We start from the raw sequence: 398,615 nt of genomic DNA on the forward strand, positions 1-398,615 counted from the left end.
ACCGAGATCGTCACCATCGGGTCGGCGTCGAAATCGTTCTGGGGCGGCCTCCGGGTCGGCTGGGTGCGCGCGAGCCAGACGCTCATCACCAAACTGCTCGGCACCCGCTCCACCATGGATCTGGGCACCCCGGTCATGGATCAGCTGGCGACCGTGCACCTGCTCCAGCACGCCGAGCAGATCCTCACCGTGCGCCGGGAACAGCTCCGCTCGCGCCGCGCCGCGTTGCTCGACGCCCTCACCGAGGACCTCCCCGACTGGCGCGTCTCCCCCGGCGCGGGCGGCATGTCGCTGTGGGCCCAGCTCCCCGCCCCGGTCTCGACGGCCCTGGCCGCCACCGCCCCCAACCACGGCGTATTGCTCGCCGCCGGACCGCGTTTCGGCGTGCAGGGCGCGTTCGAGCGCTTCGTCCGCCTGCCCTTCACCCACGAGGAAGCCGACATCCGCCTGGGCGTGAAGGCCCTGGCGGCGGCCTACGCCTCGCTCACCCCGCACGCCGCCGAGCCCCTCGCCCCGCTGACCTGCTACTGATCCAGCGCAGGACGCCGCACCGAACGTCGCGCACAAGACACACCGCGAAAAGCACTCCGCCCCCGCTGCTTTCGAGCAGCGGGGGCGGGGAGTTCAGAACCGCGAACCGATTCGGATCAGCCCAGGATGTCGTGCCGCACGATGGTCTGATCGCGGCCCGGGCCGACGCCGATGCAGGACATCCGCGCGCCGGACAGCTTCTCCAGCCGCAGCACGTACTCCTGCGCGTTGACCGGTAGCTCCTCGAAGGTCCGCGCCCCGGAGATGTCCTCCGACCAGCCCGGCATCTCCTCGTAGATCGGCTTGGCGTGGTGGAAATCGGTTTGGGTGGTGGGCATTTCCTCGAAACGCTCACCGTCGATCTCGTACGCCACGCAGATCGGCACGGTCTCCAGGCTGGAGAGCACGTCCAGCTTGGTGAGGAAGTAGTCGGTGATGCCGTTGACGCGGGTGGCGTAGCGGGCGATCACGGCGTCGAACCAGCCGGTACGCCGGCCGCGGCCGGTGGTGACGCCGACCTCGCCGCCCTTGTCGGCCAGGTACTCGCCGTACTGGTCGAACAGCTCGGACGGGAAGGGACCCGAGCCCACGCGGGTGGTGTACGCCTTCAGGATGCCGAGCACGGTCCGAATCTTGTTGGGGCCCACGCCCGAACCGACCGCCGCGCCGCCCGAGGTCGGGTTGGAGGAGGTCACGTAGGGGTAGGTGCCGTGGTCGACGTCGAGCAGGGTGCCCTGCGAGCCTTCCAGCAGCACGATCTCGTCGCGCTCCAGCGCCTGGTTGAGCAGCAGGCGGGTATCGGAGATGCGGTGCTTGAAGCCCTCGGCCTGGCCGAGCACCTCCTCGACGACCTGCTGCGGGTCCAGCGCGCGCCGGTTGTAGATCTTGACCAGCACCTGGTTCTTGAATTCCAGTGCGGCCTCGACCTTCTGGGTGAGGATCTTCTCGTCCAGCACGTCGGCGACGCGGACGCCGACGCGGGCGACCTTGTCCTGGTAGCAGGGGCCGATGCCGCGACCGGTGGTGCCGATCTTCTTGTTGCCCAGGAAGCGCTCGGTGACCTTATCGATGGCCACGTGGTACGGCATGATCAGATGCGCGTCCGCCGAGAGCAGCAGGCGGGAGGTGTCCACGCCGCGCTCTTCCAGCCCCGCGAGTTCGGTGAGCAGCACGCCGGGATCGACGACCACGCCGTTGCCGATGACGTTGGTGACGCCGGGGGTGAGGATGCCGGACGGAATCAGGTGCAGCGCGAACTTGTCCCCGTTGGGGAGCACGACGGTGTGACCGGCATTGTTGCCGCCCTGGTATCGGACGACCCAATTGACCCTGTCACCGAGCAGATCGGTCGCTTTGCCCTTGCCTTCGTCGCCCCACTGGGCGCCGATCAGCACGATTGCCGGCATGAGGAGTCTCCTACGGGTTCGACGCGCAGCACCGGTGATGCTGCAGCTATCCGCCGTCAGAAGGCGGTGGCCGGAAGAACAGTCTAATAGACGACGTATTACTCGCTGCGCCCATACCCTGCGACGATCGCGCGCGCCGGGCCGCGAGCACCACGCCGAATCGGACACGCGGGGATCGGGGTGACCCTCGGCACGGTCGAGCGAGCCGCTCGGCGCGGCGCGGCGGGTGCCACCGAACAGGGCTAAGGTGACAAAGGGAGCCGGACCGGCAGGGCGTCCGCGTGAACGCAGTGAGGCGATGTGTTGGCGAGTCAGAGGCGGGTGTACGGCAGTTGAGTACCCATGTTCTCCGATGTGACGGCGCGCCGGTCCCGATCGCCCTGGCCTCGCTACCGCTCACGCAGACCTCCGCGCTCCCGGACACCTCGGTCCTGGACGAACTGCTGCCGGTCATGGCGGCGGACAGCCTGCCGCGCCTGATCGTGCTCGGCGAGGACGCCGGACTGGCCGCGGTGCTGACCCATCTCATGCGCACCGAACGGCTCGGGGTGGAAATCGGGTACGTGCCCGTGGACCGCACCTACGGCTCGCGCGCGTACGCGACCGGAACGGGTTCGGCCGCCGCCAAACTGGCGCTCGAGGGCAGGCCCACCGAAACCCCGCTGATCCGCGACGACACCGGCAAGGTGCTGATCGGCCGCGCCACCATCGTCGGCGAGGGCGGGGAGAAGCTCGAGGGCGAGGCGTACGTCGACGACACCCGGTTGTTCACCGGAAAGGTCGCGGCGCTGCACATCTCGCCGACGCTGGAGATGCCGGGCCTGCACGCGACCGTGCAGCGCGGCCTGCGCAAGAAACGCTGGGTGCAGGGACGCGCGATGCAGCTCGGCACCCGCGGCGGGGTCGTGACCCGCGACGGCATCACCACCGACAAGCCGGTGCGACGCTCCACTTTCTACCGCCATCACGAACCGTGGCTGCTGGTACGTTGACGCTCCCGGGCCAGGCAACCGGGCACTGACGAGGAGTCCGATGAACTCGCCCCGCGCGATCGGCCGTGCCACGGGCGCGGTCCGCCCCAGCCCCATCTTCCTGCTCGTGGTCGCCATCACGGTGGCGGGCGGGGTGCTGGCCTGGAATTCCGATGTGTTCTCCAGGACCGCGGAATTCGGCGTGTTCATCATGGTGATCGCCGGGTGGGTGGTCTCGCTGTGTCTGCACGAGTTCGCGCACGCCTATGTCGCCTACCGGGCCGGGGACCGCGAGGTGGAGCTGCGCGGCTACCTCACCCTGAATCCGCTCAAGTACAGCCATCCGCTGCTCTCGATCGTGCTGCCCATGCTGTTCATCGCGATCGGCGGGTTCGCGCTGCCGGGTGGTGCGGTGTACGTGCACTCGCACACCTTCAGCCCGCGCACGCAGCGGATTCTCAGTGCGGCGGGGCCGGCGGTGAACGCGGTGTGCGCGCTGGTGCTGCTGATCGTGATCCGCGTGTTCGGCAGTGAGAGTTCACATCCCGCGTTCTGGTTCGGGCTGAGCTATCTCGCGTACTTCCAGATCATGGCGACGGTGCTGAACCTGATTCCGATTCCGGGCACCGACGGCTACGGGATTCTGGAGCCGTCGCTGAGCTATCAGACGCGGCGTTCGCTCGATCAGATCAAGCCGTACGGCATGCTGCTGCTGGTCGCGCTGTTATTCGTGCCGGAATTGCGGGATCTGTTCTTCGGGGCGATCGACTCGCTGTTCGGACTGTCGGGGATTCCCCGGGACTGGATCGCCTACGGCAGTTCGCTGCTGCGCTTCTGGAACTGAGCCTTCGCGGGAGCGGGGCCGGGCCACCCCTCGCGTGCCCGGCCTTCCCCGAACGGTATCGGCGCACCGGCCGGATGACCCGAGTAGCGCACTACCCGATTCAATCGACGGGCGTCACATAGGGATTCGCGACCGTGGGCGGCAGCAGCGCGATGGCGGAGAGCCTGCTCACCCCGCACACCCGCATGAGGTCCACCACGATCGAACGGGTCTGGGCGAACACCACGTGCGCGGAGATGCCCGCGCCCTCCACCAGATCCTTGGTCGCGCCCTTGGCGACGGTGCGCAGCACGCGGGTGGCCTCGGCGGCGTCGGGTTGCTCGCCGGGATCGGCGAGGACCATGGCCCGCACCACCTCCACGGCCCTGCCCAGTTCTTCCACCTCGAGGGTGAGGCGCGGATCCAGGATCTCGTCGTCCCGGACCAGGGACAACGCGCGGCGCAACAGCACGCGGGTGTTGCGGGTGGCGTTGTCCAGCGGATCGGCGACCTCGCGCAGGCGTTCCATGCGTTTGCGCGAATTCCAGTACAGCGGTGAGATTCTGCTGATCTCGCGGCCACCATCGAGGGTGCTGCGCAGCGAATCGAGGCGGGCCTGGGTGCCGCGGGCGGCCTCCAACGCGGCCTTGATCTTGTCGGCGTCGTGCTCGAGCAGGCCGTCCGCACAGTCGGTGAGCCCGGTGCCGATGACGCCGAGGATGTCGGCCGCCTGCTGCCGGGCGCGGCGCACCGGGTGCAGCGGCAGCGCCGCCACCACCACGATGCCGACCAGGCCGCCCACCAGGGCGTCGATGATGCGCAGATTGGACGCGCCGCTCGAGGGTGGCAGCAGCGTCGCCACCAGGACCGCCGAGGACGCGGCCTGCATGGTGATGACCGGGCCGCCGTCCAGGAAGACGGCCGTGCACATGGCGGCGACGACCAGCAGCGTGATCTGCCAGACGCCGGTGCCGAAGTAGGAGACGAACAGGTCGCCGATGCCGATGCCGACCGCGACGCCGACGATCAACTCCACCGCGCGGCGCAGGCGCGCGCCGAAGGAGACGCCGATGGAGATCATGGCGGCCATCGGCGCGAAGAACGGCTGCGCGTGGCCGATGACGTTGTGGGCTATGAACCAGGCCAGACCCGCGCCGACCGCGCACTGCAGGATCGGCAGCAGCGAGGAGCGGACACGGGTGGCGGCGGTGCGCATGCGCGCCACGCCGCTGTCCTTGGCGGCGTCGAGCGTCGTGCCCAGTCCACTGCTGGTCAAGGTGTCAGTCGAGCCCGAGTTCGGCGGCGGCGCGCGGATCGCAGTCCTCGAGCAGGTCCAGGCAGCGCGCGAACTCGTCGGACTCGCCGATCGAGCGGGCGGCCTTGGCGAGCGCGCCGACCGCGCGCAGGAAGCCCTGGTTGGGTTCGTGGCTCCACGGCACCGGGCCGAAACCCTTCCAGCCGTTGCGGCGCAAGGCATCCAGGCCGCGGTGGTAGCCGGTGCGGGCGAACGCGTAGGCGGCGATGATGTCGGCGTTCACCACCGGGGTGGTGGCGGATTCGCCGCCGCGCTCGAGCGCGGCTTCGGCCAGGTGGGCCCAGGCGATGGAGGCCGTCGGATGCGCCGCCGCGACCTGCACCGGGTCTTGATGATTCAGCAGCGCTTCCTCGGCATCGGTGTTTTCCGGAAGCAGTACCGGCTGTGGTCCGAGCAGATCACCGAAGGAGGTCATGCCGATCATTCTGCACCGACTACCAAAATGCTCAGTAGGCTGACCGTCGAATGACAGTTTCCGCCGAAAATGAGGGGTAGCGCGTGTCCGACTCGAAGGACGACCAGAAGCCACACGGCCCTGCCGATCCGGCAGCTCCCGGCACGGGCGCCGAACAGGACACCGCGAAGACCGAGGTTCCGGCGACGGAACCCGCCCCCACCGCAGCCACCGAGGTGATCCGCAAGCCCGGCGAGTCCGCCGAGTCCGCGAAACCCGAACCGGCCCAGGCCAATCCCCCGGCCACCCCCGGCTTCGCCACGATCCAGTACGAGCAGGCGCCGGACGGTGCGACGACGCGCTACGCGGCCGGCGGCCGCGCACCCCAGAATTCCCCCGCCGCCCCGGGCGTGTCGCCCGGGGCGGACGCGGCGACCACGAAGTTCGACGCGGTTCCCCGCGTCGGCGCGAACCCCGCGGGAGCCGACGGCCCGACCGGCAAGATCTCGAACCCCTCGGATCAGCCGGCCGGAGCGGCAAGTCGAACTGCGGCGGAGCAGGCGGCCGGCGGCCAGAGCGGCGAACGCGGTGCGGAGGCCCCCGGCGGTCCGGCGGGTGGACCGAATGCCGCCCCCGGACAAGGTGGAGCTGTCCCGGCAGCAGGTAGCGCAGGCGCTCCCGGCGGGTCCGCGGACCAGGCCGAAGGAGACTCCGCCCCGGGCACGGACGACCGGACGGTCGCGAGCGCCGCGACCACCCCCATGCCTTCGGCCGCACCCGGTGTCCGGGCCCAGGCCCCCGGCGGATCCGGGCAGCCGGGAACCACCGCCGGGGCCGGCGCGGCCGGCCGCGAACAGCCCGGTGACGCAGGGCGATTCGGCGGCGGTGACGCGGGCCGGGGCGGACCGGTGCAGTCGGGCTCGAGCGGCGTGGCCGGCGAAGCGGGTCGCGAACAATCCAGCGGTGCAGGGCAGTTCGGTGGCGCAAACGCGGGGCGTGACGCCGCGGTAGGGCAGCCGGTTGGCGGTGGCCTGAGTGGCGAACGTGGCTCGGCGGCCCCCGGCGGTCAGGCGGGTGAAGGCCCCGACCAGGGCGGCGCAACGCCCGGTGCCGGTGCGGGTGGCGCGGCAAATGCCGCGCGGGACAGTCAGGGCGAGTTCACGCAGGGCGCGGGGGCCGATCTTCCGGACTCCGAGCAGGGCATCGCCGGTGACATCGCCGCCGCGGGCGCGCCCGTGGCGAACGAGCCCGGCGAGAAAGGTTCCGCCGCAGCAGGATCCGGTAAGGACGCCGCGGGCGACGCGCCGCACGACGGTGCGGCGGACGCCAAAACGGTTGCTATGAAGCAGGTTCCGGCCGGGACCGAGGACGCCACCACGGCGTTCCCGGTGGTTGCCGGGGAGCAGGCCACGCAGAAGATCCGCGTGAGCGGGCCGCAGGGGCGGGCGGTCAGCAAGCCGCCGAGCTCGCCGCGCGGCACCGCCGGGCCGGGCAACGCCGGGCCGCGCGGGGCCGGGCCCGACCATCCCTCGTTCCAGGACCAGTCCGTGGAGGAGACGCGGCCCGCGCCGCCGGACGCGCCGCGGCCGCCCTTCGGCCAGCCGCGCCCCGCCTCCGCCCCGTCGCCGGCCGACATGCAGCCGACCACCCCCGCCCAGCCGATCCGCGGCCCCCGCGCCATGCCGCCCGGCCCCCAGCGGGTCGGGGCGGGCGCACCGCAAGGTCCCGGCGCACCCCAGGGTCCCGGCGGGCCACAGGGTCCCGGCGGCCCGAACGCTCGCGGCCCCCAGGGACCGGGCGGACCCCATGTTCCGGGCGGCCCCCAGGGCGGACCGGCGGGACCGCAAGGGCCGCAAGGCAATCCGCAGGGACGACCGGGCCCCCAGGGTCCGGGCGGCGCGGCAGGCGGCGCTGGCGCACAGGGCCCGGGCAACCCGGGTGGACCGGGAGTCCAAGGCGGGCAACAGGGTTCGCCCGCCGCGCTCGCCGGCGCGGCGGGAGCCGGCGCGGCAGGAGCCGCTCAGCTACACAAGGGCCCGCAGGGACCCGGCAGCCAAGGCGGACCGCAGGGACCCGGCGGCGCTCAGGGCGGCCCCGGCAATCAGGGCGGGCCCCAAGCCCCCGGCAACCAGGGTGGTCCGCGCGGCCCCCTTGGCGCACAAGGCAATCCGCAGGGACGACCGGGCGGCGGGCAAGGCCCGCAGGGTCCCGGCGGCGCGCAGGCCGGCTCCGGTGGCGCCAACGTGCCGGGTGGACAGCAGGGCGCGGGCGCGCTCGCGGGCGCTGCCGGCGGCGCGCAGTTGCAGAAGGGGCCGCAGGACGGGGGCGGCCAGCCGCAGGGTCCGGGAGGCGCGCCGGGCTTCGGCGGTTCCCAGGACGCTACCCAGGTGTACAAGGTCGCGCAGGATGCCGGACGGGTCGCGCCGCCGCAACGGATCCCGGGCGGCGGCGAAGTCGCTCCGCCGCAACGGATTCCCGCCGCGAACGCGGACGGCGGCGAGGACAAGTCGGCCGACAAGGCCGGGCCGAACAAGAAGCTGCTGCTCATCGGCGCCGGCGTGATCGTGCTGGTGATCGCCGTGATCGCGGCGGTGATCGGCCTCGGCGGCGGGGGCGACGACTCGCCCGAGGGCAAGGTCAAGCAGGCCATCGGGACCTACACCGACGCGCTGTCCGACGGCGACCTCGATGCCCTGCGCGGCATCACCTGCGGCGCGCAACACGACTTCTACAAGAACATCTCGGCCGAGCAGTTCGCCGGGGTCTACCAGACCTCGAAGGAACAGAAGAGCATCCCCGTCGTCCGCAGCGTCGACGCGATCCGGATCACCGGCGACGCCGCCCTGGCCCAGGCCACGGTCTACACCGAGGCCGACCCGGGCAAACAGTCCGCCCGCACCTTCGACCTCCAGCACACCGACGACGGCTGGAAGGTCTGCGACCCGCCAACCGGCCAGCAGTAACCCGGCCACAACCCGCCGCCCGGCACCCCAGGTGCCGGGCGGCAGTCGTGCCGGGAGGTGTTGCTCGGTGACAGGCCGGGATGCGGGCGTTCGGGACGTCCACGCCGCACATCAAACCGAGAGCGCGCACAACTAAGCGGCCCACCGGCGCTGACGGTCCACGCCGCGCACAGCACGACATCAGCGGTCTCGATGAGCACTGATATCCGGCAGCATGCGGAGCGTTCGGAGCGGCCACACCGCACATCAACCACTCACACCGGCAGCAGCGGACCGACCCCGGTGGCGGGCCGGGATTCGGGCGTTCAGGACGTCCACGCCGCGCATCAACCGAGCGCGCACACCTAAGCCGCCCACCGGCACTGACGGTTCCCGCCGCGCAGCGCACGGCATCTGCAGTCTCGGCGCGCTCCGATCTCCGATACCCGAGCAGCGTGCGGGCATCCAGAGCGCCGGCCGACCCCGGCGGTTCACGCGCGGCGCAAGACACGGCATCGGCGGTGTCGGCGCGCGTCGACAACCAGGCAGCATGCGGATGTTCCGGGCGTCCACCGCACCTCAATTGAGCGCACACCAAAGCGGGCCACCGGCCCTGGTGGTTCCCCCGCCACGCACAACACGGCGGTCTCGGCGCTCACGGCACGGCATCGGCGGTATCGGCGCGCCGATACCCGGGCAACGTGGCGACCGCGTCCGGATCGCAGGAGGGCACCCGGTTGCAGAACATGACCGGGGTCGTGGCGACCGCCGTGTATCGGCCGTCGGCGCAGGGGCGTCGCGGGCCGGGTATCGGGGTTCGCGCAGTTCAGGGGGTGCGGGTTGGGGCGCGGGCCGGGGCGGCGTTACAGGGTGGGGGCTTGGGCCGATGTCTTATTCGTGGGGCGGCGGCGTATGAGCGCCGCCACCCGCGACGAACGTCACATACACCTGGTCAGTAGCCCAATAGCCCGGTAGCATCCTTCGGATTGTCTGGGCCAGCCACTACGGCTCTGTCTGCGCCATGGCGGCTCGTACAGCCGTGGTGACGTGCGTGCGCCGAAACGGCCACTGCCCATCAGGTTTCGATATTGCAGGGAGCTGAACACCATGCCGGAGACGGCCGAGGCGACTGTCGCCACCGCCACCGATCTGGTCGGACGGCACTTTCGAGTCCGTGATCACTACGACGTCGGTCGCGAGAAGATCCGCGAGTTCGCGCGTGCCGTCCGCAACGATCACCCCGCCCATCACCACGAGGAGCACGCGAACAAGCTCGGCTACGCGGGGCTGATCGCCTCCCCGACCTTCGCGTCGGTGATCGGCGCGGCCACCACCCGCAGCCTAATCGGCACGGTGCTCACCGAATACGACGTGTCGCAGATCCTGCAGACCGATCAGATCTTCGAGTACCACCGGCCCATCGTGGGCGGCGATCTGCTGTCGGTGGACGTGGCCGTGGAGAACATCCGCATCTTCGGCGACAACGACTTCATCACCATCAAGGTCACGCTGACCGACGCCGACGCCCTGCCGGTCCTGGTCGCGACCACCACGATCGTGGCCCGCCGCGGCGTCGAGATCGATCCGGCCGCCGCCGAGATGGTCTCGGGCCTGGTCATGCACGGCCACGTCACCGACTCGAACGCCGAGGGCTCCCTGGACCCGTCCGGGCTCATCCTGCTGGCCCCGGAAGAAGTCGGCGAACTGCGCACCCCCGCCGCGCCGCTGCCGGTGCACACGGTGCCCACCGCGCAAACCCTCACCGCCGGAACCGAACTGCCGGCCTCGCGCATCCCGCTCACCCGCGGCGACCTGGTCAACTACGCGGGCGTCTCCGGCGACCCGAACCCCATCCACTTCAGCGACGCCGCCGCCGAGCTGGTCGGCCTGCCGACCGTGGTCGCGCACGGCATGCTCACCATGGGCCTGACCGCGAGCTACCTGGTGGACTGGCTCGGCGACCCCGCCGCCCTGGGCAAGTTCAGCGTGCGGTTCTCCGGCTTCGTCGCCGTCCAGCCGACCGCGCCCACGTTCGTGGAGTTCACCGGCAAGGTCAAGTCGGTCGACGCCGAAAGCGGTTCGGCCACCGTCGTTCTCGGCGCCACCTCGGAGGGCAAGAAGCTCTTCGGGCGGGCCGTGGCCGAGGTTCGGCTCTCCGGCGCCAACACCGCGCGGGGCTGATCTTCGCGGAGTAGTTCCGCACCGATCCCGACTTGCGCCGGGATTCGGGCGGTCCGATCTTCCGCGACATAAAGCGCAGGGCGGAAAGCACATTCGTGCCTTCCGCCCTTTCGCGTTCCTACCGGCGGTTACTCCACCCGCACGTGCATCAGATACACGTTGTAGTCGTTCCAGGTCGACATGGTGAAGTACAGATCGTTCGCCGTCGACCAGGGATGAATGAATCCGCCGTACAGCTCCGGGAACTGCGCGGCGGTCACCGTCACCGCGCTCGGCGACCACACCCCCTGCGGCGAATCCGACTCCCGCACAACCAGAGCCGCTTTGGCGGTGTCCAGATAGCTCATCTGCCAGACCTTGCGGTCCGCGTCGTAGTTCACCGACAGCTCGGCCGCGGGGGCGTCCACGATGGTCGAGGCGGCCTGGTACCCGCCGACCGGCGTCCAGGAGCCGTCCCGCCAGTACTGGTACGCGGTCGTGTTTAGCACCTGATCCTTGGGCACCCGCGCCAGCCCCACCGCCCCGAGGCGGGTGTTGCGGGTGCCGAACATGTAGACGTAGTCGCCTTCGGGCACCATGGCGCTCACCTGGAAGTTGGAGACGCCGAAGATGTTGTCCCACTTGGCGTGCGCGTCCTTGACCCAGGTCTGCCCGTGGTCGTCGGAGTAGGCCAGCCCGCCGTAGTTGGTGAACCACGTGCCCGGGATCGAGTTCCAGGTGCGAATCGACATGTAGCTCATGTACTGCCGGTCCCCGATGGCGAAGCCGGAGGTCGGAATCGTGGTGATCTCGATGTTGTCGAGCTTCTTGCTGGTCAGCAATTCGACAGCGTGACAACGGCTGTCGGTCACGAAGCGGTCGATGGTGACCCCGTCACCGAGTTCGCGATCGGTGCTGAAGGCCAGCAGATTGCTGCGCCAGTCGTTGCCGAATCCGCCCGGCGGGTGGAAGTCGTCGCCGACCGAGTCGCCGAACGCGATGGCGACCTCGCCCGGCTTGCTCTCCCAGATGATCCCCAGATCGGTGCCCTCGACCTGCCAGCGCTTGTCGGTGCGGTTGATCGAGCTCGCCCCGGTCAGCTTGGCCACCTCGCGGACCTGCGAGACGCGCGGCACGGCGCGGGCCGGGGACTGCGGCGCGGTCTCGCTGATCGGCTGCACGGCCTCGGGCGCGGGCGGCATCGGCGCGGGATCCGGGTCGGGGAAGGCGAAGTGAAAGGGCTGCGGCTTGAGGATCAGCTGCGGTATCCCGAGCTGCTCCTGGAGACTGGGCGCGGCCGCGGGCGCGTCGGTGAGATCCGGGCAGGGGTTCTCGCACGGATCGGCGGGCAGCTCCATCGCGATCCGGGTGGTGTTCTCCTTGGGCGGCCCCGGATCGACGGTGACCACCGGATAGGCGATGGGCATCTCCATCCGGTCGGGCACGAGCGTCTCGTGCACCGGTGCGGGATCGGACTTGCACGGCCCGATACCGGGAATCCGTTTCTCCGCACCGGATTCCGCCGGATCGGCCAGGGCCTGCGGGGTGTTCGCGGACACCAGCATCCCGGCCCCGACAACCACCGCGCCCACGGCGGCCAGCATGCGCTTGGCCATGCGTCACCCTTCGATAGGACTCACCGGACACATCCGGCGACCGACCCTACCCGCCTTTTCGCGCGACGCACCCGTACTCGCCGGGGAAGATCACGTGCGAGATCGGCGCGCCGAACCACCCGGTGCGCGCGAGGATCCGGCGCGGACGCCGCTCAGCGCGCGGCGTGGAACACGAAGACCGTGGACCCGATGCGAATCGCGTCGCCGTCGGCGAGCACCACCGAGGTCTCGATGGCCGTCTCGTTGATGTAGACGCCGTTGGCCGAGCCCAGATCCTTGATGAGCAGTCCGGCCCGGCTCGGGGTGATGTGCGCGTGGTACCGGCTCGCCTTGGGGTCGTCCAGGATCAGGTCGTTGTCGACCATGCGCCCGATCTTGATGCCGCCGATGCCGATCGGAACGGCCCGCCCGTCCGCGGTCCGCAGCTGCCCCGCCCGGATCGCCCGCGGCATCTCGGTGACCGTCTCGGTCATGGCCTTGGCCTGCGCCTCGATCTCGGCGATGGCTCCGGTGTGCAGCGGCTCCTGGCGCAGCACCCGCTGTTCCAGCGCGGTGATGGCCGGACCCGGATCGATGCCGAGTTCGGCCGAGAGCACCGTGCGCACGCGCCGGCACGCCTCGAGCGCGTCGGCCTGGCGATCGGAGAGGTAGAGCGCGGTGATGAGCTGCGCCCACAGCGGTTCGCGCAGGGGATGCGCGTTGGTCATCGACACCAGCTCGCCGATCACCGAACGCGCGTTCCCGCAGGCGATCTCGGCGTCGATGCGCGCGGAGGCGACCAGCAGCCGCTCCTCGTTCATGGCGGTGGCGAAGTCCCCGGCGAAGGACAGCCCGGACAGGTCGTCCAGCGCCCGGCCGCTCCATTCCTGCAGCGCGCTCGCGTACAACCGGGCCGCGCCCGCGTGATCGCCGATCGCGGCGGCTTCCTTGCCCGCCCGGTGCATGCTCTCGAAACGACCGAGATCGCAATCCGCGTCGGGGATCTCGAGGCGATAGCCGGACGCCTCGGTCCGCAGCACGGCGACCGAGTCGACGCCGGCGTTGCGCAGCGTCTTGCGAATATTGGAGACGAACACCTGCAGGCTGGCCTGGTAGGAATCCGGCGGATCGTCGTTCCAGACGTAGTTCGCCAGCGCCTGCGACGACACCGCGCGCCGCCGGTTCACGGTCAGCGCCGCGAGCAGCGCGCGCGGCTTGGGGCCGCCGACCAGCACTGGACGGCCGCCGACCAGCACCTGCACAGGTCCGAGGACCCGCACATCGAGAGTCATTGCCCTGCACCTCGTATAACAGCGAACGGCCGCGGCAGCACTGGGCAGCCGCGGCACGCTCAGCTCACTGCGCCGGAGTTTTCTCCGGCTTCGTGGCTTACCTTACTTGGCGCTGATGGAACGGCCCGCCGACTTCAGGTCGTGGGCCGCCTCGAAGACGCGCGCGGCCATGGAGGTTTCGGCCTTCTTGAGGTAGCTGCGCGGGTCGTAGACCTTCTTGTTGCCGACCTCACCGTCGATCTTGAGGACGCCGTCGTAGTTGCCGAACATGTGGCCGGCGACCGGACGGGTGAAGGCGTACTGGGTGTCGGTGTCGACGTTCATCTTCACCACGCCGAAGCGCAGCGAATCCTCGATCTCGGACTTCAGCGAGCCCGAACCACCGTGGAACACGAAGTCGAACGGCTGCGCGTCCGCGCCCAGGCCCAGCTTGGCCGCGGCCACACGCTGGCCCTCGGCGAGCACCTCGGGCTTGAGCACGACGTTGCCCGGCTTGTACACACCGTGCACGTTGCCGAAGGTGGCGGCCAGCAGGTACTTGCCGTTCTCGCCCGCGCCCAGCGCGTCGATGGTCTTCTGGAAGTCCTCGGGCGAGGTGTAGAGCTTGTCGTTGATCTCGGCCTCGACGCCGTCCTCTTCGCCGCCGACGACGCCGATCTCGACCTCGAGGATGATGTTCGCGGCATGGCACTGCTTGAGCAGTTCCTTGGCGATCTCGAGGTTCTCGTCGATCGGGATGGCCGAGCCGTCCCACATGTGCGACTGGAACAGCGGGTTCAGGCCGGACTTGACGCGATCGGCGGAAATGGCGATCAGCGGCCGGACGAAGGTGTCCAGCTTGTCCTTCGGGCAGTGGTCGGTGTGCAGCGCGATGGTGATGTCGTACTCGGCGGCCACGACGTGCGCGAACTCCGCGAGCGCCACCGCACCGGTGACCATGCTCTTGACACCCAGACCGGAACCGAATTCGGCGCCACCGGTGGAGAACTGGATGATGCCGTCACTGCCGGCATCGGCGAAACCCTTGATCGCGGCGTTGATCGTCTCGGAAGACGTGCAGTTGATCGCGGGGAACGCGAAGGAGTTCTCCTTGGCCCGAGCAATCATCTCGGCGTAGATCTCCGGAGTCGCGATGGGCACAATGACCTCCACTGTGGTGTGCTGTGTACAACAAATTCTGTCAGGCCACACACTAAGCCAATCCGCTTTTCGCCTGGCAATTGCCTCGGAATAGGTCCCGGACACCTGACAAGTTTGTGAGGTTGCTTCGAGGTTCGGTGTGACATAGCAATCACCGGTAGGGTGGTGGCCGTGACCTTGCTGGCCGTATCCGATGCCGTGACGACCACCGTCGCGATGCCCGAGATTCTCGATCCCATGTATCTCCTCACCGAGACATGGCTGAGCAAAGTTGTGCTCGGCGCGATCCTGGCGATCGTCTTCATCGAGACCGGCCTGCTGTTCCCACTGCTCCCCGGCGACTCGCTGCTGTTCACCGGCGGCATGCTGGCCGCGCAGGATCCCGCGCCCGCCGGTCTCAACATCTGGGTGCTGGTCCCGCTGACCATCCTGGTCGCGTTCCTCGGTGACCAGTCCGGGTACTGGATCGGCCGCGGCATCGGCCCGGCGATCTTCAAGAAGGAAGACAGCCGCTTCTTCAAGAAGAAGTACGTCACCGAGACGCACGAGTTCTTCGAGAAGCACGGTCCCAAGACCATCATCCTGGCCCGCTTCGTGCCCATCGTGCGCACGTTCATGCCGGTGCTGGCCGGTGTGTCCAAGATGGACTACCGCAAGTTCGTCGCCTTCGACATCGTCGGCGCGATCCTGTGGGGCGGCGGCATCACGGTGCTGGGCTACTTCCTCGGCAACGTCGAGTTCATCCGGAAGAACATCGAGGCCATCTTCCTGCTGATCGTGTTCATCTCGATCCTGCCGGGCATCGGCGCGGTGGTCCGGAACCTGCGGAACCGCAATACGACGGACGATTCGAACGCGACCGCCGATACCGATGAGTTCGCGGTCACCATGAACAAGTCGAATCACTGAGCCAAAAGGTGTCCACCCACCCGATGAACGTCGCCATGGGCGGTTTCGGACCGCTCGAAACGGCCGGACCGGTGTTGGTCTGGACAGTCGTACTGACCTTCGTATTCCTCGAGTGCGCACTGATCATCGGGCTCTTCCTGCCCGGTGACTCCATGCTGCTGACGGCCGGCATCGTGCTGGCCGCGCACGGCACCGGCGAGGCGCACGTCTGGGCGCTCTCGGTCGGCGCGATGATCGCGGCCGTCGCGGGCAACCAGGTCGGGTACGTGATCGGGCAGAGAACCGGGGATCACCTGGTGGCTCGAAAGAACGGCAAGTACATCAACACCCGGAACCTGACCCGGGTGGCCGAACTACTGCACCGGCACGGGTTCTTGGCAGTGCTTGTCGCGCGCTGGATTCCGTGGGTGCGCACGCTGTGCCCGCTGGTCGCGGGCGCGGCCGGGATGGACCATCGCCGCTACACCGTCGCCTCGACGATCGGCGCGATCATCTGGGCCCCGGTGCTGCTGCTGGTCGGCTTCTACGCCGGCGGTTTCCTGGAGGGCATGGACTGGCTGATGCCCGCGGTGATCTGCACCCTGATCGTCGGCCTGGTGCTCGGCACCATCGTGGGCGTGCGCCAGTACCGCGTGGAGATGGCCCGTCCCGCCGAGGATTTCGACCTCGAGTGCGATACCGAGCCCATCCCCCAGGTGCACCGCCACACGGCCTGAAACGCACCGTCCGATAGCGGTCCGCACGGTGGATGACCACGACCCGCGCGAATCAGAAGCCCGCCGCGCAGACGACGTGTGCCGCTTCCATCAGTTTCCAGCCCGAAAGCTGTACGGACAGATCGCGTTCGGGGGTGCGCGAGGCCGTGATCGAGCCGCCCTCGAGCATGCCCGCACCGGAGATGCGCGGTAGTCGCGCCGGCTGCCGCCAGTCGGCTCCGAACAGCGGATTCCCGTCCACGTCGAGGCGGTTCTCCCAAGCCGCGACGGCCGAGCGGCACACGATCGCCGCCGCCCCGCGCCGCGCGTTCACCTGCGCCTGCTCCTCCCCCGGCAGCATGAGCGCCATCAGGGCCAGGTAGCGGATCAGGATCCCGTTGAACAGCCCGCCGTCCCCGCCGCCGTCGCCGGCGACCACGCCGCCCGCCACGAGATGTTCCTCGATGGCCGCGAGCAGGCGCACCGCGCGGTCCACGTGCCTGGGTTCGCCGGTGTGCACGGCCAATTCGGTTTCGAGGCCGAGCACCACGCCCTGGCAGTAGCTGTAGGTGGGCGTCTCGATCTCGCCCGAGGGGAGGTGGATCCCGTCCACGATCAGGCCGGAGTCCTTGTCCCGCAGGGTGTGATCGAGCCAGTCGGAGATCTCCTGGGCGCGGGTGTAGCGCCCGAGCCGGGCCATGGCGATGCCGACCGGTCCGTTCGCAGGGGCGTTGAAATAGTCCGACCCGCGCCGCCACGGCACCGCGCCGAACTGCGGTTCGAAGCCGGTGTACAGATCCTTCTCCAGCGCGAGCAGCCCGCCGCGCACCTCGGTGATGCCCTGGGTACGCTCGGCACGCTCGAGTGCGATGGCCAGCCACGCCATGTCGTCGTAGTAGTTGTTGGTCCACCCCGTGAGATTGCGTGTCCGCATCCCCTGCGCGATGGTCGAGATCCGCCGCCGCCGAGTCGGGGTCGGCGCGCGATTGGCCGCGTCGACCGCGCAGTCGATCAGGTGCGCCTGCCACCAGTAGTGCCAGAACATGAAGGCGCGCTCGCGCTTGGTGGCGGGCCAGCCCACCACCCCCAGCGTCGTCCCCGGAATCGCCCACAGCGGGCGCAGATGCCGCGCGACGATCGCCGACTCCGCCAGATCGGCGCGCTCGGCCCACAAAGCAGCGCTCGACTCGGTATTACGCCCGGTCCGCGAAGTCATGGACATATCGTGCCAGCCGGACAGCCCGCCATGTGGCTGATTTGTTACCACTTTCCGGCTCGCGCTCGCTGTTCGGCCGGTGGCAGCGGTCGCGCGGCGGAAAAGTCGGGCCGCGGCGCGGCCGTCGTGGGACAGGACGTGCCGACGCGTGAGCCGGCGCGGCTACCAGGCGTCGGTCAGGTCCGCGTGCTGCCGGACCCAGGCGTGCATGGCGATGCCCGCCGCGACGCCGGCGTTGATGCTGCGGGTGGACCCGAACTGGGCGATGGAGACGGTGAGCCGGGCCGCGTGTTTGGCGGCGTCGGTGACGCCGGGACCCTCCTGGCCGAACAGCAGCAGGCAGTCGCGCGGCAGCTCGGCGGTCTCCAGCGGCACCGAACCCGGGACGTTGTCCACCGCGACGACCGTAAGACCTTGGGCAGCAGCGTATTCGAGCAGCTCCGCGGTATCGGCGTGATGGTGGATGTGCTGGTAGCGGTCGGTCACCATGGCCCCGCGCCGATTCCAGCGCTTGCGGCCGACGATATGGACGGCGGCCGCGCCGAAGGCGTTGGCGGTGCGCACGACCGTGCCGATGTTGGCGTCGTGGCCGAAGTTCTCGATGGCCACGTGGAACCGATGCCGGCGCGTGTCCAGATCGGCGACGATCGCCTCGCGGGTCCAGTACCGGTAGGCGTCGACCACGTTGCGGCGGTCACCGTCGGCGAGCAGCTCGGGATCCAGGCGCGGGTCGGCCGGCGGTTCGGAGCCGAACTCCGCCCGCCAGGGCCCGACGCCGTGCGGATGCTCGCCCCATTCGGTCGGACCGGGGGCGAGTGGATCGTCGGCTGTCGGGGCGGAACTCACCCGGCCATCGTAGTGACCGCCCGGTGCGCTCCCCCGCGGGTCAGTAGGTGCCGGAGTCGGTGGACAGGACCGCGTACAGGATCACGCCACCGTAGAAGAGAATCAGCAGCCCCATGATGCAGGTGGAGATGATTCCGCAGATGTAGCCGACCTGCACGTTGCCGCGCCCGCCGAGCTGGCCGCCGGAGTAGTCGATCTCCTTGCGCGCCCGCGCGCCCATGATCCACGCGACCGGCCCCAGGAGCTGGCACAGCACCAGGCTCAGAATGCCGAGCACCATGATGGTGGTGGCCTGCGGATGGTCCGGCGGCGGACCGTAGTGCGGGTACACGGGATAGCCGTAGGGCGGGTAACTCACCGCACCATCGTATTTCGGCGGCGCGGTGAGCGCGTGCCTAGTTCGTGGTGCCGGCGAAAGCGCCGATCACGACGGCCAGCACGACCACCAGCAGACCCAGCCCGAGCAGGCAGGTGGCCACGATGCCGCAGATGTAGCCCGCGTTCACCATGCCGCGACCGCCGACGGTCCCGTGCGAGGCGTCGATCTCGTCGCGCACCCGCTTGCCCATCACCCAGGCGACCGGCCCGAGCAGCTGGCACAGCACCAGACTCAGGATGCCCAGGATCAGCACGGTGGTGGACTGCGGATGATCCGGCGGCGGGGCGCCGTAGTACCCGGGCTGCGGCGGAGGCGGGTTGCCCGGCGGCGGATACTCGTAGCTCATGGGCATGATGCTAGGTGGTGGTGCTGTCCACACCCCGCATTTACGGGTCTGCTCCATCGCCCGCACCCACCCCGCGCGACCACGATGATGTGATGAGCGAAACCGCCGCGCTGCCTACCCTGGTACTCGATATGCCCGATTCGACGAACACCCCGCCCGCCGGACCGCCGCCGGACGCCGCCGCCCCGGAACCGCTGTGGCGCACGGTGCTGCTCGCCCCGTTCCGCCTGCGGACCTGGAAGGAACTGTTCTACCTCGTCGTGGTCTTCGTCCTGGACTGCGCCGCGGCCACCTACCTGTTCTTCGGAATGGGTGGCGCGGGCTATCTCTCGATCTTCCTGGTCGGCATTCCGCTGCTGGCGGCGGTCATTCTCGGCGGCCGGATCTGGGGGCACGTCTATCGCGGATTGCATCGGGTGCTGCTGGACAACGACCTGCCCGAGCCACCGACCTTCGTGGGCCGGCCGGGCCTGCTGGGCTGGCTGCGCAGCGCGTTCACCGATCAGGTTTCCTGGCGCGCGCTGGCGTTCATGCTCGTGCAGGGCGCGCTCGGCGTGGTGGTGGGCTACCTGACGCTGGTCGTGGTGGCGATGACGGTGTTCACCGCGATCTCCCCCATCCCCTGGGCGCTGTTCCATCCGGTCAACGTGGATGCCGATGGGGTGGAACATCATTCGATCCTGCAGATCCGAGACTTCTACTTCGACACCTGGCCGCGCAATCTGGCGCTGTCCGCGGTGGGCATCGTCCTCTGCTTCGCCCTGCCCTGGCTGATTCGCCTGGTCTGCCTGCCGCACCGGCTGTTCGCGCGCTGGCTGCTCACCCCGACCGCCCGGGATCGGCGGATGGCCGAACTCCGGCAGAGCCGCCGCGCCGCCGTGGACGACGCCGCCGCCACCCTGCGCCGCCTCGAGCGCGATCTGCACGACGGCACCCAGGCGCGCCTGGTCAGCATCGCCATGATGCTCGGCCGCGCCGAGGAGCGCCTGGCCACCGGCGGCGAAGCGAGCGAACTCATCGCACAGGCCCGCGCCGGATCCAAGGAGGCGCTGACCGAACTGCGCGAGCTGGTGCGCGGAATCCACCCGCCCGCACTGGAACTCGGGCTGGAGGCGGCGCTGGAGACCCTGGCGGCACGCTCGGCCATCCCGGTGGAACTGCGGGTGCTGCTGCCGCGCCGGCCCAGCCCGGCCATCGAGTCCATCGCGTACTTCTCGGTCGCCGAACTGCTCACGAATGTCGCCAAACACGCTGGCGCGAACCGGATCTGGGTCGCGGTGCTGCCGACCGGAAACGATCGGGTCGCGGTCAGCGTCCGGGACAACGGGGGTGGCGGCGCGCTGCAACCGGTGATCAACGGCGGGGAGCGCACCGTCGGCGGCGGACTGGCCGGGCTGGCCGCGCGCGCCCTGGCGGTGGACGGCACCCTCGCCGTCGACAGTCCGATCGGCGGGCCCACCGTGGTCACCCTGGTCCTGCCGCTCGATGGGCCACAGTGACGCGACGGGCCACGGCGGCACGAGGGCGCGCGGTGATCCGCGGGACCGCACCGAGAGGAGAGAGACCGTGAGCAGCGCGAATTCCCCGGCCCCGGCCGAATTGCGGGTGGTCGTCGCCGAGGACAACGCGATCCTGCGGGACGGGCTCGTCGCCCTGCTCGCCGAGCGCGGCCACCGGGTGGTGGCCGCGGTCGGCGACGGGGCGGCGCTGCGCGCGGCCGTGATCGAGCATCGCCCGGAAGTAGCCGTGGTGGACGTGCGGATGCCGCCGACCTTCACCGACGAGGGTCTGCTCGCCGCCCTGGAGTTGCGCCGCAGCCATCCGGGCACCGGGGTACTGGTGTTCTCGCAGTGGATCGAAACCCGCTACGCCACCGAACTTCTCGCCGCGGGCGCGGGCGGGGTCGGCTACCTGCTCAAGGATCGGGTGGCCGATATCGGCGACTTCATCGACGCCCTGCAGCGGGTCGCGACCGGCGGCACCGCGCTCGATCCGGAAGTGGTGAGCCAGCTCATGGGCGCGGCACGGCAACAGGATTCACTGGCCCGGCTCACCCCGCGCGAACGCGAGGTGCTCGAACTGATGGCCCAGGGTCTGTCCAATTCCGCGCTGGCGCACGCCCTCACGGTGACCGAGCGCGCGGTGGAGAAGCACATCGGAAACATCTTCACGAAGCTGGAGCTACCGCCCTCGGATCTGCACCACCGCCGGGTGCTCGCGGTTCTGCGGTTGAAGGGGTGAAACATCGCTGTGCGGTTGCCGGGCGTGGAAGACTGGTCCCATGGTGCGCCCGACTACTACAGCAGCGCTGAAAACGGTTGCGTCCTGGCCTGATCACCTATTGACCCTCGGCGAATGGTCCGCGCTGCCCGAGCTCGAGCGCGGCCGGTGCCGCGAACTCGTGGACGGCGTGCTGGTGGTGTCACCGCAGCCCCCGCGCCACCAACTGGCCGTGTGGCGGCTGGCCGCCCAGCTGGAACCGGCGCTGCCGCGCTCGGTGGCGGCGCTGGCGCGCATCGAATTGGTGATCGACGACGGCACGCCGCCGACCGTGCGGGTGCCCGACGTGCTGGTGGTGGGCGGTCCGGCCGGGGCCGCGCACGCCGACCGGGTCGCGCCCGCGGATGTGCTGGCGGCCATCGAGATCATCTCCCCCGGCTCCCGGCGCACCGATCGGATCATGAAGATGACCGAGTACGCCGAGAGCGGCATCGCCGAGTACTGGCTGCTCGACATCGACGGCGCGGTGCGCCTGCGCACCCACCGGCTGGACGGCGGCCGATACGCACAGACCGGCGAGCACACCGGCCGGGTGACGCTCGAACTCGACGGGTTGAGCATTCCGCTGGATCTGGACGCCCTCACCGCGCTGCGCACCGCGCCGTAGGCCGTGCCGGGTCGCAGCGCCCCGATACGGCGCGACTCCCACCCGTCATTCGCGAGCCTGATTTCCGCGTGCCGCTACGAGCCGGACCCGAGCACCGAACGGCGGCCGACCCGGTACGGTCCCGAGCCGGGTCCACCGACACAGGCAGCGCCAATTCCCCTGTGGCACTACGGCACTCTGTCGTAGATAACGACCGCGCCGCACTCCGGCGCGCGGCGGCCCGATCCGGCACCGGCGGCGAACACCGGGACTATCCTGGAGTTCCAGCAGCCGTGGTGGAGGTTCCCATGGACCACGCGCGCGTCATACGCACCGTGCTCGGCGTGACCGCCCTGTACCTGATCACCCTCGCCGTCTGGCTCGCGTGGCTGCTGCCCCGCACCCCGCCCGGCACGGTGGCGTTGCAGGTCGTCGCCCTGGTCGGATTGTTCGGCTGTTTCCTCGGCGTGGCGATGTTGCTGGCGCAGCGCCCTTCTCGCGAGGATCGCAAACTGCTGCGGCACGGACTCGAAGGCTGGGCCAACATCGAGGCGGTGCATCCGCTGCGCCGCACCGACCACTGCACCGAGCTGACCCAGATCGACCTGGAGTTGGTGGTGCCGGGTTCGGAGACCTACCGGGGGCGCATCGTGTTCGACGTGGAGCCGATGGTTCGCCCGCTGATCGCGGTGGGCGGCACCCTGTCGATCCGCGTGGATCCCCGCAATCGCGACCGCATAATGCTCTGCCTCTGACGGCCGGGTATGCCGGGAGCTAGCTGACCGTTTTACCCGCAATGCCCCGTAGCATCACGACCCATGAGTACCGCTACACCGCCCGACCGCCAGGAAGCGCCGCTGCTGCTCGACACCGAGCCGCCGCGCACGCTGAGCTTCAGCGACCAGGCGGCCTTCTGGCTGAATCTCGGCGTCAGCCTGATCGGTTTCAGCGGCGCGGCCTACGTGCTGTTCCCCACCGGCCATCCGCCGTTGCCGATCGCGGGGGCTTTGCTGGCCACCCTGCTCGGCACCGTGGCCGGCATCGCCATGGTCGCCGGAACCGGCATGGTGGGCACCCGGACCGGTGCGCCGGCGATGGCGGTGCTGCGCGGACTGTTCGGGACCAGGCTGTCCTACGTGCCCACGGTGGCCAACATCGTGCAGTGCGTCGGCTGGGGCGTCTACGAACTCACCGTCATCGCGCTGGGCATCGCCGCACTCACCGACGACAAGGTGCCGCACGCCCTGGTGATCTTCGCGGCCGGTGCGCTCTCCACCGTCATGGCCATCTGGCCGCTGCGGGTGCTGCACATCCTGCGCAAGTACGTCTCGGTCGCGGTGGGCATCGCCCTGATCTACTTCACCGTTCAGCTACTGCGGCAACCGATTCCGGAGGTCACCGGATCCAGCTGGAGCGGGTTCTTCCCCGCGGTGGACACCACCCTGGCGGTCTCGGTGTCCTTCGTCCCGCTGGCCGCGGACTACACCCGGCACTCGCGCACCGCCCGCACCGCGGGCGCGGCCACCGTCATCGGCTATTCGGTGGCGCAGTTCTGGTGCTACCTGCTCGGCATTCTCGCCATCCTGCAGGCGGGCGGCGATCCGTCCAAGATCTTCGACACCCTGCTCGGGGTGGCGGCGGGCTGGGCCTTCTTCGCGGTGCTGGTGCTGCGCGAAACCGATCAGTCCTTCGCCAACGTGTACTCCACCGCCATGTCCATCCAGAACCTGCTGCCCAAGGTGGACCGCCGCGTTCTCGCCCTGGGCGTCGGCGTCCTGGTCACACTGCTGGCGCTGCCGGTGCGCGATTTCAGCGGCTACGCGAACTTCCTGTACCTGATCGGCTCGGTCTTCGTCCCGCTCAGCGCGGTGCTGATCGTCGACTACTTCTTCGGCCGCGGCCGCCACACCTGGGACCTCACCCAGCACGCGCCCGCCCGCCCGCTCATGCTGCTGCCGTGGGTGATCGGCTTCGTGGTGTACCAGCTCATCAACCCGGGTTCGATCAGCTGGTGGGTCGGCTTCTGGACCAGGGTGCAGGACGCCACCGGCATTCACGCCACGTGGTGGACCTCGGCCTCCGCGTTCGCGTTCCTGTCGGCGGCGGCGGTGACCGGAATCCTCGTGGCGCTGGAACGACGAAGGGCCTGACTCGATGACGGACGACCGCGTCTTCGGCATGGGTTCGGATCCGCTGGTCGCCCCCGACTGGCCGCCGCTGACCTCCCCCGAAGTCGCGGCGGTCCTGTCCCCCGACATCGACGTGGCGCCCGGCGCGGCGCTCGAATGGCACAGTCCCCGGCCGTTGTCCGCGACCGCTCGGGTCCGGACCGCCGACGGCCGCCCACTCATAGTCAAACGCCTGCCCCGGGCCCTGCGCGACGCGACCGCGCTCGCCGAGGAACACGGCTTCATGAACCACCTGCGCGCGCGGGGAATCCCCGTTCCGCGTATCGCGCTCACCCGCGAGCACGGTGAATTCACCTACGAGGTACAGGAACTCGGCGCCGGCGCGGACCTGTACCGCGGAACCTTCTCCTGGACCCCGTATCTCACGCTCGAACAGGCCACCGCGGCCGGTCGCGCGCTGGCCGAATTGCACCTGGCCGCACGGGGATACGACGCCCCCGCGCGACCGCCGCGCCCGCTACTGGCGAGCTTCACCATCTTCTCCGCGGCCGATCCGATGACGGCGATGGAGCGCTACGCGGCCGACCGCCCGGTCCTGGCCGATTTCCTCGCCGCCCGGGACTGGCGCGCCGATGTCGAGCGCCTGCACCTGCCCTTCCACCATCGCCTGCGCACCGTTCTCGAACATCTCTCCCCGCTGTGGACGCACAACGACTGGCACGGCACCAACCTGCTCTGGGAACACGAGAAGCCTTCCACCGTACTGGATTTCGGCCTCTGCGACCGCACGGCCGCCGTCCACGACCTGGCGGTGGCGATCGAGCGCTGCGCCGTCGACTGGATCTCCCTGCGCACGGGCGGCCCGGCCCGGCCCCGCCCCGATCAGGTGCGAGCCCTGCTCGACGGCTACACGAGCGTGCGCACCCTGACCGGCTACGAGATGTACGCCCTGCGCGACCTGGTCCCCCTGGTGCACGCCGAATACGAACTCTCCGAGATCGACTACTTCCTCGGCGTCGTCCCCGGCGGCAACCCCGAGAACGCCGAAATCGCCTACACCCACTACTTTCTCGGCCACACCGCCTGGTGGTCGGGCGACGAGGGCAGGACCCTGCTCCACCACCTGCCCTGACGCACGCTCGATATGAAGCGAAACCGATTCACAACCCCGTTGGTGAACTACAGTGTTCGCAAATCAGTCCCGTGAACGAAAGAGCGATGATGAAGACGTTGGCGAAGGCTGCCGTGGCGGCGGTGCTGGTGTCGGCCGCGATCGGATCCGCGACCGCGACCGCCGCTCCCCTCACCCTCGACCCGGCTCCCGCCACCGCGCAGGAAGTGGCCGTCACGCCGATCGCGACAACCGGTTCCGCGCTGACCGACGCCATCGTCGCCCCGGTGCTGTTCCCGCTGGCCTTCCTGGCATTCGGCCTGTGTGCCCGGGCCGCGGACCCGGCCTCCTGCCCCGCGATGCAGCTGTACAACGCCGCCGCGAGCGGGTCGGGCGTTCGAAACTAGCGCCGTGGCCGACTCGATGGACGCGACCTGCCTCGACGCCCGACGGCGTCCCCTGCCGCGGGACTGTTCGCGCCGGTCCGTCCGATCGGGCACAGGCCCTTGGACCGCGTCACCCCGCTCGGAAGCTCTTGCGGTCCGGGGGGTTTCGACTCACTACCCGCGCACGTGGGCGCGGGGGTCGGCCAGCAGATATTGCGCCGTGGCGTAGGTGCCGAGGATGACGCCCTCGGTCACCCGGCGCGAGCGCGGGGTGCGGGCGAAGATCTTGCGCAGCACGATCAGGCCGTCGGAGACGGTGAACAGCAGCGCGCCGACGCCCAGGCGGGTGCGCGGGTGCGCGCCCGGAATATTCAGGCCCGCAACATTTTTCGCGCCGGGCGCCAGATCCGGATCCGAGGCCAGGGTCGCCGCCGTTCCCAGCGTGGCACCGTAGGCGGTGAGCGGCAGCGCCACCGCGGGAGCCTTGGCCCGCATGAGCGCGGCCGCGCCGAGCCACGCGCCCAGGCGCTGCCCGGCGATGGCCGCCTTGGGCCGCGCACCGTGCCGCCACCACAGCCACGAGTACCCGCTCTGCATGACGGCGAAAGACGAAGCGCCCGCGATCAATCGGCGGTCGTCGTCGGGTTCGATGAGCAGGACGTCGCCCACGGTCGCGGCGGCCAGCGCGCCGAGCAGCACCGTGCGCTCGACGGCGGGCAGCCCGTCGTCGTTGGTCGCCACGTCCGCCGCCAGCAGTGGCATGAGCAGCGGCTTGGCGATCCACTGCAGCTTGTCCCGGCCGGTGACGGCGCCGAACACCGTCACCGCGGCAGCGCCGACGAAGGCGGCGCGGAAGGGCCTGGGCATCAGAAGGAGGGCTCGGCCGGGGCCGGGGGCAGCACCGCGACCTGGCCGGCGTAGGTCAGGCCCGCGCCGAAACCGAGCAGCAGCGCGAGCTGACCGCCCTTGGCCTTGCCGGTGACCAGCATTTCCTCGATGGCCAGCGGGATCGAGGCCGCCGAGGTGTTGCCGGTGTTCTCGATGTCGTTGGCCATGGGCAGATCGTCGGGCAGGCCGAGGTTCTTGCGCATGAGCTCGTTGATGCGGGCGTTGGCCTGGTGCGGGACGAAGACCTCGATGTCGTCCTTGGACACCCCGGCCGCCTCGACCGCGGAGGACAGCGCGCGCGGCAGCGTGACCGCGGCCCAGCGGAAGACGCGCGGGCCCTCCATGCGCAGCAGCATGCGGCCGACCGGATCGGTCGCGGGATCCTTGTGCTGGAATTCCTCTGCGCGATCCATCATTTCGAGGATGTTGTAGTTCTGGCCGATGGCCGAGGCGTTCTCGCCGTCACTGCCCCAGACCGTCGGGGAGATGCCGTTCTCCTCGCTCGGGCCCACGATGACCGCGCCCGCGCCGTCACCGAAGATGAAGGCGGTGCCGCGGTCCTCGGGGTCGAGCGAGAACGACATGGTCTCGGCACCGATGAGCAGCACGTATTCGGCGGAACCGGCGCGCACCAGATCCGAGGCGACGCCCAGGCCGTAGCCGAAACCGCCGCAGCCCGAGACCAGGTCGAAGGCCGGAATGCCGTTGATGCCCAGATCCGAGGCGACCGTCGGGCCGCCGTGCGGGGTGATCTCGGGCCAGGTCGAGGTGGCCAGGATCAGCGCGCCGATCTTGGAGCGATCGATGCCGCTGTTCTTGATCGCCCGCTCACCCGCGGCGACCGCCATCGAACGCAGCGACTCCTCGCCGCTCACCCAACGGCGATTACGGATGCCGCTGCGTTCGTAGATCCACTCGTCGGTGGAATCGAGCTTCTCGCACACTTCGTCGTTGCTGACAATGCGGGTGGGTCGATAGGCACCGATGCCGAGCATCGCAACATTCTGATTGCCCTTGTTGATTGCAATGCTCACCACTGGTGACTCACACGACCCTTCGCAACACATTGTTCGACCACGTTGTCGGACAGAAGACCAGTACCCAGGCTAACCCAGAGCACCGGTTCAGCCCAGAGCAAGATCTTGTTTACCCCAGCGCAAGGTCTTTCAGGTCCAGAATGGACCGATACTCCAGCCCCTCGGCCGCGATCACCTGGTCAGCACCGGTTTCCCGATCCACCACGGTAGCCACGCCCACCACGATCGCGCCCGCCTCGCGCAGCGCGCGCACGGCGGTGACCGGGGAGTTGCCGGTGGTCGTGGTGTCTTCCACCACAAGCACCCGCTTACCGACGACGTCCGGGCCCTCGATCTGGCGCTGCATGCCGTGCGCCTTGGCCGCCTTGCGCACCACGAACGCGTTGATGGGCCGGCCGGGCGCGTGCAGCACCGCCGCCGCCACCGGGTCCGCGCCCATGGTGAGTCCGCCGACCGATTCGAAATCCCAGTCCGCGACCAGTTCACGCAGCAGTTTGCCGATCAGCGGCGCCGCCTCGTGATGCAGTGTGGCCCGGCGCAGGTCCACGTAGTAGTCGGCTTCCTTGCCCGAGGACAGGGTGACCTTGCCGTGCACCACCGCGAGGGCGCGCACGAGTTCGGCCAGTCTGTCCCGGTCGGTCGTCGTTACCTGCATTGCTGTGTCTATGTCCTTCCGCGTGCGTTGAACAGGCCCCGATTCAGGCGGGTCACCAGGGACCTCGGGATCAGTCCGGCAACCGCAGCAATCGTTTTGTACTGCGCTCCGGGCACGCTGAGCACCCGGGCTTTCTCCAGATCACGCAACGAGCCGGCTACCACCTCGTCCACGTCGAGCCACAGTGCTCGCGGCAGCGAACGCGTCTGTAACCCGGCTCGCTCGTGGAATTCGGTGTGGACCAGACCCGGGCACAATGCCTGCACCCGGACGCCGGTCCCGGCCAGCCCGCCCGCCAGCCCTTGCGAGAAGGATACGACGTACGCCTTGGAGGCCGAGTAGGTCGAACCCCTCCCGGGTATCAGCCCGGCGATACTGGCCACATTCACCACCGTGCCGTTCGCCGCGTGCAGCATGGGCGGGACGGCCGCGCGGGTCAGCTGCACGACGGCGGTGACGTTCACATCGAGCTGGGACTGCAGGGCTTCGGGGGACAACGTCCAGAACTCCTCGGAGAACCCGAAACCCGCGTTGTTGACCAGGAATTCGACGCCTTCGGCCAGCCGCGCCGCCACCCTGTCCCGATCCTGCGCGCGGGCCAGATCGGCGGGCAGCACCTGTGCGCGGGCCCCGAAGCGCACCTCCACCTCGTGGGCCAGCGCCGCCAGCCGCTGCTCGTCCCGCGCCACCAGCACCAGGTCGTAGCCGAGCGAAGCGAGCCGGGTGGCGTACGCCTTGCCGATTCCGGAGGTCGGCCCGGTGACCAGGGCCACCGGCCGATGAGCGCCGGGCAGGCGCGAAACGGGAGAACTGTCGGTCATCGATCGCCCATCATCGGTACATCTCGGCGGACACGGTCGGCGATGACCGGTGGTGCGCCACCATTGTGGTGCCTGCCGCGCTCGGGTGCGGGCAGTACACGCGCAAATGGCCGAACCCCGATCTCCCCGGTGTGTCGCGGGCGGGGCTGGGCGCGAAAACACCGTCGTGACCGGGCGAGAACCCGGCGGCGCGCCCGGCCGCGAAAACACCGCTGCCGCCGTGACGAGTCACGACGGCAGCATCGATGCGAGCGGGATCGGTCACCGCGGCGCGGGACCCTGATACGGGCGGAAGCCCGGGTGGAAGGGACCGCCGGGCGGGGCGCTGCGGCCCTGGTCGCGGCGCCAGCCCTCCTCGGGTTCGGCCGGTTCGCGCCGGTCCGCGCCGCCCTGCCAATCGTCGTCGTCCTCGTCCGGGCGGCGGTCGTCGAACTCGTCGTCGTCGAGCCGGCCCGCGGCGGCGTCCTCGGCGGCCGGCGGCCAGTTGCGGCGCGGGCGATTGCGCGGATCCGGCACCACTTTCAGTGCGGGACGCCAGGATTCGGCTTCCTCGGCCTCGTTCTCGCCCCCGGCGATGTCGCCGACCAGCGGGCTCGCCTCGCGGGCCGGGCGGGTGCGTTCGGGCTCGTAGTCCCCGTCGGCGTCATAGCCGTCGTAGTCGTCGTCCTCGGGCAGCGGGCGCGAATTGCCGGGCTCGGGCAGTTCGTCGCGGCCGCGCTCGGAATTGATGACCGGCGGCAGCACGTGCAGCAGGCCCGAGAGCCGCAGCACCGCGTCGATGGCGGTCTCCCAATCCTTGGCGACCGACCCGACCGGCAGCATGCCCAGGGTCCAATTGCCCTCGCTCCACAGCTGTTGCACGGAGTCGGGCAGCGATTCGATGAACGCCACCATGCGCTGATCCACCGCGTGCCGGGCGATGTCGGGGTTGGTGGCGAACACCACGCGGTCCCCGATCGCGCCGAGCAGTTCGAGATCGTGATCCTTGGGCGGGGGCGCGGTCTTCACGCGCAGGTCGATATCGATGTCCGAGCCGATCTGCCGGCGCACCGCGACCAGCGTGGCGGCGTCCTCCAGATCGAAGAGCACGAACTTCTCGCCCTTGCGATTGCCGGAGACCACGTCCACCGCGGACAGGTAGCCGAGTTTGGCCAGCGCGCCGCGCCGCCAGGTGGAGGCCAGCGAGGGTTCCACCGAAACATAGGTGTACCCCTGGGTTTTCGCCCAGACCTGGCGCACGTGACCGGTCCGCTGCCGTTGCAGCCGATCGAAATAGAGCAGCACGATCGCACCCACCAGCGCGATCGCCGCCAACCCGAACCATATAGCCGTCATCGCCGCCTACCCTATCCAGCCGGGCGGGAGATTGCCCGGTACGCTCTGCCATTTTCGCCCTGCGCTGCGAGCTTCGAAAACAACCGAAATGGACCTGCTCACCGTGGCCCGCCGGGGAGGGAGGTGCTGATGATGATCGTGGCCTGGATCGAGCCGTCGGCGCCCTTGTCGCCCTGCACCATGACCATCTCACCCACCGGCAGATCCGCCACCTTCGTGCTGCCGAGCGAAATCACCTGTGTCTCTTCGTCGGTGTGCACGGTCACCGTAGTGCCGGCCAGCGTAGTCATGGTGAGGGTGGTGCCGTCATTGGCGGCGATGGTGCCCATATTCGCACCGAGCGAATCGATGTCGCCCAGGCCGGGGATCTGCGGCACGCCGCTGGGCAGCGGTTGCGAGGAGGTGTTCGGCTTGCTGGGGAAAACGAAGGTGGGGGCCGCGGTGGTTCCGGCGGCGGTGGGCGACTCGGGCGTGTTCCGGTTGGCCAGGAGCACTCCCACCGCCACGCCGATGACCGCGATGCCCGCGAGGGCGGCCAGTCCGAGCCCGATCCACAGCCCGGTTCTGCGCGGCGGCTCGGGGGCGGGCGGGCGCGGGAATCCGGCGGGCGGATAACCGCCCGGCGCGCCCGGGCCGCCCGGGTAGTTCGGCGGCGGCTGCGGGACGTAGCCGCCCGCGGTGTCGTAGGTGCTCGTCGGCACGTACCCGGCTCCGGCCTGGTAGGCGGCCGTCGGTTCGTACCCCGCACCTTGTTCGTACCCGCCCCAGCCCGCGTCGTGCGGCGGGATCACGCGGGTGGCCTCCGGACCCGGCGGCACTCCGAAATACTCGGTCGGCCCGTACGCGTCCGCGGGATCGGAAGTGTGCCCGACCTGCCCCGGGGCGGGCGCCATCTTCTCGGTCGGTCCCTCCCCCGGGCTCACGTCGGGCCGCCGCGCCCACGGATCGCTCGGATTCGTCATGACCTCCAGCCTAGGCTGCCGAGCTCTCCGCAGCCGCGAACTCGACCGAGCGGTGTGCTCTTGCACCGCCCGGCCGAGATCCGCGATTACCTGCCCACGATGAGGTGATCGCCGTCCGAACTCACGTTCACCTTGACCGTGTCACCGTCCTTGACCTCGCCGGCCAGCAGCTCCTTGGCGAGGGTGTCGCCGATGGACTGCTGGATGAGCCTGCGCAGCGGGCGCGCGCCGTAGGCCGGGTCGTAACCGCGCACGGCCAGCCAGAAACGGGCCGAATCGGACACGTCCAGGTTCAGGCGACGCTGGGCCAGCCGCTTCTGCAACTGCTCCAGCTGGATGTCGACGATGCCCTCGAGCTGTTCCTCGTCCAGCGGATGGAACATCACGACATCGTCGAGCCGGTTCAGGAATTCCGGTTTGAACGCGGCGCGAATCGCGTTCATGACCATCTCCTGCGAACCGCCCGCTCCCAGATTCGAGGTGAGAATCAGGATGGTGTTGCGGAAGTCGACCGTGCGGCCCTGACTGTCGGTGAGCCGCCCTTCGTCCAGCACCTGCAGCAGGATGTCGAACACATCGGGATGCGCCTTCTCGATCTCGTCGAAGAGCACCACGGTGTACGGCCGCCTGCGCACCGCCTCGGTCAGCTGACCGCCCTGGTCGTAGCCGACGTAGCCGGGGGGCGCGCCGACGAGCCGGGCCACCGAGTGCTTCTCGGAGTACTCGCTCATGTCGATGCGCACCATGGCGCGTTCGTCGTCGAACAGGAAGTCCGCCAAGGCTTTCGCGAGCTCGGTCTTGCCGACGCCGGTCGGGCCGACGAACAGGAACGAGCCGGTGGGCCGGTTCGGATCGGCGACCCCGGCGCGCGCCCGGCGCACCGCGTCGGACACCGCCCGCACGGGTTCGCGCTGACCGATGACGCGCCGCTCGAGCTCCTCCTCCATGCGGAGCAGCTTCTGCGTCTCGCCCTCGAGCATGCGGCCGACCGGAATGCCGGTCCACGCCGAGACCACCTCGGCGATGTCGTCCGGCCCGACCTCCTCCTTGAGCATGACCTCACCGTCGGCGGCGACACCGGCCTTGGCCTCGGCCGCGTCGAGTTCCTTCTCCAGCGCGGGAATTCGCCCGTAGCGGAGTTCGGCGGCCGTGCCCAGATCACCGTCGCGCTCGGCGCGCTCGGATTCCCCGCGCAGGGTCTCCAACTGCTCCTTGAGCACGCGCACCGAATCGATGGCCTGCTTCTCGTTCTGCCAGCGGGTCATGAGCTGGTTCAGCACCTCGCGGTCGTCGGCGAGTTCGGAACGCAGCTTCTCGAGCCGGGCCTTGGACGCCTCGTCGGTCTCCTTGGCGAGGGCGACCTCCTCGATCTCCAGCCGGCGCACCGCGCGTTCGACCTCGTCGATCTCCACCGGGCGCGAATCGATCTCCATGCGCAGCCGGGAGGCGGCCTCGTCGACCAGGTCGATGGCCTTGTCCGGCAGGAAGCGCGAGGTGATGTACCGATCCGAGAGCGTCGCGGCGGCGACCAGCGCCGAGTCGGTGATGCGCACGCCGTGGTGCACCTCGTACCGCTCGTTGAGCCCGCGCAGGATGCCGACGGTGTCGGCCACCGACGGCTCGCCGACCAGCACCTGCTGGAACCGGCGTTCGAGGGCCGGATCCTTCTCGATGTGCTGGCGGTATTCGTCGAGGGTGGTCGCGCCGACCAGGCGCAGTTCCCCGCGCGCGAGCATCGGCTTGATCATGTTGCCGGCGTCCATGGCGGATTCGCCGGTCGCGCCCGCGCCGACGATCGTGTGCAGCTCGTCGATGAACGTGATGACTTGGCCCGCACTGGATTTGATCTCCTCCAGCACCGCTTTCAACCGCTCCTCGAACTCGCCGCGGTACTTCGCGCCCGCGACCATCGCGCCCAGATCCAGCGACACCAGCTTCTTGCCGCGCAGCGATTCGGGCACGTCCCCGGCGATGATGCGCTGGGCCAGGCCCTCCACGATGGCGGTCTTGCCGACGCCGGGTTCGCCGATGAGCACCGGGTTGTTCTTGGTGCGCCGCGACAGGACCTGCACCACGCGCCGAATCTCGTTGTCGCGCCCGATGACCGGGTCGAGTTTGCCCTCGCGCGCCTGGGCGGTCAGGTCGGTGGAGTACTTCTCCAGCGCCTGGTAGCTGCCCTCGGGATCGGCGGTGGTGACGCGGGCGTTGCCGCGCACGGCGGTGAACGCCTCGCGCAGGGTGTCCGCGGTCGCGCCGTACTTCAGCAGCAGCTGCGAGACGTCCGAGTCACCGGCGGCCAGGCCGACCATGAGGTGTTCGGTGGAGACGTATTCGTCTCCCATCTCGGTGGCCAGCCGCTGGGAGGCGGTGACCGCGGCGAGCGCCTCGCGCCCCAGATTCGGGGTGGTGGTCGCGCCGGAGGCCCGGGGCAAACGGTCGACGATGTCCTGTGCCTCGCCCCGCACCGTCGCGGGGTCGACGCCCACGGCCTTGAGCAGCGGCGCGGCGATGCCATCGGTCTGATCCAGCAGCGCCACGAGCAGGTGCGCGGGCCGGATCTCCGGATTGCCGGCCGCCGAGGCCGCTCCCAGGGCGGCGGTCAGGGCCGCCTGAGTCTTGGTGGTGGGATTGAACGAGTCCACAAGTCCCCTTTCCTACTGATTGCTTTGCCGGTTTCAACGCAGTAGAAGTTGAGTCTGTTCCGCTCAAGTTCAATATTTTCAGGCCCCGCCGCACTGCCCCCTCACGCTACTCGCCGCGCGGCGGGCCGATTGGCCCGAATCACGGTGCACACGGGGCATATCGGCCTACGATGAGGCCGTTCGTCGACGCATCACCCGCTCGTCCCATGCTCGGCTCGGAATACACCCCGAACGAATGGAGCAGCAATGCGCGCGATCGTGGTTCGTGAGTTCGGCGGCAGGGCCGAGGTCACCGAGATGCCGACCCCCGAGGCCGGGCCCGGGACCCTGCAGATCCAGCTCGACGCCGCCGGGGTCAACCCGTTCGACAAGCGCCTCATCGACGGTTTCCTGGACGGCAAGCTGCCGCACGAGTTCCCGATGATCCCCGGCGTGGACGGCGCGGGGGTCATCTCCTCGGTGGGCGCGGGCATCGAGGATTTCGGCGTCGGCGACCGGGTGGTCGGCAAGTTCCTGATTCCGCCGGTGGGGCACGGGACCTTCGCCGAGTACATCGTGGTCCCGGCCGCCTCGATCATCGCCAAGGTGCCCGATTCGGTGACCTCCATCCAGGCCGCGGCCCTGCCGACCGCGGGGATCACCGCCCTGGATCTGGTGCACGCCGCGCGGCTCACCGCCGGGCAGCGGGTGCTGGTGGTCGGCGCGTCCGGCGGGGTGGGGTCCTACCTGGTGCAATTGGCCGCGCTGGCGGGCGCGCACGTCATCGCCACCGCCCGGCCCGACGACACCGATCGGATGATTCGCCTGGGCGCGGCCGAGGTGGTCGACTACGGGCGGATCCCGGTCGGCGATTCGCCCACCCGGGAGCAATCGAGCCCGCTGTCGGTCGCCGATTCCGTGCGAATGAGCACACCCGGCGGGGTCGACGTGCTCTTCGATCTGGTGAGCGATCCGGCCGGATTCGGCGCGAACGCGGAGCTGGTGCGGGACGGCGGAGCGGCCTACACCACCGCCGGGTCCGCCGGGGGCGCCGATCTGAAGGGGCGCGGCATTCGCGGCGGGGATTTCGAATCCTCCGGTGGCGCACCGGAATTGCGGGAGCTGCTGCGCGACGTGGGCAACGGCGATCTGGTGGTGCCGATCGACGCCACCCCGCCGCTGGAGGGAGCACCCGATGTTATCGGCGCCTCCGGTGCGCGTGGTAAGACGGTGCTCGTCATCTGAACCTCGGGTTACACAAATTGGCCTGCTCCGGCTATATCCGTGCGACCACCGTTTTTTCAGGGATACTTGACGCGGAGGGCGCCCTGGAACCGGGTGCGTCCGGGGTACAGCACACGAAAGGAATGTTCGACGTCGTGGATGCGCGTTCGGCAGCGCTGGTCCGCGCAAACTTCCGGACAGTCGTAGAGGCACCGCACGGGCCCGAACGGCTGATCAGCGCGTTCTACGGTCACCTCTTCGCAGAGATTCCCGGCTTGCGGGAACTCTTTCCTTCCGCCATGGACATGCAGCCCAAGCGGCTGATGACGGCCATCCAGTTCGTGCTGGACAATCTCGAGGACTGGGACCGGGCACAGCGCTTCCTGGAGCAACTCGCGCGCGACCACCGCAAGTACGGTGTGGAGGCCGCCCACTACGACATGGCGGGCCGGGCGCTGCTGGCGGCGTTCCGCAGCTACAACGGCACCGGGTATTGGAGCCGCGAGCTGGAGCAGGGGTGGCAGGACATCACCATCCTGATCTCGGCGTCCATGGCGATCGGCGCCAATTCCGATAAGTCGCAGCCCTATTGGGAGGCCACCGTGGTCGGGCACCGCCGGGTGGTGGACGACCTGGCCATCGTGCGGCTGCAGTCGGACACCCCGATCCCGTATCAGGCGGGCCAGTACGTGCCGATCGCGATTCCGCAGCGGCCCAAGATGTGGCGATACTTGTCACCGGCCATTCCGACCAACCCGTACGGGGAGATCGAGTTCCACGTGCGCAAGGTGCGCACCGGCTGGGTGAGTCCCGCCATCGTCAACGAGACCGAGGTGGGCGATCGCTGGATGATCGCGGCGCCGCTGGGCGGGCTGCACGTGGATCTGCGCAGCCGCCGCGATGTGCTGATGATCAGTTCCGGCACCGGCATCGCGCCGATCCGGGCGCAGTTGATCGAGATGGGCAGGCGCGGCATCAATCCGCGCGTGCACCTGTTCATGGGCGGGCGCTATCCCTGCGATCTCTACGATGTGGAGAACCTCTGGCAGCTCTCGCAGAGCAACCCGTGGTTGACCGTTATTCCGGTGTGCGAGAACGAAACCAACCCGTGGTGGCATCCCCACGCGCCCGCGGATCCGCCGTTCGGCATGCATCGGCGGCTGATCGGTAACCTGGGCGCGGTGGTGGCGAGTTTCGGCGCCTGGGAGGACCGGCAGATTCAGATCGCCGGGTCGGCGCGCATGATCGCCGACACCAGACGGGCGCTGATGGCGGTCGGCACGCCGGAGCGCAATATCAGCACCGATCCGGTGTAGTCCGATCACTGCGGGCGAATGCCCTTGCAGGACAGCTGTTTACCAGTTCGGTAGTGGAACGATCAGGAGTGTGCGGTGACCCTCGACCCCGACCAGACCGGTGAGATCCCCCTCGGCCCGGTGACCGAATGGACCGCCACCGTGGTCGGCGTGCACCGCCTGCGCGAGGACACGACGGTGGTCCGCCTGATCGGTGAGTTCGTGCCCTTCGCCCCCGGCCAGTCGGTGGAGGTCCGCACACCGCAGCACCCGAACATGGTGCGCCGCCTGTATTCCGCGCTCCCGCCGTCCCTGGACGGCAAGCTGGAGTTCCATGTCCGCGCGGTCCCCGGGGGCTGGTGCAGCGGTTCCCTGGTGACCGACACCCGCGCGGGCGACGAGTGGCGGATCACCGCTCCCGCCGGCTGGCTCGCGGTCCACGAGGCCGCCGCGGAACTGATCCTGGTCGCCGACGGTGTAGGCCTGGCTCCCCTGCGCGCCCTCCTCCTGGACCTGACCCGCCGCCCCCACCCGCCCCGCACCCACCTGTTCGTCGGCGCCCGCTACCCCCGCGACCTCTACGCCGCCGACATGCTGGCCCTGCTCGGCAACGAACTCCCTTGGCTGACAATAGTTCCCGTGGTCGACTCCGACAACGACCCCGCCCACCCCGACCCCTGGTACGACCAGTGCCGTGTGGACATAGGCTTCCACCCCGAGGAGCTGGTCCCCGGCCCCCTGGCCGCGGCCCTGTCCCGGTTCGCCCCCCTCGACCACCAGCAGATCCTGGTCTGCGGCGGCATGACGGCGGTGGAGACGACGGTCGACATCCTGGTCGACACCGGGACGCCCATGGAAAACATCCGCTACGAGGCCTTCTGAGGAACCGCCCGGACGCTAACCACGGATCAAACCGGTTATTCGGCGATTACCTCATCCAAGTCGGCCGCGGTAAGGACGCGACGCCCCATCTCCTGCAACCGCACCGAGCTCTGCGCCCGAATCGCACACGCGATCGAGCTCCGCCGAGGTCAGGGTTGGCAGGTCGGCGATAAATGCCGACAGCTCCTGCTGTAGGTGCCGCTCCATACTCCAAGGAGAGAATGAGGGGAGAGTTAGGTTGACTCGCAATGCCGACATCTACCGGGAGCTCCACGCTACGAGCCCGGCCGGTCTCGTCGTCTTCGCCCTCGCCTGCGCGGAGCGCGGAAGCGGGATTTTTCAGGCCCTTGCGGAACATGTTGAGGGGGAACAGCTTTCCGGCATCCTCGAACTGGCGTGGAGCGCGGCCGCCGGTGACGCCGACGACGGCGATTCGGCCGCGACCGTTGAAGAATTCGAAGAGCTGGCGGAATCTTTCGATCCGGACGAGTCAGACACGTCGTTCTTCGTCGTACAGTCCGCGCTGCTTGCCGTGAACGCGATCGCGCTTCTGTCGGATCCGCGCCCCGCGCGGGCGGAGCTGTCCGGTCAGACCCTGGAAACACTGCTCGGGGACTTCGACTTCCGGCTGAGCGGGCAGACCGCGGTCATCGTTCGTGCCGGCGAAACCCCACCGCCGCCGGGAAGGCTGCAGCGACTGGAGCAAGAGGCTCAAACCGCGACCATGCGTGCGTTGACGGCACTGCCCAACGGCGATGTTGCGTCGCGGGAGTTCCTCGACGAGATCCGGGAGTCGTGCCGGGCGGCTCGCGATGAAATCGCCTCTGCCACCGAAGCTGTGGCCGAACTCGCAGGGTGGCTGTAGCACGGGCTTCCACAGAGCAGCCGTGTCGTACGACGATCTCGACGGTGGCCGACGCGGAAGAGTTGGTGAACCCGCGCCGCTGCCAGTCGTACGGCAGCGGCGCGGGGGTTTGGGGGGACCCGCGCCCGTTAGAACAGGGGATCGTGGCGGATGTTTTTCGTCGAGATCCCGGCCGCCATCAGGCGGAACTTCGTTGTTTGGACCATCGAGGGGGCGCCTACTATTTGGACGTCGCGATCTTCCCAGGCGCCGAAACTTGCCACTATCTTTCCTATTTGGCCTACCCGGCGGGGTTCAAGGCCGGGGTACTCCTTCGGCTCCTCCGTCGAGGTGTCGAAGTGCCACCAGGGATTTTCTTCGCTTTCGGTGACGGGGTGGACCGTCAGCCATTTGTTCGCCTGGGCCAGTTGGCTCAGGACCTCGAGGTCGTAGAGGTCGCAGGGGTAGTGGCCGCCTACGAAGATGTCGACCTTCGGGTTCGAGCGGCGCTGGGTCATGGCCATCAGCTGGGCACGTAGGGGAGCTATGCCGGTGCCGCAGCCGACCATCAGCATCTTGCGGCGGGTGTTGCGGGGGACGCCGAGGCCGCCGAGGGGGGAGCCGATCAGCCAGCGTTCGCCGACCTTCGTGTGGCCGACCATCGCGGGGCTGACCCAGCCGCCGGTGACGCCGCGGATGTGGAACTCGATCTCGCCGCTGGGATTCGAGGGAATCGCGGGCGAGAGATAGCGCCACATCCGGGGGCGGGAGGGCACCTGCACGCTCATGTACTGGCCGGCCGCGTACTGCATGGGCTGGTCCAGTTGCAGGCGCACGATGGAGAGATTGCGCAGGACCTCGCGGTGCTCGATCACGGTGCCGGTCCACACCGGCGGGGTGCTCTCGGAATCGGCGGCGCCGATCATGGTGTCGGCGATGACGCCGAGCCCGGCATCCCAGGCCTGTTCGACCTCGTCGGTCCACATCTCGGTGCCCGCGTACGCCTGCATCGCGGTCTTCAGCGATTTGGCCACCGCCGCATAGTGTTCGGCGACGACACCGTACTTGCGATGGTCGCGGCCCAGTTGCGCGAGGAAGGGCAGGAGCTTGTCCGGCTCCTCCAGCCTGTCCACCACGTAGGCGATGGCCTTGACGAGGCGGTCGCGCTGGGCGTCCAGGGCCGCGGGGAAGAAGTCCCGCACCTGTGGGTAATCGGTGAAGAGGATGGCGTAGAAAGATCGAGCGAGTTTTTCGGGGCCGCCGTCCTCCGCAGCAACCGCCTTGAACGTCGTTCTTATCAATGCGACGGTCCGCGAATCCATTTGTGTCACAACCCCATTTCGCACTCGAACACAGGCGAATCCGGCGAGTGCAGTGCTGCGGGACACTCGACAGCAGCCGTTGGTGAGCAAGTGTAGGCGAGGTTTGCCAGCAACGGAACGGGACCTTTCAAACACACCCCTGCAATTCCCTGAAAACCAGGCAAAGGCGAGCAATCTCCCCAGAAAACAGACTGATCAACTAGGAAACGCCGTGCGACACGGGTTTTCACCCATCGACCATGCGTGATCCGTTTTGCAAGACTCAGAAAACGAGCGACCCCACCGCAACCCTGACGGTTCCGAAATCCCCAAGTCGCTCACGACAAATCCAGCAAAATTCACAAATTCCCAACCGACCGGTCTAAATGTATTACCCCGAAACCCCCGGCGCCACCCCGCATCCCCCGCAACACCATTGTTTGCCGCACACAACTAAATTCAGCACATTGCCTGCAACAAACCGCATCAGTGCGAACACCACCCGGCACCCCCGCCCGAAACAAAAGCAGCGCCCCGGAATCCGGGACGCTGCCTGTCGCTGCCGAACCTCCGCTACGGGAGATTCCGCCGATGGCGGGGCTGCCACACCACCAGGGCCGTACTGCGCTGCGGCGGAGTCAGGTCCGGCCGGTAGCCCGCCCGCAACCGCTCCACCTCCGCACCGAGTTCGGCGACCCGCTGCTGTAGCTCTTCCACCTGATTGGTGAGCTCGATGATCCGTTTGATGCCCGCCAGGTTGACGCCCTCGTCCTGGGACAGCCGCTGCACCTCGCGCAGCAGCTGCACATCCCGGTCCGAGTAGCGCCGGCCGCCGCCGGAAGTGCGTTGCGGCGACACCAGACCCAGGCGGTCATAGGTGCGCAGCGTCTGGGCGTGCATGCCCGCCAGCTGCGCCGCCACCGAGATCAGGAAGTACTGCGCCTCGGTGGCCTTCTTCGGATCATGACTCATTACGCACCTGCCCATCCAGCACGCGGATCGAAGCCACTGGTCTTCTCCGCCTCCGCGTAGCGCCGCAGCGCCTCGGTGGCATCATCGTCCAGCTTCTGCGGTATCGCGACCTTGACGGTGACGAGCAGATCGCCGGCGCCTCCGTCGCGCTTGGACACACCGCGCCCGCGCACGCGCAGGGTGCGGCCGTCGGCGGTGCCCGGGGGCACCTTCACGCCGACCCGGCCCTCCAGCGTCGGCACGGAAACCGTTGTCCCCAGCACCAGTTCGCTGTAGCTGACCGGCAGCACCAGGGTCAGATCGTCGCCGTTGCGGCCGAAGACCTTGTCCTGGCTGACGTGCACGGTGACGAACAGATCCCCCGGGGGCGCGCCCCGCAGACCCGCTTCACCCTGGCCCGCCAGCCGAATCCGCTGTCCGTCGCGCACACCCGGGGGGATACGCACCGTGATGGTGCGGGTCCGATTCTGGATGCCCGCGCCCCGGCAGTCGACGCACGGATCGTCGATGATCGACCCGGTGCCCCGGCAGTCGTCGCACGGTTCGCTGAACCCGAACGCGCCCTGGTTCCGGCTGACCACGCCGGTTCCGTTGCAGTGCGGGCACACTCGCGGACTGGTGCCGGGCTTGGCGCCACTGCCGTGGCAGGTGGTGCACGCGGCCGGGCTGGTCATGCGCAGCGGCACCGTCACGCCCTGGGCGGCCTCGCGGAAGCCCAGCGTCGTCTCGGTTTCCACGTCGCTGCCGCGGCGCGGCCGGGACGAGGTGCGGGTTCCGCCCCGGTTGAACAAACCACCGAGGATGTCGCCCAGTCCGCCGTCGGCGCCACCGGGCTGCGCCCCGCCGAAGATATCGCCGAGATTGAAGTCGCCGGAGAAACCGCCGCCGCCCTGGCTGTAACCACCGCCGGGCGAGAAGCCGCCGCGGCCGAAACCGCCGCTGGCGAAGAGCTTTCGCGCTTCGTCGTACTCCTTGCGCTTATCCGGATCCGACAGCACGGCGTGCGCCTCGCTGACGGTCTTGAACCGCTCCTCGGCCTTCGCGTCACCCGGGTTCTTGTCCGGGTGCAGGTCACGGGCGAGCTTGCGGTACGCCTTCTTGATCTCTTCGGGGGTCGCGCCGGAGGCGATACCCAGCTCCTTGTAGAAGTCCTTCTCGAGCCACTCCCGATTCACCGGGCATCCCCTCCTTTCGATTCGATCGACACCGGAACCGGTGTCCGGACCCCGGTCGGGGTCGCTGTCGTATTACTCGACGCCAGCGGCATCGGGACCGCCGTTCGCCGAGTCCGGCGCGGCAGCGCCGTTCAGATCCGCCACCGAGTCGGTGACACCGACCAGTGCGTGCCGCAGAACGCGATCGCCGAAGCGGTAGCCCTTGCGCATGACCATGCCGAGTACCGGGTCGTGCCCGGAACCCTCGTGCTGCACGGCCTCGTGCAGGGTCGGGTCGAAAGGCTCGCCCTCCGAACCGAAGTCCTGTAGCCCCTGCTTCTGCAGGGCGGTGACCAGCTTGTCGGCCACCGACTTGAGCGGGCCGTTCTCGAGATCGCCGTGCGCGCGCGCCCGGTCGAGATCGTCCAGCACCGGGAGCAATTCGCTCACGATGGTCGCTTTCGCGTTGTCGATGGTGGCCTGACGGTCACGCTCGACGCGGCGGCGGTAATTGGCGTATTCGGCGGTGAGCCGCTGCAGGTCCGAGGTGCGCTCGGCGAGTTCGGCGCTGATGGCGTCGGCGAGGGAGTCCTCGGCGAGCGCATCTGCGGCCGAAGCCGCGGCGAATTCCTCCGCCGCGGCCTCGCCTACCTCACCCGAGACCGTATTCGGTTCCTGCTCCGGGTTCGGATTCGTCACTTCTTCTCCGGCTCCTCGACGACCTCGGCATCGACGACGGTGTCATCGGCGTCGGGCGCGCCCTGGCCGTTGGCCGAAGCGCCCTGCTCCTGCGCCGAGGCATCGTAGATGGCCTGGCCCAGCGCCTGCGACTCGGTCGCGAGCTTCTCCACCGCGGACTTGATGACCGCGATGTCGGTGCCCTTGAGCGCCTCGTTCGCCTCGGCGATGGCCGCCTCGACCTTGGTCTTGATGTCGGCCGGGACCTTGTCCTCGTTGTCCTTGATGAACTTCTCGGTCTGGTGCACCAGCGACTCGGCCTGGTTGCGGGTCTCGGCCTCTTCGCGACGGGCCTTGTCCTCCGAGGCGTGCGCCTCGGCGTCCTTGACCATGCGATCGATCTCTTCCTTGGACAGACCGGAGCCGTCCTGGATCTTGATCGTGTTTTCCTTGTTGGTGCCCTTGTCACGCGCGGTCACGTGCACGATGCCGTTGGCGTCGATGTCGAAGATGACCTCGATCTGCGGCACGCCACGCGGGGCCGGCGGGATGCCGGTCAGCTCGAAGGAGCCGAGCAGCTTGTTGTGCGAAGCGATTTCGCGCTCACCCTGGAAGACCTGGATCTGCACGGACGGCTGATTGTCGTCGGCCGTGGTGAAGGTCTCGGACCGCTTGGTCGGGATCGTGGTGTTGCGCTCGATGAGCTTGGTCATCACGCCGCCCTTGGTCTCGATGCCCAGCGACAGCGGGGTGACATCGAGCAGCAGGACGTCCTTGACCTCGCCCTTGAGCACGCCGGCCTGCAGGGCGGCGCCGACGGCGACGACCTCGTCCGGGTTCACGCCCTTGTTGGGCTCACGGCCGCCGGTCAGTTCCTTGACCAGCTCCGACACGGCGGGCATACGGGTCGAACCACCAACGAGGACAACGTGATCGATGTCGCCGACGGCGATGCCCGCGTCCTTGATGACGGACTGGAAGGGCTTGCGGGTGCGGTCCAGCAGATCAGCGGTGATCTTCTGGAACTCGGCGCGGGTCAGCTGCTCGTCGAGGAACAGCGGGTTCTTGTCCGCGTCGACCGTGATGTAGGGCAGGTTGATCGAGGTCGACTGCGAGGACGACAGTTCGATCTTGGCCTTCTCCGCGGCCTCACGCAGGCGCTGCAGGGCCATCTTGTCCTTGGTCAGGTCGATGCCCGAGGACGCCTTGAACTTGTCGACCAGCCAGGTCACGACGCGCTCGTCCCAGTCGTCGCCACCGAGGTGGTTGTCGCCGGAGGTCGCGCGGACCTCGACGACGCCCTCGCCGATGTCGAGCAGCGAGACGTCGAAGGTGCCGCCACCGAGGTCGAAGACCAGGATGGACTGTTCCTTGTCGCCCTTGTCCAGGCCGTACGCCAGCGCCGCCGCGGTGGGCTCGTTGACGATGCGCAGGACGTTGAGGCCCGCGATCTGGCCGGCTTCCTTGGTCGCCTGGCGCTGCGCGTCCTCGAAGTAGGCGGGGACGGTGATGACCGCGTCGGTGATCTCCTCACCGAGGTACGCCTCGGCGTCGCGCTTCAGCTTCATCAGCGTGCGCGCGGAGATCTCCTGCGGGGTGTACTTCTTGCCGTCGATCTCGACGGTCCAGTCCTCGCCCATGTGGCGCTTGACCGACCGAATCGTGCGATCGACGTTGGTGACCGCCTGGTTCTTCGCGGGCTGACCCACGAGAACCTCGCCGTTCTTGGCGAAGGCGACGATCGACGGGGTGGTGCGCGAACCCTCCGAGTTGGCGACGACTACCGGCTCACCGCCTTCGAGAACGGCGATGACCGAGTTCGTGGTCCCGAGGTCGATACCGACCGCACGAGCCATGGTGTTTCCTCCTAGTTGATTACCTGCGTCCATGCCACTGGACCTCGCTCCCGCGATACGGCGGGGCATGGTCCACAGCAACACTGAGCGTGGTCAGCTCAATCCTGCATCGATTGTCTATCGGATGCAACTCTAACTTGAGTCGAACTCGCTCAACTTGTGTCTGATCTGCACCAACGAGCGGCTTCGGAGATGTATTCCCGGGCTCGAAAAAAATCCCGGGACGCCGGGCCGAGTGCCATTGTGTGCATACCGAACGGTCTCTAACCAGGGTTCGGGTCCGGATTGTGATCGAAGGACGCGCAACTTTCGACGCGCTCGGGGTGAGCACGCCCGGGTAGACCGGGGTCCGCGAGCCGGGGCGGACCACCCGGCCGGCGTCGTCGGGCTGCGCGCCCCGGGCTCACTTCCCGTCTTCGGGGAACACCTCGCGCGGTTCGCCGGAGAAGGCGATGTCCATATGCCCCTGCTGCGTGCCGTCGGTGACGTAGACGGTCACCACCGGGCTCTGATCGGTCGCGCCGGGCGAACGGTGGATGGAGACATGACTGATCGCGCCGCCGGGCACGCGCAGGGTCTGCGGCGCGCCCGCCAGGATCGCGGCGATCGCCCGCACGTCGATATCGGTGAGCTGGAACGATTCGGTGCTGCCGCTGCGCGAACTGGTCGAGGAGTTGCCGAAACGGCCGTCGCGGTAGGTCAGGTCCTCGGACCGATTGCCCTCGATCGGCCGGTCCACCCGCACGTAGTCCGGGTACAGCGTCACGTCGTCGACCGGGGAGTCCCCGTACTCGGCCCGGTAGGCGGCGAGGAAGCTGCCGAAGCCCTGACCGGTGGTGCCGTCGGTGCGCGCGGTGCGCGGCGGATCCGGTTCGCTCACCCAGCCGAAGAACGAGCCGAGCAGCGCGGCCACCGCCACCGTGCCCGCGGCCGCGATCCAGCGCCGCCGCGGCAGTCGCCGTTCGGGCCGAATCAGCGGGGCGTCCACCAGGTTTCGCGGAATCTGGAGATCGGAGATGAGCGCGTCGAGATCGCCGAAGGTGCGCGCCCGCATCGCGGCGGCGGTGCGCTGGGTATGTTCGGATTCACTCAATTCGCCTGCGGCACGGGCGGAATCGAGCAGCGAGCAGGCGTCGACCCGATCGGAGTCGCGGACCCGCAGGCCGGAATGCTGAGAAACCATCGTCGCCTCGCCTAACCCTTGAAAGGGGATGTCCGCAGGATCGCACCGGCGGGGGTGGCCGTCAGATTGCCGCGCTCCTCGAAGGAGTTGTCCACGTAGACGCTGAGCACCGGTGGGCCGCCGCGCTGCGGCTCGAACCCGATATGGGTGACCGCGCCGTTCTCGACCTTCAGCAGTGCGGGGGCCTCGGCCAGCAGCTTGTCCAGCGCCGCGGTGTCGATCTCGGCCAGATCCGCTGTCGCGGTGGTGGTTTGCCGAACCGCGGGCGCGGTGCTCAATTCGAAGCCGCTGCGATAGGTGTACTTGGCCATCCGATTCGGCTGCGGCGACTGCGTCACCGAGATGTGCGCCTCGAAGAAGGACACCTCGTCCACCAGGGTGGTGCCGAACTTGGCGCGGTAGTCGTCTCGGAACTGCGCGATGCCCGCGCCGGTCGTGAAGTTCGGGGTCCCGATGATCTTCGGCGTGATCGCGCCCAGCTCCACCGCCGGCGGCGGCGCGGGCGGGGTCTCGGGCTGATGCGCCCACACGAAGGCGCCGACCGCCGCGACGAGGCTGACCGTCACCATGGCGACCGGAAACAGGAAGCCGCGGACCGACGTCGGCGGCCGGGCATCGGCCGGTGTGCCGACCGGGCGCTGGAGGTCGTCGGTGAGGTCGGCCAGCTCACCCAGGCTCTTGGCCTCGCCGGCGAGTTCGGTGAGCGCGCGGTGATCCGCCGCGCGCAGCTGCCCGTCCGCGAGCGCGGCGTCGAGCAGCGCGCAGGCGGCGGCCCGGTCCTCGTCCCGCGCCCGGGTCCGCGGCGGATACCCGCTGCCGCGCCGGCTCGGCCGCGCGGTGGGCACCCGCGTCTGGGTCGCGCCGGGGGTGGCCTGCAGATCGGCGACGAGCCGGTCGAGTTCACCCAGTGTTTTTGCGTCCCCGGCCCGTTCGGACCGGTCGTGATACTCGGCCGCCCCGAGCTGCCCCTCCTCGTAGGCGGCGTCGAGCCGCGCCCGGACGTTCACGCGGTCCACGTCCCGCGCCCGCATGCGCCCGGCGCTGGCAGAACCCGACGTATCGGCCGATCTCGCACTCACAAGCGGATGGTAGCGGCCCGTGCCCGCCTCGGGCGCGCCGAAGCCCGGCCCGGCCCGGCGAGGCGGGAGCCGCCCCGCCGTAACACGCCCGAATGCTCGCTCACACCACGACGACGGCGATCCCGGGAAGGGCTGCGCGCGGAGTGATCGATGCCCGGCACAGCGGCGTGCATCCCGGCGACTGCGTGTCCGGGCGCGAGTGCGCGCGCCCGGCCAACCCGCTTCCGGACGCGGAACCTCCACCCGCGCACGGCAACTGCGCGGGGTGCGGCCGATCGCGGGCGGCCCGCAACGCGACTCGCCCGGGAATCAGACACGCGGAGTGTCCGAAATACCCGGCTTTCGGACGGTCTGGGAAAAGATCTAGCTCAGTTGTCAGCCCAGCTCAGGAGGCCAGATGGGAGTGCGGTTCGGCATCTCTATCCCGCCCGTGGCAACCGCGCTGGCGGATGTACTGGATATGACGAGGGCGGCCGAGGACGAGGGCCTGGATCTGGTGGGCATTCAGGATCATCCGTACGCCCCCGAGCACGGGGACGCCTTCGGGGTCCTGGGACCGGCACTGGCGGCGACCAACCGGATCACGCTGTACTCGGGAATCGCGACCATGCCGCTGCGGCGGCCGTCGATGCTCGCCGAGCAGGCGGCCACCCTCGACCTGATCAGCGGCGGGCGCTTCGAACTCGGGGTCGGGACGGGCGCTTTCGAGGAGGGCGCGCTGGCCCTGGGCGGCCCGCGATCACGCGGCGCGGCCGCGCTGAGAGCCCTGTCCGAGGGTATGGAGATCATTCGTTCCGCCTGGAGACCGGGACAGGTGGTCACCGTGCGCGGCACCGAGTACACGGTGGCCGGGCTGCCGGGCGGACCCGCGCCCGCGCACCGGATGGCGCTGTGGCTCGGCGCCATCGGCCCGCGCGCCCTCGATCTCATCGGACGTGCGGCCGACGGCTGGGTCGCGCCGCTGCCGGCCTGGCTGCCGTGGGAGCAGTGGCGCAACGCGCAGGATCGCATCGACAGCGCCGCGCTGGCGGCGGGCCGCGATCCGCGGGCCATCACCCGCATGGCCGCCCTGCCCGGCGAAATCGGCGACCGCGCCCTGCATCCGAGACCGCGCGGCGCCGATCCGATCCGGGGCTCGGCCGCGGAGTGGGCGGAGATCATCGCGGCCCTGCACCGGAACGCGCGCTTCGACACCTTCATCTTCTGGCCGCCGAGCCTCGACGTGGATCAGGTCCGGCGCTTCGCCCGCGACGTCGTGCCCGCCGTTCGCGAAAGACTCGGCGAAGTGGCCATGGCCGGATAGGGCCGCGCGATTCCGTACACGCGCCGCCGGACATCGGGCAGCTCACCCGGCGCGCGGTCCGAAACCCGCACCGCGCCCGGGGTTCCCGGTGTCCGGACCACCGCCGCGAACCGCTAGCGCAGCAGCGGGAAACCGCCGGATTCCAGGATCGCGGCGATCGCGTCGGCGCGCGCCCGTGGGGCCGCGTAGTCCGGGTGCGCGCCGAGGACAGCGGCGGCGTCGCGCAGGCGGACCATCTGCCGTTCGGCCTCGGCGACGGTGCGCCCGTCCGGGGTGATCGGGTGGGCGGCGAACACGGGCTCGCGCGGATTCACGCGTCCCAGGTGCAGCGCCCGGTCCACCCGGCGCGAACACCGGCAGGGCGCCTGGGGATTCGCGAGCCCGCAGTTCGCGGTGAGGAAGTTGCCGAGTCGTTTCTTGGCGCGCTCCAGGCGTTTTCGATAGGCGGCCGGGGTGATGTCGGCGATCCAGGCGGCCTCGGCGGAGCTCAGTTCGAATATCTCCGAGAGGACGAAGGCGATCCGCTCCTCGCGGGCCAGGCACTGCAGCATGGCCTGGGTGCAGGTGAGCCGCACCTCGTGGGTGAGCAGCACGGCCTCGGGTCCCCGGTAATCCTGTTCGGCGAGGCCGTCCCGCAGGTCGGCCCCGAATTCGTCCAGGCTGACCTGATTCGCCTCCTGCGTGGTCTTGCGCCGCAGATTCAGCAGGTAGTTGACCCCGATGCGGTACGCCCAGGTCAGCAGTTTGGCCTCGCCCCGCCACGTACCCAGGCTGCCCACCACCCGCAGCAGGATCTCCTGCCCGGCGTCCTCGGCGTCGGCCGGCCGCCACACCATGCGCAGCGCCAGCCGATAGATCGGATCCCGCAGCAGCCGAACGACGTCCGAGACCGCCGCCCGGTCCCCCGCCACGGCCCGAGCGACCAGCTCGCGCTCGGCGGCGTCCGGCCCGCGGTCGGCAGCGTCCGACCCACGCTCGGCAGAAACGCGCCACCGCTCGACGGCGAGCGACTCCCGACCGGGAGCGCCCGCGACCGCATCCCGCTCGCTCGCCCCATCGGGTGCCGAGTCGCGCGCGGGCGTGGGACCGAGCGAACGGCTCTCCAGCGCTGCGGGTTCGGGAGAGCCGGACTGAATCGACATACCGCCAGCTTGTGCACGCGGGCCTCCGCGCGCAAGGACTTTCGGCGGAGATCACCGGTCGGCAGGCGAAGCTCCGAGTCGAGTGCGGCGGGAACCGAATTCCCCCACCGCGCACATCGCCGATCCCGCGGGGATCACGGGGCGAAGGCGTGCTCCGGCCCCGTGATCGGCCCTGCCACGGCGATATCAGGCTACCGCCCGCACCGCGGTCAGGGCGTGCCGCTCGATCCACGAGGCCACGGCGGTCCCGATGGCGTCGGGCTGATCCTCCGGGCAGTGATGTCCGGCCGGGCCGATGTTCGCGGTCTCGACGGCGGCGAAAGTCCGCTCCGCCCAGGCGATGGCCTCGGCCGAACCGAGCCCGACGCCGTGTTCCACGCCCATGACGAGCTTGGGCACCTCGGGCGATTCGGCCATCCAGCGGCCGTAGTTCTCGATGATCGCGACCACGTCGGCCGGCTCGCCGTCGAGCGGGAACTCGCGGGGCCACACCAGCATCGGCTTGCGCGAGGCCGGGGTGGGGTACGGCTTGCGGTACGCCTCGAGGGCGTCGAGGGACAGGCTGCGGGTGGAGGCGGGGAGGTTGAACTCGATGAACATGTTCTTCTCCAGCACCATCTCCTCCCCTTCCGGAGAACGGAAGCGGCGGAACAGTTCCGCGCCCTGCGGCGGCATCTCCGACCAGCTCATCGGACGCAGGAAGGTCTCCACCACCGCGAGCCCGCGCACCCGCCCGGGATGGCGTGCGGCCCAGTCCATCGCGAGCGCGCCGCCCCAGTCGTGCCCGACCAGCACCACCCGGTCCAGGCCGAGCGCGTCGAACCAGGCGTCGAGGTAGCGGGCGTGGTCGGCGAAGCGGTAGTCGCTCTCGGGCTTGCCGGAGTCGCCCATGCCGATCAGATCCGGTGCCAGCGCGCGGTTTTCGCCGGTGATGTGCGGAATCACGTTGCGCCAGATGTGGGACGAGGTGGGGTTGCCGTGCAGGAACACGACCGGGATCGCACCGCTGCCGGCGTCGGTGTAGGCGAGGTAGGAGTCGAGTACGTCGACGGTTGCCATGGTGTTCGTCCTTCCGAGTGAATTGCCTTCACCCGGTTGGACACTCACCGGCGCCGCCTGTGACAGGACTCGTCAGTGACCCGTGTCACAGTTCTCGGCGGCCGGGCGATCGACCGTCAATCCGGGATGGATGCCGGGGGTCAGCCCGTTGCCGACCGCCGCCCGCTGCAGCAGCGCGACGAGCACCGCCCGATCGGACTCCGCCAGCGGCGCAAGCAGTTCGGCGTCCAGCTCGGTCGCGATCCGGGCCGATTCCACCAGCAGTTCGATACCCGCCGGCAGCAGATGCACCGCGTGCGCGCGCCGATCCGCCGGATGCCTGCGGCGCTCGACCAGGCCGCGCTTCTCGAGGTCGTCGACCAGGCCGACCATCACGTTGCGGTGGATGCCCAGCGCCTCGCAGAGCTGCTGCTGGGACTGCCCGTCGTTGGCCTGCAGGATCCGCAGCATGCCGTGGTGCTGCGGCTTGATGCCCAGCGGCGCCAGCAGTTCACCGAAACGGCTCGCGCTGTGCGAACCCAGCTGGCCCAGCAGGAACGCCGGATGCGCGGCGAGCGGCGAGAGGTCGGGAGCGGTCACCGCCCCAGCCTACAGGAAGGCACCAATATGGATTGCCCTGTTGCGTGATAATCACTTCATGTGCATAGTTTGAGGAGTCGCCAACACCCCACCGAATCGAAGTGAGCTCGCCGTGGAATCCGACACCGTTCCGACAACCCTCGATCCCCGCCGCTGGATAGCCTTCGCCGTAGTCCTGGCCGCCGGGTTCATGGATCTGCTCGACGTGACGATCGTCAACGTCGCCGTGCCGAGCATTCAGCAGGATCTGCACGCGGAATACGCGCAGATCGAATGGATCATCGCCGCCTACGTCCTGTCCTTCGCCGCCGTCCTGATCACCGGCGGCAGGCTCGGTGACATCTACGGCCGCAAGCGGCTGTTCCTGCTGGGCATGGCGGGTTTCACCCTCGCCTCCGCGGCCTGCGGGCTCAGCACCGATCCGGCCATGCTCATCGCCTCGCGCTTCGTCCAGGGCGCCATGGCCGGGCTCATGGTGCCGCAGATCCTGGCCATCATCCGGGTCACGTTCCCGAAAGCCGAGCGCACCAAGGCGATTGCCATCTACAGCGCCGTCGGCGGTTCCGCGTCCGCGGTCGGGCTGTCGCTGGGCGGGGTGCTCGTGCAGTGGGATCTGTTCGATCTCGGGTGGCGGCCGATCTTCCTGGTCAACATCCCGGTCGGCATCGCCGCGTTCGCCGCGGCGTCGATCGTCATGCGCGATTCCAAGTCCCCGATCGCGCCACGCCTGGACATTCCCGGCATGGTGCTGGCCGTCTCGGCGGTCATGCTGCTGGTCTATCCGCTCGCCGAGGGCCGCCGGCTCGAGTGGCCCGCGTGGACCTTCCTCATGATCGGCGCGGCCGCCGCGGTGTTCGCGGTGTTCATCGCCTACGAGCGGCGCAGGGCGCGCACGGTCGGCTCACCGCTGGTCGACCTCGATCTGTTCCGGTCCCGCGCCTTCACCGTCGGGCTCGGCGGCTGGCTGCTGTTCTGGATCGGATTCGGCGGTTTCTTCCTCATCTGGACGCTGTTCATGCAGGCCGGGCTGGGCTGGTCGCCCATGCGAGCGGGGCTGACCGCCATGTTCTTCGCGGTCGGCGCGGGCATCGGGGCGGGCGTCTCGGTGAGCGTGCTGGCGCCGCGCTTCGGCCGCTGGGTGCTCGTGGGCGGCGGGGTCGTCGTGGCCGCGGGCTTCGCGCTGTACGGGTGGATGGGCGTCGAATACGGTGCCGGATTCGCTTCCTGGCAAATGGTATTGCCGCTGATCGTGACCGGTATCGGCTTCGGATTCGTGGTCGCGCCGACCATCGATATGCTGCTCGGCCAGATTCCGGACCGGGAGGCGGGCGCCGCGTCCGGGCTGCTCAATACCGGTCAGCAATTGGGGCTCGCGCTGGGTGTGGCGCTGGTGGGCATCGTGTTCTTCGGACAGCTCGACAATGCCGTGGTGACGAGCCCCGAGTCCAATGCGGCCAATTTCGCGCACGCCTTCGACTACACCCTGAAATGGGGTATCGGCCTGATGGTCGCGGTGTGCCTGGGATTCTTCGCCCTGCCCCGCGACACGCGGCTGGCGCCGCAGGCCGACCAGGTGCGCGCCGAGGAGCTGACCCCGGCCTGAAAACCGCGAAACAGCCCGCGAATTCCGGCGAAATGCCGAAACCGTGGGCTGTTTTCGCATTATCGGGGCGGTGAGGGAGAACAATTCGAACTGTCCACGAACTTCGACAGGAGTCAGCTGATGCGCGCGGTGACGGTAACCAAGGGCGAGTTCCGGGTGTCGGAATTGCTAACACCCACCCCGGGAGCCGGGCAGGTGCTGGTCGATGTATTGCGCTGTGGCATCTGCGGATCCGACCTGCACGCCAGACTGCACTGTGACGAGCTGGCCGATATGGCCGTCGCCACCGGGTACGAGCATTTCATGCGCTCGGACCAGAGCGTGGTGATGGGACACGAATTCTGCGGCGAGGTGGTCGATTACGGGCCCAAGACACGCAAGCGCTGGAAGCCCGGCACCCGGGTGGTGTCGCTGCCGATCCTGCGGCACGGCGACCAGCCGCACCTGACCGGGCTCTCGGCCGCGGCGCCCGGCGGGTACGCCGAACAGGTGCTCGTGCAGGAATCGATGACGTTCCCGGTGCCCAACGGGTTGTCCGCCGAGCACGCCGCGCTGACCGAACCGATGGCGGTGGCCTGGCACGCGGTGCGGCGCAGCCGGATCGAGAAGGGGCAGACGGCCTACGTCATAGGCTGCGGGCCGATCGGGCTGGCGGTCATCTCCATGTTGAAGGCGTCCGGGGTGCGGACCGTGGTGGCCAGCGACTTCTCGCCCAGGCGGCGGGAACTGGCCGCGCGCTGCGGGGCCGACGTGGTCGTGGATCCCGGAGTGGATTCCCCGTGGACCTCCGCGCCGCGTAAATCCGGGATCAGCGGCGTGACCGACGTGCTCAACCTCGGTTTCGACGCCATGGAGAAACTGCGGCGGCTGCCGAATGTGCCCTGGTGGTACGTGTTCCGGGCCGCGCACACGTTCAACAAGGGCCCGGCCGGTCCGGTCATCTTCGAGTGCGTCGGCGTGCCGGGAATGATCGATCAGCTGTTGACCGCTGCCCCGCCGCTGTCGCGGATCATCGTGGTCGGGGTGTGCATGGAATCGGACGCGATCCATCCGGCCATGGCCATCAACAAGGAGATCGAGCTGCGCTTCGTGCTCGGCTACGACCCGGGCGAGTTCCGCGACACCCTGCACATGATCGCCGAGGGCAAGGTCGATCCCGCGCCGCTCATCACCGGAACGGTCGGGCTGGACGGGGTCGATTCGGCGTATTCGGCACTGGCGTCACCGGAGTCGCACGCGAAGATCCTGATCGATCCGCGCAGCACGGCGACCGCGCCGTGAGCCGGTGGCCCGGGCCCGCGCGCGGGCCTGGCGACCCGGGCCCCGCCACCCGGCCGCCGCCCGAGTCCGGTTGCCCGAGTATCTGACTCGCGTCGCGCGGCGGGGGCGGGCGGTGGTTTCGGGTCCGGTCCCCGGGGGCATCGCCGCGCACTCGGGGCGCGGCGCCGTCGCGCCCGGCACGAACATCCGAGTTCGGCGACTCGGGTCCGATCGGCAAGCGCCTGCCCGCGGTCGCGGGAGCGGACGGCGCGGTCCGGCACAGTCTCAGCCGTTGTGGCCCTGAATTCGGGCGAACGGTGTGGTGGGCGGCTCGTGCAGCACGTCGAGCAGGCCCTCGGCGCTGCGGACCGCGGTCAGGCAGGCGTTCGACAGGAACTGGTCGGCGAGCGGATGGCGGGCTCGCGCCCGCCATTTCTGCACCGCCGCCAGCGCCGACGCGCGCTGGGTGGGCAGGTCCGCGTGAGCGGGCAGGTCCAGGCGCAGGTGGGTGGCCACGCCCGCGCCGCCGATGAGCCGGTGCAGTTCGGTGAGATCGGCCGGGGGCAGCGGCAATTCGCCGGTGCGCAGGTGGCCGAGCAGGCGGAGTTCGGCGAATCCGTGCACATCCGCCAACAGGGTGCGCACGCGCGGCAGCAGGGCGTCGGCGGTCACGCCCGGATGCGCGGCGAGAATGCGGGCCAGGCCGGTCAGCGCCGAATGCGCCTTCAATTCCTCTGCGCGCTGGGCGAATTGCACGTCGAGCACGGTGCGCAGCTCGTCGAGTCCGCTGCGCCGGGTGAGTTCGGCGGCGAGGGCGGCGGAATCGCGCACGCCGAGCCGAATGAGGGTCACCGCCAGGCGAATGCCGAAGAGTCCGAAGCGCGCGGCGAGGTGGACGCGCAGCTCCGGGGGCACCGGGAGCGACAGGTCGGGGCGGCCGAAACGGTCGGCCGAGAGCAACGCGAGGCTCAGATCGTCCACCGGGACGGCGGCCAGCGCCTCGAACGCCGCGAATTCCCGCTGCCGCAGGGTGGCGGCGGCGAAGGCGAGCAGGCCCGCCACCGGAATCACCGACTGGCACAGGCCGGTTCGCTCCAGTTCACCCGCGAAGCGGGCGGCCACGTCCCGGGCCGAGTGCAGTGCGTCGAGGCGGCCCGCGCCGATCTCGTCGGCGCGGGACACCACGCCTATCACGCCGAGCGGTGCTGCCGAACGGGTGTTGTGCGCGGCGGGCGCGGCAGCCTGCCCGCCGTGCGCGGTGCCGCCGCCGGGCCGGGCGTGCGGCGCGAGCGCGTTCGGCGTGTGCGAGGCATGTGCGCCGGACACGGACGCCCCGTTCCGATCCGATCCCGTGTCCGATCCGATGCGTTCGAGGAAGTCGATGTCCGCGGAGTCGAGGCGGCGCAGGAGATAGATGACGGCGTCCGCGCTCGGTAGGGGCGCGCTGTCCGCGCCCGGTGTCAGCAGCCGCGAGGTGCGGGCCGACACGTCGCGCGACAGCGACGAGATGCCGGGGGTGTCCACGATCGTGGTGCGCTCGAGTTCGGCCGAGGGCCAGTGCACTTCGAGGTGATCGACCTCGCGCGCGCCCGGCGGATTCCAGCGCGGGGCGGCCAGGTCGAAGGTCAGGCCGTGCGCGCCGGCGAGTCCGTCCACGCCGCGGGAGCGGCGGACCACCACATCGGCGCGCGCGCCGTCACCGGAGTGGGCCGTGACCCTGGGTGCGACGCCGTGGCGATACCAGGTGACCAGGCGCGTGCACTCGGTCGCGTCGGTCGGCGCGATGTCCTGGCCGACCAGCGCGTTCAGCAGCGTCGACTTGCCCGCCTTCAGCTGCCCGGCCAGCGCCACCCGCAGTGGTTCGTCCATGCGCCGCGCGCACGCCTCCACCTGGGCGCGGGCGCGCTCGCCCAGACCCCGGCGCGCGGCCGCCAGCAATCCACGGGTCTCGGCCCCCAGCCCGAACCCGCCGCTCACACCGTCCACTCCGCACCTCCACGCATCGCCAACCTGTCGCCCGAACCGGCCTCCCCGTTAGCAACCCCGGCAATCGGGGCGAACGGGGCTGTGGATTCCGCGCATGTCGCGCGCACGCAACCCGCCGGGCCCGGCGCGCGCAGATCGTGCGGCGTCCGCGGACCCGTGCACGAGTGTGCCGCCGACCGCGGTGTGGCGGCGCGATTTCCACGACGTGGCCGCGTCGGGTTGGGCGGCAGGCGGCGACCGGGGGGTTCCGGCGGGCGAGCCGCAAGGTGGGGAACCCCGGCCGCTGCCCCGCTGAGTGAGGCCGCGGTGCGCCCGGCGAGCGAGCGTCGACCTACGGCGCGGTCGCCGCCAGGTGCGCGTATGCCCGTGGAACAGGATCGGCCGCGATGAGCGTGTCGTGCGCCCGCTGCCGCCGGTGATCCCGGTGCCGGCCGCCCTCATAGCGGGAGGCGATGCGCTGCCGGTCGCGGGACAGATCAGGAGGCGGGTGGCAGCGCCGCGTGGGGTGGGGCGGGGGTGAGCAGGGCGTCGGCGCGGCGGCGCAGGTCGGCGACCGCGTGCAGGCGGCGTTCGAGGGCCGCCGCCCGGGTGGTGCGGGCCGTCGCCTCGAGGGTGGCGGCTTCCTGGGCGGCGCGCAGGGAGTCGTCGAGCGAGCGCAGGGTGCGGTCGGCGACGGCGGTGAAATGGTCGCGCAGCAGGCGGTGGATGCGGTGCAGGCGGTCCTTGGTCTCCTTGGCGGTGTGGAAGGCGACGTCGTCGAGGTAGCGGCGGACGGCGATCTTGGCGTCGGCGCGGCGTTTGAGCAGGCGGGCCTGCTTGTCGTCGCGGAAGGCCTTGCCGCCCAATATCAGACCCGCGCCCAGGGACAGCGGATTGACCAGGGACAGGCCCGCGAGGGTGCCGGCCAGGCCGGCCATGACCACGCCGCCGTAGGAGCCGCGCACCCCCACCAGGAGTTTGTGGCCCAGGCCCAGATCGGGCTCCAGATCCGAGAGGGTGCAGGCGCCCGAGCGAGAGCCGTTGCCGTCCAGTGTTTCTCGCACGTCCGGCAGATCGACCGCGCCGATCTCGGCGAAATGCTCGGCGACCCGCTCGGCCAGACGCACCGCGCGGGTGCGGGTCCAGAGCAGATTGTCGCCGACGGCGGTGCCGACGGTGCCCGCGAGCCATTCCTCGACGGTGTCCCAGTGCCTGCCCGGATCGTTCTCGTCGATCCAGTCCTCGGCGGTGCGGGCTATGTCGCGCAGGCGATTACGCAGATCGTGGTCGATGTCGCCGACCAGATCGGTGATGCCGTCGCCCAGGGTCTGCTGCCAGACCGCGGTGCGCCTGCGCAATTGCTCGGCGGCGGTCTTGGCGGCGTGCAGTTCACCGATGGCGGCCGCGCCGCGCTCGGGATCGCGCAGCGCCACGAGTTCACTGCCCAGCGCGAGCGCCAGATGCTCGGTGGCGGAGGCGATGTCGATCGCCGCCGCACGGGCCATAGCCGCTTCATCCCGCGCGACGACCTGCTCGCGCAGGAACTGGAAAACCGGCCCGAAGCCGGACTCGCGCCCGAGCTGTTCGTCCTGCAACCGCAGCGCGTGCTCCCGCAACACCGCGGACACCGGCAGGATCGGAACCTCCAGGCCCGCGGCTTCCAGATGCCCCCGGTCTGCTTCGAACACCTGCCGCCAATGCGGATACAGATCAACCTTGCCGAGCACCACCGCTGTCGCCGGGCACAATTCGCGCACCTGCCGCAGCAGTTCCACCTCGGGCTCGGTCAATTCGGTGGAGGCGTCGCTGACCAGCAGCACCGCGTCCGCCGTGGGCGCACACCCGAGCACCGCCGCCGCGCCCCCGCCGCCGTGCGCCCCCAGCCCCGGCGTATCCACCACCACGATCCCGTCGGCCAGCAGCCGATTCGGCGTCTGCACCTCCACCCCCAGCACGATCCGCCCGCGCGCAGCCCCCGATCCGGCGACAACCGCCCCCAACTCGCCCACCGCCACCTCGACCCGCCCCGGCTCCTCCCCCTCGGCCCCCGCCACCACCAGCTCCACCCGTTCGCGCTCCCCATACGACAGCGTCACCGCGACCACCCCGGTCGAGTCGTCCCCGACCACACACATCTCCGAGTTCATCAACGCGTTGACGAACCGGCTCTTCCCCTGATTCCCCAACCCGCACACCACGATCCGCCGCCGCGGGTCCCGCACCCGCCCCGCCACGGTCCCCAACCGCCCCACCAGGTCCCCCCGCCCCGCCTCCCGCGCAACCCCCACGGCCTCCCCCAACACCGCCAACAACCCCCGCGCCCCCACCACGTCCGCGCTCACCACGCTCCCCTTTCCCAACGCCGCTCCCCGACAGACGATCCCCGACCACCGGAAATATCGGAGGTCCCCAGCACATCCCGCCCTCGACCCGATGACACAGCCCATGTGTCCTCGCGGCACGCGGTGGACGCGGGGGTGCTGTCACCCCGGCGGTGTGCGGTGGCCGGGAGCGCCTGCCCGGCCCGGCCACCGCGATCCGCGGACCACGAACCCGAGTTCCCGTCGTGATGCGCCCTCCCGAGCAGCGCACCACGACACCTGTTCGCCTGCTGCAACATCCGCGAATCACACCACCTTCGAGAAGCCCGTCGATTTCGTTCGGTCCGAACCATCGGTCACGAATGCAACATGTCCCCGACGATGTCGCCGCCCGCGAAGCTCCCCAGCTCGGTGCCGCCATCCACCCCGCCGTCCCCGAACAGCCCCGCGTCCAGCCCCGAGGTCCCCTCCCCGAACGCCTGCGAAACATCCAGTCCCGCCCAGGGATTGACCCCACCACCCATCCCTGAATCCGTCACCGCGTCCCCCACCCCGGTCAACCCGGTCTCGAGCCCGCTCCCCACCTGCGCCCCCGCATCCGCCCCCAACCCCGCGTCGACACCCGCACCCAGCCCCAACCCCGCATCGGCGACCGCACCCAGCCCCGCACCGACGTCCGCGCCCGTGGCCAACCCCGCTCCCAGATCGGCACCCAACCCTGCTCCCGCGTCGGCGGCCGCACCGAGTCCGCCCACCAGTCCCACCCCGCCGTCCACAGCCGAATCCAGCGCACTGTCGACTCCCGCGCCGACACCGGCAAAGGTCCCTGCCCCGCCGGAAAGCCCCGTCTCCAAACCACTCCCGACCTGGGCACCGGCTCCGGTCACCGCACCCGCCCCGAGCCCGACCACGGAGTCCACGGCCGCTCCGACACCCGTCGCCGCGCCCACCGCGGCATCGACCCCGGCTCCCGCCTGCGCTACCGCACCCAAGGCTCCATCAACCCCGGCCGCAGCCTCCGCACCCGCACCGGCTACCGCGCCAAGGCCCGCATCGACGCCCGCACCCGCTCCGGACACAGCGGCCACACCGCCGGAAAGCCCTGTCGCCAAACCACTCCCGAGCTGGGCACCGGCATCGGCCACCGCATCCGCCCCGGCGGCGACACCCAGGCCGAGGTCCACCGCCGTGTCCAGCGCCGCACCCGCCCCCGCGGCCGCACCGACAGCGGCTTCTACACCGGCGTCGAGACCCGCGCCGACACCGGTCACCGCCCCAACGCCCGCGGAAAGTCCCGTCTCCAAGCCACTTCCGACCTGGGCGACCCCATTGGTGACCGCACCCGCACCGGTCGTCACGCCCGCACCGAGCCCGGCTCCGGCGCCGACCGCCGCATCGACGGCCGCGCCGACTCCCGCCGCCACGCCCGCGCCGGTGGAAAGCGCCGCCTCCACGCCACTTCCGGCCTGTGCGGCCGCAGCGGCCCCAACATCGGCCCCCGCCCCGACCACCGCGCCGACACCGGTCGCGAGATCGACGGCCGCATCCACGGCCCCGCCGACACCCGCACCTGCCTGTGCGCCCGCGCCGACAGCCGCGTCGGCCCCGGCGGACACGCCGACCGCCGCCTGCGCACCCGCGCCCGCTGCCGCGCCGACACCACCGACCAGCCCTGCTGCAAGGTCAGCGCCTGCACCCGCGACTGCTCCCAGCCCGGTGGAAAGGCCCGTCTCCAAACCGATTCCAGCCTGTGCCCCAGCGTCGGCGGCCGCCCCGAGACCGGCCGTCAGATCGGTGGCCACGTCGGCAGCCGCGCCCACGCCCGCATCGAGACCCGCGCCAGCCCCGACGCCGACGCCCGCAGCCGTCTGAGTGCCCGCATCCACCACCGCTCCGACGCCCGCGCCGAGACCGGCTCCTACGCTCGTCACCGCATTCACGCCCGTGGCGAGATCGGCACCGACGCCAGCCACCGCGTCTACACCCGCACCAAGACCGGCACCGACGCCAGCCACCGCGTCCACGGCCGTGGCGAGATCGGCACCGACCCCGGTCACCGCACCCAAACCGGCGGAAAGGCCGGTCTCCACACCGCTTCCGAGCTGTGCACCGACATTCGTGACCGCACCCACGCCGGTGGCCACACCCGCTGCCGCGTCCACGACGGCATCGAGGGTGGCGCCCGCGCCGACCGCCGCCTGGGCTGCGGTTCCGAGGCCGAGGTCCACACCGCTCGCGGCCTGGGTTCCGGCACCGAGGGCCAAGTCGATCCCGCTCGCGGCCTGCGTCCCCGCACCGAGGGCGAGGTCGATCCCGCTCGCAGCCTGGGTGCCCGCGCCGAGCGCGAGGTCGACGCCCGCCGCCGCCTGGGCCCCCGCGGCGGCGACCGCGCCGAGGCCCGCGCCGAGCTGGGCGCCCGCGCCTACCGCGGCGTCCACGCCCGCCGCGACATCGGCGCCTACGCCGGTCACCGCGTCGAGTCCGGCGGAAAGTCCTGTTTCCAAACCACTTCCGAGCTGCCCGCCGATCGTGCCGGCCGCGCCCAACCCGGTTCCGAGTCCGGTCGCCACATCCAGCGCGCCACCGAGACCGGTGGCCAGGCCCGCACCAGCCTGGGCCCCCGCGGCGGCGGTCGCGCCGAGACCCGTGGCCAGGCCGGCGGCCACCTGGGCAGCGGTGCCAACCGCGGCGTCCGCGCCGAGGGCGGCGTCCACACCGGCCGTCGCGCCGAGCGCCGTGTTCACGGCGGCGTCGATACCCGCGCCGAGAGCGGTACCGACCGCCGTCTCGGCCCCGGCTTCCACCCCGACACCGGCGGTGGTCGCGGCGGCCGTGGTGAGGCCGAGGCCGGCGGCCGCGGAGGTCACGGCCGCGCCGTTCACCGCGGCGGCGCTCTCCGCCGCGGCGGTCCCGGTGGCGCCGGCGTTCACGCCGCCGGCGGCGATGATCGCGGACAGCTGCGAACCTCCGGCTACCAGCGCCGACTCGGCGACCATGGGCGCCACGGCGGCGATGTCCTCGGGGGTGACAGCGGTGAGGCCGGCGTCCAGCAGAGCCTGGGCGGGGTTGGCGCAATATCCGACCGCCGCGTCCTGGTCGCGCAGCAGGTTGAGAATGAACTCGAGAATTGCGTTGGGGCTCATGTCGAATCATCTCCTGGGTGGGCAGGCCCCGGTGGCCCGCGCTGCTCGAATTTCCTTTCACGTTAGGAACGCGAACCGTTACGCCGAAACGGGGCCGAGCCCCCTTACACGGTGTGTCGCCACATTGGGGGGTGTCCGGACATTAGGGGAATTTCCCCACATCTGCGTGTCGGGCGGTAACGACGAACCCCCAGCAACCGACAGCCCCCATGGGCCACCCGGCCTGCACCACTCTTTCGTACAAATCGGACTAATGAGCTGCGGGCGGCACGCGATTCACCGTCGCGTGTATCGAATTGACAGGGGACTTCGAATGAGTCAGGGGATGGCGCTCGGCATCACCGTCGGGTCGTCCAATACGGTCGCCGTGACGGCTTCGGGGGGACACCGAACACTGCGTGTCCGGCCGAGCACACCCGGCCGAGAGCACGAACTGCCGGAAAGCTTTCTGTCCCGGGTCGGGGATCCCGTGGATATTCGCATGACAGACGGATCCGCCGTGCGCGCAGCGGATCTCGTGGCCGCGGCGGTCGGCCGGGCGGTGGACGACACCGGCTCCGCCGCGGCCGCGGTGGCCTGCTACCCCGCGTGGTGGACCCAGCACACGGTCGAGGCACAGCGCGCCGCACTGGCCGCGGCGGGCCTGGACGGCGTGGCCCTGGTGCCCGAACCCACCGCGGCCATGCGCTGGCTGCAAGAGGTGCACGAATCCGGTCACGACGGCGCGATGGTCGTATACGACCTGGGTGCAACAGGTTTGACCATCTCGATCGTCCGCACCGGAACCTTCTCGGGCCTGCTGGGTGAGCCGTTGCGCGATACCACCGTCGCCGGCGCGGAATTCGATCTGCTGACCATGCGATACGTGCTCGCATATGCGGTGGGCGATAGGGATTTCGACCCGTTCGACCCGCTGGTGGAACAGGAATTGTCGGCGTTGCGCGTGCGCTGCCGAAACGCGAAAGAAATTCTCAGCAAAGAGACCGCGACTATGGTTCCGGTGTGTTTGCCCGAAATTGGCCCGGTGGATGTCCGCCTGGTGCGCGATGAGGTCGAAGACCTCTTTCGCGCCCCGCTGCTCACCTCGCTCGCACTCGTCTGCGAGGCCGTGCGGCGCGCGGGCCTGTCGATCACCGACCTGGACGGCATTCTGCTCACCGGCGGCAGCACGGCCATCCCGCTGGTCACCGAAATGCTCTCCACCGAATTCGGCATACCCGTGGCGGCGGCCGCCGACCCGGCGCACCTGAGCGCGCACGGCGCGGCCCTGCTGGCGGGCGACCTGCTCACCGACATCACCCCCACCGAACCCCAGGCCGCCCTGTCCGCGCCGCTGCCGGACACCCGGCCGGCCGGCCGCGAACCGCATCCGGCCGCGGTCCGGGCGGCCCGCCTCCGGAACCATCCGGTGGGCACCGCGCGCGACCACGGCGAACACGGCGCGAGCAGCACCGGGCAGCACGTCGCACACGCCGAGAACTACGACGCGCGAGCCGAATACGAACCGGCCCGCGACGTGACCGAGCCGCCGCGCATCGCCCGTGAACCGGCCCGGACCGAATACGAGCCCCCGAACCACCGCGCGACAGCCGACGAGAACCGTGCCCCCGCCGCGACTTCCACGGGCCCGCACACCATCGAACCCGTCCGCCCGATCCCGGCACTGCCCGCGACCGAACCCCCCGCGGGCGGTTTCACCCACTGGCGGCGCGTAGCCGTCGCGAGCGCGGTCGCCGTCGCGGTGGCGGCGCTGGCCACGGGCACCCTCGCGATGGGCACGGGCGTGCAGTCCGCGCCCGCGGATCCCACGGTCCCGCAACCCGCTTCGACCACGGCGGCGGCCCTGGACACCCCCGAGGCCGCAACCCCCACCGGCGGCCGGGCCGCACCCGTCGGGCACCCGGTCACCACCACCGCGGCCCGCGCGGGCACACCGGGCGCCACCACGGCCGCGGACGGTCTACCGGCCGCGGATCCCGCCGCGCCACCGGGCACCACCGAAGCGCCTGCCACCCAGCAGGTTCCGGTGAATCAGCCGGTGAATCCGCACCTTCCGTCGCTGCAGCCGCCCACGCTGCCGACCGTTCCGCCGCTCGACACCGAACCGCTCATCGCGGTGCCCTCGGTGCCGGGCGCCATGTTCCCGCACACCGGTGGATGAGGGTTGAATCATCGTGGTAGGCAATACCCCCGTAGCTCTCGACTCCCTGCCGTGCGCGCGTGAACTCCTGCGCGAGCTGGACTCGGACGACTCCGCGCCCCCGCTGTTCCTGATCCGCGGCCGCTCGGGCACCGGTAAATCCGTGCTGCTCGGTGCGGTGCGGGCCCGGCTCCGGGCCCGCGGCGCACTGCTCACCGACAACCCGGACGAGGTGCTCGCACAACCGGTTCCGGCGCATGAACCCGAATTGAGCGGCGTGGTCGCCCAACTCCCCGGCACCGGACTGCCCGGTGTCTGGGGTGCGGCCCGCCCGCTCGCACGCCGGGGCGCCGCCCTGGTCGTGGACGACGCGCACAACCTGACCCCGCGAACCCTCGAAAAACTGCGCACCGCCGTGGAATCCGGCAGCTGCGCGGTGATCATCGCGGCCCGCCCGCGCCCACACGACGCCGGTCTGCGCGCGCTCACCGATCTGGTGGCCCGCCGCGGCCGGGTGGTGGATCTGCGCGCCCTGGGCGCGACCGAGATTGCCCCGTTCGCCCGTGAACTCGGCATGATGGTGCCGCGCGGCCTGGCCCAGCACATCCACAAGCAGACCGCCGGAATCCACGGCGGCGTGGTGGCCGCCCTGAGCGCCGCCTGCGCGACCCGCCTCGATTCCGGTATCACCGCCGTGGACGAGGCGGTCGCCGCCTGGGCCCGCGCCCGGCTCGACGAAGCCGACCCCGAACTGCTGGACACCTTCGTGGTCGCCGCCATCGGCGCCGGCCTGGACACCAGCGAGCTCTCCGAGGTGCTAGACGTATCGCTTGGCGCGGCACAGGATCTGGTGGACCGCGCCCGCGGCGGCGCGCTGATCACCGACGCGGACCTGCTGCTGGCCCCGGCCATCGCACCGCTGCGTACCCTGGTCGGTGACCGGCGTCTGCTCTCGGTGCAGCGCCGCCTGCTGCGCGCCCGCCTGGACGCCGGACTGCTGCGCGACCACACCGCGCTGCTGCTCGCCGAATCCGGCGTACGCGACGAGCGCCTGGCCGAATTCCTGTGCACCGCGGCGGAAAAGGCGGGCGACGAAGCCGTCCGGCACTACGCGGCCGCCGCCGCGGCGGGCGCGGATCCGGCGGTCATCGCCGTGCGCTGGGCCGATGCCGCCGCCCGCGCCGGGGACTGCGACGCCGCCCTGCGCCTGGCCGAACCGACCCTGGCCCGCGAGTCGGCGACCCCCGCCGACCTGGCCGCCGCCGTCCGCGTCTGCGCGGGCGTGTGGACCAGGCGCGGCCTGGTACCCCGTGCCGCACAGCTGTACTCGTGGCTCGGCCCCGATCGCGCGGGACCGGACTGGGCGGTCGCGGCCGCGGTGCTCTACCTCGCCGGTGACACCGCCACCGCCCGCGCACTGGCCGGCACCGCGTCCCAGTGGCCGCCCACCGAGGCCACGGCCCGCGCGGCCCTCATCGCCGAGGCGCTCGGCGATTCCGTCGCCCCGGCGGGCCTGCCGCAGCGCCGCCCGGCGGCCCGCACCGGCACCGGCATCACGGCGTTCCACGACGATTCCGATTCCGGCACGGGCCATGCCGATCCGGCGGGCGGACTTCGCACCGGCTATGTCGGCTCGCAAGCGGGCGGATCCCGCACGGCCGCCAGGTCGCTGCCGAACATCGCCGGGCCCGCGCGCCGGGATCCGGGCACACCCGGCGGGTGGGGCACGAATCCCGGGGGCGGCGGCGGAAATACCCTCCCGCAACGGAACACAGGCAATCCCGAACACATCCCGTCCGGCACACCCGCCACCCGGAGCGCGGACACGTCGGCTGGCGGCGGAAGCACGCTCCCACAGCGGAATACAGCCAATCCCGCGTACCGTTCTCCGGGCACACCCGCCGACCGGGATACCGATGCCCCGCACGCCGGTACGGACTCGGGCGCTCCCGCGTACTCCAGGACGAGCGGTCCGGCACGCCGGGAAACGAGCATGCCGCACCGGGGTACGACCACGCCGCACTGGGAATCGGCCGCACCCCCCTGGGAATCCAACCCGGTCGCGGCTACGCCCATGCGCTACGGCATCCCGCCCGTCCGGACCAGCCCGCGCGGCGGCGACTCCGTCCGAGCCGCCGCGACCGCGGCCGCCTCGGCCCTGATCCACGCCGCGCACGCGGGTGTCGGGCCGGCCGATAACGGCGGAGACCGATTCCTGCCGTGCTCGGCGGTGTCCATCGCGACCCTGCTGTGCCTGAGCATGGGCGAACCCCGGCGTGCCGCGGACGCGCTGCGCGGTGCGGCCGCCGATCCGCAGCACACGGTGCTGGCGGCCTGGGTCGCCATGCTCGGCGGCGACGAACAGTCCGCGGCGGCGGGGATCGCGGAACTGGATGTGGCGGCCCTGGATCCGCGCGATCGGCTGCTCGCGCACGGGGTGATGGTCGGTCTGGCCCGCCGCTCCGGCGATCACACCGCGCTGGTGCTGGCCTGGCAGGCGGCATACCCGCTGTTCGACGAGGTGAGCGCGGATCTGCTGGCGCTGCTGCCGATCGGCGAGCTGTGGCTGGCGGGCATCCGGTTGCGCGACGAGAGCCGCATCGCGGCGCTGGTGGATTCGGCCGCGGAGTTGCTCGGCCGCCTGGGCGATCCGCCCGCGTGGTCGAATGCCTTCCACTGGTACGCGATTCAGGCCGCCCTCGCGCACGAGAGCCCGCGCGATCTGCTGCCGCACGCGCATCGGCTCAAGGCCGCCGCCCTGGCCGGCGATCCGCAGGCCGCGGCCCTGGCCGACGCGGGCCGCACCTGGGTGCTGGTGCTGCGCGGGCAGGTCGAGCGCGCGCCGGTGGAGGCCGCGGTGGCCCGGCTGGCCGAACTCGGCCTCATCTGGGACGCCGCCCGCCTCGCCAGCGAGGCCGCCCTCGCGGCCGCGGACTCCGGCACCGCGACCGCCCTGCTGAAGCTGGCCCGCACGGTGCGCGCCCAGGCCCGCCCCTCCGAGGCGCCGGTCCGCGCGCCCGCGCCGCCCACCCCGGCTCCCCGCCCCGAACCGCTCGCGGATACGGTCCTGAGTGAACGGGAGCGGGAGGTCGCGGAGCTGGTACTACTCGGCTTGACCTACCGGGAGATCGGCGCGCGGCTCTATATCTCCGCCAAGACGGTGGAGCATCATGTGGCACGGATACGCCGTCGAATCGGTGCGAGCTCCCGTTCGGAGTTATTGTCAATGCTGCGCGCCATGGGTCACGGATCCCTCCTCGTATGACCCGGGCGCGAGCGGGACCCGGACGCACCGAGTGAGGTAACGAGGATGGCCACTGGGGTGGGCCTGCGGATAGCCGACGACGAATCCGTCGTGGCTGTCCTGACCGGCGATGATGCCACACTCCCGGTGCACTACATCGTGCGCGAGTCGGTGCTGCACATGTCCGATGACGGGGACGCCGTGCTCGGCGGCGACCCGCCGGAATCGGGCGCGCATTCGATTCGCGGCTTCGTCACCGCCGTCGGCGACCCGGCGGGCATGCCGGTGGACGAGGGTGAGGCGTATCGCGCCGAGGACCTGATGGCCACCGCGGCCTTCTGCCTCATCAATCTGGCCGCCGATCTGCTCGAGGGCCCCGCCGAGTTCTACGCCACGCATCCGACCGGCTGGCCCGAAGCGAACGTGCGGGCGCTGCGCGAGGCCCTGGACTACCTGGGTCTCAAGGCCGTGGTGCTGGTCAGCGAGCGCGACCTGCCGCAGTCCTCGGCGGACGACACCGCGAAATCCTTCGCGCACAACGCCGCTCGCGCGGCCCTGGCCGCGGTGCTGGCCACCCCGGCCGGCGTGACCCCGCCCGATCCGACCGCGAGCACCCAGAATTCGGCCGAGGTGACCGACATCCTGCCCGCGGTGTCCAAGCACGCGCCGCTCGCGCAGGCGTATTCGGCCGCCATCCCGGTGGCGACCACCGCCGAACCGGTGGTGGCGCCCGCGGCGGTTGCCGCCGCGTCGCCCGCCCGGGATCGCGGATCACGCGGGCCGTACATCATTGCCGCCGCGGCCGCCCTCATCGGTTTGCTGCTCGGTGGCCTGGGGGTCGCGACGGTGTTGCGACCGGACGAGGAGCAGCCCGGCCCGCCGCGCGGCGAGGTCGCCTCGCAGCCGTCCATGACCGCGGGCGCGGTCCCGCCGCTGACCCCCGCGCCCGACGCCGCCGTGCCCCCGGTCTCCGAGCCCGCCGAACCGCCGCCGGCCACCACGACCGCACCGGCAACCACCGCCGAAACGGCTCCGCCGACGGCGATTCCGGACACCACGCCCCCGAGCACGACGCGGCCGCCGGTGACGACCCAGCAATATCCGCCGCCGCTGTTCGAACTTCCGACTCCGCCGCCGGTGCAGAATCCGTGGCCGCAGTATTCGCGATGATTTCGTAGAGACCTTTCCGGGCTTGTGCCCTAAAGTGATGCGCTGACCGATGTTCCGCACGGTAACCGGACGGTCGGTCTGCTGGTGCACTACGAAGGGACTCCATGCGCAAGTTCTCGGCGCGCCGCGCCTCGGTCCGAACAGCAAGCCTCGCTTTCGTTTCGGCCGTCCTGGTCAGTCCCTTGCTGGCGGCGTCACCGGCCGCCGCCGATCCCGCGGCCGATGCCCTGCCCGCCGAATTGGTGCAGGCGATTGCGCGCGATCTGAAGATGTCGCCCGCCGAATATCTGGATCGCGCGGCCAAGGCTCAGGAATTGCGGAACTACGCAAAGGAATTCCGGGCCGAACGCCCCGACGAGTTCGCCGGCGCCTGGATGGGCACCGACGGCAAGCCGGTCCTGGCGGTCACCTCCCTCGATGCCGCGCGCGTGGTCGCCGCCGACGGCTACCAGACTCGCCTGGCGCCGATCAACGCCGACAATCTCGAGGGCTCGCTGGACCAGCTGAACAACTGGATCACCAGCATTCCGCGCGAGATCTCCGGCGCCATCAATTCGGTCGCCATCGACTTCCTCAACAGCCAGCTGGTGGTGAGCGTCGCCAATACCCCCGGCGGCCATCTGCTCAACCTGCCGACGCTCATCGCCAATATCAAGGTGGTGCTCTCGCCCGACGGCGGCGGCCCGGTGGAGCGCAGGCCCATGGGCGGCGACACCTACATCAGCGCCCCGACCGCCCTCGACGATTCCGCGCTGCACAGCGTGGACGTGTGCTCCTTCGGCTTCAACAGCGTGGACAACGCCGGCAACGCCCTGAATATCAGTGCCGGACACTGCAATCCGAATCTGGGCAAGGCGAACGAGCAGGCCGAGGTCTACCTGCCCAACGTCCGCAACCTGAGCGCGAGCCCGCAGGTCGGCACCTTCGTGACCACGCAGCTGGGCGGCCGCTCCGCGCTGGACTACTCGGTCATCCGGCTCAACGACACCGCCGTGAACGCCGGCATGGATCAGCCGTCGGTGCGCGGCGCGAACGGCACCACCCTCACCCTGACCGGCGTGGCCGACCCGATCACCGGCGCGCCGGTGTGCAAGTCCGGCCAGTCCTCGACCTTCACCTGCGGCTACGTCGTGGCCGATCGGGTCGAGACCCAGCTGTACACCGCCGAGGGCCAGTCCAAGACGGTCCGCGGCTTCGCCAGCAGCGCCTGCACCCTGGGCGGCGACAGCGGCGGCGCGATCGTGTCCGGCACCCGCGCGCTCGGCATCACCAGCGGCTCGAACGCCGCCGACGCGCCGAACTGCAACGAGGCCAACACCGCACTCGCCTCGTACGGCGGAACCGCGACCCTGGGCATTCCGATTCGGGCGATCCTGGCCGATATCGACGCCAACTCCGGTGGCGGACTGGGCAGCGGCATCCAGGTCAGAACCCGTGCCTGATCTGCCTCCGCTGCGCTCCGGCGGTTCGCGGCCCTCGTAACCCGGTTCTTCCCTCCCTCCGCTCCTCCGCTTCGCTCCCCCGCTCCACTCGGTCCAGAACCGGGCGGGCCGCGAACTCGGAGGTGAGGGCGGAATTAGGGGAGACCGGGTTTCGGTTGCCGTCCCGCCGAGTTCGACTCGAGATCCGATCAATCGGTCACGCTGATTGTTAGCCCTTCGCATACCGAATCGTCACCGGGGAATAAGTAGGCATAACGGTGCGGACACCATATAGTCGGCTCATGCTCCTGCCACGTATGCGCTATTCGTCGCCGCCCGTGAGCCGCAGGCCACGGTCCCTCGTCCGCAACGCAGCCATAGCGGCCACCGCGCTGCTGCTTGCCGGGCCGCTGGCGGCGAGCGCACACGCGGAACCCGCGACCCCGGATCTGCCCGCCGAACTCGTGCAGGCGATCACCCGCGACCTCAAGATCTCGCCGCAGGACTACCTGGCCCGCGCCGATCTCGCCCAGCAGGTGGCCGCCTTCTCGGCGACCGCGCAGCGCCAGTTCCCGAACGTCTTCGCCGGCGCCTGGCTCGACGAGGCCGGTCGCGCCGTGGTCGCCCTCACCGGCGGCCAGGACTCCGACGCCGCGCGCAAGGCCGTGCAGGAGGCGGGCTTCACCACCAAGGACGTCGCCAAGAGCGAGTCCGTGCTGCGCAGCGAGAAGAACGCCTTCCAGAAGTGGCTGGACGAGCAGCCCGCCGATGTCGCCAAGGCCGTGCGCGGCGTGGCCATCGACACCATGAACAACAGCATCGCGGTGCGGGTGGATCAGCCCGGCCTCGCGCTGCCGAGCTTCGTCGACCCGGCGCGCGTCATCGTCAGCTCGGTGCCGCCCACCGGCAGCGAAGAGGCCAATGTCCAGCAGGCCGGCGCCATCGCCGGTGAGGGCGGGCGCCCGCTGGCCGGCGGCGACGGCTACGCCTCCATCGCGGGCCGCATGTCGCTGCGCTGCTCGCTCGGCTTCAACGGCACCGACCACACCGGCAACGTCGTGAACATCACCGCGGGCCACTGCAACCCGAACATTCCCGCCACCGGCGGCGCGAACTCCCCCGGCGTCTTCGAACTCCAGGGCAGCGACCGCGTCGGCGGCCAGCTCGGCAGCTTCCAGAAGTCGGTGCTCGGCTCGCAGGACTACTCGATCGTCTCGATCAACGAGCAGAACCGGGACCGCTTCAGCAACAACATCGTCCGCGTGCCGAACGCCGCCCCGATCTCGGTGACCGGCGTGGCCGTGCCCGTCGTCGGCGCTCCGGTCTGCAAGTCGGGCTCGCGCACCGGCTTCAGCTGCGGCGTGGTCAACGCCATCGATCAGTCGGTCCAGGTCGGCGACCGCCTGCTGACCCAGAGCTTCTCCGCCAACATCTGCGCCCTGCCCGGCGACAGCGGCGGCCCGATCGTGACCGGCACCCTGGCCCTGGGCATCTCCAGCGCCTCCTCGGTCGCCGACTACCCGATCTGCGAGATCCCCAACCTGATCGGCCTGATCACCGGCAACGCCCCGCAGCTGTTCGCGCAGCCGCTGAGCACGGTGCTCTCGGACAACCCGGGTCTGCGGGTTCGCACCAGCTAGGACATATCGGGTAGGAGCTTCGACGAGGCCGGTAGCGATTGCGCTACCGGCCTTTTCGGTTCCCGGGCCGGTCGCCGCGCCCCGTGGGGCAGTGCGGTGGTGGCGAGTCGGCGGCGCCGGGGCAGGGGTCGGCCCGACGACGTCCGGCATGCTGGAGGCATGTGTTTGGTGTTGCTCGGGTGGCGGGCGCATCCGGAGTATCGGTTGATCGTCGCCGCCAATCGGGACGAGTTCTATACGCGTCCAACGGAATCGTTGCGGTGGTGGGACGAGGTGCCCGGGCTGCTCGCCGGGCGCGATCGCGGGGCGGCCGGGCCGCTGCCCGGAACCTGGCTCGGAATGGACCGCGACTCGCACCGTTTCGCCGCGGTGACCAATGTGCGCGGGCCGAACGAGCGGCGGCCCGACGCCCGCTCGCGCGGCGCGCTGATGATGGACTTCCTGAGCGGGGACGCCGATTCCGAGAAGTTCGCCCGCGCGGTGGCGAGCGCCCCGGACGAGTACAACGGCTTCAATCTCGTGGTCTCGGATCTGAACACGCTGTGGTGGCAGGGCAATCGCAGCGGATTGGGACCGAAGGAACTGACGCCCGGGTTCCACGGACTGTCGAACGGGGCCCTGGCCGCCTCCCTGACGCCCGAAAACGATCTTCTGACCGCCGGGGTCGCACCGGTGTGGCCCAAGGTCCGCAGCGGCGTTCGCGGGCTGCGCGAGGTGGTCACCGCGAACCCCGGCGACACCGAGGCCTACCTCACGCTGCTGGCCGACCGCACCCGCGCCGCCGACGACGAACTGCCCGACACCGGCCTCGGTCTCCGGGGCGAGCGCATCAACTCCTCGCGCTTCATCGCCAGTCCGCTGCACGGGACCCGCTGCAGCACAGTCCTGCTCGTGCGCGAGGACGGCGGCTTCGAGATGACCGAGCGCAGCTACGGCCGCTTCGGCCGGCGCGTGGGCACCGCGTCGTTCCGGGGACGGCTCGAACTGCCCGCCTGAGCCGGCGCGACATGCCCGGGCCGCATCACGAATTCGGCTCGATACGGCCCCGGAAGAACACGAACGGCCCGCCCCGACGAGCGGGCGGGCCGAGACGCGCTGTTACCGAACTGCTGCCGGACTACTTCGCCCAGCGGGAGGTGCCGTCGGGCGCCTGCATGGTCTCCATCAGCTCGACGCCGCTGGCCAGCAGCGCCGGGCCACCCACGGCGATGGTGCCGAGGATGCCGCCGATGCCGAAGCCCGCGACCAGACCCGGGACACAGCCCGCGACGATGGTCACGACGCAGCCGACAGCCGCGCCGACCGCACCGCCGATGAACGAGCCGATGCCGGTCGCGAGACCGAACTGGGTGGAGAAGTTACCCATGGCCCGCTGGTTCTCCTCGGCGGACGCGATGGGCTTGGCGACCAGGGTCGCGGTGCCGGGGGTGAAGTTGGCCGGCTTCTCGGGAACGATCTCGAGAACGCGGCCGTCTTCCTTGATCTCGGACTTGACCGGGATGGTCACCCCGGCCACGTTGTAGGCCAGCGGGAACGTGATCACGGTGGCGCCCTGCGTGTCCTTGACGTTCACCAGGGTGGTCTTCGGGTCCTCGGGGGTGAGGCCCGGCTGCTCCTCCAGCTGGAAGATGCCGTTCTTCAACGTCGACACGACGTTCTTGCCGTCAACCAGCTTGGTCGAGTAGCTGATTCCCGCGTTCGCCTGCACGTCCAGCACGGGGGCGGGCTCATCGGCGTGGGCAGAAGTCATCCCCATGGTCATTGCGCCGATGACCAAGGCAGCCGCCGCAGTGGTGCTGCGAAACTTCATTCGGTTTTTCCAATCCGTCATCAGGTAATCCGCTGTCCGCATCTTCGCCACGCGAGGCCCGTTGGCTTCCCTCAGGCCCTGCCTACGCGCGAAACGGCGAACTCTCCCCGAGCATGTGAAGATGCGCACAGACTTCGGACGACGTGAGCTTAGTCGAAGCAACCTCCTGAAGCGAGATTGCTTTCACCCTGAATCAGAAGAGGTTTCGAAGTAAGCCTGCCCTTTGTTTCATTCCGGATTTGCCGGGATTTACGGTGTGGGAACACGCTGGACAGCTAAGTTACCGGCGAGTAACTTACTGTTCGTTAGGATACAAGCCACCAGGACGGAACCCGTCCGCCCTCGGAGAGCTTGTTGAACCGGTAGAAAGGTCGCGACATGAATGCCCTGACAGTGACACTGGGCACGATTGGGGCGGTGCTCACAATCTTCTGTTGGGCATCGCTGATCGGCGGCGCACGCAGCATCGTGCGCACCATCATGGTCGGCCAGTCCGCACCCGACCGGTGGCGGCCGTTCGTCCCGCGTCTGAAGACAATGCTGGTCGAGTTCCTCGCGCACACGCGCATGAACAAGTTCCGCACCGTCGGCTGGGCCCACTGGCTGGTGATGATCGGCTTCCTGGCCGGCTTCATCCTCTGGTTCGAGGCCTACGGCCAGGTCTTCAACCCCGAATTCCATTGGCCCATCATCGGTTCGTGGGGCATCTACCACTTCGTGGACGAGGTGCTGGGCATCGGCACCGTGATCGGCATCGTGACGCTGATCATCATTCGCCAGCTGAACCACCCCCGTAAGCCCGAGCGCCTGTCCCGCTTCAGCGGCTCGAAGTTCGCCCCCGCCTACGTGATCGAGTCCATCGTGCTCGTCGAGGGCCTGGGCATGATCTTCGTGAAGGCCGGCAAGATCGCGACCTACGGGCACTCCACCACCTGGTCCGACTTCTTCACCGAGCAGGTCGCCAAGCTGCTGCCCGCGAGCCCGACCATGGTCTCGATCTTCGCGCTCATCAAGCTGCTCTCCGGCGCGCTGTTCCTGCTGCTGGTCGGCCGCAATGTCACCTGGGGTGTTGCGTGGCACCGCTTCTCGGCGTTCCCGAACATCTACTTCAAGCGCGAGGCCGACGGCGACGTCGCGCTGGGCGCGCTCAAGCCCATGATGTCCGGCGGCAAGCCGATCGACATGGAGACCGCGGACCCGGACAACGACACCTTCGGCGTCGGCAAATTCGAGGACTTCTCCTGGAAGGACATCCTCGACGTCACCACCTGCACCGAGTGCGGCCGCTGCCAATCCCAGTGCCCCGCATGGAATACCGGCAAGCCGCTGTCCCCCAAGCTGCTCATCATGTCGCTGCGTGACCACGGCTACGCCAAGGCCCCGTACCTGCTGGCCGGCGGCCGCAAGGACATGGGCGGCGACGAGATCGGTCTCGTCGACGCCGAGGGCAAGCCCAACGAGGCCGCGCTGGCGAAGATTTCGGCCGAGGCGCGCGCGGAGGCCGAGCGTCCGCTGGTCGGGCACGAGGATGTGAACGGGATCATCGATCCCGAGGTGTTGTGGTCGTGCACGACGTGTGGTGCGTGTGTGGAGCAGTGTCCGGTCGATATCGAGCATGTCGATCACATCATCGACATGCGCCGGTATCAGGTGTTGATCGAGTCGGAGTTCCCGTCCGAGCTCGCCGGGTTGTTCAAGAACCTGGAGAACAAGGGCAATCCGTGGGGTCAGAACGCCAAGGACCGGTTGAACTGGATCAACGAGGTCGATTTCGAGATCCCGGTCTACGGCAAGGACGCCGACAGCTTCGACGGGTACGAGTACCTGTTCTGGGTGGGTTGCGCCGGCGCGTACGAGGACCGGGCGAAGAAGACCACCAAGGCCGTCGCCGAACTCCTGGCCACCGCGGGTGTGAAGTTCATGGTGCTGGGCCAGGAAGAGACCTGCACCGGCGACTCGGCGCGTCGTGCGGGTAACGAATTCTTGTTCCAGCAGTTGGCGATGCAGAACATCGAGGTGTTGAACTCGTTGTTCGAGGGTGTGGAGCAGGCGAAGAAGAAGATCGTCGTCACGTGTGCGCATTGCTTCAACGCGTTGAACAACGAGTACCCGCAGGTGGGTGGCACCTACGAGGTCGTGCACCACACGCAGTTGCTGAACCGTCTGGTGCGGGCCAAGAAACTGATCCCGGTGTCCCCGGTCGCGCAGAACGTCACTTACCACGACCCGTGCTACCTGGGTCGGCACAACAAGATCTACGACGCCCCGCGTGAACTGATGGAGGCTTCGGGTTCGAAGCTGCTGGAGATGCCGCGCCATGGTGAGCGGTCGATGTGCTGTGGCGCGGGTGGTGCTCGTATGTGGATGGAAGAGCAGCTCGGTAAGCGCATCAACGTCGACCGTGTCGATGAGGCATTGGATGCGTTGAACGGCGGTAACGAGCCGTCGATGATCGCGACCGGTTGCCCGTTCTGCCGCGTCATGCTCACCGACGGTGTCACCGCCCGTAAGGATGGTGGCGAGGTCGGTCAGGGTGTCGAGGTCGTCGACGTCGCGCAACTGATGCTGCAGTCGATCGACCGGATCGACGCGGCCGCGATGACCGAGAACCTGAAGGTCATCCAGGTCCCCAAGGTCGAAGAGCCCGAGGCTGTGGCCGAGGCGGCTCCGGCCGAGGCCAAGGCCGCACCCACCGGTGGCGGTCTGGGCATGAAGGGCGGCTTGAAGGCTCCCGGTGGCAAGGGTCTGGGGATGAAGGGTGGTCTCAAGGCTCCGGGTGCGAAGGCTCCCGCCGCCGAGACCGCGCCCGCGGCAACCGATTCGGCGGAGGCTCCGGCCGCGCCGACTCCGGCCAAGGGTGGCCTGGGCATGAAGGGCGGACTCAAGGCTCCCGGTGGCAAGGGTCTTGCCATGAAGGGCCCGGCCAAGGCCCCCGGCGCGAAGGCCGCGGCCCCCGCCGCCGCCGAAACTGAGTCCGCGGCAACGGCTCCCGAGGCATCGACGGCTCCGGCTGCCCCGGTCAAGGGTCTGGCCATGAAGGGCCCGGCGAAGGCCCCCGGTAAGGGTCTGGCGATGAAGGGCGCCGCCAAGGCACCCGGCGCGAAGGCGGAAACCCCTGCGGCTCCGGCGGAATCGGCTGCGGCCGAAGCCCCGGCCACCGCGGCTCCGGCCGCCGAGGCTCCCGCCGAGGCCAAGCCGTCCATCGCCCCCAAGGGCCTGGCCATGAAGTCCGGCCTCAAGCGGCCCACCGCCAAGGCTCCCGGCGCAGCGGCTCCCGCCGCTCCGGCGGCTCCCGCTGCTTCGGCCGAGGCACCCGCTGCCGAGGCACCGGCCGCCGAGGCACCCGCGAATGCGGCCCCGGCATCGGCGGCTCCCGCCGAGGCCAAGCCGTCCATCGCGCCCAAGGGCCTGGCCATGAAGTCCGGCCTCAAGCGGCCCACGACCAAGGCGCCCGGCGCGGCCGCTCCCGCCGCTCCGGCGGCTCCGGCCGCCGAAGCGCCTGCGGCACCGGCTACTTCGGCTCCGGTCGAAGAGGTCGCGGAGGAGGTGGCGGCTCCGGCCGAGACCACCGCTCCCGAGACCAACGGCACCTCGGCCGCCAACGGCACCGAGGCGAACGGCACCGAGGGCAACGGCGCGGCCAATCCCCCGGCCGCCAAGCCCGGTGGGCTCGGCTTCAAGTCCGGTATGAAGGCCCCGGGCAAGAAGAACTGACCCGCACCGCCTGACCGTCGAGGGCGCGCTACCACCCCGGTAGCGCGCCCTTCGCGTTTTCGCGCGCCCGCCCGGACACCGCACCGAATGCTGATCTTCAGCCAGTCGTCGTTAATCGTTGGCAAACGCGTGGGCGGGTTTTCGCCCATACTGCAAGGTATGACGGAAACGCGGGCGGTGCGGGTGGAGATCGGCGTGGAGTCGCTGGCCGGGGTGCGGATCGCGGAGGCGGCGGGGGCGGATCGCGTCGAGTTGTGCACCGGGCTGGCTGTGGGCGGACTGACACCGAGTGCGGCGTTGATCGAGGCAGCGGTGCTGGAGGTCGTCGACACCGAGGTCCACGTCCTGATTCGGCCGCGCCCGGGCGACTTTCGGTACACCGCCGAGGAAGTGGCGATCATGCGCGCCGATATCGAGCTCGCACGACGGGTGGGCGCGCACGGCGTGGTGATCGGGGTGCTGGACGAGCGCGGAAATCTGGACGCCTCGGCCAACGCCGAGCTACTGGCCGCCGCGGACGGTCTCGAGGTCACCTGTCACCGGGCTTTCGACGTCTGCGCCGATCCCTTCGCGGGCTTCGACCTCCTGCTGGAATCGGGCTTCACCCGGCTGCTCACGTCCGGCCGGCAGGACTCGGTGCTGGACGGCGTACCGCTCATCACGCAACTGGTGAACCTGGCCGACGGGCGCATCGACGTGATGGCCTGCGGCGGCGTGCGCGCCGACAACGCCCGGCGCGTGATCGAGCTGACGCACGTGCGCGATCTGCATGCCGCCGTGCGCGTTCCGGTCCCGGAGTTGCCCCATCCCGATGCCGAGGTCTCCTTCGCCGAATTCGGCGCACCGCGCGGCTTCGATCATTTCGTCACCGATGCCGACGGCGTGTCGGCGCTCTGCGTGGCGGCGCGCTCGACGGTCTGAATTCAGCGTTTTCCCAGCTACTTACGAGTCAGGTTTGCTGTGCGCGAACCGAAGTTTGCTGTGCGCAACGAATTTTCGATCTTCTGAGCTAGGACGCTTGACCAAAGCGTTGCCGAACCATATCTTTTAGAGCACGATTCTGCTTCAAAGTGATCCAGATCACGTCACAGCTATGTCACGAGACAGCGTGCGGGCCCCCCGCTGCCTCACTCTCGCAAGGAGTTTCACGTGGTTAGTAGAAGACTGTCCATTGTCGGGGCCGCCCTGGGCATTTCGCCCATTCTGGCACTGTTGCCCGCCGGTGACGCCCAGGCGCACGGCTACATCACGACCTTCAGCAGACAGGCCCAGTGTGCCGCGGGCACGGTGTCCTGCGGCGCCATCAAGTACGAACCGCAGAGCGTGGAAGGCCCCAAGGGCCTGCGCAATTGCAGCGCGAACCTCGGCCAGTTCGCCGACCTGGACGACGATTCCAAGCCCTGGAAGGTCCAGTCCGTCGGAAAGACAGCGACTTTCAGCTGGACGTTCACCGCCAATCACCGGACGCTGAACTGGGAGTACTACATCGGCGACACCCGGCTCGCGGTGTTCGACGGCAACATGCAGCAGCCCGCGCAGGGCACCTCGCACACGATCGACTTCGGCAATTTCACCGGCCGCCAGAAACTGCTGGCCATCTGGAACATCGGCGACACCGCCGCGGCGTTCTACTCGTGCGTGGACGTGCAGATCGGCGGCGGCGGCGGAAACCCGCCCACCACAACGCGTCCCAGCACGCCGCCGGTGACCACGGCGCCCACGACCGTGCCGCCCACCACGAAGCCGCCGGTCACGACCAAACCCCCGGTCACCACGCCGCCCGCGACCACGCAGCCGCCGGTGACCACCACCCACCACCATCCGACGACCACGATCCCGACCACCACGGACAAACCGGCGGGCGACGAATGGCGGGTCGGCGGCAAGTACGCCGTCGGTGACGTGGTGACCTATCAGGGCAACCGATACCGGTGCCGGCAGGCACACACGGTGTACGACCCGAATTGGATGCCGACCGCGACCCCGGCGCTGTGGCAGCGACTCTGATCGCCCGCCCGGCCCGGTGAGAACGCTGCGAGAGTGGTGATCCAACCCCGGAACACCACTCTCGCAGCAGCTTTCGCGCCGATTTACCGGACGCCGGTGAGCCGCGAACGCAATGCGGGGGGCATCGCTCCGGACCCGGAACCTGGCACCACGATGAACCGGAATTCTTGGCAATTGCAGAGCAACTCGAACCGCACGGTCACCGTACTCGATCACACCCCCAACCGTCCGCTTCCACACGCCCAGCGTGTCAGCGAATTCGGCGTTCGCACCGCCCGCCCGTACCCGCCACGTGCCGCAGCGCCGGATGCGAATCGGACGATTCGAACGAAAGCCCCGATCAGGGCCTGGAGTGCCTGCCCCCGCGCGGTCGCGGCGGATCATCCGGGTCCGTCGGCGTATTCGGCTGAGCCGCATCGCTTCCCGGTCCCCAGCCCGCACCGCGATCCGGGCGCTCGCCCGCACCGGGTCCGGGCGCGGAGTTCCACGGATCGAAGTCGCTCGGCGCACCCCCGGCCGGCCGGGGCTGAATCGGGTTGGGCGGCAGCGGCCTCGGATACCCGCCGGTGATCGGGTGCCTGGGGTCGGTGACATCCTCCGGACTGCCCGCCGCCGAATTCGCGCGCAGGGACCAGGGCGCCGGCGGCTGGTCCGGATTCGGCCCCGGACCCGCGTACGGCGGATTCGCCTGCGGCGCATCCGAAGGCGACGATCCGGCGCCGGGCCGGTCCTTGCGCAGCGACGCACCGGTGGACGGTGCGCCCGCACCCGTGGCGCGCGGGCGGCGCGACCCGCCGGTGGCGCCCGTTCCGCCCTCCGCGAGCGGGCGTTTCGTACCGGCGCCGGCTCGTGCGCCCGCCGTTCGGCGGGCGCCCGCACCCGAGCGGACCGGCGCCGGCTTGCGGCCGAACGGCCGGGCCAGCATGACCGCGATGGCCGTGGTCAGCGGTACCGAGAGGGCGAGCGCGATGCCGCCCACCGCGGAACGCGCGATCTCGATGCCGACCGCGTCGCCGGTGAGCACGTCCTTGATCGAGCGCCCTGCCACGCTGAACAGCAGCAGCAACGGCAGCGCGCCACCGGCGTAGGCGAGCACGAGGGTGTAGACGGTACTGGCGATGTGGTCCCGGCCCACCCGCATGGCGGAGCCGAAAATGCTGCGGCGCGTGGCCTTCTCGTCCAGCGCCGCCAGCTCGAAGGCGGCCGACGCCTGGGTGATGGTCACGTCGTTGAGTACACCGAGCGAGCCGATGATGAAGCCCGCCAACAACAATCCGGTGATGCTGACGTGCTGCAGGTAGGTGGCGACGTTGGTGTTCTGCTCTTCGGACAATCCAGTCAGATGGGTCATCTCCAGGGCGACCCAGGACAGCACCGCGGCCAGCACCATGGACGCGAGGGTGCCCAGGAGCGCCGAACTGGTCCGCAGATTCACCCCGTGCGCCAGATACAGCACCGCGTAGAGGATGAGCGCGCCGGAGACCAGCGCGACAGGGATCGCCGGTTTGCCGTCCAAAAGTGCTGGGAGCAAGAACTTTACGACGACGCCGAAGGCGAAGACGAGCCCGATCAGCGCCCGCAGGCCGCGCCAGCGCGCCACCGCGATGATCACCACCGCGAAGATGATCACGATGATGGTCAGCGGCAGCCCGCGCGCGTAGTCGTCGAAGGAGTACATGGGCGCGCCGCTGGCGTCGGTCTGCCGCACGATGCGCAGCGAATCCCCGACGTGCAGCTGCGGTTGCCCCGGGCCCTTGGCGATTTCGAAGAGGGTCTTGTTGCCCTCGTGCGGGCCGGAGTCGATGGTGATGATGCTGCGTTCGCAGGTGTAGGAGTTGTTCCGCGGCGGCAGCGGCTCGTCGGCGAAGACCCGGCCGATCGACGGACTGCCGCAGGCGCCGATGTCCTGCATGACGACGGTGCCGCCCTCGGTGGTGACCGCGCCGCCGCCCGCGCTCTGCATGGGCAGCGGGATGTCGACCTGTTGCGCACTGGGCCACAGCCATACCAGACCGGCCACGACCAGCACGCCGATGACGGCGAGCAAGCCGACGACCACGCGGGCGGCGGTCGCGCCGATCGCTAGTGGTCCCGAATGGTCGTGGGAATGATGATGGTGATCGCTCACTCGGGGAGCCTAAACGACAATCGTTCTCGAAGTACGAAGGGCTGTCCCGAGGCGGGACGGAGAAGTGGGAGGGGGCGGCGGAGAGCAGGGGGATGTCTCCGCCGCCCGGGGATCGGCGGCCCAGGGGGGGTAGGCCTGCCAATCCAGGACCGGACGGCCCAGGGGGGGTAGGCGGTCCGGTCGGGCACCTGAGTGCCAAGGCCTACTGTACACAAAAGGCGGTTCTTTGCGCTAGCTAAGTCTCTAAAAACCGAACTTTTTCGTACCAGCGGTTTGTTTTCGGCCGTGTCACTTGTGCGCCACTGGTCAAATGCCCAGTTCAACCCTATTGACGGTAGCCCGCCAGGAAGTTACCGAACCGCTCGATGGCCACCGACAGGTCCCGCGCCCACGGCAGCGTGACGATCCGCAAGTGGTCGTGATGCGGCCAATTGAAGCCCGTGCCCTGCACCATCAGGATCTTCTCCTGCAGCAGCAGATCCAGCACCAGCTTCGAATCGTCGTGGATCTCATGCACTTCCGGGTCCAGTCGAGGGAAGGCGTAGAGCGCGCCGCGCGGCTTCACACAAGAGACACCTGGGATCGTGTTGAGCTGCTCCCACGCCACGTCCCGCTGTTCGAGCAGGCGGCCGCCGGGCAGGATGAGGTCCTCGATGCTCTGATGCCCGCCCAGGGCCACCTGGATCGCGTGCTGCGCGGGCACATTCGGGCACAGGCGCGAGGAGGCCAGCAGCGAGATGCCCTCCAGGAACCCCTCCGCGTGATCCTTCGGACCGGTGATCACCAGCCAGCCCGAGCGATAGCCCGCGACCCGGTACGCCTTGGACAAACCGTTGAACGTCAGGCACAGCAGATCCGGGGCCAGCGACGCCAGCGAGACGTGCTTGGCGTCGTCGTAGAGGATCTTGTCGTAGATCTCGTCCGCGAGCAGCAGCAGCTGGTGCTTGCGCGCGAGATCCACGATCTGCTGCAGCACCTCCGTCGAATACACCGCGCCCGTCGGATTGTTCGGATTGATCACGACAATGGCCTTGGTCTTGTCGGTGATCTTCGATTCCATGTCGGCGATGTCGGGCTGCCAGCCGTTGGACTCGTCGCACAGGTAGTGCACCGGCGTGCCGCCGGCCAGGCTGGTCATGGCCGTCCACAGCGGGTAGTCCGGCGCGGGCAGCAGCACCTCGTCACCGTTGTTCAGCAGCGCCTGCATGGTGATCGTGATGAGCTCGGAGACGCCGTTGCCCAGGTAGACGTCGTCGACATCGAATTCCGGGAACCCCGGGACCAGTTCGTAGCGGGTGACGATCGCCCGGCGCGCGGGCAGTATGCCCTTGGACTCGGAATAGCCCTGCGCGTACGGCAGCGCCGCGATCATGTCGCGCATGATCACATCGGGCGCGTCGAACCCGAACGGCGCGGGGTTGCCGATGTTCAGCTTGAGGATGCGGTGCCCCTCCGCCTCCAGCCGTGCCGCGTGCGCGTGTACCGGACCCCGAATTTCGTAGACGACGTTCTGGAGCTTGGTGGACTGCTCCAAGACGCGCGGGGACCGGTGCGGTAGGTGACTGGAAGGGCTCACCCGACCATCGTGCCAGTTCCGCGTTCCCGCCACCCCGGGACCCGGCCGCGTGCCGCCCACCGGCCCGTCTACCGCCCGGCGTCCGGGGGCAGCATGCCCTTGGCCGCGGTGGTGCCGCAGAACTCCTCGATCCGCTCGTCCAGCCGCCGGGCCTCGCCCGCCTCCCGGAACTCCGGGCGGATCAGGCGCTGGCGCAGCCCGGTCAGGCGTTCCTCCAACTGGGCGATGCGCTTGTCCTCGTCCAGGCGCAGCACCGGTTGCAGGGCCTCGGCCGCGCCGTCCAGGCTGCCGTTGATCAGGTGCGCGGCGGCGCTGTCCACCCGCGCCAGCGACTCGGCGCCGTAGGACCGCTGCTCGGTGGGCCCGTTGGCGTACAGGTCGATGGCCCGTTCGGTCGCCGTGAGCGCGGGCTGGGCCTGGCCGAGATGGATGTAGGTCGCCCCGGCGTAGTAGTGGCTCTTGGGCTCGTTGAACCCGAACACGCCGCCGACCTCGTCGTGCAGGACGTCGTTGCCCGCGGCGCCCTCGCGGGCGGCCTCGGCCGCGCGGATGCAGCGCTCGGTGTCGGCGACGCTGCCCAGCTTGGACCAGATGCGGGCCTCGATGTTGTGCAGGCGCACCCGCGCCGTCACCGATTCCGCGTACTGCTGACCGCTCTGGGCCAGCAGCACCGCGCGCCGCGGGCGCTCGGACCAGTACTCGATGAGCGCCTGCATACCGCGGGTCCAGGCGCGTAATCCGTTGTGCTCGCACAGTTCCGCGTACGCCCAAGCGGCCCTTGCCTGTTCGCCGGCGGCGTCGACGTAGCCGAGATCGGTGCTGGCGTTGGCCAGCAATCCGGACAGCGTCCCGGCCAGCAGATACAGGTGCCCGGTGTCGGCCGGGCGTTGATGACCTTCGAGCAACCGGTAGACGCGGCGGCGCACCCGCAGCATCTCCACCATCATCGGCACCGGTGGCACGTGCACGTAGTCGTTCGCGATTCGCGTGACGTCGGCGTCGAGCTGCTCCAACATGGTCGCTCCCACGTTGGTGCTCTCCGCTCTGCCGGCATGGTCGCTCGCTTCATGAGCAGCCGCCATGATCAGATCCCTCTCCGAAATCGCCGCTAACGCATCACCCCGCATCGCACCCGAATCCACGAGCGCCAGCAGTTCCGCGTCGCTGGAATAGCTGGCGGCAGCCGCGGTGGGTTGCCCGGTGGGGGAACCTCCTTGGCGCGCATCGAAGTCCGGCACGGACGGCCGATCGATCAGGGGCTGGTCGATCAATGCCGCGAACCGTGCCCGAACGATCTCGTCGGACCTGGCGAGGGAAGTATCGAGAGCGGCTTGATTGACGGGACGGGGATGTACCCGATTCCCCCCGGCCTCCCACTTCGAAACCAGGCGTTCGTGCACACCCAAATGTGCTGCGAACTCCCGAATACTCATTCGTTTGGCATCGCGGAGGGCACGGGCCTCTTTACCTGACCACTGCCGGACCACGATGTCATCCTTCCGAACGAACTCCGATGTCCAGGGTACGAGCGAGAACCGGCCACGGCCACAGCCGAAACCCAGCTGGTACCAGGCTTTATACGCGTCGGCAATAGAGGCAGCGAAAGGGCAGTGTAAGGCGGGTGTGCGGGCATACCCACCCGTCCGTAAGAACCGCGACCCTGGAGGCGGAGGTAAGGGAGCGGGTGTTGAACGCGGACAAGCTGAGAACGGTGCAGGACTGGGTGTCGTACTACCGGCACGAAACCGGTCTCCCGGTCGCCGAGCGCGGCGGCTTCGTCATGCTGCCCGTGACCGGTCATGTCGCCGTGGTGCATCTGCCCGTCGCCCGCGCCGAAAAGGTCCGCACCGCACTGCATCAGCACCGGCGCACCGGGCCGATGCTGGCGCGCCAGATTCGCTGGAGCTTTCTGGCCGAACCGGATTCGCGGCCCGGCGTGCAGATCATGGAGGCGCTCAATCGACTCGACGTCGGCATACCCGCCGTCGGCAGCGCGGTCATGCTGCCCACCGGCCTCGGCCGGTGGACGCGGGAGGGCTGCCACTGGGTGGTACCTCCCACCCGAGAACTTCAACTCCCACCCCTGTCGGTGATAGTCACGACAGCTCTGGCGGTGGGAAGCGGAAGCGAGGACTGAAACGCAGCCGGCCCTCGCACCGGCGCAGGCGCGCGCCGGAATCCACCGAGTCCGCCCCTTTCTGGCAGTCGACGGGGCGGACTCGGCGGGTGAGTACGGCTGGAACAACAGGCTTTACGGGCGATATGCCCGATCAGCGGGAATCGGTTACGGCGCGGGTTGCTGCGGGAACAGCGGCGGCAACGTGGGGACCACGACCGGCGGCAGGCCCGGAATGATGGTGAAGGTGTTGGGACCGGGCGCGGGCGGCGCCGCCTCGGTGGTGGTCGTCGCCTGGCGCGGCGGCGGGGCGGCCAGCGACTCGTTGGTGGCGTCGCTGGTGGCCGGGGGCGCGGTGGTGGCCTCGACCGCGGGCGTGCGCGTGGTCGTCGGGGGAACCGAGCTGGACGCGGCGTCACTGCTCTGCGAATCGTGTTCCAGCACTTGCGGACCCCAGCCGATGGAGACGCCGATGGCGGCCACCACGACCAGTGCGCCGACCGCGACCCCGGCCACGCTGATCTCGCGGCGGCGGCTGAACTTCTCGCCCGGGCCGGTCGTCGGATCGGTGCGCCGCGAACGCCAGGACGGCGCGGCGGGCGCGGGCATCGGCAGCGCGTCCTCGAAGGCGTTCGGGAACGGCGTGTTCGCCGCGCGCTGGCGCACCGGGCGCGCCAGCAGGGCCGCGCCGCGGGTGGCGACGCTGCCCGGACCCGGCGCAACGATCACCGGAACGCCCAGCCAGCGACGCAAAACCCTTGCCACCAGGGGAATCTGGGCGCAGCCACCGATCAGGGCCACGGCCTGGACCGGCTGCTCCGACCGCAGGATGACATCGCGGGTCATGCGCGCCGAGGATTCGACGGCCAGCATGATCAACGCCTCGAAGTTCTCCTGCGACAACAGCACCAGGCCCTCGGTGGAGGGCAGCGCGACGGCGCTGCTGCTGGAGAGCTGCTCCTTGGCCTGGCGGCACAGCGAATCCAGCTCGGCCAGGCCGGCCGCGTCCGGCGGATGCGCGATCCGGCCGGAGGCGATCTGCTGTTCGCGGATCAGCGAATCCAGGTAGTCACCGCTGATGTCGCTGGTGCGCTCGGTGATGTTGATCTGGCGCGAACCGGTGTCGACCACGCTCACCGACAGCCCGGACGCGCCCAGGTCGTACAGCGCCACGGTGCCGTATCCCTGCAGCTCACCGGAGTATTCCAGAAACTCCAGGGCGGCAACGACATCCGGGATGAGCTCGTAGTTGGTGAACTGCCTGCGCGCCATCTCGGCGCGGATCGCGCGGGCGTGCTGCTCGTCGCGGTAGGCGATGGCGGTGGCGACGATGTGCGGATCGGCGGCCAGGATCGACCCCACGGCGTCGGCCGCCAATTCCTCGACCCGGCGCGCACCGACCGGAACCGCCTGCACGTCGAAATTCTCGGCGGTGGGGTGCTCGGGGGAGTTCGCCAGCGGACGCGCGACGCGAACGGCGCCGGACCCCACCGAAACTCCCAAGACCGAACTCATCTGCTGCCCATTTCGTTGCCCCGCTCACCGAACCGCGAGCGGCCCGGGGCCACCTGCGAATCGCCCGCGGAACAACCGGGCGCGGAGCGGTGGAACCACAACATCACGATGTGGTCACTGTACCTGTCGGGGCCACCTTACGACGTGCCGAGCGTTACGTACACCCGCAAGCGGGCAGACCGGACGCGAGTTACCGTGCCGGGACCCGGAATACGCGTGCGATCGTCCCCGCGAAGGGCAGGGACGAGGCAGTTCAGTTGCCGCTGACGGACTGGAAATTCAGATACGCGCGCGACGGAGTCGGGCCGCGCTGGCCCTGGTACTTCGAGCCCGCCGCCGCCGAGCCGTACGGGTGCTCGGCCGGGCTGCTCAGCCGGAACAGGCACAGCTGCCCGATCTTCATGCCCGGCCACAGGGTGATCGGCAGGTTCGCCACGTTCGACAGCTCCAGCGTGATGTGCCCGCTGAAACCCGGATCGATGAAGCCCGCCGTGGAATGGGTGAGCAGGCCGAGCCGGCCCAGGCTCGACTTGCCCTCGAGGCGACCGGCCAGATCGTCGGGCAGGCTGCACACCTCGAGGGTGGAGCCCAGCACGAACTCACCCGGGTGCAGCACGAACGGCTCGCCCGGGGTCGGCTCCACCAGCGTGGTCAGCTCGTCCTGCCGCTGCGCGGGATCGATATGGGTGTACCGCGTGTTGTTGAACACCCGGAACAAACTGTCCAGCCGCACATCGATACTCGACGGCTGCACCAGCGTGTGGTCGAACGGGTCGAGCCCGAGACGCCCCGCGGCGATCTCCGAACGGATGTCGCGATCAGAAAGCAGCACTGGGATATCTTGCCCTCCGCTTCGCTGCGGGCGGGCCGCGGCCCCTGAAGTCTCGTTCTTCCCTCCCTCCGCTCCTCCGCTTCGCTCCCCCGCTCCGCTCAGTCCAGAACGAGACGGGCCGCGGCCTTGCGGCCGGTGGGCGGGGAAGGGACGCGGCCTGATGGGGACGCGGCCTGATGCGCAGGTGGCCTGATGCGGAGGTGCCACACCTTTCGGGTCTGGGTGCCGAGGCGGCGGGGTGGGCGTGGCGCCCACGGCCAGGGTGCAGCGGGCGCGAGTGGTCTTGGGGCTATTCCTTCTCCAGGGTGGGGCTTTCCTTGTCCGAGGTGGGGCGATCCTCGGGGGCGGAGTCTTCGAGGGCCGGGGGTTCCGCGGAGTCTTCCAGGACCGTGGCTTCGGTGGCTTCGACCGATTTGTGGGGGCGGCTGCCCCAGCCGGCGTGGGCCTCGGTGCGCATGCGCTCCACCATGTGGGGGTAGTGGAGTTCGAAGGCGGGGCGTTCGGAGCGGATGCGGGGGAGCTCGTAGAAGTTGTGGCGCGGGGGCGGGCAGGTGGTCGCCCACTCCAGGGAGTTGCCGTAGCCCCAGGGATCGTCGACGGTCGCGAGCTCGCCGTAGCGGTAGCTCTTGAAGACGTTCCAGACGAACGTGATCATCGACAGGCCGAGCACGAACGAACCGACCGTGGAAATGGTGTTCAGGGTGGTGAATCCGTCGCTCGGGAGATAGTCGACGTAGCGGCGCGGCATGCCCTCGTTGCCCAGCCAGTGCTGCACCAGGAACGTCAGGTGGAAGCCGAAGAACGTGGTCCAGAAGTGCAGCTTGCCCAGGCGCTCGTCCATCATGCGACCGGTCATCTTCGGGAACCAGAAGTAGATGCCCGCGAAGGTCGCGAACACGATGGTCCCGAACAGCACGTAGTGGAAGTGCGCCACCACGAAATAGGTGTCGGACACGTGAAAGTCGAGCGGGGGCGACGCGAGCACCACGCCGGACAGACCGCCGAACAGGAACGTCACCAGGAAGCCGATCGACCACAGCATGGGCGTTTCGAAGGTGAGCTGCCCGCGCCACATGGTGCCGATCCAGTTGAAGAACTTCACCCCGGTGGGCACCGCGATGAGGAACGTCATGAGCGAGAAGAACGGGAGCAGCACCGCGCCGGTGGCGTACATGTGGTGCGCCCACACCGCCACCGACAGCGCGGCGATCGAGAGTGTCGCGTAGACCAGCGTCGAATAGCCGAACAGCGGCTTGCGACTGAAGACCGGGAAGATCTCGGTCACGATGCCGAAGAACGGCAGCGCGACTATGTACACCTCGGGATGGCCGAAGAACCAGAACAGGTGCTGCCACAGCAGCACCCCGCCGTTGGCCGCGTCGTAGATGTGCCCGCCCAGGTGCCGGTCGACGGCCAGTGCCAGGAGCGCGGCGGTCAGGATCGGAAAGGCCAGCAGCACAAGCACACTCGTCACCAGGATGTTCCAGGTGAAGATCGGCATGCGGAACATCGTCATGCCCGGGCAGCGCAGGCAGATCACCGTGGTGATCATGTTGACGCCGCCCAGGATCGTGCCGACGCCGGAGACCGCCAGGCCCATGATCCACAGGTCGGCGCCCACGCCCGGGGAGTGCGTGAAGTCGCTGAGCGGTGTGTATCCGGTCCAGCCGAAATCGGCGGCCCCGCCCGGGGTGATGAAGCCGGCCGTGGCCATGGTGGCGCCGAACAGGTACAGCCAGTAGCTGAAGGCGTTCAGGCGCGGGAACGCCACGTCCGGTGCGCCGATCTGCAAGGGCAGCACCGCATTGGCGAATCCGAACACGATGGGGGTGGCGTAGAACAGCAGCATGATCGTGCCGTGCATGGTGAACAGCTGATTGAACTGTTCGGCCGAGAGGAACTGCATCCCCGGGCGCGCCAGCTCGCTGCGCATCAGCAGCGCCATGAGGCCGCCGATCAGGAAGAACGTCATCGCGGTGCAGAGGTACATGATCCCCAGCACCTTGGGGTCGGTGGTCGTCACCGCCTTCCACAGGAAGGAGCCCTTCGGCCCCATACGGGGCGGATAGGGCCGCGCGGCCTTCAGCTTCGGGACATCCTGCGACGGCACGGCGGTCATGTGTCCTCCTCGACCCCCGAACAGGAGACCGAGACACACGTCAGCTAACCCTCAGCGCACCCAAAGTCCCTGTGGTGGACGGGCTTTCAACCCTGCGAGCCAGTGTAAGACCGAGACGAAACCGAACCCCCTACTTCGGCGAAACAACTCACCCGCCCCCGGCGCGCCGCCCCCGACACGACCTGCTCCCGGCCCAGCGCTCCGAGTCGCCCGCGCCCCCTCTGCGCCCTCCGCCACCCTCTGGACCAGCTTCGACGCGTAAAGAGTTGCGTTCCGCGTCCCCGCGTCTGATAGAGTCGCGGACGCGTCCAGACGCACATGCCGATGTAGTTCAATGGTAGAACTTCTGCTTCCCAAGCAGATGGCGCGGGTTCGATTCCCGTCATCGGCTCCACCGGATACACGCCCCGGCCAGGATTTCCCGGCCGGGGCGTTTTCCATGGATCGGCACTTCGCTGTACGCGACACCGAATGAGTCGTAGCCTCGGGCTATGGGTCTGGACTGCGGAGAACGCGTGCGGAACGCACGCAAACGGAGCGGGCTGACGCAGAGCGAATTGGCCGAGCGATGCCCGGATGTCTCACTGTCACAGCTGCGCGCGATCGAACGCGGCGAATACAACCCGCGGCAGTACGCCCTGCGGCAAATGGCCGTGGCCCTGCGGGTCCGGACATCGACCCTGGCCGACGGTGGCGACGCCGAGTACGCCGACGTCGAAACCGAGGCGGCCTGGACCTCGGTGCGCCGCGCGCTGATCGGGCAATTCCCGGAAGCGGACGGCCCCGCCTCGGTAATCGGGGTGCGCACCGATCTCGAAAGCCTGCGGGGAATGCTCGGCACGCACCGGTACGGCGAAGTCGCCGCCCGGTTACCGGGACTACTGCGCGATACGGACGACATCGACGGCCAGGGGCGCACGATTCGATCACGTGTACTGAATCTGACCGGGTGGATGCTGACGCAATGCCGCCAATTCGACTTGGCCGAGGCAACACTCGATCGCGCCATCGACGCGTCCGAGGATCGTATGGACGCCGGAGCGGCGGCGAACACCCTGGTGTGGGTTCTGCTGCGGCAGGGGAAGATCGCTCAGGCCCGGGACACGGCCATTCGATGGGCGGATGAGATCGAACCGCGGTTCTCGCGGGCGACGACCGCCGAGTTGTCGGTATGGGGCCGCATGTGGCTGTACGTCGCGAACTGTTCCCTGCGCGACAACGCGACCGGCGACGCCGAGGACGCGATGAACCTCGCACGCGCGGCGTCCGCCAGGATCGGCCAGGAGGTGTACACCGACGCGTCGACCGTGCGCACGTTCGGCCCGATCACCGTGGCGCACATCGCCGCCGAAGGCTACGCCCTCGAAGGCAGGGCAGCGCTTGCGCTTTCGATCGCCGAGCAGACTCCGGTGGCAACGCTGCAGCCCGTCGCGGCCAGCCGGCTTCGGCATCGGCTCGACGTCGCCAGTGCGCACAGCCAACTCGGGCAGTACGGCGAAGCCATGGCGGTGCTACAGCGGACGTGGAGCGACGCGCCGGAATGGCTTGTACAGCAACGGTATGCACGTGACGTGATGTCGTCGATCATCACCAAGCGGCGCACTTTGACGCCGGAGATGCGCGATCTCGCGGACAAGATTCGTTTGGAGTACTAGTTCACATTCGTCCCAGGAATGACGCTTTCGGCTGACAGGAGCCGGAAGCGTCATTTTCTTGGATGCCCCCTGATGCGAGCCTTTTTCCAGCGCCCGGTGCCGAATCGGCAAACCGCCTCGGACCACTCGTCGGCGCCCGCATTCCCAAGGATCGGAGGGCACCGGATATGGAACTGATTCTCTCGGCCGCAGTGATCGCCATCGCGACGATCCTCGCCGCACTGCGTTCTGCCGGATCGAGCGCCGCCGCGCACTCCGCCGGGACGGGCCGCCATCGCGCGGCCGTCTCGGTGGACGACATCCGCGCACGGCTCGCCGCCGAGGCCGAGCGCCTCCTCCCTGCCGGGAGGTGGTGAGGATGCGATCGGCGATCGGCTACCTGCGCAGCGACCTGGCCGGCGCCCGGCAGCGGCGACACGAGACCGAAATCCGTTACGCCGCAGCGATGGCGGGATACGACCTGCGCAAGATCGCGGCGTTCAGCGACAGGACCGACGACCGCATCCATCGCATCCGGGTGATGCTGGACCGCCTGGGCGTCGACGCGGTCATCACCCCGAGCCTGGACCACCTCGAGTCCGCGATCGTGCCCACGGCGCTGACCGAGGTCGCCGACGTTCTCACGATCGAACCCGCGCGCACCTATCCGCGGACACCGCCGACGACCACGACGGAAGGCTGAGGGTCATGGACAAGACGAACGCCGATCAGCCGGTCTCCACGTTCGCGTGCTCGCCGGACCTCGCGGCCCTGATGACCAAAGCCGAGGACATCGCGGTCGCGGGGAGCGCCCCGAACATCGGCGTCGAGCACGTCCTGTTGGCGATGCTCGCCGACCCGGGCCTCATCGTCCGGGCCGGGCTGGCCATCGCCGACGATCCGCGCGTGGTCTTCGTGCGCCTCGGTCAGGCAGCCGCCCGGGGAACCGTCAGCGCCCCCGTCCCGAAATCCGATATCAATTCTCGTATTTCATACAAAGGCGACCATTCCGACTTGGTTGTCGAGCGTCCCGGAGACATTCTCGGCAACCGATGACATAGCGTGCCAACCTTCGTTTCGCCGCTTGCGGCGCGCCGAGCACCGTCGATACTTTCTCCCCAACGGCGTTCGGATTCTGCATCGGCCTACCGATTCTCGATCATCGGAGCTGTTCCGGACGCACCGACCGGTGCGGGTCTCGGCACTCTTTCGTATGTGCTCGCCACATGGTCGGCCGATTCGATACCGGTCTCAGGCCGACGGCCGGGCGACGTGCCCGACGGCCGTTCGGCGATGCGCCAATTCGAGAGAGAAGCCATGCACCGATTCCGCCCGACCGCGCGTACAACGGGCAATTCCACCGCACTGCTGGGCGTGCTCTGCGCCCTCACCGCCTGCGCGACGACGACCGAATCCACCCGGACGAGCACCACCGCTCCCCCGGCCGCGCCGGCCGCGATCACCACCACGTCCGCACCCGCCGCACTGCCCGCACCCGCCACGCAGGCGCCCGGGACCGCCGCACCGACCACCTCCGCACCCGCCGTAGCGCCCGCCGCCCTCATGCCGAGCGTCGTCTGCATGAACCTGCAGGCCGCACAGGACACCATCCAGGAAGCGGGCGTCTTCTTCTCGCGATCGAAGGATGCGACCGGCGCCGATCGCAAGCAGATCCTCGACAGCAATTGGGTGGTCGTCGCCCAATCTCCGGCCGCGGGAACACCGTTCACCGAGGGCGAGGCCGTGCTGTCGGTCGTCAAGATCGGTGAGCCGAGTCAGTGCTGACCGGGTGAGATGACCCGGTTCGTGCGCCCCGTCCGCCGGGCGGGCGGGGCGCACGGTCACGAACTCAGGAGCATTCCTTCACCACGCGGGTGGCGGCGGAGGCGGCCTTGCGGAGATCGTCCATGCTCAGGCCCAGTTCGGCGGGGTTGTTCGTGTTGCCCTTCTCGATGATCTTGGTCAGGCCGTTCTGCGAAAGGTCCTCGTCCACATAGATTTTCGCGACGCAGTCGGCGGTCTTCGCGTCCAGGCCGCCCTTGTCCTGCAGGGACTGCGAGATGATCGGGACCGCCAGCGCGCCCGACGGGACCGCGCCCGGTGTGGTGGCGTCGGACTTCGTGGTCGACTTCGGAGCCGAACCGGAGGTCAGCGGGGCCGTGGTGGCGCCCGGGGACGTGGTGACCGGAGCGGAGCTCACGGGCGCGAGAGTGGTGGGGGCGGTGGACGACTCGTCCGTGCCGCAGGCCGCCAGCAGCGGGAGCGCCAGCAGCGCCGCCGCGAATACAGATTTCCGCATAACAAGTTCCTAGCTCTGTCGGATGACGGAGGGGGTGTCTCCGATGACGGACCACGCCGTCACCCGAGACTGCCCCCCGCCCCTTGCGATCCGACAGGGAACCGCTTAAAACCCAGGCGGGGCAGCGCCTGTGCCGTCCCCGACCGCCGAGCCTGCCCCCGGGTCAGCGCCCTACTTCAGGCACTCGCCCACGATCTTATTCGTCGCCGAGCGCGCCTTCTCGGCGTCGCCGGAGGTCATACCCATGGATTCCGGATCGGTGGCCGAGGCCGCCTTGGCGTCGTTCTTGATCATCAGACGCAGCCCGTCCTGCGAAATCCCCTCGTCCACATAGATCTTCGCCGCGCAGTCGGCCAGCTTGGTGTCCTTGAGGCCGCCGTCCTGCAGCGCCTTCGACACCTCCGCCGCGGTGACTGCCGGAGCCTTGTCGTCGTCACTGCCGCAGGCGGCCAGCAGTGGCAGGGCGACGAGCGCGGCGGCGATCAGGGAAATGCGCACGGGTTCCTCGATTCTCATGAACGGTGGGGCTGAGTGCCGCAGGAACGATCTCACAGAACCGGGGCATTGTGCAGCGCTCATCGAAAGCGGTGCTCGGCGCGGGTACGGGGCGATGCTCGGCGCGGGTCCCGAGCCACGCCCGACACCGGCCGAAATCCACAATTGGCCGCCTGCCAACGACTGTTAGGGTCGATCCACCGCCATACGCCCAGGGGAGTCGAGATGACCGAGCTGAACCATTACCGCACCGGCAGCGGCGAGCCCCTGGTGCTCGTGCACGGCGTCGGAAGTCGCTGGCAGGTCTGGGAACCCGTCATCGACACCCTGGCCGCGGCCTACGAGGTCATCGCCGTCGACCTGCCCGGCTTCGGGGCCAGCGCGCCGCTGGCGCACACCACCGTCTCGACCCTCGCCGACGCGCTGGTGGACTTCCTCGCCGCGCGGGGCATCGACTCCCCGCACCTGGCGGGCAATTCCATGGGCGGCGGCATCGCGCTCGATCTGGCCGCGCGCGGCGTCGCCCGCTCGGTCACCGCCTACTCCCCCATCGGCTTCTGGGATACCGCCGGCCGGGTGTGGTGCCAGCAGGCGCTGGGCCGCGCCAAGAACCTGAGCACCCTGCTGCGCCCGATCGCCCCGGCCATTCTCGGCAACACCGCCGGGCGCACCGCGCTGACCAGTCTGGTGTTCGGCCGGGCGTGGGCGCTGGAACCGCGCGTCGCGATCGAGACCGTCGAAGGCCTGCTCGGCGCGGAAGGGTTCGACCCCGCGCTGGCCTCCTTCACCGGTTTCCGGCTGCCCGATCCCAGCGCGGTCGACCACCTCCCGGTGACCATCGCCTGGGGCAATCGCGACATACTTCTCACGTACGCCACCCAGGCCCGCCGTGCCCGCGCTCTACTGCCCGGCGCCCGGCACGTCACGCTGCCCGGCAGCGGGCACACACCGTTCTACGACGACCCGGACCGCTGCGCCCAGCTGCTGCTGGATCGGCGGGGATGAGCGAAGGAACTGCCGTGAGCACCAGCGATTCGACCAGCAGCACTCTCGAGAACAGCGCGGCGGGCACCGGCGCGCCCGCCGCCGTCACCAAGAACAATGTGTCCCTGCGTTTCGCGGGCGATCGCGCCTACGTGTGCCTGGATCGCCCCGACAAGCACAATGGCCTGACCCTGGACATGCTGCGCGAACTCGTGCGCGTCGCCGGAGTCGTCGAGCAGCGCAAGGACATCCGCGCCGTCATCCTGACCGGCAACGGACCGAGCTTCTCCTCCGGATTGGATATCGCCAAGGCAATGGGCGATCCGGTGGCAATCGTGCGCGGATTCATCCCGCTGCCGTGGCGCGGCACCAATCTCTTCCAGGAGGCGTGCTGGGCGTGGCGCCGGCTGCCGCAGCCGGTCATCGCCGCCGTGCACGGCCGCTGCTACGGCGGCGGCCTGCAGATCGCGCTCGCCGCCGACTTCCGATTCGTCACGCCCGACGCCGAATTCGCGGTCATGGAGGCCAAGCACGGGCTCATCCCCGACATGACCGGCGCGGCCACACTGTCCCGGCTGATCGGCCTGGACCAGGCCCTGCTGCTCACCATGACCGCCGATCCGGTGGACGCGGCGTACGCCGAGCGCATCGGCCTGGTGACCGAGGTGCACGCCGACCCGATCGCCGCCGCCGAACGACTCGCCGACCGCATCGCCGCCCGCCCGGCACACACCGTCGCGAGCGCCAAGCGACTGTTCGATCGCAGCTGGGAGGCAACGATTCGACGAACTCTCGCAATCGAACGCGCGACACAGCTGCCTTTGATCGTCCGTCAGGCCCTGAGTCGTGGTACGAAATAACGATCCGAGCCAACCCCCGGCAAATACCCGGTCTCGATCTGACGGAGACCCGTTCCGCTGTTAGCATTTTCACACTTTGCCAGCGAGTCGAGCACTTTGTGCGACCCGTCACATACCGTGTGGTCGCGCATTATTCGGCGAGAACCGGAGGGCCCACGCAATTGACCAAGACCGCCCCCCTGCTGCTGTCCGCGATAGCAGGCGCCACGGCCTTGCTCCTCACCGTGACATCTCCGGCAGCGGCCAACCCTAACGCCATCAACCCGATTCCGGTGCTCAACGGCACCCACGGGCTACCCCAGTTGCCCGGACGGTCCAAGGCCGTCTTCCAGGTCACCGGGATGGCGAGCCCGAACAACACCCAGACCTACAACGTGCTGGGCACCGACCTCGGCATCATGTGGGACAACGGCCACGGCGAGATGCTGACGACCTTCGGCGACACCGCCGGGCTCGGCTTCCCGAACCTGCTGGTCGGCAGCACCTGGGCCTGGCGTTCCAACATCCTGGTGCGCTCGCACACCCAGGATCCCGCCAACGGCATCTACTTCGACAGCGTGGTGCGCGACGTCTTCGGGCAGGCGCGGGATCTGATCCCCAGCCCCAAGATTCCGTTCCTCGAGATCAGCCGCATCCCCACCGCGGCCATCTCGGTCGGGGGCACCCAGTACATGAGCCTGATGTCGGTCAAGACCTGGGACGACGTCGGCGAGTGGACCACCAACTTCTCCGGCCTCGCCGTCTCCGGCGACAACGGCGAGAACTGGGTGGAACTGCCCGGCACCCGGCGGCCCGACGAGGGCGGCAACGGCAACTTCCAGATGAACTCGTTCGTCAAGGCCGGCGGCTTCGTCTACGAGTACGGCACCGCCTCGGGGCGCAACAACCCCGCGTACGTCGCCCGGGTGCCCGAGGCCGCCATCGGCGATCTCGGCGCCTACGAATACTGGGTCGGCGATCAGTGGAAGCGCGGCGACGTGGACGGGGCGACCCCGGTCATCGGCGGCGGCATCTCCGAGATGTCGGTCATGTGGAACGACTACCTCGGGCAATACATCATGCTCACCACGGACCCGTGGAACTCGGTGGTCATGTACCGCGCACCCAGCCCGGAAGGCCCGTGGGGCGGACCCGAAGTGCTCATCGACACCCGGGAACTGCCGACCGCGTACGCGCCGTCGATCTTCCCGTACCAGACCGGGCGCGACCTGTACTTCCTCACCACCGTGCACAGCCAGTACAACGTGATCCTGATGAAGACCCAGCTCTGAGGCTGCGGCGCTGAGACATTCGGCCGCGAACACCGCCGGTGTTCGCGGCCGTTTCGCGTCCGTGCCCGCCCCGGGGGCCGTCCCGCGGCAGCGGTGGCGGCCGCCACCGTTCGGCGGCGCCGCCGCGCCCATAGACTCGGACCCATGGATGCCGCCGCGTGGGACGAGTTCTACAGCCGCACCGAATTGGTGTGGGGCGCACCGCCCGACGACACCGTCGTGGAACAGGTCTTCGGGCTCGAACGCCGGTTTCCGGACGGCCCGCACGCGGTCGGCGAACCGCGGCCGGAACTGCCGCGCGCGCTCGACCTGGGCTGCGGCGAAGGCCGCAACGCGCTCTGGCTCGCCACCCACGGCTGGGCGGTGGACGCCATCGACTACTCCCAGGCCGGGGTCGACAAGGGCCGCACGGTGGCGTCCCGCCTGTCGCGTTCGGTGCGCAGCCGCATTCGGTGGCACTGGGCCGACGTGAACGAGCTCGACCGCGCCGGGATCACCGGCCCGTACGAATTGATCCTGATCGCGCATCTGCACCTGCCCGCCGAGCAACGCCGCGCCCTGCTGCTGCGGGCCGCCGATCTGCTCGTGCCCGAGGGCGTGCTGGTGGTGCTGGGCAATGATCCCGCCAACCTCACCGAAGGCCATGGCGGCGAACAGGATCCGGCCCTGCTGTTCACCCCGGACGACATCGTCGCCGAGCTCGGCCCGGCGCGCGACGACCTGGACATTCGGGTGGCGGAGCGGGTGCGGCGCGCCACCGAGAACCGGGACGCCATCGACTCGCTGGTGGTCGCGACCCGGCCCGGCCCGCCGCCGATCCGGGACGACGCCGAACTCGAGGGACTCGGGGTCGACGGGCCGGACGAATCGGCCGCTCCGCCGCGCTGAGGTCGAGCGCGCAGCTCGGGCGCGGTCACCGAGCGGGCGCCGCCACCCGAGGGAGGGCGGGTCCGCCGCGACGGGTGAACCGCTAGCGGATCCAGCGCTCGAGCCACGGCTCGACGGTCGCGACGATCTCGTCGAAGCCCGCGCGATAGGAATGCGCCTGCCCGGCGACGACGTGAACCTCCGCCGCGTCGGCCGCGTCCGGGATGCCGAACGGGTCGCGCGCGCCGTTGATCACCAGCACGGGGATGTCCCCCGGCGCGAGCAGTTCGTCCCGCCGGGACTTCTCCGGCTTCCCGGGCGGATGCAGCGGAAACGACAGCGCGAGAACGCCGCGCGCCCCGGCGTCGCGCGCGGTGCGGCAGGCCACCCGCGCGCCGTTGCTGCGCCCGCCCTGGATCAGCGGGACGCCGCGGAATTTCTTGCGCAGCGCCGCGATGATCTCCAGCCAGGCGGCGTCCTGCGTCTCCGCCTTACCCGGTGCGCGCCGGCCCGCCACCCGGTACGGCTGCGTCACCGCGGCCACGGCCCCGCCCCGCGCCACCGCTGAATCACGAACGGCGAGAAGATCTTTCGCGTCGACACCGCCCCCGGATCCATGGGTGAGCACCAACAGGAACGCGGGCCTGCTCCGGCCCGTCCGCTCGATGTCCACCTCGGCCGGTCCGGCCGTCGTCTCGATGCGCATGAGCGCACCGTAGCCAGCCGCCCCGCACCCGCCGCGACGGCACACCGCGCGTCCCCGCCGAAAGCTCATAGCCGCCCGGTGCGTCCCGTGAGGAACGTCGCTAGCTGCGATAACGGGATCGGTACGCGCCCAACGGGTTCGCTATTGATCAGCAAACTGGGTGCTTCTGGTCACATTCGGCCCCGATCACCTTGGCCACCGCCCTACCGGTCGGTAACATGGCACATAAGTTACCCGTCAGTAGCGCTTCTTTACGGTGTCTACCCGATGGGCCTAATGGGCGGGAACGGCAACCACCGAACCGCACCCATCTCAATGGAGAGTGAGTACGACCATGGGTCACTACAAAGCCAACATCCGCGACCTCGAGTTCAACCTCTTCGAGGTGCTCGGCCTGGGTAGCCTGCTGGACAACGGCGCCTACGGTGACCTGGACAGCGACACCGTGAAGGAAATGCTCTCCGAGGTCAAGCGTCTGGCCGAGGGCCCGCTGGCCGACTCGTTCGTCGACGGTGACCGCAACCCGCCGACCTTCGATCCCGAGACCCACACCGTCACGCTCCCCGAGTCCTTCAAGAAGTCCTACAAGGCGCTCGAAGACGGCGAGTGGTCCAAGGTGCCCGTGCGCGAGGAGCTCGGTGGCCTCGGCGCCCCCTCCGTCGTCGGCTGGGCCCTGGGCGAGATGATCCTCGGCGCCAACCCGCCGGCCCAGATGTACGCCGCCGGTGCGGGATTCGCGCAGGTCTTCTACAACAACGGCACCGATGAGCAGAAGAAGTGGGCTCAGAAGATCGCGGACCGCAACTGGGGCGCCACCATGGTGCTGACCGAGCCCGACGCGGGCTCCGACGTCGGCGCCGGCCGCACCAAGGCGATCAAGCAGGAAGACGGCACCTGGCACATCGAGGGCGTCAAGCGCTTCATCACCTCGGGCGACTCCGACGACCTGTTCGAGAACATCATGCACCTGGTGCTGGCTCGCCCCGAGGGCGCCGGACCGGGCACCAAGGGCCTGTCCCTGTTCTACGTGCCGAAGTTCCACTTCGACTTCGACACCGACACCATCGGCGAGCGCAACGGCGTCTTCGTGACGAACGTCGAGCACAAGATGGGCATCAAGGTCTCGGCCACCTGTGAGGTCACCTTCGGCGGCCACGGCGTTCCCGCCAAGGGCTGGCTCGTCGGCGAGGTGCACAACGGCATCGCGCAGATGTTCGACGTCATCGAGAACGCTCGCATGATGGTCGGCACCAAGGCCATCGCCACCCTGTCGACCGGTTACCTGAACGCGCTGGAGTACGCCAAGATCCGCGTCCAGGGCGCCGACCTGACCCAGATGACCGACAAGGCCGCGCCCCGCGTGACCATCACCCACCACCCGGACGTGCGTCGTTCGCTCGCGACCCAGAAGGCGTACGCCGAGGGCCTGCGCGCGATCTACCTCTACACCGCCGCGCACCAGAACGAGGATGTCGCGCAGCTGGTTTCGGGCGCCGACAAGGACACCGCGTTCCGCGTCAACGATCTGCTGCTGCCGATCGTCAAGGGTGTCGGCTCCGAGCGCGCCTACCAGTACCTGACCGAATCGCTGCAGACCTTCGGTGGCTCCGGCTTCCTGCAGGACTACCCGATCGAGCAGTACATCCGCGACGCCAAGATCGACTCGCTGTACGAGGGCACCACCGCCATCCAGGCGCAGGACTTCTTCTTCCGCAAGATCGCCCGTGACCGCGGTGTGGCCCTGGCCCACGTCGCCGGCCAGGTGCAGGCGTTCATCGAGCGCGAGGGTGGCAATGGCCGCCTGAAGCAGGAGCGCAAGCTGCTCGCCACCGCCCTCGAGGATGTGCAGGCCATGGCCGCCACCCTGACCGGGCACCTGATGGGCGCGCAGGAAGACCCCAAGGAGCTCTACAAGGTCGGCCTGGGCTCGGTCCGCTTCCTGATGTCGGTCGGCGACCTGCTCATCGGCTGGCAGCTGCTGCAGCAGGCCGAGGTCGCCATCAAGGCCCTCGACAACGGCTCCACCGAGGCGTTCTACACCGGCAAGGTCGCGACCGCGCAGTTCTTCGCGCGCAACATCCTGCCGGAGCTGACCTCGACCCGCACCGTCCTGTCGAACCTCGACAACGACATCATGGAGCTGGACGAAGCCGCCTTCTAGGAGTCGGAGTCCCCGCCTCGCCGGGAATCCACGAGTAAGACTCGGTGCGCCCCGGGACCACGGTCCCGGGGCGCACTGCTGTTCCGAGGGGCTCCGAGGTGGCTCCGAAAGGGCGATGGTCCGAGCACGGCTATCCACAGCGTGTGGTGCGGACGGGTGATCGACCACTAGGTGTTGTGGCTCAACCACAGATCTATCCCAAGATCTATCCACCGCCTGTGGATAACTTTTGTCATATGCGCATCGCCGCACCCGGACGGTCGCGTCCACGCGGGTTCGCGGCGGGTTTCCGGAGACGTCGGATCCCTACACCAATCCCCTCCTGACCTGGCGAATCACACCCCGCGTGTCGTTGTCCGGCGCGGCGGACGGGAGCCCGGCGGACGGGTCCGCGCGGTTTTCCACAGCCGGCCCCGGGAGGGCTGGGGACAGGCCCGCGGGCGGGCATTCACCCGGGTTCTCCACAGTTGTCCCCAGGTTCATCCACGACACCGGGATAGTTTGGGGTGCGTGTTGCGGATGGGGAGACGGCGTGGACCGGGGTACCGCCGGCAGGTCGCGGGAGCGCTGACACTCGGAGCGGGGTGGGTGACGCCCGGGTGCTGGTGCAGGACGAACTGCTGGATCTGCTGCCCGCGCTGCGCTCGCGGATCTACCTGGAACCGGCGATGGCGACCGTCGCGATTGTGTTCGCGGCGGTCGCCATCGATCGGTACGCCTATCCCGAGAGCGGGGCCGCTACTCGCACTTGACCACCGGGATGGGGTCGTATTTCACCGTGCGGGTGTGGCGGGAGATCTCCTTGCGGGTCGCCGCGTCGCGGATGATCCGGGTGTCGGAGGTGGTGAAGCCGGGGGCGCCTTCGGAGGCGATGCAGTCCTTGCCCTTGGGCAGGGTCACCGTGTTGGGTTCGGTGGGCTTGGTGCGCTCGCCGGTGACGGACTCGACCTCGACCGTCTTCGTGCTCCACATGCGGACCGTGACTTCGGAAGCGGTGGTGGAGGTTTCGATGAAGACGCCGTACGGGGTCTGATTGCGGAACTTCAGGTCGATCGCGCCGTCGAAGACCGTGGCCTCGCGGGCGGCGGGATAGCGCGAGATGTAGTAGCTGTGCTCGGTGTGGCCGGCGTCCTCGAGGCCCGCGAAGTACGCGGCGTTGTAGAGGGTGGTGGCGAACTGGCTGATGCCGCCGCCGACCGCGGTGCTCGGGCGGCCCTTGTCGATGATCCCGGACTCGACGTAGCCCTCGGCGACGCCGCGCGGGCCGGTGAAGTCGTTGAGCGAGAACGTCTCGCCGGGCTTGACCACCGCGCCGTTCACCTTGGTGGCGGTGACGCGGATGTTCACCCCCGACGGGCCGCTGAAACCGCTGGTGGTGAAGGAGCCGATGACCTCTTTCACGCCCAGCTTGCCGGCGTCGTCGGTGGTCAGCTTGGGCTTGACCTGCTCGTAGACCACGGTCCGGCTGCGGTCGCCGGCGGAAACCAGCAGGGCGGCAAGATTTTCGAAGGTCTTGTCCCAGTTGATGGTGTCGCCCACGACGGCGGGCACCACCGTCGCGCGCCCGCCCGTCAGGGTGAAGGTGGCGTCCTTGGGCTCGACCTCGGTGTCCTTCAACTGCGGTCCGAGCGCGGCGATCAGCGCCTCGTTGTTGTACGAGAGCGCAAGCCCGCCTTGCCCATCGGGCGCGAAGGCGAGCGCGCCGCCGATCTGCTCGGGTTCCAGCACCGCGTTGCCGCCCTTGCCGGTGAAGGTGATCGGCGCGCGCACCGCGGGTTCGGCGACCTCGCGCAGCGTGCGCGCGACCGCGTCGGCGTGCACGGTGGCCTCGGTCTCCACGGCGGGCAGTTCCAGCGGCGAACCGTCGGACCAGTGCTCGGCCAGCGTCTCGCGCGCGGCCGCGACGTCCAGGACCCGGCCCGGGATGGGCTGTACGCCTACCGGTTTCGCGCCCTCGAAGACGACCCCGCCCTCGACGGGCTGCCGATCGCCCGCGCGCAGGGCGTCCAGCTGGGCTGTCATGGCGGTGTTGTCGACGATGGCGGCTGGCTCCACGACGCGGGTGCCGAACAGGGACCACACGCGGGTGAACGGATTCACCGGCTGGTCGCCGATCCGATCCCAGGTGCCGCTCCAGTCCACCGACAATCCGGCGTTCTTGGGCACCACCTCGGTCTTCACATCGCCGATGCGCACGGTCAGCGGCTGGGTGGCGCGCTGGTTCAGCACCTGTTCCAGCCGGGCCTGCGCCTGTTCGCGGTCCATCCCGCCGATATCCACGCCCGCGACCTCGACCCCGCGCGGCACGTTTCCGGACGATAGCCCGAAGTCCAGGGCGAAAGCCAGGCCGCCGGCGGCCATCAGCACACCTGCCGCGATCCCGGCGCGCTTTGCCGCCGCGGAGTTCAGGAACTGCCGTCCGGGCGCCGGGTCATCGGCGGTGCGCCGCGACTTCGCATGACGCCCGGGACTTTCGATGGTCACGAACCATCCTCCCAAATGGTGGAATACCGACCCGCAGGCGCGAGTTCACCGCCCACCATAATGGTCCGGGCCGACACGTGCCGCTTGTCAAGACTCACAGCAAACACTGTGCAACATGTTGCCGGGATATGAAAGAGCCCCGTGCGGTTGCCGGGTCGGGGGTCTGGCAACAGCACGGAGCCACCCCGTCTATCGGGGCCCGTTCGGGGTCGTTACACCCGATCCGCACGAGTGGCGAAAAAACTTCCGGCGACTTCGACTGGGACAATCGAGACAGTTCGCGATGCGAGCCGGGCCCCGCCCGCTCGCGCACAGGCAGAGCCTGGGAACGACGAGGCTCGAGATGACTCGAGGAGACCGGAATGCAGCTCGGAATGATCGGGCTCGGCCGGATGGGCGGCAACATCGTGCGCCGCATCGTCCGGGACGGGCACACCGCCGTCGGCTACGAACGCCACACCCCGCAGATCGACGCGCTCACCGCCGAATTGGGCGACAGCTTCTCCGGCACCACCGACCTGGCGAAGTTCGTGGCCGCGCTCGAGGCCCCGCGGGTGGTGTGGGTGATGATCCCGGCCGGGGCCACCGGGGCGGTGATCACCGAACTCGCGGGTCTGCTCGAAGCCGGCGACATCGTCATCGACGGCGGCAACAGCCGGTACCACGAGGACATCCGGCGCGCGAACGACCTGCGGCCCAAGGGCATTCACTACGTCGACATCGGCACCTCGGGCGGCGTGTTCGGCCTCGACCGCGGCTTCTGCCTGATGATCGGGGGCGAAGCGGAGCAGGTCGCGTACCTGGACCCGCTGCTGAAATCCATCGCGCCCGGCGTCGAGGCCGCGCCGCGCACGCCCGGGCGCACCGGCGCCCCCTCCCAGGCGGAGCAGGGCTACCTGCACTGCGGTCCGGCCGGCGCCGGGCACTTCGTGAAGATGGTGCACAACGGCATCGAATACGGGGCCATGGCGGCCTACGCCGAAGGCATGAACATCCTGCACCGAGCCGATATCGGGAACGCGGCCGACACCGAGCACTCCGCCGAGGTGACGCCCCTCGAGCACCCCGAGTTCTACCGGTACGACATCGACGTTCCCGAGGTCACCGAGGTGTGGCGGCGGGGATCGGTGGTCGCGTCCTGGCTGCTGGACCTGACCGCGGCGGCACTGCACGCCGACCCGAACCTGGACTCCTTCGGCGGCCGGGTCTCGGACTCCGGGGAAGGCCGCTGGACCCTGGACGCCGCCATCGACGAGGGGGTGCCCGCCCCGGTGCTGTCCGCGGCGCTGTTCCAGCGGTTCTCCTCGCGCGGGGAATCGCTGTACGCGGACAAGGTGCTCTCGGCCATGCGCCAGGCGTTCGGCGGGCATCACGAGCTGCCGAAGCAGTAGTGCGGGTCCCGGCGTGCGATCCGCGCATCCGGGATCACCGAACCACCGCGGGCGGCAATAACTTTCGACGCCGGACGGCGCATACGACGGTGGCTCCCGGTCATTCACCGGGAGCCACCGTCGTTCTTGCTCGCTACCTGCCGCGCGTCACAGGCCCAGGGCCTGCGCCGCCATCTTCGCCACCGCGAGCGGTCCGAAGGTGAGCAGGTACACCAATCCATCCACGATTGCCATCATGGCCGTACTCCTGTCAGTCGAAATTGCGGTCGATCCAGTCGATGGTCTGCATGCCGAACAGATCGACGCCCCAGCCGTACATGTCGGTGATGAAGCGCTCCATGGAGCAGTCGGTGGGCGCGTAGGTGACGTCCGCACCTTGCGACCGGTAGGTGTCGGCCAGATCGCGGGCGTCCTTGGCGGGCACCAGCGACATCGGCGAATCATCCTTGGCGCAGGACGAGATCATGATCTTGGAACGCGGAGTTCCGTTGCGCCCCAGGATGTTGTTCCGGAACGCCTCCTGGAAGTCGGGTTCGTCCGCGGGATTGAGCCCCGAGGTGAACAGCGCCTCCATCGGCACGAACGGCAGGCCGAAGTAGGCGGGCACCTGGCACTGCGTGCGGTAGAAGTTCGCCAGCGCCTGCCCGGCGGGATTGAGCTTGTCGTTCACCCGCATCTCCGGGTACCAGGGCTCGAGCCCCAGCAGGGTCGCCAGCGCGAAACCGGAGCCGACCGAACCGCTGGTGACGCGCATGAAGTTGCCCGGATCCACGACCATGCCCTCCATGACCGTGGTCTTGATGTTCAGCTCGGGCGCGTAGGCGGGCGCCATCTCGGCCGAGAACGCCGCTCCCACACCGCCGCCCGCGACGCCGAACAGCGCGATCTGCGCGGCGGGATCCAGACCCGACTCGGGCAGCGCCAAAGCCGCACGCGCGCCGTCCAATTGGGCGTGCCCGGCGTAGGTGCCCACGAACACCCCGTGCGGATCGCGATCCGCGTCGTTCCCGACGTCGGAGATCATGACCGCGTAGCCCTTGTCGAACATGAGCGCCAGCGGGCCCAGCGCCGACCACGAGGAGCCGTCCAGCGGCGCGCCGCCGGTCCACTGGGTGCTCGGATGGCACGACCAGCCGACGCTGTCGTTGGCCTCCTGGTAGGAGATGAGCTTGCGGTCGGCGTCGGACCGGCCGTCCTTGGGAATCATCAGGATTCCGGTGCTGATGACCGGGCTGACGCCGTCGGGCGCGGTGGTCACGTACATGAGCTTGTACGCGGCGACCGTCCGCGGCTTCACACCGAGGAACATCACGTCGACCGGTTTGGCCTTGAGGATGTCCCCGGGCTTCTCCCGTCCGGTGAGCGAAGGCTCCTGGTAGAAGGGATCATTCGCGAGCAGCGCCTCGAACTTCTCTTCGGGCGTGGCGTTCTCGGCGGTGTTCAGCGTGCCGATGACGAAACCGTTGAACACCTTGTCCAGGCCGGGCACCTCGTTCACGGGCGCCTCGCCGACCGGCTCGGCGAGCACGGTGGTGGCGCCGGTGGCCACGCCGGCCAGCGTCAGCGCCGCGACCAGCAGGAAGGCGGGCAGTTTCCAGCGCGACATCTAGCTCACCGCTTCCGGGGTCAGCACGGTGACGCGCAGTTCACCGGCGGCGGAGGACAGCAGCTGCGGGATGTTCAGCAGCGGGCGTTTCGATTCCATTTGCACCTCGTACGGCGTCCGCATGGCAGCTTCCAGTGCGGGCCAGTTGTTCTCGACCTGATAGCGGTATTTGGGCAGCAGTTCGCTGCTGATGTAGTCCCAGCGGGACTCGAAGACCGACCAATCCCAGTCCGGCAGCGGCAATGTCAGCAGCGCGGGGCGGCCGTCGGCGGTGGTGAACCGCACGCGCACGGGGTTGAACTCCCGCGGCGGCACCACGCCCGCGACCGAGGGCGAACCGGCCGCACCGGTGGCATAGGTCAGGGCGGCGCCGATGTCGCCCCGGTAGGCGCGCACCTCGTCCCACTGCCTGCTGACCACCCAGCCCTGTTCCCGGTTCAGCAGCACGCGATTGCCCGCCGCCACCCGGTCGGGCACACCGGAGGCGATATCGCCCCAGGCGGCCATGATGTCCGCGCCGAACAGGCCGGCGGCCTCGAATTCACGCAGCGCGGGCAGACCGCCGGTCACGTACGCGTCGTGCATGGGCATCAGGTCCGAGAAGATGTTCTTCTGCATCACCAGGATCATCCCGATGACGTAGCGGACGTCCTCGGGCGTGATGTCCGGCGCGGCGTTCGCCAGGGCGCGCAGCCCGCTCGGCAGGCTCGCCACCGCGGCGGGGCCGGCGGCCTGATGCACGGCGCCCAGCACCCGGTGCGCGGCGTCCGCGAGCCCGGGCAGACCGTAGAGGTCGGCGCCCATCAGCTCGAAATCGATGAGCCCGCCGCCGAAGTCGGCGCCGACCTGTCCGCCCATGCCGGCCCACTGCAGTTCGCGATGGCCGAGCTGCAGGTCCTCGTAGTAGCGGTAGGACTTGATCAGGTTGTCGCGATTGGCGCCAACACCGGCGCGCGGATCCCAGGCACGCAGGTCGATTCCGGCCTTGCCCGTCGCGTCGACCAGCCAGTACTGGTAGAGCAGGGCGCTATAGCGGGCGGGCGGAATGCCTTGCGCGCGAGCCTGTTCGAGGAGATCACCGAGTTCGTCACGGTCGTAGGGCAATTCGGGGTTGACCCCGCCGGGGGCCTGAGCGGCGTCCCGATTGACCAGCGGCAGATCGAGATAGCGGTCCACGGTGGCCGCCGTCGCCGGGGTGGCGGCCGCGAGCCCGAGCCCGAGCGTCACCGCCACGCCGAGCACTGCGGAGCGCAGCGTTGCGCCGATACGCATAGTGTTCCAGTCCTTCTGTTTCGCCCCGTCCGATCCGAAAACCTGCTGTTAGCTGGAGCTATGCAGATTCTCTGAATCAGGACTACGACCCCTTCGTTGCCATCTGCCCTTCGTTGATCACGAATCCCCCTCCGACACTTCGGCAGATGTATACATGCAGCTAGACCTGATAATTAGCTACGCAAAGGGGCACGCTACCCAGTACGTCCACGAATAGTGAAATTGCCACTGTGTTAGTCGCCACATATTTGCTATTTGCTGTGGCATTTCCCACGAATTTGTTTGAACGCGTAACGCCCGGGCATTCGTCGGGCCCCGGCCCGTCCAGCGGGACGCCTTCGCGACCCACCGCGCACGCGCCCGGCGACCTCGTTCCCGGCGCGACACGTGTGCCGAGATGGCCACCGGTGGCGGCGGGTCGCTACGGTCGGACGTATGCGCACCCTCCCGGTCCTCGTGCTAGCAATGACCATCGTGGTGCTGACCGCCTGCTCGGGTGGCAGCAGCACCACCTCCACGACCGAATCCGCCGGAACCACAACCGGATCCGCCGAGACCTCGCTCGCGCCGAGCACCAGCCCCGCGCCGCGGGACTGCGCGGCCGGGTACCTGTCGCAGTTCACGCTGCGGCAGAAGCTGGCGCAGCTGCTCACCGTCGGCGTGACCGGCGCGGCCGACGCGGAGAACGTGGTGCGCACCGAGCAGATCGGCGGCATCTTCGTCGGCGGGTGGACCGAGTCGTCGCTGCTGGCCGATCACCAGATCGACAAGGTCAAGGCCGCCTCCCGGACCCCGCTGATGGTGACCATCGACGAGGAGGGCGGCCGGGTCTCGCGGGTGCGCAACCTGATAGGCGAAGCGCCGTCGGCGCGGGCGACCGTCGACGTCATGAGCCCGGAGGAGTTCTACACCTTCAGCCTCGACCGCGCGAAGAAGCTGAAGTCCTTCGGCGTGACCGTCAACTTCGCGCCCGATGTGGACGTGAGCAGCCAGCCGGCGGACAGCGTCATCGGCGACCGGTCGTTCTCCGACAAGCCCGACGTCGTGATCGCCTACGCCGACGCCTACATCCGCGCCCTGAAGGACGCGGGCGTCGGCAGCGTCATGAAGCACTTCCCCGGCCACGGCGCCGGATCCGGCGATTCGCACACCGGCGCGGTGCGCACGCCCCCGCTGGCCGAACTGCAGACCCGGGACCTGGTGCCGTTCCGCACGCTGATCGGATCCGGGGCGGCCGTCATGGTGGGCCACCTGGACGTGCCCGGACTGACCGAGCCGAACATCCCGGCCAGCATCAGCCCGCAGGTCATGCAGCTGCTGCGCCAGGGCACCGGGTACGGCGCGGCCCCGTTCGACGGGGTGATCTTCACCGACGATCTCGGGGGCATGGCGGCCATCACCAGTCGCATGAGCATCGAGGAGGCGGTGGAAGCGTCGCTGGTCGCGGGCGCCGACAACGCCCTGTGGATCACCACCGACGCCGTCACCTCGGTGCTGGACCGGTTGGAGCAGGCCGTGAGCTCCGGCCGCCTACCGGGAGCGCAGGTGGATGCCTCGGTACTGCGCATGGCAAAGTTCAAGGGCACCGCTCCCACCTGCTGACCGTCCGGCGAATCACCGGCAATTCGCAATGGCGGAACTTACCTTGGAGTAAGATAGGGGTTCGACGTGTAAGGACAGACGTGTACAGCACGGTCTAGGAGAGTGGATGGCTGGCGGAACGAAACGGCTACCGCGCGCTGTGCGCGAGCAACAGATGCTCGACGCAGCCGTGGAGGTCTTCTCGCGCAAGGGCTATCACGATACGTCCATGGACGCCATCGCCGCCGAGGCGAAGATCTCCAAGCCCATGCTGTACCTGTACTACGGCTCCAAGGACGAACTCTTCCGGGCCTGCATCCACCGCGAGAGCATGCGCTTCATCGAGGCGGTCGCGGTGGCGGGCAACCCGAAACTGAGCCCGCACGAACAATTGCGCGCCGGGCTCGAAGCCTTCCTTTCGTACGTGGATCAGAATCGCCTGTCCTGGCAGGTGCTCTACCGGCAGGCCCTGGGTCAGCAGCCGTTCGCCTCGGAAATATCCAACAGCCGCGACCGGGTCATCGAACTCACCGCGAAATTGCTGGAATCCAGCGCCAAGTACGCCGAGCCCGGTACCAATTTCGAAGTGGTGTCGGTGGCGGTGATCGGCGCCGGCGAGGCCATCGCCGACCGGGTCGCCAGCGGCACGGTCGACATGGCGGAAGCGGTGGATCTGCTCGATGATCTGGCGTGGCGCGGCCTGGCGGGCAAGAAGAAGGACAACTAGCCCCGATCGGGTTGCCGCGGACCCCGTCACCTGCGACAGTTTCGACGGAATCGTGTTGCGGGACGGCCGGTGCACTCCGGCCGGGGATGGGGTTACACCATGTTCGGGCTGCTCAAACCATGTCAGCACGGCGCCGCGCGGTACGGCATGGACGCCGGGGCCTGGCAGACCCAGATGTGCGGGCTCTGCCTGGGCCTGCGCGACGGGCACGGCCAGCTCGCGCGGGCGGCGACCAACACCGACGCCATCGTGCTCGGCGTGCTCACCGAGGCGCAGCAGACCCGGACCGCCGAGCGCACGAGCGCGGGCCCCTGCCCGCTGCGCGGCATGCGGCGCGCGAGTGTCGCCCCCGCCGATTCGCCGGGCGTTCGCCTGGCCACCACGGCGTCACTGCTGCTGGGCGCGGCCAAGATTCGCGACCACCTCGACGACGGCGAGACCGCGCGCGGGGCCGTCCGGCCGCTCACCCGCGTCTCGGGCCGCTGGCATGCGCAGGCCCACGACGCCGCGGCCGGCATCGGACTCGACATCGCGCCGCTGGTCGCCGCCATCGAATCGCAGACCGCGCTCGAACAGGCCGCCGCCCGGCACGGCGTGCACACCGGCCCGGCCGACCTGGACGCGCTGAACCGGCTGACCGCGCCCACCCAGCTGTGCGCCGCGGAACTGTTCGCGCACACCGCGATACTGGCCGAGCAGCCCGCCAACGCGGACGCACTGCGCACGGCCGGTTGGCATTTCGGGCGCATCGCGCACCTCGCCGACGCCATCGATGATCTGGACCACGACCGCGAGCACGGAAAGTTCAACCCGCTCACCGCGACCGGCATCGGCGCCGAACAGGCGCACGAGCTACTGCGCGAATCGAATTCGCTGCTGCGGGCGGCACTGGTCAGCGTCGGCCTCGAACGCGTGGGGTCGGTGCGCTGGCTGCTGCTGGATCCGCTCAACGGGGTCGTCCGCAGACTCGGGCGGGCGGCGAACGTGGTGCACGCGTGCACGTCCCGGGCCTGCGGGTCCCGAACGGGGCACGGCTCCGAGGGGTCGCCGGGGACCGAGTCGATCGAAACCGGTCTCGGCGCCGGCCATGAGCACAGCGGGCACGAGCACCCGGCGGACACGCGAAAGGCGTTCGGCGCGAACGCGCTACTGCCGATCACGAGCGCGGGTGCGCACGGCGTCCATGCCTCGTACGGGCCGCCGGTCAGCAAGCCCGGCATCTTCGAGGGCATCGGCATCATCCTGGGCCAGTACTGCACCGGCTACGCGTGCTGCGCCGAGCACACCCGCCCGTGCAGCGGGCACCGCAAGGACGCCTGGATCAATCGCTGCGGCTGCGACGCCTGCAACGGCTGCGGCTGTGACGGCTGCGGTTGCGACGGTTGCTGTGACGGCTGCTGTTGTGACGGCTGCGGGTGCGGCTGCGACTGCTGATACGTAAAAGCCGCACACCGTTTCCCCGTCCGGATGTCGAAACCCCTGCGTGGCGACATACGGTGGTGAATCGGTGCGCGGCTCTCGCCCCACCCCGTGGGGCCGACGCTGTCGGCGGCCCGAACCATACCCGTGGTTTGCGGACTTCGTGGTCGATCCACGACCACCGGGACAGCGCGACCCCGGGTCTGCGGCTGAAGTGGCTCGAATTCGCCATCGTTCGCGGTGCTCGATGGCCCGGATGCGCCGGTGGCGCAGCGGCGACGAATCCGGCACGCCGATGGCCGCGCCGGGGTGTGGTGCACCCCGGCGCGGCGATCGGTCAGCGAATGGTGGCGGTGAGGTGCGGGAAACCCTTCTTGGGGTTGCGCAGCGCCAGGTCCCAGCCGCCCTCGACCTTGTCCGCGTACACGTTGACCGTGGACGGCAGGAAGATCGGCTTGCCGAATTTGACCTCGTAGGTGGTCTTTTCGGGAATCCGGCCCTCGAGATTGGACAGGATGTTGGCCGCGGACCACATGCCGTGCGCGATCGGCTTCGGGAAACCGAAGGCCTTGGCGCCGAGCCCCGAGGTGTGGATCGGGTTGTGGTCACCCGAGGCCCCGGCGTACCGGGTGATCGTCTTCTGATCGACCCGCAGCGAGCGCAGGGGCGGCGGCGGCACCTCGTCCGGGACGGGCTCGGGCTTGGGCCCGCCGGACAGCGAGGTCCGCTGCTGGTGCAGGAAGGTGGTGACCTGCCGCCACACCAGTTCCCGGCCCACGTTCACCTCGGTGATCGCGTCCACCATCAGGCCCTTGGGGTGCTCGCGCAGGTTCTCGATGTGGGTCTGGAAGTCGAGCGGCTCGGAGACCGAGATCTCGCGGGTGCGCTCGATGGTGTTCTTCGCGTGCACCGCGCCGACCGCCACGAACGGGAAGTCGCGGGCGACGACCAGCTGCATGGCCAGCGGGAAGCTGAGCACGAACGGGTAGGTCAGCGGCAGCGAATCGTTGAAACGCAGGCCGGTGGCCTTGCAGTAGGCGGCAAGGTGATTCGGATCGACCTTGAAGCCCTCCAGCCGCACGACCCGGTCGGGCAGGGTCGAGGGCCGGTTGGACAGGCCGGGCACCGGGACCGCGCCGAGCGCGGCCTTGACGAAAAGGCTGGAGTTCTTCGGCACCTCGCCGAGCGTGATGGTCTGGCTCATCACGCGCCGATCAGGCTCTGGCCGCAGACGCGAACGATGTTGCCGCTCAACGCGTTCGACGCCGGGGAGGCGAAGTACGCGATGGTCTCGGCGACGTCGACGGTCTGACCGCCCTGCAGCAGCGAGCTCATCAGGCGGCCGGCCTCGCGGGTGGCGAGCGGGATCGCGGCGGTCATGGCGGTCTCGATGAAGCCCGGCGCGACGGCGTTGATGGTGATGCCCTTCTCGGCCAGCTTCGGGGCCTCGGCGTTGACCATGCCGATGACACCGGCCTTGGAAGCGCCGTAGTTGGTCTGGCCGCGGTTGCCCGCGATGCCCGCGATGGAGGACACGTCGATGACGCGACCGCCCGAACGCAGCGCGCCGGAGGCGACCAGGCCCTCGGTGATGCGGTGCGGCGCAGCCAGGTTCACGTTGATGACCGAGTTCCAGCGGCCCTCGTCCATGTTCGCGAGCAGCTTGTCGCGGGTGATGCCGGCGTTGTGCACGACGATGTCGATGCCGCCGAAGCGCTCGGTCGCGAAGGCGGCCAGCTTCTCGGCGGCGTCGGGGGCGGTGACGTCCAGCGCCAGGGCGGTCGCGCCGACCTTGTTGGCGGTCTCGGACAGCGCCTCACCGGCGGCCGGGATATCGGCGACGATGACGGTGGCCCCGTCACGGGCGAAGACCTCGGCGATGGTGGCGCCGATGCCGCGGGCCGCGCCGGTCACGACCGCGACCTTGCCCTCGAGCGGCTTGTCCCAGCTGGCGGGGGCGGTCGCGTCATCCTTGCCGACGCGGAAGACCTGGCCGTCGACGAACGCGGACTTGGCCGAGAGCAGGAAGCGCAGGGTGGACTCCACGCCGGTGGCGGTCGCGGCGGCCTCCGGGTGCACGTAGACCAGGTTGCCGGTGGAACCCTTGAGCAGCTCCTTGGCGATGGAACGGCTGAAGCCCTCGAGCGCGCGCTGGGCGATCTGCTCGTCGACCGAGGCGGTCAGCTCGGGGGTGGTGCCGATGACCACGACGCGGCCGGAGCCGGCCAGGCTGCGCAGCGCGGGCTGGAAGAACTCGAACAGCTGCTGCAGCTCCTCGATGGTGCGAATGCCGGTGGCGTCGAACACGAGTCCGCCGAACTTCACGCCCTGGGTGACCGAGTCGACGAAGGTGTAGTCCGCCGAGAGCAGGTTCCGGGCGGCGTCCGCGACGCGGCCCTTGCCGCCGATCAGGACCGGACCCGGCAGGGCCGGCTGGCCCGCGACGTAGCGGCGCAGGCTCTCCGGCTGCGGCAGCCCGAGCTTGCTCGCCAGGAACGCGCCGGGCGCGGAGTGAATGAAAGATCCGTACAGGTTGGGAGCGCCCTTGCTCTTGCTGGCTGCCACTGTTCCTACCTTCTCTTGTCCAGGCCCCGGGGGCGGTGTTGCGCACATTTGCGGGGTACGGTGTCGACAAACTAACTTACTCCAGAGTAAGTTTAATGTAAACCGACTGCTGCCGGTCCCGCGGGACCGTGCGAGTGCGGAAATCCACCCGACGAGACACTGGAGACTCGAGTGACCACCAAAGCCCGTTCGGCGAAGCCCGCGGCCAAGACCGCCAAGCAGGCCAAGCCTGTCGCGATCCTCGGCGGTAACCGGATCCCGTTCGCCCGCTCCGACGGCAAGTACGCGCACGCCTCCAACCAGGACATGTTCACCGCGGCGCTGAACGGCCTCGTCAGCCGCTTCGGGCTGCAGGGCGAGCGCCTGGGCATGGTCGTCGGCGGCGCGGTCCTCAAGCGCGTCGGCGAGCACGGCATGATCCGCGAGAGCGTGCTCGGCTCCACCCTGTCCCCGTACACCCCCGCGCACGACCTGCAGCTCGCCTGCGGCACCGGCCTGCAGTCCATCCAGACCGTCGCCGACGGAATCGCGCTGGGCCGCTTCGAATCCGGCATCGGCGGCGGCACCGACACCACCTCGGACGCCCCCATCGGCGTGAGCGAGTCCATGCGCGAGTGGATGCTCGACGCCAACCGCGCCAAGAACAACAAGGACTACGCCAAGCTGGTCGGCCGCCTGCGCCCGTCCATGGTCGGCATCGAGATCCCGCGCAACGCCGAGCCGCGCACCGGGCTCTCGATGGGTGAGCACGCCGCCATCACCGCCAAGGAATTCGGCATCGCCCGCGACGCGCAGGACGAGCTGGCCTACCTCTCGCACAAGAACATGGCCGCCGCCTACGACCGCGGTTTCTTCGACGACCTCATCACCCCGTTCCTCGGGCTGACCCGCGACGACAACCTGCGTCCGGGCTCGACCATCGAGAAGCTGTCGACCCTCAAGCCGGTCTTCGGCGTGAAGCTGGGCGACGCCACCATGACCGCGGGCAACTCCACCCCGCTCACCGACGGCGCGTCCGCGGTGCTGCTGTCCACCGACGAGTGGGCCGCCGCGCGCAACCTCTCGCCGCTGGCCTACCTGGTGGACTCCGAGGTCGCCGCGGTCGACTACATCCACGGCCCCGACGGCCTGCTGATGGCCCCGACCTACGCGGTGCCGCGCATGCTGGCCCGCAACGGCCTGACGCTGCAGGACTTCGACTACTACGAGATCCACGAGGCCTTCGCCTCCGTGGTGCTCGCGACCCTGCAGGGCTGGGAGTCCGACGCGTACTGCAAGGAGCGCCTGGGTCTGGACGGCGCGCTGGGTTCCATCGACCGCAGCAAGCTCAACATCAACGGCTCCTCGCTCGCCGCGGGCCACCCGTTCGCCGCCACCGGCGGCCGCATCATCGCCTCCACCGCGAAGATGCTGGCGGAGAAGGGCGGCGGCCGGGCACTGGTCTCCATCTGCGCCGCGGGCGGTCAGGGCGTCGTCGCGATCGTCGAGCGCTAGAAACAGTACCCTGCAAGGGGTTTCGCGCCGGGGTGACCCGGCACGAGCACGTGGGCGGCCCCCGATCCGTATTCCGGATCGGGGGCCGCTCTTCGCGTTTCGCGGACCGCGGGCACGAACCTCGGCGTGCGCTGCCCGCGAGCACGCGCGCGCCGGCCTCGGATCGTGTTCGGGGCGAATGGCTCAGAGCAGGGTGCTCGCTGCGGCCAGCACCTCCGAGAGCAGGGGCAGGGATGCATCGCGTTCGGGAGCCTGTGCCCACCAGCGGCCCTCGATGGTGTGCCGCCCGAATCCCGTGGGCAGGATGACATTACTGCGATGCGGGCCGATGTCGACGCTCGCGCGTTCCATGCGCTCGAGGTACTCGGCCGTCGGCTCGCCGTCGAAGACGGCCAGGAAGGTACGGCGGGGCGGGCGCTCGCGCACCAGCACCGGGCAGGGCAGTCCGCGCGCGGTCAGTTCGTCGAGTAGCAAGGCCCCCAACGGTTCCGGGGTGTTCAGGGCAGCGATCGTGTCCACCAGGGGTAGCACCACGAAGCCGGGGGTCGTCACATGCACATGCGGCAGCCCGAGCAGCGAGCGATACACCCGCGCCCATTCCTGCGGCGTCGTCAGCTCGTCCAACCGCACACTCCACCCCTCGTTCGGCCCAGCTCCAGCGACGGCTGATCAGTCCAGCAAAGTCGATTGCCGGCGGCATGCCGACACAGTCAGTGAAAACCGGGGCCACGGATCCCACCACCAGAATCCCTGAATCGTTGGCAAACTGTGGACTGGGCGCGACGCGGCGCGGGGTCGCGGGGTCCGCGTACGGGCCCGAAACCGGGGTAACCTCGGGTGGAGATGCCTTCCCACCAGGAGGTTCACCATGCCGTGTGATCTGATGCTCATCGCCTACGACGGGTCCGAGAACGCGCGCCGCGCCGTGGAATACGCCGGGCGCTTCCTCTCCGCCGACAAGGCCGTGGTGCTCACCGCGTGGGAGCCCATGGTTCGCCAGACCGCTCGCCTGTCCGGACTCTCGGGGGTCATGCAGCCCGAGTGGATGCCCGACGACGAGATCGAGGACATCGCCTTCGCCGACGCCAAGTCGATCAACACCGAGGGCGTGCGGCTGGCCAAACTGTCCGGGCTCAACGCCGAGGCGCGCACCGCCGAATGCACCACCACGATCTGGAACGCCATCGTCGAGGTGGCGGACGAATTGAACGTGGACATCATCGTCGCGGGCACGCGCGGGCAGACCGGGATCCGCGCACTGCTGCACTCCAGCGTCGCCGACGCGGTGCTCAAGCACTGCCACCGGCCGGTGCTGCTCGTTCCGCCGGGGCGCGAACCCGCGCGGTAAGCACGAAATCCGCCGGGTGCGGCGAGGCGGCCGCCGCGCCGCTCGCAACCGCTCGTCGCCGCGTGCGGACCCGGCCATCGCGCCGGACGCCGGGCCGCGCTGAGACGTGCGTCGCTCCGCGGCCGATGCTTCGCGCAGGCGGACTATCGTCGAGACATCATGCACGGATTCCTGCTAGCGACGCCCGACAGCGTCGTCCGCACCACGGGTGTGCGCGCCGCGTACGACGACGCGGGAGCGGCGGCCGCGGACCTGCGTACCGGCGCGGCGGAGCTGATCGCCGGAGCCCTGCCCTTCGATCCGCGCGGCCGGGCCGCGCTCGTCGCACCCGAACGCCACACCCGCACCGCGGGGCCGTGGCGGCCCGCCGCACTACCCGCGCTGCCGCCCGTCCGGGTGCTGGCTCAGCTGCCCGATCCCGCCGAGCACCTGGCCCGGGTCGCCAAACTCGTTGCCCAGCTGGGCGATCCGGAATCGCCGCTGCGCAAGGTGGTGGCGGCCCGCTCGCTGCTCGCCGTCGCGGACGCGCCGCTGGATCCGGAAGTGGTTGCCGCGCACCTGGTCACGCGGCATCCGCGCGCGCACGTGTTCGCGGTGGACCTGACGACCGCGGGACGAGCGGGCGAAACCCTGCTCGGGGCGACGCCCGAGGTCCTGGTCGCCCGGCACGGCGACACCGTCACGCTGCGCCCCCTCGCCGGAACGCTCCCCCGCCTGCCCGACCCGGACGCCGACGCCGCGCAGGCGCGAGAACTGCTGGCCAGCAGCAAGAATCGCGAAGAACACGCCTACGTCGTGGAGTGGATCCGCGAACGGCTGACCTCCGTCTGCGCCGAACTGTCCATCCCGGGCGAACCCGAACTGCTGCACACCCCCGAGGTCTGGCACCTCGCCACCCATATCACCGGCCGCCTGCGCGAACCCCGGCCCAGCGCCCTGGACCTCGCGGTCCTGCTGCACCCGACGCCCGCCATCTGCGGCACCCCGACCGACCTCGCCCTGGAGACCATCCTCGATCTCGAAGAGGATCGCGGTTTCTACAGCGGCGCGGTCGGCTGGTGCGACGCCGGCGGCGACGGGGAGTGGGCCGTCGCGATCCGCTCCGCCGAACTCGCCGCCGACGGCCTGACCCTGCGCGCGTTCGGCGGCGGCGGCATCGTCGCAGCCTCCGATCCGCACACCGAGCTCGTCGAGACGACCGCCAAACTCCGCACCTTCCTCGGCGGCCTGCACTGCGCCGTTCCCGAGTGAGTGGCCGGCTTCGTATCCGCGGGGCCGGCTGGACATGCTTGCAGCTCATCGACTCCGCACCGGGCACGGCGACGCGCGAGCGCGCGAGGTCCGTGCCTGCGATCGACGGCGCATCTCGTGGTCGGCGCCACGCATTTCCTGTCGGCCACCGTCGCGAACCCGCATGTGACCTGCATCTCCGCCACGTTGGGCGCGAACTGAAACATCGCCGACCAAGATCGGGGGCGGCGGAGCCGGGGCAAAGCAGGCCCGGTCTGCTAGGTTTGCTCGAGTTACGCATGCGTCGATGTATGGGAGTTCCGCGATGAAGTTTGCCGTTCCCGGTGTGGCCAGCGCTGCCGGTGGCGCCCTGATCGGATTGGCCGCGGTCCTGGTCATCACGATGGCGGCCTCGCAGGACACGCGCCCGGAGATCGAAAACGGCGGCGACCCGTCCTCGTCGCTGCTCAACAACGTTGAGTACGGCGCCCGCTGACCGGCCGACCTCAGATCCAACAGCCGCGACCGGTCCGGCCGAGGACCGGTCGCCGAATACTGAACCGCTGGGCCGCCGCTGGCTGCTCGGCACCTTTCTCGCCGCGTTCCTGCTGACCTTTCTGCAGGCCCCCGGCCGCACGGTCGCCGACACCAAGTACGACCTCGCGCAGAATCCCCTCGGCTTTCTCGAACGCGCCTCCCACCTGTGGAGCAGCCAGGCCCCGATGGGGCAGGTGCAGAATCAGGCCTACGGCTACTTCTTCCCGCACGGCGCGTTCTTCTCACTCGGGCACATCCTGGGCCTGCCCGCCTGGGTCACCCAGCGCATCTGGTGGGCACTACTGCTGCTCGCCGGATTCTGGGGCATCATTCGCCTCTGCGAAATCCTGGGTATCGGCAGCCGCGGCTCCCGCATCATCGCCGCCACGGCATTCGCGCTCTCGCCCCGCGTACTGACCACCCTCGGCTCCATCTCCTCCGAGACGCTGCCGATGATGCTCGCCCCCTGGGTGCTGCTGGCCCCGGCCGCGCTGGGGGTCGCGCTGCGCAAGCGCGCGAACACCGACGATTCCGAGAGCACCGCCGAATCGAGACCGGCGGACTCCGAGCCGGATTCCACACCGGACGAGCCCGCGCCTTCCCACTGGCGCGGCGCCGCGACCCCCGCCGGCAGCGCCCTCGCCCTGGCTCTCATGGGATCGGTCAACGCCGTCGCCACCGCCGCGGCCTTTCTGCCCGCGGCCCTGTTCTGGATGTCCTACCGCCCGGATCGAGCCTGGTGGCGCTTCACCCGGGCCTGGATTCCGCTGCTGGTCCTGGCCACTTTCTGGTGGGTCGTCCCGCTGCTGCTGCTCGGCCGGGTCAGCCCGCCGTTCCTGGACTACATCGAATCCTCGGGCGTGACCACGCAGTGGGCCTCCCTCGGCGAAGTACTGCGCGGCACCGACAGCTGGACCCCGTTCGTCTCCCCCGAGCGCATCGCGGGCGCGGTGCTGGTGACCCAGCCCGCCGCGGTGCTGGCCACCGGCATGCTGGCGGCGGCGGGCATCGCCGGACTGGCCATGCGCTCCATGCCGATTCGCGGCCGGCTCACGCTGGTGCTGTGCGTCGGACTCGTCGGCATCTGCGCCGGTTACGCCGGCGCGCTGGGCGGGCCGTTCGCCGAACAGGTGCGGTTGTTCCTGGACTCCGGCGGCGCGCCGCTGCGCAACGTGCACAAGCTCGAACCGCTCATCCGGTTGCCGCTGGTGCTCGGCCTGGCCCACCTGCTGAGCCGGGTGCCGCTGCCCGCCTCGGTACCGATGCCGGTGTGGCGCAAGGCCTTCGCCCACCCCGAACGCAATCGCATGGTGGCGGTCGGCGCGCTCGTGCTGACCGCGCTCACGCTGTCCACCTCGCTGGCCTGGACCGGCAAGCTCGCGCCCAGCGGCGCCTACGAGGACGTGCCCGGGTACTGGAAGCAGACGGCACAGTGGCTGTCCGACAACGCTTCCGACACCCGCGCGCTCATCGTGCCCGGTGCGCCCTTCGGCTCCCAGGTCTGGGGCCTGACCCGCGACGAACCGTTGCAGGCCCTGGCCGACACCCCGTGGGCGGTGCGCGACGCGGTGCCGCTCAATCCGCCCGGCGCCATTCGCGCCATGGATTCGGTGCAGCGCCTGTTCGCCGACGGCCGGTCCTCCGCGGGCCTGGCCGCGACCCTGGCCGCGCAGGGCATCGGAATTTTGGTGCTGCGCAACGACCTCGACCCCGAGACCTCGCGCTCGACCCGGCCCGTACTCGCGCATCAGACCATCGACGGCTCACCGGGCCTGCGCAAGGTCGCCGAATTCGGCGAGCCCGCGGAAACCCGATACATCGAGGGACTGGTGGCGGACGAGGATCTGCGGCCCGGCTACCCGCCCGTCGAGATCTACCGGGTGGACCCGCGACCCGTCGGCGACCCCGCCGACCTGCGGGCCGGCACCGGCGCACCGGACTCGTTCCCCGGCGCGTACCTGACCGGGCTGGACGGCGTGCCGGTCGTACAGGGCGGACCCGAAGCGCTCGAACGCCTGCGGCGCGACCCGAACAGACCCGCCGGACCCGTCCTGCTCGCGGCCGACGCCGCCCGCGCCGGACTGCCCGTGGACGCGGTCACGATCACCGACACACCCATGGACCGGGAAACCGACTTCGGCCGGGTCGACAACCACAACTCCGCGGTGCGCGCGCCCGGCGACGCCCGCCGCACCTACAACCTCGCGCCCGACTACGCCGTGCCCGGCGCGGAACTCGTGCGCGGTGAATGGTCCGGGGCCACCGTCACGGTGTCCAGCTCCGCCGGGGACGCCACCCAGCTCGGCGGGGCCGCGCCCGGCAGTTCCACCGCCGCGGTCGTGGACGGGGATCCCGCGACGGCGTGGATCAGCAACGGCACCGAACACGCACTGGGACAGTGGCTTCGACTGGACCTGGAGCAGCCCATCACCTCGCCGGTACTGCGCCTGACCACCAGTGCGGCGGCCATCGGCAGTCCGGTGAAATGGCTGGAGGTCGCCACCGCGAAGGGCACCGTCGCCGCCCGCATCACCGAACCCGGTGCGCCGGTGTCGGTTTCCCTGCCGCCGGGCCGCACCGAGTGGATCAAGATCAGCGCCAAGAGCACCGAGAACGGCACCGCCGGCGGTCAATTCGGCATCAGCGAACTCTCGCTCTTCGACTACGCCGACCGCGAAAATCCAGCCCGAGTCGACATCCGGCACCGCGTCGTCCTGCCCGCCACCACGCCCGGCGCCGAGGTGCGGGGCTGGGCGCTGGGCCAGGAATTCCCCGGCCGCAGCGCCTGTTTCGAGTCCCCGGACCGGGTCCGGTGCAGTAAGGCGCTCGCGCTGTCGGCCGAGGAACCCGGCCTGTTCGAACGCACCCTGACCGTGCCCGAACCCCTCGCCGTCACCCCCGATCTACTGGTCCGCGCCCGGCCCGGCCCGGATCTCGACCGGCTGCTGACGGACCCGAATCGGCCCTTCGCGCACGGCCAGGCCGACACCGGCGACCCGCGCGGCTCCGCCGTCGCCGCCACCGACGGCGACCCGCGCACCAGCTGGACCGCGCCCGAGACCACCGTGCGGACCCCGACCGGCGCGAAGCCCACGATCACGATCGACCTGCCCGAACCCGCGCTGGTGACCGGCCTGGAGCTGACGCCCTCGCGCGGGGACCTGCCCGCGCACGCCACCTCGGTCTCGGTGAATCTCGGTGCGGGACCGCAGGTTCGGGAGGTCGATCCCGAGTCCGGCGCGACCTCGCGCATCGAGCTCCACCCGCAGGTCACCGACCGCATCGAGCTGAGCATCCAGACCTGGGACGCGGTGCTGGACCGCACCGCGCTGGGTTTCGCCCAGGAGCAGCCGCCCGGCATCGCCGAGATCACCGTGCTCGGACCGGAGTACCCGGCCGCACCGGCCCCCGATCAGCTTCTCACCATCGACTGCGCGAACGGTCCGACCCTGGCCGCCGCCGGTCGCACCCTGCACACGACGGTGACCGGCACCGCCGCCCAGTTCCGTTCCGGCACGCCGCTTCCCGCCCGCGTCTGCACCGCCGACGAGGTCGCCGCCGCCCGGGCGAACAGCGACACGCCACCGGCCGACCCGGCGGCCGGACCCGAGGAATCCGAGGGTGCGCCCGGCGCGGATAGCGGGGCCGACGGCGGCTCCGGGCTGAACAACGCCAATGACGGCGGCCGGGCCTCCTTCGCCGACGAGACCCCCGTCGACGACTCCACCGGCGGCCGCAGCCTGGGCCTCATGGCCGGTCGTGTCGATGTAACCGTCGCTCCGACAGCGCTGTTCACCGTCGACGAGCTGCGCCTGCACCGCGTCGAGCCGGACGCTGCCGCGAACCCGGGCGACGCCGTCCCCGCGGCTGACCCCAGGACTGTCGACGCCGGCCCTGCGGTCCGGGCCCCCGCCGGAACGCGGCTCCTGGTCCTGCCGCTGAGCACCAATGTCGGCTGGCAGGCGGTGACCGCCGACGGCCGCACCCTCGAACCGCTGGTCGTCGACGGCTGGCAGCAGGCGTGGCTGGTGCCGCCCGGCACGAACGGCCCGATCACGGTCTCCTTCCCCGCCGACCGCTGGTACCGCCTCGCCATCTTCGGCGGGCTCCTGCTGCTGATTCCCCTGGTGGTACTGGCCTTCCGCGCCGCCCGCACCCCTGCTCGCGACGACGGCCCGGCCCCGCGCACCTGGCACAGCCGCACCGTGAGCGCGATCGCCCTCGCCGCGGGCGCCGGCCTGATCGCCGGGCCGACCGGAATCGTGCTCACCGCACTGGGTCTCGCGGCCTATCAGTTCCGCCCGCTGGTGACCGCCCGGGCGCTCGCCCCGATAGCCGGTGTGGCAACGGCGGTTTCCGCCGCCGCCCTCTCCACCGGCCCGTGGCGTTCGCCCGCCGGATATATGGGCGACTCCCTCTGGACGCAGTTCCCCGCCGTGGTGGCGATCGTCGCGGTCGGCCTCGCCGCGCTGCCGCGCCGCGAACCCTGACTCCGGGGCGGCCGCAGCCGCTCGCCCGAGCTGAACGGCACGCGGCACACCGGAATTCACCGATGATCACGAACGAGGCGTCGAACGCCTGCGGCGACGTCCCGGGAATCACCAGGAACCGCACAGGGGTTCGGAAGCACGCCTGCTCTCGATCGGTTCGGACGCGGGGGGAAAGGAGATCAGCCTCGGCAGCGTCCCGCGGAATCCCCCACAACGGCTACGAGGTTCGGCTGCGCGCCTGTCCTCGATCGGTTCGCACGCGGGCGGGAAAGGAGATCAGCCTCGGCAGCGTCCCGCGGAATCCCCCACAACGGCTACGAGGTTCGGCTATGCGCCTGTCCTCGATCGGTCGCACGCGGTGGCGGGGATCGGCCTCGGCGGCGTCCCTAGGAATCGCCCGGAACGGCACCGGGGTCAGCGCGCCCGTCACCGGCACGGAGGGGCGGGGACGAATCAGCCGACATGGCAGCGGGGATCGGTGTCCGCAGCCGTCCCAAGGCATCCCACGCAGCGGCACCGGAGTTCGGCTGCGCACCTGTCCTCGATCGGTTCGCACGCGGCGGCAACGGGGATCGGCTCGGCAACGTCCCGAGGAATTGCCCGAAACGGCACCCGGTTCAGCGCGCCCGGGAGCGGCACGGAGGCGCGGGGACCGATCAGCCGACGTGGCGGCGGGTCCAGCGGCGTACCGGATCTTCGATCAGGGCGTAGCTGGCCGCGGCCAGGGGGAGGGTGAAGGCGATCGTCATCAGGTAGACCAGCACGAAAGATCCACGGAACGGGACGATTCCGAAGACCGGGAAGACGATCGCCAGCACGGCCAGGTGCCAGATGAAGATGCCGTAGGACCAGCGGCCCAGGGTCGCCGCGACACTGCCGGTCAGCCAGCGGTGCGGTTGCTCCGGCCGCAGCACCAGGGGCGCGAGCAGGGTGAATCCGATGATCGCGCCCAGCGCCATCTTCATCGCGTACTGCCAGGGCTGGCCGTGGGTGAGTCCGGGCGGACCGGCGAGCGGGGTCGTGGCCAGCAGGAACGCCGTCAGCGACAGCGGCCACATGATGCGCAGATCGCCCGCGTACCGCCGCCAGCGCGGCGCCTCGGCGTCGGCGAGTTCGGCCAGCAGCATGCCCGCGCCGAACCACGGCAGGTAGGCGGGCAGCCAGTTGTCGGCGTTGATGGCCTCGGGGGTGGGCACGGGCAGCAGGTTCCAGCCCAGGAACAGCACCGAGACGCCGATCACGACCGGGACCCGCCAGCGAGCGCGGTTGCCGCGCAACCGGATCAGCGCCCAGGCCAGCAGCGGCAGCACCGCGTAGAAAGCGACTTCCACCGCGAGACTCCACATTTGGGTGAGTCCGTCGGTGAGCGTGTACGGCACATAGACCTGTGCGAAGAAGAGATTCGCCAGCCACACCCGAAGTCCCGCGGTGTGAGCGGCATTCGGCAGCAGAATCAGCGCCGCGCACACCGCCACCCAGTAGGCGGGCAGGATGCGGGCCGCGCGATGCAGGAGATAACGCCCCGCCGCGGGGGCCCGCCCGAGTCCGCGCGCCGCGGCCGCGTGCGGCCGCCACAGCAGAAATCCCGAGAGCGCGAAGAAGATGGCGACGGCCATGTCGAAGCGTTCCCACACCCGGCCGATGAAAGGCTGCGCGGTGGCGCCGGTTTGGAACGCGACGTGGGTGAGGACCACCCCGAGCGCGGCGAGCGCGCGCATACCTTCCAGCGCCGGAACGAAGACGTTCGGCCGCCGGATCGAGCGCGCGTCGAGCGTGCCGGCGGCCGTGGAATTCGGATCGGCGGACGCGGTCGCGGTCGGTTCGGCGGTGGCACTCTCCCCGCTGACGGCGGCATCCGAGCCGACCGGTTGTACCGGTTCGGAGGGCGGGCGCAGGGTCGTGGTCATCGCGGTCCAGTGTGCCCTGTGCCCTCGGAGTGTGAGCACCCCGCGTTTGACTTATGGGCGTTTCGCGGAGTTTTCCTGCCTCGGCGAGACCCTGAACGGTCCTGAGCTGTTAGTGTCGGGGCTCACGAGTGCTGCGCGGCGACCGCAGTGCTCATCGGAACGACCTGTTCGACGACGAGGAGAAGTTGCATGGCACTGAGTGCCGGGACCAGACGGACGGTGGCCTGCCTGCTCGTGGGGCTGGGTGCTTTGTTGCTCGTCGCCGCGATCATGATCCCCACCTACACGGTCAGCAAGGTGGCCAAGACGCCACTCGACCTGCAGATCACCACGGTCGCGACCAACCTGGCCGGAACCAAGAGCGAGGTCCTCGACGCCAAGTCGCTGACCGGACCGGGTTCGGCCAAGGTAGACAGCAATGTGCCGCTGTTCTCGCAGCGATTCCTCACCATCGAGGATCCTGCGGACGCCGAGCGTCTCACCATCCAGGCCGGTCAGACCCTGCGCCGTACCGACAAGCAGGGCGACACCGGCCTGCTGACGGCCTCGATCGACCGCGTCACCGTCGACCGTAAGAACGGCATGCCGGTCGACGAGGTCGACGGCGGCCCCAACGGCTCGATCGGCGTGACCGTCGACAAGCAGGGTCAGAGCGTGATGGACCCGGTCCAGCACACCGGTCTGCAGTACCGCTTCCCGATCGGCACCGAGAAGAAGGCGTACCCGTACTTCGACGTCAATGTGCGTAAGACGTACGACATCAACTTCATCGAAGAGACCGAGATCAACAGCATGAAGGTGTACCACTTTCAGCAGACGGTCCCGGTAACCGATCTCTCGACCGTCGCCAACTCCCCCACCAACAAGCTGGCCCTGCCGGCCGAGAAGTGGGGCGTCGAAGGCGGCGAGACCCCGGTGACCATGATTCGCTGGTACACCAACACCCGCGACCTGTGGGTGGAGCCGCAGACCGGCACCGTCATCAAGGGCGGCGAGCAGGTGCACCAGTTCTACTCGCGCACCGCGGACAAGACCGAGGTCAACGTTCTCGAAGCGACCCTGATGTTCGACGAGAACACCGTCGAATCGCAGATCGCGGTGGCCAAGGAGAACATCGACAAGCTGTCGCTGTACGGCCGCACCATCCCGATCGTGCTCGGCGTGCTCGGCGCGCTGTCGCTGATCGCGGGCATCGTGCTCGGCGTGCTGGGTGGCTCGAACAGCGGCCCGGCCGCGCGTCGCGCCGCTCCGGCTCCCGCCGGTGGCCCGGCTCCGGGACGGGGCAACTTCGACGCCCCGACCGAGCAGATCGACATCAACAAGACACAGCAGATCGACATCAACAAGAAGCCCTAGGCTTCGACCTGCTTCGCAGCGGCCCCGCACCGATTCGGTGCGGGGCCGCTGTGCGTTTGCCGTCGGGTCGACGCGGTTGTCGGAGCGACGCGATCGGGGGTGCGTGAACGGTCGCGGCGGGCCGGCCGGAGACCGCCGAATACCGGTGAGCGCGGATCGAATTCGAGCACCTCCGCGGCGCCGAGTAAGAGCATTAGGCTATCAATCACAGGGGTGGGGGTGCGGCGGGGTGGGCTCGCGCGGCGGGTGGGAGCATTGCGGCGTGTCCGTTGTACGCCGTCTGCCAGTAGTCGCGGACCTCACGTTGGTGACGGCCGGGGCCATGACGGCGAACGTCGCCGGATATCTGTTGCAACTGCTCGCCAGCCGCTGGCTCGGGGTCGCGGGATACAGCCCGTTCGCGAGTCTGCTCGCGGTGCAGATGCTGTGCGCGGTGCCCGCGCTGGCACTGCAGAACGTGGTGGCCCGCGAAGTCGTCCGGGGCGCGTCCGTCGCGGCCGCGCGCGAGCTGGCACTGCGCTGCGCGGGGATTGTCGCGCTGATCGCGGTGCCGCTGGTGCCGATCGTGAGCGTGAGCCTGAAGGTGAACTGGGTGGCCGCGGCCGCCGCGCTGTGCACCGTGCCGGTGCTGGTGCTGCTCTCCGGGGAGCAGGGGATCCTGCAAGGCGCCAGCCGCTTCCGCGACCTCGCGATCGTGCTGGGCGGGGCGAGTGTCATCCGGACGACCCCGGCGCTGATCGTGCTCGCGAGTGGGGGCGGCATCGGGCCGACGCTGTGGGCCGCGATGGCGGGGGCGCTGGTCGCCGCGCTACTGGCACGGCGCGTCGTCGACTCGGGCGCGGACGGTGCCGCGGGCCGTGCCGTCGACTCCGCCGCGGGCATGGCGGCGGTGCTGCCGGTGTTCCGGGCCGCGCAGGTGCAGGCGGCGCTGATGGCGCTCTCGTCCGCGGATCTGCTGATCTCGCGCATGGTGCTCAGCGACGAGGATGCCGGGCGGTACGCGCTGGGCGCTATTGCCGCCAAGATCGCGTTCTGGCTGCCGCAGGCGGTCGGGGTGGTGCTCTACCCCAAAATGGCGCAACCGCAGCATTCCGCGCGCGCTGTGCGCTCGGCGCTGACCGTGCTCACCGCGGTCGGTGCGGTCGCGGTGCTCGGCGCGGCGCTGGCCGCACCGCTCGCGCCGCTGTTCGCCGGGCAGGACTACGCGCCCGTGCAGGGACTGCTGTGGCTGTTCGCGCTGCAGGGCGCGCTGCTCGCCGTGCTGCAGGGCGCGTTGCTGTCCGCCATCGCCGCGGATCGCACCGCCTCGGCGGCCATCACCTGGCTCGGGCTCGCCGTGGGCGTCGTGGTCATGCGCACCTGCGCGCATTCGGTGACCAGCCTGATCGCGATCGCGGCCGGCACCGCCGCGCTCACCACCCTCGTCATCACGGTGCTGGCGCTGCGCACCGTGCGTGAACCGGCCGCCGAAGCGGGCGTCCCGGGCGCGAGCGCGGGCTCGGCATAGGGTGCCGGTGTGAGCGCCCAGCACCCCCGGCGAACCGGCCCGATCACCGCCGCCTACAGCCTCGCCCTCACCCTGCTCGTGCTCGGCCCGCTGCTCGGCCCCGGCTATCTCCTGCTCCGTGACGCGGTGAGCACGCCCCGCTCCTACCTGACCGACTCGGCCCTGGGTTTGGGCGACGCGGCTCCCCGCGCGGTGCCCCAGGACGCCCTGCTGGCGGTGCTGTCGACCGTCGTCGACGGCGGCCTGCTGGTGAAAGCCATTCTGGTGGCCGCGATCTGGTCCGCCGGCTGGGGCGCGGCCGCCCTGACCCGCACCCTGCTCGGAGCCACCCTCGGCCCCCAGCTCGTGGCCGTGACCCTCGTCATCTGGAACCCCTACGTGGCCGAGCGCCTGCTCCAAGGTCACTGGAGTCTGCTCACCGGCTACGCGGCCCTGCCCTGGATCGCGGTGCTGGCCACCCGATTACGAGCGACCACGGGCGACGCCGCCGATTCTTCCCCGCGCGCTCGGATCGGCCCGCTGCGAAAGGCTCACGCCGCCGACCCCGAGTACCCGGCGACGCCCACGACAGATACCCCAGCCTCAGCGAGCGCGGATCGAACCGCCAATTCGGCAGGCGCGAATCCAATTCCCGATTCAGCGGACGCGGCTCGCACCGCCGATTCAGCGGACGGGACCGGTTCCACCGCCGATGCGGGACAGCGCGGTTCCGCGACGGGCAGCGAAACCCGCTCCGGAGCAGCGCGATCCGTTCCGAGCCGGCCGGGTGCCTGGGTGCCGTGGGCGGCCGTCGGCGGCTGGCTCGCCGTCGCGGGCCTGACCCCCACCGGATCCATCATGGCCGGGGTGCTCGCCCTGCTCCTGGTCGGCCGCCGCAATCTTCTTCCGGCGGCGGCGCTCTGGCTGGCTTCCGCCGCCCCCTGGCTGGTGGCGACCGCCCTCTCCGGCGCGGGATCGTCCCCCTCCGACCCCGCCGGGGTGGCGGCCTTCGCCGCCCGAGCCGAACCCTTCCTCGGAACCCTCGGCAGCCTCGCGGGCCTCGGCGGGATCTGGAATTCGACCGCCGTCCCCGACACCCGCACAACCTTTTTCGCCCTGATCGGCACCGCGATCCTGCTCGCCCTGGTTACCACCGGCGTCCGATCCGTGCTCGCCACAACGGAACCCGAGACCGCGACGAACCCCGCGACCACAACGCGCACTGCCGATGCGGATCGCAATCACCGCGGGCCGGGCACTCCCGCTCCGGCCGACTCGAACCCGCCGGGTGCGGTCGCGACCGCGGTCGACAGCACGGCTTCCGCAGTCCACACCCGCCGCACCGTCGTCGCGGTGGCGGTGGCCGCGATCGTGCTCCCCGCCCTCGGGGCGACCAGCTGGGGCCTGGCCGCAGGCGAGTTCTTCGTCGAACATGTCCCCGGCGCGGGCCTCCTGCGCGACACCCAGAAATACGTGGCCCTCGCCGTCCCCGCCTTCGCCCTCTGCGCCGCCGCGGGCACCCGCGCACTGGCCGCCCGCATATCCGCCGCTCGGTCGCGGCGCGATGCGATCCGAACCTCGGAGCTCGAGGATTCCGCCCGTAATAGGGAAATCGGCTGGGTGGCGGGGGTTTTCGTGGTGCTGATCTTCGCTTCGCTGCCGGATATGGCGTGGGGGGTCGGGGGTGCTTTGCGGCCGGTGACCTATCCGGTGGGGTGGGAGCGCGTGGCGGGGGACGTGGGTGGGGAGGGGGACGTGGCGGTGTTGCCGGGGGGCATGTTCCGGAAGTTCCGGTATTCCGGGAAAGCGCCGGTGTTGGATCCCGCGCCGCGGATGTTGCCTCGGGACGTGTTGCAGACCGGGGAGTTGCCGGTCGCGGGGGCCACCGTGTCCGGGGAGGGGGCTCGGGCGGGGGAGGTCGAGCGGGTGCTGCTCGCCGGTGGGTCCGCGGGGCGGCTGGCGGATCTCGGGGTGGGGTGGGTGCTGGTCGAGCGGGGGACGCCGGGGCCGATGGGGGAATCGAAAACTACGCTGGGCCAGCTGGATTCCGTGTACGCCGACCGGGATGTGGAGCTGTATCGAGTGCCGGGGAGCATCGCCGATCATGATGCTTCCCCGGGATCCCGGCGTGGCGCCGGAGCGGCCCACCTGGTGTGGGGTGCGCTGCTGCTCGCCGGAATCGCGGCCGCGGCGGCATCGGCCCGCGATGTGCGCCGAGCGAGATCGGTTGCCCCGCAGTCGATTCACCCCGGCTGACCGGCACATCACGAGGCTGCCGAACACCTACCGCGCGGCCGTTCGAGGACGTCGAGCCGGCTGCCGCGCGACCGAATACCCGGGCGAGAACGGCGGATCCGGGACTGTATCTGCCACTTGGGCAACCGATTCCATCCGAATGCCACCGGGCTGACTTCATTCGGCGATCGGGCAGGCCCAGTCCATCCGCGTCCGACCAGGCCGAATCAGGCCGGGGTGACGGGGGATCCGGCCACCAGGCCGGAGACCCGGGCGCCGCGGGACACGGCCGAGAGCACCTCGTAGACGCCGTTTCCGGTTTGCTCCCAGGAGAATTCGCGGGCGCGGGCGCGGGCCTTCTCGCCCAGAACCGTTCTGGCCTCGTGATCGTCGAGGAGGTCGCCGACCGCGAGGGTGAGGTGGGCGGCATCGTCGACCAGCATCCCGGTCACGCCGTCCACGATGGAGTCGGTCAGGCCGCGGGAGCTGCGGTAGCCGACGGTGGGAACGCCGTGCTGGGCGGCCTCGATGACCGCCAGGCCCCAGCCCTCCTTGCGCGAGGGCAGCACGTGCACCCAGGCGCGGGACAGCAGTTCGTGCTTGCGGTCCTCCTCCACGTGCCCGTGGAAGGTCACCGCGTCGGCGATGCCCAGCTCGTCGGCGTGGACGCGCAGGTTGTCGGCCCACCAGCCGCCGCCGATCACGTCCAGGCGCAGGTCCGGAATCCGATGCCGGAGCCCGGCGACCGCCGCCATCGCGTCCTCGATCTGCTTGTGCGGCACCAGCCGCGACAGCACCACGATGCTGGGATGCGCGGTGCGGGTGGCGTCGTCCCCGGCCGGAACCATCGCGGGCACGGGTTCGGCGCCGTTGCGCACGACGGCGATGCGCGCGCTCTCCACCCCGAGCGCGGTCAGTTCCTCCGCCGACGGCAGCGACACCGTCAGGTACTGGTTCTCCCGGTGCACGCGCGGCGACAGCCGGGATTCGATCCACCAGCCGATCCGGCCGACCAGCTTGCCCGCGACCGGCCACTGCTCGCGATGCCCGTGATGCACCAGCACCACGGTCGGAGCGGCCGCCGCGGCCCGCGCGAAGAAGGGGATCCCGTTCTGGGTGTCGATCACCGCGTCCGGCCGGATGCCGCGCAGCGGCCCGACCCCGAGCCGGCCCAGCGCGATGGCCGCCAGCGCCCGCGGGTACACCGTGAACCGCCCGCCGCCGCGACTGATGTCGATGCCGTCCACCCGCTCGGAACGCGCGGCCCCGGGATAACCGGCGGTCCGCAGGGTGACCTTCACACCCCGGGCCGCCAATTGCGCCCCGACCTGTTCCAAATAGCGCTCACTGCCCCCGCCCTGCGGATGCCCGGTGTCGCGCCAGCAGAGCAGCAGCACTTCACGCACGGGCAGATCTCCAAAGTCATGGCGAAAGGATGATGAACAACGGGCTCCACCATATAGCGCGAGCGCCCTCCGCAAGCCACGAGTGGTCACCTGACCTGCCAACGGACGCGGTTTTCCGCCGGACCGCTCACCCGGAATACGCCCGCGACTGTGCGATGAGGGCGGTGAGCGCCGATTCGGCATTGCCATCGAATTCTCACGAATTCGGTTCGCCGTTCCGCGCCGGATCCGGATTTCTCGCGTCGGCGCCCCGGATCGAGCCGGCCCGCTCGTCACTGCCGGGCGAACCCATACCCCCCGGTAAGCGGGAGGTAGCGGGGCGACCCCGGCCGCGGTTGTGCGAGACTGCTGGCCGTGCTTCGAGCTGAGCAGACCGGATTCCGGCGGGGTGGGCGGCGGCCGCGATTCGCCGGCCGGGCGACCCTGCGCCGTTCGTTGCGGCTGCTGGGGAGTTTCCGATTCGAACAGACCGATCCGGCGCTGTTCTACGGCGGCGTGGCCACCGATACCGCCGAACTGGTGAGCGATTTCTACCGGGATCTGACCGGGCATTCGCTGCGCGGGGCGGTGGTGCTGGACGTGGGCGGCGGTCCCGGCTATTTCGCGGACGAGTTCGGGCGCGCCGGAGCGCGGTATCTGCCGGTCGAACCGGATCCCTCGGAGATGCACGCCGCGGGTTTGCGGGTGGCGGGCGCGGTACGCGGTTCGGGGATGGCGCTGCCATTCCGCGATGACGCCGTCGATGTCTGCATTTCCTCGAATGTGGCCGAACATGTACCACAGCCGTGGACGATGGCCGAGGAAATGCTGCGCGTCATCAAGCCCGGTGGGCTGATGATCTTTTCGTACACCATCTGGTGGGGCCCGTTCGGCGGCCACGAAACCGGCCCGTGGCATTACCTGGGCGGTGAGTTCGCGGCGCGTAGATATCTGCGCAAACAGGGCCGGGAACCGAAGAATCGCTTCGGAAAGTCCCTGTTCGCCGTCGGCGCGGGCGAAGGGATGCGGTGGGCGCACCGCACGCCGGACGATGTCGAAGTGCTCGCGGTGTTCCCGCGGTATCACCCGAAATGGGCCTGGTGGCTGGTGCACGTCCCGGTGGTGCGGGAGCTGCTGGTGAGCAATCTGGTGGTGGTGGCCACCAAGCGTGCGAGCGCCGAGACCGTGCAAACCGGGAAAACCGCACGGAGCGAGCGGGATTCACCGTTCCAATCGGCCACGACGCCAGATTCTGCGTAGCCCGCCGTGCCCGTCGGGTTCGCCCCAGGGTGACTCCTGGGTTGCGAGCCCGATCGTCTCCATCGCCGTCAGCCCGACTTGTCCGGCCAGAGCATGCACCGCGGCAACCGCTTCCGCCGCCTGCAACGCGGCGGTGGCCTGCTCGGTGGTGAGCGTTCTCCCCGGCAGAAATGACACCACCCAGCCGCCCACGCCAACGCTTTTCGCCTGATGAGGTGTGAGATCGCTGGTCATCAGCGAACGATCGACCACTTGCACCGCCATGACTCGAATCTCCCCTGCACGGTAATGATTCATGTATCGAGCGAGCTATCCAAGATAGCTATAAAGCATGCTCGTTACCGGTACAGAATGCAATAGTGCGTTCCGCGAAAAGCGAACCGGCAGGTAGGGTTTCGGAAAATCGAGTCGCTGGAAGGTTGCTTCAGGGATGCGGAAGCGGTTGAGGTGCCGCCGTTTCGGAAGTTTTAGAGGTCCGCTTCGATCAAGCGCAGCGCCGGCTGACCGCGCCGTTCCGAGCGCAAGGGGGCGGCGACGACCTCGACCTGCCAGCCGGGCGGCAGCACCTTCTGCAGCTGGTTCGCAGCCCGCTGCATCGGCGTACTGGTCGACAGCGGAGCGAGGTCCGCTAACTCCGGGAGAATCAGAGGGGTGATATCCACATCGGTCATGCCATTCGCCTGCCTTTCGCGTAACGAACCAGTCGCCTGCCGCGGACTGGAAAAGCTAGGAACGGAGACAGCTTCCAAAGTAGCAAAAGCTAATTTATAGCAACCGACCAGATCGACGTCGGCCCGAAAGTCATGCGAAGCATAAGTCACCCGCGGGCGAACCGAATTGCGAACCCGCGTTCCCGGCCGGAACGCGTCGGATCGAATTGAATACCGAGAAGTCGACTTTCAGAATCGTCCCGGTCACCGGGACCCCGGGCCCGGAGTCCGGCCCATGCCCCGGACAACCCCCGGGGCAAAACTGTAACGTGTTCTCATGGAGTACCCGAGCCTGTTCATCGGCGGACGCTGGACCGCGCCCGCCGGCACCGAGACCGTCCAGGTCGTCTCACCCGCCACCCTGGAAACCGTCGGCAGCGTGCCCAACCCCACCCGCGCCGACGTCGACGCCGCGGTCACCGCCGCCCGGCACGCCTTCGACCACGGCCCCTGGCCCAGCACCCCGCCCGAGGAGCGCGCCGAACTGCTCGCCCGGGTCTCGGCCCTGCTCGACCAGAAGGCCGGTGAGATCACCGCGGCGCTGTCGGCCGAGACCGGCGCGCCGCCCATGTCGGCGAGCACGCTCAACAACTTCCCCGCCAAGGCCACGCTCGACTTCTACGCCGGGCTGGGCAAGGCGTTCCCGTGGACCGAGTCCCGCACCGGCATGTTCGGCACCACCCAGGTCTCCCGCGAGCCGATCGGCGTCGTCGCGGCAATCATCGCCTGGAACGTGCCGCTGTTCCTCGCCGTGAACAAGCTCGCACCCGCCCTGCTCGCCGGGTGCACCGTCGTCCTCAAGCCCGCCCCGCTCACCCCGCTCACCGCGAATCTGCTCGCCGACATCTTCGCCGAGGCCGGACTGCCCGAGGGCGTGCTCTCGGTGCTGCCCGCCGACGCCGAGGTCTCGGAATACCTCATCTCGCACCCCGCCGTGGACAAGGTGACCTTCACGGGCAGCTCCGCGGTCGGCCGCAAGATCGCGGCCATCGCGGGCGGTCAGCTCAAGCGCTGTTCCCTCGAGCTCGGCGGGAAGTCAGCGGCAATCCTGTTGCCCGACATGGACATCACCGCGATGCCGCAGCTGGCCTTCGCCGGCCTGATGAACAGCGGCCAGGCCTGCGTGGCCCAGACCCGCATCCTGGCCCCGCGCAGCCGCTACGACGAAATCCTGGACGCCCTGGTCGAATCCGCGCGGATGTTCCCGCTCGGCCTGCCCACCGATCCGGCGGCCCAGCTCGGCCCGCTGATCTCCGAGGCGCAGCGCGGGCGCGTGGAGGGCTTCATCGCCAAGGGCAAAGACGAAGGCGCGCGCCTGGTTTCGGGCGGCGGCCGCCCCACCGACCTGCCCGGCTGGTACGTGGAACCGACGATCTTCGCGGACGTCGAGAACACCATGACCATCGCCCAGCAGGAGATCTTCGGCCCGGTGCTCTCGGTGCTCCCCTACGACACCGAGGACGAGGCGATCGCGATCGCCAACGACTCCGACTACGGCCTCGCCGGCTCGGTGTGGACCACCGACATCGACCACGGCCTCGCCGTCGCCGCCCAGGTCCGCACCGGCACCTACGGCATCAACTGGTACGCCTTCGACCCCTGCTCCCCCTTCGGCGGCTACAAGACCTCCGGGATCGGCCGCGAGAACGGCCCCGAGGGCCTGGACGCCTACTGCGAACAGAAGTCGGTCCTGATGCCGATGGGCTACACCCCCTAGCCCCGGCCCTCGCCCGCGAGCACCGAACCACGAAGCCGTCCATCGCGACTCACGATGGACGGCTTCGCCGTGCCCGGCCGAGCCGGTTCGGATCCATCGGACACGGCACGCCGGCCCTGCCACCGTCGGCCCGTCGACCACGCGACGCCACCCGGACAGCCGACAGCGTCCAGTGCCGCGTGTCCGCCTTCGCGGGATGTCCTGGCCCGAACAATTTCGACCCGCCGCCCAGCACACGCCACGAGTGTCCGGACACCTACTGCGAACGGAATTCGGTCCTGATGCTCGTTGCTACACGGCCCAGGCGGGCCGGGCCGAACAGCCAATTCGCCACCGCCACCCTCGATGGGAGGTGGGGTCGTGTCCGACCGATGAGTGGTGTCTGCTGTTACCCGCGCGGCGGAAGCGTCGAGTATTCCCAGCAGTGACTCGGCCCCGCCGGACTCGACAGCCCACGCGGGCGATGGCGCCGCCCGGAAGACTGCGCCACGATATGACTCCCACATGAAACGGCCCCGGCGGCACCGTATTCGGTGCCGCCGGGGCTGTAGTCAGTTGTGGGCGCGGAGCTCGCGCCAACGTCTCAGAACGTGCGCTGCGGGTCGTCGATCGCCGAGGCGACAACTGATCTCGCAACGGTCGGGGTAACTCCGGGGGCACGCCCAGAATCGGTTCGGCACCCAACCGTCGCCCGCATGCATGGCGGGCGACGGATCTCAGCCGGGCGCTGAATATTCGGGGAGGCGGGGGAGCTCAGCCCAGGCGCTGCTTCAGGGCCTCGAACTCGTCGCGCACGCCCGAGGGCAGCTTGTCGCCGACGAACTCGAACCACTCCTCGATCATCGGGAGCTCGCGCTTCCACTCCTCGGCGTTCACCACGAGCGCCTCGTCGACGTCGGCCGCGTTCACGTCCAGACCCTCCAGCAGGAGGTTGGAGGCGTGCGGCACGGTGCCGATCGGGGTGGCCTCGCCCTGGGCGGTGCCCTCGATGCGGCCGACGATCCACTCCAGCACGCGGGAGTTCTCGCCGAATCCGGGCCACAGGAAGCGGCCGTCGCCGCCGCGGCGGAACCAGTTGACGTAGAAGATCTTCGGCAGCTTCTCCGCGTCGGCGTTCTTGCCCAGGTTCACCCAGTGGTTCATGTAGTCGCCCACGTGGTAGCCCAGGAAAGGCAGCATGGCCATCGGGTCGCGGCGCACGGTGCCGACCTTGCCCTCGGCGGCGGCGGTCTGCTCCGAGGACATCGTGGCGCCCATGAACACGCCGTGCTGCCAGTCGAAGGACTCGGTCACCAGCGGGACGGTGGTCTTGCGGCGACCGCCGAACAGGATCGCCGAGATCGGCACGCCCTGCGGGTCGTCCCATTCGGGAGCCAGGGTCGGGCACTGCGACATCGGGGTGCAGTAGCGCGAGTTCGGGTGCGCGGCAAGCGTCTCGGACTCCCGCTCGTACCAGTCGTTGCCCTTCCAGTCGATGAGGTGATCGGGCTGGCCCTCGAGGCCCTCCCACCACACATCGCCGTCATCGGTGAGCGCCACGTTGGTGTAGACCGTGTTGCCCGCGTCGATGGTGGCCATCGCGTTCGGGTTGGAGGAGTGGTTGGTGCCCGGCGCGACGCCGAAGAAACCGAACTCCGGATTGACCGCGTACAGGCGGCCGTCCGCGCCGAAACGCATCCACGCGATGTCGTCGCCGAGGGTCTCGGCGCGCCAGCCCGGGATGGTCGGCTGGATCATCGCGAGGTTGGTCTTGCCACAGGCCGACGGGAAGGCGGCGGCCACGTAGTAGTTCTTGTTCTCGGGCGAGATGAGCTTGAGGATGAGCATGTGCTCGGCCAGCCAGCCCTCGTCGTGCGCCATGGCCGAGGCGATGCGCAGCGAGTAGCACTTCTTGCCCAGCAGCGCGTTGCCGCCGTAACCCGAACCGTAGGACCAGATCTCGCGGTCCTCGGGGAAGTGGGTGATGTACTTGGTGTCGTTGCACGGCCACGGCACGTCGGCCTGGCCCTCGGCCAGCGGGGCGCCCAGCGAGTGCAGCGCCTTCACGTACGGGCGGTCGGTGCCGAGCTTGTCCAGCGCGGCGGAGCCGGCGCGGGTCATCACGCGCATGGAGACCACGACGTACTCGGAGTCGGTGAGCTCGACGCCCAGCTTCGGGTCGTCGGCGCCCAGCGGGCCCATGCAGAAGGGCACCACGTACATGGTGCGGCCCTTCATGGAACCGCGGTACAGCTCGGTCATGGTGGCGCGCATCTCGGCCGGGTCGACCCAGTTGTTGGTCGGGCCCGCGTCGGACTCGTTGCGCGAACAGATGTAGGTGCGAGATTCGACGCGCGCGACGTCGGAGGGATCGGAGAGGGCCAGGTACGAGTTCGGCTTCTTCTGCTCGTTCAGCTTCTTGAACGTGCCGGCCGCGACGAGCTGCTCGGAGAGCCGCACCGCCTCTTCCTCGGAGCCGTCCACCCAGACCACGCGATCGGGCTGGGTGAGTTCTGCGACCTCCTGTACCCAGGCAAGCAGTTCCTTGTGCTCGGTGGGCGCGGTGCCATCGTGAAGACCAGGAATGGTCGCTGAGGTCATGAAACAACTCTCCTGAGATAGGGGGCCCGGGGTGCTCGCGACACCGAGTGCCACCAATTGCGGCAAGGCGGCCACCACGACTTGCCGATAGCCGTCCCGGCTGGACGGCGTACAAGGACCAAGCGGACGCCCAGGTTCCTGCCATAGAGGTTAACGCCATATATCCCGGCGTATGGAATCGGGTTGTCCAGTCGGTACCGGGTCGAAACCTCCGACCAGCGACTATGCGAATTCGAGTGCGGTCAGGTCACGTTCACAAGCGGTCAGTAAAGCGGGCCTACGCTGGGCGGCCTGCCGCAATCGCGCCTCCAATTCCCCTACCCGACGGTCTGTTTCGACGAGTCGGGCGGTGCTCGAGGTCACCACATATTCGGTAAGCCGTTCCTCGGCTTCCACCAGGGCCGTCGCGACCCGCTGTTCCAGCTGCGCCTTCACGTTGACCAGCACGTCGGCGACCCATTGGCCGAGATGCGCGCGGTCGGCGAGTTCGCGGCGGGCTCGCACGACCCAGGCCGCGACGGCGGCGCCCAGCAGGAGACTGACCGGCACGATTCCGTATTCCAGGGCCTCCCAGAGGGCCAGCGGGGCCATCATCAGCCGGCCCAGCCCGAACCCGGCGGAGGCGCCCAGCGCGATCATCAGATGATCTTCGACACCCCGGCAGCGCGGATCCGGTCCGGCGCCCACCCGCGGCCGCCGATCTTCGTGTCGCACCCCGGGCGTGTCGGGGGCCGGGGGCGGTGTGTCCCCGGCGATTCCGACCGACCGCTCGACCAGGCCGGTCAACTCGGCGAGTCGCGTCCGCACCGCCCGGTCGATCTCCCGTGTGATCTTTTCCACTGCGTCCTGCAGAACGCGGGGATACGCCGGCTGCCGGGCGCGGGGCAGTCGTTCGATCTCCGCCCGCGCGCCGGTGTGCAGCCCGCGCACCCGCACCCCGACGTCGTGCACGAGATCCACGCGCGCCAAATGCAATCGATTCCGCAGCAGCGACATGGCGGGCCCGCGCCCGCCGTCCCCGACCGCGAGCAGGGCGGCCCGCTCGGCACGCAGTGCCGCGACATCCCCGCCGTCGCGCAGCTTCCCGAGCTCCAGTCCGATCCGTTCCCGGGTCTGGGCGAGCACCCGCGCACGCACCAGCGCTACCTGGTCCCCCACCGCCCCCGCGCCCGCCGCGGCCACCAGCCGGGCGTGCAGCAGCCCCAGACCCGACCGATCCGCCAGCGCCGCATCCCCGTTCGCCCGGGCCAGCGCCGCCAGGCGCGCCGAGACCGGAACGATGTCGACCGCCGTCCCGGCGCCCAGGACCCGCGCGTCCGCGGCGAGAACCGCCCGCCACTCCGCATGCGCGGCAAACCCCTCCAGCGCGAACACGATCCGTGTTCCCGCCGCCCGCAGCGCACACACCACCCCGACGGTCTCCCGACCGACCGGCGCCCCCGCCTCCAGAACGACACACGCCACGGCCACCGGCCGCCCGCCCGCGCGCCACGGAGCCCCCGCGCCCGAAACCCACGGCCCCGCAGCGCCCGAAACCCACGCCCCCGCTGCGGCCGCACCCGAAACGCACGTTCCCGCTTCCGCGCCGCCCTCGATCGCACCCGCACCCCTGACCACCGATTCCCTCGGCTCCGAATCGAATTCGACCGTCCCCCACCCCGCGCCCCCGCCGTCCACTACGTCCACCCGCGGCACACATCGAGCCAACTCGGCCCGCAACAGCGCCGCGCCCCATTCGTCCCCACCCAGCAACACCACTTCCCCACTTCGCCCGCACCCCCCGCTCCCCACGGCCAGCAACAAGGCCAGCCCGTGCGGGTTCCACCGCCCCACCACCTTCTCCACCCCCGGCTCCAACACCGCGACCCGCTCCGGCACCCCCGCCACCGGCTCGGCCGGCACGACCGACGTCTCTTGCGGCCGCACCGGCTGCTCCACGGGCACAGCCGCCCGCTCCGGCACGGACGTCACCGGCTCGGCAGTCACAACCGCCGACTCCCGCGGCCGCGCTGACAGCTCCGCAGGCACGGTCGCCCGCTCCGGCGCGGACGTCACCGGTTCGGCTGCGACAGCCCCCTCCCCCGCTGGGGTCAACCCCGCATCCGGTTCACCAACAGCCGTGCCCCCACCATCACCGAAGTGGACGAGCTCTCGCCGTTCTCGCCGTCCAGCCCGGCTTCGTTCCGTTCTGCTGCCGAACGCCGATCGGTCTGCTCCGCGTCCCCCGCCCCGCCCGCACTTCCCACCGATGGCAAGGCACACCGGTGCTCTGGCAAATCGAGCGTGCCGAACAACTGCCCACCGCTCCGAGGCGTCACCCCACCCGGCTCACCATCCCCGAGCTGCCCGGCCCCGCCCAACGACCCTCCCCCGTACGAGATCACCCGCCAACACCCGTAATTCGTCACCGAACCCGTCCCCGACTTGCCCCGGCCCAACTTGGGTGCCCGGATGCGTGGGCCGACTCATCGCAACGGTGTTCACCGTCCCGCCAAGGCTCGCGTCGGCTCGCACCGATGGCACACGACGCCGCACATTCGGACGGGCCCGCGCTCGTCCAACGACCCATCGCAAGGCCACCGGCAACCACGCACGCGAGGTGAACGGGGTCCCGAGCCTCGGGTCGTGCGGCCGGTCGCTCCATGCACGAGAGAAGCGGGCCGGCCGGGCGCCCCGATATGACGTCGGCCGTCGGCGTGGTGTCCAATGCCCGCCGGACAGTCCACGATCGAGCGCACCGCGCACGCAGGTGAACGGAGTCCCGAGCCTCGAGCGGTCATGCATGCCACGACAGGCAGGGTCGCCGAGCGACCACCCCGGAACGACGCCGGGCCGCCGAAGCGCCCGAAAGCTCACGAGGCAGTTCGCGATCCAGTGCAACCACGCTCGAGCCCGATCGAAGTCACCATCTGCGCCGATGGTCCGGCCGCTCAGCGCACGCCCCCAGCGGGTCGCGGGGCGGCGGGCCCGGCACGACGTCGGACCGCCGCCGAGGTGTCCGAAGCTCGCGGGGCAGTTCGCGATTCAGCGCTACCACGCCTCGAGCTGGTGGAGTCGGCACGTGGGTCGGTGGTGTGGGCCGCTCAGTCGAACGGTTCGGGAGGGGGTGGGGGGTGGGGTGGGGCGGACTCGGCGAGGCGGGTCGCGGCGGCCACGTAGCGGGTGTGGAGTTCCTCGTGGAGGGGGTCTATGCCGCTGGCGGAGTGGAGGATCTGGAGGAGGGGGCGGGGGTGGAGGGTGGGGGCGTGGTTCAGGGCGGTCAGGGCGCAGGCGACGCCGTAGAGGGTCCAGCGGTCCAGGAGGGTCTGGCGGGCTGGGGCGTCGGTGGCCAGGGACGGGTCCGTGAAGAGCTCGGGGAGGAGGGTGAAGGCGGGGGGCGTGTGGTGGCGGTGGCGGTGCAGGGTGTGCAGGTCGGCGGGGGTGAACGTGCCGGTGCGGGTGCGGGCGGCCAGGGCCGCCACCACGGGGAAGGTGCGGTGGCCGAGGACGCGGGTGAGGCGGTCCGCGACGGCGGCCGCGTCGGGCCAGCGGCAGCCGATGGCGTCGGCCTTGTTCAGGACCACGAGGGTGCGGGCCGGGGACAGGGTGGCGAGCAGGCGGCGGTCGGCCGAATTCGCGGCCCCGGGCAGGACGTAGAGGACGAGGTCGGCGTCCAGGATCGGATCGGCGCGACCCGGAACATCCAGCGGCGCCGTCTCCCGCGCCGACAGCAGGGACAGCGCGTCTCGCAGCGTCGACTTGCCGGCGCGCGCTCGGCCGGTGATCTGAATGCGCGGGGACGGCCCGTGCGGCACGCGCGCAGCCTAGCCCGGACCCGCTCGCGCACGCGGTGATTCGCGCTCGCCCGCCCGAAATGTGCCCTTCAACAGGACAAACCGACTCATACCACTGCGGGTCCAACTGTGCGACAGCGCAATTCATCGCGCACGGTCTTCCCACCCCCTCCGAAACCACCTACTGTTTCGATCCGGTCGGCGGCACCGCCGGCAGCGGTGCAGACGGTTCCCCCCGAGCCCGATGACCGGGACTCAGCGAGGAAGGTCGCCAGCAGCCGTGACCAAGCACAATGCCGACGGCGTGGACACCACACCGGCACATCCGGATTCCCTTACGGGACAGCCGGACTCGGCGGCACAGCGCCCCGACGCGAACCTGACCGCGGCCGCCGACCGCCGCGCCGCCGGCGCCGCCCGCCCGGTCCCGCCCGGCCGCGACCCCTTCTTCCACACCCCGCCGGGCCTGGCGATGCAGCCCCCGGGCACCATCCTGCGCACCCGCCCGGTCGAACTCGCCCTGCTCGGGGTGATCCCGCAGCAGGTCACGGCCTGGCAGCTGCTGTACCGCAGCAACGATCTGCACGGCCGCCCCGAGGTCGCCGTCACCACCGTCCTGCTGCCCCGGGGCGCGACCCCCGACGCGGCTCGCCCGCTACTGGCCTTCCAGTCCGCCCAGGACTCGGTGACCGATCGCTGCGCCCCGTCCTACGCCCTGCGGCGCGGCGCGCTCGCCCCCGGTTCGGTCACCCAGTGGGAGTGGATGCTGGTCGCCAACGCCCTGCGCCGCGGCTGGGCGGTGACCATCGCCGACCACGAGGGCCCCAAGGGCGGTTTCGGCGTGGCCCGTGAACCCGGCTACCGCACCCTCGACGGCATTCGCGCGGCCCTGCGTTTCGCCCCGCTCGGCCTGCGCCCGGAAACCCGGATCGGGGTGTGGGGCTATTCGGGCGGCGGCATGGCGAGTTCGTGGACGGTGGAGATGGCCCCGGAGTACGCCCCCGAACTCGATATCGCCGGTGCGGTGCTGGGCGCGCCGGTCGGCGACCCGGCCGCGGTCTTCCTGCGCCTGGACGGCGGCCTCTACGCCGGGTTCCCGGCGATCGTCATCGCCGCGCTGCAGCAGGCGTACCCGGTGCTCGCCGACGTGGTCCGCAAGGATTTCACCCCGGCCGGCCATCGCCTGCTGCGCCGCGTGGAGCAGTTGGGCCCGATCGCCGCGCTGCCGCTGCTGGTCGGCTGCCGCCTGGAGGACTACCTGCACCGCCCGCTGGCGCAGATCCTGCCCGAGCTCGAGGACATGTTCGCCGACATCCGCCTGGGCAACACCGCCCCGGCCTGCCCGATCCTGGTGGTGCACCCGGTCCGTGATCAGGTCATCCACGTGTCGGGCATCGACGCCCAGGTCGAGCGCTACCGGGCGAACGGCGCGGCGGTCTGGTACCTGCGGGATCGGCTCAGCGAGCATTTCTCGCTGCTGCCGCTGGCGACGCCCCTGACCCTGGATTGGCTGGCCGATCGGCTGGCGGGCAAAACTCTCAGCGAACCCACAACCGAGACCGTCTGGTCGGTGGCGCTGCCGCCCGCCCGCTGGCGCGGGCTGCTGGAATTGGCAACCACCGCAATGCGAGTCACGCTGGGGCTCTCGCTCGCGCAGCAGTCGCCGCAGGTCGCCGCCGAGGCGCCGGGTCTGGCGGCCTGAGCGCCGATACGCTCCCCAACACGTAGTCGATTGCTGCGGTAACTACTCAATACTGGACAATGGACGCCGTGAACGACGCCGCGAACCACACTGCCGAGTCAGTCCCCGGGCCGCGGTCCGCCGACCACGCGGGTGCGGACGCGCACCCCGGCGCGGGTGTGGATCGTCCCCGCGACAATCGTCTGTACCCCCGGGTAACGAGCTTCCGGTCCCGCCGGGGCGCCCTGACCCAGCCGCAGCAGCAGTCCTGGGAGCGCATGTGGCCCGCCATCGGCCGCGAGGTGTCCCAGGACAAGCTCGACGCCGACGAGTGGTTCGGCCGCAGCGCCCCGCTGATCATCGAAATCGGCTGTGGCACCGGCACCGCCACCGCGGCGATGGCCCAGGCCGAGCCGGAATTCAATCTCATCGGGGTCGAGGTCTACCGCCCGGGTCTGGCACAGCTGGTGCAGCGCATCGAGCGCGAGTCGATCGACAACATCCGGCTGCTGCGCGGCGACGCGGTCTCGGTCCTCGAGCACATGATTGCTCCGGAGTCGCTGACAGGTGTCCGAGTGTTCTTCCCGGACCCCTGGCCGAAGGCTCGGCACCACAAGCGCCGGCTGCTGCAGCCCACCACGCTGACACTCATCGCCAGTCGGCTGCGTCCGGGCGGCGTGTTGCACGTCGCGACCGATCACGCGGATTACGCGGAACACATTGCCGAAGTCGGCGCGGGAGAATCGCAGCTCATCGGCATGAATGCAACCACGGGCGGGGACCCGGCGCAGTATCTTGAAAACGCACCGATCGGTTTTGAACGCCCGATTACCAAGTTCGAGGGCAAAGGACTCCGCGCGGGTAGCGCGATCAACGAGTTCATCTGGGGGAAGATCGAATCATGAGCGTCAGTGAGATGGCCCCGGAGGTCGCGGATGTTGCCGGAATAATGCACGGCGCCGGGTCGTCGGAACTAACCGGCAACACGAGCCTCTCGGGCACCGGATCGGACGTGCGCCGAGTTCTCCTCGTGTGGGACGCCCCCAATTTGGATATGGGACTGGGAGCCATTCTCGGTGGCCGCCCGACCGCCGCCTATCGCCCGCGTTTCGACGCACTGGGTCGTTGGCTGCTCGCCCGGACCGCCGAACTCTCGGTCGGCAGTCGCACCCGCGTGGAACCCGAAGCCACCGTTTTCACCAACATCGCGCCCGGCACCGCCGACGTGGTGCGCCCCTGGGTGGAGGCGCTTCGCAATGTCGGCTACGCAGTCTTCGCAAAACCCAAAATCGATGAAGATTCCGACGTCGACAGCGATATGCTCGCCCATATCGAGCTACGCCGCCGCGGCGCGGGGCTGGCCGGAATCATGGTCGCCTCCGCCGATGGCCAGGCGTTCCGCGCACCACTCGAGGAAATAGCCGCCAGCGGCGTTCCCGTCCAGGTGCTGGGATTCCGCGAGCACGCGAGTTGGGCGGTCACGTCGGATATTCTCGAGTTCATCGATCTCGAGGACATCCCGGGCGTGTTCCGTGAACCGCTGCCCCGGGTCAGTCTCGAGTCGCTGCCCGACGAGGGAGCATGGCTGCAGCCGTTCCGGCCGCTGTCAGCGCTGCTCACCTCCCGCCCCGCTCAAGGAGTCGCTTAGTGTTCACCCGCTGGGGCGACCTGGTCTACAAACTGCGCTTCACAGTTCTGGGCTTGGCGATCGCCGGGTTTCTCGGGCTCGGCGCCTTCGGGCTCGGGGTAGAGAGCCATCTCAGCTCCAGCGGCTGGTTCAACCCGCATTCCGAGTCGACCAAGGCGGCGGTCCTGCAGGACCAGACCTACGGCCGCGATCACAACAGCGACATCGTGCTGCTGTTCAGCGCGCCCGAGGGCAAGACGATCGACGACCCGGAGTGGAGCGCGAAGGTCGTCGAGGCCCTCAATCGGCTGCCCGAGGAATACCCCGAGATCTCCAAGGTCAACGGGTCGTACTGGCGGACCACCACCGGCGAGTACTCGCCGAGCTTCTTCGGTTCCAAGGACAAGAAGCACGCGTTCGCCACCCTCGCCCTGGCGGGCAACAACGACAACGACATGCTGCGCAGCTACAAGGCCGTGCAGAACGCCTTCGAGATCCCGGACGTCACGGTCGAGGTCGCGGGCATGCAGCCGATCGCGTTCACGCTGAACGACACCATCTCCAGCGACGTCAAGCGCATGGAGATGCTGGCGCTGCCGGCCGTCGCGGTGCTGCTGTTCCTCATCTTCGGCGGCATCGTGGCCGCCTCGCTGCCGCTGATCATCGGCGGTCTGACGATCATCGCCTCCAACGGCATCATCATGGGCCTGACCAAGTTCACCGAGGTGAACTCGTTCGTCATGGCCGTGGTGTCGATGATCGGCCTGGGCCTGGCGATCGACTACGGCCTGTTCATCGTGAGCCGTTTCCGCGAGGAACTGGCCGAGGGCTACGACACCAGGGCGGCGGTCCGGCGCTCGGTGCAGACCGCGGGCCGCACCGTGTCCTCCTCGGCCACCATGATCATCGCCGCCAGCGCGGGCATGCTGCTGTTCCCGCAGGGCTTCCTCAAGTCCGTCGCCTACGGCACCATCGCCGCCGTGCTGCTGGCCATGGTCTCCGCGCTCACCGTGCTGCCCGCGATCCTGGGCATTCTCGGCCCGCGCGTGGATGCGCTGGGGCTGAAGTGGATTCGCAAGACCAAGACCGCCGAAGAGGTGGAGAACGGCCTCTGGGGCCGGCAGACCGCCTGGGTCATGAAGCATCCGCTCAAGGTCGCGATTCCGCTGACCATCGTGCTGCTGCTGCTCATCATTCCGGTGAAGAATCTGCAGTTCGGCGGTATCAGCGAAACCTATCTGCCGCCGGACAACAAAGTTCGTGTGGCACAGGAACATTTCGACGAGATCTTCCCGCTGCGTAAATCCGATCCGGTGCAGCTGGTCATCGTCACCGACAATTCCCGCGATATCGGCGCGATTCTCACCCAGGCCAATCAGGCTCCGGGACTGGTGAAGAACTCCCAGTTCGGCATTCCGGCGAAACCGCCGAACGGCTCGAACGTGTGGAAAACCGAAGCCACCGTGGTGACGCCGGATCATCCCGAGGAGACCGTGGATTATCTGCGGTCGATGGATGTGCCCGAGGGCGCGGAGGTGATGGTCACCGGGCAGCCGGTCATGATGATGGACAGCATCAATTCGCTGCTGGACATCATGCCGATCATGATCGCCCTGGTGCTGCTGATCACCACGATCCTGATGTTCCTCACCTTCGGATCGCTGGTGCTGCCGCTCAAGGCCGCGCTCATGAGCGCGCTGGGCCTTGGCTCCACGCTGGGCATCCTGACCTGGATCTTCATCGACGGGCACGGCGCGGGGCTGCTCAACTTCACCCCGCAGCCGATCATGTCGCCGATTCTGGTGTTGATCATCGCGATCATCTACGGCCTGTCGATCGACTACGAGGTATTCCTGTTGTCGCGCATGGTCGAAGCGCGGGCGCAGGGGGCGAGCACCACCGAGGCGGTCCGCATCGGCACCGCCCAGACCGGCCGCATCATCACCGCGGCCGCGGCCATCCTGCTGGTGGTGACGGGCGCGTTCGCCTTCTCCGAACTGGTGATGATGCAGTACATCGCCTACGGCATGGTGGCCGCGCTGCTCATCGACGCGACCGTGCTGCGCATGCTGCTGGTGCCCGCCACCATGAAGCTGCTCGGCGACGACTGCTGGTGGGCTCCGGCCTGGATGAAGAAGGTGCAGGAGAAGATCGGGCTCGGTGAGCCGATCCTCGACGACGAGCGGCCGGGCGGCGGCGAAGTGGTCGACCTGGTCAAGACCACGCCCATCACCGATCCGGTCACCATGCAGATGCCCGCGCTGACCGACAGCCAGGCGATTCCGCGCATTCGCCGGCCCAAGCCCGCGCGCATGATCGACATCGACGTGGACGGCAACGCACCGACCCAGCAGATCAGCGATGTGAAGGCGCCGGGGACGGGCAAGACCGGGGACGCCGCCGCACCCGGCGGGGACGCCGCACCGGCCAAGCCGATCGGCGCGGCCGCACCCGGCGCGGCCAACGGCGTTCCCGCACAGCCGAACAACGGCGCCGGGAACGGCTTCACCCGCACCCCCGGGCACGGTGTCACCCCGCGCACGGTCGCGCAGCCGGGACGCGAGTCCGCGGCGGGGCAGCCGGGACGCGAGTCCGCCGAGCCCGGTTCCGCCCGGGGCCGGGACGCGGGTTTCGCGCAGCCGCCCAAGCCCGTGAATCCCGTGATTCCGGCCGTATCCCAGTCGGATTCGAAGCCCGCGCCCGCGCATCCGATCGGCGCGGAGCGTGTGCTGCCCCCGCCCGGCAGCAACATCCCGCCGCATCCGGCGACCCGCGCGCAGCTGTATCAGCCCGGGGCCGATCCGGCCGCACCGGCGGATTCCGGTGCGGAGCAACCGCATCCGGCCCACCATTCGCTCGACGATCAGCCGGCCGGGGACGGTCGCAGCAACATCGAGCAGTGGATGTCGGATCTGCGGTCCGCGCGCCGCCCGGCCGAGCAGCCGGACGACGAGGGCAAGCATCGGGGCAGCGACGGTCGCACCGTCAGCGTGAACGAATTGCTGCGCAGGCAGAACCGGGACTGATTCCCGCAGGCGACGAAAGCCCGGCCGTGCGTCGCACGGCCGGGCTTTCTCGTCGGATCAGGTTGCGGACGGGGTGGATTGGGCCGACTCGGCGAAGGCCCGGGCGTAGCGGGTGCCCGCCAGCAGCAGGAGCACGCCCACCACCAGGAAGGCGCCCGCGCGCACCAGTCCGTCCAGCGTGGCCAGGTCGAACAGGAACAGCTTGGCGAGCGAGGCCGCGGTGACCAGCAGGCCGGCCGCGAGCGCCACCTTGGCCGCCTGCGGGGTGCGGGCGAGCCTGCGCAGGCCGTAGAGCAGCGCGGTGGTGGCGGCGGCCATCCAGATGACGGTGGCGATGCCGTGCCCGGCGAGGAAGCCGTCGCGGCTGCCGGTGGCGACGCCCGCCGAGACGGTCAGCGCGGTCACCGCGTAGAGGGCCGCGATGCCGCCCACGACCCCGAGCGCGCTGGCGTCGCTCTCGGAGTCGGCCAGCCCGAGGCGGCGGGCGCACCGGAACCCGGCGGCGAGCACCGCGAGCGCGGCCACCGCGGCGAGGGCGGTCGAAATCCCCAGGTAGCGTTCGGCATCGGCCTGGGTGGCGAGCGTGGACGGGCTGACCCGCTCCAGGAAGGCCAGGGTGCCGATGACCGCGAAGGCCGCCCCGAGGCCGGTCGCCAGGCGCGAGCGCTGCTGCCCGGCCACCGCCAGGAAGCCCAGTGCCGCAAGGTAGAGCGCGATCGGCAGGGTCTGCACCCGCGTCACCCCGACGCACGCCTCGAGCAGGGCGCAGGACCCGGCCACGGCGGCGACGGCCGCGAGATGACCCGGAATGCGCACGCGCTCCGCGAGTTTCGCGGCCCACGGCAATGCGGCGACGAGCAGCAGCCCCGTGGCGAAGACCGCGGCCACGATCACCGAGGTACGGCGCTCGAACATGGCCGGCGCGGCCAGCAGCGGCACCGTCGCCACGGCGAAGGTCAGACTCGCGGTCAGGTCGCCGGCGCGCTTGCGCAGCACCACCAGCGCACCCGCCAGGCCGATCACGGCGACGGCGACGGCGGCGGCCAGGACCTCGTAGCGGTGGCCGCGCGCGGCGTCGCCCAGCGCGGCCACGGCCACGGCGAAGAAGGTGGCCAGCGCCGCGGGCAGGGTCCGCACCAGGTGCAGCCACGGCCAGTCCCGCACCACCTGCACGGGCACCGCGGCGAGCTGCAGCACGATCAGGAACACCAGCAGCGCGATTCCGGTGGCGACCGACGGCGACAGCAGCGCCGCGCCGAGCACGACCAGCACCGCCAAAGCCTGTGCACGCCAGTGCATCGCGAGCGCGACACCGCCCGCCGCGATCCCCAGCGCGACCCCGTACCCGATGACCGGATGCAGCCAGCCGTACACGGCGGTCACCGCGACGACGGTCAGGTATCCCCCGGCGATACCCGTGGCCGCCAGCGCGACCGCGCCCACCTGTCCGCCGGCCCGTCCGTGCACGCGCACGGCCACACCCACCAGCGCGGCCGAGAACACGGCCCCCGCGACAACTCTCGGCACCGGCCCGAAGATCCCGGCCTGCGCCGCCAGCACCAGCAGCATCACCACGCCGATGAGGGTGACCCCGACCCCCGCCACCGCCAGCAGTCGGCTGACCACCCCTTCGCGCTGCCACCACGGCGTCCGCACCGGTCGCGGCGGAACCCGTCGCGGGCCCTGCGGCGGCGGCATGGCCCCGTACACCGGCTGCCCCACCGCCCCGGCCCGCGGCGGCCCGCCCATCCACCCGGCGCGCGTCTGCCCCGGCATGCCCGCGGGCGCCCCCGGATAGCGCGGCGCTCCCCCGAACTGCGGCGGTAGCGCTCCCCCGGGCGGCGGCACCGGCGCACCCGCCGGAACCTGCCAGGCGGAGGCACCCGCTCCGGCCTGTCCCGGCCCCGCGGGCACCGCGCCGGGAGTACCCGAACCACCCTGCGGAATCGGCTCCGCCGCAGCGGTTTCGAACGAAGCGCCGGTGGAGCTCGGTACACCGGAGCTCGTGGCGGCAGCGGCCGGGGCCGGTCGCGCCCATTCTCCGGGCGGCGGCACCGGACCGCCCGCCACGGGGATCGGGGCGGGCGGGGTGACTGGCTGATGCGGCGCGAAAACCGTTGTCGCGGCGGCATCCTGGGCGGTCTGACCGGCACGATCGGCGACGAGCTGGCCGCGCAGGACCTCGAGGTCCCGGCCGAGGGTGCTCATGTGGTCGCTGAGCGAGGTGAATTCGGTCGACAGCCGAGCGATCAAACGGGGATCGATGGCGGTATTCATGCAGCTAAGCCTCGCTACCAGCGGCTTCACCCACATGAGTAGAAACCCCCGCCACCCGCCCGATTCCTACCCCAACTACGCGAAACGCTCCCTGATCATCGGTCACGCACGAGAATCGCTGTCGAAAGGAGGCGACGATGACGCGAGATTCGAGCGAGCACGGGGACGATCCGCCGGTCGACCCGGACGCGGTTCCCCGCACTACGGAGACGGCTGCCGAAACCACCGATGCGGCGCGCGCCGAGCTCCGGAAGAAGCTCGCGGCCTGGATCAAGACCGGCGGGCTACAACAGCTCGCCGAGTAGCGAGCCACCCGATGCGAGTCGGGTCGATGCGAGTCGGGTCGATCAGGCGGACCGGTAGGCGGCGGCGCGGGTCGGGGTGCGCAGATCTCGGCGAATAGGACGTGCTCTACAGCGTTCGACGCGCCACCGAACTCGAGCGAGTCAGGCACAATCTTCGCGGCTTCGACTAGCAATCGACGCCCGACGACGCCTGGGATCGCGTGAACAAGGTTCGGATCCAACGCATTCGGGTCGGCAATCACCGCGTCGTGTCGCCGCCCGGCCCGGCGGTGGCGGCTGTCGCGGAGCGGCCCTGGCGGGTCGTGCACACCACGACGGAGATTTCGACATGATCGCCGAGGGCGCCGCGGAGCCCGCCCTCCGGATCGGCGCCGCCAGTCAGGCCGACTGACGGCCGGCGGCGCGGGTCAGGGTGGCTCGGACCTCGGCGATTATGCGGGTGGGGGCCTCGAGCATCGGGACGTGGCCTACGCCGGTGAGGGGGCGGACGTCGAGGGTGGGGGTGGTGGGGAGGGTGGGGTAGAGGTGGGCGGGGAGGATCCGGTCGTGTTGGGGGAGCAGGATCGTGACGGGGGTCGTCAGGGATTCCAGGGCCGTGAAACCGGTGGGGAGCAAAGGGTCTCGGGTCAGGTCCGTGGTTATAGTGCAGCGGGTCACGGCGGCGGCCATCGCCTTCGCGAGTTGGTTGGGGACCGCGGCGGGGCGGTGGGCCAGCAGGGGGAGCAGCAGGCTGCGGAGCATCGTGGGCATGGCGGGCGGTTGATCGGTGGAGATGCCGACCACGGGGCCGAAGACCAGGAACTTGCGCAGCAGGGCGTCGGCGGCCTGCGGGGTGCGCCACAGGCCCGCGGGTGCGATGGCGGTGACCGAGCGGGCGCGGCCGCGCGCGGCCAGTTCCAGGGCGAGCCAGCCGCCGAGCGAGTTTCCGACCATATGCGCTGTGGGCCAGCCCGCTTCGTCGAGCAGGGCCTCGGCGAAGTCGGCGAGCGCGGCGACGGTGACCGGGCGCGCGGGTTCGGGACCGCCGTAGTGCCCGGGCAGGGTCGGGGCCAGGATCTCGTGATCGGTGGCCAGATCGTCGATGACCGGAATCCAGGACTGCCAGGTCAGCAGCACCCCGTGCAACAGCAGCAGCGGTTCGCCGCGGCCGGTGCGCACCAGTGGTTTCGGAATAGCGCCCGCCGCCCCGCCTTCGACCATGCGCGTGAGGATACCCGCCGGAACCCCGCGGTGCCGCAGCCCATTCGGGCCGCGGACGTCAGGCCCCGTTGAGGAATCGACGCCAGTTCGTGCCGAAGGGATGCTTGGCGGTGATCGATCCGAAGCGGATGTCCCCGTGCACGATCAGGTGCAGCGGGCCCATGGGCGGGCCGGTGCGGACCTTGTTGTTCGCGGAGGATCCGACCAGGTCGACGCCGTTCACGTCGACGGTCGCCGCGCCCGGCACGATGAGTTCGATCGAGCTGAAGTAGCCGCTCAGCCGGATCTCCACCACCTGCGTGGACATGATGGCCTGGGTGAAATCGAGGGTGACCCCGCCCATGAAACTCTCCACCGTCAGCGCCGGCGGCACCTGCCAGGTGCCCTTGCGCGTGACCCCGGACATGCGCGCCCGAATCACGTTGCCGGACATCGGCGGCCGCGGATTCGTCAATTGTGCGGCGGCGGTGGCGAATTCGGTGGCGAACTGCGCGCGGCCGCCCGCGAAGGGCCGCGGAGCGGAGTGGACCCGCGCGTTCGGGTAGTGCGGCGCGGGTCCCGGTTGCCCGGCCAGGCGGATGCCGGGCAGATCGACCAGCACGGCGTTGAGCTCGCCGCGCGTCTTGGCCGCCAGCGCGGTGTCCATCCGCTCGGTGAATTCGCCCAGGGACAGCATGCCCAGGCCCACCGCGCGTTGCAGCAGCGTTCCGACGTGTTCGCGTTCGGCATCGCCCACGCGCAGATCGCGATCGCCGATCACGCCCGTCTCGATGCCGGATTCAGGGCCACCCATGCCTTCGAGGCTAGCGAGCCGGGGGTGGTGCGCGCATCAGGGCAATCCCTGAATCCCGCCCGTCACCCGGGGATCGCCCGCCCTATTCCAGGCCCTGTTCGATGGCGTAGCGCGTGAGTTCCACCCGGTTGCCGAGCTGGAGTTTGCGCAGCGTGGACTGCACGTGGTTCTCGACCGTCCGATGGCTGAGGTTCAGGCGGGTGGCGATCTGCCGGGCCGAGAGACCCTTGGCCACCATGCGCAGCACCTCGGTCTCCCGGTCGGTGAGCGCGGGCCGGTGCGGTTCGTCCCGGTCGGCGGGGGTGTTCGCGATGCGCCGGAACTCCCCCAGGACGAGCCCGGCCAACCCGGGGGTGAAGACGGCCTGACCGGCGGCGGTGGCCCGCACCGCGTCGGTGAGTTCGGTCGCCGAGGCGCTCTTGACCAGGTAGCCGATGGCCCCGGCCTTGATGGCGTCGAGCACGTCGTCGCGTTCGGCCGAGGCAGAGAGCACCAGCACGTGGGTGCGCGGCGCGACCCGCAGTACCTCACCGGTGGCGTCCGCGCCGTTGCCGTCGGGCAACTGCATGTCCATGAGCACGACGTCGGGCTGGACGGCTGCGGCCCGGCGGCCCGCGGACGCGACGCCGTCCGCGGTGGCGACCACGTCGAATCCGGCCTCGGCGAGGTCGCGGGCGACGCCGTCGCGCCAGATCGGGTGGTCGTCGACCACCATGACCGTGATCGGCCGGGTTTGTTCGGACATGTGCACCTCCGGTCCCATTGTGAGTCATCGCCGCCGCGGATGGTCACCGGCGCCGGGGCACCCGGAACTCCCATTCCGCGCCGTCGTCCGCCTCGTCCGGCCCGGCCACCTCGAACAGCAGGTGCGCGGTGCCCTCGATGGCGGCGATGCGCCCGACGATCGACCTCGAAACCCCCATGCGCCCTTGTCCTTCGGCTTCGGCGAGCCGGCCGGACGGAATTCCCGGCCCGTCGTCGCGCACGCTGATGATGAGTTCCTCGCCGGTATCCTCCAGCAGCACATAGGCTTTCGCGCCGGGTCCGGCATGCTGCACCACGTTGGCGAGCGCGGCGGCGACCGCGGCCGAGATCTCGCGGGCTTCCCAGCGCCCGAACGGCACCGGTTCGCCGGGCGTGGAGACCAGGACCGAGGGCGTGGCCTGGGCGGTGAGCAGCGGCCGCAGGTCCACCTCCGGCCCGCCGGCGTCCGAGCGTTCGCCCTGCTCGGAGATGAGCACCCGCAGCGCGACCTCCTGCTCCCCCGCGCGCTGCGCCAATTCGGCTGTCGGGCCGCCGATCTCGGTGCCGCGCCGTTTGATGTAGCTGAGCACCTGGAGCACGCCGTCGTGCACCTCGCGGGCCAGTCGCTCGCGTTCCTGGGCCGCGGCGGTGAGCCGTACCGCGCGCTGCAACTGGGCCTGGGCGCGCCGGGCGGTGTTGGCGGCCAAGCCGATCGCGAGTCCCACCGAGACCAGCACCGGCGCGGTGGCGTCCCGCCAGATGTCGAGTTCCCACTGCTCACGGGCGGTGATGATGGCTGCGGAGATGAGCAGCCCGGACGTGACGCCGCCGAACGGCCCCCACAGGATCGCCGAGGACATGACCGCGTTGGCGGCCCACAGCGTGGTGGGCAGGGTCTGATGTCCGTGGTACCAGTCGAAGTCCGAGACCAGCCGGGTGGCGAAGATGAGCGCGACGACCACCACGTGGTCGCCGATGACGACGGTGGTCCGCACCCGGCGCAGATTGTGAATCCGCCACTGCGACAACATGACCGCCGATACGCCGGACCACACCGCCATGAGCGCGATGAGCACCCAGCTCAGCCGCTGATTGGTGTAGTACGACACCGAGGCCGCCTGCTGGCCGACCGCGTAGATCAGGGTGACCAGCCGGAACGCCTGCGCGGCCCGCCACAGCGGTGAGGTGGCGGCGTCGTCGGAGGCGGGTTCAGCCGGGCGTGTCACCGGCGGCGCCCGGCTCGGCGGCGGGCGCGGACGCGGTCCGTCCGCTCTCGGTCACCGCGCTCGTCACCCCCGGTTCGGGCAGTCGATAACGATTCGGGTCGGGCGTGTCGGGCTCGGCCGCGAACATCCGCTCGTGCGGGTCCCCGGTGTGCAGATCTTGATACAACTCGTCGGGCGAGTCGGCCAGCAGCGAGCGCATGGCGGTGTTGAGCACGGCCACGAACGGCACCGCGAGCAGACCGCCCGCGATGCCCGCGAGCACCACGCCCGCGGCGATGGCGAGCACGACGGCCAGCGGGTGGATGCGCACCGCGCGGCCCATCAGCAGCGGTTGCAGCACATGCCCTTCCAGCTGCATGACCGCGATGGTGATGCCCAGGACGATGAGCGCGGTGACCAGGCCCTTGGTCATGAGGGCGATGAACACCGCGACCGACCCGGCGATGAAGGAGCCGATGATCGGGATGAACGCGCCGATGAACACCAGCGAGGCCAGCGGCAGCGCCAGCGGGACCTGCAGAATCGCCAGGCCCGCACCGATGCCGATCGCGTCGACCGCGGCCACCAGCACGGTGGCGCGGACGAATCCGGTGAGGGTGCCGAAGCCCAGGCGCCCGGCGGCGCGAACCCGGTCGCGCTGGCCGCGCGGCACCACCCGGGTCATGAATTCCCAGATCTGGTCGCCGCCGTAGATGAAGAAGATGAGAATGAACAGCGTCAGGAACGCGCCGGTGAAGAACTCGCCGATCACGGTGGCGGTGGTGAGCGCGCCGTTGGTGAGCGTGGCCTGATTCGATTCGATCGTCTTGACGATGGTGTCGCCCGCGTTGCGAATCTGCTCGTTGCTCATGTGCAGCGGGCCGTTGATCAGCCAGTCCTGGATCTCGTGCACGCTGTCCTTGAATTCGTCGGACAGCTGCGGCACGCCGACCACGAACTGTTCGACGACGAAGGTCATGATGCCGGCGAGCAGTCCGAGCGATCCGGTCAGCGCGACGAACACCCCGAGCGAACGCGGAACGCCCAGGCGCTGGATCCAATCCACGAGCGGGGAGAGCAGGGCCGCGCCCAGCAGGGCGATGGAGAGCGGAATGGTGACGGCCGAGAGCCGATGCGCCATCCACGCCACGGTCAGAATGGCGGCCAGGATGAGCAGCAGCCGCCAGCTCCATTCGGCGGCCTCGCGCACCAGCGGGTGCACCGCGTCCGAATCCCGTTTGCGCGCCGTCTTCGGCTGATCGGCGTGCCCGTCCCCCGCTTGCACCTCGCTCACCCCCCGAACCCTACTGTGTCCGAATTGACCCGCGCTGTCGCGAACGCGCCGCCGTTCATCCCGTCCGCTCATGCCTTTTCCCTCTCACGCGACGTCACACCCGATTTCAGGTGTATCCGCTCCGGGGAATGGGTAACCCCGAATTCGGCTCTCCGTCCAACCGCCCGCCCGCATACGCGAGTCCGGCGGCGCGCAGCCGTGCGCCAAATATTCGAGAGGGGCCATCCGCCGCTAGATTGGTCTTCGTGCCAATGCCCCGGGAAGCAAGCTCAGCCGCAGTCTCCGCGCGGCTGGACGGGCGGCGGACGGGGGCGACATGACGACCGCACGGGATCCGCTGGAAGCGGTCAAGCAGACCATGCGCACACGCTGGCCGCTGTATCTGGCATCGATGCTGGCGGCCAATGCCTTCGGCGCCGTGCTGGTCTGGGCGTTCATCCAGTACGGCCTGCCGGTGCCCGAGGGCGAGACCAGCGCGACCCGCCAGACCGGGCTGCTGGTGCCCGGACTGGTCTTCACCGTCGGCGGATTCCTGAGCCTGACCGCGTCGGCGCTGATGCTGCGCCCGGTCATGCGCTGGCAGATGCGCGGCGGGCCGCCGAGCCGGCAGGAGCAGATGGCGGCGCTGCACGCGCCGCTGCGGCAGGCCATCGTGCACCTGGTGCTGTGGCTGGTGGGCGGCGCGGTGCTGGCCTCGCTGATCATCGTGCGCACCCCGGAGCTGGCGGCGGCGGTGATCGTCACCGAATGTATGGCCGCCACCATCGTTTTCGGCTTCACCTACATGCTGGGCGAGCGCATCCTGCGCCCGGTCGCGGCCGAGGCGCTGACCGCGGGCGTCTTCGACCACACCCTGACCGCCGGTGTCGGCACCCGGATGGCCATGACCTGGGGCATGGGCACGTTCGCGCCGGTGATCGCCATCGTGCTGCTGTGCGTGACGCAGATTTCCGCGCGCGTGCAGTTCTCCGCCCAGTCGCTGGCGGTGTCGATTCTGCTGCTGTGCGGCGTGGTCATCATGCAGGCGCTGGCGCTTTCCATGCTCACCGCGTCGAGTATTTCCGATCCGATTCGGCAGCTCAGCCAGGCCATCGATCGCGTGCAGGAAGGCGCGCGCGACGTTCAGGTGGAAGTTTTCGACGGTTCGGAAATCGGGCTGCTGCAGGTTGGCTTCAACCGAATGATGGGCGAGGCGGCCAAACGCCGGGAACTCCAGGAATTGTTCGGCCGGCATGTCGGTGAGGACGTGGCGCGGCGCGCATTGGAGTACGGCACCGAACTCGGTGGTGAAACCCGATTCGTGGCGGTGTTGTTCGTCGATATGGTCGGTTCCACGGCCACCGCCGCCGAACGCCCGCCGACCGAAGTGGTCAGTCTGCTCAATGAGTTCTTCCGTGTCGTGGTCGATGTGATCGACCGGCATCACGGCCTGATCAATAAATTCATGGGCGATGCCGCGCTCGCCATCTTCGGCGCGCCGCTGGATCGCCCGGACGCGCCGACCGCTGCCCTCGCCGCCGCCCGTGAGCTGCGCGAAGCCCTGCGCGAGGTGCCGGGATTGGATATCGGCATGGGCGTGTCGGCCGGGCTCGCGGTCGCCGGGAATATCGGCGGGGCAAATCGTTTCGAGTACACCGTGATCGGCGATCCGGTGAACGAGGCGTCCCGCCTGACCGAGCTCGCGAAGGACCGTCCCGAGCGCGTCCTGACCTCGAGCAGCGCGCTGTATTTCGCCGATGAGAACGAACAGCGCCATTGGGAAACCGGCGACGAAGTACAGCTTCGCGGCCGGCGGCGAAAAACTCGGCTCGCCTGGCCCCGCTCGAGTAGCGACCTGAGGGGTACAGACGAGGCGGCTACTCGTTCGTTAGGCTGACCCCGTGACGGCCCATGATGAGCTGGCCGGCGATCCTGCGCCGCCCGCGGAGAACTCGCGCCGCGGCAGGTTCTGGTGGGCCAAATGGGTCGTCGGGGCCGCGCTGCTCGCGTTGTTGATTTCCGAAGGCGCATATCTTTATCCGCGCCTAGCCGATTCTTGGAAGAACCTCACCGAAATCCATTGGGGTTGGGTCGCCGCCTGCATCTTCATGCAGGCGGTTTCCATGAGCGGGTACGGCCGCATCCAGAAACAGCTGCTGCACGCGGGCGGCGTCGAGGTGAGCCAGCGCGAATCGGTCTCGGTGGTGTACGGCTCCACCGGTATGGCGCTGACCCTGCCCGCCGGTCAGGTGTTCTCGACCGCCTTCACCTATAGACAGATCCGGCGGTGGGGCGCGAGCCCGATCGTGGCGTCCTGGCAGCTGGTCATGTCGGGCGTGGTCGCGACCGCCGGTCTCACCCTGCTCGGCGTGTTCGGCGCGGTGCTGGTCGGCGACCGCGTCGGCCCGGTGAAGGTGATCGTGTCGCTGGGGGCGGTGGCGGTGCTGATCTGGGCGTTCAACTACGTCTCCAAGCACCCGGGTTCCATCGAATCGCTGCTGCACCGAGTTCTGCACCTGATCAACCGGATTCGGCGCCGGCCGAGCACCGAGGGGTCGGAGAAGATCACCGAGATCCTGGACCAGCTGGAGTCGGTGGATCTGGGCCGCCGGGACGGCGCGCTGGTCACCTGGTGGGCGATCGTGCACCGGATGGCGGACGTGGCCTGCCTCGGCGCGGCGTGTTACGCGGTCGGCGCGGAGCCCAAGCTGGCCGCGCTCATGCTGGTGTTCGCGGCCGGAAAGGCGGTGGGCACCATTCCCTTCGCACCCGGCGGCATCGTCTACGTGGACGCGACCCTCATCTACTCGCTGACCGTCGCGGCGGCGCTGCCCGCCGCGCAGGCGGTGGCGGCCGCGTTCCTGTATCGACTGGTCAGCTTCATTCTGGTGGCGATCGTCGGCTGGATCGTCTTCCTGTTCCTGTACCGCAAGCCGCATGTCGACGACGCGGAGTACGAGAAGGAGTTCGAGCAGCGCCGCACCGGCGCGCCGAACCGTCCCGCGACCGAGCAGTAGACCGCTCGCACCGCCGCATGTCCCTGCGCGAGGGGCCGATGCGGTGCCGATACCCTGTGGCGCGTGAAGAAATTGGTGCCGTTCGTCGTCGATGTGGTGTTCGTGATCGTGTTCTGCGCGATCGGCCGCAGCAGTCACGACGAGGCGGTGCTCACCGGCCTGGCGCGCACCGCGTGGCCGTTTCTCACCGGCTTGCTGCTGGGCTGGGTGATCGCCGTGGCGGTGGCCTCGGGCCGGGAGGGCCTCACCGCGGCACGGCGTTTCGACGGCCGCGCGCTGTGGCCGGCCGGTGTCATCATCTGGATCAGCACCCTGGCGGGCGGGATGGCGCTGCGCGCGGTGAGCGGTCAGGGCACCGCGCTGAGCTTCATGATCGTGGCGACGTGTTTCCTGGCGCTGGTGTTGCTCGGACCGCGGGCGGCGCTGCGGGCGCTGCGCTGAGTTCCGGCGCGCGGCCGACCGCCCGCGTTCCCGCACCGAGCCGGCGTGCCGCGCCGGCCCGGGCGAGCTGTCGCTAGTCGTCCGGGCTCGACAGCGCCTGCATCAGGCGCACCGCCATGCGCCCGGTGGCGTCGGCGCTGTCCACGTCGTCGATATGAATCGCGAAGGCCAGATCGCCCATCGTCGCGATGAGCCAGCCGTTCGCCCCCGCGGTGGCGCTGAAGGCCTGAATGCCCTGGTAGCGACCGAGTCCGGCGAGGTCGGGGGCGCCGGTGCTGTCGCGCAGCATGGTGCGCAGGCGATCGGTGACCCCGCCCGCGAGCGGCTGCAGATCGACCTCGGTGGTGGCCGGGCTGCCGATGGTGATCATGGGCTTGGGCACCTGGCCGTTGGCGATGGCCGCCGCCGCGATGGCCATGCCCCACGGGCTGGCCAGCAGCGAGTCCCCGGCGTTGCCGCGGCCCACGGTCTCGGCGCCGTTCTTGCCCGAGGGCAGCCTGCCGGTGGATTCGTCGAGCCCGGCGACCTTGAAGTCGATCCCGACCCCGAGCATGGTCGCCGCCTCGGCGGCGTCGCTGACCGAAACGTCCTGGGGCGCCTTCTGCTTGGCAATGGCGGCGACGTTCTTGAACACCTCGATCATGCCGCCGACCGGGTACAGGCCGGTGAAGGCCACCGATCCGTGTGCGCTGGCCTGGCTGTTCTGGGCGGCCGCGACCACCGCGCCGCTGGAGGGCTGAATGGCCACGATCGAGGCGGGCGCACCGTAGCTCACCACCGCGTCCTCGGCGGCGCGCTGCAGCCGCTGATCCATGGTGCCGGCGATGTCCGGTCCGGGCGGGCCCTGTTCGCCGGCGAGCTGGGTGACGAACTTGCCGTCCGGTTCGAACAGTTGGACGCCCCAGCCGGCGCGCTCGTCGCGATTGTCCTGCCAGACCTTGCGCAGCGAATCCAGCAGCGGGGACCAGACCCGGCGGTCGGCGGAGATGAGCCGCGGCTGCTTCTCCATGACCACGCCGGGGATGGGGGCCATGCGCGGTTCCAGGATCTCGAAGTCGCCGTCGCGCAGGTTCACCGCCACGATGGCCTTGCCCTGGGAGGACGAGAGCTGCTGCAGCAGCGAATCTCCGGTGATCAGGGGCGCGACCGGTTCGATGGCGGCGGCCAGCGCGTTGGAGGATGCCACGGGGTCGCCGGTCTTGCCGGGATCGAGCTTGATGACGTTGATGGTCTGCTCGGTCATGAGCGGCGCGCCGACGATGTCGTTGACGCGCGGGGACGGCGCGGCGTAGGTGCGCACCAGTTTGACGGTGCGTTTGGCGTCGAGCTGGGGCAGCACCAGGGCGGGATCCCACGAGATGCGCCAGCCGACACTGAGTTTGCGGACGGTGCCCTGCAGGTCGAACTTCCAGTCCTTGTGCTCGCCGAAGTTCCAGGCGCCGGTCATGCTGAAAAGACCGGTGTTGCCGTCGAGTCCGATGAACTGGGTCATCTCGTAGTCGGGTTTGCCCGACTCCAGTCCTTCGAAAACTTGCTTCAACGTTGCCGAGGCACCGTTAGGATAGGACGTGAGGCGCGCGGCGCCGTCATAGTCCTTCTTGTCGAGGAGGGTGCTGAACCGCTCGACGACCGCTTCGGCCCCGGTCGTCCGATCCCGAACAGCACATGACCCCATCGCGATCGCGACACCGGCCGCCACCGCGAGCACGATCGCCCCACGTACTCGGAAGCGGCGGGATCCCCACACATCCATATCGCCCACTCTTCACTCTTGCCACATCAGCAACAGGGACCACGGTACCGCGTCGGGAAAGCTCGCGGTGCCACCTTTCCACCAGGCGTACTCCTATTGAGCACCACCATAGTGCCGATATCGGTCGTTCGGGACCAGTTACATGATCACCGGTCGGTTACGGACCCCGGCGTGTTCCCTCCCGCCCGGACCGTCCAGTCCGCACTGGTGACCGACTCGCGGGCCGCGTCGCGGGACTCGTTCCAACCCCGTTCTCCGAGAGCGCAATCGCATCGTGCGCGGGCGACGTAATGTTGTAATCAGCATTACAACTTCAGGCAGTAAGCGAGAGTGACCGCGATGAAAAACGGACAGCGCGAACGCGAACTCGGCCGTCCCGGGGGCTGGCAGCAGGCCGATCTCCCCGACGCCCTGGACGCCCGGGATTGGTTCGCCGGAAGGTTGCCAACCGAGTGGTTCACCGGTCCTCCGCTCCTCGAGATCGACCGCGACGAGATCGTCGTGATCGGCGAGTTGCCGCTTCCCGTACCCGAATCCACCGATTCCGCCGATCCGCAGGCCCCGCCGGCCGAGGTGCCCCGGGCCACCCGGGAGGGTCTGGTTTCGCGCTTCCGGGAGTCCACCCGGCCCGCCCGCATGCAGATCGCGATGGAAGCGCACGGCCGCTATCGCCGCAGCGTGGCGTGGGGGGTGACGATCGCCGGGGAGCGAATCCTGTTCACCCACCTGTCCGTTCCGGTCATGACGCGCCTGCGCCAGCCCGAACGCAAGGTGCTGGACACCCTGGTCGACGCCGGCGTGGCGCGCTCCCGCTCGGACGCGCTGGCCTGGACGGGCAAGCTGGCGGGCAAGCACGCGGAGGAATGGCTCGAGGAATTGCGCTCGGCCATGCGCCAGGTCGACGACCTGCGCGCGGAAGGCCCGCGCGGACTCTAGGAACCCGGGCGGCGGACGTAGGATTCCAGCCATGGCTCAATCCGCCGGCCCGATCCTGATACTCAACGGCCCGAATCTGAACATGCTCGGCACGCGACAGCCCGAGGTGTACGGCGCCGACACGCTCGACGACGTGGTCGAGCTGTGCCGGGTCACGGCCGAGCGGTTCGACCGGAAGATCGATGCCTTCCAGTCCAATCACGAAGGCGCGCTGATCGACCGGATCCACGCCGCGCGCGGGGTGGTGTCCGGCATCGTCATCAATCCGGGCGGGCTCACCCACACCTCGGTCGCGCTGCGCGATGCCCTGGTGATTCCGGAGGCGCCGATCGTGGAGGTGCACATCAGCAATGTGCACGCGCGCGAGGAGTTCCGGCACCACTCGTTCGTCTCGCCCATCGCCACCGCGGTCATCGCGGGCATGGGCATCCGGGGGTACGCGGCCGCCGTCGAATTCCTCGCCACCCGCTGACTTTTCGCGAAACCCGAGGCCCGGCTCACTGTGAGCCGGGCCTTTTTCGTGCCCTGAACACCCTCGGCATAAATAGCTTGTACCCGTCAAAATGTAGTAGATATGCTACATAGCATCCTGAGATGACTACGGAGGATGCAATGACCCACGGCGGGGACGCGGGAGGCGGCGCGGGCATCGTGCTCGACGTCCAGCAACTGCGTATGCGATACGGCGACCGAGATGTACTGCGGGACGTCACTTTTCAAGCCCGCGCGGGCGAGGTTCTGGTGCTGCTGGGACCGAACGGCGCGGGCAAGACCACCACCATCGAAATTCTCGAGGGCTTCCGCATGCGCTCGGCGGGGCAGGTCAGCGTGCTCGGCGCCGATCCGGCGCACGGCGACGAGGCGTGGCGCGCCCGCGTGGGCGTGGTGCTGCAGTCCTGGCGCGACCACGGCAAGTGGCGTGTGCGCGAGCTGCTCACCTACCTGGGCCTGTTCTACGCGCCCTACTCCACCGGCGACCTGCGCCGGCCCTGGGACGTGGACGAGCTCATCGCCGCGGTCGGCCTCACGGCGCAGGCGAACGCCAAGGCCATGACGCTCTCGGGCGGCCAGCGCCGCCGGCTCGATGTGGCCATCGGCATCGTCGGACGTCCCGAACTGCTGTTCCTGGACGAACCGACGGCGGGCTTTGATCCGCAGGCGCGCAGGGAATTCCACGATCTGGTGCACCGGCTCGCCGACGACGAGCACACCACGATCGTGCTGACCACCCACGATCTGGACGAGGCGGAGAAGCTCGCCGACCGCATCCTGATCCTGGCCGGGGGCCGGATCATCGCGGACGGCTCGGCCGATCAGCTCTCCCGGCGCATCGCCGGCGAGGCCGAGGTGAAGTGGACGCTCGACGGGCAGCGCTTCGTCCACACCACCACCGAGAGCACGGCTTTCGTGCACGAACTGTTCCGCGAGCACGGCGCGGCGATCGAGGAGCTCGAGGTCCGCCGTGCTTCCCTCGAGGACACCTACATGACCCTGGTGCAGCGCTTCGAATCCGGGCGGCAGTCCGATGCCGACGTGCGCACCCTCGAGGAGGTGACCCGATGAACCCCACCGTTGTCGCCGTCCGCGCGGGACTGTGGCGCGGCTGGATCGAACTCCGCCAGAGTTTCAGCAGCGGGCAGGACCTGTTCAGCCAGTTCTTCTGGCCGGTACTGACATTGGGTGCGCTGTTCTTCCTGCGCAACGGCAGTTTCGAGGCCAGCGGACTGACCCTCGGCGCGCTGGCGCTGCCGGGCGTGGTCGGCATGATGATCGCCTTCAACGGCATGTTCGCGATGGCGGGCTATTTGACGATGGATCGCGAGGACGGAACTCTCCTGCGCGCCAAGGCCACTCCGAACGGCATGGTCGGCTATCTGATCGGCAAGATCACCGTGGCCTCGGCGACGGTGCTGATCCAGGTGACGATCATCCTGGGCTTGGGTTCGCTGATCGTCGGCGGCGTGCACCTGGACAGCGCGCGGGCCTGGTTCACGCTGATCTGGGTACTGGCCCTGGGCCTGCTGGCCGTCCTGCCGCTGGGCGCGGCCATCGGATCGCTCTTCGACAACCCGCGCGGCATCGGCTTCCTGTCGTTCCCCATCATGGGTCTCGTGGCGATCTCCGGCATCTTCTATCCGATCACCGCCATGCCCGGCTGGTTGCAGGGTGTGGCGCAGGTGTTCCCCATCTATTGGCTGGGGCTGGGCATGCGCTCGGCCATGCTGCCGGGCGACGCGGCGGCTGTCGAGCTGAGCGAGAGCTGGCGCGGCCTGGAAACCGCGGCCGTGCTGGGCCTGTGGGCGGTTGCCGGATTGGTGCTCGCGCCGATCTTCCTGCGCCGCATGGCTCGTCGCGAATCCGGTTCGAGTGTGGCGGCCCGGCGGGAGAAGGCCATTCAGCGTGGCTACTGAGGTCATCTTCAATCGGATCGCCATGCTGCGCGCCGAACGGGGCGTGTCACGCCGCGAGCTGGCGACGGCACTGGGTGTGCACTATCAGACGATCGGCTATCTCGAACGCGGTGAGTACAGCCCGAGTCTGCATCTGGCGCTGCGGGTTTCGCAGTACTTCGAGGTGCCGGTGGAGGTGGTCTTCTCGACCGCCCCCTTCCCGCGCCTCGGCTCGGAATCCGCCTGATCCGGGCGATCGATTCGGTGACCGAACGACCTTGCCTCGCCGCACCTTCCGGTACGGCGGGGCTACAGGTGGCCGGACGGTGCGCGCGCCGCTGCCGCGGTGTGATCCGCCTGCCGATCTACTTCGCGTCGCGCATGAGCTCGTACGTCGAGACCGCGCGACCGGCCTCCTCGCTGGCGGCAACGGCCTTGCGCCAGAACGCCTGCGCGGCGTGCGAGAGGGTGGCGTCGACGCCGACCTCCTCGCTGGCCTCGATGATGTGCTGCGCGCCGGCGTCCATCATCTTCAGGCTCGCCACCTCGGCCCAGCCGCCGTTCTCGTTGGCGACCGAGAACTCCTGCATGAAGTACGGGTACGCCTCGCTGGAACGGATGGCGTAGGGCACGAACTGGGCGACCGAGTGCCCGGCCTTGCTGATCATGGCCGTCGCCTGGTCGAAGGCCAGCAGCCACGGGTGGAAGGTGGTGAGCAGGCCCTGGTAGAAGACCTGTGCCAGACCGTCGTCCGCGCCCAGGTACTCCTGCGGGCTCAGCGGGCGCAGCAGGTCGGCGTGCGCGTCGAACACCTCGCGGGGACCGCTGTAGAAGATGTACGAGGCCGGGTGCTCGATGTTGTCGCCCGCCGACATGACGCCGCCGGAGATGAACTGCGCGCCGTGCGATCGCACCCACTCCGCACCCTTGCGGGCGTGCTCCGGGGAATCGGAGGAGAGGTTGGCGATCACCTTGCCGGGCAGGTGATCCACGGCCTGGCCCAGGACGTCGTACATGGCGGCGTAGTGGGTGAGGCTCACGACCGAGACCTCGTTGGCATCCAGGGCCTCGGCGACGGTGGCCGCCGCCTTGGCGCCCAGCGCCACCATGGCCTCGACCTTCGCGGTGCTGCGGTTCCACACGGTCACCTCGACCCCGGCCTTCAACAGGGCCCGCACCATCGCCTGTCCCATGGGGCCCAGGCCGATGACGGATACGGAATTGCGCTGCTCAGACATGGTGTGTCCTGTTCGTTCGTCGCTGTAGTGGTGTCGGCGCCGAAATCGATACTGGCCGTGATCGGTAGGCTCGGGAAGACCGCACGTTCGGGTGTGGTTGCTTACCTGCAGGTTCGAAATACGGTCAGGAGCCCCGCCATGAACAACGACGGTGACGCGGATCACGACATCTGCGGCATGTCCGTGGCCATCGACGTGGTCGGCGGCAAATGGAAGATGCATCTGATGTGGGCCCTGGGCGCGGGTCCGCAGCGGTTCGGCGAGTTGCGCCGCCTGCTCGAGGGCGTGAGCGAGAAGGTGCTCGCGGAGAATCTGCGCCAGCTCGAGGCGAGCGGCGTGGTGCACCGCGAGATCTACCCGGAGATCCCGCCGCGCGTGGAGTATTCGCTGACCGAGCTCGGCCACGAGCTGAACGTTGCCCTGCGCTCCCTGGAGGAGTGGGGCGACCGCAATCGCGGCCGGATCCTGGGCCGCCCGCTCAGCGTCGCGGGCTAGGCGGGCGCCCGGGCGGGCCCGCCCGCCGAGCGGTCAGGGCACCTGTACCGCGTGGCGATCAGTACTCGAGTAACACGCGGCGCGACCCTACACTTTCCCTGCGAGCCGAATCGCCATGCGCTGCAATAGATTCGCCGCCCTGCTCATGCAGCGCTCGGGGTCCGGCTCGAACTCGGTCAGCGCGTACGCCTCGGCGAACCCGGCGTCACGAAGCTCTTTCTCACCGAGCAGGATTCGGCCCGCCACGGCGATGACGGGCACCCCCGCGCGACGGGCGGCGGCGGCGACGCCCATGGGGGCCTTGCCGTTCAGGGTCTGGGCGTCGAGGGAGCCTTCGCCGGTGATCACCAGGTCGGCCTCGGCCAGGGCGGCGGGGAAGCCCACCAGTTCCAGGATCAGATCGATACCCGGCCGGGGAATCGCGTCGAGAACCGTCAGGGCCGCGAAGCCGGCGCCGCCTGCCGCGCCCGCACCGGGCTCGTTCGCCCGTTCCGGCCCGAGCAGGGCGGCCCAGTTCGTCAGGGCCGCTTCGAGAATCGGCAGGTCAGTGGCGGTCGCACCCTTCTGGGGCGCGTAGACCGCGACCGCGCCGTGCGGGCCCAGCAGGGGGTTGTCCACGTCGCTGGCGAGCGTGAAGCGGGTATCGGCGAGGGCGGGATGCAGCCCGGCACGGTCGACGCGGGCGGCGTGCGCGAGAGCCGCTCCCCCGGCGGGTATCTCGTTGCCCGCGGCGTCGAGCACGCGCAGGCCGAGGGCTTGCAGCAGGCCCGCCCCGCCGTCGGTGGAGGCGCTGCCGCCCAGGCCGAGCACGATGTCGCGCACGCCGGCGTCGAGCGCGTGCGCGATGACCACGCCCAGGCCGTAGGTGCCCGCGTGCAGCGGATCCGGCTGCGCGCCAGGCAGTTTCACAAGTCCGGTCACCGCGGCGAGTTCGATGACCGCGGTGCCGCCACGCCGCGCGTACGCGGTCTCGCCGGGGACGCCGGTCGGCCCGGGCGCGGTCACCGCGATTCGGTCCCAGCCCGCGGCCAGAAAGGCGTCGACCGTTCCGTCACCGCCGTCGGCGATGGGCAGCTGCCGGACCTCGATGTCCAGGTGCGCGCGGCGGATTCCCACGGCGAGTGCCGCCGCCACCTCGGCGGCGGTCAGCGAACCCTTGAATTTGTCCGGGGCGAGAATGACCCGGCGGGCACGGGTGGGCGTCACCAGAACAGTGTTGTCCATTGCCGCCCATCCGGCACGACCACGGCGCGCCCTATTCACGACACGCCGGGGGCGCGGAACCGGGAACGGACAAATAGCCGCTGGCCCCCGGGCTATTTTCGATATATGCCGAGTGAGCCGAATGCGCCGATCGAGGTCCGCAAGAATGCCGAGCTCGATCGTTTCGAGCTGTATGTCGATGGCTACCTGGCCGGGGTGGCGGCCTATCAGGACACGGCCAACGAGCGCGCCTTCGTGCACACCGAGATCTATCCCCAATTCGAGGGCCAGGGCTACGGCCGCAAACTCGTGCAGGGCGCGCTCGACCAGACCCGGGCCGCGGGCTTCGGCATCCTCCCGCTGTGCCCGATGGTGCACCATTTCGTCGAGTCACGCCCGGAATACCTGGCCCTGGTCCCGCGGTGGTCGCGGGAACGGCTGAACCTGCCCCAGCAGTAAGCCGCCGCACACTCGCCCGCGACGCCGATCGGGGCACCGCGGGCGGAGTTCACACCACCGCGAAAGTCCTCAGTACGCCTTGACCGCGCCGTCCAGCGCGGTCTGGAGTTCGTCGCGCACCACGCGGGTGATCTCGGCGGGCTTGCTGGGCAACCCGTCGACCGGCAGCCCGAAATAGAAGCTGGCCGACTTGGCCTCCTCCTTCGTCGGCTCCACCTTCGGATCCAGCCGCGGCCCGTAGCTCAGCCCGAGGCTGACCAGCACCGGGTCGGCGCCGAGCCGCTTGGCGCGGAAGCCGATGTGCCCGATACCCGTTCCGACCTGCTGCACCTGGGTGGGGTCCACGTTGTTGCAGGTGCCCTCGGGGAAGACCGCAACCCCGTCCCCGCGCGCGAGGCGCTCGGCGCAGATGTCGATCATGCGCTGACCGGCGGCGTTGACCGCGCGCAAGCCGTGGTCCTTGCCCCGGAAGACCGGAATGCCGCCCATCATGTCGATGCGGGCGCGCAGTTTCGGCTCCTCGAACAGTTCGTCCTTGGCCAGCACCCGCGTGCGCCCGATGGCGGGCCGTAGCGCGCTGCGCCAGGCCGCCGCGGCCACGGTGTACGGATCCAGCTGCGACAGGTGGTTGATCGCGATCAGCAGCGGCCGCCGCTGAGAGATCAACTCCCGCAGCCGGTCCCGCGCACCCGCCGCGTACGAGATGCGCGGACGGTAGCGCCGCCCCAGCATCCAGTAGGCCCCCCTGGCCTGGAGCAGATTCTGCTGATGGTCGCGATAGAAGTCGTAGACCGCATCGCTGTTCTCGAGGACAACCTCGGGCCGTTCCATGGCCTCACCCTAGCCACCGAATCCCGAACGCGCCGGGGCGAGTGTCCACGCGGGCCCGCCGGCCGGGCCGGCGGCGCAATTGCGCGGTTCCGAAATTAGCCGGCGCAATTGTGGTGCCGCGGTGGAATGATGGCGGGGTGGCACGCGCAGAAGAACATGGCGACAGTTCTAGACGCGAATTCCGGCATGAGGAACAGGTCGTGCGCCCGGGGACGCTATTGGTGTCCGCGACCGACCTCACGGAACCGGCATTCCGACGCACCGTCGTGTATATCGTCGAGCACAATGAGGCGGGCAGTCGGGGAGTAATCCTCAACCGGCCCAGCGAGACCCCGGTCGCGGAAGTCCTACCGGATTGGAGCGGTCTCGCGGCCGATCCGGACACCCTCTACCGCGGCGGCCCGGTGCAGCGCGATTCCGCCCTGTGCCTTGCCACCCTGAAGGTCGGGACCACCATCGCGGGCCTGCCGGGCCTGCGGCGGGTGGACGGTCGGGTGGCACTGGTGAATCTGGATTCGGATCCCGAACGCATAGCGCCCCTCATCGAGGGTCTGCGGATCTTCGCGGGCTATGCGGGCTGGACATTCGGCCAGTTGGAAGGCGAATTGGATCGGGGCGATTGGATCGTGCTCTCGGCGCTGCCGAGCGATCCGCTCGCGGGCCGGGTCGACCTGTGGGGCCGGGTGCTGCGCCGCCAGCCGCTGCCGCTCTCGCTACTGGCCACCCATCCGGTCGACTCGCCGCGCACCCGATCGAACTGAACCGCGGCCGGCACCGTGGTTCGGATGTGGACAGCAGAGACAGTGGTATCCGCCGACTGAATCGGTGAGGTCATGGGCACTGTGCCGGGCACACCAGACCGGCGACCGGACTCCCGGCCGCCGAGCCCGCTCGCCCCTGCCCCCGACCGGCCGGACGACGCCGAGGCCCTGCTGCGGGCGCTGTACGACGAGCACGCGGCGCCGCTGTGGCGGTTCACCTTCGGGCTGGTGGGCGATCCGGGCCGGGCGGAGGACATCGTCCAGGAGACCCTGCTACGCGCCTGGCAGCGCCCGGCGATCCTGGATCAGTCCGTCACCTCCGCCCGCGCCTGGCTGTTCACCGTGGCCCGGCATCTCGCCGTGGACGAACACCGGTCCGCGCGCAACCGGCGCGAACTGCGCACCGATCATCCGCCGGAGCGGAGCACGCCCGATCACTGCGACCGCGCCCTGGACGGCTGGCTGGTCGCCGACGCGCTCGCGCGGCTGACCGCCGATCACCGCGATGTCATCGTGCGGGCCTACTACCGGGGACTGTCCACCCATCAGATCGCCGCCGAGCTGGACATTCCCGAGGGCACGGTGAAGTCCCGTATGCACTATGGGATGCGGGCGCTACGACTGGCGTTCCAGGAGATGGGGGTGACGAGATGACCGCGGGACACGAACTCTGCGAGGGATACCCGACCTGGGACGGGGCCTACGTGCTCGGCGCCCTCGCCCGGGCCGAACGCCGTGAGTACGAGGACCATCTGATCGCCTGCGCGCCCTGCCGGTCGGCGGTGGCCGAACTGGCCGGGCTGCCGGGCCTGCTCACACTGGTGGAAACCGATACGGCGATATCGCTTGCGGCCCAGCCGGATCCGCAGGACGCGCCGCCACCGCCCGGACGATTGCTGCCCGGTCTGGCCGAACGCGCCGTCCGCGCGCGCCGGCGGCGGCGGCGATGGGCGGCGGGCGGCGCGATCGCGGCCGCCGCCGCGGCGGCGTGCGTCGCCATTCCGGTGACGGCCGCGGTGGTGGAGAACCAGCGCCCGGCGATATCGCGGGTGGTCGCCGAGGGCCCGCTGCGGGCGCAGGCCGAGACCCCGATCACCGCGACCTTCAAGGTGCTGCTGGTGAACGGGCAGACGCGGGTGGACATGTGGTGCGACTACCCGCCGGCCGACAGCGTCTACGCCTGGCAGCTGTCGCTGTGGGTGGTGCGCCACGACGGCACGCAATCCAAGCTGGCGGAGTGGACGGCGACCCCGGGCCGGGTCTTCACCCCGGACGGCACCACCTCCGCCGAGCCGGGGCAGTTGCGCACCGTCGAGGTGCGCGACGGGTACGGGAAAGTGCTACTGGCAGCGAGTATTTGACCGTTCCGGGCGGACATCGCCCATGGACCGGAACTCGCGCGGGATCGCGACGGGCGGACCGGAACGCACGAAGGCGGCGCACCCCGGTTCGGGGTGCGCCGTCATCGCGACGTGCGGGTGCGGACCAAGCGACGTGCCTAGTCGGCGCGACGGCGGAACAGCGAAGTGGACCAGCAGAATCCGAGTACCGCGATACCGGTGCACCAGGCCAGCGCCATGATGCCGTTGTTGCCGATCTCGGTGCCCATGAGCAGCCCGCGCAGGGTCTCGGTGATCGGCGTGAAGGGCTGGTATTCCGCGAAGTGCCGGACACCGGCGGGCATCGTGTCCGTAGGCACGAGACCGCTGCCGAGGAAGGGCAGCAGCAGGATCGGCATCGGCATGTTGCTGGCGCTCTCCGGCGTCTGGGCGACCAGGCCGAAGGCGACGCCGAGCCAGTTCAGCGCGAAGAACACCAGGCCGATGAGGCCGATCGCGGCCAGCCACTCCACCGGGCTCGCGGACGGCCGGAAGCCGGCCAGCACCGCGACGCCGGTCATGGCCGCCACCCCGAGCATGCCCTGGATCCAGCTGCCCACGACCTGGCCGGTCAGGATCGACGACTGCGAGATATGCATGGTGCGAAAGCGATTCACGATGCCCTTGGTCACATCCGTGCACATGGAGACCGCGACGCCGGCGATCATGTACGCCGGAATGATGAGCATCATGCCCGGTGTCAGGTAGTCGATGTACCTGCCGGTGGACGCGCCCAGCGCGCCGCCGAAGACGTAGTTGAACACCAGCAGCAGCACGATGGGCATCAGGATCATGCTGAAGGTCATCGCCGGGTAGCGCTTGGCGTGCACCATGTTCCGGCGCAGCATGGTCTTGGAATCGACGTAGGCGGTGGCCAGGGCGCTCATCGCGCGTTCTCCTTGCTGGTGGTGTGTTCGCCGGTGAGAGCGAGGAAGACGTCGTCCAGGTCGGGGGTGTGCACCGACAGCCCCGCGGGTTCGATGCGCGCGGCGTCGAGGCGGTCGATCACCTCGCGCACCGAGCGCACGCCGCCGTCGCTGGGGACGGCCAGCGTCAGCTCGCCGTTGACCTGCGCGGTGTTGCCCAGAACCTGTGCGGCGCCGGTCAATTGATCGCGATCGGTGAAGTCGAGGCGGATGTAGCCGCCGGGCACCAGGCGTTTGAGTTGATCGGCGGTGCCCTCGGCGACCAGCCGGCCCCGGTGCAGCACCGCGATGCGATCCGCCAGTTGATCGGCTTCCTCCAGGTACTGGGTGGTCAGGAAGATGGTCACCCCGCCCCGGACCAGTTCCCGGATGATGTCCCACATGGCGCGGCGGCTGCGCGGATCCAGGCCGACCGTCGGCTCGTCCAGGAAGATGACGCTCGGGCCGCCGACCAGGGTCATGGCCAGATCCAGGCGGCGGGTCATACCGCCGGAGTAGCTGCCCGCGGTCTTGTCCGCGGCGTCGGTCAGATCGAACTTCGCGAGCAGCTCGTCGGCCAGGTGGCGGCTCTCGGAGCGCGGAAGGTGCCGCAGATCCCCCATGAGCAGCAGGTTTTCGCGTCCGGTGAGCAGTTCGTCGACCGCGGAGAACTGTCCGGTCACCCCGATCACCGAGCGCACCCGGTCCGGTCTCGTGGCCAGGTCGTGCCCGCCGACCTCGACGTCGCCGCCGTCGGCGCGCAGCAGGGTGGACAGGATCTGCACGGTGGTTGTCTTGCCGGCGCCGTTGGGCCCGAGCAGGGCGAAGATGCTGCCCGGTTCGACGCGGAAGTCGATGCGGTCGAGCACTATCTGCTCGCCGAAGGATTTGCACAGGCCGGTGACGGTTATCGCGGCCGGGTGCTGATCGTGGTTCATTGTTCCCCTCGGATCAATGGATACGCATGAATGCATGAGTTGGCTGAGCCGTGACCGCCGAGGCTGCGATCAAAGCGATGAGCTGTTCAGTTGTGCGAGAGCGGGTTTCGCCTCGGGTGTGCGATCAGATGTCGAGCACTTCGACGTTCGGATGTTCGGCGGCGTCGACCAGCCGGGCGTAGAGCCGGTTGGGGATCAGCTTCTCGAGTTCGCGCAGTTCGTCCACGACCACGAGTTCGTAATCACCCCAGTCCTGTTCGCCGACGCCGAGCAGGCGGCGCCACTGCTTCCAATCCTTGAGAATGTTGGTGTCGGTGGGGAATTCGCTCCAGTTGGAGAAATGACTGTGCACCGCGTACGCGCCCTTGCGGGTGCGGTACACGCGGATGTCCTCGACGCGCTTGTCGGTGACCTGGTGCCATTCGGTGAGCAGGGTGGCCGAGAAGCGGACCTGCCGCACCCCGTCCTTGCCGAGCTTGAGAACCACTTCGTCGTAGCCCTCGAGCCGGCCCTCCTCGAGTTCGATGAACCGGCGCAGTGCCGTCACGATCGCGCCCGACAGATTGCCCCCGACCAGTTCCTGCGCACGCGTGAACAGCTTGAGGTCCTCATCGGATACGTAGATCGTCTTGTTCGGCATGAGCCAACTATACGTAGACGTATACATACATTGCAAGCGCGGATCTCGGACGGCCGCCGCGCCCGGCGATTGAACCTTCGGCAACCCCCGCTCGTATCCCGAGTAGAACCGACTCGGGCATCCGGTGTCCGGCGCCGAGAGGAGCCGCCCATGCACAATGGAACACGAGTGGTGGATCACCTGGTCAGAGCGATTTCCGCGCTCGGGGTGCGACACCTTTTCGGGGTCGGCGGAGCGAATATCGAAGACCTGTACGACGCGGCGCACGATCATCGGCGACTCCTCACCGCCGTCGTGGCCAAACACGAATTCGCCGCGGCCACGATGGCCGACGGCTACGCGCGTTCCACCTCCGGGCTCGGCGTCGTGGCCGCCACGTCCGGGGGCGGCGCGATGAATCTGCTCCCGGGACTCGCCGAGTCCTACGCCTCCCGGGTGCCCGTGCTGGCCCTGATCGGCCAGCCCCCGACCGTCCTGGAGGGCAAGGGCGCCTTCCAGGACACGAGCGGGCAGGCCGGCGCCATCGACGCGGTACGGCTGTTCACGCCGGTCTCGCACTACTGTGCGCGCGTCGACGCGCCCGCCGACCTGCCCGCTCACCTCACCCGGGCGGTGCTCGCCGCGCGCGGGGACGACCCGGAGACCGGCGGGCACGGCGGCGGCCCGGCGATACTGCTGCTGCCCAAGGACATTCAGCGGGCCGATCTGCTCGCTCCCGATTTCGCGCCGCCGCCCCGCGCGCACCGGCCGCCCGCCGCGAGCCTGCACCGGGTGACGGAGACCCTGCGCGCCGCGCGAGCGCTGGGCCGCGTCCTGATCATCGCGGGCGCGCAGGTGGCCCGCGATGACGCGCGCGCGGAACTGGCCGAACTGGCGCGGACGCTCGACGCCGCCGTCGCGGTGTGCCCGGACGCCCTGGACGTCTACCACCACGCCGACCCGGGTTTCCGCGGCATCACCGGCAGCATGGGCCACGCGCAGGCGCGGGCCGCACTCGATTCCGCGTCCCTGTGCCTGCTCATCGGCACCCGCCTGCCGGTGACCGACAGGGCCGGGCTGGAGGATGCGCTGGACGCCGTGCCACTGGCCGGCATCGGAGCCGAAATCCCATTTCTGCCTGCGATTCACGCGCACGCCGCCGATCTGGCGGTCACGCTCGCCGACCTGAGCGCCGCGCTGCGCCCGCCCGTGCCGGTCGCCGTGCTCGCCGTCGGCGAGCGGCCGGGATCGGCGGCGCGAGAGCCGCTTTCCGAGCGCGCGAGCGTCGGCGAGAGCACCGAGTCCGGACCGCGGGCGGCGGTCCTGTCCGCCCGCGAGGTGCCGCCCGCCACCGGCCCGGGACTGCGCTACCGCCAGGTGATCGAGGCGATCAACTCCGAATTGCCCGCCGGTACCGATGTTTTCGCCGACGCCGGGAATACCGGCGCGGCCGTGGTGCACCATCTACGGCTGCCCCGCGACGGCCGGTTCACCGTCGCCCTCGGCATGGGCGGCATGGGCTACGCCTTCGGCGCGGGCATCGGCTCGGCGTTCGCCCGGCACCGCCGCGGTGACGGCGGTCTCCGGCACACCGTCGTGATCGCCGGGGACGGCGCCTTCTACATGCACGGCATGGAGATCCACACCGCGGTCGAGCACCGCCTGCCCGTCACCTTCGTGCTCCTCAACAACAACGCGCACGCCATGTGCGTGACCCGCGAACAGCTGTACTACCGGGATCGATACAGCTTCAACCGGTTTCGGCCGGCGAATCCGGGCGCCGGTCTGGCCGCCATGTTCCCGGATCTGTGCACCCGTGCACCTGCCACACCCGCCGAACTCCGTGCCGCGCTGCGGCACTGCCTCGGCAGCCCCGGACCGTCGTGCATCGCGATCGAGTGCGATCCCGACGAGATTCCGCCTTTCACGCCGTTCCTGACGGCACCCCGGAGGTAATCGTGACAAGTTCGACCCGGCCCGAGCGTGAGCAACTGCCCGCCCTGAACGACCTGCCCGCGGACATCCCCGGCGTCCTGCGGATCGAGACCTCCGATCGCGAGGCCACCACGCCGATCATTCTGGACATGCTGCGCTCGGTCTATCCGCACGATCAGATCTTCGGCGAGTACTGCACGGTCCAGGGTCATATCGACGCACCGCCCCGCGAGCTCTACGACTACCTCTCGGACACCCGCTCACTGGAGGAATGGACCTACAGCCTGCGCGGCTTCACCGAGACCGCGACCCCGGGCCTGTGGGAGTCCTACGACCGGCTGGGCGAGAGCACCCGCATCTACACCCGCACCGTCGCCAATCCCGACGCCATGACGGTCGACTATCACTGCGCCTGGGATCAGCCCGATCACCTCTGGATGATCTACCTGCTGCGCGTGGTGGACGCGCAGGTGGTGTTCGACAAGCCGGGATCGGTGGTGCTCTGGACGAACTGCCACCACCCGTTCTACGACGAGAATCCCTACGGCGACGCCGCGCCCGACAAGCGCAAGGTGTGGGTCGGCGATTTCTGGGAGATGTTCTCCGCCGGGCATCAACTCGAACTCGACAACCTTCGGGCCATCGCCGAGTACCGCGCCGCACACGGGCTCCCCTTGACGCCGACCTGGATGAAATGAGGAGTGCGCCATGGACTTCACCGATCCCGCCTGGACCACCCCTCCGGTCAGCCTGCTCGACGTCGCCTCGTATCTGCCGGGTGAACCGGTGGGCACCGAGTACTTCACGCGGTTCTCGCGATCCGAACGCATGGCCAAGAACGTCATGTTCCGCGCGCCCAAGGGCCGCCATCACCGCGGGCCCGACGAGACCGCCGTCGACATGGCCGAGCGGGCCGCCGCACCGCTGGTGGAACGCCATGGGGCGCAGGAGCTCTCGAAGATCGATGTACTGCTGACCCACACCCAGCTGCCGGACAATCCGGTGCTCGGCTGCGGCGGCGAACTCGCGCGCAGGCTGAACATGCGCCCGCGCTACGTCTTCGACGTGCACAACGGCGGCTGCGCGGCCTTCGTACACATGATGTGGCTCGCCCGCACCGTGCTGCGGACCACCGATGCGCGCACCGCACTGCTGGTCACCACCCAGAACTGCGCGGGGCCGGTCTTCACCCAGCCCGACATCCGCGGGCTCGCGCAGGCGCCGGTGCCCGGCGACGGCTGCGGGGTGGGGCTGCTGGTCAAGAACAGTTCCGCGCCCATTCTCGATATCGAATGCCGCACCTATCCCGAGTTCGCGGGAGACATGGATTTCGACACCGGGTCCGAGCGCAAATACTGGCAGCCCGGCGAGGGTCAGGCGTGCGTCACCTTCACCGAATCCAAAGTGGCCAAGGTGTTCACGCGCGGCAACCGGCTGGTGCCCGAGGTCGCCCACGCGGTGTGCAAGCGCATCGGGGTCAAGAGCAGCGATATCGACACCCTGGTCACCAATCAGCCCAACCGGCTTTTCCTGCGCAATTGGCACGACGCGCTGGAACTGCCCGCCGAACGACATCCCGATACCTTCGACAGCTGCGGAAACCTCTTCGCCGCGGGTATTCCCGTCACGCTGGACACCGAGAACTCCGCGGGGCGGCTGCGCAACGGTTCGGTCGTGCTCATGGCGGCCTTCGCGCACGCGGGTGATTTCGCGGGCGCCGCGGCCGTGCGGTGGGGGGCCGCGCGATGACGGCGCTGGAGTCGTTCCGCTTCGAGGATGACCGCTTCGAGAACGGGCTCTTCGAACCCGAGCGCTTCGACCTGAGCCTGAGCGAGAATCCCTTCCCGCCATTGCCTTCGGTGCTCGGCGCGCTGGACGAGGCACTGGCCACGGCGAACCGGTACCCCGAATTCCGGCCGCGGCTGCTGCCCGAGCTGATCGCCGGGCACATCGGCGCGCGCGCCGATCAGGTGGTGGTCGGCGCCGGCGCGACCGGGGTCGCGATGCAGATCATGCAGACCCTGCCCCACCGGGGCGCGCGCTTCGTGTTCGCCGCGCCGACCTTCGACGGGTATCCCATCCTGGCCGGGATGACCGGATTGCGCGCCGCGCCCGTCCCTTTGGATGCGCACGGTCGCCAGGACCTGTGGGCCATGTCCCGGCTCATCGACCGGGACACCGGCCTCGTCGCGATCTGCCGTCCGCACAATCCCACCGGAACGGTGGTTTCGGGCAGCGAACTCAAAGCCTTCCTGTGCGCCGTCCCCGCCGGCGTTCCGGTCCTGCTGGACGAGGCGTACTTCGAATTCCTCGGTGCGAGCGAGGTCCTGGACGCCGTGGAACTGGTGCACCGGCATCCGAACGTACTGGTGCTGCGCACTTTCTCGAAGGCGTACGGCCTGGCGGGCCTGCGCATCGGCTACGCCTTCGGCTCCCCGGACCTGATCCGCCGGGTACAGCGACTACAGCTGCCGTTCGGCGTCCCGGCGCTCGCCGCCGCCGCGGTCCGCGCCTCCTACGCCGCCGAATACGAACTGGGCGAGCGCATTCTGCACATCACCACCCAGCGCGAGCTGCTGCGCACCCGGCTGCGCCGCGCCGGTATCCGGGTGCCCCGCAGCAGCGCCAACTTCCTCTACCTTCCCGGGGCCGATATCGCGCGGTCACTGGCCCGCGCCGGTATCGCGGCCAAGCGCTATGCCGACGGCAGCGTCCGCGTAGCCGTCGGCGACCCCGTCGCGGACCGTGCCGTCGTGCGGGCCCTCACCGCGCCGCCCCGGCCGCATTCCCGGCCACTGTCCACCGACGACAGTCACCTGGTCGCCCTCACGGCGCCGTACGCGCCCAGCGCTGCGCCAGCGCCGCGCAGACGATGAGCTGCACCTGGTGAAAGAGCATGAGCGGCAGCACGATCAGGCCGATCGGTGAGCCGGCGAACAGGACCGTGGCCATCGGGAGACCGGTGGCCAGGCTCTTCTTGGACCCGCAGAAGACGACCACGATGCGGTCCTCGCGGTTGAAGCCGGCGGCGCGACCGGCCGCCATGGTCGCCGCGAGCACCAGGGCCAACAGGACGCAGCACACCAGCAGGAGCGCCAGGATCCGCCACGGCGACATGGCGTGCCAGATGCCCTCGACCATCCCCGCGCTGAACGCGCTGTAGACCACGAGCAGGATCGAGCCGCGATCCACGAGTTTGGTCGGTTCGGCGTAGCGGGCGAGCCAGTCCTTGATCCGCGGGCGGATGAGCTGCCCCAGGAAGAACGGGACCAGCAGCTGCAGCACGATGTCGAGAATCGAGGACAGGTCCACCCGCGCCTGGCCGGTGGTGTTCATGAGCAGAATGACCAGCGCCGGAGTCAGGAAGACGCCCAGCAGGTTCGAGACCGTGGCACTGACGATCGCACCGGCCACATTGCCCTTGGCGATGGAGGTGAAGGCGATCGAGGACTGCACCGTCGAGGGCACCAGGCACAGGAACAGCAGACCGGTGTACAGGTCCTCGGTCAGCACGCTCGGCACCAGCAGGTGCGCGGCCACCCCGAGGACGGGGAAGAGCACGAAGGTGCAGGCGAGCACGACCAGGTGCAGGCGCCAGTGCTTGAGACCCTCGATCGCCTCGTTCGGAGCCAGACGCGCGCCGTACAGGAAGAACAGCAATGCGATAGCAATCTTGGTGAGCCAGCTCACAATTTCCGCGGCATCTCCGCGCGCCGGAAAAATACTGGCCACGGCGATGACGGCGAGGATCGACAAAATGAATCCGTCGATATAGAACTTGCTGAGAAATCGCACGGGTCAAGGCTAATCACCCCCGGCAAAAAGGATTAACACCGCACCCGGACGACCGCGATACTGATGTTGATCGACCGCACGCACGAGTTCCGAGGTGGAATGCCATGGTTCCCTGGACCACACTGGCCAGTACGCACGCCCCGGCCCTCGCCGCCGACACCTGGGGAGTTCCCGGGCCGACGTTCCTGGCGCTGTTCTGGTTCGCCGCGCTCGCGGGCGGGGTCTTCGTCATCGCGCAGCGCATTCGGATCGGGCGTTCTACCGGACCGGCCGATCCCTATGCGGGACCGCTGAATCCGACCGAGACCGCGATGCTCTTCGACGACCGGCGCGCGGTGCTGGCCGCGCTCACGCAGTTGCGCGGCCGCGGGCTCATCGACTCTGCGGGCAACCCCAGCCGGGCGGTGAGCACCCAGGAGCTCGACGCGCTGGATCCGGTGACCCGGGCCGTGTACGCGCACCTGCGCGTGTCGGCGGACCGCAAGATTCCGGCCCTGGCGAAGGCGACGCGGACGGCGCTGGACGCCCTGCGGGTCTCGCTGGCCAAACGCGGCTACCTGCTGAGCGACGGGCAGCGCCGCACGATCGCACTGTCCGCGATACCGCTGTGGGTGCTGCTCGCGCTCGGCGCGGTGCGATTCGCCGCGGGCCTGGACAACCACAAGCCCGTCCTCTTCCTCGGCATCAGCATCGTCATCCTGTTCCTGGCAACCCGCCTGCTCATCCGGGCGCCCCGGCTGACCAAGCGCGGCCGGGACCTGCTCCTGGACGCCGCCCGCCGCAACGGCCATCTGCGCCCGAACAACTCGCCCGCCTACGCCTCCTACGGCGCCGACAGCGCGGCCGTGGCCGTGGCGCTGTTCGGAGCGGCCGTGCTGTGGAGCGCCGATCCGGGTCTGGCGAGCGCCACCGGAACGGTCAGTGCGTCGGGCGGGGACTTCAGCGGCAGCGGCAGCAGCTGTTCGGGTGGCGGCGACAGCGGCGGCGGCAGCAGCTGTGGCGGCGGGGGTTGCGGCGGCGGTGGAGGCTGCGGCGGATGAGCCGCCCCCTCGACGCCGAGCACACGCCGACCGGAACCCCGTGGCGCCCCGGCGATCACGGCGGTCACGGCGATGGACGTGGCGCGAGCACCGGCGCGGTGGAGCGGACACCCACCGCCGGCGGTTCACAGCCGCCTCGCGACGAGCGGCGGCGGGGTGGCGAATCCCCTCGGCACGGTGTCGCCGGTAGTGCTGGATATCCCGGCGCGAGCCACCGGACGGACGGCGGCGATCCCTTTCCTCCCGGCGGGCCGCTGCCCGGCGGGGCGATCGGGGTGGGGTGGCGGCCCGAGATCTGCGGGATGATCGCCGACCTCGAGGGAATCGCCTTCTGCGAGGTCATCGCGGAATCGCTGAGCGCCCCCGCCGGGCGGTGGCGGCGGCGGACCGGCATAGCCGTGCCGGACGAGCTGTCGGCGCTGATCGATCGCGGCGTTTCGGCGGTGCCGCACGGGATTTCGCTCTCGCTCGGTGGGGCCGAGGCGGTCGACGAGCAGCGCGTCGAGCACCTCGCCGCCTGCGCCCGTGAGCTCGGGTCGCCGGTGGTCAGCGAGCACATCGCGTTCGTGCGGGCGGGCGGGGTGGAAGCCGGGCACCTGTTGCCGGTGCCGCGCACCCGGGAGGCCCTGGACGCACTGGTGCGCAACATCTCTCGTACGCAGCGCGCGCTGGATGTTCCGCTCGCCGTGGAGAACATCGCCGCGCTCTTCGAATGGCCGGACGCGGAGTTCACCGAGGCGGAGTTCCTGCGGGAACTGGTGGAGCGCACCGGGGTGCACCTGCTGCTGGATATCGCGAACGTCTACGCCAACGCCCGCAACAGCTCTCGCGATCCCCTGACCGAGTTGCTGCGGCTGCCCACCGAACGCCTCGCGTACTGCCATATCGCCGGCGGCCGGGAGGTCGCGGGCCGCTATCACGACACCCACGTGCATCCGGTGCCCGCCGAGGTACTCGCCCTGGTGGCCGAGTTCGCACCCTCCCGGCCGGTGCCGCTGATGCTGGAGCGCGACGGAAACTACCCGCCCGCACCGGAACTGCTCGCCGAACTGAACGCGATAGCCGCGGCCGCCGGCCGCTCGGCCGTCACGTCACGACCAGAGCCGCCTCGGACATGACACCCGGCGACCCGGCGGGCACGCGGAGCCCGAGCACCGGACGCACCGCGCCCGAACCCGCTTCGGCGCACGGCCCCGGGGCCCGAACACCTCCGGCCGAACCGCCGGCCGCGGGCCGCCCGCCGGACCGGGAATCCGCGGCGGCGGAAAACTCGGGGCCACCGGGCTCGGCGGCAGGCTCGGGCCGCGCCCGCGGAACCCTCGCCGAGCAGCAGGCGGCGCTGGTGCGCGCCCTGGTGACGGGCGCTCCCCCGCCGCCCGGTTTCGACGCGGGCGATCTCGATGCCACCGCGCACGCGCTGCTGCACAAGCGGGCCGGGGACCTGGCCCGGCGGTTCCCGGTGTTCGCGCACGCCTGCGGACCGGATTTCACCGCGCTCTTCCTGGCGTGGGCGCGCACGCGGCCCAAGGTGAGCACCGCCGCCGACGCGGCCGCCTTCGCGGCGCACCTGGGCGTGCCGCCGCCCGCGATTCGGCGATTCCCCCGGTTCGGGCGATAGCCGCGCCCGGCGGCGCGGCGGATCGTCCGGGTATCAGCCGCGGTCGCCGTCCGGGCCGTGTCCGAACGGTCCGTCCCGCCTCGGCCCGGACGGACCGTTCGGGCGATAGATGCATGGGTGCTAATGTTCGTATCCGTTTGCTGGAAGGTGTCCTGATCCAACTCGGAAGGGAAGCTCCATGACTCACGTTCTGCACAATGGCCACGATCACGCGCACGGCGCCGCGTGCGGGCATGTTGCCGTACCGCACGGCGATCACGTGGACTACGTCCACGACGGCCATCTGCACCGCGCCCACGACGGCCACTACGACGAGTGCGAGCCCTCGGGCCACACCGAGCACGCCGCGCACACCCACGAGCACGGCGAGGGCTGCGGCCACGTCGCGGTGCCGCACGGCGACCACATGGATTACATCCACGACGGCCATCGCCACGCCGCGCACGACGGCCACTACGACGAACACTGACGCCCCGGCCCGGCGGTGATCCCGCTCACCGGAGCATGCTGAATCCATGATCGAGATCCGCACCGTCTCCACCGAGCGGGAACTGGCCGACGCGTACGCGGTCCGGATACGGGTGTTCGTCGACGAACAGGGCGTGCCCCCGGAACTGGAACTCGACGAGCTGGACGCGACCGCCGATCACTTCCTGGCCCGGCTCGACGGGCGGCCGGTGGGCGCGGGCCGGCTCATCGTCCGCGACGAGGTCGGCGTGCTCGGCCGGCTGGCGGTGCTGGCGGAGGCGCGCGGTACCGGGCTGGGCGCGGCGCTGGTGCGGGCGATCGAGGATCGGGTGCGCGAGCGCGGGCTGCCCGCGCTCGAACTCCACGCTCAGACCCAGGCCGAGGGGTTCTACGAACGGCTGGGCTACAAGGCGTACGGGGACATCGAGCTGGACGCGGGCATCCCGCACATCTGGATGCGCAAGACGCTCAGCGAAGCCTGATCGCGACTAGCCGTTGGTGGCAGCGGGCTCGCACGCGTCGCGCAGCGAGCAGGAACCGCAGGCGCTGCCGCAGCCGCCCGGCTCCTCGGCCGGGGCCAGCGCGGCGAGCGCGTTGTTCGCCGCGGTCGCGCCCGCACCCAGGGTGAACAGCGCGATGATCACCGCGACGGCGGCCACGGCGACGGCGGCGATGCCACCGGCGACCAGCACGACCGCGCCGCTGGCGGCGAGCAGGAAGCCCGCGGCCACCGAGGTCGGGGCGGCGATGCGATTGGCGAGGCGGTAGTTCTCCTCGGACTTGATCGCCTCGTCGGAGTGCACGCCGAAGATGCGATTCGGCGGCATGGTGCCGGTCCAGCCGAGCACACCGGTGACCACGGCCACCACCGACAGAGCAAACAGAATCAACGCCACGACCGCCACGGGGCTCAATTTACCCGCGGCGCGTTCGGCCGGGTGCGCGACCCGGCCGAGCCGGGGCCGGGTGAGGCGGTCATCACGTACGCGCGGCGCGCGGCCGCCACCCTTTTTGGGGACCTGGGTAGCCACGCTTTACCCTGGTGGCGGACCTTATCGGGGATCGGCTAGGCAGAGAAGGCAGGACCGTGCAGGACACTCCCGCAACCGACACACCCACCGCGACGGCGGGTGGGGGCAGCGATGTGCCCGCACACCGTTACAACGCCGACCTGGCCGGCCGCGTAGAGCAGAAGTGGCAGGCCGCCTGGCGCGAGCGCGGCACCTTCCACGCGCCCAACCCGGTCGGCCCGCTGGCCGGTGAGACCCCGGCCGACAAGCTGTTCGTGCAGGACATGTTCCCGTACCCCTCGGGCGCGGGCCTGCACGTCGGCCATCCGCTGGGCTACATCGCGACCGACGTCTTCGCGCGCTTCCACCGCATGCGCGGCCGGAATGTGCTGCACGCCCTGGGTTACGACGCCTTCGGCCTGCCCGCCGAGCAGTACGCGGTGCAGACCGGCGCGCACCCGCGGGTGACCACCGAGTCCAATATCGCGAACATGCAGCGTCAGCTGGACCGGCTGGGCCTGGGCCACGACCGCCGCCGCTCCTTCGCGACCACGGATCCCGAGTACTACAAATGGACGCAGTGGATCTTCCTGCGCATCTACAACGCCTGGTACGACGAGGGCATCGGCCGCGCCCGCCCGATCTCGGAGCTGATCGCCGACTTCGAGGCCGGCAGGCGCGCGATCGCCGATGACAACCGCGCCTGGAACGAGCTGTCCCCGGCCGAGCGCAACGCGCTGATCGACTCCTATCGCCTGGTGTACCAGACCGATTCGATGGTCAACTGGTGCCCGGGGCTGGGCACCGTGCTGTCCAACGAGGAGGTCACCGCCGACGGCCGCTCCGAGCGCGGCAACTTCCCGGTGTTCCGCAAGCGCCTGTGGCAGTGGATGATGCGCATCACCGCCTACTCCGATCGCCTGGTCGACGACCTGGACGACCTGGACTGGCCGGAGAACGTGAAGTCCATGCAGCGCAACTGGATCGGGCGCTCACGCGGCGCGCAGGTCAAGTTCACCGCGGGCGCGGACATCATCGAGGTGTTCACCACCCGTCCCGACACCCTGTTCGGCGCGACCTACGTGGTGCTGGCCCCCGAGCACGATCTGGTGGACAGGCTGACCGAGGGCACCTGGCCCTCGGGCACAGATGCCCGCTGGACCTTCGGCAACTCCGAGACTCCGGCCGAAGCCGTTGCGGCCTACCGCAAGTCGATCGCCGCCAAGTCGGATCTGGAGCGCCAGGAGAGCAAGGAGAAGACCGGCGTCTTCCTGGGCTCCTACGCCACCAACCCGGTCAACGGCGCGCGCGTGCCGATCTTCATCGCCGACTACGTGCTGAGCGGGTACGGCACCGGCGCCATCATGGCGGTCCCCGGGCACGATCCGCGCGACTGGGAATTCGCCTCCGCCTTCGGCCTGCCGATCGTGGAAGTGGTTGCGGGCGGCGATGTTTCCGAGGCCGCGTACGCCGGTGAGGGCACGCTGGTGAACTCCGGCTACCTGGACGGGCTGGAGATCGACGCCGCCAAGGCCAAGGTCATCGCCGAGCTGGAGGCCAACGGTCACGGCCGGGGCACCATTCAGTACAAGCTGCGCGACTGGCTGTTCGCGCGCCAGCGCTACTGGGGCGAGCCGTTCCCCATCGTCTACGACGAGGACGGCGCGGCGCACGCGCTGCCCGAATCCATGCTGCCGGTGACGCTGCCGGAGATCGAGGACTTCGCGCCGGTCACCTTCGACCCGGACGACGCGAACTCCGAGCCGTCCCCGCCGCTGGCCAAGGCCACCGACTGGGTGAACGTCACCCTGGATCTGGGCGACGGGCCCAAGCGGTACCGCCGCGACACCAATGTCATGCCCAACTGGGCGGGCAGCTCCTGGTATCAGCTGCGCTACGCCGATCCCACCAACTCGGAGGCGTTCTGCGCCAAGGAGAACGAGCAGTACTGGCTGGGCCCGCGCACGGCCGAGCACGGTCCCAAGGATCCGGGCGGCGTCGACCTGTACATCGGCGGCGTGGAGCACGCGGTGCTGCACCTGCTGTACGCGCGCTTCTGGCAGAAGGTGCTGTTCGACCTGGGTGACGTGTCCTCCAGCGAGCCGTACCGCCGCCTGTTCAACCAGGGCTACATCCAGGGCTTCGCGTACCAGGACGAGCGCGGTGCGTACGTGCCCGCCGCGGAGATCGTCGAGCGCGACGGCAAGTTCTTCTGGACCGATGCGACCGGCGCCGAGATCGAGGTGTTCCAGGAGTACGGCAAGATCGGCAAGTCGCTGAAGAACGCGGTCTCCCCGGACGAGATGTACGACGCCTACGGCGCGGACACCTTCCGCTTCTACGAGATGTCCATGGGCCCGCTGGACGCCTCGCGCCCGTGGTCGACCAAGGACGTCGTCGGCGCGCAGCGCTTCCTGCAGCGCGTGTGGCGACTGGTCGTGGACGAGGAGACCGGCGCGATCCGGGTCACCGAGGACGAGCCCTCGAACGAGGCGCTGCGCCTGGTGCACAAGACGATCGCCGGGGTCGACGATGACTACGCCAACCTGCGGGACAACACCGCGGGCGCGAAGCTGATCGAGCTGACCAACTTCCTGACCAAGAACTACGGCGACGGCGCGCCGCGCGCCGCGGTCGAGCCGCTGGTGCTGATGCTGGCCCCCATGTCCCCGCATATCGCGGAGGAGCTGTGGGAACGCCTGGGCCACACCGAGTCCCTGGCGCACGGCCCGTTCCCGGCCGCGGATCCGGCACTGCTGGTGGCAGATTCGGTGGAGTACCCGATCCAGGTCAACGGCAAGGTCCGCAGCCGCGTCAGCGTCCCCGCCGACGCCGATCAGGCCGCGGTACAGGCCGCGGCGCTGGCCGATCCGAAGGTCGCGGAACTGCTGGGCGGCAAGGATCCCCGCAAGATCATCGTGGTGCCCGGCCGACTGGTGAACATCGTCGCCTGAGCGGACCATTGAGCCGATCGGGCCCGGTGCGTATTCGCACCGGGCCCGAATCGTCTGTGTGAGAACGCTTTCGGTGGTGCGTCCCGCCCCTACGCGGGCGGCAGCAGGACGTCGTTCAGGGTCACCATCGACAGGTTGCGCTCGCGGATGATCTCGACCAGCTGGTCGTAGCAGTGCGTCACCGCGGGCGCGTTGGCGTGGCCGATGATGATGGTCTGCGGGTTGAAGTACCTGTGGGCGCATTCGATCAGGTACTGCTCGGTGATCACGCCGGAGTCCGAGAGCGAGCCGTACCACATGGTCGGGACGGTGTAGCCGAGATCGGCGGCGACCCGGTCGACGGTGGCGTTGTGCCGGCCGAAGGGCGGGCGGTAGTACGGCGTGCCGTCCACGCCGAAGTTGTTGCGCAGGAACCGCTTCGCCTGGTCCAGCTGCGAGGAGACCGCGCCGGCGGAGATCGCGGTCAGATCGGCGTGATCCCAGGTGTGGTTGCCGAGCTGGATCTGCCCGGACTCCACCAGCGGTCGCAGGGCGTCGCGGTGCGTGGTCCAGGAGTCGTAGTAGGCGGTCACGAAGAAGGTGAAGCGCGCGCCGGTGTCCCTGGCGAACTTGATGTACGCCCCGACCACCTCCGGGCTCGCGCCGTCGTCCACGGTCAAGGCCAGTGAATTGCCCGTGCCGGGCAGCGCGGTGATGGTGCCGGGCGTGAGCGCGGTCTTGGGACCGCCGGGCGGCGGCAACAGGCGCGGCGCGGCGGGCTCGGGCAGCGGGAACGGATTTCCGCCGCCGCTGCCGGTGTCCAGCGTGTCACTGCGTGCCTGGGTGCACCCGGCGGTGAGAGCGACGGCGGTGCCCGCCGCGAGCCAGGTCAGCAGCTGTCGTCGTTCCATATCCCATTCGCTCCGAAGTGTTCGCTCCGCCCGGGGAGCCGCGTCGTCGATGTCTGCCTGCGCGCAACCTTCCCGGTTATATCGATTCCGGATGAACGAGTCACGTACAAGACGCGAAATGATTCGAATTGAGAAGAAATCCCCGGCCGGCCGTCACCGTGGCACGGGTCGCAGCACGATCTCGGTCGGATGTGCGTCACGCGGGGTCTCGATCGCGTTGCGCACGGTGCGCGCCACCGTCTCGGCGGTGAGGAATTCGTTCGGCTCGTAGGCGCGCTGTTCCCCGGCGATGATCTCGCGCTGCATGTCGGTGTCGATCCGGCCGGGATGGATCGAGGTGACGCGCAGGGCGGGCTCCTCCAGGCGCAGCGCGTCACCGAAGGCCCGCAGCCCGAATTTGCTCGCCGCGTAGACGCCCCAGCCGGGGTTGGCGCGCAACCCGGCGCCCGAATTGATCAGTACCACATGACCGTTCGCGGCACGCAGTGCCGGAAGCAGCAGCCTGGTCAGTTCGGCCACCGCGATCAGGTTGCCTTCCAAGGTATTCCGCCACTGGGCAACGGACGAATCGGCTATCGTTCCCAGGTCGGCGATTCCCGCATTGTGCACCACCACGTCCAGCCGTTCGATGGTTTCCGTCGCCCGCGCGACCGCCGGATAGTCGGTCAGATCGACCGGCCACCCTGTGGCGCCGGGCAATTCGTCCAGGATCGGTTCCAGCGCCCGCGGTGTGCGCGCGCCCAGCAGCAGCCGATGCGTAGGCGCCAGCTCGCGCGCGATCGCGGCGCCGAGACCGCGACTGGCGCCCGTGATCAACGCAATCGGCCGGTCTGTGCTGGTCTTCGCGGAATTCGCCATGCGAACACCGTAACCGGGCGCCCCCGCGCGGCGATGCTCCGGCTGAGCACACCACACGTTCGAATCACGAGAAGGCGAACAGAGTGCATTCTGGCGTAGCGGAACCGCCCTCCGACCATCCCGTGCGGCACGCCCACCGCGCATACCTGCGGGTTCCGTCGCAGAATAGGGCGATGACACATCCCGGTTTCACGCCGACCCAGCTCGCGGCCCGCGCCGCCTACCTGCTGCGCGGCAACGATCTGGGGACGATGACCAGCGCGGCCCCCCGGCTGTACCCGCACATGTGGAGCTGGGACGCCGCGTTCGTCGCGGTCGGGCTGGCCCCGCTGAGCGTGGAGCGCGCCGCGCTGGAACTGGACACGCTGCTGTCGGCGCAATGGCGGAACGGGATGATTCCGCACATCGTGTTCGCGAACGGCGTGGACGGCTACTTCCCGGGGCCGGCGCGCTGGGAGTGCCGGCGGCTGGCGGCGAACGCGCCGGACGGCCCGGACACCTCCGGCATCACCCAGCCGCCGGTGCATGCCATTGCGGTGCAACGGATTCTGGATCATTCACGCCGGCACGGGCGCAGTACCCGGGCCGTCGCGGAGGAGTTCCTGCAGCGGCGCTGGCCCGATCTCATGCGCTGGCATCGCTGGCTGGCCTACGCGCGCGATCCCAAACAGCAGGGGCGCATCACGCTGTATCACGGCTGGGAGTCCGGCATGGACAACTCCCCGCGCTGGGATCGCGCCTACGCCAACGTGATTCCGGGCCCGGATCTGCCGCCGTACGAGCGCGCGGACCGGCAGGTCGTCGGCGATCCCACGCAGCGGCCCAGCGATCGCGAATACGACCGGTACCTGTGGCTGGTCGAGCAGATGCGGCGGTCGGGATACGACGATTTCGAGCTCGCGTCCACCATGAGCTTCGCGGTCGAGGACGTGTTCGTCACCGCCATCTTCGCCCTGGCCTGCGATGTGCTGGCCAATATCGGCGAGGACTACAAACAGCCCCTGGCCGACGTGCGCGAGCTCTACGAATGGGCCGACTACTTCCGGGCCGGGGTGATCGCCACGACCGATCCGCGCACCGGCGCGGCCCGCGACTTCGACGTGCGCGCCGACGAGTGGATCGACACCGAGACCCTGGCGGTGTTCGCGCCGCTGCTGTGCGGCGGCCTGGCCCGGGACGCCGAACGGCGGCTGCTGCGCCTGTTCGAGGGCCCGCGCTGGTGCGGCCATCCGGACCTGCGCTACGCCCTGCCGCCCTCGACGTCACCGGTCGCCAGGGACTTCCGCCCGCGCGAGTACTGGCGCGGGCCGGTCTGGCCGGTGATGAGCTGGCTGTTCTCCTGGGTTTTCGCCCGGCGCGGCTGGGCCGAGCGCGCGTTCATGCTGCGCGCGGAGGGGCTGCGCCAGGCCAGTGACGGGACGTTCGCGGAGTACTACGAGCCGTTCACCGGTGAGCCGCTGGGCTCGATGCAGCAGTCCTGGACGGCGGCGTCGGTCCTGGACTGGCTCGGGTAGCGGGCGACCCGAGCCGCATCACCCGCGGCAACCGGCACGGGGTGGCCCGTGCCGGGCAGGCCGCCCGGCACCGCGCCGCGCCCGCTGCCCCGGACCGCCCATGACCGGGCGATCTGCCGCGCGCTTATAGCCCGTCCGAGCCCCCCATCAGCGGGAACGGCGGTATTGAGATTCAGCTAACAGTTGGCGGACATGCGGCCCGGTCGCTGGCCAGAGCGACGCGGCTCACATAGCGTCCGCTCGTATGGCAGGACGACACCGGCTGGCCCTGGCGGCTTTCGCCGCGACCGGCATTCTCGCGACAATGGCCGCCGCCCCGGCGACGGCGGAGGTGAGCGGACCCGACGTCTCGTCCTGGCAGCACATCGACGGGCGCGGCATCGACTGGCACGCGGTCCGCGCGTCCGGCAACCACTTCGCCATGGTCAAGGCGACCGAGGGCCTGAGCTACGTGAACCCGTACTTCGTCCCGGACAGCCTGCTCATGCGGGCGGCCGGGGTGGCGCGCGGGACCTATCACTACGCCCGGCCCGCGCTGGCCCCCGAACCGCAGGCCGCCATGTACGCGGCGGTGGTGCTGGGCCAGAACGGGATGCTCGATCTGCCGCCGGTGCTCGACATGGAGGATTCGGGCGGGCTGTCCCCCGCGGCGCTCATCGACTGGACCCACCGCTACCTGAACACGGTCCAGGCGCTGACCGGCCGCACCCCGATCATCTACACGTACCCGAACTTCTGGCGGACCGCGATGGCCGATTCCCCGGAGTTCCACCGCTATCCGCTCTGGATCGCGGACTACCGCGGCAACGAGGGCCCCGAGGTCCCCGGCGGCTGGCCCGCCTGGACCTTCTGGCAGTACACCGACTCCGGCCGGATCCCCGGCATCGCGGCGGGCACCGATATCAACGTATACAGCGGCGCGCAGGGTGATTTCGCCCGCTTCGCGAACATGCCCAGCTTCGGCAGCAGCTAGCCACCGTCCGGAACGGTTGCGGCGCAAGCCCGGACCGTCCCGGACCTCCGGCCCACGCACCACGGATCGACCAGCGCATCGGGATTCCACCGGCACGCCGGAAACACTGCCGGCCGCCGGCGAATTCATGCCGGGCGATGAGCGGCAATGTCGCGTCGTCCACCCGGACGCGACGCTGCAACGCCCACACCTGGGCAACGGCTGGGACACGAGCATCCGGAGCGGCGGCGACAGGCACGAGCATCCCCGCGCGGCAACGGGCGCGGGAGCGCCGGGGCACGGGGCCGGACGCGCGAAACGGCCGGGCGCGGAATCGAATCCGCGCCCGGCCGTATTCGGCCGGTGGGTGGTGGAACTACACGCCGATCTTGCCGTTCTTCTTCCAGACGGCGACCACGGACGGGCGGGGCTGGGTCGTGCCGCCGTCGGGCCAGTGCGAGCCCGGGTTGTCGGCGCTGTGGCCGTCGAGCTCGCCCGGGTGCTGGACGCAGACCAGGACGCGGTCGGCGGTGATGACCGGGCCGCAGGTCTCCGCGCCGATCGGGACGGTCAGGAACTGCTTGGTCTCGCCGCGGCGCTCGCCCTCGAGGGCCACCGAGAACAGGCCGTCGTTGGACTTGAGCGCGTTGCCGTCGGTGGAGATCCACAGGTTGCCGTGCGGGTCGAAGGCCAGGTTGTCGGGGCAGGAGATGGGGCTGACCTTCGACTTGTCGAAGCCCGCGAAATAGGTGTCCGCGGCCTGCGGATCACCGCAGACCAGCAGCAGCGACCAGGTGAACGCGGTGCCCTTGTGATCGTCGACCAGTTCCAGGATCTGGCCGCTCTTGTTCTGGTTGCGGGGATTGGCCTCGTCGGCGGCGGCCTTGCCCTCGGTGCCGCGGTTGCTGTTGTTGGTGAGGGCGACGTAGACCTTGCCGGTCTTCGGGTTGGCCTCGAAGTCCTCGGGGCGGTCCATCTTGGTCGCGCCGGCCTTGTCGCCGGCGACGCGGGTGAACACCGCGACCTCTTCGGCGGACATGCCGTCCACCAGCGAGCGGCCCTTGCCGTCCGCGCCGGTCTCCAGGATCGGAATCCACTGGCCCTTGCCGGTGAATCCCTTGTCCGAGGGCGCTTTTCCGGTGCCGTCGATCTTGTCGGGGTGATCGCCGGTGAGCTTGGCGACGTACAGCGTGCCCTGGGCGAGGATGCCCATGTTCGCCTTGCGGGCGGCCGCGGTGTTGCCGGGCTCGATCTTCCTGCTGGACACGAACTTGTACATGTACTCGAAGCGCTCGTCGTCGCCGGAGTAGGCCACCACGGTGCCGTCGGCGGTGACGTAGATGTTCGCGGCCTCGTGCTTGAACCGGCCCAGCGCCGAATGCTTGATCGGGGCGGCGGCAGGATCCCACGGATCGACCTCGACCACGTACCCGAAGCGGTGCGACTCGTTCGGCTCCTGCGTGACATCGAACCGCTTGTCGAAAAGCTCCCAGCGCCGGGGCATCTCGCCCTGGCCCGCGCCCGGGTGCCCGAGGCCGTAGCGCTTGCCCATCGCCTGCATGGCCGGATCGGCCAGGACCCCGGCGAAGTACTGGTTGAAGTTCTCCTCACCGGAAAGCACGGTGCCCCAGGGGGTCACGCCGCCGGAGCAGTTGTTCAGCGTGCCGAGCACCTTGGTCCCGGTGGGGTCGGCGGCGGTCTTCAGGAACGCGCTGCCCGCGGCGGGGCCGGTGACGGTGAACTCGGTGGTGGCGGTGATGCGCCGGTTGTACTGGCCCATGACCGGGCTCAGCTTGCCGCCGCCGTTCTCACCCTTGACCTCGACCACCGAGAGGCCGTGCGCGGCGAGCGCGATCTCGACCTGCTCTTTGGTGGGGTTGCCCGGGGTGTAGCCGGTGAACATGTAGGGCTCGGTGGTGTATTCGTGATTGACCACCAGCAGGAAGCTGCCGTCGCGGCCCTCGATGGGCAGCAGCGCTGCGAAGTCGTTGTTGAACCCGAACTGCTTGGCCTGCGCGGCCGCGGTCTGGTTCGCGAAGTCGAACGCCGGCGCGCCGGGCAGCACCGGATCGCCCCAGCGAATCACCACGCCCTGCTCGTAGCCCTCGGGGATCACCACCGCGTCCTGTTTGTTGGGCGCGATGGGGGTGAAGTCGGTGCCGATCCCGGTGCCCGGATTCGCTTCGGCCGCATCGGCCTCGTCGCCGCCGCAGGCCGCGAGCAGGCTGCCCGCGCCGACCGCGAGCACCGCCGCGGCACTGCCCCGGAACAGTCGCCGGCGCGAGATGTCCGCGACGATATCGCCGAAGTACGTGCCCTCGGAGGTGTTGGGCACCTCGTGGAAGCAGGCGTTTCCGCACTTGTACTGACAGGTTATGGAGGCGCGCGACGAGGCCCCGTCGTGCTGCACGAAAAGGGCGAGGGGTTTCAGGCTCACAACATGCTCCCGGGGTTGGACTGTCGCGCGCACGGTAACCAGGCCAGAAGAGCCGCAGGGGACGAGCAGGTGAACGGACGACCAATTAGGTTGCCCTTAGTTTGCCGAGGGGATGCGGGGCCGCCCTGTCAGGCGGCAGCCCCGGCCCCCGGACGTGAATTACAGCACCTGGGAAAGGAACTGCCGCAGTCGCGGTGTGCTTGCGTCGTCGAAAAGCTCATCGGGCGAACCGGTCTCGACCACCAGACCGTGGTCCATGAACACCACGCGGTCCGAAACCGAACGCGCGAAGCCCATTTCGTGGGTGACCACGATCATCGACATGCCGCCCGCCGCCAAATCCGCCATGAGCGCGAGCACGCCCTTGACCAGCTCCGGATCCAGCGCGGAGGTGGCCTCGTCGAAGAACATCAGCTCGGGCTTCATGGCCAGCGCCCGCGCGATCGCCACCCGCTGCTGCTGGCCGCCGGACAGCTGCGCCGGGCGGACGTCGGCCTTGCCCTCGAGCCCGACGGCGGTCAGCTGTTCCAGGGCCAGCGCCCGGGCCTGCTCCTTGCCGAGCCCGCGCAGTTTGCGCGGGCCCAGCGCGATGTTCTCGGCCACGCTCAGGTGCGGGAACAGATTGAAGTGCTGGAACACCATGCCGATGCGCTGGCGCAGCGCGTCCGGGCTCTCGGTCAGCACCGACTTGCCGTCCAGCAGAATGTCGCCCGCGGTCGGCTCGTGCAGCCGGTTCAGCACGCGCAGCAGGGTGGACTTGCCCGAGCCGGACGGGCCGATCACGGTGGTGGTCTTGCCCGCGTCGACCTGGATGTCCACGCCGCGCAGAATCTGGTTGCCGCCCAGCGTCAATCGCAGGCCGGTCCCGGTGAGGGAGGCGCTCATGCTCCACGTCCTTCGGTGATCACGGCCTGTTCGACCGGCTCGGTCGGATCGACCCGGCGGCCGGTGCGCAGCCGCCGGTCGATGTAGTTCACCAGGTGCGTCAGCGGCACCGTCAGCACCAGGTACATCAGGCCCGCCGCCACCAGCGGCGAGAGATTTCCGGTCTGCGCGTTGAGATCGCGGCCCACGGCGAACAATTCGCGCTGGGTGGCGAGCAGGCCCAGGAAGTAGATCAGCGAGGAGTCCTTGATGAGCGCGATGAACTGGTTCATCAGCGCGGGCAGCACCCGGCGCACGCCCTGCGGGATCACCACCAGGCTCATGGCCTGGCGGTAGCCGAAGCCGATGGCGCGCGCGGCCTCGAGCTGGCCCGGCTCCACCGATTGGATGCCGGATCGGAAGATCTCGCCGATGTAGGCCGAGGACAGCAGCGCCAGCGCCACCACGCCCAGCCAGTACGGGTTGTTGCCGGTGATGCCCTTGACGACCGGGCCGACGCCCAGGCCGATGATCAGGATGATGACGACGGCGGGCAGCCCGCGGAAGACGTCGGTGTAGACGCGGGCGGGCCAGCGCAGCCAGCGGGTGCGCGAGATGCCGGCCACCGCCAGGAGCATGCCGATGACGGTGCCCAGGGCGCCCGAGACCAGCGCCAGGATCAGGGTGTTGGGCAGTCCGGTCTTGATCAGATCCGGGAACGCCTTGCGGTACAGCGACCAGTCGAAGAACGTGTCCTTCAGCTGCGCGAGCGTGGATTTCGGCTCCACCGGAACGTACTCGCCGGTGTCCCCGCGTTCGGCGGCGAGTGCGGCGAAGTCCGGAAGCTGCGGCGCGGCAACGGCCTTGGAGCCCGGCTTCCAGCCCGGCGGGATCTCGCGCGGCACCCAGTCCTGGTACAGCCGGGCGTAGGTGCCGTCGGCGATCACCGCGTCGAGACCGGCGTTGAGCGCGTCGGTGAGCGGTTTGTTGTCCTTGCGCACCGCCCAGGCGGTGAAGTTGTTGAGGCTGAAGGTGTTCTGCGCGATGACGGCCGGATCGCTCGGCTTGATCGCGCCGATGGCCTGCTGCGAGGGCGCGACCCAGGCGTCGATCTGGCCGGTCTTCAGGTTCGCGTAGGCGGTGTTGTAGTCCGGGAACTTCACCGGGTCCAGGCCCAGCTCGTTGACGACGTACTCGTCCTGCACGGTGCCCTGCACCACGCCGATGCGGGTGTTCTTGTTCAGGTCCGAGAAGGCCTCGATGTCACCGTTTTTCGGCACGACCAGGGAGAAGTAGCCGAAGTCGTAGCCGTTGGTGAAGCCGACCAGCTCGCGGCGGGCGTCGGTGCTGGTGATGCTCGAGGAGGCGGCGTCGAAGCGGCCGTTGGCCACCTGGGCGAGCAGGCCGGAGAAGTCGGTGCCGGTGAATTCGACGGCCAGCCCGAGCTTGGCGCCCACGGCCTTCAGCAGCTCGTTGTCGAAACCGGTGAACACGCCCGCGGAGTTGACGCAGATGCTCGGCGGGGCGTCGGACAGGGTGCCGACGCTGAGCTTGCCGGGCGTGAGCAGGCCCAGCTTGCCGATGTCGATGCGGTCGAGCGGTTCGGTGGTGGCCGTCGTGAACTTGTCCGCGGACGGGGACTGCTGCCCCGAGGCCAGATTCGTCGGGGCGGCGCTGGCCGCGGACAGTCCGGGCGGGGAGCACAGATCACCGCCACCGGGAGCCGCCGTGCCGGACCCCACACCGAGGGTCGCGACCCCCGTCAAAGTGACCAGCAACACTCCCGCGACCGCGGCCACGCGAGGTCGCCACGTGCGACTGCGTTCGCGAGAGGGACCGGTCGTGCGCAAGCAAACCATGGATAGCCACCCTAGCGGCGCACGGTCGCCGATCCAGAGTTGCAGTCAGCCGGAGTCCCGATGAATTTTCCGGCGGCACCGGGGTACGCGCGCGCGTGCACCCCGGTCCAGCAAATATCAGGCGATGCCGGTGACGGACTCCGGGTTGAACTCGTTGCGCCAGCGGACGGCCTCCTCGACGACGCTCAGGTCGTAGTCCGGGCCGCCGGTGCCGACGGTGAACAGGGTCGCGCCCGCGGCCACGAAATCGGCGGCCTTGTCCGCGCCGGGCCAGTCCACCGACTTCTCGATGCTGTTCACATCGGTGCCGACCTCGGCGCAATGCTCGGCCAGGATGCCGGACTTGCGCTGCAGCACATCGAGTTCGGCGAAGCTGTGCCAGATGTGGGCGTACTGGGCGACCAGGCGCAGGGTCTTCTTCTCGCCGCCACCGCCGATGAGGATCGGGATCTCGCGCACCGGTTGCGGATTCAGTTTGGCCAGGCGGTCGGAGATGCGGGCCAGGTAGTCCTTGAGCAGGGCCAGACGACTGCCGGCGGTGCCGAAGTCGTAACCGTAAGCGTCGTAGTCCTTCTGGAACCAGCCCGCGCCGATGCCGAGCACCAGGCGGCCGTTGCTGATGTGGTCGACGGTGCGGGCCATATCGGCCAGCAGGTCGGGATTGCGGTAACCACCGCCGGTGACCAGGGCGCCCAGCTCCACGCGCTCGGTCTGCTCGGCGACCGCGGCGAGCATGGTCCAGCACTCGAAGTGCGCGCCCTCGGGATCGCCGTACAGGGGGTAGAAGTGGTCCCAGTTGAAGACGATGTCGACGCCGGCGTCCTCGGACCGCCGCACCGCGTCACGAATGAGCCCGTAGTTGGGCGCGTGCTGCGGCTGCAATTGCACTCCGATACGAACCGGTCGGCTCATGAACACTCCTCGCTCGGGGATACGGAGCCCGAACCGGCCGGGCCATGTCCGGATCCGAGGCTACCTTGATATCGTGCCCGCACCCGGGCCTCGTGGCCCGGATCCACCCCTCTACTCGGATCGTCCGGCACGTTCCTGCCGGTGAAGGGATGTGCACCGTGGCAACGGTGACTTTCGATCAGGCCACTCGTTTATATCCGGGCGGCGACACACCGGCGGTCGACGCGTTGAACCTGGAGATCGCCGACGGCGAATTCCTGGTGCTCGTCGGGCCGTCCGGCTGCGGCAAATCCACCTCGCTGCGGATGCTCGCGGGCCTCGAGGAGGTGAGCACCGGTCGCATTCTCATCGGCGATCGCGACGTCACCCACGCCGAGCCCAAGGAACGCGATATCGCCATGGTGTTCCAGAACTACGCGCTCTACCCGCACATGAGCGTGGCCGAGAACATGGGCTTCGCGCTGAAGATGGCCAAGGTGTCCAAGGCCGAACGCGCCGAACGCGTGCTCGAGGCGGCCAAGCTGCTCGACCTCGAGCAGTACCTGGAGCGCAAGCCCAAGGCGCTGTCGGGCGGTCAGCGCCAGCGCGTGGCCATGGGCCGGGCCATCGTGCGCCAGCCGCAGGTGTTCCTCATGGACGAGCCGCTGTCCAACCTGGACGCCAAGCTGCGCGTGCAGACCCGCACCCAGATCGCGCAGTTGCAGCGGCGCCTGGGCACCACCACCGTCTACGTCACCCACGACCAGGTCGAGGCCATGACCATGGGCGACCGCGTCGCGGTGCTCAAGGACGGGCTGCTGCAGCAGTGCGCCTCGCCGCGCGATCTGTACCGCAACCCCGCCAATCTCTTCGTGGCCGGGTTCATGGGATCGCCCGCGATGAACCTGTTCACGCTACCGGTCGAGCAGGGCGCGGTCGCGCTCGGCGGGTACCGGTTCGGCGTGCCGCGCTCGGTCGTCGAGGGCACCTCCGGGTCCGTCGTGGTCGGCATTCGCCCCGAGCACTTCGAACCCACCGGCAACGGCGGCGGCGTGGCGATGGAGGTGGACGTGGTCGAGGAGCTCGGCTCGGACGCCTACATCTACGGGCGCACGATCGGCGGCATCGGCGGCGGGGAAACCATTGTGGCGCGCGCGGATTGGCGCAACCCGCCGCCCAAGGGCGCGCAGCTGACGCTGAACGCGGGCGCCGAGCACATCTATTTCTTCAACCCCGAGACCGGGGCTCGGCTGAACTGAGCCCGGGTGTTCGAGCGAACCGGCGTCGTCCCTACTTCCGGGGACGGCGCCAGTTCTTGTTCACGCGCACGCGCAGATTGTCCAGCGGCACTTCGGTTCCCGACTCGGTGATCAGCGCGGCGCGCACCGGTTCACCCGTGGCGTCCTCGATCCGCTCCAGCGGGGGCGTGCCGTTCTGCAGGTACGTATCACCCCACTGCCAGAGCGCGACGACGGCGGGCAGCAGATCCGAACCCATTCGGGTCAGGACGTATTCGCTGCGCGTGCGTTTGCCCTCCTCCTGATACGGGCGCTTCTCCAGCAGCCCGGCCTCGACGAGTTTGCGCAGGGCCGTGGCCGCCGCGGCGTCGGTGATGCCGACGCGGCTCGCGAAACCGTCGAAGCGGCGGGTGCCGTAGTAGGCCTCGCGCAGGATCAGGATGGCCGAGCGGGTGCCGACGATGTCCATCGCCTTGGCGATGGAGCACCCGTCGGGCTGCCACGCGCTCAGATCGGCGAGCGGTCCTTCCAGTACGACAGACATGGCACACATCATACAACTCTGACTTGCCTTCACTATGGTCAGCTCGTAATCTGACTTTAGATCGATAGAGCCAGGTACCCCGCGAGGGGCTCCGAGAAGGACAGGCCATGAGAGACGCAGTCATCGTCGAAGCGGTACGCACCCCGATCGGCAAGGGCAAGGCCGACGGTCACCTGCACGGCGTGCATCCGGCCGACCTGTTCGCGCACAGCCTGCGCGAAGTGGTGCGGCGCAGCGAGATCGACCCCGCACTCATCGACGACGTCATCGGCGGCGTGGTGACCGCGGTCGGGGAGCAGGGCAGCAATCTCACCCGGCGGGCCGCGCTGGCCGCCGGATATCCCGAATCGGTGCCCGCGACCACCGTGGACCGGCAGTGCGGGTCCAGCCAGCAGGCCATCCACTTCGCCGCGCAGGGCGTCATCGCCGGGGCATACGACATCGTGGTGGCCGGCGGCGTGGAATCCATGAGCCGGGTGCCCATGGGGGCCAACATGATCGGGACCGAGGACGTGAGCGGGGCCGGGTTCGCCGAGCGCTATCCCGAGGGCCTGGTGCCGCAGGGGATCAGCGCCGAGCTCATCGCCGCGCGCTGGGGCCTGACCCGGGCGCAGCTGGACGAGTTCGCGCTCGCCAGCCACGAGAAGGCGGCCTACGCCACCAAGAACGGGCTGTTCGAGAGCCAGCTCGCGCCGCTGGCGGGGCTCGACGCCGACGAGGGCATTCGGCTGGGCAGCACCCCGGACACCCTCGGGAAGCTGCGGCCCGCGTACTACAGCGCGGAGATGGCCGAGCGCTTCCCGCAGATCGGGTGGAACATCACCGCCGCCAACGCGAGCCAGATCAACGACGGAAGTTCCGCGGTGCTGATCATGACGAGCGAGCGCGCCGCGCAGCTCGGGCTGCGCCCGCTGGCCCGGGTGCACAGCTTCGCGGTGGCCGGCGACGACCCGCTGCTGATGCTCACCGCGGTGATCCCCGCGACCCGGAAGGTACTGCAGCGCAGCGGTTTGCAGCTGTCGGACATCGACCTGTTCGAGGTGAACGAGGCGTTCTCCTCGGTGGTGCTGGCCTGGGCGCGGGACACCGGCGCGGACCTGTCCAAGGTGAACGTCAACGGCGGCGCGATCGCCCTGGGCCACCCCCTCGGCGCGTCCGGCTCCCGCCTGGCCACGACCCTGGTGCACGCCCTGCACGAGCGCGGCGCGCGCTACGGGCTGCAAACCATGTGCGAGGCGGGCGGATTGGCGAACGCGACGATCTACGAACGCCTCTGAGTCCGGCTTCCGCCCGCCCCGTGTGCCGGGGCGGGCGGGTACCCGTGCCGGGGCGACCGATCACCGGCACAGCCGGAACGGATTGCACATCGCCGATACCGATGAGATGCGCACGGGATCGCGGTGTGCGGCGCGCGGCCATGCGGGCAGCGCAGTCTTCCCGGGCTCTGGGCAGCCACGAATGGCAAGCGCCCGCTCACAGCGAAACGGCGACGACGGCGGCCAGCAGCCCCAGCAGCAGCGCCTCCGCCATGAGCGGGAACGCCAGTAGCGCTGTCCGCCAGGCGGGCTGCCGCAACCGCACCGCCCGCAACACCCACAGCGGCACCACGAGCAGCGTGATCACGATCCCCGCCCACCCCACCGCGTACGCGTACGGCAGGTACCGGGTCTCCCCCGTCTCCCGCGCCAGCACTTCGTACTCCGGCACCAAAGCCACGGCCACCAGCCCGAATCCGACCGCTACCGCGTAGATCACCACCGCGACAACGACATCCGACCGGCGCACCGGCGGCCGCCAATAGTCCGCCATACCCGGGATTTCCCGCCCGGCCCACCCCCGAAACGCCCATTTCGGCTCACCAGAGCCGACCGGTGGGTCTTCGGACGCGCACCGGTCGCCTATCAATCAGAATGCGGCCCAATCGATCAGCGCCGTCTCAGGCCCACCGCGATGCAACTCGGCAGGCTTTCGCTTCAGCCCCGGTGACACCTGGCTCTGCCTGCCCGGCCGGGTCGCGGCCGCCCGCGGCGATCTGCACTCGGGGCGGGTGTGTCCGCGATCGGCGCAGATATGGCCGGCTCGCAGCGACGGTCCACGATCAGCTGGACACGGCGGGTCCGGGTGGGACCACGGCCACCGTGATCCCACCCACGAGAACAGGACCTGGACGCGCGGCGATTCACTCGTCACCGCACCGGGTGAGACGCCCGACGCATTCGTGTTCGGAGTGGCGAATGCGCCGGGCGGGGTGGGTTTCAGCCGATGGCGCTGCCGACCAGGAAGTGGCCGATCGCGCCGGTTATCGCGATCACGGGGAGGGCGAGGGCGGGGTAGATCCAGGTTCGGCGGTTCGTCATGGCCGCCACCGCGATCAGGATCAGGGCGGCCACCAGGGCCAGGGAGAGGCCGCCGCCGCCTATCAGGAGGCCCCAGAGGCCCTGGGCGGGTGGGCGTTCCACGATGCACTCGACCGTGAAATCGCGCTTCGCCGAGCAGCGGTTCTTGACCAGGTCGAAGAACTTGCCGAACAGGTCGTAGGACCACAGGGCCGCCACGACCAGGTTGACCAGGTAGATGCCGCCCGCCAGCAGCAGGTCCTTGCGGCCGCCCGCGCGGGACTTCGCCGGGGTGGCCGCCGGTTCCGCCGGATCACCACCACCTGCCGGATCGTGTGCACCGCCGGGGATTTCGTAGGACTGGGTGGCGCCGTCGTACGGGGAGAAAGCCGGATTCGCGCCGGTGTCGGGACCGCCGGGCCGTGCGTCATTGCGCGCGGCGGTGAACGCCGGACCGGAGAACGCCGGGGCGGCCCCGGTGTCCGGGGCGAAACCGCCACCCGGGCGGACATCGCCGCGCGCGCCCGGCACCGCCGGATTGGCGCCCGTTGACGGGCCGCCGGGCTGCGGCGGGATCGCCCGCCGCACAGTCGGCGACGAATCCGCCGGGCTCTGCGCGGGATTCGAGCCGCCCTGCGGCTTGGACAGCACCGGCCCGTCCGACGCCGCGCCCCGCGAATTCCACTGCTGCCCGTCACCGGAACCCGGCCGTCCCGCCGGTCCCTGCGGCTGCCCGAACGAGCCGGGCCCCGGCGCACCCGGACCCTGAGGCTGCCCATGAACCGGCTGTCCGGGTCCGCCGTGCCCTTGCGACTGCGGACCACCGGGCCCCGGCTGCTGACCGGGACCACCGGGCCCCTGCGGCTGACCGCCGGCCGGCCGCTGCGCGGAGCCTTGCCCCTGCGATTGCTGCCCGCCACCGGGTCCCTGACCTCGGGCCTGCGCTCCCGGGCCGTTCGGACCCGGAGGTTGCCCGGGCGCACCCGGACCCTGCGGCTGCCCGTGCCCCGGCTGTCCGGCCCCGCCGTGCCCTTGCGACTGCCGACCACCGGGCCCGGGCTGTCCGCCTGCGCCGTAACCCTGCGACTGCGGACCACCGGGCCCCGGCTGCTGCCCCGGACCACCGGGCCCCTGTGGCTGACCTGACGCACCCGAATTGCGCTGCGCTCCGGGGCTACCCGGACCCGCCGGGTAGCCCGGCCCACGCCGCTGGCTCGGCTCACCCGAGTCTGAGTCGTAGCCCTGCCCGCCCGCACCACTCAGCGCCGGCAGATCGCCCGTGGACGGGTGGCCCGGGCGGGGTGGCATCGCCTGGCCCGGATTGCCGCCCCCGGGTGCGAATCCCTGGCCCGGTTGCGGCCCGGGAGCACCCGGTCCGCCCTGCCGGGGCAGTTCGCCCGTCCGGGGATGACCCGGGATCCGCTGGGGCCCACCCGAATTGGGTGGGTTACCCGGGCCACTCGGCCCGCTCATCGCCGGCAAATCGCCGGTTCGGGGGTGATCGGGGAAGCCTGGAAGCTGTTGGCCCGCAGCGCCCGGCGTCGGGTAGCCCGGAACCGGCAGATCGCCGGTGCGGGGGTGGCCGGGGGCCGGAGGCTGAGGCGTGGAGCCGGGGGCGAGAGGGCCGCCCGAGGGACCCGAGGGCGGGGGAAAGTTCGGGCCGCCCTGGGCGGAGGGCGGGCCGGGGACGGGCGGGAGACCCGGTCCGCCCGAGTTGCCCTGCAGGGGTGAAAGGTTCGAGCCGCCCGCGGCACCCGACAGGGGTGGAAGATTCGCACCACCGGCGGCACCCGGCATGGGAGGGAGGTTCGAGCCGCCCGTTGTGCCCCGCGGGGGTGGGAGGTTCGGGGCGGGTGGGGGTGAGCCCGGGTGGGGGTGGGCGGGGAGCGAGCGCGGGTTGTCCGCCCCCGGCCGTCGCGGTTCGTTGGGCGGATACATGATTGGTGGGCTCCCCCGGTTGATCGTCGGTATTCCCGATTCTGACCGGATACGGGAACGACCGCTACCCCGGGACCCGCGGGGCGGATTCGGGGCGTTCGCGCTGAGTAGGCTGCGCGGTGATGAGCGACGAACTCGGTGGACCGGACTTCGATGCGGCGGTCGTGTACGCCATACCCATGCGGACGCGGTTCCGCGGCATCACCGTGCGCGAGGGGATGCTGATTCCCGGACCGCTGGGGTGGGGCGAATTCTGCGCGTTTCCCGAGTACGACGACCGCGAGGCCGCGCACTGGCTGGCCACCGCGGTCGAGCAGGTGAGCGCGGGCTGGCCCGAACCGGTGCGGGACCGGGTGCCGGTCAACTGCATCGTGCCCGCGGTCGGACCGGAACGGGCGCGCGAGATCGTGGCCGCCTCCGGCTGCCGCACCGCCAAGGTGAAGGTCGCCGACCATCCCGGCTCCCTCGCCGAGGATCTGGACCGGGTCGCCGCGACCCGCGAGGCGCTCGGACCCGGCGGCGCGATCCGCGTCGACGCCAACGCCGTGTGGGACGTGGCGACCGCGATCGAGCACATCGCGCGAATCGACCGCGCGGCAGGCGGTCTGGAGTACGTCGAACAACCCTGCCGCACCATCGCCGAACTCGCCGAGGTCCGCCGCAAGGTCACGGTGCGCATCGCCGCCGACGAATCCATCCGCCGCGCCGAGGATCCGCTGCGCGTGGCGGTGGCCGGGGCCGCGGACGTCGCGGTGCTCAAATGCACACCGCTGGGCGGGGTCCGGCGCGCGCTGCGGGTGGCCGCGGCCGCGGGCCTGCCCTGCATCGTGTCATCCGCGCTGGAGACCAGCGTAGGCCTCGCCGCCCAGATCCGGCTGGCCGCAACCCTTCCCGAACTCGACCTCGCCTGCGGTCTGGACACCCTGTCCCTGCTCACCGGCGACACCGTCACCGATTCCCTGCGCCCCGTCGACGGGTACCTCCCGGTCCCGCCCGCTCCACCGGCCCCCGACCCGGCGCTGGTGGACCGCTACCGCCATCCGGACCCCGAGCGCGAGCGCTGGTGGCGCCACCGCCTCGATCGCGTCAGCGCGCTGCTCCCCGACCGATAGCGCGAACGAACCCCACGCACGCGCAGCGCACTCCGAGCCGGCGATATCGCCTCCACGCGCCGCCGATCACACCACTCCCTGAGCAGCACCGGACATCTCGCGGTCGCGCGCGTGCAGGGTCGGTGCGCCCCGCCTTGATCGGCCCGGTTGCGAGCGGCCGGCCGGATCCCCGGCGACTAAGCGCCGATCCGCACTCCGCAGTCGAACATGGTGCTGCGCATCAGAAGCGCCGCCTCGGGGCCGATCACGCCCGACAGGAGTTCGAGATAGCGATCGCAGAACTCGGGACCGTGGGGGGCCGAGGTGGCCGGGGCGGGATCGAGATGGTGCGCGATTTCGTGCAGTATCACCAATTCCCGCAGCGCCCAGGCGGTTCCGCGCACGTGCAGGGGAACCGCCAGGACCGCGCTCCCGGCCTCGTAGTGCGCCGCTTTCGCACCCGCGCGAGACCGCACGGTGATCGGGTGGGCGGCGGGCTCCCATTGTGCCCGAACCCAATTCAGCGCCAGCACCCGATCCACGTAGTTCTGCACCGATTCCACCGACGCGAAGCGGCGCTCGATCGGCAGCGTCAACTGGGAGCCGACGACCTCGATGACGCGCGCCCCGAACTCGTCGGCGCGGTCGAACACCCCGCGCACCAGCATCTCCGCGTCATAGACGCGAGCGCGCTGGGCATCTCGCACGCTCACCGCCGCGCCACGGACCGGGAAGCCGGACCCACTCGCGGAATCGGCCGCCACGCCCGGCGGATCGTGCCCGCCCCACCCCGCTCGCCGAGCGGACCGCGGGCCGATCCGGCCGCGCCGCGAGTCATCACGACCGAGCCCGACTCGGCGCAGGCGGACACGACCTACTCCCCGCCGCGCGGCAACTGCCCACGGGGACTGTCCAATTCGGGGGAATTGCCGAGCCGGGCCGCCCGCCCGGCACGGTCACCGGCCCGGCGCGCGGCCGAGGAGTACCCCGCCGACGCCTGCGGACCCTGCCAGGTCCCGCGCGCCTCGGACGTACCGCGGTAGAAATCGGTGAGTTCTATCTCCTTGTTGCGCAGCGCCAATGCCGTACCGGTCGGCGCGGCCCCGAGCGCCGCGGGACCGGAGTCGCCGCGCACGGCCTCGGCCTCCACCTCGGATTTGATCTCCGCCAGCCGCCGCCCGATCCGGGTGGCGAACGCCATCTGGAAGTTCAGCCGCGCGGTCACCGCCGCCACCGGGGCCTGGACCCGGCGCTGCACCTGCCTGCCCCAGCGCGTGGTCTCCACCACCACTTTCTCGGTGGTGGCGGTGCGATACGACCCGGACTTGATGTAGTGATCCGAGGCCCGCACCATCTGCACGAGCAGGCTGCCGTAGAGCGCGGCGCACGTGTCGATGTCGGTGTCGAAACCGTAGGCGTAGACCGTGGTCGAGGTGCGGGCAACATCGCAGCGCACATCGTTCGCGGCGGCGATCGCCACGAAAAGCTGGACGTAGGTCCGCAATCCCTTCTTGCCGGGCTCGCCGATCGGGATGACGCGCTGGGCCGGCGTCGGCCGCCGCTCGCGACTCGCCACGTGGGCGCGCGCCACCGTGAGATCGATCGCCGACCGCGTCGCAAGCTTCTGAGCTGCGGCTAGGAAGGCTTCGGCCTCGTGTTCGTTGTCGGTGGATTCGGCCTGCCGGAGCAGACCACCGATCCTGGTGAGTAACTTGTCCTGTGCAGACATCGACACTCAGCCTAGCTGGGCGGATGTCCGCGCCGCCGGGCGCGAACACCGAGGTAGTCCCGGCACACAGAACCTCCACCATGTATCTTCCCTTGTGCAACCGGCTGAGTGTGCTGCCGCTCACGTCTCGACCCTGGAGTATCCGCGATGGTTTTCAAGAAGGTGTCGTCCCTACGATCGTCGCTCGTGCCGCGTGCCGCGATGGTGGTCACCTCGGCAGCGCTGCTGACGGTGACCTTCGCCAGTGCGTGCTCCAGCGACAGTGGTAGCAACTCCACCTCGGAGAACCTCACCGGCCGCGGGCCGATCACCTACGTCGAGGGCAAGGACACCACCGAAACCGGTGCGGTCAAGCAGCTCATCGACCGCTGGAACGCCGCGCACCCGGACGAGAAGGTGACGTTCAAGGAGCAGTCGAACGACGCTTCCCAGCAGTACGACGACCTGGTCCAGCACATGAAGGCCAAGCAGTCGGACTACGACGTGGTCGCGCTCGACGTGCCGTGGACCGCCGAATTCGCCGCCAAGGGCTGGATCCAGCCGCTCAAGGACGGCTTCGGCATCGACACCTCCACGCTGCTCTCGCCGCCCGTCGCCTCGGCCACCTACAACGGCACGCTCTACGCCGCGCCCCGCAACACCAACGGCGGCCTGCTGTTCTACCGCAAGGACCTGGTCCCCGAGCCGCCCAAGACCTGGACCGACCTGGTGGCCAACTGCCCCAAGGCCACCGACGCCGGAATCAGCTGCTACGCCGGGCAATTCGCGCCCTACGAGGGTCTGACCGTGAACACCGCCGAGGTCATCAACGCCTTCGGCGGCAGCTTCGTCGGCCCGGACGGCAAGTCCCCGACCGTGAACAGCCCGCAGGCCAAGGCCGGGCTGCAGGTGCTGGTCGACGCCTACAAGAACGGCGAGATCCCGAAGGAAGCCATTTCCTTCAAGGAGCCCGAGAGCCAGAACGCCTTCGTCAGCGGCAAGCTCCTGTTCATGCGCGGCTGGCCGTCCACCTTCGGTGACGCCGGCTCGGACGCCTCCGCGGTCAAGGACAAGTTCGGCGTCGCCCCGCTGCCCGGCAAGGACGGCGTCGGCGCCTCCACCCTCGGCGGGTACAACGCGGCCATCAGCTCGTTCTCCAAGAACAAGGCCACCGCGCTGGACTTCCTGCGCTTCCTGATCTCCGAGGACGCCCAGCACATCGTGGCCTCGGGCGCGCTGCCGTCCGTGCGCGCCTCGGTGTACGACGATCCGGCGCTCATCGCCAAGATGCCGTACCTGCCCGCGCTCAAGGAGTCCATCGCCTCGGCGGTGCCGCGTCCGGTGACCCCGTTCTACCCCGCGGTGTCCAAGGCCATCCAGGACAACGCCTATGCTGCCCTGACCGGCACGAAGTCCGTCGACGCCGCGATCGACGGGATGCAGAAGGGCATCGAGACCGCCGGTCGGTAATACCGGCACGAGCTGCCCCGACGAGTCAGTCGCGTAGGAGAAGAGAACAGGTGTCACGTCCTTCGGGAGCGACCGAAGTCGCGTCCCCCGACTCCACCAAGTCCGTGAAACCCGCACCGCCGCCGCAGAAGCGCCGATCCGGCCTCCCCGGATCGGCCAAGGCCTGGCTGTTCGTCAGCCCGGTGCTACTCGCCCTGGCCGTCGTGATCGGCTACCCGGTCGCCAGCGCCCTGTGGATGTCCTTCCAGAAGGATCAGGGGCTGGACCCCGCGACCGGCATGTTCGTCGACGGCGGCTCCGCCGGATTCGACAACTACACGCACTGGCTGCTGCAGCAGTGCACCAACGGCCTCGGCGAGACCGTCAGCTGCCCCACCGGCAACCTCGGCTCGCAGTTCTGGACCGCGATCGGCATCACCCTGCTGTTCACCGTGGTGACGGTCGCGCTGGAAGCCACCATCGGCCTGGGCATGGCCGTCATCATGGGCAAGACCTTCAAGGGCCGCGCGCTGCTGCGCGCGGCGGTGCTGATTCCGTGGGCCATCCCCACCGCCGTCACCGCGCGGCTGTGGGAGTTCATGTTCCAGTACGACGGCGTGGTCAACCGGGTGCTCGGCACCCACATCCTGTGGACGGCCGATCCGTGGGCGGCGCGGTTCGCGGTCATCGCCGCGGACGTGTGGAAGACCACCCCGTTCATGGCGCTGCTGATTCTGGCCGGGCTGCAGGTCATTCCGAACGACGTCTACGAGGCGGCCCGGGTCGACGGCGCGTCGGCGTGGCAGCGCTTCGTGCACATCACGCTGCCGCTGCTCAAGCCCGCGCTGCTGGTGGCCGTGCTGTTCCGCACCATGGACGCGCTGCGCATGTACGACCTGCCCGCGATCCTGACCCAGGACAACCCGCACACCCGGACCATCTCCATGCTGGTGGTCGATCAGGTCCGCCAGGGCCCCAACAGCGCGTCGGCGCTGTCCGTGATCACCTTCTTCCTGATCTTCGCGGTCGCGTTCATGCTGGTCAAAGTGCTGGGCGCCAACGCGGTTCGCACTCAGGAAGAGCAGCGGAAGGCCCACTGATGAACGTGAGCATGTCGAAATCCCCCGCCGTGGACGAGGTGCAGGCCGCGACCGCTCCGAAAGCGCCGGCCCCGCAGGCGGTTCCGTGGACGAAACGCCTCGCCTCCGCTCGGGTGTACCTGGGCGCGCTGATCGTGCTGGTCTGGGGCCTGGGACCGTTCTACTGGATGGTCGTCACCGCGCTGCGCGACCCGGACTACACGTTCGACAACACCCCGTGGCCCACCCACGTGACCATGGAGAACTTCCGCAACGCCTTCGACACCAGTCGCGGCAACGACTTCGGGCGCGCGCTGGTGAACAGCGTCGCGATCGGCGCGGCGACCACGGTGGTCGCGCTGCTCATCGGCGTGATGGCGGCCTACGCGCTGGCCCGGCTGACCTTCAAGGGTCAGTACCTGGTCTCGGGCATCATCCTGAGCGCCTCCATGTTCCCCGCGGTGGTGCTGGTGACCCCGCTGTTCCAGCTGTTCACCGATATCGGCTGGATCGGCCACTACCAGGCCATGATCATCCCGAACATCTCGTTCGTGCTGCCGATGACGGTGTACATCCTGGCGTCGTTCTTCACCGAATTGCCCTGGGAGCTGGAGGAAGCCGCGCGCATCGACGGCGCCTCGCGCTTCCAGGCCTTCCGGCTGATCATGCTGCCGCTGGCGGCGCCGGCCGTATTCACCACCGCCATCCTGGCTTTCATCGCCTCGGTCAACGAGTACCTGCTGGCGCGGCTGCTCTCGGTGGACTCCACCGAACCGGTGACCGTGGCCATCGCGCGCTTCTCGGGTAACAACCCGCAGGTGGAGCCGTACACCGCGATCATGGCGGCGGGCACCATCGTGACGATTCCGCTCGTGATCATGGTGCTGCTGTTCCAGCGCCGGATCATCTCGGGCCTCACCGCCGGCGGCGTCAAGAGCTGACAACGCCGGCACAGTCGAAACTGTGCTGAACACCGGGGGTTTCGGCGGTCTCGGACCGCCGGAACCCCTGTTTCGTTCCGGTTCCGGACAAGCGAACCGACCCCGCGCAATTGAACGGCGGGAAAGGATGCGTCCACTAGCATGGGTCGCGCCGCGCCCGCGGCGCTCGAGTACGCAAGCTTTGTCGAACGCTCCCAAAGGAGATGCTCGTGAGCTCGTCCCGCAAACGGCGCCGCCCGGAACCGGCACCGTACGCCAGCATGGCAGGCTGGAACGAGATCACGACCGAATTGCCCCGACAAACCGGGCACAGCAGGCCGCAGCGCCGGAGAAAGCCCCCCGCGGGACCGGGCGGGTCGGAACCGGGGCGGGCCCGGCGGCCGATGCGGACCCGAGCGCAACGCCTGCGCAGGCTCGCGCTGTCGCTGTTCCTCATCTTCTTCGCGCTGCCGTCGCTGGTGCTGACCCTCGCGTACTGGAGCGCGGAGATCCCCGACCCGGATTCGGTGCAGACCAACCAGATCGCCACCATCCTCACCTCCGACGGCCAGGGCGTCATCGCGAAGGTCGTTCCGCCGGAGGGCAATCGGATTCCGGTGCCGCTGCGGGACGTGCCCGAACCGGTCCGCCTGGCCGTGCTCTCGGCCGAGGACCGCAATTTCTACACCAATCCCGGCTACTCCACCTCGGCCTTCGTGCGCGCGGCGCGCGACAACTTCCTGGGCCGCGAGGACGCCGGCGGCGGCTCCACCATCACCCAGCAGTACGTGAAGAACGCCTTCCTGAGTTCGGAACGCACGCTGAGCCGCAAGATGCGCGAACTCATCATCTCCGCCAAGATGGCACGCCAGTGGAGCAAGGACGACATCCTCGCCGCCTACCTCAACACCATCTATTACGGGCGCGGCGCGTACGGCATCTCCGCCGCCGCCAAGGCGTACTTCGGCAAGCCCGTCCCGGAATTGACCCTCGCCGAGGGCGCGGTGCTCGCCGCCGTGGTGCGCGCGCCCTCCACACTCGACCCCGAAACCCATCTGGAGCCGCTGCGGGCGCGCTGGGCCTACGTGCTGGACGGCATGATCGAGATGGGCAAGCTCACCCGGGACGAGCGGGCCGCCACCGTGTTTCCCGGCATCCTGCCGATCACCGAACTCGACGACAGCATCCCGCGCGGGCCCGAGGGCCTGATCCGCGCCCAGGTGCTGCGCGAGCTGCGCTCCTCCGGGGTCAGCGAGCAGGAGATCAATACCGGTGCGCTGCAGATCATCACCACCATCGACGCGCGGGCCCAGCAGTCGGCGCTGAACTCGGTGGGCAACATCATGGGCGGCCAGCCCGGTGAGCTGCGCACCGCGGTGGTGTCCGTCGACCCGCGCACGGGCGCGGTGCGCGCCTACTACGGCGGGCCGGACGGCATCGGCTTCGACTTCGCGCAGGCGCCCCTGCAAACCGGTTCGGCCTTCAAGACTTTCGCGGTGCTGGCCGCCCTGGAACAGGGCATCCCGCTGTCCTACCGGCTCGACAGCGCGCCGATCACCGTGAACGGGGAGAAGATCTCCAACGTGCAGGACGAGTCCTGCGGCACCTGCCCGCTGAGCGAGGCGTTCAAGCGTTCGCTCAACACCAGCTTCTACCGGCTCAGCCAGGCGCTGTTCGAAGGGCCCGAGGCCATCGCCAAGGCCGCGCACCAGGCCGGAATCCCGGAGCAGATCCCGGGCGTTGCCGGGCGCACCCTGACCGAGGACGGCGGGCCGCCGCTGCCCGCCATCGTGCTCGGCGCGTATTCGGTGCGGCCCATCGACATGGCCTCGGCGTACGGCACCCTGGCCGCCTCCGGGGCCTACCGCGCACCGTATTTCGTGCAGAAGGTGGTGACCGGCGACGGCCGGGTGCTGCTGGACCGCGACGCCGACCCGCAGCGCACCGAACAGCGCATCCAGACCACCATCGCCGACAGCGTCACCCAGGCCATGCTGCCCATCGCGGGCTACTCCAACGGACACGATCTGGCGGGCCGCCCGTCCGCGGCCAAGACCGGCACCACCCAGCTCGGTGAGACCGGATACAACAAGGACGCCTGGATGGTCGGGTTCACACCGTCGCTGTCCACCGCGGTGTGGGTGGGAACCGAACAGTCCCAGCCGATTCGCACCGCGCGCGGCAGCGCGATCTACGGATCCGGGTTGCCCGCCGATATCTGGAAGCAGACCATGGACGGCGCGCTGGACGGCGCGCCGGTGGAACAGTTCCCCAATCCGGTCCCGATCGCCGGCTCCGCACCGGCCGATCCGAACTACGACATCCTCAATCCGGGGCCGGGCCCGCAGCAGGAACCCGTGGTCATCATCCCGCCGGCGCCCGAACCCCGGCAGGTCGAGATCTTCCCGGGACTGTCCATCCCGGTTCCGGGTTAAGGTCGGCGCAGATGACTTCCCCATCGTTGTTGATCATGAATCATGACGACCGGACCCATCTGCCCCCGGCCGCGGATATTGTGGAATCGGCCACCGGTGCCATCGACTCCGGAGATCGGTGGCAGGATGCGGGTCAGGAGCAGGGTGGGGTCGGAGACAGCACGAGACTTAGGGGCGACGCCGGTGGATTTCAATGTCGTTGAACGCCACGAAACGCTGGTGGCCGGAACGGTGCTACGCAGCCCGGCGCTGGCGGTCGAAGGACCGCGCCGCGCCAAGGTCGAGGAGGCCTGGAAACAGAACCTCGCGCGCAGCCTGCCCGGTCCACCCGCGACCGCGTATGTCGATCACGCGCCCGAAATCGGTTCGTACCTGACCCATATCGTCGGCTACCGGTGCCGGACGCTGGACGACCTACAGCCCGGTGACGTGCTCGCGCGCATCCCCGCGGGCAAGTTCGCCCGTTTCAGCCGCAGCGGCGACAATCTGGGCGACGTCATCGCCGCCATCTGGCGCACGGTGTGGGACCTGGAAGCCTCGGGCACGCTGACCCGCGCGTACACCGGGGATTACGAACGGTATCCGGACTCCCGGACCGTAGAGGTTTTCGTCGCGCTCGACACCGGCGCGGAGGGGTAGGGGCCGTGGATTTCGAGATCATCACCATGGACGCGTTCCTGGTCGGCGGACTCACGATCCCCCTGGCCGGGCGCGAGGTCACGGCCCGGGACCTGGATCTGGTCAACTTCACCTGGGACCGCTATCTCGCCCGCGAGAAGAAGGTCGAACGCGTCGCGGCCTACATCGGCCAGAACGACCACGCCGTGGCCATTCTCGGGTACGAGGTGCCCGGCCTGGACCAGTTGGACACCGGCGACGTGGTCACCCGGATTCCCACCGGCCGCTACGCCAAGTTCGTGGTGTCGGACAAGCCCTACGATCTGCTGCGCACCGCGTGGGCCAAGGTCGCCAAGGCCGAGAGCGCGGGCACGATCACGCGCTCGCACCGCGCCGAGATCGAGCGCTACACCGGACCGACCTCGGTCGAGGTCTACATCTCCCTCGACTGACGTCGAGAGCACGGGCACGGCGGAACGGACGCCGGACCCCGGGCACCGAAAACCGAAGGCCGCCCCCGCGATCGAATCGCGGGGGCGGCTTCGTCGCCGGGGTCGCCACGGGCCCCGACACGGCAAAACCCCGGCCGGGTATCCGGCCGGGGCTCCCTCACCTGTGTCGAGTTTCCTCGATGGGGCGACTACTCCGCGTCGATGATGAACGCCTCGAGCTGGGCGCGGGCGATGTCGTCCGCGATCTGCTTCGGCGGGGACTTCATCAGGTAGGCCGAGGCCGGGATGACCGGTCCGCCGATGCCGCGGTCCTTGGCGATCTTCGCCGCGCGCACCGCGTCGATGATGATGCCGGCCGAGTTCGGGGAGTCCCACACCTCGAGCTTGTACTCCAGGTTCAGCGGCACGTCGCCGAAGGCGCGACCCTCGAGGCGGACGTAGGCCCACTTGCGGTCGTCGAGCCACTCGACGTAGTCCGACGGGCCGATGTGCACGTTGCGGTCGTGCACCTTGCCGGCGAGGGGACCCTCGAGGTTGGAGGTCACGGCCTGGGTCTTGGAGACCTTCTTGGACTCCAGGCGATCACGCTCGAGCATGTTCTTGAAGTCCATGTTGCCGCCGACGTTCAGCTGGTAGGTGCGGTCCAGCGTGACACCGCGGTCCTCGAACAGCTTGGCCATGACGCGGTGCGTGATGGTCGCGCCGACCTGCGACTTGATGTCGTCGCCGACGATCGGCACACCGGCGTCGGCGAACTTCTTGGCCCACACCGGATCCGAGGCGATGAACACCGGCAGCGCGTTGACGAAGGCCACACCCGCGTCGATCGCGCACTGCGCGTAGAACTTGTCGGCCTCCTCCGAGCCCACCGGCAGGTAGGACACGAGCACGTCGACCTTCGCGTCCTTCAGGACCTGGACGACGTCGACCGGCTCGGCGTCGGAGAGCTCGATGGTCTCCGCGTAGTACTTGCCGATGCCGTCCAGCGTCGGACCACGCAGCACGGAGATGCCCGACGGCGGCACATCGGAGATCTTGATGGTGTTGTTCTCGCTGGCGAAGATCGCGTCGGCCAGGTCGAAGCCGACCTTCTTGGCGTCCACGTCGAACGCGGCGACGAACTTGACGTCGCGGACGTGGTAGGGGCCGAACTTGACGTGCATGAGACCCGGCACGGTCGAGTCGGCGTCGGCGTCCCGGTAGTACTGCACGCCCTGGACCAGGGAAGAAGCGCAGTTACCGACGCCGACAATGGCCACCCGTACTTCGGTGTTGATGTCACTCATGGCCGCTATTTCCCTCTTTCTGTGGTGCCGCCTTCGTCGATTGCTCCGCAGCAATCAACTCGTTGAGCCAGCGCACTTCGCGCTCGCTTGATTCGAGACCGAGTTGATGGAGTTGGCGGGTGTAGCGATCCAGCTGCCCGCTGGCTCGTTTGATCGCCTCCCGCAAGCCCTCTCGGCGCTCCTCGACCTGCCTCCGCCGACCCTCCAGGATCCGCATCCGCGCTTCCGCGGGGGTGCGAGTGAAGAAGGCCAGATGAACGCCGAAGCCGTCGTCGGTGTAGTTCTGTGGTCCGGTATCGGCCAGCAGTTCGGCGAACCGCTCCCGCCCGAAATCAGTCAGTTGGTAAACCCGCCGCGCACGCCGCGTGGTCAACCCCGGTGGAATCTCTTCCGCGATGAGGCCGTCGGACTGCATACGCCGCAGGGTCGGATAGAGCGACCCGTAGGAGAAGGCCCGGAAGGGGCCCAGCAGCCCGGTGAGCCGCTTGCGCAGCTCGTAACCGTGCATCGGAGATTCCAGGAGCAGCCCGAGGATTGCCAACTCGAGCACCGGGCCTCACCCCCTCCTGACTGTTGTCTACAGATCTAACCGATGGATGCAGTACGAAACTATATCGCGCCGATATACCGGAGGCGACTTCTGGCTGCGAGCCGCATCACGATCACCGGGCGCGGTGGGCGGAGTTACCCCGCAGCGGCCCCTCGGCGAGCCCGAGAGTGGATCCGGGGCGTGCGAGCACGGGACACCCGCAAGTACTCTGGGTCGCGTGCGAATACAGCGGCAGGTAGTGGACTATGCGCTCCGGCGCCGGTCGCTGCTGGCCGATGTCTATGCGGGGCGAGTAGCTGTATCCGAGGTATGCGACGCGAATCCCTATCTGCTGCGCGCGGCGAAGTTCCACGGGCGCGGGAGCGAGGTCACATGCCCTATCTGCCGAAAAGAACAGCTCACCCTCGTATCGTGGGTCTACGGTGACGGACTGGGTCAGGCTGCCGGGTCGGCACGTACGCCGGAGGAATTGATTCGGCTCGCCGAGTCTCGCGAAGAGTTCTCGGTGCACGTGGTCGAGGTATGCCGGACCTGCAGCTGGAACCATCTGGTGCAGTCCTACGTGGTGGGCCAGGCCCCGGCACCGACCGGGCGTCGCCGCCGCACCGGCACCCGCGCCGAGTGAAAGGCCACGTCGACTGCTGATCAGCGGGCAGATCTGCCCGCCGCGGTGGCACGTGACCGCATCGAGCTACAGGACCGTATCGAGTAGTTATTGGAGATCCAGGCTGTGAATTCGCCCTATGACGACGGACCGCACGGCGGCCGCCCCCAGCGTGGCGGTTCGCAACCGGGCCCCGGCGGGTATCCGCCGCCGCGACCGGCAGGTCCCCCGCCAGGGGCGCCACGACAGCAGCCCGGCGCCGGCCGCCCCGGGCCGGGGGGTCCGGGCGGACAGGGCCGCCCCGCGCCGGGCGGCATGCCGCCGCGCGGTCCGAACGGACAGCCGCAACGCGGCGCGCCGATGCCCCCGCCGGGCGGGCAGCCGCGCCGGCCCGCACCGAATCAGCCGCAGCGGCCCGCGAATCCCGATGCCACGCGCAAACTTCCCGCACCCGATGCCACGCAGCGGGTCAATACCGGTCAGCGCCAAGCGGTCCCGCCGCATCTGCAGCGCGCCGCGCAGTCCGATCGCGCCGAGCGGGCCGCCGACCGCAACCCCCGGGCCGGGGACCGCGCCCCGCGCGCCGGCGCCGGCGTGGGAGCCGGTGCGGCCGGTGGCGGCACCGCCACCCGCCCGCGCCCGGCCGACGACCGCACCCGGCCGCCGTCCGGCGCGATTCCGGCGAGCCGCCGACCGGCCGGTGACACCCCGGGCGGACCACCGCCGCGGCGTCCCGGTGGCGAGGGTTCGGGCGGTGCGGGCGGAAAAGGCCGCCGCCCCAAGCAGAAGTCGACGTGGCGCACGGTTCGCCGCGTCTGCTACATCCTGATGGCCGTTGCCATCCTGGTGCCCAGCACCGCCTTCCTGGTGGCGTACTCCGGGGTGAACGTGCCGCGCCCGGGCGACCTCAAGACCAACCAGGTGGCCACCATCTACATGTCCGACGGCACCTCGGTGCTGTCGAAAGTGGTTCCCCCCGAGGGCAACCGCACCGACGTGAGCATCGACCAGATCCCGCCGCACGTGCGCAACTCGGTGATCGCGGCCGAGGACCGGGACTTCTACACCAACCCCGGCTTCTCGATGAAGGGCTTCGGCCGCGCGTTCTGGGACAACCTGACCGGTAAGGAAAGCGCCGGTGGTGGTTCCACCATCACCCAGCAGTACGTGAAGAACGCGATGGTCGGCAACGAGCGCTCGCTGACCCGTAAGCTGCGCGAGCTGGTGATCTCGGCCAAGATGGCGCGGCAGTGGTCCAAGGACGACATCCTCACCGCGTACCTGAACACCATCTACTTCGGTCGCGGCGCGTACGGCATCGACGCCGCGGCCAAGGCGTACTACGGCAAGCCGGTCACCGAACTGACCGTGTCCGAGGGCGCGGTGCTGGCGGCGGTCATCCAGCAGCCGTCGAACCTGGACCCGGAGAAGAACCGCAAGGGCGCCGAACAGCGCTGGAACTACGTCCTGGACGGCATGGTGAGCGGTGGCAACCTCGCGGCCGCCGAACGTGCGGGAATGGTGTTCCCGGATGTGGTTCCGGCCGCCCAGTCCGCGCAGAACGAGGATCTGGATTCGGGTCCGGAGGGCCTGATCAAGACCCAGGTGCTCACCGAGCTCGAGGCCGCGGGCATCACCCAGCGCGAGCTGAACACCGAGGGCCTCTCGATCACCACCACGCTGAATCCGCAGGCGCAGCAGGCCGCGATCGACGCGGTCACCAACGTGATGGACGGTGAGCCCGAGAACCTGCGCACCGCGGTGGTCTCGGTCGATCCCAAGACCGGCGCGGTGGCGGCCTACTACGGCGGCACCGACGGTCAGGGCTTCGACTTCGCCAACGCCGGGCTGCCCGCGGGTTCGTCCTTCAAGGTGTTCGGCTTGGCCGAGAACCTGGAGATGGGCAAGCCGCTGTCCACGCTGTACGACTCCTCGGCGGTCACCGTCAACGGCATCAAGATCACGAACGTCGAGGGCGAGCAGTGCGGCATGTGCACCATCGCCGAGGCCCTCAAGCGCTCGCTGAACACCAGCTTCTACCGCATGATGCTGGACATGCCCGGCGACGGCCCGCAGAAGATCGCCGACATGGCGCACAAGCTCGGCATTCCGGAATCGATTCCGGGCGTTGGCAAGACGCTGACCGAACCGGACGGCAACGGCCCCAACAACGGCGTCGTGCTCGGCCAGTACCAGGTGCGGCCGCTGGACATGGCCTCCGCGTACGCCACCCTGGCGGCCTCGGGCGTCTACCGCGCACCGCATTTCGTGCAGAAGGTCACCACCTCGGACGGCACCGTCCTGCTCGATCGCGGCGAAACCGCGGGCGAGCAGCGGGTCTCGGCCGCGGTCGCGGACAACGTCACCGCCGCCATGAAGCCCATCGCGGCCTGGTCGCGCAACCACAACCTCTCGGGCAACCGGGACTCCGCGGCCAAGACCGGCACCCACCAGCTCGGCGACACCGGCGCGAACCGGGACGCCTGGATGGTCGGCTACACCCCGTCGCTGGCCACCGCGGTATGGGTGGGTACCGAACAGGGCGACAAGCTGGTCAACGCCAACGGCGGCCCGGTCTACGGTTCCGGTCTGCCGTCGGACATCTGGAAGAAGACGATGGACGGCGCGCTCAAGGGCACGCAGAACGAGTCGTTCCCCAAGCCCGCGGCCATCGGCGGCCAGGCCGGCGTGCCGTCCTGGTCCGCGCCGTACACCGCGCCCTCGACCGAGGATTCTCCGATCCTGCCGCCCGTCATCACCCAGAGCCAGGTCGAGATCCTGCCGGGCATCACCATTCCGGTCCCGGGTCTGGCGCCCAATCCGCAGAACCAGCAGCGGGCGGTGCCGTCGACCACGTCGGAGAACTCCGGTGAGGGTCCGCTGCCCGGGCAGCCGGTCGCGCCGTCCGACGGTTCGCCGCTGACCACCACGCCCGGCGCGGGCGGCAACGGAAATGGAAACGGGAACGGCGGCAACGGCAACGGCAACGGCGGCGCACCGACCAGGAGTCGGTAGCCTCGGGTCGTGATCGAGCAGGGAGTGGGGCGCCGGCGGGACGCGGACAGCGAGTCGGCCGGTCGCGCACCCGAATACGACCGGGACGGCGATTCGGGTGCGACGGGGAGCGGGCACGGCGACGACACCGCGGGCGCCGTGCACCCCGGCGCGGCGGCCGAGCCGGGCGCGGTGCTCTACGAGTCGCCCGCCCCGCTCGCGGTGGACCTGCGCTCGGTGGACGATCGCGACAAGCCCAGTCGCACCGACACCCTCACCGCGCAGCTGTGCGATCTGATCGGCGGGCCGGTCGGCGATCACGCGGTGATCGGGCGGGTGCGGTTCTGGACGCCCATGCGGGTGCTGTTCGCGTTCACCCTGGTCTTCCTGGCGCTGAGCTGGTTCGGGAAGGCGGCCTGTATTCAGCAGGCGCCCGACGAGAACGGCGTGCTGGGGCTGGACTGGAACGACGGCCGCCAGTACGTGGCCATGTGCTACTCGGACACGGTGCCGCTGTACGGCGCCGAACGCCTGGATCAGGGCGCGTTCCCGTACAAGAAGCAGTGGATGGACTTCGGCGGCGACGGTATGCCGCAGGCCCGGTACATGGAGTACCCGGTGGTGTCGGGCCTGTACCAGTACACCGCCATGGGCATCGCGAAGGCGTGGAAGCAGTCCGCACTGCCGGGTGCGCTCGAGGTGGTCATCTACTTCAACGTGGTCGCTTTCGGCCTGGCCATCGCGTGGCTGGTGACCATCTGGGCCTCGGCGCTGCTGGCGGGCCGGCGGATCTGGGATGTGGCGCTGATGGCGCTCTCCCCGCTGGTGCTGGTGCACGCGTTCACCAATTTCGACACCCTGGCAACGGCTTTCGCGGCGGGCGGGCTGCTGGCCTGGTCGCGGCGGCGGCCGGTGCTGGCGGGCGTGCTGCTGGGGCTGGGCGGCGCCGCCAAGCTGTATCCGCTGCTGCTGCTCGGCCCGATCCTGGTGCTGTGCCTGCGCACCGCGCGCTTCGGCGACGACGACGATCCGCTGTGGGGCGGGCTGCGATCGCTGCGCGCGGCCGGTGCCGCGATCGCGGCCGCCGCGATCACCTGGCTGACCGTGAACGCGCCCATCGCCGTGCTGTATCCCCGAGGTTGGTGGGAGTTCTTCCGGCTCAACACCGAACGGCACGCGGATCCGGATTCGATCTACAACGTGATCAGCTCCTTCACCGGCTGGACGGGTTTCGACGGCGTGCTCGGTGCGCGCGAGACGCCGTCGGTGCTGAACGCGGTGTCGCTGCTGCTGTTCCTGGCGGTCTGCGCGGGCATCGGCTGGATCGGCCTGACCGCCGCGCGGCGACCGCGCCTGGCGCAGTTGGCCTTTCTGGTGGTGGCGGCATTCCTGCTCACCAACAAGGTGTGGAGCCCGCAGTATTCGCTGTGGCTGATCCCGCTCGCCGTGCTGGCGCTGCCGCAGCGCCGGGTGCTGCTGGCCTGGATGACGATCGACGCCCTGGTCTGGGCGCCGCGCATGTACTACTACCTGGGCACCGACAAGAAGGGGCTGCCCGAGCAGTGGTTCACCGGCACGGTCGCGATCCGCGACATCGCCGTGGTCATCCTGTGCGCCCTGGTGATTCGCCAGATCTATCACCCCGAGGAGGATCCGGTGCGCCGGGACGGGATGGACGATCCGATCGGCGGGGTGCTGAACCACGTACCCGATCCCGTCCACTCCCCGCTGCCCGCGCTGCTGCGGCCGCGGGCCGCCGCGCCGGCCACCTAGCGCCCGGTAGCGCGGAACCCGGGTACCGATACCCGCCGTTGTGGCCCGCCGAGTCGTGAAAAGCAAAGACCCCGTGCTTCTTTCGAGGCACGGGGTCTTTCGGTGTTCGGCGGGCCGAGGAGAGCTCAGCCCAGGAAACGCGCCAGCTGCGGCACCGCTTCGCCCGGATGCTTGGCTTGGAAGCCCTCGCCGAGGGCTTCCATCTTCCAGTCCGCGCCGTTGCCGTTGCGGTACACCTTGGCCATGACCATGGCGGTGAACGGCATGCCGCCGGCCAGGGTGTAGCGCGCCAGTTCGGCGTTGTTGCCGCCGTCGATCAAGCGGCAGAACGCGTTCGCCACCTGTTCGAAGGTGTGGCCCTTGTAGGAGGTGACCACGAACAGCAGCGAGGTGACGTGGGTGGGGATGCGGGTGAGATCGACCAGGATGACCTCGTCGTCGCCGGCGCCCTCGCCGGTGAGGTTGTCGCCCTGGTGGCGGATCGAGCCGTCCTTGGAGGCGAGGCTGCCGTAGTAGACGACATCGACCGGCGCGGTGTCGGCGAACATCACCACCGACGCGTCCAGATCGATGTCCACGGCCCGGTTTCCGAAGATGCCGCCGCGCTTGACCGGATCCCAGCCCAGGCCCATCTTCACGTAGGTCAGCGCCGCGCCGCCCTCCTTGCGGAGATTGACGCTCTGGCCCTTGACCAGGCTGACCGCGTGATCGCGCGGCAGGTCCTTGGACATCGAGGGCGCCTGCGCCGGAGCCGGCGGCGGAGCGTAGCCCCCGCCCGGCGGCGGGTAGCCGGGCGCGCCGCCGCCCGGGGGCGGGTAGCCGCCGGTCGGCGCGAATTGGTCTGCGGGCGGCGGATATCCACCGGACTGCCCGTGCTGATCCGCGGGCGGCGGATATCCACCGGACTGCCCGTACTGATCCGCGGGCGGCGGGTACCCGCCGGACTGCCCGTACTGGTCGGCCGGCGGCGGATATCCACCGGACGGGGCGTACTGCTCGGGTTGCGCCGGGGCCGCGGGCTGCTGCGGCGCGTTCACCTGGACGCCGTGATCGGTGACCAGCGCGGCGAATCCGCCGGCGTAGCCCTGTCCGACCGCGCGCACCTTCCACGCGCCCTGGCGGCGGTACACCTCGAGCGCGATGACGATGGATTCGGTGTTCAGGCCCTCGACCCGGTACTCGAACAGGGTGTTGCCCGCGCTGTCCGAGACCACGGCGACCGGGGCGGTGATGCGGCCGAAGTTGTTGCCCGGATCGTCCAGGGTGATGACCGCGCGGATCTGGGCGATGTCCGCGGGCACCGCGGCCAGGGAGATCATCAGGGCGGCGGGCTGCCCGCCGGGGCCGGGCTGCAGGTTCACCCCGGGGCCGCTGGGCTGATTGAAGAAGACGAAATCGGCGTCCGTGCGGACCTTTCCGCTTTCGGTGACCAGCAGTGCGGATAGGTCCGCGGGTGCGGCGATCTGTACGCTGATCACCACGTCGTTCGTATTCAAAGGGCCGTTCTGGCCCTTCACCAAAGCTGCAGACAAGATCGACCCTTCGCTTGCCGGTGCTGTCGCTGCCACTCTACGAGAAATCGGGCACCCCAGCCGCCGACATGATCGGTTAGGGTTACCGCACAGTTCGAGTACGGGGCATGGATGGCACAGCTTTTCGAGAAGTCAAAAAAGGTGATCGAGGCCCATCTCGCCGGGACGAGCATCCGGGCGATTTCGGGGTCCATGGTCGCCTATGAAGGCAACGTCCAGTTCAAGAGCGCCGGGTTCGGCGGCGGCGACGGCATTCTGGCCGGCATGAAGCGCCGCGCGACCGGCGAGCAACTCTCGCTCATGGAATGCACCGGCAACGGCCGGGTCTTCTTCGCGGTCAACGGTCAGCACGTCACCGTGGTGGATCTCAACAACGAGACCCTGCAGGTGGAGTCGCAGCAGTTGCTGGCATTCGCCGGGAACCTGCGCACCGACGTGTCGTTCGCGGGACTGCGCGGCGCGTCGACCGGCGCGGGCCTGTTCACCACCAAGGTGAGCGGGGTCGGGCAGGTGGCGCTGCTGTCGGCGGGCGGTCCGCTCATCCATCTGGAGGTGTCGCCGCAGTACCCGCTGGTGGTGGATCCGGATGCGTTCGTGGCGGCGCGCGGCAACCTGAATCAGTCGTTCGTGACCGATGTTTCGTGGCGCGGCGTCATGGGACAGGGCAGCGGCGAGGCGTTCTCGCTGCGCTGGGACGGGCAGGGCCTGGTGTTGATCCAGCCTGCCGAGCGGTGAGGGGCGCGCGATGTTCGAACAGGTGAACGCGAAGGTCGTCAAGGTCCACGTGGGCCAGGCCGGGGGCGTGGTCGCACGCACCGGGTCGATGCTCTTCTACACCGGTGATGTGTCCTTCTCCCCGCACCAGGTGCCCGGCGCGAGCGGCATGGGCGGGATGGGCGGAATCGCGGGCATGGCCGGTCGCATGATGGCCGGTGAGCACGAGCGCACCATGCTGGCCCAGGGCAACGGCGAGGTGCACTACGGTTTCGCGGGTCTCGAGACCCAGGTCGTGCACATGCAGCCGGGCGCGGTGCTGCGGGTGGAAGCCTCACGGCTGCTGGCCAATTCGGCCGGGCTGCAGACCTCGATCGTGTCGGTCGCCAGTTCCGGCGGCGGGGGCGGCGGCGGCGGGCGCGGCGGCGGCCTGATGGGCGCGATCCGCGGCGCGGCGGCCGGTGTGCTCACCGGCGCGGGCATGTTCACCACGCAGATCTCCGGTCAGGGCAGCGCGGTGCTGCTGGGCCACGGCGGCTTCATCGAGTTGCCCGTGGGCGGGCAGTACCCGGTGGTGGTCGATCCGCAGGCGTTCGTGGCGGCCTACGGCAATGTGCAGACCGAGTTGAAGTCGGCGCTGAGCTGGCGCGACGCGGTCGGCAAGGGGTCCGGCGAGGCCATGCAGTTGCATTGCGTCGGTCAGGGCGTGGTGTACGTGCAGGCGTCCGAACAGAAGTTGTGAGGTCTGAAGAGCCATGAGCCAGATCCTGAACCCGACGAATCTCGGTGACAGCGACAATATTCCGAACAACAGCTACGCGTACTGCATCGACCTGCGCAAGCCGTGGTTCATGCGCCGGGGCGCCATGATCGCCTACTACGGGCAGATGGAGTTCCGGGCGCTCACGCACGGTCTGCAGGGCGGGCTGCTGCACATGGTGTCGCAGCAGTTCTCGGCGCCGCTGTTCACCAGTGACTACGTGGTGGCCGAGGGCCACGGCAAGCTGATCATCGGTGACCGCGGCTACGACATCAACTCCTACGACCTCGACAACGGCAACCTCACGGTTCGTGCCGCGAATTTGCTGGCGTTCGAACCGGAGCTGTCGCTGAACCAGTCGATCGTGCCGGGCTTCCTCACGCTGATCGGCACCGGCAAGTTCCTCGCCTCTTCCAACGGGCCGGTCATGTTCGCCGAGCCGCCCCTGCGGGTGGACCCGGAATCGCTGGTCGGCTGGGCGGATTGCCCGTCTCCGAGTCATCACTACGACCAGCGCTGGGTGTCGAGTTTCCTGGCCGCCGGTGCGGCGCGATTCGGCGTGAATTCGGGCGAGGAGCGGCAGTTCGACTTCACCGGCGCGGGCACCGTGCTGATCCAGTCGAGCGAGAAGGTCATGGACGACTCGCATCTGGTGCGCTCGATCGAGGGCCAGTTGCAGAGCGGGGTCACCCCCGGCGGGCTGCAGCAGATCCAGAGCACGATCATGGCGCAGCTGGGACAGCAGCAGGGGTACTGAGCACCCACACTCGACAGGGCACGCCAGATGTTTGCTGCCATTGCGCCGGTCCGTCACTCGCGCATGGCAGTATCGGTTTCGTGAGCGACGGAGAGGTCGATCCCGGACAAGCGCACGAACAGTATCTGCGTGCCTTCCGGCACTCCGCCGTGTCCCGCGCCCAGCTGGAGGACCTGCTCGACGCGGTGAACGCCTTCCTCGACACCATCACCCCCGGCGAGGGCGAGTACGTGCCCGAGGGCGGGTGGGCGCCGGAGTCCACGGCCATGGCCTTCCAGATCGGCCGGGCCGTGGAGCAGGTGCTGGGCGAGCGCGCGGAGGCCGAGAGAGAGCTGGTGCACCGCCGCGACATTCGCGATCGGCTGGTGGTGGCCCTGGACGCGGTGCTCGACTGCCTCCGCACCCTGCCCACCCTGGCCGAATCCGAGATCGCGCTCGGCACAACGGCTGTCAACGAGGGCTTCCAGGTGTTCGACGACGGCAGCGTGCGCACCACGGTGACGCAGGAGTTCGACGCGGACCTGGGGGCGCTGGAACGCCGGCGCGCCGAACTCGACGATCAGATGACCGCGGCGGTGGCGCGGCGCACCGGGCTCATCGACGACACGGCCGATCTGGTCCGCGATCGGCTGGGGGTGGCCGACGTGGGCATTCCGTGGGTGATCCTGGAGGCCACGCGCGGGGGGCTGGACGTGTCCGAACCCTTCGAATTCGCCGCGCATCACCTGCCCGACTGCGAGCTGCGGGATCTGATGGTGCAGCTGGTGACCGATATCGAACTGGCTCGGTCGCTGGAAGAGGATCTGGCGCCCGAGCGGGCGGACTAGCGTCCGGCGGCTCCCGGGCCGACTGCGGACCGCCGCGCCCGCCGGCCGGATATAGCCCGAAACGCCCATCCCGGACGAGGCCGGGTGCGAGTCTGGCTGCAGTGGATTCGAACCGTCCCCGCGGAGGGAGTAGTCGGTGAAGAAGCTCATCAACGATCCGGCCGAGGTGGTCGACGCGGCGCTCGCCGGCATGGCCGCGGCCCATCCCGACCTGCGGGTCGACGCGAAGCAGCGGGTGGTGGCGCGCGCCGACGCGCCGGTGCCGGGCAAGGTCGGGCTGGTGTCCGGCGGCGGGTCGGGGCACGAACCGCTGCACGCGGGCTTCGTCGGGCCGGGCATGCTCGACGCCGCCTGCGCCGGGGAGATCTTCACCTCGCCGGTGCCCGATCAGATCCTGGCCGCCACCGCCGCCGCGGACGGGGGCGCGGGGGTGCTGCACATCGTCAAGAACTACACCGGCGACGTCATGAACTTCGAGATGGCCGCCGAACTCGCGGCCGCCGAGACCGGCATCGAGGTGCTGGCGGTGGTGGTGAACGACGATGTGGCGGTGCAGGACAGCCTCTACACCGCCGGGCGGCGCGGGGTGGGGGCCACGGTGGTGCTGGAGAAGATCGCCGGGGCGGCCGCCGAACAGCGCCGCACCCTGGCCGAGGTGGCCGGGATCGCGACCCGGGTCAGCGCGGATTCACGCAGCATGGGCGTGGCCCTGACCTCGTGCACGGTGCCCGCGGTCGGCAGGCCCACCTTCGAATTGGGCCCGGACGACATGGAATTGGGCATCGGGATACACGGCGAGCCGGGGCGGCAGCGGCTGCCCCTGGCTCCCGCGCACGAGGTGGCGGGGCTGCTGGTGGAACCGCTGCTGGCGGATCTGCCGTTCCGGCGCGGTGATCGCGTGCTGTGCCTGCTCAACGGGATGGGCGGGACGCCGCTGCTGGAGCTGTATCTGATGTTCGACGAGGTGTCCCGCATCCTGCGCGGGCACGGGATCGAGATCGCGCGCTCGCTGGTGGGTTCGTACATCACCTCCCTGGACATGGCGGGCTGCTCGGTCACCCTGACCAGGCTCGACGACGAGCTGACGGCGCTGTGGGACTATCCCGTACGCACTCCCGCGCTGCGCTGGGGCATGTGATGGCGGTCGACGCGACGGTCTGGGTGCACGAGTTCGCCCGCCTGGTGCTGGCGCACGAGGCGGAACTGACCGACCTCGACGCCGCGATCGGGGACGCCGACCACGGAACGAATCTGCGGCGCGGATTGGCGGCCGCGGTGGCCGAACTGGACAAGTCCACCCCCGGCACGGCCGCAGGGGTCTATCGGCACACGGCCATGACTCTGATCCGCGCGGTGGGCGGAGCGGCCGGGCCGCTGTACGGCACCTTCTTCCTGCGCCTCGGTGCGGCGGTTCCGGACGACGACGCCTTGTCCCGTACAACGGGTTTCGAACCCGCGGGCGTGACATCCGGTGTCGCGGGGTCCGGGGGCACGGCCGGGTTCGCGCGCGCGTTCCGGGCCGGGGTCGAGGGGGTGATCGCTCGGGGGAAGGCCGCGGCCGGGGACAAGACCATGCTCGACGCGCTGCTGCCCGCCGCCGCCGCGCTGGACGAACTGGCCGCGGCAGGCGCGACCGAGGCCGAAGCTCTCGCCGCCGCGACGGAAGCGGCCGAATCGGGCTGCGCGGCGACCATTCCCATGGTCGCGCGGAGAGGCCGGGCGTCTTATCTGGGCGAACGCAGTGCGGGACACCAGGATCCGGGCGCGACGAGCGCCGTGCTGTTGGTGCGGGCGGCCCGTGGGGCGGTGCGATGACCGGCGGGCCGGGGGCGGGCGTGCCGCGGCACGCCGTCGCGATCGGTACGGCGGCGTGGGCCCGGCGCGGGGCGGGGCGATGATCGGGCTGGTGGTGGTCTCGCACAGCCGGGCGCTGGCCCGGGCCGCGGTGGAGCTGGCGGTCGGACTGCTGCCCGCGCAGTCGATTCGGATCGAGATGGCGGCCGGGTCGTACGGGAACGAGCTGGGTACCGACGCCGAGTCGGTCGCCCAGGCCATCGCCGCCGCGGACTCCGGGGACGGGGTGCTGGTGCTGATGGATCTGGGCAGCGCGGTGCTGTCCGCCGACACCGCCCTGGAACTGCTCGAGCCCACGATCAGCGTGCGCCTCTCCGCCGCACCGCTGGTCGAGGGCCTGGTCGCGGCACTGGCCACCGCGAGCGGCGGTGCGTCCCTGGACGAAGTCGCGGCGGCGGCCGATCAGGCCTTGGACGCCAAGCGCATTCAGCTCACGGACACCGGCGGCACGGCCGGGCGGGGCGACGCCGGGTCGCGCGATCACTCGGCCACGACCGAAACACTCAGCACCGCAACTGTTTCAGCGGCCACCACCGCGGCCTGCACCGTGGCGACCGACATGGACGGGACAGCGGTTCAGGCGCAGGCCGCCGCGGTCTTCGACGTCACCGGCACACACGGCCTGCACGCGCGCCCCGCCGCCGAACTCGTTGCCGCCCTGCGGACCCTGGACGCCGTCGTGCGCCTGAGCAACGCCACCACCGGCGCGGGCCCGGTCCCCGCCACCAGCCTCACCTCCCTGTTGACCCTCGACGTGCGCGCGGGCCACCGCCTCGAGGTGACCGCGACCGGCCCCGCCGCCATGACCGCCGTCGACCGGGTCCGCGCCATCGCCACCCGCCCGTAGCCCCCGGCCCCACACCCACGCGCGCGGGCCCGTTTCGGGCGTTGCGCTGCGCCGCCTTTCGCATCCGGGCGAACGGGGGCAGGATCGGGGTATGAGTTTGCAGCAGAAAGCCGCGACGTTTCTCGAACTTCACAAGCCGGGGGATCCGGCGATTCTGCCGACGGTGTGGGACGCCTGGTCGGCGAAGCTGGTGCAGGAGGCCGGTTTCGGCGGGCTGACCGTCGGCAGTCATCCGCTGGCGGATTCGCTGGGCAAGCAGGATCAGGAGGGGATGGCGTTCAGCGACGTGACCGGGCGGATCCGGGAGATCACCGCCGCGGTCGAACTGCCGGTGTCGGTGGACATCGAGTCCGGGTACGGACTGAAAGCGGACGAGCTGGTGAACGGGCTGCTGGAGGCGGGCGCGATCGGGCTCAACATCGAGGACACCGTGCACGGCGAAGGCGGGCGGCTGCGCACGCCCCAGGAGCACGCCGACCTGGTGGGCGAACTGCGCCGGGCCGCCGAATCCGCCGGGGTGCACCTGGTCATCAACGCCCGCACCGACGTGTTCATGCGACCCGACACCGGCACCCCGGAGGAGCGGTTCGCGGCCGCGATCGAGCGGATGACGCTCGCCGCCGCCGCGGGGGCCGATGTGCTGTACCCGGTCGGCTTCCACGAGCCCGACGTGCAGCGCCGGCTGTGCGAGGAGCTGCCGCTGCCGGTCAACGCCATCGGCATGCCGGACAAGGGCGATCGCGCGCACTTCGCCGAATTGGGTGTGGCCCGGGTCAGTTTCGGGCCGTTCCTGCAGCGGTCGCTGACCGCCGCGGCCACGAGCCTGCTCGGGCGCTGGGGCTGAGCGACCCGGCGCGCGCCGGGGTGGGTGGCCGTGCACCGGGCACATGACCGACGATGGGGTCATGTCGTTGAGCACCGCCGAAGCCGATCTGTTCGAGAGCAGCCGGGGCCGCCTCGAGGCGATCGCCTACCGGCTGCTCGGCTCGGCGGGTGATGCCGAGGACGCGGTGCAGGACACCTATCTGCGCTGGCACGCGGCCGATCGGAGCTGGATCGAGACGCCCGAGGCGTGGCTGACCAAGGTGCTCACGAACATCTGCCTCAATCAGCTCACCTCGGCGCGGGCCCGGCGCGAGACCTATGTCGGGCAGTGGCTGCCCGAGCCGGTGCTGGCCGGGGACCGCATGCTCGGTCCCGCCGACACCGCCGAACAGCGGGAGTCGGTGTCGCTGGCGATGCTCGCGGTCATGGAACGGCTCTCCCCCAACGAGCGCGTGGTGTACGTGCTGCGCGAGGCGTTCGGATATTCGCATCGCGAGATCGCCGAGTTGCTCGACCTGACCGAATCCCATTGCCAGCAGCTCTATCGCCGCGCCAAACAGCACGCGGCCTCCGATCGCGCCCGCACCGAGGTCGACGCCGCGGCGGCCCGCCGGGTCATCGAGGAATTCCTGGCCGCGGCCCTGAGCGGGAACACCGAACCGCTGGTGCGGCTGCTCGCCGCGGACGCGATCAGTGTCGCGGACGGTGGCAGCGCGGTCGCCGCGCGCCGGACCCCGGTGCTCGGGGCGGACGCCATCGCGCGCTACATCAGCCACCTGTTCCGGCCCACGACCGCCAAACGCGCCTACGCCGGGGCCACCCCGTACTTCTACGCCGTGGTGGTCAACGGCGCTCCGGCGCTGCTGGTCGAGGCGGGCGGCAGGGTGTACGGGCTGATCACCCTGGAAACGAACGGGGCCGAGGTGACCGGCATTCAGATCCAGGTCAACCCGGACAAACTCGGCCGCGTGGCGCGGCGGTGGGCGGCCGCGCAGGCCCGCCCGGCCGCCATCGGGAACTGGTGACCCGGATCACATCGGATTCTTGTCAGGGATCCCGGGGCTGTCCGGTTCAGGAGGTGAGCACAACAGCGAAGGAGCTCACCATGAAGCACCGCATCGTCGTCCTGGGCGCCGGATACGCCGGAGCCATCACCGCCGGCCGCCTGGCCAAGCGCCTGCATCGCGACGACGTCGAGATCACCCTGGTCAACGCCGACGCCGACTTCGTGGAGCGGGTGCGGATGCACCAGCTCGCCACCGGTCAGGAACTGCGAAACCGCCCGCTGCGTACGATCTTCGAGGGCACCGGCGTGCACGTGCGCCGGGCCCGGGTCACCGCGGTCGACGCCGAGCGCAAGACCGTCGCCGTCACCGATGAGCGGGGCGGGGCAACCCTGGACTACGACACCCTGGTCTACGCCCTCGGCAGCGCCGTCGCCGACTTCGGCGTCCCCGGCGTGGCCGAATACGCCCACAACGTGGCCGGAAAGCACGCGGCGCTGCGGGTTCGGGACCGCCTGGCCGAGCTGGGCACGGGCGCGCGGGTGCTGGTCGTCGGCGGCGGCCTGACCGCCATCGAGGCCGCCACCGAAATCGCCGAGGCCCGGCCGGATCTCACGGTCGCCATGGTCGCGCGCGGCGGCGTCGGCGACTGGCTGGACGAGAAGGCCCAGCGGCATCTGCGCACCGCGTTCGACCGGTTCGGCATCACCCTGCACGAGGGCGTCGCCGTCACCGCGGTCCAGGCGGACGGGGTCACCACCGGCGCCGGCGGCCACCTCCCCGCCGAGATGACCATCTGGACAGCGGGTTTCGCCGTACACCCCATTGCGGCCGCCACCACCCTCGAGGTGTCCGAGAGCGGGCAGATCGTCGTCGACGGCACCATGCGCTCGGTGTCGCACCCGGACGTGTACGCGGTCGGGGATGCCGCGCGCGCCATCGCGATCGGCGGCAAGGCGCTCCGGATGGGTTGCGCCACGGCCTCACCCATGGCCTGGCAGGGCGCGGACGCGCTCGCCGCGCGACTGACCGGGCGCCCGGTGCCCGAGGCGCCGATCGGCTACCGCAGCCAGTGCATCAGCCTGGGCCGCCGCGATGCCGTCGTGCAGGAGGTGACGCCGGAGGACGAGCCGAAGACCAAGGTGGTCACGGGCCGTATGGGCGCGCGGATCAAGGAGCTGATCTGCACGGGCGCGGCGTGGAGCGTGCGGCATCCCACGCTGATGGCGCCGAGCCGCCGCCGGCGGATCGTGGTCACCGCCGCGGCACCCGCACCGGCCGCCGGGTGATGCGGGCACAGTCGAATCTCGACGTGCGGCGGCGACTTTCCGCCGGTCGCCGCCTTCGCACTCGTCGACCGACCGTCGAACTCGGCCCGGTCGCCCGGGATCCCGGGCGACCGGCTCGCAGTGCTCCCTCGTTCGCGCGCACGCGCGACGCGGAGTGAGTGCGTCGGCGGATCGAGTCCGGGCCGGTACTCCTCGCAGGCCCGCGCATGACCGGTCCAACACGGGCGCGATGTCGATCAGGCGCTCGGAGAGGGCCGATCGATACCCGGCGTTCCACGCCCGGCCGCGCCGGACGCCGAGTTCGCCTGTCGCTCAGGCGGCCTCGGGCGCGGCCGCCAGGAACCAGTCCAGGATCTCCTCGCCCGCGCGGATGCCGGCGGCGTGGGTGACGGTCAGGTTCGGGTGGGTGAACTCCAGCAGTTCCAGTTCGCCGTGGCGGGGGCGGATGGCCGAGTCGGCCGATCGCAGCATTTCCGCGTCCAGTGCGCCGTCACCGGCGGCCAGGGTCAGCGCGCCCGGATCCAGTTCGCCCGAATCGATCAGGCGGCGGCGCACCTCGGCGACCGCGCGGCTCTTGCAGACCGCGATCGGCATCGTATAGATCTTGCGGCCCTGCTGGGAGGCGGACCAGCCGCGCGGGCGGCACCAGGCGTCCCATTCGGCCAGGAAGTCCGCGGGCAGGGTGGCCACGTCCACCACCAGGTAGTTGAACAGGTGGTCCGCGACGCGGAACTTCTTGACGAAGGAATCGGAAATGCGGGACCGCAGTTCGGCATTGACCTGCGAGAGGGTGGCGCTGGTGGCGCGCACCTCGGCGTCGATGTCTATCCGCCAGCGCATGTCGGGGATGCCGTTGTGCAGGATGTTGCCCCCGTTGGTGGTGATGGCGTAGCGCCAGGGGGCGCCGGGTAGTCGAATCCGGTTGAACTGCTTGATGGTCCGGGTGGTGGTGGGGATGACCGCCGCCGGCGCGGTCAGCATGCGCATGCGGTCGGCGGCGTCGGTGGTCATGTAGGACAGCGGCGCGCCCTCGAGGTGTTCCACGCACACCGTGGTCAGCCCGGGGTCCGCGCCGAAGGCGTTGCGGGAGTAGATCATGGTGCGATCGAGGTCGGTCGCGATGAGCGTGGTTCGACGCGATAGTCGTCTTCGGTCCACCATTTACTTCTTCACATCCTTGATCAAACCCATGCACGCATAGGCCAGGTCCGGAACCACCTCGACGGGAACATCGCGAGCGGTGGCGAGCATGCGGATATGGGCGTGCTCGGGAGCGTCGGCCTCGCGGACCAGCACCCGCCACGGTACCCGGCGCAGCAGCACCCGGGTCGTCTCGCCCACACCGGGCTTCACGAAATTGACGCTGGAGATGCCGTACGCCGCGCGCACCTGCTCCACCGAGGCCCACCCGGCCCAGGTCGGGCTGCGGTCGGCCGCGCGCAGCTCGGCGACCTGCGCGGCGACCCGGGGATGGATCGTGTCGAAGGCGGCGGTGACCGCCTCCAGCAGCTTGCCCGAGACATCGTCGGCGGCGAGTTCGGCGTAGAACTTCGCGCCGTGGAAATCGCCCGGCCCGATCAGGGTGTCGTTGAGCACGGTGCGCGACACCAGGCCCGAGACCGTGGAATTGAGGCAGGCCGAGGCGATCAGGAAGTCGTCGCGGGTGCCGTAGGTGCGCACGCACGCGCCGGGATCGGCGAGCACGGCCAGGTCCGGGTCGAAGCGCGCGCCACCGGCGGCGGCGTAGGCGTCCAGGGCGTCGGCGAGCTCGTGGGTGATCGCGCCCTTGCCGGTCCAGCCGTCCACGAAGACGATGTCGGCGGGATCGTGATGCGCGGCAAGGTAATCCAGTGCCACCGCGTCGATGCCGCGGTCGCGCACGATGGAGACCGCGTAGTGCGGCACGTCCAGGCTCGGCGTCCGCCGGGCCAGCCAGCGCCGCATGAGCACGCCGATCGGGGTGCCCGCGCGCGCCAGCGACACCAGCACCACGTTGTCACCGCGCTCGGCGACCACCAGTTCGGCGACGGTCGCCACCGCGAGGGCCAGCCGCTCGGCGCTCTCGGCGAGCACCTTGTCGAACAGTTCGCGATAGGCCGCGTCGGGCTGGTACTCCACGGGCAGCGATTCGGCGTAGTGCGCCTCACCCGCCTGGATCCGGCTCTCCCGTTCGGCCACATCGGCTTCCAGGTCCACCGCGGACAGATCCTTGAGCAGCCAGACGACCTCGTCCGGCGCGTAGGACCCGAACTCGGGTCCGCGCAGCGGTTCGGGCAGGGCGCGGGCGGATGTCGGGGTGGAATCGGAGTCCGGTGCGGTCATCAGGTTCTGTCTATTCTCCGGTCGGCGAATCGAATTCGGGTGCGGCGGGGGACGTGGTGCGGGCGGCGGCGAGGGCGCGGGGATCGGCGGCGGGCAGCACCGCCACCACGACATCGGCGCCCGAGGCGGTCAGCACGTCGATGAGTCCGCCGCCGGAGTACAGGCGGTCGGTGTCGCCCGGTTCGTCGACCACGACCAGCAGGATCGGGTCGGCCGCGGCCGGTTCGGGCCACCGCGCGTTGTAGACGAAGCGCGGCACGTCGTCGGGTTCGGGTGCGGTGAAGCGGAACCCGCGGCGCAGCGGGTAACCCGGCTCGTCCAGCACGTAGGCCGGTGAGCGGGTGGTGGTCTGGTAGCGGGTGGGCACGCCGCTGTCGGCGAGCGCGGCCGCCAGGCGCAGCGGCAGATACATGAACTCCTCGTGCCCGAGCACGATGACCGGGCGCGGGCTGCCGCCCCGCCCGGGGTCCACGCTCGCCCACGCGAGGGCGTCCAGTTCGCGCCAGAGGGTGGCGGCGGTCGCGGCCAGCGCGGCGTCGAACGCGGGCGTGTCCGAGTCCAGGATGCCGTGCCGTCCGCCTTCGGGAACGTCGGCGGGCCAGGGCAGTTCGATGCGGGCGACGTGGCCGGGGACCTCGGCGACCGGATTCAGTTCCGGCGCGGGCAGCGCGGCCACCGACTCCACCAGACGGTCGGGCAGCAGGGTCTCCCCCGACGCGAGGCAGACGGTGTCGATCCGCGCGCCGAGCTCGGCGGCGGCCTTCTCGAAGGCGGCCCTGTCGTCCTCGGTGCGCATGTCCACCAGCGAGGCCAGCACGTAGTGCGTGCGCGGGGTGAACTCGTGCAGCGAGCGGATCGCGTCCAGCGCGGTCGCGCCGGTGGAGATCTCGTCGTCGACCAGCACCATGGGCAGGCTGTTCAGGAAGATCTCGGCGGGCGCGGGCTGCAGCAGGTGCGAGGTGGCGTGCGAGTGCCCCTCCTCGAATCCGGTGAGGGTCTGCGCGGTGGGGACGTCGCGGCGGGTGGAGTGCAGGTAGCAGGCCGCGCCGATGCGGGCGGCGACGCCGTGCCCGAGGCCGGTCGCGGTCTCGGCGAAGCCCAGCACCACGGCCGCGGTCGGGGTCGAATCGAGCTGTGCGGCAGCCGGTTCGGCGGCCGCCCCGGTTCTCGCGGAGCGGGCCGCAGCGGCGACCGCGGCATCGGGGGCCGGGCCGGTGTCGGTCCCGACGGCCGGGCCGGGGGCGGCGGCGGTCGGGGCGAGCACCTCGAGCACCAGATCGCCCAGGCTGTTCGCGGCGGCGATCACCCGGTGCGGGTCGGTGGGCAGGTGTTTGCCGAGCACGGTCGAGATCAGCAGGTGCGCGCGACGCGGATTGTTGTGTCTGAGACCGGGTTCGATGAGGTCCGGGACCAACCAGTCGACCCCCTCGTGCGCGGGGTCCGCGGGCGTGGCGCTCTCGCCGTGCCGCACGCCGAGGCCGAGTTCGCGGGTGGCCCAGGGCAGTTCGCCGATCGTCTCGCTCGCGCCGGTCACGAGGCGACCAGCGCCTTGAGCAGATCCACGAAGGACACTCCCTTGTTGGTGACGCCGAATACCCGTGCGCGCAGCAGGGTTTGGTGCGCCCAGCTGCGGTGCGGGCGCATCTCGTTCATCTTGTTGCGGTACTCCGAGGCGGCCACGCCGCCCCCGTCCTCGCGCAGGATGTCCAGGGCGTCGGAGTACTCCTCGTGCGTCACCACCGACAGCGCGTGCACCACGGCCACGTGCGAGGGATGGATGACGGTCTTGCCCTGGATGCCGTTGGCGCGGTCGAGCGCGATCTCGCGCAGCAGGCCGTCCAGGTCCCGGCTGACCAGGTACTGCCGGAACGGCACCGCGTCGTGCTCGAGGAACGGCGAGGTGCGCAGCTGCGGCCGGAACATGCGCTCGTGGTCGGCGAAGTACTCCCACACCGGCCCGGTGATGATGAAGCCGGTGCCGTCGGTGCGGCCCAGGTAGTTCACGATGTCGGCGATGACGTCGGCGACCACGCGCACGTCGTAGATGGTCAGGTCGCGGTCGCGCCGGATGCCGAAGGTGGAGCACATGTCGGTGGCCCCGATGCGCACCGCGAGCACCTGATCGCGGTGCTCGGTGAGCAGGTCCCGGATGCGGTGCAGTTCGCTGTCGCGGGTCTGGCGATGTACCAGCGCCGGGGACTCGAGCACCGGCATGCCGAACAGGGTGCGGCCCAGGCGCTGCGAGGCCGCGGCCAGCGCGTCGAGGTATTCACCGCCGCTGCCGCTGTCGAACTTGGGGAAGACGAAGCCGGTGAGCACCCGCGCGCCCGTGCCGAGCCGGTCCACGATCTCACCGATCGAGGCCGCGTCGCGGACGCGCACGAACAGCAGCGGGTACATGTCGGTGCCCGCGCCGAGCTCGTTGAGCGTGGCCGCGGCCTGGCCCTTGGCGAACTCGAGCTCGTGATCGGCGACCGCGTCCTCGAGGTCGATGACCATCGAGCAGACCCCGCCCTGGGCGCGCCGCACGATGGTGGCGGTCAGATCGGCACGGGTGGCGGGGACGTACAGGGTCGCGCCCAGCGCCATGGCCAGGGTGTCGCGGTCGGCGCAGTCGCCGAAGGGCTCGGGCAGGCGGTGGAACAGCAGGCGAAGCTCGGGTCCGGGAACCTGGCGGAAGTGCCGCATCGGCTGCCGCTTGTGCAGTGAGACGGGGGCGACTTCCGGATAGGTGGTGATGGTCGCGGTCATCGTGCCCCGTTCCTCCTTCTGGTCGGTCGGTCTATTTCTCGGTGTTTCTCATTCGATCCACCACCCCGGCGATGAACGCGGTAATGGCTTCCAGCTCGGTTACGTATGCCCAGTAATCGGGATGCCGACCCACCAAACCGGAGGAAACTCGTTCCAACCGGTCGGACTGGGCATCCAGCACCGACCCCCACTCGGCGACCAGACCCTGGTTCACCGCCAGCATCTGCGCGTCGCGCAGCTTGAACCGTACGGCTTTGGCTTGGTCCTGCGGGTTCGCACGGACCTCTCGCAGCAGGGCGAGCCGGTCGGTGACGGCGTCGGCCTGTTCCTCTGCCGAGGCCAGATGTCCGCGGGCTGAAGTGGTCAGATCAAGTGTTTGCTCCGGGTCGTCCTGCTGCAGCGTGGCCCGTGCCCGGGTCAGTTCCGCGGCTGCGGCTTCGATCTCTCGGTGGGCTTCCCGTTCATTGTTGGCCAAATCCGCCGAACTCGCAGCGTTGAACTCCCGGAGCAGGGCGGACAGGGCCGGCGGCACCCGTTCGACCCGGTGCCGCGCGGCCGACAATCGGGTGCCCGCCGAGGCGAGCGCGGTGGTCGCCGAATGCTGTTTGCCCGGTGCGTCTTCCAGTGCCCTTGACAGCCCCCGGGTCCGCCCCTCGAGGTTGCTCGCGGCCTCGCGCACCACCCCCGCCCCGGCCCTCGCCACCGCCGCCTCGAGTGTGACGAGACCCTCATCCACAGCCCGCGCGCACTGGCGCACGGAAGGGTATCCCGCGTACGCGGACGCGTCGGCCGCCTGCCGCGCGCTCACCGCCGCAGCACGCACCTGGGCAACCAATTGCGGAACCGTCCCGTACACCGCCACGGCGTGCTCGAGATGGGCCTGCTCACCGCGATAGAAATCGTCCACCCCGCGCGCGGCGTCGCCCAGCCGCCGGATGGACGCGTCGATCTCCTGCTGCGGCACCGTGCCGCCGGTGCGTTCGGCCTGGTCCAGCCGCTCGGTCAGGGCCAGATAGACCCCCGCGGCGTCATAGCAGCGCGCCCGGATCGGCTCCCAGCGCGCACTCATCCCGCGTTCGGGGAAGACCTGCGCCGACGCCGCCACGGCCGCCTCGGCGATGCTCTGCCTGCGGTCCATGTCCAGGAAGGCCGCCGTGAGCGTCTGCCTGGCCTGCTGCACCCATTCGTCGTTGCGGGCTGATCTCTGCCCGCCGAACCATCCCCGCCTACGGCCTGCCACGCCCCGATGGTAGGCAACTGTTCACATCGGCGGCGACTATGACGATCAACGCAGGTGACATGTCGCGAGACAGGGTTGTGCCGGGGGATGTCCTCGTCTTGTTCCTGCACAACACCACGGGAAACCACTAGGGTCTAGCTAGCGGACCCGGCAATTCGGACATGCCGCGATACGACAACGCTAAAACGCTTTCCAACGGAAGGGATTCCCCGCATGGGTGTCAGTTTGTCCAAGGGCGGAAATGTCTCGCTGACCAAGCAGGCGCCGAACCTGACCGCCGTGTCGGTCGGCCTGGGCTGGGATCTGCGGACCACCACCGGGACCGACTTCGACCTGGATGCGAGCGCCATCGCGACCGGCGCCGACAAGAAGGTCGTGTCCGACAAGCACTTCGTCTTCTTCAACAACCTCTCCTCGCCCGAGGGCGCCATCGTGCACGCCGGCGACAACCGCACCGGCGAGGGCGAAGGCGACGACGAGGTCATCAACATCGACCTCGCCGCCACGCCCCCGACCATCGAGTCGATCTTCTTCCCCGTCTCCATCTACGAGGCGGACCAGCGCAGCCAGAGCTTCGGCCAGGTGCGCAACGCGTACATCCGCGTCGTGGACCGCGCCAACGGCACCGAACTCGCCCGCTACGACCTGAGCGAGGACGCCTCCACCGAAACCGCCATGGTCTTCGGCGAGCTCTACCGCAACGGCGCCGAGTGGAAGTTCCGCGCCATCGGCCAGGGCTACGCCTCCGGCCTGGCCGGCATCGCCCGCGACTACGGCGTCACGGTCTGAGGCGAATAATCCGTCGCGCCAGGGGGGCTCGGGCGCATGAGCCTCCCGCGTGCGAGCATTCAGCGGTGTGCGGCCAAGCGCCCGCTCAGTAAAACAGCTCCACCCGAACGCATCCGGCTCACGAAAGGCCCACTCCAGTGTTGCGTATTTTCGGCCTCTCCCTCGTCATCACGGTGGTCTCCCTTGTGGTGGCATTCGTGTATGGCGGACCGACAGCACTGGCACTGTGCGCCATCCTGGGCATCCTCGAGGTGTCGCTGTCGTTCGATAACGCGGTCATCAATGCCACCGTCCTGCAACGGATGAGCGAGTTCTGGCAGAAGATCTTCCTTACCATCGGCGTCCTGATCGCCGTCTTCGGTATGCGCCTGGTCTTCCCGCTCGCCATCGTGTGGATCACCGCCGGCCTGAACCCCAAGGAAGCCCTCGACCTGGCACTCAACGTGCCCACCGACGGCAGCCCCACCTACGAATCCCTGCTCACCGCGGCGCATCCGCAGATCGCCTCCTTCGGCGGCGCGTTCCTGCTGATGCTGTTCCTGAACTTCATCCTCGAAGAGCGCGAGATCACCTGGCTCGGCTGGCTCGAGCGCCCGCTGGCCAAGCTCGGCAAGCTGGACATGCTCGCCGTCGTGCTGACCCTGGTCACGATCCTGCTCACCGCCGAATACATCGCCGACGACGACCACCGCTCCACCGTGCTGTTCGCCGGCGTGCTCGGCCTGGTCGTCTACGTCGTCGTCGACGGCCTCGGCTCGATGTTCCACACCGAGGAGCTGGCCGAGGAAGCCGAAGAAGCGGCCGCGAAGTCCGGCGGGCCTTCGGAATTGGCGAAGGCCACCGGCAAGGCGGGCTTCTTCCTGTTCCTCTACCTCGAGGTCCTGGACGCGTCCTTCTCCTTCGACGGTGTCATCGGCGCGTTCGCCATCACCTCGGACCCGATCATCATCGCCCTGGGCCTGGGCCTGATCGGCGCCATGTTCGTGCGTTCCATCACCGTGTACCTGGTCCGCAAGGGCACCCTCGCGGAGTACGTGTACCTCGAGCACGGCGCGCACTGGGCCATCGGCGCCCTGGCCGCCATCCTGTTCATCTCGATCGGCGTGCACGTCAACGAGCTGATCACCGGCCTGATCGGCATCGCCTTCATCGGCGCGGCCTTCATCACCAGCATCATGCGCAATCGCCGCGAGGACGGCGACGAGGTGGATGCGGTGAACGACAAGGAAGTCACCCCGGTCGGCTGATCGCCCGAACGCCCCTACCCGCGCCCGTCACGCGAATTCGCGTGGCGGGCGCGGTCGTTCGCACACGTGCGCCCGGCAGCTCACAGCATGCGCCGCGGCACCCGCATGTGCTTGGCCCGATACACCGACACCCGTGACCACACCGCCTGCTGCAGCGCCAGCGTCAGCCAGCCCGCCAGCGCCATCCCCGAGATGTTCAGCAGCAACTGCGCCACACTCCCCCAGATCGTGGAACCGTCGCCGAACGCGACACCCAGCGCGATATTGCCCGCCGCCGGCACCGTGGTCACCGAGATGAAAACCCCGGCCAGGCCCAGGGATTTGGCCGAGGTGATCGCCAGCACGCCCGCCGCGCCCGCGATCACCGCCACGATGAACGACCATTTGTCCGGCGTGTAGATGAACGCCGTGCCCGGCCGCGAGCCGACCACATCGTCCAGCGTGATCCACCCCAGCCCGCGACCCAGCAGCGTCAGCAGGATCGTCACCGCTATCGCCGCCGCGAAACCTGCCACCAGGGTGCGAATCGCCAACCGCAGCAACACGAATCGCCTGCGCACCAGACCGACGCCCAGCGCCGCCACCGCACCGAACTCCGGCCCGAGCACCATCGCGCCCACCATCAGGATCTGCGAATCGGTGATGATGGCGATGCTCGCGATGACCGTGGCCAAGGTCATGAAACTCAGGAAGGTCCAGTTCAGCTCGGACTCCTCGTACGACCGCTGCGTCACCTCCGCCCACACCACCGCGTCCGCGCTACTGCCCGGTGTGCGCAACTCCGCATCGAAAGCGCTCCGCGAGAGCCAGGTTCCGACGGCATCCATCTCGATGCTGCCGACCTGGTGCACCCGCAGCTCGCGCAGGCGCTGCACCACATCGTTGGCCGCCTCGCGCGCCACCTGGGCCATGATCAGATCACCCCGCGGGCGCACGGCCGCGCCCCGGAAGACCGCGAGACCGGTCACCGCCTCATCGCTCTCGAGTACCGCGAGAATATCGGCGGTCAAGGAGTCGGGCGCCATGGTCCGCAGGTGCAGCATCGTCACAGTGTGCCCCGCCGGGCTCCCCGTCGACGACGTACACCCGAACGGGCATGTCGCGGTACGAATCAGAAGCGGGCCGGCGCGGGCTCACGCAGTTCGAACGCCTCGACCCGGCCCCGAACACCCAGCGGCCCACGCTCTTTCGCCCACACGAACATGAAGAAGAACACCACCAGCAGCGCCGCCCGCCCCCAGACGCCGAACTGCACCACGTTCTCCATCACCTGGGCCGAACGCCCCGAGCCCAGCGCGTAGAAATACCGGAACACCCCGATGCCGATCGCCGCGTCCGCGAGCAGATACCCGGCGATCAGGCCCCACGGGACCTCCAGCAGCACCAGGAACGGAATCAGCCACAGCGTGTACTGCGGTGAATGGACCTTGTGCAGCAGCAGGAATCCGCACAGCATCGCGCCGCTGACCCCGATCCACGGATACCAGCCGTTGAGCAGATACCGACGCCAGCCGAGCCACGCCGCCAGCGCGAACGCGGCCAGCACCAGCACCGGCGAGGCCACCGACACCACATCCTGGAACGTGGACTCGGAGTCGGCGGCGGTGCCGAACAACGGCCGCAGACCCCAGTACCAGATCGAATTGGTGGTGATATCGGCCTGGCGCAACTGCTGGAACGTGATCGAGGCCCGCCAGCCCTCGTACCCGGCCAGCGCGAACGGCAGATTGACCGCCACCACCGTGCCGATCGCCGCACCCGCCACCGCGAACGCCCCCCGCACATCGAAAGGCCGTGCGGCGCGTGGATTCTCCCCCGGCGCGGGCTCACCCACCAGCACGTACAGCAGCAGCGGCAGCACGAAGATGCCCGGATACAACTTCAGGCAGAAGCCGATCCCGAGCAGCACCGCGGCGATGACGCCGCGCGTGCGCAGCGAATACCGGGTCATGGTCGCGACCACGTACACCGCCGCGACCGCCGTGCACACCACCGGCAGCTCCCAGTTGTGGAAGGCGTACAGCACCAGCGGCGGACCCGCCGCCCACAGCAGCGCCGCGCGCCCGGCCAGGCGCACCAGCAGATACGCCGTCAGCAGCGCGAACGGCGCGAGCAACAGCGCCGAATTGCGCAGGAACACCGCGTCGTCGCCGGCGCCCAGCGCGCCCAGCCACATGAACACACCGCTCAGCACCGGGTACTCCACGGCGCCGCCGGTCAGGACGCCGTCCGGGGTGATGCCGCCGGACAGATACGGGAACACGTGCAGATCGATGTCGCGGCCCAGCCACAGGAACTGGATGTCGGAATAGCAGACGTCCGAATCCTTGACGCTGTCGAAAATGGTGCTGCGGCCCGCGCCGTCGAAAGGCGCGGCGGCACAACGGGCCTTGTTCAGATAGCCGAGCAACAGGGTGAACGCGCAGGCCAGCAGCGTCCACAGCATCAGCGGCGTGCCCGCCGCGCCGGGTCCGCCCGCACGGCGGCCGGCGACCGGCGCACCGGCGACGGGTCGGTTCGACATGGCCCCCACCCTAAGCCGCTTCGGCCGGTCACGACCGGGTCAGCTCGAGCCGGAGCCCGATTTCGCAGCTCAGATCGGGTTCATGTAGCCTTGCCGGGTTGCTGACGCAACGAACCCTCCTGCCATGGATCGTCCATGGCCGTCTTACAGTCCACAGGAGGTGATGAGGTCCGTGCGTCATTATGAAGTGATGGTTATTCTCGATCCGAGTCAGGACGAGCGCACCGTTGGCCCGAATCTGAACACCATGCTCGGCGTGGTCGGCACAGAGGGCGGCAAGGTCGACAACGTCGACATCTGGGGAAAGCGCCGTCTCGCCTACGAGATCAACAAGCAGGCCGAAGGCATTTACGCCATCGTCAAGCTGACCGCCGAACCGGCCACCGTCAGCGAGCTCGATCGCCAGCTGGGCCTGAACGAGTCGGTGCTGCGCACCAAGGTGCTGCGGCTCGGCAAGAAGTAGGTCCTGTCCTCCCGCATGTGCGCTCGTAAACGGTCGGTGCCTATCTCTAGGCTGACCGCAACAGGCGAGTGCACTGCGGACTGCACCGGATAGCAGGAGGAACCATGGCAGCAGGCGACACGGTCATCACCGTCATCGGAAACTTGACGGCTGACCCCGAGCTTCGATTCACGCCCGCGGGTGCGGCAGTCGCGAACTTCACGGTCGCGTCGACTCCCCGTGTGTTCGACCGTAATACCAATGAATGGAAAGACGGCGAAGCGCTTTTCATGCGCTGCAACATCTGGCGCGAAGCTGCGGAGAATGTCGCCGAGAGCCTGACCCGTGGCTCTCGAGTGATCGTGAGCGGACGACTCAAGCAGCGCTCCTACGAAACCCGCGAGGGTGAGAAGCGCACGGTCGTCGAGCTCGAGGTCGAAGAGGTCGGCCCGTCCCTGAAGTACGCGACCGCGAAGATCGCCAAGACCACCCGTGGCGGTGGCGGAGGCGGCGGAGGTTTCTCCGGCGGTGGCAATCAGGGTGGCGGTGGCGGCCAGGGCCAGGGTGGTTACTCCGGCGGTGGCAGTGGCAGTGGCGGAGGTCGTGGCGCCCAGAGTGGCGGCGACGACCCGTGGGGCAGTGCGCCCGCGGCCGGCTCCTTCGGGGGCGGGCAGCAGATGGACGATGAACCGCCGTTCTAGAACGGCCCGCGTAGGGAGTTGAGCTCGACCGAGCCCTCCCCAAAAGTACGGAGAAAGACAAATGGGCAAAGCACCGGCACGCGAGAAGGTGCTGAAGAAGAAGGCTTGCGCATTCTGCAAGGAAGCTAAGTCCGGCACCGTCAACATCGACTACAAGGACACCGCGCTGCTGCGCAAGTACGTGTCCGATCGCGGCAAGATCCGCGCTCGTCGTGTGACCGGCAACTGCGTGCAGCACCAGCGCGACGTTGCCGTGGCCGTCAAGAACTCCCGTGAGGTCGCACTGCTGCCTTACGTGTCCACCGCTCGCTGAGAAGGGAAACCACAGCAATGAAGTTGATTCTGACTGCTGATGTGGATCACCTCGGTGCGCCTGGCGACACCGTGGAGGTCAAGGACGGTTACGGCCGTAACTTCCTGCTGCCCCGTGGCCTGGCGATCGTCGCCACCCGCGGCGCCGAGAAGCAGGTTGCCGGCATCCGTCGTGCCCAGGACGCGCGCAAGGTGCGCGACCTGGATCACGCCAACGAGCTGAAGCAGGCCATCGAGGGCCTGACCGGTGTGGCGCTGTCGGTCAAGACCGCCGGCACCGGCAAGCTGTTCGGTTCGGTCACCGCCGCCGACGTCGCCGCCGCCATCAAGGTCGCGGGCGGCCCGGTCGTCGACAAGCGCAGCATCGAGCTGCCGAAGGCTCACATCAAGAGCACCGGCAAGCACGGCGTCAAGGTGCACCTGCACCCGGACGTGGCTGCCAAGTTCGACCTGCAGGTCAACGCCGCCGAATAAGTTCGGCGCTGTCGGAGGCCATCCCTGCGGGATGGCCTCCGATTCTGTTTGTCCCGGACCCGGTCCGGTGTGCGCGCGATGTTCGGCGCGGGCTGTGGAGTAATCGGGATACCGACCGGCCTTGTTGTGCGTCAGGTCACCCGCTGGGGAAACGCTGTTCACCCAACACGCCCGAAGGTTGCCGTCCAGCGACACGCCGCACCGGTTTGATCCACAGTTGCGAACATCGAGAAATCGGACGCTACCTGGGGATTCACCCACTTCACCGATTGTTGTCCCCAGTTCATCCACAGGGGGTGCACAACGGTTGGTGAACAACACCCACTTTATCCACAGCTGTATGCACAGTTCCGTTTGGTGGAGCCGGTAGCTTCGCTTAGGTTCGCATCATTGTCGTGGATCACGAGTTCGGAACCTGTCGGTGCGCAGGCGTAGAACAGGGATGTCCGATCCGTGCCGCAGGAGAGAGGACGGTCGAGCCGGATGGCAGTCATCGATGATCGCGGCCACGACGATCAGGGACCGTCGGAGTATCGCGAGGCGCCCGGCGAGGACTTCGGCCGCCAGCCGCCGCACGACATGGCCGCGGAGCAATCGGTACTGGGCGGCATGCTGCTGTCCAAGGACGCCATCGCCGACGTCATCGAGGTCATTCGCCCCGGCGACTTCTACCGCCCCGCGCACCAGGCCGTCTACGACGCGATCCTGGACCTCTACGGCCGCGGCGAACCCGCCGACCCCGTCACCGTCTCCGCGACCCTGGACCGCCGCGGCGAGCTCAAGCGCATCGGCGGCCCCCCGTACCTGGTGACCCTGACCCAAACGGTCCCCACCGCCGCCAACGCCGGCTACTACGCCGAGATCGTCGCCGAGAAGGCGATCCTGCGCCGCCTGGTCGAGGCCGGCACCCGGATCGTCCAGTACGGCTACGCCGGCGCCGACGGCCAGGACGTGGCCGAGGTGGTCGACCGCGCCCAGGCCGAGCTCTACGAGGTGACCGAACGCCGCTCGAGCGAGGACTTCCTCCCCCTGGAGGAGCTCCTGCAGCCCACGATGGACGAGATCGACTCGATCGCGAGCCGCGGCGGCATCTCCCTCGGCGTGCCAACGGGTTTCACCGAGCTCGACGAACTGACCAACGGCCTCCACGCGGGCCAGATGATCATCGTCGCGGCGCGCCCGGGTGTGGGTAAATCGACTTTGGGAATGGATTTCATGCGCAGTTGCTCCATCAAGCATGGAATGGCGAGCGTCATCTTTTCCTTGGAAATGAGCCGGACGGAAATCGTCATGCGTTTGCTGTCGGCCGAGGCGAAGATCAAGCTCGGGGACATGCGGTCGGGGCGGATGAGCGACGACGACTGGACTCGGCTGGCTCGGCGGATGAGCGAGATCAGTGAAGCGCCGTTGTTCGTGGATGATTCGCCCAACTTGACCATGATGGAAATTCGGGCGAAGGCCCGGCGGCTCAAGCAGCGGCATGATTTGCGGCTTATTGTCGTGGACTACCTGCAGCTTATGAGTTCGGGCAAAAAGGTCGAATCTCGCCAGCAGGAAGTTTCGGACTTCTCGCGAAGTTTGAAACTTATGGCCAAAGAGCTCGAAGTTCCGGTTATCGCAATTTCGCAGCTCAACCGCGGTCCTGAGCAGCGAACGGATAAGCGGCCGATGGTTTCCGACCTTCGCGAGTCGGGCTCACTAGAACAGGATGCGGATATGGTTATCCTGCTTCATCGCCCCGATGCATTCGAGCGAGATGACCCGCGCGGCGGCGAAGCGGACCTTATTGTGGGTAAGCACCGAAACGGTCCCACGGCCACCATCACCGTTGCTCACCAGCTGCATTTGAGCCGTTTCGTCGATATGGCCCGCGGCTGATTCGTTGCGAGATATTATTGTCTGATGAATTCGCACCGACCGGAAAGTCGAATTTGCGAAAACTCCGGCGCGATTGATATTTCCGCGTCGGGATGCTTTACCGGTTCCACCCGGCTGCTACGCGCTGACACCGGGGGCGAGATCTCGCTTGCCGCGCTCATCGAGGACAGCGACCCGCCGCCCGTGTGGTCGGTGGATGCCGAGATGCGGATGGTCGCGAGCCCGCTGTTGCACGTCTTCCACAGCGGAAGCAGGGAGGTTTTCCGACTGCGGCTGGCGTCCGGACGCGAGGTCGACGCGACCGCGAACCACCCCTTCCTGACCCTCGACGGCTGGGTCCCGCTGAAGTCCCTCGCGATCGACTCCCGGCTCGCGATCCCGCGCCGCATCCCGGAACCCGTACGGACGGGGTCGATGCCGGACTCCGAGATCATCATGCTGGCGCACATGATCGGGGACGGTTCGTTCGTCCGGCGACAGCCCATCCGGTACGCGAGTGTCGACGAGGAGAACCTCGCGGCCGTGACCGACGCCGCGAGACACTTCGGTATCACCGCGATTCGCGACGATTACGCTGCCGCCAAGGTGACGACGCTTCGGCTGCCCGCGCCCTATCGACTTGCCCGCGGCAAGCGGAATCCCATCGCCGTCTGGCTCGACGAGCTGGGGCTCTTCGGGCTGCGCAGCTACGAGAAATTCATTCCGGAACGGGTTTTCGGGTTGTCCAACGACAAGATCGGACTGTTCCTGCGGCACCTGTGGGCCACCGACGGGTCTGTGCGATGGGACGCCAAAGGCAACCAGGCCCGCATCTACTACACCTCGACGAGTCGCCGACTCATAGACGACGTCGGCCAAGCTCTGCTGCGGCACGGCATCCACAGCAGGATCAGGCTGGTCCCCAAGGCCGGCTACCGCGACTGCTGGCACCTGATCATCAACGGCGGCGATGACCAGACCGTCTTTCTCGAGGCGATCGGTGTTCACGGCGCACGGGGTGTTTCCGCGGCGGCGGCCCTGGAACAGGTCAGAGCGTTGCCGCGAAACACCAACGTGGACACCGTCCCCAAAGAGATTTGGACGAAGGTCCGCGCACGGTTGGCGGCGAAGGGTATGTCGCATCGCGACTTCCAAGCCGCGATGGGTACGCGCTTCTGCGGGTCCACGATGTGGAAGCACGCACCGAGCCGGAGAAGACTGGCCCGGGTCGCCGAGATACTGGACGACCCCGAACTCGCCATGCTCGCAACCAGTGACATCTTCTGGGATCGGATCGTCGAGATCACGAGCCTGGGTGAGCAGGACGTGTACGGCGGACTGGTGCCGAACACCTACAACTTTGTGGCGCAGGGGATCTCGGTGCACAACCCGTTTCGGTGGGTTCGCGGCGCGGAACCGGCGGCCGCGGGGGTCTGATACCGGGGTGGTGAACTCGCCGGTCGAGCTTCCGTGCCCGGCGAATCGCCGGGGTGGGGCGGCGTTCGGTCGATCGGGGAGCGGTCTGGTTAGAGTCCGGGGCAGGTGTGTGGGCTCGTGCCGTTCGGTCGTTTCATCCGATTGGGGAGCGCTATGTCGGCGGGTGATCACGCTGGGTCGGGCGCGGCGGGGCGGGGGCGGGCGGCGGTCGAGCGGGGAGAACGGCTCACCCGGCGCGGGGTCGAGATGGTGCAGCGGGCCGCGCGGGCGGACGGGGCGTACGAGTCCGGGTTGACGGCGTTGATGCGGGCGACCGTCGCGAACTTCGCGACCGACGCGGCCATCGCGGTGGCGCTGGCCAATACGTTGTTCTTCGCGAGTCCGGCCACGCAGTCGCGGGTGAACGTCGCGTTGTATCTGTTGATGACGGTCGCGCCGTTCGCGGTGATCGCGCCGGTGATCGGGCCGCTGCTGGATCGGTTGCAGCACGGGCGGCGGATCGCGCTGGCGGCGACGTTCGGGTTGCGGGTGCTGGTCGCGGTCGGGTTGATCTTCAGTCTGAACAGTTGGGCGCTGTATCCGCTGGCGCTGGGGTCGATGGTGTTGAGCAAGTCGTTCTCGGTGCTGAAAAGCGCTGTGACGCCGCGGGTGCTGCCGCCGGGGATAGATCTGGTGCGCACGAACTCGCGGTTGACGGTGTTCGGTCTGGTGGGCGGTTCGATCGTGGCGGGCGGTATCGCGGCGGCGGCCGCGTTCGTGTTCCATTCCACGGGTGCGCTGGTGGTGGCGGCGCTGCTCGCGGCGGCGGGCGCGTATCTGAGTTTGCGTATCCCGCCGTGGGTGGAGGTCACCGAGGGTGAGGTTCCGGCGACGCTCGGGTATCGGGATTCCGGTGGGGACGCACCGGGTCGGCCGAATCCCGCGGCAGTCGCCACCGCGCCGGGCTCCGCCGGCCCCGTTGCATCCGGCGCGACCGATCCCACGGCGGCGACGTCATCCGGCGCGGCGGTCGCGACGGCTCCGGGCTCGCCCGCCGGATCCGGCGCGGCCGATCCCGCGGCGCAAGCCGAGCAGCGTCCCGCCCGCCCGCGCCTGCGCGCCCGGCAACCGTTGGGCCGCACGGTGATCGCGGGGTTGTGGGCGAACTGCGCGATCCGTGTCCTGACCGGTTTTCTGACGTTCTATATCGCCTTCGTGGCCAAGTCGAGTGACGAGTCCGCGCTGCGCCAGGCCCTCATGCTGGCGGCGGCCGGTGCGGCGGCGGGGGTCGGCAATTTCGGCGGCAACTTCACCGGCGCCCGGTTGCGCCTGGGTCGCCCGGCCGCGATCATCCTGTCGTGCACGGGCGCCTGCCTGGCGATCACCATCGTCGCGGCGATCCAGAACGGCCTGGTGGGCGCGGTGCTGGCGACACTGGTCGCGTCGGCGTCCACCGCGCTGGCGAAGGTGTCGCTGGATGCCTCGATCCAGGACGATCTGCCGCCGGAATCCATCGCGTCGGGTTTCGGCCGCACCGAGACGGTCCTGCAGTTGGCGTGGGTGCTCGGTGGCGCGCTGGGTGTGCTGCTGCCCACGGTCTACCGCACCGGGTTCACCGTCGTGGCGGTGATCATCGGCGTCGCGCTGCTGCAGTCGGCGCTCAGTTACCGTGGTCTTTCCCTGCTCCCCCGCTTCGGCGGCTCTCGCCCGCAGCGGCCGAGGGCGCGGGTGCGCTAGCGACCGGCGGACCGGTACCACGGGGTGAGGCGGGGTGGTACCGCGGTCCGATGTGTGTGCGCGGGAACGATTTCTAATGTCGGGCCATGCGATGGCGGGCTGTTGGTATGTCGATCTGTGTGACTTCGATGCTGCTGGTGGGGTGTGCGGCCGGGGACGGCGAGGCGCCGGCCGGTGCCGAGGCGGTGCGGGGTGATCTGGCGGAGCTGGTGCGGGACGGGGCGGTGGGGGCGATCGCCACGGTGACCGTGGACGACGCGACAACCGTGCTGACCGCGGGTGTGGCGGATCTGGCTGTGGGAGCGGCGATTCCGGTCGATCCGGCGCAGCATGTGCGCATCGGGAGTATCACCAAGACGTTCACGGCCGCGCTGGTCGTGGGGTTGGCGGCGGAAGGGCGGATCGATCTCGATCGGCCGGTCGAGGCGTACCTGCCGGGGTTGCTGGCCGGTGCGGGACCCGCGGGGGTCGAGATCACGGTGCGCCAATTGCTCGGGCATCGCAGCGGTTTGCTGGATCCGCCGCTGTCTCCGGAGGTGGACGAGTACGAGGCGGCGCGGACGGGGCGGACGTACACGCCCGGGCAGGAGGTCGCGATGGTCGTGCGGGAGCCCACGGGGCTCGCGCCGGGTGCTCGATTCGAGTACGCGAATATCAACTACCTCGTGGCCGGGATGCTGGTCGAGGCGGTGACGGGTGGTCGCTTCGCCGATGAGTTGCGTGCCCGGATTCTGGTTCCGCTCGGGTTGTCGGATACGTATCTGCCGGAGACGGGCGAGACGGGTCTGCGGTCGCCGCATCCGACGGGTTACGCGAATATCGGTGGCGTGGTGACCGATACGACTCGGATCGAGCCGTCGCTGCCGTGGGCGTCGGGGGCGATGGTCAGCACCGGGGCGGATCTGAATCGGTTCTTCGCCGCGCTGCGGGCGGGCCGGGTGGTGCCGGAGTCGCGGGTGCCCGAGATGCTGGACGGGGTCGATATGGGTTCCGGGAGCGGGTTCTTCTACGGTCTGGGCGTGTCGACCCTGCGACTGCCCTGCGGTGCGGATTTCGTGGGCAATGTCGGTGGTGTCCGGGGGTTCACCGCGATGTCGGGCACGACGGCGGCCGGGCGGTCGGTCACCGTCTCGTTCACCGGCACGACGTCGTCGACCGATATTCCGGGGTTGCTGGCACGCGCGCTGTGCGGCTGAGACCCGTGCCGCGGGGTCACCGGCCGCGGAGCATGCGGCCCGCCGCGTCGACGGCGGGCGCCGAGCTGCCCGCGTCGTTGATGAAGACGGCGAAGGCGAGGTCGCCGGTGATGCCGACGAACCAGCCGTGGGCGTGGGTGTCGTCGATGAACTCGGCGGTGCCGGTTTTGCCGAGGAGCCCGGGGATGTCGGCGAGTTGGGTGGCGGTGCCCGCGGTGACGGTTTCGCGCATCATGGTGCGGATCTGGTCGGCGACGCCGGCGGGCAGGGGTTCGGCGGGGCGGTCGGGGGTGCCGGGTTTGCCTTGCAGCAGTGCGGGATCGGGCGGGGTGCCGTGTGCGAGGGCGGCGGCGATCAGGGCCATGCCGAAGGGGGTGGCGGTGACCTTGCCCTGGCCGATGCCTTCTTCGACGCGCAGGGCGGGGGTGTCGGCGACGGGGACTTTGCCGGTGACGGTGGTGAGGGCGGGGGTGATGTAGTCGGTGCCGAGGCCGAGTTGGGCGGCGGCGTGGGTGAGGGCGTCGGGTGGGAGGTTGACGGCGAGGCGGCCCATGGTGGTGTTGCAGGAGCGGGCGAAGGCGGTGTGCAGGGGGACGCTGCCGAGGTCGAAGTTGTTGTCGTTGGGGATCTGTCGTCCTTCGATGTTCTCGGTGCCGGGGCAGGGCAGGACGGTGTCGGGGGTGACGGCTCCGGCTTGCAGGGCGGCGGAGACGGTGACGGTCTTGAAGGTGGAGCCGGGCGGGTAGAGGCCGGTGAGTGCGATGGGGCCCTGGGCGTCGGCGGCGGCGTTCTGCGCGATGGCCAGCAGGTTCCCGGTGGAGGGTTGCAGGGCGACGATGACCGCGGGCTGTTCGATCGGGGTGAGGGCGGTTTCGGCGGCGCGTTGCAGCGCCGGGTCGAGGGTGGTGCGAATATCGCCGGCGGGCTTGGCATCCGGGCCGCCCACGCGCTGGGTGCCGTCGGTGCCGCGGGCGCGCACGGCCCATCCGGCCGCCGCGTCGACGTCGTTCTGCCACTGTTCGGTCAGGCCGGACCACACGGGTGAGGACAGCGCCTTGTCGGTGGTGAGCAGCCGGTTCTGCGGTGCGAGGGTGACGTTCGGCAGCGCGGTGAGGGCGTCGCGTACGGGTGCGATGTCGGATTCGCGCAGCAGTACGGCCGTGATCGGTTTGCCCTGTGCCCCGGCGAGTTCGGTGTCCAGGGAGGCCGCGGTGACCCCGGGTGCGGCGGCGCGCAGCAGGGCGGCCACGGCGGCGGTGTCGGCGCCGGGTGCGAGGTTCACCAGGGTGACGGTCTGCTGTGTCATGAATTCGCCGCCGGCGGCGTCGAGCACGCGCGGTGCGGGGCTGGGGTCGGCGCGGCTGTAGGAGAGCGGCCCGATGTCGAGTCCTGGCGCGAGGGTGGCGGGGTTCCAGTGCACGCGCCAGCCGTCGTCGGTGTCCTCGAGGTCGCCGGTGGTGCGGTAGGTCCATTGGTTCTTGCCGTCGGGGCCGAGTTTCCAGGTGGCGTCGAGGGTGAAGTCGCCGTTGTCGCCGATGTCGCCGACGTGGAATTCGACGTCTTTGCCGAGGGCGTCGTAGAGGCCGTCGAGGGTGGTTGTCGCCTGTTTTTCGTCGGTGGTGGCGCGGGCGGCCGCCGCGATGTCGTCGGCGTTGAGTGCGTCGGCGAACTCCGCGGCGGTGTCGCGCATGCGGTCGGCGGTGGAGTCGCCGCAGGAGCACACCGTGAGGGCTAGGCCCGATGCGACAAACATTCCGAACAGTCTCGTACCTGTGCGCATCGTCCCGACGCTACCCGCGTTCGGTCCGTCCCGGCCGTAGCCGCCCGCGGCGTGGGCGGGCGGTGGCCGGTGGACGGACCGCGAAACACGCGGGTGGATCCGGCGGGGATATTAGGGTCGCGGGGGTGAGATTCGAGGTGCGGGTCGATGTGCCGGGCGCGGTGGAGATTGTCAGGGCGGCAGTCGGATTCGGCTGGCGCTGGGGCGCACCGGATATTCGGCGTTTCGCCGGGGTGGCGGGCTGGAGCGGTCCCGAGACGGTGGGCACGATGCGCCAGGGCGCGCTGTTCGCGCGCACGGGACTCGACGTGTGGGCGGATTCGGCCATGTTCTGGGGCAGCGTGCGCGGCCTGGCGTACGTGCGGGTGACGGTGTCCGATTGCCCGGGTCCGGGCGGGGACGGTCCGGCGGCGGCGCTGGCGCGGTTGCGCGCCCGGTTCGTGGAGCTGTGGGGCGAGCCCGCCGAGCAGGGCGCGGGCGCGGAGGAGGGGGTGGCCTGGGTCTTCCCGAATGTGGTTGTCGGGCTGACCACTTCGGCGGACTGTGTGGATCTGCTGCTGGTCAATCCGGTGGAGCAGCGGTACTGGATGGATCGGCGGCACGAGGGGGCGCGGCGCCGCGCGGCGCTGGGCGGCTGGGGTCGGCTGACCGCCGATCTGGCGGTGCTGGTGGATACGCTCCCGGCGGACGCGCACGTGGTGCTGAGCGCGGCGGGCGGGCGGTACGTGCAGCTCACCACCGGGGACGGGGAGCTGTGCGCGGAGTTGAGCCGCAGCGAGTTCATCGATCCGACCTGGCGGTACGGCGCGGATGTGGAACAGGTCCTGCGGTCGCGGGGCTGGTCGGCCGGGCCGGAATCGAACTGGTCCTGCTGCATTTCGCGGGTGGCGGGCCGAACCGCGGTGAGCGGATTCGTGATTCGCGCGGTGGAGGCGCTGCGCACGCTCGGGGTCGCGGCCACCACCGATCTGGTCGCGGACGGCTGGATCGACGGCGAGGCGGACCTGGACATCGCGGTGCTGGGCATCGCCCCGCATCCCACCGCGCGCACCCAGCGCGCGGAGTTTCTGCGCGAGCACGCGGTGTCGAGTTTCGACGCGGGCCCGTTGCGGGTGGATGTGCCGGGCGGACTCGAAATCGCCAAGGCCGCACGGGAGTTCGACTGGACCTGGACCCGCGCGGACGTCTCCGCGTTCGCCGAGCGGGCGGGCTGGTCGCTGCGCCCGGACGAGGCGCGGCCCCGGCTGGTGCCCGCGCACACCACGCTGCGGGTGGAGCAGGAGCGCGCGCTGTTCAGCTTCGACGGTGATCGCCTGGAGTCGGTGTGCGTAACCCTCAGCGACAGCATCGAATCCGGGCTGTACGACGAGGGCCTGCCGGTCGAGGTGCGTGAGCAGTTGACGGCGGCCTTCACCCGCGCCGCCGACGGTTTCCGCGGTGATCTCGGCACGCCGGTGCACGGCACGCTGTGGCGGACGCCGGGTCCGGTGTGGATGTCCGAGCGCCTGTCGGTGGGCGTGGTGGCCGGAACCGACACCGTCGACCTGTATCTGGTCAATCCGGCCGAGCGTGACCGCCGGCTGGTGCTCGAGCAGCAGCAGACCGCGCGGCGCGCCACCGATCGCGAATGGCGGCAGTTCTTCGACGATCTGACCGCGATCGTGGCCGAATTGCCTTCCGGCGGTGCGGCAGTGGTCGACGCCGGTGATCGCGGTTCGGTGCATTTCAGTCGCGGCCCGGAGTCGTTGCGGGTGTATCTGGACGCCGAGGCGGGCGCGGGCCTGAATCCGCGGGTGACCGAGCTCATGCGCGCGAACGGCTGGCAGCGGCCGGAAGTGGCGACCGCGGTGTGGCGGCACAGCCTGCCCGATCCGGTGTTGTTCCGCGATTTCCGGCACTTCGTGGAGTTCGCGCTGTGGCCCCTGCGCACGCGCCTGGCCCCGCACACGCTGCTGCTGGTCAGCGCGGACGGCGCGGATCGGCCGGTGCGCACCCCCTCGATCGGCGCGACCGAGCGCTGACGCGCCGCGTTAGAGTCGAGTGATGATCGAGGCCGAGGATGTCAGCGTCACCCGAACGGCCTACGACGGGGTGGCCGAGTTGTATACCGGCCTGGTCCGGGAGCAGTTGCTCGCCAATCCGTACGACCGTGCGGTACTGGGGGTTTTCGCCGAATCGGTGCTCGAGAGCGAGCACGCGGACGCGCCCGCGGCGGAGGTGGGCTGCGGTCCGGGCCGCATCACCGATCACCTGCGCCGGGCGGGCCTGGACATCTTCGGACTCGACCTGTCGCCGGAGATGATTCGCCTGGCCCGCCTCGAGTATCCGGGGCTGCGTTTCGAGGTCGGTTCGATGGAGCGGCTGGAGCTGGCGGACGCGGCGCTGGGCTCGATCGTGGCCTGGTACTCCATCATTCATCTGCCGCCCGCGCGGGTGCCGGCGGTGCTGGCGGAGTTCGCGCGGGTGCTGCGCCCGGGCGGGCACGCGCTGTTCGCGTTCCAGGCCGCGGACGGGGTGACGGGCGTGCAGCCGTACGACCACAAGGTGACCACGTCCTACCGCTGGGCCCCCGACACGCTGGCGGAGGCGCTGGCGGCCTGCGGTTTCCGGGTGACGGCCCGGATGCAGCGCCTGGCGCGCCCGGACGAGCGCACACCGCAGGGGTACGTGCTCGCGGTGAAGGACGACGCGGCCAACCCCGTGCACTGATTCCGTAGCACCGGCATTCCTGCCTATCGGGACAGATCCCCCGCATTTCCCCCCGCCCGCGCTTACCGTCGGGCAGGAGCGAGAGCTAGGGAGTTGTGGTGACGGACTGGGACGAAGAGGTCGATGTACTGGTCGCCGGGTCGGGCGGTGGCCTGGCCGGGGCCTATACCGCCGCGCGCGAGGGCCTGTCGGTGCTGCTGGTGGAGGCCACCGAGAAGTTCGGCGGCACCACCTCCTATTCCAACGGCGGCGGCATGTGGTTCCCGGGTAATCCGGTGCTGCGCCGGGCCGGGGTGGACGAGCCCGTCGAGGACGCGCTCGAGTACTTCCGCGCGGTGGTGGGCGATCGCACGCCGGCCGCGCTGCAGGAGGCGTTCGTGCGCGGCGGCGCGCGCGTCATCGAGTATCTGGAGCAGGACGCCGCCCTGTCGTTCCAGTCCTTCCCGTGGCCGGACTACTACGGCAAAGCGCCCAAGGCCCGCCTCGACGGCAAGCGCCACATCGTGCCGACCCCGCTTCCGGCGGCCGAACTGGGTGAGCTGAGCGCGTCCGTGCGCGGCCCGCTGGGCACCGACCGGCACGGCGAACCGCCGCCGGACCTGCTAATCGGCGGCCGCGCGCTGGTCGGCCGGTTCCTGCTGGCGCTGTCGGCGTTTCCGGCCGCGAGCGTGCGCCTGAACACCGCGCTGGTGGAGCTGGTGCTCGAGGACGGCGCGGTCACCGGTGCGATCGTCGAGCGCGACGGGGTGCGCGGCGCCGTGCGCGCCCGCCGGGGCGTGCTGCTGGCGGCGGGCGGTTTCGAGGGCAACGACGCGCTGCGCGCACGCTACGGCGTACCCGGGCAGGCGCGGGACACCATGGGGCCCTGGGGAAATCAGGGCCGCGCGCACGAGGCGGGCATCGCCGCGGGCGCGGACGTGGATCTCATGGATCAGGCGTGGTGGTCCCCCGGGCTGATCCATCCGGACGGCCGGGCCGCGTTCGCGCTGTGGTTCACCGGCGGCATCTTCGTCAATCGGCACGGTGAGCGGTTCGTCAACGAGTCCGCGCCCTACGACCGGCTGGGCCGCGAGATCATCGAGCACTTGGAGGGCGGCGATGTGCGCCTGCCCTTCTGGATGATCTACGACGACGCCCACGGCCCGGTGCCCCCGGTCAAGGCGAGCAACGTGCCGATGGCGGCGACCGCGGAGTACGAGGCCGCCGGACTCTGGCACACCGCGGACACCCTGGCGGAGCTCGCGGACAAGATCGGCGTACCGGGCGCGGCGCTCGCGGCGACGGTCGAACGGTTCAACGCCATCGCGGACAAGGGCGTGGACCCGGACTTCGGGCGCGGGGACGAGGCCTACGATCGCGCGTTCTCCAAGGGCGCGCCGCCGCTCACCCCGATCGTGCGCGGGCCCTTCCACGCGGCCGCCTTCGGCATCTCCGATCTGGGCACCAAGGGTGGTCTGCGCACCGACACCGCCGCGCGGGTGCTGACCCCCGCGGGCGCGCCGATTCCCGGGCTGTACGCGGCGGGCAACACCATGGCCGCGGTGAGCGGCACCACCTATCCCGGCGGCGGCAATCCGATCGGGGCGTCGGTGCTGTTCAGTCATCTCGCGGCGCTGGACATGGCCGCGCGCTAGCGGGCTCACCGGCGCGCGCGGCCCGGCGTTCTACAGTCGAGCCATGAGTACCGGCGACCCGAGCCCCCCGTCCGCGCCGCGCCGGGCGCGCTATGACGTCGTGGTGGTGGGCGGCGGCCACAACGGCCTGGTCGCCGCCGCGTACCTGGCCCGGGCCGGGCGGTCGGTGGCGGTGCTCGAGCGCCGGGACCACACCGGCGGCGCGGCGGTGTCGTCCCGGGTCTTCCCGGGCGTGGACGCGCGCCTGTCCCGCTATTCGTATCTGGTGAGCCTGCTGCCCGATGCCATCGTGCGGGATCTGGGGCTGCGGTTCCGGACGCGGCGGCGGCGGATCTCGTCCTACACCCCGGTCGGCGCGGGCGGGCTGCTGGTGGACGGCGGATCCGAGTCCGGCACCCGCGAGAGCTTCCGCCGGGTCACCGGTTCGGACCGGGATTTCCGGGCGTGGCAGGAGTTCTACGGCCGCACCGGGGAATTGGCGCGCCGGGTGTTCCCGACACTGACCGAACCGCTGCCGACCCGCGCCGAAATGCGGGACGTGGTCGATGATCCCGCGCTGTGGGAGTCGATATTCGAACGGCCGCTGGGTGATTGGGTGGAACGGGAGTTCACCGACGACACCGTGCGCGGTGTGGTGCTCACCGACGCCCTGATCGGCACCTTCACCCACGCGCACGATCCGACCCTGCTGCAGAACCGCTGCTTCCTCTATCACGTGATCGGCGGCGGCACCGGCGACTGGGACGTGCCGATCGGCGGCATGGGCGCCCTGACCGACGCGCTCGCGGCGGCCGCGCGCGCCGCCGGGGCCGAACTGATCACCGGCTGCACGGTGACCGCCCTCGGCACCGGTTCCGGCGCCACCGATGTGGCGTTCACCCGCGCCGACGGGCGCGAGGGAACGGTGACGGCCGGGCACGTGCTGGTGAACGCCGCGCCCTTCGAGCTGGCCCGGCTGCTGGGCGAGCCCGCCGAACGCCCCGAAGGCTGCCAGCTCAAGGTCAATATGCTGTTGCGCCGCCTGCCCCGCCTGCGCGACGCCGCCGTCGACCCGGCCGCGGCGTTCGCCGGCACGTTCCACATCGCCGAATCGGGTTCGCAGCTCGAACGCGCCTACCGCGAGGCCGCGGCGGGCCGGTTGCCCACCGCCCCGCCCTCGGAGATCTACTGCCACACCCTGACCGACCCGAGCATCCTGTCCCCCGAACTCGCCGCCGCGGGCGCGCACACCCTCACGCTCTTCGGATTGCACGTCCCCGCAAGCCTTTTCGCCGCCGATCCCGAGGGCGTGAAGGCCGCGCTGCTGGATTCCACCCTGGCTCAGCTGGACGCGGTCCTGGCCGAGCCCATTCGCGATTGCCTGGCCACCGACGCGAACGGCGATCCCTGCCTGGAAGCGCGGTCGCCCCTGGACCTCGAGCACGACATCTCCCTGCCCGGCGGTCACATCTTCCACGGCGATCTCCAATTCCCCTATCGCACGGGTGATTCCGATACCCCGGCCGCGCGCTGGGGCGTGGCCACCGCGCATCCGGGCATCCTGCTGTGCGGGGCGGGGGCGGTCCGCGGCGGCGGGGTGAGCGGTATCGGCGGCCACAATGCCGCGATGGCGGTCCTGGCCGGCTAGCGGCTGATTCGGCCGCACGCGTAGCTGATTCGGCCGTGCGCGGGGCGGACTCGCGGCGGCCCGGTGCACGGCCACGAATGGGCGCGGAGCGCCGCAGCTCAGGAGGTGCCGCGGCTCAGGAGGTGCGGCGGCCGTCGCCGGCCTGGTGCCCCATGATGTCGGTGCAGCAGCGGATGAAGTAGCGCACGATCGGGTCGGCCTCGGAGGCGTCGGGCCACACCAGGGCGACGCGGGTCTGGGCGATGCCGTGCACGGGGCGAAAGACCACGCCGGGAAAGGGATTGGCGCGCGCGGTGGAGGCGGGGGTGAAGCTCACGCCGTAGTCGTCGGCGATCGCGCGCAGCCACTCCTCGGTGTTGCGGGCGATGGCGCCGATGATCGCGGTGTCGGCGGGCCGGGCGTCCAGGCCCATCCAGTAGTCGCGCCACCAGCCGGTTTCGGCGGGCGAGGCCACGTACGGCTCGTCCCAGAGTTCGCGGAAGGCGATGTCCTCGCGTTCGGCCAGCGGGTGGGCGGTCGGCAGGGCGATCCAGCGCGGCTCGGTGAACAGCTCGCGCACGTGGTACCCGTCCTGGCCGGGGAACGGCAGGCGCAGCAGCGCCACGTCCACGTCGCCCTCGTCCAGTCCCGCGGTGGGGTCGGTCCACCCGCCCTGGTGGATGTCGATCTGCCAGTCCGGGTGCAGGCGGTGGAAGACCTGGATGATCTCGGGGATGTGGGCGTCGGCGGCGCTGTTCACGCAGCCCAGGCGCAGCACGCGGGCCGCGCGGCTGGCATCGCTCTTGGTGTCGCGCAGGATCCGGTCCCACACCGCGAGCAGGCCGGGAACCTGTGCCGCCAGCACTTTTCCGGCGGCGGTCAGGGTCCATCCGGCGCGCGAGCGGATGAAGAGTTCGACGCCCATCTGCTGTTCGAGCTGTTTGATCTGGGTGGCCAGGGCCGGTTGGGCGACATGCAGACGCTGCGCGGCGCGCGGCAGGCTCTCGGTCTCCGCGACCGCCAGGAAGTAACGCAGCAGTCGCGTGTCGATATCCATGCCACTCAGGTTATGGAGATGGCAACCGTTAGGCATACCCCGGCCGCGACCGCCGGGGCAACGCCGGATGCTATTGGCGGTTCTGACACACCGGACGGTACTGGCACATCGCTCATTAGAGACGACCCGAGCGCCGGTGCACGGCGGAATGGCGACAGTGGGATACGCGCCACGATGGATCCGCGCGCGGTGCGCGCTAGGGTGAAATTTGCCAAAAGTTTGCCAACCCGTCCGATTCCGGAAGGAGGCGCGCGTGCACCCCCGTGACCCCGATAACCAACCCCCGCGGACGCCGCGCCCCGGCGGCCGGCGGTTGTACGGCATCACGCGGCGCGCGACCGATTCCATGGATCGCTGGCTCGGGCGGGTCAGCGTCGGCCCCGCGGACGTGCCCGCGGACGCCCCGCCGCCGGAGGAACCGCCGGTCTCGGCCGATCTGCTGGACCTGTTGCGCCACATCGGGGTCGCGCTGATCGCCTCGGGCGAGACCACCAATCAGGTACAGGTCATCCTCGACGACCTCGCGCGCCGCTACGACGCCGAGGAGGTCCACTTCTTCGTGCTGCCCACCGGAATCTTCGTGCGCGTGCACGATTCGCGCGGCACCGCGGTGGATCTGCTCGAGGCCAGCGTGGACACCCTGCGCCTGGACCAGATCGGCAAGCTCTACCGGCTCATCGACAAGATCAAGCGAACGGTCCCGCCGCCGGTGCAGGCCACCGCCGACCTGGAGGAGATTCTCCGGTTGCCGCCGCCGACCGCGGTCTGGCTCCAGCTCCTGGGCAACGTGGTGCTGACCGTCGGCCTGGGACTCATGCTCAATCCGACCGCCAACGCCCTGCTCGGCTACATCGTGATCGGCCTGGTGGTGCAGTTGCTGATTATGCTCGCCGAGCGCATGCCGCTGCTGTCCACCGGACTGCCGGTGGTCGCGGGCGCGGTGGTCACCCTGCTGTCCTTCGGTTTTCCACACGCGCTGGGCGGGGGCAACCCGCAGCAGTTGCTGGTGCCCGGGGTCGCCTCGCTGCTGCCGGGCTCGACCCTGACCAACGGCTCGATCGAATTGGCGTCGGGATCGATGGTGGCCGGGGCCAGTCGCACCATCTACGGCCTGAACAAACTGGTGCTGCTGGCCTTCGGGGTGTTCATCGGTTTGCAGCTGCTGGGCCCGCAGGGTCCGGCCGGACCCGAGCAGCTGCGGCAATTGGGCTGGTGGGCGCCGATTCTCGGGGTGCTGCTGATCGGATTCGGGCATTCGTGGCGGGCCAGCGCCCCGCCGAAGTCGCTGCCCTGGCTGCTGGTGGTGCTGTACGCGGCGTTCGCGGCGCAGAAGCTCGGCGTGCTGATCGGCGGCGGACTGCTGGGCTCGTTCCTGGGCGGGCTGATCGCGGTGCCCGCGGCATACCTGGTGCAGCGCAATCGCAATGCCCCGCCCACCCAGGTGGCGTTCCTGCCCGCCTTCTGGATGCTGGTGCCCGGCGGCATCGGGCTCACCGGGGTCTCGCAGCTGGTCGCCGAGTCCAATGCCGACGGGCTGCACGTCCTGGTCACCACCACGCTGACGGTGCTGGCGATCGCGCTGGGCGTCATCGTCGGTTCCGGGGTGGCGAACAAGAGGCCGCCGCGCATCACGCCCATGGTCGATCAGCTGCTCGGGCCGGACACCGGCAAGCACGTGGCGCACGGGCGGCCCACGCCGACGAAAGATAAATCACAGAGCGGACGAAACAGACACGCCGGACGGTCGCCGGGAGCCGGGGACGTCCCGGGAAGCGACCGCGACGGGTTACGGTAACCAGCGTGCCGGTAGCCGGTGAGCCCCCCTGCCACACGAGAAGACGAACCGACCATGGGACCGCAGTCGTTCCCACGATCCGAAAGCGCCCATAGGACATGCGAGTCGACGGACGGGAAATTCCTGTCTCCGGCAGTCTGCTGCAGCCGCGGATCCGGCGGACGAGCGACATCCTGCGCGTCGTGCTGTCCGCGCTGCTGGTCGCGGTCATCATCACCGGCTCGCTCATCACGCGCCCGCAGTGGGAGGACCTCGAGAGTTCGGTCTCGAACATCGTCGGGTTCCTGACGCCCGAGCAGTCCAACCTGGTCTACATCCTCTACGGCATCGCCATTCTGGCGCTGCCGTTCGCGATCCTGGTGCGCCTGGTCTGGGGCAGACAGTGGAAGCTGCTGGGCGGCTTCCTGTCCGCGGGCCTGATCGCGGTGCTGCTGTTCTCGATCACCGGGGCCGGATTCAAGGCTCCGCGCTGGCATCTGGCCGAACCCGAACAGGTCAACACCTTCCTGTCGCAGTTCCTGGACGATCCGCGCTGGATCGCCATGCTCGCGGCCACGCTCACCGTGGCCAGCCCGTGGCTGCCGACCAGATGGCGGCGCTGGTGGTGGACGCTGCTGCTGGCCTTCGTGCCCATCCACCTGGTGGTCAGCCTCGTGGTCCCGGCGCGCGCCCTGCTCGGGCTGTCCGTCGGCTGGTTCGTGGGCGCGGTCATCGTGCTGGTGGTGGGCACCCCCGCACTGGAGGTTCCGCTCGACGCGGCCGCCAGACTGCTGGACCAGCGCGGGTTCCGGGTGACCGCCTTCCAGGTGGTGCGACCGGCCGGGCGCGGGCCGCTGGTGCTGGCCGCCAAGACCGAGGCCGATCCGCTGATCATCGAGATGTACGGGCAGAACCAGCGCAGCCGCAGCGCGCTGCGGCAGTTGCGCTGGTGGCTCACCATTCGCAGCAGCGAATATCCCTCGCTCTTCGCCTCGATGCGCAGAGCCGTGGAACATCGCGCGCTCATGGGCATCGCGCTCGGCGATCTGGGACTGGGCAGCAACAAGCCGCTCACGGTGGCGGCGGTGGACCGCGGCTGGATGTTGTACGCGCACACCGAACCCCAGGGCCACCGGCTCACCGCCGACGACGGGGAACAGACCCTGGCCGCGGTCTGGCAGGCGCTGGACACCATGCACAAGGCGCAGATCTCGCACGGTGATCTCAGAGCCGAGGACATTCGCGTCCTCGACGACGGACAGGTGCGGTTCGGCGGTTTCATGCAGTCCGAGTTCGGCGCGTACGAGGTCAGATTCCAGTCCGACGTCGCGCAGCTGCTGCTCACCGGTTCCGGACTCTTCGGCACCGAGACCTCGGTGCGGACCGCGATCGAGGCCCTGGGTACCCAGCGGGTGCTGAGCGCCTCGCGCAGACTCACCAGAACCGCCATCCCCGAGCTGGTCCGCAAATCGGTCCCCGAACCGGGCGCGCTCATGAAGGGCACCCGCGACGAAGTCGCGAAACAGACCGGCCAGGACAAGATTCAGGCCGCGCAGATCACGCGGTTCTCCCGCAATCAGTTCATTCAGCTCGTGCTACTCATCGGCCTGGTCTACGTGGCGTATCCGTACATCAGCGCGGTGCCGGGCTTCTTCTCCGAATTGCGTTCGGCCAACTGGTGGTTCGCGCTGCTGGGCCTGACGGTCTCGGCGCTGACCTACGTGGGTGCGGCCATGGCCCTGTGGGCGTGCGCATCCGAGGCGGTGAAGTTCCGCAATCTGCTGCTCATGCAGATCGCCAACACCTTCGCGGCCACCACCACCCCGGCGGGTGTGGGCGGGCTCGCGCTCAGCGTGCGATTCCTGCAGAAGGGCGGGCTCGGGGCGGTGCGGGCCACCGCCGCGGTGGCCCTGCAGCAGACCGTTCAGGTCATCACGCACGTGGCGCTGCTGCTGTTCTTCTCCGTCGCGGCGGGCGTATCGACCGACCTGTCGCACTTCGTCCCCAACGCGACCGTGCTGTACCTGGTCGCGGGCGCGGTGCTGGGCCTGGTCGGGGCGACCATGCTGATCCCCAAGATGCGGCGCTGGCTGCTCAACGAGGTGCGCCCGCAGGTCGCCGACGTGGTGGTCCAGCTCAAGGATCTGGGCCGGCGCCCGGGCCGGCTGGCCATGATCGTGGGCGGCTGCGCCACCACCACCCTGGGCATGGCGCTGGCGCTGTGGGCCAGCATCGAAGCCTTCGGCGGCAGTACGACTTTCGTGACCGTCACCATCGTCACCATGATCGGCGGCACGCTCGCCTCGGCCGCGCCGACCCCCGGCGGCGTCGGCGCGGTGGAGGCCGCCCTGATCGGCGGTCTGGCCGCCTTCGGCGTGCCCGCCACCATCGCCGTGCCGTCGGTGCTGCTCTACCGGGTGCTCACCTGCTGGCTGCCGGTGTTCTGCGGCTGGCCGATCATGCGCTGGCTCACCGCCAAGGACATGATCTAGCCCGAATCGCGGCCCGATCCGAGCTGCCACGCATTTGGATCCATCCTTGATAGCCTGCATTTCAGATCTTGCTCGTCTGTAGTACTTCCGCCCTTTCCGTGCGCAGGTATTTGGATTGCGAGGTTCCATTGCGAGGCACATCTGTCGCTCTGACCACGGTGTTCGCCGGATTGACCGCGATCGTCACCGCGGTTTCCGCCTATGCCGCACCGGTCACGGTGGACACCCCCGCCCCTCCCAGCGCCGCCGACACCGACGATCCGGGCGCCGATCAGATCCTGCTGAGCTGCCCGCCGACGCCGGACGCCGACGATCCGATGGCCCCGATCCCCGAGCGCGATCCGCTGTGCGGTGAGAACGACCTGAACCTGTACGGCGACATCTACCTGCGCAGCAACGCCTATCGCCGGTTGTCGACCATCTACGGCCCGGACGTCGCGGTCAGCATCATCGGCAACAACCACTTCCAGCTGCGCGATCACTCGGGCAATCTGATCCTGGGCGAGGACCGCAGCACGCTGCACCACATTCCGTTCGGCCGCGAGATCCCGCGCCCGCGATCGGAGAACCAGAGCAACCTCACCCCGCACGAGCTGGCACTGCAGGAGGGCCTGTCCCGGGTGACGGTCGGCATCATGCAGGGCGTGGTGTACACCGGCGACCTCACCGACATGTCGGCGCTGCTGACCACCCCGATCGGCTCGGTCCTCATCCAGGCCCCGGGCACCGGCGCGGACCCGCTGGTGCCGGGCCCCGGCGGCGATCGGGAGTTGCGACTGCTCAACAACTTCCAGGTGCTGGACGCGCAGGGCCGCTACGTCATGGGCAACACCCTGACCCTGGGTTCGCCGATGGCGCTGTGGCCCAACGCCGCGGTGCCCTGCCCGATCGGCACGGTGCCGGTCTCGCGGGTGCCGCGCGACGAGCTGGACCGCATGCCGGAGAACGCGAGCGCGGCGGGTCTGCCGGACCCGGTCTGCAAGGCGCCCGCGAGCGTGCCGATCGTGGATTACATCGACGATCCGGCCGCGCCGGACGGCGCCGCGCCCCCGCCCGGCGGGATCAAGCCGAATCAGGATCCGGTGCAGCGGCAGAAGGACATCAACGATGCGTACAGCGCCGTGGGCACCCAGTTCGGCCTGGCGGTCGCGATCGGCGGCCTGATCGGCGGCATGACCGGACTGGTCATCGGCTGCCTGGCCGGTGGCATCGGCGTGGGCGCGGCGGGCACGTTCTCCGCGGCGCTGGCCGGCACCGCCACCGGATTCGCCGGCGGCTGCCTGACCGGCGCGTCACTGCTGGGCGCCATGGGCACCACGATCGGCAGTCTGGCGATCGGCGTGCCGGTCGGCATCATCGCCGGTGTCAACGCCTACGAAACCCTGCGGTTGCAGGGCGACGTGGCACGCAAGCCCATCGCGGCGGATGTCGCTGCGGCGCAGCAGCTCTCCGCGCCGAACCCGCTGGCCGAGGCCGAGCGGGACCGGCTGGTGAGCGCCGGCATCGCGCCCGAGCTGGCCGCCGCGGTCCCCGCCGAACTCGCCGCGGCCGTGCCGACCGAGGTCGCCGCCGCGGTCGCGCCCGCACTCGCGGCGGTCGCACCGGCCGCGGTCGAGCAGCAGGTGCGCACGCTCGTCGAGGAACCCGTGCGCACGCTGATCGAGGAGCCGGTGCGGGCGCTGCTCGACCAGCCCGTCGAGTTGTTCGGGCAGCCGGTCCGGGAGCTGCTGGGCGTGCCGCTGCCGTAACCGCACCGCAGGAGCCACGAAAAAGACCGCCGGACAGAGCCTTTCGGCTCGGACCGGCGGTCTCTTCGTAACCGGCCCGCGCGCCGTGACCGGTGGGTGCGGCGGGCCGGGGTCCGGGCGCGCTACTTGCGCAGTTCGACCTTGAGCACCTTGCCGCTGGCGTTGCGCGGCAGTTCGCTCACGATGACCAGGTCCTTGGGGTGCTTGTAGCGAGCCAGCGATTCGTTGAGGAAGGGCGTGAGCTCCTCGATCGTGAGCTCGTCCACGCCCTCGACCAGCGCCACCACCGCGACCGGCACCTCGCCCCACTTCTCGTGCGGGCGGCCGATGACCGCGGCCTCGTGAATCTTGGGGTGCGCGAAGAGCACGTTCTCCACCTCGGCGCAGTAGATGTTCTCGCCGCCGGAGATGATCATGTCCTTCTTGCGGTCCACCACGTAGACGAAGCCCTCCTCGTCCTGGCGCACCAGGTCACCGGAGTGGAACCAGCCGCCGTGGAACGACTCCGCGGTCGCCTCGGGGCGGTTCCAGTAACCCGACATCAGGGTCGGGCCGCGATAGACGATCTCGCCGATCTCGCCGGGGGCGACGTCGTTCATCTCGTCGTCGACCACGCGCACCTGCACGGTCGGGATGGGCTTGCCGACCGAGCCGAGCTTGCGCAGCGCGTCCCGGCCCTCGAGCACGCAGGTGATGGGCGACATCTCGGTCTGGCCGAACACCGCGACGTTCTGCGCGTCCGGGAAGCAGTCGGCCATGGCCCGCAGCACCGAGTCCGAGGCCGGGGCCGCGCCCCAGCACAGCATGCGCAGCGCGAGTTTGCGCTCGCGGACCGTGGGCTCCTCGCAGATGAGCTGCCACTGCACCGGCACACAGAAGGCGGTGGTGGCCTGTTCGGCCTCCACGGCGTCGAGCCATTCGGTGGCGTCGAACGCGCCCAGGGGATGCAGCACGGTCTTGCCGCCGAGCAGGAAGTACGGGGTGAGACTGCCCAGCCCGGCGATGTGGAACAGCGGGGAGGTGCAGAAGCCCACCGACTCCGGGGTGATGTCCATGGCCCGGATACAGGTCAGGCCCTGGGAATTCATGTTCGCGTGCGTGAGCACCGCGCCCTTGGGGGTGCCGGTGGTGCCCGAGGTGTACATGATCAGGCAGGGCGTGTCTTCCGGAATGTCCAGCGGCGCATGCGGTTCGCCGTCCTCGGCGAGGAAGTCCGCGTAGCCGATGACGCCGTCCGCGCTCTGCCCGTTGATCACCACGCAGGTTTCCAGCGCCGGGGCCTGCGCGACCATGGCGACGGCCAGCGGCTGCAGCAGCGTGTCGGTGACGATGGCCTTGGCGCCGCTGTCCCCGACGATGTACGCGACCTCGGGCGGGGTGAGCCGGAAGTTCACCGGCACCGCGATCGCGCCCAGGGCGTTGATGCCGATGACCGCTTCGATGTATTCGGTGTAGTTGAGCGCCAGCAACAGCACGCGATCGCCGAACCCGACCCCGCGCCGGGCGAGCGCGTCGGCGAACTGCTCGGAGCGCTCGTGCAGCGCCTTCCAGCTCGTGTCCACGCCCTTGCACCGGAACGCGGTGTGGTCCGGGCGCATGACGGCGTGGGTAGCGATCTGGTTGACCCAGTGATTGCGGCGCGACCGGATGGGCTGGTCGAGCGGCTGGAACACCGTCATGCCACGTACTCCTCTCGGACCGTCACCGCGGCACCGGCTGTTCCGGGGCCGCCGACGGCTGAACGAGCGTGAGAATACCAACTAACTTTTTGGCGTGACAAGGGTTACAGAGAAGGTTCTGTAGGAAATTTATCATCACTTCATTCAGCAGCTCAGCGCTGGTAAATCGATCATGGTGCCCGATTCGCGCCGGTCAGGTTATCCCCAGGTTCGCCGCGAAGCGGTCTCGATCGCTGCAAACTCCGGCTCACATCGGGCTTGTCCCGCATATGCAACTATGCGAGTATCGAGCCAGTTGTGAGAGGCATGAGAGGACGGCGTTCAATGCTGCGTACCCGGTTCACCGAGACCTTCGGGGTGGAACACCCGATCGTGCAGGGCGGCATGATGTGGGTCGGCCGTGCCGAACTCGCCGCCGCCGTGTCCGAGGCGGGCGGGCTGGGCATCATCACCGCCCTCACCCAGCCCACCCCCGAGGATCTCCTGAAGGAGATCGACAAGGCGCGCGCGCTCACCGACAAGCCGATCGGCGTGAACGTCACCATCCTGCCCTCGATCAATCCGCCGCCGTACGAGGAGTACATGCGGGCGATCATCGAGTCCGGCATCAAGATCGTGGAGACCGCGGGCTCCAACCCCGAGCCCTTCCTGCCGTACTACAAGGAAGCCGGGATCAAGGTGCTGCACAAGTGCACCAGCGTCCGGCACGCCCTCAAGGCGCAGAAGATCGGCGTCGACGGCGTCTCCATCGACGGCTTCGAATGCGCCGGCCACCCGGGCGAGGACGACGTCCCCGGCCTCATCCTGATTCCGGCCGCCACCAAGGCGCTGGAAATCCCGGTGATCGCTTCCGGCGGTATCGCCGACTCGCGCGGCCTGGTCGCAGCGCTGGCGCTGGGCGCCGACGGCGTGAATATGGGAACGCGTTTCATGTGCACCCAGGAATCGGCGATCCACCAGTCGGTCAAGGAGCAGATCGTCGCCAATACCGAACGCGCGACCCAGCTCATCTTCCGCACCATGCACAACACCGCGCGCGTGGCGGACAACGAGATCAGCCGCAAGGTCGTCGAAATCGAGAAGGCCGGCGGCAAGTTCGAGGATGTGCGCGATCTGGTCGCGGGCGCGCGCGGCCGCAAGGTGTTCGAAGAGGGCGATCTGGACGCGGGCATCTGGTCCGCGGGCCAGGTCCAGGGCCTGATCGACGACATTCCGACCTGCGCCGAGCTCATCGGCCGCATGGTGTCCGAGGCCGAGGATCTGATCAAGGCCCGCCTCGGCGGCATGCTCGTCTAGCACCGGACTTCGTCGCCGCGATGCCCTCTCGCCCGCGCGAGGGGGCATCGCGCATTTGTCCGGTGTGAAAGTCCGTGCGTACCAGATAATTCGGGCGAAGATCTCTTAGCCCGATTTGCTAATGGCTATTGCCCATTCGGCTGCCCCGCGCCCTGCGATCCGTCATGCTTTGAGTACACGACTGACGTGTTGGAGGTGCCGAAATGGCAGTCACTCGAATCTATCTCGACGACAACGCGGTACGCCGGGCCATGGCGATTTCGGGCGTTGACACCGAACAGGACGCGGTGAACCTAGCACTGCGCTTCTTCTCCTCGCACGCCACCGCCGCGGACTTCGAACCGCCGCAGCGGCGCGCGGCCACCGCCTGAGCCGGACAGCGCGCCGGGGAGCCGCCTACCGAAGGGTAGCTCCCCGGCGCCGGTCGGCTGCGCGGCCGGCGCGCGAATCGACTTGCGCACCAAACCGATCGGTGTGATCGGACCGTCCACGGCCCGTTCGGATTCCAGCGCGCCCGCACACCGCGGCGAGCGGGGGTGGTGTCACCCACCGGGACCGCGCTGAGTCACAATCTACCTGCGCGAAAGCCCGGCTGGGCCGAGCGAAATCTTGGCAGAATCGCCCGAGGTACCTCGGCGCGCACGTCGCCGGACGCGGGAGGGATTCCTGTGCGGCAGAGTACGAAAGCTTCGACCGATATCGGATCGCCCTTTCCCCGGGTGTCGATCGTGGGTGTCGGCACCCGCGCGACGGGCGCGGCCTTCGACCGGGACTGGTTCGGCATCGGGGAGGTGGAGGCCTCGGGCATGCACGCGCGCCAGCGCGTCACCCTCGAGGTGGCCGTGGAGGCCCTGGACGACTCCGGGCTGGGCGCGGTGGCGCGCGGCTCGAACGCGGCCGTGGTGTTCGGCGCCGCACCGGTTTTCGGCGGCGCGGCGCCCAACGGCGCACACCAGCTCTCGCGCGCCCTCGACCTGCGCGGACCCAGCCTGCTGGTGCAGAGCGACCGGCTCTCGCCGCTGGTCGCGGTGGACACCGCCATGCGGTTGCTGGCCGACGAGTCGGTCCCTTTCGTGATCACCGGCGGCGTGGATCTGACTCTGCTGCCGCAGTTTTCGGGCATCGCGGTCCCCACCGACATCGGCCTGTGCACGGTGCTGGTGTTGCAGCGCACCGCCGACACGCAGCGCACCGGCACCCACCGCTACGCCGAAATCCTGGGCGCCGGAATGGGTTTCCCCGCTTCCGACGTTCGCGACACGCACATCGCCCTGGCGCCGGAGCCGCGGCCCGCACCCGCCCCGCGCGACGAGCAACCGCCCACCCTGCTCCCGATCTCCGCCCGCGACCACGACGGCCTGCGCGAGCTGGCCGAGCACTGGGCCGAGCGCCTGCCCGCCTACCGCTCACTCGGCGAATTCACCTCCGCGGTAAGCAGACTCGTCCCCGAGCCGGTACGCGCCGCGGTGCTCGCCCACGACATCGACGACGCCCGCGACCAACTCCACCGCCTCGCCGGCCGGGTCGGCGGCGAGACGACGGAAGGGCCAACGGCGGTGCTCGAGCCGGTCGAGGGCGCACGATCGGGCGGGCTGCTGTGGTTGTTCGCGGGCGGCGGCGGGCACCCGCGGATGGGGCGTGCGCTGGCGGCGCGGCATCCGGTGTTCGCGGCGGCGCTGACCGAGGCCGCGGACGCCGTCGTCGAGGCGGGCGGGCCGCGAGTGTGGACCCCGCGCAACGGTTTCGCGAGCTGCGGTCCCGGCGACGACGACACCCAGCCGGCGCTGTTCGTGTTCCAGTGGGCGCTGGCCGCCCTGCTGCGGGCCTGGGGTCCGCCGCCCGACGCGGTGGCCGGGTACGGGGCCGGGGAGATCGCCGCGGCCGCCGTGGCCGAGGCGATCACGCTCGCGGACGCCGCCCGGATCGCCGTCGTGCGCGGGCGGCTGCTGGCGAAGATCCCGGACCGGGGTGCGGCCGCGGTGCTGGAGGCCACCCTCGGCGAGGTCACCCGCCTGCTGGAACCGATGCGCGCCGAGGTCGGTGTGGCGGCGATCGAGGGCCCCCGCTCGATCACGGTCGCGGGCGATCCGCGCTACGTGGACACCCTCATCCGGCGCGCCCACCGCCGCGCCATCTTCGCCCAGCGCGTCACCCCCGATTCCCCGGCGGCCCTGCTCATCCCGCACATCCCGCAGGCCCGGGCCCTCGCGCCGTGCCTGCTCCCCGAGCTGTCCCGGCTCACGCCCGTGCCGCCCCGCCTCACCTTCGTGTCCACCACCCATCCCGGCACGGTGCTCCGGCTCGCGCCGGCCGCGACCGGCACCTACGGCGACCGCTCCGGCGCCGGTGCTCACGACGGCGATCCGGCCGGACCCGCGAGCGCCGCGTCCGGAGAGCCCGGCTACTCGGCCCGGCACGCGCGCCGCGGTGCGGCCGGGCTCACGGCGGCGGGTGCTCCCGGCGCGGAGATTTCACTGGACGGCGGGTACTGGAGTGCCGGGGTGGGGGCCCCGGTAGCACTGGATTACGCGCTGGACGCCGCTGTGCGGGAAGGGATTTCGAGCGTACTGGAGATCGGTCCGCAGGCGGTGGCGGCGGCCGCTGTGCGGCGGCACCCGCACCTGCGGGAGTCGGTGTACGCGGCCGCGGCGCGCGCGGACGAGGCCGACGCCTTTCTGCGGGCGGTGGGGCGGTTGTACGTGGCGGGCCGCGACCTCGACCCGATGGCCACGGGTCCGCGGGTGGCCGCGCCGCCGCGACGGCGGTGGCGGCGCTCGCATTCCGGGCGCGGGGCCGCGCCGCAGGTCCCCGCGGTGGCCATTCGCGGGGACGGAACCTATGTCGTCGCGGGCGGGCTCGGTTCGTCCGGGGCGGTCGCCGTGCGGTGGCTGCTGGACGCGGGCGCGCGCGACGTGGTGGTGCTGACCCGGCAGCCGCGTGCGCTGCCGCCGCCGCTGGACGGGATGGAGGACTGGATCGTGCTGGTGCGCTGCGATCCGGCCGACCGCGACGATCTGGCCAACGCGCTGCACGACATTCGCGAATGCGGCTCGCCGATCCGGGGCGTGGTGCACGCGGGCCGCGAGCGCGACCGCGTCGCCACCGCCAATCTGGTGGCGCTCACCGCGGGCGATCCGACCGATTTCACCATCGGTTTCTCCACCGCCGGCTGGCAGCCGCTGTCCCGCGTGTCGAACTGAAACCCGCTGGTGGCCCGGGAATGATGGCGCCATGGCCGATGCGAGCATCCAGGTGAAATGGAAGGGCCGGCCGGATGAGCACGACTATCCGGCGGCCGCGGACTTCCTCGAAATGCTCGGCGAGCCCGACGTGGTGCAGACCGTCGTCGAGGAATTGCGGGCCGCGGAGATCATCCACAAGAAGGCCAAGGACATCCTGCGGGCGGCGCAGCTGGAGATCCTGCCCGCCTACAACCCGTACGTCCGGCGTGACCTGACCAAGATCGTGGCGGGTAAGGCGCTCTCGCCGATCCTCATGGTGCGCGGCGACTTCCGGCGCGGGGTGCCCGCGCAGATCGCCGACGGCTACCACCGGGTCTGCGCCATCTACTACACCGACGAGAACATTCTGATCCCGGTGAAGTTCGCGTCCCTGCCGTGAACTTCGAAACCCTCGCCCTGATCATGGTGCTGGGCCTGGCCGGTCCGCTGCTGGCGTGGCGGCGGGCCTGGCGGCTGCCGGTCGTGCTGGGCGAGCTGGCCGCCGGAATCGTGTTCGGGGCAACGGGTTTCGGGATCCTGGACACCGACGATCCGACCTTCACCTTCCTGGCCGACATCGGGTTCGCGGTCGTCATGTTCGTGGCGGGCACCCACGTGCCCATGCGCGACCACGGCCTGCGGTCCGCGCTCGGGGTGGGCGCGGCCCGGGCCGCGGGCGTCGGGGTGCTCGCGGCGGTGGCGGGGCACGCGGTCGCCGCCGCCTTCGGCATCGGGCACGGCGCGCTCTACGCCGTGCTCATCGCCTCCTCCTCGGCGGCGCTGGTGCTCCCGGTCCTGGACGCGCAGCGGCTCACCGGGAAACCGGTGCTGGAGTTGACCGCCCAGGTCGCGATCGCCGACGCCGCCTGCGTGGTGGCGCTGCCGCTGGTCATCGACCCGGGCAACGCCGGGCGCGCGGCGGTGGGCGCGGTGACGGTGTGCGGGGCGGCGCTGGTGCTGTTCGCGGTGCTGCGCTATCTCGAGGATTCGGGCACGCGGCGGCGGCTGCACAAGGTGTCGCAGGATCGGCAGTACGCCCTGGAACTGCGGGTCAGCCTGGCCCTGCTGTTCGCGCTGTGCGCGCTGGCCACCCGCACCCACGTCTCGATCATGCTGGCGGGGTTCGCGTTCGGGCTGGCGGTGTCGGCGATCGGGGAACCCCGGCGGGTGGCGCGCCAGCTCTTCGCCATCGGCGACGGCTTCCTCACGCCGCTGTTCTTCGTGTGGCTGGGCGCGCGCCTGAATCTGCGGGAGTTCGGCGAACACCCGGAACTGATCACGCTGGGCCTGGTGCTCGGCGCGACGGCGCTGCTCACCCACATGGTCATGCGCCTGTCCGGGCAACCCCTGGTCTTCGGGACCCTGGCCGCGGCGCAGATCGGGGTGCCGGTCGCGGCGGTGACGGTCGGCAGCCAGCTCGGGGTACTGGCGCCGGGCGAGGCCTCGGCGATGATGCTCGGGGCGCTGGTCACGGTGGGCGCGACCGCCCTGGCCGCGGCGCGAGCGGGACGAAAGAGCAGCGGCGGAACCGGAACGGACCGCACTATCGGCGCGAACAGGAAATTCTGACGCTATCCGGAATCACCCGGCGCGACACTCGGATTCCGGCGCGGCCGGACGGTGCGGAGGCGGGGGGCCGGCGGGACCGCGTCAGTCCTCGCGCCCCAGCAGCCGATCCGTTTCGCGGCGTTCGCGTTTGGTGGGGCGGCCGCTGCCGCGATCGCGGCGCGGCTGGGCGGCGACCAGTTGCGGATCCGGCGGTGGCGGGCTCTTGTCGATCAGGCACTGCACGGCGACAGCCGCGCCGACCCGTTTGGTGAGCAGCCGCTCGACGATCACGATGCGCTCGACGCCGTTGACCCGCACGCGGATCTCGTCACCGTGTTTGAGCGAGTGGGCGGGCTTGACCGCTACGCCGTTGACGCGCACATGACCGGACCGGCAGGCCGCAGCGGCGTCGGACCTGGTCTTGAAAAGCCGGACGGCCCACACCCAGGAGTCGACTCGGGCTTGGGCCGGTTCGTTCGGCAGCGCTGATGCTGATGCCACGCGCTAAGGGTACGACGAAGGTCAGGCCATCACGCGGCGCGCGGTCACGACCTGGTCGGCCTTGAGGTTGGTGTAGGAGACCGGGGTTCCGGACTGCACGGCGTTCAGCAGCTTGCCGTCGCCGGCGTAGATGCCGACGTGGCCGCCACCGTTGGTGATGACGATGTCGCCGGGGATGAGGTTCTCGAAGGCGACGGGCGCGCCGACGTGCGACTGCTCGAAGCTGGTGCGCGGCAGTTCGATTCCGGCCTGCTTGTAGGCCCACTGCACGAGGCCGGAGCAGTCGAAGCTGAACGGGCCCGAGGCGCCCCAGGAGTACTGCGCGCCGACCTTGGTGGCGGCGGCTTCGAGGGCGATGTCACCCACGCCCTGCTGCTTCTGCTGACCGAGCAGGCCGGGGAGGGAGAATCCGTTCTCGTTGCCGATACTCGGATTCGCGCCGACGGTGAGGCCGGGGCCTTCCTGGAAGTCCTTGACCGCCTCGTTGAACTGCTGCACCTGGGGTGCGAAGGCGTCCGGCACGTCGAAGTTGCCGAGACCCGGGATTTCGACGGTGGCGGCCTGGGCGGTGATCGCCGGGAACGCACCGGTTGTCGTTGCTGCCATGGCGCCCATGACAATGGCGCCCTTCACGGAATTCGTAACGCGAGATTCCCGCTGCACGCTGTGCTTACCCACCGAGCGCCATCTCCGATCCTTCGTACGTAACGCAGTGGGCCGCGTCTCCGATGAAGCGACAGACTCCACTAAGTCACGAGAAGATTACGACTGCCGAGCCGTGTTGTCCACCCCACACGTCCGGTGTGTTGCGATTTGCGGCAAACTCCCCGGCAGACACGCGAATCCTGGTCCCGGCGCGCCGATCACGACTCGATATACCTGATCGAATATGCCGTTATCTTCCAGCGATCCGCCATTTTTCGAATCAGCGCTGGTCAAGCGCTCGCTCGAGCTGCTCGATGCGCCGGCGCGCGTCGGCGAGCTGGACTTCGAGGGTTGCCAGCGCCATCACGAGCGGGCCCACCGCGAGATCGGCGACCAGTTGCGGGTCGTCGAAACCGCTTTCGATGGCGGACAGGATGTTGTTGCGGATGCGCCCCGCCACCGCGGCCTCGCCGGGCACGTTCCAGGACCGCACCACCTCGGCGACGCTGGTCGGCTCTTCCGGCATGAAGCCTCCTCGTACGCTGCCCGGCCCCGGGCGTGGGCGATCCGACACCAGGGTAGCGAGGCGCGGTGCGGCGAACGCGATGCCGCGGGAGCTACCCGGGCGTACGTCCGCGGGGGCGCCGAAACGGAAGGGCCCCACCGGGTATGCCCGCGAACAGCTCCGTCTAGGAACTTCGTTAGACGCCGGGATAATCCCGATTCTTGCCGCTACGGTGTGGCGGCATGGACCCCGTGCGCAATCCGTACGCCCCCGGGGCGGGGCAGCGCCCGCCCGAACTCGCGGGCCGCGATCGTCAGCTCGACGCCTTCGACATCGTGCTGGAGCGGATCGCCCGGGGCCGCCCCGAACGCAGCGTGATGCTGACCGGTCTGCGCGGGGTCGGCAAGACGGTCCTGCTCAATCAGCTGCGCTCGGCGGCGCGTTCGCGCGGCTGGGGCACGGGCAAGCTGGAGGCGCGCCCGGACCAGGGCCTGCGGCGGCCGCTGTCCTCGGCGCTGCACATGGCGGTGCGCGCGCTGGCGGTGGAGCATCGCAATCCCGAGCAGGTGGACGACTTCCTCGGCATTCTCAAGGCTTTCGCGTTGCGCGCCACCGCCGACAAGGGCATGCGCGAACGCTGGAACCCCGGAATCGACGTGCCGGCGCTGAGCGGGCGCGCCGATTCCGGGGACATCGAGATCGATCTGGTGGAGCTGCTGCTCGAGGCCGCGCAGCTGGCGCGGGACGCCGGGGTCGGCATCGCGCTGTTCATCGACGAACTCCAGGATCTGGGCCCGGCCGACATCTCGGCCATCTGCGGCGCCTGCCACGAATTGAGCCAGGACGCCGCGCCTTTGATCGTGGTGGGCGCGGGCCTGCCGCATCTGCCCGCGGTGCTCTCGGCGTCCAAGTCGTACTCCGAGCGCCTGTTCTCCTATCACCGCATCGATCGCCTGGACCGCGCCGCGGCCGATCACGCGCTCATCGCGCCCGCCGAGCGCGAGGGGGTGACCTACGACGAGGACGCGCTCGCCGCGCTGTACCGCAAGGCCGATGGCTACCCGTATTTCGTGCAGGCGTACGGCAAGGCGACCTGGGATACCGCGGCCCGCGATCCGATCTCGGCGCGGGACGTCGAACTCGCGGCGCCCGCCGCCGAAGAAGAGCTGGCGGTCGGTTTCTTCGGCTCCCGCTACGAGCGGGCGACACCCGCCGAACGGGAGTACATGCGCGCCATGGCCGATCTGTCCGGCGACGACGGCCCGGTCTCCACCGCCGCGGTGGCCCGCGAGCTCGACCGCAAGCCCGCGTCCCTGTCCCCCGCCCGGGACGGCCTGATCAAGAAGGGGCTGATCTATTCGGCGGAGCGCGGCACGATCGGTTTCACGGTCCCGCATTTCGGGCGTTATCTGCGTGGCGTGCAATAGCTTTCGGCCATGAATACGCCGCGTACGGCAGCTCCGGATCCGCCCGATATCGGGGATGCCGGACGGTAGCGGAACCTTCAAGATCAATGACAGACAAGCGCTTTCGATCTTTGCCAACGACTACCGATGGGTAACAAAGACTCCTACACTCGAATGTGATTCCCATCACGTCCGAGGAGGACACATGGCGACTACCGCGAAAGTCGACGCCACCGAAGAGCAGGCCCGGGCTCTCGTCGAGGAATCTCGCGAAACCACGTGGGCCAAGCCGTCGTTCGCCAAGGAGATGTTCCTCGGGCGGTTCCGCCTCGATCTCATCCATCCCTTCCCGCGCCCGACCGCCGCGGAGGCGCAGCAGAACTCCGCGTACCTCGAGCGCCTGCGCGCCTTCTGCGAGACCATCGACGGCAATCGCATCGAGGCCGAAGGCCGCATTCCGGACGAATATGTCCGGGGGCTGGCCGATCTCGGCTGCTTCGGCCTGAAGATCCCGCCGGAGTACGGCGGCGTCGGGCTCTCGCAGGTCGGCTACAACAGGGCGCTCATGCTCGTCGGCTCGGCACACGCCAGCCTGGGGGTGCTGCTCTCGGCGCACCAGTCCATCGGCGTCCCCGAACCGCTCAAACTGGCGGGCACCCCGGAACAGAAGCGGGAGTTCCTGCCGCGCTGCGCCCGCGGCGCGGTGAGCGCCTTCCTGCTCACCGAACCCGATGTCGGATCCGATCCCGCGCGCATGGCCTCGGTCGCGGTGCCCACCGCCGACGGCGAGGCGTACGAGATCAGCGGCGTGAAACTGTGGACCACCAACGGGGTGGTGGCCGAACTGCTGGTGGTGATGGCGCGGGTGCCCAAGAGCGAGGGCCATCGCGGCGGCATCTCGGCCTTCATCGTGGAGGCCGACAGCCCGGGCATCACGGTGGAGCGCCGCAACGCCTTCATGGGCCTGCGCGGCATCGAGAACGGCGTCACCCGCATGCACAAGGTGCTGGTGCCCAAGGGCAATCTGGTCGGCCGCGAGGGCGACGGCCTCAAGATCGCGCTCACCACCCTCAACGCGGGCAGGCTCGCCATCCCGGCCATGTGCACCGCCGCGGCCAAATGGTCGCTCAAGATCGCGCGCGAGTGGAGCGCCACCCGCGTGCAGTGGGGGCGGCCGGTCGGCGAGCACGGCGCGGTCGGGTCCAAGCTGTCCTACATCGCGGCAACGACTTTCGCGCTGGAGGCGGTGCTGGATCTGTCGGCCACCATGTGCGACGAGAACCGCAACGACATTCGCATCGAGGCGGCGCTGGCCAAACTCTGGGCCTCGGAGATGGCGTGCGAGATCGCGGACGAACTGGTGCAGATCCGCGGCGGCCGCGGCTACGAGACGGCGGCCTCGCTGGCGGCGCGCGGCGAACGCGCGGTCGGCGCCGAGCAGATGGTGCGCGATCTGCGGATCAATCGCATCTTCGAGGGCTCCAGCGAGATCATGCGCCTGCTCATCGCCCGCGAGATGGCCGACGCCCACATGTCCGCGGCCGGGGCGCTGGTCGACCGCAACGCCGAGCTCAAGGACAAGGCCAAGGCCGCGGTCGGCGCGAGCGGCTTCTACGCGAAGTGGTTCCCGCAGCTGACGGTGGGCTCGGGCACGGTGCCGGCCACCTTCAGCGAATTCGGCCCGCTCGCACGGCATATGCGGTTCGTCGAGCGGATGTCGCGCAAGCAGGCCCGCGCGCTGATGTACGGCATGGCGCGCTGGCAGGCCAAGCTCGAGTACAAGCAGGGCTTCCTGGGGCGCATCGTCGACATCGGCGCGGAGCTGTTCGCCATCTCGGCGGCGTGCGTGAAGGCCCAATCCCTGCGCGTGGCGGGCGATCCCGACGGCGTCGCGGCCGAGGAGCTCGCCGAGGTGTTCTGCCGCCAGTCCCGTCTGCGGATCGCGCGGCTGTTCGACGCGCTGTGGGACAACACCGATGACGCGGACACCGAACTGACCCGCGGCATCCTGGACGGGCGCTACACGTTCCTGGAGGGCGGTGCGCTCGACCCGAGCGAGGGCACCGGACCGTGGATCTCGGAGTGGTCGATCGGGCCGAGTACGGAGCAGAACCTGCTGCGCACCTTCCTGCCGTCGACCAAGGCGGGGGCGGGCACCTAGGCCCCGGCGGGAATCGAGACGAGTCTGCCCTTCTCTAGCGGGTCCGCTAGAGAAGGGCAGATTTCTGTCCCGATCCGCTCGTCGTGACCCTTCTACAGATTTCTAGTGATTTCTCTAGATTTTCCTAGATCCTCCGAGGCTGCGCTGTGACACGAAAACCCGGCGTCCACCGGCGGGGAGGCGAGCTGTTCGGGATTCGAGCTGCGATCGGTATATCGATCGGCGGCGACAGTTGGGCAACTTGTGCATAACGCCAGGTGTGAGCGGTTAACGAACCGGCAATATCTTTCGACAACCGGGCAAGAGGCGATCTCCCAAGGAGTACGTCATGTCCATCACCCGCCGCGCCGCCGACAACGACGGCCATCACTTCACCGTTCCGGCCGCGGACGGCGTGCCCATCGCGGTACACGAATTCGGCGCACCCGACGCCGCCCTCACCGTCGTGTTCATTCACGGTCACTGCCTGCGCACCGAATCCTGGGCGCTGCTGCGCGACCACCTGCGCCCGCGCTGGGGCGAGGACACCCACATGGTCTTCTACGACCATCGCGGACACGGGGATTCGGGTGCGGCGGATCCGGCGACGTACACGATCGATCAGTTGGCGCACGACCTGGACGCGGTGCTGCGCGCGGTCGCGCCGACGGGACCTGTTGTGCTGGTGGGTCATTCGATGGGGGCCATGACCATCCTGGCCTACGCGCGCATCTTCCCCGAGACCATCGGCTGCCGCGTCGCCGGCGTCGGCCTGCTCGCGGGCGCGGCGAGCAGCGTCACCCGGGTCGGCATGGGCCGGCTGCTGAACGGGCCCGCGGTGGCCTCGCTGCAGGCCGCCATGCGCCGCGCGCCGCGGGCCATGCAGGCCTCGAAACACTTCAGCCGCAGGATCTTCGAGCCCATCATGCGCGAGGCCACGCACGGCACCCGCAAGGTCGGCCCGCGCCTGCTGGCGGTCGCGACGGCCATGCTGAACGAGACCTCGCTGCTGACCATGTCGAGTTTCCTGGACTCGCTCATCCGGTTCGACGAGATGGCCACCCTGCACCGGCTGGGCGAGATCCCCTCGCTGGTGCTGGCCGGGTCGGCCGATGTGGTCATCCCGTTCGCGCATTCGGTGGTGCTGGCCTCCCAGCTCGACGACGCCGACCTCATCCGGCTGGACGGCGCCGGGCACAGCGTGATCATGGAGCGCGTCGAGGAGGTCGCGGCGGCCATCACCGAGCTGGTGGATCGGGCGGTGGCGCGGATGCGCGGGCGCGAGCCCGGATGCGGCCCGGAATACGCCATCGCGGGCTGATTCGGCGGCGGCGCGGGCGGTCGGCGGGACCGGTTCGGAATTGCCCCGAATGTCCCCCCAACCGGCCGGAATGCCACCGGACCGCACCGCATTGACCAGCGGTTCTTTCACTCCGGCGAGACGGATCGGGATTCGTCGCGTACTGTGTTGTAGATCACGATGTGTGGTCTGTCACACGGCTCGATCACATGCCCCGAGGAGGTTTCGATGACACGCAGCGAGATTGCGGAACTCCGCTACGCGGTCGGCCAGCTCCGGCAGTGCGTCGGCGCATTGCGCTCGCAGTACGGAGAGGCCAATATGGTCCGCCGCTTGGAAAACGATCTGGAACGACTCGTCATCGACACCGACGAATTCGAGCAGGCCCCGCCGGCCCAGGTCACTCGCGGCGCCCAGGACGTCATCTACGTCCCCGACAGCAAGTCGGACGAAGCCGCCTGGATGGGCGCACAGGACGAGGGGCTGGGCTTCCACTCCCGGCCCCGCACCAAGTAGCAGCACCCCCGGTACCCGCCGCGCCCACTCGCGGCGGGTACCGCCATGTCATCAGCGCCCGCGGTGCCTGCCCCGGCCGCCGCTCTGCCGGGCGCCGTGGAAGCGGGCGCCGCGCGGCGCCGGGGCCGCCCGCTCGACATCGGCGGACTCGAAGAGCGCGGCCAGCGCCCGGCCCGGTCCGGTGGGCGTGGCGACCAGGCCGAAACCGCCGTCGCGGCGGTCCAATTCGTGCAGCAGCGTGGTGACCATGCGCAGGCCGCCGGCGTTGCCCGGATCACCGAGCGCGATGGCCGCGCCGTGCACGTTCAGCTGTTCCACGGGATCGAAGCCGTTGTTCTCGCGCTCCCAGATCCGGGTCAGCGCCAGGATCTCCACCGCGCTGGTCTCGTCGATCTCGGCCAGGTCCAGATCGTTGGCGGTCAGGCCCGCCCGCGCGAGCACCCGGTCCATCGCCACCCCGGCCACCGGCAGCACGGCCTCCGGTTCGCCGGTGGCCGCGACCCAGCCGGCCACGTAGCCCAGCGCCTGCAGACCCAGTTCGTCCAGCCGGTCCTCGGCCACCACCAGGCAGCCCGCGGCGGCCAGCGTGCGGGCGCTGCAATTGCCGACCGTGCGCACCCCGCCGGGCACGAACGGCTCCAGCGCCGCGAAGGCGCGGTGCGAGACGTCGTCGCGCAGGCCCTCGTCCCGGTCGACGAGTTGCACCACACCGGAATTCACGTCGTCGGGGACCGCGTTCACCACGACCGGCGCGATCTCCGCGCCGAAGATGCCCTGGCGTCGCGCCCGCGCCGCGCGGCGGTGACTGGCCGCGGCGAAGTCGTCGGCCTCGGCGCGGCCGATGCCGTAGTGCTGGGCCAGCAGTTCGACCTGTTTGGATTCCCGGCCGCCGTGCGCGGCGTCGGCCCTGGCCCAGACCGCCAGCTGCTCACCGGTATCGGGCCCGGGCGGGCCGCCGCGCAGCACGTAGCCCGGCCCGCCGCGGGTGTCCGGGCGCTGGTTGCCGCGCAATCCGTCGGCGATGGAGAGATCGAAACCGCCCGGGCCGTTCCCGCGCGGACCGGGCGCGGGCCGTTGCGGCGCGGGCGGTTGCGCGGGAGCGGGGCCGGATCGCGGTGGCGGGCCGGGATATTCGGCGCCGAGGGCGAGCACCACGTCGGCCGACCCCGTCTGCACCATCATGGCGGCGGTGATCAGCGCGCGCAGACCGCCGCCGGTGCCCGCGCCGACCGCGAATTCGTCCAGGGTGCAGGGCAACCCGGCCAGCGGTATCGCGCCGCGCACCGCGGCGGCGTCCGGCGTCGCCGTGACGAGCTGCTCGATGCGGTGCGGATCGATGCCCGACCGCCCTACCACAGCGCTGAGCACGGTCGAAATCAAGCGCCGCGGCGCGACGCCCGATAGCGCCCCGCCCGGTAGCCCGACGGGTGTGCGCATGGGCATTACGATCGCGGCTCGCCTCATCGCCGGTTCCCTTCCAACTACCCCCTCGCAATCCGATCGCCGAGGGGTTTCCAGCTTCAGGGAAAAGGTCACCACACCCTTGTTGCTGGGGTGTGACGGAGTGGGAACGGAAGATTGCGCTGTTCGCACGGGATTTCGATGGGCGTTTCGTCTTATTCGCGAAACTCACTGGGGTACCGCGTTCTTCGCGAGATAGCCGTTCGTTCACCAACCGAACGACCGGCAGTGCGAACGCCGGATTGTGTTGCAAATCACTCGATCACGAATTCGCCGTACCCAGCTCGAGTGATAGCCGCCCTGTCGTAGGGTGCTCACCATCACATTCGATGCCGGAGGTAACGATGACGTTCCACGGGATAGAGCAGCGAGGCATCCAGCAGTGAGCGCCGCACCGATCAAGGCTCCCGAATCGAACGCAACCGGGGTATTCAGCAGGAGTCGCGCCGCGATTGCCGCGCGCACGCTGCGTACCGATCGGTGGTGGGTCCCGCCACTGCTCACCGTGCTCGGGTTGTCCGCCTTCATCATCTACGCGACCGTGCGCGCCTTCGTGCGCTCGGCCTACTGGGTCGCGGACTACCACTACCTGACGCCGTTCTACTCACCCTGCGTGAGCACCTCGTGCGTCGAGGGCTCCGCGCACTTCGGAACCCCGCTGGGCGAGCTGCCCATGTGGATTCCGCTGGGCTTTCTGGTGCTGCCGTTCCTGCTCGGCTTCCGGCTCACCTGCTACTACTACCGCAAGGCCTACTACCGGTCGGTGTGGCTCTCCCCGCCCGCCTGCGCGGTCGCCGAGCCGCACGCGAAATACACCGGGGAGACCAAGCTTCCGCTGATCATCCAGAACGCGCACCGCTACTTCTTCTACGTGGCGATCATCGTCTCGCTGATCAACACCTACGACGCGCTCGCGGCCTTCCACGGTAAGGACGGCGGCTTCGGGTTCGGCCTGGGCAACATCGTGCTGCTGGGCAACGTGATCCTGCTGTGGGCCTACACCGTGTCCTGCCACTCCTGCCGGCACATCGCGGGCGGGCGGCTCAAGCACTTCTCCAAGCATCCGGTGCGCTACTGGTACTGGACCCAGGTGTCCAAGCTCAACACCCGCCACATGCAGCTGGCCTGGACCACGCTCGGCACCCTGGTGCTCACCGACTTCTACGTCATGTTGGTCGCGAGCGAAACGATCAAAGATCTCCGATTCATCGGCTGATTCCTAATTCACATGTCTCCCAGGAGTATTCGGTCCTATGCCTGAAGTCGAACGGCACAAGTACGACGTCGTCGTGATCGGCGCCGGGGGCGCCGGACTGCGCGCGGTCATCGAAGCCCGTGAACACGGGCTCTCGGTCGCGGTGGTGTGCAAATCACTGTTCGGCAAGGCGCACACCGTCATGGCCGAGGGCGGCTGCGCGGCCGCCATGGGCAACGCCAACGAGAAGGACAGCTGGCAGACCCACTTCAAGGACACCATGCGCGGTGGCAAGTTCCTCAACAACTGGCGCATGGCCGAACTGCACGCGCAGGAGGCCCCAGACCGGGTCTGGGAGCTGGAAACCTATGGGGCGCTGTTCGACCGGACCAAGGACGGGCGGATCAGCCAGCGCAATTTCGGCGGGCACACCTACCCGCGCCTGGCGCACGTCGGCGACCGCACCGGCCTCGAGATCATCCGCACCATGCAGCAGAAGATCGTCTCGCTGCAGCAGGAGGACTTCGCGCAGACCGGCGACTACGAGTCCCGCATCAAGGTCTTCGCCGAATGCACCATCACCGAGCTGCTCAAGGACGGCGACAAGATCTCCGGGGCCTTCGGGTACTGGCGCGAGTCGGGCCGCTTCATCCTCTTCGAGACGCCCGCGGTGGTCCTGGCCACCGGCGGCATCGGCAAGTCCTACAAGACCACCTCGAACTCCTGGGAGTACACCGGCGACGGCCACGCGCTGGCCCTGCGCGCCGGGGCGACCCTGATCAACATGGAGTTCCTGCAGTTCCATCCGACCGGTATGGTCTGGCCGCCCAGCGTGCGCGGCATCCTGGTGACCGAGGGCGTGCGCGGCGACGGCGGCGTCCTGAAGAACACCGAGGGCAAGCGGTTCATGTTCGACTACATCCCCGCGGTGTTCAAGGGGCAGTACGCCGAATCGGAGGAGGAGGCCGATCAGTGGCTGAAGGACAACGACTCCGCGCGCCGCACCCCCGATCTGCTGCCCCGCGACGAGGTGGCCCGCGCCATCAATGAAGAGGTGAAGGCGGGGCGCGGCACCAAGAACGGCGGCGTGTACCTCGACATCGCCTCGCGCATGCCCGCGGCCGAGATCGTCAGACGGCTGCCGTCCATGCACCACCAGTTCAAAGAGCTCGCCGACGTGGACATCACGAAGGAGCCCATGGAGGTCGGCCCGACGTGCCACTACGTCATGGGCGGCATCGAGGTGAACCCCGACACCGGCGCGGCCACGGTGCCCGGACTGTTCGCCGCCGGTGAGTGTTCCGGCGGCATGCACGGCTCCAACCGGCTCGGCGGCAACTCGCTCTCGGATCTGCTGGTCTTCGGCCGGCGCGCCGGTCTGGGCGCGGCCACCTACGTCGAGCAGCTCGCCGGACGGCCCGAGATCACCGACGACGACATCGCGGCCGCGGCCAAATCGGCTGTCGCGCCGTTCGATTCGCCGTCCGAGGGCACCGGCGAGAACCCGTACACCATGCACCTGGATCTGCAGCAGACCATGAACGATCTGGTCGGCATCATCCGCAAGGAACACGAGCTGCGGGCCGCCATCGAGAAGCTGTCCGAACTGCGGGACCGCTACGACGGGGTGACCATCGAGGGGCACCGGCAGTTCAATCCCGGCTGGCACCTGGCGCTGGATCTGCGCAACATGCTGCTGATCAGCGAATGCGTGGCCCAGGCCGCCCTGCTGCGCACCGAGAGCCGGGGCGGGCACACCCGGGACGACTTCCCCGGAATGGACGCGTCCTGGCGGAACAAACTGCTGGTCTGCCGCCTCGATCAGGACGAGATCGGCTTCTCGGTCCCGTCGGTGACGGTGACCGCCGAGGATCAGGAACCCATGCGCACCGACCTGCTGCAGCTGTTCGATGCCACGGAGCTCGAAAAGTACTACAGCCCAGCCGAACTCGCACCCGTGCGAGACGGCGCCGGAAAGGCGGAATAGCCATGGGTTACGACGCGAAGTTCAAGGTCTGGCGCGGTGATCTCGACGGCGGTGAGCTGCGGGACTACACCGTCGAGGTGAACGAGGGCGAGGTGGTGCTCGATGTCATCCATCGCCTGCAGGCCACCCAGGCGCCCGATCTGGCCGTGCGCTGGAATTGCAAAGCGGGCAAGTGCGGTTCCTGTTCGGCGGAGGTGAACGGGCGGCCCAAGCTGCTGTGCATGTGCCGCATGTCGACCTTCACCCAGGAAGAGACGGTGACGGTGACGCCCATGCGCACCTTCCCGGTGATTCGCGACCTGGTCACCGACGTCTCGTTCAATTACCGCAAGGCGCGCGAGATTCCGTCGTTCACGCCGCCGGTGGACCTCAAGCCCGGCGACTACCGCATGCAGCAGCGCGATGTGGAGCGGTCGCAGGAGTTCCGCAAATGCATCGAATGCTTCCTGTGCCAGAACACCTGCCACGTGGTCCGCGATCACGAGGAGAACAAGGAAGCCTTCTCCGGGCCGCGCTATCTCATGCGGATCGCGGAACTGGAGATGCATCCGCTCGACGTCGGTGACCGCCGCGACCTCGCGCAGGACGACGCCGGGCTCGGGCTGTGCAATATCACCAAGTGCTGCACCGACGTGTGCCCCGAGCACATCCAGATCACCGACAACGCGCTGATTCCGCTCAAGGAGCGGGTCGTGGACAACCGCTACGATCCGCTGGTCTGGCTGGGGAACAAGCTCTTCCGCAGGTAGCGCCGGTACCGATACGGCGGAGGGTGGCACTCGATTCGAGTGCCACCCTCGTGCGTTTCCGGAGCCGATAGTTGCGGCCCATCGCCCGCGCCGAACTCGAGCGCTCCGTCAGAGCATTGCGACGACCCCGAGCGCCACCGCGCCGACCAATACGCCCACGGCGAGCGCGGGCATCAATGCTCCGGTGAGTACGTATATGCCCATCGCCGATACCGCGAAGAGCATCCCTACGATCAGCCGTTCGACCCAGTCGTCAGGACCCATTTTCCGATACCGGGGACGATAACTTCTCAATCCACGGTCCACGGTTTATGGGTTACCCATGCTTAGCAGCGGCAAACATGTTTTCGTTGCACAACGGTCGCCGAGTCGTGATCTGCGATCAGACCTCGAATGCGCCGCGTTCCACCGCCGCGGTGAACGCCGCCCATTCGCCGCCGGCGAATACCAGCGCGGGCCCGCCGGGATTCTTGCTGTCGCGCACCCCCACTCGCGCCGCGGCCAGGAATGCCACCTCCACGCACTCCTTGCCCGCCCCGCTGCGACTGCTCTTGAACCAGCGCGCCCCGGCCAGCTCCATGCTCATCGTGCATCCTCTTCCCACGCTCGGTCCTTCATGAGTAGTCCTTGACCACCTGCCGCAGCAGGTTCCTGCTGTCCTGGGCGTCGAGGGCGCAGTCCGCGAGGTGATCGCGGGCCCGGCGATAACGCGCCACGTCGCCGTGTCTTTCGAGATAGAGATCGCCGGTGAAACCCTCGACGTAGACCACGGGCGGTTCCACCGGCTGCCCTTTGCTGTCGGATCCGAACTCCAGGATCACGAACGGACCGGTCGAAAGCCCCAGGGGGACACCGGCGGTGAAGGGCAGAATGCGCAAATCGACATTGGGCCGGGTACTCAGTTCCGCCAAGTGCCGCAGCTGTGCCGCCATCACCTTCGCACCTCCCACTGTGCGGCGCAAGACCGATTCGTGCAACACCATGGCGACCGTCGCCGGGTGCATGCGGCGGGTGATCATCGCCTGGCGCTGCATGCGCAGCTGAACGCGCCGATCCACTTCGGCCGCACCCTCTTCCGGGTAGCCCAGACCGTTCAGGGCCCTTGCATAGTCGGCGGTCTGGAGCAGCCCGGGCACCAATTCCGATTGGTAGCAGGACAACTGCTGCGCGGATGCCTCGAGCCCGACGTAGACGTCGAAGTTCTCCGGGATGAGATCGCCGTAGGAGTGCCACCAGCTCTTGACCGCGGCCTGCTGCGCCAAACCCTTGAGCCCGTCGGCGATTTCGGCCGGGATCCCGTAGATGCGGCACAGCTCGTGGATGTCGATGGTGCGGATGCGATCCGCGTTGCCCTTCTCCAGCCGCTGCAGGGTGCTGGCGCCCCACTCCATGAGCCGGGCGGCCTCGGCGATGGTGAGGCCGGCCTGGCTGCGCCAATCCCGTAGATAGCGCCCCAGCTGACGGCGGGGCAGGGTGGATGACGCGGGACTATCGGACACGGGCGCGCTCCGTCTCGATCGCGAGCGGGATGGCCGGCGCCGGTGAGCGCCCGCTTTCCCGCGGGGATGGTGTTGCGGTACACCGGCTCCCGCCCGGGCTCGCTGCGCGGCGCTCGGCCGGGCCGCTCAGCGGCTGCGCGTGGGAGCTTCGTCCACTATGGGGAATCCTCCTCTCCCGAACGGATTCGCTGCTGGGAATTCGCGCAATTTTGCGTTCTCCTTTTCGAAACTCGCCCGCCGGGCGTCTGCTCGTGGTGTGCTGGATATGTGCCCGGAGAGGTGTTGCTAGGCCCCTTTCCTTTCCTGAGTCCTCCGGGCACTTCAGGAATCCCTTGCTGGAACGAGGAGTCATGGCCGAAGTCGTCACCCCTTCTCACCCTTTCGAAGCGGAGGTCGGGACATGCAACTGACCGCCCTCAATATGCATGTCGCCGGGTTGCTGCGGTGTCGCAGGGATCCGGGTCTCATGAGCGTCGAAGAAGCCCATTCGGCGATGCAACTGCATCTGGATTGCACCGTCGAGACCTGCCAGGTCCGCCGGCGAGCCCGGGCGACGCTGGTGGAGGAGGGACGATGCGTGCTCGACGAGCGCGCACTGCCGTGACGGGCGGTCCCGACCGGTACGAACGCATCGTGCACCGCCTGCTGTGGTGGCTGCTCGATCGGCGTACCGACGCCGCCGCGACCAGGGTCGTCCGGGGAAGGCCCCTGGCCGTACAGACCGCTGCCGCAACGCCTTTCGATCGCCGGCGCGCCTAAACCTCCGGGCGCGGCGGTGCTGGCAGTCCCGCCGGCAGCAGCACGGTCCGGTTCATCCGCTCCACAGACGGCGGATGAACCGGACCGTATCCCCGTTCGATTTCCGAACCGACCGGAATTGTTCCGCCGCGGTATCCGCGATTCCACGAATCGGTTCGGCTCGACATCCGGAGGGCAATCGACCTATTTGTCCGTACCGCGCGGTTTGCGGTGCGGTCGCGACATTGCGTTGTTCGAAATGCAAGGTTCACATCGAACTATTGCTTCGAATGCGGCATCGCGCGGGTAGTTCGGTAGCGTGCAACCCCATGAACCGGTCGGTTCGGCGTATTGCCACCAGTTATGTTCTGCTGCTGCCGAGTCTGCTCGGCATCGGCTGTTTTCTGTTGCTGCCCATCGCGATCGTGCTGTGGCTGAGTCTGCACAGCTGGAACCTGCTGGGCCCCATCGAATTCAGCGGCGTCGACAACTGGCGCGCGGTGCTCACCGATCGGCAGTTCGGGCATTCACTGCTGGTGACGCTCGCGCTCACGGCGCTCGTGGTGCCCGTGCAGACCGTCCTCGGGTTCACGGTCGCGGCCCTGCTCACCCGGCGCGCCCGCGGCGGCACCGCCCTGCGGGTCGTGTACGCGCTGCCCTGGATGTGCGCGCCGGTCGCGGTCGGCGTGCTGTGGCAGTGGGTGTTCGCGCCCACCGGCGGCGCGCTGAACGCCGTCCTGGGCCGGCGCGTCGAATGGCTCAGCGAACCGGCGCTGGCGCTGCCCGCGGTGGCGCTGGTCATCGTGTGGATGAACCTGGGCTACGTGGCGCTGTTCTTCTTCACCGGTCTGCGCGCCATCCCCGGCGAGCTCCTGGACGCCGGGGCGCTGGACGGCGCGACGGGCTGGCGGCGCACCCGCTGGCTGGTGCTGCCGCTGCTGCGCCCGACCATGTTCTTCGTGCTCGCCACCGGGGTGCTGAGCGTCTTCCAGACCTTCGACGCGGTGTACGCGCTGACCCGGGGCGGTCCGGACCACCGCACGGATGTCGTTGCCATGCGCATGTATTCGGAGGCGTTCGACGCGGCGCGGCCCGGGCGCGCGGCGGTCATGGCGACGGTGGTGTTCGCGGTCGTCCTGCTCATCACCCTCGCGCAGCAGCGGTACTTCCGGGATCGGACCGAGTATGAGTACTGAGCCGATGGGGACGGGACCGCGCGCGGCGGCCCGGAGCGCGGCGGCGTACGCGGTCCTGGTGGCCGGCGCGCTGCTCACGGTCGCGCCGCTGGTGCTCAGCGCCATGACGGCGGTGAAGACCAGCGAACAGTTCGCCGGCGAATCCGCGCTCGCCCCACCGCATCCGGTGACGTTCGAGAACTTCGCGACCGTGCTGGACCAGGGCCTGGGGCGGGCGGTGCTGGTGACCGCGCTGATGACCGTCTGCATCACCTGCGGGCAGCTGATCGTCTCGATCATGGCGGCCTACGCCTTCGCGCGCACCAGCTTTCCCGGGCGGGACGTGCTGTTCTGGGTGTACCTGGGGACCATGATGGTGCCCGCCGCGGTGACCCTGATCCCGCTGTACCTGCTGTTCGCGCGGCTGGGCTGGCTCAACACCTTCTGGGCGCTGGTGCTGCCCTTCGTCTTCGGCTCGCCGTACGCCATATTCCTGCTGCGCCAGTACTTTCTCGCCATCCCGGCCGAGATCATCGACGCCGCGCGCATGGACGGCGCGAACACGCTCGACATCCTGGTGAGCATCGTCGTGCCCATGAGCCGGCCGATCCTGGCGACCCTGACGCTCATCACCGTGGTCGCGCAGTGGAACAATTTCATGTGGCCGCTGGTCGCGGTCGGCGGGCCGAAGTGGCAGGTGCTGACGGTGGCGACGGCGAACATGCAGACGCGATACAACGCGCAGTGGCCGCTGGTCATGGCCGCGACGACCCTGGCCATCGCGCCGCTGGTGCTGTTGTTCCTGGTGTTCCAGCGGCAGGTGCTGCGTTCCATCGCGTGGACGGGGTTGAAATGAAGGACTCCACGCGGGCGGTGCTCGGGATCGCGCTGGCGATCGTGCTGATCGTCGGGGCGGCGCTGTGGCTGGGGCGCGACGCGGCGAGTTCGGGACGCACCGTGCTGCGGCTGCGGGTGTGGGATCAGAGCTTCGTGGCGGCCTACCGGGCGTCGCTGGACGAGTTCGAGCGCGCCAACCCCGACATCGAGGTGCGAATCACGCTGGTGCCGTGGGCTTCCTACGCGCGCAAACTGCGGCTCGATGTCGCGGGCGGGATAGCCGACGATCTCTTCTGGACCGGCATGTACGAGGACTACGCCGACGCCGGGCGACTGCTGGATCTCGGAGGACCGGACGCGGGCTGGGACCGGTTCGCGGTCGGCCAGTTCACGCGCGACGGGAAGCTCTGGGCGGTACCGCAATTCGTGGACGGCGGGAGCGCGGTGTACTACAACCGTGCGCTGCTGGCCGCCGCCGGAGTGGATCCCCGGGAGCTGCGCGATCTGCGCTGGAGTCCGGACGGTGGGGCGGACACCTTCCGGCCGGTGCTGCGCAGGCTGGCCGGGGCGGGGACGTGGCCGTACAACGCGGCCAAGGACTTTCAGTCGCTTGAGCTGCCGTATCTCGGGTCCGCCGGTGGGGCGCTGCAGAATCCGGCGGGCGAGTTCGTCTTCGCCGATGACGCCGGGCGCGTCGCCTTCGAGTACCTGGTCCGGCTGGTTGCCGACGGGTTGTCGCCGTCGGCGGCCGACACCAATTCCGGCGGGGACTTCGCGAAGAACGCCTTCCTCCAGGGAAAGCTGGCGCTGTTCCAGTCCGGGTCGTTCAACCTCGCGACGATCGACCAGGACGCGGGATTCGAGTGGGGCCTGGCGCTGATTCCCCAGGGTCCGGCCGGGCGGATCAGCGCGAACAACGCGGTCGGGGTAGCGGGCAACGCCGCGACCCGGCACCCCGAGCAGGTGCGGCGGGTGCTGGCGTGGCTGGGCAGCGCGGCGGGGAACCGGTACCTGGGGCTGGACGGGAACACCATTCCGGCGGTCGTGTCCGAACAGCGGGTGTACCGCGACTATTGGGCGGGGCGCGGGGTGGACGTCTCCCCGTTCTTCGACGTGCTGCGGGACGGGCAGACCGGGGCCGGGGGCGGGCCAGGGTTCCCGGCGGCGCTCGAGGCGATGGATCCGATACTCGCCGAGATGTTCCTCGGGCGGGTGCCGGTGCCGCTCGCGCTGGAGCGCGCGCAGGCCGCGGCCACCGATGCCGTGCGGGGGTGAGTTGCGCGACCGCCGCGGGTGCCGGAGGCCGGGTGGCCTGAGCGCCCGACCGGGAACACCGAGGCGCTGGAGGCGGCGCGGACCGCCGCCACGGATGCGTTCAGGGGGGTGCCGGTGCCGCTCGCGCTGGGCCGGGCACAGGCCGCGGCCACCGATGCCGGGCGAGGGGTGAGTTGTGCGACCGCCGGGGGTGGTCGGGTGACCTCCTCACTGGCCTGGAACACCCAGGCGCGCAAGAAATATTCGGGTGATCGGCCGGTGACGAGAGATGTGTGCGGCTACCCGGGTCGGCGCTAGATGCGGCTGTGATCGGTGTACGGGGTGCGGGGGCCGAACTTCGGTTTGCGCGCGAAACCCGCGAGGCCGAGCAGGCGGACGGCCCGATAGCGGTGCGGGCGTAGGGGTTCCAGGTAGTCGACCATCTCGGCGTCGTCGATCGGCCTGCCCAGCAGCGTCCAGCCGACGATGGCGGCCAGGTGGAAATCGCCCACCGACAGGGCATCCGGGTCGCCGAAGGCGCGCTGGGCGATCTCGGCGGCCGTCCAGACGCCGATACCGGGGACCGTGCACAGGCGTTTCGCGGCGTCGGCGTGGTCCAGGGTCGCGGCTTGCTCGAGCTTGGCGGCGATACGGGCCGCCAGCACAATGGTTTTCGAGCGTTGCGGGCCGACGTTCGCGCGGTGGTAGTCCCAGGACGGGATGTGCCGCCAGGTGTCGGCGTCGGGCATCAGGCGCAGGCCCTCGGGGGCCGGACCCGGGGCGGGGGCACCGTGCCGCCACACCAGTTGCCGCCACGACGCGTGCGCGGTCTTGGTGTGCACCTTCTGTTCCAGCACCGCGGGGACCAGGGCCTCGAACACCAGGCCGGTGCGCAGCATGCGCAGGCCCGGGTTGCGGCGGTGCGCCTCGGCGACCTTCGGGTGCTCGGGCGTGAAATCGGTGAGGTCCTCGTCCAGGCAGAGCATGGCGGGCAGCCGTTCCAGGAACTCCTGCGCGCCGGGTCCCCAGGCTCGCGCGTCGACGGCGCAGCGGTCGGCCTGGCGCAGCCGGTAGGTGACCGGGCCGCTCGGCATGCGGGACGCGTGCCAGTGCGCGCCGTCCGGGGTCTCGCGATGGGTCGGGTCCCCGAACCCGCGCCGCAGCGGGGCGACGGTGGCGGCGAGGTCGATCGGGCGCTCGGACCGCACCGTTCGGGCGGATTCGGACGGCACCGTTCGGGCGGATTCGGACGGCACCGTTCGGGCGGATTCGGACGGCACCGTGCGGGTGCTCTCGGCGGGCACCGTGCGCGCGGCGTCGCGGGCAATCGGAGCGGAGGTCACCGGGACATTCTGCGCCAGTGACCGCGGCCACGGCCAGGCGGTGCCGGATGGGCACGGTCGTCCCGCAGCCGGCCACCGCCGCGCGGACAGTCGGGCCGCCGCCGCGGATGCAGACAGCTGCCGGCGCGCTGCTGAGCCGTTCGATCATCCGGCACCCGTCATGGACCCAGCAGGAACTGCGCCAGATGCTGCGCCGGGCGGCCCGCCAGGTGATCGGCCTGGGTGCGGCAGCTGAAGCCGTCGGCGATCAGGACGGTGCCCGCGTCCGCCTCCCGCAGGGCCGGCAGCAGGCCGTTCTCGGCGACCGCCACCGACACCTCGTAGTGGCCGCGCTGCATGCCGAAGTTTCCGGCCAGGCCGCAGCAGCCCGCGATCTCGCGCACCCGCGCGCCGGTGCGTTCCAGGATGCGGCGCTCGGCGGCGAAGCCCGACACCGCGTGTTCGTGGCAGTGCGGCTGGACCACGACGCTACGGTCGCTGCGATCCGGCGGCTGCCAGCCCGGTTGGGCTTCGAGGAACTCCGCGAGGGTGCGTACCGCCCCCGCCACGGCATGGGCGCGCTCGTCGTCGGCCAGCAGACGTGGCAGGTCCTCGCGCAGGGTCGCGGTGCAGGACGGCTCCAGCCCGACCACCACTCCCCCGGCGCGCACGTGCTCGTGCAACGCGTCCACCGTGGCCCGGAGCCGTTTGCGCGCGCCGGCCAACTGGCCGGTGCTGATCCAGGTCAGGCCGCAGCACAGGCGGCGCTCGGGCACTCGGACTTCGATGCCGAGGGTCTCGATCAATTCGGCGGCCGCCCACAGTATTTCGGGGTCGAATGCGTCGCTGAAGGTGTCTGCCCACAGCAGGACGGGCGCGTTCCCGACACCGGCCGGCGCTCCTCCACGACCGCCCGGAGCAGCGCCACGGCCTGCGGGCGCCCGGTCACCAGCCGACAGCGCCGCGCCGATGCCGGTCGGCACCGCATCGGGACCGGTGGCCGGTGTCGCAGGTATCGAATTCGGCTCTGTGGCAACGGGATCGGTTCCGGCAGCGGTGGGAATGGGGTCGCTCGCGAACGCGTCGGCGGCGGCGGGGGACTTCCCCGGGGCAGGTGCGATCGGGACGGATTCGGGGTGAACTGCCGGACCGGGTACCGGGTGGATTGCCGGCGCGGGGTCGTATTCGGCCCCGGGGTTCACCGCCGGTTGCGAACGGCCGCGCGCACGCCACTCCCGCCGAAACGGATTCGGGGACAGGGCGGGAAAGGGACGGCGGGGGTCCAGGCCGGCGGCGCGGGCGGCGGGCCTGCGCAGGATCGCGCGGGTGGTTACCGCGTTCACCAGGCGGGGGAAACGGGTTGCGGCGGTCAGCCATTGTGGGAGGCGGCCCAGGGAGTAGTGGTCCAGGGGGCGGGGGCGGCGGTGGTAGCGGCGGTGCAGGGTTTCGGATTTGTAGGTGGCCATGTCGATTCCGGCGGGGCAGTCGGAATGGCAGGCCTTGCAGGACAGGCACAGGTCCAGGGATTCGGCGACCGCGTCCGAGCGCCAGTCGAGGTCGCCGCGGACCACCTCCTGCAGGACGCGGGCGCGGGCGCGGGTGCTGTCCTTCTCGTCGGCGGTGGCCAGGTAGGACGGGCACATGAAACCGCCGGACGCGCTGCTGTCGGCGCGGCATTTGCCCAGGCCGACGCAGCGGTGCACGGCGGTGGCCAGGTCGCCGTCGACCGGGAACGCGAAGCCGCCCGCGGCGGGGAGCGGGCGCAGGCCCGCCAGGCGCAGGTCGGCGTCCACCGGGCGGGGGCGGACCAGGACGCCGGGGTTGAGGACGTCGTCCGGGTCGAACAGGGCCTTGAAGCCCGCGAACGCGTCCAGGGCCGCGGGAGAATACATGTGGCGCAACAGTTCCGACCGGGCGCGGCCGTCGCCGTGTTCGCCCGACAGCGAGCCGCCGAAGCGCACCACCTGCTGCGCGGCGTCGTCGAGGAACGCTCGAAACCGCTGTGGCGCATCGGCTATCGGCAGGTCGAGGCGGACGTGGATGCAGCCGTCGCCGAAATGGCCGTAGAGCAGGCCGTCGAGGCCGTGCGCGCGCGTGAGTTCGGCGAATTCGCGCAGGTACGCGCCGAGGCGCTCGGGCGGCACCGCCGCGTCCTCCCAGCCCGGCCAGGCGGGCGCGCCGTCGGGCGTGCGCCCGGCCAGTCCCGCGCCGTCGGCGCGAATGCCCCACAGCGCCTTGGCCTCTCGCGGGTCCAGCACCACCCGCGCGTCGACCGCGTTCGCGGTCTTCCCGAGCGTCTCGGCCGCCGCGCGTGCCTGGGCGGCGGAGTCGGCGGCCAGTTCCACCAGGAGCCAGCCCGCCCCGCGCGGCAGTTCCGGCACGCGGCCGCGATGCACGCGCACCAGGTCGACCAGCCGCGCGTCCATGCCCTCCACCGCGATGGGCGCTGCGGCCATGACGGCGGCAATATCGTCGGCGGCCGCGGGCATGTCGGCGTAGCCCAGCACCACGAGCGCGGTGGCGCGGGGCACCGGCACCAGCGCGACGGTCGCCTCGAGCAGCAGCCCGCAGGTCCCCTCGGTCCCGACGAACGCCTTGGCGACGGCCGAATTCCGTTCGGGCAGCAGATGTTCGAGCGAATAGCCCGAGGCCTGTCGCTCGAAGCGGCCGAGCTCGGTACGGATGACGGCGAGGTTGGCCCGGGTGAACTCGGCCAGTCCCGGCACCGCCGCCGGGTCGTTCGCCAGCCGCCGCACCGCCCCGCGCCCGTCGAGAACGCGCAGCTCCCGCACGGTGTCGGAGGTGCGCCCCCAGGCCACCGCCCGCGGCCCGCAGGCGTTGTTGCCGATCATCCCGCCGAGCGTGCACCGGTTCTGCGTCGACGGATCCGGCCCGAACCGCAGCCCGTGCGGCGCGACCCGCCGCTGCAACGTCTCGAGCACCACCCCCGGCTGCACCCGGGCCTGCCCCTGCTCGACGTCCACCTCGAGCACCGCGTTCATATGCCTGCTGAAATCCACCACCAGCCCGGGCCCGATCGCGTTGCCCGCCACCGATGTCCCCGCACCCCGCGCGGTGACCCCGACCCCCTCGCCCCGCGCGAATTCCAGCGCGACGGCCACGTCCTCGTCCGTACGCGGAAACACCACCGCCGCCGGCAGGACCCGATAGTTCGACGCGTCCGACGAGTACTCGACTCGCCGCCGCACCGACCCGTCGACCTCCCCGGCCAGCCGCCCCCGCAGCTCGCGCACGAACGATTCACTCATCACGCCAGCCTAGAACCAGTGCCTGGGCGCGGACCGCAGGTCCGAACCCGTCGCCCTTTTCCGGGTGATCCGGCCGAAAAGGCATGGCGGGCGCGGCGGGCCGGGTGCGACCATGCCGTTATGACCGATTGAAGAGCACGGCCCGAGAATCGCCGCTGGCGCTGGATCAAGGTGCAGTCGTTCGCATCGCGGCACGACGATCGCTGGACATGCGACGCCTGCGGCTCGGCGGTCCGCACGTACCGATATCGCTATTACCCGCCCGAATCCACATCCTTCGAACGCTGCATCGGCTTCTTCTGGTGCGGTGGCTGTCGTGTGTACACCAGTGCGCTGGTTTACGTGCCGCGCGGGGAGGAACTGGTGGACCTGCTCGCCGGGCTGCCTCCCGATGAACGAGAACACGTGCTGCGCGGGGAAATCCGGCTCATCGCCTACATCGATGAACGGATGAGCCGAGCGGAGCGGGGCTGAGCCGAGTGCCGGGCGATCCCCCGCAGCCTCCGTGCAATCGAAAGCGCGCACAAGGCGGTGTTCGGAAGGGCCGGCGGAAACGCGTCAACGGCACGAAGCAGGCCACGCTCATAGCCGGGAACGGGCCGGACCCGGCTTCGGGCCGAATCACGCACCCGCGCCGGACTGTGTCGCCGCGGCGGACCGGCGGCGGGCGACGCGCAGCACATCGCAGCCGTACAGGATGGTCCACACCAGGAAGGGGAACGCGGCGACGCGCTCCCACAGGCCGAACTGGCCGGGGCCGCCCACTCCCGCCACCATGAGGACGAGCCCCGCCACCGCCACCGCCCCGATCGCCACGCCGAAGCGCGCGATGACCGGCCAGTCGCGCGTCCGGCCGATCGCGATCGACAGGCACAGCAGCGACGCGATGCCGCCGCCGATCGCGACGATCGCGCCGATGACGTGCCACCGCGCGGAGGTGTCCTCGGGATTCAGCCCGACCACGATCAGGCCCGCGCCCGTGGCGACGGCGAGCCCGGTTCCGATGCGGCCGAGCCGGTTTCGGGGCAGCGTCGGCGCAAGTATGAGCGCCCCCGCCACCAGGCAGGCGCCGGCGATCACCCAGGACACATTCGCGATCAGATGCCACGGCGAGCACACCCACCGCTCCCCCGACGCCGCACAGTTCGCCGCCCCGAGGTCACTGATCGCGTTGCGCACCCAGCTGTACGGGGTGTCCCACCCGCCCTGCACGACGAACAGGAACACGAAGTACTGCACGACCAGCACCCACACGATCGCCCCGGCCCGCGCCCGCCGGTCGATCCCACCGGACCGTTCGAATCCCGAGTTCGTCACAGCTGCATCCTCCCCCGCCCGCCCCTCCCCGCGCCGTTTCCGCCTCGACCCCGGCGATCCCCGCGACCCCGCGACCGCGGCAATCCCCTGACCACGCAACCGCGGCAAGCCCCGTACCGAGCGTCTGCAGCGTTCTCCTGACCACGCGACCACGGCGATCCCCCGGTCCGCGCAACCGCAGCGAACCCTTGACCGCACGACTACAGCGAACCCTGGCCACACGACAGCAGCGAACCCCTGACCGAGCAACCGCAGCGAACCCCTGACCGAGCGTCTGCGGGTCATCCCTACAACCCCACAAATCTCACCGACCCCCTAACCACACAACTGCGGGCAATCCCCACAACCACACCACCGCGCCGATGCCCTGACTACGGGATCCGGTGGATTCCATAGCGCTGGGGAGCCAATCCCCCACAACCGCACAAACACAGTGATGCATCAACTAATCGCGCTGGGGAGGCAATCCCTGTTCCCACCAAGCCGGCAAACCACCTGCCCCGCGCCCCGAGCCGGGTGCGCGAGCCAGGTGGCCGCGGGTTCGATCGCCGCCAACCCGACGGGCGATCGAACGGGGAGACGACCGTTGATCGGCGGGGCGGGCCCGCCGATCAACGGTCGTGTCTATGGATTTGTCAGCGCGCGAGGGCGGTGCGCAGGTCGGTGACGGTGGCGCGGCGCTCGTAGGCGATCCAGGCGAAGATCGCGGCCAGCACCAGGGGGAAGATCGCCATCTCGGGCTTGCCGGCGATGAAGGCCTGGGTGCCCGCGGCCAGGACGGTCAGGACCGAGAGGCCGGCGGCGGCCAGGGCGGTCAGCTTCGGGACCATCAGGCCGATGCCGCCCGCGACCTCGACGACGCCGATGAAGATGAGCAGGCCCATCGGGATGGTCAGGTTCTCGGGGGCGTTCTCCATCAACGTGTTCGGGATGACCAGCTTGGGGCCGCCGGAGGCGATGATGAAGAACAGGCCGAGCACGATCTGCAGGGTCCACAGCACCCGGTTGCGGATCTTGCCGGGGCGGTAGGTGTCGGTGGTGGAGAAAGCGGCGGTGGGGTTCGCGGTGGTCATCTTCTTGTCCTTCTGGTCCGTCGCGCCGGGTTGGTAGCGCGTTCAACAGCTAGGACGAACCACCCGCCGAGAACTCATCGCTCCCGCCGAAACTTTTTTTCACAACCCCGGGACCAGGCCCGACGCGGTCGGCGGTCCCAGAACGCCGCCGCGTTCGCTGTCGGCGAAGCGCCGCGCGAGATGGCTTGCGGTGAACCTTTGTTGAGGTTTTAGTGTCGGTGGTCCGGGGTTCGATGGACTCCGAACGGTGAGGAGTTCGGCGATGAGTATGGAATCGGTGGCGTGGGATCAGCTGTATCGGCAGATGCACGCCAACAACGAGGAACGACCGTTGCGGATGGTGACGGCGAAGCGGATCTTCGAGTTCGCGGGCGGGCACCACCGGCGACTGCTGGCGTTCCTGGTGTTCAGCGTCGTATCGGCGGTGCTGGCCGTGGCCACACCGGTGCTGGCCGGACGCGTCGTCGACAACATCGTCAACGGGTCCGCGCCGCGCACGGTCGTGCTGCTGGCGGTGATCATCGCGGCGGTCGCGGTGCTGGACGCGGCACTGGGACTGGTGATCCGGCTGCTGTCCGCGCGCATCGGCGAAGGGCTGATCTTCGATCTGCGGACCGCCGTGTTCGACCATGTGCAGCGGATGCCCGTCGCCTTCTTCACCCGCACCCGCACCGGCGCCCTGGTCAGCCGGTTGAACAACGACGTCATCGGCGCGCAGCGGGCCTTCAGCTCGACGCTGTCCGGCGTGGTCACCAACGTGGTGATGCTGGTCCTCACCCTGGTGGTGATGCTCCGATTGTCCTGGCAGATCACGCTGCTGGCGCTGATCCTGCTGCCGGTGTTCGTGCTGCCCGCGCGACGCATGGGCGAGAAGCTCGCCGGGATCCAGCGCGAAGCCGCGGGCCTGGACGCCCGGATGAGCACCCAGATGACCGAGCGTTTCTCCGCGCCGGGCGCGACGCTGGTCAAACTCTTCGGCCGGCCGAGCCGCGAATCGGAGGAGTTCGCCGCGCGCGCGGGACGGGTCCGCGACATCGGCGTCCGCACCGCGATGCTGCAGACGGTGTTCATCACCGCGCTCACCCTGGTCTCGGCCCTGGCCCTGGCCCTGGTGTACGGACTCGGCGGCTGGTTCGCACTGAGCGGACAGCTGGAAGCCGGTTCGGTGGTGGCACTCTCGCTGCTCCTCACCCGGCTGTACTCCCCGCTCACCGCGCTGGCCAGCGCCCGCGTGGACATCATGTCCGCCATGGTGAGCTTCGAGCGGGTCTTCGAGATCCTGGATCTGGAACCGCTGATCAAGGACGCCCCCGACGCCGAGCCCGCCCCCGACGGCCCCATCGCCGTGGAACTGGACCGCGTGAACTTCGGCTACCCGGCCGCGGACAAGGTGTCCCTGGCCTCCCTCGAGGACGTGGCCACGCTGGACGCCCGCGGCGGCGAGCAGGTGCTGCACGAGGTGTCGCTGCGCGCCGAGCCCGGGCAGATGGTCGCCCTGGTCGGATCCTCCGGAGCGGGCAAATCCACCATCGCCCAACTGGTTTCGCGGCTCTACGACGTGGACTCGGGCGCCGTTCGCCTCGGCGGCCGGGACGTGCGCGAGCTCACCGGCCGGTCCATCCAGGACACCGTCGGCCTGGTCACCCAGGACGGGCACCTGTTCCACGACTCCATCCGGGCCAACCTGACGCTGGCCCGGCCCGGCGCCACCGAGGCGGAACTGTGGGACGCGCTCGAACGCGCACGGCTGGGCGAGCTCATCGCCGCGCTGCCCGACGGCCTGGACACCGTGGTCGGCGAGCGCGGCTACCGGCTCTCCGGCGGGGAACGCCAGCGTCTGACCATCGCCCGGCTCCTGCTCAAGCAGCCCCGCGTGGTGATCCTGGACGAGGCCACCGCCTCGCTGGACTCCACCTCCGAAGCCGCCGTGCAGGAGGCCCTGGCCGAGGCGCTCGCCGGCCGCACCGCGCTGGTGATCGCGCACCGGCTGTCCACCATCCGCAACGCCGATCAGATCGTGGTCCTCGAGCACGGCAGCGTCGTGGAACGCGGCACCCACACCCAGCTGCTGGCCGCGGACGGGCGCTACGCCGAGCTGTACCGCACCCAGTTCGCCGATGACGCCACCCCGGCGGCCGCCTGAGACCACGATGAGTAGCGTCGAACCCATGGGAGCACACACGCACAGTCATGGGCACGGGCACTCACACGGGACCGGCCACGACCACTCGCACGGCCGGTCCCACGGTCACGGTCATGGGCACACCCATGACGGCATCGATTGGACCCTGCAACTGGCCAACCTGCGCCGGGACGATGCCATGGGCGAGGAGAGCAGCGCGCTGATCGCGCGCAGGCTCATCGGCCTGGTCACCACCGAACTCCCGACCATCGTCGACATCGGCGCGGGCGCCGGCGGCCAGAGCGCCGCGCTGGCCCGCGAGCTGGCGGGCCGCGGCGGCGGCCGGCTGGTGATCGTGGACGCGGTGCCCGAGCTCATCGAGGCCGCGCGCGCGACCGTGGACAACGCGCTCGCCGGGGACGACCGGGTCCGGGTCGAGACCGTGCACGCCGACGCCGCCGACGACGCGCTGGCCGACCTGGTGCCGCGGGCGGACGTGGTGTGGGCCTCGCGCATGGTGCACCACCTGCCCGATCAGCAGGCGGGCACCGACCGGCTCGCCCGGCTGTTGCACCCGGAAGGCTGGCTGGCGCTGTCCGAGGGGGGACTCGGCACCCGTTGTCTGCCTTGGGATCTCGGCATCGGCGCACCCGGTCTGCAGGACCGCCTGCTGGCCGCGCGCGACGCGGGCTTCGGGCGCATGCGCGCGGAGATCCCGGCCGCCGTGCGCATGCCCTACGGCTGGGGCACCGCGCTCGAACGCGCCGGATTGCACACGGTCACCTCGTTCAGTGTGCTGACCGAACACCCCGCGCCCCCGAGCAAGGAGGTCCGCGACAGCGTGGTCGCCTGGCTCGAAGCGCTGCGCACCCATATCGGCGCGGACATCGCGGCGGCGGATCGCGAAACCATCGACGCACTGCTGGATTCCACCGCGCCCACCTTCATCGCCACGCGCGAGGACATCTTCATGCTCGGCGCGTCGACCATCTATCTCGGGCAGCGCTGACCCGACGGGAACCGAGCGCCGGAATCCGCGGATCGGGCCCGGACCAGTCCCGCAACGATTTCGCGTTGATCATGATCTTCATCAGGTGCCGGAGCGAGACCGGGCCGTAACCGGACCGTTAAGGTCCGGCCGGTCCGAAACCCCCTGGTGTACGGCATAATTCGACTTCCCTGGCACAGCCGATCGGATGCTTGTTTCACAGGCCGGGGGAGGAGTATCAGTGAGTCGTACGACGGAGCAGCAGCGGGTTTCCGCTTTCCGCTTTCCCGAGACGCGCTTGGCGGGCCATGCCGCGCCGGCGCGGTCGCCGCTGGCGGAACCCCCGATGGAGTTGCGGGTGACCTCCGGTTTCCAGCGCACCCCGGAACAGTGGACGGTGCCCAAACAGCTGGTGGCCCACTGCACTTCGGGCCGGGTCGTCATCGACTTCACCACGGCGCACTGCACCCGCCGGGAGATCGATCTCGAGCTGCACGCCGGTTCGGGCACCGTGGTGATCGTGGTACCCCGGGGCTGGCGGGTGGATCTCGAGGGCGTGCGCCGCGGGGCGGACGCGACCGTCACCGATCGGGTGAGCATGCCGCGGTTCCCGGGCGCACCGCTGATCCGGGTGGTGGGTCAGCTGGAGACCGGAGTCGTCAAGGCGCGCTACGCGTATCGCTCGCCGATGGAGTGGCTGCGCCGTTCCCGCTGAGCTCGCGCTCGACACCGCGGGTGGTGCCCTGCGCGACCGCGCACAGCACCGGCCCGTCCGGTCCGTCCGCGAAAACCTCACAGCGGCAGACGGCTTGGCGGCGGGTGGCGCCGATGATGCTCGCCTCCGCGCGCAGTCGTTCGCCCGCCGCGGGCCGCAGATAGGTGATGGTGAAGCCGCCGGTCAGCACGTTCGAGCCGAGCACCGTGGCCGCGGCATAGGTCAGCGCGTTGTCGGCCGCGTAGGCCAGCACCCCGCCGTGCACGTAGCCGAACTGCTGGTTCAGTTCCGGGCGGACGGGGATCTCCAGGGTCGCGCGGCCGTCACCCAGTGCGGTCAGCTCGGCGCCGATGAGCCGGCTGAAGCCCTGTGCGTCGAGAATCCGCTGTCCCAGTTCGAGATTCAGTTCCGTTGTCATGCCCGTTCTTCCTGTGCGTCGGTTCGGTCGGTGCGCAGCACCTGCCACGCGGCGTCGGCCAGCTGGGGCGCCACGTCGATCGGCGCGGTGACGATCTCGCCGCCGAGCCACCCCCGCGCGTACACCTGGGCGGGTCCCAGCCACAGCGCGTACAGCAGATCGAAATCGAGTTCACGCACCGCGCCGTAGTTCGCGTGCGTGCGCCACCACCGCGCGACGTTGCGCATGAACTCGCGATTGCTCTCGCTGTCCCGGACCCCGGGCGGCCGCGCCGAGGTGAGAACCTGTGCGCGGTACTGGTTCTCGGTGACCCAGCGCAGGTGCGCGGTCACCGCCGCGCGCACCCCGGCCTCGGCGTCCGCGCTGTCGCCCACGGCCGCCCAGAAGCACCGCTGATAGTCGGTGAGCGCGTGCGCCCAGACCTGCCGGTACAGCTCGGCCTTGTCGGGAAAGTGGTGGTAGAGCGCGCCGACGCTGGCGCCGGCCGCGTCCCGGATCTGGGTGAGCGTCGCATCGAGAGCGCCGTGCTCGGCGAACTGCCGCTCGGCCGCCAGCAGCAACCGATCTCGAATCTTCATATACAGAATTTAGTTCTGTCCCGCCGTGTCCCGCAACCCCGAATCCCGGCATTTCCACAGACCATGCGGTATGACGGAGGGGTGGCGCGCTGGCTGTTGCACGTCGACCTCGACCAATTCCAGGCCGCGGTCGAATTTCGCCGCCATCCCGAACTCCGCGGACTCCCGGTCATCGTGGGCGGGAACGGGGATCCGCAGGAACCGCGCAAGGTGGTCTCGTGCGCCTCGTACCCGGCGCGGGCGCGCGGGGTGCACGCCGGCATGCCGCTGCGCACCGCGCTGCGGCACTGCCCGGAAGGGGTGTTCCTGCCCCAGGATCTGCCCGCCTACGCCGCGGCCTCCGACGAGATCATGGACGTGCTGCGCACCTTCCCCGGGCGCGTGGAGGTGCTCGGCTTCGACGAGGCCTTCCTCGCCGCCGACACCGACGACCCCGAACGGCTGGCCCGCGAAATACGCACCGCCATCGAGGAATTGGGGCTGACCAGCGCGGTCGGCATCGGAGACAACAAGACCCGCGCCAAACTCGCCACCGGATTCGCCAAGGCGGTCGGCAAATCCGGCGCCGCCGAGGAACCGATCCCGGGCGCGGGCGCCGGCGTCTTCCGGCTCACCGCGGACAACTGGACCGCGCTCATGGCGCACCGCCCGACCACCGCGCTGTGGGGCGTCGGCGGGCGCATCGCGAAAAGGATGGCGGCCCTGGGCATTCACACCGTCGGCGAACTGGCCGCCGCCGACCGCGCGGCGCTGGCCGCGGAATTCGGCCCGAATACCGGACCCTATCTGTGGGTACTCGGGCACGGCGCCGGTGACACGGACGTCGCCGAGCCGCGAGAACCCGTCGGGCGCAGCCACTCCGAGACCTTCGCGGCCGATCTGACCGAACACGCGGAATTCGACGCGGCCGTCACCCGGCTCGCCACCCTGGTGGCCGAGGAGACCATCGCGCAGGGGCGCAGCGTGCAGCGGGTCGGCGTCACCGTGCGCACCAGCACCTTCTACACCCGCACCAAACAGAAGAAACTGCGCGGCCCCACCGTCGACGTGGACGAGGTCGTGCGGACCGCGCTGCTGGTCCTGCACGCCTTCGAGCTGGACCGCCCCATCCGATTGCTCGGCGTCCGCGTCGAATTCGGTCCCGAACCGGGGTGAGCGGCCGCGTTTGACATGCTGGGACCAGGAATACAGACGGAAGGCACGCATCCGATGACCAAGTACGAGAACATCAGCTTCGAGCCCGCCGGCCCGATCGCGCGCATCACCCTGAACCGGCCCGCCGCCGCGAACGGCATCGACCAGGCGCTGGCCGACGAGCTGGTCCGGGCCGCAACCTACTGCTCCGAGGATCCGGCCGTGAAGGTCGTGGTGCTCACCGGCGCGGGCAAGTTCTTCTCCGCGGGCGGCGATCTGCAGGCCATGTCGAACAGCTCGGACACCGGGCAGTTCATCGAAAAGCTGGCCGGCACCCTGCACGAGGCCGTGTCCGCGCTGGCCCGCATGGACGCGCTGCTCATCGTCGCGGTGAACGGCACCGCCGCCGGGGCGGGCATGAGCCTGGCCGTGGCCGGTGACCTGGTGGTCGCGGGCGAATCCGCCAAATTCACCATGGCGTACACCAAGGTCGGGCTGAGCCCGGACGGTGGCGCGTCCTACTACCTGCCGCGCCTGATCGGCCTGCGCCGCACCCAGGACCTCATGCTCACCAACCGCGTGCTCACCGCCGCCGAGGCCCTGGAGTGGGGACTGCTGCACCGGGTCGTCGCCGACGCCGAGCTCGCCGCGACCGTCGACCAGCTCGCCGAGCAGTTCGCCGCCGGGCCCAAGGGTTCGAACGCGCACGTCAAGAAGCTGCTGCTGGTGTCGGGGCAGCACACGCTCGAGGAGCAGCTGGCCACCGAAGCCGCGTTCATCACGAATTCCGCCGAATCGGCCGACGGCGCCGAGGGCATCGCCGCGTTCGTCGGCAAGCGGGCGCCGAAGTTCGCCTGAGCCGAGAATCGGGGAGCGGCGGCAACCCGCCGCGCCCCGCCTCCGGCCCGCCGCCCGGCCGGTCGCCGCACCCCGCCGCCTGGCCGGTCGCCGCACCCCGCCGCCTGGCCGGTCGCCGCACCCCGCCGCTCGGCCGGTCGCTGCACCCCGGCGGCCGACCGCGGGGCCGCGCCGCACGCGGTGACCGGCGTCCGGCCGTCAGGTCGTGGACCGCATTGCCGCGGTGGACACGATCGAGGGTGTGCGCACCGGTTCCAAGGGCGGGCACCAGGATGTGCCGGCCGAGGCCGTGATTGGGCGAAGGTCACCGCGGCTGTGTGGTCGCTGGTCCGCCACCGCGCGGGGGGCACTTCCCGGGTCCCCCGCTCATTCCTTCATGAAGGCCAGGATTTCCGCGTTCACCTCGGCGGCGTGCGTGATGTACAGGCCGTGCCCGGCGTCGGGGTACTCCTTCAGCACCGCGTGCGGGGCGAGCAGCACCGCCTGCCTGCTGCTGATCTCGATCGGGATCGACTGATCGGCCCAGCCGTGCAGCAGCAGGGTCGGCAGGGTCAGCGCCTCGACATCGGGGCGGTGATCGGAGGTGAAGAGCTGACGCTGCACCTCGACCGAGGCGTACGGGGAGGCCGAGAGGCAGCGGCTCATCTCCAGGTCCATCACCGCACGACTCGTGCCGGGGCGCAGGTGGGTGGCGAAATAGCCCTGCGCGCGATCGGCGAACCACTGCGGACGGTCGGTGCGCAGCTGGTGCAGGGAGGCCTCGAGCAGCTCGAGCGGGGCGCCCACCGGGTTGTCCGGGGTCTGGCACAGGTACGGGATCGCGGGCGCCAGCAGGGCCAGGCGCACCGCGCGATCCTGCCCGTGCCGGGCCAGATAGCGCACCGCCTCCGCGCCGCCCGCCGAATGCGCGACGAGCGTGAAGTCGCGCAGGTCCAGGTGCTCGACGAGGCGGGCCAGATCATCGGCGCGGGTGTCCACGTCGTAGCCGGTGCTCGGGCGCTCGGAACGGCCGTGCCCGCGCCGGTCCGGCAGGACGCACCGGTAGCCGCGGTCGAGGAAGTAGTGCAGCTGGTACTCCCACATCTCCGAGTTCAGCGACCAGCCCGCCACGAAGAGAATCGGGTCCCCGGTGCCGTAGTCCTCGTAGGCGAGGGTGGTGCCGTCGGTGCTCTGGTAGGTCGGCATATCGGCTGCGCTCCTTTGCTTTTCGCGTGCTGGAACAATGGTCGCGAAGGGCGTGAGCGAAAGCGATTACCCGCGGGGTAATGCCGCGTCCGTAGGGCGGGCCCTGTCGCGTCCGCGGCGTCGGGCCCTGTCGCGTCCGGTGGCCGGGTCCTATGCTCGGTGCATGGAGTTCCAGGCGATGGTGGCACGCAAGTCGGACAGCGGGATCACGCTCGAACGCGAGGTGGTCACCGAGGATTTCCTGCCCGCCGGTGACGTGACGATCAAGGTGCACTTCTCGAGCGCCAACTACAAGGACGGTCTCGCCATCACCCCCGGGGGCGGTGTGGTGCGGGACTATCCCATCGTTCCGGGCATCGACATCACCGGCGAGGTGTTCAGCTCGGACAGCCCGGACTTCGCGGCCGGTGACCTGGTGGTGGCCCACGGGTACGGCATCGGCGTCTCCCAGCACGGCGGTTTCGCCGAGTACGCGCGCGTGCCCGCCGACTGGGTGGTGAAGCTGGACGGGCTCACCCCGCGCGAGGCCGCGGCCATCGGCACCGCCGGGTACACCGCGGCGCTGAGCGTGCAGGCCCTGCTCGACCACGGACTGACCCCCGCGTCCGGCCCGATCCTGGTGACCGGCGCGACCGGCGGCGTCGGCAGCGTCGCGGTGGACATCCTGTCCACGCTCGGCTTCGAGGTCATCGCCTCCACCGGCAAGCTCGGCACCACCGAACTGCTCACCACCCTCGGCGCGTCCGAGGTGATCGGCCGGCTGCCCGCCGAGGGCGAGAAGGTCCGGGCGCTGGGCAAATCGCTGTGGGCGGGCGCGGTCGACAGCGTCGGCGGCACCTCGCTCGCGCACATCCTGTCCACCACGAAATACGGTGGGGCGGTGGCGGTCAGCGGTCTCACCGGCGGCACCGACCTGCCCACTACCGTCATGCCCTTCATTCTGCGCGGGGTGTCCCTGCTCGGCATCGACTCGGTGCAGCACCCCATCGCGGCCCGCCGCGAGCTCTGGGCCCGCCTCGCGAAAGACCTGAACCCGCAGAGCCTTTCGGTGCTGGAGAACTACGCGCCCGTCACCGAGGCCGGGTCGGTCCTGCACGCCGTGCTCGAGGGCACCCACTCCGGCCGCACCGTGCTGGGCGTGGCCGGCGAGTTCTGAGCTAGCCGACGGCGGCGCGGACCAGATTGTGGTCCGACACCCCCGCCACCGGCACCACCGCGGCCTCGCGCACCGCGAGGCCGCGCGTGATGACGTGATCGATGAACTGGGACTTCGAGGTCGTCGTGCGCGGGCGGGTGGCGGGACCGTCCGGTGCGAATACAGCGATCTCGAAATCCGCGCCGAGGGCGGTAGCCACGGTGCTGCTGTCGGCGTTGAAATCGCCGAGCAGCACCGCGGGACCGGGTGTGGCCAGCTCCGCGAGCCGGGCGAATTGCCGGTTCCGCCGATTGTCCCCGGTGACATGGGTCGCGATCACCCGCACCCCGGCGACCTCCACAACCAGCGCGCCGTTGCCCGGATCGTTGTCGAACGGCTCGGCGGCGAGGGTGCGGCTCGGGCCGTCCACGATCAGTACGAGCGCCTCGAAGCCCTCGGACAACTGCGAGGCAACCTGCTTCGGCCTGGGCACCCGCGGATACCGCAGGGTATGAAAAGTTCGCTCCGGTAGGGACTTTCGCAGATCAGCGAGCTGATCGCCACTGACCTCCTGCAGGGCGATCACCTGATCGGCGCGCCCGGCCACCAGGGCGGTGACCGCCGCTATCCGGTCGGTCTCGTCCGGCCACCGACCAGCAATCTCACTGGCCCAGTTGTCGGCATGGACACGATGCAGCACATTCCAGCTGGCGACAGTCATCACAACCACCCACCGTACGAGAAACGAACGGACCGTGCGGATTTCGTTTCATGTGAAACATCCGCGGGCCGTTCGTTTGCCCTGCGATAGCCCAGTCGGATACGACACCGGCCGCGCGTGTGGGAGACACGCGCGGCCGGTGGGTGAGCGCCGATCAGGCGGTGGCGCTCAGGGGGCGGCCGTCCAACGCCGGTTCGATGACCGGTTCGATGGCGTAGGCCAGGATCTCGGCCACGTCGGCGACGGGGCGGACATCCAGGGCGGCCAGGACCTCGGCGGGGACGTCGTCGAGATCCGGCTCGTTGCGGGCGGGGATGAAAACGGTCTTCAGACCCGCGCGCTGGGCGGCGAGCAGCTTCTGCTTCACCCCGCCGATGGGCAGGACGCGGCCGTTGAGGGTGACCTCACCGGTCATTCCGACATCCGCGCGGACCTGGCGGTCGAGGGCGAGCGAGACCAGGGCGGTGACCATGGTGACGCCGGCCGACGGACCGTCCTTGGGAACGGCTCCCGCGGGGAAGTGGATGTGGATGTTGCGGTCCAGGACCTTCGGCTCGATGCCGATCTCCTCCAGGTGCGAGCGCACGTAGGTGAGCGCGATCTGCGCGGACTCCTTCATGACGTCGCCCAGCTGACCGGTCAGGGTCAGGGAACGCTCACCCTCGGCGGCATTGGCCTCGATGTAGAGGACATCGCCGCCGGCGCCGGTCACCGCCAAACCCGTTGCGACACCGGGCACCGCGGTGCGTTCCACCCCGTCGGGGGTGAAGCGCGGACGGCCCAGGTAGTCCTTCAGGTCGCCGACGCCGATCACCAATCGATCGGCCGCCGTCACCGGGGTGGCCGGCTCGTAGCCCAGCCGTGCGTCGTAACCCAGTGCGGTGGAGTCGTTTCCGCTCGCGCCGGGCGCGTCCGGAACGAATTCACCGGCGGTGATGATGCTTTCGGACAGTGCGCTGGTGTCCGCCGACTCCGACAGCTTGGTCGCCGCCTTGCGCAGGGCCTTGGCGATGAGCCGTTCCATCTGCCGCACACCGGCTTCGCGGGTGTAGTTCGCCGCCACCTCGCGCAGCGCCTCGTCGGTGACCTCCACCTCGTCGGCGGTGAGCGCGTTGCGCTCGAGCTGACGCGGGATCAGGAAGTCGCGGGCGATGGCGACCTTGTCGTCCTCGGTGTAGCCGTCGACCGTGATGAGCTCCATGCGGTCCAGCAGCGGGCCGGGGATGGTGTCCATGACATTCGCGGTCGCGATGAACAGCACGTCGGACAGGTCCAGATCCAGGTCCAGGTAGTGATCGCGGAAGGTGTGGTTCTGCGCGGGGTCCAGGACCTCGAGCAGCGCCGCCGCCGGATCACCGCGGAAATCGGAGCCGACCTTGTCGATCTCGTCCAGCAGGACGACGGGATTCATCGAACCCGCCTCCTTCATGGCCCGCACGATGCGGCCGGGCAGCGCGCCGACGTAGGTGCGCCGGTGCCCGCGGATCTCGGCCTCGTCGCGCACGCCGCCCAGGGCGACGCGAACGAACTTGCGGCCCAGCGACCGTGCCACGGACTCACCCAGCGAGGTCTTGCCCACGCCGGGCGGGCCGACCAGCACCAGCACCGCGCCGGAACCGCGGCCGCCCACGACCTCCAGGCCGCGCGCGGCACGGCGCGCACGCACCGCCAGGTACTCGACCATGCGGTCCTTGACCTCGTCCAGGCCGTGGTGATCGGCGTCCAGCACCGCGCGCGCGGCCGAGACATCGGTGCTGTCTTCGGTTTTCACGCCGAACGGCAGTTCCAGGACGGTGTCCAGCCAGGTCCGGATCCAGCCCGACTCCGGGCTCTGATCGCTCGCCCGCTCCAGCCGCCCGACCTCGCGCAGCGCGGCCTCGCGAATGTCGGCGGGCAGATCGGCGTTCTCGACCCGGGTGCGGTAGTCCTCCGCGCCGTCGGGCTCGTCCTCGCCCAGCTCCTTGCGAATCGCGTTGAGCTGCTGGCGCAGCAGGAATTCGCGCTGCGACTTCTCGACGCCCTCGCGCACGTCCTCGCTGATCTTCTCGTTGACCTCGGTCTCGGCGATGTGCTGCTTGGTCCACTCGATGAGCTTGGTCAAACGGGTTGCCACGTCGAGGGTTTCGAGCAGTTCGCGCTTCTCGTCATGGCTCAGGTACGGGGCCCAGCCGGCGGTGTCGGCGATGGCCTCGGGGTCCGAGAGCTGGTTGACCGCGTCGATGAGCTGCCACGCCTCACGACGCTGCAGCACCGCCACGACCAGCTTCTTGTAGTCGGCGGCCAGCTCCTTGGTGCGGCCGTCGGCGGGCGGGGTCTCGACCGGTTCGGCCTCGACCCACAGGGCCGCACCGGGGCCGGTCACGCCGTGGCCGATCTTCGCCCGGCGCTCGGCCTTGAGGACCGCGGCGGGCGCGCCGCCGCGCATGCGGCCGACCTGTTCGATGCCGGCGACCACGCCGTAGGCGGCGTAACCCTGCTCCAGCCGCGGCGCGACCAACACCTGGTTGACCTTGCCGGCCTGGGCGGCGTCGATGGCGGCCTGTGCGGATTCGTCGAGCTCGATCGGCACGATCATGCCGGGCAGCACGATCGGATCGGTCAGGAATAGGACCGGAAGGTTCTGGGTGTTGGTCACGACTTCTACCTCTTCCAAGATTGAGCGTCTCCTACTCAACTCAGGTTGAGCGTTACCCAATCAACCCCGACCCCCGCCCGGTAATTCCGCGACCTTGTTCGCCACCGGCGAACGCCCGGGCCACCGCGTGGTGACCCGGGCGAACGCACAGTTCAGAGGGTATTTCCGCCTCGGAACTACCGGGCGGCGCGAGCGACCAGCGCGCCGAGGAACGCCTCGTCGGCCGGGGTCAGGCCGGTGAGCGCGAAGGAGGTCGCCCACATCGTGCCCTCGTCGAGCCCGGCCTTGTCCTCGAAGCCGACGGTGGCGTAGCGGGACTTGAACTTCTCGGCGCTCTTGAAGAAACACAGCACCTTGCCGTCCTTGGCGTAGGAGGGCATGCCGTACCAGAGCTTGGGCATCAGGTGCGGGGCGTGCTCGGTGACGATGGCGTGCACCCGCTCGGCCAGGGCGCGATCGGAGTCGTTCATCTCGGCGATCTTGGCCAGGACGTCGGCGGTGCCGTCGGCCTTGCTGGACTTGCCGCCGCGCCGGGCCTCGGTCTTCAGTTCGGCGGCATGGGCTTTCATCGCGGCGCGCTCGGCGTCCGAGAAGCCGACGGTGGTCTTGGTGGCGGTGTCGGTGGTCATGTCGGGTTCCTCCGGTGGTGTTTCGGTGCCGTTGCGGCGGGAATGTTTGGGGGACTTGGGGATTCAGCGGTCCTGGAGTAGGCCCAGGATGTTGCCGTCGGCGTCGAGCACCTCGGCGACGCGGCGGCCGTTGCCGGTGTCGCGCAGGGACTGCTGCTCCCTCGCGCCGGCCTGTCCCAGTTCGGCGAGCTTGGCCTCGATGTCGGGGACCTCCCAGTAGATGACCGGGGTGGTGTTGCCCTGCGGGCCGCCGTCCGGCACCAGGCCGATGTGGTGGCCGTCGAGAGTGAAGCCGACGTAGTAGGTGCCCTCGATCTCCGGCTCCACCCCGAGCAGGGCGGTGTACAGCGCCTTGGCCGCGGTGAGATCGGATACCGGGTAGAGCACCGTCTTGATGCCCTTGGCGGGGGTGGCGGTCATGGTGTCGGGCTCCTGTTCTCGCTGGTTGTGATGTCTTCAACGGTATTTCCGGGGCGGGCGCGGGACATCCGTGCCGACCACGGAACGCACCACGGAAAGTCCACGGATTGCCCGCCGCGGGCGGCGGTCCGGGACCGAGCCGGAACCCGGGGGTTGACGCGCATGGCTAAAGCTATTAGCTTTATGGCTATCGAACTTAGCTTCACTCCTGCGGAGAGAGGGACACCATGACCGAGTACCTGGACATCGACGGCGGGCGCATCGCTTACGACTCGATCGGCGACGGCCCGCTGGTGCTGCTCGCACACGGCATCGGCGATCGGCGGCAGGCCTACCGGTACCTCGCGCCCCTCATCGCGGCGGCGGGCTACCGGGTGGTCAGCGTCGACATGCGCGGCCACGGCGAATCCAGCCTGAACTGGCCTTCCGAGACCGGGAAGGACGCCATCAGCCGCACCGACGTGGCGCGGGACCTGCTGGCCGTCATCGCGAAGCTCGGCGGGCCGGCCGTCATCGTCGGGCATTCGCTCTCCGGCGGCGCCGCGACCATCGCCGCCGCCGAAGCGCCGGAACTGGTCAGCGGCATCGTCGAGATCAACCCGTTCACCCGGGTGCAGAAGTTCGACCTCGGGGCGTTCGTCAAGACGGCCCGGCACCGCCGCGGCATGACCGCGCTCATGTCGACCCTCGTCTTCAAGAGCCTGCGACAGTGGGAGAAGTACCTGGACGCGGCCTACCCGGCCAAGCCCGCCGACTACGACGCCTACCTCGCCGAGCTGCTCGCGAAGCTGCGCGAACCCGGCCGGATGGCCGAGTTCATGAAGACCGGCAAGTCCACCCCCGCCGACGCGCAGGCCCAGCTCGGCAACGTCACCCAGCCTGCGCTCCTGGTCATGGGCACCGCCGACCCGGACTTCCCGAACCCGGAAGCCGAGGGCCGGGCCATCATCGCCGCCATGCCCGCCGGGCTGGGCAGCCTCGGACTGGTCGAGGGCGCGGGCCACTACCCGCACGCCGAAGCGCCCGAGCGCACCGCCGAGCTGATCCTGCCGTTCCTGAAAGAGCACGCCTGATGCCGCGCGCCGGACTGAACAGAGCCGAGGTCATCGCCGCCGGTGCGGCGCTGGCCGACGAGGTGGGCTTCGCGAATCTGGCGCTGAGCCCGCTGGCCCAGCGGCTGGGCGTGCGCACGCCCTCGCTCTACAAACACGTCGAGAGCCTGGCCGACCTGCAGCGCGGGATCGCCGTCCTCGCCCTGACCGAACTCGACGCGCGCGTGCGCGACGCCATGCACGGGCATTCGGGCAGCGCGGCGCTGGCGGCCTTCGCCGAGGGCTTCCGCGGATACATCGTCGACCACCCGGGCAGATACGCGGCGACCGTCGGCGTCGAACCGACGGGGCCGGAAGATCCACTGGGACAGCCCAGTTCGCGACTGCTGGAATCCATGTCGGCCGTGCTGCGGGGGTACCGCATCCCCGAGCCGGACATGATCCACGCGCTGCGCACCTTGCGCAGCACCTTTCACGGCTTCGCAACCCTGCAGGCGGGCGGCGGATTCCAGTGGGACGGCGACCCGGACGACAGCTTCGCGTGGATGATCCGCTTCCTCGACCGGGGGCTGCTGCGGCTGGGTGACACCGGCCCCTCCTGAACGCCCGGCCGTACAACGCGATCCGGCACCGAAACCCCGGAAATACTCGGCGTCCGCGCGTTTCCGGAGCACGATGGGTTCGAGACCATCGGCAACGAGGCCCTGGAGCGTCATGGACGAGTTCGAATTCGACGGCACCCGCATCGCGTATCTCCGGCAGGGCGAGGACGGCCCGCCGGTGCTCATGCTGCACAACGCCGGTTCCTCCCACCTGATCTGGATGCCGCAGCTCACCGCGCTGGCCCGGAACCATCGGGTGTACGCACTGGATCTGCCCGGGTACGGCTCCTCCGACCGGCCCGCGGCCGGGTACACCCTCGAGCGGTACACCGAACTGGTGCGGGAGTTCGTGATTCGGCACGAGCTGTCCGGAATCGGCCTGGTCGGCAACTGCCTCGGCGCGGCCATCAGCCTCACCCTCGCCCGGCGCGAACCCGGGCTGGTGCGCGCGGTGGTGGCGATCAACCCGCTCACCGAGAACACCGCCATGCACGGCGATCTCGGCCTTGCGGCTCGCGTCACGCGCGGCCTGCCCGAGTTCGGCGCGCGGGTACTCGGCGGCTGGCACACCCCGCAGTGGTTCGCGCGCACCACGATTCGCACCTGGTTCAGCAGCGGGCGGGCCTACCGCGAATGCCCCTACGTCACCCCGCTGGCCGCCGGGTTCCCCGCCCGCGCCCTGGTCGGCCTGGTCCGCGACCTGGATTCGTTCGCCGCCCTGGACGATTGGCCCGATCGCGACGCGCTGCCACCGGTCTGCACGATCTGGGGCACCGAGAACCGGATCCTCTCGGCCGCCGCCGGCCGCACCGTGAACGCGGCCCTGCGCCCCGAACGCGCCGAATGGCTGGACGGCTGCGGGCATGTGGCCATGCTCGAACGCGCACCGGAGGTGACGGCGATCGTCACCGAGTTCTTCGCCGCCCACCTCTCCCCCGCGGTTCCCGCGCCGGTCGCGGCCGAAAGATGGACGGCTCCAACGGCACACGGGCACGCGTGTGGAACCGATTGACCACCACCCGAGGAGACCGCAGCCGAGGGCGTACGGCTCCAGCGACGTCCACTCGCTCTAACGTGCGCCGGGCGGGACGGATGTCGTCGGCGGGTTCTTCGCCGCTGGCCCCTCCCCCGGCGGCTCCGGTACCGGTCACACCGGAAGCTGAACCGGCCCAGCCGGATACAGGCGACAAGGTGCATGCGGCCGTCGAACAGCATGCCGGGTCACCACGAACAGCGCGTATGACGCTCGAGGGATCACAAGCCACCGAAGGAGTGGGCGCAGACATCAGGCCGGCCGCATGCCCAGGGACGAGCGGGTGGTGAACCCGTCGTTCGTGTCGACGGCCAGGGAGATCGACGGCGGATCAGGGGGCCGGGTCCGGCGGGAGCGGGGGTAGGGGCGGGGACGGGCGGCGGGTGAACCACTCCCCCAGGCGGTCGGGCCAGGGTTCGGTGGCCGCCTGATCGTGGGTGAGCTCGATGGAATCCACCGTGGGACCGCCGAGTTCGTACCAGCTCACCGCCAGCGTGTGTTCGGTGGTGGTGAGCGCCAGGCGCTTGGCCGAACCGGTGCGGCCGGACAGGCCGGGCAGCTCGAAAATCTGGCCGCCGGCGAACAGCGAACTCGTCTTCGGCTCGGCGCCCAGGGCGACTGCGGCGTTCAGGACGGCGAGCTGCCCGGGGAGCGGCACCACGCGCAGGCGCTGGATCTGGCCGAGCGCGGGGCGGTCCGCCCGCTCGGCGATCAGGCGGATATCCATCGTCACGGGGTAGATCGGCTTGCCACGCGATTCGGTCAGCGCCGTGGCCCACGGGATCCGGATGCGGAAGGGGATCAGCACCGAGCCCGAGTCCCGGACCCGGGTATCGGCCGCCACCGTCTCGTCCAGGTAGATCAGGTGGTTCGCGGAACCGAGCTCGTCGTACCGGTCGGTGGGGTTGCGGCAGTTCACCTGAATCCGGGTGCGCGACACCGTCATCGGATCCGCACCGGCGGTCAGGCGCACCTGGCCGCCGAGCCGCCGGCCCGGCTGCACCCGCAGGGCGTCCACCTTGAATTCCGCGCCGTCCTCGGACATCGCACCGACCTCCCGTCCGGCCCCGTCGGGCCTGGCACCACCGAACCACAGCCCGGGCAATCGGCCGAACCCGGCGTGCGGTCGGCCTAGCATGGCGGTCGGAGTGCCGAACCGATCTGCCACGAGGAGTCGATGACCATGCTCGCCGCGCGTCTACACCTGGGACCGAACCGCCGGTTGGAACTCGACGAGGTGCCGATCCCCGAACCCGGGCCCGACCACGTGCTGATCAAGGTCGAGGCGGCCGGGGTGTGCCTGTCGGACGTGCACCTCATCGACGGCACCCTGACCCCGCTGTTCCTGAAGGGCGACGTCGTCACCCTCGGGCACGAGGTCGCGGGCACCGTGCACACCCTCGGACCGGGCGTGACCGGACCGGAGATCGGCGACCGGGTGCTGCTGCAGGCCGGGGAGATGCGCGGCCAGGCCACCTTCACCCGCGGCGTCGACTACGACGGCGGCTGGGCCGAGTACACCCTGGCGCGCGTCGACACGCTGGTCCCGATCCCCGACGAACTCCCCTTCGAACAGGCGTGCTTCATCCCGGACGCGGTCTCCACCCCCTGGGCCGCCATCACCGCCACCGCCGAGATCAAAGCCGGTGAACCGGTGGGCGTCTGGGGCGTAGGCGGCCTCGGCGCCCACGGCGTCCAACTCCTGCGCCTGGTCGGCGCCGCCCCCATCATCGCGGTCGACCCCCTCCCCGCCGCCCGCGAACGCGCCCTCGAGTTCGGCGCGGACCTGGCCTTCGACCCGGCCGACCCGGAGCTGCGCGCCAAGATCTTCGCGGCGACCGGCACCGGCCTGGCCGCGGCCTTCGACTTCGCGGGCGTCGCCGCGGTCCGGGAACAGGCCGTGGTGTGCCTGGGCCCGCAGGGCAGGCTGGTCCTGGTCGGCCTGACCGACAAGCCGATCACGGTCTCCGGCGGCACCGCCTTCAGCTTCTTCCAGCAGCAGCTGCGCGGGCATTACGGCTCGGGGCCCGAGCACGTGACCCAGCTGGTGAAACTGCAGGGGTTGCAGCGGGTCGACTTCTCGCGGTCGGTGAGCGCGGTCGTGCCGCTGGCCGACGCGGCCAAGGCGGTGCACGCGCTGGAGGCCAAGGAAGGCAACCCGATTCGGATTGTCTTAAAGCCCTGATTCGAGGGCGGGGCGCTGGGTCGGGCTTCCCGGTTTCCGGGTACATGACTCCCCGTGATCAGGAGCGGGCGCGCACTAGGGGGCGTGATCGTAGGCGGGGAGCGAGCAGACCTGGACATGTGGCCGGGCTATGTCAGCCGATACGAGCTTGGGGAGATGATCCGCGAGTACACCGCCGACGCCGACGAACAACGCCGGGAAGCGGACTACCTGGTCAGCAGACAGCTGCGCCCGGCCGAACGGGACGGCTTCGGAGTCCTGTACACCAGCGCGAACGGACATCGCACCGACGATGTCCACGAGCGGATCGAGCGCATGAGCAAGGCCAACGACGCGATCCGCGCCGCCGCCAGCTCCGGACGGGGCCTGGCCGCGATCGAACGCGCCCAGATCACGCAGGTCATGGACGATATCGACTCCGGCCGGATCCAGGCCGCGCCCAGCTGCCCGAGCTCGTGTTCGTCGACGAGCGGTCCAAGTCCGACGCCGATGCCGAACGCGCGAACAAGACGGCCTCGGCCATTTCCACGGCCGTGCGTGAGGACGTGACCGCTCGGATCCGCGCCGAGGGTGTGCAGGTCGATCACCGCAACGACCAGGTCGATTTCGCGGTGAAGTCGCTCGCGGGCACGGTGTGGATGGTGGCGCGCGGCTCACGCACCGGAGAGCTGCCCGCCCAACGCCGGGACTACACCGACAAGCGGGGCCGCCTGGCCCAGCTCCTGGCCGAGCAGGGAGTCGGTGACAGCGCCCGCGGTGAGATCTTCGCGTTCGTCGACGCGCACGCCCGCACCGCCGGGACCACCGGCAAGGCCGCGATCGAGCGCGAAGACCAGTGGAAGGCCAAGACCGACAACATCGTCGCCGCCCGCGACGACCAGCTCGCCCAGCGCCAGGCCGTGGCCGCCGGCCACGCCAGCAACGCCGAACGAGCATGCGCAGCCCGTCCCGAACCCGCGACCGGACAGGACACGCCCGCGCCGACGCAGTCGAGCAGTCGGCACCGACTGCACCAGCCCGAACACGGCCGGTAAGCCCGCGCCGCAACTGAAAGCGTCAGCCCCTGTCGGGGTCTATCCGACAGGGGCTGACGCATGTCGAGGATAGGTGAGACACCCGCCGAAACGACACGGTGTCTCACGCCCATGCGTCCCAGGTTTTGTCCCATGCGCCCGGATTTCGAACAGGACGAGCGTACGGTCATTGCGGGGAAGGAGAACCGATGAACGGGACAGATCCCGCCCAGCTGCTCCAGGTCCGCACCAGCACGCACGGCCCGATCCCGGTCGTGACCGCGGCCGGTGAGATCGATGTTCTGTCGGCGCCACTGCTCGAACGCGTGATACGCGAAGTCCTGAAAGCGGATCCGCCGACCGTGGTGGTGGATCTGTCCCGCGTGGCGTTCATGGGATCCGCTGGCCTCGCGGTACTGGCGGCCTGCGCGCAGGAATGCGCGTCACCGCTACGCGTGGTGGCCGGACTCGCGGTGCAGCGCCCGATCCAGGTCACCGGGATGCACTCCATGCTGAACCTGTACGACGAGCTCGCCGAGGCGCTGGACGACTCGCGGCAAGAATGAAACAGACAATTTCCGTTGTGCTTTAGGCAGTCCGAAGGCGTACATACGTGATCGTTGATGGCCGGAGTATGGCGGTTAGCTGAGCGCAGATACACCTTCGACGCCGTCAAGTTCTCTCTCGGATGGGATGTAGCTGCGTGGCCGCACTACGCAGCGGCCACCGCGCCCGCCGCGGTCTGGGGATCGATCGGACTGGCTACTGAATTTTGAGGTGAGCAGCCTCGTGGTCTGCCGCACGGTCAGGGAAGTTCTGTGGCCGGAGACCGGGGCGTGACCTGGTCGGTTGTGACGCATCTGTATGAGCTGAAGTTGTCCACAGGTCGAAGTCTGGAACAGGACTGGAAGCGAGTTATCCACAGCCTGGTTGATTCTGGACGCCGTCGCAGGATACGGATACACATGCCCCCTGAGCAGCACTGACGGGCATCAGATCCCCTGCGATGCAACAGAAACGAGCAAGGCATGGTTTCACGCGTGAAACATCGAACAGGCCCAGCACAAGACTCCGACGCGTGTTTCAAACACTCTTTTAGGCCCTCTACCTGCAGATTCATGTATGTAGCGCCGGAATGGGCGGGCACGGTGTCCGGCGAAGTGACGCGCATGGGAAGTGTCGGCGGTGCGAATTAGGATTCCCGTCCATAGCTCGCCGCTGTGGGGGCTATCTCGGACTCGGGACTCACCCGCGGTTCGAGGACACACTGCGACCCCTGCCCGGGTTGGCGCCGTAAAGGCAGGGGCCGCAGGCAACCCAGATATCCGTACTCCCGTGAAAGAGGAGGATCCAGGTCCGATGAGGTTAACCACCTCGGCCGACAATTCTCGCCGACCCCGCCCCCGCGCGCTCGCCGCCCCTGGCACAGCGACCGATAAACAGGTCCTGACCTGGCGATCGACGACCGTGAAACATCGCCGCGCGGCCCTTCTACCGTTCCTGCATCAGTTCGAGACGACCGACAGGAACAACCACCAGTGACCCTTCCAACCCATCAACCAGGGACCGCGCCCGAGCCGGTCCCGCCGCCCGCCTACGTCAAGGTTCTGTGGGTAGTGCTCTGCACCAGCCTCAGCGGCCACGCCGCGGTCGCGGGCGGCTTCCTCGCCAGCGCCGGAGGAAGCGCGCCGACAACGGCCTTGTCCACCGCCGGAGGAGCGTTCTTCATCGTCCTCGGGGTGTGCCTGGCAGTGCTCAACACGTTGTGGCCCAAGTAATCACACACCGGCACGTCATCCGGCGAGCATGAGCAAGGGAACCGGCGGCCAGGACCAACTGGCCGCCGGTCCTCTGTGCCGACCGTTTCGTGAAGGTGCTCAAGAAGAACACCACTATCAAGGCTTACCCGCAGGGTGGCATGAGCGACCGACAACTCTCGGTGGGGTACGGACACTGCGAGGCGGCGCCGGCGGTGGGGCCGTCAGGGCCGGCCGGGGCCGCATAGTGCTTGCTCCGAGCCACACCAGGTGTTCAGACTCGGAACAGTCCGATGTTCGATCCCGAAGGGAAGCGCGGATGCCAAGCCTGGAAGAAGAGTTCGTCGATTTCACCGACCGCGCGAACCTGATCGACCACAGGACCTCACTCGACCAGCGTCGCTCGCTGCGCGGCGAGCTCGACCTCCTCGACCAGGCTCGCCTGAAAGTTCCTGCGGGCACTCGCCGTACCACCCTCGATACCTTCAGCAGGATCGCGTTCCGGATCCTCGAACGCCGCATCTACGCTGTCGACCACCCCACCGTGCTCGACGCCCCGCGCCCAGGTGATCCCTCACCGCGCGATCGCCGACGGGAACGCTGACCCCACCGCTCCGGGCGAGCATCGCTCATCCGAGAGTGGTGCGGGTGTCTCGACGGCAATACCTATGCGATGGTCAACCTAGGGCTCTTGCTGAAGCAGCAGGGCGAACTCGCCGAAGCCTGGTACCGCCGCGCCAGGAGCGGGTAGCCGACGGTACCCGGTTGTGTTGCGAATGGTTCTCAACACCTTGAGGTCCGAACGTATGTCGGAAGTTCAGCGGCCTAGGCACCGTATCGAGAAGCGTGTCTGTGAAGGTGGAGGGCTGGTTACGAGGAAAGTCGGCCTGCCGCCTGCTCTGCGGTCATGAGGTTGATGAAGGCCGAGCAACTGATGAGCATGTACCGCGCAAGCACCTGGGTGATCCGCTCAGTAGGAACGGCTACACCGCCATGTCGGATGCCGTTCTCGTCGCTGGTCCACCCATAGAGCTTCGACCATGCGTCCAACAATGCGGGATGGGCGAAGTTGTCGGTCTTCTTCAATTGACCCAGCGCCGCTCCGAGCGTGTTCTTACCGGTGATTGGTACCAAGAAGGCTTCGACAGCACTGATGGACTCCTTGATCGAGTTCGGGTAGTCCGGCTTCTCACGGTCGGCGAGCAGGTTCAGCGCGGTCTCCAGGTGGTGTGCGACGGGCTTACTTCCAGCGGCCAGGGCGCCTTCGATCTCGGAAAGTTCGGGGCTGTCTGCGATCGGTACGACCTGTTCGTTGAGCAAACGGTAGCCAGCCTTGTACATCTCCAGAACATTGTTGAAGACGTCGACCATGCCCAAGCTCAAGCGTTTTCCGACCCGCACCAACTCTTCGAGTAGGTCGTAAACCTCGTACCACTCACGCTTCTTGATCCAGTTCTTGATCTCCCTATCAACCCCGCCGCCAGGGAACTGGTCCCAGTCACGCCCCATCAGGGCCGTCCAGATCGCGTAGAACTCCGTGAATCCGGGCGAAACCGCGTATTCGGGCTCGAAGAAGTAGGCGTAGGTGACGTTCCATAGTTGAGTACGGAGAGCGTCATCCATGCTCTCGATCTGAACCACGGTCCTGACCGGGACCAGCCCATGGCGCTCGGAGAATCGTCGTTCCATTAGACGATCATGACGGATCGAGGAAGCAAGTAGGCGCACCCTCACTGTCTCTAAAACGATCGCTTCCGAGATCCACCGCCGGACAGGCGCATCCGCCCGATAGACCAGTCTCCGAACCCAGTCTTCCTATCACTCTCCCTGGGCAGGATCGGGAGACAAGGGATTTGCTGGGCCGGTGCAACCGAAGGTCCGTACCCTGCGATCAAAGAATGTGCGGCCGGGGCGGATCGGGGTGGGTTTCGTGGTAACGGTGGGGTCGATGTTCGAGGGGTACCTGATCCGCGAACGGTTGGGCGCCGGCGGCATGGGCGTGGTCTACCGGGCCCAGCATCCGCGGCTCAAACGCGATGTGGCACTGAAGGTTTTGCACGAACAGTGGTCTCACGATCGCAGTTCGCGGGTGGCGTTCGATCGGGAAGCGGCCCTGGTGTCCCAGCTCGACCATCCGAACATAGTGCAGGTGTACGACCGCAGTGCTCCTGGCGATGAGGCGTTGTGGTTGTCGATGCGGCTGATAGGCGGTGGGGATGTGGCCACCTTGCTGCGGGGTTCACCGCGTGGTTTGCCGGTCGAGGAGGTTGTGGCGTTGGTGAGCGATGCGGCGTATGCGCTCGATCATGCACACGCGGCGGGGATTTTGCACCGGGACGTGAAGCCGGCGAACCTGCTGATCGAGCACGATCCCCGGCACGGGCAGAAAGCAGTGCTGACCGATTTCGGAATCGCTCGCGCGGCGGATTCGGCGACGACCGCGACCAGTATCGCGATGTCGCTACCCTATGCCGCACCCGAGCGGTTCACCGCTGGCCAGGTCGATCACCGTGCTGATGTGTATTCACTTGGGTGCACGATGTTCGAGTTGCTCACCGGGCAGGTGCCATTCGTGCGGCGCGCACCGATCGAGTTCATGACTGCGCACCTGACCGCAGCGATCCCCTCGCTCCGGGACCGTCGCCCGGACCTACCCGCTTTCTTGGACATGGTGGTCGCGACCGTGCTGGCGAAATACCCCGGCGAGCGGTATTCCTCGTGCCAGGAGCTGGTCACGGACTTGCTGCGTGCAGTCACCGCCACAACGTCGGCACCTCCACCGCCGGAGGCTCCGGTCGCGGTGTGGGAAGACCTACAGGTTTTCGGTGCTCGGTGCGCTCAAGCTGCCTACCCGCAGCATGCCGGGCTGATGTTCGGCCTCGCGTTGGTGCTTCACCGGCGGGGAAAGATCATCGAAGCCGAAGCCTGGTACTGGCAAGCCGCCGACGCCGGCAACACCGATGCCATGCACGGCCTCGGGTACCTGCTCAACGAGCGAGGCGAGGTCACCGAAGCCGAAACCTGGTGGCGCAAAGCCTCCGACAACGGCAAACCCGGCGCCATGCACGACCTTGCGATCCTGCTCAGGGAGAAGGGGGCGGTCACGGAAGCCGAAACCTGGTGGCGCCGCGCAGCCGACGCCGGATACACCGATGCCATGCACGGCCTTGCGATCCTGCTCAGGGAGAAGGGGGCGGTCACGGAAGCCGAAACCTGGTGCCGCAAAGCCGCCGACGCCGGCAACACCAATGCCATGCACGGCCTTGCGAACCTGCTCAACGAGCGAGGCGAGGTCACCGAAGCCGAAACATGGTGGCGCCGCGCCGCCGAGACCGGCAACACCAGCTCGATGCACAACCTCGGGTACCTGCTCAACAAGCAGGGCAAAGTCACCGAAGCCGAAACCTGGTGGCGCCGCGCAGCCGAGACCGGCGACACCAGCGCGATGCACAAACTCGGAATCCTGCTCCAGAGGCGCGGCGCGCTCACCGAAGCCGAAACCTGGTGGCGCCGCGCAGCCGACGCCGGCGACACCAATGCCATGTACGGCCTCGCGAACCTGCTCGAGGCGCAGGGCCGGGCCGTCGAAGCCGGTCAGTGGTTGCAGAAGCACCAGGAGGCGACAGACCAATCCAATGTCAGATAATGGCGTATTACCTGACCGAACTGGTTTCGGATCATCCACGGCCTCGGCGGCCGCTCGAACCAGGGCAACACCCTTCCGTGTGTTATCTGACAGGCAGGGGAGAGTGACGGGTTCGGCACGACGCCGCACCTACCCACGGGGGGAGCACGCACGCGCTATCTGAAAGGTCTTGGCGCTGCTGGCTCATGAATGAACGCGAGCGTGACGACGCCTATCCCACGCAAGTCCTGACGCTCGCGCATCTCGGCGCCGCCGAGCTGAATCACTGTGGGGTCGAACGACGATCGAGCGTCCTCGCTCCCGCAGCCGAAGCGGTTGCGGGAGGCAGGGGTTGAGGAGGCTCAGGACAGGCGGCGCTGGAACGCGTTGGCCGGGTGGCCGGTCGACGGATCCACCGTGTAGACGGAGAGGTCCGCGTTGGTCGGGGTCAGGTTCAGGACCATGAAGCCGAGGTCGGTGAAGTTCTCGAACAGGGCCGGGGTCGTCGCGCCCTTCGCGTGTGCGCCTGAGTTGGTTTTGGCGGCCGCGCCTGAGACCAGTTGGCGGGTGCCTTTTGTCGCGGGGGTCGGTTCCAGGACCTGGAGGCAGTGGTCGTGGCCGGAGAGGACGTAGTTCGCTCGGCCGAGCACGTGAGTTTCGAAGAACGTCTTCACGTGGTTGCCGTTGATCGGCTCTATCGTCAGGCCCTCGTACGCGCCCGCGTTGCCGTGGCTGCCGTTGCTCAGGTACGGGTGGTGGGTGCAGACGATCTTCCACTTCGCGGTCGACTCGGACAGGGCGCGGTCCAGCCAGGCTGCCTGTTCGGTCATGAACTGGCCGTCCGCCGCCCAGAACGGGGCGAACAGCGGGGGGAGGTAGGCCGCGATCGGGTTCAGGTCCAGTACGAAGAACTCGACGACCGGGGTGGCGGGCGGGCCTACCGGGACCGAGTAGTAGCGCGCGGGCATCCACCAGCGCTGGGACCGCGCGTGATAGGCCACCTCGTGGTCGCCGCGCAGCAGCCAGCCGCCGTCGCCGGGCAGGATCGAGGAGTTGTCGTGGTTGCCCTGCACCATGATCCAGGGGAAGTCGAGGCCGTGGTTCGGGGCCTCGAACTTCGCGTCGAACTGTGCGTCGTCACTGGCCCAGGGGCCGGACTCGTACACGTTGTCGCCCAGGCCGAGGGCGAGGGAGAACGGGGTGTCCGCGTGCAGCGCGCGGATCGCGTCGGCCACGGCCCACTGCGGGCGAGCGCCGGTGCCGGCGTCGCCGGTGATCAGCACGCGCAGTTCGGCGCTGTCCGGGTAGGGGAACTTGGCCACGGACGGAGCGGGCGCGGGCTCGGCCCACGCCGGCCCGGCCGCGGCGGCCAGGGTCGCGACACTCGCGGCGGTGGCGGCGCCGGACAGAAAACCACGGCGGTCGACGGTCATCGGGATCTCCCTCGTCCTTTCCTTCTGGTCGAGTGACCAGTATTGCCGGTCCGCGCGCCCGCCGCGCGGTATGCCGATATTCCGCACACCATATCCACCGGAAGCCACGTATTTGCCGGACCCCGGAACGCGCGCCGACCCGCCCCGTTGCGACACGTTCGCCGAGGCCATGGACCTTTTGACAGCATCCGCCGCCGGTGAGAGTGTTGATCGACCGTTATCTCGAGTTTCAAGCTCGGCCACAGGGGGACGCAGCATGACGACACTGGCCTCGGGCGTCTTCATCAATTGGGAAGAGCTGACCGGCCAGTCCAAGCTCGTCGTGGATTTGATCAGCTTCCCGCTGTTCAGTGCCATCGCGGGCTGGCTCACCAACTGGACCGGCGTGCTGATGCTGTTCTGGCCGGTCTATTTTCGCGGATTCCGCATTCCCGGCCTGGAACTGCTCTACCCCTATTTCCCGCGCCGGGTCCAGGTACTGCCCACCTTCTCCGGCGACGGCAAACGCCTGGGCTTCCAGGGCTTCATCCCCGCGCGCGCCGAGAAAATGGCGAGCATCTGCGTCGACGTCGCCATCATGCGCATCGGCAGTCCCAAGGACTTCATTCGCGAACTCGACCTGGACGGCATCGCCGACTACATCGCCGAGGTCGGGCGCAAACAGGTGCCGTCCCTGGTCAACGAGGTGATGCTGCGCGAGAACCCGGATATCTGGAATGCCGTGCCGCGCGCGGTCCGCAATGTGCTGTACCAGCGGGTCGAGCGCGAATTGCCCACGCTGGCCCGCACCGCTTTCGAACAGCTCGGTGACAATGTCGATCAGCTCATCGACATCAAGGCCTTCGTCATTCGGTATCTGCGCCAGAATCCGCACATTCTGAAGGACCTCACGACCACGGTCGCCGCGCCCGAACTCAAATTCATGGTGCGCATCGGCCTGCTGGGCGCGCCGTTCGGCCTGCTGCTGGCGCTGTACATGCATGTGCACCAGAGCATTCCGGTCATCGGCTGGATCCCGGGCTGGGCCGTCATTCTCACCGCGGCCGCCGCCATCGGCGTGGCGGTCAATGTCATCGCCATCAAGATGATGTTCGAACCCGGCGATCCGCAGCCGCGCTACAAATACCTGTGGAAGCAGGCGCTGCTGGCCAAGCGGCAGCCCGAGGCCGCGGCCGATCTCGCGCACATCCTGGCCTACCAGGTGCTGACCCTGCCCAACCTGGCCGAAGAGCTGCTGGACGGCCCGAACGGCGACAAGACCCGGCAGCTGCTCGAGCGGCTCATCTCCGCCGAGATCCACCGGCAGCTCGGGCCGACCCACACCTTCGTGCGGGCCGCCTTCGGGGCGCGGCAGTTCGACAATCTCAAGGTCGGCGCGGCCGGCGCGGCGGCGGGCCTGGCCCCCAGCCTCACCGAGGATCCGGAATTCGCCGCGGCCCAGGCCAAGAAGATCGACGAATTCGCCGCGCGCAAGCTGCAACTGCTCACCCCCGGCGAATTCATGGAGATGTTCTACGCCTCCGTCGAACAAGACGCGTGGCTGCTGTATCTGCACGGCGCGGTGCTCGGACTCGCCGTCGGCGGGGTGCACCTGGCCCTGTTCGGCTGGTAGCCAGAAGGTCGCTCACCTGGGCGAACAGCGCGGCGGAAATACAAGCACGCACGCTTGCATTTTTCTGGCCGCACTGCGATGCTGACCGTCGACGGCGTTCACCGGCACGGTGGACGACCGGTTCCGCGCGGCGACAAGGACTTGCGATGGCCGATCTCGAGGCGCTACTGGCCGACTTCACCGCCGAATGCGGCGACCTGGACGCACTGGTCGCCGACCTGAACAAGGTCGACTGGTCGCAGGACACCCCCGCCGCGGGCTGGACCATCGCCCATCAGATCGGGCATCTGCACTGGACCGATCAGGTCTCGGTCATCGCGGCCACCGACGCCGAGCGCTTCGGCGCTTTGGTCCAGGAAGCCCTCCCCCGGGCGCTGACCTTCGTGGACGAAGCCGCCGAGGTCGCCGCCGAACAGCCGCCCGCCGAACTGCTCGCCGCCTGGCGCCGCGACCGCGCCGCCCTGGTCGAGGCGCTGCGCGTCGTGCCGGCCGGGATCAAACTCCCCTGGTTCGGCCCGCCCATGAGCGCCGCCTCCATGATCACCGCCCGGCTCATGGAAACCTGGGCGCACGGGCAGGACGTGGCCGACGCGCTCGGGGTCGTGCGAACCCCCACCGCCCGCCTGCGCAACATCGCGCACCTGGGCGTGCGCACCCGGAACTTCGCCTACATCACCAACAATCGGGCCGTGCCCACCGCGGAGTTCCGGATCGAACTCACCGCCCCCGACGGCGGCGTCTGGACCTGGGGACCCGAGGACGCTGCGCAGCGGCTGCGCGGACCGGCCCTGGACTTCTGCCTGGCCGTCACCCAGCGCAGGCACCTGGACGACCTCGCGCTGGAGATCGAGGGCGCGGACGTGGCCGAATGGCTGGAGCTGGCACAGGCTTTCGCGGGTCCGCCCGGAACAGGACGAACGGCAGGCCAGTTCCACTGACCTGCCGTCGATCCCGGCCTCCGGCCCGTCGGACCATCATCTGAGGCGATGTCGGCGCGACATCGGCCCCGAGTCCCATTCCAGGAGGCAAGGAGCGAGCGAGCGCCACCGTTGGTGCGCCGTGCCTGGTGCGACCGGACGACATTGGCCGGAAGTCCTCGATGGCAGTCGAGTTGGCGCTCGCCGCTACCCGGTATTTACCCACCCTTTCGCGGGCGGAAACCTCTCCGATCGCAAGGAATCGCTGGCTGTCGCGATATGCGTTCTATGCTGTGATCCTGCTCTCATCGATAGCTGCTGCCACCGCGCGCCGCCGTAACCTGGACGCGCGTACGACTTTCAATGGTGCGGGTCGTGGGCGTCGAAAGACGCAGGGGGACCAGGGGAGAGGAAGGACGCACCAGTCATGTCGCACGAACTCGCGACGCAGGCCGTCCGGTCGACCCGGCGCGCGGCACAGGCGGTTCGCTACACCGCCGTCGTCACCGCCGCCATGGCCAGCATCGGTCTCACCGTCACCGCCGGCGCCTACATCGCCAATCAGATGGCGGGCGTACAGCATTCGGACAGCATCCTCGCCGGGCCGCCCGCCCCGCGGGACCTCACCGCCGCGAGCGCGGATCGTTACCCGGGCGGCATTCTGCCGCTCGCCGAAAGAACCGACATCGCAGCGCTTTTCGAGAATCAGCGCACCGTGATCAGCAACCGCGACGGCGCGCCCTCGACGCAGAGCGCCGCCGCCGAGGAGGCGACCCGGCCGCAAAGCACCGCGCTGGCCGGGCAGCTACGGCTCGGCAATACCTACGTCGGTGCGCAAGTGCTTCCCGTGCAACGCAATTCGCTGACCTTCACCGTGGACACCAACCTCTTCGCGACCCTGGCCGACCTCGTGCTGCGCGGGCCGATCGGGGAACAGCTCGGCGTGGTCGGCGGCAATCCGAGCGCGGTCACCCAGCTGCGCACCGATCTCGACACCCGGCGCGGCGAACTCACCCTGACCCTGTCCGATCCGGCCATCGGGGCCCACGGTCTGCAACTGGCCCGCCACCCCGCGCCCGCCGCCACGGCTACCGACGAGCTCACCGACGCCGTTCCGGTCCCGCCCGAAACCTCGGGCGAGGACGCGGCGCTCGGCCACCACGACGCCCGGGAAGGGTCGCCGGACGCGCCGGACGGCACCGCTGTGTGAGACTTCCCCCGTGTACGACTACTGCGTGATCGGCGGCGGCATCGTCGGGGTGGCCACCGCGTACCGCCTGCTGGAACGGCATCCGGGCGCCCGCGTGCTCCTGCTCGAGAAGGCGGACCGCCTCGCCGTCCATCAGACCGGGCACAACAGCGGCGTCATCCACTCGGGCATCTACTACGAGCCCGGCAGCCTCAAGGCGCGACTGTGCCGCGCGGGCGCGGAGTGGACCAAGACCTTCGCCGCCGAGCACGGGATTCCGTTCGTGGTGTGCGGAAAACTGCTGGTGGCTACCGATGCCGGCGAGCAGGCCCGCATGCTGGCGCTCTACGAGCGCTCGGTCGCCAACGACGTCGAGGTGGAACTGCTGGACGCCGCCGAACTCCGGCGGCGCGAACCGCGGGTGCGCGGCGTCGGCGCGCTGTTCGTCCCGGGCACCGGGATCATCGACTACACCCGGGTCACCGAGGCCCTGGCCGACCGGGTGCGGGCGGGCGGCGGCGAGATCGTCCTGGGCGCCGAGATCACCGCGATCGCCGAAACAGCGGACGCGGTAACGGTTTCCGGGCCCGCGGGCACCTGGCGGACGGCCCGCCTGGTGGTCTGCGGCGGGTTGCAGGCCGATCGCCTGGCGCGGCTCGCCGGGCTCGAACTCGACCTGCGCATCGTGCCGTTCCGCGGCGAGTACTACCGGTTGCCCGCGCATCGCCGGAATCTGGTGCGCACCCTCATCTATCCGATTCCGGATCCCGAATTGCCGTTCCTGGGCGTGCATTTGAGCCCGACCATCGACGGCGAGCTGACCGTCGGCCCGAACGCGGTGCTGGGCCTGGCGCGCGAGGGATACCGCAAGGGCAGCGTGAACCTGCGCGACGCCCGGGACGTGCTGGGGTTCCCCGGTTTTCACCGGGTGGCAGCGGCCAATGTGCGCACCGGGCTGCGCGAGATGCGGAACTCGCTGTTCAAGCGCGGATACCTGGCCGAGTGCCGCCGCTACTGCCCCGAGCTGACCGCGGCGGATCTGCTGCCGCGCCCGGCGGGGATCCGGGCGCAGGCCGTGCTGCGCGACGGCACGCTGGTGCACGACTTCCTGATCGAGCGCACCCCGCGCTCGGTGCACGTGCTCAATGCCCCGTCTCCGGCGGCCACCTCGGCGCTGCCGATCGCCGAGCACATCGCCGCGCAATTGGACGATTGACCGAAATAGGGGGAATTGCCGGGAGGCCGCTGGATATCCACTTCCGCCCTCGCGATATCCGGGTATCCATGTAATAAATAGGATTGCTGTAGTACTTTTGTTGGCAGCCGTGGGACAGGGAGCAGCCTATGGGCCACATCAAATACGCGAGTGACGTCGGTGCGCCGGTGGAGGTCGCGTTCACGTACACGGACAACCATCAGTTCGTGCCGGACTGGGCGTTCATCGTGGCGGCCTTCGAACCGATCGGCGAGTCCGATCATGGTTCGGGAGCCGTCTTCGCGACCACCCTCCGGGTCGGCCCGTGGCATCCCACGGTCGAGTGCGAGATCACCGAGTACCGCCGCAACGCGGTCATCGAGTACACCCTGCGCAGACGCCGGAAGGGGAAGCCGGCGCCCGCGCAGGGTGCTCGCGCGAGTTGCACCGACCCGCTCGCGGTGATCAAGCTGCGCTTCGATCCGCTCGGCTACGGCCGCGCGGTGCTGACCTCGGAAACCGAGTACTGGACACCGCGGGGACTCACCGGGCGACTGCTCTCCCGTATGCTGGCAGCCGCCGTACAATCAGCGGTTCGGCGTACCGAATCGCAATTGCGTAGGGAGATAGAGGAATTCCACGGAACGGATCTTGTCGGCCGGATTGCGTAGGGTAACCAGCATGATCATCGTGAGCACCGACGGATCGTGCCTGCGGAACCCGGGCGGCGCCATCGGCTGGGCCTGGGTCAATCACGCGGGCGGATCGGCCAGCGGCGGTGCGGTCTCGGGCACCAATCAGATCGCCGAGCTCCGCGCGCTGCTGGAAGCGGTGCGCTCGCACTCCGGCTCCGAGCCGCTGCTCATCGAGAGCGATTCGCTCTACGCCATCAAATGCGCCTCCGAGTGGATCAACAGCTGGCGGCGCAACGGCTGGCGCACCTCGAGCGGCGGCGATGTCAAGAACATCGAACTGATCCGCGAGATCGACCGGGCCATCGCGGCTCGGCCCGGCCCGGTCCGATTCCGCTGGGTACGCGGCCACGTGGGCAACTACTTCAACGAGCAGGCCGACACGCTCTGCGGGCAGGCCGCGCGCAAGGTCGCCGCGTCCGGCGCGGGCACCGACGCGCCCGGCAGCAACGCCGCGGGCGTGCCCGCCACCGCCCCCGGCGAGCCGCTGATCGAGCCGCTGCCGGCCGAGCCCGTCACCGAGCCGCTGCCGGTGATCGCACCGCAGCCCGCGCCCGCCGAACCGGCGGCCGTCGCCACGACGATCACGGCCCACACCCCGGCGGCGGCCACGGCCCACACCCCCGCCAAGACACCGCGCCGCCGCGTGTCCGCGGCCAAGAGCACGCCCGCGGACGCGCTGACCCTGTTCTGAGCCGCGGCCCCGCGGGCCGGCGCGCGATGATCCGCTGCCGGTTCGGATGCCGCCCACGCGGATACGACGAAACCGCCGCCCGTGATTCGTGCACGGGCGGCGGTTTCCGTTCGTCGGGCCGGCTAGTTGCCGGGGGCCGGAGCCGTGCTCGGCGCGGGCGCGGTGCTCGGCGCGCCGCCCCCGGTCGGGCCGGCGAGGCTCTTCATGGCGGGGGAGTCGAAGTTGGCGACCTTCCAGACGCCGTCCTGATTCTCCAGCTCGGCCACACCCGGCACGGTCAGCATGTCGGACTGGGCCACCACGCCGTTGGAACGGACCTGGGTCAGGATCAGCACGACCTTGGCCTTGCTGTCGTCGCCGGACTCCCACGCGCAGTGGATCTCGTCCAGCGTGGACTTGGCCTGCACGCTGGACATGGCCTCCTTCAGCGCGCCGGACGCGCCGTCGAAGAAGGACAGCCACTGCCCGGTGGACAGATCCTTCACCCGGGTGAAGTAGTCGTCCAGGCTCTTGGCGTCGTAGTTGGAGACGGCCTTGCCGAAATCGCAGGCCGCGGCGGTCGCGGCGTCGCGGGCCTCGATCTCCTGCTTGCTGTCGTCGGCCTGCTTCCACAGCACGACCCCGGCCGCGACGGCGGCGACCAGCACCACGCCCGCGGCGAACGCGCCGATGATCGGCACCAGCGTCTTGCCGGACCGGCCGCCACCCGCCGCGGCGGGAGCCGGCGCCTTGGCGGCGGCCTTGGGAGCGGGCGCCTTCTTGGGAGGCTGCGGAATCGCGGTGTCCGACTCCTTGCTCAGCTCGGGCTTGCTCGCCTCGGGCGCGGCGGCCGGAACCTTCGCGGTGGCCGCGTCGGCGGCGGGGATCTGCGCGGTCTCGGCGGCGCCGGAACCACTGTCGGAACCGCTCCCAGGGGCTACGGCCTCGGCCTTGGTGGTGGCCTCGTCTTCGGTTGTCTTGTCCTGGGCGGCGTCATCCGACATGGATCGATCCCCACCTTTCCCGGCGCGCTGCGGACGCGCCGTCTCGGTTCAGTTCAGCGAGTATGCCGGAACCGGCGGCCATCGCCGCCGGTAGCCGGATTTTTGCACCGCTGCGCGGTGGAGTTCTGTTATTTGATGGGTGGCAGCGTCCGCTCGCTCGGATCGGCGCCGGCCGGCGGAAGTGCGCCGTTGTCCGGCACATTCGGCCGCGGGGCGTTGCCCGAGCCACGGATCTGGGTGCCCGCGTCCGGATTGACGCAGTAACCGGTCCACTTCGGCAGTGAACCCTCGGTCGCGGCTTCGTTGCGCACCTTGGCGGTGGGGTATTCGCAGCTCGGTCGCGGCCAGATATCCAGGATTGTGTAGAACTCGCCGTCATGGGCGGGTACGCCCATGGCCGAGGTGCCCACCACGAGCGAGGGGAACAACGCTCGCAGCGCCGGAGCCCGCAATTGCGCGGCCTTGGTGACGGCGGCGAAATTGGCGGCCAGGCTGCTCATCGGGTCCGCGGTGCGGTCCAGGACCGCGCCGAGCGACTCGAACTGCCCGGGTGCCTGCTCCAGGATCGTCTGGAGTTCGGCGTTGGCATCGTTGAACTGCCGGAACAGAACGGACGAGTTACGAGTCAGCGTACCCAGATCCGGCTGCGCGAGCGAGGTCGTGGCGTTGATGGTCTGCAGATTGCGGATCAGGTTGGTCGTCTGCGGCAGCAGATTGTCCAGCCCGGTGGTGGCCAGGCTGATCCCGTCGATGAGCGAGCGCAGCTGATCCGGGCCCCCGGACAGGGCCGTGTCGAGCTCGGTCAGGATGACGCTGAACTGATCCGGGTTCACCTGCGCGATGAGCTCGCTGGCGTTGTCGAGCACCGACCACACCGGGGTCGGCGTCTTGACCTTCTCCTTGTCGAACTGCACGACCGACCCGTTGTCCAGGAACGGCGCGCCGTCCGAGGCGGGACGGAAGTCGATGTACTGCTCACCGGCGCCGGACAGCGCGCCGACCGACACCACGGTGTCCTTGGGAATGCGGTACTTCGAATCGATTTCGACGGTCGCCGCCAGCGCCGAGCCCTTGTCCACCAGCTTGATCTCGGTGACCTTGCCGACGCGGTAGCCGCGCAGGGTCACGTCGTTGCCGGCCTGCAGCCCGCCGGATCGGTCGAGATTGACCGTGACCCGGTAGGTTTCGCGGGTCGGGTTGATCCGCATGACGCTCACGGCCAGGTACGCCGCGCCCAGCAGCAGGATCAGGACCAGGGCTCCGTTGGAGACCAGGTTCTTGTGGTTCTTCACCCAGTTCACCGGTGGCCCCCGTTGATTCTGCCTTGGACGATCTGCAGCACCTGGATGAGGCTGCCGGCGAAATCGTTGAGATCGCGGAGATCCTGCCACTTGCTGTTGGCCGGATCGGTGAGCGCGCCGATGTCGAGCATGCTCAGGGTCGCGCCGACCGCGAGCGTGTTGCCCTTGAACGAGGCGTCGGCCAGCGGCCGGATCTCGTGCAGGGCGTCGAGCATCGGGCCGAAGTCCTGTTCGGTGCGCGCGAGGGCGTTCATCAGCTGGTGCACGTTGTCGAGCAGGCTCGCCAGCTGATCCTGGGTGGTGTTGGCGTAATCGCCCAGGGCCGCACTGGTTGTGGACACCTTGGTCAGCAATTCGCCGATGGCCTGGTTGTTCTCGGCGATGGCGCCGATCATGCCGGGCAGCGTGTCCGCGACCTGGCCCAGCTCACCGCGATTGGTCTCGAGCGTGTCCGCGAGCGCGCCGAAGTTGGCGAGCACGTTGTCGATGTTCTGGCTGTTGGCGTTGAGACTGCCCACGACGCCGGTCATCTCGGTGATCAGGTGCGCGAGTTGCGGACCCCTGCCGCCCACGATGGAGTCCATCTCCGCCATGAGCTTGGACAGGCTCGCGATGCCACCGCCGTTGAACAGCAACGACACCGAGAGCAGCAGCTCTTCGACGGTCGCGCCGGCCGAGGTCTGGGTGAGCTCGTCGCCGTCCTTCAGGGGCGTGCCCGCCACGTCGGACTTGGGCTTGGACACCGCGACGAAGACGTCACCGAGCGGGGTGGCCTGGCGCAGTTCGGCGGTGGAGTTGGCGGGTAGCTCGATGTCCTTGCGGATGTCGAGGTCGACGATCGCCTTGAAATCCTTCGTCGTGATCTTGGTGACCACGCCGACGTCCGAGCCGCCGATCTTGACCTTCGCCTGATCGGGCAGGTTGAGCGCGTTGTCGAACACCGCGTGCACGGTGTAGGTGTCATCGCCCGCACCGGGTTTGGGCAGCGGCAGGCTCTCCACGGTCAGGCCGCAGCCCGACGTGGCGAGCGCGGTGGTGGCCGCCAGGGCCACCACGACGCGGCGGGTCCGGGTGCTCGCCCGCAGCTGGGCCACGAATCGATTGTTCATCGCGTCAGTCCCAACATCGCGGCGGTCAGACCGAAATCGGGTCCCATGTCCTCGATCTTTCCGGTGCGGCAGCCGTCCGCCTTCATCTGCACCCGCTCACAGAACAGGCTGATGATCTCGCCGGACAGCGCGGTGCCGATCAGGCCGTGCAGGCGGATGAAGCCCTTCTCCCGGTTCACCGAACGGTCCAGGTTCTGCATGAGCAGCGGGGCCACGTCCACGACCTCGGTCACACCGGCCGCGTTGTCGCGCAGCTGCTGGGTGACCGCGGTGAGCCCGGTGAGCGTGCCGTTGAGCTGGTCGGCGTACTGCGAGAACGCGCCACTGGTGTTGCCCAGGAAGCCGTTCAGCTGATCCAGGGTGGCCTGCAGACCCGGGGCCTGCTCGGCGAGCAGCGAGCTCATCTGGGTCAGGCGGTTGCTGAAGTCGCGCACCGACTGGTCGTTGTCGGCCAGCATCGTGGTGAGCTCGTTCAGCTTGATGATGATGGTCGAGACGGCGTCCTTGTTGTCGACGCCGATCTTCAACGCGCCCGAGAGCGAGTTGAGCACGTCGCGCAGCTTCTCGCCGTTGCCGTTCATCATCGGGTAGAGCACGCGGCCCGACAGCGGGCCGATGCCCTCCTGGCCCTCCTGCGGCTTGAGCGCCGCGGAGAAGGCGTCGATGGTCTTGATCATGGTGTCCAGCTCGACCGGGGTCTTGGTCTGCTGGACGGTCAGGTGCGCGCCGTCCTTCAACTTCTCGCCGCCGGTGTAGCGCGGGGCCAGCTCGATGTGCCGGTCGGTCACGATGGACGGCGAGATCAGTGCCGCGACAACGTTCTTCGGCAGCTCGACGCCCTTGTCCACGGTCATGTGGACCTCGACGTACTGGCCCTTGGGCACGATCTTGTCGACCTTGCCGACCTCGAGGCCGAGGACGGTGATCGGGTTGCCCTCGAACATGCCCGCGATATTGAGGAAGTCGGCGGTGATGTGCTGGGTCTGCCCGACCGCGTCCTTCACCCCGAGCGGGACGACGGAGCAGCTGGCCACCGCCAATGTCGCCGCACCGACCATGGCGGCCTTGGTGATTCGGGCGAAGCTTCTGGATGTCATTTCTGCACGCACCCCTCGATCACCTGGACGGAGCACAGCCAGTTGTCCGGGAACAGCCACGGCAGCGCGACCTCGCCGTAGTTGCCGTTGCCGAAGACGTTGTTGAACTGCCGCACCGCCGGCGGCATGATCTGCAGCAGCCGGTCCAGGTTGTCCTTGTTCTTCTGCAGACCGTCGGCCATGGTGTTCAGCTGGATCAGGGTCGGGCCGAAGAGATCGTTGTTCTCGGTTCCGATGGCCTGCAGCTGCCCGCTGAGGGCGGCGATGTTGTCCAGCAGGGTGCGCAGCAGCGTCTGGCGCTCCATGACCCGGCTCGCGATCGCCTCACCCTGGGTGATGACCAGCAGCACGCTGTTGCGGTTGTCGCCCAGGATGCGGGTGACCCGGTCCAGGTCCTTGAGCAGCTGATCGACCGCGTCCTTGCGATCGTTCATGGTCTTGGCCAGCGCGCCGATGGAGTCGAGCGCCTGCACCGTGAGCTGCGGGGTGTCGCCCAGCTGCTGGTTGATCAGATTGAGCGATTCGGCGAGCTTGACCGTGTCCAGGTTCTCGAACTTCGGCGTGCCCTCCTGCACCACATCGGACAGGTTGTACGGAACCGAGGTGTTGGACTTGGGGATTCGCTTGCCCGGCAGGCCGGAGCCGTCGCCCGGGTCCAGGTCCAGGAACCGCGCGCCCAGCAGCGTCGCCATCTTGATGGAGGCGCGGGCATCCGGGCCCAGCTTCACATCGTCGTTGATGGCGAGGGTGATCAGCACGTGGTCGCCCTCGAGCTCGGCGCCGGCGACCCGGCCCACCGAGACGCCGGACACGGCCACCTTGTCACCGACCTTGATGCCCGCGGTCTGCGCGAACTCGGTCTTGATGCTCTGCTCGCCGACACCGATCATCTTGAACACGCTCGACGCCAGCAGCAGGCCGACGACGACCGCGGCCCCGAGCAGGCCGAGCCAGAAATTGCGGTTGGATTCGAAGCGGGACTTCAGTTTCGCCATCATGGCCGGCACACCGCCGAGTGGTTGTTGCCGCCGATCTGACTGAACAGACCGCGCGGGAAGAGGACTCCGTAGAGCGAGACATCCAGGGTGCACAGGTACGCGTTGGCGTATGCGCCGTTCTGGGTGAACTTGCCGACGTCGGACAGGATGCCGGGCAGATCCACCGCGACCTGGTCCAGCTTGTCGCCGTTGGCGAGCAGCAGGGTCAGGGCGTCACGGGTGGAGGTCTGCGCCAGGGCCAGCTTGGGCTGGATCAGCCCCATCATGCCGACCAGGGCGGTCGTGGCGTCGGCGATCTGCACCGTCGAGGCCTGCAGCGACTGGCCCTGCTCGTACAGCCCGCCGATGAGCGAACGGGTCTGGGTCACCAGGGTTTCCAGTTCGTCGCCGCGCTTGGCCAGGCCGGACATCACGCCGGACAGGTTGGTGATCACGTCCGAGAGGATCGCGTCGCGCCGCTGGAAGTCGCTCGCCAGCGCCGCGGACTGGGTGATGAACGCGGACAGCGAGACGTTGTCGCCCTGCAACGCCTGGATGAAGGTGTTGGACAGGTTGTTCACCTGCTCCGGCTGCAGCACCTCGAACAGCGGCTGGAAACCGTTGAGCAGCCCCGAGATGTCGAACGACGGCTCGGTGCGCTCGAGCGGAATCGACGCCTTGTTCTTGAGCGGCGTGTGATCGCCGCCCTTCTTGTCCGGGGCCAGCGCGATGTAGCGCTGCCCGATCAGGTTCTGGTACCGGACCAGCGCCTTGGTGTCGCCGAAGAGCGTCTGATCGCGCTGCACGATGAAGGTGACCTTGGCGTCGTTCTTCTTGTCCAGCTCGATGGTCTCGACCTTGCCGACGCGCACGCCCGCCATGCGGACGTCGTCGCCCTCGCGCAGGCCGAGCACATCGCTGAAGGTGGCCGTGTAGGTGTTGGTCTTCCCGTCCACGGTGCGCGCCAGCGTGTTCCAGATGACCGTGGTCACCAGGATCGCCACCACGGCGAAGAGGGTGAAGCCGATCAGCGGTTTGCGAATGCTCATCGACCGGCCCCGGTTTCGGTCACTTGCAACGTTCCACCCCTAAGGATCGAGCTGAGCAGCAGGTACTCGCCGGCGGTCGGCCGCCGGCCCAGGATCTGGGTGATGGCGTCGTCGGAGTTGTAGGAGATCGGACCGGCGGCCGGGGCCGCGGCGGGCGCGGCAGCGGGTGCCGCGGGTGCGGCAGGCGGCACCAGGTTCGGGAACAGGCCCTGCAGCGGGGTGCCCGCGAAGGGGTTGCCCGCCTGCGGATCCGGCTGGGTGATCTCCCCGCCGGTGGTCAGGCCCGGCAGGCCCGCCAGGCCCGGCGGCAGGGTGAACGGGCCCAGCCCGGCGGCCGAGTCCAGGGCCTTGGGCCGCATCGACTCCGGCAGCGTGCCCGGATCCGAGACCAGCGGCGCGGTGCCACAGCTCGGGGCGGCCAGCTCGCCGTAGCGCGGGCAGTCGTCCCGGGTCCACGGCTTGTACGGGGTGAAGGTCAGGCCCAGGTTCCAGACCATCTGCCGCTGCGGCCCCCAGGTGAAGGTCGTCATCAGCTTGCGGACCGACTCGTTCAGGTTCTTGATGGCCAGCGGGATCGCGTTCGGGTCGTCCGAGAGCGCGCCGAACAGCTCGCTGGTGCCCGAGGTGACCTGCTTGCCCACATCGGGATTGCGCGCGAAGAGGGTGTTGACCTTGTCGACGGTCCCCGACGCGCCCGCGATGAGCGAGATGAGCTCGCCGCGGCGGTCGGAGATGGTCTGCGCGGTCTTCACCGAATCCGCCAGCACGCCCATGAGTTCGGGCGCGGACTGGTTCAGCGCGTGGAACGAATCGGAGAAGTCGGTGAGCATGACGCCCAGATCCGGAATCGACTCGTCCACCGCGAGCAGCCACCGGTCCACGCGCTCGATCGTCGAGCCGGGCATGCGGCCGCTGCCGTCCAGCGCGTAGGACAGGGTGCCCAGCACCCGGCCGAACTGGATGGGATCGATCTTGCTGAGGATGTTGCGCACCGTGGTGAGCGTGTCCTGCAGTGCGATCGTGCCTTTGGAGCGGTCCTCCTCGATCTGCGACCCCTCCTTCAGGTGGGCGGCGTCGCTGCCGTTGTAGACCAGTTCCACCGAGGTGACGGCGAAGAGGTTGGACGGCACGACACGCGCCGTCACGTTCGCCGGGATGCCGTCGGTGAACTCCGGCTTCATCTCGATGTGCACTTCTTGCAGCTCGCCCTTGGCGGCCACCGAGACGTCCTTGACCGCGCCCACGAGCACACCGCGGAACTTCACGTCGGCGTTCTCGGGCAGCCCGTCACCGGTGGTGGTGAGATTCGCGGTGACGTTGACCTTTTCGACGAAATAGCCCTTGTACCGGGCCATCAGGAATCCCAGAATGATCGCGAAGACCACGAGTCCCGCGACACCCGCTATGAGCAGCTGTCGCATCGTCGGTCCGCGCCCGCTCGGATCGATGATCATCGTGTGCGCCCCCTATCCCGAGATCCGGATACCGGGGTCGACGCCCCAGATCGCCAAGGTCATGAACAGGTCCGCGAATACCACCGCGATGATGCAGAGCTTGATCGCGCGACCGGCCGCCACACCCACGCCCTCGGGGCCGCCGGAGGCGAAGAACCCGTAGTAGCACTGGATGAAGGTGGTGATCGCGACGAAGATGATCGCCTTCGCCAGTGAGTACAGCACATCCTGGGGTATCAGGAACTGATAGAAGTAGTGCTGGAACGTGCCGGACGCGGTGCCGCCGATCAATTGCACGGTCAGCGAGCAGGAGATGTACGCCAGCGGCAGCGCCAGGCAGTACAGCGGCACGATGGCGATCATGGCCGCGATCATGCGGGTGCTCACCAGGTACGGAAGCGGCCGGATCGCAACCGATTCCAGCGCGTCGACCTCCTCGGAGATGCGCATGGCGCCCAGCTGCGCGGTGAAGCGGCAGCCGGCCTGGGCCGCGAAGGCGAGGGTGGCGAGCATGGGCCCGAGTTCACGCGTGGTGGCGAACGCGGAGATGGCGCCGGTGAGCGGGCTGAGTCCGAGCAGGTTCAGCGAGGTGTGGCCCTGGATGGCGACGGTCATGCCGCCGAACGCCGACAGGATGAGCACGACGCCGATGGTGCCGCCGCCGACCACGAGATTGCCGTTGCCCCAGGTGACGTCGGACAGCAGTCGCCAGACCTCTTTGGGGTAGTGCTTGAACGCCATCGGCATGGAGCCGACCGAGCGCAGGAAGAAGAAGACCTGATGCCCGATGCGCGCCAGGAAGTCTCGGGGCGAGTTGGCGACGCCCCGGATGCGTTGGAACGGCCGCAGCAGCGGCGGTACATACGTTGCTGACACGACTCAGACCATCTGTGGTGGGAACAGGGAGTTATAGACCTGCGTGAGGATCAGGTTCACGCCGAAGAGCATCACGGCGGACATGACGACCGCGGTGTTCACCGCGTTGGCGACGCCGCCCGGGCCGCCGCGCGCGTTGAGGCCGGCGTCGCAGGCGATGATCGCGGCGAGCACGCCGAAGATGAGCGACTTGAGCAGCGCGACGAACAGGTCGGTCGTGATCGCGAACGAGGCGAAGGTGCCGATGTAGGAACCGGGGGTGCCGCCCTGGGCGAAGATGTTGAACACGTAGCCGGTCAGGAAGCCGACGAACACCACGAAACCGCAGAGCAGGACCGAGACCAGCATGGCCGCGCCCAGTCGCGGGGCGACCAGGCGGCGCATGGGATCCACGCCCATCACCTTCATGGCGTCGATCTCCTCGCGGATGGTGCGCGAGCCGAGGTCGGCGCAAATCGCCGAGCCGACCGCGCCCGCGATCATGAGCGAGGTGACCAGCGGCGCGCCCTGCTGAATGATGCCGAGGCCGTTGGCCGCACCGATGAACGAGGTGGCGCCGACCTGCCCGGCGACCGAGCCGACCTGGATCGAGACGATGACGCCGATCGGGATGGCCACCAGCAGGGTGGGCGCCGCGGCGACATTGGTCATGAAGGCGCACTGCCGGATGAACTCGGCGAACGGAAAGCGCTTGCGGAAGATCGCGATGAAGAGCTCCGCGATGGCCGACACGCCCATGGCGATCATTCGCCCGCCGGTCTCCAGGGACCGCTTGGGGTGATCATCCCAGTAGCCCTTGGCCCAGTCGACCGCACCACTCACCTTCGACCCGGCTGGGCTCCCCTGCCCGTCCTGGCTCTTGGTCAACTGCACTGACTACCCCTCTCGACGCCGGGATACCCGCCTCCGACGACTGTTTGCTTGACGCACCTTACTACGGAGTTAGGAAAAACACATCACGCTCTTGTGGTTCCGGTCATAGAGCCGGATCACTTTCATAGAACGACTGTGAACAGCCACGTCACGGTTGGTTTTCGTCACAAAGAACCAGGCAGAAGACTAGAACTTGTTCTAATTCCGACTAACCGTCCAGCAGTTTTACGAAGAGGCGAACGAGACCGGTATGAATTAAATGGAAAGAAATTCTCGTAATTCAATAGCTAATACGTATTATTCCGCGCTCCTTCATCCAACTAGGTGCGAACCAAAACTTCGCGCAGGACACGGCTCGGCAACATGCGGCAGTACAAGCGGCCCAGTGGGACGAATACTGACAGGATGAGGGACGCAGGTTGGTCCTAAGCGGCTTCCGAACTTTCTGGAGGGACATGATCAGGAAACTCGCCGGGGCGGCAGGGGTCTTCGCCGTCGCCCTGAGTACGGCGTTGCTGGGCACCGGGGCCGCGAACGCAGATCCCGCGCCGGCAGTGATCGGCGGCGGCTCCGGGATCATCATCGACGACATGTTCGAGTGCACCGTCACCACGATCGGTCACGACGGCGCCGGACGCCTGGTCGGGCTGACGGCCGGGCATTGTGGTGACGCGGGCGCCGAGGTGTACGCCGAGAAATCACGGGGCACCGGGCTGATCGGCAAGTTCGTCTACTCCAATCACGATCTGGATTACGCGGTCATTCAGTTCGACCCGGACCGGGTCGTTCCGGTGAATCGCGTGGGCAATGTCGCCATCACCGGCATCGGCGGTCCCCCGGGATTCCCGATGATCGTCTGCAAGGAGGGCCGGACCACCGGCAATACCTGCGGCATTTCCTGGGGCGACGTTTTCAACAGCAGCATCGAGACCTGGAGTCAGATGTGCGTCGTCGAGGGTGACTCGGGCGCGCCGGTCGTGGTCGGCAGCACGCTGGTGGGCATGGTGAACGCCTACCTCGCGGTGGCCTGCTTCGGGCCGGAGGTCGGCACGAACATGTCGACGATCATGAGCGACATCAATGGGCGCGGCGGGATCGGCTCGGGGTACTACCCGATCTGATTCGCGGCGAGAACGACGGAGCGGGGCGGGGATCCAAACGGATCCCCGCCCCGCTCGCGTTCGCGGCTCTCACTCCGCCGATCTCACAGGGCCGCGACGCACACCACGAGTTTGCGTTCGGGATAGGTATAGCCCCGGCCGCCCACCGTGCAGTCGTCGGCGCTGGACGTGCCCTTCACGATGGCCAGCACCCGGACCGCGTCCTTGCCGGTCCTGGCCGCGCAGTCGATGCGCGCCGGATTGTCCGAGCCCAGGTCCATGCAGTCGCCGACGACCCAGTCGATGTCGAGGCACAGCGCGCCGGTCTCGACGCCGGCGATGGTCCGGAAATAGGCCTGATCGGCGTCGCGCGGGCACTGATCGTTCGTGGGCGCCTTGGCGATCACCTTGTAATTGGCGTCGGTCGCGCCGCAGGTCGCCTTCACGATGGTCGCGTCGGTCATGGTGCCGCCCAGCCGCACGCAGTCCCCGACCGCGGCGTCGAAGCCGGTGACCCCGCCCTTGTCGTTCCGGTCGGCGGCCTGTTCGGCCGGGGTCTTGGGCACGGGCCGGGTCGGGGGCGGCGAGGTCGGGGGCGGGGGCGGATCGGCGGCCAGCGAGGCCAGCGGGCTGCCGTCGGAGATGTCACCGCAGCCCGCCAGGAGCGAGGTTGCGGCGGCGATCACCGCGGCGGCGATCCGGGCGGAAATCTGCTGACGCGACACGCGTTCGTCCTAAATTCGAGGTACACCGGGCCCTGCTTCAATGCCCATGCATACACCACGCCCGTCGGCACCGTCGACCGGCGCGTCCACGGTCGAGGGCGGCGCTCGAACCGCCCCGCAGGTCAACTCGTATAGGGGAGCATGAACAGCGCCGCCGGACCGGCCGGGCCCGAAACACCTTCGCCGCCACGCGAACCGCGGCTCGTGCCGTTGCACGCGGTCGCGGCGGGGCTGGATCTCGAGCGGTACTTCCGGTGGCGGCGGGCGCGCGAGGGCGATCCGTTCCGCATGCGGTTCCCGGGGCTGGGATCCGCCGTGTTCACCGGGAGCCCGGCGGGAGCGCGCGAGGTGTTTCGCGCGCCGGTGGAACTGCTGGAACCGCCGCTGCCCAATCCCATCGAGCCGATGGTGGGCGCGGGGTCGCTGATCCTGGCGCGCGGGGTGCGGCATCGGAACGGGCGGGCGCTGCTGATGCCCGCCTTCCACCGGGCGCGAATCAGCGCGTACGGCAGTGCGATTCGCGACGCGGCGCGGGCGGAGATCGCGGGGGAGCGGACCGGGCGGGCGTGGACGCCGGGCGCCCGCGTGGACGCGCGGGACGCGGCGCGCGCGATCACCCTGCGTGTCATTCTCACCGCGGTGTTCGGCATCGAGGACCCGGACCGCCGGGCGGAGTACACCGCCGCCACCACCGCGTTCCTGACCGCGTTCGGCGGGCCGCTGTTCCTGGTTCCGGCCCTGCGGCGCAGGATGTTCGGGGTGACCGGGTGGGAGCGGTTCACCGCGGCGCGGGATCGGGTGGACGCCCTGCTCGACGGCGAGATCGCGCGGCGGCGCGCCGGCATCGACGCCGGGTCGAAAGACGCTGGCGGACAGGACATTCTGGGCATGCTGCTCGCGGCCCGGTACGACGACGGCGCGCCGATCGGGGATCTCGAACTGCGGGAGCAGTTGCGCACCCTGCTGGTCGCGGGGCACGAGACCACCGCGACCGCCCTGGTGTGGGCGCTGTACCGGCTGCACCGCGCGCCCGCCGTGCTGGAGCGCCTGCGCGTCGAACTGGCGGCGGCCGGGCCCGAGGCGGATCCGGCCGAGCTCGCCGCACTGCCCTACCTGGACGCCGTCTGCCAGGAGACGCTGCGCATGCACCCGCCGGTGCCGATCGTCCTGCGCAGGCTCACCGGTGACTACGCCCTGCGCGGGACGCCCGTGGTGAGCGGTGACACCATGGGGCTGTCGGTGCAGCTGTTGCACTCCGATCCCGAGGTGTGGCCCGAATCGCACCTTTTCCGCCCCGAGCGCTTCCTCGAACGGCGTTACAGCCCATTCGAATTCGCACCGTACGGCGGTGGTCACCGGCGGTGCGTGGGTGCGGCGCTGGCCGATTACGAACTGCGGGTGGTGCTGGCCACGGTGCTCGGCGCGGTGCGCCTGCGGCTCGCGCCGCGCTTCGCGCGCGGGCGCGTTCCACTGACCGTGCCGCACAATATCGCCCTCGGTCCGCGTGCGGCCATCACCTTCGACATACCCGAACCCTGATACGACTCCAGTGATCTCCCTCACAACCATGTTTGGCCCGACGTGAGCGGGGGTGGCGGCCGGACGACCGGATCGTTTCTCGAATCGCCGGTGCGAACGGCACATACACACCCGCGGGGCCGAACGCGAGCGGTTGTGTGTCACAGAGCACACCTGCCGGTTCGTATGAATAACTCGCGCAACTCAATTGGCAGGCCGCGCGGCGGCATGTAGGAATGGATGGTCAGACACGACTGATTTCGTCAGTTGGAGCAACGCGCCGCGTACACCCCAGCGGGTTGCTCCCCAACCGCCGCCACGCGTTTCTCAACGGTCATCCACGGCTACCGGGCACGAGCCCGCCGTGCGCACACGATCCCGGAGAGGCGGCAACGGAAGGATCATCGCTGTGCGCGTTACCCGGTTCGGAATGCTCTCCCTCGCCACCGTCGCGGCGGCCGGGGCCGTCGCGACGGCGCCCGCCCAGGCGGCTCCGCTGTGGCCGGGCGGTCCCGAGGTACCGGGCGTGCCCTCGGCCGTAATGCCGCAGCCCGTCCCGGGCGATCTGCCCACCGCGCCGGGCGCGAGCTCCCCGCTGCCGCCCGCGGACTTCACCGCCCCGAACATCAGCCCCGGTGACGGTGAAGTGGTCGGCGTCGCGCAGCCGATCATCATCAACTTCAAGGAGCCGGTCGGTGACCGCGCGGCCGCCGAGAAGGCGATCCGCATCACCTCCACCAACAAGGTCGACGGCCACTTCTACTGGCGCAGCGACAGCCAGGTCCGCTGGCGGCCGGAGAACTTCTGGCCGGCCGGGTCCAAGGTCACCGTGAAGGCGGGCGGCACCGAGACCGCGTACGAGATCGGCGACGAGTTCATCGCCACCGCCGACGACGCGACCCACCAGATCGTGGTCACCCGCAACGGCGAGGTCGTGCGCACCATGCCCACCTCCATGGGCAAGAAGGGGCACGAGACCCCCAACGGCACGTACATCGTCAGCGAGAAGAACCGCAAGATGATCATGGACTCCTCGACCTACGGCGTCCCGATCACCGCCCCCGAGGGCTACAAGCTCGAGGTCGAGTACGCGACCCGCATGTCCAACAGCGGCATCTTCGTCCACGCCGCCCCGTGGTCGGTGGCGCAGCAGGGCGTCTCCAACGCCTCGCACGGCTGCCTGAACGTGAGCACCGAGGACGCGAAGTGGTTCCAGGAGAACGTGAAGAAGGGTGATCCGGTGCTGGTGCAGAACACCGCCGGCGGCACCCTGAGCACCAGCGACGGCTGGGGCGACTGGAACTAGGAGGTTCCGGTACGCGGCAAGACATCTCGAATGCCCCGCCCTGTATGGGCGGGGCATTCGGCATGAATGGGGGAGTGCGGGAGGCGTGCCCCGCGCATGCGGCGCCCATGAGCACGGACGAAATTCGAGCGCGGCACCGCCGGAGCCACGGCGCCGACCACCCGCGGACCGGCTGCCGACGGTCCCATGCCTGCGGCCGGGTAGCGCTCCGAGTCAGGTGTTATCCGTTTCCGGCATGAAAGGGACTGGGCGGCCGTACTATTCGTCCCATGTCCGCGCCACCCGCGGGTGCTGCTGATGAACGGTCGGTGGCGCCTGCGCGCCGACTATTCAACCGACCAGCATCTAGACGTAACCGGCTATTCGCTCGCAACCGTCACGCTGCGCGGGTGCGATCCGAGACCGAGAGAGTGCTGCCGCGGCCGCGGTCCCGTGGGCTGCGGGAGCGGCCCTGGACGGACTACGCGCTGTTCCTGGTGCTGGTCGGACCCAACCTGATTCTGCTGTCGCTCTTCGTGTATCGGCCGCTGCTCGACAACATCCGGCTGTCGTTCTTCGACTGGAACATCTCCGACACCACCGCGACCTTCGTGGGTGTCGACAACTATGTCGAGTGGTGGGGGCGCGACGATTCATGGCAAATCGTCGGCAATACAGTGATTTTCACGCTCGCGGCGGTCGTCGGCAGTATGGTGCTGGGTTTGGCGCTGGCCCTGCTGCTGGACCGGAAGCTGTTCGGGCGCAATGTGGTCCGATCCGCGGTGTTCGCGCCGTTCGTCATCTCCGGCGCTGCCATCGGCGTCGCCTTCCAGTTCATCTTCGATCCCGGATTCGGCCTGGTGCAGGACGTACTGCACCGGCTGGGCGTGGAGAAGGTGCCGGACTTCTACCAGAATCCGCGCTGGGCGCTGTTCATGATCACGCTCACCTACGTGTGGAAGAACCTCGGCTACGCCTTCGTCATCTATCTGGCCGCGCTGCAGGGCGTGCGCGCGGATCTCATGGAGGCCGCGGAGATCGACGGGGCGAGCCGGTGGACCACCTTCACCCGGGTGCTGCTGCCGCAGCTGCGCCCGACCACCTTCTTCCTCTCGATCACGGTGCTGCTCAACTCGCTCCAGGTCTTCGACATCATCAACGTCATGACGCGGGGCGGGCCGCTGGGCACCGGCACCACCACCATGGTCTTCCAGGTCTATCGCGAATCGTTCGTCAACTTCCGGGCCGGCTACGGCGCGACGGTGGCCACCATCATGTTCCTGGTGCTGCTCACGGTGACGCTGATCCAGGTGCGGGTCATGGATCGGGGTGAGCGATGACCACGGCGACACCGGGTCCCGCGACGCTGAGAACGGCGCTGAACAAGCTCGACAACACCCGCTGGGCAACGATTTTCGGCTACGCCGCCATGGTGTGCGTGCTGATCATCGTGGGCGTGCCGCTGCTGTGGATCCTGCTCACCTCGTTCAAGGAACGCGGCGACATCTACACCCAGCCCGCGGTGTACTGGCCGCGCAGCTGGCACGCGGAGAACTACGGGGAAGCGACCACGGTGCTGCCGTTCTGGACCTTCCTGCGCAATTCGATCGTCATCACCCTGGCCATCTCGACGGTCAAGTTCGTGCTCGGCGTGCTGAGCGCGTACGGCCTGGTGTTCCTGCGGTTCCCGGGCAAGACGGTGCTGTTCCTGGTGATCATCGCCGCGCTCATGGTGCCCAACCAGATCACCGTCATCTCCAACTACGCGCTCATCGCGCAAATGGGCTGGCGCAACACCTTTCAGGGCATCATCGTCCCACTGTGCGGAGTCGCGTTCGGAACCTTCCTGATGCGCAACCACTTCCTGTCGCTGCCGCACGAGGTCATCGAGGCCGCGCGCATGGACGGCGCGGGCTGGTGGCGGCTGCTGACCCGGGTGGTGCTGCCCATGTCCGGGCCGACCATGGTGGCGTTCGCGGTGGTCACGCTGGTGAACGAATGGAACGAGTACCTGTGGCCGTTCCTGATGGCCGACGACGCGCGGGTCGCCACCCTGCCGGTCGGGCTGACCCTCCTGCAGAACACCGAGAACCCCAGCGTCACCGATTGGGGACCGGTCATGGCCGGGACCGTGCTGACGATGCTGCCGATTCTGGTGGTCTTCCTGGCGCTGCAGCGCCACATGATCAAGGGCCTCACCTCCGGTGCGGTCAAGGGCTGATGCCGAGCGAACGCAAGTCCCCGAAGGAGATTCCCGTGTCCGATTCACGTTTTCCCGCCCTGTCGCGGCGGGGATTCCTGGGCCTGGCCGGCGCGGCCGGGGCCGGGCTCGCGCTGACCGCCTGCGCCGGGACCGGTGGCGGCGGCAAACAGGACGGCGACACCAACACCATTACCTTCTGGTCCAATCACCCCGGCACCTCCAAGGACCTCGAGGCCGAGCTCATCACGCGCTTCCAGGCGAAATACCCGGACCTGAAGGTCGAGCTCATCGACGCTGGCAAGAACTACGAGGAGGTGTCGCAGAAGTTCAACGCGGCGCTCTCGGGCGGCGAGCTGCCGGATGTGGTTGTGCTGTCCGATGTCTGGTGGTTCAACTACGCGCTGAACGGCACCATCGAACCGCTGGACGGTCACTTCGCCTCGGCCGGGGTGAACGCCGCGGACTACGTGGATTCGCTGCTCACCGACTACAAGTTCAACGGCAAGCACTACGCGCTGCCCTACGCGCGTTCCACCCAGGTCTTCTACTACAACAAAGACGCCTGGTCCAAGGCCGGGCTGCCGGACCGCGGCCCGGAGTCCTGGGCCGAGTTCGACGAGTGGGGCCCCAAGCTCCAATCCACGCTCACCGGTGAGAAGTTCGCGCACGGCTGGGGTGACGCCAAGGCGTACCTGGCCTGGACCTTCCAGGGTCCGATGTGGACCTTCGGCGGCGGCTACTCCGACGAGTGGAAGCTGAAGTTCAACGACCCGAAGTCGATCGCGGCCGGAAACTTCCTGCGCGACATGATCAACGTGAAGAAGTACGCGAGCGTGCGCCCGCAGATCGCGGTCGAGTTCGGCAACGGGCTGATCGCCTCCACCATCGCCTCCACCGGTGATCTGAAGAGCATCAAGCAGAACGCGGCGGGCAAACTGGAGTTCGGCACCGCCTTCCTGCCGCACCCGAACGGCGCGGGGGCGACCACCGGCGGTGCGGGACTGGCGATTCCGTCGCGCATCTCGGACAAGCGCAAGGAGAACGCGCTCAAGTTCATCGAGTTCATCACCAATCCGGCCAACACCGCGTACTTCTCGCAGGGCACCGGGTACATGCCGGTCCGCAAGTCCGCGCTGCAGGATCCCAGCGAACTGGACTTCCTGGCCAAGAACCCGAACTCCAAGACCGCGATCGACCAGCTGGCGCTCACCAGATCCCAGGATTACGCCCGCGTCTTCATTCCCGGCGCGGACCAGATCATCGGCACCGGCCTGGAGCAGATCGGCCTCCAGAACCGGGACGCGGCAGCCGCTTTCGGCGATATCACCACCCAATTGCAGAACATTCTCGACCGGCAGATCACCCCCAAGCTGCCGAAGTAGCGTGCTGCCCCAGTAACCGGCCAGGAGAGGCATCCGCATGGCGACCGTTCAATTCGAGGGCGCGACCCTCGCCTACCCGGGTGCACCGGACCCGGCCGTGGCCGACCTGAACCTGGACATCGCCGACGGCGAGTTCCTGGTGCTGGTCGGCCCGTCCGGGTGCGGGAAATCCACCAGCCTGCGGATGCTGGCGGGTCTGGAAGCGGTGAGTTCGGGTCGCATCCGGATCGGCGGTCAGGATGTGACCGGACTGCCGCCGCGCGCCCGGGACGTGGCCATGGTGTTCCAGAGCTACGCGCTCTATCCGAACATGACGGTGGCGCAGAACATGGGCTTCGCGCTGCGCAACGCCGGAATGAACAAGAGCGACACCATGGTTCGCGTCCGCGAAGCGGCCGCCATGCTGGAACTGGAAGACCTGCTGGACCGCAAGCCCGCCAAGCTGTCGGGCGGCCAGCGCCAGCGGGTGGCCATGGGCCGCGCGATCGTGCGCCGCCCGCAGGTCTTCTGCATGGACGAGCCGCTCTCCAACCTGGACGCGAAACTCCGGGTCAGCACCCGATCCCAGATCGCCGCGCTGCAGAAACGCCTGGGCACGACCACGGTCTACGTCACCCACGACCAGGTCGAGGCCATGACCATGGGCCACCGGGTGGCGGTGCTGCGCGACGGGCGGCTGCAACAGATCGCGGCCCCGCGCGAGCTGTACGACGACCCGGTGAACACCTTCGTGGCCGGATTCATCGGGTCACCCGGCATGAATCTGCTGACCGCCCCGGTGCGGGACGGTGCGGCGCTGCTGTCGGAGCTGCGAATCCCGCTCCCGCGCACCGTCACCGGCGAACGCGTGGTGGTCGGCATCCGCCCCGAGTCCTGGGAGGTGACCACCGACCCGGCCGGCGCGCTGCCGGTGGAGGTCGAGCTCCTCGAGGAACTCGGAGCGGAGTCGTTCCTGTACTCCCACGGCGTGACCGGCGACTGGTCCAGCCGCTCGGGCCGCGTCGTCGCCCGCGTGGACCGCCGCTTCTCGGTGGCCCTGGGCGACCGCCTGTATCTGCGCCCCAAGCTCGAGGAGATCTTCTACTTCGACGCCGCCACCGAGGAACGGATTCGAGTCGAGTAGCGCGCCGCGCGTGGGATTCGGCGCGGTTCACGCTCGGGCGGGGTGCGCGGAATCCATTCGGCAGCACGCGGAGGTGGGTGAGACACCGGCAGCGCAGGACAGCGGCCCGTACCCCGGCAGGGGTACGGGCCGCGTATGTCGTTGCCTACCAGATTTTTACGCGCTGCTCCGGATCCAGGTACAGGGCATCGCCCGGCTTCACGTCGAAGGCGGTGTGGAAGGTGTCCAGGTTGCGGACCACGCCGTTGCAGCGGAACTCCGGCGGGGAGTGGGGGTCCACGGCGAGGCGGCGGATCGCCTCCTCGGGTCGGGCCTTGGTGCGCCAGACCTGCGCCCAGCCGAAGAAGACGCGCTGGAGGCCGGTGAGACCGTCCAGGACGGGGGAGTCGCCGTTCTCGACCGAGATCTCGTAGGCCGACAGGGCGATCGACAGGCCGCCCAGGTCGCCGATGTTCTCGCCGATCGTGAACTCGCCGTTGACCTTGTGATCGTCGGACAGGTCCTTGGGGGAGAACTCGTCGTACTGATCGATCAGCGCCTTCGTGCGCTTGCCGAACTCGGTGCGATCGGACTCGGTCCACCAGTCGACCATGTTGCCGTCGCCGTCGTACTTCGAACCCTGATCGTCGAACCCGTGTCCGATCTCGTGGCCGATGACCGCGCCGATCCCGCCGTAGTTGGCGGCGTCGTCGGCGTTCATGTCGAAGAACGGCGGCTGCAGGATCGCGGCGGGGAACACGATCTCGTTCATGCCGGGGTTGTAGTAGGCGTTCACCGTCTGCGGGGTCATGAACCATTCGCCGCGGTCCACCGCGCCGCCGAGCTTGTCCAGATCCCGATCGTGTTCGGCCGCGTAGCCGTTGCGGTAGTTGCCGACCAGGTCGGCGGGGTCGACGACGATGGCCTCGTAGTCGCGCCACTCGTCCGGGTAGCCGATCTTGGGCGTGAACTTCTCCAGCTTGGCCAGCGCGGCCGTGCGGGTATCGGGGCTCATCCACTCCAGGTCGGCGATGTTGCGGCGGTACGCCTCCTGCAGATTCTCCACCAGTTCCACCATGCGGGCCTTGGCGGCGGGCGGGAAGTGCTGGGCCACATACAGTTTGCCGACGGCCTCGCCGAGCAGGTCCTGCACCAGCGAGACGCCGCGCTTCCAGCGCTCGCGATTCTCCGGCGCGCCGGTGAGGGTGCGGCCGTAGAAGTCGTAGCTCGCCTCGACCAGGTCGTCGGTCAGGTACGGGGCGCGGGCCTTGACCACGCGCCAGGCCGCCCACGCCTTCCAGTCGTCGAGCGATTCCGAGGCCCACAGTTCGGCGAAGACGCGCACGAAATCGGGCTGGCGCACCACCAGTTCGGCGAACAGTTCGGCGCCCGAGCGCTCGACGCCCGCGGCCAGCGCCGAAGTCCAGGCCGCCCAGTCGAACTCGGGATGGCCGGCGACCAGGGCGTCGAACGTGGTGAGGTTGTAGCTCTTCTCGGCGTCGCGCCGGCGCACCACGTCCCAGTGCCCGGCCGCGAGCTTCGCCTCCAGCGCGTACACGCGCTCGGGGTCGTGGTCGATGCCCGCGAGCTCGAAGACCCGGGCGATGTGGGCGCGGTACTTGTCGCGGATCTCCGCGTACTCGTCCTTGTGGTAATACGACTCGTCGGGCAGCCCGATCCCGGACTGCGTGGCGTGCACCAGGTAGCGGCTGGAGTTCTTGTCGTCGGTGTCGACGTAGAAGGCCAGCGCCCCGCCCACGCCGGTGCGCTGCAGGCGGCCGATCAGCGCCGCGAACTCGCCGCGGTCGGCGACCGCGGCGACCTCGGCCAATTCCCCGGCGATCGGGCTCAGCCCGGCCGCGGCGATGGCAGCCTCGTCCATGAAGCTGGTGTAGAGGTCACCGATCTTGCGCTGTTCGCTCCCGGGCGCGGCGCCGGAGGCCGCGGCGTTCTGGATGATCCGCTGCACGTCCAGCTCGGCCTGGTCGTAGAGCTTGCGGAACGCGCCGTCCACCGCCCGATCCGACGGTATGTCGTAATTGTCCAGCCATTCGCCGTTGACGTGCGCGAACAGGTCGTCCTGCACCCGTACTCCCGCATCGCGGAACGACAGGTCGAGACCGGAGGGATTGTTCAGCTGCGAAGTCACGATCCCCAGTATGCCGATTTCCGCCCGGGGGAGCCCGGCGGATCGTCCGGTGTTCGCGCTACGCGGATTCGGGCACGCGATCGAATTCGCCGTCGCGGGCGCCGGCCAGGAACGCCTCCCACTCGCCAGGGGTATAGACGAGCCCGGTATCACCGTGCCGGAGCACGGTGTGGCCGCCGGCGGCGGGCCGGGCGATGAGGGTTCGGGCGGCCGCCCGGTCCGAAGCCGGCGCGCTCGCGCCGCGCAGACCGGCGAGAAAGCGCATCCATTCGGCGGCGGACACGGTGATGATCGGCTCGTCCGCCGGGCGTCGCGCCGGATCACGCCGGAACTTGCTGTCCCGGATGAACACCGCGCCGCCGTCGAAACGGACCTCGACACATTGATTCCCATTGTTGGTGCGGGACGATGTGAACCATCCGGTGGATTCCGGAAGGTATTTCGCGGTGCTGTCCATGAGGGACATTTTACCGTCTCGCATCTGTCTCCTACCCTTGCGAATAAGTTGTGATCAACTCCAAAGACTCTGCACGACTGAGTGATTGGTCAAGTGCACGCACGAATGCAAAACCCAGATCGCGAATCTGATCCGAATCGTCCACGGCGCCACCGAAAACCGAGCTCTCGGCCCAGCCGAACGTGGGCAGCGACTCCGAAGCGAAATCCAGCAGATGGAAACTGGAGCCGCCGAGAATTCCGCCGCGGGTGGCCGCGAACGGAATGACCCGCACCGTCACCGAATCCAGCTCCGCCAGCAGGCGCGCCAGATGTTCGAGCTGACCGCGAAGCACCTTGGTACCCCCGATCTGCTGCAGCAGTGCCGCCTCACCGACCACCGCCGTCACCTCCAGCGGCGTCTCGTCCCGCAGCCGCTCCTGACGCCGCATGCGCACGGCCACAAGCTGTTCCACCTGCACCGGGCGGATCATGACGTCGGCGCTGATCAGGGCTCGGGTGTATTCCTCGGTCTGCAGCAGGCCCGGGATCACCAGGCTGTCGTAGCTGCGAATGCTGTCCGCGCCGAACTCCATGCCGTAATAGCGTTGCAGCTCCGGCCCGATGAGCGCGGAGGACTTCGCCCACCAGCCGCGCTCCTTGCTCTGCGCGAGCAACGCCAGCAGTTCGCCGCGCTCCTCGCCGTCCACCTCCAGCAGGGCGAGCACCGGTTCGATGGTGCTGGCGGTGAGCACCCGTCTGCCCTTCTCCACATGCGACCAGTTCGCCGGGGTGAACCCGGTCCGTTTGGCGAACGTCGCCGAATCGAAGCCGCGCTGCTCGCGCAGCTCCCGTAATCGCAGGACCAACTCCCACCGGGCGACGGTGGGCGAGACGGGTGCCATGTGAGCCGATGCTACCCCCGGAACTCACCGGCGTGTGACTATTGTCATACCGATTGCGGCAGAATAGGGTCGGTAGCAGGAGGTTCGCCATGAGCGCGCTGGACCCGTCCTCGTACACCGACACCCAGGAAGCGCTGGCCCGCTGCCGCCGCTACCGGAAAGAGCACGGACTCTACGGCATCGTGGACTCCGCGCTCGGCCGCATCATGCTGGAAATCGGCGCCGTCGGCGCCGTCACCATGCCCGCCGACCTCGGCGCACGCGTTCGCGACCACCTCCGGAAACGCGCGCGCTGCGGACCGATCATCGGGCATCCGCGGGCCGGGCGCTGGACGTTCCTCACCGGGCCGACCGACGACTCGTACCTCGACATGGTCCTGTTCTCGGACCTTTTCAGCGAGTGCGCCGCGGTGGCGCTGCCCGGTAGCCACATCGTGCTGCCGTCACCGACGGACGAGCACACCGGCTACCGGGTCTGGATCTGCCCACCGGACGGGGACTTTCGGCCCGAACTCGCGGAAGTGGTGAACGCGACCCGCGCGTGTAAGCCCGTTCAGCACTAGCGACCCCGCGTCAGGGTGTCGGCGTCGGTTCCAGCGTGATGCTGAACCTGTCCTCGATCCGATCCTTGTAATCCCGTTCGCACTGATCGAGTTTGGTCTGATCGCCGCCCGCGTTGCTGATGCAGTCCAGGAAGTCGCCGCCGCCGCTGTCCTCGAAGAACTTGTAGCCGACGACGCCGATGACGGCCGAGGCGATCAGGCCCAGCAGGCCGAGAATCAGGCCGGTGACGGCCATTCCGAAACCGCCGGCCCGGCCCTTGCGGGCCTTCACCATCGCGATCACGCCGAAGGCGATGGCCAGGATGCCGCCGAAGATGCCGCCGACGATCGTCCAGCAGAACAGCACCGCGATGATGCCGAAGACCAGGGCGGCGATGGCCAGGCCCTTGCCCTTGGGCGATTCCTGCCAGTACTGGCCGCCGGGCGGCGGGTAGTTCCCGGGCGGGGGCGCGGGGTACTGACCCGGATACTGCCCACCCTGCGGGTTGTATTCGCTGGGCGGTGGGGGCGGGTACGACATGGGGGGACGTCCTTCCGTGGGTGGTGCTCCCGGTATCGCGGACGTACGAGCCGACCGTTAACGCGCCCGATTCGTCCCTTTTGGTGCGATCATCACGAATCGCTATTGATGCTATTGCCCGCCCAGGCGCGCGTGCATCTCCCACACCAGAATTTCCGACGGCAGGTTCGCGGTGACCCGCTGCCCGCCGCTGCGCACCATGCGCACCGCGTCGCCCGCGTACAGGGTGCCGACGCCCTCCAGCTCCACCTCGCCGCGTGCGAGGAAAAGATGCAGGTAGGGCGCCTCCGGTAGTCGAACCTCGGAACCCTCACCGAAACCGGGCATCCGAGCCACGTGCATCGCCGAATGACTACTGCCGATCGCGATGGCCGTGCGATCGCGATACCGCGGCAAACCCGAGGCCACCGTCACCAGACCACCGCCCGCCAACTCGGCGTCCACCTCGAGCTGCTGATAGCCCGGGGTCGTGCCGGGCTCGTCGGGCACCACCCACATCTGCACGAAATGCACCGGCTCCTCGTGCTCGGGAGCCGTGCTCGCCCGCCAGGAATCGTTCTTCTCCGAATGCAGGATGCCCGAACCCGCCGACATCCGCTGCGCCAGACCCGGATAGATGACCCCGTTGTGACCCAGCGAATCCTGATGCACCAGGCTGCCACTCAAAACCCAGGTGACGATCTCCATATCCCGATGCGGATGGGTTTCGAATCCCTCCCCGGGCAGGACGATGTCCTCATTGTTGACGAGCAACAGTCCATGATGCGTGTTGTCGGGATCGTAATGTTCCCCGAAGGAGAACGAATGCTTCGAATCCAGCCAGGCGACACGGGTTTTCATGCGGTCACCGGCACGATGGACGTTGATGTGTGGTGTCGTGAGCGTGGACACCGCCGTACTCCTCTCACCGGCGTACACCGATCAGAATCCAGGGTAGGGGCACATTCGGCGACCCAACCTGAATTCCCGGTAAATTCTAGCGTGCGGACAGCAACACCCCGCACGCCCCAGACCAGGCACTTCACTCTCGGACACCGATTCGGGCAAATACCCGGCGATTCGGCGCCGTCGCGAGTACCCCGCCAGCGGGGTTCGGTCGGCGACCGTATCATGATGTGCCGCAAGTGAAACCGGAGGGAGAGCAAGGGGATGCGACCCGACGTATTAGCGGGCATCGAACGCGAACTCCGGCAGCAGGCCAGTAGCGAGGGGATCAACCACTTCGTGGTGGGCGTCGCGGTATTCCGCGGCGGAAAACTCCTGGTCGTAAGGCGTGTCGCCGACGACTGGCATGGGGGTAAGTATGAACTTCCGGGCGGTGGCGTGGAACCCGGCGAAAGCTTCGCCGAATGCGTCGAACGCGAACTCTTCGAAGAAACGGGACTCCGAATCCTGCGTATCACCGAAGTACTCGGCGGATTCGACTACGCGACCCGCACCAAATCGCGGGTACGCAAATACAGCTTCGTCGTGGAGGCCGACGCGGGCGACGTACTGCTCTCGCCCGGCGAACACGATGAATTCCAGTGGATCGACGCCGACAGTCTCGACAATCTCCCCATGGCCGAGGACATGCGCGCCGCGGTATTCGCTCTGGTGACCACGCACCCCGCCCGGTGAGCGCACCGGACACCCGCCCCGCCTGCGAACCGGCGGGGCGCACCCGGCTGTCCCGATTCCGGGCCGCGGCGAGCGACGCCCGCACCGGACTCCGCGAGAATCCGGGCACGCTCCGGCTCAGCATCGTCCGGCTCACCGGGCAATTCGGCGACGGCATGTTCCAGGCCGCGCTCTCGGGCGCCATCCTGTTCAATCCCGAACGCGAGACGGATCCGCTCGCCATCGCGGCCGGATTCGCGGCGCTGCTGCTGCCGTACTCGGTCATCGGGCCGTTCGCGGGCGCACTGCTGGACCGATGGGATCGGCGCCGGGTCCTGCTGGTGGCGAACGTGCTGCGCGGAGCGCTCATCGCGCTCACCGCGGCCGGACTGCTGGCCGGCGCGCCCTCGCCACCGCTGCTGGTGCTGGCGCTGGCCGTCATCGGCACCTCCCGCTTCATCGGGGCGGGGGTCTCGGCCGCGCTGCCGCGGGTGCTGGACAAACACTGGCTGGTGCCGATGAACTCGGTGCTGGTCACCATTTCCTCGGCGTGCGCGTTCCTCGGCGCCGGAATCGGATTCGGGATCATCGGGGTGATCGGGGCGGGCGACACCGCCTCGGCGATCGCGGTGGCGGTGAGCGCCTCGGGGTCGGTGCTGGGCGGGCTGGCCGCCGCCGGGTTCCGGCCGCACGTGCTCGGACCGGACCGCGTGGGCGGCGCGCCACCGGACAGCGACCACGCCGACCTGGACCCGGCCCGCGGCGCGCCGCGCTCGGACGCCCGGAGTTCGGTGCGCGCCATCGCCGCCGGGCTGCGGCGCGGCGCGGGCGCGGCCTGGCATTCGCGCGAGGTCACCACCGCCCTGCTCGGCATCGGCGCGCACCGCATGGCGCTCGGCATGAACGCCCTGCTGGTCGTGCTCGTGCTGCGGCGGGGCAACTGGAACGAGGACGCCGCCTACCTGGCGCGATTCAGCGCGGCCATCACCGCCACCGGGGCGGGAATGCTGGTCGCGGCGCTCGTCGCGCCCTGGGTGATTCCCCGCTGGGGGAAATCGCGAACGGTGGTGGCGGCCCTGGGTTTCGCCATCGTCGTCCAGCTCGCGCTCCTCACGCCGATCACCCTGGCCACCGGCGCGGGGGAGCGGCGCGCCGAAACGTGTTTCCTGGCGGGGCTGTTCCTGCTCGGCATCGCGGGGCAGACCATCAAGCTCACCGGCGACGCCGCCATGCAGATGGATATCGACGATCTGCACCGCGGGCAGGTGTTCGCGCTGCAGGACACCATCTTCAACATGAGTTACGTCGGGGCGCTGGCGCTCACCGCGGTGTGGATTCCCATCGACGGGCGCGCGCCCGCGGCGGTGCTCGTCGCGGCGGGGATCTACGCGCTGGGCATCGCCGCCATCGCGCTGAACTCGCGCCGCACGCCCTGAAACTTGCGCCGGTCGGCCCGCGTGTTCGCCGGGCGACCGCGCCGGGAGTTCATCGGACGGTTGCGGCGGGCGGTCGTCGGGCGGTCGCGTTCATCGGGCGATCGCCTTCGCCGGCGCTTGTCAGGCAATCGCGTTCGCCGGCGCTCGTCGGGCGATCGCCTCGCGTGTTCGCCGGGTGATCGCCCCGCGTGTCCCACGGCCGGTCGACCGGCGTGTTCGTCTCGGCTCGATCACAACCGGCCGACAACGTGTTCCACCCGGCGCGGGCTCCGCGAACCGGCGGCTACCGTGGGAGCGAATCGCTCTCGGTGCACGTCCGGACGAGGAGAAGTACGCCGTATGGGATTTCGACCCGGTTCGCGCTCGGAAATCCCGGCGGCGCTGCTGTGCACGGGCGTACTGACCGTGGCCACCCTGTTGCTGCCCGCGGCCCAGGCTCAGGCGCGCAGTCACCCGTGGGCGCCGCCGCCGGTGAACAGCTGCGGCGAAACCGGATTCGATCCGCTGCGCCGCGACCCCGAGCCCGGTGCGCCCGTGCCGCCGCCCCCGCCGCCGGACCCCACCATCCGAATCCAGTACCCGCTACCGGAATTGGTGCCGGTGCCGATGCCGGGGCCGCTCCCCGACAACACGCGCATCGACCCGGCGCCGCTGCCCGCCGATCCGTGTGTGAACCCCTGCCCGGACATTCGCGACAACAAACCGCCGCCGCCCGACCCGGAACCCGGACTCGCGCCGGGCGTCCCGGACGCGCCGCCCGCCAACGGCGGCTCGTCGGGGAGCGGACCGCTGCCGCAGCTGCCGCGCCTGGAATTCCAGCCCGACATCGAACCCATTCCCGTTCCGGTGCCGGGCGGACAAGCGCCCGAACCGCAACCCCTTCCACCCGCCGCGGTGCAGCCGCCGGAGTTCGCGCGGGCCGTCGCGCCGCTGCCGCTGCCCGCCGTCGAATCGGTCGAACTGGTCCAGCAGGTCACCGGGCGCGGATCCGAGAATCGCACCGATATGCGCTGGTCCGTGGACGGCACCGACCTGGGGCTCATGTGGGAGCACCGGCCGGGGGAGGTCGCGGTGGTCTTCGGCGACACCTTCGGCAAAGGGTGGGAGCCGCCGGGCGCCGGCGCCGGGGACCAGGACTGGCGCAGCAACGTCATCGCCTACAGCACCGATCGCGACCTGAGCGACGGACTCGCGCTGGACACCTTCGTCCAGGACAGCCGCTGCCACGCCGCCGAGATCCTGGACGCGCGGCGACTGAAGAACCTGGAGGTCACCACCATTCCGACCTCCGGCTTCAGCGTCGGCGACCGGCAGTACCTGAGCTACATGTCGGTCGCCCGGTGGGGGATGCCCGGCATGTGGTGGACCGGGCACGGCGGCCTCGCCTGGTCCGACGACCACGGGCGCACCTGGACCAAATCGCAGTGGGCGCGCTGGGAGAACTTCTTCGGGCTCGGCCGGTTCCAGGTGGTGGCCATGGTGCCGCGGGGCGACTGGGTCTACATGTTCGGCACGCCCAACGGGCGCATGGGCACGGTCGGGCTCGCCCGGGCGCCCGCCGACCAGGTGCTGAACAAGACCGCCTACCAGTACTGGATCGGCGACACCTGGACCGCCGCCGCCGGACCCAACGAATTGCTGGCCACCCCACTGGTTTCCGGCACCGCCAGCGAGCTCTCGGTGCACTACGACCCCGGCAGCGGGCGCTGGCGCATGGTCTACCTCGACCTGCAGCGGAACCAGATCGTGCTGCGCACCGCCGCCGAACCCCAGGGCGCGTGGACCGAACCGGTCCCGCTCGCCGACCTCGACGACTATCCCTCCGCGTACGGGGGGTTCATCCACCCGTGGTCCACGGCCACCGACCTGTACTTCATGATGTCGGCCTGGGACAGCTACAACGTGTATCTGATGCGGGCGCGGCTGCGGCCGGAGGAATGAGTCCCGGCCCGCGCCCGGGACTTGTGCGACGCAGCCGGTTTCGCACGGTGCCGGGCCGCGTGTGCGCGCGTTGACAGTGCGGCGGGCCGGCGCGGCGCGGCCCTCGGGCGGTGCAGCGCAGTGGCCCGCGCGGCCGAGGCGGGGCGTCCACAACGGCGGCAAGCACCACGGGAGGGCGGGCGGTCGCCGGTGATCGAATGGTCGGCGGGAATACGACGGGCCGAACGATCGAGGGACCGGGGGTGAGTCCCGGCATGTCCGAGGCATGGTTGCGGCGCAGCCGGTTTCGCACGGTGCCGGGGCGTGCGCGTGCGCGACGCAATGCGGGGGGGCCGGCGCCGGGGTCAGTAGTAGGGGAGGAAGCGTAGGGGCTGGCCCGGGCGGGCCTGGGCGACGGCGTCCACGTCGGCGGTGAGCACCACGGCGATCACCGGGTAGCCGCCGGTGATGGGGTGGTCGGCGAGGAAGACGACCGGCTGGCCGCTCGGGGGGACCTGGACCGAGCCCAGAGCCATACCCTCGGTGGGCAATTCGCCGGATATCGCGCGTTCCAGGGCGGGGCCGGTGCGGCGGTCCAGGCGCGCGCCGATGCGGTCGGTGTCCGAGGAGACCGACCAGTCACCGCGGAAGAGGGCGGCCGGGTCGGCGAACCAGTCCGCGCGCGGGCCCGGAATCGCCCGAACGGTGACGCGCCCCGCCGGGGGCGGAGCCACCGGGGCCACGTCGACGACCGGATACTCGCGCGGCGGCGCGCCGATCGGCAGGATGTCGCCCGCCCGCAACGGCTCCGGGCCGAGGCCGGACAGCGTGTCGCGACTGCGCGAACCGAGCACCGCGTCCACCGCGAGCCCGCCGCGCACCGCGACATAGCTGCGCAATCCCGCTGTCGCCCAGCCCAGCCGGAGCCGCTGCCCCTCCTCCAGCCGCAGCACGCTGGCCGCACCCACCGGACGCCCGTCGACCGTCGCGGGCGCGGCCGCCCCGGTCACCGCGACGGTGAGATGCCGCTCGGCGACCACCTCCAGCCCGCCCAGCAACACCTCGATCCCCGCCGCCCCCTCGGGATTTCCCACCAGCCGGTTGGCCAGCCGCAACGACCCCCGGTCCGCCGCCCCCGCGACCCCGACCCCGGAGTCGAACCACCCCGGCCGCCCGAGATCCTGCACGGTGGCCAGCGGCCCGACCTTCTCGACCCGCAGTCCCACGCTCATCGCCCCGCCTCCCGGCCCGCTGCGGTCCCGGGCAACGCTCCGCGCCCGGTGCGCCGGGCGCGCATCGACGCCGTCACGATTTCCCGCCGGCTCGTGCCGGTTATCTGTTTCCTACTCATTGCGTTCCCTCGATATCGACGAACCGAACGCGCGTGCCTGCGCGGACGAGACTTGCTCTCGATCCACGTGAAACATCACGGCCTCCGTCGTGCCGATGAGCTGCCAACTGCCCTGGCTGCGCCGGGGATGGACCGCGTTGTAGCCGCCGGTCGGCGCCGCCCGCCGCTCACCGCGTTCCCTCTATGTCGACGAACCGGACACGGGTTCCCGCCCGCACCAACGCGGGCGGGTCACGATCCACGTGAAACATCACGGCCTCCGTCGTGCCGATGAGCTGCCAGCCGCCGGGACTGCGACGGGGATAGACCGCGCTGTAGCCGCCGGCCAGCGCCACCGCACCCGCCGGGATGGCGGTGCGCGCGCGGTCCCGGCGGGGGACCGACAGGCGGCCGTCGGCGGATTCGAGATAGCCGAAGCCGGGGGCGAATCCCGCGAAGGCGCATCGCCATTCGACCCCGGTGTGCTGGGCGACCACCTCGGCCTCGGTGATACCCAGGAGCCGCGCGACGGCGGGCAGGTCCTCGCCGTCGTAGCGGACCGGGATGACGACCGGCTCGGCGTCCGCGCCGTCGGCCACTCGTGTTCGGCCACCCCGCAGCGGCGAATCGGCCTCCTCCGCAGCCGAATCCGCGGCCCTCGGACCGAAGTCGGCCGCCGGGGGAGTGCGCCCGCCGGTTCCACCCGGCCCACCGGTGCCGAGTGCACGCCCTCGCCCGGCGTCAGCCCGCCCACCCGCACCCGCCGACACCCTGGCGTCGGCGTCCAGACCGCGCAGCAGGGCGTCCAGTCGGCGGCGGACCGATTCCACGGCGGCGGGGGAGACGAGGGTGACCAGCACGGTCTCGGCGGCCGGCAGGACGTCTTGAACCCCCGCCGGGCGCGGGCGCAACGCGGCGACCAGGTCGGCCACCACCGATCGCACGGGTGGGATCACCAGCAACGCGCTGTCGCCCGCGCGGCGGATCTCGCCCGCCTGCTCGGCATCCGAATCGCTCATGGCGTGCTCATTCCCGTGCGTGCGACCGGACGATCGAGCCGCCGAGCCTTCGTCGCCGAAACACCCACGACATCGCCGGGCGCCTCCGGCCGCGACTGCGGGTCCGGCGCGAGAGGGGAGGGGTGGGACGGCGTCGGGGGTGTGGAGTAGGCGCTCACGGCGCACCTCCTCAGGTGAAGGGCCGGACCGGGATCCGGGACTCGTCGAGGGCGGTGCGGATCCGGCGGGCCATCTCCACCGCGGCGGGGGTGTCGCCGTGAACGCAGATGCTGGCGGCCTCGACCGCGACCGTGTCGCCGTCGACGGTGACCGCCTTGCCGTCGCGGGCGATCGACAGGGCCTGGGCCAGGGCCGCATCGGGGGTCAGGACCGCACCGGGCTGGGAGCGGGGAGCCAGGAGGCCCTCGGGGGTGTAGGCGCGGTCGGCGAATCCCTCACCGAGAAAACGAGTTCCCGCGGCGTCGGCCGCGAAAGCCATCTCGGTGTTCGCCGGGCCCAGCAGGGCCAGGTCGGGATCGAACTCGCGCATCGCCGCCACGATCGCGTCCGCGAGCGCGCGATCGGCGGCGGCCGCGTGATAGAGCGCGCCGTGCGGTTTCACGTAGCGCACGCGCTCCCCGGCCGCCCGCGCGAACGCGTCCAAACTGCCCAGCTGATACAGGGTTTCGTCGCGCAGCTCGGCCGGAGCCACCGCCATCGCCCGGCGGCCGAAGCCCGCCGGATCGCGGTAGGCGATGTGCGCGCCGATCCGCACCCCGCGCGCCGCGGCCAGCGCACAGGTGCGGCGCATGATCACCGGATCCCCGGCGTGGAAACCGCAGGCGATGTTCGCGCTGGTGACGACCTCCAGCATGGCGGCGTCGTCGCCCATCCGGTACGCGCCGAACCCCTCACCCAGGTCGCTGTTCAGATCCACGCTCATCCGGCCTCCCAGCAATTCGTCCTCGGGTCGCAGCTCCGATTGTGAAGGGGGGCGCGGCCCCGGACAAGAAAAGGGGTGCGGGCGGGGTGCGCCCGGGTGTGTCCTGAGTCACCGCGCGGGCCCTGGCGTGCGGACGAGTGACCAGTACGCTCGAAGCAGTCATGGCCACGTATTTCGATCCGAAGGCCTGGTCCCCGCTCCGCGCGGTAGACCTGGGCCTGGACCTGGGGAAACGCCTGTTCGACCAGACGTGGGTCGACCAGTGGACCACCTTCACCACCGCCTGGATCGACCCGGTCACCGATTTCGGGGTCGGCACCGTCACCGCCCTCATGCCCGATGTGCTCATGACCCTGCTCTCGGAGGGCATACTGAGCCGCTTCGGCGGGCAGGAGGCCAGGGCCACCTTCATGGGCAACGAGCTGCGGGCCACCCTGCACACGCTCAAGGTGCGTCGCCGGGGCGCGCATTTCCAGACCAAAACCGTTGTGACCGGCATGTATTGGGACCGGCACCGCATCGAGGAACTCACCGTCATCGCGCACGGGGTCCGGCTGGTGCCGGGCGTGCCGACCACGGTGCGGGCCGCGCAACTCGACGTCTCCGGCGTCATCACCATCGCGGCCCTGCTGGAGTGGATCAATTCCTGGCAACAGGACTGGACGGTCGAACCCGCCGGCGACGGCCTGGTGCTGGCCACCCACCGGCGCAAACGCGTGCGCGCGCTCATCGAGGCGCACATCGCCGACAACGTCCTGAACATCACCGTGCAGCGCGCGCACTGGCTCGGCGTGCGCGCACCCCGCCGCTGGACGCGGCTCAAACCGATTCCGCTGTCGGAACTGCCCAATCAGGCGCGGATCACCAGCGCGCACCGCGACGGCGACCACATCCACTTCGCCGCCGATCTGCCCGGCATCACCGGCTCGTTCGACCTCGCGCAGATCCGCTCGGCCATCGTCGCGGGCAGCACGCTGATCGTGTTCTGAGCCCCGGACCCTCGAACCCGGGGTCCCCGCGCCTATTTCGCGCTCTGCCACCACTCCAGCAGCGCCGCCTCCGCCTCGTCCCGCGGCAGCGGCCCGCGATCCAGGCGCAATTCCTTGAGGAACTTCCACGCCCTGCCCACATCGGGCCCCGGCTGAATGCCGAGCAGCTCCATGATGGCGTTGCCGTCCAGATCCGGGCGCACCCGCGCCAGGTCCTCCTGCTCGGCCAGCTTCTCGATCCGCACTTCCAGATCGTCGTAGGTGGAACTGAGCAGCGCGGCCCGGCGCTTGTTACGGGTAGTGCAGTCCGCGCGCACCAATTTGTGCAGGCGCGGCAGCAGTTCCGCACCGTCGGTGACGTAGCGGCGCACCGCCGAATCGGTCCACTGGCCCTTGCCGTAGCCGTGGAACCGCAGGTGCAGGTACACCAGCCGCGCCACGTCCTCGGTGAACTGCTTGGGATACTTCAAGGCGCGCATGCGCTTTCGCACCATCTTCGCGCCTACCACCTCGTGATGGTGGAAGCTCACCCCGCCGCCCGACTCGTTCTTCTTGGTGGGCGGCTTGCCGATGTCGTGCAGCAGCGCGGCCCAGCGCAGCACCAGGTCCGGATCGCCCTGCTCCTGATCGATGGCCTGGCGCAACACCGTCAGCGAATGCTGGTAGACGTCCTTGTGCTGGTGGTGCTCGTCGATCTCCAGCTGCATGGCGGGCACCTCGGGCAGCACCTGCGCGGCCAGCCCGGTCTCGACCATGATGTCGATGCCCTCGGTCGGATGCGCGCCGCCGATGAGCTTGTCCAGCTCCGCGCGCACCCGCTCGGCGGTGATGCGCTCCAGCTCCGGGGCCATGGCCACGATCGCCGCGTGCACCCGCGGCGCGAGCTCGAAGCCCAGCTGGGACACGAACCGCGCGGCGCGCAGCATGCGCAGCGGATCGTCCTGGAACGAATCCTCCGGCAGCGCGGGCGTATCCAGCACCCCGGCCAGCAGGTCCGCCATCCCGTCCAGCGGGTCCACGAACTCCAGTTCGCCGAGCCCGCCGATGCGCACCGCCATCGCGTTGACCCGGAAGTCGCGGCGCACCAGATCGCCCTCGAGGCTGTCGCCGAAGGTCACCTCCGGATTGCGCGAGACGCGGTCGTAGTTCTCGCTGCGAAAGGTCGTGATCTCGAGCTGCTGCCCGTCCTTGGCCAGGCTCACCGTGCCGAAGGCCAGACCGCCGGTGTCCCACAGGTGATCGGCCCACCCGCGCACGATGTCCTGCACCGCCTCGGGCCGGGCGTCGGTGGTGAAGTCCAGGTCGGTCCCGAGCCGCCCGAGCACCGCGTCGCGCACCGTGCCACCCACCAGATAGAGCTGATGACCGTGCGCCGCGAACATCTCCCCCAGCGGGGTCAGTACATCGGAGAGCCGGCCCACGGTGATCGCCGCCGAGGCCAGCAATCGGGTACGGCGATCCACGCTTGCTTCCTCGGACTGCTGCGAAACCACGAAAACGCAGCTTACGGGAATCGCGTCCGGCCGCCGCTCCCGGACGCGTGACAAGCGTCCGGAAGGGCACGGGACGACGGGGCGGTCGCGGTGAAGCGGTGATTAGAGGCCGTCCCGCTAGACTGACGCAGTGTCTCCGGCCGATCGCGCGAACAGTCGACGCCGCCAGCCCCGGCGCCGTGGTTCGGCCGGTAGTGCGGCGAAACCTCGCATGCGCACGGTCCGGGAGACCTCGGCCGGTGGACTCGTGGTCGACGGCCTCGACGGCCCGAGCGAGAAGCGTTGCGCCGCACTGATCGGACGCACCGACCGGCGCGGCCGGCTGCTCTGGTCCCTGCCCAAGGGACACATCGAAGAAGGCGAAACCGCTGAACAGACGGCGATTCGCGAAGTCGCCGAGGAAACCGGCATCAACGGCAGCGTGGTCGCCGAACTGGGCAGCATCGACTACTGGTTCGTGACCGAGGGCCGCCGGGTACACAAGACCGTGCACCATTACCTGATGCGATCCCTCGGCGGCGAACTCTCCGACGCCGACGTGGAGGTCACCAAGGTGGCCTGGGTTCCCTTGAGCGAATTGGACTCCCGTCTCGCCTACGCCGACGAACGGCGCCTGGCCGAGGTCGCGAACCGGCTGATCGACCGGATGGAGAACGGCAGACAATGACGTGTGCGGGGTCCGGGGGGCCTGAGCAAGACACCGCGGCGGCACACCCGACTCGACCGAGAACGCTGCACCGCTGGATTCTGTCGTTCGCCGCGGTACTGCTGTCCGTCCTGGTGGCGTGCCCGCCGTTCGCGACGGCACAACCGACGGGCAACGGTTCCGGCGCGCCGAGCGGACCGAAATTCCTGAAGCTGTCCCTGGATTCGGTCACGCCCACGGCGATCACCGCCGCCAGCGATCCGTACTTCGTCGTCTCGGGCACCGTCACCAATATCGGTGACCGCCCGGTCGACGACGTCAGCGTGCGCGTGCAGCGCGCCGCGCCCGTGAACAGCCCCAGTGGGCTGCGCACCGCGCTGCGCCTGGACCAGATCAACTACGACGTCACCGGTGAATTCCAGGACGTCGCAGAGCAATTGACGCCCGGCCAGCGGAAACAGTTCAGCCTCACCGTCGCCCTGCGCGCCGGGGCCGAAACGCCGAGCGATATCTCCGCGCTCGACATCACCGCGCCCGGGGTCTACCCGCTGCTGCTGAACGTGAACGGCGAACCCGCGTACGGCGGGCAGGCCCGGCTCGACGACGCGCGCTTCCTGCTGCCCGTGCTCGGCGTGCCCGCCGCCACCGATCCCAAGAACCCGGCGCCGGCGGTTCCCCCGGCCGTGGACGCGCCGCCGGTCGCCACCACCTTCATCTGGCCGCTGGCCGACCGCCCGCGCCTGGTCGCCGGTCGCCCCGGCTCGCCCGAGGCGGGCCAGGCGCTGCTCACCGACGACGACCTGGCCGCCTCGCTGACCTCCGGCGGCCGCCTCGATCAGTTGCTCTCCGCGCTCGAGACCGCGCTCACGCCGGACGCCGGTCGAGACCGCAACCTGCGAAACGCGCTGTGCCTGGCGGTCGACCCGGACCTGCTGCTCACCGTCACCGATATGACCGACGGCTACCGGGTGCTGGCCAGTCCCTCGGATCCGGACGGGTCCACCCGCGCCGGGGGCGGCGCGAGCGCGGCCAAGTCCTGGCTGGACCGGCTGCGCACGCTGGCGCCCGGCCTGTGCGTGGTCGCGCTGCCGTTCGCGCAGGTCGACCCCACCGCGCTGGCCGCCACCGGCGATGTCACCCTCGCCGAACGCGCGCTGAACGAACCGGCCAATCTGGTCGATTCGATCCTGTCGGTGAAATCCGTGCGCGGGGTCGCGCTGCCGGACGCGGGCAGCATCGACACCGAGGCCGCCGGACTGTTCGCGCAGCACGGATTCACCACCGCGGTCCTGGCCGACAACGCCGTCACCAACGGCACCGTGCGCCCGGAGATCACCACCGTCAAGAGCCCGGACGCGACCCTGGAACCGGTGAACCCCGACATCGTGCGGCTGGCGAGCGTGCCGCTGCCCGCCACCGGAACGACCCCGCCCGCCACACCGGAACTGCGCGCCGCGACCTTCGACATCTGGGCCGCCACCGCGCTGGCCGCGGTCGGGTCGCATCCGCCGACCCCGCCGTTCACGCCGGACCAGGTCCGCTACGACGTCACCAACGACTCCCGCGCGGCGCGCCTGCAGGACGCCCTCGGCGCGCTGTCCTGGTCCGCGCTGAATCCGCAGCCGGGACAACCCCGTTCGGCCCTGCTCATGCCGCCGCAGCAGTGGGGGCCCAACCGCGACGAGGCGGGCGCGCTGCTCGGCCAGGTCAACGAACTGCTGCGCGCCGGCCTCGCCACCCCGCGCTCGTTCACGGACCTACTGGCCCAGCCCCCCGACCCGCAGCCCTTCGAACTCGACTACCTCGCCGCGGCCGCCGAGGAAGCGGTGCCCACGCACTTCGCCGAACCGGTTCGCCAGCAGGCGCATCGGCTCACCGAGCTGATGAGCGCCCTGGTCGACGTCCCGCAGCAGGAACTGAGCCCGCGCGCCTTCCTGACCCCGCTGCGCGACGACCTGATCCGCGCGCTCACGCTGTCGGATCGCCGCGCCGGGGGCGCCCAGGCCGACATCAACGCACAGCGCCGCGTCGATCAGACCACCCGCTGCGTGGACGACCTGTTCGTGTCGGTGACCGTGCTGCCGCCCGGCGGCGTCTACACCCTGGCCTCGGAACAGAGCCCGCTGCTGCTGGTGGCCCGCAACGACCTGCCCGTGGCGATCCGCGTCGAGTTCCGGATCGACGCGCCCGCCGACACCACCATCTCCGACATCGGCGAACAGCAACTGCCCGCCAAGGGCACCCGCTCGTTCCAGATACCGACCGAAGTCTCCGAGAGCCGGAGTCTGAAGATTCCGATCGCCCTCACCACGCCGGACGGCGTGCCGCTGGGCGACGAGGTCAAGGTTTCGGTGCGCTCCAACGCCTACGGTCAGGTGTTGGCGATCATCACCGCCGCCGCCGGTGCGCTACTGCTCCTGCTCGCCGGACGCCGGCTCTGGCACCGCTTCCGCGGGCAGTCGGATCCGGCCGACGAGGGTTTCGACGCGGAGACCCGGCGCCGGGTGAACCGATTCCGGCGGGCGCGCAAGCGCGAGTTACACAAGCAGGAGGCGCGGTGAGCCCGCTCAGGAAAGAGGAGGCACGGTGAGCGAATACGGCGACGGACCGCGTTCCTCCGGCCGGCCCGAGGACGGACCACCCCCCGCCCGCCGGACGCCCTCCGCGCCGTGGGAGCGGGGCGCTCCGCCGCGGCGTGAGCCACCGCGACCCGCGCCGCCGGGATCGGGTCCCGGCGGCCGCGGCGCGCTGCCGCCCCGGATCCCGGGGAATCCGCCCGGGGCGCCCGGTCGCCCGCAACCGGGTCAACCGTCCGGTCCACCACGCGAACGCGGCCCCCGGCCCGCCGAGGACGGACCCGTCATGCAGCGGCCCGCGATGCCGCAGCGGCCCGCGCCGCCGAAACCGCCACCGGGCCGATCGAACCCGCCGACCCAGCCGCCCCGCGGCGACCGGCCGCCCGCGCCCGGCCGAGCACCCGCGCGGCCCGCGCCCAACCCCGACGACCGCTATCACTGGGGCCACCGCGACGCCGGACCGAACCGCCCCGCGGGCGGACCCGGCCCGCAGCGCTACCCGACGCCGCCGCTGTCGAATCCGCAACAGCGTCAGCCGCTTCCGCGCAGCATGCCCGCCACCCGCGGCGGACCGCCCACCAGAGATCAGCCCGCGGCCGTCGAGAAACGGGACAACTCCAACGCGAAACTGGTCCGGGACTCCGGATCCATCGCCATCGCGACGCTGATGAGCCGGATCACCGGATTCGGCAAACAGCTCATGCTGCTCACCGTGCTCGGCCCGTCGATCGCCTCGGCCTTCGGCGTCGCCAACACCCTGCCCGCCATGATCTCCGAACTGTTGCTCGGCGCGGTGCTCACCGCGATCGTGGTGCCCACGCTGGTACGGGCCGAGAAGGAGGACCCGGACGGCGGCGCGGCCTTCGTCCGCAGGCTCTTCACCACCGCGTTCACCGTGCTCGGTGCCGGCATGCTGCTGGCGCTGCTGCTGACCCCCCTGTTCACGCCGCTGCTCGTCCCGCACGACGGCAAGGTCGACACCGGGCTCACGACCGCCTTCACCTACCTCGTGCTGCCCGCCATCCTGCTGTACGGCATGTCGGCGCTGCTGATGGCGATCCTCAACACCCACCAGGTGTTCCGGCCCGGCGCGTGGGCGCCGGTGCTGAACAACGTCGTGGTGCTCACGGTGCTGGTCCTGTACTGGCTCACCCCGGGCGAGATCACGCTGAATCCCACGAAGATGAGCGATCCGAAGCTGCTGCTGCTCGGCATCGGCGCCACCCTCGGTGTGGTCGTGCAGGTCGCCGTGCTGCTGCCGGCGATCCGGCGCGAGGGCATCGACCTGCGTCCACTGTGGGGGATGGACCCGCGGCTCAAGCGGTTCGCCGCCATGGGCGCCGCGATCATCCTGTACGTCCTGATCAGCCAGCTGGGCTGGATGGTCGCCACCCGGGTCCTCGCCCAGGTCGACGCGGCCGGTCCCGCCATCTACCAATTCGCCTGGCTGCTACTGCAATTGCCGTACGGCGTCATCGGCGTGACACTGCTGACCGCGATCATGCCGCGCCTCTCGCGCAACGCCGCGGCCGACGACACGCCCGCCGTGGTCGACGATCTCGGCACCGCCACCCGGCTCACCATGATCGCGCTGGTCCCCATCGTCACGTTCTTCACGCTGGCCGGACCGCAGATCGGCAGCGCGCTGCTGTCCTACGGCAAGTTCGGCGCCGGCGATGCCGAACGCCTCGGCGAGGCCGTGGCCTGGTCCGCGTTCACGCTGATTCCCTACGCGCTGGTCCTGATCCACCTGCGCGTGTTCTACGCCCGGGAGCAGGCGTGGACCCCGACCTGGATCATCCTCGGCATCGTCGCGGTGAAGGTCGTGCTCTCGGTCCTGTCCCCGCTCGTGGTGGACGACGAGCACGTGGTCATCGCACTCGGCGTGGCCAACGGCCTGGGCTTCGTCGCCGGCGCGATCATCGGCGGCTGGCTGCTGCACCGCAGTCTCGGCGATCTGCGCATGGCCAATGTCGGGCACACCATCACCCGGGTGGTGCTGGCCTCGGCGGCCGGCGGCGCGGTCATGCTGATCGCCGACAAGGTCATCGGCCTGCACCGGCTCTCGGACTCGTTCGGCGGCATCGGCTCGGTGGTCCGGGTCGCGCTGACCGCGATCATCATGTTCGGCGTGACCTTCGGGCTCATGCGCCTGGCGGGCATTCCGGAGATCGTGGCCATCACCGTGGCCGTGTCCCGCCGCCTCGGCATCACCCCGCCCGCACCGGATCTCGACCTCGACGGCACCCCGCTCGAGGATATCCACGAGACCTCGCTGATCCCGCGGCCCGATCTGCGCGCCGCGCCGTACTACTACCGCTTCGATCCGTACCTCGACGCGCAGACGATGGTGCTGCCGGTCATCCGTCCGGAGGCGGTTGAACCCACCGTCAAGCACGAGTTCCCGTACCCTGTTCGGCAGACGAGCGCAAGCGCCGGATCCGGCGTTCCGGCAGACTCGAACCGGAAGCCGGACAACGCCCGCACGACATGGGACGATGCTGTCCGTATGTCGCAGGACGGCGGTGCCCGTACGACATCGGATGCCGGTGGCCCGGTTCCGGCCCCGACATATCGTGCTTCGACACACCAGGGCGAAGGAGGAGCGAGGGTGAGCGACGACGCGGCGGGCGGTACCCCGGCCGCTGAATCTTCAGCGGGCGGCGGGCTCTCCACAGATGTCCCTCCGAACCCGGGCGACACGAGTGGAGCCCAGGGCGGCAAAGCCGGTTCCGCATCCAGAGGCAGCGAACGCGGCCCCCGGATCGAACCGGAAGAAGCGCCCGAACAGACCGGCGCGGGCCCCGAAACCGGTGTCTACGAAGCGGTTTCCCCACTCATGCCGCCCATGCGGGTCGAATCGACCGGCAAGCGGGTGCAGCGCGGTCCCAAGCTCATGCCCGGCGCCTCGGTGGCCGGTGGCCGCTATCGGCTGCTGGCCGGGCACGGCGGCGCGCGCGGACTGAAGTTCTGGCAGGCCCTGGACGTGAAGCTGGACCGCGAGGTCGCGCTCACCTTCGTCGACGCCGACCAGACCGCCTCGGAGAACTCCGGGCACGACGGTCCGCAGGCGATCCTGTCCCGCACCCTGCGCCTGGGCCGGATCAACTCGCCCGGCCTGGCCCGCGTCCTGGACGTGGTGCGCGGCTCCTCCGGCGGCATCGTGGTCGCGGAATGGACGCCCGGTCGCTCCCTCAAGGAGATGGCCGACACCGTGCCGTCGCCGATAGGAGCCGCCCGGGCCATCCGCGCCCTCGCCGCGGCGGCCGAAATGGCGCACCGCGGCGGCGGATCGCTGTCCATCGATCACCCGGACCGGGTGCGCATCAGCGCCACCGGTGACGCGGTGCTGGCCTTCCCCGGCACCCTGGGCGATTCCGACGCGCAGTCCGACGTGCGCGGGCTGGGCGCCATGCTCTACGCGCTCATCACCGCGCACTGGCCGATTCGCACCGGTGGCGTCACCGGCACCGCGGCCACCATGGGCGGACTGCCGCTGGCCGATTTCGGGCCGGACGGAACCCCGGTGGAGCCCAGGCAGATTCGGCCCGAGGTGCCCTTCGAGATCTCCGCCGTCGCGGTGCGCTCGCTGGAGTCCAACAAGGGCGTGCGCACCGCGGCCACGGTCCAGCACGTACTGGAACAGGCCTCGGTGGTGGATCAGAAGACCGATCTGATCCCGGTGCTGCGCCTGGGCCAGCGGCCGCCGTCCGCGCCGGACGAATCGCTGGCCGATCCCGAGCTGCTGGCGGCCGAGAAGGAACGCTCGCAGCGCATGATGTGGATCCTGGTCGGGCTCGGCGTGCTCGCCGCGCTGGTGGTCGGCGTGATCATCTGGTGGCTGCTCAGCGTGTTCGCGCCGGGCAGCTCGTCCGAGCCGCTCAACGAGCAGCGCAACATCGGCCTGACCACGTCCGCCGCGGCGCCGGCCGCCCCTGGCGCGCCGTCGTCCCCGGCCGAGGCGGCGGCGGGCGTGCCGGTGCCGGTCACCGGCGCGATGGTGTTCTCCCCGGAGGGCACCCCGGACAATCCGGGCGGCGTCGGCGCGGTGCTCGACAACAACGGCGCGACCCAGTGGCGCACCGACGCGTACTTCCAGCAGTTCCCGGCCCTGAAGAAGGGGCTGGGGGTGCTGGCGACGCTGGGCAGCCCGAGCAAGCTGACCAAGGTCATCATCGAATCGCCCTCGGCCGGAACGCAGGTCGAGATCCGGACCTCGCCCACCGCCTCGCCCACGCTCGATCAGACCCAGCTGATCGGGTCGGCGACGCTCGGCGACGGTCTCACCGAGATCCCGGTCAAGGCGGATCAGCCCGCGCGCTACGTCCTGATCTGGATCACCGCGCTGGGCAGCAACGGCGGCCAGCACCAGACCTCGATCTCCGAGGTTCGCTTCGAGGCTGCCCCGTAGGACGAGCTCGATCCGCGCCGCGCACCGCCTGTGCGCGCCGCGCGATCGGGCCGATCGGCACGAACTGTCCCATTCGCCCGGAATGGGGGTGCGAGCTGGGCTTTTACCGCGCGAACCACCGCTGCCGAATCGGCATCCTCGATACGATCTCGAGTACTCACCGGCAGGGGAGATCCCGTCCGCCCGGCTCGTCCGATCCGGCCGGCGGGAAGCCGACCTAGGTGGCACACGGCCGGCCGTGGAGGTCGTGGCCACCCCCTTGGGGGTTGCATTGTCTGCTGCGCACCACTACGGGCACGACGGGTCCGGGGCTCGCACCCCGTACACCGGCACGGCCGTCCGGGCCCGCCCCCGCGTGACCGAAGCCTCCGACCACGATCTGCTCAGCGCACACGCCACCGGCGAACGGCACGCCTTCGCCGAGCTGATGCGTCGGCACCGCGACCATCTCTGGCAGACCGCGCTACGCGCCTCCTACACGCGCGAGGACGCCGCGGATTCGCTACAGGACGCCCTGCTGTCCGCGCACCGCGGCGCGGCCGCCTTCCGCGGGGAGTCCGAAGTGCGCAGCTGGCTGCATCGCATAGTCGTCAACGCGTGCCTCGATCGGATACGTCGCAACAAGCTGCGGCACACGGTACCGTTGTCCGACGAGTCGCTAGCCGAACCCCTTTATGCCCGCGACGATTTCGCGAATCTGGAGACCGCGCTGGTCGTCGACGCCGCACTCTTCCTGCTGCCCGCCGATCAGCGCACCGCCCTGGTCGCCGTGGAGCTGGAGGGCTATTCGGTCGCGGACGCCGCCGCACTCCTCGGCGTTCCCCCCGGAACGATCAAGAGTCGCTGCGCGCGCGGCCGGCGGCGACTCGAAGCACACCTGAACTCGATCGACACCTGACTTTCCGCCGAATTCCCACACCCGGGTCCTTCTGGAGGGGCGATGAACGACAAGGCCGAGCACGTCGGCACGGGACATATCGGAACGGGGGCCGGGACCATACCCCGCCCGCCCTTCAGTACCGAGCTCCTGGCCGACCTGCACGCCGGGAACCTGCCCGAGCATCTGGCCGACCAACTCTGGCCCGCGGTCCACCGCGATCCGGACGCCGCACGCTATCTGCGCTCACTGGACGCGGTGAACACCCGCCTGCGCGATCTCGGGCGGGACGACTACCTGCTGCACCCCATGCCCGACGAGGTGACCGACCGCCTGGAACGCATGATCGACGACCTGTCCGCCGCGGTCCCGCCCCGGCCCGTCGCCACCGTGCACCGGCTCCCGATGCGGCACCGGCCCGCCGGTGCGGCCGAATCCGCACCGCCCACGACGCCCAGCACCGCGCCCATCCCGGTCCTGAACGGCTCGGGCATCTACGACACCGGCAGGCTGGACCCGCGCGAACTCGGCGACGCACCACCGGAACCCGAGACCGACGAGGACTTCGATCCGCAGGCCGGGCGCAGCACCGGGCGCCCGTCCCGCCGCTGGCGCTGGCTCACCACGGCCGCGGCCGCCACGGCGCTGCTGGCCGGCGGGGTGGTGGCCGTGGACGCGGTCCGCACCCGCGACACCGGCGGCACCGCCGTCCCGATCGCCGAAACCCGCCTGGCCGCCGACACGCCGCCGACGGTCATGCTCGGCGCCATGGGCAGGCACGAGCTCAGCGGCCCGCTCGCCGTCGGCACCGCCTTCCCCGACTGCCTGCGCGCCGCCGGGCTCGATCGCCCGGTCCTGGGCGCGCGCAGCGTGGTGTTCGGGGGCGAACAGGCGGTCCTGGTCCTGCTGGCCGGAACACCCGCCCCGCGGATCACCGCGGTCGTGCTGGCCGCGGACTGCGCGGCGGGCGCCGCACGGGTGCTGGCCACCACCGATATCGGCTGAGACTCGAACCGGGGACGCACCCAGCGTCATTCCTCTTTGGAATGTCCGGGGTGCGTCCCCGGCCCGTACCCCCCGAGCAACGGGAACAACAGCGTTTACGCTGTTGTTGACCGACACGCCTGACACCCGAAAAACTGCCTCGGAGGATCCTTTGAGTACCGCTGTTCGCGACCTGATCATCGTCGGTTCCGGACCGGCCGGATACACCGCGGCCGTCTACGCCGCCCGCGCGGAACTCCAGCCCCTGCTGTTCGAAGGCACCCAGTTCGGCGGCGCCCTGATGACCACCACCGAGGTCGAGAACTTCCCCGGCTTCCGCGACGGCATCATGGGCCCCGACCTCATGGAGGAGATGCGCGAGCAGGCCAAGCGGTTCGGCGCCGACATCCGCACCGAGGACGTGGACGAGCTCGACCTGTCCGGCCGCATCAAGAAGGTCACCGTCGGCGGCGAGGTATACGAGGCGTACGCGGTGATCCTGGCCATGGGCTCGGCCGCCCGCTACCTCGGCGTCCCCGGCGAACAGCAGCTGCTCGGCCGCGGCGTCAGCGCCTGCGCCACCTGCGACGGCTTCTTCTTCAAGGGCCAGGACATCGTCGTGGTCGGCGGCGGCGACTCCGCCATGGAAGAGGCGACCTTCCTCACCAAGTTCGCGGCCAGCGTGACCATCATCCACCGCCGCGAAGAGTTCCGGGCCTCGCGCATCATGCTCGAGCGCGCCAAGTCCAACGAGAAGATCCGCTTCCTGCTGAACTCCGAAGTCGCGCAGGTGCACGGTGATTCGGCCGTCACCAGCCTGACCATCCGCGACACCCGCACCGGAGAGACCTCCGAACTGGCCGCCACCGGCCTGTTCGTGGCCATCGGCCACGACCCGCGCAGCGAGCTCGTGGTCGGCCAGGTCGACCTGGACGGCGAAGGCTACGTACAGGTTCAGGGCCAGTCCACCTACACCTCGCTGCCCGGCGTCTTCGCCGCGGGCGACCTGGTCGACCACACCTACCGCCAGGCCATCACCGCCGCGGGCACCGGCTGCCGCTCGGCCATCGACGCCGAACGCTGGCTGGCCGAGCAGGGCGACATCACCAGCAACACTCTCGAGCACGCCGGTCAGCCGGTGGAAGTCACCAACTAAGGAGCGATCCATGTCCGACGCCAAGACCACCGCCACGAAGACCGTCACCGACGCCACCTTCGCCCAGGACGTGCTGGCCAGCGACAAGCCGGTACTGGTCGACTTCTGGGCGACCTGGTGCGGTCCGTGCAAGATGGTCGCCCCGGTGCTGGAGGAGATCGCCGCCGCGCACGCCGACGCCCTGACCATCGCCAAGGTGGACGCGGACGCGAATCCGGAGGCCGCCAAGGACTACGGGATTCTGTCGTTGCCTACCATGGTCCTGTTCCAAGGGGGCAAGGAAGTCAAGCGGATCGTCGGCGCGAAGGGCAAGGCCGCCCTGCTGCGTGAACTCGAAGGCGTCATCTGACACCCGAGTTCGGGCGCACTCTGTAGGATTTCGACGCCGCGGCGTCCGCGATGGACCGTGAGCTCCGGCTTGCGGTCCGGTTCGCGGGGGTCACGGTAGGATGCCTGCACTCGACAGTTGCCGAAATCTGGTCCGGGTCTGAGACAATCGACCGACGCTCCGGTCGTGCGTGGTGTAAACCTCTGCACGAGTGGGTACCCGGGTTGGCGGAAGGAAAGGGCTCTTACGCATGCACCGACTTCGTCACGGCGATACTGGACCAGCCGTAGCTGAGGTTCGGAGCACCCTCGCAAGCCTCGGGTTCCTGCACGCGCACCCCAACGGCGATCCCGGCGGCCGCAACGGTGAGTACTGGAAGGATTCCGACGCGACCTTCGACCACGATCTCGACTCGGCGGTCCGCGCGTTCCAGCAGCATCGCGGTCTGCTCGTGGACGGCGTGGTCGGACCGGCCACCTACCGGGCCCTGAAAGAGGCGTCCTACCGGCTCGGGGCCCGCACCCTGATCTATCAGCTGTCCGCCCCGCTGTACGGCGACGACGTCGCCACCCTGCAGCGCCGCCTGCAGGACCTCGGCTTCTACGTGGGCCGGGTGGACGGCTTCTTCGGCCCGCACACGCACGAGGGCCTCACCTCCTTCCAGCGCGAGATCGGCCTGGCCTCGGACGGCATCTGCGGTCCGGACACGCTGCGCTCGCTCGATCTGCTGGGCGCCCGGGTCACCGGCGGCAACCCGCATCGCATCGCCGAGGAAGAGGTCGTGCACCGGGCCGGGCCGCAGCTCACCGGCAAGCGCATCGTCATCGATCCGGGCCTGGGCGGGCCGGACAAGGGCTCGGCCGTCCCCACCGAATTCGGCGACGTCTACGAGTCGGAGATCCTGTGGGATCTGGCCAGCCGGCTCGAAGGCCGCATGGCCGCAACCGGAATGGAGACCTTCCTGTCCCGGCCGTGGGGCGCCAATCCCACGGACGCCGATCGCGCGGAAACCTCCAACACGTTCGACGCCGACCTCATGATCTCGCTGCGCTGCGCGGGCAACCCGAGCACCTCCGCGAGCGGCGTCGCCAGCTTCCACTTCGGCAACTCGCACGGTTCCACGTCGATGATCGGCCAGGTGCTGGCCGGCTTCATCCAGCGCGAGATAGTGGCGCGAACCTCGTTGCAGGACTGCCGAACCCACGCGCGCACCTGGGATCTGCTGCGGCTCACCAAGATGCCGACGGTTCAGGTCGACATCGGTTATCTGACAAACGATTACGACTCCTCGGTGCTGACGAACCCGCGCATGCGCGACGTCATCGCCGAAGCCATCCTGATCTCGGTGAAGCGGCTCTACCTGCTCGGGCAGGACGATCAGCCCACCGGCACCTACACCTTCGCCGAACTGCTCGCCGAGGAACTGGCCGCGGCCGACCGCATCTGAGCGCCCGGCTCACCGCCGCCGAGCGGCCCCCGGCTCACCGCCCACGACGAAACCCCGCCTCCGGATCACTCGGGAGAGCGGGGTTTCCTCGTGCGGGACAGTCTCTTACAGGGTGACGAGCCGATTCGGCATGGTCATCGCCGCGGCCGCGAGCAGCTGATCCAGCGCGCGCTCCACGTCTTCCTTCCACAGGTGATCGCTGTCCAGTTCCAAGCGCAGGCGCGGGAACCGGTGATGCGCCGCGACCACCTTGAAGCCGACCTCCTCCAGGAAATCGGCGTCGATCATGCACGTCTCCGGCGCACATCCGGCCGCGGCCGGGGGATTGGCCGCGCGCGACGGCGTCGGAGCTATGCGTTCGAGCAGGGTCATCGAACCGAAGCGATCCGACATCGCCGTGGCCGGCGGATCCCAGCGCAGGCCGAACGCCTCGATGGCCCGCACACCACGACGCACCAGATCGCCCACCACGGCCTGAATGAGCTGCTGGGCTACTCCGTTGTGCTGATAGGGCATTTCGGCCCGCAGCGTGGTCAGCAGGACCGCGTCCGGGCTCACGGGGGAGGTGGGGAACAATCCGGCGCGCGGCACCCGGTTCGGCGGGGCGTAGATCGCGCACCCGGCGGGCTTGTCGTCGACCAGTGCGACCTGCCCGCAGGAACCCCACTCCAGCAGCACGGAAGAGAGCCAGGCCTCCTTCTCGAAGACCGGGTCACTGAATTCCCGGGAGTCCGCGGCCACCGCCGGATCGATCTCCCAGAACACACACCGCCGGGCGTGTGCCGGAAGTTTGTCGAGTCCGCCGAGGGTTAGTGCGGTAACGCTGGTCGACACCGCTCTGCTCAGCCTCCAGCTGTCTGATTCATCCACACTCACGCCGCATCAATATCCGCTCGCCAGCAAGAATAAGCGATCAAAGCAACACGCCTCTCCGGGCCTCTGTTCAGGGGTGCTGAACGCCTGCGTCACAGTGACGTTTCCTCCCCGACCCGGTGGGTGGGGGCCCGAACCTCCGATTTTCCACACTTTCGGAGCCCGGGGACGGAGCCCCTGAGACCGCTCAGCTCTTCGCTTGCTCCATCAGGCTGACGATGCGTTCGAGGTCGTCCACGGAACCGAACTCGACAGTGATCTTGCCCTTGCGCTTTCCGAGAATCACGGTGACCCGAGTATCGAAGGATTCCGACAATCGCTCCGCTACATCCTGCAGGCCCGGCATCTGGATCGGCTTCCGCTTGACACTCGGGGGAGTGGCAGCGGAATCGGGTTCCCGATTGGCCAGGGTGACGGCCTCCTCGGTCGCCCGCACCGACATGCCCTCGGCGACGATGCGCGCGGCCAGCGCCTCCTGCGCCTCGGCTCCGCCCTCCAGCGCCAGCAGTGCGCGGGCGTGCCCGGCGGACAGCACGCCGGCCGCGACCCGGCGCTGGACCGGAATCGGAAGTTTCAGCAGGCGAATCATATTCGTCACGACCGGTCGGGAGCGGCCGATTCGCGAAGCCAGTTCATCATGGGTGACGCCGAATTCCTCGAGCAGCTGCTGATAGGCAGCCGCCTCTTCGAGCGGATTCAACTGCACCCGATGAATGTTCTCCAGCAACGCGTCCCGCAGCAGCGACTCGTCCGCGGTCTCGCGCACGATCGCCGGGATCGCGCCCAGCCCCGCTTCCTGGCCGGCCCGCCACCGCCGCTCGCCCATGATGAGCTGATACTTCGGCGTCGCCCCGAATTCGACCTGCCGCACCACGATGGGCTGCATGAGGCCGAACTCCTTGATGGAGTGCACCAGTTCGGCGAGCGCCTCGTCCTCGAAGACCTGACGCGGCTGCTTCGGATTCGGGACGATCTGCTCGGGCGGAATCTCCCGATAGGTCGCACCGGCGTCCGCACCCGCGAGACCCTCCGCGCTCTCGACCACGTCCACCGGATCCGGAACCCGGTGCAGGAAGGCCGAAGCCGGCTGCGGCCCGGTCGGATCCAGCCCGATGACCACGTTGGCGGCGGCACTACCCAGACCGCCCGGTGTCGCCGTGGGCCCGGTCGGGATCAGCGCGGCGAGACCGCGTCCCAGTCCACCTTTCTTCGCCTGACTCATCGGTCTACTGACCCCTTTCCTTCATCACCCACCGGATCGAACTCATCTACTACACACCAGCATCGGGCACGGCGGACGATGCGGCGGGCTGCGCCGCGCGGGAAGCCATTTCGCGACCCGCGTCGAGGTAGCTCATCGCGCCGCGCGAACCGGGATCGTAGTCGAGCACCGTCATGCCGTAGCCCGGCGCTTCGGAGACCTTCACACTGCGCGGGATGACCGAGCGCAGCACCGCGTCACCGAAGTGGCCGCGCACCTCCTCGGCCACCTGATCGGCGAGCTTGGTGCGGCCGTCGTACATGGTGAGAACGACCGTGGAGACGTGCAATTCGGGGTTCAGATGGGCCTGCACCAGACCGATGTTGCGGAGCAGCTGACCCACGCCTTCGAGCGCGTAGTACTCGCACTGGATCGGGATCAGCACCTCCTTCGCGGCGACCATGGCGTTCACCGTGAGCAGGCCGAGCGAGGGCGGGCAGTCGATCATGACGTAGTCGATGTCGTACCCGGCGAGGTTCGCCTCCTGGATGGCGGACTTCAGGCGGTTCTCGCGGGCGACCATGGAGACGAGTTCGATTTCGGCGCCGGCCAGATCGATGGTGGCCGGAATGCACAGCAGCCGTTCGCTGTGCGGGCTCTGCTGAATGGCGTCCTTCACCGAGCACTCGCCGATGAGTAGCTCGTAGCTCGACGGAATGCCGGAGTGGTGCGGGATGCCGAGCGCGGTGCTGGCGTTGCCCTGCGGATCGAGATCCACCACCAGCACGCGCATCCCCTGCATGGCGAGCGCGGCGGCCAGATTGACGGTCGTGGTGGTCTTGCCCACGCCGCCTTTCTGATTGGCGATGGTGATGACCCGCTGTTCCCGCGGCCGCGGCACGGTGTTCGCGCCGTTGGGGTGCAGCACCTGGCTGGCGCGGGACGCTTCCGCGGCGATGGGGGTTTCGGTGGGGGAGATGTTGCCGAAGGGCGTGCGGCTGAACTCTTCTGCATCGAAGGATCCGGTGTCGAGCATGCCGGGTACTCGGGACGTTGTTTCCCGTGAAACATTCGCCGGACCGTTGGACATACAGGCTCCTAACCCCGAGAACTCAAAGACACGTGGCCGAGCTGGCGCATTCCATCACTACCGCCGCACCTGGCTACCTCGACGACAGACCTACTACGAAGGCCAGCGGGCATGACGCGACGTTGCGTTGTCACCGAGAAGGTGCGAGGTGCGCGACGATCGATACCCATTCCGAAGCCGTTCCCAGCTGACGCCGCAGCCGATTTCGAGCCGCTGCCGGGCATCGCAGTCTGCGCTCACGCTCGACGAGGACTAGCTTGCCAGTACCGGACACAATACGGAAGTTGAACGGCAACTATGCGCACCCGACACGCACAACGCGCGCGAATCTCGAGTGCGCGCCGTGGTTTCCCGTGAAACATCGCGCTCCCGGAGCTCCGGCCGCATCGCTTGCCGACCGAAACGATGCGGGCGCGGAGGCCAGTGCCTCCGCGCCCGCATCGGGTGGATTGGATTGCCGCGCCGGATGAACCGCTACGGCCGCGCCGGATGAACCGCTACTTGGCGGACAGACTGCTCAGCAGTCCGGCGAGCGGGTTGCTGCCGGAGGAGCCGGTGCCCCCGCCCGGGGTGGTGGGCTTGTTCGTCACAGTGACGGTGACGGTCTTGCTGCTGATGATCTCCTGGGTCGCCTTCAGCTCGTGGCTGCCCGTGGTGCTCGGGGTCCAGGAAATGGTGGCGACGCCGTTGCTGACATTCGCCTTGCCGATCTCGGTGCCGTTGTCGCTGAAGGTCACCGGGAAGAGGAACGAGGTGGCGGTGACATCCGCGGTGATGGTGTACGCGGTGCCGACGTACAGGGTCGAGTCCGAAACGCTGATGCCCTGAACGAGCGCGTTCGCTTGGGGCGCCGCGACGAGCGCCGCGGTCGCCAGTGCGCCGAGCAGTCCAACGCCGAGTCCAGATCGCCGTGCAGTCTTCATGTGTGTGCTCCTGTGCTCCGAACCCCACTGCCATGTGGGTCATCGGGACAGTACCGACGCGCACGACGCCGCACAGCTATTTTGAAGGACCAATCTTTCAAAATAATCCGTCCCGCGGAAAACGGCGGGAAAAGACGATAGCGACGCCCACTCACCACGCAACGAACGCATCGGCCCCGGGCCGGATGACGACGCTCGCGCCACGTGACGATACGTGGGCGCGACTCCTACTTACCGGATCGACGACGCCGCTCGGCCCGGGGGAGGCGCTCGGCGCTGATCACCATCGTGGGCGTCTCCAGCACGCCGACCCCGAGTTCGATCACCTCCGCGCGACCCGCGCCCGCCTTGGTGAGCTCGTCCCGATCGCGTTCCAATTCCTCGACCGCGCTGATCCCCTTGAGCGCCAGCATCCGGCCGTGGTCGCGAACCAGCGGCATAGACCAGCCCGCGAGTTTGGCCAGCGGGGCGACCGCGCGCGAGGTGACCACATCGGCGCCGCCGGCTTCCTTCTTCACCCCGGGCTGTTCGGCGCGGCCGCGGACCACGGTCACGTCCAGTCCGGCCGACTCGATGAACTCGGCCAGAAAGACCGTGCGGCGCAACAGCGGTTCCACGAGGGTGATGCGCAGATCCGGTCGCGCGATGGCGAGCGGGATGCCGGGCAGGCCCGCGCCGCTGCCGATGTCGACGACCGTCGAGCCCTGGGGGATGAGTTCACCGATCACCGCGCAATTGAGAATGTGGCGATCCCACAGCCGGGGTACCTCACGCGGTCCGATCAGTCCCCGTTCGACGCCCGCGCCCGCGAGCGCGGCGTAGTACCGCCGGGCCAGATCCAGCCGGTCGCCGAAGACCACCGCCGCCGAGGCGGGCGGTTCGACGAGAGCCGAAGCGGTCACTTCGGTGTCAGGTTCCACGTGAAACATCCTTCTGTGGGGGAGCGGTCAACGGGCGCGGCGCGAGTGTTCGGAACACGCGGCGCTGAACATCATCTGCGGCTGCACAAAGCGTAGGGCCCCCGGTCGACTCGACGCGGGGGCCCTGGCTTCAACGGGTGCGTGTCACTCGGGCAGCACCACGACCCGCCGGTTGGGCTCGACGCCTTCACTCTCGCTGATCACGCCGTCCTGGGCGGCGACCGCGTCGTGCACGATCTTGCGCTCGAACGGGGTCATGGGAGAGAGCGCCTCGCGCTCGCCCGACGCCTGGACCCGCTTGGCGGCCTCGGTGCCGATCTCACTCAACTCCGAGCGGCGCTTTGCCCGCCAGCCCGCCACATCCAGCATCAGCCGGCTGCGCACACCGGTCGACTGCTGCACCGCGAGCCGGGTCAGTTCCTGTAGCGCGTCCAGCACCTCGCCGCGCCGGCCGACCAGCTTGGCCAGATCCTTGCCGCCGTCGATGCTCACGATGGCCCGGTCGCCTTCGACGTCGAGGTCGATATCACCGTCGAAGTCGAGGACGTCGAGCAACTGCTCCAGGTAGTCGCCCGCGATCTCACCCTCTTCGATGAGGGCTTCCTCGGCGTCCACCACGGGCTCCGCCGTGGCCTCCGATGCCGCCTCCGGTGCCGCCGTCGCAGCCGTCACAGTGGGGTCCCCTCCGTCGGTTTCAACAGTCATGGTTGGTTCCTTCATCTGGAGTTGTCGGCGCGATGCGCCTCAGTAGGCAAGAGCGACTCAGCGTCGGCGCTTCTGATTGGCGCGTCCCCGATTGCCGGACCGCTTCTTGTTCGCGGTCGACTTGGCCCCGTTCTGCGTGGCCTTGGGAGCGGCGCCGTTCTTGGCGGCGGTGTCGGAGCCTTCGGCGGTGACGGCGTCCGCGACATCCTGCTTCTTACGCACATCGACCGGCTTGGCGCCCGGCTTCGGCGCGTTCTGCGCGCGCCGCTCCAGTGCCTGCTCCTTCTTCTCCTGCTCTTCGCGCTCCATGCGGCCGAAGACCAGGTGCTGCTGCGCGTAGGTCCAGATGTTGTTCGCGACCCAGTAGATGAGGATGGCGATCGGCAGGAACGGGCCACCGACGAGCACGCCGAGCGGGAAAACCCACAGCGCGAGCTTGTTCATCATGGCGGCCTGCGGGTTGGCCGCGGCCTCCGCGCTCTGGCGTTCCACCGAGGCGCGCGCGTTGAAGTGCGTGGCCAGACCGGCGATCACCATGAGCGGCACCGACACCGCGATGATGGCGACCTTGCTCGGCACCCCGCCGTATTCGGCGAAGGACTGCAGCACGGCGGCGGGTTCGGTGATGAAGCCCGAGAGCGGGGCGCCGAAAAGCCGTGCGGTCAGGAAGGATTGGACGTCGCCCGCGCTGAAGATGTAGTTCGGCGTGTGGGCGTTGTCGTACGGCGACATGCCGAGCTGACCCCAGCCGGTGCCGGTGCGGTTGAACGAGCGCAGCACGTGGAACAGACCCAGGAAGACCGGCACCTGCAGCAGCACGGGCAGGCAGCCCATGAGCGGGTTGAAGCCGTGGTCCTTCTGCAGCTTCTGCATCTCGAGCGTCATCTGCTGACGATCGTTCTTGTACTTCTTCTGCAGTTCCTTGATCTGCGGCTGCAACTCCTGCATCTGCCGCGTGGTCCGGACCTGCTTCACGAAGGGCTTGTACAGCACCAGCCGGAGCGTGAAGACGAGGAACACCACGGCCAGCGCCCAGGCGAAACCACTGTCGTCGCCGAGGGCCCACCCGAAGACGCGATGCCAGAACCACAGAATGGCCGACACCGGGTAGTAGATGAAATCGAGCACGGCGTTATGTACTCCCGTCGTTCGTATCGCCGGTCACCGCGGACGGCGACCCTTCATTGGCTGATGCCGCGTGCCGGCGACGCGAACGTTCCGGTACGGGGTCCCACCCACCAGGGTGCCAGGGCGCACATTTGGCCAGTCGCACGGCCGCCAGTCCGAGTCCGACGAACAGTCCCCGGGTGCGCAGGGCGGTCACGGCGTACTCGCTACAGGTGGGCGTGAACCGGCACACCGGCATGCGGGTGGGGGAGATATAGGTCCGATACAGCTCGATGAGGAATATCAGAGCTTTGGCCGGGAAGCGGGCAGCGGCGCGCCCCAGGGCGCGAGCTCGGCTCAGCGCGCTCATGAGCGGGTGCCTGCGCCGGGATCGGCGCTCGCTTCACCCGTGCCGGCGAGTTTGCGCAGCCCGCCTCTGACTTGCCGTTCGAGATCGGCGGAGGAGGCATCGGCGGCGCCCGGCAGGGCGCGCAGCACGATGTCCATGGAGTCGGGCAGTTCGGCCGCGATACTCGCGCAGATATGACGCAGGCGGCGGGCCACCCGGTGGCGTACCACCGCCGGACCCACCGCCTTGCTGACGATCAAGCCGAAACGCGGACCGCCCACCCGTATGGATGGAACCGATCCGCTCGACTGATGGTCGTGTAGCAGTACGTGCACAACGAGATCCCGCCTCCCGATCCGCCGGCCCTGGCGTACCGTCCGGGAGAAGTCGGTACGCCGGTGCAGCCGATACGGCTCAGGCAACACCTGAGCCGCCGACGCAGTGCGGGCGGGGGAGCGACCCGGGATACGACGAGCCGGAGTTCCGGCTCCACGGCGAGCCGTGCATACGTCGCCGCATCTCGGGGTTGTCGAATCAGGCCGTGAGAGTCTTGCGGCCCTTGCCACGGCGCGCCGACACGATGGCGCGACCCGCACGGGTACGCATCCGGAGACGGAAGCCGTGGACGCGCGCCCGACGACGGTTGTTCGGCTGGAACGTCCGCTTGCCCTTGGCCACGGTCAACACTCCTCTAGGTGGTGGACGGCACGATGCCGCCCGAAGCTTTATCGGTAAATCAGTGTGCACGACGCTGGATCGATGAGATCCCTCGGTGCATACCCCTTTGTTTCGGCACGGGCAGCAGACAGCCGCCACCGCACCATAGGGTGACTGTAGAAGGGTACTGATCTGCTGGACGAGGGTCAAACTCGGGGTAAAGCACGGGATCTCGAGCCCCGCGCGGCCGTTGCCGGCCCCGGCCCGAGGCCCGCCACGCCCATCGTCCGGGGTTCGCCACGCGGCTCATCCTGCGGGTTGGTGCGCACGCGCTGTGTTCATGTACGGTCCTTATCTGCGTCAGAGACCGCGGGTTAAGTTGCCAGCCATTAGCTGAAGAACCGCAGGTCCGCGCCGAAATATGGCAATCCACCGGGATGCGACACGCATCCCCAGGTTGTCCACATCTGTGGATAATTGTGTGGAAAGACCCCTGAAGTGGCATATTCGTGGAGCCGACGGTGCCCGCCGACGCTTGGTTTGGGGAAACCGAGCAGTGCCTGCCCGTTTGCTCCAATCGACCTTGCTCCGGGGAGGACTACGTTCGTGGACGACGAGCAGAATGTGCTGACCGCTGTCTGGCCGGAGGTGATCGCAGAGCTTGCGAGCGGTTCCGCCGACGGTGAGATCCAGCCGGTCAGCAAGGCTCACAAGGCGTGGCTCGGCATTATCGAACCCATCACCTTCGCACAGGGATTCGCCCTGCTCTCGGTGCCCGGAACCATGGCGCAGGAGGTTGTGGAAAGAGATCTTCGCGAGCCCATTCTGCGATCGCTGGCCCGGCGCGGACTTCAGGTCGAAGGGCTCGGCGTACGTATCCGCGCCCAGCAGAACTCCCCGGTGGATCGGGCCCCGAGCGCGCCCCGGCACGCCCGCATGACCTCCCGCCCCGAACGCCCGCGTGAGACCGATCACGCACCCGGCGGCTACCAGCCGGCGCCGCCCGCACCGGTCCCGGCGGACCGCCCCGCGCCGCACTACCAGGCACAACCGGAGTACCCGGCCGCCCGCTACAACGCTCCACAGGACTACCCGACCGAGTACGGCGAACGCGAGACCTATCCACCTGTGGAATTCGGGCAGCCGCCGATGGCCGAAGAGTTGCCACCGCCGCCCGCACCCGAGCCGCAGGCCCCGCCGCGGCGGCGGGAACCGCATCGCGCCCCGGCCATGCCCCCGGGGCAGGAGTCGTTGTTCTCGCCCGAGCCCGACCCGGAACCCACACCGCTGCCCGCGCCGCCCGCGCGCCGGCCCGTCGACGAGGATCACCACGACGACGAGGAGCCGGTGGTCAACGCCCGCAACTCGTGGCCGTCCTATTTCCCCAGCAAATCGCCCGAGCGCGAGACCCCGCAGCCGCCCTCGGCGAACAGCCTGAACGCGAAGTACACCTTCGAGACGTTCGTCATCGGCGCGTCCAACCGCTTCGCGCACGCCGCGGCGGTCGCCATCGCGGAGGCGCCGGCCCGCGCCTACAACCCGCTGTTCGTTTGGGGCGCTTCGGGTTTGGGCAAGACACACCTGCTGCACGCGGCCGGCCACTACGCCCAGCGCCTGTTCCCGGGCATGCGGGTGAAGTACGTGTCCACCGAGGAGTTCACGAACGACTTCATCAACTCGCTGCGCGACGACCGCAAGGTCGCCTTCAAACGCCGCTACCGCGAGACCGACATCCTGCTGGTGGACGACATCCAGTTCATCGAGGGCAAGGAAGGCATCCAGGAGGAGTTCTTCCACACCTTCAACACCCTGCACAACGCGAACAAGCAGATCGTGGTCTCCTCCGACCGGCCGCCGAAGCAGCTGGCCACGCTGGAGGAGCGGCTGCGCACCCGCTTCGAGTGGGGCCTGATCACCGACGTGCAGCCGCCGGAGCTGGAGACCCGCATCGCCATCCTGCGCAAGAAGGCGCGGATGGATCGGCTGGACGCACCGCACGACGTGCTCGAACTCATCGCCAGCCGGGTGGAGCGCAACATCCGCGAGCTGGAGGGCGCCCTCATCCGGGTGACGGCCTTCGCCTCGCTCAACGGCCAGCCGCTGGACCTGGGCCTGGCCGAGATGGTGCTGCGCGATCTCATGCCCGACACCGCGACCATGGAGATCACCGCGGCCACGATCATGGCCGTGACCGCGGAGTACTTCAATACGACGCTGGAGGAGCTGACCGGTCCGGGCAAGGCGCGCCCGCTGGCCCAGGCCCGTCAGATCGCCATGTACCTGTCCCGCGAGCTCACCGACCTATCGCTCCCCAAGATCGGGCAGGCGTTCGGCCGCGACCACACCACGGTCATGTACGCCGAGAAGAAGGTGCGCAAGGAGATGACCGAGCGGCGCCGGGTGTACGACCAGGTGCAGGAACTCACAGCCCGAATCAAGCAACGTTCGCGCTGATCCACAACTAACAGGCCCCCACGTCCACTGACGTGGGGGTTTGTTGTTTTCGGGGTTGGGGATTCCTCGAGGAGTCCTCGAGGAAAGCCTGTGGAATCCTCGAGGAATCCTCGAGTTGTGCACCGGTTCATGCACAGGGCTCGATCCACAGGGGTGCACAACCGGTTGTCCACAGTTCCCACAGGTTCGTTCATCCTCGAGGTCTGACCTGGGGTGATGGGAGTTGTGCCCTGTGGATTCCTCGAGGACTCCTCGAGGAGTCCTCGAGTAAACTCCGGGTTGTCCACCGATTCGCTCCCATGTGAGCAGGTGGGCCCGAAACCGGGGAGCAACTCGAGGATGACTCGAGGATGAATGTGGAAACTCGCCGTGCTTCCACAGCCACTCCGCGTTCATCCTCGAGACACCCTCGAGACATCCACACGCCGCCACACCCTCGGACCTGCGGAAACCGGGGAAGTCCACAGTTTCCACACCGCCTACTACTACTTCAGTTCTCTCTAATTAGATTTCTCTTTTAAAACAGGTGTGTGGAAACTCGGTCTGGGAGTGAACGGTTCGGCGGGCAGTCGCTCCCGACTCGAACGAGGCCCGGAGAAGGACGGGGACGATTCGTCCACACGCATCCACACCCGCACGCCGCACATCGACACCCACTCGCCACGACCGCCGGAGTCCATACCGCTTTCTCGCTCATGACGGCCGGTCCGTTTCACTCACGCGTCCGTGACCACTTCGAACGCCTCGAACGCGGTTCCCCGACTCGGTGGGAGGGTCGGCGCGCGTGCGCGAACGATGCGCGGGTACGGTTCCATGTCGGCCCCCTGTGCGAGACTGCGTAGGCGGCTTCCGGGGGAGAGGGCTTGTTGCCCCCCTGAGAAATTCGCAGACCACGATCTATCGAGACTGGGAGAGGACAGCCGGGCGATGGAGCTTGCAAGCATGAAGTTTCGGGTTGCTCGCGAGGACTTCGCCGAATCCGTAGCCTGGGTGGCCCGCAGCTTGCCGTCGCGGCCTCCGGTCCCCGTGCTCGGCGGTGTACTCCTCGTGGCGGACGAAAGCGGTCTGACCGTTTCGGGATTCGATTACGAGGTCTCCGCGCAGATGCGGGTGGCCGCCGAGGTGGCCGGGCCCGGACAGGTGCTCGTCTCGGGCCGCCTGCTGGCCGACATCACCAAGGCGCTCTCGAACAAGCCCGTGGACGTGTCGGTGGACGGCACCCGGGTGCTGATCGCCTGTGGCAGCGCGAAGTTCTCGCTGCCCACCATGCCGGTCGAGGATTATCCCCAGCTTCCCGAACTTCCTCCCCAGACCGGTGAACTCGGTGTGGACGTGTTCTCCGCCGCCGTCGCGCAGGTGGCCGTGGCCGCCGGCCGCGACGACACCCTGCCGATGCTCACGGGCATCCGGGTGGAGATCGAGGGCCCCAAGGTCGTCCTGGCCGCTACCGACCGCTTCCGGCTCGCCGTGCGCGAGCTGGAGTGGAATCCGGGCCGTGCGGACGTGGAGACCTCGGTGCTGGTCCCGGCCCGCACCCTGTCCGAGTCCGCCAAGACGCTCGGCGCCTCCGATCAGCCGGTGCAGCTGGCGTTCGGCACCGGCAGCGACGGGCTGCTCGGCATCGTCAACGGCGGCCGCCGCACCACCACGCGCCTGCTGGACGCCGAATTCCCCAAGTTCCGCCAGTTGCTCCCCAAGGAGCACACCTCCATCGCCACGCTGACCGTGAGCGCGCTGACCGAGGCCATCAAGCGTGTGGCCCTGGTGGCCGAGCGCGGCGCCCAGGTGCGCCTGGAGTTCTCCGAGGAGGGCGTGATGCTCTCCGCCGGCGGCGACGACGCCGGTCGCGCCGAGGAATGGCTGGACGCCGATTTCCGCGGTGAGCCGCTCACCATCGCGTTCAATCCGGGCTACCTGGTCGACGGCCTGTCCGCGCTGCACACCGACAAGGTGACCTTCGGCTTCACCACGCCGAGTCGCCCGGCGGTGTTCGTGCCCGCGCCGGAAGAGGATCCGGCACAGCTGGATTCGGGTGCGTACGCGGCACTGGCCAGCAGCTACATCTATCTGCTGATGCCGGTGCGGCTCCCGGGCTGATCTGTGCACAGTGTTGACAACCCTGTGAAAAACTCGGCGCGCGTAGAGGATTCGATTCCTCTGCCCGCCGGGTTTTTTTCGGTGCGCGTGGTGATTCCGCCGCGCACCACCGCTGCCGCTGCGCCGCGGCCGCGCGCGCTGCCCGGTACCGCGGCGTTTCTCCCCAGGCGGGTACCGTTTCTCCCCAGGACGTCACCGCCGTTTCCGGGTGCGGCGTCGCGGTTCGGCGGCGGTGCGGCGCGGCCGGTCGATGCGAAGGGCACGGTGGACTGACCGGATGTACGTGCGCACCCTGTCGCTGCGCGATTTCCGGTCGTGGGAAGCCGCCGAGCTCGAATTGACGCCGGGCCGAACGGTTTTCCTGGGTTCCAACGGCAACGGCAAGACCAATCTGATCGAGGCCGTGGGCTATCTGTCGACGCTCGGTTCGCATCGGGTGTCCGCCGACGCCCCGCTGATCCGCATCGGGGCCCAGCGCGCCCGGATCGGCGCGACGGTGGTGAACACCGGCCGCGAGCTGCGGGTGGACATGGAGCTCAATCAGGGCGTCGCGAACAAGGCGCAGATCAATCGGTCGCCGGTCCGGCGCCCGCGCGAGATCCTGGGGATCCTGCAGACGGTGCTGTTCGCGCCGGAGGATCTGTCGCTGGTGCGCGGAGATCCGTCCGAGCGCAGGCGGTTCCTGGACGAGCTGGCCACCGCGCGGCTGCCGCGCCTGGCCGGGGTGCGCGCGGATTACGACAAGGTGCTGCGCCAGCGGTCGGCCCTGTTGAAAACCGCGGGGCGGCATGCCCGTTCGGGTTCGCGCGGGAACGAGCTGAGCACCCTGGACGTGTGGGACGGGCATCTGGCGGCGCACGGCGCGGAGTTGCTGGCCCAGCGGCTGCGCCTGGTCCACGAACTTTATCCACACCTCGCACAGGCCTACGGTTCGATCGCCCCGGAGTCGCGACCCGCGTCGATCGGTTACCGAAGCGGTTATCTCCCACCGGAATTGCTCGATCCCGCGCGTTCTCCACAGCCCGGTGACGACACCGATCTCGAGGCGATTCTGCTGCGGGAGCTGGGGAATGCGCGGCAGCGGGAACTCGAGCGCGGGGTGTGCCTGGTCGGCCCGCATCGTGACGATCTGGACCTGATGCTCGGCTCGGCCCCGGCCAAGGGTTTCGCCAGTCACGGCGAATCCTGGTCCTTCGCACTGGCTTTGCGGCTGGGCGCGTTCGAGCTGTTGCGGACCGCGGGCACCGATCCGGTGCTCATCCTGGACGACGTGTTCGCCGAATTGGATCGGCGCCGCCGGACCGCGCTGGCCGCCGTCGCGGCCGGGGCCGAGCAGGTGTTCATCACCGCCGCGGTGCCCGAGGATGTGCCGCCGGAGCTGGAGGCCGCGCCGCTGCCGGTGGAGACCACGGGCGAGGCCGACCACCGGGCCTCGCGGATCGCGCGCTGATCGCGCGGGTTGTCCACAGCTGTCCCCAATTCCCCAGCTCTGTCCACAGGGCACGCGCACGGCGGCCGTGGCGCGAGTGCGACATCACCGCCCGGCGCGGCGGTGTCCGTCGGCGGCATGCGGCAGAATCCAGCAGGATCGCCGGGCGCGGCCGCTGCCATCCGGGAGCGCGCGTGCGGATCGGCGCGAGCGCGGCATCGATGCGAAGGGACAGGTGGAATGGCCGAGCAGCCCGAACCCCGGGACCCCGATCGTTCCGCCGCGAGCGGTGCGGCGGGTCCCGAATCGGAATTGCGCGGGGTCGATCTCGCGCGCCGGGCGCTGGAGGAGGCGCGGGCGGCGGCCCGCGCGGCCGGTAAATCGGTCGGCCAGGGGCGCTCGTCGCCGCGGACGGGCGGGGTGCGCGCGCTGCGCGGCCGCCGCCGGGGCTGGTCCGGGTCGGGGCCGGACGATCGCGATCCGCAGTTGTTCGGCGCGCTGACCAGTCAGCTCGCGAAGGGGCGCGGCTGGTCCGGCAAGGTGGCCGAGGGCATGGTCTTCGGCCAGTGGGCCAAAGTGGTGGGCGAGGACATCGCCGCGCACGCGCAGCCGATCTCGCTGGAGAACCACGTGCTCAGCATCCAGGCCGAGTCGACCGCCTGGGCCACCCAGCTGCGGATGTTCCAGTCGCAGATCCTGGCCAAGATCGCCGCCGCGGTCGGCAACGGCGTCGTGAAGCAGTTGCGCATCAACGGGCCCACCGCGCCGAGCTGGCGCAAGGGTGAGCGGCACATCAAGGGCCGCGGCCCCCGCGACACCTACGGGTAGGCCGAGCGGGGGCATCGGGCCGGAATCGCCTGCGGCGGAATCGGCCCCGCCGTCCCGGCCCGCCCGTCGCGTCGTTCCACGTGAAACGACGGGCCGGCACCTCGGACCAGTCCGAACCCCTGTTCGGGCCGCCGCGCGATCACGATCGCGGCGAACCGCATCGCAAACTCGTCCGCCCGCGCGCTCGTCCGCCCGCTGAGGCTCTTTCCACGCCCGTCACCCATGACCGGACATATTGCTGGTCGATTTCTCGCACTCACGGCCCACTCAGGGGTGTCATAGGTGCATTCCTTGTCGGTCGTACCAGTAGGATGGGGGAGTAACTAGCGGCGATACCTCCCGGCGCGTTCAGCGACAGCTCGCGCGTGGACCCGTAACTCTCGAGCAGACATGCTTTCGGGCCCCACGTGTGCGCTCGTCCGGCGCCGGGAGGATCAGCAAGTAAGGAGAGCTACCGACCAGTGGCTGCCATGGACTCCAACGCAGACGGCTCGACCAAGCCCAAGTCAGGCAACCCGGGCTACGGTGCCGACTCCATCACTGTTCTCGAGGGCCTCGAAGCGGTCCGCAAGCGTCCCGGTATGTACATCGGTTCGACCGGCGAGCGCGGCCTGCACCACCTGATCTGGGAAGTCGTCGACAACTCGGTCGACGAGGCGATGGCGGGCTACGCCAGCCGCGTCGATGTCACGCTGCTGGCGGACGGCGGCGTCGAGGTCGTCGACGACGGCCGCGGTATTCCGGTCGGCATGCACGCGCAGGGGGTGCCGACCATCGAGGTCGTCATGACCCAGCTGCACGCGGGCGGCAAGTTCGACTCCGACGCCTACGCGGTGTCGGGCGGTCTGCACGGCGTCGGCATCTCGGTGGTGAACGCGCTGTCCACCCGCCTCGAGGCCGAGGTGGACACCGACGGTTTCCACTGGACCCAGGAGTACAAGGATTCCAAGCCGGGCGCGCTCGTCAAGGGCGACGCCACCCGCCGCACGGGTACGACGATCCGGTTCTGGGCCGACCCGAACATCTTCGAGACCACCACCTACAACTTCGAGACGGTCGCGCGCCGGCTGCAGGAGATGGCGTTCCTGAACAAGGGCCTCACCATCACCCTGACCGACCAGCGGGTCGCCGAGAACGACGTCACCGACGAGGTCGTGAGCGACACCGCCGAGGCGCCCAAGCATCTCGACGAGAACGCCCCGGCCGCCGAGCCGAAGGTCAAGACCCGCACCTACCACTACCCGGGCGGGCTCGAGGACTACGTCAAGCACATCAACCGGACCAAGACCCCGATCCACAACTCGATCGTGGGCTTCACCGGCAAGGGCACCGGGCACGAGCTCGAGGTCGCGATGCAGTGGAACTCGGGCTATTCCGAGTCCGTGCACACCTTCGCCAACACCATCAACACCCATGAGGGCGGCACCCACGAAGAGGGTTTCCGCGCCGCGCTCACCACGGTGGTGAACAAGTACGCGAAGGACAAGAAGCTCCTCAAGGAGAAGGACGGCAACCTCACCGGCGACGACATCCGCGAGGGTCTGGCCGCGATCGTCTCGGTGAAGATCTCGGATCCGCAGTTCGAGGGCCAGACCAAGACCAAGCTGGGCAACACCGAGGTCAAGTCGTTCGTGCAGCGCACCTGCAACGAGCATCTCGCGCACTGGTTCGAGGCGAATCCGGCCGATGCGAAGACCATCGTCACCAAGGCGGTGTCCTCGGCGCAGGCGCGCGTGGCCGCGCGTAAGGCCCGCGAGCTGGTGCGCCGCAAGTCCGCGACCGACCTCGGCGGGCTGCCCGGCAAGCTGGCGGACTGCCGCTCCAAGGATCCGGTGAAGTCCGAGATCTACATCGTGGAGGGCGACTCCGCCGGTGGTTCGGCCAAGTCCGGCCGCGACTCGATGTACCAGGCGATCCTGCCGCTGCGCGGCAAGATCATCAACGTCGAGAAGTCGCGCATCGACAAGGTGCTCAAGAACAACGAGGTCCAGGCGATCATCACCGCCTTCGGCACCGGCATCCACGACGAGTTCGACATCGCCAAGCTGCGCTATCACAAGATCGTGCTGATGGCCGACGCCGACGTGGACGGCCAGCACATCTCGACCCTGCTGCTCACCCTGCTGTTCCGCTTCATGCGCCCGCTGGTCGAGCACGGTCACGTCTACCTCGCGCAGCCGCCGCTGTACAAGCTCAAGTGGCAGCGCAGCGATCCGGAGTTCGCCTACTCCGACCGTGAGCGCGACGGACTGCTGGAGCAGGGCCTGGCCGCCGGCAAGAAGATCAACAAGGACGACGGCATCCAGCGCTACAAAGGTCTGGGCGAGATGAACCCGAAGGAGCTGTGGGAGACCACGATGGATCCGTCGGTGCGCGTGCTGCGTCTGGTGACGCTCGACGACGCCGCCGCGGCCGACGAGCTCTTCTCGATCCTCATGGGCGAGGACGTGGAAGCGCGCCGCAGCTTCATCACGCGCAACGCCAAGGACGTTCGGTTCCTCGACGTCTAGCGAGGTAGGGCCTAGGGGTTCGATACCCCTAGGCCCCTCCTGCGTCCGGAACCATCCAAAAGACTTCCTACGGAGACCAATTCATGACTGAAACCGAGCTTCCCCCGTCGGGCGGCGACCGCATCGAACCGGTCGACATCCAGCAGGAGATGCAGAACTCCTACATCGACTACGCCATGAGCGTCATCGTCGGGCGCGCGCTGCCCGAGGTGCGCGACGGCATGAAGCCGGTGCACCGCCGGATCCTGTACGCGATGTACGACAACGGCTACCGCCCCGATCGCAGCTACGTGAAGTCCGCGCGCCCGGTCGCCGACACCATGGGCAACTACCACCCGCACGGCGACACCGCGATCTACGACACCCTGGTCCGCATGGCCCAGCCGTGGTCGCTGCGCTATCCGCTGGTCGACGGCCAGGGCAACTTCGGTTCGCGCGGCAACGACGGCGCGGCCGCCATGCGCTACACCGAGTGCCGCCTGACCCCGCTCGCCATGGAGATGCTGCGCGAGATCGACCACGAGACGGTCGATTTCACGCCGAACTACGACGGCAAGACCCAGGAGCCGGTCGTGCTCCCGGCGCGCGTGCCGGCGCTGCTGATGAACGGCTCCAACGGCATCGCCGTCGGCATGGCCACCAACATCCCGCCGCACAACCTCACCGAGCTGGCCGAGGCGATCTTCTGGGCGCTGGACAACCACCTCGCGGACGAGGAGGCCACCCTCGAAGCGTGCATGGAGCGCGTGAAGGGCCCGGACTTCCCGACCTCGGGCCTGATCGTCGGCACCCAGGGCATCAACGACGCGTACCGGACCGGCCGCGGCTCGATCCGCATGCGCGGCGTGGTGGAGATCGAGGAGGACTCGCGCGGTCGCACCACGATCGTCATCACCGAGCTGCCGTACCAGGTCAACACCGACAACTTCATCAACGCGATCGCCGAGCAGGTCAAGGACGGCAAGATCGCGGGCGTCTCGGACATCCACGACGAGTCCTCGGACCGCGTAGGCATGCGCATCGTGGTGACGGTCAAGCGCGACGCCATCGCCAAGGTGGTGCTGAACAACCTCTACAAGCACACCCAGCTGCAGACCTCGTTCGGCGCGAACATGCTCTCGATCGTGGACGGTGTGCCGCGCACGCTGCGCCTGGATCAGATGATCCGGCTGTACGTGAACCACCAGTTGGAAGTGATCGTCCGGCGCACCAAGTACCTGCTGCGCAAGGCCGAGGAGCGGGCCCACATCCTGCGCGGCCTGGTCAAGGCGCTGGATCAGCTGGACGCGGTCATCGCCCTGATCCGCCGTTCGGCCGACACCGACACCGCCCGCACCGGCCTGATGCAGCTGCTCGAGATCGACGAGGTCCAGGCGACCGCGATCCTCGACATGCAGCTGCGCCGCCTGTCCGCGCTCGAGCGGCAGAAGCTGATCGACGAGTTGGCGAAGATCGAGCTGGAGATCGCCGATCTCAAGGACATTCTCGAGAAGCCCGAGCGCCAGCGCTCCATCGTCCGTGACGAATTGGCGGAGATCGTCGACAAGCACGGCGACGATCGCCGCACCCGGATCATCGCCGCCGACGGTGACGTCGCGGACGAGGATCTGATCGCCCGCGAGGACGTGGTCGTCACGATCACCGAGACCGGCTACGCCAAGCGCACCAAGACCGACCTCTACCGCTCGCAGAAGCGCGGCGGCAAGGGCGTGCAGGGCGCGGGTCTCAAGCAGGACGACATCGTCCGGCACTTCTTCATCACCTCCACGCACGATTGGCTGCTGTTCTTCACCAACAAGGGCCGGGTCTACCGGGCCAAGGCGTACGAGCTGCCCGAGGCGCTGCGCACCGCGCGCGGTCAGCACGTGGCGAACCTGCTGGCCTTCCAGCCGGACGAGAAGATCGCCCAGGTCATTCAGCTCAAGAGCTACGAGGATGCCCCGCACCTGGTGCTGGCCACCCGCAACGGCCTGGTCAAGAAGTCGCGCCTGACCGATTTCGACTCCAACCGGACCGGCGGCATCGTCGCGGTGAACCTGCGCGACAACGACGAATTGGTCGGCGCCGCACTGTGTTCGGCCGAGGACGATCTGCTCCTGGTGTCCGCGCACGGCCAGTCGATCCGCTTCTCCGCCAACGACGAGGTGCTGCGCCCGATGGGCCGCGCGACCTCCGGCGTGCAGGGCATGCGGTTCAACGCGGACGATGAGCTGCTCTCGCTCAACGTGGTTCGCGACGGGGACGGAATCTACCTGCTTGTCGCGACCGCGGGTGGGTACTCCAAGCGCACCGCGATCGACGAGTACACCGCTCAGGGCCGTGGCGGAAAGGGTGTATTGACCATTCAGTACGACCCGAAACGTGGCAGTCTGGTCGGAGCGCTCATCGTCAACGATGATGATGAGCTGTACGCCATCACTTCGGGCGGCGGAGTTATTCGCACTGCGGCCAATCAGGTTCGTAAAGCCGGGCGCCAGACCAAGGGTGTGCGATTGATGAACCTCGGCGAGGGCGATACGTTGCTTGCGATCGCGCGGAACGCGGACGAGCCCGACCAGGTCGCCGATGACGACACCGGCGATTCGGCGAAGCAGTAGTTTCACCACACAGCGGCGGCACAACGGATCGAAGGATTCACCATTGACCACGAATCAGCCGAATGACCAGCGCGGTCACGCCAACGGTGTGACCGAGAGAATCGCCCCGTCCCCGATTCCGCCGCGCCCGCGTCCGGGGTCCGGCAACGAGGGCGGTGTGCCGCAATCGCACGAAACATCGGATGCCTCCGGTGATTTCGCGCCGGAGGGATCCGGGCGCACGACCGACCCGTCCGAGGTGACCGCTCCCGAAGCGGTCGACGGTCAGGCTGGGAATTCGCCGTACCAGGACGGAGGTTGGTCGCAGCTGCCGCAGCGTGAGCCGCAGTCCAACCTCTACCGGCCGGGCCAGTCGCCCACCACCGGTCGTCCGCCGTCCGGTGGCGGCGGGGGGCTCGGCGGTGGCGGCGGCCTCGGTGGCGGCGGCGGGCTGGGCGGCGGCGGGCTGAACGCCGGCGCGTCCAATGCCCGCACCACGGCCGATCTGGCGGCCAAGGCGGCCCGCAAGGAAGCCGCCATGGTCAAGTCCGTCGGCATCGACGGGCCGACCCGCAGCATCTCGCGCCCGGAGCTGGTGAAGGATCTGCCGGATCTGTCGGAGATCCGGCATCCGCTGCCGATGCCGGAACCGATCCCGCCGGCCGGCCCGGTGTCGCCGTCCGCCCCCGCGGCGGTGGCGCAGGCAGCGGCCACCGGTGAGCCGCTGCGCGCGACGGTGCAGGTGCGCCACATCGATCCCTGGTCCACGCTGAAGGTTTCGCTGGTGATCAGCGTGGCCATGTTCTTCGTGTGGATGCTGGCGGTCGGCCTGCTGTACCTCGTGCTCGAGGGCATGGGCGTGTGGGAGCGGCTCAACAGCACCTTCACCGACATGGTGTCGGACGGTGGTTCCTCGGGGATCATCGACGCGGGCACGGTGTTCGGCTACGCCGGGGTCATCGGCCTCATCAATGTGGTTTTGCTCACCGCGCTGTCCACGGTGGGCGTGTTCGTCTACAACCAGTGCTGCGATCTGGTCGGTGGTATCCAGGTGACCCTGGCGGACCCCGATTAACCCCCGCTGATCCCGGTGCCGAAACGGCCGGTCCCGCCTGTACTTTCAGGCCGGTGACCGGCCGTTTTGCTTATCTGCGCACTCATCCGGTAATCTTCTGCCTCGGTCAGGGTGACACACTCTGAACCGGATGAGGGCCTATAGCTCAGGCGGTTAGAGCGCTTCGCTGATAACGAAGAGGTCGGAGGTTCAAGTCCTCCTAGGCCCACTCTCGAACATCACAGTAGGGTGGGATTCATGAAATTTCTCCTCACGGTCGGTGTAGTCGTCGCGGTGATCTTCGGAATCAGCAAGCTCCGCCAGCGCAACGACGCGGATCTCTGGCACGAGGTAACCACTCGCTGATGTGATCCTCTTCGGGACTCGTCCCGTTCGGGGCCTTAGCTCAATTGGCAGAGCACTGCCTTTGCAAGGCAGGGGTTAGGGGTTCGATTCCCCTAGGCTCCACAACCCTTCTCATCGCAGGTCAAGCCCACATCCGTGATCTTGGCCGCGTATTCCGTCCCCGGTGTCCACTCACCCGCAGACGGTCCCCGGCGCGGTCCCTCCGGAATCCGCCGTCGTTCTTTGTGACACGAGACAGTGCGCTGAATCCGCGCCTGATCGCCCCGTAAGGTGACTGCATGGCTGCCACGGAAATCTCCAGACTCGTTCAATCCGTGGTGGAGCCGTATCTGCTGAACGGTCCCCGCAGGTACAACCGGCGCGAGGTCGCCCGGCGCACCGGGGTGCCGTCCTCGCTCACGCGCCGGCTGTGGGTGGCGCTGGGTTTCCCGGCCGACCCCGACGACGACGCCGTCGAGTACACCGACGCCGACATCGAGGCCGCCCGCACGTTCGCGCGCCTGAATGTGCTCGCCCAGGCGGATATTCACCGCCAGACCACCACCGCCCGCACCCTGGGCCGCTCCATGGCGCGGCTGGCGGAGTGGCAGGTCGATCTGGTGACCGAGGAGATCCAGGCGCGCATCGCGAACCGGCTGGCCGACGATCCCGGCGCGGATCGGGCCGAGGTGGCGCGCTCGGCCACCGAGGAGGTGGTGACCGATTTCGAGGCGCTGCACTCCTACGCCTGGCGGCGGCATCTGGACGCGGCGCTGGCGCGCTCGCTGGACGAGGGCACCTACGCGGGCGACACCCAGCGCATGCTGGCCGTCGGCTTCGCCGACATGGTCGGCTACACCCGCCTGACCCGGCACCTGGAAGTAGAGGAACTGGCGGCGCTGCTGGAGGCGTTCGAGGCGGCCACCAGCAACGCCATCACCGCCAACGGCGGCTGGGTGATCAAGAACGTGGGCGACGAGGTCATGTTCGCGTCCTACAGCGCCGAGCAGGGCGCGCGCATCGCCCTGGCCATCCAGGAGGCCGCCACGGCCTCGCACGGCGTCACCCAGGAGCTGCGGGTGGGTCTGGCCTATGGCGAAGTGCTGCAACGCTTCGGGGACCTCTACGGGTCGGTGGTGAACGTGGCCGCGCGCCTGACCGGTGTTGCCCGCCCGGGCACGGTGCTCATCGATGACGGTGCGGCACAGGAGATCAGCGACAACCCGCAGTTCGATCTGCGGCATCTGCGCACGGTCCGCGTCCGCGGCATCAACCGCCTGCACGGGCATGTCCTGCGCCGCAACGAAATACGGCCGTTGGTCTGATTCGCCTGATTGATCCCCCTTCGTCGTCGCCGGCGAACCTACCCCGGACATGGGGGCGGGCCTCGGCGAAGGGGGGGAGTTAGCCGAGGCCCGCGTAGGGTCGGCCCGGGGGGGAGGGGCCGACGGAAACGATCCTACGCGACACCGGCAGATCGCGTGGCCATCGGGGCATCGCGTTCCAAGATTTTTCTGCCGCGAACCTGTCGTACCCTCGTGCGAACATATGTTCGTGCCGAAACCGCCGTGTTATTCAGATGACATTCTCCTGCGGATCGGACGATACTTGCCCCATATGTCCGATCTCGTTCCGCGGCGTTCGCGCAGTTCAGACCCCCTGCGAGCGTCTGACCACACGACATCAGGAGAATCATGCCCGACGCAGTAGTCGCCGAGGGTCTGGTCAAGAAGTACGGCCGGACCGTCGCACTCGACGGACTCGATCTATCCGTCCCCGAAGGAACGGTCACCGCACTGCTCGGCCCCAACGGCGCGGGCAAGACCACCACGGTGCGCGTACTCACCACCCTGCTCATCCCCGACGCGGGCCGGGCCACGGTCTCCGGTGTGGATGTGCTGAAAGAGCCGCAGCTCTTGCGATCTCGGATCGGCGCCTCCGGTCAGTACGCCGCGGTCGACGAATATCTCACCGGTTTCGAGAACCTCGAGATGGTGGGCAGGCTCTATCACATGGGCACCAAGCGCAGTAAGGAGCGCGCCCGCGAACTGCTCGAGCGGTTCCGGCTCTCCGACGCCGCCGATCGCCCGGTCAAGGGCTACTCCGGCGGTATGCGCCGCCGGCTCGACCTGGCCGGCGCCCTGGTCGCCAATCCGCCCGTGCTGTTCCTGGACGAACCGACCACCGGCCTGGATCCCCGTGCGCGCCTTGATCTCTGGGACGTCATCGACGAACTGGTGGCCGGCGGCACGACGCTGCTGCTCACCACCCAATACATGGAGGAGGCCGATCGGCTGGCCGATTCCATCGCCGTCATCGATCACGGCAAGGTCATCGCGGAAGGCACCTCCGATGAACTCAAGGCCCTGATCGGCGGCGATCGCATCGAGCTGACCGTGGACCATGCCGACAGTCTCGGCATCGCACACGAGGCGCTGATCGGCTTGGCGCAGGGCGAGATTCGGCTGGAGCCGGGTCTGCGCCGCATCATCGTCCCGGTCAGCGACGGCTCGCAGGCGCTGGTCGACGCGATCGGGCAGCTGGCCAAGCACGAGGTCGTGATTCGCGATGTCGCGCTGCGCCGTCCCTCGCTCGACGATGTGTTCCTGACCCTCACCGGCCACGAAGCCGAGGATCTGGTCAACGGCGCCAAGGCCGCGACGACGGAAGGACAGAACTGATGAGTGTCGCCACCGCCGCGAAACCGTCGCTGGCCGAACGCGCTTCGATGCTGGTGAGCGACAGTCTCACCATCACCAAGCGCAATGTCATCAAGATTCGGCGCGTGCCGGATGTGCTGATCTTCTCGACGCTGTCGCCGATCATGTTCGTGCTGCTGTTCGCGTTCGTCTTCGGCACGGCCATCAAGATTCCCGGCCTGGAGGGCGGCTACCGCGAATTCCTCATCGCGGGCATCTTCGCCCAGACGGTCGTCTTCGGCGGCACCTTCACGGGTCTGAGCCTGGCCGAGGACATTCAGAAGGGCATCATCGACCGCTTCCGCTCGCTACCCATGGAGCCGGCCGCGGTGCTCATCGGCCGCACGCTGGCCGACGTGGTCATCAACGTGGTGAGCCTGATCGTCATGTCGCTGGCCGGTCTGGTGGTGGGCTGGCGCATTCGCGGCTCGTTCATGGACGCGGTGCTGGCCTACGTGCTGCTGTTGCTGTTCGCCTACGCCATCTCATGGATCATGGCGGTCATCGGCCTGATGGTGCGCGCACCCGAGGTGTTCAACAACGCGGTCTTCATGGTGATCTTCCCGCTCACCTTCCTGGCCAACACCTTCGTGCCGCTGAACGATCTGCCCGGCCCGCTGAAGGTCTTCGCCGAATGGAATCCGGTGTCGGCGCTGACCGAGGCCACCCGCGTGCTGTTCGGCAACACCAGTGACGCGTTCCCGCCGCCGGACGCCTGGTCCATGCGGCATCCGGTGGCGACCACCCTGATCTGGGTGGTGGTGATCCTGATCGTGTTCGTGCCGCTGGCGGTGCGGCAGTACAAGCGCTCGGTGAGCCGCTAGGCCCGCGTCAGCGATTGGTCTCCGCGTCCGCCAGCGGGGCGGGCGCGGAGCCGTTGCGGGAGTAGCCCAGACGCGGCGGTTCGGCCGCGGGGACGGGCGGCTGCGGCCGCCGGCTCAGGACGAACGCGGCGGCCCCACCGGCCGCTGCCAGCAGTGCCGCCAAGATGATCGATTTGCGAGAGCGTCCCATCCGACCACTGTGTCACGGCGGGCGAGTTCGCGCACCAATCGATGCGATACCGCAGCGGGGCGCGGGGGGGGGGGCCCCCCCGCCCCCCCCCGGGGGGGGGGGGGGGGGGGGACGGGGGGGGGGGGGGGCGGGGGTGGGGGGGGGTGGGCGGCCCCGGGCCCCCCCCCGGGGGGGGGGGATACAAAA

General features: G+C 69.4%; 336 protein-coding genes, 3 tRNA genes and 3 pseudogenes (1 of these 342 cut by a window edge). 199 read left to right on the plus strand and 143 right to left on the minus strand.

The genetic code is table 11. The features are described 5' to 3' along the window. A protein-coding gene (locus tag ACFVBH_RS31225; RefSeq protein WP_354991610.1) for a PLP-dependent aminotransferase family protein crosses the window boundary here: on the plus strand, positions 1–531 show its final stretch. 966 nt of this gene lie to the left of the window's left edge; the window shows 531 of its 1,497 coding nt (coding positions 967–1,497); its start codon lies off the left edge, out of view; its stop codon occupies positions 529–531. 116 nt (positions 532–647) lie between these two features. Here ACFVBH_RS31225 and ACFVBH_RS31230 read toward each other — a convergent pair whose 3' ends face one another. Further along, entirely contained in the window at positions 648–1,937 is a 1,290-nt protein-coding gene (locus tag ACFVBH_RS31230) for an adenylosuccinate synthase (protein ID WP_354991609.1), read from the minus strand. Positions 1,938–2,269: 332 nt separating this feature from the next. Here ACFVBH_RS31230 and ACFVBH_RS31235 point away from each other — a divergent pair, with 332 nt between their 5' ends. Both ACFVBH_RS31235 and ACFVBH_RS31240 read left to right on the plus strand, forming a co-directional pair. Next, the gene (locus ACFVBH_RS31235) at positions 2,270–2,929 is read left to right on the plus strand and encodes a hypothetical protein (protein WP_354991608.1); all 660 of its coding nucleotides are present in this window, start codon (positions 2,270–2,272) and stop codon (positions 2,927–2,929) included. 40 nt (positions 2,930–2,969) lie between these two features. Then, a complete protein-coding gene (locus tag ACFVBH_RS31240) occupies positions 2,970–3,752 on the plus strand; it encodes a site-2 protease family protein (protein ID WP_354991607.1) in 783 nt (260 codons plus the stop codon). 100 nt (positions 3,753–3,852) lie between these two features. Here the strand turns inward: ACFVBH_RS31240 and ACFVBH_RS31245 are convergent, their stop codons facing one another. Next, positions 3,853–4,947 carry an FUSC family protein gene (locus ACFVBH_RS31245; protein ID WP_354991614.1) on the minus strand — a complete coding sequence of 365 codons (1,095 nt, stop codon included), beginning with the start codon at positions 4,945–4,947 and terminating at the stop codon, positions 3,853–3,855. Between the two features lie 64 nt (positions 4,948–5,011). Then, a complete protein-coding gene (locus ACFVBH_RS31250) occupies positions 5,012–5,461 on the minus strand; it encodes a DUF3151 domain-containing protein (protein WP_354991606.1) in 450 nt (149 codons plus the stop codon). Between the two features lie 83 nt (positions 5,462–5,544). Between ACFVBH_RS31250 and ACFVBH_RS31255 the strand changes: the two genes are divergently transcribed. Next, positions 5,545–8,403, plus strand: a complete 2,859-nt coding sequence (locus tag ACFVBH_RS31255; protein ID WP_379007149.1) for a hypothetical protein — start codon at positions 5,545–5,547, stop codon at positions 8,401–8,403. Positions 8,404–9,489: 1,086 nt separating this feature from the next. Then, positions 9,490–10,563, plus strand: coding sequence for a fused (3R)-hydroxyacyl-ACP dehydratase subunits HadA/HadB (locus tag ACFVBH_RS31260; RefSeq protein ID WP_379007153.1), 1,074 nt, complete (start codon positions 9,490–9,492; stop codon positions 10,561–10,563). Between the two features lie 128 nt (positions 10,564–10,691). On the opposite strand, the gene ACFVBH_RS31265 is transcribed toward ACFVBH_RS31260, so the two are convergent. From ACFVBH_RS31265 to fbaA, 3 genes are all read right to left on the minus strand, one after another. Further along, the gene (locus tag ACFVBH_RS31265) at positions 10,692–12,158 is read right to left on the minus strand and encodes a DUF4185 domain-containing protein (protein WP_379007157.1); all 1,467 of its coding nucleotides are present in this window, start codon (positions 12,156–12,158) and stop codon (positions 10,692–10,694) included. A gap of 152 nt (positions 12,159–12,310) precedes the next feature. Then, positions 12,311–13,429 carry a BTAD domain-containing putative transcriptional regulator gene (locus ACFVBH_RS31270; protein ID WP_354988594.1) on the minus strand — a complete coding sequence of 373 codons (1,119 nt, stop codon included), beginning with the start codon at positions 13,427–13,429 and terminating at the stop codon, positions 12,311–12,313. 102 nt (positions 13,430–13,531) lie between these two features. Continuing rightward, a complete protein-coding gene (fbaA, locus tag ACFVBH_RS31275; RefSeq protein ID WP_354988595.1) occupies positions 13,532–14,569 on the minus strand; it encodes a class II fructose-bisphosphate aldolase in 1,038 nt (345 codons plus the stop codon). A 216-nt stretch (positions 14,570–14,785) separates the two neighbouring features. Between fbaA and ACFVBH_RS31280 the strand changes: the two genes are divergently transcribed. Continuing rightward, the gene (locus tag ACFVBH_RS31280; protein ID WP_354988631.1) at positions 14,786–15,478 is read left to right on the plus strand and encodes a VTT domain-containing protein; all 693 of its coding nucleotides are present in this window, start codon (positions 14,786–14,788) and stop codon (positions 15,476–15,478) included. Between the two features lie 23 nt (positions 15,479–15,501). After that, the gene (locus tag ACFVBH_RS31285) at positions 15,502–16,194 is read left to right on the plus strand and encodes a DedA family protein (protein ID WP_354988632.1); all 693 of its coding nucleotides are present in this window, start codon (positions 15,502–15,504) and stop codon (positions 16,192–16,194) included. Between the two features lie 52 nt (positions 16,195–16,246). Here ACFVBH_RS31285 and ACFVBH_RS31290 read toward each other — a convergent pair whose 3' ends face one another. The 4 genes from ACFVBH_RS31290 to ACFVBH_RS31305 form a co-directional block, all read right to left on the minus strand. After that, positions 16,247–17,389, minus strand: coding sequence for a glycoside hydrolase family 76 protein (locus tag ACFVBH_RS31290; protein WP_379007161.1), 1,143 nt, complete (start codon positions 17,387–17,389; stop codon positions 16,247–16,249). A gap of 162 nt (positions 17,390–17,551) precedes the next feature. Continuing rightward, positions 17,552–18,235 (minus strand): RNA methyltransferase, encoded by a 684-nt coding sequence (locus ACFVBH_RS31295; RefSeq protein WP_354988597.1) that lies wholly within the window; start codon positions 18,233–18,235, stop codon positions 17,552–17,554. A gap of 40 nt (positions 18,236–18,275) precedes the next feature. Next, positions 18,276–18,593: a DUF4190 domain-containing protein gene (locus ACFVBH_RS31300; RefSeq protein ID WP_354988598.1), complete on the minus strand. Its 318-nt coding sequence runs from the start codon at positions 18,591–18,593 to the stop codon at positions 18,276–18,278. 37 nt (positions 18,594–18,630) lie between these two features. After that, the gene (locus ACFVBH_RS31305; RefSeq protein ID WP_354988599.1) at positions 18,631–18,960 is read right to left on the minus strand and encodes a DUF4190 domain-containing protein; all 330 of its coding nucleotides are present in this window, start codon (positions 18,958–18,960) and stop codon (positions 18,631–18,633) included. A 92-nt stretch (positions 18,961–19,052) separates the two neighbouring features. On the opposite strand from ACFVBH_RS31305, the gene ACFVBH_RS31310 reads away from it, so the two are divergent. From ACFVBH_RS31310 to ACFVBH_RS31340, 7 genes are all read left to right on the plus strand, one after another. Beyond that, positions 19,053–20,459, plus strand: coding sequence for a sensor histidine kinase (locus ACFVBH_RS31310; protein ID WP_379007165.1), 1,407 nt, complete (start codon positions 19,053–19,055; stop codon positions 20,457–20,459). A 100-nt stretch (positions 20,460–20,559) separates the two neighbouring features. Next, complete coding sequence (locus ACFVBH_RS31315) at positions 20,560–21,201, plus strand: LuxR C-terminal-related transcriptional regulator (RefSeq protein ID WP_379007824.1); 642 nt, start codon at positions 20,560–20,562, stop codon at positions 21,199–21,201. A gap of 40 nt (positions 21,202–21,241) precedes the next feature. Then, positions 21,242–21,847, plus strand: coding sequence for a Uma2 family endonuclease (locus ACFVBH_RS31320; RefSeq protein ID WP_379007168.1), 606 nt, complete (start codon positions 21,242–21,244; stop codon positions 21,845–21,847). A 287-nt stretch (positions 21,848–22,134) separates the two neighbouring features. Further along, complete coding sequence (locus tag ACFVBH_RS31325; protein ID WP_354988602.1) at positions 22,135–22,581, plus strand: hypothetical protein; 447 nt, start codon at positions 22,135–22,137, stop codon at positions 22,579–22,581. Positions 22,582–22,644: 63 nt separating this feature from the next. Then, on the plus strand, positions 22,645–23,976 hold the full coding sequence (locus tag ACFVBH_RS31330) for a cytosine permease (protein ID WP_354988603.1): 1,332 nt from the start codon (positions 22,645–22,647) through the stop codon (positions 23,974–23,976). A 4-nt stretch (positions 23,977–23,980) separates the two neighbouring features. Next, positions 23,981–25,087, plus strand: a complete 1,107-nt coding sequence (locus ACFVBH_RS31335) for a phosphotransferase enzyme family protein (protein WP_379007172.1) — start codon at positions 23,981–23,983, stop codon at positions 25,085–25,087. An 89-nt stretch (positions 25,088–25,176) separates the two neighbouring features. After that, entirely contained in the window at positions 25,177–25,473 is a 297-nt protein-coding gene (locus ACFVBH_RS31340) for a hypothetical protein (RefSeq protein ID WP_379007174.1), read from the plus strand. 153 nt (positions 25,474–25,626) lie between these two features. Here ACFVBH_RS31340 and ACFVBH_RS31345 read toward each other — a convergent pair whose 3' ends face one another. The 7 genes from ACFVBH_RS31345 to clpB all read right to left on the minus strand — a co-directional run bounded on the left by ACFVBH_RS31345 (position 25,627) and on the right by clpB (position 33,792). Continuing rightward, positions 25,627–26,319, minus strand: a complete 693-nt coding sequence (locus ACFVBH_RS31345) for a lysoplasmalogenase (RefSeq protein ID WP_379007177.1) — start codon at positions 26,317–26,319, stop codon at positions 25,627–25,629. Then, positions 26,319–27,377, minus strand: a complete 1,059-nt coding sequence (locus ACFVBH_RS31350) for a beta-ketoacyl-ACP synthase 3 (protein ID WP_354988606.1) — start codon at positions 27,375–27,377, stop codon at positions 26,319–26,321. The genes ACFVBH_RS31345 and ACFVBH_RS31350 overlap by 1 nt, the downstream gene beginning before the upstream one ends. Positions 27,378–27,486: 109 nt before the next feature. Beyond that, positions 27,487–28,032: an orotate phosphoribosyltransferase gene (gene pyrE, locus ACFVBH_RS31355; RefSeq protein ID WP_354988607.1), complete on the minus strand. Its 546-nt coding sequence runs from the start codon at positions 28,030–28,032 to the stop codon at positions 27,487–27,489. Positions 28,033–28,040: 8 nt separating this feature from the next. Continuing rightward, the gene (locus tag ACFVBH_RS31360; RefSeq protein ID WP_354988608.1) at positions 28,041–28,853 is read right to left on the minus strand and encodes an SDR family NAD(P)-dependent oxidoreductase; all 813 of its coding nucleotides are present in this window, start codon (positions 28,851–28,853) and stop codon (positions 28,041–28,043) included. Positions 28,854–29,114: 261 nt separating this feature from the next. Beyond that, positions 29,115–30,188 carry a hypothetical protein gene (locus ACFVBH_RS31365; RefSeq protein ID WP_379007183.1) on the minus strand — a complete coding sequence of 358 codons (1,074 nt, stop codon included), beginning with the start codon at positions 30,186–30,188 and terminating at the stop codon, positions 29,115–29,117. A 98-nt stretch (positions 30,189–30,286) separates the two neighbouring features. Continuing rightward, positions 30,287–31,150 (minus strand): DUF5666 domain-containing protein, encoded by an 864-nt coding sequence (locus ACFVBH_RS31370; RefSeq protein WP_379007185.1) that lies wholly within the window; start codon positions 31,148–31,150, stop codon positions 30,287–30,289. An 86-nt stretch (positions 31,151–31,236) separates the two neighbouring features. Beyond that, the gene (gene clpB, locus ACFVBH_RS31375; RefSeq protein WP_354988610.1) at positions 31,237–33,792 is read right to left on the minus strand and encodes an ATP-dependent chaperone ClpB; all 2,556 of its coding nucleotides are present in this window, start codon (positions 33,790–33,792) and stop codon (positions 31,237–31,239) included. Positions 33,793–34,038: 246 nt separating this feature from the next. Between clpB and ACFVBH_RS31380 the strand changes: the two genes are divergently transcribed. The 4 genes from ACFVBH_RS31380 to ACFVBH_RS31395 all read left to right on the plus strand — a co-directional run bounded on the left by ACFVBH_RS31380 (position 34,039) and on the right by ACFVBH_RS31395 (position 38,037). Continuing rightward, a complete protein-coding gene (locus ACFVBH_RS31380) occupies positions 34,039–35,016 on the plus strand; it encodes an NADP-dependent oxidoreductase (protein WP_379007187.1) in 978 nt (325 codons plus the stop codon). A gap of 134 nt (positions 35,017–35,150) precedes the next feature. Beyond that, complete coding sequence (locus ACFVBH_RS31385) at positions 35,151–36,311, plus strand: FAD-binding oxidoreductase (protein ID WP_354988612.1); 1,161 nt, start codon at positions 35,151–35,153, stop codon at positions 36,309–36,311. A gap of 75 nt (positions 36,312–36,386) precedes the next feature. Continuing rightward, complete coding sequence (locus ACFVBH_RS31390) at positions 36,387–37,172, plus strand: FAD-binding oxidoreductase (protein WP_379007189.1); 786 nt, start codon at positions 36,387–36,389, stop codon at positions 37,170–37,172. A 238-nt stretch (positions 37,173–37,410) separates the two neighbouring features. Beyond that, entirely contained in the window at positions 37,411–38,037 is a 627-nt protein-coding gene (locus ACFVBH_RS31395; RefSeq protein WP_379007191.1) for a hypothetical protein, read from the plus strand. Between the two features lie 128 nt (positions 38,038–38,165). Here the strand turns inward: ACFVBH_RS31395 and ACFVBH_RS31400 are convergent, their stop codons facing one another. The 7 genes from ACFVBH_RS31400 to ACFVBH_RS31430 form a co-directional block, all read right to left on the minus strand. Further along, complete coding sequence (locus tag ACFVBH_RS31400; protein WP_354988616.1) at positions 38,166–39,338, minus strand: globin domain-containing protein; 1,173 nt, start codon at positions 39,336–39,338, stop codon at positions 38,166–38,168. A 552-nt stretch (positions 39,339–39,890) separates the two neighbouring features. After that, complete coding sequence (locus tag ACFVBH_RS31405; protein ID WP_354988617.1) at positions 39,891–40,289, minus strand: heat shock protein transcriptional repressor HspR; 399 nt, start codon at positions 40,287–40,289, stop codon at positions 39,891–39,893. Beyond that, a complete protein-coding gene (gene dnaJ / locus ACFVBH_RS31410; protein WP_354988618.1) occupies positions 40,289–41,464 on the minus strand; it encodes a molecular chaperone DnaJ in 1,176 nt (391 codons plus the stop codon). The genes ACFVBH_RS31405 and dnaJ overlap by 1 nt, the downstream gene beginning before the upstream one ends. Before the next feature lie 72 nt (positions 41,465–41,536). Next, the gene (gene grpE / locus ACFVBH_RS31415; RefSeq protein ID WP_379007194.1) at positions 41,537–42,142 is read right to left on the minus strand and encodes a nucleotide exchange factor GrpE; all 606 of its coding nucleotides are present in this window, start codon (positions 42,140–42,142) and stop codon (positions 41,537–41,539) included. Continuing rightward, the gene (dnaK, locus tag ACFVBH_RS31420; protein WP_354988620.1) at positions 42,139–43,977 is read right to left on the minus strand and encodes a molecular chaperone DnaK; all 1,839 of its coding nucleotides are present in this window, start codon (positions 43,975–43,977) and stop codon (positions 42,139–42,141) included. The genes grpE and dnaK overlap by 4 nt, the downstream gene beginning before the upstream one ends. Before the next feature lie 403 nt (positions 43,978–44,380). After that, positions 44,381–45,160: a DUF1707 domain-containing protein gene (locus ACFVBH_RS31425; RefSeq protein ID WP_379007198.1), complete on the minus strand. Its 780-nt coding sequence runs from the start codon at positions 45,158–45,160 to the stop codon at positions 44,381–44,383. Between the two features lie 11 nt (positions 45,161–45,171). Continuing rightward, complete coding sequence (locus ACFVBH_RS31430; RefSeq protein WP_379007200.1) at positions 45,172–46,239, minus strand: DUF1707 domain-containing protein; 1,068 nt, start codon at positions 46,237–46,239, stop codon at positions 45,172–45,174. A 397-nt stretch (positions 46,240–46,636) separates the two neighbouring features. Between ACFVBH_RS31430 and ACFVBH_RS31435 the strand changes: the two genes are divergently transcribed. Then, positions 46,637–47,542, plus strand: coding sequence for an LLM class flavin-dependent oxidoreductase (locus ACFVBH_RS31435; RefSeq protein WP_354988623.1), 906 nt, complete (start codon positions 46,637–46,639; stop codon positions 47,540–47,542). Positions 47,543–47,655: 113 nt separating this feature from the next. Here the strand turns inward: ACFVBH_RS31435 and ACFVBH_RS31440 are convergent, their stop codons facing one another. The 3 genes from ACFVBH_RS31440 to ACFVBH_RS31450 all read right to left on the minus strand — a co-directional run bounded on the left by ACFVBH_RS31440 (position 47,656) and on the right by ACFVBH_RS31450 (position 50,322). Next, complete coding sequence (locus ACFVBH_RS31440) at positions 47,656–48,684, minus strand: RNA polymerase sigma factor (protein ID WP_379007202.1); 1,029 nt, start codon at positions 48,682–48,684, stop codon at positions 47,656–47,658. Positions 48,685–48,870: 186 nt separating this feature from the next. Then, on the minus strand, positions 48,871–49,743 hold the full coding sequence (locus ACFVBH_RS31445) for a haloalkane dehalogenase (RefSeq protein WP_379007204.1): 873 nt from the start codon (positions 49,741–49,743) through the stop codon (positions 48,871–48,873). 72 nt (positions 49,744–49,815) lie between these two features. Continuing rightward, positions 49,816–50,322: a MarR family winged helix-turn-helix transcriptional regulator gene (locus ACFVBH_RS31450; RefSeq protein ID WP_379007206.1), complete on the minus strand. Its 507-nt coding sequence runs from the start codon at positions 50,320–50,322 to the stop codon at positions 49,816–49,818. A gap of 112 nt (positions 50,323–50,434) precedes the next feature. On the opposite strand from ACFVBH_RS31450, the gene ACFVBH_RS31455 reads away from it, so the two are divergent. After that, complete coding sequence (locus ACFVBH_RS31455; protein WP_354988627.1) at positions 50,435–51,925, plus strand: MFS transporter; 1,491 nt, start codon at positions 50,435–50,437, stop codon at positions 51,923–51,925. 120 nt (positions 51,926–52,045) lie between these two features. Next, positions 52,046–53,206: a zinc-binding dehydrogenase gene (locus ACFVBH_RS31460; RefSeq protein ID WP_379007208.1), complete on the plus strand. Its 1,161-nt coding sequence runs from the start codon at positions 52,046–52,048 to the stop codon at positions 53,204–53,206. A 264-nt stretch (positions 53,207–53,470) separates the two neighbouring features. On the opposite strand, the gene ACFVBH_RS31465 is transcribed toward ACFVBH_RS31460, so the two are convergent. From ACFVBH_RS31465 to ACFVBH_RS31475, 3 genes are all read right to left on the minus strand, one after another. Further along, the gene (locus ACFVBH_RS31465) at positions 53,471–55,171 is read right to left on the minus strand and encodes a dynamin family protein (RefSeq protein ID WP_379007211.1); all 1,701 of its coding nucleotides are present in this window, start codon (positions 55,169–55,171) and stop codon (positions 53,471–53,473) included. 476 nt (positions 55,172–55,647) lie between these two features. Then, complete coding sequence (locus ACFVBH_RS31470) at positions 55,648–57,495, minus strand: dynamin family protein (protein ID WP_379007826.1); 1,848 nt, start codon at positions 57,493–57,495, stop codon at positions 55,648–55,650. Between the two features lie 332 nt (positions 57,496–57,827). Continuing rightward, positions 57,828–60,614, minus strand: a complete 2,787-nt coding sequence (locus tag ACFVBH_RS31475) for an IniB N-terminal domain-containing protein (RefSeq protein WP_379007214.1) — start codon at positions 60,612–60,614, stop codon at positions 57,828–57,830. A gap of 481 nt (positions 60,615–61,095) precedes the next feature. Between ACFVBH_RS31475 and ACFVBH_RS31480 the strand changes: the two genes are divergently transcribed. The 6 genes from ACFVBH_RS31480 (at position 61,096) to ACFVBH_RS31505 (ending at position 71,225) form a co-directional block, all read left to right on the plus strand. After that, on the plus strand, positions 61,096–62,775 hold the full coding sequence (locus ACFVBH_RS31480; protein ID WP_379007216.1) for an Hsp70 family protein: 1,680 nt from the start codon (positions 61,096–61,098) through the stop codon (positions 62,773–62,775). 13 nt (positions 62,776–62,788) lie between these two features. After that, the gene (locus ACFVBH_RS31485; protein ID WP_379007218.1) at positions 62,789–66,019 is read left to right on the plus strand and encodes a LuxR C-terminal-related transcriptional regulator; all 3,231 of its coding nucleotides are present in this window, start codon (positions 62,789–62,791) and stop codon (positions 66,017–66,019) included. A 45-nt stretch (positions 66,020–66,064) separates the two neighbouring features. Beyond that, on the plus strand, positions 66,065–67,168 hold the full coding sequence (locus tag ACFVBH_RS31490; RefSeq protein WP_354991381.1) for a hypothetical protein: 1,104 nt from the start codon (positions 66,065–66,067) through the stop codon (positions 67,166–67,168). A 104-nt stretch (positions 67,169–67,272) separates the two neighbouring features. Further along, positions 67,273–68,610 carry a S1 family peptidase gene (locus tag ACFVBH_RS31495; RefSeq protein WP_379007222.1) on the plus strand — a complete coding sequence of 446 codons (1,338 nt, stop codon included), beginning with the start codon at positions 67,273–67,275 and terminating at the stop codon, positions 68,608–68,610. Between the two features lie 281 nt (positions 68,611–68,891). After that, complete coding sequence (locus ACFVBH_RS31500) at positions 68,892–70,229, plus strand: S1 family peptidase (RefSeq protein WP_354991379.1); 1,338 nt, start codon at positions 68,892–68,894, stop codon at positions 70,227–70,229. 159 nt (positions 70,230–70,388) lie between these two features. Further along, positions 70,389–71,225 carry an NRDE family protein gene (locus ACFVBH_RS31505; protein WP_379007226.1) on the plus strand — a complete coding sequence of 279 codons (837 nt, stop codon included), beginning with the start codon at positions 70,389–70,391 and terminating at the stop codon, positions 71,223–71,225. Positions 71,226–71,346: 121 nt separating this feature from the next. On the opposite strand, the gene ACFVBH_RS31510 is transcribed toward ACFVBH_RS31505, so the two are convergent. After that, a complete protein-coding gene (locus tag ACFVBH_RS31510; protein ID WP_354991377.1) occupies positions 71,347–71,979 on the minus strand; it encodes a hypothetical protein in 633 nt (210 codons plus the stop codon). Positions 71,980–72,417: 438 nt separating this feature from the next. Here ACFVBH_RS31510 and ACFVBH_RS31515 point away from each other — a divergent pair, with 438 nt between their 5' ends. From ACFVBH_RS31515 to ACFVBH_RS31525, 3 genes are all read left to right on the plus strand, one after another. Next, positions 72,418–75,753 carry a (Fe-S)-binding protein gene (locus ACFVBH_RS31515; RefSeq protein WP_379007231.1) on the plus strand — a complete coding sequence of 1,112 codons (3,336 nt, stop codon included), beginning with the start codon at positions 72,418–72,420 and terminating at the stop codon, positions 75,751–75,753. 159 nt (positions 75,754–75,912) lie between these two features. Next, positions 75,913–76,674: a copper homeostasis protein CutC gene (locus ACFVBH_RS31520; protein ID WP_379007234.1), complete on the plus strand. Its 762-nt coding sequence runs from the start codon at positions 75,913–75,915 to the stop codon at positions 76,672–76,674. A 228-nt stretch (positions 76,675–76,902) separates the two neighbouring features. Further along, complete coding sequence (locus tag ACFVBH_RS31525; RefSeq protein ID WP_354990928.1) at positions 76,903–77,760, plus strand: lytic polysaccharide monooxygenase; 858 nt, start codon at positions 76,903–76,905, stop codon at positions 77,758–77,760. Between the two features lie 865 nt (positions 77,761–78,625). On the opposite strand, the pseudogene ACFVBH_RS31530 reads toward ACFVBH_RS31525, so the two are convergent. From ACFVBH_RS31530 to ACFVBH_RS31540, 3 genes and pseudogenes are all read right to left on the minus strand, one after another. Beyond that, a pseudogene (locus ACFVBH_RS31530) lies at positions 78,626–79,888 on the minus strand (YibE/F family protein); the annotation flags it as partial. A gap of 325 nt (positions 79,889–80,213) precedes the next feature. Beyond that, on the minus strand, positions 80,214–81,464 hold the full coding sequence (locus ACFVBH_RS31535; RefSeq protein ID WP_354990927.1) for a pyridoxal phosphate-dependent aminotransferase: 1,251 nt from the start codon (positions 81,462–81,464) through the stop codon (positions 80,214–80,216). 68 nt (positions 81,465–81,532) lie between these two features. After that, positions 81,533–82,735 (minus strand): XRE family transcriptional regulator, encoded by a 1,203-nt coding sequence (locus tag ACFVBH_RS31540; protein WP_379007238.1) that lies wholly within the window; start codon positions 82,733–82,735, stop codon positions 81,533–81,535. Positions 82,736–83,148: 413 nt separating this feature from the next. Here ACFVBH_RS31540 and ACFVBH_RS31545 point away from each other — a divergent pair, with 413 nt between their 5' ends. Beyond that, entirely contained in the window at positions 83,149–83,601 is a 453-nt protein-coding gene (locus ACFVBH_RS31545) for a hypothetical protein (RefSeq protein WP_379007241.1), read from the plus strand. Between the two features lie 147 nt (positions 83,602–83,748). On the opposite strand, the gene ACFVBH_RS31550 is transcribed toward ACFVBH_RS31545, so the two are convergent. From ACFVBH_RS31550 to ctaD, 3 genes are all read right to left on the minus strand, one after another. After that, positions 83,749–85,095, minus strand: coding sequence for an Hsp70 family protein (locus tag ACFVBH_RS31550; RefSeq protein WP_379007243.1), 1,347 nt, complete (start codon positions 85,093–85,095; stop codon positions 83,749–83,751). A 253-nt stretch (positions 85,096–85,348) separates the two neighbouring features. Beyond that, positions 85,349–85,927 (minus strand): dCTP deaminase, encoded by a 579-nt coding sequence (dcd, locus tag ACFVBH_RS31555; protein WP_354990923.1) that lies wholly within the window; start codon positions 85,925–85,927, stop codon positions 85,349–85,351. Positions 85,928–86,216: 289 nt separating this feature from the next. Continuing rightward, on the minus strand, positions 86,217–88,046 hold the full coding sequence (gene ctaD / locus ACFVBH_RS31560) for a cytochrome c oxidase subunit I (RefSeq protein ID WP_379007246.1): 1,830 nt from the start codon (positions 88,044–88,046) through the stop codon (positions 86,217–86,219). 320 nt (positions 88,047–88,366) lie between these two features. Here ctaD and ACFVBH_RS31565 point away from each other — a divergent pair. The 6 genes from ACFVBH_RS31565 (at position 88,367) to ACFVBH_RS31590 (ending at position 91,465) form a co-directional block, all read left to right on the plus strand. Next, a tRNA-Gly gene (locus ACFVBH_RS31565) sits at positions 88,367–88,440 on the plus strand. A gap of 97 nt (positions 88,441–88,537) precedes the next feature. Beyond that, entirely contained in the window at positions 88,538–89,701 is a 1,164-nt protein-coding gene (locus ACFVBH_RS31570) for a helix-turn-helix domain-containing protein (RefSeq protein ID WP_379007249.1), read from the plus strand. Between the two features lie 167 nt (positions 89,702–89,868). Further along, complete coding sequence (locus tag ACFVBH_RS31575; RefSeq protein ID WP_379007251.1) at positions 89,869–90,057, plus strand: hypothetical protein; 189 nt, start codon at positions 89,869–89,871, stop codon at positions 90,055–90,057. Positions 90,058–90,059: 2 nt separating this feature from the next. After that, the gene (locus ACFVBH_RS31580; protein WP_354990919.1) at positions 90,060–90,383 is read left to right on the plus strand and encodes a hypothetical protein; all 324 of its coding nucleotides are present in this window, start codon (positions 90,060–90,062) and stop codon (positions 90,381–90,383) included. 5 nt (positions 90,384–90,388) lie between these two features. Continuing rightward, entirely contained in the window at positions 90,389–90,736 is a 348-nt protein-coding gene (locus tag ACFVBH_RS31585) for a hypothetical protein (protein ID WP_379007255.1), read from the plus strand. 261 nt (positions 90,737–90,997) lie between these two features. Next, positions 90,998–91,465, plus strand: a complete 468-nt coding sequence (locus ACFVBH_RS31590; RefSeq protein WP_379007258.1) for a hypothetical protein — start codon at positions 90,998–91,000, stop codon at positions 91,463–91,465. Between the two features lie 64 nt (positions 91,466–91,529). On the opposite strand, the gene ACFVBH_RS31595 is transcribed toward ACFVBH_RS31590, so the two are convergent. Together ACFVBH_RS31595 and ACFVBH_RS31600 are read right to left on the minus strand one after the other, a co-directional pair. After that, complete coding sequence (locus tag ACFVBH_RS31595) at positions 91,530–91,979, minus strand: hypothetical protein (RefSeq protein WP_379007261.1); 450 nt, start codon at positions 91,977–91,979, stop codon at positions 91,530–91,532. Between the two features lie 171 nt (positions 91,980–92,150). After that, the gene (locus ACFVBH_RS31600; protein ID WP_379007264.1) at positions 92,151–92,477 is read right to left on the minus strand and encodes a hypothetical protein; all 327 of its coding nucleotides are present in this window, start codon (positions 92,475–92,477) and stop codon (positions 92,151–92,153) included. A gap of 222 nt (positions 92,478–92,699) precedes the next feature. Here ACFVBH_RS31600 and ACFVBH_RS31605 point away from each other — a divergent pair, with 222 nt between their 5' ends. From ACFVBH_RS31605 to ACFVBH_RS31620, 4 genes are all read left to right on the plus strand, one after another. Continuing rightward, positions 92,700–93,479 (plus strand): alpha/beta fold hydrolase, encoded by a 780-nt coding sequence (locus tag ACFVBH_RS31605; protein WP_379007266.1) that lies wholly within the window; start codon positions 92,700–92,702, stop codon positions 93,477–93,479. Positions 93,480–93,493: 14 nt separating this feature from the next. Next, positions 93,494–94,318 carry a crotonase/enoyl-CoA hydratase family protein gene (locus ACFVBH_RS31610; RefSeq protein WP_379007268.1) on the plus strand — a complete coding sequence of 275 codons (825 nt, stop codon included), beginning with the start codon at positions 93,494–93,496 and terminating at the stop codon, positions 94,316–94,318. A 161-nt stretch (positions 94,319–94,479) separates the two neighbouring features. Further along, positions 94,480–95,589 (plus strand): DUF4185 domain-containing protein, encoded by a 1,110-nt coding sequence (locus ACFVBH_RS31615; protein WP_354990912.1) that lies wholly within the window; start codon positions 94,480–94,482, stop codon positions 95,587–95,589. 144 nt (positions 95,590–95,733) lie between these two features. Beyond that, positions 95,734–96,477 carry a methyltransferase domain-containing protein gene (locus ACFVBH_RS31620; RefSeq protein ID WP_379007272.1) on the plus strand — a complete coding sequence of 248 codons (744 nt, stop codon included), beginning with the start codon at positions 95,734–95,736 and terminating at the stop codon, positions 96,475–96,477. An 82-nt stretch (positions 96,478–96,559) separates the two neighbouring features. Here the strand turns inward: ACFVBH_RS31620 and ACFVBH_RS31625 are convergent, their stop codons facing one another. Beyond that, positions 96,560–97,162 carry an alpha/beta family hydrolase gene (locus ACFVBH_RS31625; RefSeq protein ID WP_379007275.1) on the minus strand — a complete coding sequence of 201 codons (603 nt, stop codon included), beginning with the start codon at positions 97,160–97,162 and terminating at the stop codon, positions 96,560–96,562. Between the two features lie 334 nt (positions 97,163–97,496). On the opposite strand from ACFVBH_RS31625, the gene ACFVBH_RS31630 reads away from it, so the two are divergent. Beyond that, positions 97,497–99,323 (plus strand): acyl-CoA dehydrogenase, encoded by a 1,827-nt coding sequence (locus ACFVBH_RS31630; protein WP_354991288.1) that lies wholly within the window; start codon positions 97,497–97,499, stop codon positions 99,321–99,323. A 584-nt stretch (positions 99,324–99,907) separates the two neighbouring features. Then, the gene (locus ACFVBH_RS31635) at positions 99,908–100,075 is read left to right on the plus strand and encodes a hypothetical protein (protein WP_379007279.1); all 168 of its coding nucleotides are present in this window, start codon (positions 99,908–99,910) and stop codon (positions 100,073–100,075) included. On the opposite strand, the gene ACFVBH_RS31640 is transcribed toward ACFVBH_RS31635, so the two are convergent. Further along, positions 100,062–101,807 carry a VanW family protein gene (locus ACFVBH_RS31640; protein ID WP_354991286.1) on the minus strand — a complete coding sequence of 582 codons (1,746 nt, stop codon included), beginning with the start codon at positions 101,805–101,807 and terminating at the stop codon, positions 100,062–100,064. The two genes, ACFVBH_RS31635 and ACFVBH_RS31640, sit on opposite strands and share 14 nt — an antisense overlap. 362 nt (positions 101,808–102,169) lie before the next feature. Between ACFVBH_RS31640 and gnd the strand changes: the two genes are divergently transcribed. After that, entirely contained in the window at positions 102,170–103,198 is a 1,029-nt protein-coding gene (gnd, locus tag ACFVBH_RS31645; protein WP_379007284.1) for a phosphogluconate dehydrogenase (NAD(+)-dependent, decarboxylating), read from the plus strand. 250 nt (positions 103,199–103,448) lie between these two features. On the opposite strand, the gene ACFVBH_RS31650 is transcribed toward gnd, so the two are convergent. Together ACFVBH_RS31650 and ACFVBH_RS31655 are read right to left on the minus strand one after the other, a co-directional pair. Beyond that, positions 103,449–104,804 (minus strand): lipase family protein, encoded by a 1,356-nt coding sequence (locus tag ACFVBH_RS31650; protein WP_379007287.1) that lies wholly within the window; start codon positions 104,802–104,804, stop codon positions 103,449–103,451. Continuing rightward, positions 104,805–106,076, minus strand: coding sequence for a hypothetical protein (locus ACFVBH_RS31655; protein ID WP_379007290.1), 1,272 nt, complete (start codon positions 106,074–106,076; stop codon positions 104,805–104,807). Between the two features lie 435 nt (positions 106,077–106,511). Between ACFVBH_RS31655 and ACFVBH_RS31660 the strand changes: the two genes are divergently transcribed. From ACFVBH_RS31660 to ACFVBH_RS31670, 3 genes are all read left to right on the plus strand, one after another. Beyond that, positions 106,512–107,678, plus strand: a complete 1,167-nt coding sequence (locus ACFVBH_RS31660; RefSeq protein ID WP_379007292.1) for a glycoside hydrolase family 3 N-terminal domain-containing protein — start codon at positions 106,512–106,514, stop codon at positions 107,676–107,678. A gap of 106 nt (positions 107,679–107,784) precedes the next feature. After that, positions 107,785–108,384 (plus strand): TetR/AcrR family transcriptional regulator, encoded by a 600-nt coding sequence (locus ACFVBH_RS31665; protein WP_354991281.1) that lies wholly within the window; start codon positions 107,785–107,787, stop codon positions 108,382–108,384. A gap of 99 nt (positions 108,385–108,483) precedes the next feature. Next, positions 108,484–109,818, plus strand: coding sequence for a DUF5685 family protein (locus tag ACFVBH_RS31670; protein ID WP_379007297.1), 1,335 nt, complete (start codon positions 108,484–108,486; stop codon positions 109,816–109,818). A gap of 322 nt (positions 109,819–110,140) precedes the next feature. Here the strand turns inward: ACFVBH_RS31670 and ACFVBH_RS31675 are convergent, their stop codons facing one another. Further along, positions 110,141–111,007, minus strand: coding sequence for a MaoC/PaaZ C-terminal domain-containing protein (locus tag ACFVBH_RS31675; protein ID WP_354991847.1), 867 nt, complete (start codon positions 111,005–111,007; stop codon positions 110,141–110,143). After that, positions 111,007–112,368 (minus strand): 3-oxoacyl-ACP reductase, encoded by a 1,362-nt coding sequence (locus ACFVBH_RS31680; protein ID WP_379007300.1) that lies wholly within the window; start codon positions 112,366–112,368, stop codon positions 111,007–111,009. The genes ACFVBH_RS31675 and ACFVBH_RS31680 overlap by 1 nt, the downstream gene beginning before the upstream one ends. Positions 112,369–112,539: 171 nt before the next feature. Here ACFVBH_RS31680 and ACFVBH_RS31685 point away from each other — a divergent pair, with 171 nt between their 5' ends. Then, positions 112,540–113,862 (plus strand): acetyl-CoA C-acetyltransferase, encoded by a 1,323-nt coding sequence (locus tag ACFVBH_RS31685; protein ID WP_354991849.1) that lies wholly within the window; start codon positions 112,540–112,542, stop codon positions 113,860–113,862. Positions 113,863–114,045: 183 nt separating this feature from the next. Here the strand turns inward: ACFVBH_RS31685 and ACFVBH_RS31690 are convergent, their stop codons facing one another. Continuing rightward, positions 114,046–114,492, minus strand: coding sequence for a hypothetical protein (locus tag ACFVBH_RS31690; RefSeq protein WP_379007303.1), 447 nt, complete (start codon positions 114,490–114,492; stop codon positions 114,046–114,048). 238 nt (positions 114,493–114,730) lie between these two features. On the opposite strand from ACFVBH_RS31690, the gene ACFVBH_RS31695 reads away from it, so the two are divergent. The 4 genes from ACFVBH_RS31695 (at position 114,731) to ACFVBH_RS31710 (ending at position 121,467) form a co-directional block, all read left to right on the plus strand. Further along, entirely contained in the window at positions 114,731–115,210 is a 480-nt protein-coding gene (locus tag ACFVBH_RS31695; RefSeq protein ID WP_354990906.1) for a universal stress protein, read from the plus strand. Positions 115,211–115,369: 159 nt separating this feature from the next. Continuing rightward, positions 115,370–116,461: an isochorismate synthase MenF gene (locus ACFVBH_RS31700; protein WP_379007306.1), complete on the plus strand. Its 1,092-nt coding sequence runs from the start codon at positions 115,370–115,372 to the stop codon at positions 116,459–116,461. Positions 116,462–116,765: 304 nt separating this feature from the next. Continuing rightward, complete coding sequence (locus tag ACFVBH_RS31705) at positions 116,766–116,936, plus strand: DUF2613 domain-containing protein (protein ID WP_354990904.1); 171 nt, start codon at positions 116,766–116,768, stop codon at positions 116,934–116,936. Continuing rightward, positions 116,917–121,467: an alpha-(1->3)-arabinofuranosyltransferase family protein gene (locus tag ACFVBH_RS31710; RefSeq protein WP_379007308.1), complete on the plus strand. Its 4,551-nt coding sequence runs from the start codon at positions 116,917–116,919 to the stop codon at positions 121,465–121,467. Before ACFVBH_RS31705 ends, ACFVBH_RS31710 begins: the two co-directional genes overlap by 20 nt. 656 nt (positions 121,468–122,123) lie before the next feature. Here the strand turns inward: ACFVBH_RS31710 and ACFVBH_RS31715 are convergent. Further along, complete coding sequence (locus ACFVBH_RS31715; protein WP_379007310.1) at positions 122,124–123,374, minus strand: acyltransferase family protein; 1,251 nt, start codon at positions 123,372–123,374, stop codon at positions 122,124–122,126. A gap of 189 nt (positions 123,375–123,563) precedes the next feature. On the opposite strand from ACFVBH_RS31715, the gene ACFVBH_RS31720 reads away from it, so the two are divergent. The 3 genes from ACFVBH_RS31720 to ACFVBH_RS31730 all read left to right on the plus strand — a co-directional run bounded on the left by ACFVBH_RS31720 (position 123,564) and on the right by ACFVBH_RS31730 (position 128,472). Then, positions 123,564–124,730 (plus strand): DUF3068 domain-containing protein, encoded by a 1,167-nt coding sequence (locus ACFVBH_RS31720; protein ID WP_354990903.1) that lies wholly within the window; start codon positions 123,564–123,566, stop codon positions 124,728–124,730. A gap of 322 nt (positions 124,731–125,052) precedes the next feature. After that, on the plus strand, positions 125,053–126,237 hold the full coding sequence (locus ACFVBH_RS31725; RefSeq protein ID WP_379007828.1) for a polysaccharide biosynthesis protein: 1,185 nt from the start codon (positions 125,053–125,055) through the stop codon (positions 126,235–126,237). A gap of 9 nt (positions 126,238–126,246) precedes the next feature. Continuing rightward, positions 126,247–128,472 carry a hypothetical protein gene (locus ACFVBH_RS31730; protein ID WP_379007313.1) on the plus strand — a complete coding sequence of 742 codons (2,226 nt, stop codon included), beginning with the start codon at positions 126,247–126,249 and terminating at the stop codon, positions 128,470–128,472. Between the two features lie 206 nt (positions 128,473–128,678). On the opposite strand, the gene ACFVBH_RS31735 is transcribed toward ACFVBH_RS31730, so the two are convergent. Continuing rightward, entirely contained in the window at positions 128,679–129,857 is a 1,179-nt protein-coding gene (locus ACFVBH_RS31735) for a glycosyltransferase family 4 protein (protein WP_379007316.1), read from the minus strand. Between the two features lie 354 nt (positions 129,858–130,211). Here ACFVBH_RS31735 and ACFVBH_RS31740 point away from each other — a divergent pair, with 354 nt between their 5' ends. After that, on the plus strand, positions 130,212–131,096 hold the full coding sequence (locus ACFVBH_RS31740) for a methyltransferase domain-containing protein (protein ID WP_379007318.1): 885 nt from the start codon (positions 130,212–130,214) through the stop codon (positions 131,094–131,096). Here ACFVBH_RS31740 and ACFVBH_RS31745 read toward each other — a convergent pair. Beyond that, entirely contained in the window at positions 131,058–131,360 is a 303-nt protein-coding gene (locus ACFVBH_RS31745) for a hypothetical protein (protein ID WP_354990900.1), read from the minus strand. The two genes, ACFVBH_RS31740 and ACFVBH_RS31745, sit on opposite strands and share 39 nt — an antisense overlap. A 203-nt stretch (positions 131,361–131,563) precedes the next feature. Continuing rightward, complete coding sequence (locus ACFVBH_RS31750) at positions 131,564–131,767, minus strand: hypothetical protein (RefSeq protein WP_379007320.1); 204 nt, start codon at positions 131,765–131,767, stop codon at positions 131,564–131,566. Between the two features lie 316 nt (positions 131,768–132,083). Between ACFVBH_RS31750 and ACFVBH_RS31755 the strand changes: the two genes are divergently transcribed. Beyond that, a complete protein-coding gene (locus tag ACFVBH_RS31755; RefSeq protein ID WP_379007322.1) occupies positions 132,084–133,523 on the plus strand; it encodes an aldehyde dehydrogenase in 1,440 nt (479 codons plus the stop codon). 753 nt (positions 133,524–134,276) lie between these two features. Here the strand turns inward: ACFVBH_RS31755 and ACFVBH_RS31760 are convergent. From ACFVBH_RS31760 to ACFVBH_RS31770, 3 genes are all read right to left on the minus strand, one after another. Continuing rightward, positions 134,277–136,103, minus strand: coding sequence for a phosphoenolpyruvate carboxykinase (GTP) (locus ACFVBH_RS31760; protein WP_354989883.1), 1,827 nt, complete (start codon positions 136,101–136,103; stop codon positions 134,277–134,279). A gap of 222 nt (positions 136,104–136,325) precedes the next feature. Continuing rightward, positions 136,326–138,089, minus strand: a complete 1,764-nt coding sequence (locus ACFVBH_RS31765; RefSeq protein ID WP_379007326.1) for a hypothetical protein — start codon at positions 138,087–138,089, stop codon at positions 136,326–136,328. 1,097 nt (positions 138,090–139,186) lie between these two features. Continuing rightward, positions 139,187–139,897, minus strand: a complete 711-nt coding sequence (locus tag ACFVBH_RS31770; RefSeq protein ID WP_354989885.1) for a hypothetical protein — start codon at positions 139,895–139,897, stop codon at positions 139,187–139,189. Between the two features lie 259 nt (positions 139,898–140,156). Here ACFVBH_RS31770 and ACFVBH_RS31775 point away from each other — a divergent pair, with 259 nt between their 5' ends. From ACFVBH_RS31775 to ACFVBH_RS31790, 4 genes are read left to right on the plus strand one after another with little or no spacing between them, the layout of a single operon-like run. Further along, positions 140,157–141,578 carry a lipase family protein gene (locus tag ACFVBH_RS31775; protein WP_379007330.1) on the plus strand — a complete coding sequence of 474 codons (1,422 nt, stop codon included), beginning with the start codon at positions 140,157–140,159 and terminating at the stop codon, positions 141,576–141,578. A 59-nt stretch (positions 141,579–141,637) separates the two neighbouring features. Then, entirely contained in the window at positions 141,638–142,462 is an 825-nt protein-coding gene (gene trmB / locus ACFVBH_RS31780) for a tRNA (guanosine(46)-N7)-methyltransferase TrmB (protein ID WP_354989887.1), read from the plus strand. Continuing rightward, positions 142,459–143,205 (plus strand): NYN domain-containing protein, encoded by a 747-nt coding sequence (locus ACFVBH_RS31785; RefSeq protein WP_354989888.1) that lies wholly within the window; start codon positions 142,459–142,461, stop codon positions 143,203–143,205. Before trmB ends, ACFVBH_RS31785 begins: the two co-directional genes overlap by 4 nt. Continuing rightward, entirely contained in the window at positions 143,205–146,210 is a 3,006-nt protein-coding gene (locus ACFVBH_RS31790) for an MMPL family transporter (RefSeq protein WP_379007334.1), read from the plus strand. Before ACFVBH_RS31785 ends, ACFVBH_RS31790 begins: the two co-directional genes overlap by 1 nt. A gap of 57 nt (positions 146,211–146,267) precedes the next feature. On the opposite strand, the gene ACFVBH_RS31795 is transcribed toward ACFVBH_RS31790, so the two are convergent. Then, positions 146,268–148,487 (minus strand): DUF2339 domain-containing protein, encoded by a 2,220-nt coding sequence (locus ACFVBH_RS31795; protein WP_379007337.1) that lies wholly within the window; start codon positions 148,485–148,487, stop codon positions 146,268–146,270. Between the two features lie 137 nt (positions 148,488–148,624). Here ACFVBH_RS31795 and ACFVBH_RS31800 point away from each other — a divergent pair, with 137 nt between their 5' ends. Further along, positions 148,625–148,792: a hypothetical protein gene (locus ACFVBH_RS31800; protein WP_379007339.1), complete on the plus strand. Its 168-nt coding sequence runs from the start codon at positions 148,625–148,627 to the stop codon at positions 148,790–148,792. A gap of 378 nt (positions 148,793–149,170) precedes the next feature. Here the strand turns inward: ACFVBH_RS31800 and ACFVBH_RS31805 are convergent, their stop codons facing one another. The 5 genes from ACFVBH_RS31805 to ACFVBH_RS31825 form a co-directional block, all read right to left on the minus strand. After that, on the minus strand, positions 149,171–149,992 hold the full coding sequence (locus ACFVBH_RS31805) for an alpha/beta fold hydrolase (protein WP_379007342.1): 822 nt from the start codon (positions 149,990–149,992) through the stop codon (positions 149,171–149,173). A 58-nt stretch (positions 149,993–150,050) separates the two neighbouring features. Next, positions 150,051–150,749 (minus strand): DUF1707 domain-containing protein, encoded by a 699-nt coding sequence (locus ACFVBH_RS31810; RefSeq protein ID WP_354989910.1) that lies wholly within the window; start codon positions 150,747–150,749, stop codon positions 150,051–150,053. Between the two features lie 118 nt (positions 150,750–150,867). Then, positions 150,868–151,530 carry a response regulator transcription factor gene (locus ACFVBH_RS31815; protein WP_354989893.1) on the minus strand — a complete coding sequence of 221 codons (663 nt, stop codon included), beginning with the start codon at positions 151,528–151,530 and terminating at the stop codon, positions 150,868–150,870. Between the two features lie 43 nt (positions 151,531–151,573). After that, positions 151,574–152,755, minus strand: coding sequence for a MacS family sensor histidine kinase (gene macS, locus ACFVBH_RS31820; protein WP_379007346.1), 1,182 nt, complete (start codon positions 152,753–152,755; stop codon positions 151,574–151,576). Continuing rightward, positions 152,739–154,019 (minus strand): AI-2E family transporter, encoded by a 1,281-nt coding sequence (locus ACFVBH_RS31825; RefSeq protein ID WP_354989911.1) that lies wholly within the window; start codon positions 154,017–154,019, stop codon positions 152,739–152,741. Before ACFVBH_RS31825 ends, macS begins: the two co-directional genes overlap by 17 nt. A gap of 367 nt (positions 154,020–154,386) precedes the next feature. On the opposite strand from ACFVBH_RS31825, the gene ACFVBH_RS31830 reads away from it, so the two are divergent. From ACFVBH_RS31830 to ACFVBH_RS31840, 3 genes are all read left to right on the plus strand, one after another. Further along, positions 154,387–155,904, plus strand: a complete 1,518-nt coding sequence (locus ACFVBH_RS31830) for an adenylate/guanylate cyclase domain-containing protein (RefSeq protein ID WP_354989912.1) — start codon at positions 154,387–154,389, stop codon at positions 155,902–155,904. Positions 155,905–155,908: 4 nt separating this feature from the next. Beyond that, positions 155,909–157,024 (plus strand): YbhN family protein, encoded by a 1,116-nt coding sequence (locus tag ACFVBH_RS31835; RefSeq protein ID WP_354989895.1) that lies wholly within the window; start codon positions 155,909–155,911, stop codon positions 157,022–157,024. Between the two features lie 63 nt (positions 157,025–157,087). After that, on the plus strand, positions 157,088–157,465 hold the full coding sequence (locus ACFVBH_RS31840) for a DUF3054 domain-containing protein (RefSeq protein ID WP_354989896.1): 378 nt from the start codon (positions 157,088–157,090) through the stop codon (positions 157,463–157,465). 73 nt (positions 157,466–157,538) lie between these two features. Here ACFVBH_RS31840 and ACFVBH_RS31845 read toward each other — a convergent pair whose 3' ends face one another. Beyond that, complete coding sequence (locus tag ACFVBH_RS31845; protein ID WP_354989913.1) at positions 157,539–159,218, minus strand: NTF2-like N-terminal transpeptidase domain-containing protein; 1,680 nt, start codon at positions 159,216–159,218, stop codon at positions 157,539–157,541. A gap of 339 nt (positions 159,219–159,557) precedes the next feature. On the opposite strand from ACFVBH_RS31845, the gene ACFVBH_RS31850 reads away from it, so the two are divergent. From ACFVBH_RS31850 to ACFVBH_RS31870, 5 genes are all read left to right on the plus strand, one after another. Continuing rightward, positions 159,558–160,154, plus strand: a complete 597-nt coding sequence (locus ACFVBH_RS31850; RefSeq protein WP_379007350.1) for a hypothetical protein — start codon at positions 159,558–159,560, stop codon at positions 160,152–160,154. A gap of 31 nt (positions 160,155–160,185) precedes the next feature. Beyond that, complete coding sequence (aroQ, locus tag ACFVBH_RS31855; protein ID WP_379007352.1) at positions 160,186–160,626, plus strand: type II 3-dehydroquinate dehydratase; 441 nt, start codon at positions 160,186–160,188, stop codon at positions 160,624–160,626. Positions 160,627–160,748: 122 nt separating this feature from the next. Continuing rightward, positions 160,749–161,717, plus strand: coding sequence for an ABC transporter ATP-binding protein (locus ACFVBH_RS31860; RefSeq protein ID WP_379007355.1), 969 nt, complete (start codon positions 160,749–160,751; stop codon positions 161,715–161,717). Beyond that, positions 161,714–162,565: an ABC transporter permease gene (locus ACFVBH_RS31865; RefSeq protein WP_354989900.1), complete on the plus strand. Its 852-nt coding sequence runs from the start codon at positions 161,714–161,716 to the stop codon at positions 162,563–162,565. The genes ACFVBH_RS31860 and ACFVBH_RS31865 overlap by 4 nt, the downstream gene beginning before the upstream one ends. Continuing rightward, on the plus strand, positions 162,555–162,791 hold the full coding sequence (locus ACFVBH_RS31870; RefSeq protein ID WP_354989901.1) for a helix-turn-helix transcriptional regulator: 237 nt from the start codon (positions 162,555–162,557) through the stop codon (positions 162,789–162,791). Before ACFVBH_RS31865 ends, ACFVBH_RS31870 begins: the two co-directional genes overlap by 11 nt. 118 nt (positions 162,792–162,909) lie before the next feature. Here ACFVBH_RS31870 and ACFVBH_RS31875 read toward each other — a convergent pair whose 3' ends face one another. Continuing rightward, entirely contained in the window at positions 162,910–163,782 is an 873-nt protein-coding gene (locus ACFVBH_RS31875; RefSeq protein WP_379007359.1) for an NAD(P)-dependent oxidoreductase, read from the minus strand. A 138-nt stretch (positions 163,783–163,920) separates the two neighbouring features. On the opposite strand from ACFVBH_RS31875, the gene ACFVBH_RS31880 reads away from it, so the two are divergent. Beyond that, entirely contained in the window at positions 163,921–164,277 is a 357-nt protein-coding gene (locus tag ACFVBH_RS31880; RefSeq protein ID WP_354989903.1) for a helix-turn-helix domain-containing protein, read from the plus strand. 87 nt (positions 164,278–164,364) lie between these two features. Here ACFVBH_RS31880 and ACFVBH_RS31885 read toward each other — a convergent pair whose 3' ends face one another. Continuing rightward, on the minus strand, positions 164,365–165,501 hold the full coding sequence (locus ACFVBH_RS31885; protein ID WP_379007362.1) for a glycerate kinase: 1,137 nt from the start codon (positions 165,499–165,501) through the stop codon (positions 164,365–164,367). 105 nt (positions 165,502–165,606) lie between these two features. On the opposite strand from ACFVBH_RS31885, the gene ACFVBH_RS31890 reads away from it, so the two are divergent. Beyond that, entirely contained in the window at positions 165,607–165,939 is a 333-nt protein-coding gene (locus ACFVBH_RS31890; RefSeq protein ID WP_354989905.1) for a GNAT family N-acetyltransferase, read from the plus strand. Positions 165,940–166,008: 69 nt separating this feature from the next. Here the strand turns inward: ACFVBH_RS31890 and ACFVBH_RS31895 are convergent, their stop codons facing one another. Next, the gene (locus tag ACFVBH_RS31895; protein ID WP_354989906.1) at positions 166,009–166,770 is read right to left on the minus strand and encodes a lysophospholipid acyltransferase family protein; all 762 of its coding nucleotides are present in this window, start codon (positions 166,768–166,770) and stop codon (positions 166,009–166,011) included. A gap of 137 nt (positions 166,771–166,907) precedes the next feature. Here ACFVBH_RS31895 and ACFVBH_RS31900 point away from each other — a divergent pair, with 137 nt between their 5' ends. The 3 genes from ACFVBH_RS31900 to ACFVBH_RS31910 all read left to right on the plus strand — a co-directional run bounded on the left by ACFVBH_RS31900 (position 166,908) and on the right by ACFVBH_RS31910 (position 168,892). After that, positions 166,908–167,531: a YqgE/AlgH family protein gene (locus ACFVBH_RS31900; protein WP_379007366.1), complete on the plus strand. Its 624-nt coding sequence runs from the start codon at positions 166,908–166,910 to the stop codon at positions 167,529–167,531. A 72-nt stretch (positions 167,532–167,603) separates the two neighbouring features. Further along, positions 167,604–168,185 (plus strand): sigma-70 family RNA polymerase sigma factor, encoded by a 582-nt coding sequence (locus ACFVBH_RS31905; protein WP_354989908.1) that lies wholly within the window; start codon positions 167,604–167,606, stop codon positions 168,183–168,185. Further along, on the plus strand, positions 168,182–168,892 hold the full coding sequence (locus ACFVBH_RS31910) for an anti-sigma factor family protein (RefSeq protein WP_379007369.1): 711 nt from the start codon (positions 168,182–168,184) through the stop codon (positions 168,890–168,892). The genes ACFVBH_RS31905 and ACFVBH_RS31910 overlap by 4 nt, the downstream gene beginning before the upstream one ends. A 137-nt stretch (positions 168,893–169,029) precedes the next feature. On the opposite strand, the gene ACFVBH_RS31915 is transcribed toward ACFVBH_RS31910, so the two are convergent. From ACFVBH_RS31915 to ACFVBH_RS31925, 3 genes are all read right to left on the minus strand, one after another. Continuing rightward, entirely contained in the window at positions 169,030–169,797 is a 768-nt protein-coding gene (locus ACFVBH_RS31915; RefSeq protein ID WP_379007372.1) for an ABC transporter permease, read from the minus strand. Next, a complete protein-coding gene (locus ACFVBH_RS31920; RefSeq protein WP_379007374.1) occupies positions 169,794–170,753 on the minus strand; it encodes an ATP-binding cassette domain-containing protein in 960 nt (319 codons plus the stop codon). The genes ACFVBH_RS31915 and ACFVBH_RS31920 overlap by 4 nt, the downstream gene beginning before the upstream one ends. 124 nt (positions 170,754–170,877) lie before the next feature. After that, the gene (locus ACFVBH_RS31925; RefSeq protein ID WP_354989104.1) at positions 170,878–171,393 is read right to left on the minus strand and encodes an EXLDI protein; all 516 of its coding nucleotides are present in this window, start codon (positions 171,391–171,393) and stop codon (positions 170,878–170,880) included. A gap of 150 nt (positions 171,394–171,543) precedes the next feature. On the opposite strand from ACFVBH_RS31925, the gene ACFVBH_RS31930 reads away from it, so the two are divergent. The 4 genes from ACFVBH_RS31930 to ACFVBH_RS31945 are packed head-to-tail and all read left to right on the plus strand — an operon-like array spanning position 171,544 to position 176,183. Next, positions 171,544–173,328: a thiamine pyrophosphate-binding protein gene (locus tag ACFVBH_RS31930; RefSeq protein ID WP_379007378.1), complete on the plus strand. Its 1,785-nt coding sequence runs from the start codon at positions 171,544–171,546 to the stop codon at positions 173,326–173,328. Positions 173,329–173,330: 2 nt separating this feature from the next. Continuing rightward, the gene (locus tag ACFVBH_RS31935; protein ID WP_354989102.1) at positions 173,331–174,005 is read left to right on the plus strand and encodes an SRPBCC family protein; all 675 of its coding nucleotides are present in this window, start codon (positions 173,331–173,333) and stop codon (positions 174,003–174,005) included. A gap of 10 nt (positions 174,006–174,015) precedes the next feature. Then, on the plus strand, positions 174,016–175,056 hold the full coding sequence (locus ACFVBH_RS31940; RefSeq protein WP_379007380.1) for a 3-oxoacyl-ACP synthase III family protein: 1,041 nt from the start codon (positions 174,016–174,018) through the stop codon (positions 175,054–175,056). Next, on the plus strand, positions 175,053–176,183 hold the full coding sequence (locus ACFVBH_RS31945; RefSeq protein ID WP_379007382.1) for an aminotransferase class I/II-fold pyridoxal phosphate-dependent enzyme: 1,131 nt from the start codon (positions 175,053–175,055) through the stop codon (positions 176,181–176,183). Before ACFVBH_RS31940 ends, ACFVBH_RS31945 begins: the two co-directional genes overlap by 4 nt. Here ACFVBH_RS31945 and ACFVBH_RS31950 read toward each other — a convergent pair. Then, complete coding sequence (locus tag ACFVBH_RS31950) at positions 176,134–177,102, minus strand: bile acid:sodium symporter family protein (protein WP_379007384.1); 969 nt, start codon at positions 177,100–177,102, stop codon at positions 176,134–176,136. The genes ACFVBH_RS31945 and ACFVBH_RS31950 overlap by 50 nt on opposite strands. A gap of 104 nt (positions 177,103–177,206) precedes the next feature. On the opposite strand from ACFVBH_RS31950, the gene ACFVBH_RS31955 reads away from it, so the two are divergent. The 5 genes from ACFVBH_RS31955 (at position 177,207) to ACFVBH_RS31975 (ending at position 180,710) form a co-directional block, all read left to right on the plus strand. After that, positions 177,207–178,142: a TIGR04222 domain-containing membrane protein gene (locus tag ACFVBH_RS31955; protein ID WP_354989099.1), complete on the plus strand. Its 936-nt coding sequence runs from the start codon at positions 177,207–177,209 to the stop codon at positions 178,140–178,142. Between the two features lie 254 nt (positions 178,143–178,396). After that, complete coding sequence (locus ACFVBH_RS31960; protein ID WP_379007831.1) at positions 178,397–179,260, plus strand: DUF692 domain-containing protein; 864 nt, start codon at positions 178,397–178,399, stop codon at positions 179,258–179,260. Then, positions 179,257–179,760 (plus strand): hypothetical protein, encoded by a 504-nt coding sequence (locus tag ACFVBH_RS31965; RefSeq protein ID WP_379007387.1) that lies wholly within the window; start codon positions 179,257–179,259, stop codon positions 179,758–179,760. The genes ACFVBH_RS31960 and ACFVBH_RS31965 overlap by 4 nt, the downstream gene beginning before the upstream one ends. A 178-nt stretch (positions 179,761–179,938) precedes the next feature. Further along, entirely contained in the window at positions 179,939–180,229 is a 291-nt protein-coding gene (locus ACFVBH_RS31970; RefSeq protein WP_354989097.1) for a hypothetical protein, read from the plus strand. Between the two features lie 46 nt (positions 180,230–180,275). Beyond that, on the plus strand, positions 180,276–180,710 hold the full coding sequence (locus ACFVBH_RS31975; protein WP_354989096.1) for a GNAT family N-acetyltransferase: 435 nt from the start codon (positions 180,276–180,278) through the stop codon (positions 180,708–180,710). A 6-nt stretch (positions 180,711–180,716) separates the two neighbouring features. On the opposite strand, the gene ACFVBH_RS31980 is transcribed toward ACFVBH_RS31975, so the two are convergent. Beyond that, the gene (locus tag ACFVBH_RS31980; protein WP_354989095.1) at positions 180,717–181,259 is read right to left on the minus strand and encodes an SdpI family protein; all 543 of its coding nucleotides are present in this window, start codon (positions 181,257–181,259) and stop codon (positions 180,717–180,719) included. A 56-nt stretch (positions 181,260–181,315) separates the two neighbouring features. Between ACFVBH_RS31980 and leuS the strand changes: the two genes are divergently transcribed. Further along, the gene (gene leuS, locus ACFVBH_RS31985) at positions 181,316–184,192 is read left to right on the plus strand and encodes a leucine--tRNA ligase (RefSeq protein WP_379007391.1); all 2,877 of its coding nucleotides are present in this window, start codon (positions 181,316–181,318) and stop codon (positions 184,190–184,192) included. An 89-nt stretch (positions 184,193–184,281) separates the two neighbouring features. On the opposite strand, the gene ACFVBH_RS31990 is transcribed toward leuS, so the two are convergent. Both ACFVBH_RS31990 and ACFVBH_RS31995 read right to left on the minus strand, forming a co-directional pair. Further along, on the minus strand, positions 184,282–185,082 hold the full coding sequence (locus ACFVBH_RS31990) for a polysaccharide deacetylase family protein (protein WP_354989093.1): 801 nt from the start codon (positions 185,080–185,082) through the stop codon (positions 184,282–184,284). Between the two features lie 153 nt (positions 185,083–185,235). Continuing rightward, complete coding sequence (locus ACFVBH_RS31995) at positions 185,236–185,940, minus strand: SDR family oxidoreductase (protein WP_379007394.1); 705 nt, start codon at positions 185,938–185,940, stop codon at positions 185,236–185,238. A 173-nt stretch (positions 185,941–186,113) separates the two neighbouring features. Between ACFVBH_RS31995 and ACFVBH_RS32000 the strand changes: the two genes are divergently transcribed. Both ACFVBH_RS32000 and ACFVBH_RS32005 read left to right on the plus strand, forming a co-directional pair. Continuing rightward, on the plus strand, positions 186,114–187,454 hold the full coding sequence (locus ACFVBH_RS32000) for a glycogen debranching protein (protein ID WP_354989091.1): 1,341 nt from the start codon (positions 186,114–186,116) through the stop codon (positions 187,452–187,454). A gap of 244 nt (positions 187,455–187,698) precedes the next feature. After that, entirely contained in the window at positions 187,699–188,427 is a 729-nt protein-coding gene (locus ACFVBH_RS32005) for a glycoside hydrolase family 25 protein (RefSeq protein ID WP_379007397.1), read from the plus strand. Positions 188,428–188,782: 355 nt separating this feature from the next. Here ACFVBH_RS32005 and ACFVBH_RS32010 read toward each other — a convergent pair whose 3' ends face one another. The 4 genes from ACFVBH_RS32010 to ACFVBH_RS32025 all read right to left on the minus strand — a co-directional run bounded on the left by ACFVBH_RS32010 (position 188,783) and on the right by ACFVBH_RS32025 (position 194,478). Next, positions 188,783–190,843 carry a PhoX family protein gene (locus ACFVBH_RS32010; protein WP_379007400.1) on the minus strand — a complete coding sequence of 687 codons (2,061 nt, stop codon included), beginning with the start codon at positions 190,841–190,843 and terminating at the stop codon, positions 188,783–188,785. Positions 190,844–191,002: 159 nt separating this feature from the next. After that, positions 191,003–191,728 carry an amino acid ABC transporter ATP-binding protein gene (locus ACFVBH_RS32015; protein WP_379007403.1) on the minus strand — a complete coding sequence of 242 codons (726 nt, stop codon included), beginning with the start codon at positions 191,726–191,728 and terminating at the stop codon, positions 191,003–191,005. After that, a complete protein-coding gene (locus ACFVBH_RS32020) occupies positions 191,725–193,566 on the minus strand; it encodes an ABC transporter substrate-binding protein/permease (protein ID WP_379007407.1) in 1,842 nt (613 codons plus the stop codon). Before ACFVBH_RS32020 ends, ACFVBH_RS32015 begins: the two co-directional genes overlap by 4 nt. A gap of 117 nt (positions 193,567–193,683) precedes the next feature. After that, positions 193,684–194,478: an LLM class F420-dependent oxidoreductase gene (locus tag ACFVBH_RS32025; RefSeq protein ID WP_354989087.1), complete on the minus strand. Its 795-nt coding sequence runs from the start codon at positions 194,476–194,478 to the stop codon at positions 193,684–193,686. A 158-nt stretch (positions 194,479–194,636) separates the two neighbouring features. Here ACFVBH_RS32025 and ACFVBH_RS32030 point away from each other — a divergent pair, with 158 nt between their 5' ends. Further along, the gene (locus ACFVBH_RS32030) at positions 194,637–195,716 is read left to right on the plus strand and encodes a sn-glycerol-3-phosphate ABC transporter ATP-binding protein UgpC (protein ID WP_354989086.1); all 1,080 of its coding nucleotides are present in this window, start codon (positions 194,637–194,639) and stop codon (positions 195,714–195,716) included. A gap of 31 nt (positions 195,717–195,747) precedes the next feature. Here the strand turns inward: ACFVBH_RS32030 and ACFVBH_RS32035 are convergent, their stop codons facing one another. Continuing rightward, a complete protein-coding gene (locus ACFVBH_RS32035) occupies positions 195,748–196,239 on the minus strand; it encodes a helix-turn-helix domain-containing protein (RefSeq protein ID WP_354989085.1) in 492 nt (163 codons plus the stop codon). 107 nt (positions 196,240–196,346) lie between these two features. Here ACFVBH_RS32035 and ACFVBH_RS32040 point away from each other — a divergent pair, with 107 nt between their 5' ends. Beyond that, positions 196,347–197,516, plus strand: coding sequence for a thiolase family protein (locus tag ACFVBH_RS32040; RefSeq protein ID WP_379007413.1), 1,170 nt, complete (start codon positions 196,347–196,349; stop codon positions 197,514–197,516). 196 nt (positions 197,517–197,712) lie between these two features. Here the strand turns inward: ACFVBH_RS32040 and ACFVBH_RS32045 are convergent, their stop codons facing one another. Together ACFVBH_RS32045 and ACFVBH_RS32050 are read right to left on the minus strand one after the other, a co-directional pair. Beyond that, positions 197,713–198,048, minus strand: a complete 336-nt coding sequence (locus tag ACFVBH_RS32045) for a hypothetical protein (protein WP_354989083.1) — start codon at positions 198,046–198,048, stop codon at positions 197,713–197,715. 446 nt (positions 198,049–198,494) lie between these two features. After that, positions 198,495–199,226 carry a hypothetical protein gene (locus ACFVBH_RS32050; RefSeq protein ID WP_379007417.1) on the minus strand — a complete coding sequence of 244 codons (732 nt, stop codon included), beginning with the start codon at positions 199,224–199,226 and terminating at the stop codon, positions 198,495–198,497. 126 nt (positions 199,227–199,352) lie between these two features. Here ACFVBH_RS32050 and ACFVBH_RS32055 point away from each other — a divergent pair, with 126 nt between their 5' ends. Both ACFVBH_RS32055 and ACFVBH_RS32060 read left to right on the plus strand, forming a co-directional pair. Beyond that, positions 199,353–199,721, plus strand: coding sequence for a hypothetical protein (locus ACFVBH_RS32055; RefSeq protein ID WP_379007419.1), 369 nt, complete (start codon positions 199,353–199,355; stop codon positions 199,719–199,721). Positions 199,722–200,635: 914 nt separating this feature from the next. Next, positions 200,636–201,625, plus strand: coding sequence for an o-succinylbenzoate synthase (locus ACFVBH_RS32060; RefSeq protein WP_379007421.1), 990 nt, complete (start codon positions 200,636–200,638; stop codon positions 201,623–201,625). A gap of 176 nt (positions 201,626–201,801) precedes the next feature. Here ACFVBH_RS32060 and ACFVBH_RS32065 read toward each other — a convergent pair whose 3' ends face one another. Then, positions 201,802–202,317, minus strand: coding sequence for a TIGR04338 family metallohydrolase (locus ACFVBH_RS32065; protein ID WP_379007423.1), 516 nt, complete (start codon positions 202,315–202,317; stop codon positions 201,802–201,804). A gap of 161 nt (positions 202,318–202,478) precedes the next feature. Continuing rightward, positions 202,479–203,333: a DUF2786 domain-containing protein gene (locus ACFVBH_RS32070; RefSeq protein WP_379007425.1), complete on the minus strand. Its 855-nt coding sequence runs from the start codon at positions 203,331–203,333 to the stop codon at positions 202,479–202,481. A 147-nt stretch (positions 203,334–203,480) separates the two neighbouring features. Between ACFVBH_RS32070 and ACFVBH_RS32075 the strand changes: the two genes are divergently transcribed. From ACFVBH_RS32075 to ACFVBH_RS32100, 6 genes are all read left to right on the plus strand, one after another. Further along, positions 203,481–204,782, plus strand: coding sequence for an ABC transporter substrate-binding protein (locus ACFVBH_RS32075; RefSeq protein WP_379007427.1), 1,302 nt, complete (start codon positions 203,481–203,483; stop codon positions 204,780–204,782). 104 nt (positions 204,783–204,886) lie between these two features. Next, positions 204,887–205,861: a carbohydrate ABC transporter permease gene (locus tag ACFVBH_RS32080; RefSeq protein WP_379007833.1), complete on the plus strand. Its 975-nt coding sequence runs from the start codon at positions 204,887–204,889 to the stop codon at positions 205,859–205,861. 11 nt (positions 205,862–205,872) lie between these two features. Next, positions 205,873–206,781, plus strand: coding sequence for a carbohydrate ABC transporter permease (locus tag ACFVBH_RS32085; RefSeq protein WP_354989077.1), 909 nt, complete (start codon positions 205,873–205,875; stop codon positions 206,779–206,781). A gap of 383 nt (positions 206,782–207,164) precedes the next feature. Beyond that, positions 207,165–209,195 (plus strand): transglycosylase domain-containing protein, encoded by a 2,031-nt coding sequence (locus ACFVBH_RS32090; RefSeq protein WP_379007430.1) that lies wholly within the window; start codon positions 207,165–207,167, stop codon positions 209,193–209,195. A 183-nt stretch (positions 209,196–209,378) separates the two neighbouring features. Beyond that, entirely contained in the window at positions 209,379–209,834 is a 456-nt protein-coding gene (locus ACFVBH_RS32095; RefSeq protein ID WP_354989075.1) for a GyrI-like domain-containing protein, read from the plus strand. 5 nt (positions 209,835–209,839) lie between these two features. Next, entirely contained in the window at positions 209,840–210,265 is a 426-nt protein-coding gene (locus ACFVBH_RS32100) for a GyrI-like domain-containing protein (protein WP_354989074.1), read from the plus strand. A 188-nt stretch (positions 210,266–210,453) separates the two neighbouring features. Here the strand turns inward: ACFVBH_RS32100 and ACFVBH_RS32105 are convergent, their stop codons facing one another. Both ACFVBH_RS32105 and ACFVBH_RS32110 read right to left on the minus strand, forming a co-directional pair. Next, the gene (locus ACFVBH_RS32105) at positions 210,454–211,551 is read right to left on the minus strand and encodes an inositol-3-phosphate synthase (protein ID WP_379007435.1); all 1,098 of its coding nucleotides are present in this window, start codon (positions 211,549–211,551) and stop codon (positions 210,454–210,456) included. Beyond that, positions 211,544–212,101, minus strand: a complete 558-nt coding sequence (locus ACFVBH_RS32110) for a PadR family transcriptional regulator (RefSeq protein WP_354989072.1) — start codon at positions 212,099–212,101, stop codon at positions 211,544–211,546. Before ACFVBH_RS32110 ends, ACFVBH_RS32105 begins: the two co-directional genes overlap by 8 nt. 217 nt (positions 212,102–212,318) lie before the next feature. On the opposite strand from ACFVBH_RS32110, the gene ACFVBH_RS32115 reads away from it, so the two are divergent. From ACFVBH_RS32115 to ACFVBH_RS32125, 3 genes are all read left to right on the plus strand, one after another. Further along, positions 212,319–212,726, plus strand: coding sequence for a DUF5318 domain-containing protein (locus ACFVBH_RS32115; protein ID WP_379007439.1), 408 nt, complete (start codon positions 212,319–212,321; stop codon positions 212,724–212,726). 339 nt (positions 212,727–213,065) lie between these two features. Continuing rightward, positions 213,066–215,720: a transglycosylase domain-containing protein gene (locus tag ACFVBH_RS32120; RefSeq protein WP_379007442.1), complete on the plus strand. Its 2,655-nt coding sequence runs from the start codon at positions 213,066–213,068 to the stop codon at positions 215,718–215,720. A gap of 171 nt (positions 215,721–215,891) precedes the next feature. After that, a complete protein-coding gene (locus tag ACFVBH_RS32125; RefSeq protein ID WP_379007835.1) occupies positions 215,892–217,472 on the plus strand; it encodes a glycosyltransferase family 87 protein in 1,581 nt (526 codons plus the stop codon). Positions 217,473–217,597: 125 nt separating this feature from the next. On the opposite strand, the gene ACFVBH_RS32130 is transcribed toward ACFVBH_RS32125, so the two are convergent. Next, positions 217,598–219,004, minus strand: coding sequence for a TerD family protein (locus ACFVBH_RS32130; RefSeq protein WP_379007445.1), 1,407 nt, complete (start codon positions 219,002–219,004; stop codon positions 217,598–217,600). Positions 219,005–219,115: 111 nt separating this feature from the next. On the opposite strand from ACFVBH_RS32130, the gene ACFVBH_RS32135 reads away from it, so the two are divergent. The 10 genes from ACFVBH_RS32135 to ACFVBH_RS32180 all read left to right on the plus strand — a co-directional run bounded on the left by ACFVBH_RS32135 (position 219,116) and on the right by ACFVBH_RS32180 (position 227,881). Further along, the gene (locus ACFVBH_RS32135) at positions 219,116–219,739 is read left to right on the plus strand and encodes an AIM24 family protein (RefSeq protein ID WP_354984930.1); all 624 of its coding nucleotides are present in this window, start codon (positions 219,116–219,118) and stop codon (positions 219,737–219,739) included. A 10-nt stretch (positions 219,740–219,749) separates the two neighbouring features. Continuing rightward, positions 219,750–220,460 carry an AIM24 family protein gene (locus tag ACFVBH_RS32140; protein WP_354984931.1) on the plus strand — a complete coding sequence of 237 codons (711 nt, stop codon included), beginning with the start codon at positions 219,750–219,752 and terminating at the stop codon, positions 220,458–220,460. A 13-nt stretch (positions 220,461–220,473) separates the two neighbouring features. Beyond that, complete coding sequence (locus ACFVBH_RS32145) at positions 220,474–221,235, plus strand: AIM24 family protein (RefSeq protein ID WP_354984932.1); 762 nt, start codon at positions 220,474–220,476, stop codon at positions 221,233–221,235. An 80-nt stretch (positions 221,236–221,315) separates the two neighbouring features. Beyond that, entirely contained in the window at positions 221,316–222,062 is a 747-nt protein-coding gene (locus ACFVBH_RS32150) for a hypothetical protein (protein WP_354984933.1), read from the plus strand. Between the two features lie 136 nt (positions 222,063–222,198). Next, a complete protein-coding gene (gene dhaK / locus ACFVBH_RS32155; protein ID WP_379007449.1) occupies positions 222,199–223,200 on the plus strand; it encodes a dihydroxyacetone kinase subunit DhaK in 1,002 nt (333 codons plus the stop codon). Further along, positions 223,200–223,877 carry a DAK2 domain-containing protein gene (locus ACFVBH_RS32160; RefSeq protein WP_379007451.1) on the plus strand — a complete coding sequence of 226 codons (678 nt, stop codon included), beginning with the start codon at positions 223,200–223,202 and terminating at the stop codon, positions 223,875–223,877. The genes dhaK and ACFVBH_RS32160 overlap by 1 nt, the downstream gene beginning before the upstream one ends. 79 nt (positions 223,878–223,956) lie before the next feature. Then, complete coding sequence (gene dhaM / locus ACFVBH_RS32165; protein WP_379007455.1) at positions 223,957–224,763, plus strand: dihydroxyacetone kinase phosphoryl donor subunit DhaM; 807 nt, start codon at positions 223,957–223,959, stop codon at positions 224,761–224,763. Positions 224,764–224,854: 91 nt separating this feature from the next. After that, positions 224,855–225,607 (plus strand): isocitrate lyase/phosphoenolpyruvate mutase family protein, encoded by a 753-nt coding sequence (locus tag ACFVBH_RS32170; RefSeq protein ID WP_354984937.1) that lies wholly within the window; start codon positions 224,855–224,857, stop codon positions 225,605–225,607. A gap of 61 nt (positions 225,608–225,668) precedes the next feature. After that, entirely contained in the window at positions 225,669–226,613 is a 945-nt protein-coding gene (gene sigJ, locus ACFVBH_RS32175; RefSeq protein ID WP_379007459.1) for an RNA polymerase sigma factor SigJ, read from the plus strand. Positions 226,614–226,666: 53 nt separating this feature from the next. Further along, a complete protein-coding gene (locus tag ACFVBH_RS32180; protein WP_379007462.1) occupies positions 226,667–227,881 on the plus strand; it encodes an NAD(P)/FAD-dependent oxidoreductase in 1,215 nt (404 codons plus the stop codon). Positions 227,882–228,193: 312 nt separating this feature from the next. Here ACFVBH_RS32180 and ACFVBH_RS32185 read toward each other — a convergent pair whose 3' ends face one another. The 5 genes from ACFVBH_RS32185 to ACFVBH_RS32205 all read right to left on the minus strand — a co-directional run bounded on the left by ACFVBH_RS32185 (position 228,194) and on the right by ACFVBH_RS32205 (position 234,194). Beyond that, on the minus strand, positions 228,194–229,042 hold the full coding sequence (locus ACFVBH_RS32185) for an HAD family hydrolase (protein ID WP_354984940.1): 849 nt from the start codon (positions 229,040–229,042) through the stop codon (positions 228,194–228,196). After that, complete coding sequence (locus ACFVBH_RS32190) at positions 229,043–230,158, minus strand: cysteine protease StiP family protein (RefSeq protein ID WP_379007838.1); 1,116 nt, start codon at positions 230,156–230,158, stop codon at positions 229,043–229,045. A gap of 55 nt (positions 230,159–230,213) precedes the next feature. Further along, positions 230,214–231,737, minus strand: coding sequence for a phosphoribosyltransferase family protein (locus ACFVBH_RS32195; protein WP_379007466.1), 1,524 nt, complete (start codon positions 231,735–231,737; stop codon positions 230,214–230,216). Continuing rightward, positions 231,734–232,891 carry an HpcH/HpaI aldolase/citrate lyase family protein gene (locus ACFVBH_RS32200; protein ID WP_379007840.1) on the minus strand — a complete coding sequence of 386 codons (1,158 nt, stop codon included), beginning with the start codon at positions 232,889–232,891 and terminating at the stop codon, positions 231,734–231,736. The genes ACFVBH_RS32195 and ACFVBH_RS32200 overlap by 4 nt, the downstream gene beginning before the upstream one ends. Before the next feature lie 94 nt (positions 232,892–232,985). Further along, positions 232,986–234,194, minus strand: a complete 1,209-nt coding sequence (locus ACFVBH_RS32205; protein ID WP_379007469.1) for a hypothetical protein — start codon at positions 234,192–234,194, stop codon at positions 232,986–232,988. A 213-nt stretch (positions 234,195–234,407) separates the two neighbouring features. On the opposite strand from ACFVBH_RS32205, the gene ACFVBH_RS32210 reads away from it, so the two are divergent. Both ACFVBH_RS32210 and ACFVBH_RS32215 read left to right on the plus strand, forming a co-directional pair. Beyond that, a complete protein-coding gene (locus ACFVBH_RS32210) occupies positions 234,408–234,983 on the plus strand; it encodes a TerD family protein (protein WP_354984943.1) in 576 nt (191 codons plus the stop codon). Positions 234,984–235,120: 137 nt separating this feature from the next. Beyond that, on the plus strand, positions 235,121–236,230 hold the full coding sequence (locus ACFVBH_RS32215; RefSeq protein WP_354984944.1) for a DUF475 domain-containing protein: 1,110 nt from the start codon (positions 235,121–235,123) through the stop codon (positions 236,228–236,230). Between the two features lie 80 nt (positions 236,231–236,310). Here ACFVBH_RS32215 and ACFVBH_RS32220 read toward each other — a convergent pair whose 3' ends face one another. Together ACFVBH_RS32220 and ACFVBH_RS32225 are read right to left on the minus strand one after the other, a co-directional pair. After that, positions 236,311–237,273 (minus strand): DUF389 domain-containing protein, encoded by a 963-nt coding sequence (locus ACFVBH_RS32220; protein WP_379007472.1) that lies wholly within the window; start codon positions 237,271–237,273, stop codon positions 236,311–236,313. A gap of 68 nt (positions 237,274–237,341) precedes the next feature. Further along, positions 237,342–238,676 (minus strand): hypothetical protein, encoded by a 1,335-nt coding sequence (locus tag ACFVBH_RS32225; RefSeq protein ID WP_379007842.1) that lies wholly within the window; start codon positions 238,674–238,676, stop codon positions 237,342–237,344. A 250-nt stretch (positions 238,677–238,926) separates the two neighbouring features. Here ACFVBH_RS32225 and rpsF point away from each other — a divergent pair, with 250 nt between their 5' ends. The 8 genes and pseudogenes from rpsF to ACFVBH_RS32265 all read left to right on the plus strand — a co-directional run bounded on the left by rpsF (position 238,927) and on the right by ACFVBH_RS32265 (position 246,889). Next, positions 238,927–239,217: a 30S ribosomal protein S6 gene (gene rpsF, locus ACFVBH_RS32230; RefSeq protein WP_354984946.1), complete on the plus strand. Its 291-nt coding sequence runs from the start codon at positions 238,927–238,929 to the stop codon at positions 239,215–239,217. A gap of 104 nt (positions 239,218–239,321) precedes the next feature. Continuing rightward, the gene (locus tag ACFVBH_RS32235; RefSeq protein WP_354984947.1) at positions 239,322–239,897 is read left to right on the plus strand and encodes a single-stranded DNA-binding protein; all 576 of its coding nucleotides are present in this window, start codon (positions 239,322–239,324) and stop codon (positions 239,895–239,897) included. 61 nt (positions 239,898–239,958) lie between these two features. Then, entirely contained in the window at positions 239,959–240,210 is a 252-nt protein-coding gene (gene rpsR, locus ACFVBH_RS32240; protein WP_354984948.1) for a 30S ribosomal protein S18, read from the plus strand. A 17-nt stretch (positions 240,211–240,227) separates the two neighbouring features. After that, the gene (gene rplI / locus ACFVBH_RS32245; protein WP_354984949.1) at positions 240,228–240,683 is read left to right on the plus strand and encodes a 50S ribosomal protein L9; all 456 of its coding nucleotides are present in this window, start codon (positions 240,228–240,230) and stop codon (positions 240,681–240,683) included. A 483-nt stretch (positions 240,684–241,166) separates the two neighbouring features. Continuing rightward, positions 241,167–242,561: a replicative DNA helicase gene (gene dnaB, locus ACFVBH_RS32250; protein ID WP_354984950.1), complete on the plus strand. Its 1,395-nt coding sequence runs from the start codon at positions 241,167–241,169 to the stop codon at positions 242,559–242,561. An 87-nt stretch (positions 242,562–242,648) separates the two neighbouring features. Continuing rightward, positions 242,649–243,929 (plus strand): annotated as a pseudogene (locus ACFVBH_RS32255) (LAGLIDADG family homing endonuclease); the annotation flags it as partial. A gap of 201 nt (positions 243,930–244,130) precedes the next feature. After that, positions 244,131–245,693, plus strand: coding sequence for an MFS transporter (locus ACFVBH_RS32260; protein ID WP_379007479.1), 1,563 nt, complete (start codon positions 244,131–244,133; stop codon positions 245,691–245,693). Between the two features lie 128 nt (positions 245,694–245,821). Further along, positions 245,822–246,889: a serine hydrolase domain-containing protein gene (locus tag ACFVBH_RS32265; protein ID WP_379007844.1), complete on the plus strand. Its 1,068-nt coding sequence runs from the start codon at positions 245,822–245,824 to the stop codon at positions 246,887–246,889. A 16-nt stretch (positions 246,890–246,905) separates the two neighbouring features. Here ACFVBH_RS32265 and ACFVBH_RS32270 read toward each other — a convergent pair whose 3' ends face one another. Further along, a complete protein-coding gene (locus ACFVBH_RS32270; protein WP_379007481.1) occupies positions 246,906–248,642 on the minus strand; it encodes a penicillin-binding transpeptidase domain-containing protein in 1,737 nt (578 codons plus the stop codon). A gap of 152 nt (positions 248,643–248,794) precedes the next feature. Between ACFVBH_RS32270 and ACFVBH_RS32275 the strand changes: the two genes are divergently transcribed. The 4 genes from ACFVBH_RS32275 (at position 248,795) to ACFVBH_RS32290 (ending at position 254,639) form a co-directional block, all read left to right on the plus strand. Continuing rightward, entirely contained in the window at positions 248,795–250,690 is a 1,896-nt protein-coding gene (locus ACFVBH_RS32275; RefSeq protein ID WP_379007484.1) for a DUF6301 family protein, read from the plus strand. 22 nt (positions 250,691–250,712) lie between these two features. Further along, positions 250,713–251,378 carry a class I SAM-dependent methyltransferase gene (locus ACFVBH_RS32280; protein WP_379007487.1) on the plus strand — a complete coding sequence of 222 codons (666 nt, stop codon included), beginning with the start codon at positions 250,713–250,715 and terminating at the stop codon, positions 251,376–251,378. A 98-nt stretch (positions 251,379–251,476) separates the two neighbouring features. Next, positions 251,477–253,012: an FAD-binding protein gene (locus ACFVBH_RS32285; RefSeq protein ID WP_379007490.1), complete on the plus strand. Its 1,536-nt coding sequence runs from the start codon at positions 251,477–251,479 to the stop codon at positions 253,010–253,012. Between the two features lie 43 nt (positions 253,013–253,055). Continuing rightward, positions 253,056–254,639: a phytoene desaturase family protein gene (locus tag ACFVBH_RS32290; protein ID WP_379007492.1), complete on the plus strand. Its 1,584-nt coding sequence runs from the start codon at positions 253,056–253,058 to the stop codon at positions 254,637–254,639. 115 nt (positions 254,640–254,754) lie between these two features. On the opposite strand, the gene ACFVBH_RS32295 is transcribed toward ACFVBH_RS32290, so the two are convergent. Further along, complete coding sequence (locus ACFVBH_RS32295; RefSeq protein ID WP_379007494.1) at positions 254,755–255,675, minus strand: LysR family transcriptional regulator; 921 nt, start codon at positions 255,673–255,675, stop codon at positions 254,755–254,757. Between the two features lie 253 nt (positions 255,676–255,928). On the opposite strand from ACFVBH_RS32295, the gene ACFVBH_RS32300 reads away from it, so the two are divergent. From ACFVBH_RS32300 to ACFVBH_RS32310, 3 genes are all read left to right on the plus strand, one after another. Further along, the gene (locus ACFVBH_RS32300) at positions 255,929–257,470 is read left to right on the plus strand and encodes a threonine/serine exporter ThrE family protein (RefSeq protein WP_379007496.1); all 1,542 of its coding nucleotides are present in this window, start codon (positions 255,929–255,931) and stop codon (positions 257,468–257,470) included. Between the two features lie 98 nt (positions 257,471–257,568). After that, on the plus strand, positions 257,569–259,941 hold the full coding sequence (locus ACFVBH_RS32305; RefSeq protein ID WP_354984959.1) for a lysylphosphatidylglycerol synthase transmembrane domain-containing protein: 2,373 nt from the start codon (positions 257,569–257,571) through the stop codon (positions 259,939–259,941). Positions 259,942–260,069: 128 nt separating this feature from the next. After that, entirely contained in the window at positions 260,070–261,689 is a 1,620-nt protein-coding gene (locus tag ACFVBH_RS32310) for a hypothetical protein (protein ID WP_379007499.1), read from the plus strand. A 122-nt stretch (positions 261,690–261,811) separates the two neighbouring features. On the opposite strand, the gene fadD5 is transcribed toward ACFVBH_RS32310, so the two are convergent. After that, entirely contained in the window at positions 261,812–263,368 is a 1,557-nt protein-coding gene (gene fadD5, locus ACFVBH_RS32315) for a fatty-acid--CoA ligase FadD5 (protein WP_354984961.1), read from the minus strand. Between the two features lie 324 nt (positions 263,369–263,692). Between fadD5 and ACFVBH_RS32320 the strand changes: the two genes are divergently transcribed. The 5 genes from ACFVBH_RS32320 (at position 263,693) to ACFVBH_RS32340 (ending at position 269,454) form a co-directional block, all read left to right on the plus strand. Continuing rightward, positions 263,693–264,664 (plus strand): nitronate monooxygenase family protein, encoded by a 972-nt coding sequence (locus ACFVBH_RS32320; RefSeq protein ID WP_354984962.1) that lies wholly within the window; start codon positions 263,693–263,695, stop codon positions 264,662–264,664. A gap of 203 nt (positions 264,665–264,867) precedes the next feature. After that, positions 264,868–265,035 (plus strand): type II toxin-antitoxin system VapB family antitoxin, encoded by a 168-nt coding sequence (locus ACFVBH_RS32325; protein ID WP_354984963.1) that lies wholly within the window; start codon positions 264,868–264,870, stop codon positions 265,033–265,035. A 357-nt stretch (positions 265,036–265,392) separates the two neighbouring features. After that, positions 265,393–267,864 (plus strand): acyltransferase domain-containing protein, encoded by a 2,472-nt coding sequence (locus ACFVBH_RS32330; protein ID WP_379007504.1) that lies wholly within the window; start codon positions 265,393–265,395, stop codon positions 267,862–267,864. A gap of 31 nt (positions 267,865–267,895) precedes the next feature. Continuing rightward, a complete protein-coding gene (locus ACFVBH_RS32335; protein ID WP_354991636.1) occupies positions 267,896–268,285 on the plus strand; it encodes a hypothetical protein in 390 nt (129 codons plus the stop codon). After that, complete coding sequence (locus tag ACFVBH_RS32340) at positions 268,282–269,454, plus strand: cation:proton antiporter (protein ID WP_379007507.1); 1,173 nt, start codon at positions 268,282–268,284, stop codon at positions 269,452–269,454. The genes ACFVBH_RS32335 and ACFVBH_RS32340 overlap by 4 nt, the downstream gene beginning before the upstream one ends. Before the next feature lie 81 nt (positions 269,455–269,535). Here the strand turns inward: ACFVBH_RS32340 and ACFVBH_RS32345 are convergent, their stop codons facing one another. The 3 genes from ACFVBH_RS32345 to ACFVBH_RS32355 all read right to left on the minus strand — a co-directional run bounded on the left by ACFVBH_RS32345 (position 269,536) and on the right by ACFVBH_RS32355 (position 271,105). Continuing rightward, complete coding sequence (locus ACFVBH_RS32345; RefSeq protein WP_379007509.1) at positions 269,536–269,934, minus strand: RNA-binding S4 domain-containing protein; 399 nt, start codon at positions 269,932–269,934, stop codon at positions 269,536–269,538. Between the two features lie 21 nt (positions 269,935–269,955). Continuing rightward, positions 269,956–270,549 (minus strand): C40 family peptidase, encoded by a 594-nt coding sequence (locus tag ACFVBH_RS32350; protein ID WP_379007846.1) that lies wholly within the window; start codon positions 270,547–270,549, stop codon positions 269,956–269,958. 310 nt (positions 270,550–270,859) lie between these two features. After that, positions 270,860–271,105, minus strand: coding sequence for a hypothetical protein (locus tag ACFVBH_RS32355; protein ID WP_354991632.1), 246 nt, complete (start codon positions 271,103–271,105; stop codon positions 270,860–270,862). 221 nt (positions 271,106–271,326) lie between these two features. On the opposite strand from ACFVBH_RS32355, the gene ACFVBH_RS32360 reads away from it, so the two are divergent. The 4 genes from ACFVBH_RS32360 to ACFVBH_RS32375 all read left to right on the plus strand — a co-directional run bounded on the left by ACFVBH_RS32360 (position 271,327) and on the right by ACFVBH_RS32375 (position 276,446). Continuing rightward, positions 271,327–272,511, plus strand: coding sequence for an AAA family ATPase (locus ACFVBH_RS32360; RefSeq protein WP_379007512.1), 1,185 nt, complete (start codon positions 271,327–271,329; stop codon positions 272,509–272,511). Between the two features lie 184 nt (positions 272,512–272,695). Continuing rightward, the gene (locus ACFVBH_RS32365) at positions 272,696–274,651 is read left to right on the plus strand and encodes an acyl-CoA dehydrogenase family protein (RefSeq protein WP_379007514.1); all 1,956 of its coding nucleotides are present in this window, start codon (positions 272,696–272,698) and stop codon (positions 274,649–274,651) included. A 328-nt stretch (positions 274,652–274,979) separates the two neighbouring features. Further along, positions 274,980–275,951: an alpha/beta hydrolase gene (locus tag ACFVBH_RS32370; protein WP_354991629.1), complete on the plus strand. Its 972-nt coding sequence runs from the start codon at positions 274,980–274,982 to the stop codon at positions 275,949–275,951. 207 nt (positions 275,952–276,158) lie between these two features. Continuing rightward, a complete protein-coding gene (locus tag ACFVBH_RS32375) occupies positions 276,159–276,446 on the plus strand; it encodes a hypothetical protein (protein WP_354991628.1) in 288 nt (95 codons plus the stop codon). Between the two features lie 51 nt (positions 276,447–276,497). Here the strand turns inward: ACFVBH_RS32375 and ACFVBH_RS32380 are convergent, their stop codons facing one another. Then, positions 276,498–277,910, minus strand: a complete 1,413-nt coding sequence (locus ACFVBH_RS32380) for an acetyl-CoA acetyltransferase (RefSeq protein ID WP_379007518.1) — start codon at positions 277,908–277,910, stop codon at positions 276,498–276,500. A gap of 379 nt (positions 277,911–278,289) precedes the next feature. Between ACFVBH_RS32380 and ACFVBH_RS32385 the strand changes: the two genes are divergently transcribed. From ACFVBH_RS32385 to ACFVBH_RS32395, 3 genes are read left to right on the plus strand one after another with little or no spacing between them, the layout of a single operon-like run. Further along, positions 278,290–279,123, plus strand: coding sequence for a hypothetical protein (locus ACFVBH_RS32385; protein ID WP_354989200.1), 834 nt, complete (start codon positions 278,290–278,292; stop codon positions 279,121–279,123). A 37-nt stretch (positions 279,124–279,160) separates the two neighbouring features. Then, complete coding sequence (locus tag ACFVBH_RS32390; RefSeq protein ID WP_354989201.1) at positions 279,161–281,089, plus strand: fumarate reductase/succinate dehydrogenase flavoprotein subunit; 1,929 nt, start codon at positions 279,161–279,163, stop codon at positions 281,087–281,089. A gap of 2 nt (positions 281,090–281,091) precedes the next feature. Next, on the plus strand, positions 281,092–281,838 hold the full coding sequence (locus ACFVBH_RS32395; protein ID WP_379007521.1) for a succinate dehydrogenase/fumarate reductase iron-sulfur subunit: 747 nt from the start codon (positions 281,092–281,094) through the stop codon (positions 281,836–281,838). Between the two features lie 382 nt (positions 281,839–282,220). Here the strand turns inward: ACFVBH_RS32395 and ACFVBH_RS32400 are convergent, their stop codons facing one another. Beyond that, positions 282,221–282,424: a DUF397 domain-containing protein gene (locus tag ACFVBH_RS32400; RefSeq protein ID WP_354989203.1), complete on the minus strand. Its 204-nt coding sequence runs from the start codon at positions 282,422–282,424 to the stop codon at positions 282,221–282,223. A gap of 28 nt (positions 282,425–282,452) precedes the next feature. Beyond that, on the minus strand, positions 282,453–283,337 hold the full coding sequence (locus ACFVBH_RS32405; RefSeq protein ID WP_379007523.1) for a helix-turn-helix domain-containing protein: 885 nt from the start codon (positions 283,335–283,337) through the stop codon (positions 282,453–282,455). Between the two features lie 466 nt (positions 283,338–283,803). Between ACFVBH_RS32405 and ACFVBH_RS32410 the strand changes: the two genes are divergently transcribed. From ACFVBH_RS32410 to ACFVBH_RS32430, 5 genes are all read left to right on the plus strand, one after another. After that, on the plus strand, positions 283,804–283,941 hold the full coding sequence (locus tag ACFVBH_RS32410) for a hypothetical protein (RefSeq protein WP_354989205.1): 138 nt from the start codon (positions 283,804–283,806) through the stop codon (positions 283,939–283,941). Then, complete coding sequence (locus ACFVBH_RS32415; protein WP_379007526.1) at positions 283,911–284,096, plus strand: hypothetical protein; 186 nt, start codon at positions 283,911–283,913, stop codon at positions 284,094–284,096. Before ACFVBH_RS32410 ends, ACFVBH_RS32415 begins: the two co-directional genes overlap by 31 nt. A 308-nt stretch (positions 284,097–284,404) precedes the next feature. Next, the gene (locus ACFVBH_RS32420; RefSeq protein WP_379007528.1) at positions 284,405–285,271 is read left to right on the plus strand and encodes a carbohydrate ABC transporter permease; all 867 of its coding nucleotides are present in this window, start codon (positions 284,405–284,407) and stop codon (positions 285,269–285,271) included. Next, entirely contained in the window at positions 285,261–286,106 is an 846-nt protein-coding gene (locus tag ACFVBH_RS32425; protein ID WP_379007531.1) for a carbohydrate ABC transporter permease, read from the plus strand. The genes ACFVBH_RS32420 and ACFVBH_RS32425 overlap by 11 nt, the downstream gene beginning before the upstream one ends. Beyond that, positions 286,103–287,362, plus strand: coding sequence for an ABC transporter substrate-binding protein (locus ACFVBH_RS32430; protein WP_379007533.1), 1,260 nt, complete (start codon positions 286,103–286,105; stop codon positions 287,360–287,362). Before ACFVBH_RS32425 ends, ACFVBH_RS32430 begins: the two co-directional genes overlap by 4 nt. 293 nt (positions 287,363–287,655) lie before the next feature. On the opposite strand, the gene ACFVBH_RS32435 is transcribed toward ACFVBH_RS32430, so the two are convergent. Both ACFVBH_RS32435 and ACFVBH_RS32440 read right to left on the minus strand, forming a co-directional pair. Beyond that, positions 287,656–288,573, minus strand: a complete 918-nt coding sequence (locus ACFVBH_RS32435) for a DNA-3-methyladenine glycosylase family protein (RefSeq protein ID WP_379007848.1) — start codon at positions 288,571–288,573, stop codon at positions 287,656–287,658. A gap of 269 nt (positions 288,574–288,842) precedes the next feature. After that, positions 288,843–291,932, minus strand: coding sequence for an FAD-linked oxidase C-terminal domain-containing protein (locus tag ACFVBH_RS32440; protein ID WP_379007536.1), 3,090 nt, complete (start codon positions 291,930–291,932; stop codon positions 288,843–288,845). A 318-nt stretch (positions 291,933–292,250) separates the two neighbouring features. Here ACFVBH_RS32440 and ACFVBH_RS32445 point away from each other — a divergent pair, with 318 nt between their 5' ends. After that, entirely contained in the window at positions 292,251–292,406 is a 156-nt protein-coding gene (locus ACFVBH_RS32445) for a hypothetical protein (RefSeq protein ID WP_354989209.1), read from the plus strand. Between the two features lie 147 nt (positions 292,407–292,553). Here the strand turns inward: ACFVBH_RS32445 and ACFVBH_RS32450 are convergent, their stop codons facing one another. After that, a complete protein-coding gene (locus ACFVBH_RS32450; RefSeq protein WP_379007539.1) occupies positions 292,554–293,249 on the minus strand; it encodes a DUF998 domain-containing protein in 696 nt (231 codons plus the stop codon). A 635-nt stretch (positions 293,250–293,884) separates the two neighbouring features. Beyond that, complete coding sequence (locus ACFVBH_RS32455; protein ID WP_354989211.1) at positions 293,885–294,322, minus strand: DoxX family protein; 438 nt, start codon at positions 294,320–294,322, stop codon at positions 293,885–293,887. Positions 294,323–294,584: 262 nt separating this feature from the next. On the opposite strand from ACFVBH_RS32455, the gene ACFVBH_RS32460 reads away from it, so the two are divergent. From ACFVBH_RS32460 to ACFVBH_RS32470, 3 genes are all read left to right on the plus strand, one after another. Beyond that, entirely contained in the window at positions 294,585–296,465 is a 1,881-nt protein-coding gene (locus ACFVBH_RS32460) for an ABC transporter ATP-binding protein (RefSeq protein ID WP_379007542.1), read from the plus strand. Positions 296,466–296,490: 25 nt separating this feature from the next. Beyond that, on the plus strand, positions 296,491–297,453 hold the full coding sequence (locus tag ACFVBH_RS32465) for a class I SAM-dependent methyltransferase (RefSeq protein WP_354989213.1): 963 nt from the start codon (positions 296,491–296,493) through the stop codon (positions 297,451–297,453). 220 nt (positions 297,454–297,673) lie between these two features. Next, positions 297,674–298,147 carry a hypothetical protein gene (locus ACFVBH_RS32470; protein ID WP_379007545.1) on the plus strand — a complete coding sequence of 158 codons (474 nt, stop codon included), beginning with the start codon at positions 297,674–297,676 and terminating at the stop codon, positions 298,145–298,147. On the opposite strand, the gene ACFVBH_RS32475 is transcribed toward ACFVBH_RS32470, so the two are convergent. Beyond that, the gene (locus ACFVBH_RS32475) at positions 298,092–298,565 is read right to left on the minus strand and encodes a PaaI family thioesterase (protein WP_354989215.1); all 474 of its coding nucleotides are present in this window, start codon (positions 298,563–298,565) and stop codon (positions 298,092–298,094) included. The genes ACFVBH_RS32470 and ACFVBH_RS32475 overlap by 56 nt on opposite strands. Next, on the minus strand, positions 298,562–299,143 hold the full coding sequence (locus tag ACFVBH_RS32480) for a TetR/AcrR family transcriptional regulator (RefSeq protein ID WP_379007547.1): 582 nt from the start codon (positions 299,141–299,143) through the stop codon (positions 298,562–298,564). The genes ACFVBH_RS32475 and ACFVBH_RS32480 overlap by 4 nt, the downstream gene beginning before the upstream one ends. Before the next feature lie 81 nt (positions 299,144–299,224). On the opposite strand from ACFVBH_RS32480, the gene ACFVBH_RS32485 reads away from it, so the two are divergent. Together ACFVBH_RS32485 and ACFVBH_RS32490 are read left to right on the plus strand one after the other, a co-directional pair. Then, a complete protein-coding gene (locus ACFVBH_RS32485) occupies positions 299,225–300,298 on the plus strand; it encodes a DNA polymerase IV (RefSeq protein ID WP_379007850.1) in 1,074 nt (357 codons plus the stop codon). 54 nt (positions 300,299–300,352) lie between these two features. Further along, the gene (locus ACFVBH_RS32490) at positions 300,353–301,135 is read left to right on the plus strand and encodes an enoyl-CoA hydratase-related protein (RefSeq protein ID WP_354989217.1); all 783 of its coding nucleotides are present in this window, start codon (positions 300,353–300,355) and stop codon (positions 301,133–301,135) included. A 366-nt stretch (positions 301,136–301,501) separates the two neighbouring features. Here the strand turns inward: ACFVBH_RS32490 and ACFVBH_RS32495 are convergent, their stop codons facing one another. Continuing rightward, a complete protein-coding gene (locus ACFVBH_RS32495) occupies positions 301,502–302,320 on the minus strand; it encodes an alpha/beta fold hydrolase (protein WP_379007551.1) in 819 nt (272 codons plus the stop codon). Between the two features lie 163 nt (positions 302,321–302,483). Here ACFVBH_RS32495 and ACFVBH_RS32500 point away from each other — a divergent pair, with 163 nt between their 5' ends. Next, complete coding sequence (locus ACFVBH_RS32500; RefSeq protein ID WP_354989219.1) at positions 302,484–303,476, plus strand: acryloyl-CoA reductase; 993 nt, start codon at positions 302,484–302,486, stop codon at positions 303,474–303,476. 1 nt (position 303,477) lies between these two features. Here the strand turns inward: ACFVBH_RS32500 and ACFVBH_RS32505 are convergent, their stop codons facing one another. The 4 genes from ACFVBH_RS32505 to ACFVBH_RS32520 all read right to left on the minus strand — a co-directional run bounded on the left by ACFVBH_RS32505 (position 303,478) and on the right by ACFVBH_RS32520 (position 307,860). Next, a complete protein-coding gene (locus tag ACFVBH_RS32505) occupies positions 303,478–304,176 on the minus strand; it encodes an endonuclease/exonuclease/phosphatase family protein (protein WP_379007554.1) in 699 nt (232 codons plus the stop codon). 154 nt (positions 304,177–304,330) lie between these two features. Next, the gene (gene lon, locus ACFVBH_RS32510) at positions 304,331–306,751 is read right to left on the minus strand and encodes an endopeptidase La (protein ID WP_379007852.1); all 2,421 of its coding nucleotides are present in this window, start codon (positions 306,749–306,751) and stop codon (positions 304,331–304,333) included. A 236-nt stretch (positions 306,752–306,987) separates the two neighbouring features. Then, positions 306,988–307,440, minus strand: a complete 453-nt coding sequence (locus ACFVBH_RS32515; RefSeq protein ID WP_354989222.1) for a DUF1801 domain-containing protein — start codon at positions 307,438–307,440, stop codon at positions 306,988–306,990. Between the two features lie 63 nt (positions 307,441–307,503). Beyond that, on the minus strand, positions 307,504–307,860 hold the full coding sequence (locus tag ACFVBH_RS32520; RefSeq protein ID WP_379007556.1) for a VOC family protein: 357 nt from the start codon (positions 307,858–307,860) through the stop codon (positions 307,504–307,506). Between the two features lie 227 nt (positions 307,861–308,087). Here ACFVBH_RS32520 and ACFVBH_RS32525 point away from each other — a divergent pair, with 227 nt between their 5' ends. The 3 genes from ACFVBH_RS32525 (at position 308,088) to ACFVBH_RS32535 (ending at position 310,526) form a co-directional block, all read left to right on the plus strand. Then, positions 308,088–308,933: an alpha/beta fold hydrolase gene (locus ACFVBH_RS32525; RefSeq protein ID WP_379007558.1), complete on the plus strand. Its 846-nt coding sequence runs from the start codon at positions 308,088–308,090 to the stop codon at positions 308,931–308,933. Beyond that, entirely contained in the window at positions 308,933–309,514 is a 582-nt protein-coding gene (locus ACFVBH_RS32530) for a TetR/AcrR family transcriptional regulator (protein ID WP_379007562.1), read from the plus strand. The genes ACFVBH_RS32525 and ACFVBH_RS32530 overlap by 1 nt, the downstream gene beginning before the upstream one ends. A gap of 112 nt (positions 309,515–309,626) precedes the next feature. Continuing rightward, positions 309,627–310,526, plus strand: a complete 900-nt coding sequence (locus ACFVBH_RS32535; protein ID WP_379007564.1) for an alpha/beta fold hydrolase — start codon at positions 309,627–309,629, stop codon at positions 310,524–310,526. Between the two features lie 352 nt (positions 310,527–310,878). Here the strand turns inward: ACFVBH_RS32535 and ACFVBH_RS32540 are convergent, their stop codons facing one another. Beyond that, positions 310,879–311,592, minus strand: coding sequence for a sporulation protein (locus tag ACFVBH_RS32540; protein ID WP_379007566.1), 714 nt, complete (start codon positions 311,590–311,592; stop codon positions 310,879–310,881). A 132-nt stretch (positions 311,593–311,724) separates the two neighbouring features. Between ACFVBH_RS32540 and ACFVBH_RS32545 the strand changes: the two genes are divergently transcribed. The 5 genes from ACFVBH_RS32545 to ACFVBH_RS32565 all read left to right on the plus strand — a co-directional run bounded on the left by ACFVBH_RS32545 (position 311,725) and on the right by ACFVBH_RS32565 (position 316,106). After that, entirely contained in the window at positions 311,725–312,732 is a 1,008-nt protein-coding gene (locus tag ACFVBH_RS32545; RefSeq protein WP_379007569.1) for a zinc-binding dehydrogenase, read from the plus strand. A gap of 84 nt (positions 312,733–312,816) precedes the next feature. Beyond that, positions 312,817–313,281 (plus strand): hypothetical protein, encoded by a 465-nt coding sequence (locus tag ACFVBH_RS32550; protein ID WP_379007571.1) that lies wholly within the window; start codon positions 312,817–312,819, stop codon positions 313,279–313,281. Beyond that, the gene (locus ACFVBH_RS32555; RefSeq protein WP_379007573.1) at positions 313,188–313,766 is read left to right on the plus strand and encodes a hypothetical protein; all 579 of its coding nucleotides are present in this window, start codon (positions 313,188–313,190) and stop codon (positions 313,764–313,766) included. Before ACFVBH_RS32550 ends, ACFVBH_RS32555 begins: the two co-directional genes overlap by 94 nt. A 188-nt stretch (positions 313,767–313,954) precedes the next feature. Then, on the plus strand, positions 313,955–314,311 hold the full coding sequence (locus ACFVBH_RS32560; RefSeq protein WP_379007575.1) for an STAS domain-containing protein: 357 nt from the start codon (positions 313,955–313,957) through the stop codon (positions 314,309–314,311). Positions 314,312–315,821: 1,510 nt separating this feature from the next. Next, positions 315,822–316,106, plus strand: a complete 285-nt coding sequence (locus ACFVBH_RS32565) for a hypothetical protein (protein ID WP_379007577.1) — start codon at positions 315,822–315,824, stop codon at positions 316,104–316,106. Between the two features lie 266 nt (positions 316,107–316,372). Here ACFVBH_RS32565 and ACFVBH_RS32570 read toward each other — a convergent pair whose 3' ends face one another. Then, a complete protein-coding gene (locus ACFVBH_RS32570) occupies positions 316,373–317,191 on the minus strand; it encodes an AbiJ-NTD4 domain-containing protein (protein ID WP_379007581.1) in 819 nt (272 codons plus the stop codon). A gap of 259 nt (positions 317,192–317,450) precedes the next feature. Between ACFVBH_RS32570 and ACFVBH_RS32575 the strand changes: the two genes are divergently transcribed. Then, positions 317,451–319,148, plus strand: coding sequence for a protein kinase (locus ACFVBH_RS32575; protein WP_379007583.1), 1,698 nt, complete (start codon positions 317,451–317,453; stop codon positions 319,146–319,148). 341 nt (positions 319,149–319,489) lie between these two features. Here ACFVBH_RS32575 and ACFVBH_RS32580 read toward each other — a convergent pair whose 3' ends face one another. Continuing rightward, a complete protein-coding gene (locus ACFVBH_RS32580) occupies positions 319,490–320,560 on the minus strand; it encodes a metallophosphoesterase (RefSeq protein ID WP_379007586.1) in 1,071 nt (356 codons plus the stop codon). 256 nt (positions 320,561–320,816) lie between these two features. Between ACFVBH_RS32580 and ACFVBH_RS32585 the strand changes: the two genes are divergently transcribed. The 6 genes from ACFVBH_RS32585 to ACFVBH_RS32610 all read left to right on the plus strand — a co-directional run bounded on the left by ACFVBH_RS32585 (position 320,817) and on the right by ACFVBH_RS32610 (position 326,859). Next, complete coding sequence (locus tag ACFVBH_RS32585; protein ID WP_354989230.1) at positions 320,817–322,172, plus strand: hypothetical protein; 1,356 nt, start codon at positions 320,817–320,819, stop codon at positions 322,170–322,172. 146 nt (positions 322,173–322,318) lie between these two features. Next, positions 322,319–323,110 (plus strand): TIGR03084 family metal-binding protein, encoded by a 792-nt coding sequence (locus ACFVBH_RS32590; RefSeq protein WP_379007589.1) that lies wholly within the window; start codon positions 322,319–322,321, stop codon positions 323,108–323,110. Between the two features lie 406 nt (positions 323,111–323,516). Next, positions 323,517–324,299 (plus strand): hypothetical protein, encoded by a 783-nt coding sequence (locus ACFVBH_RS32595; protein WP_379007592.1) that lies wholly within the window; start codon positions 323,517–323,519, stop codon positions 324,297–324,299. Positions 324,300–324,309: 10 nt separating this feature from the next. Then, a complete protein-coding gene (lhgO, locus tag ACFVBH_RS32600; protein WP_379007595.1) occupies positions 324,310–325,494 on the plus strand; it encodes an L-2-hydroxyglutarate oxidase in 1,185 nt (394 codons plus the stop codon). A gap of 128 nt (positions 325,495–325,622) precedes the next feature. Continuing rightward, positions 325,623–326,144: an SRPBCC family protein gene (locus ACFVBH_RS32605; protein WP_354989234.1), complete on the plus strand. Its 522-nt coding sequence runs from the start codon at positions 325,623–325,625 to the stop codon at positions 326,142–326,144. 10 nt (positions 326,145–326,154) lie between these two features. Further along, positions 326,155–326,859 (plus strand): ribonuclease H, encoded by a 705-nt coding sequence (locus ACFVBH_RS32610; RefSeq protein WP_379007597.1) that lies wholly within the window; start codon positions 326,155–326,157, stop codon positions 326,857–326,859. Between the two features lie 122 nt (positions 326,860–326,981). On the opposite strand, the gene ACFVBH_RS32615 is transcribed toward ACFVBH_RS32610, so the two are convergent. From ACFVBH_RS32615 to ACFVBH_RS32655, 9 genes are all read right to left on the minus strand, one after another. Further along, positions 326,982–327,842 carry a hypothetical protein gene (locus ACFVBH_RS32615; protein WP_379007599.1) on the minus strand — a complete coding sequence of 287 codons (861 nt, stop codon included), beginning with the start codon at positions 327,840–327,842 and terminating at the stop codon, positions 326,982–326,984. Between the two features lie 128 nt (positions 327,843–327,970). Next, complete coding sequence (locus tag ACFVBH_RS32620) at positions 327,971–329,134, minus strand: MlaD family protein (protein ID WP_354988315.1); 1,164 nt, start codon at positions 329,132–329,134, stop codon at positions 327,971–327,973. 5 nt (positions 329,135–329,139) lie between these two features. Continuing rightward, positions 329,140–330,252, minus strand: a complete 1,113-nt coding sequence (locus ACFVBH_RS32625) for an MCE family protein (RefSeq protein WP_379007601.1) — start codon at positions 330,250–330,252, stop codon at positions 329,140–329,142. Then, positions 330,249–331,349: an MCE family protein gene (locus ACFVBH_RS32630; protein ID WP_354988317.1), complete on the minus strand. Its 1,101-nt coding sequence runs from the start codon at positions 331,347–331,349 to the stop codon at positions 330,249–330,251. Before ACFVBH_RS32630 ends, ACFVBH_RS32625 begins: the two co-directional genes overlap by 4 nt. After that, a complete protein-coding gene (locus ACFVBH_RS32635) occupies positions 331,346–332,344 on the minus strand; it encodes an MCE family protein (protein ID WP_379007855.1) in 999 nt (332 codons plus the stop codon). Before ACFVBH_RS32635 ends, ACFVBH_RS32630 begins: the two co-directional genes overlap by 4 nt. Continuing rightward, positions 332,344–333,375, minus strand: a complete 1,032-nt coding sequence (locus ACFVBH_RS32640; protein WP_354988318.1) for an MlaD family protein — start codon at positions 333,373–333,375, stop codon at positions 332,344–332,346. Before ACFVBH_RS32640 ends, ACFVBH_RS32635 begins: the two co-directional genes overlap by 1 nt. Beyond that, positions 333,372–334,829: an MlaD family protein gene (locus ACFVBH_RS32645; RefSeq protein ID WP_379007605.1), complete on the minus strand. Its 1,458-nt coding sequence runs from the start codon at positions 334,827–334,829 to the stop codon at positions 333,372–333,374. The genes ACFVBH_RS32640 and ACFVBH_RS32645 overlap by 4 nt, the downstream gene beginning before the upstream one ends. A gap of 12 nt (positions 334,830–334,841) precedes the next feature. Continuing rightward, entirely contained in the window at positions 334,842–335,705 is an 864-nt protein-coding gene (locus tag ACFVBH_RS32650) for an ABC transporter permease (RefSeq protein WP_354988320.1), read from the minus strand. Between the two features lie 3 nt (positions 335,706–335,708). Continuing rightward, complete coding sequence (locus ACFVBH_RS32655) at positions 335,709–336,527, minus strand: ABC transporter permease (RefSeq protein ID WP_354988359.1); 819 nt, start codon at positions 336,525–336,527, stop codon at positions 335,709–335,711. Positions 336,528–337,033: 506 nt separating this feature from the next. Here ACFVBH_RS32655 and ACFVBH_RS32660 point away from each other — a divergent pair. Then, positions 337,034–337,699 carry a S1 family peptidase gene (locus ACFVBH_RS32660; protein WP_354988321.1) on the plus strand — a complete coding sequence of 222 codons (666 nt, stop codon included), beginning with the start codon at positions 337,034–337,036 and terminating at the stop codon, positions 337,697–337,699. 83 nt (positions 337,700–337,782) lie between these two features. On the opposite strand, the gene ACFVBH_RS32665 is transcribed toward ACFVBH_RS32660, so the two are convergent. After that, positions 337,783–338,403: a hypothetical protein gene (locus tag ACFVBH_RS32665; RefSeq protein WP_379007608.1), complete on the minus strand. Its 621-nt coding sequence runs from the start codon at positions 338,401–338,403 to the stop codon at positions 337,783–337,785. Between the two features lie 141 nt (positions 338,404–338,544). On the opposite strand from ACFVBH_RS32665, the gene ACFVBH_RS32670 reads away from it, so the two are divergent. From ACFVBH_RS32670 to ACFVBH_RS32695, 6 genes are all read left to right on the plus strand, one after another. After that, complete coding sequence (locus ACFVBH_RS32670) at positions 338,545–339,942, plus strand: cytochrome P450 (RefSeq protein ID WP_379007611.1); 1,398 nt, start codon at positions 338,545–338,547, stop codon at positions 339,940–339,942. 409 nt (positions 339,943–340,351) lie between these two features. Next, the gene (locus tag ACFVBH_RS32675; RefSeq protein WP_379007859.1) at positions 340,352–341,227 is read left to right on the plus strand and encodes an Ig-like domain-containing protein; all 876 of its coding nucleotides are present in this window, start codon (positions 340,352–340,354) and stop codon (positions 341,225–341,227) included. Between the two features lie 389 nt (positions 341,228–341,616). Beyond that, positions 341,617–342,546 (plus strand): carbohydrate ABC transporter permease, encoded by a 930-nt coding sequence (locus ACFVBH_RS32680; RefSeq protein WP_379007614.1) that lies wholly within the window; start codon positions 341,617–341,619, stop codon positions 342,544–342,546. A gap of 89 nt (positions 342,547–342,635) precedes the next feature. Continuing rightward, a complete protein-coding gene (locus ACFVBH_RS32685) occupies positions 342,636–343,427 on the plus strand; it encodes a carbohydrate ABC transporter permease (protein ID WP_354988362.1) in 792 nt (263 codons plus the stop codon). Next, positions 343,427–344,791 (plus strand): ABC transporter substrate-binding protein, encoded by a 1,365-nt coding sequence (locus ACFVBH_RS32690; protein WP_379007617.1) that lies wholly within the window; start codon positions 343,427–343,429, stop codon positions 344,789–344,791. Before ACFVBH_RS32685 ends, ACFVBH_RS32690 begins: the two co-directional genes overlap by 1 nt. A 37-nt stretch (positions 344,792–344,828) precedes the next feature. Next, positions 344,829–345,914 (plus strand): sn-glycerol-3-phosphate ABC transporter ATP-binding protein UgpC, encoded by a 1,086-nt coding sequence (locus ACFVBH_RS32695; RefSeq protein ID WP_354988325.1) that lies wholly within the window; start codon positions 344,829–344,831, stop codon positions 345,912–345,914. Between the two features lie 145 nt (positions 345,915–346,059). On the opposite strand, the gene ACFVBH_RS32700 is transcribed toward ACFVBH_RS32695, so the two are convergent. The 3 genes from ACFVBH_RS32700 to ACFVBH_RS32710 are packed head-to-tail and all read right to left on the minus strand — an operon-like array spanning position 346,060 to position 349,382. Further along, positions 346,060–348,042 (minus strand): M13 family metallopeptidase, encoded by a 1,983-nt coding sequence (locus tag ACFVBH_RS32700; protein ID WP_379007620.1) that lies wholly within the window; start codon positions 348,040–348,042, stop codon positions 346,060–346,062. A gap of 58 nt (positions 348,043–348,100) precedes the next feature. Continuing rightward, positions 348,101–348,499 carry a DUF397 domain-containing protein gene (locus tag ACFVBH_RS32705; protein WP_379007623.1) on the minus strand — a complete coding sequence of 133 codons (399 nt, stop codon included), beginning with the start codon at positions 348,497–348,499 and terminating at the stop codon, positions 348,101–348,103. A gap of 31 nt (positions 348,500–348,530) precedes the next feature. After that, on the minus strand, positions 348,531–349,382 hold the full coding sequence (locus ACFVBH_RS32710) for a Scr1 family TA system antitoxin-like transcriptional regulator (RefSeq protein WP_354988328.1): 852 nt from the start codon (positions 349,380–349,382) through the stop codon (positions 348,531–348,533). An 89-nt stretch (positions 349,383–349,471) separates the two neighbouring features. Between ACFVBH_RS32710 and ACFVBH_RS32715 the strand changes: the two genes are divergently transcribed. Next, the gene (locus tag ACFVBH_RS32715; protein ID WP_354988329.1) at positions 349,472–349,945 is read left to right on the plus strand and encodes a hypothetical protein; all 474 of its coding nucleotides are present in this window, start codon (positions 349,472–349,474) and stop codon (positions 349,943–349,945) included. Between the two features lie 10 nt (positions 349,946–349,955). On the opposite strand, the gene ACFVBH_RS32720 is transcribed toward ACFVBH_RS32715, so the two are convergent. Further along, on the minus strand, positions 349,956–350,465 hold the full coding sequence (locus tag ACFVBH_RS32720; RefSeq protein ID WP_354988330.1) for a DUF4190 domain-containing protein: 510 nt from the start codon (positions 350,463–350,465) through the stop codon (positions 349,956–349,958). A gap of 111 nt (positions 350,466–350,576) precedes the next feature. Continuing rightward, positions 350,577–351,356 (minus strand): pirin family protein, encoded by a 780-nt coding sequence (locus ACFVBH_RS32725; RefSeq protein ID WP_354988331.1) that lies wholly within the window; start codon positions 351,354–351,356, stop codon positions 350,577–350,579. A 258-nt stretch (positions 351,357–351,614) separates the two neighbouring features. On the opposite strand from ACFVBH_RS32725, the gene ACFVBH_RS32730 reads away from it, so the two are divergent. The 3 genes from ACFVBH_RS32730 (at position 351,615) to ACFVBH_RS32740 (ending at position 355,441) form a co-directional block, all read left to right on the plus strand. Next, a complete protein-coding gene (locus ACFVBH_RS32730; RefSeq protein WP_354988332.1) occupies positions 351,615–352,085 on the plus strand; it encodes an NUDIX domain-containing protein in 471 nt (156 codons plus the stop codon). Continuing rightward, positions 352,082–353,500 (plus strand): MFS transporter, encoded by a 1,419-nt coding sequence (locus ACFVBH_RS32735; RefSeq protein ID WP_379007630.1) that lies wholly within the window; start codon positions 352,082–352,084, stop codon positions 353,498–353,500. The genes ACFVBH_RS32730 and ACFVBH_RS32735 overlap by 4 nt, the downstream gene beginning before the upstream one ends. Positions 353,501–353,839: 339 nt before the next feature. Next, positions 353,840–355,441 carry a DUF4185 domain-containing protein gene (locus ACFVBH_RS32740; protein ID WP_379007632.1) on the plus strand — a complete coding sequence of 534 codons (1,602 nt, stop codon included), beginning with the start codon at positions 353,840–353,842 and terminating at the stop codon, positions 355,439–355,441. Between the two features lie 344 nt (positions 355,442–355,785). On the opposite strand, the gene ACFVBH_RS32745 is transcribed toward ACFVBH_RS32740, so the two are convergent. From ACFVBH_RS32745 to ACFVBH_RS32760, 4 genes and pseudogenes are all read right to left on the minus strand, one after another. Continuing rightward, entirely contained in the window at positions 355,786–356,652 is an 867-nt protein-coding gene (locus ACFVBH_RS32745; protein ID WP_379007634.1) for a biotin-dependent carboxyltransferase family protein, read from the minus strand. Between the two features lie 111 nt (positions 356,653–356,763). Further along, a pseudogene (locus tag ACFVBH_RS32750) lies at positions 356,764–356,907 on the minus strand (hypothetical protein); the annotation flags it as partial. A gap of 31 nt (positions 356,908–356,938) precedes the next feature. Beyond that, positions 356,939–357,769: an allophanate hydrolase subunit 1 gene (locus ACFVBH_RS32755; RefSeq protein ID WP_379007636.1), complete on the minus strand. Its 831-nt coding sequence runs from the start codon at positions 357,767–357,769 to the stop codon at positions 356,939–356,941. Between the two features lie 169 nt (positions 357,770–357,938). Further along, positions 357,939–358,691: a LamB/YcsF family protein gene (locus ACFVBH_RS32760; RefSeq protein WP_379007639.1), complete on the minus strand. Its 753-nt coding sequence runs from the start codon at positions 358,689–358,691 to the stop codon at positions 357,939–357,941. 161 nt (positions 358,692–358,852) lie between these two features. Between ACFVBH_RS32760 and ACFVBH_RS32765 the strand changes: the two genes are divergently transcribed. Further along, positions 358,853–359,680: a hypothetical protein gene (locus tag ACFVBH_RS32765; RefSeq protein WP_354988337.1), complete on the plus strand. Its 828-nt coding sequence runs from the start codon at positions 358,853–358,855 to the stop codon at positions 359,678–359,680. A gap of 32 nt (positions 359,681–359,712) precedes the next feature. Here ACFVBH_RS32765 and ACFVBH_RS32770 read toward each other — a convergent pair whose 3' ends face one another. Beyond that, a complete protein-coding gene (locus ACFVBH_RS32770) occupies positions 359,713–361,143 on the minus strand; it encodes a CCA tRNA nucleotidyltransferase (protein ID WP_354988338.1) in 1,431 nt (476 codons plus the stop codon). Between the two features lie 160 nt (positions 361,144–361,303). Here ACFVBH_RS32770 and ACFVBH_RS32775 point away from each other — a divergent pair, with 160 nt between their 5' ends. The 8 genes from ACFVBH_RS32775 to ACFVBH_RS32810 all read left to right on the plus strand — a co-directional run bounded on the left by ACFVBH_RS32775 (position 361,304) and on the right by ACFVBH_RS32810 (position 373,598). Then, on the plus strand, positions 361,304–361,840 hold the full coding sequence (locus ACFVBH_RS32775; protein WP_354988339.1) for an NUDIX hydrolase: 537 nt from the start codon (positions 361,304–361,306) through the stop codon (positions 361,838–361,840). Next, positions 361,837–364,380, plus strand: a complete 2,544-nt coding sequence (locus ACFVBH_RS32780; protein ID WP_379007643.1) for a DUF6049 family protein — start codon at positions 361,837–361,839, stop codon at positions 364,378–364,380. The genes ACFVBH_RS32775 and ACFVBH_RS32780 overlap by 4 nt, the downstream gene beginning before the upstream one ends. Before the next feature lie 565 nt (positions 364,381–364,945). Then, on the plus strand, positions 364,946–368,806 hold the full coding sequence (gene murJ / locus ACFVBH_RS32785) for a murein biosynthesis integral membrane protein MurJ (RefSeq protein WP_379007863.1): 3,861 nt from the start codon (positions 364,946–364,948) through the stop codon (positions 368,804–368,806). 355 nt (positions 368,807–369,161) lie between these two features. Then, the gene (gene sigM, locus ACFVBH_RS32790; protein ID WP_354988364.1) at positions 369,162–369,704 is read left to right on the plus strand and encodes an RNA polymerase sigma factor SigM; all 543 of its coding nucleotides are present in this window, start codon (positions 369,162–369,164) and stop codon (positions 369,702–369,704) included. A gap of 42 nt (positions 369,705–369,746) precedes the next feature. Next, complete coding sequence (locus ACFVBH_RS32795; RefSeq protein ID WP_354988342.1) at positions 369,747–370,688, plus strand: hypothetical protein; 942 nt, start codon at positions 369,747–369,749, stop codon at positions 370,686–370,688. 151 nt (positions 370,689–370,839) lie between these two features. Beyond that, a complete protein-coding gene (trxB, locus tag ACFVBH_RS32800; protein ID WP_379007648.1) occupies positions 370,840–371,823 on the plus strand; it encodes a thioredoxin-disulfide reductase in 984 nt (327 codons plus the stop codon). Positions 371,824–371,833: 10 nt separating this feature from the next. Next, a complete protein-coding gene (gene trxA / locus ACFVBH_RS32805; protein WP_354988344.1) occupies positions 371,834–372,172 on the plus strand; it encodes a thioredoxin in 339 nt (112 codons plus the stop codon). Between the two features lie 229 nt (positions 372,173–372,401). Continuing rightward, positions 372,402–373,598, plus strand: coding sequence for an N-acetylmuramoyl-L-alanine amidase (locus ACFVBH_RS32810; RefSeq protein ID WP_354988345.1), 1,197 nt, complete (start codon positions 372,402–372,404; stop codon positions 373,596–373,598). Between the two features lie 105 nt (positions 373,599–373,703). On the opposite strand, the gene ACFVBH_RS32815 is transcribed toward ACFVBH_RS32810, so the two are convergent. From ACFVBH_RS32815 to rpmH, 10 genes are all read right to left on the minus strand, one after another. Next, positions 373,704–374,432 carry a GNAT family N-acetyltransferase gene (locus tag ACFVBH_RS32815; RefSeq protein ID WP_354988346.1) on the minus strand — a complete coding sequence of 243 codons (729 nt, stop codon included), beginning with the start codon at positions 374,430–374,432 and terminating at the stop codon, positions 373,704–373,706. A 226-nt stretch (positions 374,433–374,658) separates the two neighbouring features. After that, positions 374,659–375,693: a ParB/RepB/Spo0J family partition protein gene (locus ACFVBH_RS32820; protein ID WP_379007652.1), complete on the minus strand. Its 1,035-nt coding sequence runs from the start codon at positions 375,691–375,693 to the stop codon at positions 374,659–374,661. A gap of 49 nt (positions 375,694–375,742) precedes the next feature. Next, a complete protein-coding gene (locus ACFVBH_RS32825) occupies positions 375,743–376,708 on the minus strand; it encodes a ParA family protein (RefSeq protein WP_379007866.1) in 966 nt (321 codons plus the stop codon). Positions 376,709–377,259: 551 nt separating this feature from the next. After that, a complete protein-coding gene (locus tag ACFVBH_RS32830) occupies positions 377,260–377,685 on the minus strand; it encodes a hypothetical protein (protein WP_354988349.1) in 426 nt (141 codons plus the stop codon). A 227-nt stretch (positions 377,686–377,912) separates the two neighbouring features. Further along, entirely contained in the window at positions 377,913–378,614 is a 702-nt protein-coding gene (gene rsmG / locus ACFVBH_RS32835) for a 16S rRNA (guanine(527)-N(7))-methyltransferase RsmG (protein ID WP_354988350.1), read from the minus strand. A 135-nt stretch (positions 378,615–378,749) separates the two neighbouring features. Further along, positions 378,750–379,310: a protein jag gene (locus tag ACFVBH_RS32840; RefSeq protein WP_354988351.1), complete on the minus strand. Its 561-nt coding sequence runs from the start codon at positions 379,308–379,310 to the stop codon at positions 378,750–378,752. A 57-nt stretch (positions 379,311–379,367) separates the two neighbouring features. Further along, positions 379,368–380,438, minus strand: coding sequence for a membrane protein insertase YidC (gene yidC / locus ACFVBH_RS32845; protein ID WP_354988352.1), 1,071 nt, complete (start codon positions 380,436–380,438; stop codon positions 379,368–379,370). Positions 380,439–380,442: 4 nt separating this feature from the next. Beyond that, the gene (gene yidD, locus ACFVBH_RS32850) at positions 380,443–380,787 is read right to left on the minus strand and encodes a membrane protein insertion efficiency factor YidD (RefSeq protein WP_354988353.1); all 345 of its coding nucleotides are present in this window, start codon (positions 380,785–380,787) and stop codon (positions 380,443–380,445) included. Beyond that, positions 380,784–381,191 (minus strand): ribonuclease P protein component, encoded by a 408-nt coding sequence (rnpA, locus tag ACFVBH_RS32855; RefSeq protein ID WP_354988354.1) that lies wholly within the window; start codon positions 381,189–381,191, stop codon positions 380,784–380,786. Before rnpA ends, yidD begins: the two co-directional genes overlap by 4 nt. A gap of 109 nt (positions 381,192–381,300) precedes the next feature. Continuing rightward, a complete protein-coding gene (gene rpmH / locus ACFVBH_RS32860; protein WP_209885332.1) occupies positions 381,301–381,444 on the minus strand; it encodes a 50S ribosomal protein L34 in 144 nt (47 codons plus the stop codon). Between the two features lie 585 nt (positions 381,445–382,029). On the opposite strand from rpmH, the gene dnaA reads away from it, so the two are divergent. The 13 genes from dnaA (at position 382,030) to ACFVBH_RS32925 (ending at position 398,239) form a co-directional block, all read left to right on the plus strand. Further along, on the plus strand, positions 382,030–383,877 hold the full coding sequence (dnaA, locus tag ACFVBH_RS32865; RefSeq protein WP_379007657.1) for a chromosomal replication initiator protein DnaA: 1,848 nt from the start codon (positions 382,030–382,032) through the stop codon (positions 383,875–383,877). Positions 383,878–384,804: 927 nt separating this feature from the next. Next, complete coding sequence (gene dnaN / locus ACFVBH_RS32870) at positions 384,805–385,974, plus strand: DNA polymerase III subunit beta (protein ID WP_354988356.1); 1,170 nt, start codon at positions 384,805–384,807, stop codon at positions 385,972–385,974. A gap of 277 nt (positions 385,975–386,251) precedes the next feature. Next, on the plus strand, positions 386,252–387,424 hold the full coding sequence (gene recF / locus ACFVBH_RS32875; protein WP_379007661.1) for a DNA replication/repair protein RecF: 1,173 nt from the start codon (positions 386,252–386,254) through the stop codon (positions 387,422–387,424). A gap of 219 nt (positions 387,425–387,643) precedes the next feature. Further along, positions 387,644–388,231 (plus strand): DUF721 family protein, encoded by a 588-nt coding sequence (locus ACFVBH_RS32880; RefSeq protein ID WP_379007664.1) that lies wholly within the window; start codon positions 387,644–387,646, stop codon positions 388,229–388,231. A 470-nt stretch (positions 388,232–388,701) separates the two neighbouring features. After that, complete coding sequence (gene gyrB / locus ACFVBH_RS32885) at positions 388,702–390,741, plus strand: DNA topoisomerase (ATP-hydrolyzing) subunit B (protein WP_354991554.1); 2,040 nt, start codon at positions 388,702–388,704, stop codon at positions 390,739–390,741. Between the two features lie 83 nt (positions 390,742–390,824). After that, positions 390,825–393,338 carry a DNA gyrase subunit A gene (gyrA, locus tag ACFVBH_RS32890; RefSeq protein ID WP_354991555.1) on the plus strand — a complete coding sequence of 838 codons (2,514 nt, stop codon included), beginning with the start codon at positions 390,825–390,827 and terminating at the stop codon, positions 393,336–393,338. 43 nt (positions 393,339–393,381) lie between these two features. Next, on the plus strand, positions 393,382–394,392 hold the full coding sequence (locus tag ACFVBH_RS32895) for a DUF3566 domain-containing protein (protein ID WP_354991556.1): 1,011 nt from the start codon (positions 393,382–393,384) through the stop codon (positions 394,390–394,392). Between the two features lie 134 nt (positions 394,393–394,526). Next, positions 394,527–394,600, plus strand: a tRNA-Ile gene (locus ACFVBH_RS32900). 29 nt (positions 394,601–394,629) lie between these two features. After that, entirely contained in the window at positions 394,630–394,737 is a 108-nt protein-coding gene (locus ACFVBH_RS32905; protein ID WP_354991557.1) for a DLW-39 family protein, read from the plus strand. Between the two features lie 29 nt (positions 394,738–394,766). After that, positions 394,767–394,839 (plus strand) — tRNA-Ala (locus ACFVBH_RS32910). A 176-nt stretch (positions 394,840–395,015) separates the two neighbouring features. Continuing rightward, positions 395,016–396,041 (plus strand): adenylate/guanylate cyclase domain-containing protein, encoded by a 1,026-nt coding sequence (locus ACFVBH_RS32915; RefSeq protein ID WP_354991558.1) that lies wholly within the window; start codon positions 395,016–395,018, stop codon positions 396,039–396,041. A 369-nt stretch (positions 396,042–396,410) separates the two neighbouring features. Beyond that, complete coding sequence (locus ACFVBH_RS32920; protein ID WP_354991559.1) at positions 396,411–397,397, plus strand: ATP-binding cassette domain-containing protein; 987 nt, start codon at positions 396,411–396,413, stop codon at positions 397,395–397,397. Then, positions 397,397–398,239 (plus strand): ABC transporter permease, encoded by an 843-nt coding sequence (locus ACFVBH_RS32925; RefSeq protein WP_354991560.1) that lies wholly within the window; start codon positions 397,397–397,399, stop codon positions 398,237–398,239. The genes ACFVBH_RS32920 and ACFVBH_RS32925 overlap by 1 nt, the downstream gene beginning before the upstream one ends. A gap of 7 nt (positions 398,240–398,246) precedes the next feature. On the opposite strand, the gene ACFVBH_RS32930 is transcribed toward ACFVBH_RS32925, so the two are convergent. Then, the gene (locus tag ACFVBH_RS32930) at positions 398,247–398,429 is read right to left on the minus strand and encodes a hypothetical protein (protein ID WP_354991561.1); all 183 of its coding nucleotides are present in this window, start codon (positions 398,427–398,429) and stop codon (positions 398,247–398,249) included. Between the last annotated feature and the right edge of the window lie 186 nt (positions 398,430–398,615).

Origin of the sequence: Nocardia sp. NPDC057668 (genome assembly GCF_042799795.1) — a bacterium.
Lineage (GTDB): Bacteria > Actinomycetota > Actinomycetes > Mycobacteriales > Mycobacteriaceae > Nocardia.

Excerpts from the sequence above, each read along its gene's own strand:
- ACFVBH_RS31230 (WP_354991609.1), bottom strand. The coding sequence starts at position 1,937 with ATGCCGGCAATCGTGCTGATCGGCGCCCAGTGGGGCGACGAAGGCAAG.
- ACFVBH_RS31240 (WP_354991607.1), top strand. The coding sequence starts at position 2,970 with ATGAACTCGCCCCGCGCGATCGGCCGTGCCACGGGCGCGGTCCGCCCC.
- ACFVBH_RS31245 (WP_354991614.1), bottom strand. The coding sequence starts at position 4,947 with ATGCGCACCGCCGCCACCCGTGTCCGCTCCTCGCTGCTGCCGATCCTG.
- ACFVBH_RS31250 (WP_354991606.1), bottom strand. The coding sequence starts at position 5,461 with ATGACCTCCTTCGGTGATCTGCTCGGACCACAGCCGGTACTGCTTCCG.
- ACFVBH_RS31260 (WP_379007153.1), top strand. The coding sequence starts at position 9,490 with ATGCCGGAGACGGCCGAGGCGACTGTCGCCACCGCCACCGATCTGGTC.
- ACFVBH_RS31265 (WP_379007157.1), bottom strand. The coding sequence starts at position 12,158 with ATGGCCAAGCGCATGCTGGCCGCCGTGGGCGCGGTGGTTGTCGGGGCC.
- ACFVBH_RS31270 (WP_354988594.1), bottom strand. The coding sequence starts at position 13,429 with ATGACTCTCGATGTGCGGGTCCTCGGACCTGTGCAGGTGCTGGTCGGC.
- ACFVBH_RS31280 (WP_354988631.1), top strand. The coding sequence starts at position 14,786 with ATGCCCGAGATTCTCGATCCCATGTATCTCCTCACCGAGACATGGCTG.
- ACFVBH_RS31285 (WP_354988632.1), top strand. The coding sequence starts at position 15,502 with ATGAACGTCGCCATGGGCGGTTTCGGACCGCTCGAAACGGCCGGACCG.
- ACFVBH_RS31290 (WP_379007161.1), bottom strand. The coding sequence starts at position 17,389 with ATGACTTCGCGGACCGGGCGTAATACCGAGTCGAGCGCTGCTTTGTGG.
- ACFVBH_RS31305 (WP_354988599.1), bottom strand. The coding sequence starts at position 18,960 with ATGAGCTACGAGTATCCGCCGCCGGGCAACCCGCCTCCGCCGCAGCCC.
- ACFVBH_RS31310 (WP_379007165.1), top strand. The coding sequence starts at position 19,053 with ATGAGCGAAACCGCCGCGCTGCCTACCCTGGTACTCGATATGCCCGAT.
- ACFVBH_RS31320 (WP_379007168.1), top strand. The coding sequence starts at position 21,242 with ATGGTGCGCCCGACTACTACAGCAGCGCTGAAAACGGTTGCGTCCTGG.
- ACFVBH_RS31325 (WP_354988602.1), top strand. The coding sequence starts at position 22,135 with ATGGACCACGCGCGCGTCATACGCACCGTGCTCGGCGTGACCGCCCTG.
- ACFVBH_RS31330 (WP_354988603.1), top strand. The coding sequence starts at position 22,645 with ATGAGTACCGCTACACCGCCCGACCGCCAGGAAGCGCCGCTGCTGCTC.
- ACFVBH_RS31335 (WP_379007172.1), top strand. The coding sequence starts at position 23,981 with ATGACGGACGACCGCGTCTTCGGCATGGGTTCGGATCCGCTGGTCGCC.
- ACFVBH_RS31340 (WP_379007174.1), top strand. The coding sequence starts at position 25,177 with ATGAAGACGTTGGCGAAGGCTGCCGTGGCGGCGGTGCTGGTGTCGGCC.
- ACFVBH_RS31345 (WP_379007177.1), bottom strand. The coding sequence starts at position 26,319 with ATGCCCAGGCCCTTCCGCGCCGCCTTCGTCGGCGCTGCCGCGGTGACG.
- pyrE (WP_354988607.1), bottom strand. The coding sequence starts at position 28,032 with ATGCAGGTAACGACGACCGACCGGGACAGACTGGCCGAACTCGTGCGC.
- ACFVBH_RS31360 (WP_354988608.1), bottom strand. The coding sequence starts at position 28,853 with ATGACCGACAGTTCTCCCGTTTCGCGCCTGCCCGGCGCTCATCGGCCG.
- ACFVBH_RS31365 (WP_379007183.1), bottom strand. The coding sequence starts at position 30,188 with ATGACGGCTATATGGTTCGGGTTGGCGGCGATCGCGCTGGTGGGTGCG.
- ACFVBH_RS31370 (WP_379007185.1), bottom strand. The coding sequence starts at position 31,150 with ATGACGAATCCGAGCGATCCGTGGGCGCGGCGGCCCGACGTGAGCCCG.
- ACFVBH_RS31380 (WP_379007187.1), top strand. The coding sequence starts at position 34,039 with ATGCGCGCGATCGTGGTTCGTGAGTTCGGCGGCAGGGCCGAGGTCACC.
- ACFVBH_RS31400 (WP_354988616.1), bottom strand. The coding sequence starts at position 39,338 with ATGGATTCGCGGACCGTCGCATTGATAAGAACGACGTTCAAGGCGGTT.
- ACFVBH_RS31405 (WP_354988617.1), bottom strand. The coding sequence starts at position 40,289 with ATGAGTCATGATCCGAAGAAGGCCACCGAGGCGCAGTACTTCCTGATC.
- dnaK (WP_354988620.1), bottom strand. The coding sequence starts at position 43,977 with ATGGCTCGTGCGGTCGGTATCGACCTCGGGACCACGAACTCGGTCATC.
- ACFVBH_RS31425 (WP_379007198.1), bottom strand. The coding sequence starts at position 45,160 with ATGGTTTCTCAGCATTCCGGCCTGCGGGTCCGCGACTCCGATCGGGTC.
- ACFVBH_RS31435 (WP_354988623.1), top strand. The coding sequence starts at position 46,637 with ATGGGAGTGCGGTTCGGCATCTCTATCCCGCCCGTGGCAACCGCGCTG.
- ACFVBH_RS31440 (WP_379007202.1), bottom strand. The coding sequence starts at position 48,684 with ATGTCGATTCAGTCCGGCTCTCCCGAACCCGCAGCGCTGGAGAGCCGT.
- ACFVBH_RS31445 (WP_379007204.1), bottom strand. The coding sequence starts at position 49,743 with ATGGCAACCGTCGACGTACTCGACTCCTACCTCGCCTACACCGACGCC.
- ACFVBH_RS31460 (WP_379007208.1), top strand. The coding sequence starts at position 52,046 with ATGCGCGCGGTGACGGTAACCAAGGGCGAGTTCCGGGTGTCGGAATTG.
- ACFVBH_RS31475 (WP_379007214.1), bottom strand. The coding sequence starts at position 60,614 with ATGAGCCCCAACGCAATTCTCGAGTTCATTCTCAACCTGCTGCGCGAC.
- ACFVBH_RS31480 (WP_379007216.1), top strand. The coding sequence starts at position 61,096 with ATGACAGACGGATCCGCCGTGCGCGCAGCGGATCTCGTGGCCGCGGCG.
- ACFVBH_RS31490 (WP_354991381.1), top strand. The coding sequence starts at position 66,065 with ATGGCCACTGGGGTGGGCCTGCGGATAGCCGACGACGAATCCGTCGTG.
- ACFVBH_RS31495 (WP_379007222.1), top strand. The coding sequence starts at position 67,273 with ATGCGCAAGTTCTCGGCGCGCCGCGCCTCGGTCCGAACAGCAAGCCTC.
- ACFVBH_RS31500 (WP_354991379.1), top strand. The coding sequence starts at position 68,892 with ATGCTCCTGCCACGTATGCGCTATTCGTCGCCGCCCGTGAGCCGCAGG.
- ACFVBH_RS31505 (WP_379007226.1), top strand. The coding sequence starts at position 70,389 with ATGTGTTTGGTGTTGCTCGGGTGGCGGGCGCATCCGGAGTATCGGTTG.
- ACFVBH_RS31510 (WP_354991377.1), bottom strand. The coding sequence starts at position 71,979 with ATGACTTCTGCCCACGCCGATGAGCCCGCCCCCGTGCTGGACGTGCAG.
- ACFVBH_RS31515 (WP_379007231.1), top strand. The coding sequence starts at position 72,418 with ATGAATGCCCTGACAGTGACACTGGGCACGATTGGGGCGGTGCTCACA.
- ACFVBH_RS31520 (WP_379007234.1), top strand. The coding sequence starts at position 75,913 with ATGACGGAAACGCGGGCGGTGCGGGTGGAGATCGGCGTGGAGTCGCTG.
- ACFVBH_RS31550 (WP_379007243.1), bottom strand. The coding sequence starts at position 85,095 with ATGAGTTCGGTCTTGGGAGTTTCGGTGGGGTCCGGCGCCGTTCGCGTC.
- ctaD (WP_379007246.1), bottom strand. The coding sequence starts at position 88,046 with ATGACCGCCGTGCCGTCGCAGGATGTCCCGAAGCTGAAGGCCGCGCGG.
- ACFVBH_RS31570 (WP_379007249.1), top strand. The coding sequence starts at position 88,538 with ATGGGTCTGGACTGCGGAGAACGCGTGCGGAACGCACGCAAACGGAGC.
- ACFVBH_RS31575 (WP_379007251.1), top strand. The coding sequence starts at position 89,869 with ATGGAACTGATTCTCTCGGCCGCAGTGATCGCCATCGCGACGATCCTC.
- ACFVBH_RS31580 (WP_354990919.1), top strand. The coding sequence starts at position 90,060 with ATGCGATCGGCGATCGGCTACCTGCGCAGCGACCTGGCCGGCGCCCGG.
- ACFVBH_RS31585 (WP_379007255.1), top strand. The coding sequence starts at position 90,389 with ATGGACAAGACGAACGCCGATCAGCCGGTCTCCACGTTCGCGTGCTCG.
- ACFVBH_RS31590 (WP_379007258.1), top strand. The coding sequence starts at position 90,998 with ATGCACCGATTCCGCCCGACCGCGCGTACAACGGGCAATTCCACCGCA.
- ACFVBH_RS31595 (WP_379007261.1), bottom strand. The coding sequence starts at position 91,979 with ATGCGGAAATCTGTATTCGCGGCGGCGCTGCTGGCGCTCCCGCTGCTG.
- ACFVBH_RS31605 (WP_379007266.1), top strand. The coding sequence starts at position 92,700 with ATGACCGAGCTGAACCATTACCGCACCGGCAGCGGCGAGCCCCTGGTG.
- ACFVBH_RS31620 (WP_379007272.1), top strand. The coding sequence starts at position 95,734 with ATGGATGCCGCCGCGTGGGACGAGTTCTACAGCCGCACCGAATTGGTG.
- ACFVBH_RS31625 (WP_379007275.1), bottom strand. The coding sequence starts at position 97,162 with ATGCGCATCGAGACGACGGCCGGACCGGCCGAGGTGGACATCGAGCGG.
- ACFVBH_RS31630 (WP_354991288.1), top strand. The coding sequence starts at position 97,497 with ATGGGTCACTACAAAGCCAACATCCGCGACCTCGAGTTCAACCTCTTC.
- gnd (WP_379007284.1), top strand. The coding sequence starts at position 102,170 with ATGCAGCTCGGAATGATCGGGCTCGGCCGGATGGGCGGCAACATCGTG.
- ACFVBH_RS31650 (WP_379007287.1), bottom strand. The coding sequence starts at position 104,804 with ATGTCGCGCTGGAAACTGCCCGCCTTCCTGCTGGTCGCGGCGCTGACG.
- ACFVBH_RS31655 (WP_379007290.1), bottom strand. The coding sequence starts at position 106,076 with ATGCGTATCGGCGCAACGCTGCGCTCCGCAGTGCTCGGCGTGGCGGTG.
- ACFVBH_RS31660 (WP_379007292.1), top strand. The coding sequence starts at position 106,512 with ATGCGCACCCTCCCGGTCCTCGTGCTAGCAATGACCATCGTGGTGCTG.
- ACFVBH_RS31665 (WP_354991281.1), top strand. The coding sequence starts at position 107,785 with ATGGCTGGCGGAACGAAACGGCTACCGCGCGCTGTGCGCGAGCAACAG.
- ACFVBH_RS31670 (WP_379007297.1), top strand. The coding sequence starts at position 108,484 with ATGTTCGGGCTGCTCAAACCATGTCAGCACGGCGCCGCGCGGTACGGC.
- ACFVBH_RS31675 (WP_354991847.1), bottom strand. The coding sequence starts at position 111,007 with ATGAGCCAGACCATCACGCTCGGCGAGGTGCCGAAGAACTCCAGCCTT.
- ACFVBH_RS31695 (WP_354990906.1), top strand. The coding sequence starts at position 114,731 with ATGCCGTGTGATCTGATGCTCATCGCCTACGACGGGTCCGAGAACGCG.
- ACFVBH_RS31700 (WP_379007306.1), top strand. The coding sequence starts at position 115,370 with ATGCACGGATTCCTGCTAGCGACGCCCGACAGCGTCGTCCGCACCACG.
- ACFVBH_RS31705 (WP_354990904.1), top strand. The coding sequence starts at position 116,766 with ATGAAGTTTGCCGTTCCCGGTGTGGCCAGCGCTGCCGGTGGCGCCCTG.
- ACFVBH_RS31715 (WP_379007310.1), bottom strand. The coding sequence starts at position 123,374 with ATGACCACGACCCTGCGCCCGCCCTCCGAACCGGTACAACCGGTCGGC.
- ACFVBH_RS31720 (WP_354990903.1), top strand. The coding sequence starts at position 123,564 with ATGGCACTGAGTGCCGGGACCAGACGGACGGTGGCCTGCCTGCTCGTG.
- ACFVBH_RS31725 (WP_379007828.1), top strand. The coding sequence starts at position 125,053 with ATGACGGCGAACGTCGCCGGATATCTGTTGCAACTGCTCGCCAGCCGC.
- ACFVBH_RS31745 (WP_354990900.1), bottom strand. The coding sequence starts at position 131,360 with ATGGCGGTGCAAGTGGTCGATCGTTCGCTGATGACCAGCGATCTCACA.
- ACFVBH_RS31750 (WP_379007320.1), bottom strand. The coding sequence starts at position 131,767 with ATGACCGATGTGGATATCACCCCTCTGATTCTCCCGGAGTTAGCGGAC.
- ACFVBH_RS31755 (WP_379007322.1), top strand. The coding sequence starts at position 132,084 with ATGGAGTACCCGAGCCTGTTCATCGGCGGACGCTGGACCGCGCCCGCC.
- ACFVBH_RS31760 (WP_354989883.1), bottom strand. The coding sequence starts at position 136,103 with ATGACCTCAGCGACCATTCCTGGTCTTCACGATGGCACCGCGCCCACC.
- trmB (WP_354989887.1), top strand. The coding sequence starts at position 141,638 with ATGGACGCCGTGAACGACGCCGCGAACCACACTGCCGAGTCAGTCCCC.
- ACFVBH_RS31785 (WP_354989888.1), top strand. The coding sequence starts at position 142,459 with ATGAGCGTCAGTGAGATGGCCCCGGAGGTCGCGGATGTTGCCGGAATA.
- ACFVBH_RS31795 (WP_379007337.1), bottom strand. The coding sequence starts at position 148,487 with ATGAATACCGCCATCGATCCCCGTTTGATCGCTCGGCTGTCGACCGAA.
- ACFVBH_RS31800 (WP_379007339.1), top strand. The coding sequence starts at position 148,625 with ATGACGCGAGATTCGAGCGAGCACGGGGACGATCCGCCGGTCGACCCG.
- ACFVBH_RS31805 (WP_379007342.1), bottom strand. The coding sequence starts at position 149,992 with ATGGTCGAAGGCGGGGCGGCGGGCGCTATTCCGAAACCACTGGTGCGC.
- ACFVBH_RS31815 (WP_354989893.1), bottom strand. The coding sequence starts at position 151,530 with ATGTCCGAACAAACCCGGCCGATCACGGTCATGGTGGTCGACGACCAC.
- ACFVBH_RS31830 (WP_354989912.1), top strand. The coding sequence starts at position 154,387 with ATGCGCACACGCTGGCCGCTGTATCTGGCATCGATGCTGGCGGCCAAT.
- ACFVBH_RS31845 (WP_354989913.1), bottom strand. The coding sequence starts at position 159,218 with ATGGATGTGTGGGGATCCCGCCGCTTCCGAGTACGTGGGGCGATCGTG.
- ACFVBH_RS31850 (WP_379007350.1), top strand. The coding sequence starts at position 159,558 with ATGAAAAACGGACAGCGCGAACGCGAACTCGGCCGTCCCGGGGGCTGG.
- aroQ (WP_379007352.1), top strand. The coding sequence starts at position 160,186 with ATGGCTCAATCCGCCGGCCCGATCCTGATACTCAACGGCCCGAATCTG.
- ACFVBH_RS31860 (WP_379007355.1), top strand. The coding sequence starts at position 160,749 with ATGACTACGGAGGATGCAATGACCCACGGCGGGGACGCGGGAGGCGGC.
- ACFVBH_RS31865 (WP_354989900.1), top strand. The coding sequence starts at position 161,714 with ATGAACCCCACCGTTGTCGCCGTCCGCGCGGGACTGTGGCGCGGCTGG.
- ACFVBH_RS31875 (WP_379007359.1), bottom strand. The coding sequence starts at position 163,782 with ATGTCTGAGCAGCGCAATTCCGTATCCGTCATCGGCCTGGGCCCCATG.
- ACFVBH_RS31880 (WP_354989903.1), top strand. The coding sequence starts at position 163,921 with ATGAACAACGACGGTGACGCGGATCACGACATCTGCGGCATGTCCGTG.
- ACFVBH_RS31885 (WP_379007362.1), bottom strand. The coding sequence starts at position 165,501 with ATGGACAACACTGTTCTGGTGACGCCCACCCGTGCCCGCCGGGTCATT.
- ACFVBH_RS31890 (WP_354989905.1), top strand. The coding sequence starts at position 165,607 with ATGCCGAGTGAGCCGAATGCGCCGATCGAGGTCCGCAAGAATGCCGAG.
- ACFVBH_RS31895 (WP_354989906.1), bottom strand. The coding sequence starts at position 166,770 with ATGGAACGGCCCGAGGTTGTCCTCGAGAACAGCGATGCGGTCTACGAC.
- ACFVBH_RS31905 (WP_354989908.1), top strand. The coding sequence starts at position 167,604 with ATGGGCACTGTGCCGGGCACACCAGACCGGCGACCGGACTCCCGGCCG.
- ACFVBH_RS31910 (WP_379007369.1), top strand. The coding sequence starts at position 168,182 with ATGACCGCGGGACACGAACTCTGCGAGGGATACCCGACCTGGGACGGG.
- ACFVBH_RS31915 (WP_379007372.1), bottom strand. The coding sequence starts at position 169,797 with ATGAGCGCCCTGGCCACCGCCTACGTCGATTCCAAGACCATGCTGCGC.
- ACFVBH_RS31920 (WP_379007374.1), bottom strand. The coding sequence starts at position 170,753 with ATGAACCACGATCAGCACCCGGCCGCGATAACCGTCACCGGCCTGTGC.
- ACFVBH_RS31925 (WP_354989104.1), bottom strand. The coding sequence starts at position 171,393 with ATGCCGAACAAGACGATCTACGTATCCGATGAGGACCTCAAGCTGTTC.
- ACFVBH_RS31930 (WP_379007378.1), top strand. The coding sequence starts at position 171,544 with ATGCACAATGGAACACGAGTGGTGGATCACCTGGTCAGAGCGATTTCC.
- ACFVBH_RS31940 (WP_379007380.1), top strand. The coding sequence starts at position 174,016 with ATGGACTTCACCGATCCCGCCTGGACCACCCCTCCGGTCAGCCTGCTC.
- ACFVBH_RS31945 (WP_379007382.1), top strand. The coding sequence starts at position 175,053 with ATGACGGCGCTGGAGTCGTTCCGCTTCGAGGATGACCGCTTCGAGAAC.
- ACFVBH_RS31955 (WP_354989099.1), top strand. The coding sequence starts at position 177,207 with ATGGTTCCCTGGACCACACTGGCCAGTACGCACGCCCCGGCCCTCGCC.
- ACFVBH_RS31965 (WP_379007387.1), top strand. The coding sequence starts at position 179,257 with ATGACACCCGGCGACCCGGCGGGCACGCGGAGCCCGAGCACCGGACGC.
- ACFVBH_RS31970 (WP_354989097.1), top strand. The coding sequence starts at position 179,939 with ATGACTCACGTTCTGCACAATGGCCACGATCACGCGCACGGCGCCGCG.
- ACFVBH_RS31975 (WP_354989096.1), top strand. The coding sequence starts at position 180,276 with ATGATCGAGATCCGCACCGTCTCCACCGAGCGGGAACTGGCCGACGCG.
- ACFVBH_RS31990 (WP_354989093.1), bottom strand. The coding sequence starts at position 185,082 with ATGGAACGACGACAGCTGCTGACCTGGCTCGCGGCGGGCACCGCCGTC.
- ACFVBH_RS31995 (WP_379007394.1), bottom strand. The coding sequence starts at position 185,940 with ATGGCGAATTCCGCGAAGACCAGCACAGACCGGCCGATTGCGTTGATC.
- ACFVBH_RS32000 (WP_354989091.1), top strand. The coding sequence starts at position 186,114 with ATGACACATCCCGGTTTCACGCCGACCCAGCTCGCGGCCCGCGCCGCC.
- ACFVBH_RS32005 (WP_379007397.1), top strand. The coding sequence starts at position 187,699 with ATGGCAGGACGACACCGGCTGGCCCTGGCGGCTTTCGCCGCGACCGGC.
- ACFVBH_RS32015 (WP_379007403.1), bottom strand. The coding sequence starts at position 191,728 with ATGAGCGCCTCCCTCACCGGGACCGGCCTGCGATTGACGCTGGGCGGC.
- ACFVBH_RS32020 (WP_379007407.1), bottom strand. The coding sequence starts at position 193,566 with ATGGTTTGCTTGCGCACGACCGGTCCCTCTCGCGAACGCAGTCGCACG.
- ACFVBH_RS32025 (WP_354989087.1), bottom strand. The coding sequence starts at position 194,478 with ATGAGCCGACCGGTTCGTATCGGAGTGCAATTGCAGCCGCAGCACGCG.
- ACFVBH_RS32035 (WP_354989085.1), bottom strand. The coding sequence starts at position 196,239 with ATGTCTGTCGTACTGGAAGGACCGCTCGCCGATCTGAGCGCGTGGCAG.
- ACFVBH_RS32040 (WP_379007413.1), top strand. The coding sequence starts at position 196,347 with ATGAGAGACGCAGTCATCGTCGAAGCGGTACGCACCCCGATCGGCAAG.
- ACFVBH_RS32045 (WP_354989083.1), bottom strand. The coding sequence starts at position 198,048 with ATGGCGGACTATTGGCGGCCGCCGGTGCGCCGGTCGGATGTCGTTGTC.
- ACFVBH_RS32055 (WP_379007419.1), top strand. The coding sequence starts at position 199,353 with ATGAACCGGCTGTCCGGGTCCGCCGTGCCCTTGCGACTGCGGACCACC.
- ACFVBH_RS32060 (WP_379007421.1), top strand. The coding sequence starts at position 200,636 with ATGAGCGACGAACTCGGTGGACCGGACTTCGATGCGGCGGTCGTGTAC.
- ACFVBH_RS32070 (WP_379007425.1), bottom strand. The coding sequence starts at position 203,333 with ATGTCTGCACAGGACAAGTTACTCACCAGGATCGGTGGTCTGCTCCGG.
- ACFVBH_RS32075 (WP_379007427.1), top strand. The coding sequence starts at position 203,481 with ATGGTTTTCAAGAAGGTGTCGTCCCTACGATCGTCGCTCGTGCCGCGT.
- ACFVBH_RS32085 (WP_354989077.1), top strand. The coding sequence starts at position 205,873 with ATGTCGAAATCCCCCGCCGTGGACGAGGTGCAGGCCGCGACCGCTCCG.
- ACFVBH_RS32090 (WP_379007430.1), top strand. The coding sequence starts at position 207,165 with ATGCGGACCCGAGCGCAACGCCTGCGCAGGCTCGCGCTGTCGCTGTTC.
- ACFVBH_RS32105 (WP_379007435.1), bottom strand. The coding sequence starts at position 211,551 with ATGAGTGACATCAACACCGAAGTACGGGTGGCCATTGTCGGCGTCGGT.
- ACFVBH_RS32120 (WP_379007442.1), top strand. The coding sequence starts at position 213,066 with ATGCCCCCGCCGGGCGGGCAGCCGCGCCGGCCCGCACCGAATCAGCCG.
- ACFVBH_RS32135 (WP_354984930.1), top strand. The coding sequence starts at position 219,116 with ATGGCACAGCTTTTCGAGAAGTCAAAAAAGGTGATCGAGGCCCATCTC.
- ACFVBH_RS32140 (WP_354984931.1), top strand. The coding sequence starts at position 219,750 with ATGTTCGAACAGGTGAACGCGAAGGTCGTCAAGGTCCACGTGGGCCAG.
- ACFVBH_RS32145 (WP_354984932.1), top strand. The coding sequence starts at position 220,474 with ATGAGCCAGATCCTGAACCCGACGAATCTCGGTGACAGCGACAATATT.
- ACFVBH_RS32160 (WP_379007451.1), top strand. The coding sequence starts at position 223,200 with ATGGCGGTCGACGCGACGGTCTGGGTGCACGAGTTCGCCCGCCTGGTG.
- dhaM (WP_379007455.1), top strand. The coding sequence starts at position 223,957 with ATGATCGGGCTGGTGGTGGTCTCGCACAGCCGGGCGCTGGCCCGGGCC.
- ACFVBH_RS32170 (WP_354984937.1), top strand. The coding sequence starts at position 224,855 with ATGAGTTTGCAGCAGAAAGCCGCGACGTTTCTCGAACTTCACAAGCCG.
- sigJ (WP_379007459.1), top strand. The coding sequence starts at position 225,669 with ATGTCGTTGAGCACCGCCGAAGCCGATCTGTTCGAGAGCAGCCGGGGC.
- ACFVBH_RS32185 (WP_354984940.1), bottom strand. The coding sequence starts at position 229,042 with ATGGTGGACCGAAGACGACTATCGCGTCGAACCACGCTCATCGCGACC.
- ACFVBH_RS32200 (WP_379007840.1), bottom strand. The coding sequence starts at position 232,891 with ATGCGGCACTTCCGCCAGGTTCCCGGACCCGAGCTTCGCCTGCTGTTC.
- ACFVBH_RS32210 (WP_354984943.1), top strand. The coding sequence starts at position 234,408 with ATGGGTGTCAGTTTGTCCAAGGGCGGAAATGTCTCGCTGACCAAGCAG.
- ACFVBH_RS32220 (WP_379007472.1), bottom strand. The coding sequence starts at position 237,273 with ATGCTGCACCTGCGGACCATGGCGCCCGACTCCTTGACCGCCGATATT.
- ACFVBH_RS32225 (WP_379007842.1), bottom strand. The coding sequence starts at position 238,676 with ATGCTGTGGACGCTGCTGGCCTGCGCGTTCACCCTGTTGCTCGGCTAT.
- ACFVBH_RS32235 (WP_354984947.1), top strand. The coding sequence starts at position 239,322 with ATGGCAGCAGGCGACACGGTCATCACCGTCATCGGAAACTTGACGGCT.
- rpsR (WP_354984948.1), top strand. The coding sequence starts at position 239,959 with ATGGGCAAAGCACCGGCACGCGAGAAGGTGCTGAAGAAGAAGGCTTGC.
- rplI (WP_354984949.1), top strand. The coding sequence starts at position 240,228 with ATGAAGTTGATTCTGACTGCTGATGTGGATCACCTCGGTGCGCCTGGC.
- dnaB (WP_354984950.1), top strand. The coding sequence starts at position 241,167 with ATGGCAGTCATCGATGATCGCGGCCACGACGATCAGGGACCGTCGGAG.
- ACFVBH_RS32260 (WP_379007479.1), top strand. The coding sequence starts at position 244,131 with ATGTCGGCGGGTGATCACGCTGGGTCGGGCGCGGCGGGGCGGGGGCGG.
- ACFVBH_RS32265 (WP_379007844.1), top strand. The coding sequence starts at position 245,822 with ATGCTGCTGGTGGGGTGTGCGGCCGGGGACGGCGAGGCGCCGGCCGGT.
- ACFVBH_RS32270 (WP_379007481.1), bottom strand. The coding sequence starts at position 248,642 with ATGTTTGTCGCATCGGGCCTAGCCCTCACGGTGTGCTCCTGCGGCGAC.
- ACFVBH_RS32280 (WP_379007487.1), top strand. The coding sequence starts at position 250,713 with ATGATCGAGGCCGAGGATGTCAGCGTCACCCGAACGGCCTACGACGGG.
- ACFVBH_RS32290 (WP_379007492.1), top strand. The coding sequence starts at position 253,056 with ATGAGTACCGGCGACCCGAGCCCCCCGTCCGCGCCGCGCCGGGCGCGC.
- ACFVBH_RS32295 (WP_379007494.1), bottom strand. The coding sequence starts at position 255,675 with ATGGATATCGACACGCGACTGCTGCGTTACTTCCTGGCGGTCGCGGAG.
- ACFVBH_RS32305 (WP_354984959.1), top strand. The coding sequence starts at position 257,569 with ATGCGAGTCGACGGACGGGAAATTCCTGTCTCCGGCAGTCTGCTGCAG.
- fadD5 (WP_354984961.1), bottom strand. The coding sequence starts at position 263,368 with ATGACGGTGTTCCAGCCGCTCGACCAGCCCATCCGGTCGCGCCGCAAT.
- ACFVBH_RS32320 (WP_354984962.1), top strand. The coding sequence starts at position 263,693 with ATGCTGCGTACCCGGTTCACCGAGACCTTCGGGGTGGAACACCCGATC.
- ACFVBH_RS32325 (WP_354984963.1), top strand. The coding sequence starts at position 264,868 with ATGGCAGTCACTCGAATCTATCTCGACGACAACGCGGTACGCCGGGCC.
- ACFVBH_RS32335 (WP_354991636.1), top strand. The coding sequence starts at position 267,896 with ATGGCCGATGCGAGCATCCAGGTGAAATGGAAGGGCCGGCCGGATGAG.
- ACFVBH_RS32350 (WP_379007846.1), bottom strand. The coding sequence starts at position 270,549 with ATGGGCGCCATGGCAGCAACGACAACCGGTGCGTTCCCGGCGATCACC.
- ACFVBH_RS32355 (WP_354991632.1), bottom strand. The coding sequence starts at position 271,105 with ATGCCGGAAGAGCCGACCAGCGTCGCCGAGGTGGTGCGGTCCTGGAAC.
- ACFVBH_RS32360 (WP_379007512.1), top strand. The coding sequence starts at position 271,327 with ATGGACCCCGTGCGCAATCCGTACGCCCCCGGGGCGGGGCAGCGCCCG.
- ACFVBH_RS32365 (WP_379007514.1), top strand. The coding sequence starts at position 272,696 with ATGGCGACTACCGCGAAAGTCGACGCCACCGAAGAGCAGGCCCGGGCT.
- ACFVBH_RS32370 (WP_354991629.1), top strand. The coding sequence starts at position 274,980 with ATGTCCATCACCCGCCGCGCCGCCGACAACGACGGCCATCACTTCACC.
- ACFVBH_RS32375 (WP_354991628.1), top strand. The coding sequence starts at position 276,159 with ATGACACGCAGCGAGATTGCGGAACTCCGCTACGCGGTCGGCCAGCTC.
- ACFVBH_RS32380 (WP_379007518.1), bottom strand. The coding sequence starts at position 277,910 with ATGAGGCGAGCCGCGATCGTAATGCCCATGCGCACACCCGTCGGGCTA.
- ACFVBH_RS32390 (WP_354989201.1), top strand. The coding sequence starts at position 279,161 with ATGCCTGAAGTCGAACGGCACAAGTACGACGTCGTCGTGATCGGCGCC.
- ACFVBH_RS32395 (WP_379007521.1), top strand. The coding sequence starts at position 281,092 with ATGGGTTACGACGCGAAGTTCAAGGTCTGGCGCGGTGATCTCGACGGC.
- ACFVBH_RS32400 (WP_354989203.1), bottom strand. The coding sequence starts at position 282,424 with ATGAGCATGGAGCTGGCCGGGGCGCGCTGGTTCAAGAGCAGTCGCAGC.
- ACFVBH_RS32410 (WP_354989205.1), top strand. The coding sequence starts at position 283,804 with ATGAGCGTCGAAGAAGCCCATTCGGCGATGCAACTGCATCTGGATTGC.
- ACFVBH_RS32415 (WP_379007526.1), top strand. The coding sequence starts at position 283,911 with ATGCGTGCTCGACGAGCGCGCACTGCCGTGACGGGCGGTCCCGACCGG.
- ACFVBH_RS32420 (WP_379007528.1), top strand. The coding sequence starts at position 284,405 with ATGAACCGGTCGGTTCGGCGTATTGCCACCAGTTATGTTCTGCTGCTG.
- ACFVBH_RS32425 (WP_379007531.1), top strand. The coding sequence starts at position 285,261 with ATGAGTACTGAGCCGATGGGGACGGGACCGCGCGCGGCGGCCCGGAGC.
- ACFVBH_RS32430 (WP_379007533.1), top strand. The coding sequence starts at position 286,103 with ATGAAGGACTCCACGCGGGCGGTGCTCGGGATCGCGCTGGCGATCGTG.
- ACFVBH_RS32440 (WP_379007536.1), bottom strand. The coding sequence starts at position 291,932 with ATGAGTGAATCGTTCGTGCGCGAGCTGCGGGGGCGGCTGGCCGGGGAG.
- ACFVBH_RS32455 (WP_354989211.1), bottom strand. The coding sequence starts at position 294,322 with ATGACCACCGCGAACCCCACCGCCGCTTTCTCCACCACCGACACCTAC.
- ACFVBH_RS32460 (WP_379007542.1), top strand. The coding sequence starts at position 294,585 with ATGAGTATGGAATCGGTGGCGTGGGATCAGCTGTATCGGCAGATGCAC.
- ACFVBH_RS32465 (WP_354989213.1), top strand. The coding sequence starts at position 296,491 with ATGGGAGCACACACGCACAGTCATGGGCACGGGCACTCACACGGGACC.
- ACFVBH_RS32475 (WP_354989215.1), bottom strand. The coding sequence starts at position 298,565 with ATGACAACGGAACTGAATCTCGAACTGGGACAGCGGATTCTCGACGCA.
- ACFVBH_RS32480 (WP_379007547.1), bottom strand. The coding sequence starts at position 299,143 with ATGAAGATTCGAGATCGGTTGCTGCTGGCGGCCGAGCGGCAGTTCGCC.
- ACFVBH_RS32490 (WP_354989217.1), top strand. The coding sequence starts at position 300,353 with ATGACCAAGTACGAGAACATCAGCTTCGAGCCCGCCGGCCCGATCGCG.
- ACFVBH_RS32495 (WP_379007551.1), bottom strand. The coding sequence starts at position 302,320 with ATGCCGACCTACCAGAGCACCGACGGCACCACCCTCGCCTACGAGGAC.
- ACFVBH_RS32500 (WP_354989219.1), top strand. The coding sequence starts at position 302,484 with ATGGAGTTCCAGGCGATGGTGGCACGCAAGTCGGACAGCGGGATCACG.
- ACFVBH_RS32505 (WP_379007554.1), bottom strand. The coding sequence starts at position 304,176 with ATGACTGTCGCCAGCTGGAATGTGCTGCATCGTGTCCATGCCGACAAC.
- lon (WP_379007852.1), bottom strand. The coding sequence starts at position 306,751 with ATGATCGTGCCGATCGAGCTCGACGAATCCGCACAGGCCGCCATCGAC.
- ACFVBH_RS32515 (WP_354989222.1), bottom strand. The coding sequence starts at position 307,440 with ATGACCACCGACACCGCCACCAAGACCACCGTCGGCTTCTCGGACGCC.
- ACFVBH_RS32520 (WP_379007556.1), bottom strand. The coding sequence starts at position 307,860 with ATGACCGCCACCCCCGCCAAGGGCATCAAGACGGTGCTCTACCCGGTA.
- ACFVBH_RS32525 (WP_379007558.1), top strand. The coding sequence starts at position 308,088 with ATGACCGAGTACCTGGACATCGACGGCGGGCGCATCGCTTACGACTCG.
- ACFVBH_RS32530 (WP_379007562.1), top strand. The coding sequence starts at position 308,933 with ATGCCGCGCGCCGGACTGAACAGAGCCGAGGTCATCGCCGCCGGTGCG.
- ACFVBH_RS32535 (WP_379007564.1), top strand. The coding sequence starts at position 309,627 with ATGGACGAGTTCGAATTCGACGGCACCCGCATCGCGTATCTCCGGCAG.
- ACFVBH_RS32540 (WP_379007566.1), bottom strand. The coding sequence starts at position 311,592 with ATGTCCGAGGACGGCGCGGAATTCAAGGTGGACGCCCTGCGGGTGCAG.
- ACFVBH_RS32545 (WP_379007569.1), top strand. The coding sequence starts at position 311,725 with ATGACCATGCTCGCCGCGCGTCTACACCTGGGACCGAACCGCCGGTTG.
- ACFVBH_RS32560 (WP_379007575.1), top strand. The coding sequence starts at position 313,955 with ATGAACGGGACAGATCCCGCCCAGCTGCTCCAGGTCCGCACCAGCACG.
- ACFVBH_RS32565 (WP_379007577.1), top strand. The coding sequence starts at position 315,822 with ATGCCAAGCCTGGAAGAAGAGTTCGTCGATTTCACCGACCGCGCGAAC.
- ACFVBH_RS32570 (WP_379007581.1), bottom strand. The coding sequence starts at position 317,191 with ATGGAACGACGATTCTCCGAGCGCCATGGGCTGGTCCCGGTCAGGACC.
- ACFVBH_RS32575 (WP_379007583.1), top strand. The coding sequence starts at position 317,451 with ATGTTCGAGGGGTACCTGATCCGCGAACGGTTGGGCGCCGGCGGCATG.
- ACFVBH_RS32580 (WP_379007586.1), bottom strand. The coding sequence starts at position 320,560 with ATGACCGTCGACCGCCGTGGTTTTCTGTCCGGCGCCGCCACCGCCGCG.
- ACFVBH_RS32585 (WP_354989230.1), top strand. The coding sequence starts at position 320,817 with ATGACGACACTGGCCTCGGGCGTCTTCATCAATTGGGAAGAGCTGACC.
- ACFVBH_RS32590 (WP_379007589.1), top strand. The coding sequence starts at position 322,319 with ATGGCCGATCTCGAGGCGCTACTGGCCGACTTCACCGCCGAATGCGGC.
- ACFVBH_RS32595 (WP_379007592.1), top strand. The coding sequence starts at position 323,517 with ATGTCGCACGAACTCGCGACGCAGGCCGTCCGGTCGACCCGGCGCGCG.
- ACFVBH_RS32605 (WP_354989234.1), top strand. The coding sequence starts at position 325,623 with ATGGGCCACATCAAATACGCGAGTGACGTCGGTGCGCCGGTGGAGGTC.
- ACFVBH_RS32610 (WP_379007597.1), top strand. The coding sequence starts at position 326,155 with ATGATCATCGTGAGCACCGACGGATCGTGCCTGCGGAACCCGGGCGGC.
- ACFVBH_RS32615 (WP_379007599.1), bottom strand. The coding sequence starts at position 327,842 with ATGTCGGATGACGCCGCCCAGGACAAGACAACCGAAGACGAGGCCACC.
- ACFVBH_RS32625 (WP_379007601.1), bottom strand. The coding sequence starts at position 330,252 with ATGAACAATCGATTCGTGGCCCAGCTGCGGGCGAGCACCCGGACCCGC.
- ACFVBH_RS32630 (WP_354988317.1), bottom strand. The coding sequence starts at position 331,349 with ATGACATCCAGAAGCTTCGCCCGAATCACCAAGGCCGCCATGGTCGGT.
- ACFVBH_RS32635 (WP_379007855.1), bottom strand. The coding sequence starts at position 332,344 with ATGGCGAAACTGAAGTCCCGCTTCGAATCCAACCGCAATTTCTGGCTC.
- ACFVBH_RS32640 (WP_354988318.1), bottom strand. The coding sequence starts at position 333,375 with ATGAGCATTCGCAAACCGCTGATCGGCTTCACCCTCTTCGCCGTGGTG.
- ACFVBH_RS32645 (WP_379007605.1), bottom strand. The coding sequence starts at position 334,829 with ATGATCATCGATCCGAGCGGGCGCGGACCGACGATGCGACAGCTGCTC.
- ACFVBH_RS32660 (WP_354988321.1), top strand. The coding sequence starts at position 337,034 with ATGATCAGGAAACTCGCCGGGGCGGCAGGGGTCTTCGCCGTCGCCCTG.
- ACFVBH_RS32670 (WP_379007611.1), top strand. The coding sequence starts at position 338,545 with ATGAACAGCGCCGCCGGACCGGCCGGGCCCGAAACACCTTCGCCGCCA.
- ACFVBH_RS32675 (WP_379007859.1), top strand. The coding sequence starts at position 340,352 with ATGCTCTCCCTCGCCACCGTCGCGGCGGCCGGGGCCGTCGCGACGGCG.
- ACFVBH_RS32685 (WP_354988362.1), top strand. The coding sequence starts at position 342,636 with ATGGTGTGCGTGCTGATCATCGTGGGCGTGCCGCTGCTGTGGATCCTG.
- ACFVBH_RS32690 (WP_379007617.1), top strand. The coding sequence starts at position 343,427 with ATGCCGAGCGAACGCAAGTCCCCGAAGGAGATTCCCGTGTCCGATTCA.
- ACFVBH_RS32695 (WP_354988325.1), top strand. The coding sequence starts at position 344,829 with ATGGCGACCGTTCAATTCGAGGGCGCGACCCTCGCCTACCCGGGTGCA.
- ACFVBH_RS32705 (WP_379007623.1), bottom strand. The coding sequence starts at position 348,499 with ATGGACAGCACCGCGAAATACCTTCCGGAATCCACCGGATGGTTCACA.
- ACFVBH_RS32710 (WP_354988328.1), bottom strand. The coding sequence starts at position 349,382 with ATGGCACCCGTCTCGCCCACCGTCGCCCGGTGGGAGTTGGTCCTGCGA.
- ACFVBH_RS32715 (WP_354988329.1), top strand. The coding sequence starts at position 349,472 with ATGAGCGCGCTGGACCCGTCCTCGTACACCGACACCCAGGAAGCGCTG.
- ACFVBH_RS32720 (WP_354988330.1), bottom strand. The coding sequence starts at position 350,465 with ATGTCGTACCCGCCCCCACCGCCCAGCGAATACAACCCGCAGGGTGGG.
- ACFVBH_RS32730 (WP_354988332.1), top strand. The coding sequence starts at position 351,615 with ATGCGACCCGACGTATTAGCGGGCATCGAACGCGAACTCCGGCAGCAG.
- ACFVBH_RS32740 (WP_379007632.1), top strand. The coding sequence starts at position 353,840 with ATGGGATTTCGACCCGGTTCGCGCTCGGAAATCCCGGCGGCGCTGCTG.
- ACFVBH_RS32745 (WP_379007634.1), bottom strand. The coding sequence starts at position 356,652 with ATGAGCGTGGGACTGCGGGTCGAGAAGGTCGGGCCGCTGGCCACCGTG.
- ACFVBH_RS32755 (WP_379007636.1), bottom strand. The coding sequence starts at position 357,769 with ATGAGCGATTCGGATGCCGAGCAGGCGGGCGAGATCCGCCGCGCGGGC.
- ACFVBH_RS32760 (WP_379007639.1), bottom strand. The coding sequence starts at position 358,691 with ATGAGCGTGGATCTGAACAGCGACCTGGGTGAGGGGTTCGGCGCGTAC.
- ACFVBH_RS32765 (WP_354988337.1), top strand. The coding sequence starts at position 358,853 with ATGGCCACGTATTTCGATCCGAAGGCCTGGTCCCCGCTCCGCGCGGTA.
- ACFVBH_RS32780 (WP_379007643.1), top strand. The coding sequence starts at position 361,837 with ATGACGTGTGCGGGGTCCGGGGGGCCTGAGCAAGACACCGCGGCGGCA.
- murJ (WP_379007863.1), top strand. The coding sequence starts at position 364,946 with ATGCCCGCCACCCGCGGCGGACCGCCCACCAGAGATCAGCCCGCGGCC.
- ACFVBH_RS32795 (WP_354988342.1), top strand. The coding sequence starts at position 369,747 with ATGAACGACAAGGCCGAGCACGTCGGCACGGGACATATCGGAACGGGG.
- trxA (WP_354988344.1), top strand. The coding sequence starts at position 371,834 with ATGTCCGACGCCAAGACCACCGCCACGAAGACCGTCACCGACGCCACC.
- ACFVBH_RS32810 (WP_354988345.1), top strand. The coding sequence starts at position 372,402 with ATGCACCGACTTCGTCACGGCGATACTGGACCAGCCGTAGCTGAGGTT.
- ACFVBH_RS32820 (WP_379007652.1), bottom strand. The coding sequence starts at position 375,693 with ATGAGTCAGGCGAAGAAAGGTGGACTGGGACGCGGTCTCGCCGCGCTG.
- ACFVBH_RS32825 (WP_379007866.1), bottom strand. The coding sequence starts at position 376,708 with ATGCTCGACACCGGATCCTTCGATGCAGAAGAGTTCAGCCGCACGCCC.
- ACFVBH_RS32830 (WP_354988349.1), bottom strand. The coding sequence starts at position 377,685 with ATGAAGACTGCACGGCGATCTGGACTCGGCGTTGGACTGCTCGGCGCA.
- rsmG (WP_354988350.1), bottom strand. The coding sequence starts at position 378,614 with ATGTTTCACGTGGAACCTGACACCGAAGTGACCGCTTCGGCTCTCGTC.
- ACFVBH_RS32840 (WP_354988351.1), bottom strand. The coding sequence starts at position 379,310 with ATGACTGTTGAAACCGACGGAGGGGACCCCACTGTGACGGCTGCGACG.
- yidD (WP_354988353.1), bottom strand. The coding sequence starts at position 380,787 with ATGAGCGCGCTGAGCCGAGCTCGCGCCCTGGGGCGCGCCGCTGCCCGC.
- dnaN (WP_354988356.1), top strand. The coding sequence starts at position 384,805 with ATGGAGCTTGCAAGCATGAAGTTTCGGGTTGCTCGCGAGGACTTCGCC.
- recF (WP_379007661.1), top strand. The coding sequence starts at position 386,252 with ATGTACGTGCGCACCCTGTCGCTGCGCGATTTCCGGTCGTGGGAAGCC.
- ACFVBH_RS32880 (WP_379007664.1), top strand. The coding sequence starts at position 387,644 with ATGGCCGAGCAGCCCGAACCCCGGGACCCCGATCGTTCCGCCGCGAGC.
- gyrB (WP_354991554.1), top strand. The coding sequence starts at position 388,702 with ATGGACTCCAACGCAGACGGCTCGACCAAGCCCAAGTCAGGCAACCCG.
- gyrA (WP_354991555.1), top strand. The coding sequence starts at position 390,825 with ATGACTGAAACCGAGCTTCCCCCGTCGGGCGGCGACCGCATCGAACCG.
- ACFVBH_RS32905 (WP_354991557.1), top strand. The coding sequence starts at position 394,630 with ATGAAATTTCTCCTCACGGTCGGTGTAGTCGTCGCGGTGATCTTCGGA.
- ACFVBH_RS32915 (WP_354991558.1), top strand. The coding sequence starts at position 395,016 with ATGGCTGCCACGGAAATCTCCAGACTCGTTCAATCCGTGGTGGAGCCG.
- ACFVBH_RS32920 (WP_354991559.1), top strand. The coding sequence starts at position 396,411 with ATGCCCGACGCAGTAGTCGCCGAGGGTCTGGTCAAGAAGTACGGCCGG.
- ACFVBH_RS32925 (WP_354991560.1), top strand. The coding sequence starts at position 397,397 with ATGAGTGTCGCCACCGCCGCGAAACCGTCGCTGGCCGAACGCGCTTCG.
- ACFVBH_RS32930 (WP_354991561.1), bottom strand. The coding sequence starts at position 398,429 with ATGGGACGCTCTCGCAAATCGATCATCTTGGCGGCACTGCTGGCAGCG.